We start from the raw sequence: 461,373 nt of genomic DNA, 5'->3' as shown, positions 1-461,373 counted from the left end.
CTCCGAGCAGGCCGATGAACAGGTGTACCTGAACAACAACCGCAACCAGAACGCCGCCCAGTACGATGGCGACGTGATCGAACCGTTCAACAAGGCCCTGGCCGATGCGGCACCGCGCAAACTCATCGTCGTGCATTTGCTGGGCACGCACATGAGCTACCAGTACCGTTACCCGTCGACCTTCGAGAAGTTCCAGGACCGCACGGGCGTGCCGGCCGGCATTCGCGATGACCAGTTGCCGACGTACAACAGCTACGACAACGCCGTGCTGTACAACGACTTCGTGGTGTCCAGCCTGATCAAGGACTACGCCAAGAGCGATCCGAACGGCTTCCTGCTGTACCTGTCCGACCACGGCGAAGACGTGTTCGATTCCGCGGGCCACAGCACTCTGGGGCGCAACGAAAACAAGCCGACAGCGCCGATGTACACCATTCCGTTCATGGCCTGGGCTTCGCCGAAATGGCGGGCAAGTCATGACTGGAACCTCGCCGGTGATCTTTCGCGCCCTTACAGCAGCTCGCACTTGATCCACACCTGGGCCGATCTGGCGGGCCTGAGCTTCGACGAACTCGATCACAGCAAAAGCCTGGTCAGCGACAGCTTCAAGGCCCGGCCATTGATGATCGGCAACCCGTATGAGCGTCAACAGCGCGCGTTGATCGACTTCAGTCTGATGAAGCCAAAGACGCCACCCGCGGTCGTTCAGCAGTAATCCTTTCAGGGGCCGATTCCGGCCCCTTTTTCATGCTCCCGTTACAGCCATGACGGCCGTTGGTGAAGTTAATTCCTATTTAACCGAATCGGCGGATAATGCCATTTCGACACTGATTCATTGATTCATGGACGAAAGGCATCCGACATCTGTAGTGGGAGGCAAACCATGAAACACACCGCATTGATCCTCGCCGGCCTGATGGCCTTGGGTTCAACCAGCGCTTTTGCCGAAGGCGGAGCAGAACGCATGCGTTATTACTTCGAAAGTCTGCGACTGGCCCAGCAACAAGCCTTGGGTCACCCCATCCAAAGCACTGAGTTGCGGGTTCCGGACGATCAAACCGCACAAATGACTGAAACCTACAGACCGAAATGATCCATGTGCCTCTGACTGCGGCGCTACAGTTGGAGATGATTGTTGGGCGTCCTGATGGACGCCCTTTTTTTGGGTTCTTCACGCATTCCCGGAAAACTGTAGGAGCCGGCTTGCCGGCGACAGACTCAAGTGCGCCGCGTTTATCCAGCTCACACGCGTTATCGTTAACGATCATCGCCCGCAAGCGGGCCCCTACAAGGGCCCCTTGCCCACGCTGAAAATGAAGTGACCTCCAAAGGTTCTGTCGAGCTAGAGGCTCTTGGTCCAGAACAGCATCCGTCCATGGGCCGGGTCGAACATGCCGGCGCTGAAGCCGGCCTTTTCATAGGAGCCCTGCGCCACGGCATTGCCTTCCAGCACTTCCAGGGTGAGCTTGCAGCAACCACGCTGACGGGCGATGTCCTCGACCTTTTGCAGCATTTTCTGGCTCAAGCCCAGGCCGCGGAATTTTTTCACCACCGACACGTCGTGCACATTGACCAATGGCCGGCAGGCAAAGGTGGAAAACCCCTCGAAGCAATTGACCAGCCCGGCCGGTTCGCCACCGACAAAGGCCAGCACACTGAAGGCGTGGGGACGCCGGGCAAGCTCTGCCGGGAGTTGCTCCAGAACAGCGGCCGGCAATGGCTGGCCACCCCCCATCGGGTCCTCGGCATAGTGGTTCAACACCAGACAAATAGCCTCGGCATGCACCGGATTGGTGTAACTGGCCTGAAGCACAAGAATTTCTGCGGAGTCCATTTCCATCCTCGATCACACATAAAGTAGCCCCCAGCATGTATGTCACGCTGAAGTGCCCGCTGACCATAGCGCGAGCACCGTGGTATCGACAATCGCAACCGCACAATTCTTTGCCGCTCAAACGCCCCAGATCAAGGCTTCCGTCCATCCCAGCTCGGCAAAATCTTCGGCTCGCAAGTGCGATTCGCCGGCGCAGAAAAACTCGTCGAGTTGCGGTGGCTTGACCGAAGTGCCGCTGAGCATGGCGTGAACCTGGCCGCGGTGATGGATCTGGTGTTCGAACAAATGCGACAGCAGGTGCAGTCGGCTGTCGTGTTGCGGGGTGTCGCGGGCGATGGTCACGATTTTGCCAAGGTCAGCGTCGCGCATCTGCTCGCAGTAGGCAATCAGCCGGCGGTCGACGCGGGCCTGTTCACCAATGAGGTCCGTCGCCATGAGGCAGGGTTCGTCCTCCTTGAAAAACACCCGGTAATCGGGATGCGGATCGTCGCCGCGCAGTTCGCGCTCCAGGGCGTCTACATAAAACCAGTCACAGGTAAGGATGTGATTGAGTGTGGCGCGGATGCTGGGGAAAAAACTGACCCGGGGTGCGCTCAGTTCTGGCGGGGTCAATTGCCTCCAGGCCTTGGCCAGTCGGTGATTGGCCCAGGTGTTCTGATAGGCCATGGTCAGCAAATGGTGCGACAAAGGCTGATTCATGTTCGCTGCTCCCGATCAAACTTCGGCAAACCGTTGCAATTGCATTTCCTGTAAGCGGCTGAGGGTGCGACGGAACGGGAACTCCAGATAACCCTCGGTGTAAAGCGACGCCATTGGCACTTGCGCTTCAAGGTACAGCGGCACCTTGCGGTCATAGCACTCGTCTACCAGGGCAATGAAGCGTCGCACACCGTCGTCATGCACCGACAACTGCGGCAATTCGCGATCCCCCGCCTCCACCCGCTCGATGCCGTCTTCGGTGCCACGGGCAATGCGCCCAGCGCGTTTCTGCGCACTGAGGTTGGGGACATCACTCAACAGAATAGCGCTGTAGGTATCGCACAGGGTGATGAAATCCATGGCCGCGAAGGGTTGCTCACACAGCGCGGCGTAACGGGTCCAGAGCACCGTCGGGCAGGCCTTGACCACGTCAAGCGAGCGGTAACCGACCTGGATCGGCTCGCTCGAGACTGACTGGCCGCCGCTCAACCCTTGGAACACTTCGCCCAGCGCGCCGGGCTCACCGGGCTCGGCCACCCAATAGCGCTGCGAGCCGGCGCCCGGATGCAAGCGATGGTCTTCCCCGCCGTCCACCGCAATCACTTGCATATGCTGCTTGATCGCCGTGATGGCGGGCAGGAAACGGTCGCGATTGAAACCGTCGGCATACAACTGGTCCGGCGGCAGATTGGACGTGCAGACCACCACCACGCCCTGCTCGAACATCACCTGGAACAGGCGCCCGAGAATGATCGCGTCGCCGATGTCATTGACGAACAGTTCGTCGAAACACAAAACGCGCACTTCTTCGGCCAATTCACGGGCCAACGCCTTGAGCGGATCGGCGGTGCCGGTCAGTTGAAACGAGCGCTGATGCACCCAGCCCATGAAATGGTGAAAGTGCTGGCGCCGAGCCGGTACGCGCAGGCTTTGGTAGAACTGGTCCATCAACCAGGTTTTACCCCGCCCGACCGGCCCCCACAGGTATACGCCGGAAATGGGCGAGCGGCCTTCGTGCAGCGCTTCGTGGCACTTTTGCAGCGCCCACACGGCATGTTCCTGGGCCTCGTCCTGGACGAAACCCTTTTGTTCAATGGCACGCTGCCAGGCGCTTAAGGGGGAATCGATAGTCATGGGCGGCAGTATGCCATTGCGCATAGATAACGCGACCGATGATCGGCAGTTTTGTGCAGGAAGAAAAAGCGCCTTGACGCATCAGATTACTAGCATCATATTTAATACATGTTACTAGTAATCTATTGAGCCCTGTCGCCATCTCTCTGGAGTCATCCCATGCATTACAAAGTTTTCGGCCGTAAAACCGGCTTGCGTGTTTCCGAACTGGCGTTGGGCGCCGGTAATTTCGGTACCGGTTGGGGGCATGGCGCCGAGCGTGACGAGGCCAGGCGCATTTTTGACGGCTACCTGGAAGCCGGCGGCAACTTCATCGATACAGCCAATGGCTATCAGGGTGGGCAGTCCGAGGCCATGCTCAGCGAATTCATCGCCGCAGAACGAGATCACCTGGTCATCGCCACCAAGTACACCCTGGGGACTACACCGGCAGCCGGCATTTCCCACACTGGCAACAGCCGCAAGAACATGGTGCGCGCTGTCGAAGAAAGTCTTAAACGGCTGAAGACTGATCATATCGACCTGTTCTGGGCTCACATGAGCGACGGCGTCACGCCCATGGAAGAGATCCTGCGTGGCTTCGACGATCTGGTCAGTGCCGGCAAGATTCATTACGCCGGGCTGTCAAACTTCCCCGCGTGGCGCATCGCCCGTGCCGACCTGTTGGCCGAGGTACGTGGTTTTGCGCCGATTGCCGCGATCCAGGTCGAGTACAGCCTCGCCGAACGCACTGCCGAGCGCGAACAACTGCCGATGGCCGAAGCCCTGGGCCTGGCCGCGACCTTGTGGTCGCCACTGGGTGGCGGCTTCCTGACCGGTAAATATCGCAACAGTGCAGGCGACAACCGCGCGAACAAGCTCGGCGTGCTGATTCACGCCGAAACAAGCGCCCGCGAAACCGCCTTGCTCGACACCTTGGTCGACGTCGCCGCCGCTCTCGACGCCAGCCCGACCCACGTGGCCATTGCCTGGCTGCGGGAAAAGGCCAAGCGCTCGACCACCGCGCTGATCCCGATCCTAGGCTCCCGCACCCGCGAGCAATTGGACGCGACATTGGGGGCGCTGGATGTGCAGTTGAGTGCTGAGCAATTGGCGCGACTGGACGGCGTCAGTGAAGTGGCCAAAGGCGTGCCGCACGAATCCATTTCCGGTTCGTTCGCACGCTTCAGTGGTGGCCAGATCCTCGACCTGCCATTCGTTCCAGTGGCCTGACACCCATCACGACTGTGGGCGAGCCTGCTCGCGAATGGGGAGTGTCAGTCTACCGCTGCACCAACTGACACACCGCCTTCGCGAGCAAGCCAGCTCCCACAGGGGGTTTGCGTTTTACTTATCGACTTTGTGTCTGGCCGCGTACAGACACAGCATCTCCATCGCCAGTGTCGCCGCCGCCAGTGACGTGATCTCTGCGCTGTCATAGGCCGGCGCCACTTCCACCACGTCCATGCCCACCAGGTTGATCCCGCGTAATCCGCCGAGAATCTCCAGCGCCTGCACCGTACTCAAGCCGCCGCACACTGGTGTTCCGGTACCAGGCGCAAACGCCGGATCGAGGCAGTCGATGTCGAAGGTCAGGTACACCGGGTTGTCGCCGACCCGTGCGCGGATCGCCTCAACTATCGCTTCGCAGCCGCGGCGATGCACTTGCCGCGCGTCCAGCACCTGAAAGCCTTGGTGATCGTCATTGGTGGTGCGCAAACCGATTTGCACCGACCGCGACGGGTCGACCAGCCCTTCCTTGGCCGCGTGCCAGAACATGGTGCCGTGATCGATGCGCTTGCCCTCTTCGTCCGGCCAGGTGTCGCTGTGGGCGTCGAAGTGGATCAGCGACAAAGCCCCGTGCTTGCGCGCATGAGCCTTGAGCAACGGGTAGGTGATGAAGTGATCGCCACCAAAGGTCAGCATTGCCGTGCCGGCGTTGAGGATGTGCTCGGCATGGGCCTCGATGCATTCCGGGGTCGATTGCGGCGAGCCGTAGTCGAAGTCGCAATCGCCGTAGTCGATCACCGCCAGGTGATCGAACGGGTCGAAAGTCCATGGCCAGTGCCGTTCCCAAGCGATCCCTGCCGAGGCGGCACGAATCCCCCGTGGCCCGAAACGCGCTCCAGGACGATTGCTGGTCGCCGTATCGAACGGCACGCCGCTGACGGCCACGTCGACCCCGCGCAAGTCACGGCTATAGCGACGACGCATGAAACTGGTAATGCCGGCGTAGGTACTTTCGGCGGCCGTGCCGTAAAGGCTGTCACGGGTAAGGGCTTGATCGTTCTGCATCGGGACGTCCATTGATGTCTCCTTTTTATTATTGGCGGCTACGGAAAGTGGTCCACAGTCGGGTGCGCTGGCGCATGTCCTTGAGGCTCATGCTGCGGTCGGCGTACAGCCGCTGCCGCACATCGGCCAGGGGGTAGATGTCCGGATCGGTGCGCACCGTTTCATCCACCAGCGACGTGGCGGCCTGATTGGCCGTGGCGAAGAACAACGTATTGGTCAGTGCTGCGACGGATTCGGGACGCAACATGAACTCGATAAAGGCGCGGGCGGCTTCGGGGTGCGGCGCATCCTTGGGAATGGCCAGGTTGTCCTGCCACACGAGGGTGCCTTCCTTGGGAATCCGGTAGGCGATTTCATAGGGCTTATTGGCCTTGCGCGCCTGATCGGCGGCCATGCTGGCGTCGCCGTTGTAGGTCAATGCCAGACAAACGCTGCCATTGGCCAGATCGCTGATCTGCCGCCCGGTGGCAACGTACAGCACGTTCGGCTGTAACTGATGCAGCAACGCCTCGGCGGCTGACAGATCGTTCTTGTCAGTGCTGTAGGGATCTTTACCCAGATAATGCAGCGCCAGTCCGATGACCTCTTGCGGCGAGTCGAGGATAGCGATGCCGCAGTCCTTCAACTTACTGGCGTACTCGGGTTTGAACAGCAGGTCCAGGCTGTTGAGTGGCGCATCCGGCAAGCGCTGCTTGACCGCCTCGACGTTCATGCCTAAACCCAGAGTGCCCCAGGTGTAGGGCACGCCGTAGCGGTTGCCCGGGTCGACTGTGGCGAGTTTTTCCAGCAAGTCCGGATCGAGGTTGGCGTAGCCCTTGAGGCCTTCATGAGGAATCGGTTTCAACGCCCCCGCCGCAAGCCCCCGGGCCAGCACGCTGGAGGACGGCACCACCACGTCATAACCGCTGCCGCCGGTGAGCAACTTGGTTTCCAGTACTTCCGAAGAGTCAAAGGTGTCGTAGCGCACATGGATGCCGGTTTCCTGCTCGAACCGTTGCAGGGTTTCGGGAGCGACGTAGTCGGCCCAACTGTACAGATTGACCACCTTGTCCTCGGCCTGGGCCGAAACGGCGACGGCGAGCAACAGCGCGGGTAAACACAGCTTGAACATGGGAGCCATGACGAACACCTGACCAGAAGAATTGGTTGCAGGATGCGTCGTCGGATACATTGGTAAAATACCAAGTTAATTATCCTGACTTTATGACGGAGTAATGTTTGATGCTCGGCCAACTCCACGATCTGGATCTGCAATTGTTGCGTCTGTTTGTCAGCGTGGTGGAATGCGGCGGTTTCAGTGCAGCCCAGGGCGAACTGGGCTTGAGCCAGTCGAGCATCAGCCAGCAAATGGCCAAACTGGAAACCCGCCTTGGTTATCGCTTGTGCAGTCGTGGCAAGGGCGGATTCAGGATCACCCCCAAAGGCGAACAACTCCTCAGCGCCACCCGTGGATTGTTCGAGTCCATCGAAGCCTTCCGCCATCAATCCAATGGCGTGGCCGGGCGCTTGATCGGCGAAGTGCGTCTGGGCCTGTCCGAGGCCCTCGATCAATCGGTGCTGCAACGGGTGGCCGAGGCGATACGGCGCTTCCGTGAACGGGACGAATCAGTGCGTATCGAACTGATCAGCGCCATGCCCGGCGAAATGGAACGCTTGCTGCTGCAACAGCGGTTGGACTTGGCCATCGGCTATTTCTCGCAAGTGCAAAGCGCGTTTGACTACCGCGAACTGTTCATTGAAACCCAGCATCTGTATTGCGCCCACGGCCATCCGCTGTTCAACGACACGGCCCCGGACGATCAGGCTCTGCAGGCCAGCGACCGGGTCGATCACCCCTACCGTTTCCTGCGCAGTGACGAGCCCTTTCAGGGAAAACTGTGTTCGGCCCGTTCGGAACAGGTCGAAGGCACCCTCGCCTTCATCCTGTCCGGCAAGCACGTCGGTTATCTGCCCAGTCACTTTGCCCGCAGCTGGGAAGACCAAGGCTTGCTCCGGTGCGTGCGACGCAGCGACATGAGTTTCGATGTCGCGTTTCACCTGGCCCGGCACCGGGCGCAGGTGGCCGGTGATGCGCAGAAAGCCTTCGAAGAGGATCTGCTGGCGTCGTTTGCCTGAACACCTCGTGGTCTACGCTGTAACAGTACCGGACATCGACATGCAAAAATGCACAGATAACCTGCACTTATCCGGGTTGTACAAGGCAAATTTGCACTGATACGATCCCTCATCGCTCGCGCGCGAGCATCTCGATAAAGAACAATAAAAGCAGGGAGTTAGTGATGACTGCTCAGGTGTTTTCTCCGGGGACCCAGTCCATGGATGCCATGCAAAACGAAGTGCTGGCCGAAGTGCGCAACCACATTGGTCATCTGACCCTCAACCGCCCCGCCGGCCTCAATGCCCTCACCCTGGACATGGTGCGCAACCTGCACCGCCAGCTCGACGCCTGGGCCCAGGATTCGCAAGTCCATGCCGTGGTCTTGCGTGGCGCCGGCGAAAAAGCCTTCTGCGCCGGCGGCGACATTCGCTCGCTGCATGACAGCTTCAAAAGCGGCGACACCTTGCACGAAGACTTCTTCGTCGAGGAATACGCCCTCGACCTCGCAATCCACCATTACCGCAAACCGGTGCTGGCCCTGATGGACGGTTTTGTCCTCGGCGGCGGCATGGGCCTGGTGCAAGGCGCAGACTTGCGCGTGGTCACCGAAAAAAGCCGTCTGGCGATGCCGGAAGTCGGCATCGGCTACTTCCCGGACGTCGGCGGCAGTTATTTCCTGCCGCGCATCCCCGGTGAACTGGGGATTTACCTCGGCGTCAGCGGCGTGCAGATCCGTGCTGCCGATGCGCTGTATTGCGGGCTGGCGGACTGGTACCTCGAAAGCGCCAAACTGGGCACGCTGGACGAACATCTCGACCAGCTTGAATGGCACGACACACCGCTCAAGGACCTGCAAGGCCTGCTTGCCAAGCTCGCTGTACAGCAACTGCCCGACGCGCCACTGGCGACTTTGCGCCCGGCCATCGACCACTTCTTCGCCCAACCCGATGTGCCGAGTATTGTGGAGCAACTGCGTCAGGTAACAGTCGCCGACAGCCACGAGTGGGCCGTCACTACCGCCAACCTGCTGGAAACCCGCTCGCCGCTGGCCATGGCCGTGACCCTGGAAATGCTCCGGCGCGGACGCGAGCTGCCGCTTGAACAATGCTTCGCCCTGGAGCTGCATCTGGACCGCCAGTGGTTCGAACGCGGCGACCTGATCGAAGGCGTACGCGCCTTGCTGATCGACAAAGACAAAACACCACGCTGGAACCCGCCTACCCTCGAGGCGCTGGACGCCGAACACGTGGCGAGCTTCTTCAGCGGTTTCGATGAGAACGAGAGCTGAGCCATGCACGATATCGAATTGAGCGAAGAGCAAGTCATGATCCGCGATATGGCCCGGGATTTTGCCCGTGGCGAAATCGCGCCCCATGCCCAGGCCTGGGAAAAGGCCGGCTGGATCGATGACGGTCTGGTGGCGAAGATGGGGGAGCTGGGCTTACTGGGCATGGTGGTCCCCGAGGAATGGGGCGGTACCTATGTCGACTACGTCGCCTACGCCCTGGCCGTGGAAGAAATCTCCGCCGGCGACGGTGCGACCGGCGCCTTCATGAGCATCCACAACTCCGTGGGTTGCGGGCCGGTGCTCAACTACGGCAGCGAAGAACAGAAACAGACCTGGCTGGCGGACCTTGCCAGCGGCCAGGCCATCGGCTGCTTCTGCCTGACCGAACCCCAGGCCGGTTCCGAGGCGCACAACCTGCGCACCCGCGCCGAACTGCGCGACGGCCAGTGGGTGATCAACGGCGCCAAACAATTCGTCAGCAACGGCAAGCGGGCCAAGCTGGCGATTGTATTTGCCGTGACCGATCCAGACCTGGGCAAACGTGGCATCTCGGCGTTCCTGGTACCGACCGACACCGCTGGTTTTATCGTCGATCGCACCGAACACAAGATGGGCATCCGCGCTTCCGACACCTGCGCGGTGACCCTGAACAACTGCACCATCCCCGAAGCCAATCTGCTCGGCGAGCGCGGCAAGGGCCTGGCCATCGCCCTGTCCAACCTCGAAGGCGGCCGCATCGGCATTGCCGCCCAGGCGCTGGGTATCGCCCGCGCGGCGTTCGAAGCGGCGCTGGCCTATTCCCGTGATCGGGTGCAGTTTGGCAAAACGATCAATGAACACCAGAGCATCGCCAACCTGCTGGCCGACATGCACATGCAGTTGAACGCGGCCCGGTTGCTGATCCTGCACGCTGCACGCCTGCGCACGGCCGGCAAACCCTGTCTGTCAGAGGCCTCACAAGCCAAGCTGTTTGCGTCGGAAATGGCGGAAAAGGTTTGCTCGTCGGCCATTCAGATTCATGGCGGTTACGGCTACCTGGAAGACTATCCGGTGGAGAAATACTACCGGGATGCGCGGATCACACAGATCTACGAAGGGTCGAGCGAAATTCAGCGGATGGTGATTGCCCGCGAATTGAAGAATTATCTGCTATGAAACCCTAGGAGCATCGCTGGCAAGCCAGCTCCTACAGTGGTTTGGGTCGTTCACAAATGTCGTGCACACCCGAGAACCTGTAGGAGCTGGCTTGCCAGCGATAGCGTCAGCAGGAACGCCGCATTACTTGCCTTGGAACTCGGCTTCCCGCTTGGCAATGAACGCCGCCATCCCTTCCTTCTGATCCTGCGTCGCAAACGCCGCATGGAACACCCGACGCTCAAAGCGCACGCCTTCGGCCAGGCTCACTTCAAAGGCACGGTTGACGCTTTCCTTGACCATCATCGCAATCGGTAGCGACTTCTTGGCGATCAACGCCGCGACTTTCAGCGCTTCATCCAGCAGTTCATCGCTCGGCACGATACGCGCAACGATTCCGCAACGCTCCGCTTCCACCGCATCGATCAAACGCCCACTCAGGCACATTTCCATGGCCTTGGCCTTGCCCACGGCACGGGTCAGGCGCTGGGTGCCGCCCATGCCCGGCAACACGCCGAGGTTGATTTCTGGCTGGCCGAACTTCGCATTGTCGCCAGCCAGAATGAAGTCGCACATCAACGCCAGCTCACAGCCACCACCCAGGGCGAAACCGTTGACCGCCGCGATGATCGGCTTGCGGCGGTTGGCCACGCGATCGCTGTCGCTGAACAGATCGTCAATGTAGATCTGCGGATAAGTCAGCTCGGCCATTTCCTTGATGTCGGCACCGGCGGCGAAGGCTTTTTTCGACCCAGTCAGGACGATGCAGCCAATGTTCGAGTCTGCCTCGAAGCCATCAAGGGCATGGTTCAGCTCGCTGACGATCTGCGCGTTCAACGCGTTCAGCGCCTGCGGACGGTTGAGGGTGATCAGACCTACGCGGCCGTGGGTTTCCAACAAAATCGTTTCGTAGCTCACACATGCACTCCTTCTTATAAATTGCGCGAAATGACCATGCGCTGAATATCGCTGGTGCCTTCGTAGATCTGGCAGACCCGCACGTCGCGGTAGATGCGCTCCAGCGGGAAGTCGTTGAGGTAACCGTAGCCACCGAGGGTTTGCAGCGCCGAGGAGCATACCTTCTCGGCCATTTCCGAGGCGAACAGTTTGGCCATTGAGGCCTCCACCAGGGCCGGCTGGCCACTGTCACGCAGGGCGGCAGCGTAATGCACCATTTGCCGCGCAACGGCGATCTGGGTCGCCATGTCCGCCAGGCGGAAGGCCACGGCCTGATGTTCGATGATTGGTTTGCCGAAGCTTTCGCGTTCCCGCGCATAGTCGCGAGCTGCTTCGAACGCGGCGCGGGCCATGCCCACCGATTGCGAAGCGATACCGACGCGGCCGCCTTCGAGGTTGGCCAGGGCGATTTTGTAGCCTTCGCCCTCTTCACCCAGGCGGTTCGCCACCGGGACTTTTACGTCTTCGAAGAGAATCTGACAGGTGTCGGAGGCATGCTGACCGAGCTTGTCCTCAACCCGAGCGACGGTGTAGCCCGGCGAGTCGGTGGGCACGATGAACGCACTGATACCGCGCTTGCCCGCGTTCGGATCGGTCACCGCAAACACGATCACCACCCCGGCATTCTGCCCGGAAGTGATGAATTGCTTGCAGCCATTGAGTACGTAGTGATCGCCTTCCAGGCGGGCGCGGGTTTTCAGGCCGCTGGCATCGGAGCCGGCCTGGGGCTCGGTCAGCGCAAAAGCGCCGAGCATCGCACCGCTGGCCAAAGGCTTGAGGAAGCGCTCTTTCTGGTCGTCATTGCCGTAGTTGAGAATCGGCACACAGCCCACGGAGTTATGCACGCTCATGATGGTCGAGCAGGCGCCATCGCCGGCAGCGATTTCTTCCAGGGCCATGGCGTAGGCGAGGTAACCGGTGTCACATCCGCCCCACTGCTCCGGCACCAGCATGCCGAAGAAGCCCAGCCCGGCCATCTCGCCGATGGCCTCCTTGGGAAAGCGGTGCTCGCGATCCCATTCGGCGGCGAACGGCTTCAGCCGTTCCTGGGCAAAATCCCGGGCCATGTCGCGGATCTGTTGTTGATCGTCATTGGGGATCATGGTGAATCCTTAAAGTTTAATTGCCCCCTGTAGGAGCGAGCCTGCTCGCGATGGACGTCAACGATGACGCGGGTTGCCTGGATGAACGCGGCGCTCTCAGGCCCATCGCGAGCAAGCTCGCGCCTACAAGGGATTGCGTAGTCAGTAGAGACATTCCACGGCCATGGCCGTCGCTTCACCGCCGCCGATGCAAATCGCCGCAACGCCGCGTTTCAGGCCTTTCTGGCGCAGGGCCGAGAGCAGCGTCACCAGAATCCGCGCACCGGACGCCCCGATCGGGTGACCGAGGGCGCAAGCACCGCCGTGCACGTTGAGTTTCTCGTGGGGAATTTCCAGTTGCGTCATCGCCACAAGGCTGACGACCGCAAACGCCTCGTTGATTTCAAACAGGTCGACCTGGTCCAGCGACCAACCGGTCTTCTTCACCAGTTTCTTGATCGCGCCGATCGGCGCCACCGGGAACAGGCCCGGGGTGTCGGCGAACGCGGCGTGACCATGAATCACCGCCAACGGCTTCAAGCCTTGTTTCTGTGCCTGCGACTGGCGCATCAGCACCAGTGCAGCGGCACCGTCGGAGATCGAACTGGAGTTGGCCGCCGTCACCGTACCGCCTTCGCGGAACGCCGGCTTCAACGAAGCGATCTTGTCCAGTTTGGCTTTTGGCGGCTGTTCGTCATTGCTGATCACAACCTGCTCTTTGCCCACTGTCACGGTGAGCGGAACGATCTCGGCCCGGAAGCTGCCGTCCTTGATCGCCTGTTGCGCGCGGGTGGTCGAGGCAATGGCAAAGGCGTCCTGGGCTTCGCGGCTGAAACCATGGGTTTCGGCACAGTCCTCGGCAAAGGTGCCCATCAAACGGCCCTTGTCGTAGGCGTCTTCGAGGCCGTCGAGGAACATCGAGTCCAGCACCCGGCCATGGCCCATGCGATATCCACTACGGGCGCGATCCAGCAGGTAAGGCGCGTTGGTCATGCTTTCCATACCACCGGCGATGACCACGTCGGCACTGCCGGCGAGCAGCATGTCGTGGGCCAGAATCGTCGCTTCCATGCCCGAACCACACATCTTGTTGAGGGTGGTGCAACGGGTCGATTTATCCAGCCCCGCACCCAGCGCCGCCTGGCGCGCGGGCGCCTGACCCTGGCCCGCTGGCAGTACGCAGCCGAACAGCACTTCGTCGACGGAGTCACTGGCGACCCCGGCGCGCTCCACCGCAGCCTTGATGGCAGCAGCGCCGAGTTGCGGCGCGGTCAGGCTTTTCAGATCGCCCTGGAAACCACCCATCGGGGTGCGGACGGCGCTGACGATAACAATCGGATCGTTGGACATTGTCATGACAAATCCTCCTTATTTGGCGGCCATGCGCAAGGCACCGTCGAGACGGATCACCTCGCCATTGAGCATGCTGTTTTCAATGATATGTCTGACCAGCCCTGCGTACTCGGCGGGTTTGCCAAGGCGTGGCGGAAATGGCACGCCGGCGGCCAGGGAATCGCGGACTTCCTGGGTCATGCCGGCCATCATCGGTGTTTCGAAAATGCCGGGGGCGATCGTCATGACACGGATGCCGAAGCGCGCCAGTTCACGGGCAGCGGGCAAGGTCAGGCTGACGATGGCGCCTTTGGACGCCGAGTACGCCGCTTGTCCGATCTGACCGTCGTAAGCCGCAGCTGACGCGGTGTTGATGATCACCCCACGCTCGCCATCGGCATCCGCTTCGGTCTCGGCAATCGCCGCTGCCGCAAGGCGCAGCATGTTGAAGCTGCCAATCAGGTTGACGTTGATCACCTGGCTGAAACTGGCCAGCGCGTGCGGACCGTTCTTGCCGAGGATCTTCTCGCCGCGCACGATGCCGGCGCAGTTGACCAGACCGTTGAGCCCGCCAAAAACCTTGACCGTCGCCTGCACGGCAGCTTCGGCCGCCGCTTCGTTGCTGATGTCCGCCACCACGCTGTGCGCGCCCAGGCGCTGGGCCTGGGCTGCAACGGCTTCGGCGTTCATGTCCACCAGCATCACTTTCGCGCCAGCGGCAACCAGCACCTCGGCGGTGGCGGCACCGAGGCCGGAAGCGCCGCCGGTGACGATAAAAATCTTGTTCTCGATCTGCATCATTATTTCCCTGGATTCAAGCTGGAACGTTCTTCGCCGCAGCCTCTTGAGCCTTGGCGATTTCCTGGTTGCGCAAGATAAAGCGCTGCAATTTGCCGCTTGGGGTTTTCGGCAATTCGCTGACAAATTCGATTTCACGGGGGTACGAGTGCGCCGCCAGACGCTTGCGCACGTGTTGACGCAGTTCTTCAGCCAACTCGGGGGCGGCGCGGTATTGCGGGCTGAGCACGACGAAGGCCTTGACCAGTTCGGTGCGCTCCGGATCAGGCTTGCCAATCACGGCGGCCTCGACCACGGCCGGGTGTTCGATCAGCGCACTTTCCACGTCGAACGGACCAACCCGGTAACCGGAGGTAGTGATCACGTCATCGCTGCGACCGACGAAACTGATGCTGCCGTCCGGGTTCCACTCGACGGTGTCGCCACTCAGGTAATAGTCGCCGACAAAAGCCTTGGTCGGCCCGCCTTCGTAGCCGGCGAACCAGCACATCGGCGATTGGCTGCGGTCGATGGCCAGAATGCCCGGCTGGCCTACGCCCAGTTCCTTGTAGTCGTCATCCAGTACCACAATGCGATGGCCCGGTGAGGCAAAGCCGGCGGCGCCCATGTGGATCGGGTGCTCAAGGCCGTGATGGTTGCACAGCACCATGCCCAGTTCGGTCTGGCCGTAGTGATCGTGGATGACCACGTCGAGGTTATCGGCGAACCAGCGGATCACTTCCGGGTTCAGCGGCTCGCCGGCACTGCTGACGATGCGCAGCTTGCCCTTGATCGATCTGGCGAACTCTGCGCCGCCGGCAATCAGCAAGCGGTAGGCCGTCGGCGAACCGGTGAGGTTGGTAATCCCGTACTTGTTGATCACCCGGCAGGTGCTTTCGAGGGTAAACGGGCCATCGTAAAAGGTGATTGGATGCCCCATGGCCATCGGCCCGGTGACACCGAAATAAATACCATAGGCCCAACCCGGATCGGCGAGGTTCCAGAACGCGTCTTCGGGGCGCAGGTCCACCGCATCGCGGGTGTAGCTCTGGAACGCAGCGATGGCCTTGAGCGGCACCGACAATGCTTTCGACGGGCCGGTGGTGCCCGAGGTAAACATCAGCAGGAACGGGTCTTCCCCGGTCAGCAGCACCGGTTCGCAGTCGGCGGAAAAATTGGCCAGCTCGGCCCAGAAACTGCAATCGCCACGAACCAGGCCCTGCCCTTTGGGGCCGGTGACAGTCACCGTGGTCGGGCAATCGGCGACTTCGGCAAGTTTCGGCCGGTTCACCGCATCAGTGACTACCACTTTGGCGCCAGAGCAGCTCAGACGGTGCTCGATGGCTTTGGGACCGAACGCGGTAAACAGCGGTTGATAAACCGCGCCGATGCGCCAAGTGGCGAACACGGTGATCAACAATTCGATATTGCGTGGCAGCAGGCCGGCGACCTTGTCGCCTTTCTTCACGCCCTGGGCCAGCAGGAAATTGGCGAAGCGCGCGGCCCTGTCCTGCAATTCGGTGAAGGTGTAAGCCGCGCTGGTGCCGTCGCGCCCTTCCCAGAACAGCGCAATGCGACCCGGCAAGGCATGCCGGTCGCAGCATTCCACACAGGCGTTGAGGGCCGTCAGGTCGCCTGCGAGTGCAGCGTCGACGGTTTGCTGATAATTGAACTGAGAAGTAGCAGACAAGTAATCGCGCATTGCCAGAATCCCTTTGTGTTTCTTATTAGGTTGGGGGAACCGTAATCAACAGGGAAATACTCGCTCTGCACGGGGTGTCGGGCAATGGTCAAAGTTATCAAGTTGCCTGACTGGTTTGGCCAAAGCCCTCAGGTATCAGCAAATGAAGCGCACCCCTGGTCTGGCGCGCTCGTCCACGGTCAGCTCGAACACATCCGGGCGAGCGTAGTGACCGACCACGTCATAGTCGTAGCGGGCGCGTATCAGGTCGTCCGTATCGATGTGCGCGGTGAGCAGGCCGGCGCTGTCGCGCAACGGTCCGGCAAGAATGTCGCCCATGGGCCCTACGATCACGCTGCCGCCGGCGATCAACGGCCGATCCGCCGGCCAGTTGACGATGTCCAGGCCCAGAGCCTGGGGCGATGCCTGGACCTGGCAGGCGCTGACTACGAAGCAGCGCCCCTCATGGGCGATGTGGCGCATGCTGACCTGCCACATCTCCCGTTCGTCCACGGTCGGCGCGCACCACACCTCCACGCCTTTGGCGTACATCGCCGTGCGCAGCAGTGGCATCATGTTTTCCCAGCACACCACCGCAGCGATACGCCCGACCTGGCTGTCGATCACTGGCAGCGTCGAACCATCGCCCTTGCCCCAGATCAGCCGTTCGGTGCCGGTGGGCATCAGCTTACGGTGTTTGGCCAGCAGCCCGGCCTGGGGATCGAAGTACAGCGCGGTGCAGTACAAGGTGCTGCCGGCGCGCTCGATCACGCCGATCACCAGATTGGCTCCGGTGCGAGTGGACAGCGCCGCCAGCGCCTCGGTTTCCGCGCCGGGCACGTCAATGGCATTGGCAAAATAGCGGGCAAAGGCTTCGCGTCCTTCCGGCAGGCGATAGCCCAGTTGCGTGCCAAAGCCCTCGCCTTTGGGATAGCCGCCGAGCAACGCTTCGGGCATCACTACCAAGGCGGCGCCGGATTCAATGATCGCATTTTCATAGGACAGGATCTGTTCCAGGGTTTCAGCCTTGCCCCCGGGCAAGGCGCCGATTTGCAGGGCAGCAACGATTGATTTTGGCATCTCGGAAACTCCATTCACATCAGGTGTTGCTCATTCTCCGGCGCCGCGTGATCATCAATAAAGACCGATTCAGTGCTGAATGATATGAGCCAAATGAATATCACCGACATCGACCTCAACCTGCTCAAAGTCTTCGAAGCGCTGCACGAAGAGTCCAGCGCCAGCCGTGCCGCCTTGCGCCTGGGCGTGACGCAATCGGCGGTCAGTGCGGCCTTGCGTCGGTTGCGCGAGGTGTATGGCGATCAGCTGTTCGTGCGCACCGGGCGCGGACTTGCGCCCTCGCTCAAGGCCAATCAGCTAAAGCCTGTGGTCAGCGACGCCTTGAACAAGTGCCGGCAGAGCCTGGCGATGGTCGATCCGGCTGCGCAACAGTACGAAGGTCGCTCGATCACCGTGGGAATGTCGGATGATTTCGAAATTGCCTACGGCCGGCGGCTGATCGAAGAAATCGCCCGCAGCGCGCCGAAGTTGCGGCTGATTTTCCGCCAGACCCACAGCCAGATCGTCGCCCAGGCATTGATGGAACGCAGTATCGACCTGGCGATTGCCGCGGGCGGGTTTGCCGAGCGGCTGCTCAGCCGTCAGGTGCTGGGGGAAGGCGGATACCTGTGCCTGGTGGACCCGTCGAGCCTGGTCGCGGGCCAGCAGAGCATCAGTCTTGAAGAGTTTGTGGCCCGCGAACACATTCTGGTGTCGTCCGGCGGTTTTATCGGGATTACCGATGAGGGGCTGGCGGCGCTGGGGTTGAATCGGCGGGTGTGCGCCTCGACTACGCACTTTGCCGCGTTACCGCACTTGCTCAAGGGCAGCCAGGCCGTGGCGACCATTCCGGCCCATGCCGCGCAAAGCATCGCAACGCTCAGCGGACTGGCGTTGCTGCCCTGCCCCCTGGCGTTGCCGCGTTACCCGATCGAGCTGGGCTGGCGCACCAGTACCCAGCTCGATCCGGTGGTGTTGAAAGTGCGTGAAGCGATTGTCGCGAGTTTCGCGTGACCACCAGGGTTACTTGTTGGCCGCCATCAGGCGATTGACTTCACTGCGCACCATGTTGGCGAATTCCGGGGGCGACATGCCGTCCAGTTCGGCGCGTACCCATTCCGCCCACTTGCCTTTGCGCTTGGCCCGTTCGCCGAACAACCGCGCGGCCTCACCCTTGGCTTTGCCCAGGTTGTTTTGCCAGAGTTCGAACAGACGGGATTTTTCGTCTTCCAGCGCTGCGCGCTCGGCAAGGGGTTTGTCGGCCAGATTGAAGCTCATGGGAAGTTCCTGCTGCGTAAAATAGGCGACATCTTACACTGTAGGACGAAATGTCCTGCGCCGGTTTTTCAGCAAGATGGCTTCCCCGGGCAAAATATCTGCAACTTTTCCGACGACAGCAGACTCCATTGTTCACTGTCCACTTACCTGCAAGGAGTACTTCAATGGCCCGCAAAACCGCCGCGCAAGCCGCCGAAGATCAAATCAAGGATCTAGCGTTCAGCGAACTTCAATCGCTGATCGAAGAGTCGGAAAAGCTGCTGAAAAGCAGCGCTTCACTGGTCGGGGAGGAAGCGGAGACCCTTCGCGGACAAATCGCCCTGAAACTCCAACAGGCCAGGGATTCGGTGACCCGCGTGCGTGACCGCACCTTGCCCGCGGTCGAGGCCACTGAAACCTACATCGGCGGACATCCATGGCAAACCGTGGCGATTTCCGCCGGGTTTGGCCTGGTGGTGGGATTGTTGTTGGGTCGGCGTTAAGCCCCCCCGGCACACACAATCTTCTGTAGGAGCTGGCTTGCCAGCGAAGACGTCGTATCAGCCAAAATCCACGCTGCTGATCCACCGCTATCGCTGGCAAGCCAGCTCCTACAGAGTTGCGTTAATCAGGCATTTTTGCCATTACCTCGGTTCACTCCCCCGCCAGCTCCCGCAGGTTCGCCAGCGTCCGGGCATCCAGCTCAATGCCATCGACCTGCGATTTGGCACGCTGATGATGACGCCGGTCACCCGGCAAACGCTTCAGGCCGACACCGTGCATTTGCCGCACCAATTCCTGGCTGCGTTCGGCAAAACTTTGCCCAGCCGCTTTGCTCGGATCGATCACGATCAGCAATTGGCCAGTCCAGGGTGTCTTGGCACCGGGGTGGTTCTTCCAGTCGAATTCGAAGGAAAAATTGCCGCCGGTCAGTGCCGCCGCGAGCAACTCGACCATCATCGACAACGCCGAGCCTTTGTGCCCGCCAAAAGGCAGCAACGCGCCGCCCTCGAGAATCGCTTTCGGGTCGGTGGTCGGCTGGCCGAGACTGTCCACGCCCATCCCCGCCGGCAAACGTTCGCCCTCGCGTGCGGCAATTTGCACATCGCCATGGGCAATGGCACTGGTGGCCAGGTCGAAGACAATCGGTCCGCCATCGGCTCGCGGTGCAGCGAAGGCAATCGGGTTGGTGCCGAACAGCGGTCGGTCGGCGCCGTGGGGCACCACGCAGGTCATGCTGTTGACCACGCTCAGTGCCACAAGGCCTTCATCAGCGAAGGGTTCGACATCCGGCCACAAGGCCGCGAAATGGTGCGAGTTACGGATCGCCAGCACCGCAATGCCGGCACTTCGGGCCTTCTGTACCAGCAGCTCGCGTGCCGCCGCCAGGGCCGGTTGCGCAAAACCGTTATTGGCATCGACCCGCACAAACCCTGAAGCGACATCTTCGACCACCGGAACGGCCTGGCCATTGACCCAGCCGCTTTGCAGCGTCGAAACATAACCTGGAATCCGGAATACCCCGTGACTGTGGGCGCCGTCGCGCTCGGCACCGGCGCAGTTTTGCGCCAGCACCCTGGCAACGTCGGCCGACGTGCCATGACGCAGAAAAATTTTTTCCAGCAAAGCGCTCAGCGCTTGGAGTGACAGGTGTGATGAAACCGCAGTAGACGCGTGATCGTGTGGCGCAGACATCTGAAGCTCCAGACTAATTATTGGAGGGAACAACAGCGTACAAAGACCCGCCGATTAACAACGCGCGGCAAGCAACCTGTCAACCTTTCGCTCAGAGTCGATCGCGTTTATCCGTGTCACGAACGCCCCCGCCTCGTGTGTTAACTATTTACCACCTGCGTCAACCCACCGGCTTTTAGGCTCGAAGCTCAATCCACAGGCGCCTTTGAGTGGCACCTTGAACGAGACTCGACGATGTCTACACCCGTAACTCCGCTGTTTTTCCCCCAAGCACTGTCGTCGCCCGGCCTCTGGCGAGAACTTGGCAAAACCCACGGGCTGACGCAAAAGGATTTCCAATGGTTCAGCCAAATAGAACTGGCTAGCCAGGCCCTGCGCGATAGGCAAACGCCACCCATGTTGGCCAAAACCATCCGGCTAAAACTACCGGGGCTGGAACCTATGCCACTGGCCGGCAGCTTCTTGCTGTCCGCGACGCCGGATGACAACGGCGTGATTCTCTACACCCCGTACGCCGGAATACAGAAATTCGCCAACCGTGCGGCCCTGGCCGAAAAGCTGGAGACACAACTCAAAGATGCCGGCGAAGACGACGAACTGCTGGCCTTCATGGCGCTTTCACAGCGCAAGGGCGTGGTGCAATCCAGCGAAATCGAACTGGACTTTCAAACCATCGAAGGTGACGTGTTCGAAGACCAGCGCACCACCCTCTCCAGCCAACAGCAACTCAACGACCAGGCCCTGCTCGATGAGCTCAAAGCGCTGCCATCCCTTACGGCGCTACTCGATACAATGCTGAGCGAACAACTGGCTGTGTCCTTTCCTGGCGAAGATCAGAGTCAGACCCGGGTGAATTTCTATCTGGCAGCGACGGAAGGGAATGAAGACGCAAGCCGTCCGAAGCGGCGCTGGGTCAATTCCCTGTCGCTGAGTGACGCCGTGCTCCTGCACTATCGCCATCAGCGTTGGCCGTCCGGGCAGGCCCATGAGTTTTCCCATCCAAAAAAGTCCCCGGCAAAAGATGACCAGGGACACTGGGAAACCTCGGTCACGACAGTCTCGCGCAAGCTGGTCAGCCTGTTGGTCGGGCAGCTCGAACACTATTGGGATGCGGCGAGTGCCGATGGCGTATCGCGTCGCGAGTTCTTCAACCGGGCCATCGCCGATCAGTGTCGAGTGCAACTGCTGCTCAAGCGCGAAGCCAACATCATTACCCCGGAGCAAAGCCACGATTTGCACGCGCTGATCTCGACGGCCAGCCAGACAAACGCATCAATGACAATCGAAACCGTGCGCCTGTGGGAGCACCAGGCCAATTACGTGGAGCTGGCCGGTTCACTGATGGTCAGCGCCGACCAGGCGTTCCTGTACACGCCCACCGAAGGTTTGCAGGTGCTCAAGGACTACCAGGACTTGCGCGATACCGTGCTCAGCAAGTTCAGCGCGGCCAGTCACGAAGATGAGCTATATGGCCTCCTGAGCCTGGACGAACGCCAGCGATTCATTGGCTTTGATCGGCCGAATGTGACCGGAGAAGTGCTCTCCGGCAAGATATTCAGCAAGCTCTTCGACGCCATCGTCACCAAGCAACTGCAGAACATGGAATACACCCTGCAAGTGTTTCGACACAGTGACGGCGCCGTGGACATCCACGCCCTGTTCGACAAGGCGCTGGATATCCGCTCGATGATCAGCGAGCGCCTGCTGACGCTGGAGACCGACGGTCGCTGGAGCACGCGGCCAGTGTTGTCCGGCGACCAGCATCCCGCCATGGTGCGGGCCGACACGGCGGCAACGTTCGTCAAGAGCTTCAGCGACATCGAAAAACTGATCAAGGCAGACTGTGCCGCACAACCGCTCGCTTCAGTGGCGTTGCAGCGGGTCTACCTGGAAAACATGCTGCCTCGCCTGTCCCACACGCTTTCCGTCGGCATCCGTGGCGAGGCCAGTCTGCGGGGGCTCGGCGCGACACTGCGGGAGGCGGACCGGGCCATTGTCGAAACGGTGTTCAACCCGGATCAGGCCGAACGGCGTAACCGCCTTTCCCTGAAGGGATTTCGGCCCGATGCCTACTCACTGACCCTTGAGTGCTCCGGCCTGCCGGATGTCCTGCCTCTGGCCCATTGCCTGCTTTTGACCGAGCGTGGCGGACTCGACCCCTCGCATTCCGGCCGGACGATCCTGTGGACGCCCGCCAACGGGGTGGAAGTCTTTGACAACATCAGTCGTGCCAGGCGGGAACTGAACCGGCGCCTGCTCGACCCACAGCAACGCCTGGCGTTGCTGGAAAACCTCACCCCGAGCCAACTCGTCTTCCACCAACGCTATTCACTGGGGGCGCTGCGACTGATTGAAGGGCCTTTACTGGAGCAGGTCGCACGCTCATCCATCGATCACTTTCTGGCTCGTTGCGACCACGTGCGCAGCTTCAAACTGGACGACACGAAACAAAAAAAAGCGCTGAGCACACTGGCCACAACAGGCATCAACACCAACCTGCAAAGAGCCACCTCAATTGCCCGGGCGATCACCCTGCAGCAGTCACTGCCCACCTGGCTTGGAATGGCTCCGCTCGAAGATCAGCGGCTGCAGGTTGAACTGCTGGAGCAATACCGCAACAGCGTCGAGGAGGACAAAGACTACTTGCATGGGATCACACCCCTCAGATCGTATGTGCATGAACGGTTGACGACGCTGCTCGCCAACCGTTTCCCCGCCATCGAGCTGGACCCCGACGATATTCAAATCATCCCCGACCTCAACCTGACCGGCCCTGCCCGCAGCCTTACCGAGTTCGCCATGAACCATCTCAGCGTGGCGCAAGGTTCCGGTTTCCAGGTCTCCTCGACAACCACTCAGACGCTGCCCGAAGGGCTGGACCAGACCGCGGTCCGTCAACTGCTGCCGTCATTGAACATTGCGCAAGGCTACGCGACACGGGTAGCACAGGCGTTGTCCGGCGCAACGGCCGACGCCGAAAGCCGGATGCTGCGCTTCGTCAAACAACTGCCCTGGCAACTGCTGCAACACGCCCACGAAATGAAGCTGTTGCAAAGGCTATCGAGTAACGCGTTCGATTTGCTTCGACAGGTACTGGACATGCCGGACGCGACAGCCCGGGCAGACGTGCAAGGTGCGCACGCGATTGCCCGGTCACTGGAGCTGATCAAGACCAGCGGTGCCGTCGCCGTTAAAGCGCTGGGCCTGTACCTGGTGAGCCCCGGCAACGCAAAAGCGGGGCCGCATATCCTCTATGCCCCTTATCACCCTGGCGGCTCTCCTTTTATCGAGTTCGACACTGAGGCCAGCGTTGTCTCGGCGCTGAATACACCGGGGCCCTTGCAGGAAATGTTGATACGTCGCCTGCCAGGCAGCGAGCAGTCCGTCTTTCGCAACCTGTTCAAGTCTACCGTCGGGCAGTCGAGCGAAATCACCCTCGCGTCCAGCCCCATCGACGGCAACTTGCTCACCCGCCTGTTCCACGACAACACCCAACTGCTGTCGCAAATGCTCGGAAGCCAGTTACACGCGGCAAGCCAAACGGACTGGGAGGCCGTCAAGCATTTGTTCGGCGCCGGCATCCAGCGCATCCAGGGCTTGCTGCCTGGCAAGCTCGCTTATGTGCAGTTTCTCTGGAACGCCTACAAGGACGCCCTCAACTCGGCTGAAGCCCTGCAGGAACATCACTGGAAAGTTGCGCTGGAGAACTTTATTGCGGGTGCGGCGCAACTCGTGTCACTGGGCAGGCTGTCGCTTGAAGGTTGGGCCGACACGGCCCAGGTAACCCCCGAAACCCTTGACCCACCGGTTGCCGGCCCGGTTATCGCGCCGAAGTGGTCCGAGATCGACTCGACGGCACCGCTGCGCACGCGGCTGCAACCGTTCGAAACCACGGTCGAACTCAAGGATCTGACAAAAAACAGCGTTGACGGCACCTACCTTGATGCGGCGAGCAAAAAAACCTACGCCCCCATCGCTGGCAAGGTGTACGCCGTGAACAAAACCGGGGCAGTCTGGCGAATGATCAACGGCAAGGAAGAAGGCCCCGTATTGCTGACTGCGCCAGACAAGAAACTGGTGATCGACCCGGACATCCATACGGTCCACTTCGGCAAGGCCATGTCGACAATGCACAACCGGTTTGCCCATGCTCATATCGCCAGGGAGGTGCTGAATATCGAAGCCCGGGGGATGGAAGAAATTCGCGCCAGACATCCCGAAAAAGCCCGAATGATCGTGCAGGCCATCGACATGGCCCGTTACTACGCGTTCAACAGTTTGCACAACATGGCGCAACTGCGCAGATTCGTCCCCGGTACCCGGCTGGACACCTTCCTCAAAGGTTTCTTTGGTGTTGCCCAGGTGAACGCAGCGCTGATGGACAAAATCAAGGACGCCATCCTCCCCATCTGCAATGCGCTGGTCGACCCCGATGAAGACTGGATGAACTCCCATCGCTTTATTGTGGGCTCAAACCGGGACCCGCAGGACAACCTCATCGCGTTTGTCCTGGACAAGGATCAACAGCGCAACGTGCATTTCACCGAAAGGTTCTTCGATCAACAACTCGACTGGTACAAATCCTGTCTGACTGAACCTTTCAACGTCGACGGCCACGGCCAGGCCGCCACGCTGATCCACGAATTCGCCCATTTGTTTTCCAAGGCCGTGGACATCGCATACCTTGAGGCCAGGCGACCGTTCAGCGATCTGGTCGCGCCGATCACGGCCTATGGCATCGCCATGAAACAGTCTCAAATGGACTTCCAGCGAAAAGCCTTGTCGCTGGACACTCCGAAGGAGGAACTGTTCGCGCGCTGGCACAGTGCCTCGCAATCGTGGATCAGTCTGGACTCGATTCAGAATTCCTATCACCTCGGCAAGGCCATTCTGAAGCTGACGGGCAGCACGACCATGGAGCAGGCACGGGAAGCGTTCCTGGACATGGAAAATGCGAACGTCAGAACCGATGTTATTTTGCACAATGCCGATTCGCTCGCGTTCCTGATCTGTGAAATGGGCCGGCAACTGGACCCGGTGCCGGTCGCATCGGCCTCCGGAACCTGATCCTGATATCGCAACGCGCAAATCCCCGGATTTGCGCGGTACATCGGTCGTGATGGCACTGTGCGAGGCGAGGCGTTGAAAAAAAATTACACATTGATGGTTAAATGCCATGACTGATGTTCTCGCAGGCTTTCCCCAAAGGTTAGAATGTACGAAATCAGGATGAGCCAATGACCGAACACACGCTCTCGGAAGCCGAATACGACGCCATCACCGATGCCGCTGCGCATTGGTGCATGCGTCTGCACGCCAATGACTGCAGCGAGCAAGAACGCCAGGCGTTCGAGCAATGGCGTGATGCGCACCCGCTCCACGCCTTCGAGTATGAAGCGATGCTGGACATCTGGGAGGTCGCCGGCGACTTGCCCCATCCCGAGCCCGTCGTGCCGCTGGTTCGCCCCCAACCCGAAACCCCGTGGCGCCGCCTGGCCATTGCCGCGGCGATCTGTGCCCTGGCACTGCCGCTGGCGGGTTATGGCGGCTGGCACCTGGGCTGGGTACCGAACGCGTACCAGCATTTCGAAGCCACCGACAATGTTCGAACGGTCACCTTGAAAGATGGCAGCCAGGTGGAGCTGAACCTGGGCAGCGAGTTGACGTACAGCAACTACAAGGATCAACGGCAAGTCACGCTGAAAAAAGGCGAAGCCTTCTTCAGTGTCAGTCATGACACCCGCCACCCTTTTGTGGTCAAGGCCGCCGAAGGCCGGGTCCGGGTGACCGGCACCCAATTCAACGTGTGGATGTATGAAGACCAGGTCAAGGTCAATCTGATCGAGGGTTCGGTACTGGTCAGCAGCAATGCCGACCTGCCCGGCGACGGTTTGCGCCTTGGCCCGGCAATGCAGGCCAGTTATCGCCACGGCGACTTCATTCCCCGCATCAGCCAGACCTATGACAATGACAGTTCGCTGGCCTGGCGCCAGGGCAAACTGGTGCTCGACGATCTGGCCCTGAACGATGCGCTGCCACTGATCAATCGTTACCTGGACAAGCCGCTGATGGTCGCTGACAACAGCACCGGCTCGATTCACATCGGCGGTATCTACAACATCAAAGAGATCAACGGCCTGGTGAAGTCCTTGCCGCGGGTCCTGCCGGTCTACCTGACCCGTAACCAGAACGGCAATCTTGTGGTCAACGCGATTCCGCAAAAGAACCCGAAAAGCTGAAAAGGCCGCCACCCTTGTGGGGTGCGGCCTTCTGCATCCATTCAAAGCGCCATTTCGTTACTGTGCAGCAACCTTGGCTGCCTTTGCATCCTGCTGATTGATCGTCTGTACCTGATAGTTCGGGTCGGACAGGATCTGTTGCTCAGTGAAAGGCAGCACGCTCCATTGCTTCTTCGAAAAGGCCTGGGTCTGATCCCGCGAGAACTTCGACGCTGGGTCGCTGGATAACGAGAACGCCAGCAACCCTTTGGCCTGCGGTCCATTTTCGTCAAAGGTCACCACTTGCAGGTAACTCGTGCCACTGACCACTTCGCGCTTACCGTCGCTGCGCGGAACGCTCTGGATGGCGTTGTAGACGCCCAGCGTACCCGGCCCACCGTGGATCGGCGTCTGTTGGCCGCCGCTGCTGACCACCTGGATATCACCCCAGCGACTGTTCGGCTTGAGGCCTGACGCCTTGACCTGTTCTACCGAAGCCAGCATCGCGGCCCGTAGTGCCTGCGCCACTTGCGGGTGATCAACCGCCAGGCCGCGCGGGGTATGTTGCGGATCCAGCGGATCGAAGGCGACACGCCATACGTCCGGCACTGACTCCAATGCCTCCATGACATTCTGGAAATGCACAAAACCCAGACCGCTGTTCAGGTTGGCCTTGCGGTCCCAGGCCTTGAGGCTGGCGCACAGTGGCGCGAGAGTTTTGGCATCGGCACCGAGATCCGCTGCGCAGAATTGCACCAAGTCCGGCATCACTTGAGTCGCCTGATACACCTGATCGTCCATGACCATGTGCTGCAAGTCCGCCACCGCGATCTTGCCCGCCTGACTCAGCGCACTCAAACGGTCCAGGGCAAAGCGTGAACGCAGGCCCAATGGCTGGCTGTCCTGGCTGATCAGCGGCGAATACCCCGTCAGCGCTTGCGCCGGGTTGGCCATCCAGGCCGAATCGTTGGAATGCTGGACGAAATCCTTGCGCAGCAATTGCGGCAACTTGTTCGCTGCAAAGATGCCCTGCTGTGGCGCCTGCGGGTCGATGTCCCAGGCGCAGGCGCTGTTGGTACCGTCAAGAATGATCATCTGCAGGCCGAACCGCGGATCGCTGCATTGCGCCAGCTTGTCGACGCTGACGTTGGGCACTACCGAAAGGTTCATGTACAACGTCTGACCCTGATCGTCCGCCGCCAGGGTGTTGACCCACGGAATGCCCTGGATCTTGTGCACCGAGGCCTGGAAATCCTTGAGGCTTTCGGCGCGGTTCATGGCGTACCACTGCTGCAGGACGCGGTCGTTATCCAGATTGGCGTCGCGCAGGCTGAAGGCGTACTGATGATCCCAATCCAGTTTGCCCGGCCATTGCACCACCGGACCGAACTTCGAGCTGTAAATCACACGGGAAATCGCCTGGACCTGCCCGTCCGCCTGCCGGATGTTGACGGTCACGGTCTGCTTGTCCAGCGGCAAGGACTGGCCATCGAGCAGGTAACGGGTCGAGTCCTTGGGGTCGAGTTGCAGGCGATACAGCGTGAAATGCCTGGACGAATCCACGGTGTGGGTCCAGGCCAGGTGTTGATTGAAACCGATGTTGATCAATGGCAGGCCGGGCAACGCCGCCCCCATCACGTCCAGTTTGCCGGGAATGGTCAGGTGCATCTGGTAAAAACGCATGCCGCCCACCCACGGGAAGTGCGGATTGGCCAGCAACATGCCGCGTCCGTTGAAAGAACGCTCGCTGCCGATCGCGACTGCGTTACTGCCGCGGTCCAGGGCAAAGCGCTGCATTCGCGTGGCGGCCACCTGGAACGCTGCCTGCGCGCTCGACGCCTGGGTCACGGCGTTCGGTGGCGTGGCACCGGCCAGGGCTTCGGCAAACTGGCCGACGCCACCTTCGACCAACAGGCGCCGGGTCAGCTTGACCACATCCATTGCCGTGATGTCCCGGACCCAATCGCCCTGACACTGCGGCGGTAAACCCTGGGCGCGACGTTCGCTCAAGGAACGGTTGTAGCCCGCCACATAGCCTTCAACCAGCTCACGCACCTCCGGCGTCTGGGCCTGCCAGAAACCGGCGACGGCCTGCGGGGTATTCAGCCAAGTGAAAAATACATCGCTGACCAGGTTCTCACGCTCTTCGACGGTGAATTGATCCGGTCCGAAATAGCGCGAACGTTCGCCGTTCACCGTGGTGATCTCGTTGGCCAGCAGGCACAGGTTGTCCTGGGCGTAGGCATAGCCGATGCCGTAGCCGAGCCCGCGCTCGTTGTCGGCGCGGATGTGCGGCACGCCAAAACTGGTTCGGCGAATGTCGGCACCTGCTTGCGCAGGCATACCGCTCGCGCTCGCCGCAAGGCTTAGCCCAAGGCTCAACCCCAGAGTCACACCCGCCAGGCTCAACCTGGTTAACTGGCTGGAAATAATCACGCTCGCTCCTGATCGAAAATACGATGGCTACAGGTGCGCATACCCGCGCGCACTGCGCCTCCCTGTAGGGACGAAGCTCACATCAAAAATTTAAGACATTTACTGCGCACAGCGCCTGGACTAACAGGTTGATCACACGACGGCGACAAAATTTCTACATTTGAGCCTTCATGATTTCGGTTGCTCATACGTCTAGTCATGTAAGAGCGCCCACTTTTTCCTGATCAGGCTCTGAAAGGAGTTTTGCAATGTACAACTCGCAACTGCCAACGGACGGTAGCAACGCGCCAAAGGGTACTTCCATGGGAGTCGGCGTATTCGAGCCGCGTACCGATCGCCACGGCAACGAGCGGATCAGAATCCTGCTCAAAAGCTTTGGCCTGCGGACCAGTCTGATCCGCCTGAAAGTCATCGATGCCCTGCTGACGGCCGCCGAAAGCGACCGCAGCCTTGGCGTGCGTGGCGTGCACAGCCAATTGCTGGACCTGGACATTCCCCTGTCCTTTCTCAGCGTGCGTGAAGTGCTAAAGCGCTTGTGCAGCGAAGGCGTGATTGTGCTCAACCCGGACAAGAGCTACAGCCTGCACCCACAGGCTGCCGCCATTCTGCGCAACCAGTGATCCAATGATCAGGGCTTGACCTTGCGGCGCATCACGCCATTGATGACCACCACGATCACCGCCACGCCAATGGCGATGTACTGGAACATCTTCTCGCTGATGACGCCGGTGTTCTGCAACCAGGAAAGGCCAAACATGATCCCCAGTACTACCAGGGAGATCAGAATCGAGTATTTCAAACGTTGCGACTGAGTCATTGCGGGTTCCTGAATCTGAAAATGTATCCGGTTTGTATCGACGCGCATGCCAAGCGCTTACCCTGTTTCGGGAATAAGCGGCTACAAGCGGGGTCCCATGTTACAGCCGATGAAGAGTTTTAGCTTCATTGCGGCGATAACCATGAGGACTTTCAAATGTTGCGTCGAATCACACTGCTGATTCCCCTGCTGGCCATCCTGACCCTGAGCGGCTGCATTGTTTTCCCCCACGGGGGCTGGCACCACATCACTACGACAACCATGGCGGACCGGGTTATTACCAGCATCGTTAACGGCGGCTCAACCTGCTGAATCCTTGCGGTAAAAATCATTGCCCGGCTGAGCGCAAAGCTCCACCAGCCAATCGACAAACACACGCACCCGCCGGGATAACTGGCGGTGCGGCGGATACAGCGCCGTCATCGGCATGTCCGGTGGCGGCACTCCCTTCAGCACTTCACATAAACGTCCTTCTTCCAGTTGCCGTGCCACGTGGTAGTACGGCGCTTGCACCAGCCCGTATCCCGCCTCGCACGCCGCCAAGTAACCATCGGCACTGTTGACCGCCACCTGCTTGGGCAGGTCAACCTGCTGCACCTGGCCATTGACCACAAACTCCAGCCCATAACGTTTTCCGTTGCTGCTGGAGAAGTACTCGACCACCTGATGCCCGTGCAGGTCATCCAGCGTATGAGGCGTCCCGTGCCGCTGCAGATAGTCGGGGCTGGCACAGGTCACCTGATCCATCATCACCAGCGGCCGCGCCACCAGTGAATCATCCAGCGGCGAGCCACCGCGCAACACACAATCGACGCCTTCGCGAATCAGGTCTACCGGCCGGTCATTCAAGCCGATTTCCAGCTCGATCAACGGATAGCGGGCCGTAAATTGCGGCAGTGCCGGAATCACCACCAGGCGCCCTACTCCCGCCGGCATATCCACCCGCAACAGCCCCTTGGGATTGTGGCGTGCGGCGCTGAACACCGCTTCGGTCTCTTCAAGATCCGCCAGCAAACGCACGCAACGCGGGTAATAGGCTGCACCGTCGAGCGTCAGGCTGATCTGCCGGGTGGTGCGTTGCAGCAGTTGCACGCCCAGATGCGCCTCCAGTTGCTTGATCAGCATGGTCACCGAGGCCCGGGGCAATTGCAGGCTGTCGGCGGCCCTGGCAAAGCCACCGAGCTCGACGATACGGGTAAAGACGCGCATGGCGTTGAAACGGTCCATTGCTGGCTCCACCGCTGGATTGTTTAGATATTACGAATAGTGATAGCCGTTTTAGCGTGTTTATCTTGTTTCTGTCGAGGCGAACAATGGCCATTCACTTCACAGGGAGCTGATTTCATGCACACACGTCAATTGGGAAAGAACGGTCCACAGGTCTCGGCCATTGGCCTCGGCTGCATGGGGATGACGGACTTCTACACCACCGGCACGGACACCCGAGAAGCCACGGCGACCCTGCATCGCGCGCTGGAACTGGGCGTCAACCTGCTCGATACCGCCGATATGTACGGCCCGCACACCAATGAAGAGCTGATCGGCAAGGCCATTGCCGGCAAGCGCGACCAGGTGTTCCTGGCCAGCAAGTTCGGGATCGTCCGCGACCCGACCAACCCCGACGCCCGGGGCGTCAACGGTAGGCCGGAGTACATTCGCCAGTCCATCGACGGCAGCTTGAAGCGCCTCGGCGTTGACACCCTCGACCTGTATTACCAGCACCGCATCGACCCGCAGGTGGCCATCGAAGAAACCGTCGGCGCCATGGCCGAACTGGTCAGTGCCGGCAAGGTGCGTTTTCTGGGATTGAGCGAGGCTTCGGCGGCGACCCTGGAACGGGCGCACAAGGTTCACCCGATCAGTGCGCTGCAGAGTGAGTACTCGTTGTGGAGCCGTGATCAGGAAGAAAACGGTTGCCTGGCGGCCTGCCAGCGCCTAGGCGTCGCCTTTGTGCCTTACAGCCCACTGGGCCGAGGGTTTCTGACCGGCGCATTGAAAAGCCCGGATGATTTCGCGGCCGACGATTACCGCCGTTTCAGCCCGCGCTTCCAGGGCGAAAACTTCGCGAAAAACCTGCTGCTGGTGCAACAGGTACAAGCGCTGGCGGCAGAAAAAGGCGTGACGGCGGGTCAACTGGCGCTAGCGTGGGTGCTGGCCCAGGGTGACTACGTGATTCCGATTCCAGGCACCAAGCAACGTAAATACCTGGAAGAAAACGTGGCCGCTGTGGATGTGACGCTGAACGCCGAAGAACTGCAGGCGCTGGAGGCAATCTTTCCGGCGAATGCCACTGCGGGTCTGCGTTATCCGGAAGAAGTCATGAAACTGCTCGACCGCTAAGTTGTGCCGGCCCGCTCCGACCATGGAACGGGCCGCTCCACCTCGCGCTCTCTATGCCTTTTGTACGCTTCGCCTGGTTTGTTTGTATCAGCCCCCATACCCCTCGGTTATAGGCAACCTGACGATTTTGTAATGTGCCCCTCATCTGCCTGACAGCATTGATCTACCATCATCGAACAGCAGATCCTTGTAGCAATTCGAAACACTCCTTGAATGCCTGACCGGAAAAAATGGTCAGAATGCGTTTTTTTTGCCCGTTAGCCGAGACGAATCCCATGCGAAACCCTCTGCGTCTGATCGCCCTGAGCACCCTGTTCATGTCCTGCTTGGCCCAGGCCGCCGATCTCATTCCGATCGAGGTTCATCGCGACGCCAATTGTGGCTGCTGCAAAAAGTGGATCAGCCATCTGGAGGCCAATGGTTTCAAAGTCGAAGACCACGTCGAAGCCAACATGAGTGAGTTCAAGCAACAGCACGGCGTGCCGCCGCGCCTGGCTTCGTGCCACACCGCACTGATCAACGGCAAATTCGTCGAAGGCCATGTCCCGGCCGACCAGGTCCTGGCCCTGAGCAAACGCGACGATCTGTTGGGTGTCGCGGCCCCTGGCATGCCCATGGGGTCGCCCGGCATGGAAATGGACGGCATGAGCGATGCCTATCAGGTCATCGGCCTGAAAAAGGATGGCAGTGACTTGGTGGTTGCGGACTACCCTGCCCATTGATTTGGGGTGCGTACTTTGGGTTGTTTTTCGCGGCATTCGGTGCCGCCTCGCTGTTGCCGTTGCAATCCGAAGCGGTGCTGGTGGGCCTGTTGCTCAGCGATCGGTACTGGCTCTGGGCACTGCTGGCAGTGGCAACGTTCGGCAATGTTCTGGGGTCGCTGCTTAACTGGTGGCTGGGACGCGGAATCGAGCGGTTCCGCGACCGGCGTTGGTTTCCGGTGAGCCCCCGGCACCTGGAAAAAGCCCGCCTGCATTATCAACGCTATGGCCACTGGTCGTTGCTGCTCAGTTGGCTGCCGGTAATCGGTGATCCGCTGACGCTGGTCGCCGGAGTCATGCGCGAGCCGCTGGGGCGCTTCCTGCTGATCGTCACTTTGGCCAAAGGCGCCCGCTACGGCGTGCTGGCCTTGGCGACACTGGGCTGGATGGGTTGAACCTTCAAGGGCGACGATTGCCTGTGTTTAATGCCGCCCTAATCGAACCGATCCAGCATGGGCGGATTTTCCATGGAGTTGCCCCATGCCGCGCCCCTTCTCTTACTGGTTATCCGGCCTTTTGCTGACCGCCGCCCTGCCCGCCATCGCCCACGCCGAAGTACCGGAATATGGCCCGCAACTCCAGGGTTTCGACTATCCATACACCCTCAAGCACTTCGCCTTCGAATCCCAGGGCCAATCCCTGGAAATGGGTTACATGGACGTTGCCGCCCACGGCAAGGCCAATGGCCGCAGCGTGGTGCTGATGCACGGCAAGAATTTCTGCGGCGCCACTTGGGACACCTCGATCAAAGCCCTCAGCGACGCCGGCTATCGGGTCATCGCCCCGGACCAGATCGGCTTCTGCACCTCCAGCAAACCGGCGCACTATCAGTACAGCTTCCAGCAACTGGCGACGAACACCCAGCAATTGCTCAAGGCGCTGGGCATCCAGAAAGCCACCCTGCTGGGGCATTCCACCGGCGGCATGCTTGCCACCCGCTATGCCTTGCAATACCCCGAACAAGTTGAGCAACTGGCGCTGGTCAACCCCATCGGCCTGGAAGACTGGAAAGCCCTCGGCGTGCCTTATCGCACCGTTGACCAATGGTACGAGCGCGAACTCAAACTCAGCGCCGACGGGATCCGCACTTACGAGCGCAACACCTATTACGGCGGCCGCTGGAAGCCGGAATTCGATCGCTGGGTCGACATGCTCGCCGGCCTGAACAAAGGACCGGGGCATACGCAAGTCGCGTGGAACTCAGCGCTGATCTACGACATGATCTTCACCCAACCGGTGTACTACGAGTTCCAGAACCTGAAGATGCCGACCCTGCTGTTGATCGGTACGTCCGACACCACCGCCATCGGCAGTGACATCGCCTCCCCCGAGGTCAAAGCGAAGATCGGGCACTATGACGTCCTCGGCAAGCAAGTGGCCAGGCTGATTCCCCAGTCCACGCTGGTCGAATTCCCGGGTATGGGCCACGCACCACAGATGGAAGAGCCGGCACAATTCCACCAGGCCCTGCTCGCCTGGCTGAACAAAACCAACCCCGTGCGTTGAAGAGGAAAGGCTGATGCCTGTACAGATTGCAGTGCTTGATGATTGGCAGGATGTGGCGCGGGATGTGGTGGACTGGTCGGCGCTGGACAGCGTCGGCCAGGTGAGCTTTCTCCACGACTACCCCGCCGACAACCAAGCCCTGGCCGAGCGCCTGGCCGGGTTTGAGGTGATTTGCGTGATGCGTGAGCGCACCCGCTTCGATGAAGACCTGCTGCGCCACCTGCCTAAACTCAAGCTGCTGGTGACTGGCGGCATGCGCAATGCGGCCCTGGACCTGAAAACCGCTGCGGCGCTGGGCATTCAGGTTAGCGGTACCGACAGCTACAAACACGCCGCACCGGAACTGACCTGGGCGCTGATCATGGCGGCAACTCGCAATCTGGTGGCCGAAGCCAACGCCCTGCGTGCCGGCCAATGGCAACAAGGCCTGGGCGGCGACCTGCACGGCAAGACATTGGCGATCCTCGGCCTTGGCAGCATCGGCCAACGCGTCGCACAGTTCGGTCAGGTGTTCGGCATGCGCGTCATCGCCTGGAGTGAAAACCTCACCGCTGAACGTGCGGCGCAGGCCGGTGTGACCCGTGTCAGCAAGCAGGAGCTGTTCGAACAGGCCGACGTGCTGTCGGTGCACCTGGTGCTCAGCGAGCGCAGTCGGGGCCTGGTGGACGCACAAGCCCTGGGCTGGATGAAGCCCACGGCGCTGCTGGTGAACACCGCTCGCGGGCCGATTGTCGATGAAGCAGCACTGATCAAGGCGCTACAGAAACAGCGGCTGGCCGGCGCCGCACTGGACGTCTTCGAGCATGAACCGCTGCCCGCCCACCATCCGTTCAGGACCCTGGACAACGTGCTGGCGACGCCCCATGTCGGGTACGTAAGCCAACAGAACTACCAACTGTTTTTCTCGCAAATGATCGAGGATATCCAGGCCTGGGCGGCAGGGGCTCCGATCCGTTTGCTGGCTTGATACTCCCACAACGAATAATTGTTCATGCTGCGGTGTTCACATCACATCGACCTTGCACTGCGTCTGACGGGGCGCAATATGATCTCAAACGCATCAATCGATGGAGCAAAGCCCATGAATATTCGTTTTGCAGTTCTGATGACCCCGCTGTTGCTGACCGTTGCGCTATCCGGCTCCCTCGCCCTGGCCAACGGCGGTGGCGGCGGCGATGACGAAATGCCCACCAGGCCCAACTGCCCGAAAGGCCAGGTGTTCGATAGCAAATCACAGCGTTGCGTCCGGCAGACCAGCAACCTGGTGCCTGACGAAGACCGCACCAACTATGCGTATCAACTGGCCAAGGACGGGCGTTATGAAGAAGCCCTGGCGCTGCTAGACACGCTGAAACAGCCAAATACCGCAAAAGCGCTGAACTATCGCGGCTACGCCACGCGTAAACTAGGGCGCACCGACGAAGGCATCGGTTATTACCTGCAATCGGTGAAACTCGACCCGCAGTACGCGCAGGTCCGCGAATACCTCGGCGAGGCCTATGTGATCAAAGGCCGGCTGGATCTCGCGCAGGAGCAATTGCAGCAGATCAAATCCATCTGCGGCAACACCCAGTGCGAGGAGTACCAGGACCTGGCCGAAGCCATCAACGGTTCATCGAAAACCTGACAACCCGAGTGGACGGAGGTCGCCATCGCCAGCGATCAGGCAATACGCATGGAACTGAACCAGCATCTGGCGCGTTTATGGCGCTACGGCCTGCTGTTGTCCCGACAACGGCATATCGCCGATGACCTGGTGCAGGCCACCTGCGTGCGGGCGCTGGAGCGGGCCGGGCAATTCGTGCCGGGGACGCGCATGGACCGCTGGCTGTTGAGCATTCTGCATTCGATCTGGCTCAACGAAATCCGCGCCCAGCGAGTGCGTCAGGGTCAAGGCCAGGTGGATGCCGATCAGGCCTTGTCGTTCGATGGTGAATCCGTGGCCCAGACCCATGTGTTGGCGGCACAGGTCATCCGCCGCGTCGATGCGTTGCCCGAGGCCCAGCGCGAAACGGTGTTTCTCGCCTATGTCGAAGGGCTGTCCTATCGCGAAGTCGCCGATGTGCTGCAAGTGCCCATCGGCACGGTCATGAGTCGCCTGGCCGCCGCCCGGGCGAAACTGGCCGAGTATCCACCGTTGCACACAGTGCCCCACCCTTACCGAGGAGAACATTGATGAACGCGAAACCCTCGGACGAACAACTGGTGGCTTACCTCGACAACCAACTCGATGCCGAGCAGCGCTCGCGCATCGACGCGGCCATCATCGCCGACCCGATGCTTGGCCTGCGCCTGCAATGGCTGGATCGCAGTAGCCTGCCGTTCAAGGACGCCTACGATGAACTGGCCCGGCAGGCGCCGGTGGATCGTCTGCAAGCCATGCTCGCCACACTACCCTCGCCCGTCCGCCCTGCGCTCAGTCGGCGCTGGTTCCTTGCCGCCGCGGCCGGCCTCTTGGCCGGTGGCGTGCTGGCGGACCGTTTGTTTCTCGGCTGGCAAGCGAGCCGGCAGACACACAACTGGCGCGGCCTGGTGGCCGATTACATGGCGCTCTACGTGCCGGAAACCCTGGATCACTTGCCCGCTGATGAAGCCACCCAGCGGGCTCAACTGCGGACCATCGATGCGCGCCTGGGCCTTGACCTCGCACCGGCCAAACTGAGCCTGCCCCGAGCCGAGTTCAAGCGTGCGCAAATCCTCGAGTACGACGGCGCGCCCATCGCCCAGATCACTTACCTCGATCCGGCGCACGGCCCCATGGCGCTGTGCGTTACCCGCTCCAACAGTGGCAGCCGGCATTTGGCCCGGGAGCAACGGCGCGAACTGAACATCGTGTATTGGGCTGACATGGAACACGCCTGGATGCTGATCGGGCATCAGTCGATGTCGGATCTGGAGGAGATGGCCACGCTGTTGCGGGGTCGGCTGAGCGTTTGATAGCGCACCACTGGCTTGCGGGGTCAAAGCCCCTGCAAGCCATCATGTGACCCAGTTATCGACGCCCGACTTCACAAGGTCCTGAACTTTCAGCGACGTTCCATCCAGCCCCTGCGTCAGCGTGTATCTCACCGCATCGCCAACCATAAAACAGGCGCTGCCTTCTGCGGTCTTGTTGGGGCCGATCCTTATTGCCAAAGTGCAACGGCCGCCCTCAGGCATGACCATCGCAAATGTCGTCGACACGCTTTCGACCTTAACGTCCCTGATTGCACTGATTGTCCCCTGCCCGCTGGTTCTAGTTATTGGCGCGCTCATCCTTCCCTCCAGCCTTGCCGCCTTGTATTGACTGCACAGGCCAATGAAACGCGTAAGCGTAGCGTCTTGCTACTGTCAAACCTGACAGATGATATGGCCGTTTGTCGAAATCAAACCGGCAAAGGCAACCACAACCGAAACCGCGCCCCGCCCAACGGCGAGGCTTCCACCGTCAGCGTGCCGCCCTGGGCCTCCAGTGCACGGCGGCTGATTGCCAACCCCAGGCCGAAGCCGCCCGTGGCGCGGTCGCGACTGCGATCGAGGCGGTAGAAGGGTTCAAAGATCCGCTCGCGCTCGTCATCGGGAATGCCGATGCCATCGTCGTCGACCCAGATTTCACAGCCGCTGGCATCCACCTGCACACCGATTTGAATACGCTTTTCGCAGTAGCGCATGGCGTTGCGCAGCAGGTTTTGCAGGGCGCGGGCAGTCAGGCGTGGGTCCAGGCTGAAGCGTTCAAGCTGCCCATGGAGCAGCACGTCGATGACGATTTCCGGGGACTCCATTTCTTCATCGATGCTGCCAAGAATGCTGTCGATGAATTCATCCAGCGACACCTCGACCTGTTCCGGTAGCCGCGCCGGGTTTTGCAGGCGACTGTAGGACAGCAGCTCCAGCACCAACTCATCGAGTTCACGAATGTGCGCCACCAGGCTTTGCAGACGCTCGCGACTGGCTGCCGGCAAGTCGTCCGAGAGGGCCAGCGCCAGGCCGAAATCCAGGCGCGTCAGTGGCGTGCGCAACTCGTGGGACACGGCATTGAGCAAATCGCGCTGCTGGTTGAGCAGGTTCTCGATGTCGCCGGCCATGGTATCGAACACACTGGCCAGGCTGCCGATGTTGGAACTCGGGGAAATTTGCGTGCGCTCGCCCAGGTGGCCCTTGCCAAAGCGTTCGGCCGCGCCTTTGAGGCGTTCCAGGTCACGCCAGTGCGGGCGCAGCCACAACAACAGGCACGCGAGCATGGTGGCGCCGATCAGTACATTGATGCTCCAGTACAACAGATTGACGTCCAGCGGGTCCGGAGGTACCACCATTTGCACCACGGTGTGCTCGTTCAGCGGCGCGACCGCCAGCGTGCGCCAGCCCCAGTCGCCCACGCGCACGACGTTCTCGCCGCGCTGCAAGCGCTGCTGCTCATCGGGCGTCAGGCTGATGTCGTCATTGCTGCTGAGCACGATGTGCAGCGGATTGAAGTCCTTGTCCATCTCCGCGGCCAGGGCCGGCCACTGCGCGGCTGGGACCCCGTGAAACTGTTTGACGATCAGCGTTTGCAGCCCACGGGAATAATCGAGGTTATAGGTGACAAAGCGCTCTTGGAACGCCTTGACCACCAGATCCGGCACCAGGTAAATCGCGGCGCTGAATGAAACGATGGTCACCAGATACAGACGAAAGAGGATTCTGAACATCGGCTCAGCATTCCCACTCGGAACGACTGAACAGGTAGCCCTTGCCCCACACGGTCTTGATCTTGCGCGCCTCACCGGCGTGGTCGTCGAACTTGCGCCGCAACTTGGAAATCGCCACGTCCACCGAACGGTCGGTGCCATTGAATTCGATGCCGCGCAGACGTTGCAGGATCTGGTCGCGGCTCAACACTTCACCGGCATGCCGGGCCAGCACCACCAGCAGGTTGTACTCACCGCTGGACAATTCCACCAGTTGCTCGCGCCAGGTGACGGTGCGTTCGGACAGGTCGATGCACAGGTTGCCCATCAGAATGCGGTCATTGGCGGTCTGCGGCTCGCTAAGGCTGCTGCGGCGCAACAGAGTCCGCACCCGGGCCAACAGCACCCGTGGCTCACAGGGTTTGGTCACGTAGTCGTCGGCACCCATTTCCAGGCCCAGCACTTGATCATGACTGTCATCTCGGGCGGTGAGCATCAGGATCGGCAAGGTCGCCGAATCGGCGCGCAGCAGCCGACAGACCTGCAACCCGTCGAGGCCGGGCAGCATCAGGTCGAGGATCACCAGGTCCGGCGGATTGAGCCGCGCACGTTCGCGCACATGGTCACCGCGACTGATCACGCTGACGGAATAACCGTTGCGTTCCAGGTAGCTGGCAATCAGTTCGGCGAGGGCGGTGTCGTCTTCGACCAGGAGAATGTTGGGCATGGGGTGTTTCCAGAAAGTGCTGTGGTGACCGTTAGATGGCTATCGCCGGCAAGCCGGCTCCTACAGGATTCAATTCGGGGGCAGGACTGTAGGAGCTGGCTTGCCGGCGATTGAGCGCGAAGCGGTCACCAAGGATATACGCCCCTGCCCGCACGTGAGTAAAACCCTTACACAATTTCACACAGCACCAACAAAGCTTCACCGCTACCCTCGCCGGCGCCCAGTAGGATGCTGGGAGTCATTATTGGGGTATTACATGTCGAAGAATCTGCTTGCCAGGCTCAGTCTGATTGCTCTGGCGTTGACACTGGCTGCGTGCGACAAGTCCACAAATGCCGAGGAACAGGCGCCGCTGGCCACGGTGCGCGTCGAAACCATCGAAGCGCGGCCACTGACCATCAGCAGCGAACTGAGCGGGCGAATTGCCGCGCCGCGCATGGCCGAAGTGCGTGCCCGCGTGGCCGGCGTGGTCTTGCAGCGGACCTTCCGTGAAGGCAGTGATGTGAAACAGGGCGATGTCTTGTTCCGCATCGATCCGGCACCCTTCAAGGCGGACCTGGACAGCGCCGAAGCGGCGTTGCGCAAGGCCGAGGCCAACGCGTTCCAGGCCAAATTGCAGGAACAGCGTTACGCCCAGTTGATCGACGACAAGGCCATCAGCGGCCAGGACTACGACAACGCCAGGGCCAACGCCCGACAGACCGCCGCCGATGTCGCCGCCAATAAAGCCGCCGTTGAACGGGCGAAACTGAACCTCGGCTACGCCACCGTCACCGCGCCGATTTCCGGTCGTATCGGCCGGGCGCTGGTCACTGAAGGCGCATTGGTGGGGCAGAACGAAACCACGCCCCTGGCGCTGATTCAGCAACTGAACCCGATCCACGCCGACCTGACCCAGTCCACCCGCGAACTCAACGAACTGCGCCGGGCCTTTCGTTCCGGCCAGTTGCAGCAGGTCGGCCAGGGTCAGGCCAAGGCCACGCTGATTCAGGATGACGGCAGCCTCTATCCCCTGCCGGGCAAACTGCTGTTCAGCGACATCACGGTCGACCCGGGCACCGGCCAGATCATCCTGCGCAGCGAGTTCCCCAACCCCGACCTCGACCTGCTGCCCGGCAGTTTCGTGCGCGTACGCCTGGAACAGGCGGTCAACCAGCAGGGCATCAGCGTGCCGCAACGGGCTATCCAGCGCGACAGCGCCGGCATCGCCCAGGTACTGCTGCTCGACTCTGAGCAGCGGGTCGGCCAGCAGCCGGTCGAGCTCGGCGCCGTGCAGAACGATCGCTGGATCGTCACCGGCGGCCTGAAAGCAGGCGACCGCATCGTCATCGAAGGCCTGCAACACGCCCGCCCCGGCGAGAAAGTGCAGATCGACGACACCCCTCTTCCACTCGCCCAGGTGACTGGTCAGTAAGCAGGACGCTTTTTTATGCCGCAGTTCTTTATCGACCGCCCGGTGTTCGCCTGGGTGGTTGCCCTGTTCATCCTGCTTGCTGGTGCGCTGGCCATTCCGCAACTGCCGGTGGCGCAATACCCTGACGTGGCGCCGCCACAGATCGAAATCTACGCTGTGTACCCGGGCGCTTCGGCGCAAACCGTGGACGAAAGCGTGGTCAGCCTGATCGAGGAAGAACTCAACGGCGCCGATCACCTGTTGTATTTCGAATCCCAGAGCAGCCTCGGCAGCGCTTCCATCAAGGCTACCTTCCAGCCGGGCACCAACCCGGAGCTGGCCCAGGTGGACGTGCAGAACCGCCTGAAAGCCGTGGAGTCACGGTTGCCGCAAGCAGTGATCCAGCAAGGTTTGCAGGTGGAGAAAGTCTCCTCCGGTTTCCTGCTGCTGATCACCCTGACCTCCAGCGACGGCAAACTCGACGACGTAGCGCTCAGTGATTACCTGGCGCGCAACGTGATGAACGAGATCAAGCGTCTGGACGGCGTCGGCAAGGCGCAGTTGTACGGCGCCGAACGGGCGATGCGGATCTGGATCGACCCGCGGAAGCTGCTCGCGTTCAACCTGACGCCGGCGGACGTCAATACCGCCATCGTCGCGCAAAACGCCCAGGTGTCGGCCGGCAGCATTGGCGATCTGCCAACCCGCACCACCCAGGAAATCACCGCGACCATTCTGGTCAAGGGTCAGTTGTCGACGCCTGAAGAGTTTGCCGACATCGTCCTCAAGGCCAACCCGGACGGCTCGACCGTACGCATCAGCGATGTGGCGCGGGTCGAAATCGGTAGCCAGGAATATCAGTTTTCCACGCGCCTGAACGGCAAACCGTCCACCGCCGTCGCCGTGCAGTTGTCACCCGGTGCCAACGCCCTGAACACCGCGACCCTGGTGCGGGCGAAGATGGATGAACTCAAGCGCTACTTCCCGGCGAACGTCGAGTACTCGATTCCGTACGACACCTCGCCCTTCGTCAAGGTCTCGATCACCAAGGTGGTCTACACCCTCGGCGAGGCGATGCTGCTGGTGTTCGCGGTGATGTTCCTGTTCCTGCAAAACATCCGCTACACGCTGATTCCAACCCTGGTGGTGCCGGTGGCGTTGATGGGCACCTTTGCGACGATGCTCGCACTCGGGTTTTCGATCAACGTGCTGACCATGTTCGGCATGGTGCTGGCCATCGGCATTCTGGTAGACGACGCCATCGTGGTGGTGGAGAACGTCGAGCGGATCATGGCCACCGAGGGCTTGTCGCCCAGGGACGCCACGCGCAAGGCCATGCAGCAGATCACCGGGGCCATCATCGGCATCACCCTGGTGCTGGTCGCGGTGTTCATTCCGATGGCGTTCATGCAGGGCTCAGTCGGGGTGATCTACCAGCAGTTCTCGCTGTCGATGGCCACCTCGATCCTGTTCTCGGCCTTCCTCGCCCTGACCTTGACACCGGCCCTGTGCGCGACGTTGCTCAAGCCGATCGCAAAAGGCGAGCACCACGAAAAGACCGGGTTCTTCGGCTGGTTCAACCGTCGCTTCGAGAAATTGACCGAGCGCTATCAGGGTTGGGTGGCCTACGCGTTGAAACGCACTGGCCGCTTCCTGCTGATCTACGGCGTACTGCTGATCGGTCTGGGCCTGGCCTTCAGTCGCTTGCCCTCCTCGTTTTTGCCGGTGGAAGACCAGGGCTACACCATCACCGACATTCAGTTGCCACCCGGTGCGAGCAAGAACCGCACGGTGCAGGTGGCGGAGCAGGTTGAAGCGCACAACGCCGGGGAACCGGGCATCCGCGACAGCGTGGTGATCCTCGGTTTCAGCTTCTCCGGCAGTGGGCAGAATGCGGCGCTGGCGTTCAGCACGCTCAAGGACTGGTCCGAGCGCGGCAGCGACGACTCGGCGGCTTCGATTGCCGACCGGGCCAACGTCGCCCTCAGCCAGATCAAGGACGCGGTGACGTTCGCCGTACTGCCGCCGCCCGTGGATGGTCTGGGTACGTCCAGCGGATTCGAGTTCCGTCTGCAGGATCGCGGCGGCCTCGGCCATGAGAAGTTGATGGAGGCCCGCACCGGGTTACTCGCGGCGGCGGTAAAAAGCCCGATCCTGATGAACGTGCGCGAAAGCGCCCTGGCCGAGGCACCGCAGGTTCAACTGGTGGTCGACCGCAAGCAGGCCAACGCACTGGGCGTGTCCTTTGCCGACGTCGGCAACGTGCTGTCCACGGCCGTGGGTTCGGCCTACATCAACGACTTCCCCAATCAGGGGCGGATGCAGCGCGTCGTGGTCCAGGCCGAGGGCGATCAGCGCAGCCAGGTGGAAGACCTGCTGAAGATTCACGTGCGCAACACCCACGGAAAAATGGTGCCCTTGTCGGCCTTCGTGCAGGCCAAATGGACACAGGGCCCGGCGCAGTTGACCCGCTACAACGGCTACCCGGCGATCAGCATTTCCGGAGAGCCGACGCCGGGCCACAGCACCGGGGAGGCCATGGCCGAGATCGAGCGGTTGGTGGCACAAGGCCCGGCGGGCCTGGGCCAGGAATGGACCGGGTTGTCGTTGCAGGAGCGCTTGTCTGGCAGCCAGGCACCGATCCTGCTGGGGCTGTCGCTGTTGATCGTGTTCCTGTGCCTGGCGGCGTTGTACGAGAGCTGGTCGATCCCGACCTCGGTGCTGCTGGTCGTGCCGTTGGGTGTGCTCGGCGCGGTGTTGGCCGTGACCTTGCGCGGGATGCCCAACGACGTGTTCTTCAAGGTCGGGCTGATCACCATCATCGGCCTGTCGGCGAAGAACGCGATCCTGATCATCGAGTTCGCCAAGAGCCTCTACGACGACGGCCACGACCTGATCGACGCGACCCTGCAAGCCGCGCGCTTGCGGTTGCGGCCGATTGTCATGACCTCCCTGGCGTTCATCCTTGGCGTGGTGCCATTGGCGATCGCGACCGGCGCCAGTTCGGCGAGCCAGCAGGCCATCGGTACCGGGGTGATCGGCGGGATGATCACGGCGACTTTGGCTGTGGTGTTCGTGCCAGTGTTTTTTGTGGTGGTGATGAAACTGGTGCGCAGGCGCCACAAAGCGCACTAACCAACACCACAAAACCCTGTGGGAGCGGGCTTGCCCGCGATGAGGCCATCACATTCAACAACTATGTGACTGACAGTCCGCCATCGCGGGCAAGCCCGCTCCCACTGGAGTCTCGTTGGTGTCGGGATTCTGGTCACATCGTACGACCCTGGACTAAGGTAATTGCACAGCCCCAACCCATCGAGCCTCCATGATTTTCCTCGCACGCACCCACCCTCGCCTGACCGCCGCCATCCTGCTGGGCATCGCGGTGGGGTTTCTGGTTCCGGCCGATTCGCCAATCAGCAAGATCCTCATCGGCTGGAATTCCGGTGTCTGGATCTACCTGCTGCTGATGCTCTGGCTGACCGTGCGTTCGAAAGCGACCGATGTGAAACGCATTGCCGAAATCGAAGACGAAAATGCCGGGCTGGTGCTCGCGCTGGTGTGCATTGCGGCACTGGCCAGCCTGGCAACCATCACCTTCGAACTGGCCGGCAGCAAAGGCCTGGAAACCACGAGCAAGCTGCTGCACTACGGCTTCACCGCGCTGACCGTCATCGGTTCATGGCTGCTGATCGGGGTGATTTTCAGTGTGCATTACGCCCGCCTGTATTACCTCTGGGACGGCAAGGAGCCGGCGCTGCGTTTTGCCGAAGGGCTGACGACCCCCGACTACTGGGACTTCCTGTACTTCTCGTTCACCATCGGCGTGGCGGTGCAAACCTCGGATGTCGGCGTCGCCACCCAAGGCATGCGCAAGATCGTGCTCGCGCAGTCGTTGATCGGTTTTGTGTTCAACACCGCCATTCTCGGGTTCTCGATCAACATCGCCGCGGGCCTGTTCGGCTGATGACTGCACAAACGTTCTAGGCATGGCCCTCGGTCCGCAGGTTAAATAGCCCGGTAAACCGTTTCGCAGGTGCCCCATGACTTCTCACAACTGGATCGACCTGACCCAGGACGCCGACACCGGCATCGAGACCCTGCGCGCGCATTTCGAAGGCCATGCCTACGACCCGCACTGGCACGACAGCTATCTGGTAGGTGTCACCGAGCAAGGCGTTCAGCAATTCAATTGCCGGCGGGCCAGGCACCAGAGCACGCCGGGCAAGGTTTTTCTGCTCGAACCCGGTGACATCCATGACGGCGAAGCGCCGACCGCCGACGGTTTCACCTACCGCATGCTGTACCTCGACCCGCAGTGGCTTCAACGCGAACTCGGCGCCGTGTTCGATCATGCCCCCGACAACAGCCAACTGAGCTTCGCCGCCACCCTGGCCAGCGATGCGCGCCTGGCACAGGCCACCAGCCTGGCATTTGAAACCCTGCATCGCGGCGAACTGAAGATCGTCCGCCAGACCGCACTCGACGGTTTGCTCGAACGCCTGACCAGCCACTTGCACTGGCGCACCCGCGATGGCCAGGACCCGCGTCTGCCGCGAGTGGCACAGAAGGCCCGGGAATACCTGCATGCCAACGCGCAATACGACATCGGTCTAGACCAACTGGCCGCCGTCACAGGCGTCGATCGCTTCCGCCTGACCCGCGCGTTCAAAGCCGCTTACGGCATGGCGCCCCACGCGTATCTGGTGCAATTGCGCCTGGCCACCGCCCGCCGACTGCTGGCCCGTGGCGAACAACCGGCCACGGTGGCGATGCAGTTGGGGTTTGCCGACCAGAGTCATCTGGGACGCTGGTTCATGCGCGCCTACGGCCTGACACCGGCGCTGTACCGCAAACGCTGCTCAAATCTTCCAGACAGGCAGACCCGTGGATTGTGAAGATCGACTTCACTGATCTTCACTGGAGTTAGCCCACAATGTTCGCCTCTTTCCCGACGTTACTGCCGTTCTTGCTGTTTGCCTTTGTGGCTTCGATCACCCCCGGTCCGACCAACATTCTGGTGCTCAGCAACAGTGCCCGATATGGCTTGGGCGCTGCCATGCCGATCATCTTCGGCGCCTGCGCCAGTGCCGCGACACTTGTACTGCTGGTGGGTACTGGCGTTGGTTCGTCACTGACGACGTGGCCTGCATTGCAAAGCGTCATGCAGTGGGTCGGGGTCGCGTGGCTGAGTTATCTGGCCTGGCAGATTTTCCGCGCCCCGCCTGAAGCCATCAGCATGCAAAAAAACCAGGATCGACTGGGTTGGGTGGGTGCCGCCAGTCTGCAATGGATCAACCCGAAAACCTGGATGATGGCGCTGGCGGTGGTCAGTGTTTTCGCCGGAGCTGGCGAAGACCGGTTCGTGCACGTGATGAACCTGTCCTTGGTGTTTTTCCTGATTTCCTTGCCCTGCCTGGGTGTTTGGGCGCTGCTCGGTGCCGGTTCAAGCCGCTGGTTGCGTTCACCCTCTGCAATGCAACGCTTCAATCGCTGCATGGGCCTGTTGTTGCTGGGTTCAGCGTGGTTGAGCGTGCTGGCCTGAACCCCACTTGTCGGTCATTGTTCGACAATCAAGCATCCGGGGCTTGACGGCGAATTGGCTTTTGGTGTCTTCTGAAACCGGTTTCAGTACTATCTCACGAAGCACTCGACCTTATAAATCCAATAAGAAGGTTTCAGACCGTGAATGATTTCTCCGCCGCCCAGCGCAGCCGCGTGACCATGCTCGACGTGGCCGAACACGCCAAGGTCTCCAAGGCCAGCGTTTCGCGGTTCATTGGCGAAGATCGTGCCCTGCTCTCCGATGCCATCGCCCAGCGCATCGAACAGGCAATCGCCGAACTCGGTTATCGCCCGAACCAGATGGCCCGCGGCCTGAAACGCGGGCGCACCCGCCTGATCGGCATGCTGGTGGCCGATATCCGCAACCCTTATTCGATTGCCGTGATGCACGGGGTGGAAACTGCCTGCCGTCAGCACGGCTATAGCCTGGTGGTGTGCAACACCGACCGCGACGACGAGCAAGAGCGCCAGCACCTGGCCCTGCTGCGCTCGTACAACATCGAAGGCCTGATCGTGAACACCCTCGGTCATCACCGTGACGAGTTGCACGAACTGCACCGGGAAATGCCCCTGGTGCTGGTGGATCGCAAGGTCGAGCACCTTGAAAGCGATATGGTCGGGCTGGATAACCCGCAGGCCGTCGAGATGGCCCTCGCCCATCTTGAAGAGCGCGGTTATCGCGATGTGTTGTTGGTGACTGAGCCGTTTGATGGCACCAGCTCGCGGATCGAGCGGGTCAGCAGTTTCAAGGCGCAAATCGGGCAACGCCCGGCGCTTCGCGGCACGCACATCGAAACCGGCAGCGAACTGACCGCACAATTGAAATCTTTCCTCGACACACCTGGCCCCGGCCCGAAGGCGCTGTTTTGCGCGAACGGGATTGCGGCGCTCGCCAGCACCCATGCGTTGCGTGAACTCAAGTGCAGCCTGTTCGAAGACGTGGGTTTGATCGCCCTCGATGACCTGGATTGGTACCCGTTGGTGGGCACCGGTATCACCGCCCTCGCCCAGCCGACCACCGAGATGGGCGCCAGTGCGTTTGAGTGTCTGCTCAAGCGGCTGCGCGGGGATGACGGGGCGGTGCGGACGCTGGATTTTTCGGCGCGGTTAATTGTTAGAGGGTCGACTCTTGGAAATTTTCGGTGAATGTCCCGGCCTCTTCGCAGGCAAGCCCGCTCCTACGATGGCTCTGTATTCGCAAATCAACTGCAGGAACGGGCTTGCCCGCGATGGGGCCTTCAAAAACACCACAACATCGACAGCCATTTTTTTTGAACAAAAATGAAACCGGTTTCAGAGGTATAAAAACAATGAACAGACCAGCCGTTTCCATCAGCCTTTCCAGCTACGGCGCCGACCTTGTGCGTCAACGCGGCCAAGGCAGCTTCGTCGGGATTCTCGCCGCCGCCGGCGCCACGCGCATTGAGTGGCGCGAAGAACTGCTGACCATTGAGGACCCCGCTCAACTGGCCGATGCCACTCAGGCAGAAGGTCTTGAGAGCGTGTATTCGTCGCCAATGGAGTTATGGCTGGCCGGGCAATCCAGGCCCAACCCCGAACTGATCACTGCCCTGCAACGCGCCCGGGCGTTCGGCGCCAAATGGCTGAAGGTGTCGCTGGGCTACTTCACCGAAAACAGCGATCTGCAAACCCTCGCCCGCGTGCTGGGCGAAAGCACCGTGCAGTTGCTGGTGGAAAACGACCAGACCCTGCACGGCGGCCGCATTGAACCCTTCCAGCGTTTTTTCGCGGACGTCGAGCAGCACAGGCTGCCGATCAAAATGACCTTCGATATCGGCAATTGGCACTGGCAGGACCAGTGCGCCGCCAGCGCCGCGCGGTTGCTTGGTCGCCACGTCGGTTATGTGCATTGCAAGGCGGTCACGCGTCGTGCCGACGGCAAACTGGTCGCCATCGCGCCCGCCGTCAGTGACCTGCAACAGTGGGAACAATTGCTGCGGCACATGGCCCAGGGCGTTATGCGGGCTGCGGAGTATCCGCTGCAAGGCGATGACCTGGTGCAACTGACCACCGAGCACGTCGCGGCCCTCGCCCACCTAGGCCAATCGCAGCTGGAGAGTGCTCATGTCTGAGATCGATATTCTGTCCTTTGGCGAGACCATGGCGATGTTCGTCGCCGAGCAGGCGGGTGATCTGGCCAATGTAGGCGCTTTCCACAAACGCATTGCCGGCGCTGACAGCAACGTCGCCATTGGCCTTTCCCGATTGGGCTTCAACGTGGCATGGCTGAGCCGTGTCGGTGCCGATTCGTTGGGCCGGTTCGTGGTCGACACCCTGGAAAAAGAAGGTCTGGATTGCCGCCACGTCGACATCGACGCCGCCCACCCGACTGGTTTTCAACTCAAGTCGCGCACCGACGATGGCAGCGATCCGGTGGTCGAGTACTTCCGTCGTGGTTCGGCGGCCAGTCACTTGTCGCCGCACTCGATCGTGCCCGAGTTGCTCAAGGCCCGACATCTTCACGCCACCGGCATTCCCCCGGCGCTGTCGGAGTCGGCGCGGCAGATGTCGTTCGAATTGATGACCCGCATGCGCGAGGCCGGGCGCAGCGTGTCCTTCGACCCGAACCTGCGCCCGAGCCTGTGGGCCTGCGAACGACAAATGATCACCGAGATCAACCGCCTCGCCGCCCTCGCCCATTGGGTGCTGCCGGGGTTGAGCGAAGGTCGCTTGCTCACCGGTTTTGAGGACCCGGCTGACATCGCCGCCTTCTACCTCGATCAGGGCGCCGAAGCCGTGGCGATCAAGCTTGGCCCGCACGGGGCTTACTACCGCACACATTTTGATCAAGGTTTCGTGGCTGGCGTGCCGGTGGAAACGGTGGTCGACACGGTGGGCGCCGGCGATGGTTTTGCCGTCGGCATGATCAGCGCGCTGTTGGAAAACCATAGCGTTGTCGAGGCCGTGCAACGGGCCAACTGGATTGGCAGCCGGGCGGTGCAAAGCCGGGGGGATATGGAGGGGTTGCCGACCCGCGCCGAAATGGTCAGCGAATTTGAGGCCGCCACCGCGAGCAAGCTCGCTCCCACAGAGGATTTGTGCCGGACGTGAATGTAGGAGCGGGCTTGCCCGCGATGAGGCCAGCACAGTCACTGAAGATTCAAACCGTTACCTGCTGCGACAAAAACAACAAGCTCAGGAGCACCACCATGAAAACCGCAACACTCGCCACCCGCCGCTGGTGGTACATCATGCCCATCGTGTTCATCACCTATAGCCTGGCGTATCTGGATCGCGCCAACTATGGGTTCGCCGCCGCGTCCGGCATGGCGGCGGACCTGATGATCACACCAGGGCTGTCGTCGATGCTCGGCGCGCTGTTCTTCCTCGGCTACTTTTTCTTCCAGGTCCCTGGCGCGATCTACGCGCAGAAGAACAGTGTGAAGAAGCTGATTTTCGTCAGTCTGATCCTCTGGGGCAGCCTGGCGACGTTGACCGGGATTGTCTCCAATGCCTATTGGCTGATCGTCATCCGCTTCATGCTTGGCGTGGTCGAAGCCGCAGTGATGCCGGCGATGCTGATCTACCTGTGCCACTGGTTCACCCGCGCCGAACGCTCGCGAGCCAACACCTTCCTGATCCTCGGCAACCCGGTGACCATGCTGTGGATGTCGGTGGTCTCGGGCTATCTGGTGCAGCATTACAGCTGGCGCTGGATGTTCATCATCGAAGGTTTGCCAGCGGTGTTGTGGGCATTCATCTGGTGGCGCCTGGCCGATGATCGTCCGTCACAAGCCAAGTGGCTCAACGATCAGGAAAAGCAGGATCTGGAAAGCGCACTGGCCGCCGAACAAGTCGGCATCAAGGCCGTGAAAAACTACGCCGAAGCGTTCCGCTCACCCAAAGTGATCATCCTGGCCCTGCAGTTCTTCTGCTGGAGCATTGGCGTGTACGGCTTCGTGCTGTGGCTGCCGTCGATCCTCAAGGCCGGCGCGCAGATGGACATGATCCAGGCCGGCTGGCTGTCGGCGCTGCCGTACCTGGCGGCGGTGATCGGCATGCTGCTGGTGTCCTGGGGTTCGGACAAGCTGCAAAAACGTAAACGTTTCGTCTGGCCACCCCTGCTGATTGCCTCAATTGCCTTCTACGGTTCCTACGCCTTGGGTGCCGAACACTTCTGGTGGTCCTACACCCTGCTGGTGATTGCCGGCGCCTGCATGTACGCGCCTTACGGACCGTTCTTCGCGATCATTCCAGAGATCCTTCCGGCCAACGTCGCGGGCGGCGCCATGGCGCTGATCAACAGCATGGGCGCCCTCGGTTCCTTTGGCGGCTCCTATCTGGTCGGTTACCTGAACAGCTCCACCGGCTCGCCCGGTGCCTCGTATCTGTTGATGAGTGGCGCGCTGATGTTCTCGGTGCTGCTGACGATTTTCCTCAAGCCCGGCGCCAGCGATCGGGAGCGGCCCACGGCCACGGTAACGCGCGCTGCCACGGCACATTCCTGAATTGAAGTTGAGATCTCGAAGATGAAAAAGCAGGTCGTCCTGTACAAGAAACTCTCGCCGCTGTTGATGGCTCGCCTGCACGAGCAGGCCGAAGTGACGCTGATCGAAAACCTTGATGCCGAGGGCCTGGGCAAACTGCGCGATGCCCTGCCCCGCGCTCAGGGTTTGCTGGGGGCCAGCCTGAAACTGAATGCCGAACTGCTCGATCTGGCGCCCAACCTTCAAGCCATTGCCAGCGTCTCGGTGGGTGTCGACAACTACGACATCGACTACCTGACCCAGAGGCACATCCTGCTCAGCAACACGCCGGATGTATTGACAGAAACCACTGCCGACACTGGTTTCGCGCTTATTCTGGCAACGGCCCGGCGCGTAGTGGAACTGGCAAACATGATTCGCGAAGGCAAGTGGACACGCAACATCGGCCCCACGCATTTCGGCAGCGACGTGCACGGCAAAACCCTGGGCATCATTGGCATGGGCCGCATTGGCGAGGCCCTCGCGCAGCGCGGGCATTTCGGGTTTGGCATGCCGGTGATCTATCACAGTCAGTCACCGAAACCGGCGGTAGAACAACGGTTCAATGCGCACTACCGCAGTCTGCCGGAGCTACTGCAACAAGCCGATTTCGTTTGCCTGACATTGCCGCTGACTGCTGAAACCGAAGGGCTGATCGGTGCAGAACAGTTCGCCCTGATGCGTCCAGAGACCATCTTCATCAATATTTCACGGGGCAAGGTAGTGGACGAAACAGCGCTGATCGAAGCCTTGCGTGCGGGCCAAATTCGCGCGGCGGGGCTGGATGTATTCGAACGCGAACCGTTGAATCAGGACTCACCGTTGTTGCAGTTGAACAACGTTGTGGCGACACCGCACATCGGCTCGGCTACCCATGAAACACGGGAGGCCATGGCCAGATGCGCGGTGGACAACCTGTTGGCGGCGCTGGCGGGTGAACGTCCGGTGAATCTGGTGAATGTTGGGGCGTGGAGGGGCTGAAGTATTCGGCGTCTTTCAGGCCCGGCGCGCGACCAGTAAATCCGCCGCACACAAGGCAATGCGCCGGCAGGCATCCGCCAGTTTGCCCTGGTCCACCACCAACCCGATGCGGATATGCCCCGCCGCGCTCGGGCCGAAGGCTTCACCGGCCAACACCGACACGCCATAGTCCTCCAGCAGGCGTTCGGCGAAGCGCTGGGCCGACAACCCGGTCTGGCGTACGTCGACCATCACGAACATGCCGCCATCCGGACGAATCGGCCTGAGGCCCGGACATTGGCCCAAACTTGCACACACCAGGTCACGACGCTGGCGATACTCTTCGCGCATCGAGGCCACTTCCGGCAAGTCCCGGTCCAGTGCCAACTGCGCAGCGTTCTGCACGAAATCCGGAATGCCGAACAGCATGCTCAGTGACAAATTGACCAGGTGCCCGGCCATGGGTTTGGGCCCGATCACCCAGCCAACCCGCCAACCGCTCATGGCGTGGGACTTGGACAGGCTGTTGATCGTCGCCGTCCGTTCGGCCATGCCCGGCAGGCTCGCGGGGCTGATGTGTTCGCCTTCGAACAGCAGATCGCTGTAAACCTCATCGCTGATCAGCCACAAATCGTGGCGAATGCACAGCGCCGCCAATTCCTGCCAGTTCGACAGTGACAAACTGGCGCCGGATGGATTGTTCGGACTGTTGAGCAGGATGGCGCGTGTTTTCGCCGTGATCCGTGCCGCGACATCCGCCGGATCGACGCGAAACCCGTTCTGCGGGCGCACTGGCACGGGGACCACTGTGGCCGCACACGCGCCGATCACACCTTCATAGGTCACGTACATCGGCTCGGCGACAATCACTTCATCGCCCGGATCGAGCAGGCATTGCGCCACCGAATACACCGCGCACTGCGCGCCTGGAAAGACGATCACATGTTCGGCATCCACCACCTGACCACTGCGTTGCCGATGCCGGCGAGCAATGCTATCGCGCAGCCCTCGACTGCCGCGCACTTCGGGATAGTGCGTTTCACCGGCCAACAGGCTGGCGATGGCGGCCTGGACGATGGGTTGCGGCGTATCGAAATCGGGGTCGCCGATTGACAGCAGCAGGACATCCACGCCCTGTTCGCGCAATTGCAGTGCTCGATCGTGAATCTGCCAGGCCGCCGCTCCGTCACCGGCGATTCGTTGGGTCAAGGCTGAATAGCGCATGTCTGTCTCCTGTCGCGCGTGTGCTCCCAGCCACAACCCTATCTCAAATCACGAAACGCGCCACCATGGCTTTTAATTCCACCACTAAATCGGCCCGCGGAGCTTTTGTGGCAAGGGGGCTTGTCGGAACGCCGCACCGCCCCGTTCGGCTGCGCAGCAGCCGCAATACGTATACGGGATTTACCAGGCAAAAAGTGGGACTGCTTCACAGTCCAACGGGGGCAAGCCCCCTCGCCACAGAAAAACCCTCAGCCCCAGCGAACAGCCATCCGCCAGACACGCGCGATATCGGTCGCCCGTTCACGCAGCAAGCGCGGCGCCTCGGCGCAGGCTTGCTCCAGGGTCATCGGCCCGCTTGCCAGGGCAAACGCAGCGTCGATGCCATGCTCATAGAGCGCCTGATATCCATCGCCCAGCGTGCCGGCGATGACGATAACCGGTACGGCGTGCTGCCTGGCGACACGCGCCACACCAAACGGCGTTTTGCCGCGCAGGGTTTGCGCATCGAAACGTCCCTCGCCGGTGATCACCAGATCGGCGCCTGCAACGGCCTTGTCCAGGCCCACCAGTTCGCCAACCACCTCGACCCCGGCCTTGAATTGCGCGCCCAGGAACGCTTTGGCGGCAAACCCCAGGCCACCCGCCGCGCCGCTGCCCGGTTCGTCGCGAACGTCCTTGCCCAAGGCGGTCGCGCAATGGTCGGCAAAGTGCCCCAGTGCCTGGTCCAGTTGTTCGACCTGTACGGGCGAGGCGCCTTTTTGCGGGCCAAAAATAGCCGAGGCTCCGTGGGGGCCGCACAGCGGGTTGTTAACGTCGGCGGCAATGTCGAAGCGCACCTGTGCCAGACGCGGATCAAGGTCGCTCAGGTCGACGCGCGCCAATTGCGCCAGTGCGAGCCCGCCCGGTGACAGCGTCTGCCCCTGGGCGTCCAGCAGTTTCACACCCAGGGCCTGCATCGCACCGGCGCCACCGTCATTGGTTGCACTGCCGCCAATCGCCAGGATCACCCGTAGTGCACCGGCATCCAGCGCGGCGCGGATCAATTGCCCGGTACCGAAGGTGCTGCTGATGCACGCATCCCGTTGCGCCACCGGGACCAACTGCAAACCGCTAGCCTCGGCCATTTCGATGATTGCGGTGTGGCTCTGCGGCAACCAACCCCAGGCGGCATCCACCGTGGCTCCCAGCGGCCCGCGGACCACGGTGCGGCGCAACTCGCCTTCGCACGCGGCAAGAATCGACTCGACGGTCCCTTCCCCACCGTCGGCCATTGGGCATTTGATCAGTTGTGCATCCGGCCACACCTGCGCCAATCCCAATGCAATGGCATCGGCCACGCCTTGAGCGCTGAGGCTGTCCTTGAACGAATCGGGGGCGATCACGATTTTCATGGGAATTCTCCAGTTCCAATGTCCACATGCTGCCAGCCGCCATGAACAATAACGCCGGTCGGCTGCACAAGCGCCGATGAGGATTATTGTTCATTTCTACAAAACCCGATGATTCACACAGGCCTCTGTAGGAGCTGGCTTGCCAGCGAGAGGCCAGTGGATTTTGTACTGGCCTTGAGGACGCCATCGCTGGCAAGCCAGCTCCTACACGGGATCGCGTTGGTCCGTTTGTGGCAGCAGTTGCACGCCGAGGTATAACGCGAGCATGCCGTCCAGCCGCAACGGATCAACCCCGCTGAGCTCGGCAATCCGCTCCATGCGATACCGCAGGCTGTTGCGATGAATGCCCAGGGCATCGGCGCAGGCCTGACTCTGGCCGCCGTGTTCGCACCAACTGCGCAGGGTCGCCAGCAACTGGCCGTTGCTGTCCTTGGCGATGACCTTGCGCAGCGGATTGAGCAACTCGTCGAGCGCGTCGTCATTGCGGTGACGCCAGAGCATCACCGGCAGCCGGTAGCGGTTCAGCGTCAGCAATCGGGAGCGCGGCAGCACCTCGCGTCCGTAGGCCAGCAAGTCACCGACCCGACGATAGCAGCGACGCAAACCTGCCAGCCCGTCGGCTTGCCCGCCCACGGCGATGCGCAGGATGTTCCAGCCCAGGCCGTCGAGTTTGTCCAGCAAGCGCTCGTTCTCCACCGACTGGCCGGCCGGCCGGCACCAGAGCAACGAGGTCTTGGCCGAACTCACGCACCAACTGTCGGGATGACGGCTGGTCAACCAGGCGCTGAGTGCCTCGACGGTTTGCCCCGGTGCGTGTTCCTGACCCAGCTCGAACAGGTACGGCACCCGGGTCATTTGTGGCTTGAGGCCCAACTGGGCCGCTTCATCGACCAGTCGCGGAGAGTCCCCGGTTTCGCTGAGCAGCAGCGCCAGCAGATCATCGCAGCGCTGGCGCCGCCATTGCTGTTCGGCCTGCTGGTTGCGCTGGCCTACCAGCATTTCGGCGGTCATGCGCACCAGTTCGGCATAGGTACGCAGTTGCTCGGGTTCACCGGTGATACCCAGTACGCCGATCAGGCGCTGATCAAGCATCAGCGGCAGGTTGATGCCCGGCTGCACGCCCTTGAGATGAATCGCTGTCTGCGCATCGATCTCCACCACCCGGCCGTTGGCCAGGACCAGTTGCGCGCCTTCATGCCGCGTGTTGACCCGCTCCGGTTCACCGCTGCCCAGGATCAGGCCCTGGCTGTCCATGACGTTGACGTTGTACGGCAGGATGGCCATTGCCCGGTCGACGATGTCCTGGGCCAGGTCGTGATCGAGTTCGAACATGCAGTGATCCTTGAAGACGGTGATGGGACGGGTTGTTCACCCGCACAGGCCTTTGGTGGCAAACCCTGTGCTCAGGCACAAAGACAGCCACCCTGAGGGTGGTCGAGACTCTCTGGGCGATCAACGTTACCCTTTGCATCGCAAAAAATCATAATAAAGAGAGAGCCGCCATGACACAGAGCGCCGTAGCGTCCGAGGCCATCGCTGACGACAAAAACGCCGTCTACAAGCGCATTACCCTGCGTTTGATCCCCTTCATTTTCATCTGCTACCTGTTCAACTACCTCGACCGGGTAAACGTTGGATTTGCCAAACTGCAGATGCTCGACGCGCTGAAGTTCAGCGAAACCGTGTACGGCCTCGGTGCCGGCATCTTCTTCATCGGTTACGTGCTGTGCGGCGTGCCAAGCAACCTGGCGTTGACCAAGTTCGGCCCGCGACGCTGGATCGCGCTGATGATGATCACCTGGGGCACGCTGTCGACCTGCCTGCTGTTCGTCACCACGCCGACCGAGTTCTATACCCTGCGCCTGTTCACCGGCGCCGCCGAAGCCGGCTTCTTCCCGGGCGTGGTGCTGTATCTCTCGCAGTGGTTCCCGACCTTCCGCCGTGGCCGCATCATGGCGCTGTTCATGTCGGCGATCCCGGTGTCCGGCCTGCTCGGCAGCCCGTTCTCCGGCTGGATTCTCAACCACTTCGCCGCTGGCCAGGGCGGTCTCGCTGGCTGGCAGTGGATGTTCCTGCTGCAAGGCATTCCGACCGTCGTCCTCGGCGCCCTGGCTTATTTCCTGCTCAGCGACAGTTACGCCAACGCCAAGTGGCTGACTCCGTTCGAGCGTTCGGTGCTGGAAGCCGACCACGCTGAGGACCTGGCCAACAAACCAAAAACCACGACTGATTCGCTGCTGGCGGTGTTCAAGAACCCGGCGATCTGGGCCTTCGGCCTGATCTACTTCTGCATCCAGAGTGGCGTATACGCGATCAACTTCTGGCTGCCATCGATCATCAAGAACCTGGGCTTCAGCGACAATCTGGTGATCGGCTGGCTCAGTGCGATTCCGTATCTGCTCGCCGCGGTGTTCATGCTGATCGTCGGCCGGTCGGCGGACCTGCGCAAAGAACGTCGCTGGCATTTGGTGGTACCGATGCTGATGGGAGCGCTGGGGCTGCTGATCGCGGTGAACTTTGCCGCCAACCCAGCCATCGCGATTCTTGGTTTAACCATCGCCACCATGGGCGCCCTCACCGGCCTGCCGATGTTCTGGCCGGTACCGACCGCAATGCTCAGTGCCGGCGCCGCCGCGGGTGGCCTGGCGTTGATCAACTCCATGGGGCAGATGGCCGGCTTCCTCAGCCCGTACCTGGTGGGTTGGGTCAAGGACAGCACCGGTTCGACCGATGCGGCGTTGTATCTGCTGGCGGGCGTGATTGTCTGCGGCAGTCTGCTGGCGTTGCGCATGACTCGCACGCTGCGCGCCTAAGCACCACCAGACCTTCGGTCCCGTGGACGGCGTCCCCAACCGCAGCGGCCTGAGCCGCAAGCACCTGTTCAACGGTCTCGACGCCAGCCTGACGCGCCTGAGTTCGCGATTGCCTGGGTGCTGAACAACGGCGCCGTGACCTCGGCCATTGTCGGGCCGCGTACCGAAGAGCAATGGGACGCCTACACTAAGGCGCAGGCGGTGCAGATCACGGCCGAGGACGAGGCGTTCATCGATTCGCTAGTGACACCGGGGCATGCATCGACGCCGGGGTTCAATGATGTGAGCCATTTTGTCTCCGGTCGAAAACCGCGCAACAATTGAATGAACATGTGACCCATTGTGGGAGCGAGCTTGCTCGCGATAGCAGATTTACATTCAACATCAATGTTGGCTGGTATACCGCTATCGCGAGCAAGCTCCCACAGGATCCGTGTTGATTGATCGGTCAATATTCGTCTGAAAAACCACGTATCCTCTGCGCCCGTTTCATTCTCACTCAAAATCACGCGAGGACAGCTTGTCTAAAGGTATCGCTCTATCGGTTTCAGCCTCGGTGCTGTTTGCCGTCATGTATTACTACACGTCGCTGCTCACTCCCTTGAGCGGCGTGGAAATCTTTGGTTGGCGCATGCTGCTGACCGTGCCGTGCATGACCGTATTCATGGTGGTGTCCGGCGAGTGGAAGCGCGTGTTGGAGATCGTTCGGCGCGCCATTGCCAATCCGAAACTGATTGGCGCGCTGATTCTCTCCTCTGCCCTGCTCGGCGTGCAGTTGTGGCTATTCATGTGGGCACCGCTGAACGGTTACAGCCTGGATGTGTCCCTCGGTTATTTCCTGTTGCCCCTGACCATGGTCCTGACCGGTCGCCTCGCCTATGGCGAACGCCTGTCCTATCTGCAAAAAATCGCCGTGGTGTTCGCCTGCCTGGGCGTGATCAACGAGGTGTACCAGGTTGGTGGTTTTTCCTGGGCGACCTTGCTGGTCTGCATCGGCTATCCGACCTACTTCGTGCTGCGCAAACGGCTGGCGGCGGACAATCTCGGTGGACTGTGGTTGGACATGGCGTTGACGCTGCCGGTGGCGTTCTGGTTCGTTCAGAGCGGCGCGCAAGGTTTTGGCGTGTTTGACCAGTATCCATGGCTGTCACTGTTGATCCCGCTGCTCGGCGTGATCAGTGCGTCGGCGCTGGTGGTCTACATCATTGCCAGCCGCCTGCTGCCGTTCAGCCTGTTCGGCTTGTTGAGCTACGTCGAACCGGTGTTGCTGCTGGGGGTGGCGTTGCTGCTGGGAGAAAGCATCAAGGCCGGCGAATGGCTGACCTACATCCCGATCTGGATGGCCGTGCTGGTGCTGGTGTTTGAAGGGTTCAAGCATCTGGTGCGGCAGCGCAGACCTTAAGTCCACGCAAGACAAATGTGGGAGCGAGCCCGCTCCCACAGTTTTATCGGTGTAACGGCTTAGTCGGTAGAGAGAACACCACGACGCACCTGGTCACGCTCGATGGATTCGAACAGTGCCTTGAAGTTGCCTTCGCCGAAACCGTCGTCACCCTTGCGCTGGATGAACTCGAAGAACACCGGCCCCATCAGGGTTTCCGAGAAGATCTGCAGCAGCAGACGCTTGTCGCCCGACTCGGAAGAACCGTCCAGCAAGATGCCCCGTGCCTGCAACTCGCCCACTGGCTCGCCGTGGTTCGGCAAACGGCCTTCGAGCATTTCGTAGTAAGTCTCCGGCGGTGCAGTCATGAAACGCATGCCGATGCTTTTCAGGTGATCCCAGGTCTTGAGCAGGTCATCGGAGAGAAAAGCAACGTGCTGGATGCCCTCGCCGTTGAACTGCATCAGGAACTCTTCGATCTGCCCGGCGCCCTTGGACGATTCTTCGTTCAACGGAATGCGGATCATGCCATCGGGTGCGGTCATGGCCTTGGAGGTCAGGCCGGTGTACTCGCCCTTGATGTCGAAGTAGCGAATTTCGCGGAAGTTGAACAGTTTCTCGTAGAAGTTGGCCCAGTAGGCCATGCGACCGCGATACACGTTGTGAGTCAGGTGATCGATGATCTTCAGGCCAGCGCCGACCGGGTGACGGTCAACGCCTTCGATGAACACGAAGTCGATGTCATAGATCGAACTGCCTTCGCCGAAGCGGTCGATCAGGTACAGCGGCGCGCCGCCGATGCCTTTGATCGCCGGCAGGTTCAGCTCCATCGGGCCGGTTTCAATGTGGATCGGCTGGGCGCCGATTTCCAGGGCTCGCTTGTAGGCTTTTTGCGAATCCTTGACGCGGAACGCCATGCCGCACACCGACGGGCCGTGTTCGGCGGCAAAGTACGAGGCCACGCTGTGGGGTTCGTTATTGAGGATCAGGTTGATCGCGCCCTGGCGATACAGGTGCACGTCCTTGGAACGGTGGGTCGCCACCTTGGTGAAGCCCATGATCTCGAAGATCGGCTCCAGGGTGTTCGGGGTCGGCGATGCGAGCTCGATGAATTCAAAGCCCATCAGGCCCATTGGGTTTTCGTATAAATCTGCCATGGTCGGCGCCTCATCATTCTTTATCAATTAACAAAGGTTAGTTGTAAGCAATGCTGAGACCGGTGGGTGGCGCGCAGGAGATGCCCCGCACGCTGCGGGCGAGAAAGTCACCGTAGATCAGTTGAAACCCGAATATCTTCATTGTCGACCCAAGGCTCTTGCGGGCGAGGCTTCTGCTGCCAGAAGACGATTATTATTGTATGCGTAACCCGATTCTACACAGCGTAAATCAGTTTGTCCGCCTTCTGTATCAAATCCCCTTTTTCCCTCCTCGTGCAAGGGGTTTATTGCACAGGAAAATCCCTGCCAGAATCAGCCCGCCGCCCAGGCACATGGCCAGCGTCAATGGCTCATCCAGCAGCAGCGCGCCAAGGATCACCGCCGTCAGCGGGTTCAAGGCAATGAACACTCCGGAACGTGTCGCGCCGATTTTGCGGATGCCGTCGTAATAGCCGATATAGGCCAGCGCCGATCCCAGCACGCCCAGGTATAAAAGGCTCAACCATTGCTGCGCCCCCAACTGGGTGATCGCGGCGACACTCACCTCATCGCGCACGATGCAGGTCATCCAGAGCATCACGGTGCCCAGCAGAATCGAATACGTCACCGTTTGCACAGGTCCCAGGGTCTGGTTCAGTTCTCTGGAGAACAGCGAATAGACACCCCAGCCGAGGACGCAACCGAAAATCAGCAGATCACCGAGCCAGGCGTCGGCACCCCCGGTCAACAATTGCGGGTTGCGACTGACGATCACTACGCCCGCACCCGCGATACAAACGGCAATACCGACAACTTTGGCCCGGTTCAGGCGCTCCTTGAACAGTAGCCAGGAAGCGAGGCCGATCACGGCTGGATTCAACGCGACGATTAAAGAGGCCCGCGAAGCGTTGATGTAGTGCAGGCCATAAAAGAAGCACAGGTTGTAAAAATAGATCCCGAAAAAACCAAGCAACAGCAATTGCCGCCATTGCCGGGGGCTTGGCCGGACCAGCGTTATCCGCGCCATGCGTACAAACAGCAGCAACGCCACGCTGGCCAGTAGAAACCGCAGGCTGGCCGCCAGCAGCGGACTGAGGCTGCCGGCCAGATAGCGTCCGGCAACGAAGGTGCCGCCCCACACCATGGTGACCGCCGCCAGTTTCAGGTACACCGGCAGATCCGAGGGTTTTGACAGGGTTTGCTCGCAGATCGCCATAGATTCCAGGACCGCATGTCGGAAAGATGACGTATCCTTCGACTAATAGTCAGTCATCGTAAAATGAGTAAACACTCATGACCCTTACTCAACTGGAGATTTTCTCCCTCGTGGCCGAACTCCACGGTTTCACGGCAGCGGCCAATCGCCTGGGTATTTCCCAATCGGCGGTGTCCCATGCCTTGAAGTCCCTGGAGCAGGAGTTGGGTGTCGAGTTGTTGCTCCGGCATCAATCCCGGATCGAGTTGAGCGACATTGGCCAGCAGTTGTTGCTGCGCGCCCGAGCGATGCTGGGCCTGGCCAACACCCTGCGCCAGGAAGCGGCCGACGCGAGGGGTATGAAACGCGGCACATTGCGTATCGGCTCCTTCGGCCCGACCTCATCGATCAAATTGTTGCCGTTGATTCTGCAGCAATACCGCGCCACTCATCCCGGCATCGAGGTGCATATCGACGAAGGCCCCGACCGCCAGGTGCTGCAGTGGCTGGAGGAGCGACGGATCGACATCGGCTTTGTGGTGTTGCCCGAGGAGCGTTTCGACACGGTCGCGCTGATCGAAGACCAGATGGTCGCGTTGCTGCCCGCCGGACATCCGTTGGCCCGTTACGACAGCCTGAGCCTGAAAGACCTGTGTCGCACCCCGTTTGTACTGACCGAGGCCGGTTCATCGGAGCTGGTTTCACGTCTGTTCACTGCGGCCCGACTGACGCCCAACATCCGCTATCGCTGCTCGCAGTTGATGAGCACCCTGGATGTCGTCGCTCGTGGCGACGGGGTGACGGTGGTTGCCGAAGGTTCATTGCCCAATCACATTGACAGCCGCTGCGTGAAAAAACCGCTGTCGCCGGCGGTGTTGCGCCAGGTTGGCCTGGCGGTACTCGATCGACGCCAGGCATCTCCGGCGACACTGGCCTTTATCAAGGTGGCCGAAAGTCTCGACCTGGGTTGAGCGGCATAACCGCCAAGGGCCAACTATCATGGCCCATATTCGAACTCTTCATGGGAGGCGTATTGCCCTGCCAGTGTTTGAGAGCCTTACTACTTCGTGACAGGATTCGCGAATGCCACTGAAAGCCAAAACCCGCAGTCGCCGCACAAAAATTGCGGTCACCCTGATCAGTGGGTTGCTCCCGGTGCTGCTGGGGGCCGCCATTCTTTACGTGCAGGCAGGGCGTGCACTCAAGCAAGACACCGAACAAACCGCCGAAGACGCTGTTCGCCAATTCGACTTGATGCTCGACAACACCGCCCAGGCCGCTCATGAACTGTTGCCGATGGCTGGCCAGAGTTGCAGCGACGTCAATCTGGCACTGCGCGAGCAGGTCACTCGCCGCCCATTCGTACGCTCAACCAATCTGGTTTGGGACAACAACCTCTATTGCAGCTCGTTGTTCGGCGACTTTCAGGAGAAGGTCAATCCCGGTGACTACACCCAGGGCGCCTTGTGGCTCATGAATGGCAACCCGGTGACACCCAACACCGCTTTGCTGGTGTACCGGCTGAGTGAAGGCAAAAAAGGCGCGCTGACGACCCTCGACGGTTATCACTTGAGCAATGTTCTGCGCTTGATTGGCCGCAATACCTTGCTGTTGCTGCAGGTTGGCCCGGACTGGATGTCCGCCGACGGCAAGGTTCACACCGGTACTGCGCCGGCACTGCCCGTTGCGCAGAGCCGTTTGACCTCTGGGCGCTATGCTTTTGCCGTACAAGCCGGTTTCCCCAAAGGCGAGACCTGGCGATACATGAGCAGCGAGTATCCACCCCTGTTCAGCTTGCTGATTTTCTTCGGCGTGATTGCCGGGTCAATCGGTCATTTCCTGCAAAAACGCGCCTCGGCACCTACCCAGGAAATGCAACGGGCACTGGAAGCCGCAGAGTTCATTCCGTATTTCCAACCCGTCGTGCATGGCGACAGTAAACGCTGGTCCGGTGCTGAAGTGTTGATGCGCTGGAAACATCCAAAGGAAGGCCTGGTACGTCCGGACCTGTTCATCCCGTTTGCCGAGCACTCGGGACTGATCGTGCCGATGACCCGTTCGCTGATGAAACAAACCGCCGCCCTGCTCGGGCCGCAATCCGCCAGGTTCAACAAACCGTTTCACATTGGTCTCAACATCACCGCCAGCCATTGCCAGGACCTGGAGTTGGTCAGAGATTGCCGCGAGTTTCTCGATGCGTTTGAACCGGACTCGATCCATCTGGTGCTGGAGCTGACCGAGCGCGAACTGATCGAGCCCACGGCCATCACCCTGCAACTGTTCGAGCACCTTCGCGAATTGGGCGTGAAAATCGCCATCGACGATTTCGGCACGGGTCATTCAAGCCTTGGCTACCTGCGGCAGTTCAATGTGGACTTCCTGAAAATAGACCAGAGTTTTGTCGCCATGATCGGTATCGACACACTCTCCAGCCACATCCTCGACAGCATCATCGAACTGGCAGTCAAGCTCGACCTCGCCCTGGTGGCCGAAGGTGTCGAAACCCGCGAGCAAAGTGATTACCTGAGCGCTCACCAGGTCAACTTCCTGCAGGGTTATCTGTTCGGCAAACCCATGCCAGGTGCGGAATTCATTAGTGCATTAAGCGACCATTAACTCGAAAATTTAATCGATAAAACAACGACTACACGCACCAATTTGAATCAAGACACTACTACCGTTACATGAAGAAAAAGACAGGATTTACTCTTGACCAATTAACTACTACAATTTTTCATGCCTGCGCTAAATTGGCGGGTGAGCCACTATCACCGAGTCGCTTCAAGGCTCTTGGCTTATAGCTTTGTTTGCGGTTGGTATCAACCAAACACACTATTGGAGTAAAGATATTGTCCAGACTCGCTGAATTCCGTGCAGCCGAAAAGGCCCTTCAAGAACAGCTCAAGCAGTTGGAATCCCTGAAGAACGATGCCGGGCTCAAGAAAGAAATCGAATTCGAAGAGAAGCTCCAGGGCTTGATGAAAACCTATGGCAAGAGCCTGCGCGACATCATCGCCATTCTCGATCCAAATCCGGCAAAATCCGGCCTGCTGCAGGCGGCCGCACCTAAAACCCGCCGCGCCCGTGTGGTCAAGGTTTATCAGAACCCGCACACCGGCGAGCTGATTGAAACCAAAGGCGGCAATCACCGCGGCCTGAAAGCCTGGAAAGAACAGTACGGTGCAGCCACCGTTGATTCCTGGTTGCGTGGCTAATTCTCGCGGCGACAAAAAAAGCCCTGCTGATGCAGGGCTTTTTCATGGGCCATCTAAACCGAAGGCAGACACCGGAAAATTACCTTACCGCCACCAACTTTGTGCTTAATCCATTTGGATATCTAAAATTTTCTTCATGCATCAAAAAAGCACTGTCGCTTACTAAAGTTTCAAGCTGTTTCGGGCAGCGTCTATTTCACCCTGGCTCGCTTTATAAGCATCGGCCTGCCCTGCGTAGGAAAGAACATAGGCCTTATCGGCATCCACCGCGGCCACCAATGTTTGCGAAAGCACATGCCTGCCGTTTTGCGTGACGGTACAGGTTGTTTCCAGCGCGACCAATCGACTCAACGTAGTCGAATGAATTCGCGTGCAGACACTTTGATATCCACCTTGAAAGAAGTCTTTTTGTACTGACTTGCGCATCTCCAGCAATACGCCTTCGAGGTTTACCTGATGATCGCTTTGCACCGGGCTCATGGTCAGTTCCATGACCAGGAGCGGCGATCCATTGCGGTCATTTTTCACCGCCCGCTGGCGGCTGACCCCCGACGCAGAGTCAGGCAGGGTTTCGATCTGCCAGCCTTCCGGCCAGGTCACCACTGGCGCATCGGCGCGAGCAAAGCCAGCCAGCGAAAGCACGCCTAGCAGGATGCACAGCACTTTACGGAGTCGAATCATTGCAATGAGCACTCACGGATCAAGCCGTAAAGTCTGAACCCAGGCCGGCTGTCAGGCAATAGCCGACTGTTTGGGTTTGGTGATGTCCGAACCCTTGCGTATCATTGTCGCCATTCGTTAGCCCACATATTTCCCGGAGGGCCCATGAGCCTGCACGAATTGAACACCTTCCCCGGCGTCACTGCCCAACCGGATACCGCGACGCAGAAGTTCGTCTTCAACCACACCATGCTGCGGGTCAAGGACATCACCAAGTCCCTGGACTTCTACACGCGCATCCTGGGTTTTACGCTGGTGGAAAAACGCGATTTCCCCGAAGCCGAGTTCAGCCTGTATTTCCTGGCGCTGGTCGACAAAAACCAGGTCCCGGCCGAAGCCGCCGCGCGCACCGAGTGGATGAAGTCGATCCCCGGCATCCTGGAACTGACCCACAACCACGGCACCGAGAACGACGCGGATTTCGCCTACCACAATGGCAACACCGATCCGCGCGGTTTTGGTCACATCTGCATCTCGGTGCCCGACATCGTCGCCGCCTGCGAGCGCTTTGAAGCACTGGGCTGCGATTTCCAGAAACGCCTGAGCGATGGCCGCATGAAGAGCCTGGCGTTCATCAAAGACCCGGATGCTTATTGGGTTGAAATCATTCAACCTGCGCCGCTCTAAAATCCGCTGCAAGCCCACTGCAGGAGCGAGCCTGCTCGCGATGGTCGTCAACGGCAACGCGGGTTGGCAGGTGCCCCGCGGTGTTCTCAGGTTTATCGCGAGCAGGCTCGCTCCCACAGAGGCAAACCTGCTTTGCGGACACAAAAACCCCATGATCAATCATGGGGTTTTGTGTTTTCAGCGCCGGGATTTATGCCGGGGCGGAAGTACGGATCAAGTGATCGAAGGCACTGAGAGAAGCCTTGGCGCCCTCGCCCACCGCGATCACGATCTGCTTGTACGGCACGGTGGTCACGTCGCCAGCGGCGAACACCCCCGGCAGCGATGTCTCTCCCCGCGCATCGACGATGATCTCGCCACGCGGCGACAACTCGATGGTGCCTTTGAGCCAGTCGGTGTTCGGCAGCAAACCGATCTGCACGAAGATGCCTTCGAGGTTGATCGTGTTGAACTCACCTGAATCGCGATCCTTGTAGACCAGACCGTTGACCTTCTGCCCATCACCCTTCACTTCACTGGTCAGTGCGCTGGTGATGACATCGACGTTGGGCAGGCTGAACAACTTGCGTTGCAGCACCGCATCGGCGCGCAGCTTGCTGTCGAACTCCAGCAGCGTGACGTGGCTGACAATGCCTGCCAGATCAATCGCCGCTTCAACGCCGGAGTTACCGCCGCCAATGACCGCCACGCGCTTGCCCTTGAACAGCGGGCCGTCGCAGTGCGGGCAGAAACACACGCCCTTGGCTTTGTATTCCTGCTCGCCCGGCACGCCCATTTCACGCCAGCGCGCACCAGTGGCGAGGATCAGCGCCTTGGTCTTCAGGGTGGCACCGCTTTCGAAGCGAACCTCGTGCAACTCGCCAGGGTTCTTCGCCGGAATCAGCGCGGTGGCACGCTGCATATTCATGATATCGACGTCGTATTGCTTGACGTGTTCCTCGAGGGCGCTGGCCAGTTTCGGCCCTTCGGTTTCCTGCACCGAGATAAAGTTCTCGATGGCCATGGTATCCAGCACCTGGCCACCAAAACGCTCGGCCGCGACACCAGTGCGAATCCCTTTACGGGCTGCGTATATCGCCGCCGAAGCACCGGCCGGGCCACCACCGACCACCAGCACGTCAAAGGCATCCTTGGCACTGATTTTCTCGGCCTGGCGCTCAATGCCACTGGTGTCGATTTTCGCGAGGATTTCTTCCAGGCCCATGCGGCCCTGGCCGAAGTTCACGCCATTGAGGTAGATGCTGGGCACCGCCATGATCTGGCGCTCATCGACTTCGGCCTGGAACAGCGCGCCGTCGATGGCGACGTGGCGAATGTTCGGGTTCAACACCGCCATCAGGTTCAGCGCCTGGACCACGTCCGGGCAGTTCTGGCACGACAGCGAGAAGTAGGTCTCGAAGCTGAACTCACCTTTGAGCGAGCGAATCTGTTCGATCACTTCAACGCTGGCTTTCGACGGGTGACCGCCTACTTGCAGCAAGGCCAGCACCAAGGACGTGAATTCGTGGCCCATCGGGATGCCCGCGAAACGCAGGCTGATATCGGCCCCGGGGCGATTGATCGAAAACGATGGCTTGCGTGCATCGTCACCGTTGTCGAGCAAAGTAATCTGGGTGGAAAGACTGGCAACGTCTTTCAACAGTTCAAGCATTTCCTGGGATTTCGCACCGTCGTCGAGGGAAGCAACGATCTCGATCGGCTGAGTGACCCGTTCCAGGTACGATTTCAACTGGGCTTTAAGATTGGTGTCCAACATACGGGCGATTTCCTTTTTGCTGTTTCTTATAAAGCAGGCATAAAAAAACGCCCGAGCGAATCTCGCCCGGGCGTTTTTATTGGGCGGTGCAGCTTACTGAGTAGGTGCGGAGTTCCGCCCTGATGTAGCGATCACAGACTTAGATCTTGCCGACCAGGTCCAGGGACGGAGCCAGAGTGGCTTCGCCTTCTTTCCACTTGGCTGGGCAAACCTGGCCCGGGTGAGCGGCAACGTACTGGGCAGCCTTGATCTTGCGCAGCAGCTCGGAAGCGTCACGGCCTACACCGCCGTCGTTCAGTTCAACGATCTTGATCTGGCCTTCAGGATTGATCACGAAGGTGCCACGGTCAGCCAGACCAGCTTCTTCGATCAGCACGTCGAAGTTGCGGGAGATGGCGTGGGTCGGGTCGCCGATCATGGTGTACTGGATCTTGCCGATGGCTGGCGAAGTGTTGTGCCAGGCAGCGTGGGCAAAGTGGGTGTCGGTGGAAACGCTGTAGATCTCGACGCCCAGCTTCTGGAACGCGTCGTAGTTGTCAGCCAGGTCTTCCAGTTCGGTTGGGCAGACGAAGGTGAAGTCGGCCGGGTAGAAGAACACCACCGACCACTTGCCTTTCAGGTCAGCGTCCGAGACTTTTACGAAGTCGCCATTTTTGAATGCGTCAGCTTTGAACGGTTTAACTTGGCTGTTGATGATAGGCATCGTTGACTCTCCGTCAGGGGTTAAGAAGTTGATGGAGAGAACTTTACCCACTCGACGAACGGAAGGCTCATTGGCAAACCTGATGCTGCTGATTGGCTTTCGCTATTAGTCAGCTGTATTAATAGAAGAAAACGGTATCTAGGGTGACACGGACTTTTCTGTGATGCGCGCCATGCCGAGGAACGGGCTGGCTTCGATGTAGCGCATGGCCGACTTCATGTCCTTCCAGCCCACATAACTCATCAGGGACTTCAAGTCCCAGCCACTTTGGTGAGCCCAGGTCGCAAAGCCACGGCGCAAGGAGTGGCTGGTGTAGAGCTCGCCGGCGATCCCCGCACGCGTCAACGCCTGGCGCAATAGCGGAATCACACTGTTGGCGTGCAATCCCTCCTCACCCAAATGCCCCCAGCGATCGATACCACGGAAGACCGGCCCACGCACCAGTGCTGCCTCGGTGATCCAGTCGATATAAGCCTGCACCGGACACAAGCGCTGCAAGGCCGGCGTCTGATAGGTCTTGCCGAGGTTGTCGCGATCACTCTTGCTGCGCGGCAGGTAGAGACTGATGCCGGAACCGGCGCTGGCCTGAACGTGCTCCACCTGAAGCCTGCACAACTCATCACTACGAAAGCCGCGCCAGAAGCCCAGCAGGATCAATGCCATGTCGCGCCTGGCCCGCAGCAAACCCGGTCGGTCGCCTTCGGCCCTGGCGGTTTGCACTTCTTGCTCCAGACAACTGACCACCTGCTCCAGATGCTGAAGCTGCAGCGGTTCGGCTTGTTTTTCCTGGAACGGATGCAGCGCGCGGATGCCCTTGAACACCTTGCGCACCACCGGTGCCTTGGTGGGATCGGCAAAGCCCTGGCTGTTGTGCCACTGCGCCAATGCCGAAAGCCGCAACTTGAGCGTATTGATCGACAACACCCCGGCATACGCCACCAGATAACGCGCCACGCTGTCACTGGTGGCCGGCAGAAATCCGCCCCATGTCACCTCAAAGTGTTCGATGGCCGCGCGATAGCTGCGACGAGTGTTGTCGCGCGTTGCAGCCTGCAGGTAACGATCCAGCTCGGTCATGGGGTCAACTCTTGAATTCATACCGCTTTGCCGGGTCAAAAACCGGTACTTGGCTCATCACACGGGGTAATACCAGTATATCCCGTGTCAATATCATTCAGCATTTAACTTTAAAGATTGAATGGTACAATATGTATTTACGTGGTACATACCACATCATCAAAACCCGGGAGATCTCATGGCACGCGGCGGTGTAAATAAAGCGGTGGTGCAAGCCGCTCGGTTGGCGATCCTCGCTCGCGGCGAAAACCCCAGCATCGATGCCGTACGGATCGAGATGGGCAATACCGGTTCGAAAACCACGATCCATCGCTATCTAAAAGAGCTCGATGACAGGAACGAACCGGCTGAAGCGCCGGCAGAGCCGATAGACGACGAACTGATGGCACTGGTGGCGCGGCTCGCACAAAGACTCAAGGAGCAGGCGCAAGAACCTATCGACCAGGCGCGCGCGCAGTACGAAGAACAACGCAAGACGCTGGAGAACCAGCTCGGCGAAGCGCAGGAGGCCAACAGCGAACTGCACCAGCAATACGAATTTCAGAGCCTGGCACTGACTCAGGAGTCCGAAGCGCTGCAGGAAACTCGCGCCAGTTTGCAATCGGAGCAAACCCGCAACGCCGGACTGAACCAGGCGCTGGCCGATTTCGAACTACGCCTGAAAGACAAGGACGAGCAGATCCGCTCCCTTGAAGAAAAACACCTGCACACTCGCGACGCGCTGGAGCACTACCGTAATGCGGTCAAGGAACAACGCGAACAGGAAATGAGTCGCCATGAAGGCCAGGTGCAACAGATACAGATGGAGCTGCGCCAGGCGCAACAAAGCGCGCTGGTGCGTCAGGATGAAATCACCCAGTTGCACCGCGACAATGAACGTTTGCTGACCGAAAACCGTGGTACGTTGCGCGAGTTGAGCCTGCTGCAAGAACAGCTCAAGCAAAGCAATACGCGCCAGGATCAGCTACTGGAACAGGCCACCCGCGTCGACAGCGAGCGCACCCTCCTCCAGGAACGCCTGCGCGTCGCCCTGCTGGAAAGCCAGGCACTCAAACAGAACGTCGATGAGCAGTCGCAGCTCAATAAGGCACTGGAAATTGATTTGGCCAAGACCCGCACGGACCTGGAAGAACGCGTACGTCTGGCCGCGACCCTTGCGGCAGCGGCAGACGCAGCGAAGGAGAATTAACCGGCGACCGGCGTACGCATGGTGACGAATTCTTCGGCGGCCGTCGGGTGCACCCCGATGGTTTCGTCGAAGTCGCGCTTGGTGGCGCCGGCCTTCAAGGCAATCGCCAGACCTTGGACGATCTCACCGGCATCCGGACCGACCATGTGGCAACCCAACACTTTGTCGGTCTTGGCGTCCACCACCAGCTTCATCAGCGTGCGCTCCTGGCATTCAGTCAGGGTCAGCTTCATCGGCCGGAAGCGGCTTTCGAAGATCTGCACGTCGTGGCCGGCTTCGCGAGCCTCTTCCTCGGTCAAACCAACGGTGCCGATGTTCGGCAGGCTGAACACCGCCGTCGGGATCATCTTGTAATCCACCGGACGATACTGCTCTGGCTTGAACAGGCGTCGCGCCACCGCCATGCCTTCTGCCAGGGCAACCGGTGTCAGCTGAACACGACCGATCACATCGCCCAGCGCCAGGATCGACGGCTCGGCGGTTTGATACAGCTCATCGACTTCGACGAAGCCCTTCTTGTCGAGCTTGACCCCAGTGTTCTCCAGCCCGAGATTGTCCAGCATCGGACGACGACCCGTAGCGTAGAACACGCAATCGGCTTCCAATTGGTGACCATCCTTGAGCGTGACCTTCAGGCTGCCATCGGCCTGCTTGTCGATGCGCTCGATGTCCGCATTGAATTGCAGATTCATGCCGCGCTTGGTCAATTCTTCCTGCAAATGCTTGCGCACAGAGCCGTCAAAGCCGCGCAGGAACAGTTCACCGCGGTACAGCAGCGTGGTCTGTGCGCCCAGACCGTGGAAAATCCCGGCGAACTCGACCGCAATGTAGCCACCGCCCACCACCAACACCCGCTTGGGCAGCTCTTTAAGGAAGAACGCCTGGTTGGAACTGATGGCATGCTCGTGTCCCGGGATTTCCGGAATCTGCGGCCAGCCACCGGTGGCGATCAGGATGTTTTTGGCGGTATAGCGCTCGCCATTGATCTCGACCTGATGCGGATCGACGATCTTCGCGTGCCCTTCATGCAAGGTCACACCGCTGTTGACCAACAGGTTGCGATAAATGCCATTAAGGCGATTGATCTCGCGGTCTTTGTTGGCGATCAACGTCGCCCAGTCGAACTGCGCTTCATCCAAGCTCCAGCCAAAACCGGAGGCCTGCTCGAAGTCTTCGGCGAAGTGCGCACCGTAGACCAGTAATTTTTTCGGCACGCAGCCGACGTTCACACAGGTGCCGCCCAGGTAGCGGCTCTCAGCCACCGCCACTTTCGCGCCAAACCCGGCAGCAAACCGCGCAGCCCGCACACCGCCGGAACCGGCGCCAATCACATAAAGGTCAAAATCGTAGGCCATTTTCAATCTCCTCGGCAGGCCAACAGCATACCTGCGGACGGCCGCTGAGCAAGCATTGTGCTGAAATGCTCGGGCCGTGCGATGTGCTGCCCAATGTCCGTTTTCGATCAATGCCCCTCCGCGGATTGTGTTTTCGGTGTCCGCAGAGTGCGCCAGGCAATCAAAATCGCCATGAGTGCCAAGCTGAACGTCAGCCACGAAACCAAACCGATTCCACCTTCGAATGCCTTTCCCGCCTGCGCCATCAATTCCCTTGCCTGGTCACCCGACAAGTCTGCCGCCACATGATAGGCGCCAGACAGCGTCTCGCTCGCCAACATCATCTGCACTTCGCTCAGGAACTCCGGAAGCTGCAATGCGCCTCGATAGTAGGCGGTGACGACACCGCCGAGCACTGTCGTCCCCAAAACTACGCCCACTTCATAGGCCGTTTCGCTAATGGCCGACGCGGCGCCCGCCTTTGCCGGTGGTGCGGCTGACAAAATCACATCATTGGACACCGTCGCGATCGCGCCCACGCCAATGTTCAGCAAGGCAAAAGCCACCACCAGGACGGTCAGGCTACTGCCCATGCTGGCGACCAGCAAAAACGCCGCTCCAGCAAACGCCATCAAAATCGGTATCAGCACATGCACCTGTAATCGTTGTGCGACAGGCACGACCGCCATCCCCACTACAATCGCCGTGACCTGACCAGGAATCAACGCGAGGCTAGCACTCAAGGGCGACATCTGAAGAACGATCTGCAGGAACTGAGTGGTAAAGAATACGAAGCCGACGAGAAACGCGAGACTCATCAAATTGATCGCGACAGATCCGCTAAAGGTGCCACTGCGGAACAGACTCAGGTCCATCAGCGGCACTGGCAGACGTAACTGTCGACGCACAAACATCCAGCCCGCAACTGCGCCTGCTGCGAATGCTGTCACTGCCATCCAGTCGATACCAATACTGGCACTGTGTTTAATGCCATAAACGATGGCACCAAGGGCAAGCATCGATTGCAAGATGCTAATTGGATCAAGCGGCCCTGAAGCATCTCGCTCGGATTCGGGCAACAACATTGGCCCCAATATCAGCAGCGGCACCAACACGGGCACCGCCAACAGGAAAATCGACCCCCAACTGAAGAATTCTAGTAACACCCCTCCCACCAAAGGACCGAGTGCCGAGCCAACCGTCAACGTCGTTGCCCAGATCGCGACTGCCAGTCTGCGTTCTTCTCGGTCATCGAACACCGAACGTATCAACGCCAGCGTTGAGGGCATTAGCATTGCACCGAAAACACCCATACACGCTCGCCCGGCAATCAGCTGCGCAGCGGTATCGGAGTACGCCGTCAGCACCGAAATAATGGCAAATCCCAAAGACCCGACCAGCAACAACTTACGATGTCCGATTCGATCTCCCAGACTACCCATCGACACCAGCAACCCCGCCAATACCAGCGAGTAGGCATCGATCATCCACAACTGCTGGCTAGCGCTTGGACGCAGCGCTTCGGCGATCTTGGGCAACGCGAATCCAAGTACCGTATTGTCAACTGTTACCAGCAAGACAGGCAGCATCAGCACGCCTAGGCCTAACCAACGTTTTGATCTGCGTTGCGTCTCACATCCTGTTAACGCCATCTACGAAATTCCTTTTACTCATAAAAAATCAAGGCAGCTTCCTTGCCCCGAGAGTCGATCTCTACACACATTTCGGGCTTATATTTTTGGGGATTTCACTAGTTTGGAGGTCACTTCATTTTCGACTCGGACGCGGTCTTTTGTAGGAGCTGGCTTGCCAGCGATGGTCGTTAACGATAATGCGTATGAACTGGATAAACGCGACGCACTTGAGTCCATCGCCAGCAAGCCGGCTCCTACAGGTATTGCGTTATCTGTGTTTCCCGGGATTGTGTGAAGAACCAAATATTTGGCCAGTAAAGCAACGCACCTACTGACCATCACATTTAATACAAACGTTACCAGGAAGCCGAAAACTCATTTTTCCACTGCAACCAGACAATCAGGATTTTCTCTCGAAAACTCTGGCGATGGATGTCAGACAATACTTACTTTCGCTAATTTGAGCGGGTTCAGCCCGCACAAAAGCAAACGCCCCGAACAAGTCGGGGCGTTTGCTTAGACCTTCATCAGCGTGTTTTCACACAGTCTGGAAAGGTGGCTTTTCTACAACAGGTCGCCAGCTATCAGTAAGCCTTGCCCGTCTTGTAGAAGTTCTCGAAGCAGAAGTTGGTCGCGTCGATGTAGCCTTCAGCGCCACCGCAGTCGAAACGCTTGCCTTTGAATTTGTAGGCAATCACGCAACCATCCTGCGCCTGTTTCATCAGGGCGTCAGTGATCTGGATCTCGCCACCTTTGCCTGGCTCGGTTTGTTCGATCAGGCTGAAGATGTCCGGCGTCATGATGTAACGACCGATGATCGCCAGGTTCGATGGGGCATCTTCCGGCTTTGGCTTCTCGACCATGTTGCGCACGCGGTACAGGTCGTCACCAATCAGGTCGCCGGCAATCACACCGTATTTGCTGGTTTCTTGCGGGTCTACTTCCATGATCGCGACGATGGTGCAGCGATACTGCTTGTACAGCTTGACCATCTGCTTGAGTACGCCGTCACCTTCCAGGTTGACGCACAGGTCATCCGCCAACACCACGGCGAACGGTTCGTCGCCGATCAGCGGACGACCGGTCAGGATCGCATGGCCCAAACCTTTCATTTCAGTCTGGCGAGTGTAAGAGAACGAGCACTCGTCCAGCAGGCGGCGGATGCCGACCAGGTATTTCTCCTTGTCGGTGCCCTTGATCTGGTTTTCCAGCTCGTAGCTGATGTCGAAGTGGTCTTCCAGGGCGCGCTTGCCACGACCGGTAACGATGGAGATTTCGTTCAAGCCGGCATCCAGTGCTTCTTCGACGCCGTACTGGATCAGTGGCTTGTTCACCACCGGCAGCATTTCTTTGGGCATGGCTTTAGTCGCTGGCAGGAAGCGAGTACCGTAACCGGCTGCTGGGAACAAGCATTTCTTGATCATAAAAGTCCTTGAAAGGGCTGTGTGTACGAGTTTCGGCGCAGTCTAATCAGGCGGCGTGCACCTTACAATGCCCCGCGCTGGCTAACTGATGCCAACATAGAGAATTATTCTTGCCGATAGTTCCCTGCGCGGTTGCACAGGTCACTGCGCAACCTCTTATACATAGCAGAAACTTGCGTAATTGCACGGTTTTTACTGACCAGCGACGACCTACCCTACGCCCATCCGCACCCGTTACGTACGTTTGCCGGTATCATGGCGCGATTGAACCAGACAATGAGGCAAATAGATGTCGGAAGCAAAAAGCGTCAATGGATTCCTGATCAATAAGGTGAAAGACGGTCAATGGTGGGTGGCCAGTGTCGCCGGTGAAAATATCGCCGGACCTTTCCCTTCCGAAGCCCTGGCAATCGAGGTGGCTTCGGTGCTGGAGTTGGAGCACCCGGAACCCAAGCGACGCGGCAAGGACAAGAACTGATCGACGTCCAACGCGAAAAGCCCTGTCATTGCGCAGGGCTTTTTTATGAATAAATGCAAAGACGTGGCCTATAGCTATAACCTTTTGCCTGCGACGTTGTCTGAGCCTTAGCCCACTACCCTGACGACGACCACGCCATGAAAAAATTTTTGCCCCTGATCGCAATACTGGCCCTGACTGGCTGCGCAACGTCGAAAGAAACCTACCTGGCCAACGGAGAGCAAGGCCTGTCGATTGATTGCTCCGGGGAAGCCAACTCCTGGGCTGCGTGCTACGAAAAGGCTGATGCGTCCTGTGCAGGCACCGGCTACAAGATTGTCGGTACCGATGGCACACCCGCGCTCAAGCAGAGCGACCAGACACTCGGCGCCGACGTCGGCAACTACAAGAGCCGCAACGTCGTGGTGATCTGCAAGTAAGGTGCCGCGCCCTACATATGGATTTCGGCGAATTTGATTCCAAGCCCGCGCACGGTGTCGATGAGGTCATCGAGGCGACTGAAGGACTCGACTTCATCATTGTCATCCACCAGGAAATAGCTGCGCCCGGCGCTCTTCTTGAAGAACACGATCCATTCCCCCCGCTCCGCCGGATTCTGAATCACATGGGTGGCAGAGATTAACCCCTCTGCATGGCGTTCCCGGACCTGCTCACGCTTCATATTCGACTCCAGAAATAACGATGCCGCCAAAGCCAGGCTTTGGCGGCATCGGTGCTGATTGTCGATAGTTTATCAGCCGGAAATGCACTCGGTGGCAGCCTTCTGTACATCCTTTGGACGCACCGGAACATTGGACATGCTCTCGTGCAGCTTGATGCTGCTGCCGCCCGAACGCTCTTCAATGTCGAATACGGCAGACGGCCCCGAGGAATACTTGAGCGGCACGATCACACGCAAGCCCTCTTTATGCGGCTCGATTTGCAAGGCGCCACGACTGTCAGCCAGTTTTTCGCTGAGGCATTGCGCATACTCATGGGGTTTCTTGCCAGAAATCACGCTCATGGTCGGCAGCGACTCATTGATATCGGAGACGTTCGCACAACCACTCACCAACACCGTCAGGCAAAGAACCCACAAACCCCACTTCATACAAAACCTCCGATAAAGAGGCTCGGACAACGCAGATGCGTTTTTTCTCCGAGGCAAACTGCTTTATCGCTCACCAAACGTGAAATTAGCGTTTTTAATTGTCAAAGTGGCCGGATAATAAGGCCTTCGGGCTGATAAACTGCGCCAATCGCCCATGCTATCGTTTTGATTTTGTAGAAAAAGCCCTTCTGGAGGCGCCTCATGAAATTTATCCATCAGCGCGAGCACCTCAATGAGGACGACATTGTCGTCATTCAATGCTCCCAAATGTGCAACATCCGTTTAATGAACGACGCCAACTTCCGCAGCTTCAAGAATGGCGGTCGTCACACCTATCACGGCGGAGCCTTCGACACCTTTCCGGCCCGCATCACCGCGCCAAGCACCGGTTTCTGGAACATCACGATCGACACCGTGAATCGCCGCGCTATCAGCGTGACCCGCAAACCCACCCTGACGCACTCGATCAAAATCATTCGCCGTTCCAGCACAAAACTGAGCTGATCAGCGAAACACAAGACAGGCAGATACAACCGTGGCCCAAACGACCAAGTACGTCATCAAATACAAACTCAACGGTGAGCGCCGCTTCGAGTTTGCCCAGCTTGAAAACGGTACCGCAGAAGAAGCCAAAGCGGCGCTGGATGCCATTCATGGAAAAGACGACGTCATCAGCGAAATCAGCGTCAGCAAAGCGTTGTAACGCGATCCGGAGCGACAATGGACGTCGGCTCCCACTCGCAATTCGACCGCAAGCAGCGGAGTGCCTGCGTCATCCTTGCCTTCCAGACTGGCCATCTCAACAACAAGAGGCCTGGCAATGAGCGAACACTATCTGGACAGGCTGGACTGGCCGCGGCTGGAACAGCAACTTGATCAGGACGGTTACGCCGTCATCCCGTCACTGCTGAGCCACAAGGCATGTGAACAAATCAGCGCCTTGTACCCCCGAAACGAGCCCTTTCGCTCGCACGTGGTGATGGCTCGCCACGGGTTCGGCCGGGGCGAATACAAGTATTTCAACTACCCCTTGCCGGAACTTGTGGCTCGCTTGCGTAGTGCGCTCTACCCACGACTGGTGCCCATCGCCAATCGCTGGCATGAACAGATGGGATTGCCAGACCGTTTTCCTGAATCTCATCCAGCCTTCCTCGAACGCTGCCATGCCGCCGGTCAGAACCGTCCGACGCCGTTGTTGCTGCAATACGGTTCCCAGGACTACAACTGCCTGCATCAGGATCTGTACGGTGAGCACGTTTTCCCGCTGCAAGTGGCGATTCTTCTGTCAGAACCCGAAGAAGACTTCACCGGCGGCGAGTTTGTCATGACCGAACAGCGCCCGCGCATGCAGTCACGCCCGATGGTCATCGGCCTGAACAAAGGTGACGGGCTGATCTTTGCCGTCAACCAGCGACCGGTCAAAGGGACTCGCGGCTACTACCGCGTGACCCTGCGTCACGGTGTGAGTCGCCTGCACAGCGGCAAACGGCATACCCTTGGAATCATCTTTCACGATGCGTCATGACCCCATGAATCCACTGACTTTCGATCTGTTTGCCGATGCAGAACCTTTGCAACAGCCCAGGCGCGAACAGATCGGCGAACAGTCCTACGTACTCAGAGGCTTCGCCCTGCCCTGGCTGGAGCGTTTGCTGCCCGCCCTGGAGACGGTGCTGGTGGCTGCGCCGTTTCGGCAGATGATCACGCCCGGCGGCTTTACCATGTCGGTCGCCCTGAGCAGTTGTGGCACATTCGGCTGGACCACCGACCGCAGCGGTTATCGGTACACCCGCCACGATCCGCAGACCGGTCATACCTGGCCCGTAATGCCCGAGGTGTTTTTCCAATTGGCGCAAGCGGCGGCGCAGGCAGTGGGCTTCAGCGACTTTGTGCCTGATTCCTGCCTGATCAACCGCTACATTCCCGGGGCAAAAATGTCATTGCATCAGGACAAAGACGAGCATTCCTACGCAGCGCCCATCGTCTCGGTATCACTGGGCTTGCCGGCGATGTTCCTGTTCGGCGGTTTTGCGCGCAGCGACAAAAGCCAGCGCATTCCCCTGCTGCATGGCGACATCGTGGTCTGGGGTGGCGTGGATCGCCTGCGTTATCACGGCGTGTTGCCGATCAAGGACGGGCATCACCCGAGACTGGGTGAGCAGCGCATCAACTTCACCTTCCGTACCGCTGGGTAATGGCTGCGAATTTGACCGCAAGCGCCGGAGTGTGTGGCAATTGCCCCATGGTTATTGTGCAGGCACCCCCTCAATGGACGTGACGCCATGACAACCCAATCGACCAAGATCACCACTGAAAACGATCCGCGCTGGGCCGCCGTGGTCGCGCGCGACCCCAAGGCTGACGGGCAGTTTGTCTATGCCGTGAAGACCACAGGCATCTACTGTAATCCCAGCAGTCTCGCGCGCCTGCCCAAACCGCAGAATGTCGAATTCTTCGATAGCGCCGAACAGGCCCGGGCCGCGGGTTATCGTCCGAGCAAGCGCGCGGCGAAGGATCAGAGCGAACTCGCCGCACAACATACCGCCACCGTGGCCGCTGCCTGCCGTCATATCGAAAGCACCGAAACGCTGCCCACCCTCGGCGAATTGGCCGAGGCGGCGGGACTGAGCAGCTTTCACTTCCATCGCGTGTTCAAAGCCGTCACCGGCCTGACGCCCAAGGGCTACGCCGATGCCCATCGCTCACGCAAGGTGCGCGAGCGACTGGCAGACGGAGGCTCGGTAACCGACGCCCTGTATGACGCCGGCTTCAACTCCAACAGCCGATTTTATGAAGCGGCAGACCAACTGCTCGGAATGAAGCCCGGGGATTACCGCGCCGCCGGTCAAAACAATGACATTCGATTTGCCATTGGCCAGTGCTCGCTGGGCGCGATTCTGGTGGCACAGAGTGAGCGCGGAGTTTGCGCGATCCTGCTGGGCGATGATCCGCACCAACTGGTCTGTGATCTGCAAGACAAGTTCCGGCGCGCCAACTTGATGGGTGCCGATCATGAATTCGAGCAATTGATTGCCAGGGTCGTCGGCTTTATCGAGGCGCCGGCCATTGGCCTGGACCTGCCATTGGACGTGCGCGGCACCGCATTTCAGGAAAGGGTCTGGCAAGCGCTGCGGGAGATTCCGGTCGGCAGCACAGCGAGCTACGCCGACGTCGCCCTGCGCATCGGTTCGCCCAAAGCCGTTCGCGCCGTGGCTCAAGCCTGCGGCGCGAACAGCCTGGCCGTGGCGATCCCGTGCCATCGCGTGGTGCGCAGCGATGGCAATCTTTCGGGCTATCGCTGGGGTGTCGAGCGCAAACGCCAGTTGCTGGAGCGCGAGTCGTCGTAATCAGCGATTCACATCCACCACCACGCGCCCGCGCAACTGCCCGGCAAGCAAACGCGGCGCGGCATCGATGGCTTCGCTCAAACCGATTTCATGACTGATCAGCGGCAACAGATTGAAGTCCAGGTCCCGGGCCAGTCGATCCCAGGCTTGTACCCGTTTGGCTTTGGGTTGGGTCACGCTGTTGATGCCGGCCAGGGTCACGCCACGCAAAATGAACGGCGCAACGGATGCCGGAAAGTCCATGCCTTGGGCCAGGCCGCAGGCCGCGACGGTGCCGTTGGCCTTGGTGCTGGCGCAAGCATTGGCCAGGGTATGGCTGCCGACCGAGTCGATGACGCCCGCCCAACGCTCCTTGGCCAACGGCTTGCCTGGCTCGGACAAGGTAGCGCGATCGATGATTTCGCCAGCGCCGAGTTGCTTGAGGTAGTCGTGTTCCGAGGTACGCCCGGTGGACGCGACCACCCGGTAGCCGAGCTTGCTGAGCAACGCGATGGCGAAACTGCCGACGCCACCGTTGGCGCCGGTGACCAGGATTTCGCCCTGCTCAGGCGTCACGCCATTGTGCTCAAGGGCCAGGATGCACAGCATGGCCGTGTAGCCCGCCGTACCGATAGCCATCGACTGGGCCGCGGTAAAAGCCTTGGGCAGCGGAATCAGCCAGTCGCCATTGAGGCGAGCCTTCTGCGCCAATCCTCCCCAATGCCCTTCACCCACGCCCCAGCCATTGAGCAGGACGGCGTCACCGACCTGGTAGTCCGGATGCCCGCTGGCCTCGACGACCCCGGCCAGGTCGATGCCTGGCACCATCGGGAATTTTCGCACCACCGGGCTGCTGCCGGTGATCGCCAGGCCATCCTTGAAGTTCAGCGTGCTGTAGCCAACACGCACCGTGACATCGCCCTCGGGTAACTGATCGTCCTGGATCTCTTGCAGTATGGCCCGGTAACCGCTGTCGTCTTTGTCGATCAAAATACCTTTGAACATTACGGCCTCTCAATGGAATCAGTCTGGTTGTGGTGCAAATGAAATAACACATGGCAACCGATTGCCGTACCCGACTTTAAGCCAATCCGGCAACCCGCCGGGCGTTTTCATTAGCGGCGACTATGCTTTTTCGCAACCTTGAAATGCCGCAAGGACCTGTCTTGTCGATGGAGCTGACAATGCCTCAACTGCGTTTATTCACCGTTTTACTGATGCTCTGTCTGGTTGCGCTCAGCGGCGCCCAGGCGGCACCAGAGCAACCCGTCCAGCCTCCTGCGAATCAGCTGGCCGCGTCCCCCAACTGGCCACAGGTGCTGGCTGCCGGCGACACCAAACTGACCATTTACCAACCACAACTGGACAGTTGGGATGGTTACACCCTGAGCGCGCGGGCTGCCGCGGAGGCCACGGGCACCGATGGCAAATCCACCTACGGCATTGTGCAGTTCAGCGCCCACACACTGGTCGACAAGGCCACCCGCTGATTCGGCCAACACTGCCCAGGTGATGAATCACTCCTTCGATGGTGGCGGTGGAGGCTTCCATCGACGCTGAAGAAAACCGGCAAGCTGAAATGACGACTGGCCTTGCGCCAGTCGTTGCGTTACAAATCCTGCTCTACCGTCCCTGCCCTGTTTCAACGTCGGAGAACACAGCACATGAACCAATGGCCAGATACCCGCATTCTTGACCTGCTCGGGATCGAACTGCCGATCATTCAGGGACCGATGGCCGGTGCCACAAACTCGTCCATGGTGATTGCAGCGTGCAATGCCGGCGGCCTGGGTTCGATGCCGGCGGCGATGCTCAGCACCGATCAACTGCGCGAAGAACTGAAAACCATCCGCCAACACACCCAGCGCCCGATCAACGTCAATTTCTTCTGCCATCAACCTCCAGCTCCTGACGAGCAGCGCGCGCGAGACTGGAAAAACCTGCTGCAACCGTACTACAAGGAGCTGGGCGCCGATTTCGATGCGCCAACCCCCGTGTCCAACCGGGCGCCGTTCGACAATGCTGCCTGTGAAGTGGTCGAGGAATTTCGCCCCGAAGTGGTGAGTTTTCACTTCGGCCTGCCGGAAAAATCCTTGCTCGAGCGGGTCAAAGCCACCGGTGCGAAAGTGCTGTCCTCAGCCACCACCGTCGAAGAAGCCGTGTGGCTTGAGCAGCATGGCTGTGATGCAATCATTGCCATGGGTTTTGAGGCCGGAGGCCATCGCGGAATGTTTCTCAGCGATGACCTGAGTAGCCAGGTGGGGACTTTCGCCTTGGTGCCGCAAGTCGTCGATGCAGTGAAAGTGCCGGTGATCGCCGCTGGCGGGATCGCTGACGCACGAGGCGTCGCCGCTGCCTTCATACTGGGCGCTTCGGCGGTGCAGGTGGGTACGGCGTACCTGTTCACGCCAGAGGCCAAGGTCAGCCCGTCCCATCACAAAGCGTTGCGCACTGCCAAGGAAAGCGAGACGGCCGTCACCAACGTGTTCACCGGTCGCCCGGCCCGGGGCATCCTCAATCGGGTGATGCGTGAGTTGGGGCCGATGAGCGCCAAGGCTCCGGCCTTCCCCCTTGCCGGTGGCGCGCTGATGCCGTTGCGGGCCAAGGATGAAGCCGATTTCAGCAACCTTTGGGCCGGCCAGGCATTTACCCTCGGAGTCGATTTGACCAGCGCGGCACTGACTCGACAACTGGCCGAGGAAGGATTAGCGAGACTGCTGCGTCGCTCCTGAGCATCACTCGCACCGAAATTGTATACAACTTTATGACAGCACATTCCGTTTAAAGGCAATTCGCTATATATTTCTGTACATAACGATTCACCCCCTGCTGCAATTGCCTTTAACGGAGCCGTTTCATGACCATTCGTGCCTCACGTTTTGCCCCTACCTGCCTGGCGAGCCTTCTTGCCGTCTTCGCCTTCGGCTCAGCCCAGGCGGACGAAGTCCAGGTGGCTGTCGCCGCCAACTTCACCGCGCCGATCCAGGCCATCACCGCTGATTTCGAAAAAGACACCGGGCACAAACTAGTGACCTCCTTTGGTGCCACCGGCCAGTTCTACACCCAGATCAAAAACGGCGCACCGTTCGAAGTGTTCCTCTCGGCCGACGACAGCACGCCGAAAAAACTTGAAGCCGAAGGCGACACCGTCAAGGGTTCGCGCTTCACCTACGCCGTCGGCACCCTGGCGCTGTGGTCGGCCAAAGAAGGCTACGTAGATGCCAAGGGCGATGTGCTGAAAAAGAACGAGTACCAGCACCTGTCCATCGCCAATCCGAAGGCTGCACCTTACGGCCTGGCGGCTACCCAGGTGTTGGCCAAGGAAGGTCTGACCGACAAGGTCAAGGACAAGATCGTGGAAGGCCAGAACATCAGCCAGGCCTACCAGTTCGTCTCCACCGGCAATGCCGAGCTGGGTTTTGTCGCCCTGTCGCAGATCTACAAGGACGGCAAGATCACCAGCGGTTCGGCCTGGATCGTTCCGGCCAGCCTGCACGATCCGATCAAACAGGACGCGGTGATTCTCAACAAGGGCAAGGACAACCCGGCCGCCAAGGCATTGGTTGACTACCTCAAAGGGCCGAAAGCGGCCGCTGTCATCAAGTCCTACGGCTACGAAATCTAAATGTCGCTATCGAGTGCCGATTTTTCCGCCATTTGGCTGACCCTGAAGCTGGCGTCCCTGACGACCGTCATCCTGCTGATTGTCGGCACTCCGATTGCGTTGTGGCTCTCGCGCACCCGCTCCTGGTTGCGCGGCCCGGTCGGGGCGATTGTCGCCCTGCCCCTGGTGCTGCCGCCGACGGTGATTGGCTTTTATCTATTGCTCGCCCTCGGCCCCCACGGGTACATCGGCCAGCTCACTCAATCACTCGGCCTTGGCACCCTCACTTTCAGTTTTGCGGGGCTGGTGATCGGTTCAGTGTTGTATTCGATGCCGTTTGTGGTCCAGCCGCTGCAAAACGCATTTTCCGCGATCGGTACACGCCCGCTCGAAGTGGCCGCGACGCTGCGGGCCAATCCCTGGGACACCTTTTTCAGCGTGATGCTGCCCCTCGCTCGCCCAGGTTTCATTACCGCGGCCATTCTTGGTTTCGCCCACACCGTCGGCGAGTTCGGCGTGGTGCTGATGATTGGCGGCAACATTCCCGAGAAGACCCGCGTGGTCTCGGTGCAGATCTACGATCACGTCGAAGCCATGGAATACGCCCAGGCCCATTGGCTGGCCGGGGCGATGCTGGTGTTCTCGTTTGCCGTCTTGCTGGCGCTGTATTCCAGCCGAAAAACCAAAGCGGGCTGGAGCTGACCGATGATTCAAATGCGCCTGAAACTGGACTATCCGGGCTTTGCCCTGGACGTCGACCTGCAACTGCCGGGCCGTGGCGTCACTGCGCTTTACGGTCACTCCGGCTCGGGCAAGACCACTTGCCTGCGCTGCATCGCCGGTCTGGAACGGGCCGATCGCGGCTTTATCCAGGTCAACGATGAAGTCTGGCAAGACAGCGAAAACAAGGTCTTCGTCGCACCGCACAAACGCACGCTGGGCTACGTGTTCCAGGAAGCCAGCCTGTTTCCCCATCTGTCGGTGCTGGCCAACCTGGAGTTCGGCCTCAAGCGTATTGCAAAGACGCAGCGTCGGGTCGACATGGCCCACGCCACCGAACTGCTGGGCATCAGCCATTTGCTCGACCGGCACCCACAACACCTATCGGGCGGTGAGCGACAGCGCGTAGGCATTGCCCGCGCCTTGCTCACCAGCCCGAAACTGCTGTTGATGGACGAGCCACTGGCCGCGCTGGATGCCCAACGCAAAAATGAAATCCTGCCCTACTTGCAGCGCCTGCACGACGAACTCGACATCCCGGTGCTGTACGTCAGCCACTCCCAGGATGAAGTCGCGCGGCTGGCCGACCATATCGTGTTGCTCAGCAACGGCAAGGCACTGGCCAGTGGCCCGATCGGCCAGACCCTGGCACGCCTCGATTTGCCTCTGGCGATGGGGGATGACGCCGGCGTGGTGATCGAAGGTCGCGTCAGCGCCTATGACGCCGACTACCAATTACTCAGCCTGCAATTGCCCGCCACCACCCTCAACATTCGTGTACCCCATACGCCAATGGATGCGGGCCAAGCATTGCGCTGCAAAGTCCAGGCGCGGGACGTGAGCCTGAGCCTGGACAGTGCCGGGCAAAGCAGCATTCTCAATCGCCTGCCAGTCACCGTGGTCAGTGAAATGAGCGCGGACAATGCCGCTCACGTACTGATTCGCCTGGACGCCGCAGGCACACCGCTGTTGGCGCGGATTACGCGTTATTCCCGCGACCAACTCAACGTCCATCCTGGCCAGCAACTCTGGGCGCAAATCAAAGCAGTCGCAGTGCTCGCGTAAATCCGCCGGCACGACTGCAGCGCAGCGCGGTCAATGGCTGTAACGCCCCGTGATTCCTCGCCCAGGATGCTTGTCATGTCCGATGCACTGCCACCTGACCTGCATTATGTCGAGGACACTCAACCAGGCATCACCCGCAGGAAACTGCGCGGAAGATTCGCCTATTTCGACCCGGCGGGACAACGCATCACCGCCCCCGACGCAATCAACCGCCTCAACGCGCTCGCGGTGCCACCCGCCTATACCGAGGTGTGGATCTGCGCCGATCCACATGGGCATCTGCAGGCTACGGGCCGGGATGCCCGGGGGCGCAAACAATACCGTTATCACCCCCGCTGGCGAGAGGTACGCGACGCCGACAAATACTTGCGCCTGCGTGAATTCGGGCTGGCCTTGCCGAAACTGCGCCAACGGCTGGAAGCCGTATTGGCGGCACCGGGATTCAGTCGCGACAAAGTCGTGGCCACGGTCATTACCCTGCTCGACTCAACGTTGATCCGTATTGGCAACAGCCAATATGCCCGGGACAACCGCTCCTACGGCCTGACGACCTTGCGCAGCCGCCACGTAGAGATCAACGGCAGTGCCATCCAGTTCCAGTTCCGCGGTAAAAGTGGCGTCGAACACCAGATCACCGTGAAAGACCGGCGACTGGCCCGGATCATCAAACGATGCCAGGAAATACCCGGACAGAACCTGTTTCAGTATCTGGATGAAAACGGTGACCGGCGCACTGTCAGTTCCTCCGACATCAACAGCTATTTGCAAACGCTCACCAGCGCCGACTTCACCGCCAAGGATTACCGCACCTGGGCCGGCAGCGTGTTGGCTCTGGCGTTACTGCGCAAGCTGCACTGGGAGCCTGAAACGGACGCCAGGCGGCACCTGGTGGATATGGTCAAGAACGTTGCCAGGCAACTGGGCAATACCCCGGCAGTGTGCCGCAAGTGCTATATCCACCCGGCCGTGCTGGACGGTTACCTTCTCGGCGACCTGGCACAACTGCCCAGACCGAGAGCGCGCAAGGGGCTGTCAGCCGAGGAAGCCGGGCTGGCGATCTTCCTCGAGCGGATTGCGGCAGCGCCTGAACCGACGAATTGACCTGCCTATTTTTTGCACGATCACCAATGGCTTCTATAGTTGATCTGAACAGGAATCGGCTGCGGAGACGCCATGGAAGACATTTTTGTCGTGAAGCGTTGCAACAAGATCATCATCCATGGTCGCCGTGAGGGTGAGAATGAACACCTTCCACCCGATGCCGCAGTCTGGTACCGCATCGCCGATACCCGTACCGAAGGCTTCATCGGAGACGGTTACGATGTTGAAGAAGACGCCCAGCGTGTTTGCCGGCAGTTGAACGCAAAATCACAAGTGACAGCCCGACAAAGCTGAGGGCCTGCCAGCGTTTTTTAACGGGTCTATACTGATATGGCTGAAGGATCAGCGACCCCAACGGCAGAAAGCTCGCTCCAGGCGGGCTTTTTGCTGCCACACCCAGGTTTCTTGAACGGAGGTGTCTCCCATGTCCGAAAAAGAGTCCATCACCACCCTGCTCACCTTGCTGGACTCCCGTCAGGCCCGCCTGGCTGCTGCCTGCAAGGAAATCGCCGACTGGGTCGATCATCAAGGCGGACACCCCACCGCCCTCAGAATTCGTGATCGCCTGAACGACATAGAGAAGGACACGCCGCTGATCCGGCATACGCTGTCGTCTCTGCAACCTGTCGACCGGCCTCTGCCTCGGTTCAGATGATCCGTCACGGATTTGCAGTGCGAAAACAGGCCCGATTCGGGCAGCATGACCGGTGACGGTGACGTTTCCGTACGTTTGCCTGCCTGTCAGGATTTCACCCTCTCTCACAACCCGGCCTGGCGCCGGGATTTTTGTTGGGCAAAAACCAATCGAACGTCACCGCTCACGTGGGGTCAACCGCTCACACGTCACGATAGGAGACGTTCCAATGGTCACTCATTTCAAAATCAGCGGGCACCTGGCCTGCGGTCACAACGGCAACAACCTCGTATCGACCCGCGAACTCAATCGGGTGAAATGCAGGAGTTGCCGAAACACCGAGGCCTTCAAAGAAGCACGCAAGGCTGAACGCAACGCCGCCCGCCGCGCAGCACGCAAAGCCAAAGCCGTGCACAGCGCCATTAACTGGCGTTCGGCCTGGGCCGAGCGACTGACCGCGATGGCCGGCCTGCAACGCTTGCCGCGGGGATTTGCCGGCCAGCCCTTTGTTTAAGCTGGACTGAAACAGGACTTCGTCATCCGTGGGCCCTTGCATTGCGCAAGGGCCCAATCGGAGCGCAAAGCCATCAACACAAAATTCGTTACCGCCATCGCCTGCCTGGCAGCGCACTACGGCTGCAGGCATCTGGGAAAATGGGCGTCCGAGGTAAAGCATTGGCGACAACAAGCTTCATCGACTAGGGTCTCTTGCGTATCGAACTGCGGCGCCTTAATTGGCAGGAGCCTGACGAAGGAGGAACCCATGTCACTCAATCGTAGTGCCGAACACACCTACCGCCAGTGGTCGACCCCGATCCTGCTGGAACTCAAGGAGCGAGAGCATCAAATGGACCCGTCAGACCGCCAGGCTTTGCAAAACGTACTGCTGGAAAGAAGACTGATCAACACCGGCAACCCAATCGGCAGCGATCTCCGCAAGGCAGACCCGGCGTCCTGAAAAGCTTCAGGTGACCACGATCAAGATGGAAGTAATGGAGCAGAAACAAACAAGGGTTTGCCTGAATATCGCTGGCAAACCCTTGCTTGCAGAAAACACCCGACTGCCGCGCTAAAACCACCCACTACGTTCGTCTTCCAGTTCATGGCGACACTGCTTGAGTTGGGCGCTGTAAATCTCAGACTGCTTTTGCACTTTCTGGGCAACCTGCATCAGCCACGGTTTACCGCGATAGGTATTACGGCTATAGCCCCCACGCCCCTCGTGGTAAGCCAGGTACTGATTGTAAGTGTCCCATTTGGAGATTCCGAGCTGACGCTGGGTGCCAGTGGTGTACCAACCGATAAACATGATCGAGTCGTCGAAACTGTCACGCGAACCACCGTTGCCCGTATTGCCCTTGTACTCACTCCACACCGGATCTTGAGCCTGCGCATAACCGTAAGCCGAGCTCACTCGCCCCCAAGGGATCACCCAGAGCAGGTAGTCACGCGGCGGCAGTGCATCTGCCACGAAACTGCTTTCCTGCTTCATGATCGCCATGGCCACATGCAGAGGTGTCCCATATTCACTCTGCATTTGCAGCGAGTCCTCGTACCAGTCGGGATACTCACGGTAAATGCTGCAAAGATTGCCTTGGTCTCTTGGCGGCGTGGTCGTGCAACCCGTTAAGAACATAAACAACAAAGCCAACAGCAAAACGTGTCCTTGTTTCATTCATTACTCTCAAAAATAAGGGCATAAGGTGCCCTCCGTTTACTACAAGGAGCCTGAGTCATGCAGGTGCAGGCAAAGACGTCAGAAGACATCCAGCCTGATCGCGTCACCCTGATCGAGAAGGCTCTTTGTAAATCCCTATTGCACGGCGACCTGATGCAGCCCTGATCTGCGATTGAATGCTCACACGTGAGCGTGAAACCAGAGGCCTACTCCGGGTTTCGATCTAGAGCATTTTCTCCAGGCCGATCTTGTCGCTGAGCCAGGCTTTGAAGCTGCGCCATTTGCCGCCGGGCTCCTTGCGCAAAGTATGCAGGCGACCGTCATCCTCGGTCAGCCAGACGATTTCGCCGTTTTCCAGTCGAGCCTGGTAACTCATGACCGGCGCCATGCCCTCAAGCGCCAGCTGGCGCACGTAGCCGGCCAGTTCGGGACTATCGACCAGCACCCCGACTTCAGTGTTCCAGAACACTGAACGCGGGTCGAAATTGAACGAGCCGATGAACACTTTCTGCTTGTCCAGGATCATGGCCTTGGTGTGCAAGCTGGAGTCCGAACCGCCACTGAAACCAAACGAAGAGCTGCGGCCGGGATCGTCCGGCTGGCGCCGCAGCTCATAGAGTTTCACGCCATGCTCGAGCAGAGCCTTGCGATACGGTGCATAGCCGCCATGCACCGCCGGCACATCGGTGGCTTCCAGTGAGTTGGTCAGCAGGCGTACATCAACGCCGGCATCGGCACGCCCCAGGAGATAGTCCATGCCCGGTTTTTGCGGGACGAAATAGGCCGAGATCATGATCAGCTCGTTACTGACGCTATCGAGTTCAGGCCGTAGTTGTGTGGCCATCAGTAGCGCGCGTGCCGGTTCGGCGTCGGCCAGGACCTTGCTCGGAGCGTCCCACATCGCGGTGTTATGGGCCCAGATCAGTTGCTTGCGCCAAGTCTCGATTTGCGGTTGAGTCTGGTAGGTCATGAGATGGTCATACAACGCCTTGCTCTCGACACGTGAGGTCTGGAGCGATTGCTCCAGGCGTTGACGGCTCTCGAGCAAGTCTTGTGCTGTCGGCTTGTTGAGCAGGAAGTCACTGATCGGCAGGCTCAATGCGCTGTTCCAGTACTGATCGAAGCTGTGTCCCAACTGCTCGGCGACCGGGCCGATGCACAACAGGTCCATGTCGGTGAAGTTGAGATCGGGCTTGGCGTCGAAATATTCATCCCCCAGGTTGCGTCCACCGACGATGGCTGCGCTGTTGTCGGCCAGCCACAGTTTGTTGTGCATGCGTCGGTGCTGTTGGGAAAGATCAAGCAGGCGGCCCATGGTTCGAGTGACCATGGTGCTACGCCCCAGATGCAAAGGGTTGAAGACGCGGATATAGATGTTCGGGTGTACCGCCAGGGTGGCGATGACCTCTTCCTGGCCATCGCTGGCCGTGTCATCGAGCAAGATGCGTATCCGTACGCCGCGATCGGCAGCCAGCAGCATTTCACGCACCAGTGCCCTGGTGCTGATACCGTTGTGCACGATGTAGTACTGCAGATCGACGCTTTTTTGCGCATTGCGGATCAACTCGGCGCGCGCCCGGAATGCTTCACTGCTGTTGGGCAGCAAGCGAAAACCCGAGCGCCCCTCGTGCGCGGCGGCCTGAGCCTGGATCGAACGCCCGAAAGCCGATTCGCTGGCGGGTATCACCTCGCTGAAGTCGTGGGGCAAGCGCGTGGTGGCGCAGCCGACGAGCAGCAGCGCGATCAACATGGCGCAGAGGAACCGGGACATGGGCTGGTCCTCAACTTCGACGGGTGTAGATTTGAACTCGGCAACCAGCCAGTACTGGCTGCCAAGAACGTGCAGCCCTCGGTAATCCGCACGACTTGTTCCAGTAAAGCCTGTTTCAAGCAGCGTGTCGAAATTTCCCGGCAGCTGTGCCTAGAGCATGAACCCGCCTTGGGGCCGGGCACAGTCAGCGCGACACGGATTGGACCCAGCGGCTCGTCGCGCTACTGATCCGACGGCAGATTCGCTACTATGTTTACCCGCCTTTCCTGTCTGCGGATTTCTTCATTCTGGAGCCCGAATGCCTAGTCAAAAGGACATCGCCGCCGAAAGCGGCGCACCGATGATCCCTGAACAGCGCCGTGAATTGATGCTGCGACAGTTGCGCAAGCATCAGGTGCTGAGCGTTCATCAATTGATGGAAATGTTCGACTGTTCGCACATGACCATACGCCGCGACATCGCGCTGCTGGAACAGGAAGGTCGTGCCTACTCGGTAACGGGAGGGGTGCGCATCGCCAGCCAGCTGCACAGCGAGCCCAGCCACCAGATCAAGGCAGTGGTCGAGTTGCCGCAGAAGCAGGCCATGGCCAGGCTCGCCGCCCGGCTACTACATGCCGATATGACGATTTACCTGGATGCGGGAACCAGCACGCTGGAAATCGTCCCCTATATCAAGGCGCTGTCCGGCATGACCGTGGTGACCAATGACTTCGGCATTGTCCAGGCACTGATCGAAGCCCCCCATGTCACAGTGATTCATACCGGCGGGCAGCTGGATCACTCCAATCAATCGTGCGTGGGCGGTCTGGCGGTTGCCACCTTGCGTCAGATCGTCACCGACATCGCGTTCATATCGACCAGTTCATGGGATTTGCGTCGCGGCCTCACCACCCCTTCAGCGCTGAAAGTTGAAGTCAAACAAGCAGCGATGCAATCAGCCTCGCAAGTGGTGCTGGTGGCTAGCAGCTCGAAGTACGGCACCTTCAGCATGTACAAAATTGCCGGGCTCGAGCAGTTCGACATCATCCTCAGCGACGACGCTTTGACCCCTGCCGCGGCCGATGGCATCCGCAAGCAGGGTGTCGAGCTGTTGCTACCGGCGGACAATACACCAGCGTGAAACGACGGCTCCTGCACCCAGCGGAGCCGTCATCTATTGCGCTTAACGCGCCTTCCAGTCCCGCAGCCACTGCAAGCCGGCAGACGTGTTGCCTCGCGGCCGGTATTCACACCCTACCCAGCCGTCATACCCCAATTGGTCGATCAGCTCGAACAGATAGGGGTAATTGACTTCCCCCAGGCCCGGTTCATGCCGATCCGGCACGCCAGCGATCTGGATATGGCCGATACCGTCGAAGTCGCGACGCAGTTTAGTCGCCAGGTCGCCCTCGACGATTTGGCAGTGGTAGCAGTCGAACTGAACCTTCAGGTTGCTGGCGCCCACTTCCTTGCAGATGGCCTGGGCCTGATCCTGGCGGTTGAGGAAGAACCCCGGCATATCCCGCGTATTGATCGGTTCGAGCAGTACCGTGATCCCGACCTTGGCCGCCTGGGCGGTGGCGTAGGAAAGGTTTTCCAGGTACACGCCGTGATGCCGTGGGCGATCGCTTTCCGACGGCAACAGCCCGGCCATCACATGGATGCGTGAGTTGCCCAATACGCTGGCGTAATCCAGGGCACGATCAAAACCGCTACGAAATTCACTCTCCCGGCCCGGCAACGACACCGTGCCCCGCTCCCCCGCAGCCCAATCACCGGGCGGCGCATTGAACAGTGCCTGCACCAGGCCGTTGTCGCTCAAGCGTTGCTTGAGTTCTTCAGCGCTGTAGTCATAGGGAAACAAATACTCCACCGCTTCGAATCCGTCAGAGGCAGCGGCGGCGAAGCGATCCAGAAACTCATGTTCCGGGTAGAGCATGCTGAGGTTGGCAGCAAAACGAGGCATGGTAGCTCCTGAGACAAAGGGTTAGACGAAAGGCCAGATCAGCAGGGTAATACAGAAACCCAAGGTACCGAGCAAGGTGGTCATCACCGTCCAGGTGCGCAGACCGTCGGCCACGTTCAGGCCGGACAGTTTGGTGAAGATCCAGTAACCGGCATCATTGATATGGGACATGGCGAGCCCGCCACCGCCCATGGCCAGACACAGCAGAGCCATGTGGTTCGGGGTCAGATCGAGGGTCGCAATCAGCGGGCTGATGATGCCGGCAGTGGTCACCAGCGCCACCGTGGTCGAGCCCTGCACCGCGCGCAACAGCATGGTCAGCAGGAAGCCCAGTGCCAGCACCGGCAGACCGGTGGTGCGCAGCATGTCGGAGACCACGGCGCCGATTCCGGTATCCACCAGCACCTTGCCGAACACGCCACCGGCACCGGCAATCAGGATCACCATGGCCACGCCTGGCAAGGCCGAACCGATCACGTCAGACACCTGAGTGCGGCTCCAGCCCCGGCGCGAACCCAGCAGCCAGGCACACAGCAAGGTGTCGATCAGCAGCGCTACCAGCGGCGCACCGAGTACGGTCATGATGCCGCGCACAATCGATTCGGCAGGCAGCAACGAGGTAGACAGAGTCCCCAGCAGAATCAGAATGATGGGGAGCAGGATCAAGCTGACGATCAGGCCAAACCCTGGTGCCGGTGCTGGCGGCAATTTGGAAACGATGCTGCTGACGGACTCTTCCAGGCCCATGTGGGATACGGCTTCTGCCGATCGCTCAGGGTTCGTGTCGTTGCCGTTGGTCCAGGCGGCCAGATCCTCGTTGGTGACATGCGGGCCATAGACCTCGGCACGAATATCGTCGGTCATCGGGTACGCCCGACGGGTCATGCGCCCGGCCACGCGATAGCCGACATAACAAAGGAACGCGGTGATCGGCAACCCGAACATCAGCACGCGGCCCAGGTCCGCGCCCAATTGACTGGCAGCGGCCACTGCGCCCGGGTGCGGCGGCAGAAAGGCGTGTACGGTCAACAACGCAGCACACATCGGCAACGCAAACACCAACAACGGCTTGCGCGCACGCCGGGCAATACCATAGGCCAGCGGCATGAGGATGATCACACCGACCTCGAAGAATACCGGCACCCCGACCATGAAGCCGGCAATCGTCAACGCCAGGGGCGTACGCCGGTTGCCGAAGCGGGTAATCAGCGTCTTGGCCAGCGCCTCGGCACCGCCGGAAAGCTCGATGATCCGCCCGATCATCGCGCCCAGGGCAATGATGATCGCGATGTGACCCAGGGTCTTGCCCATGCCGCCTTCAATGGTCGCGACCAGATCGGCCGGTTTCACCCCGGCCACCAGCGCCACCAGAATGCTCACCAGCATCAAGGCCACGAAAGGCTGGAACTTGTACTTGAGCACCAGGAACAGCAACAGAGCGATGCCTGCCCCGGCGGTAACCATCAGGATTAACGGGCTCATTTCACTAACCCTCCACGCCGGGCTAATAAAAGAGTACTGCCGATGGATCTGAATATGCCGCAGTGAAGGTGAGTCATACTTGGACTTCCTGTTGTTATTGTTTTTTAAGGCAAGCCGGGGCCGTCGAGAGTCGCTGTGCGTCTCCCGGGCAGAGCCTGCGTTATTGATCTGTCGTACTAAGGCAGCGCTTTACCAGTGCGCACCAAAGGTTGCCCGCAGTTCGTCCAGCGCCAGTTGATCGAGTGGCTCAGGCTTGGGATTACTCATCAGCCAGAGTCGCGCGGTTTCCTCAAGCTCTTCCAGGGCGTAGCTGGCCCTGGAGACCGAACTTTCCCAGACCACCGGCCCAAGCCGTTCGAGCATCACACCGCGAACGCTGTTGGCCAGCAGCGCGACCTGTTCGGCAACCTTCGGCGAACCGGGTCGCTGGTAGGCAATCAATGGGATATGCCCGACTTTCATGACCTGATACGGCGTCAGCGGCGGCAAAATGTCGTCCGCCTGCCAGACACCGGCCAGCGTCAACGCCACCAGATGGGTGGAGTGGGTATGCACCACACCGCCGACATTCGGGTTGCGGTCGTAGACCTGGCGATGCAACGCCAGAGTCTTTGAAGGCTTGTCACCGGACACCCACTCACCCGCCAGATTGACCTTGGCGATGGCTGCCGGATCAAGACGCCCGAGGCAGACATCCGTCGGCGTGATCAACCAGCCGTCGTCCAGTCGCGCGCTGATGTTACCGGCGCTGCCGACGGTATAACCGCGCTGGTACAGGCTGCGGCCAACCTCACAGATTTCTTCGCGTAGGGCGTTCTCGTTGCTCATTGCGCACCTCCGGCCTGGGCGAGTTGGTTCAAGGCTTTGCTGAAGAAATCCCGGCCACCGAAGTTGCCCGATTTGAGTGCCAGCGCCAAAGGTTCCTCGGTACTGCTGACGGTCGCCGGCACACCCGGATCAATCTGCGCGCCGATCTGCAACAGCTGCACACCCAGCGCCTGGACCACGGCACCCGAGGTTTCTCCGCCGGCGATCACGAAACGGCGCACGCCGCTCTGGCGCAGGCCCTGTGCAATTTCGCCAAGGGCGTTTTCCACAAGGCTACCGGCCTGCTCGACACCCAGTTGCTGTTGCACCAACTTGACCTCTTGCGGTGAGCTGGTGGCGTAGATCAATACGGTTTGCTCGTTATCACGGGCGAAGGCCAAGGCTTGCGCCACTACCGGTTCCCCCGCCGCCAAGGCCAACGGATCAATCCGCAAAGCTGGCCGGCCGGCTTCAAGCCAGGCGGCCACTTGCCCATTGGTGGCGATCGAAGCGCTGCCGGCCAACACCACTTCCCCGCCGGACACTGCAGGAAGTTTGGAGGCGTCGAGGTCACGCAACTTGCCGGCACGACGGAAGTTTTCCGGAAGCCCCAGGGCCAGCCCCGAACCACCCGTCAACAACGGCAGATCGGCGCAGGCGCTACCGAGGGTGTACAGATCGCTGTCCGACAAGGCATCGGCGATTGCCATGCCGACACCTTGAGCCCTCAGTTCAGCGATTCGCGCCTGGACCTGCTCAGCGCCCTGGGCAATCGTGTCGTAGCGCAACAAGCCGACATTCAGACGGGTCTGCGATTGCAGGACACGCACCAGATTGGCATCGGTCATTGGCGTCAGCGGATGGTTCTGCATGCCCGACTCGCTGAGCAGTTGATCCTGCACAAACAGATGGCCGCGAAAGATCGTCCGGCCATTTTCCGGGAACGCCGGGCACGCAAGGGTAAAGTCGCTACCCAGTGCGGCCAGCAGTGCTTCGCTGACCTGGCCGATGTTGCCGGCCGCGGTGGAGTCGAACGTTGAGCAATATTTGAAAAAAATCTGCTCGCAGCCTTGTTCGCGCAGCCAGGCCAGCGCAGCGAGGGACTGCTCGACTGCTTCGGCCACTGGCGTGGTACGCGACTTCAGGGCAATGACGATCGCATCGGCATCAAGCCCGGCCGCCACTTCCGCGCTCGGGATGCCAATGCTTTGCACGGTGCGCATACCGCCGCGCACCAGCATGTTGGCAAGGTCCGTGGCGCCGGTGAAATCGTCGGCGATGCAGCCCAGCAACGGGCGTGCGGTGGAAGTAGTCATGGGGGTGTTCCTCAAACAGGCTCAGGCTTGGCAGTTGGCAATTCGATGCCCGGGAAAATCTTGATCACCGCCGAGTCGTCCTCACGGCCAAAGCCGGCACTGGATGCCTGCATGAACATCTGGTGAGCGGTGGCCGACAGCGGCAACGGGAATTTGCTGGCCCGGGCGGTATCCAGTACCAGGCCCAGGTCCTTGACGAAAATATCCACGGCGGACAACGGCGTGTAGTCAGCCTTGAGAATGTGCGGCACGCGGTTTTCGAACATCCAGGAGTTACCGGCGCTGTGGGTGATCACCTCGTACAGCGCATCGGCATCGACCCCTTCACGCAGGCCCAGCGCCATGGCTTCGGCAGAAGCGGCAATATGCACCCCGGCGAGAAGCTGGTTGATAATCTTGACCTTCGAACCCAACCCATGGACGTCGCCCAGGCGATAAACCTTGCCGGCCATACCCGCCAGGATCGACTCAGCCATGGTGTAGGCGTCGGCCGGGCCCGAGGTCATCATGGTCATTTCACCAGCGGCAGCCTTGGCCGCGCCACCGGAGATCGGTGCATCCAGATACCGCAGGCCCTGTGCGGCCAAGCGCTGGCCAAGATCCACCGCGTAAGTCGGAGCGACTGTGGCGCAGCCGATCACCAGGCTGCCTGGCCGCAGCGAGGCCACGGCACCCCCCTCACCAAACAATACGGTCTCGGTCTGCTCGGCGTTGACCACCACGGTAATGATCACGTCACACTCTGCGGCCATGTCCGACGGTGACAGGCAAGCCACACCGCCCTCCCCGGCGAACTGCTCCGTTACAGCAGTGCGCACATCACAGGCATGCACATTAAAACCGCTGCGCAGCAACGAGCGAGCAATGCCCAGGCCCATCGCGCCCAGACCGACAACACCGACATTCTTGTTATTCATGGGGTACTCCAGTGGAAAGCTGCGGCTGCTGCCTACAAGGCACAGGCGTTGGCCGCGTCGTGAATAGGGCTAGACAGAATCAGCACCGCGCGGGCCAACCACCTGAGGGACGCTGTTATTCAGGACCTGAGTCGCGATCTCATTGAACATCAAGGCCATCCTGTTGCGTCGTGTTATCAGGTTGTCATACCGGCTGCTGCAGATCATCTACCAGTGATCTGATTATGTGAAGTATTTTTTATTAATAACATTTTTTAACATCGCTTTAGCCGCGCAGGAACGAGATGCGGGCTCGCTGCGGATTACAAGTGGCCCAAAAGCAGCGAATTACGGAAAAGTTTTTTGATCGCGGAAAAAACGAAGGGCCTGCATGAGGTAACTCACGCAAGCCCTTGATATTCATGCAGACAGAAGCCGGAATCGAAGCCGTCCCCCCTACGAGCGGGACATCCTTTCGGCGAAAGACCGCTATCGATTGAAGCGGCCCTTCTCGACCCGTTAAATCCACGCCACCTCAGGGCAAGCAGCCGCTACCCAAAGCGGGTGACACAGGGTCGCTATACCCTCCATAAATGGGGAACTACACCCACCCTGGCAAGCATTTACCACCAAGTTTGAGGAATATTTCCCCACTCACCCTTTCTCTTGCTTGAAACCCTCGGAAACAGCCTGTTAATTAATTAGACATTTTCCTCGCCCTATTGAAATGGCTCATTAGTTGCACCACCCCTTGGGACCCGCAACAGCTGTCGTCCCGCACATCATGGAGACGGCTGGACTCGCCAGATTCGGTATGACGCGAGAGGTGAGAAATGAAACGCGCGACACCACCATGCAGTTCCATCGCCTTACTGCCCAGATCAAGCCCGCCCTGTGCCTTGCCCTTTACCCTGACCACCATCAACGCCGCAGCGCTGGATGATTTCGGCACGGAAAAAACCGACCCGAAACTGCCAGCGCCAACCTCATACGCACTCGTCGTTTGTGCTCACCCTGGTACTGAAATTTCTCGGTTGCATCGGCCCAGCACCGAACATCATCCCGACATCCGTCACCCTGTGGGCGGCAGCATCACCAGCCGGCAGCGCGCTGTTCATCTTGCCAGTGATCCGGATGTACGCCTTCTGGACCTATTCGGTATTCCACGCAAAAGTGAGAATTGATGATGGCTTCCACGGATAGAGCAATTGCCCGAGTCATGAAACGGCCGATGCCCCTCTATAAGCAGCTCGCTGAGTTGAGCCTAATGTTTTTCGCGTTGCTGATTATGCTGGCGTTGTCCGCTGTAGTTGCGATGGAGTTGATCCAGGGAGCAGTGCCCTGACGAGTCTGGTAAACGTAGATGAGAGACCCACTCATTTTTTGTATTTAGACGAAGCTCGCGCAGTGATCAGGGCCAACCTGATGGGTTGGTTTTGATCTGGCAATGGAAAAAAGCCGGGATCGACAAAGCCGACTTCCAGATGCGCAATTTGCGGGTAAAAGCAGCTACCGATAAAGAAGAGTCGACCGGCAGCATTTGAGAAGCGATGGACCAACTGGGTCACACCACCGTCGTGATGACCGAGCATTACATCGGTAATCGAAAAGGTAAGAAAGTGACATCGGCAAAATAGGAATTGCGGACCAACTCAAAAATAGCGGACCAAAAACAAACAAGGGCTTGCATCAGCTTTCGCCCGCAAACCCTTGATTTAAGATGGTGCCCGAAGCCGGAATCGAACCGGCACGCCCTTACGAGCGGGGGATTTTAAGTCCCATGCGTCTACCAGTTTCGCCATTCGGGCGGTAGCGCGGTGAAGCGTCCAGGTTTAGCCAAACAACGGCCTGGCAGTTCTGACGCTTGTGCAGCAGAGGTGGGAATATATACATCCCGCCCCGGTGAAGCAAGTTCGCAAATAGCCTTTTCAAGTCTAAATCTTGCAGGCTACTGCAAATAAAAAAGCTCCGTAAATCATAGATCTACGGAGCTTGTTTATTAGTGGAGGCCGAGGTCGGAATCGAACCGGCGTAGGCGGATTTGCAATCCGCTGCATAACCATTTTGCTACTCGGCCTCAAAACATTTGATATCTAGTAGCGCGACATCAAATGCGTACAAACTTGGAGCGGGAAACGAGACTCGAACTCGCGACCCCGACCTTGGCAAGGTCGTGCTCTACCAACTGAGCTATTCCCGCGTCTTGGTGTGGCGCATTCTATAGAATCCAGAAGCCCCGTCAACCCTTTGATTCAAAAAAGTTTTATTTCTTTTCAACGTCAGTCTTCAGATGTGGCCAGGCAGCCCGCAGGTACTGGACCATCGACCACAAAGTCAGGCCAGCCGACACCATCAACAACGTATAGCCCAGCAAGACCCAGAAGCTGAAGTCCTTGGGATTGGCCAGCAGGATCACCAGCGCCAGCATTTGCGCGGCGGTTTTCCATTTGCCCAGGTTCGACACGGCAACGTGGGCACGAGCGCCCAGTTCGGCCATCCACTCGCGCAGTGCCGAGACGACAATCTCGCGACCGATGATCACGGCAGCAGGCAGCGTGAGCCACAGGTTGCCGTGTTCCTGCACCAACAGTACCAATGCAACCGCAACCATCAGCTTGTCGGCAACCGGATCGAGGAAAGCCCCGAACGGTGTGCTTTGTTCCAGACGGCGGGCCAGGTACCCGTCCAGCCAGTCGGTGGCGGCAGCGAATGCGAAGACCGAGGCGGAAGCCAGGTAACTCCATTGGTAAGGCAGGTAGAACAGCAAAATGAAGATCGGTATGAGCAGAACGCGTAGAACGGTAATCAGATTAGGGATATTCATCGGCACAACTGGCTACGAGGTGAGGGGGCATTCTACTCGCTGTGCAGATTTGCATAAATCAACTCTGCGAGCTTTTTACTGATCCCGGGGGCTTTGGCAATTTCTTCGATGCTTGCACGAGACAGCTCCTGCAATCCACCAAAATGTTTCAACAAATCCCGCCGACGTGTCGGGCCGACGCCAGCGACGCCTTCCAGTGTAGACGTCCGACGGGTCTTTCCACGCCGGGCGCGGTGCCCGGTGATGGCAAATCGGTGGGCTTCGTCGCGAATCTGCTGGATCAGGTGCAGCGCAGGAGAATCGCCGCGCAACGTGAATTCATGTGCAGCGTCGTTCAGGTACAGGGTTTCGAAACCAGCCTTGCGCGTCGCGCCTTTTGCCACGCCCAACAGAATCAGGTCAGGCACAGCCAATTCATCGAGCACGTCGCGAGCCATGGACAACTGGCCTTTACCGCCGTCCACCAGCAGGATATCCGGCAGCTTGCCCTCCCCGTCCTTCAGTTTGCTGAAGCGTCGGGTCAACGCCTGATGCATTGCCGCGTAATCATCGCCGGCCGTAACGCCCTCGATGTTGTAACGGCGGTAATCGGACTTGATCGGGCCTTCGGGGCCGAACACCACGCAGGACGCCACCGTCGCCTCTCCACTGGAGTGACTGATGTCGTAGCACTCAAGTCGTTGAGGAGGCTCATCCAGCTTCAGCACCTCGGCCAGTGCATCGAAGCGTGCCGTAATGTGCTGACGATTCGCCAGGCGCGCACTCAGTGCCTGCTCGGCGTTGGTCACCGCCAATTGCTGCCAGCGTGCTCGCGTACCCCGTACGCGATGGCTGATGGTCAGTTCACGACCGCGCAACTCGTCAATGGCGGCGATCAGTGTTGGAAAGTCATCGTGGACCACATTGACGATCAGCTCGCTCGGCAAGTCGCGCTCAGGACTGCTGATGAAGTACTGGCCCAGAAACGCGGCCATGACTTCGGAAACGTCTTCTTCAATACCGACTTGAGGGAAGAAGTTCTTGCTTCCCAGTACCCGCCCGCCCCGCACGCTGATCAGGTGAACACAGGCACCGCCCGGATTGACGAAGGCGGCAATCACATCGACGTCCCCGGTCCCGCCTTCCATGCTCTGTTGATCCTGAACCCGGCGCAGCAGCGCAATCTGGTCCCGCAACTCGGCTGCTCGTTCGAACTCGAGATTGATCGCCGCTTCTTCCATCCCGGCGGACAACTCGTCAGTCAGCGCGTTGCTGCGCCCCTCAAGAAACATCACCGAGTGGCGCACATCTTCGGCATACACCTGGGGCTCAACCAGCCCGACACAGGGCGCCTTGCAGCGTTTGATCTGGTATTGCAGGCAAGGTCGGGTGCGGTTCTTGTAATAACTGTCTTCGCATTGCCGAACGAAAAACGTCTTTTGCAGCAGGCTCAGGCTTTCGCGAATCGCGCCGGCGCTCGGGTAAGGCCCGAAATATTTGCCCTTGGCCTTTTTCGCGCCGCGATGAATGCTCAGGCGCGGAAACTCTCCGTCGGAGAGAAAGACGTAGGGGTAGGATTTATCGTCGCGCAGCAGGATGTTATAGGGCGGGCGCCATTCCTTGATCAACGTCTGCTCAAGCAGCAAGGCTTCGGTTTCGTTGGCCGTGATAGTCGTTTCGACCTGGGCTATACGCGCTACCAGTGCAGCGGTCTTGGGTGCCAGCCCGGTCTTGCGAAAGTAACTCGACAGGCGATTCTTGAGGTTTTTCGCCTTGCCGACGTAAAGCAAACGCGCTTCGCTGTCGAACATGCGGTACACGCCGGGGCGCCCGCTAACGGTCGACAGAAAGGCACTCGGATCAAAGGTTTCGGTCATTTTCAGAGGCTGGCGTCGACCATGCCATGACGAACCGCCAACAGCGTCAACTCGACATCACTGCTGATCGAAAGCTTTTCGAAGATGCGGTAACGGTAGGTGTTCACGGTTTTCGGGGACAGGCACAATTTGTCGGAAATGATCTGTACTTTCTGGCAGCCGACAATCATCAGCGCGATCTGGATTTCCCGCTCCGACAAGGCATCGAAAGGCGAATCGTTGGTGGGCTGGAAGGACTTGATCGCCAGTTGCTGGGCAATTTGCGGGCTGATGTAGCGTTGCCCGGCGAACACCAGGCGAATGGCCTGGACCATTTCCGGCAAACCTGCCCCCTTGGTCAGGTAACCTGCCGCCCCGGCCTGCAACAACCGTGTAGGAAACGGGTCCTCCTCACACACGGTCACCGCGACGACCTTGATATCCGGATGACTGCGCAATAATTTGCGAGTGGCCTCAAGACCGCCGATACCCGGCATCTTGACGTCCATCAACACCACATCGGGTTTCAGCTCACGAGCCTTGAGCAGGGACTCCTCACCCGACTCGGCCTGGCCGACTACTTGCAGGCCATCGATGTCAGCCAGCATTCGTGTAATGCCTGTACGAACGAGATCATGGTCATCGACTACTAGCACCCTAATCAAGCAGACACCTCGCGATATGGTCTTATTGGGTTGCCAGACACCTTAGCAAAAAGCATCTGGCAGACCTAGCGGAAAGCGTCAGATTAAAAGTTTCAATTCATCTTGAAAGGCTTGTCGCAAGCGTGTTTCAGCAATCCCGGCCGGGGATATCCAGCTGCATCCTCAGGAAACATTCGTCCTTGCCCACCATCCTGAATCCCTTGCGCTCGTACAACACTTGCGCCGGGTTGTTTTCAAAAACCGTCAGGCGCAACGCCGGGCGCCCCTCCTGATGGGCCAGAGCCCGCACCTGATCGATCACCCAGCATCCAGTACCCTGCCCACGGAACGCTTCGACAATATGCAACTCGCGGATATACAAGGCTCTGGCATCGCGGCTCAGGCTGACATAACCCAGGATATTGTCGCCCCATGTAATCACCCGGTTGTCTCGCCCGGCCCAGGCCACGTCAAACGCTTCGTCTTGCCACAGCAAATCATGCTTAATGTAGTAACGCAGCATGCCTGTACAGGTCAGTTCGCGGGCGAATTTCAGATCCTCAGGCATTGCCGGACGCCATTGGCGCTCCATCATTCCACTTCCACTGCCAATACCTTCCCGGCCCACCCCGCGCAATCGCGCCTGGCAATGACCATCTGGCTGCCGGTACCGACGGCGGCCGCAATCAGCGAACCGTCCGGCGCCCACATCGCGCTACGTCCAGCAGACTCCCAGCCACCCGTTGCACCGCCATGGTTGGCCATCAGCACCAGCATTGAAAGGTCAGCGGCGTAGCCCTTTAACAATGCGGTATCCGGGTTGTAGCCTTTTGCCGTGATCAGCACGCCAGCGGCATACACGCCAGCACCGTTCAGTGCAGCGTTAGCCGCATGATCGGCATGGGTGAAGTCTGCGCACACAGCCAACGCAATCGTGTCGTTACCGACGTTCAGAGGCGCGCCCCCCGTTCCCGGCGCAAACGCCTCCTCCTCCCCAGGATGCAGATGCTGCTTGCTATAGACCCCGAGAGAACCATCGGCACCCAATATCAGCGCGCCAATCAGCACGGGAGATGTGTCCGACAGCCGAATCGGCATGCCGACGATAGCCGTCACGCCGACTTCCCGGGCAACATCACGCAGCGGTTGCAGTACGGCCGCGTCCGGAGCAATCGCCAGCTGCGCCGCGCGCCCCCGTTCGTAGCCGGTCAGTGATAACTCCGGGAACACCAGCAATTGCACGCCTTGCTCCGCAGCCACCTGCATGAAACGTTGATGTCTGGCGATATTGCCAGCGAGATCTCCAGGGATGGAAATCGTTTGAGCGGCGGCGAGGGTCAGAGCCGTCATGGTGTGTCCTTGTGACGATGTGTTTTGTTGAGGCGCAGAGTGTGTCACAACCTTCGGGGCACTCAAGCGATAGAAAGCGTCGTCGTTGGCCGATAGCATTTTCTGATTGAATCTGCGTGCCGGCCTCTAGTAAGCTCGGCCCATCCATCGGAGACAGACCATGTTGAACGCCCTCTTACAGCTTCGTACCGCCAGCGCCCTGCGCTCGGTTGCGGCTGCCCGGGCGAATGACGATTGCGCTCCGGTCAGCTTTTATTTTGGGTATTGGTTTAGCCACTGGCGCGCCTGATACCCACACGGCGCCCACTTTAAACGGGTCGCCACCAGAGAATTCTCAACCCCCGGTCGGCCTCCCGACCGGGGGTTTTGTTTTTTCAGGCCTCAACATTTTTAGCAACACACCAGACATCCAGAGGATTCAGAGCATGAACTACGCCACTTATTACCGTTACGACAGTTTTACCGCCTGGCGATTTACCAGCCTCCGCTCGGGACAGCCTGCCGCCTCCGATCGGTCACCCACAGGTGGCAAGCACACACACGCAGCCAATTTGGCCAATTGTCGAACACCCCAGTAGGGCCGAGCGCGCGGGCATGAACCCGCCACCCTCCCAGGAAACCTTGAATATGAACTCGTCCGTCTCTGCACTGCCGCTGTCCGCCTTGAGCCCTGCCAATGAAGCGCTGACCCTGCGCCTGCCCAGCTCATTGCAGTTCAAACAGCAATTGCCACTCAGCAACGCCCTAACCCAGCAAGTCAGCGCCCACCGCCAAGCGGTTCGCGCGATCCTCAACGGTGAAGACTCCCGTCTGCTGGTCATCGTCGGCCCATGCTCGATACACGATCCGAAATCAGCTCTCGAATACGCCGGCAACCTTGCCCGCCTCGCCGCTGAAGTCAGCGATGAAATGCTGCTGGTGATGCGTGCCTATGTCGAAAAACCCCGTACCACGGTTGGCTGGAAAGGCCTGGCCTACGACCCGCATCTGGATGGCAGCGATGACATGGCCGCCGGCCTGACGTTGTCCCGCGAACTGATGCGCGAAATGCTCCGCCTGGGCCTGCCCGTTGCGACTGAACTGCTGCAACCGATGGCGGCCGGCTACTTCGATGATCTGTTGAGCTGGGTGGCCATTGGCGCCCGGACCACGGAATCGCAGATCCATCGGGAAATGGCCAGCGGCCTGGGCATGCCTGTAGGGTTCAAGAACGGGACTGACGGTGGTGTCGCGGTCGCCAGCGATGCCATGCGTTCCGCCGCCCACCCCCATCGTCATTTCGGTGTCGATAGCCAGGGACACCCGGCGATCATTCAAACGCCGGGCAATGCGGACACTCACCTGGTACTGCGTGGCGGCCATCAGGGGCCGAACTACGACAGCGCCAGCGTCGCCCAGGTGAACAGTGACCTGACCAGGCTCAGGATTCCGGCTCGAATCATGGTCGATTGCAGTCACGCCAACAGCGGCAAAAACCCGTTGCGCCAGCCTGCCGTGTTCAACGATGTACTTGAACAACGCCTGCAAGGCGATCGTTCGCTGATCGGTATGATGATCGAGAGCCATCTATTCGAGGGTTGCCAGCCGTTGAGTTCGTCATTGCAATACGGCGTGTCAGTGACCGATGGCTGCCTCGGCTGGACCGGGACAGAACAACTGTTGCTTGAAGCGGCAAATCGTCTGCGAGCGCAAGGCAACGCCCAATAGCCGGCATTATCCGTCCGCCCTCCGGCCTTCATGGGAAGTCTGGAGGGCAAACGGAAATCAGAGTCCCATCATCGACTGCACCTGAACCAGTGTCGCCCCGGATTGCTGGCGGGTACCGTCACAGCGCTCGACTGAATAGGAAACACGGATCGCGGAATCTCGATGCTCCCTCCAGAACCGGTAGGGAACAATGAATACCAACGGCTCGCCCGCAATATCTCTGGTGACTTCGCGCTCGTCACAGTGATTGAATTTTTCCCCGTCACATCTCAGGTAAATCAGTTCACCTTTATCGGCCTTGGCGCTTTCGATGACGACGGTCACACCATCCTGCGCATCATGCAGATCCAACCAACCTTCATCGGCTTCCAGCACAATGGGTGGCAGCAGTGGCGCGCGCTCCAGCCTGCCAATCATCAGTGCCGTCACTTCAGAGTAACGAGGATTCTGCCCTGCTTGCTTCACGCAATAATCGACGGAAACGCAAGAATCCAGATTGGGCGCAATGCACTGCGGGTCGACCCAAAATGACAGTTCGTCCCCCACAGAAAAGGACTCGACCTTGAGTGCATCACAGAAGCTTCCTTCGACCGAAACGCCAGCCCAGGTCAACAACACCCAGTCGCCCGCCGCCATGTGCGCGTAGGGTTTGATCGTAACGATCGCCCCTTCTTTCACCCGATCCGGATCAAGCGTTCTACCCACTGCATCGCTTATCGTCGCAGGTAGCAGGTCGGATTGCACATCTCCTACACTCAGATGCAAACGATGGGAGTGCACGGGCCCCGCACAACGGGTGCTCATGAGTGAGTAACTGATTTCGAGTGAACCACCGTCCAGCGCCGCGATAGGTGCGCTACCCACAGCAAAGATCATGTCCTCGCCGATCCGGTCCTCACTGACAAACCGCGCCACCTGATGCTTGCAGGCTTGGCCATCGGCATCCAGGCCCGCCCAATTCAATAGCAATTTGTCGCCGCAGGTCATGCCTGGATAAGGCCGGACCCTGATGACGGCCTTTTTGTCAGAGGGGTTCAGAACGCCGTTTTCCGCCTGTTCAAGCAAGGGAGCGGCTAATGGTTGTTGCGCGAGATTCAAGGTGGCGGGTTCATAAACAGTCATTCATTCGCTCCAGTCCCTGGAATAAACACCGAACGGGTGGCCGGCGTTGGATGACGGCTATTTAACCCCACGACAAACAGCCGTGATGTCGGCCTCTCACTCCGGCTTACTGGGAAAATCGATACATACGAAGTAGGTCTTTGATCAACAGCAACCTGATCGCCTTGAAAATCCTCAAACTATTCCGACTAAAGCCTCAGCCACTTTCAAGCATTCACACTTGTTCTATTCCGCTTTCTGCAAGTTCCGACGGACTTTTCATACATCGCGCCAACCTCAAGTGTTTTAGAGTGAAACGCCATGCAGTCCCAACGAACTACTGTGCAAAGGTATGAACATGCAAAGGAATGCAAGCACTTGTTATCCAATACTGCTGGTCCACGGCCTTTTCGGCCTTGAAAGAATTAGCAAATTCGAGCTCTTTCACGACATCAGGCAGGCGCTGAGGAACGCCGGAGCAAGGGTGTTCGTTCCTCACCTGTCGGGCACCCATGGCAACGAGGTACGCGGTGAACAACTGCTCAAACAGATCGAGCGCGTACTGGAAGGAACCGGTGCACGCAAAGTCAACCTCATAGGCCATAGTCAGGGCGCACTGACCTCACGTTATGCCGCGGCGATTGCGCCACACCATGTGGCGTCGGTCACCTCCGTCAGCGGGCCGAACCATGGCTCGGAACTGGCCGATTTCCTGCGCAAGGCTTTGACACCGGGGTGTCTGCCGGAAGAGGTGGCCGAGACAGTAGTGACCCTGTTCGCCGACTTCCTCGCGGCATTAAGCGACAATCAATACCAACCGAAGAACGCCATTGCGGCCCTCAACGCGTTGACCACCGAAGGCGTAGGCGCATTCAACGACAAATACCCACAAGGGCTGCCCACAACCTGGGGTGGCAAGGGACGCGAACGGGTCAACGGTGTTCGTTACTATTCGTGGAGCGGCGTGCTGCAGTCGAACGTTCTCGAAGAAGGGTTCAATGCGCTCAATCCGCTCCACGCCTTCTGTCGGGCTCTTTCCAGCTATTTCGTCACCGAAGGCGAGCAGAACGACGGGGTGGTCGGTCGCTTCAGCTCTCATCTGGGAACGGTTATCCGTTCCGACTATGCACTGGATCATTTGGACAGCATTGGCCAACCGACCGGCCAGTTGCGTACAGGTGTCGACCCGATTGAACTGTATGTCCAGCATGCCGAGCGCCTGAGAGACACAGGCCTTTGAGGTTCCAACTGCCATGGATCCCGCGTGGAAAGGAACTTTGAGGAGAAATAGCTCACTGAATCCGGTAGGCTCAGCACTTTACTGAATATTGAAAGGAGTATTTTCCCATGGCCAAAGCCACTGCCCGTCACATCCTTGTTGCTTCCGAAGCCAAGTGCAACGAACTCAAGGCCCAAATCGAGGCTGGCGCCGATTTCGCCGAAGTTGCCAAGGCAAACTCCACCTGCCCTTCCAGCCGCCAGGGCGGTGACCTGGGGTCCTTCGGTCCGGGCCAGATGGTCAAGGAATTCGACACCGTGGTCTTCAGCGCCCCGATCAACGTGGTCCAGGGCCCGGTCAAGACCCAGTTCGGTTACCACCTGCTGGAAGTGACCAGCCGTCAGGACTGATCGACGCTTGAGCTACTCTCACAACGGCCCGCCTTTTGGTGGGCCGTTGTGTTTGCGATGCGTAATTCGGCTGGCGAGGGACGCGTCGCTAGCGTACAAATTGTCGTTAACGACCACCCGGCTCTAAGGCTGACAATGCGACTGGCTTTCTCTACCTTGTTGTTCACTGCCGTGTCCCTGCTGATGGGTACCGCCGGTGTGAATGCTGAACCGCGGCATGCATTGACCGTTTACGGCGAACCGGCAAAGTACCCTGCCGGCTTCAGTCATTTTGCCTACACCAACCCGCAGGCCCCCAAAGGCGGCACGATGCGGCGCTCGGCGATCGAAATTGGTCAGTTCGACCATGTTTTGCCTTACATCGACAAAGGCATCGGCGTCACACAGATCGACGGCCTGCTCTATTCGCCGCTGGCCCAGCGTTCGCTTGACGAGCCTTACACCGTGTACGGTCTGGTGGCAGAGAAGATGGAGCGCTCCGAAGACGGGTTATCCCTGCGCTTTTACCTCAACCCAAAGGCACGTTTTGCCGATGGCAAACCGATTACCGCCCAAGACGTGCGTTATACCTTTGACCTGCTGATGACCCAGGGCAGCCTGCGATACCGCACGCAGTTCGCCGACGTCAAAGGCATCGAAGTGGAATCGCCGCTGACGGTCCGCTTTGATTTCAAGAACAACGAAAACCGCACCCTGCCCCTGGATATCGCGACCCTGCCGGTGTTTCCCGAACACTGGTGGAAGAGTCGCGATTTCGCCGGTGGCGGCGGCTATGAAGCGCCTTTGGGCAGCGGCCCCTATAAAGTCGGCAAGATCGATTCCGGGCGCAGCATCACCTTCGAGCGCAATCCCGACTGGTGGGGCAAGGACCTGCCGGTCAGCCGTGGCCTGTACAACTTCGATCATTTCAGCATCGAGTACTTCGGCGATACCGACGTGGCGCGCCAGGTCCTGCGCGGTGGCGCCTATGACTACAATCGCGAATTTTCCGCCACCGGCTATTCCATCGGCTACGACAGCCCGGCCCTGAGCGATGGTCGCCTGCAAAAGGCCCACCTTGCCACCGAGGCACCGCAGCCAGCCCAGGGTTTTGTGTTCAATCTGCAAAAGCCCATGTTCCAGGACCGTCGCGTGCGCCAGGCACTGGTGATGCTGTGGGACTTCGAGTGGAGCAACCGGCAGATGATGCGTGACATGTACATCCGCCAGCAGAGCTTTTTTTCCAATACCGATCTCGCGGCCAGGCAACTGCCGGATGCCGGTGAGCTGGCGATTCTCGAACCATTGCGCGGGCAAATTCCCGACGAAGTCTTCACCAACGTGTTCGAGGCGCCGAAGACCGATGGCAGCGGCGTGATCCGCGACAAACAGCTGCAAGCCCTGGACTTGCTCGAACAGGCCGGCTGGAAACCCGATGGCGACCAACTGGTCAATGCCGACGGCGAGCCGTTGAGCTTCACCTTCCTGGTCAGTCAAAACGGCATGGACCGCCTGCTGCTGCCCTATAAACGTACGTTGAAACAGATCGGCATCGACCTCAACATCCGCCGCATCGACTCGTCCCAGTACGTCAATCGCCTGATGAGCCGCGACTACGACATGATCGTCACCGGCTACCCGGTCACCACCTCTCCAGGGAACGAATTGCTCAATTACTTCGGTTCCGCGGCGGCCACCGACCCAGGCTCCAACAACTACATGGTGTTGAAAAACCCGGCAGTGGACACCCTGATCACCGGGCTGATCCGCGCCAATACCCAGGCCGACATGCTGCATTACGCCCATGCCCTGGACCGGGTTCTGCAATGGAATTACTACTGGATTCCCAACTATTACCCACCAGGCACCTCGACGGTGTGGTGGAACCGCTTCGGCATCCCGAACGTGCAGGCGAGCAATGACGAAGCCATCGAGAGCTGGTGGGAGATGAGCACCACGCCATTGACCAACCAACAGATGACGGCCGAGCGTATCAGCCGTGGCAAACCCGGAGGGCCGCACTGATGTGGGCTTACATACTGCGGCGCCTGCTGCTGATCATTCCGACGTTGGTGATCATTCTTCTGGTCAACTTCGTCATCGTCCAGGCTGCACCGGGCGGGCCGGTCGAACAGGCCATCGCGCACCTGCAAGGCATTGGTGGCGCCACGGTTGGCGGCGGTTCCGGCGAAACCATGAACGGCAAGTCCCGGGCCAGTCGCGGGCTCGACCCGCAACTGATCAAGGACATTGAAAAACAGTACGGTTTCGATAAGCCGGCACACGAGCGTCTCTGGCTGATGCTCACCAGCTACGCGCGCCTGGACTTCGGCAAGAGCTTTTTCCGCGGTGCCACCGTCACCGACCTGATCCTGGAAAAAATGCCGGTGACCATTTCCCTCGGGCTCTGGGCGACGCTGATCACCTATCTGGTGTCGATTCCCCTGGGCATCCGCAAGGCCGTGCACCATGGCAGCCATTTCGACATCTGGAGCAGCACCGCGATCATCATCGGTTATGCCATGCCCGCGTTCCTGTTTGCGATGTTCCTGATCGTGGTCTTTGCCGGTGGCACTTCGCTGAACTGGTTCCCGGTTCGCGGACTGGTCTCGGACAACTTCGACTCGCTGTCGACCCTTGGCAAGGTTGCCGACTACTTCTGGCATCTGGTGTTACCGGTGACCGCGCTGGTGATCGGCGGTTTCGCCACGCTGACCATCCTGACCAAGAACTCATTCCTCAATGAAATCACCCGCCAGTACGTGGTCACCGCCCGGGCCAAGGGTTTGAGTGAACGCCGGGTGCTCTATGGACACGTGTTCCGCAATGCCATGCTGCTGGTGGTGTCGGGCATTCCCCAGGCGTTCATCAGTGTGTTTTTTGCCGGCTCGCTGCTGATCGAGGTGATCTTCTCTCTCGACGGCCTGGGCCGCATGAGCTACGAAGCGGCAGTATCCCGGGACTATCCGGTGGTGTTCGGCTCACTGTTCATCTTCACCTTGTTTGGCCTTTTGATAAAACTGGTCGGCGACCTCTGCTACACCCTGGTCGACCCGCGTATCGACTTCGCTGCGAGGAACGCCTGATGGTCAAGCTTTCACCGTTGGCGCGTCGCCGCTTTGCGCGCTTCAAGAAAAATCGCCGGGGCTGGTGGTCGCTCTGGCTGTTTATCGGCCTGTTCCTGATGACCCTGGGCGGCGAGTTGATCGCCAACGACAAACCGCTGGTGGTCAGCTATCAGGGCCAGTGGTACTTCCCAGTCTTCAAGCGCCATACCGAGCAGGAGTTTGGCGGGCAACTGCCATTCCAGGCCGACTACCGCAGCGACTACGTGCAGAAGCTGATCAAGAAGGACGGTGGCTGGCTGCTGTTCCCACCGATTCCGTTCAGTGACGACACGCCCAACTACGACCTGAACAAACCCGCCCCCAGTCCGCCCTCCAGCGTCAATTGGCTGGGCACCGACGACCAGGCACGGGACGTTCTGGCCCGGGTGATCTTCGGTGCCCGAGTATCGATCCTGTTTGCCTTGATGTTGACGTTTGTCAGTGCCCTGATCGGCATCGCGGCCGGGGCCCTGCAAGGCTATTACGGCGGCTGGGTGGACTTGCTCGGTCAGCGTCTGCTGGAGGTGTGGTCCGGATTGCCGGTGCTGTACCTGCTGATCATTCTGTCGGGCTTCGTCGAGCCGAGTTTCTGGTGGCTACTGGGGATCATGGCGCTGTTTTCATGGCTGGCCCTGGTGGACGTGGTGCGCGCCGAGTTCCTGCGCGGGCGCAACCTGGAATACGTCAAGGCCGCGCGGGCGCTGGGCCTGACCGACCGCAAAGTCATCGTGCGGCACATCCTGCCCAACGCCATGAACGCGACTTTGAGCTACTTGCCGTTCATCCTCACCGGGGCAATTTCCACCCTGACGGCACTGGATTTCCTCGGCTTCGGCATGCCGGCGGGCAGCGCTTCGCTGGGCGAACTGATCGGCCAGGGCAAGCAGAACCTGCAAGCGCCGTGGCTGGGTCTGACAGCGTTTTTCACCCTGGCGCTGATTCTTTCTTTACTGGTATTCATTGGCGAAGCGTTGCGCGACGCATTTGATCCGCGATCTTGATCCGCGATCTTGATGCACGCTCTTGAAAACGGAATGTTGATATGACCAACCTGATCGAAATCCGAGACCTCAGCGTGGCCTTCAGCGGCCAGACCGTGGTGCGCAATCTGTGCCTGGACATCCGCCCCGGCGAATGCCTGGCGCTGGTGGGCGAGTCGGGCTCGGGCAAGTCGGTGACGGCCCACTCGATCCTGCAATTGCTGCCGCCAACCGATACCGAGACAACGGGCAGCATTCGCTATCGCGGCCAGGAACTGGTGGGCGCAGATACCGGCAAGTTGCGCAAACTGCGCGGCAATCGCATCGCGATGATCTTTCAGGAGCCGATGACCTCCCTGAACCCGCTGCACTCCATCGAAAAACAGATCGGTGAAACCTTGCTGGTGCACAAAGGCCTGGCCGGCAAGGCGGCGCAAGCACGAATCCTCGAATTGCTGCACCTGGTGGGCATCCAGAAACCCGAGGAACGCCTCAAGGCCTATCCCCACCAGTTGTCCGGCGGCCAACGCCAACGGGTGATGATCGCCATGGCCCTGGCCTGCGAGCCGGAACTCCTGATCGCCGATGAACCGACCACCGCGCTGGATGTGACGGTGCAGCGCAAGATCCTGCTGCTGCTCAAATCCCTGCAACAGCGGTTGGGCATGTCGCTGCTGCTGATCAGTCATGACCTCAATCTGGTGCGCAGCATCGCCCAACGCGTGTGCGTGATGAAGGCCGGGGAAATCGTCGAGCAGGCGCCTTGCGAAATCCTTTTCACCGAACCCAAGCACCCTTACAGCTGTGTATTGCTGCACGCCGAACCCGAGGGCGAAGCCTTGCCCCGGGACGAGCGCGAAAACGTACTGGAGGTGGACGACCTGCGGGTGCGGTTTCCCGTCAGTGGCGGCTTGTTTCAGCGCAAGACCTGGCTGCGCGCCGTCGATGGCATCAGCCTGAACATTCAGCGCGGCAAGACCCTGGGCATTGTCGGCGAGTCAGGTTCGGGCAAGTCCACCCTTGGCCAGGCGATCCTGCGCTTGCTCGACTCCGAAGGCAGCATCCGCTTTCAGGGCCAGGCACTGGACGGCCTGACGCAGAAGCAGCTTCGGCCGTGGCGCAAGAAAATGCAGGTAGTGTTCCAGGACCCCTTCGGCAGCCTCAGCCCGCGGATGTCGGTAGCGCAGATCATCAGCGAGGGCCTGGAGGTGCACAGCGAGCTGAGCACTGAAGAGTGCAACGCCGAAGTGATCCGGGCACTGAGCGAAGTCGGCCTCGACCCGCAAAGTCGTCATCGTTATCCCCACGAGTTCTCCGGCGGCCAACGTCAGCGCATTGCCATTGCCCGGGCGCTGGTACTGAAACCGGCGCTGATCCTGCTCGACGAACCGACTTCGGCGCTGGATCGCACGGTGCAAAAACAGGTGGTCGCCCTGCTCCGCCAACTTCAGGAAAAACACGGGTTGACCTACCTTTTCATCAGTCATGACCTGGCGGTGGTGCGCGCCCTGGCCCACGACATGATCGTGATCAAGGACGGCAAAGTGGTGGAACGCGGCGCCAGCCATGAGGTGTTCGACTCACCGCAGCACCCGTACACCAAGGAGCTGTTGGCGGCGGCGTTGCTTGGGCAGGCATAATCGGCTGCGTTCAGTTGGACCGAGGCGCGGCCTTCGCGAGCAGGCTCGCTCCCACAGGGGATTTGTGAACGACACAGATCAACTGTAGGAGCGAGCCTGCTCGCGAAGGGGCCGGCACAGGCAATAAATCATCAGGATCAAACCCATGAACACCACCGAAAGCCTCAAGGACTACCAGCGCGTTCGCTTGCTGGCGATCCGCTCGTTGTTCGAGATCATCGAGCAATCGAGCGAGGGCACGGTGATTGTCGACCGCGATGCCAACATCGTCTGGATGAATGAGCGCTATGCCCGACGCTTCGGCCTGCAATCGGCAGAAGTCGCAATCGGCAAGCCCTGCGAAAGTGTGATCCCCGGCAGCCTGTTGCGTGAAGTGGTGCGCACCGGCCGGCCGATCCTGCTAGACATGCAAGACACCCCCAAAGAGCCGCTGGTGGTCATGCGCCTGCCGATTCACGACGATGCCGGCGTGGTGATCGGCGCCATTGGTTTCGCCCTGTTCGATGAGTTGCGCAGCCTGTCGCCAATGCTCAAGCGCTACATGAGCATGCAGGAAGAACTGGCCTCCACCCGCTCGCTGCTACGGGCACGGCAGACCAAATACAACTTTGCCCATTTCATCGGCACCAGCGCCGCCAGCCTGGAAGTCAAACGCCGCGCCCGGCGCAGTGCGAGCACCGAATCACCGGTGCTGCTGCTCGGCGAAACCGGCACCGGCAAGGAGTTGCTGGCCCAGGCGATCCACAATGCCTCGCCCCGTGCACACAAGGCGTTTGTCAGCATCAACAGCGCGGCGATTCCCGAATCGCTGCTGGAGGCCGAATTTTTCGGCACCGCCCCCGGCGCGTTTACCGGAGCCGACCGCAAGGGCCGCGCCGGTAAATTGCAGATCGCCCAGGGCGGCACGCTGTTCCTCGACGAAATCGGCGACATGCCGCTGCCCCTGCAAAGCAAATTGTTGCGGGTGTTGCAGGAAAAAGAATTCGAGCCGGTGGGCTCCAACGAAGTGATCCAGAGCGATGTGCGGGTAATCGCCGCGACCTCTACGGACCTGGAAGCGGCGATCAAACGCGGCGAATTCCGCGCCGACTTGTACTACCGGCTCAACGTGTTGCCGATACAGGTTCCGCCCCTGCGCGACCGCCTGGATGACGTGCCGGCACTCAGTGAAGCCATACTCGAAGAACTGCGCAGCCAGCATGAACTGCACCACGAAGCCCTGGCATTGTTGGGGCAACACGCCTGGCCGGGGAACATCCGCGAACTGCGCAATGTGCTGGAGCGGGCCGCGCTGCTCAGTGATGATTTGCGCCTGACGACAGCGGATATCCGCGCGGCGATTGGAACGTTCACTCCGGTAGAGCGCGTGGCGCCCTTGACCATCGAACCGATCGCCCATGAGACGTTCACTGCAGCGCGGGAGCGCTTTGACCGGCAACTGATCGAAACCACCCTCGCGCAATGCGGGGGCAAGGTGATTGAAGCCGCAGCACGACTGGGGCTTGGACGGTCGACGTTGTACAAGAAGATGGTGGCGCTGGGGATTGCCGAGTCTCTATAAGGAGACACGATTCTCTTTTATAGGACGCACTGCGCGCGAATCGCTGGCAAGCCAGCTCCTACAGGTTTACGCAATTCCCTGTAGGAGCTGGCTTGCCAGCGATGGCGGCATTACATCCAAAAAAGTTCTCATTACAGAGACACAAGATCGAAAAACATCAGCAACAAAATTATTTTCCCTTATATATCAATCACATATAGAGCTGGCACAAAACTCGCTATACGCCTCTCCTACAACGTTTCACCCAACAAAAATAACAACCCAGGAGACACACCATGAGTGTGATCATTGCCTTGGCAGCCCTCGCGCTGCTGATGCTGGCGGCCTACCGTGGCTACAGCGTTATCCTTTTTGCCCCGATTGCCGCCCTCGGCGCGGTCCTGCTGACCGACCCGTCTGCTGTCGCCCCCGCTTTCACCGGGGTGTTCATGGAAAAAATGGTCGGGTTCATCAAGCTGTATTTCCCGGTGTTTCTGCTTGGCGCGGTGTTCGGCAAATTGATCGAACTGTCCGGCTTCTCGCGCTCCATCGTCGCGGCGGCGATTCGCCTGCTCGGCACCCGCCAGGCGATGCTGGTGATCGTGCTGGTCTGTGCCCTGCTGACCTACGGTGGCGTCTCGCTGTTTGTGGTGGTGTTCGCGGTCTATCCGTTTGCCGCCGAGATGTTCCGCCAGAGCAACATCCCCAAGCGCCTGATCCCGGCGACCATTGCCCTGGGCGCGTTCTCGTTCACCATGGACGCCCTGCCCGGCACGCCACAAATCCAGAACATCATCCCCAGCACCTTCTTCAACACCACCGCGTGGGCGGCGCCGTGGCTGGGCGTGATCGGCACGATCTTCGTGTTCTGTGCCGGCATGCTGTTTCTCCAGCGCCAGCGCAACAAGGCACAGCGCGCCGGTGAAGGTTATGGCTCTGACCTGCGCAACGAACCGGAAACCGCCGCCGACCTCAAGCTGCCCAACCCGTGGCTGGCGCTGTCGCCTCTATTGGCGGTGGGTATCATGAACCTGCTGTTCACCCATTGGATTCCACAGGTGTATGGCAAGACCCACAGCCTTGCGCTGCCGGGCATGGCCGCGCCCGTGACCACCGAAATCGCCAAGCTCACGGCGATCTGGGCAGTACAGGCGGCGCTGCTGATCGGCATCCTCATGGTCCTGGTGTTTGGCTTCCAGGCAATTCGCAGCAAACTCGCCGAAGGCAGCAAAAGCGCGGTCAGCGGTGCGTTGCTGGCGGCGATGAACACCGCCTCGGAATACGGTTTCGGCGCGGTGATCGCATCGCTGCCGGGCTTTCTGGTGTTGGCCGACTGGCTCAAGAGCATTCCCAATCCGCTGGTCAACGAAGCGATTACTGTGACCCTGCTGGCCGGCATCACCGGTTCCGCTTCGGGCGGCATGAGCATCGCGCTGGCAGCAATGTCCGAGCAGTTCATCAGTGCCGCCCACGCGGCAAATATTCCGCTGGAAGTGCTGCACCGGGTCGCCGCGATGGCCAGCGGCGGTATGGACACCCTGCCACACAACGGCGCGGTGATTACCCTGCTGGCGGTGACCGGGCTGACCCACCGCGAAGCCTATAAAGACATTTTCTGCATTACGCTGATCAAGACCCTGGCAGTTTTCGTGGTGATCGGCACCTTCTACGCCACTGGCATTGTGTGAGGTATTCATGACGACTCTTTCGGGCAAGACCGCACTGGTCACCGGCTCCACCAGCGGCATCGGCCTGGGGATCGCCCTCAGCCTGGCCAAGGCCGGGGCCAACCTGATCCTCAATGGCTTTGGCGATGCCTCCCAAGTGATCGCCGAGGTGCAACAGTTCGGCGGCAAGGTCGGTCATCACCCGGCCGATGTCAGCGATCCGGCACAGATTGCCGACATGATCGCCTACGCCGAAAGTGAGTTTGGCGGCGTCGACATTCTGGTCAACAACGCCGGCATTCAACACGTGGCGGCGGTGGACGAGTTCCCGGTGGAACGCTGGGATTCGATCATCGCCATCAACCTGTCGTCGGTGTTCCACAGCACCCGCTTGAGCCTGCCGGGCATGCGTGCCAAGGGCTGGGGCCGGGTGATCAACATTGCCTCGGTGCATGGCCTGGTCGGTTCGGTGGGCAAGTCAGCCTACGTCGCGGCCAAGCATGGCGTGATCGGCTTGACCAAAGTGGTCGCGCTGGAAACCGCAACCACCCAGGTCACCTGCAATGCGATCTGCCCTGGCTGGGTATTGACGCCGCTGGTGCAAAAACAGATCGATGATCGAGCCGCCAGTGGCGTTGACCCGCAGCAGGCGCAGCATGATTTGCTCGCTGAAAAGCAGCCATCACTGGAGTTCGTGACACCGCCGCAACTGGGTGAACTGGTGCTGTTCCTGTGCAGCGAAGCCGGTAGCCAGGTGCGTGGCGCAGCGTGGAATGTTGATGGTGGGTGGTTGGCGCAGTGACCAGCCGCTAAACCCCTGTGGCGAGGGGGCTCGCCCCCGTCCGGCTGCGCAGCAGTCGTAAATTCAGTGCTCGCGGAATATGAATTCAAACCGGGGGCAGGATTTAGGGGCGGCTTCGCCACCCAACGGAGGCAAGCCCCCTCGCCACAAAAACCCGATTTAGTGCGTTGATAAGAAGAGGCAAACCATGTCCGACATCCTCTGGCAACCCGACGCCAAGCGTATTGGCAAGACCCGCATGGAGGCCTTCCGGCGCTTCATCAACCAGCGCTACCACCTCAAGATCGATGACTACCCGGCCCTGCACCAATGGTCCATCGATCAGCGCGTGGATTTCTGGCAGGCCATTGTCGATTTTTTCGACATCCGCTTCCACGAACAACCCGACGCAGTCCTGCTCGAAGGCCCGCAAATGCCCAGTGCCCAGTGGTTCCCCGGCGCAACGCTGAACTTTGCCGAACACCTGCTCCAGCGCCGCGATGATGCTATCGCCGTGGTAGCCGTTGGCGAAAACGGTCAGCGTGAACATTTGACCTGGGCCGAACTCGCCGAACATGTCGCCGGCTTTCAAAACGGTCTGATAGCGGCCGGTGTCGGGGTTGGCGACCGGGTCGCCGCCTGCATGCCCAACACCTGGCAAACCCTGGTGGCCATGCTCGCCACCACCAGTCTTGGCGCCATCTGGTCCTGTTCTTCGCCGGACTTTGGCACCCAAGGGGTGGTTGACCGATTCGGCCAGATCGAGCCGAAAGTGCTGGTGACTTGCGCCGGTTACCGCTATGCCGGCAAAGAGATCGACCAGACCGCCAAGGTCAACGAGATCCTCCAGCGCCTGCCATCGCTGCAACAGCTGATCGTCGTGCCTTACGCACGCCCACAGGCGCACATCGAACACTTCCACACCCAGGCCAACGTGACGCTGTGGGACGATTTCTACGAACCCGGCGGCGAACCGGATTTCGTCCCGGTGTCCTTCGCCCATCCGCTGTACATCCTCTATTCCAGCGGCACCACCGGCGTGCCCAAATGCATCATCCACAGCACCGGCGGCGTGTTGCTGCAACACGTCAAGGAACACGGCCTGCATGGCGACCTCGGCCCCGGTGAACGGCTGTTCTACTACACCACCTGCGGCTGGATGATGTGGAACTGGCTGGTATCGGCAATGGCGGTGGGCAGTGCAGTGGTGCTGTATGACGGTTCGCCGTTCCAGCCCGACCCGCAACGCCTGATCGACCTGATCGACGACGAAAGCATCAGTGTCTTTGGTACCAGCCCGAAGTTTCTCGCCACCCTGGAAAGCAGCGGTATCAAGCCGCGTGAAAGCCACGACCTGAGCAGCCTCAAGACGTTGCTCTGCACCGGCTCGGCGCTGTCGCCGCAGAGTTACGACTATGTCTATCGCGACTTCAAGGCTGACGTGTGCCTGGCCTCGATGTCCGGTGGCACCGACATCGTCTCGTGCTTCGTCAACGGCAACCCGATGACACAGGTCAGGCGTGGCGAAATCATGGGCAAGAGCCTGGGCATGGCCGTCGAAGTGTGGAATGACGAAGGTCGACCGGTTACTGGCGAAAAAGGCGAGCTGGTGTGTACCCGGCACTTCCCGGCGATGCCTGTTGGTCTGTGGAACGATCCCGATGGCGAAAAACTGCGCACATCTTATTTCAGCCTGTTCCCCGGCGTCTGGGCTCAGGGCGACTACGCCGAACAACTGCCCCATGGCGGGATGATGATCCACGGCCGCTCCGATGCCGTGCTCAACCCCGGCGGCGTGCGCATCGGCACGGCGGAAATCTATCGCCAGGTGGAAAAAATTCCACAGGTGCTCGACAGCGTGGCCATCGGCCAGCAATGGCAGGATGACGTGCGAGTGGTGCTGTTCGTACGCTTGCGCGACGGACTCGAACTGGACGAGGCGCTGCAACAGCAGATCCGCCAGACCATTCGCGCCAACACCACGCCGCGTCATGTGCCGGCGAAGATTGTCGCAGTGACGGACATTCCCCGGACCATCAGCGGCAAGGTCGTCGAGCTGGCTGTACGCAATGTGGTGCATGGGCAGAAGGTAAAGAACACCGATGCACTGGCCAATCCCGAGGCGCTGGAGCAGTACCGAAACAGGCCCGAACTGCTGGATTGAGTGTAGGAGCGAGTTTGCTCGCGATGGTCTTCAACGATAACGCTGGTGGGCAGGTGCCCCGCGGCGCTCTCAGGTTTATCGCGAGCAAGCTCGCTCCTACAGGGTTTGGTGTTTTCGGCGCCGTCGGCCAATGCCCCTCGTTCCCACAGGGTCGTGTATCGCTGAACCGCTCAAGCCTCCGAATCAACCTGGGCCTGTCACCTGTGCAAGAATAGATGCCAGCTAAAGCGACTCAGGCTCAGGACTCCCAGATGAACGCGACACCCACCGCCAGCGAAGCCCAGGCCTTGATCGCCCGAATCGACTGGGCAAGCAGCCCGCTGGGCGCGGCCAGCACTTGGCCACAGAGCCTGCGAACCGCCGTGGACATCGTGATTCACTCACCGATGCCGATGTTGTTGCTGTGGGGCCCGCAATTGACGCAGATCTACAACGACGGCTTCGCCCTGCTCGCCGGAAGCAAACATCCGCACGCTTTCGGCCAACCGACACACCTGATCTGGCCGGAGTTGAAAGACTTTACCGACCCGATTTACAGCGCCGTCCTGCAGGGTCAGGTACGGACCTACAGCGAGCAGCGCTTTACCCTGCAACGTGAGGGCCGCGAATCCGACTTCTGGCTCGACCTGACCTACAGCCCGATCCGCGACGAAAGTGCCGCAGTAGCCGGGATTCTGGTCACCGCCATCGAAACCAATGAGCGCCGACGCATCGCCCTCGAACTTGAACAGCGCTCGGCGGCCAGCCTCAAGGCCCAGCGTGAAACCGAGGAGCGCCTGCAACTGGCCCTCGCCGCCACCGATGCGGTCGGCACCTGGGACTGGGACATCAGCGAAGACCGTTTCATCGCCGATGCGCACTTTGCCCAACTGCACGGCATCGACCCGGCCATGGCCAACCAGTTGCCGATCAGTGAGTACCTGCACGGCGTACACCCCGAAGACCGCGCCCTGATCGCCCGCAGCATCAAGCATTGCATCACCCATGGCAGCGAATACGCCGAGGAATACCGCCTGCTGCAATCCGACGGCCAGATGCGCTGGGTGTTTGCCCGTGGCCGCTGCTACAAGGATCACCACGGCCGGCCGATGCGCTTTCTCGGCGCCGCCCTGGACCTGACCGAGCGTAAACATACCGAGCAGGCCCTACGCCAGAGCCAGACCGAACTGCAACTGATCATCAACGCCATGCCGATCCTGATCAGCTACGTCGATCGCGAAGAACGTTTTCGCCTGAACAATGCGGCGTACCTGGACTGGTACGGGCTGACCCCGCAAGAGCTATACGGGCGAACCATTCTTGAAGTGCTTGGCGAAGAAGCCTATGCCTTGCGCGCGCCTTACATCACTGAGGCACTGTCCGGCCGGCCTTGCTGTTTCAGCATCAGCACGCCACACCGTGATGGCAGCATCCGCCAGGCCTTGATGAATTACCTGCCCCGCCACGGCCCAGACGGTGCGGTGAACGGTTTCTACATCTTCGTGATCGACGAAACCGAACGCAAAAAGACCGAAGAAGCCCTGCGCAATCTCAACGAAACCCTTGAGGAACGGGTTGCCGCGCGCACCCGTCAATTGGCCGAGGCCAACGAGCGTTTGCAAAACGAGATGTTCGAGCGTGAGCGTGCCGAGGACGCCTTGCGCCATGCCCAGAAAATGGAGGCGGTCGGTCAGCTTACCGGCGGCATCGCCCACGATTTCAACAACATGCTCACCGGCATCATCGGCAGCCTCGACCTGATGCAACGCTACATCGCCGACGGCCGCCTCAACGAAATCGGCCGATTCACCGAGGCGGCGGTGTCCTCGGCCAACCGCGCCGCCGCCCTCACCCATCGCTTGCTGGCCTTCTCCCGGCGCCAGTCGCTCAACCGCAAGCCGCTGGACCCCAACGAGTTGATTCACTCGCTCGAAGACCTGTTCAGTCGTACCAAGGGCGACAACATCGCACTCAAACTGCAATTGGCCGAGAACATCTGGCGGGTCAGCACTGATGTCAGCCAACTGGAAAACGCCTTGCTCAACCTGGTGATCAACGCCCGGGACGCCATGCCCGATGGCGGCGAGTTGCAGATCGAAACGGTCAACGTATACCTCGACGGCAGCGACATCACGACCCTGGAACCGGTCAAGGCCGGCGACTACGTGATGATTGCGGTGAGTGACAACGGCACCGGCATGACGCCCTCGGTGCTGGCCAAGGCATTCGACCCATTCTTCACCACCAAGCCCATCGGCCAGGGCACCGGCCTGGGCCTGTCGATGATCTACGGTTTCGCCCAACAATCGGGTGGCCACGTCAGCCTGTTCAGCCTGCCCGGACGGGGCACCAGCGTGCGCTTGTACCTGCCGCGCCTGCACTCGACCGAGCCGGACAACGTCCTGGCACCCGTCGTCGGTGAGGCACCGGCGGCGATTGCCGGCGAGACCGTGATGCTGGTCGAGGACGATGCGGCGGTGCGCATGCTGGTGCTGGACCTGCTCAAGGAGCTCGGTTACCGCACCCATGAAGCCGAAGATGCCAAGGGCGCCCTGCCAGTGCTGGAGTCGGACCTGAGGGTGGACCTGCTGGTGACCGACGTGGGGTTGCCGGGCATGAATGGCCGACAACTGGCGGAAATCGCCCGCCAGCACCGTCCCGAACTGAAAGTACTGTTCATGACCGGTTATGCGCAAATCGCCGCCGAACGCCAGGGTTTCCTTGAAGAAGGCATGGACATGGTGGCCAAACCGTTTTCCATCGACCTGCTGGCCAACAAGATTCGCACGATGATCGGCCAACCGAACTGAGTTGAGGCATAATCGCGCGCCTCGTTGTCACTACCGTTGCAAGGTAACTGCCCCATGAAAGCTCAAGCCCGCCATATTCTGGTGAAAACCTCGGAAGAAGCCGAGCAGCTCAAACAACGCATCGCCAAGGGCGAAGCGTTCGATGTGCTGGCCAAGAAGTATTCGACCTGCCCCTCGGGCAAGCGCGGCGGTGACCTCGGTGAAGTCCGTCCGGGGCAGATGGTCGGCGTGATCGATGCGGTGATCTTCAAGAAACCGCTGCGGGTGGTGCATGGGCCGATCAAGAGCAAATTCGGCTATCACCTGGTGCAGGTGTTTTATCGGGATTGATGCTGTTGGCCGGGCTCCTGTGGCGAGGGGGCTTGCCCCCGTTCGGCTGCGCAGCAGTCGCAAATTCTGTGCATGCGGTGTATCAGGCAGATCATACATGGCAGGTTTAGGGCCGCTTCGCGGCCCAACGGGGGCAAGCCCCCTCGCCACAGAAATCGCATTAATCCCTGGGAATCAACGCCCCCGGCACCTGAATCACCCGACTCGCCAACCGATGCCCGGCCTCGGCGGCGTCCACCGGGTTACCACCCTTGAGCCGCGAAGCCAGATACGCCGCACTGAACGAATCCCCCGCCGCCGTGGTGTCCACCACCCGCTCGACCTTCTGCGCCGGCACTTCGAATGACTCGCCATCACAACGAATCAAGCACGCTTGCGCACCGCGCTTGAGCACCACTTCCGGCGTACCGATCTGCTCATACGCGGCAAACACGGCCTCACAGTCGGAGTAACCGAACAACGCCTGTTCGTCATCCACCGTCAGCAATGCCATGTCGACATGCGGCAGTACGCTGCGATACGCCGCTTGTGCGTCCTCAACCGATGCCCACAGCCGCGGTCGGTAGTTGTTGTCGAAGACGATTCGCGCATCGCGCTGGCGGGCTTCGATCAGGGTCTCCAGCAATTTTTCCCGGCCTTGCACGCCGAGCACCGCCAGGGTGATGCCGCTGAAATACAGCACGTCGTAATCCGGCAACGCCGCAAGAATCGGCACCGCGGCTGGCGTAGTGAAACAATCGCGTACCGCCGCTTCATTGCGCCAGTACAGAAAACGCCGCTCGCCGGCCGCGTCAGTCTGGATGCAATACAAACCCGGCAGACGCCCAGGCAGGCGCTGAACCATGCCGAGCCCGATGTTTTCCGCGGCCCAACTCTGGCACATGGCGTCGCTAAAGCTGTCGTCGCCCAGCGCGGTGACGTAATCCACGGAGCCGCCCTCGCCCAGTTCCCGGGACAGGTACACCGCCGTGTTCAAGGTATCGCCACCGAAGCTTTGCTGCAGGCTGCCGTCGGCGCGATGCTGCAACTCGATCATGCATTCGCCGATCAGGGCGATGCGCGGGGTGTTGGGGCCGAGGGTGCTGATGGTGTTCATTGTTGTGGGGTCTCTGGTGTTGCGATGTTGTCTGGTCGGGCCTCATCGCCGGCAAGCCGGTTCCTACAGGGGAACGCATTCCTATGTAGGAGCCGGCTTGCTGGCGAAGGCCGCACCTCGGTCCTGAACCTTAGAAACAGGTTTCCATGGTCTCGATGACGTTCAGTTGCTCATCCACCAGACAGCCGACACGCCACTTGTCGAACGTCAGGCACGGGTGCGACGTGCCGAACGAAATGATGTCGCCCACCTTCAGATCAACCCCCGGCGCCACGGTCATGAACGCATGCTGGTCCATCACGGCGGTCACCTTGCACGCACCTACATCATCGCCGCTGGCCGGCACCACGCCAGCCTTGTAACGCAGCAATGGCACCGGCAGACCGGCGTCGTAGGCCACGTCGCGTTTGCCCAGGGCGATTACCGCAAACCCCGGCTCCGGCAACGACTGCACGTGCGCCCATACTTCAAGCGCCGGGCGCAAGCCTTCGTGCAGGTCGCTGCGACGGTCGAGTACGCAGCACTGCGCTTCCTTGTAGATGCCATGGTCGTGGGCCACGTAGCTGCCGGGACGCAGCACGCTGAGGAAACGCCCAGCGGCGTTCTGGGCTTCGAAGGACTCGGCAATCAGGTCATACCAGGCCGAACCCGACGCGGTGATGATCGGCTTGGCAATGGCAAACGCGCCGCTGTCCTGCAACTGCACCGCCAGGCGCACCAGTGACGCGGCGAAATCGCGGATACCGGTCACGGCGTGATCGCCATGGATCACGCCTTCGTAACCTTCAATGCCGGTCAGGGCCAGCGCCGGTTGCGCGGCGATGGCTTTGGCCAGGTCGAGCACTTCCTGTTCGCTGCGGCAACCGCAACGACCACCGACCACGCCGTACTCGATCATCACGTTCAGGCGCACGCCACGGGAGGCAAAATAGGCGCCGAGGTCGGCAACGTTGTCCGGGTGATCGACCATGCAATAGAAGTCGAACGTCGGGTCGGCCAACAGGTCGGCGATCAGCGCCATGTTCGGCGTGCCGACCAACTGGTTGGCCATCAGCACGCGGCGCACGCCATGGGCGTAGGCCGCACGGGTTTGCGTAGCGCTGGCCAGGGTGATGCCCCAGGCACCGGCGTCCAGCTGGCGACGAAACAACGCCGGGGTCATGCTGGTCTTGCCATGGGGTGCCAGCTCTGCGCCGCTGTCACTGGCGAACGCCTGCATCCAACGGATGTTGTGCTCCAGCGCTTCACGGTGCAGCACCAGCGCCGGCAGGCTGACATCACGCACCAGGCTGGCGCCGGTCTGAGCGGCACCTTTATCCACGTTGGCAGTGTTGGAAACAGAAGACATGGTCGAACTCCTCGTTCACGCGGCTGCGAGCAGCCACTGTTATTCGTTGATGCGACGGGCCAGGCTGTTGGCGCTTTCGATCAGCACCCGGCGGTAGTCGTTGTAGTTTTTCTTCGCATCCGCCCGTGGGGCGACGATGCACAGGGTCGCGATGGCCACGCCACCGGGGTCTTTGACCGGGGCGGCGAAGCAATGGGTAAAGGTGTCGGCGACGCTATCGAAAGAGAAGAACCCATCGATACCGGCCTGACGGATTTCCCTGAGAAACTGTTCCAGCGGCAAACGTTCACCGTCTGGCAGGATGAAGTCGTCATGGTCGATCAGGTCGACAATTTGCTGGTCGCTCAGGTGCGCCAGCAACAGGCGGCCGGAGGCGGTCCAGGGGATGGGCGCGTTTTCGCCGATATCCGAGGAAATGCGGAAATGCCGCTCCCCTTCCTTCATCAGCGCGACGGTGTATTTGCGCCCGTTGAGCAGACACATCTGCGCGGTTTCATGGGTCTGGCTGACAATTTCCTGCAGGGCATGATCGGCCTCGCGGGTCAGGTCGAAATGGCGCAAGTGGGCCTGGCCGAGAAAGTACAACTGACGGCCGAGGTAGACATGACCGTCCTTGCCCACCGGTTCCAGGATCCGCCGTTCCAGCAGCGAGGCCACCAGTTCGTAGACCGTGGATTTGGGGCTGCCGATGCCGTTGGCGATGTCGTTCGGGCGCAGGGGCTGGCCGATCTCCTTGAGGAAATCGAGGATATCGAACGCCCGGTCCAGGCCGCGTGCCCGGCGTTTGATGGTGTCTTCGGTCATTTCAGTGGTTTCCATTCAAAGTCGCCGGGAGTTTACCTGTAGGAGCTGGCTTGCCAGCGATGAAGCCACCTCGGTTCAAGCCTTTTTCTTGTACGCAATGCAGTCGATCTCGACTTTGCAGTCGACCATCATGTTCGCCTGCACGCAGGCACGGGCCGGGGCGTGTTCGGGTTTGAAGTACTCGGAGAAGACCTTGTTGAAACTCGTGAAATCCCGCGGATCCTCCAGCCACACGCCAGCACGCACCACATCTTCCAGGCCATAGCCGGCCTCTTCGAGAATCGCGATCAGGTTCTTCATGGTCTGGTGGGTCTGTTCGACGATGCCGCCCGTAATGATCTCGCCATCCACCGCCGGCACCTGCCCGGAAACGTGCAGCCAGCCATCGGCTTCAACGGCTCGGGCGAAAGGGCGAGGCGTGCCGCCTGCAGCGGCGCTGCCGGTGCCGTAACGAGTAATGCTCATGAGTGTTTCTCCTGATTGAAAATTGATGGCTCAAAAACGCGTGTTCTTGAGAAATTCCGCCAGACGCGGCGATTGCGGGCGCTCGAACAGTTCCTTGGGAGGCCCCTGCTCTTCGATACGTCCCTGATTCATGAAGACGATCTTGTCCGAAACCTCGAAGGCAAAGCGCATTTCGTGGGTCACCAACAGCATGGTCATGCCTTCTTCGGCCAGGCCCTTGATCACATTCAACACTTCACCCACCAGTTCCGGGTCCAGCGCCGAGGTCACTTCGTCGAACAGCATCAGGCTCGGGTTCATCGCAATCGCCCGGGCAATCGCCACGCGCTGCTGCTGACCGCCGGACAACTGACCGGGAAAGTGATCGCGCCGTTCCAGCAGGCCGACGCGCTCCAGCCATTTCTCGGCCAGGGCCACCGCCTCGTCCTTGTGCAGCTTCTTGACCTTGAGCAGGCCCAGGGTGACGTTCTGCAACGCGGTCAGGTGCGGGAACAGGTTGAACTGCTGGAACGCCATGCCGGTCATGGCGCGATGGCGTGCGATGACTTTTTCCGGGTGGCGAATGCGTTTGCCGTTGACCTCGTCATAACCGATGGATTCGCCGTCAAGCAGGATCTGCCCGCCCTGGAACTCTTCAAGCATGTTCACGCAACGCAGCAGCGTGGTCTTGCCCGAACCGCTGGAGCCGATCAGCGTGACCACATTGCCGCGCTGCATGCTCAGGTCGACGCCCTTGAGCACTTCGAGCTGGTCGTAACATTTGTGCAGGCCGCGAATGTCCAGCAGGGGTTGGCCGTTTTGTGCATTGGTTTGAGTTTGAATCATGGCAAAGCCACCCGCTTTTCAATGTGCCGGCCGAATAATTCGATGCCGTAGTTGATGACGAAAAACAGAAATCCGGCGAACAGGTAAAACTCCAGGGTCATGAAAGTCCGGGCGATGATCTGCTGGGTGCTGAGCAGCAATTCCGCCACGCCGATCACCGACAACAGGGTCGAAGCCTTGACGATCTCTGTGGACGAGTTGACCCAGGTCGGCAGAATCTGCCGCAACGCCTGGGGCAACAGCACATAACCCAAGGCCTGGTAGAACGTCAGGCCGATGGCCTTGCTCGCTTCCATCTGTCCGCGCGGCAATGCCTGCAAGGCACCGCGCACGATCTCGGCGACGTGGGAGCCGCAGAACAGCGTCAGCCCCAACGCACCGGCCTGGAACGCGCTGATCTGCCAGCCGAGCGCCGGCGCCATGTAAAAGCACGCCAGCACCAGCACAAACACCGGCGTACCGCGAATCACATCGACGTAAAAACGAAACGGTGCACGCATCCAGAATTTGCCGTAGGTCAGCACCAGTCCGGTGACGACGCCAACCAGCGTGCCGAGCAAAATCGCCAACACCGACACCTGGACACTGGTGAGAAAGCCTTGCCACAGCACTTCCCGCGCCACCCACAACTCATGCAACCAACTGGGGGATTCGTACATGGGGCCTCCTATCGGCGAATCGCCAGACGCTGTTCGAGGTAACGCAGCATCATGGCAATGAGGTAACAGGCCGCGACATACAACGCAGTGGTCACCAGCCAGGTTTCAATCACCCGGTAGCTCTCGACATTGATCTTGCGCGCGTAATAGGTCAGCTCCGGTACGGCAATCGCGGCCGCCAGCGAGGTGTCCTTGAACAGCGAAATGAAGTTGTTCGACAGGGCCGGCAACACATTGCGCAGCATCACCGGCACGGTGACGTAGGCCTTGACCTGCCACTCGCCCAGACCAATGGCCAGGCCGGCTTCGCGCTGGCCCTTGGGAATGCTCAACAGGCCGCCGCGAAACACTTCGGTCAGGTAGGCCCCGGCGTACAGCGACAGGGTGATGATGAACGAGGGTATCTTGTCCAGACGGATCCCCAGGCTCGGCAACGCAAAGTAGATCAACAGAATCAACACCAGGATCGGCGTGTTACGAATCACCGTGACATACACCGACGCCAGTACCCGCAATGCGCGGTGCCTGGACAGCAAGGCAAACGCCATCATCAGGCCGATCACGCAACCGATGGCGATCGACACCAGGGCCAGTTCAAGGCCCAGGCCGAGCCCCGCCAGCAAGGTGTCGAAATCGCGCCACACGGCGGCAAAGTTCAACTGATAGTTCATGGTCAGCAGTACCTTGAGCGGGGCGCATGTGGGCGCCCCACTCTCACGGGATCATTTGAATTCGACTGGAAAACCGATGGCCGGGGTCGGCAGGTCCACACCGAACCACTGTTTGAACGACGCCGCGTAAGTCGGGAACTCAACGCCGGTCATGGCTTCATGCAGGGTGGTGTTGACGAAGTTCAGCCAGTCCTGATCGCCGCGTTTAACTGCGCACGCGTAAGTCTGCGGGCTCCAGGCGTAGGCCGGGCTGCGATAGCGGCCGGGGTTCTGCACCATCAGGTATTTTACCGAAGACTGGTCGGTGGCCGCCGCGTCGGCACGGCCGGAGTTCACGGCCTGGTACATCAGGTCCACGCTGTCGTACTGGTCGACCTTGGCCTTGGGCAGCGCCTGGTGCACCAGCTCTTCGGCATAAACGTTTTGCAGCACCGCCACCGTCAGGCCATCACCGGCGGTGTTCATGTCATCGATTTCCTTGTACTTGCTGTTTGCCGGCAGCAGCAGGCCGACACCTTCGCGGTAATACGGCAGGGTAAACGCCACTTGCTGGGCGCGGCTGGCGGTCACGGTGATGAACTGGCAACTGATATCGACCTTGTCAGTCAGCAGGTTCGGAATCCGCGCATCGGAGGACTGCACCACGTACTCAACCTTGCTCGGGTCGTTGAACAATCCCTTGGCGATCATGTGCCCGATATCGATATCAAAGCCCTGCAACTTGCCGTCCGCGCCCTGGAAGTGCCACGGCGCGTTGGTGCTGCCGGTGCCCACAATCAGTTTGCCGCGGGCCAGAACGCTGTCGAGCTTGCTGTCCGCCGCCTGGGCCACGCCCATGGCAGCGGCTGAAGCTGCGAAAAGAAAAACACACGCTTTGAACAAGGATGGTCGGCGATGCATGGCAAGCACTCCAGAAGATGTTTATTCCGCTATACCGGAACATGGTATGTAACAACGGAATAGACAGCAGAAAGTGTGCCACAGGATGCGGAGCGAATGTGAGCAGGATTGAAAGTTGTTTTGAATCAGAGGGATGCGTCAGGGGAAGAAAAAACGTTACCAAGCGCACGGGCAGACAGACGCTACCGTTGGCTACAGGGGGCGGGTATCTGGTTCACAACCGGGCGCACATGAATCAATTCGAAGCAAGACCTGCGAGCCAGGGTAGTCCATTGCCCCCCCACATCCGACTGCTTTATTGCCTGGTCAACCGTAAAAAAACAGTGAGGAATGCGTTAACAGCAACACCTTTGATGGTCAAATTCCAGCTGCATCGCTTGAGCCGTGGGCGCAAAACCCGACCTGAAGTCTCGGCGCTATGGGCGTTGATTCTCGACCGGTTGTACATTGGCAAGCGTACCCGCCAGTACCGGCAGGCGATGGGCAAGTAACGCCCAACGCAATTCCCTGTAGGAGCCGGCTTGCCAGCGAAGGTGTCTTCAATGTCGACGTATGGCACAAGACCGCTTTCGCTGACAAGCCACCTCCTACAGGGATCTTCTGTGCAAACTCAGCCCGGTAGCAGCTCGTCGATATGCCGGTATTCCGCCTGCAACTGCGCCGCCAACATCCTGCTGCGCCCGAGCCGAATCGGCCCGCGCTCGATGTCGATCAACAGCCCTGGGCACTCCAGCGTCGGCAACAGCGGCCAGTCCTTCAACCGGCCATCGGTCACCACCAACCACCGCTGCTGTTCTGCCGGAAAACGCTTCTGCCGTGCTGCAAGCCATTGCCCCGCTTCGCTCAATGCCGCCAGCAGCGGCGTGCCGCCACTGGCGCCGAGGCCATCGAGCCACTGGCGCAACCCCGTTGAAGCCTTCAATCCCTGCACCTGCCACCTGGGTGCAGCACCGCTGGCCGTGAGCAAGGCCAGTCGCGCACGCTGGCGATAGGCATCGTCGAACAACTGCGCCAGCAAGCCCTTGGCATCGCTCAATGCCTGATGACGGCGGGTCGAAGCCGAAGCGTCAACGATCACCAGCCACAGTTCATGGGGCGAACGAGTACGCAGCTCAAACAACAGGTCGTCGCGGTGACGCGGCCGGCCCTTGAGCAAGGTGCCGGGCCAGTTGACCGAGCCGCTGCGTGCTGCATGACGCTTGCCCTGTTTGCCGTGGTCCAGCCGCCCGGCACGGGGTCTGGCATTCGCCCCCGCGTCACAGCGAGAGCGAATGCCTAGGGCTTTTTTGGCCAGCTCGGCACTTCACGTCGTGCGCCGACCGGCAGCGCCTGTGCAGGCAATTCGCCCCACTGGCCCTGCCCTTCACTCGGATTGCCGTGCTGCGGCGCAGAGGGTTGCGGCGCATGGGATGGCTGAGGCGCCGGTGCCGAATGCTCGCGACGACGATGGCGCAAGGCGAACTCGGCGACGGCGTCGATATCCGCTTCGGCGATGGCCTTCGCTCCGCGCCAGGCAGCGTGAGCCCGGGCGGCCCGAAGCCAGACCAGATCGGCGCGCAAACCATCGACGCCAGCGGCAAAGCAACGTTCAGTGATGTGCTCCAGCGCCTGATCGTCGAGGGGAATGCTTGCCAGTGCGTTGCGTGCATTCTGGCAACGTTCGCGCAGAGTCGCCTGGGCAGACTCCCATTCGAGGCAGAAACCTTGCGGATCGCTGTCGAAATCCAGGCGACGGCGGATGATCTGCCCGCGCTCGGTCGGTGCGGTGTGACCTCCGAGGGCGACGTTCAAGCCGAAACGGTCGAGTAACTGCGGACGCAGTTCACCCTCTTCCGGGTTCATGGTGCCAATCAGCACGAACTTCGCCGAGTGCCGATGGGAAATGCCGTCGCGCTCCACCAGATTGGTGCCGCTGGCGGCCACATCGAGCAGCAGGTCAACGAGGTGATCAGGCAACAGATTGACCTCGTCGACGTAGAGCACGCCACCATCAGCCTTGGCCAGTACGCCGGGGGAAAACTGCGCGCGACCTTCGCCCAGCGCCGCGTCGAGATCGAGGGTGCCAACCAGGCGTTCCTCGGTGGCACCCAGCGGCAAGGTGACGAACTGACCGCTGGCCAGCAGGTCCGCCAGACCACGGGCCAGGGTCGACTTGGCCATGCCCCGCGGGCCTTCGATCAGCACGCCGCCGATTTTCGGGTCGATGGCAGTCAGGTACAGGGCCAGCTTCAAATCGTCGGCGCCGACCACGGCGGAGAGCGGGAAATGCGGGGTGTCGGTCATTGTTTTATCTCGGTCATGGTCGGTGATCTTCACGGGCGGCCTAATCCCTGTAGGAGCGAGCTTGCTCGCGATGGCGGAATGTCAGGCAACATTTTTGTCGACTGAATGAATGTCATCGCGAGCAAGCTCGCTCCCACAGGTTTAAGTGCGTCAGCTGTCTTCTTCTATATCCAGCAACAGATTCTCCAGCGCCTCGCGGTACTCGCCCGGCTCCTTCCACATCCCGCGTTGTTGCGCTTCGAGCATGCGTTCAGTCATGTCGCGCAGGGCATGGGGATTGTGTTCGCGAATAAAATCCCGGGTGTCCGGGTCGAGCAAATAGGCGTCTGCGAGCAAAGCGTACTGGTGATCATCGATCAACTGCGTGGTGGCATCGAAGGCGAACAGGTTATCGACCGTCGCGGCCATTTCGAACGCACCTTTGTAGCCGTGACGTTTGACGCCATCAAGCCATTTCGGATTGGCCGCCCGGGAACGGATCACCCGGTTCAGCTCTTCCTTCAAAGTGCGAATCTTCGGCAGGTCCGGCTGACTGTGGTCGCCATGATAACTGGCCGCCGCCTCGCCTTTCAGGCTTTCCACCGCGGCAAGCATACCGCCCTGGAACTGGTAGTAATCATTGGAGTCGAGCAAATCGTGCTCGCGGTTATCCTGGTTTTGCAGCACCGCCTGTACCTGGCTCAGTCGCTGGCTGAACTGTTCACGGGCGGCAGTGCCTTCGTCCGAACCGCCATAGGCGTAGCCGCCCCAGTTGAGGTAAACCTCGGCCAAGTCCTCACGGGTTTGCCACAGGCGACCGTCGATGGCGCCCTGCACGCCCGCGCCGTAGGCACCGGGCTTGGCTCCGAAAATCCGCCAGCCCGCCTGACGTCGTGCAGCCTCTTCATCGAGCCCCGCCTGCCGCAAGACTTCACGTTCAGCGCGAACCTTGGCCGCCAGAGGATTTAGGTCGTCCGGCTCATTGAGGTTGGCCACCGCCTGCACCGCCGCGTCGAACAGGCGAATCAGATTGGCAAAGGCATCACGGAAAAAACCGGACACCCGCAAGGTCACGTCCACCCGCGGACGGTCAAGCAAACTCAACGGCAGAATCTCGAAATCGTCGACCCGCTGGCTGCCGGTGGCCCAGACCGGGCGCACGCCCATCAGCGCCATGGCCTGGGCGATGTCATCGCCGCCGGTACGCATGGTCGCGGTGCCCCACACCGACAGACCGAGCTGGCGCAAGTGATCGCCGTGGTCTTGCAGGTGCCGCTCCAGAATCAGGTTGGCCGACTGGAAACCGATGCGCCACGCTGTGGTGGTCGGCAGGTTGCGTACATCCACCGAGTAAAAGTTGCGCCCGGTGGGCAGTACGTCCAGACGACCACGACTGGGCGCGCCGCTGGGGCCGGCCGGGACGAAGCGACCGCCCAGGGCATCGAGCAAGCCGCGCATTTCCGCCGGACCGCAGGCGTCCAGGCACGGAGCGACTACCTCGCGAAGGCCATCGATAATGGCTTGCACTTCAGTCCAGCCTGCCTCCTGTGGGAGCGGGCTTGTGTGGCGAGGGGGCTTGCCCCCTCGCCACACAAGCCCGATCCCGCAGGGGGTTGGTTTGCCGGTGTCTAACTCATCCGAAATCAACTGTGCGGCAAACAGTTCCAGACGCTCACGGGTATCGCCCGCCGTGCGCCACGTTTCGTCGCTGATAAGCGAAAGTGGTTCGGGACGCGGCCCGGTCCAGGGCTCGGCCAGTGCACAGTCCAGTGGGTCGAAGCCAAGCGCGAAGGCCTTGGCGAGCGCCCGCAGCAGGCTCGATTGCGCACCACGGCCATCGCCCCTGGGGATGCGCAGCAGTGCCAGCAAGGTGTCGATACGCAAACGCCCGATGGGCGATTCGCCGAACACATGCAGGCCATCGCGGATCTGCGACTCTTTCAGGTCGCACAGGTAAGTGTCGAGTCGGGGCAACCAGATCGCTGCGTCGGCATCGCTGTCGAGTTGGTCGTCCAGTTGCAGCTCACGGTCGATGTGCGTGTCGCGCACCAGTTGCAGGATGTCGCGCTGCAACTCGCGGGCGCGGCGCGGATCAAGCAACTGCGCTTCGTAATATTCGTCGGCCAGCAGTTCGAGGTTGCGCAGCGGCCCGTAGGTTTCGGCACGGGTCAGCGGCGGCATCAGGTGATCGATGATCACCGCCTGGGTGCGCCGCTTGGCCTGGGCGCCCTCGCCCGGATCGTTGACGATGAACGGATAGATGTTCGGCAACGGACCGAGCAGCGCATCCGGCCAGCAGTTTTCCGACAGCCCCACGCCTTTGCCCGGCAGCCATTCGAGGTTGCCGTGTTTGCCCACATGGATCACGCCATGGGCGCCGTAGGTGTGGCGCAGCCAAAAGTAAAACGCCAGGTAGCCGTGGGGCGGAACCAGGTCCGGGTCGTGATACACCGCACTCGGGTCGACCTGATAACCCCGGGCCGGCTGAATGCCGACGAAAGTCAGGCCAAAACGCAGGCCGGCGATCATCATCCTTGCGCTGCGACACATCGGGTCGTTTTCCGGTGCGCCCCAACGCTCAAGCACCGCCGCACGATTGGCTTCGGGCAGTGCGTTGAACATCGCCAGATAATCATCCATCGCCAGACTTTGCTGGCACGGACGCAGGTCGAGGGTGTCGAGATCGTTGCTGACGCCGCCGAGCAACTGCTGGATCAGCGCGGTGCCGCTATCCGGCAGCTCGGCCGGTAACGGATATCCCTCAGCATGCAGCGCCCGCAGGATATTCAGCGCCGCCGCCGGGGTGTCGAGACCGACACCGTTGCCGATGCGCCCGTCGCGGGTCGGATAATTGGCGAGAATCAAGGCAATGCGTTTTTCAGCATTAGGCACCCGCGCCAGTTCGACCCAGCGCCGCGCCAGTTCGGCAACGAAATCCATGCGCTCCGGTTGGGCCCGGTAGCAGACCACATCCGACTGACTGCGCTCACTGCGCCATGCCAGATCCTTGAAACTGATCGGGCGGCTGATGATGCGTCCGTCCAGTTCCGGCAAGGCAATGTGCATCGCCAGATCACGCGGGCCAAGCCCCTGTTCACTGGCGCGCCACCCCGGTTCGTTGTCCTGGGCGCAAATCGCCTGGATTACCGGGATATTGCGGCGAAACGGGCGAAGATGCGGTGCTTCCGGACTGGATTGAGCGAAGCCAGTGGTGTTCAAAATCACTGAAGCATCGACTTCATCCAGCCAGTCCTCGACCACCGAAAGGCAGCCGGGCTCTTTCAAACTGGCCAGCGCAATCGGTAACGGATTCAACCCCGCCGCCTGCAAACGCTGGCAAAAAACATCAATGAAAGCGGTGTTCGCCGCCTGCAAATGCGAGCGGTAAAACAGCACCGCCGCCACCGGTTGACCTACCTGCCAGTCGGCTTGCCAATCGCTCAGCGCGGCAGAATGTTTGTGCGGATGGTAAATCGCCGTGCGTGGCAGGGTTTGCGGTTCACCCCAGATGTAATCACAGGCCAGCCAGCGATTGGCCAGACAGCGGAAGAAATCCAGGGCATTGCCCATGCCGCCCTGGCGCAGAAACTGCCAGAGCCGATCGCGATCCTCAGCGCCGACAGTGCTCAGGTCACTGAGTTCCGGGTCCGGGCGATCATCACCCGGCACCAGGATCACCTGCACGCCGCGCTGTGACAGCTCGACCAGGCGCTCGATGCCGTAACGCCAGTAGGCGATGCCGCCGTGCAGCGAAATCAGGATCACCTTCGCATGACGCAGCACTTCATCGACGTACAAGTCGACCGAGGCATGGTTCTGTACCTGCATCGGGTTGGCCAGGCGCACGCTCGGGTAATCGTCGGGTAACTGCTGCGCCGCTTCGGCGAGCAGCGCCAGGCTGGAATCGCCGCTGCACAGGACCACCAGCTCGGCGGGGGTTTGTCCAAGGTCGGCAATGTTGTCATCCGACACGAAACCGCCGGGCTGGGTCCTGAGCAGGTGCATGGCTTACACGCTGAGCGCGGCGCGCAATTGCGCTTCGAGAACCGTGGCGTCCAGTTCCTGGCCGATCAGTACCAGACGGGTAATGCGCGCTTCTTCGGCGCCCCACTGGCGGTCGAAATGCTTGTCGAAACGCGTACCCACACCCTGGATCAGCAAGCGCATCGGTTTGTTCGGGATCGCGGCGAAGCCTTTGACGCGCAGGATGCCGTGCTGGACCACCAGTTGGGTCAGCGCATCCATCAGCAGGCTTTCGTCGGCTTGTGGCAGTTCGATGGAGATCGAATCGAAGGCATCGTGATCGTGGTCGTCATGGTCATCACCGTCGTGGTGGTGATCGTGATGGCTATGACGGCTGTCGATGTGTTCTTCGGAGCCAGCACCCAGGCCGATCAGCACGTCCAGCGGCAGGCGACCACTACTGGCTTCGATGATTTTCACCGCTGGCGGCAATTCTTCGGCGACTTCCAGGCGCACGCGAGCCAGGTCGGCCGGGCTGATCAGGTCGGATTTGTTGAGGATGACCAGGTCGGCACTGGCCAGTTGGTCGGCGAACAATTCGTGCAGCGGCGATTCGTGGTCCAGGTTCGGGTCGAGCTTGCGCTGGGCGTCGACCTGGTCCGGGAAGGCAGCGAAGGTGCCGGCGGCCACGGCCGGGCTGTCGACTACAGTGATGACTGCGTCGACCGTACAGGCGCTGCGGATTTCCGGCCACTGGAAGGCTTGCACCAGCGGCTTGGGCAGGGCCAGGCCGGAGGTTTCGATGAGGATGTGATCGAGATCGCCGCGACGGGCCACCAGTTCGCGCATCACCGGAAAAAATTCTTCCTGGACGGTGCAGCACAGGCAGCCGTTGGCCAGCTCATAGACACGGCCGTTGGCTTCTTCTTCGGTGCAACCGATGGAGCATTGCTTGAGGATTTCGCCGTCGATGCCCAGTTCGCCAAATTCATTGACGATCACCGCAATGCGGCGACCCTGGGCGTTATCGAGCATGTGCCGCAGCAGCGTGGTTTTACCCGAGCCGAGAAAGCCTGTGACGATGGTGACGGGGAGTTTGGCCAGTGTTTTCATCGGATGCCCTATGGCTAGGTGGCGGGCATACGGGACGACAACCGGCAACGCGGGCGCGCGTGCCTGAAGAGTTCGCCACCGGATCACCCCGCCCGGTTGAAAGTGAGAATCTGTGACGAGGCAGGTCTCCTGGCTGACGGTGTGCCGGCCTTGAGCCTGGCATTCGCTGCGCCTTCCCGCCGGGCTCATGGTTTGAGTCAGCAGTGGCGTGGCAACGAACATCACCGTTCACAGTTGCGGGGGCAGCCGCGGCATCGACCGCGTTCCCTTCTTAGCTTCGACAAACGCCGAAGAACCTCGAAAGCGCAAGGCTACGCATCGTATTGGGGCGGGTCAATGCTTGCGATCCCTGTGGCGAGGGGGCTTGCCCCCGTTCGGCGGCGAAGCCGTCGCAAATCCAGAGTGCACGCTTTGCCTGGATAAAAGTAAGGGGTCGCTTCGCAACCCAACGGGGGCAAGCCCCCTCGCCACAGGTATTTAGTTGAGAACCCATGCCAATTGACGCCCAACCCCCGCCCATGCTCTCCTACGCATCTTGTTACGGGTGCCCTTCACAGGGTGAAACGGGAAACCGGTGAATCATGTGCTTTACTCTTAAGCCATGTCAGTCCGGTGCTGCCCCCGCAACGGTAAGCGAGCGAAGCGTCAGATCCACTGTGCCATTGCGGCATGGGAAGGTGATGCTTTCAGGATCAGGCATACACCTGCGCCCCTCGTGAGCCCGGAGACCGGCCCGCAACACAAAGTGACCAATACGATCACTGAAACAACAAACCCGCGGTGGGCGGGCGCTGTTTGAAACGTTGCGCGCATGGTCGTGCAGGTTTTTGCATGCGCTCTTATTCCCCGCTGACTGACCAGAGGGAAACGCCATGTCGATCATCAGCAGCACCGGCCACACCACATCCAGTACCACCTCTACCCTGGCCCAACGCCTGACCGCCGCCGTCTGCGCGTCGATCCTGGGCGCCTGCCTTGTGTATTTCGCCGGTTTCTCGCACATCGAAGCGGTGCACAATGCCGCCCACGATACCCGTCACAGCTCCGCGTTCCCGTGCCATTGAGACCTGCCGACATGATCAAGCGTATTGCGCAAACCGCAGGTTTCACCGGGCTGCTGGCCGCCCTGCTGCTGACCCTGCTGCAAAGTTTCTGGGTCTCTCCCCTGATTTTGCAGGCCGAAACCTACGAAAAAGCCGAACCGGCCGCAGTTGAAATGCATGAGCACGCTGACGGTGCCATGGCTGCCCACACCCACGATGCCGAAGCCTGGGAGCCGGAAGATGGATGGCAGCGCGTGCTGTCGACCACCGGCGGCAATCTGGTGGTGGCCGTTGGTTTCGCCCTGATGCTGGCCGGCCTGTACACCTTGCGTGCGCCGACCAAAACCTCTCAGGGTCTGCTCTGGGGCCTGGCCGGTTATGCGACGTTCGTACTCGCGCCGACCCTCGGCCTGCCACCTGAATTGCCCGGCACTGCCGCGGCCGATCTGGCGCAACGGCAACTGTGGTGGATCGGTACCGCCGCCTCCACCGCCGTCGGTATCGCCCTGATCGTATTCAGCCGTCACTGGCTGATGAAAGTCCTTGGCGTGGCAATCCTTGCCGTTCCTCATGTGATTGGCGCACCGCAACCGGAAGTGCATTCGATGCTCGCTCCGGAGGCGCTGGAGGCCCAGTTCAAAATCGCTTCGCAGCTGACCAACGTGGCGTTCTGGCTGGCCTTGGGCCTGATCAGCGCCTGGTTGTTCCGCCGCAAAAGCGATGGCCAATACCACGTATGACTGATGTCAGCACAGCGCCGACCCTGGTGGTCGGCCTGGGCTGCCAGCGGGGCTGCCCCGTCAGCACGTTGCTGGCGCTGCTCGACCAGGCGCTGGAGGCACACCAGATTGCTCGTCATGAAATCAAGGCGCTGGCCAGCATCGATTTGAAGCGCGACGAACCTGCGTTGATCGAACTGGCACAGCAGCTAGGTCTTGAGTTGATGTATTTCAGCAGTGAACAACTGGCCGTCTATGAATCGCAGCTCAGTCATCAATCGCAAATAGCGTTTGAACGCACCGGTTGTTACGGCGTGGCGGAAAGCGCCGCACTGGCCCTGGCCGAACAACTGGCCCAGGCCCCGGCAAAACTGCTGATTCCCCGACAAAAATATGCCCAGGCGACCCTGGCATTGGCCGGCGCGGCATAAAACCCCCGATAATCCCCGCCTCGATCATGAACATTCTTCATCTGAAGCCCTGTTCAGCCCCTTTTTCCCACAGGAACCGACGATGACCGTCTACTTCATTGGCGCAGGTCCCGGCGACCCCGAACTGATTACCGTCAAGGGCCAGCGGCTGATTCGCAGCTGCCCGGTGATCATTTATGCCGGTTCTCTGGTGCCAGCCGCCGTACTCGAAGGTCATTGCGCCGAACAGGTGGTCAACAGCGCTGAACTGCACCTGGAACAGATCATCGACCTGATCAAGACCGCCCACGCCAAAGGCCAGGATGTTGCCCGGGTGCACTCCGGCGACCCGAGCCTGTATGGCGCCATTGGCGAGCAGATTCGCTATCTGCGTGAGCTGGGCATTGCGTTCGAAATCGTACCCGGCGTTACGGCCACAGCCGCTTGTGCAGCGCTTTTAGGCGCGGAACTGACGCTGCCGGACGTTTCACAGAGCGTGATTCTGACGCGCTACGCCGAAAAGACCGCCATGCCACCGGGCGAGGAGTTTTCCAGCCTGGCGCAGCACGGCGCGACCATGGCGATTCATTTGGGGGTCAATCACCTGCCGAAGATCGTTGAAGAATTGCTGCCGCATTACGGCGCCGATTGCCCGATTGCGGTGGTTCACCGCGCAAGCTGGCCGGATCAGGATTGGGTAGTGGGAACGCTTGAGGACATTGCCGGGAAGGTTGCAGCCAAGGGCTTTCGTCGTACGGCGTTGATTCTGGTCGGTCGGGTGCTGGGCAGTGACCACTTCAGCGAGTCATCGCTGTATCGCGCGGGGCATGCGCATCTCTACAGACCCTGATGCACCACCACCCCCTCGCCACAGGTTTCCAATCACCCATAAAAAAACGGCGCTCACGGGGCGCCGTTTTTTCGTTTCGCAGCGAACACCTTAGTAGTAGGCGTTTTCTTTCTGCGTGTGGTCGGTCACGTCGCGAACGCCTTTCAACTCAGGGATGCGCTCGAGCAAGGTGCGCTCGATGCCTTCCTTCAGCGTCACGTCGGCCTGGCCGCAACCCTGGCAACCACCGCCGAACTTCAGGACGGCGATGCCGTCTTCGACCACGTCGATCAAGCTGACCTGACCGCCGTGGCTGGCCAGCCCCGGGTTGATCTCGGTTTGCAGGTAGTAGTTGATGCGCTCGTTGACCGGGCTGTCGGCGTTGACCATCGGTACCTTGGCGTTTGGCGCCTTGATGGTCAGCTGGCCGCCCATGCGGTCGGTGGCGTAGTCGACAACGGCATCGTCCAAGAAGGCTTCGCTGAAGTGGTCGATGTACGCGGTGAAGCTTTTGAGCCCCAGCGCGGTATCTTCGGGTTTTTCTTCGCCCGGCTTGCAGTAGGCAATGCAGGTTTCGGCGTACTGGGTGCCAGGCTGGGTGATGAAGACGCGGATGCCGATGCCCGGGGTGTTCTGCTTGGAGAGCAGATCAGCCAGATAATCGTGGGCGGCGTCAGTGATGGTAATAGCGGTCATGGAAACTCCTCGCAGGCTTGGGCGCAGTTTACGCCAATCAACGCGCCGGACAAAGTCCTAGTATTTTTGTCGGGAAAAGAAACACCGATCACCCTGTGTGAACGGGCTTTTGTGGCGAGGGGGCTTGCCCCCGCTGGACTGCGCAGCAGTCCCATTTTTTGGGGCCGCTTCGCGACCCAACGGGGGCAAGCCCCCTCGCCACGGAAGCCCGGCCCCACAAGGGATCTGCGTCCGATCAAAGGTTCTCGTAGCGGTTCATATCCAGCACGCCCTCTTCCACCGGTTCGGTTTCGTGGATGTAGCGGCTCAGGTCATGGAAATACCGCCAGAATTGCGGATGACTGCGGCGTATACCCCAACGTTCGACGATTTTCTCGAAGCTGTCGCTATCCTTGGCGTTCTCCATTGCATCGACAAACGCCGGCACTTGCCCGGCCGGGACGTTGAACATGAAGTTCGGATAGCTGCTGAGCACGCCCGGAAAAATCGTCAGGGTGTCGAGCCCCGGCTGGTAGCGCAGCGATTCGCCGAGCAGGAACGCGACGTTGCTGTGGGCACGGTTGCGCAGCAGGCTGTAGATCTCACGCTTGCCGCTGCCGGTTTCGATACGCAGCATGGTCGCTTCCGGCAGTTGATCAATCACTTTCAACCCGGCTGCCGGACGCGAGGTCAGTCGACTCAGTACCTGCTCGGCACTTTGCAGGTCCGGATCTATGTTCGGCCGCGAGCAGTAGGCGCCGTCGCAGCGGTTGATCGGGTCGGGCCTGGCATTGAGATCGCCATAACGGGCCAGCAATTGCGTGGCAAAATCGCGCTTGGGATCCCGCGGATCAAGTTTCAGCGCAGTCGGCTTGTCATCGTCGATGGACTCGTAGTCCAGCCACATCTTGAATTTGCCGCTGTTCTGATACCAGTCGTCGAGGTAGCCATCCCGGGAGTCGGCGGGCATCAGGCGCAGGAAGTTCTGCTCGGCACCGTTGCGGATCAGGTCGAAATACAGGCGCGTCTGGGCCTGGTGGGATACGTTGCCGAACACATCGAAGTTCACGGCCAGTTGATAGTAGGTGCGTTCCAGCAGCGGATAGTCGAACAGCCACATCGTCTGCGGCACATCGCCGATCAGGCCCTTGGTCACCGAAGCACTATCGAAATGGCGGAAGATGCTCAGCAGTGCGTTATCGTTGCCGGCCCACAGGCTTGACCAGCTCGGTGCAGGCTCGTCGGCGTAGCTGTCCCGGCGCAAGGCTTCGTACTCATTGCGTTTGTCGCGGTAGTCGTGCCACAGGCTCAGGACGCTGCCGACATCATCGTTCTGCCCCGGCATCGCCAGCAACGGCGTGGCCTGCCCGCGATAGTTCGGATCGATGATGTAGAGGTCGTGCTCGGGCGCCTGGAACAGTGCCCAGAAGTTGTCGCGAATGACATCCGTGGCGATCTGCCCGCGGCACACCGGGCCGCGGATAAACGTGCGCACAAAGTACTCGGCGTTATCGAGCATGAACTGATAACGCGCCTGGGCCGGAATCGCTTCGAAAGTGGCAAACGGGTTGGCCCGGCTATGCGGCCCGTAGCCCGGTAACGCATTGACCTGCCAGTTGCCGCTGTAGAACAGCGATTTGACCCGTGCCAGCTTCGCCGCACTCAGCGCATAAGTGATGTGGGTCTTGTGTACGATCACGCCCTGCACCGGCCTCAAGCGATAGTAAAACTGCGTGCCCGGATCATCGTTCGGGCGACGGGTGTTGATCAGGTCAATCGGCTGGCCGGTCGGCGTGCGCGAACGCACCCACTGGAAGAAATGCCCTGGCTCGCCATCCTTGAAATACAGATGGGCAAGGAACCAGTGCTCGTACAGCCAGCGCCCCACCAGGCTTTCCCGGGCGCCCGGCGAATTGAGCAGGTTTTCCCACAGGACCACCTGCTGGGTTTCGGCTGCGCTGGGGGCCAGGTCCTGCTGATCGATAGGCGCCCCTGCCGCCAGCCAGCGTTGCAGCGTCTGGTACTGCTGGTCGGTCAGGCCGGTCACCGCCAGCGGCATGCCCTCCTTCGGATGCGCAGCGGCATAACCACCAAACTCCGCGGGCATGGCACACACGTTTTCCCGGTTCAACCCCAGGACGATGTCTTCAGGCAATTTGGCATTGGGTTGCAATGGGGTGTTGTGGCCCAGCTCCAGCATCCGCGCCATCAACGCAGCCTGGCTGCCCTGGGCATCGAGCACCGAATAGAAGCCCTTTTGCTGCCAGGCGGATTTTCCGGAGGCGTCCAGAAACAGCCGCGTCGGTGCCACCGCTTTAGTGCGGTCACCGTCATAAACCGGGACTTTCGTTGCGCCACGCGCCGTGCCCTCGCCACTGCCCAGATTGAGCTGACAGGCGGCGTCGTTGCAGGCATGGCAGGCCACGCACTGTTCAGTGAAGATCGGCTGGATGTCGCGGCTGTAGGAAATAGAAGATGAAATGGCAGAGGAAATCGCCGGGCTTTGCGCCACTGCGCCCCAGCTTAAAAACAGCAGCAATGTGCTGATGACGAAGCGGTACGACATGTCCCTGGTCCTGAATCCTGAAAAAACGTCGCGATTCTACCGGTCTGCCACCCCTGCCAACATGAACGATATTCATGCAAATTCGAGTCATGCTCTAAAAGCGCACAGGTTTGCTATCATCCCGGCCCTTCGTCATGGTCTTACCGAGTAGTCCAAATGTCCGATCGCAGCGTTCGCCTTCAAGCTCTCAAGCACGCCCTCAAAGAGCGCATCCTGATTCTCGATGGCGGTATGGGCACGATGATCCAGAGCTACAAGCTTGAAGAGCAGGATTACCGTGGCAAACGCTTTGCTGACTGGCCGAGCGATGTCAAAGGCAACAACGATTTGCTGGTACTGACTCGCCCGGACGTGATTGGCGGCATTGAAAAAGCCTACCTCGACGCTGGCGCCGACATTCTGGAAACCAACACCTTCAACGCCACCCAGATCTCCCTGGCCGACTATGGCATGCAAGGCCTGGCGTACGAGTTAAACGTAGAAGGCGCACGCCTGGCGCGCAAGGTTGCCGACGCCAAGACCCTGGAAACCCCGGACAAGCCGCGCTTCGTTGCCGGCGTGCTCGGTCCTACAAGTCGCACCTGCTCGTTGTCCCCGGACGTGAACAACCCCGGCTACCGCAACGTGACCTTCGATGAGCTGGTGGAAAACTACACCGAATCCACCAAAGGCCTGATCGAGGGCGGCGCCGACCTGATCCTGATCGAAACCATTTTCGACACCCTCAACGCCAAGGCCGCGATCTTCGCCGTACAAGGCGTGTTCGAGGAACTGGGCATTGAGTTGCCGATCATGATTTCCGGCACCATCACCGACGCCTCCGGCCGCACTCTGTCCGGCCAGACCACCGAAGCGTTCTGGAACTCCGTGGCCCACGCCAAGCCGATTTCCGTCGGCTTGAACTGCGCCCTCGGCGCCAGCGAATTGCGCCCGTACCTCGAAGAGCTGTCGAACAAGGCCAATACCCACGTTTCCGCGCACCCGAACGCCGGCCTGCCGAACGAATTCGGCGAGTACGACGAATTGCCGTCGGAAACCGCCAAGGTCATCGAAGAGTTCGCCCAAAGCGGCTTCCTCAACATCGTCGGCGGCTGCTGCGGCACCACGCCGGGCCACATCGAAGCCATCGCCAAGGCCGTGGCCGGTTATGCGCCGCGCGAGATTCCGGACATTCCCAAGGCTTGCCGCCTCTCGGGCCTGGAACCGTTCACCATCGATCGCAGCTCGCTGTTCGTCAACGTCGGCGAGCGCACCAACATCACCGGTTCCGCCAAGTTCGCCCGCCTGATCCGCGAGGACAACTACACCGAAGCCCTGGAGGTCGCCCTGCAGCAGGTCGAGGCCGGCGCCCAGGTGATCGACATCAACATGGACGAAGGGATGCTCGATTCGAAGAAGGCCATGGTGACCTTCCTCAATCTGATCGCCGGCGAACCGGACATCTCCCGCGTACCGATCATGATCGACTCCTCGAAATGGGAAGTGATCGAAGCCGGCCTGAAATGCATCCAGGGCAAGGGCATCGTCAACTCGATCAGCATGAAGGAAGGCGTCGAGCAGTTCATTCACCACGCCAAACTGTGCAAGCGCTACGGCGCCGCGGTGGTGGTGATGGCCTTCGACGAAGCAGGCCAGGCCGACACCGAAGCGCGCAAAAAAGAAATCTGCAAACGCTCCTACGACATTCTGGTCAACGAAGTGGACTTCCCGCCGGAAGACATCATCTTCGACCCGAACATCTTCGCCGTGGCCACCGGTATCGAAGAGCACAACAACTACGCTGTGGACTTCATCAACGCCTGTGCCTACATCCGCGACGAGCTGCCGTACGCGCTGACGTCCGGTGGCGTGTCCAACGTGTCGTTCTCGTTCCGCGGCAACAACCCGGTGCGTGAAGCGATCCACTCGGTGTTCCTGCTGTATGCGATCCGTAGTGGCCTGACCATGGGTATCGTCAACGCCGGCCAACTGGAGATCTACGACCAGATCCCGATGGAGCTGCGCGACGCCGTGGAGGACGTGATCCTCAACCGCACCCCGGAAGGCACCGACGCCCTCCTCGCCATCGCCGACAAGTACAAGGGCGACGGCAGCGTCAAGGAAGCCGAGACCGAAGAGTGGCGCAACTGGGACGTCAACAAGCGTCTGGAGCACGCGCTGGTCAAAGGCATCACCACCCACATCGTCGAGGACACCGAAGAATCACGCCAGTCGTTCGCCCGCCCGATCGAAGTGATCGAAGGCCCGCTGATGTCTGGCATGAACATCGTCGGCGACCTGTTCGGCGCCGGCAAAATGTTCCTGCCACAGGTGGTGAAGTCCGCTCGCGTGATGAAACAGGCCGTGGCGCACCTGATCCCGTTCATCGAACTGGAAAAAGGCGACAAGCCGCAAGCCAAGGGCAAGATCCTGATGGCAACCGTCAAAGGCGACGTGCACGACATCGGCAAGAACATCGTCGGCGTGGTGCTCGGTTGTAACGGCTACGACATCGTCGACCTCGGCGTGATGGTCCCGGCGGAGAAAATCCTCCAGGTGGCCAAGGAACAGAAGTGCGACATCATCGGCCTGTCCGGCCTGATCACCCCGTCGCTGGATGAAATGGTGCACGTCGCACGCGAAATGCAGCGCCAGGACTTCCACCTGCCGCTGATGATCGGTGGCGCGACCACGTCCAAGGCACACACGGCGGTGAAAATCGAGCCCAAGTACAGCAACGACGCGGTGATCTATGTCACCGACGCCTCTCGTGCCGTGGGCGTGGCGACCCAGTTGCTGTCCAAGGAACTCAAGGCCGGTTTCGTCGAGAAAACCCGCCAGGACTACATCGAGGTTCGCGAGCGCACCTCCAACCGCAGTGCCCGCACCGAACGCCTGAGCTACGGCGCGGCCATCGCCAAGAAGCCGCAATTCGACTGGGCGACCTACACACCGGTCAAGCCGACGTTCACCGGCACGCGGGTGCTGGACAACATCGACCTCAACGTTCTGGCCGAATACATTGACTGGACGCCGTTTTTCATCTCCTGGGACCTGGCCGGCAAGTTCCCACGCATCCTCCAGGACGAAGTGGTCGGTGAAGCCGCTACCTCGCTGTACAACGATGCAAGGGAAATGCTGCGCAAATTGATCGACGAAAAGCTGATCAGCGCTCGCGCGGTGTTCGGCTTCTGGCCGGCCAACCAGGTGCATGACGACGACATCGAACTCTATGGCGATGACGGCAAGCCAATGGCCAAGCTGCATCACTTGCGCCAGCAGATCATCAAGACCGATGGCAAGCCGAACTTCTCCCTGGCCGACTTCGTCGCGCCCAAGGACAGTGAAGTGACCGACTACGTGGGTGGCTTCATCACCACCGCCGGTATCGGCGCCGAAGAAGTGGCCAAGGCCTACCAGGACGCTGGCGACGATTACAACTCGATCATGGTCAAGGCACTGGCCGACCGCCTGGCCGAGGCCTGCGCCGAGTGGCTGCACCAGCAGGTGCGTAAAGAACATTGGGGTTACGCCAAGGATGAGACGCTCGATAACGAAGCGCTGATCAAGGAGCAATACACCGGCATCCGTCCGGCACCGGGTTATCCGGCCTGCCCGGACCACACCGAGAAAGCCCAGCTGTTCGCCCTGCTCGATCCTGAGGCCGAGGAAATGCGCGCAGGTCGCAGTGGGGTGTTTCTCACCGAGCACTACGCCATGTTCCCGGCGGCGGCGGTCAGCGGTTGGTACTTCGCCCACCCGCAGGCGCAATACTTCGCCGTGGGCAAGGTCGACAAGGACCAGGTACAGAGCTACACCTCGCGTAAAGGTCAGGAGTTGAGTGTGACCGAGCGCTGGCTGGCACCGAATCTCGGTTACGACAACTGAGTGATCAACTGAAAAAACCTTGTGGGAGCGAGCTTGCTCGCGATAGCGGCGTATCAGTCAACATTGATGTTGAACATCAAGCCCCCATCGCGAGCAAGCTCCCACAGGTGATTTACCTGTTTGAGACAGTCGTCAGATCCGCGACCTCCTGTCGTGACAATTCGATCATCTTCGCGTTGCGCGCGGCGGCCTGTTCGAAAAGCTGACTCAAGAATGCCGCCTCGTCAGCGCTATCAACCTCCTCCTGAACATCCATCTCATCGAGCGCCCTGAACACGTCAGGGTATTTCTCCTTGAGATAACTCACCCAGTAATCGCGCTGGATCAAGTCTTCAAAAAAACCATCCGATTGCTCTGCGTTGGCGATCTCGATGCGCGCGCCCGCCAGTTGTTGAGCGGTCACTCCCGAGGCGTAGGTCATGTGTTTCGGTTGCCCTGGCAACTCAAGGCCGTCCGCCCATCCTTCCGTCAGGCCGATTCGATAGCCCAAGCGTACCTCGGCCTCATCCTGACCGGTTTGCGCAGCGACTTTCCTCGCGAGATCGTCGACCTTGTCCAGTCGAAACAGCTGCCGGGACAACTTGAGCAGCGCTTGACCCTTCACACTCAAGCGCCCGACGGGAATATCAAGCAAGGCATTGTGGGTGAAGACTCTGCTTTCCAGCCCGCTGAACGTCAGGATTCGACCGTCGACACACGTGCCGTGGGTGCTGGAACTGGCAAACAGGATTTCCCGCAGTTCGGTATTGCTGGCGGCGGCTTCCATGACCGTCCAGACCCGCCGCGTCAAATCGGCGTTTGCCACCCTGAACTCCTGCGTATCCTGCAATCGCGAAAGCAGATGAAAGAACGCCGCATTGTCCGGTTCTGCCGCGAGTTGATTCCATATCTCGGTTTTACTGATCAATTGCTCAGGGGGAAAATTGGCCAGCCACGGTGTTTTTTGCTCGGGATCCGGCTCAGCCCCGGGCAGGTCCTCATCCGTGTCGATGCCTTCACTGCTGCCGCCGCCATAGCCGTTGGCGTCATCGATCAACTCATCGAGATCGGTCCGCGAGATCCCAAGAACCCTGTCGTGCAAACCCGCTTCACGGTAAGCCCTGAGTCGCTGAAGGCTTTCAAGGGACAGATTGTAGTTGTCGCTCAAATCCGTACCGGCCATCAGGACCTCGTGGTTGCCACTCAGGACCTGCTCGGGGATCGACGTGATGTCGTTGCCACTGAGATTGAGCGTGCTGAGTTGATGGCTGTCGAACACCCCGTCCGGCCATTCGGTCAAATTGTTGTTGCGCAGATCCAACGCCTCCAAACGCTCGAAAACACCGATATCAAAGGCATCCAGTTCGTTGTAGCTCAAATCCAGCCACTGCAATCGCTCCAGAGGGGTCAGTGCGGCATACAGCTGCTCGGTATCGGCCAACCGGTTTGAAGACATTTCCAGATGCTCGAGCCTGTCCATGTACCGGACCGGCTCTGGAATGGCGTCCAGACCATTGCCATTGAGGTCCAGCGCTTTCAGGCGGGTGAATGCCTTGAGGAACCCATCGGAACCTTGCCGGGTCAGTTTTACGCTCGTCAGTTTCAACGTGCCGACATGCTCGAACGGTGCCGGCAGCTCAGGCAGATCGCCCAGTTGCAGACCGTTGAGATCCAGCACCACATCCGCCACCAAGTCCGTTGCGCTCAGGCCGGTGCGCCAGCATTCAAGGATTCGCAAAGCAGCCTGCCTGCGAATGCTGGAGGAGGTCATCCAGCCAGCGCCGCGGGATCCGCGGGTAAACAGCCAGCCATTCAATTGGCGCGTGAGCGCTTCAAAGGCCTGCTCCCATTCGACAATTCTCACGTTCGCGGCCTCGCTCCCGCGCATCTGTTCGAGCATTTGCAAGGCGTCATCATCGGTGAGTGTCGGTTTCAGTCGTTGCAGGCGCTTTGTGAAAACCGCATCCCCTTCTCCCGCCGGGACTTGCGGCAGCGGCAACAAATGGCTTGCGATCGAACTGCCGCTCTCGAACAGCGGGAACTCCTCTGGCACCTGTTCCAGGTCGAACCGCTCCAAAGCCCCGGCCGGAAGACCTTTGGCCATTTCCACTCGTTGCCGGGCCGCATTGCGCATTGCGACGGCTTGTGGAGTCAAGGCTGCACCCATCAGGTTGGTCTTGAGCAATGTCTCATCCGGCAACTGCGCTGGCAGCGCGTGGACCTTGCTGTCACGCAAATCCAGCCAGTACAGCTCTGGCAGGCTTTGTGTCCCCGTCGGCCACTCATGCAGATCCGTGCCGCGCAGGTTCAAGGCCTTGAGGCGAGTCATTGCACTGACGTCCAGGGCATTCAACGGGTTGTTGCTCAAGTCCAGGTATTGGAGCGCCTGTAGTCCATCAAACGTTTGCTGAACTACAGCGTCGACAACAATCCGGTTATTGGAAAGATCCAGATCGGTCAGTTTTCCAAGATCACCGGACGCTACGGGCACTTCGGTCAGGCCGCTGCCACTCACGTCGAGTTTTTCAAGCTCGGAAAAACCGCGTACGAAACCACGGATGGGTTCAGCGGGGGCTTTACTCCCCTTTAGATACAAGGCTTTTACTTCCGGGAAGGCGCCGTCGGGCAATTCGGGAAACTCACTCAGTTCCATACCTGACAAGTCGAGTACCGAGGCATCGGCCGTCGAGCCATAGCGCTTGAATGCACCGTTGCGCCAGCAGGTTCTCAGGGTATTTGCCGTCCATGTGCGCCCCATGATCTCGTTGGTCACTGCCGGCATTTGCAGCGCGCGTTGGGACCATTCATTGAGGTGCTGGTTGAGCCGATGATGCTGCTCACTCAATGCTTCGACAGCATCGAACCTCGCCCCTGCACCTTGCCATTGTTCGACAAACAGATCGAACAATCCCTCGAACGGATCATTGAGGCCTTCACCAAGACGCCTCAACTCACCTTTGCTGTAATTCCTGACCATGTCTTCCAGATCAACCAGGTGTTGCGGGTGACGCTTGACATACTCGTACGCTGGCTTGAAGTTTTTGCGCAGAAAATTCGACCAATCCAGCGAGAGCCCGGACCACAGTTTTTCATGCCCTTCGAAAACACCGTCGGGTAACGTTCTGATGCCTGTCCCGGCGAGATTCAGACGTTCAAGCTGGGGCAGTTCCAGAACGCCGGCGGGCCACTGATCCATTGAAGGCGCAATCACTTCGAGCAAGCGCAGATTGCCCAGCCGGCTGACGTCCAAGGCCATCGGAACGCCCCAGGTTGAATACACGCGGAGTTCCTCGAGCGCCGTCAACGCACTCAGTCTCGACGGCATGTCTGCCGCGTAGGGTACAGCTGAATACAGACTCAGCCCCGTGAGGTCCGGCATCCCGCTCAACGCCTCGGGTACGTTGCTGAAACCGTTGCCCGTGGCATTGATCCGCAGTCGTTTCAGCTTGGGAAAGTTCGCCAACAGCGCATCGGCATTAGTATCAGTGATACACCGGCCCCGGACGTACAGATCATGCACATGGGAAAAGTCCGCCGATAACGGAGGGATCGGGTCGTCGCAGACCAAATCAAGCAACCTGAAGCGGGAGTGTTCCTCAGCCAGCGGCGAATTGCGCCAGCTTTGCTTGATGCTTTGCGCGACCGAGGCTTTGCCCCCGAGCATGGATTGCAACACGGATTCCGGCACAGCCTCGCCAATCCATTGATCGAGTGTTGATTCCAGTACTTCCCACTCACGCATACGCCCCTGCAGAAGGCTGTAAATCTGTGCATCGGTCTTACCCGCCCGCAACTGCGCCAGGATAAATCCACTGGCTTGCTGATCGGTGAGGCCTGGATACACATCCTGCACACGAGCCACCAGAGAAGGATTGAAACCTTGCCCGCGACCGCTGGCGTAGTAACCCAGCCTGCGCTCGGAGACACGTGCAGGTGGCTTGAACGACTTGCGGCTGCCCGCTCGTTTCGCCAGCTGCTGCGACAAATCCAGCCGATGCTCGATGGCCGAATCGATGACAGCCTGCCGCAGACTGGCACTCTGACTGACGTGTGGAATGCCCAGTGCCTGGCGGGACTCATCAGGCAAGGCGTGCATGATCGAAGCGAAAAAGCTCTCGCCATCGGCGGGCACGCTATTGAGGGCCTCTCCACGCTCATCAAACGCTTGATAAACAGGCCCCTGTTTCACGACATACTTGCGACTGCCTGCTGATTCATGGCCAATGCCATCGATGAGCGGGCCGTTGATGTGTCCATCGCGTACTTCCAGGCGTACCTCGCCGGACCAACCGGCCAATTTTTCCAGTGCATGCAGCGCGAGCCATCTGCTGTCAGCCGAGGCCATGCTCTCCATGTACAGGCCGGCGAAGGCCTTGGCCTGATGCCCCTGTTGCGTATACCAACGCGTCTCCTCCAGCATCTTCAAGGGTATTCGCCGAGATGTTTTCAGCCGGGCGAGCTCTTCGGCATTGGCATCCAGCAGAACCCTCCGGGCCGCGGACTCACTCAGTCCCGGGCTGGCACGCTGCAATTTTTCGATCAGTGGCCCGCCGCTGCCTGGATCGGCTTCGAACAACCGCAAGGCGTCCGCCAGTTCCGGTGGCGGCGGCAAACGATCCATGTGCATCTTGCGCAAGGCATTGTCGTCTACACCACAGGCATCCGCGATGTTGAGCAGTTGCTCATCAGAAAAAGCTTCGGTGATATGCCCCATGCGCCGCAGTAGCGTCATACGATCCCAGGCAAGCGGCCGCTCCAGCGAATGGCGCCAGGCACCGTGCCCGTTGTGTTCGAGTATGGGTTGCCAGGCGTGCGTATCAGTCGGATGCTGGATGCGCCACTTTTTCAGCGAAGGGTCGAAGGTTGTTTCATAGACCTTGCCGCTCTGCCGGATATAGGTTTTGCCGTTTATCCGATGCTGTCCCAACGCATCAGGGACTGAATTGCGGTCCAGAATGACATGACGTTCATAGGCGCTCAGCTCAGGTTTCCACAATCGGGTTTCGCCATCGGCACACTTGACGGGTGCCAGGCGCTCGACCACTGGCTCGGGTGTCACAGCAGCCAACGTGCTCACCCCTTTGCCAGCCCCCGCCATGACGGCGATCAGCGCCAGATTCTCGGCCACATCGATCAGATGCGCCTTGGCTGCATTGCGATCGCCCTCACTCCACTCGATCGCGCCCTCGAAGGACTCATACAGGAGTTGACCCGCCATGACCGTCAGCATGATCTCCCCCAGTACCGGCACGAACATCGACACCATGTTCAATCCGAGCATGCCGATTTCCAGCAGGTGGCTGAGCTTTTGCGCGCGCACTTTCGCATCGACGTCAGCCGTGGGGACCGCATGGCTGCGTGCATCGGCGATCACCTTGGTGCGGTTTTGCTCGTAGAGGTAGGTCCACAGGTCCGTGTTGGCGGACCAGATGCCGGCCACGCCTTCGCGAACGATCCCGAAAGGATTGAGGTAGGGATCCTCGACAGGTTCGCGCTTGCCAGATCGCTCTGGCGGCAATTCTTTGATGTGCGCAACGCTAGACAATACCGGAATGTATTGCGCGACTTTCACCCAGATGGAATGCAAGGGATCGGCTGGAGCATCCGAGGCTTTTCGGGTGAACTGACTGAAGTAATAAGGACGATCGGCGTAAGCAACGAACTGGCTGAAAAAACGCTGCTGAGCCGTCGGGCCATCAGCGCCGGGCTGTGTTGTACCCCGGTCCGTGAACTGCCGCTTGAACGTTTCTCTCAACTGCTCGGAGGTGTAGCGTTTGAGCGGATGCTCGGGATCATGGGGAATGTAGACGATGAAGTCGCTGGTATAGCGATACTGCTCACTGATACTGAACACGACGCAGCCTGTCATCCGGCGCTTCATCAAACTCAAGTCACGAAACCAAACGGGCCTGTTACCGACTCGGGGATGGATCTCGCCTTCAACGACCGAGAGGATCATTGTGTAGTCTTCGGGCTCGATATCCTTCTTCAAGAGGGCCAGTTCAGCAGCTGCGCTCATGGCCGCTTTCTGGCTGGCAATGAATTGCTGGCGCAGTACCGTTTCCTGCTGAGTATCCGCCGGCTGAAAAAAAGCCTTCACACACGCTTGATACTGCGCACCGATATCCAGCTTGCGACACAGGGACAGGAACTCTCTGACCGTCATGTCGAGTGTCGCTACCTCAAACGTTCCGGGGGTGGACGTCTCGATCAAAAAACCGGATTTACGATGGAAGGCACCTTCCTCACACTCGGATGCTTCGAAGTTATGCAGCGCCGCCTGTAACAACGAAAGCTTCATTACCTCGAACGATGCAACTTCGATTTCAAGATCGCTGACCTCCAGCGGTCGCCTGAGGCAGAGCAGGGTTTTGTTGACGTCCGGCTCAATTGCGAACTGTTCCTTGAGGGCCTTGGTGAGAATCGGCCCGGCGAAGGTGTCGATGTCCGGGAGCGAGGACATCATTTTGTCCAGCCTGGCCTGCGCACTAAAACTGGCATTGAAACTGTTTTTCAGTACCTGCTGTTGCTTGACCGATGCGCGCTGAAACCAGTCTGCTGCAAGCGTGCCGATCTCCTTTAACGCGGCCCGTCTTGCGGGCGTGGCATCGATCAGCCAGGCGGGTGTCATCTGCTCGAGCAGTTCGCGATGAATGCTGCTTTGTCCCGCAACCCTATGTTGACGGGGTAAAGAGGGTGGAAGGGTAGCCATATTGTCGCTCCTGAAAAGTGGAACGACAGAACATCATTTCAGGGAGCCGCCACTGCGGTAGATAGTTATGGCACCGGCCAATACTCATTTCGAAATGCGTCAGCCAGCTAAAATGCCAGCCGCCGTTTTGGCTATGCTCAGAGGACTACTCAAAGGCGAGGGATTTATGGACGATCCAGTCGACAACAAACCGCCGACCTTCTGGCAGATGCTGCACAGTGTCATGGCTGCAGCGTTCGGGGTGCAGAGCGGGAAGAACCGGGCGCGTGACTTCACGCACGGCAAGCCGAGTCATTTCGTGATTCTGGGGATTGTGTTCACGGTGGTGTTTGCATTGGCGCTGTTCGGCATCGTCAAGCTGGTGCTGCTTCTGGCCGGGGTTTGATGCGATTCAGTGCATCAGGGTTTGCAGGCTGAACGGGTAACGCCAGGACGCGGGACGCCCCTTGGCCGAAAGTTTGTGGAAATCCACACCGAAGTCCTGCGCGGCCCCCATCGCCAGCAGTCGCTTGGCCTGTGTCCGATCGATCAGTTGCAGCAATGGAATCTGCCGGTCGCGGCCGCCGTACTGGCTGATGTCCACGCCTTCATCGTAGTCATGCAATTGCACCAGTGCCCAGCCACCGAGGCTGAAGTGCCCGCCCAGCAAGACACTCAGGCGACGATCGAGCAGTGCCTGCAGCGCGGTGGGTGAAGTGTTGATCGCGCCGAACAACACGCCTTTGCCTGGCACGCCGCCGGCCTCGACATAGGCCTGCATCACACCGAACACCATTTCGTCATTCGCGGCCCAGACCAGCGACGTCTGCGGGTAGCGCTTGAACAACAGCCTGGCCTGCTCGTAGGCGCGCTGCCGGGTCCAGCCGCCATACACCAACTGCCGCAAATGCACTTCGGGATGCTCGGCCAAGGCGCGCCGCATGCCTTTCTCGCGATACTGCGCGGAGGGGGTGATCTTCAAACCGGAAAAAGCCAGCAACTCGATGGTCTGGCCGGGAGCTACCGGACCGTGCTGCCGGATCAGTTCCTTGAGCATCAGGTAGCCGCCTTCTTCGTCATTGGGCACCAGGCTGCCAAGCAAGTCGGGATATTTGTCGGGTTGTGCGCCGACGAGCTTCATCTGATCCGGGGTCAGGGCATTGTTGACCATGAACAGCTTCACCCCGCTGCCTTTGGCCAGGCGCAGGATTTCGGGGGCGATATATTGCTCGTTGACGAACACCAGGTAGTCGGGACGATGGTAACCCTGAAGGGCTTCACGAGCCTGGCGGATGGTGTTTTCCGGGACGCGGTCGGAATACTGGATGCGCAGGTCCATCCCCAGGTCGGTCGCCGCGGCCTGCATGAACTGCGAGTAACTCGCCCAGAAAGCTTCCGTGGGGGTTCCCGGGTTCAGGAACAGCACCGACGCCGCCTGGGCACAAGGTCCCGTGACCATGCCCAGCGTCAGCAATACGCCATACAGAAACTTCAACATTGGTCGTCCGAGCCCCCCGGAAATTCGCCGCGCATTATAGCCAGCGAACGTCCGTAAAACGGCGACTTTTCCGGTTTTTGTCGGACAATCGTCGGAATCGGGCCCGGACGGGGTCGTTTACTGATGGCTGACCCAGAAAACCGCCGTCCCCACGACCAGAATGATCAGGAACAAAATTGCCCAGGCATCAACAGTGCTATCGCCTTTCCTTGCTTTGGTTGGGTTGCTCATTGCATCGCCTCTTGTCGGTTTTATCGGTGATTGCATAAAGACACGAGCAGAGTAAAGACGACGATTGCCCGCATCACAAACAGGGTCTTTGCAGCGACGGCTCTCATTAGGCGATTTGGTTCTTTACATATGCTCAAACTTCACTTTTACGCATAACTGCAAACTGGTATCTTGCCCCGGCTCCGTAGGGAGTGCGCGGCCGTGCGCGCAGAATTGCCGAGGTTTTATCGGACGCCAGCAAGCCAAAAAACGCCGCTGTTTCCGACCGGCCCAAGCCTGAGAACAGGACTTATATGTACGTATACGACGAATACGATCAGCGGATCATCGAGGACCGCGTCAAGCAGTTCCGTGATCAGACCCGACGCTATCTGGCAGGCGAGCTGAGCGAAGAAGAATTCCGCCCTCTGCGCCTGCAAAATGGCCTTTACATCCAGCGTTTCGCGCCGATGTTGCGAGTCGCCGTGCCTTACGGCCAACTGACTTCGCGACAAATGCGAATGATGGCCAGGATTGCCCGCGACTACGACAAGGGCTACGCCCACATCAGTACCCGGCAGAACGTGCAGTTCAACTGGCCGGCGGTGGAAGACATTCCGGACATCCTGGCTGAACTGGCCACCGTGCAGATGCACGCGATCCAGACCAGCGGCAACTGCCTGCGCAACGTCACCACCGACCAGTTCGCCGGCGTCGCCGCCGACGAACTGATCGACCCGCGCCCATGGTGCGAGATCGTTCGCCAGTGGACCACGTTCCACCCGGAATTCGCCTATCTGCCGCGCAAATTCAAAATCGCCGTCAACGGTTCGACTTCCGACCGTGCCGCCATCGAAGTCCATGACATCGGCCTTGAGCCGGTGCACAACGCCGCTGGCGAACTGGGCTTCCGTGTGTTGGTCGGCGGCGGCCTTGGCCGTACGCCGGTGGTGGGTGCATTCATCAATGAATTCCTGCCATGGCAAGACCTGTTGAGCTACCTCGACGCCATCCTGCGGGTCTACAACCGCTACGGCCGTCGTGACAACAAATACAAGGCGCGGATCAAGATCCTGGTCAAGGCGCTGACGCCTGAAGTCTTCGCACAGAAAGTCGATGCGGAAATGGAGCACCTGCGCGGTGGCCAGACCACACTGACCGAAGCCGAAGTGCAACGCGTCGCCAAGCACTTCGTCGACCCGGACTACAAGCCCCTGGAAAACCAGACCGCCGCCCTGGCCGAGCTCGACCGGCAGCACCCGGGCTTTGCCCGCTGGCGCGTGCGCAACACCCTGGCCCACAAGAAGCCGGGCTACGTGGCCGTGACCTTGTCCCTGAAGCCCACCGGCGTTGCACCGGGCGACATCACCGACAAGCAGCTCGACGCCGTGGCCGACCTGGCCGAGCGTTACAGCTTCGGTCAACTGCGCACCTCCCACGAGCAGAACATCATTCTGGCCGACGTCGAGCAGGACAAGCTGTTCGTCCTGTGGGGCGAGCTGCGCGAGCAAGGCTTCGCCACGCCGAACATTGGCTTGCTGACCGACATCATCTGCTGCCCGGGTGGCGACTTCTGCTCCCTGGCCAACGCCAAGTCGATCCCGATCGCCGAATCGATCCAGCGCCGTTTCGACGACCTGGACTACCTGTTCGACATCGGTGAACTGGACCTGAACATCTCTGGCTGCATGAACGCCTGTGGTCACCACCACGTCGGCCACATCGGCATCCTCGGGGTGGACAAGAAAGGCGAAGAGTTCTATCAGGTTTCCCTCGGCGGCAGCGCCAGCCGTGACGCCAGCCTGGGCAAGATCCTCGGCCCGTCCTTTGCCCAGGAAGCCATGCCTGACGTGATCGAAAAGCTGATCGACGTGTACATCGAACAACGTACCGAAGACGAACGCTTCATCGACACCTATCAGCGTATTGGTATCGACCTCTTCAAGGAGCGTGTCTATGCAGCGAATCATTAAGAACAACGAGGTCGTCGACGAGACCTGGCACCTGCTGCCAAAGGACTTCAGCATCGATGAAATCAGCAACTGCGACGACTACATCGTGCCGTTGCAGCTGTGGCGTGAACACAGCCGTATGCTCCTGGCCCGCGACGGCGGCCTGGGCATCTGGCTGGACGCCGATGAAGAAGCCGAGGAAATCGGCGAAGACGTCGCGCAGTTCCAGGTCATCGCCCTGAACTTCCCGGCCTTCACCGATGGCCGCAACTACTCCAACGCCCGCCTGCTGCGTGACCGTTACGGTTTCAAGGGCGAATTGCGGGCCATTGGCGACGTGCTGCGTGACCAGTTGTTCTACATGCATCGCTGTGGTTTCGACGCGTTCGCCATTCGCGCCGACAAAGACCCGCACGAAGCCCTTGAAGGCCTCAGGGACTTCTCAGTGACTTATCAGGCCGCTACCGACGAACCGCTGCCGTTGTTCCGTCGCCGCTGACTGTCACCCCTTGAATCCCGGCCCCGGGGTTCAAGGGTTTTTATCCTTCGCGCTAGAACACCGGATGATCCGCCAGCGGCACCGGCCGCCCCAAGGCGACCCAGTCGCGGTACAGCCGGACTCGATCTTCCAGCACCACGAACAACCTGAACGGGTTTTGCGCATCGGCCATCCGCGTTTCGACACATTGGCGAAGCCACCCCCACAATTCTTCTGATGTATCCGCCTCGTGGAGCAAGCGCCACACGCGTGCCTGCAGCGACCGATAACCCACCTGGAAATCCGCCGTAAGGCTCAATCCGTCCATGACCCGGAGCAACACACTGCCCGATGGCTTGGCGGCCAATCGTTGCCAGATCTGTTGCCGCGCCTCGCGCACGTTTCCATCGCCCTCCCTCAGCCAAGGCGTCGCACCGCCATAATCGGCACCCGGTTCACTCAACCACAGATTGATACCGGTGCGCTGACGATGATCGACCAGGCGCAATAACGTGTCTTCATCCGTCAACGGATTACCCCACAGCTTCACCCTGTCCCGGGAGACCGCCTGATTCATAATCGCGCTGGGAACCCGGCTGATCCGGTTGCCTTGTAAGTCGAGCGAGGTGAGGTACGGCTGATCGGTAATGCCAATCGGGCAATGGCGTATGCCGGTGTTTCTCAAGTTCAACACACGCAACTCTTTGAGCCCCAGAACAACGGGCGGGACGGTCAAAGGGTTGTCACTCAGATCCAGCGTTTGCAGGCTCACCAAATCAGCAAATTGTGCGGCCGTGCTCTCCTGAAGCTGCAGTAAAGTGGAGCGCAGGTTGAGCGTTGTGAGGTGCTTCATTTGCCGAATCGGTCTCGGCAGCACACCTTCCAGAACGCCGTCTGCGTTTAACCGCCGCAGGTCGACACGCTCCAGGTTCAGGGAGCGCAGATTCGGAAAACTGTCGAGAAAGTCGTTCAGGCTCTCGCGCTCGACCAGGTGCAGGCCCTGCATCGATAGCTCGACCACCTCATTGAAGCGCACGTTTATCGTCGGTAACCGATGGTAGTCCTCGAAACCCAGATCCAGCCTGTAGCCGGAAAACACCTCACCAGACACCACTCTATTGAGTTGGGGCGGGCTTTTTTTCCAGATACTCATCAGTTCATCGCCCAGCTCAATCCGTGTTTCACGCTCGTAATCGATCACGGTTTGCAGCAGTTCGACATTGTGCGCCGCCACCTGCTCGGGACTCATGCCCACGGCGTCATCGTCGTCCTCCTCCAGAAAATCCACGTCCATGTCATCGACATCCAGCGCAGCCTGGTCGATCCAGTGGCGCAGATCGGCATGCAATTGCTGCATCTCGAGAATCAGGCGATCCACCAATGCTTGAGCCCCGCTGCCCGCCGTCAGGAGTAGCTCATCCGCCTGGGCGTCGGTGAAATCCGGATACAGATCCTTGACCTGCAGACGCATGACTTGCTGGGTCAGTGCCGCGGCTTGTGGCGTGTTCGGGAAGCCGCCACCGCGCAACCCCAGGCCTTCGAAGGGCAACCGCGAATCCATTCGATTCAAACCGCCAATCAGCTCAGAGCGGGACAAGGCATGCATGCCAATACGCAGCCGCAACTGACTGGCCGCGTCTGGTGAGCGCAGCGACATCGCCGCACGTTCCTCCCCTGACAATAGATCGACCAGCGCGGTAAACAGATCCGAATCCTCGCCGTCGGTAGCCGCCACCGTGGAATACCGATAGCGATCACCGACCTTGATCAAACGCCGGCAAACCGTGGAGTCGAGCAGACCGCAGCGGTCGAGGACACGGCCACTGATTGACCCGTCGAGCACGTCGATGCGCAAGCCTTGCGGCCAGCCGGGCAGGTGCTGCAGGGAGTGCAATGCCAGGACATCGGTTTCGGGATGGTTGACCGAACGCAAGTACAAACCTTCATAGGCCCGGTTGAGTCGTACATGCTGTTGGTACCCCCGCGATTTGTTGTCCAGGCGCTTGAGCAGTTGCAGCGCCTCGTCAGCATCGACGGGCCGATTGATGTCAACTCCCGAACGGTCGAGGATTTGCTCAATGGCGTTTTTCGGTAAACCGGGGTATTCGCGCTGAAACAGGCGAACCCATTCCCGGTCCGTATGCTGGAGCGCCTGATAGCGGGCACTGAACAGTTCGGCCCGGGTTTGCCGATCGCCGACGGTTTCGAGTTCCTGATCGAGCTTGAAGCGAGTGATGGTGTCGGCAAGCAACGGCGTCGGCGGGCGTCCGGCCTGCATCAGGCGCAGCATATCGTCGTCGACCCTGCTGATCCTAGCGATCTGAGCCAGGACCTCATCACTGAAGGACGCAAACGGCGCGCAAACACCACGCATCAGATCCACTCGTGTCGACACCGGCGTTGGAGCCGATTCGGGTGATGGCTCAACCGGCGTTTTAGTCTGCGGCTCACTTGCGCCCTCCCCGGGCTCGTGCACGGTTCCGGCGATTTTTTCTTCGCCCTTGAGCGCTGCCACCGCCCCGGCCAGCGGGAGCGCATTGAGCAAACCGAAGACAGTACGCGTCACGCCCTCGGAGCGCTGCTGGGGTGTTTTACCGTTGATGACCTGATCAAGGCCGTAGCCGGCGTCGATCAGGCCGGCCAGTACCAGGCCCCCCTCACCTCCCGGAATGAACAATGCCAATGGTCCCAGCCGGTTGATCCACTGCACCAGTGGTTCCACCACCGCGCTCAGGTTGTCGCGATTGACTTGGGCATCGTCACGGATGGTTTTGACGCCGGCCATGGATGCCTGTTTCATGGTCCGCACCAGTTGGGCGAACGGGTCGGTGTTTGAGGGCGCCCGCTCAAGATCGATGTAATCCTGCGGGTCCCAGAAGCCGTCATCATTGAAGAGCCCGGCGCTCCTTGTCAGCCAGTGCTCCTTCGGGTAAACCGCCATGCCCTGCAACGCCGTCGACACACCCGCATGAAAAGTGCCGTCTTCGCGGTCATCTTCGGCAAAGTGCGCGAGCAACGCCTGGCGTGTGGCTGGCTCTCGACCTTGCGCCACAATCCATTGGCGCAGGTGCTGCAAGTCGGTGAATTCATGCAACGGTGAGGAGTTGCCCGGGATGCTCAGCAGGACCCGGCCGCTGAGACGGTGGCGATAACACCAGATATCGTCCGATGTGTAGCGATAGATCGTCAGCCGACCGACCTCAATCGGCGCGCTGATACGAGTGGGTGCCTGCACCTGTTCGATGGTCAACGCACCCCAGGCCTGTTCCGCTGGCAACCCGGCGGCCTGCAGGGCCAGGACCTGGCCCTCCCGAGTCAAACTGCCCTCCTGATGTTGCAGGCAGGCGCTCATGATAAAGGCCGCCTTGGTCGAGGTTCTCAGGTCGTAAGGCGCCGCCTGGACGATTCGCTCATCAGAGGGCCAGGCGCGATCAAGGTACGCCTGATAGCGGGTTTGCAAATCCAGTTCCCACACCCACTGTTTGAACGCCGCCGGCCTGAGGGCAATTTGCGTTGCCGGTCCATACACCTGGGGCGTGATCTGGCGATAGATGCCTTCGTAGGTATGGTGATTGCCATTGCCGTGGTCGGCGAATTCATCGACATGCTCCACGATACGGATGGACGGGCCGACATCAGGTGGTGTGTACAAGCCAAATGCGCTTTCGGCGAAACGCCCGTCGCCGAGGGTCTGGTAGTTCGCCAACAACGCCTGCACCAACGATTGCGTATTTGCCACCTGACCTTGCTCAATACCGTCTTGCGCAGGGTGCCCGCGGTAGCGGTAATCCAGGGTGACCAGCATGGCGGTTTGCGGGTCGATGTCTTGCCCCCATTTCTCCTTGATCAACTGAGCACCGAACTGCTCGGGAGACTGCGGCAAAGCCGCGCTCACCACAGACTTCAGGGTTTCGCGCAGCGGCGCAAGCTCAGGATGAAGCGGTGTCTGATGGTCATTCATGTGCATTCCATGGCAACTGTTTTTTGGAACACCAACATATCCAGCCACCGCGTTGCCGAAAGCAGGAACGGTTGCCTGCTGCCTACAGAGATTTCGCCATGCGGTGGAGGACATCGGGCAAGCATTCGCAGGCCAAAAGAAGGTTCTTCACGCAATCCCGGGAAACACAGATAACGCATACCTGGAGGAGCCGGCTTGCTGGCGATGGACTCAAGTGCGCCGCGTTTATCCATTCACACGCGTTATCGTTAACGCCCATCGCCAGCAAGCCGGCTCCTACATTAAGGGACCGTGCACGGCTGAAAATGAAGTGGCCGCCAAACCAGTGAAAGCACCCAAAAAAAACCGGGGCTAATGCCCCGGCTGGATGTCTTGCACTATCTCCTGCCCTGTTACCAGAAACGTTGCTGAGTCAAACGGCTCCACCAGCTCAGCAGCACGCGATCGACCGAGCCGCTGGCGGCCATGCCAATGCGCTCCGGCAGGCTTTTGCGTTCGGCGTAGTGCAAGTGATAGAGCTCGGACTGCCTGGCGCGTTCGGCGAGGTATTCATCGCTGGTCTTGAGTTCGTCGACCAGGTGCTTGTCCAGCGCCGCGACGCCGAGCCAGATTTCGCCAGTGGCCACTTCATCGATCGCCAGTTGCGGGCGATAGCGCGACACGAAGTTCTTGAACAGTTGATGGGTGATGTCCAGGTCCTGCTGGAACTTTTCCCGGCCCTTCTCGGTGTTTTCGCCAAACACGGTCAGCGTGCGTTTATATTCACCGGCGGTCAGCACTTCAAAGTCGATGTCGTGCTTTTTCAGCAGGCGATTGACGTTTGGCAACTGCGCCACCACGCCAATCGAGCCGAGGATCGCGAACGGCGCGCTGATGATCTTCTGGCCGATGCACGCCATCATGTAGCCGCCACTGGCCGCGACCTTGTCGATACAAACGGTCAGGGGCACGCCGGCTTCGCGGATACGCGCCAGTTGCGAGGAGGCCAGGCCGTAGCTGTGGACCATGCCGCCGCCGCTTTCCAGGCGCAGCACCACTTCGTCCTTCGGTGTGGCGAGGGTCAGCAAGGCGGTGATTTCGTGGCGCAGGCTTTCGGTAGCCGAAGCCTTGATATCGCCGTTGAAATCCAGCACGAACACCCGGGGTTTGGCCTCGGGTTTTTTCTTCTGTTTCTTGTCGGTTTTAGCCTGGGTCTTGCGCAGGGCCTTGAGCTGATCCTTATCGAGCAAGGTTTGCTCCAGGCGTTCGCGCAGTCCTTTGTAGAAATCATTGAGCTTGCTGACCTGCAACTGGCCGGACGACTTGCGCCGCCCTTTGCTGCGCAGGGCCGCAAAGCTGGCCAGAACCACCAGAATGGCGATCACCAGGGTCACGGTCTTGGCCAGAAAAATGGCGTACTCGGAAAAAAACTCCACAGGGACTCCTCAATCGATGCGCTGCTTAAACGCGCGCGGGATACCACCAGCATACCCATGCGTCGACCTTGCGACCAGCCGTGAAACCTCTGGCAAGAGGCCTGTAACGAACATTTCAAACAAGCGTATGTTTTTTCATTGACAGCACACCGCCATCCTCATAACCTCGCCAAACCTTCAACGTACCGGGAAGACGCGGACGTGGGCAGTATCTATCTGATTCGACATGGCCAGGCCTCCTTCGGTGCAGACGACTATGACGTCCTGTCGCCGACCGGCATTCGTCAGGCTGAAATCCTTGGCCGTCACTTGGCCGAACTGGGGATCAGCTTCGACCGCTGCCTGGCGGGGGACCTGCGCCGCCAGCAGCACACGGCCAACAGCGCGCTGGACCAATTCGCCGCAGTGGGCCTGCCGGTGCCGATCCTGGAAACCGACTCCGCCTTCAACGAATTCGACGCCGATGCGGTGATCCGCGCGCTGTTGCCGGCCCTGCTGCCGGACGAACCCGAAGCGCTGAACATCTTGCGCAACGCCGCGCAAAACCGTGGTGAGTTCCAGCGTATCTTCGCCCTGATCATCGAGCGCTGGCTTGCCGGCACCTATGACACACCGGGCCTGGAAAGCTGGCTGGGCTTTGTCGAGCGGGTGCGGGCCGGCTTGCATCGTATTCTCGACCAGGCCGACAACACCCAGAAAATCGCCGTGTTCACCTCCGGCGGCACCATCACTGCCCTGCTCCACCTGATTACGCAAATGCCTGCCCCGCAGGCCTTTGAATTGAACTGGCAAATCGTCAACACCTCGCTCAACCAGCTTAAGTTTCGTGGTCGCGAGGTGGCCCTGGCTTCCTTCAACGGTCATGCGCATCTGCAACTGTTGAAGGCACCGGAACTCATCACGTTTCGCTGAGTCCGGACTATTGTGACCCTGGCTGTAATCACCCAGCTCTTATTACCCAAGAAAGGATCGAACCATGACCTCCGTAGCAGACGCCGTACAAGCAATGAAAGCCAAGTTCAACCCAGCCGCTGCTGCCGGTCTGGACCTGGTCTTCGGTTTCCGCATCGACGACACCAAGAACTTCTCGCTGATCGTCAAAGACCAGACCTGCGAACTGCAGGAAGGCGAGAACCCGGACGCTCAGGTGACCCTGGTGATGGACGGCGAAACCCTGGAAGGCATCGTCAGCGGCGAAACCGACGGCATGCAAGCGTTCATGGGCGGCAAACTGCGCGCTGAAGGCGACATGATGCTGGCGATGAAACTGTCCGAGCTGTTCCCGTCGTAAGCACCGGGCTCCCGATTTTCGGGGGCGTATCTGCTGCAAACGAATCCCGCCCTTAGTGGCGGGATTCGTCGTTTTTACCTGTCATATACCTCACCACAGGGTATGAGTGGTGCCAGTGAGGCATCCGCTCTTACAATGCCTGAACCTCCCACACCGGCCGCCCCATGGACATCGACCTCGCCCGCACCTTCCTCGAAATCGTTCGTCATGGCAGCCTGGCCGCGGCTGCCGAGAAGCTCCATGTCACCCAGACCGCGATCACCGCGCGGGTGCAGAAACTCGAGAGCCAACTGGGCAGCACCCTGTTCGTACGCAATCGTGCCGGCGCCCGCCTGACACCCAACGGTGAAGCATTCGTGGTGTACGCCAATCAGCTGGTGCAAACCTGGGAAGCCGCGCGACGTGACCTGCCATTACCCGAGGGCTATCGCGATGTGCTGCACATCGGTGGCGAGGTGAGCCTGTGTAACCCGTTGATGCTCGGCTGGGCCGGCGAAATCCGCAAGCACATCCCCAGCCACGCCTTGCGCATGGAAATCCGTGACGGCGAAAACCTGCTGCGCCAACTGGAGTTGGGCGTTCTGGATGCCGCGCTGGTGTATCAACCCGAGTACTGGCCGCGTTTGCAGGTGGAGCAGATTCTCGAAGAAAAACTGATTCTCGTGCGCCTGGCCGGCAGGCCCGATCCTTATGTGTACATCGATTGGGGGGCTGATTTCCGGCGCCAGCACGATGCCGCCCTACCGGAAAAAGCCAAGGCGGCCCTGAGCTTCAACCTTGGCCCGCTGGGCTTGCAGTACCTTCTCGAAAACGGCGGCAGTGGCTACTTCCGCACCCGCGTCGTACAGAGTTATCTCGACAGCGGCACCCTGGAACGGGTGCCCAAGGCTCCCGAATTCAACTACCCGACCTATCTGGTCTATTCGCGCGATCGTGACTCGCCAACACTGCAAAGCGCCTTCGACCTGCTACGTAAAGTCATCGACTCCGACGAAGACTGGTCGCAACGCTGGGACCCGCTCACCTGAGACCGGTTTGCACCGGATCATGGCCGTTGTGTCCTTGAGGTTCACCCCGTCACATCACCGGGATCGGCTAATCTTAAGGAGATAACAAAAACGACAGGTGATTGCAGTGAGGCAGACCACCGAAGGATTCCGCAGCCGCTACCGTGCCGACATTCATCCACTCTACAACCCTTGGCTGCATGGCGCTTTTGTCCTGGTGTTCGGGGTGCTGGCGATCAGCGCGTTCTTGAGCAACCTGCATCAGGTGCGGCCAACGGAATGGCTGGCGGTACCCATCACGCTGCTGTTGTTCAACCTCGGCGTGTATATGGTGCATCGCCATCTGGGGCATCATAAAAAGCGCGTCGCCCGGTTGTTTTATGCCCGTCACGCAGGCGACCACCACAGTTTTTTCACCCCCGGCCACATGACCTACGACAGCGCGCGCGACTGGCGGGTGATTCTCTTTCCGGCGTGGCTGATCGTGCTGCACACCCTTGCTGTCGCCCTGCCCCTCTGGTGGCTGCTCAGGCAATTGAATGCCAACGTCGCCGGACTGGTCGGCGGCATTCTTGTCCTCGGCTACCTCGCTTATGAAGTGTTTCATGCCTGCGAGCATCTGCCGCCGCGCTACGCGGTCACGCGGTTGCCGTGGATCCGCCAGATGCGCCGGCTGCACGAGTTGCACCACCGCCGCGAACTGATGCAGGAGCGTAATTTCAACATCGTTTTCCCGCTGATGGACTACCTGTTCGGCACCCTTTATTGGGAGCCGGAACCTGCGCCGCTCAACCCGACGAGAACGACCATGACCCGCATGCAGCATCAGATTGTCATTGCCGGACACCCGATCAATGTACTTGCCTACGCCAGCACCGTGACCCTTTGGCCGCAATGGCATCCGTCGTCGCTGCATATCGATGGGCCAAAAGGCCCGTTGCATGCCGGTGCACGTTTCGAGGAAGACATCCGCGCCGGCGGCCGCGACGGGCACTTGAGCTGGGAGGTGATGGAGCACCTGCCTGGACGCCGTTGGAGCGCCCGGGCCCAGGGTGATCATGGCCTGTCGCTGGTGGTGACCTATGAATGCGATGCCACAGGCGACAACACACGTTTCGTCCGCACCCTGGAGTATCAATTCAGTGGTCCGGTGATGCGGATCGCCAACCGGTTGCTGCTCAAGCGGCGCATCGATCGGGAATCGGCGGCGTCGATGCTAGCGTTGCGCGATATGGCGCAGAAATACCTGGTGGCGACAGGGGTCAGCGCGTGAGCAGAACCTTCAAATGCCTGTTACTGATCATTGTCGTCATCGGCGCCTTCTTGCTGCTGATGCCGACCAAGGTGCGACCGGTGGCCTGGACGCCACAGCCTGCGCCATCCCTCTCCAGTGGAATCTACGCCGAGAATCAGCGGCTCAAAGACGTGGAGCGCGTCGGTGCCGCCGACATCGACGGGCCGGAAGCCTTGTTGCTGGAAAACGATATGCTCATTACCGGCCTGCACGACGGTCGCCTGATCCGCACCAGCCTGGATGGCAAGACCAGGAAAGTCCTGGCCGATACCGGCGGCCGGCCACTGGGCCTGGCCCGGCATCCCAATGGGCTGCTGGTGATCGCCGATGCGGTCAAAGGCTTGTTGTCGCTCGACGCCCAGGGGCGCCTGGTGGCCCTGACCACGGAGGCCGGTGGCGTGCCCTTCGGTTTTACCGACGATGTGGCCATCGACAAACCGGGTCACTACGCCTATTTCAGCGATGCATCGAGCCGCTTTGGCTATGGCCACGACGGTGAGGCCGTGCTCGAACACGGCGGTGACGGTCGCCTGCTGCGTTACGACTTCCAGACCGGCAAGACATCGGTTGTGCTGGACAAGCTGGAGTTTGCCAACGGCGTGACCCTGGGACCGGACGATGCCTATGTGCTGGTCAATGAAACCGGCGCCTACCGCATCAGTCGCTATTGGCTCAACGGCCCCAAGGCCGGCACCCACGACCTGTTCATCGACAACCTGCCGGGGCTCCCGGACAACCTGTCGTTCAATGGCCACGACCGGTTCTGGGTAGCATTGTATGCCCCGCGAAACGCCTTGCTCGATGGCACCGCAGCGCATCCGTTCGTGCGCAAGATGATCGTGCGGGCCATGACTGTCTTGCCCAAACCCGTGGAAAAGCGCGGGTTTGTCCTGGGCCTGGACCTTGAAGGCAAGGTGATCGCCAACCTGCAGGACGACAGCAACGACAACTACTCACCGATCACCACGGTGCGCGAGTATGGGGACTGGTTGTATTTCGGTTCGTTGAAGGCACAGAACATGGCGCGGTTGCCATTGAGCAAGGCATTGCAATGAGCAGTACGCGTGTCTGAATTCACCGCAAACCCCATGTGGGAGCGAGCTTGCTCGCGATGGCGCCGGGTCAGTCACACATGCATTGCCTCTCAGCCCGCTATCGCGAGCAGGCTCGCTCCCACAGGGACAGCGTTCAGTTCGTCGGAATATTCGGGTTGGGTCATGAGGCACCTCGTTGAGAGCCATAGCATGGGTCTCTGAGCATTCGAGGTGCCGGTTCGGTTTGGTCGTTCCAACTTTTGCGCCACCGATCGTCGGTGGCAGGTTCGGTGAGGCAGGACTACAACCCCAGTTGCTTGACGATCTTGTCCTTGACCTGCAAACGCACCTCCTTGAGCTTCCTTACGGTGTCATCGTTGGATTTGGCCTCCTCTGCCTTCACCACTTCGGCATCCGCCTGGGAATACTTGTTAAGCAGTGAATCCAGTAACGGATCCTTGGTGCGTTTCTGCTGGATTTCTTCCTTTGAGCGTTTCAGATCCTGATAAAGGTCATGGGGCACCGGCATGGAACACCTCCGTTTGTTGATCGGCAGCGAAACGCGATCAATTGCGTTCACCAACTATCAGAATGGCCTTGCTTAGCCGGTTCTGTCGACCACCTGTCAGACCAGCGGTGCCCGTTCGTCGTCCTGTCGCAAATGCGATAAAACCTTTGCCTGCGCCGGCATCTCTAGCGGTTTCAGTCGTTAAGCACTGTGCGCACCATCTTCCTCAGAGCTTCGGGATTGTAGGGCTTGCTCAGCAAGTGGGTGTCGGGGCTGAGCTGGTGATTGCGCGAGATGATGTCGCGGGTATGCCCCGAGGTGAACAGCACAGCCACCGGTGGTTCCTGCACTTTCGCCCAAGCCGCAAGGTCCGAGCTCTTGATCAGGCCTGGCATGACCACGTCGGTGAATATCAAGTCCACTGCCAGCCCTTCCAGCAACATTTGCATGGCGACGTCACCGTTGGTGGCCGTGAGGATCTGATAGCCCTCTTCACGCAACAGTTCCACCACCGACACCCGCACGGCCTCGTTGTCTTCGACTACCAGTATGCGTTCGTGCCCGCCCCGCTGCGACACATCAGGGGCCGGCGTTTCACTGGGAGCCGCGCGCAAGGTGCGCGGGAAGTACAACTGCACCCGAGTCCCCTGCCCGACGTCGCTGGCGATTTCGATATGACCGCCACTCTGTTTGACGAAGCCAAAGACCATGCTCAAGCCCAATCCGGTGCCCTGCCCGTCGGCCTTGGTGGTGAAAAACGGCTCGAACGCCTGGGCCAGCACCTGCGGCGGCATGCCGATGCCGGTATCCGCCACGGACACCCGCACATAGTCCCCGGCGGCAATGCCCTTGCCAGCGCAAAATCTGCGATCGAGGACGATGTTTTCCGCGCAAAGGTCAATCCTGCCCTCGCCTTGAAGGGCGTCACGGGCATTGATCGCCAGATTGAGAATGGCGTTTTCCAGTTGGTTGCGATCGACAAACACACTCCACGAGTCTTCGGGTGCCGTCATGTGTACCTGGAGGGTTTCACCCAAGGCACGCAGCAACAGCTCCGCCAGGCCATCGAATATCTGCCGCAATGTGAAGACCGCGGGCGACAAGGGTTGGCGACGGGCGAAGGCAAGCAATTGCGAGGACAGTTTGGCACCACGCTCCACCGCAGCAATGGACGCCGATACCCGGCGCTGCACATTGGCGTTATCCGGTTCATGGCGCGCGAGCAGGTGCAGGTTGCCGGCGATCACTTGCAACAGGTTGTTGAAGTCATGGGCCACACCGCCAGTGAGGCCGCCGATGGCTTCGAGTTTCTGTGACTGGCGCAGTTGCTCTTCCGCCGCCAGCCGCGCCTCGACCTCATCGGCCACCCGCTGCTCCAGGTTGCGGGTGAACTTGAGCAGGGACTCTTCGGCGGTCTTGCGTTCGTGAATATCGATCAGCACGCCGGGAAAACGGAACGCCTCGCCTTGCTCATCGAACTCGCAACATCCGCTGGCGAGCACCCAGAGGTAACTGCCGTCGGGGCGCCGGACCCGGTACTCAACGTTGTAGGGTTCGCCTGTCTCGACCGACATCGCGACCCGTTCCTGGACCCAGCCACGGTCATCCGGATGGATCCGGCTTTCAGCGATTTCCTGGGACAGGTTTTGCAAATCTTGCCCGGGCGGATAGGAAAATGTGCGGACGAAGCGCTCATCGCCCGACAGCACATTGGTCTTGATGTCCCAGACAAAGGAACCGAGCAAGGCACCGGCGTTCAGCGCCAGACGCACCCGTTCGTTGTCGGCGCGGTAGGCGTCTTCGGCCGCCTGTCGCCGGCGTTCGGATATCACCCGCTCCGTCGTTTCCACCACCATGGCCATGACCCCGGCCGGGCGCCCGTCGTCGTCGGCCACAGGGCTGTAATAGAGGTCGAGCCAGACATCCTCGGGAACGCCGTCGCGCAGCAATACCAGGACTTTATTGCGATAGGACAAGGTGCCGCCCGCCAGGCAGGTATCCACCACGTTACGATTGAATTCGGCGACTTCGGGCCAGCCCAACTCCACAGCAGAGCCGAGCAGATAGGGATGACGCCCACCGGCAAACTTCGAGTAGGCGTCGTTGTAGATCATGTACCCGGACTGGCCCCAGAGCATCACCATCGGCAACGGCGAGGCGAGCATCAACTGCACAGCACTGCTCAGGCTTTTCGACCATGTGTCGAGTGGGCCAAGTTCGGTCAGGCTCCAGTCGAACGCACGAATGCGCCCGGCCATTTCGCCGCTCCACCCGGCACACCCGTGGCTATCCGCTAAAAACTGCATCGGCTGGCTCTATCCCGGTAAATTGCACCCGTTTGTTTCGAGCATTTCGGACGCGATTCGTTTCATAGAGGTATAGCTGATTCTTGCGGGCCACTGGAGATCCCAAGTAGGAGCGGGCTTGCCCGCGAAGGTGTCGGCACACCAAAAGAATATGGCGCCAGGAACACCGCTATCGCGGGAAAGCCCGCGCCTACAGTTTGATCTCAGTGGCCATGAAACTGTGGTTTACACCTCAATCAAGTGCTTGAGCGGGTTGTAACTGCTTTTCAGGGTCGCGGCGACATCCAGAATAGCCTTCTCGATACCATTCAAGTGCATGCAGGTCAGCTCGATGGCCGCGCTCTGGTTGCCCGCCTCGATGTATTCGATCAGCCGCAGGTGTTCATCGTCGCGACAGGCTTCATGGCTGTCGTCATCCAGCGCGGCGGCATACAGCGACGCCCGGGAAATCAGTTTCTGGAACCAGTCGAGCAGTACCGGGTTGTTCAGGCTGCGGGCCAGTTTGATGTGGAACTCGCCGAGCAGGTGAATCAGCCGTTCGTGGTCGCCGCTTTGATGCGCTTCATCTTCGAGCAGCAAATGATCACGCAGGTCCTGGGTTACCGCCGTATCGCGACGGCGGCACAGTTCACTGACGATACCGATCTCGACCAGACGCCGGGTTTCGAACAGCGAGCGGATCTCCTCGTCACTGGGCAAGGACACCGACGCACCTTTATTGGGCTCGGTAGTGACCAGTCCGTCGGCTTCCAATTGCTTGAGCGCAGCCCGTACAGATGTGCGGCTGACATTGAACAGCTCGGCCAAAGAAGCTTCGCCGAGCTTCATTCCCGGACGCAACGAACGCTTGCTGATCGCCTCGTAAACCCCTTGGTAGACGCGGTCGACCGTGGTTTCCAGTTTCTTTTCCGTCATTCATCAACTCCTGGCGCCCTGCGCAAACAGCCCTGGCAAATGAACAGCCATTGAAAAAGGGGCTTGCACGGGCAGATTAATCCGGGTATTTCTAAATTGCATCCAGATTTTGCATACAATAATTAGAGGAATGCACCATTATGGGTCATCCAGTTGCAATTGAAGTGCGAAACGTTTCAAAACGATATTCCGACGATCCAGGCTTGGCTCCCGCTCTGGACAACGTCTCGGTCGACATTGCCGACAACGAATTCTTCACCCTCCTCGGCCCTTCCGGCTGTGGCAAGACCACCCTGCTGCGCACCATCGCCGGCTTCGAGCACGTCAGCGAGGGTGAGATCCGCCTGGCGGGCGAGCCGGTCAACGATTTGCCGCCGTTCAAGCGTCGGGTCAATACGGTGTTCCAGAGTTACGCGCTGTTTCCGCACATGAGTGTTGCGCAGAATATCGCCTTCGGCCTCGAGATGCAGGGCCTTGATCGCAAACTGATCCCCCAGCGCGTCAATGAGATGCTCGCACTGGTGCAAATGCAGCACCTGGCCAAGCGCAAACCGGCTGAACTGTCCGGCGGCCAACAGCAGCGGGTGGCTCTGGCCCGGGCCCTGGCGCCGAAACCCAAAGTATTGTTGCTGGACGAACCGTTGTCGGCCCTGGACCTCAAGCTGCGCAAGGAAATGCAGGTCGAACTCAAGCGCGTGCAGAAAGAAGCCGGGATCACCTTCATTTTCGTCACCCACGACCAAGAAGAAGCGCTGACCCTTTCTGATCGCATCGCCGTGATGTCCGCCGGCAAGATCCTGCAAATCGGCACGCCCAACGAGATCTACGAGCGGCCGCAACACCAGTTCGTCGCGCAATTCATCGGCGACATCAATTTCCTCCCCGGCCACCTCAAGCGCGGCCAGCAGAACGAAAAGCTTTTCGTGCCCAACGGCATGCCCGTGGAAATCCCCTGCCCGGCCCAAGGCTTTGACGGCAGCAAGGTACAACTGGCGTTCCGCCCGGAGCGCTCGCAACTGGTCGAGCCGACACAGCCACATCATCTTCGCGGTGTGATCGAAGCCGTGCTGTATGTCGGCACGGCCACGCTCTACCAATGCCGCCTGAACAACGACATCAAGGTCATGCTGCGCGAGAACAACGAAGGCCTCAACCACGGCCGGGTGGTGGGTGATCGCGTCGCGGTCCACCTGCCGCCCCACGCCTGCCTGTTGATGGAGGCCTGAGATGAGCGTCAGCAGCACTTCCCCAGCCCTCAACCGCGCGCTGTTGCTCAGCCCGGTGGTTCTGACCCTGCTGGCCCTGATCGCCATTCCGCTGGGCATCATGGGCTACATCAGCCTGTTGCCTCGCAACGTGTATGGCGGCGTCGACTGGCAGGCCAACTGGCAATTGCAAAGCTATGTGCAACTGTTTTTCCAGGAAGGCTTCGACGGTGAACTGGAGCTGAACTGGGTCTACGCCCAAGCGTTGTTGCGCTCGGTGTTCCAGGCTGGCGGCACCACAGTCCTGTGTTTCCTGTTCGGTTTCCCGGTGGCGTTGTGGATGTCGAGCCTTACACCGCGCCGGCGCAACCTGATGGTGTTGCTGATCACCATCCCGTTCTGGACCAACCTGCTGATCCGCAACTACGCGTGGCTGATCATCCTGCGCGAGCACGGCTGGGTCGCCCAGAGCCTCAATGCGCTGTTCCCCCAGGCCGGTGGCATCACCCTGCTCTACAACGACTTCGCGGTCAGCGTCGGGCTGGTCTACAGCTTTCTGCCGTTCATGATCCTGCCGATCTACTCGACCCTGGAAAAACTCGACTGGCGTCTGGTTGAGGCGGCCTACGACCTGGGCGCCAACCGCTGGCACGCGTTGCGCCGGATCATCCTGCCGCTGTCGATGCCGGGGGTGATTGCCGGTGCATTGCTGGTGTTCGTGCCGAGCCTGGGTGCCTTCATTACCCCGGCGATCCTCGGCGGCGGCAAGACGCTGATGATCGGCAACCTGATCCAGCAGCAATTCGGCACCGCGCGCAACTGGCCGCTGGGCAGTTCGCTGTCGTTCCTGTTGCTGGGGATCATGTTGCTGTCCCTGGTGCTTTACGCCCTCTATAGCCGCAAAGCCGCCAAGACCCAACGCCCAGGAGCCCAAGCATGATTGCCCTGCACCTGAAGAAACTGCCGCTGACCCGTGAAGTCAGCCTGTTGATCCTGGCCTATCTGTACCTGCCGATCTTCGTGCTGATCGCCTACAGCTTCAACGCCAACCGCTCGGCGACGGTGTGGACCGAATTTTCGTTCGCCTGGTACGGGCGAATCCTGGCCAACCCGTCGATCCAGACCGCCGCGCTGAACTCGATCATCGTCGCCAGCATCGCCACAGTCTGCGCCACGGCGATTGCCCTGCTCGCGGCGCTGGCGACTTACCGGCCGTTCTACGGACAGAAAATGGTCGAGGGCGGGATCAACCTGCCGCTGATCCTGCCGGAGATCGTCACGGCCGTGGCCACCCTGCTGCTGTTCATGGCGCTGGGGATCAAGCTCGGTCTGCTGACCGTGATCGTCGCCCACATCGGTTTCTGCATTCCTTTTGCCTACCTGCCGATTCGTGCGCGGCTCAACGACCTGGACAAGAGCCTGCTGGAAGCGGCGAACGACCTGTACGCCAACCCGTGGCAGGTGTTTCGCCGGGTGACCTTGCCGCTGTTGTGGCCGGCGGTGCTGTCCGGCTCGGTGCTGGCATTCGTGGTCAGCCTCGACGATTTCATCATGACTTTCTTCGTCGCAGGTCCTGGTTCGACCACCCTGCCGGTGTACATCTTCTCGGCGATCAAGGCCGGCGTTACGCCGGAGATCAACGCGATTTCAACGCTGATGCTGGTGATTTCCATCGTGCTGGTGGTGCTGGCCTTCTGGCTGGGACAGCGCGGCAAACAACAATGAGCCTGGAGACTTCTTTTATGAGCAATAAAGTGAAAAGCATGCGTTTCCGCGTTGCCGGTCTGGCCTTGAGTTGCTTCACCGCACTCACTGCGTTCGGCGCCCAGGCCGCCGAGCCCAAGGAGCTGTTCTTCTACAACTGGACCGACTACTACCCGGTCGAGCTGCTGGCCAAGTTCGAAAAGGAGACCGGGATCAAGGTCACCATGGACGGCTACGACAGCAACGAAACCCTGCTGGCCAAGCTGCAGGCCGGCGGCGCCGCGTATGACGTGATCGTGCCGTCGCAATCGATCATGCGCACCCTGATCAACCAGGACCTGCTGCTGGAAATCGACGCCTCGGCCCTGCCCAACTTCCAGTACGTCAAACCGGCGTTCCGCGACCCGAGCTTCGACCCCGGCCGCAAGTTCTCGGCGCCGTACCTGTGGGGCACCACCGGATTCTCCTATGACAGCGCGCGAGTGCCCGGCGGCAAACTGGATGACTCGTGGAAAGAGTTCTTCGAGCCACGCAAAGAGCTGCAAGGCCAACTCGCCGCCCTCGACACCTCCAGCAGCGTGATCAACGCCGCCAGCCATTACCTGAATGTCGACGAATGCAGCGAAAACCCGCAGGACGCCAAGCGCATTCTCGAACTGCTGCAAAAACAGAAACCCTTCCTGAAGATGTACAGCTCGGACAACACCGTCGACCGCATGGCCTCCGGTGAAGTGATCATGATGCAGAACTGGAACGGTTCTACAGCGCGAGCCACCTTGCAGAAGAGCACCATCAAATACGTGTATCCGAAGGAAGGCCTGGCGATGTTCCAGGACAACTTCGCCGTACCGAAAAGCGCGCCACACCCCGGCAACGCGAAGATCTTCATCGACTGGATGATGAAACCGGAAAACGCCGCCGCCGTGTCCAACGCCATCGCCTACGACAACGGCATCCAGAGCGACAAGCTGATCGACGCCAAATGGCGGGTGATGGACGCCATCAACATGCCCGACGAGTTCGCCTCGCGCCTGCGCCCGGAAAAGGAATGCAGCAACAAGGCGCGCGAACTGCAGGACCGGATCTGGGCCAAGCTCAAGGGCTGATTGCCTGACTTGAAACCGTGTCGCGGCCTTCGCGAGCAGGCTCGCTCCCACAGGGGTTTTGTGAACGCCGAAGATCCACTGTGGGAGCGAGCCTGCTCGCGAAGAGGCCCTCCCACACAACATTGAATTTGAGGTTTGTATGACCCAACCCCGCTGGCTGCGCAACGTGCGCCCCTACGGCGCCCCCGCCGAGGACCTGCTGATCGAAAACGGCCGGTTCAGCCAACGCCGCCCGGCTTCGGCCACCGAACTGCTCGCCACCGACATCGACGGCCAGAACCAACTGCTTACCCCCGCCCTGGTGGAAAGCCACGTCCACTTGGACAAAACCCTCTGGGGCCAGCCCTGGCGCCCCAACAGCGCCGGCCCGACTCTCAAGGACTACATTGCCAACGAACGGCGCATCCTGCGTGAAGTCACCACGCCGATTGCACAACGCGCCGGCGCCCTGCTGGAAAACTGCATCGCCCGTGGCTCGCTGACCATGCGTTGCCACGTCGACATCGACCCGGAGTTCGGCCTGCGCCATGTCGAGGCCATGCAGCAACTGCGTGAACACTACCGCGACCTGATCGACCTGCAACTGGTGGTGTTCCCCCAGACCGGCCTGATCAGCCGCCCCGGCACCGCCGAACTGATGCGCGAAGCCATGGCCCTGGGCGTGGAGAACGTCGGCGGACTGGACCCGTGCGGCATCGACAATGACCCGATTGCGCAACTGGATTTCGTGTTCAAACTGGCCAGCGAATTCGACCGAGGCGTCGATATTCACCTGCACGACAAGGGTGAGCTGGGTCTTTGGCAGATCGCGCTGATCGCCGACTACACCGAGCGCTTTGGACGTCAGGGCCGGGTGATGATCAGCCACGCCTACTGCCTCGGCATGCTGCCGTGGAGCCAGGTCAAACCGGTCGCCGAACGTCTGGCGGCTCTGGGTATCTCGTTAATGAGTTCGGCACCGGCCGATTGCGCGGTGCCGCCGTTCCTGGCCCTGCGCGAAACCGGCGTGAATGTGTGCCTGGGCTCAGACGGCATTCGTGATGCCTGGTCGCCCATGGGCAACGGCGACATGCTGGAACGGGCGATGCTGCTGGCGTTCCGCTTCGACCTGAGCAAGGACGAAGAACTGGTGGCGGCATTCGAAGCCGCGACCGTCAACGGCGCCCAGGCGCTGGGTTGCCAAGCCAATCACCTGGAAATCGGTCAATCTGCGGACTTCCTGCTGATGCCAGTGCAAACCTTGGGTGAGGCTGTCGTTTCGCGGCCGCAGCGTCAGGTCTATCGCGCGGGCCAACTGATCGCTGCGGGTGGTCGTCTGCTGGACAGCCGCCTGTGAAGCGCATTGGCTTGCGAGCCAGTTGCGTGGTCGGCTTCGACGGCAAGCAGCATGTGCTGTGGCGCGACGGCGAAGTGGTGTTCGCAGGCCCGCGCATTGAGTTTGTCGGGCGTGGTTATCCGGGCCCGGTAGATCAGTGGATTGATTACGGCAATGCGCTGATCGGCCCCGGCTTCATCGATCTGGATGCCCTTGGCGATCTCGACTCCACGGTGCTGACCCTGGACAACGGCGACGAGCGTGACATGGGCCGGATGTGGTCGGCGCAGTATCTGGCGCGTGGATCGCGGGAAAGCTACAACCCCGAAGAAGAAGTCTTCAAGTACCGCTACGCCTTCACCCAACTGATCCGCAACGGCACCACCACGGCCATGCCGATCACCTCGATGTACTACCGCGAGTGGGCCGAGACCTACGACGAATTTGCGGCAGTCGCCGGTGTGGCGGCCGAGTTGGGACTGCGCACTTACCTCGGCCCCTGCTACATGAGTGGCATGAGTTACTGGCGCGCCGATGGCACCCTGGCGCACCACTGGGACGAAACCCGGGGCATGGCCGGACTCGATGCCGCCGAACGGTTTTTCCACGATTTCGACGGTGCGAACAACGGCCTGATTCGCGGTGCGCTGCTGCCCGATCGCATCCAGACCTGCACGCCGGCGCTGCTGCAACGCACCGCCGCGCTGAGTCGGGCACTGAACGCGCCGATGCGCTTGCATTGCTGCCAGGGCCTGGGTGAAGTGGCGATGGTCGAGCAACTGCGTGGCACCTCGCCACTGGGCTGGTTGCAGCTGCTTGGGCTTTTGACCCCGCGCAGCCTGTTGCCCCATGGCATTTACACCCGCGGCGATGACGACCTGCAACGCGTGGTCGATGGCGGCGCCAGCCTGGTGCATTGCCCGGTGGTGTTTGCCAGGGACGGCGAGGCGCTGAACTCGTTTGGACGCTATCGGGCCAAGGGCATCAACTTCGCCCTGGGCACCGACACCTGGCCGGCGGATTTGCTGGACAACATGCGCCAAGGGTTGAACATCGCTCGCCTTATGGAGGGCGGTAACGATCTGACCAGCACGCTGGACCTGTACAACGCCGCGACCCTCGGCGGTGCCAAGGCACTGGGCCGCGACGATCTCGGCCGGCTGGCACCAGGGTGCAAGGCCGACATCACCGTGTTCAACCTGCGGGGGATGCACCTGGGGCCGCTATTCGATCCGCTGAAGAATCTCGTTCTGGCCGGTCGCGGTGACGACTGCATCGCCAGCTACATCGATGGCCGCTGCGTGATGCAGGACGGCCAGGTCGAAGGCGTTGACTACACCGCCCTGCAACGCCAGGCCCAACGCCAATTCGAAAAACTGATGCGCAGCCACAGCGACCGGGCCTTTGGCCGGCCGGACTGGAAAAGCCTGTTCCAGCCAGCCATCCCATTCGCCGACGACTACAGCTCACAGGCGCCACTGAGCGCGATTGATCCCCTTCTTTAGAGGACTCTGCCCATGCACAGCTTCGACTTCAGCACACTGAGCCCACGGGACAAATACAAGATTCTGATCGGCAGCGTCGTGCCACGGCCGATTGCCCTGGTCACCACCGTCGACGGCGAAGGCCGGGTCAACGCGGCACCATTCAGCTTTTTCAATGCACTGTCGGCCGATCCGCCCATCCTCGCCCTGGGCGTGGAAAACTACGGTGACCTGAGCCCCAAGGACACCACCCGCAACATTCAGCTCAATCAGGAATTCACCGTGAACATCGTCAGCGATGCCCTGGTGGAAGCCATGAACGTCTGCGCCGTGCCCTTCGCGCCCGGTTTCGATGAACTGACCGCCGCTGGCCTCACCGCCATCCCCGGCACCACGGTCAAATGCCCGCGCATCGGCGAAGCCCCGGTGGCGCTGGAGTGTCGACGGATGATGGCCCTGTCCATCGGCCAATCCCGGGAGATCATCTTTGGTGAAGTGCTGATGGCTCATGTGCGGGACGAATTGATCGACCCGAAAACCCTGTACATCGATCAGTTGGGTCTGGATGCGATCGGGCGCATGGGCGGGCATGGTTATGCGCGCACACGGGACTACTTCGATTTGCCGACCCGTTCGTTGCAAGCCTGGACGGAAGCGCCGGGGGCTGGGGAGCGGTTTTGGCCACTAGCCAAGTAGCACGCAATGACACACCCCTGTAGGAGCGGCTTTTGTGGCGAGGGGGCTTGCCCCCGTTCGGCGGCGAAGCCGTCGTAAAATCGGTGAATGCAGTGTGTCTGAAATTATTGCGGTGAATGGTTTGGGGGCTGCTCCGCAGCCCAACGGGGGCAAGCCCCCTCGCCACAAAAGCTTTCACCGTGGATCAGTGAAAATCCCGGCTACGCACCGTGATCCCATCGAGCAATGAACTCAGGTCACTCAAGCGCCCGGCAATCAGATGCCGGACCTCACCCTCCTTCTCCCAGCGCCCATCGACCTTGAGCAACTGCGAGCCGACCAGCACCTTGCGCTGTCGCTCGGCAAGGTCACGCCACACCACCACGTTGACGTTGCCGAACTCGTCCTCAAGGGTGACGAACGTCACACCGCTGGCAGTGGCCGGGCGTTGTCGGCCGGTGACCAGCCCGGCAACGCTGACCGGTCGACCGTGCTCGACGACCAGCAACTCCTTCGAACTGCGGCAGCGCCGCGCCTTCAACTCATTGCGCAACAGGGCCAACGGATGCGGCCCGAGGGTGGTGCCGACACTGGCGTAATCGGCTTGCAGGTCCTCGCCCACGGTGGGCTTGGGCAACGCCACCGCGTCCTCTTCCTGGCTCGGCAGGCCGGCAAACAGACCCAACTGCTTTTGTACCCCAGCCACTTCCCAGCGCGCCCGATGCCGGTCGCCGGCCAGGCCTCGTAACGCACCGGCATCGGCCAGTTGCTCCTGGGCACGGGCATCAAGCCGTGCCCGTTCGCCAAGGTCAGCGATGTCGGCAAACGCGCCTTTGGAACGGGCCACCTCGATGCGTCGGGCATCGTCCTCGCGAAAGCCCTTGATCATGCGCAGCCCCAAGCGAATCGCCGGTTGCTCCCCGGCAGTCTGCTCCAGGCTGCAATCCCAGTCACTGGCGCGCACGTCCACCGGGCGAACCTGCAAATGATGACGCCGAACGTCCTGCAGAATCTGGTCCGGGCTGTAGAACCCCATCGGCCAACTGTTGATCAGCGCACAGGCGAAGGCCGCCGGTTCATGGCATTTCAACCAGCAACTGGCGTAGGTCAACAAGGCGAAACTGGCCGCGTGGGACTCGGGGAAGCCGTAGCTGCCAAAGCCCTTGATCTGTTCGAAGATCTGCGCGGCGAACTCGGCGGTGTAGCCGTTTTTCTTCATCCCGGCAGCCAACCGTTCCTTGTGCGGTTCGAGCCCGCCGTGGCGTTTCCACGCGGCCATGGAGCGGCGTAGCTGGTCGGCCTCGCCGGGGCTGTAGTCGGCGGCGACGATGGCGATCTGCATCACCTGTTCCTGAAACAGCGGCACGCCAAGGGTGCGCTTGAGCACCACTTCCAGTTCCGGCGACGGATACACCTCCGGTTCTTCCTTGTTCCGTCGCCGCAGGTACGGGTGCACCATGCCGCCCTGGATCGGCCCCGGTCGAACGATGGCGACCTCGATCACCAGATCGTAAAACGTCTTCGGCCTGAGCCTCGGCAGCATCGACATCTGCGCCCGGGATTCGATCTGGAACACGCCGATAGTGTCGGCCCGACCGATCATTTCGTAGGTGGCCGCATCTTCGGACGGGATGGTCGCCAGACTCAAGTCCAGCCCCCGGTGCCGGCGCAGCAGATCGAAACATCGGCGAATCGCGCTGAGCATGCCCAACGCCAGGATATCGACCTTGAGCAGGCCCACTGCGTCGAGGTCATCCTTGTCCCACTGGATGATGGTGCGCTCGGCCATGGCGGCATTTTCCACCGGTACCAGACTGTCCAGCGGCTGCTCGGAAATCACGAAACCGCCGGGGTGCTGCGACAAATGCCGGGGGAAGCCGATCAACTGCCCCGTCAGGCTCAGCACCCGGTGCAGCACCGGGCTCTGCGGGTCAAAACCACCTTCACGCAGGCGCTCAACGGGGGGCGTTTCATCGCTCCAGTGACCGCAACAATCGGCCAGGGCGTTGATCTGGTCCGGCGGCAAGCCCAGAGCCTTGGCCACATCCCGTACCGCACCGGCGGCGTGATAAGTGCTGACCACCGCCGTCAATGCAGCCCGGGCCCGACCATAACGCTGGAACACGTACTGCAAGACTTCTTCGCGGCGTTCATGCTCGAAATCGACGTCGATGTCCGGCGGCTCGTTGCGTTCCTTGGACAGAAAGCGCTCGAACAGCAACGTGGTGCGATCCGGATCGATTTCAGTGATCCCCAGGGCGAAGCACACGGCCGAGTTGGCGGCAGAACCACGCCCCTGACAAAGAATCTGTTGTTGGCGGGCAAAGCGGACGATGTCGTGGACCGTCAGGAAATAACTTTCATAGCCCAGCTCCGCGATCAGTTGCAGCTCCTTGTCGATCTGCACCAGCACTTCGCTTTTCAGCCCTTTTGGCCAGCGCCACTCGATGCCTTCCTCGGTCAAATGACGCAGCCACGAGGTGGCCGAGTGCCCTTGCGGCACCAGTTCACGGGGATATTGATAACGCAAGTGGCCAAGATCAAAGGTGCAACGCCGGGCGATGTTCAGCGTTTCTGCCAGCAAGGCTGGCGGATAAAGCGCCTGCAGCACGTCGAGGCTGCGCAGGTGGCGTTCTCCGTTGGGGTGCAGGCGCAACCCGGCATCGGCCACCGGCAGGTGATGACGGATCGCGGTCATGGTGTCCTGCAAGGCGCGCCGGCCGCGGGCGTGCATGTGCACATCACCACTGGCCACGGCTGCAATGCGCAATTCCCTGGCCAGTGTCAGCAGGTCGTCCAGGCGCCGGGCATCGTCCTGACCGCGATGCAACTGCACCGCCAGCCACAGGCGCTCGGCGAAGACCTGCTTGAGCCAGCGGCCCTGTTCAAAGGCATCGACAGCGTCCGGTACCCACAACGCCAGCAACCCCGGCAAGGGTTCGCTGAAATCTTCGCGCAGCACCTGATACTGGCCTTTCTGCGTGCGGCGCCGGGCGCGGGTGATCAATCGGCACAGCGCCTGATAGCCCTCGAGGCTCTCCACCAGCAGCACCAGTTTCGGACCGTTCTCGATGCGCACTTCGCTGCCGATGATCAGCGGCAACGCCACGGACTTCGCCGCTTGCCAGGCGCGCACGATGCCCGCCAGGGTGCATTCGTCGGTGATCGCCAGGGCGTGATAACCCTGCTTTTTCGCGCGCTGGAACAGTTCGAGGGCACTGGAGGCACCGCGCTGGAAGCTGAAGTTCGACAGGCAGTGCAATTCGGCATAGTCGATGCTCATGCGAACCAACCCTGCAACCACAACGGGCCGTCCTCACCGACCGCCCGGTAGGCCCAACCCTGTTGACCGGCACGGGTTTCGATCAGGTAATAGTCACGGCGTACGTCGTCACCGTCCCACCAACCGGACTCGATGCGTTCCGGCCCCATGAGGATCCGCGCCGAGCCCTGATGCACGGCCAGCGGTTCAGTCAGCAGCCAGCCCGGCCGCTTCACCGCGGCTGGCACCGCGCAAGGCTGGCTGTCGGCACGGGCCTGCCACGCGCACTCGGGGCGGTGATCGGCCTGGAAGCGCAAGCCATGCACCGCGTCATCCCCCAGCCGTGCACGCAGGCGCTCGCGCAGTTGCTCCCAGGGCAAGGACTGCTGCGGGCGATCGTCGAACAGCTCCTGATGTTGGGGTACGAAGGTCGGCAGGTCTTCGGCACACAGACGAAAACCGCGCACCGGTGCCTCGACCTGGACTTGCTCCAGCCGCCCCCGGGCCAGTTCGAAGAGCATCGCCGGATCGCGCTCGGCGCTGAGCAGGCCCACCTTGATGAGCGTATCCGGCAACCCGGCGTGTTCCAGATGCAGGTCGAAACGCTGAACGCCGCTGTCGCGACCGCAGAGGAACGCCGACAGGTCGCCGGTCAATCGACGCAACGGGAACAGCAAGGCCTGATGGGACTGCACATCGAAATTGAGCTCGATGCGTACATCGAAGCGGTCCGGCGGCAGGTAGAACGCCAGCGCCAGCCGTCGCACACCGAACAGGGCATCCAGATGCTTGAGCACCTGGGCCTCGAAACGCCGGGCCAGGCTCTGCCGGGGCAACGCCTGCACCTGGCTCAAGGTGCGCAAGCCCATGCGCGACAAGGCCGTGGCGACCGATGCTTCGAGGCCGATCCGGTCAACCGGCATTTGCCCCAGGTGATGCTGCAAGGCTTGATCATCCGGCACCACCAGACCGTCATAGGCATTGGCCAACACCCGCGCCGCCACTGGGTTGGGCGCAGCCACGATGCGGTGCCGAAACCCCAGCTCGCCGAGCTCACGACGCAAAAGCGCTTCGAATTGCGGCCAGGCGCCAAACAGGCCGAGGCTGGATTCGATCTCGAACACCACGGCCCGGGGGTAATGCACGCTGACCTGGGAACTGAAGCGATAGGCCCAGGCGGCGAGAAACTGCTGCCAGTGTTCGATGTCAGCGGCGTCGTATTCAGCCGTGGCAAAGCCTTTGCTCAAGGCCTGTGCCGCACTCATAGACTGGCCGGGACGCAACCCCAGCGCCCGCGCCGCGTCGTTAACCGCCTGCAGCACCCGGCGCTGGGCCGGACCGGTCAACAACGCCAGGGGTTCATCGGGATCGACGCGCTGACGCAGTACCGCGTCCAGCGCCAATTGCGGGAAAACAATGCAGACCCAGCGCATGGCAACCTCAATGCCCCACGGCGAAGGCGATCGGCGCCGAACGGGCCAGGCCGCCGCGGCACTTGAGCACCCGCAGTTGTGCCGGTTGGGCATCGATGGCGATGCGCAGGGCCGCTGGCGAAGGGTTGATCGCCTCACTGAGAGGACGGTAGGCGAAGGCCAGGGTCTGGCCGGTTTCCGCCGCCACCTGCAAGCGGCGCAAGGCGCGGTCATCGGCCTTGTGCGGCCAGCACAGCACCGCACCGCAACTGCCCGAACGCAGGCATTGTTCGGCGGCCCACAGCGCATCGCGCTCGCTGGCCCGGATGATCGACAACTGACGCAGATCGACCCCGGCGCCCTGCCATGCGTGGGGATACGGCACATAAGGCGGCGCCACCAGCACGATGCGCTCGCCCACCGCCGACAGTCGTGCCAGTGTCGGCCACACCAGTTGCAACTCGCCCACGCCCTGCCCGGCCAACAGGATTTCCGTCAGCGCCGCCTCCGGCCAGCCACCGCTGGGCAATGCGGCGTCCAGCGCGGCATGCCCAGTGGGTTGCGGGCTGGCAGCCGGTGGCGCAGGCCGGCCCTTCCAGACCTGGCCGCCATTGAACAGCGTATCCAGCGCAACGACGGCACCCATCAGCCTTGCCTCACCAGGCCACAGAACACGCCTTCGATGGCCAGGTCCTGATCGGCGTTCACAATGATCGGCTGGTAGGCCGGGTTGCGTGGCAGCAGGCGAACCACATCGCCGACCCGCTCGAAACGCTTGATGGTGACTTCGCCGTCGAGCCGCGCCACGACGATCTGGCCATTAACAGCCTCGGGGCTGCGGTGCACGCCCACCAGATCGCCGTCGAGAATGCCGTCCCCGATCATCGAATCACCCCGGACCCGCAACATGTAGTCCGGCACCCGCGAGAAGATCGACGGATCGAGCAGCAAACGGCTATGGACTTGCGCATCCACACCGATCGGCGCACCGGCCGCCACCCGGCCAAGCACCGGGATGTCCAGCAACTCCGGACGCGGCGGCTGCCCGAGCAAGCGAATGCCACGGGCCTGATGGGGATTGACCTCGATGAAACCGGCTTCGGTCAGCGCCAGCACATGCTTGCGCGCCACACTGCGAGAGGCGAAACCAAACGCCTCGCTGATTTCAGCGAGGCTCGGAGGCTGACCGTGCTCGGCGATGCGATCGCGGATGAAGGTCAGGATGGCGGTACGGCGGGGAGTCAGAGTCGTCATGGAGTACATTTGTACTCTTTTGGCTTTTTTCTGGCAAGGACCGTGTAGGAGCAGCCGGTCGACGCTCGATTGCTCGCGATGAGGCCAGCACAGTCAACATCGATGTTGAATGTCAGTCCGTCGTCTCAGTCCACATGGTTGTTGAATGACCCACCGCTTTCGCGAGCAAGCCCGCTCCCACAGGAGATTTCAGTGACTCAAAGTATGAGTTGTGCCAGATAAGTCCACGGATAAATCCCCAGCCTGCGCTCCTTATTCGAACAAAACGGACGATCAAAAAAGGCAAGGCCTACCGTTCGTCGACTTTCTAAAAAATTAGTATCTGGGAAAAATAAAAACCCCATAAAAAAGTACAAACCGCACACTTACTCCTACAGAAATACCTTACTCAACATAGCAAGATCATTCTTGCTTACCGAAACTAAAATACAGCTTCAAAAAGGAATTCCACAGTTCCACGCTAGAAACCAGTCACACCAGAACAAAACAAAACCATTAAGGCTCCTAACATCATGTAGGACGCATCTTAAAAGCCCATAGGAAAAACCCTACAACACAAAACCCCCTCGCTTGCACCCATCACTAAAATGAACTAATACTTACAGCACCACTTAATGCCCAATGGCTCTACCTTCCATAAAAAAATAAAAACAACAAACACGGAAAATCGCCACTCAATGACTAAAAATATTATACCCAGAGCCTCTGCCCTGACATCCATATTCATAAAAGAACAATCAAAAGAACCCATCGCCCTTTTCTGGATCATGATATCGCCTTGCGCGATGTTCTATTTTTTTGCAGCAACCAGGCAAGACCCTAACTACTTTTCGAGCAATTACATTACTGCTTCAGCATGGTTTTATGCCTACATCTCTTCCAGTGTCGCACTATTTGGATTCGCCTTTTACATAATCGGAAGAAGGGAAAGCGGATTCACCCGATCATTTATTTACTCCAAAGAATCAAAACTGATTTTTCTTCTATCGCACTTCATAGCCTACTCATTAATATCAATATCTTATTGCACAACCTTTTACTTAACGACCAAACTCCCCTTTGGAGACTATGACCTCAGTGAACTATTGAATATCGCGCTACGCTTCTACATCTGCTTTATCATGTTTTGCGCGATCGGGGCTGTGTTCTCGTTGTTACCGATCAATTTTCAGAACTCGAACACTCTGCTTTCCATTTTTTCGTTCTGCATGTTAATCCTCGGAGTAATGAGTGCCAGCAGATCAAACCCCATCACCGACGCTTTGAACCTCGCAAACCCACTGACACTTGCAAGCCGAATAATGGAACAGGGCCTTGAATCCAACAAACTCATCACAACAGCAATAATTCTTTTATTTATTTTAGTCTTGCACAAAACATTCAAGTACCTAAGAATCAACCCCGTATGGAGCCGATACTGATGAAAAAATTCACGGCGCAGAGCATTGATTTCTCCTATACAGACACCCCCCTCTTGACCCAGGCATCACTTGAGGTTGCTCAAGGCGATATTGTCGGCATTCTGGGGCCCAACGGATCTGGGAAAACAACTTTTTTCGATATCGTCTGCGAGCTTAAAAAAGCAAAGTCTGGCTCCATAAAAAACGACTTCAGTCACTTTTTATACCTTTCTCAAATCATCAGCACTCCCCCACCGCTGCGAATGCGTGACATCTTTAAAATGGTGACTGCGCTGTCATCAAGCGAACCGATGACACAGGATAAGACCTTAAAAAAACTAAGTGCATGGAGCCCTGCAATAGTTGATCGATATCAAGACATATGGAACAAAAAATCATCGCTATGCAGCTACGGAGAGACACGCTGGCTCTTTACGCTCTCTCTTCTTTCAATGTCTGCAGACTTCGTGATTCTCGACGAGCCGACTGCCGGTGTAGATCCGGAGTTTCGGCGTTATATTTGGCAGTGCCTACGCGGCGCCGCCAGTGAGGGCACCGCTATTCTGGTTTCCTCGCACAATGTTGATGAAGTCATTAACCATTGTGATTATTTTTACATGATTAGCCAGAAACGCTTCAATCGCTTTGCCAATGGTAGTGAGTTCATGCATCGGTATGGCGTAAAAACTGTGGACGATGCGTTTATCCGAGCCGTTACTGAACCTGTATTCACAGCATAAAGCCGGTCGACTGCTCGCGAACACCGCCAAGGCGCACCGATTCCTCCAACTACATCGCTTTATCGTTCACGTCCATCGCGAGCAGGCTCGCTCCTACAGGGGTGAGTTGTGCCAGGTAGGCCCACGGATAAATCCCCCGCTCATGGCCATCGCTGAACACCAGTTGCAGGCCATACCCCTGCGGGTGCAATTCAATGACCCGAACCCGCCCATCAACCATCGGGGTCAACCCCTGCAACCGAAACGCCCGGCATTGCGAACACGGGCACTGGCGACGCAATTCGGCATGGTCCAACACCTGTTCGCGACCATCCGGCCAGTTCAGTCGCAACTGTTGTTTGCTCCGTGAATTACCCACCGCCAGCGGATTCATTGCAGTTGACTCAAGGCAATGCGCACGGCCTTGCGTACTTCAGGGTCGCCGTCGTCCTGCGCGGCCTGCAGTGCCGCAATGGCCTGTGGGTCGTTCAATTCGCCGAGGGCCAGCGCGGCTTCCTTGCGCAGGTTGCTGATGCGGTGGCCGAGGGTGTCGATCAGCGCTTCGAGCGCCGGTACAAAACGCAAGCGACCGAGGCTGCGGGTGGCGCGCAGGCGCACTTGCCAGTAATCGTCGCCCAAGGCGTCGATCAGGGCTGGGCCGGCATCGAGGTGGCCGACTTTGCCCAGGGTGGTGGCGGCTTCTTCGCGGACTTGCCAGGCAGCGTCGCGCAAGGCCTGGCGCAGGGCCGGCAGCACCTGCGCGTCAGACGCCAGGCCCAAGGCCCCGGTGGCGGCACGACGAACCTCGGTGTCCGGGTCAGCGCTGGCCAACCGCGCCAGGGCCGGCAAGGCATCGAGTTGCTTGAGCCAACCGAGCACGCCCACCGCCTCGCGGCGCACGCTGGCGCTCTCATCGTCCAGTGCCCGGGCAGCCGCTTCGGCGGCATCGGGGCAACGCAACTCGCGCAACGCCCTGAACGCAGCGATGCGCACGCCGCTGTCGGCGTGCCCGGTCCACGGCAGAATGACTCGGCCCGCCGCCTCGCTCTTGAGCAGGCTGAGGCTTTGCGCAGCGGCCACCTGCACCGCCGGGGATGGATCCGTCAGCGCCTGGCACAACGCCTCGACCACGGGCTCGTCCTCCCAGGCTTCCAGCAACCGCGCGGCTTCGGCGCGAACGTCTGCAATCGGGTCTTCGGCCAGTCGATTGATCAACCACTGCAGGCCGTCCGGCTCCTCGAGATCGGCCAGTTCGATCAGCGCGATCCGGCGTACGCCAGGGTCGTCATCGGTCAGGCGCGGTTGCAGGGCAAGAATGTCGTCGTTATCGGTTACATCGAATAGTGAGGTCATAGGGCAAATCGCGGCAGTTTGTTTTCAGGGGGAAGTCCGAGCGGGTTCAGGCGCGGCAATTGCCGACCGTCTTCGTGCCGCAGGAGTTCGAGGCAATGGCGCTTGAGATGCGAGAATTCAGGGCAGGTCACCAGCTCCGTGCTGCGCGGCCTGGGGAAGTCCAGGCGCAGGTCTTCGATGATTCGGCCGGGACGCGAGCTCATGACCAGCAAGCGATCGGCGAGGAACAGCGCTTCGTCGATGTCATGGGTGACAAACACCACGGTAGTGCGGATGCGCGTCCAGATGTCCAGCAGCAGTTCCTGCATGTTCAATCGGGTCAGGGCGTCGAGGGCACCGAAGGGTTCGTCCATCAGCAACAGGCGGGGACGATTGACCAGCACCCGGGCGATTTCCACCCGTTGCTGCATGCCGCCGGAAAGCTGATCGGGCCAGCGCCCGGCAAAACCTTCAAGGCCCACCAGGGCGAGGATTTCATCCGCCGCCTTGTGCCGTTCGAGCTTGCCGACGCCACGCATTTTCAAGCCGAACGCCACGTTGTCACGCACCGTGCGCCACGGAAACAGGGTGTGCTGCTGGAACACCATGCCGCGTTGCGGCGATGGCCCAAAAACCGGTGCGCCATCCACATTCAAGGTGCCGGTGCGCGGTTGCAGGTGGCCGGCCAGGGCGCCGAGCAGGGTCGATTTGCCGCAACCGGACGGCCCGAGAATGCACACGAACTGGCCCGGTTCGATCTGGCAATCGAGGCCCTGCACCGCTTCGAAAGCCGCGGCCCCCTCGCCCAGGCTGATCGACAGCCCACGAATATCGATGCGCCCTTCCAAGTGTTGAAAAACGCTCATCAGGCTTTTCCTCGTGGGCGATGCCAAGGCGTGAACAACCCGCCCAGGCGTTTGATTAACAGGCTGCTGCCCATGCCGAGCACGCCGATCAGTAGCATGCCGACGACAATGTCGGCGTAGTTCTGGAGGGTGTAGGACTCCCAGGTGTAATAGCCGATGCCGAATTGGCCGGAGATCATCTCCGCCGTCACCAAGCAGAACCACGAGGTGCCCATGCCGATGGCCAGGCCCGTGATGATGCTCGGCGCGGCGCCCGGAAGAATGACCTCCAGCAGGATGGCCCGGCGCCCTGCCCCGAGGCTTTTCGCCGAGGCGATCAACCGTGGGTCGACGCCTTCGACACCGTGCACGGTGTTGAGCAGGATCGGGAACAGTGCGCCGGTGAAGGTGATGAACACCATCGACAGTTCCGACGAGGGAAACATCAGGATCGCCAGGGGAATCCATGCCACGGCCGGGATCGGGCGCAGCACTTCCAGGGGCGGCAGCAATAGATCCTCGGCCCATTTCGAGCGGCCGATGGCCAGGCCCAGCGCCACGCCAATGATCAGTGCCGCGAGGTAACCGGCGAATACCCGACCGAGACTGCTGCCCAGGTGCTGCGCGAGCTTGCCGGAGTCGCCGAGGCCGAGGGCGGCTTCAATGACCGCCAGGGGTGTCGGGACGTTGGCGAAGGTCACCAGGCCAAGGTTCCAGTGGTGGCTGGCGGCGAGTTGCCAGAACAGCAGGCAGAGCAGCAGTGAAGCGGCTCTGGGGAGCCAGCGTGAATAGGATCGGTACACAATTATTCCTCTCGACCAAAAACCCGTAGGAGCCGGCTTGCTGGCGATAGCGGCGGGTCAGTCGACATCAATGTTGAATGTCAGTCAGCAATCGCCAGCAAGCCGGCTCCTACAGGGTTAGCGGGTGGCCACGGCCTGGGTAGTGGCATCGGTAAAGTCAAAGACCTTGCCGCCCTGGGCCGTGGCGAATTGCTGGGCCTGGCCCTTGAGCAGGAACGCACTCAGTTGCCCTTTGCCATCGGTGGCAAACCACGCCTGATCCGCGAGCAACTTGATCCCGCTGTCGCTGGCCTGGGCGTACACCGCGCGGATGTTTTTGCCTTCCTGCTTCAGGGCCGCCAGCGCGCTAAATGCCGACTCCGCCGAGGCGTACTGACGGACTTTCGGCTCACCGCGCACCCAGATTTCCACCACGTGGCTGAGGTCGGTGATGGCTTTGCCGCTGGCGGCATCGACAGCCTTGAGCGGCGTCTGCTTGTAGTCCGCAAGCTGCGCGCTGTAGTCCAGGTGTGCGGCCTTGAAGGCGGCGCGGATGTACTGGTCGTCGATGAAGTGGTTGAGATCGAGACCGCGATCAGCCTTCTTCAACAACTTGAGGGTATCGATGGCGGTGCCCACGGCCTGACGGTATTCCGGCTTCCAGCTCAGGTCGCGGGTCTGCACGCCGAGGGGGCCGTGGAACAGGTAATTGACCTCGGCATCGACCCCGGTGACCTTGGCGATCAATTCGCTGTATTTCTCCGGCTCAGCCGCCAGTAGCTGGTTGGCTTCGATGCTCGCCCGCAGGTAAGCGACGACGATTTCCGGGTACTTCTGCGCATAGGCCTGGTCGACCAGCGCACCGTGGAAGGTCGGCGCGCTGGCCTGGGAGCCGTCATAAATCTTGCGCGCGAAGCCACGGCTGGGGAACAGTTCGGCGAAGGGTACGAAGTCGGCGTGAGCATCGATCTTGCCGGCCTGCAACGCGGAGCCGGCGACTTCCGGCGGCTGGGCGATGATGTTGACGTCCTTGAGCGGGTCCCAGCCCTGGGCCGCGACGGCGCGCAGCAGCATGCCATGGGCAGTGGAAGCGAACGGCACGGAAATGGTCTTGCCCTTCAGCTCTGCCAATGACTGCACCCCCGACGCACTCGGCACCACGATGCCGTTGCCGCTGCCCTTGGTGCTGCCCGACAGCACGCTGATAAACAGACTGTGTTTGCCAGCGGTTTCGAACGCCACGCCGTTGAACGCACCGGGGAAATCGGCCATCGCGCCGAAGTCGAGTTTGCCGGCGACCATCTCGTTGGTCAGCGGTGCACCGCTGGTGAAGTTTTTCCACTGCACGTCGTATTGGGCGTCTTTGTAGGGACCGTCGTGGGGCAGGTATTTGTCCAGCAGCCCGAGTTCGCGAATCAACAGACCGCCGGCGGCGCAGTTGATGGTGGTGTCCTGGGTGCCGATGGCAATGCGGATGGTTTCGGCCGAGGCCGACAAAGTGAATGACGCCAGTACCAGACCGGCCAAAGTTGCACGCAACATGAATGTTTCCCCTCGAATCATTTATAGGATGTTCGTCTCCGCCACGATCAGGGCGTGGTGGGAAACGAGGGGTGTCTTGAATCAGGCGTCCGGTGGTGGCCGGATGGCTTTAACGCAATTTTTTCAACACACGACCTGTAGGAGCCGGCTTGCCGGCGAAAGCGGTGTGTCAGTTACAGAGAGGGTGAATTTGAAATCGTCTTCGCTGGCAAGCCAGCTCCTACAAAAGCAATTACCGCAGCAGGTACGGGATCTCGACTTTCACGGCACCTGTCGGGCAGTCCTTTTCACAGGGCATGCAGTACCAGCATTCATCGAAGGCCATGTAGGCCTTTTGCGTGGCCGGGTTGATCGCCAGCAGATCCATCGGGCAAACGTCGACGCACACGGTGCAGCCTTTGTGGGCGATGCATTTGTCCTCATCGACCGTGACGGGTGCGTTGGAGCGGAAAAAGATTTCCTGGGGTTGGTAAGCCATGTTCGGTCTCTCTTTTGTTGTCGGCATCAAGCCGCATCGGCACCGACCCGCAGCCGGTCGTAGGCCTGCATCTCGTCGGCGTCCAGCGGGATGATGTAAGGCTCGACGGCTTTCCTGAAACTGCTCATCAAACCGTTTTCGTCCTTCTTCAGGTGGCAATGGCAGAACCAGTCGCGGTCGTTGCGTTGTGGGTGATCGACGCGATGGTGGTACAGCCCCCAGCGGCTTTCGGCGCGGAACAATGAAGCGCGGGCAGCCATTTCGGCGCAGTCGCGGATCATGCTGACTTCCATGGCGCGCATCAGCTCGTGGGCGTTGTGGGCCTTGATCTGGTCGAGGTCGCGCTGGATGTCGCTGAAGCGTTGGAGGCCGATCTGCATCTTCTTGGTCACTTTCGGCGGTTGCAGGTAGTCGTTGACGAAGCGCCGCAGCTTGTACTCGACCTGGGCCGGTGGCAGGCCATGTTCGCGGTCCAGCGGCGCGTAGACCCGTTGTTTTTCGGTTTCGATCTGCCGGGCATCCAGTGCGGAAAACTCACGCCCGGCGACAAAATCCGCCGCGTTGTTGCCGGCGAACCAGCCGTAGGTGAACGCGCCGAGCATGTAGTTGTGCGGCACGGCTGCCATGTCGCCAGCCGAGTACAGGCCCTTGACCGAGGTCTCGGCCTTTTCGTTGACCCACACCCCCGACGCCGAATGCCCGCTGCAAAAGCCGATTTCGGAGATGTGCATCTCGACCATCTGCGTGCGGTAGTCGGTGCCGCGATTGGCATGGAACTGGCCACGGCTCGGGCGCTCGTTGCTGTGCAGGATCTCTTCGATGTTCTGGATGGTTTCCTCGGCCAGGTGATCGAGTTTGAGAAACACCGGGCCATTGCCGCTTTCCAGCTCCTGGTGGAACTCCCACATCATCTGCCCGCTCCAGTAGTCGCACTCGATGAAGCGTTCGCCCTTGTTGTTGGCGGTGTAGCCACCCAAGGGTCCGGTGACGTAGGCACAGGCCGGGCCGTTGTAATCCTTGATCAGCGGGTTGATCTGGAAGCACTCCAGGTTCGCCAGCTCGGCCCCGGCGTGGTAGGCCATCGAGTAGCCGTCGCCGGCATTGGTCGGGTTTTCGTAGGTGCCCATCAGGTAGCCCGAGGACGGCAAGCCCAGGCGTCCGGCGGCGCCGCAGGCGAGGATTACCGCCTTGGCCTTGATCACATGGAAGTCAGCGGTGCGGCAATCGAAGCCCATTACGCCGTTGACCGCGCCCTCTTCATCCGTGAGCAAACGGGTGCAGACCAGGCGATTGGTGATGCTCACTCGCGCACGCTTCAACTGGCGGTACAGGACTTTTTTGATGTCATGCCCTTCCGGCATCGGCAACACATAAGCGCCCATGTGGTGGACCTTTTTCACCGCGTAGTCGCCGGTTTCGTCCTTCTCGAATTTCACGCCCCAGCGGTCCAGTTGCTCGATAGTCTCGAAGCTGTGGGTGGCATAGGCGTACACCGCGGCCTGGTTGACGATGCCGTCATTGGCGATGGTGATTTCCTTGGTGTACTGCTCCGGCGTCGAGTGGCCGGGAATGATCGCGTTGTTCAGGCCGTCCATGCCCATGCTGATCGCGCCGCTGCGCTTGACGTTGGCCTTATCGATCAACAACACCCGTAGGTCGCGGTTGCGCTCCTTGGCCTTGATCGCCGCCATGGGGCCGGCGGTGCCGCCGCCAATGACAACGATGTCGTATTCCTGCTCCAACGTGCTGCGCGTCATGCCTGCTCCCCTTTTTGCCGGTCGATCCGCAGGCGGTACTGGAAGGCATCGCCACGGTAGTAAAGGTGTTCGAAGTCCAGCGGCCGACCGTTGATATCGTGGGTCAGGCGTTCGATGCGCATGATCGGCGAGCCGGGTTCGACGTTCAGTGCCTGGGTCAGGTCGCTGTCGGCCAGTACCGCATCGATGGCCAGGTCGGCGTGTCCCAAGGCTAGGCCGCAGTCGTTTTCCAGGATCAGGAAGATGTCGCGGGTGACCAGGTCAGCCTTTTCCAGGCGCTCGCCAATAGCCTTGGGCAGGTAGGTGATTTCCAGGGAAATCGGCTCACGGTTGATCAAGCGCACCCGTTTGACCTGCGCCACGATCTCGCCTTCGGCCACCTGCAAACGCTCGGCCACGAGCTTGTCGGCGGCAATGAATTTGAAACTGCGCAGACGGTTGATCACCTCATAGCCGCGCCCGGTCATGGACTCGGCCAGGCCTTGCAGGGTGCTGACGTTCTGGAAGGTTTTCGGCTTGGCGACGAAGGTGCCCTTGCCGTGGATCTTGAAAATCAGCCCTTCTTTTTGCAGATCACCCAACGCCTGGCGCACGGTGATGCGGCTGACCTTGAACAATGCGCCAAGCTCGCTTTCGGAAGGCATTTGGCTGTCTTGTGGATATTCGCCGTCGAGAATGCGGGCGCGCAGCACGTCTCGCAGCTGGGTGTGCAACGGGACGCTGCTCAGGGATAGAACGTTATCGGTCATGGCAGATCACTTGTTATAACGAGTTATGACGTGATCTTAGAGAGGTTATGGCAGGCTTGAGAAATACCGAATGTGCATAAGGTTAGATGCGCGAAGCAATCCAAAACTGTAGGAGCGAGCCTGCTCGCGATAAACCCGAGAACGCCGTGGGGTGTCAGACTTCCAGCGTTATCGTTGACGACCATCGCGAGCAGGCTCGCTCCTACAGGGGGTGTGACCTGAAGAATCAGTGGCGCTTGAGAATCTGGTCCATCACCCAGTCGGTCTTCAGCGCTTCCCCGGCCACCGCCGGATGCTGCGCCTCGCCACGAATATGCGCATTCATGCCCAATACGTGGTGCCACTGAATGTGGGCGTGATGCTCGATGGTCAGGCTCAGGTGTTCATCGGCGTGCAACTCGACCGGGTGCTCATCGAACACTGAGAACGTGATCCGGCCTTTGCTGCCAATTACTTCGACCCGGTCTTCACGACGGTCTGCAACGAAGTTCCAGCAACCCATGCCCATCGCTCCCGAGGCGAACCGCCAACAGGCGCTGACAGCATCTTCGGCGGCGTACAAACCGGCTTGCCGTGCGGTGAACCCGGCGACTTCGACGATATCGCCGAGCAGGTACTGAAACAGGTCCAGGCCATGGCTGGCCAGATCGGCAAAGTAACCACCACCGGCAATCGCCGGATCGGTGCGCCAGTTATCGGCGCCGTTCTGATCCGCCGCCGACGGGGCTTTGGTGAGGGTCCAGCTCAGGTGCCGGACCTCGCCGATCCGCCCCTCTTCCAGCCATTGCCGCACTTGCCGGAAGCGTGGCAGTGAACGCCGGTAATAGGACACGAACAGGTGCAGCCCGGCATCGGCAAACACCTGCTGCATCTCACGGCTTTGCCCGGCGTTCAGCGCCATCGGTTTTTCGACGCAGCAATGCTTGCCGGCGGCGGCCACCTGCAAGGCGTAAGCGTGATGGCTGTCGGGCGGCGTGGCGATGTACACCGCGTCGACCTCGGGATCGTTGATCAACGCTTGCGCATCGGTGTAGACCCGCGCGATGCCGTGGCGCGCGGCGTAGTCAGTGACGGCTTCCAGGCGTCGGCCCATCACCGCCACCAACGCCGATCCTGGGGCCTTGTAGAAGGCCGGCGCGCTTTTGCGTTCAGCGACACTGCCACAACCGATCATGCCCCAGCGGACCAGGTTCATAGGTTCTCCTTGATCCTCAACCGATGCGCAATGCGCGCAGGTCCAGTCGACCGTCCTTGAGCGGCGGGCACCAGTAGTAGCCACCGGTGATCGGACGGCTGATGCGGTACAAACCGTCGGTGATGCCGTCTTCCAGGCCACTCATGCGGCGCAGCTGGGCTTCGAAGGCATCAAGGGAAAAACCAAAGGCGAGGAACATCAGGCCGGCACGCTCGCCTTCGATCCACGGCATCGAGCGGCGCACCACGAAGGCCTCAGGCGCGAAGCTTTCCTGGGCGGTACGTTTGACGTGGGCGGAAACCGGCGCGTCGTCGATCTCTTCGTTATCGCTCAAGCGGCGACCCATGATGTTGTCCTTCTCATGGGACGGCATCGCGTGGAAGCCCTTGAGGTCATGCTGCCACTGCTGGATCGCGGCGAAACTGCCGCCGACCGTGCCGTCGGCGCCCTCAGCCACCAGGGCGGCGGCAACTGCGGCTTCGTCGTGGGGGTTCTCGGTGCCGTCTTCGTAGCCGGTCAGGTCATGGCCGGTCATGTGGCGGAAGGTTTCGTTCATCTGCACCAGGCGCAGCGCCGGGGCCAATGCCGCCGTAATGGCGTTGCTGCGGTTGAGCAACTCACCACGGTCTTCACCGTGCAGCCAGCACCACAGTGCGTGTTGGGTAGACGGATTGTCGACGCCGACACCGGTCAACGCCGGAAAGGTTCGCAAGCCATCGATCTGAGCGTGCAGTGCATTGACCAGCGATTCACCAAAACCGACGACAGCCGATTTCCCGTCCACCAGCTGCATCAAGTTGTCGAGCGCGACCGGCAATGCCTCGACCGATTCGAGAGCGAAGAACATATGACGGGCTTGAGGCGGAACGGGGGTGGCGAGAATGCCCGGCTGGTAATGACTCATATGAACTCCTTGAAAAAGAGCACGGAGTTTAACCGGAGTACGAAGGTTTGTGTGCCATCGGAGGCCGAAGGGCTTCTGTGGCGAGGGGGCTTGAACTGGCCTAATTATTCCGGACACCTCTTAAGGGCGATATGATTTCGCCAACTTGGAGGTTCCATGAACGAAAGAAAGGTCTACACCCGCGAGTTCAAGCTTCAGGCTGCCAGCATGGTGCTTGATGATAACTGTCCGGTTCCAGATGTTTGTGCATCGCTGGATATTGGGCCCACCGCTTTACGGCGCTGGGTCGATCAGGTTCGCAAGGAACGCGAGGGACAGCCAGTCAAAGGCACCAAGGCGATTACCGAGGATCAGCGCCAGATCCAGGAGTTAAAAGCCAAGATCAAGCGCATGGAGATGGAAGCCGAGATCTTAAAAAAGGCTACCGCTCTCTTGATGTCGGATCCCGATCGTTTTCGATGATTGCGGAGCTTAGAGAGTCATTCCCGACCGCCTTGCTGTGTCGTGTTTTCGATGTGAAGCGCAGCAGCTTTTATGAGTGGCTTCAGCGGCTCGCCAAGCCGCAGGTCAGACGCGAGGAGCTCAAGCTGAAAGTGGTTGAGCTTCACAGCGAAAGCCGTGAAGCCATGGGCTCCAGGATGATCAGCAAGGGCCTGAATTCGCAAAACATAGCGGTCGGAAGGAGTCTTGTCAGAGCGCTGATGAGGGAGGCAAACATTGTCAGTAAACAACGCCAGCCGCATCCATTCAGGTCCAAGGGGGTTGAAGCATTTGTTGCGCCTAATCGACTCAAACGCAACTTCAAACCGACTGCTGTTGATCAGGTCTGGTGTGGCGACGTTACCAGTTTGATGGTGGGCAAGCGCTGGGTTCACCTGGCCATCGTAATTGACCTGTTTGCTCGTCGAGTCATTGGCTGGGCATTCTCTCTAGTCAATGACGCCAACTTGGTCAGCAAGGCGCTACGCATGGCGACAGAGGTACGAACCTGCCCGCCGGGGCTGATGTTCCACTCGGATCAGGGCTGTCAGTACACCAGCCGCAAGTTTCAAGAAGAACTGGCCCGCCACGGCATTTTGCAAAGCATGAGTCATCGCGGACAGTGCTGGGACAACGCTCCAACAGAGCGTTTTTTCGGCACACTGAAATCAGAATGGGTTCCCCGCAGCGGCTACAGCATGGTCGAGGAAGCAAAAACCGACATGGTGCGCTTCTTCATGTACTACAACCGCACCAGGCTCCACAGCTATAACAACTACCTGTCGCCAATAGCTATGGAGCAAAAAGCGGCATAAACACCGTAATCGGTGTCCGGGATTACTTGACCAGTTCAGCTTGCCCCCGTTGGGTTGCGAAGCAGCCCCAAAACCTGCCGACTCGGTATGACTGAAAATAGAGGGGAGCGCTACGCGCTCCAACGGGGGCAAGCCCCCTCGCCACAGAAGCCCCCTCGCCACAGAAGCAGCACACCACAAAAGATCAAACCACGCTGGGGCTTTCGTGGCGAAACGCACTCGGGCTCATGCCGGTCCAGCGTTTGAAAGCCCGGCGGAAGCTGCGCACGTCGCTGTAGCCGACCTCCTCGGTGATGCGCTCGATGGACATGTCCGGGTTGGCCAGCAGGCTCATCGTGCGGGCCTGGCGCACCTGCTCCAGCAGCGTTTCGAACGTCAGCGCGTGCTCGGTGAGGCGGCGGCGCAAGGTGCGGCTGCTCATGTTCAGGTCGCCGGCGATTTTCTCGATGTGGCTGCCCTCGGTCAGGTCCCGGGCAATCGCCCGTTCCACCGCCTGGATCAGATCCATTTTCTGGTGCACCTGCGCCGCTTCCAGTTCGAGCAGTTTCACCGCCTGACGCAGGGCCAGGGAATGATGATTGGGCAACTGAACGTCCAGCCAGTGCGCATCGATCACCATGCGGTTTTGCAGGCAACCGAAACGCACGTCCGGCCCCAGCAGTCGCGAATATTCGTTGAGATAGTCCGGCGCGGCATGCATGAATTCCACGGCCATCGGTTTGAAATCCACCCCGGCCAGCGCCCGGCCGTACACCAGCAGGCTGGCGAAAAACTCTTCGACTGCGAACAACTGCACGTCGGCGAACGGCAAGCGGCATTCAACGTCGACAAACACCCGGTCACCCGCCTCCTCCACACTCGATACGACAATGCCGCCCGATGTGTGTTGATGACGAATGCCCAGTTCAAAGGCATCGCGCAGGGTCTTGCACAGCGACAACACATGCCCCAGCAACCCCAGCGTACCGAGCACATTCTGCGCACCGACCCACAAGCCCAGGCCCTGGTTGGGCAAGGCTTTGAGCGCGCGTTGAATCATGGCCACGGCCTGGCGATAGGAAATGCGCTGCGCGGGGTCCTGAAGGTCTTCGAAGTTGAAACCCAACCCACGACACAGGCTCTCGGGATCGATGCCTTTTTGCTCGGCGACTTCGGCCAGGGTTTGCAGGAGAAACGGCGACACCAGCGCCAATTCAAAGGTGGGATCAGTCACTTTCATTTGCATGGGGCTATACATTCCGGGTCAAGCTGCATTCTTATTTTTGTAACCGGTTATGTCGAAGGAAGTTAGCACAGGGTTCAAAGGCTGTCCGCAGAAGTCCCCCTAAATGGCCGCCAATACCCTGCCTTGCAGGGCGCAGACAGCTTATTTCTATGTGGCGGCCCTCGTATGGATGCCGAAAAGCCCGCTAACAATAATAACGAGTACACCCATGATCCCGACCCGCACGACACTTCCCCTACTGGTCATCAGCCTGGCCGGCGTCTGCGCACTGCAATCGGCACTGGCCACCGAGGCTGGCGTGGACAACATCGGCCCCGGCACCGACGGCTACTTCATGTTGCCGCTTTCGCCCGACAGCCTTCCGGACAACATGGTTGCGTTCAACCTTTACTACAACCACTACAAGGCCACGAAGCTGAACATCAGCTCGTTCGGCGGCAAGGTGCCGAACGTCGAGATCGAATCCACGGCGGTCATTCCGCGCCTGGATTACCTCAGCCCGGTGCGCGTGTTTGGCGGCCGGCTGGCCGGCTACATCGCGCAGCCCTGGCTCAAGCAGGAAGTCTCGGTGTTCGGCCTGCCGCAGGACACCCGCGAAGGCATGGGCGACACCACGGTTGCGCCGATTATTCTCTGGGACATGGGCCCGAGCCTGACCCTCGGCGCCGCCATTGAAGTCACGGTGCCGACCGGCGAATACAGCGTCGATCGCCTGGCCAATACCAGCAACAACTTCTACACCTACAAACCGCTGTTCTCCTTCACTTGGCTGCCGACGGACAGAACTGAGGTGTCGATGAAGACCACCTACAGTTTCAACGAAAAAAACAAGGACACCGATTACAAGTCAGGGCAGATTTTCCACTTCGACTATTCGGCCAGTTTCAAGATCACCGACGACCTGATGCTCGGGTTGAACGGCTACTACCTCAAGCAAACCACCGACGACAAACAGTTCGGCCACACCGTGCAGTTCAATGGCGAAGACGTGAACGACGGGGTGCGCGGCCAGGTGTTCGCGATCGGTCCGGCGCTGCACTGGACCTTTCTCAAATACGCCAGCGCGGAGATTCGCTGGGCCAAGGAGTTCGACGTGGAAAACCGGCCTGAAGGGGAAATGCTTTGGGCGAAGGTGAGTATTCCTTATGCGTTTTGACTGAACTGACGCTATCGCTGGCAAGCCAGCTCCTACAGGGTGCAGAGTTGCCCTTGTAGGAGCTGGCTTGCCAGCGATAGCGGCGGCACAGCCACAGAAAAACCCTCAGGAATACACCGGCCAGGTATCCACAATCTTCCCACCCCGAACCGCCAGCAAATCCCCAAACTGCAACAACACCGACTCCGTCTGGGTCGGCCGCAAGAACACCTGATCCTCAACCGCCAACCCCACCGCCGCCGAACCATTGGCCATTTCCTGGTTCGAGCTGCGGCCATACACACCATTGCTCTGCAACCCCGGTGGCGATTCGAACTCCGCCATCCAGTTACCGCCATAGATAAAAAAGGTCTCGCGCTGATTGGTGTCCCACCAGGAAAACAGCCTGGACTTGTCATCCAGCGCCGGAATGTTTACCGCCCCGGTGCTTTTCAACACCGGCGTAGCGATATAAGCCGCTGGCACATGTTCCACCAACAACGGCAAATCATAGTGAGTGGGCTTGAGCATCGCCGTTCCCACCGACACTTCGCTGCTGAGCTGTTCGTGCTCGTGCATGCGATAGCTCGGGCTGCCGGCCGTGTTGAGGGTCAACCCTTCTCGCCATAAAGCGGGGTATTGCTGACGGGTGAAATCGACACAGCGGTTGTAGATCAGCATTACCTTGGCGAACAGTTCCTCAGGCGAGCCCAGAATCCCCGGCACCCCCATGCCCACGAACGGGTCGTAGCCCATGAACCCAGCGAACTCCAAATGCTGTGGGTGCTGGCTGATCAGCGTCAGCATCTGCCCGAGTACGCCAAGATCGCTGACGCCACCGCGATGCAGCCCGACATCCAGCTCGATGTTCACTCGCATTCGCGTGCCCAGCCCCTGAGCCAGGGCGAGGTATTGCTGCAGGCGTTGCGGCGTATCGAGCAACCATTGCAACTGCTTCGAAGGGTCGAAAGGCCCCTTGTGCGACTGATAAAACAACTCGGCCGAACGCACCGGCAGCGGCTTGCCCAACAGAATGTCGGCCTCGGAAAACTGCACGGCGTCATGATTGAGAAACGGCTGGTGAAACGACATCAGGCGTTGCGTGCCGGCACGCTGGGCGATGTAGCTCAAGAGCCCCGGCGCCGGCAGCGATTTCTCCACCAGCCGCAGGTGTTTGCCACCGCGCTTGACCGACTGCATCACCACATCGATGTTGTGATCGAGCCGGTCAAGGTCGATCAGCATCACCGGTCGCATCGGGCCGTGGTCCTTGAGTTCGCGGTTCAGCGTACGGAAGTAATCGTTATAGGGCGCACCTCGGTCACCCGGCCGCAGCCACGCCCCGAGCCCCACCAACAAGGCGCCGACACCTGCCGTGCCGAGCAAGAAATTGCGGCGATTGACGGCCATCAGTTCACCCCCAGAATCGATGACAAATGCGCATTGAGAAACTTGCCGCTGGGGTCGAGTTCCTGCCGCACCTGGATGAATTCCTGCCAGCGCGGGTACAACGGCTGCAGGTTTTTCGCGTTCAGGGTATGCAACTTGCCCCAGTGCGGCCGGCCGTTGTACTTCCAGAAAATCGGCTCGATGGCGGCAAAGAAGTTGTGATGATCCATCTGGTAGTGCTGGTGCACCGAGATCGAGCAGCTGTCGCGGCCTTCGAACATGCTCAGGGGAATGTCGTCGGCCTTGACGTAACGGTATTCGATTGGAAACCAGGTGCGCAGGTCCTTGTCCTGGATCAGCTTGAGGATCTCGCGCAAACACGCCGGGCCGTATTCGGCCGGCACGGAATACTCCATTTCGTTGAAACGCACCGTGCGCACGTTGGCGTAGATGTCGAACGAGTCGCCCACCCGGTCATCGAAACTGGCCAGGTGGCGCAAGCTGTTGAGCAGGGTGCGACGCAGGTCCGGGAAGTCGCTGGCGTATTTGTCGATCTTCTCGATCAGCGTGACAAACTCGTTGCCACCCTCCTCATCCGCCGGGACCGGCGGCGTGGCCGGGTCGGTGGTTTCGTTCAGGGCGATCGACAAGGCGTAGTCGGAATGGGTGACCACGAGCATTTCCCAGTGCTGGTTTTCCCGGGTGTTCTTGTCCAGGTCTTCGAGCAACTCTTCGGTCTTGGCAATCCACTGGCGCTCCCTCAAGCGATAGGCCGGGCGGTTCTGCAGACGAATTTTCGTGGCCACCCCGAGTGCGCCCAGCGACACCCGTGCCGCGTTGAACACTTCAGGATGACGCGTGCTGTCGCAGTCCACTACCTCGCCGCTGGCGGTCACTAACTGCAAGCCACAGACATGCGCCGAATAGGATTGAAAGTTCTTGCCGGTACCGTGGGTCGAGGTCGAGATCGCACCGGCAAGGGTCTGGTAATCGATGTCGGCCATGTTTTGCAGGGCCTGGCCGATATCTTTGAGCGGCGAGCCCATGCGTGACATGGGTGTGCCGGCGGCGAACTCGGCTTGCAGCGTTTTCCCGTCGTGATCGAGCAACCCGGTGAAATAACTCAGCGACAGCAAGGTGCCGTCGGTGGGCACCAGTGCGCTGAAGGAATGCGCCGAGCCCACCGGACGAATCTTGCCGGGGGCCTGGCGCACCACTTGCGTCAACTCATCCAGGTTCCTCGGCGCCAGCCGCGCCGCCGGCAGGCAACTCTGGGCGCCCGACCAGTTGCGCCAGGGAATCAGTCGTGGTGCGCGCAGCAACTCGGCCAGTGCCGGCGTTGAGCCGAGCGCGGTAAAGGCGCCAATGACGCTCGCCCGTTGCAACAATTGACGTCGTGTCAGGTCCATCGTCATGAATCGCACCCTGCCTTCTTGTTATTGGATTTGCTGGCCGGACATAAAGGCAATCAGCGCCAGGAACTGCTCCTGCGAACACTGCATGCACATGCCCATCGGCGGCATGCCGTTGTAACCGTTGATCGCGTGATCAAGCAGCGTGTCCGCGCCCTGCAACACCCGTGGCTCCCAGGCCTTGATGTCGCCGGTCAGCGGCGCCCCGGCCGACGGGTTGGCGTGGCAAAGCTTGCAGCTGTTGTCGTAGACCTGCGCCAGCTCGGCGTCGGCGGGCCTCGCAGCGCCTGCTTCGCTGCGGGTTGGCGGGGTTTTCGGCTCTTCCCCGCACCCCGCCAGCAACGCTGCAAAGACACACCCCACCAAGGCCAAACAAAGGCTAGGCTTTTCAGTTAATCGGCTTGCCCGCATGGCTGTCCTCTCATTGGCTGCCCGGCCAGCCGGGTCCAGCTTTTTTTGTTGTGATCAAGGAGAGTCAACATTAAGGCACCCCGCGTGGGCGGGTTGAGGGCATTGGGGGCCAACAAGGGGCGCTTCTGAGGCCATGACGGAAGGCGTCGGTCAATGCACGATCGATCACCCTGTACGGCAAAACCCTGAGATGAGTCATGACAAGCGTTGCTGAGGTCTGCTAAAACGATTCATCAGTGCATCACCCAATCCAGAGGGGTAGCGACATGACCACAGCCAATATTCTCCAGAACCTGTTCCCGAGCCCCGCCGACATCCCGGAAAAGTACCGCCTTGACGGCCAGACCGAGCAGCGTGAGTACCTGGTCGATGGCGAACTGAGAACCTGGAGCGGGCCACTGGCCCAGGTCCGTAGCCCGGTGTACCTGAGCGGGCCAAATGGCGACGAGCAAGTGATCCTCGGCAGCACGCCGCTGCTGGATGCCGACACCGCGTTGACCGCCCTCGACGCCGCAGTGCGCGCCTACGACCGCGGTCAGGGCCTGTGGCCGACCATGCGCGTGGCCGAACGCATTCAGCACGTCGAAACCTTCCTGGGGCGCATGCGCGAGCAGCGCGACGCCGTGGTCAAGTTGCTGATGTGGGAGATCGGCAAGAACCTCAAGGACTCGGAAAAGGAGTTCGACCGGACCTGCGACTACATCGTCGACACCATCAACGCACTCAAAGAGCTCGATCGCCGCTCCAGTCGTTTCGAACTGGAACAGGACACCCTCGGCCAGATCCGACGCGTGCCGTTGGGCGTCGCCCTGTGCATGGGGCCTTACAACTATCCGTTGAACGAAACCTTCACCACGCTGATCCCGGCACTGATCATGGGCAACACCGTGGTGTTCAAGCCGGCCAAACTCGGCGTGCTGTTGATTCGCCCGCTGCTGGAAGCCTTCCGCGACAGCTTCCCGACCGGGGTGATCAACGTCATCTACGGCAGCGGCCGCGAGACGGTCAGTGCGCTGATGGCCAGCGGGAAGATCGACATCTTTGCCTTCATCGGCACCAACAAGGCCGCCAGCGATCTGAAAAAACTCCACCCCAAACCTCACCGTTTGCGCGCGGCGCTGGGCCTGGATGCGAAAAACCCCGGCATCGTCCTACCGGAAGTGGATCTGGACAACGCGGTCAGCGAGGCGGTGACCGGTTCGCTGTCATTCAATGGCCAGCGTTGCACGGCCTTGAAGATCCTGTTTGTTCACGAGGACGTGGTCGAGTCCTTCATCGACAAATTCAATGCCCGGCTCGCCAACCTCAAACCCGGCATGCCCTGGGAAAGTGGCGTGGCCCTGACGCCACTGCCGGAGTCGGGCAAGGTCGATTATCTGCATGCCCTGGTGGCGGATGCCGAGAGCAAAGGCGCCAAGGTAGTCAACCCAAACGGCGGCGAGGCACGTGCGTCGTTCTTCTACCCGGCGGTGCTGTACCCGGTCACGCCGCAGATGCGCATTTATCAGGAAGAACAGTTCGGCCCGGTCATCCCCATCGTGCCGTACCGGCATCTGGATACCGTGATCGATTACGTGCTGGAGTCGGACTTCGGCCAGCAGTTGAGCATCTTCGGCACCAACCCGGTGGCGGTCGGCCGGCTGGTGGACACTTTCGCCAACCAGGTCGGGCGCATCAACCTCAATGCCCAGTGCCAGCGCGGCCCGGACACCTATCCTTTCAATGGTCGCAAGAACTCCGCCGAAGGCACTTTGTCGGTCCATGACGCACTGCGGGTGTTTTCGATCCGCACCCTGGTCGCGACCAAGTTCCAGGAGACCAACAAGGACCTGATCAGCGAGATCATCAGCGGCCGTAGTTCGAGCTTCCTGACCACCGACTACATCTTCTGAGGAGCGCCAGCCTGAGTACATCCAGAGCCCAACGATTGCCACCGCTACTGCGCCGATTGCTGCGTCCATTGCTGGACCCGTACCGGCGCTATCGCCATGCCCGGGTGATCCATGCGGTACGGGTGTCGCTCGGCTTGCTGGCGACAATCCTGCTCACCACCGGGATCAATCTGCCCCACGGTGAATGGGCGTCAGTGACGATGCTGGTGGTGATCGGCGGCTTGCAGCACCACGGCAACATCGGCAAGAAAGCCGCCGAGCGTGCCATAGGCACCTTGATCGGCGCCGGAGTCGGCCTGGTGCTGGTGGTACAACAGGCCTGGCTAGGGATGCCGTGGCTGACCTATTTCGCGATGTCGGTGGTCTGCGGTTTTTTCTCGTATCACGCCATCGGCAAGGGCGGCTACACCGCGCTGCTGTCGGCGATTACCGTGTTTATCGTCGCGGGGCACGGTGACAACCCGGTCACCGATGGTTTGTGGCGCGGGGTGGACATCCTGATCGGCATTGCCCTGGCCCTGGCGTTTTCCTTTGCCTTGCCGCTGTATGCCGTTTATTCCTGGCGCTACAACCTGGCCGATGCGCTGCGTGATTGCGCGAAAATCTACGGACGCATCATTGACGGCCAGGCCATCACCGCCGACGAACACCTCAAGCTCATGACTCGCCTGAACGCGGCGATGGTGCAACTTCGCTCACTGATGCCGTCGGTGTCAAAGGAGGTGAAGATCTCCATGACCGAACTCGATGCCATCCAGCGCAACCTGCGCATGTGCGTCAGCACCCTGGAAATCCTCGGCAATACCCGACCGGATGCCAATGACCCCGAGGCGATGAGGCTGCTGCAAACGGCACTCAAAGCCGAACATCGACAGATTCGCGTGCAATTGATCGGCATGGCCCGGGCGCTGAAATCAGGTGCTGCCCAGCGGCTCAACCGGCCCATGGATTTGCCGTTGATCAGCCTTGATGCACCGGTCTACAACACGCTGGACGGCTATCGCCTGCTGACTCAACAACTGGCCAGCAACATCGGCGAGATGCGCCAGCGCTTGGCCAAGAGCGCGCCGCGCTGGAACATCTGACGCCTGGGTCGCGGGTTACTGCGTCACCGTGCGCCGAAACTTCAGCGACCAGCCTTGTTGCATGCCGGCAGCGGCCAGCAGAATCGCCGCGACCCCGATCCATTGCAGTGTCTCCAGGCGATGGCCGAAGGCAAACCAGTCAACGAAAATCGCCGCAATCGGGTAGATGAAGGACAGCGCCCCCGTCAGCGCGGTCGGCAGTTTTTGAATGGCGCCGTACAGCAACACGTACATCACACCGGTGTGCACCATGCCCAGCGTCACCAGGCTGGCCCACGCGCTCGGCGCCTGGGGCAATACGGAGAGATTCGCGAAGGGCGCGAGCAACAGCACGCCTGTGCTGACCTGGACCAGCGCGATCAAATGCGGTGGGGTTCCGGTCAGGCGCTTGATGATCAACGCGGCAATCGCGTACAGAAACGCCGCGCCCAACGCCAGGACAATCCCCGTCAGGTAATCGCTGCCGCTCTCGCCCTGGCTGCCATGGGCGCTGACGATTGCCAGCATCCCGAGGAACGACACACCCAGCCAGACCAGCTTCTGCGTCGTGATCTTTTCATTGAGAAACAGCGCCGCCAGCCCGACCAACATGAACGGCTGGACGTTATAGACAGCGGTGCCGATGGCAATTGACGCCCGGGAATAGGACGCGAACAACAGCACCCAGTTGCCGACAATCGCCACACCGCTGAGCACGGCGAGCAAGAACGTGGTGCGGGTCAGGATGCCGGGGCGCAGAAAGCCGAAGGCCGCGCAAATCAGCAGCAGGGTGCCGGCACCAAACAGGCAGCGCCAGAACACCACATCCAGCACCGGTTGCCCGGACACCAGCACGAACCAGCCGATGGTACCGGAGATCAGCATGGCGGCCGTCATTTCGAACGAGCCGCGGCGTAGGGTTTTGTCCATCATCAGACTCCTGTGTTTGTAGGCAAAGTATGCCAATGCACCCAGGCGTCACTCCATAGCAAAAAGCAGGCTAAACTCTGGATCGACCTTTTTTATAAAGGCACTTTTGAAAAAATGCCTAATAGAGGGTATCGCCATGACCGATGACATCGACCAGATGCTGATCACGGCCCTGATGGAAGATTCGCGACGCTCGCTCAAGGCTCTGGCACAGATCAGCGGCCTGTCCTCCCCCAGTGTTGCCGAGCGTCTGCGCCGCCTGGAAGAGCGAGGCGTACTCAAGGGCTACACCGTTGAAATCGACCCGAAATGCTTTGGCTATCAACTCCAGGCCATCGTGCGCATTCGTCCGTTGCCGGGGCAATTGCAGGAAGTGGAACGGCAAATCATGGCCATTCCCGAATTCACCGAGTGCGACAAGGTCACCGGTGACGATTGCTTCATCGCGCGCCTGCATGTGCGCTCGATGGAACAACTGGATACCCTGCTCGACCGCCTCAACACCCACGCTGAAACCAATACCGCAATCGTCAAGAAAACCCCGGTCAAGCGCCGGTTGCCGCCCATGGCGTGAGTGATATTTGTTTCGGACTGAAGTAGATTGGCGGTTTCCGGCGAAGGATTGACGGCATGAAAACTCAGGCAATGCTACTGGTGGCGGTGCTTCTTGCGGGTTGCGGCACGATTCAGACGGTTGTGCGCAGTGACGACGTGGCCTCGAAAAGCCTCAAGGAACAAAAGAGTTATTGCGGTGCGGTACCGCGAATCTATAGCGGCGTAACCTACGACTTTTGCTACCTGAACGCGCCCCTCGAAGAGGGTCGGGATGCACAGGTACATGGTCCTGCCCCGGCTATTGTGCTGCTGGATGTGGTCGTGTCCGGAGCGATGGATACACTGCTGCTGCCCTACACCATCTATCGCCAGCAAGCCGACGGCAGCATTGTCATAGTCGAGTAGTCCTGAATTTAAGGTAATAAAAAACCCGCCTTGGCGGGTTTTTTACTTCAGGGCCAATGATCAGTCATCGCGACCCATGATGCCGAACAGCTGCAACAGGCTGATGAACAGATTGTAGATCGATACATACAGGCTAATCGTGGCCATGATGTAGTTACGCTCGCCGCCATGAATGATGGCGCTGGTCTGGAACAGGATGCAGACCGAGGAGAACAGCACGAAACCTGCGCTGATCGCCAGTTGCAGGCCGCTGATCTGGAAGAACATGCCCGCCAGCGTCGCACCTAGCAGCACGAAGAAGCCTGCCGTGATGAAACCGCCGAGGAAGCTCATGTCCTTGCGGGTGATCAGCACATACGCCGACAGACCGCCGAACACCAGCGCCGTCATTGCAAATGCCGAGCTGACCACTTCAGCGCCGCCCTGCATACCCAGGTAACGGTTGAGGATCGGGCCGAGCAGGAACCCCATGAAACCGGTCAGGGCAAATGCCGACACCAGGCCCCAGGCCGAGTCACGGAGTTTGTTGGTGAGGAAGAAAAGACCGTAGAAGCCGATCAGCACCACGAAAATATTCGGGTAGCCAACACGCATCTGCTGGGCAACGAAGGCCATCACACCGCTGAAAGCCAGGGTCAGGGCGAGCAAGCCGTATGTGTTGCGCAGGACGCGGCTAACCTCTAGCTGCTCAGCCTGCACGCTGTTATTAACTGCGTAATCCTGTTCGCGCATGGCGACACTCCTGTTGGTTTGAAACGTTCAGTCGCAAAGATCATAACAGACGCCCTGTAACAAGCTATGCAGAGAGTTTGACAGTGTGTTTCATTCAGGTATTATGGCGCCCGCAACGCAAACGGAGGTGTGGCCGAGTGGTTTAAGGCAACGGTCTTGAAAACCGTCGACTGTAACAGGTCCATGAGTTCGAATCCCATCGCCTCCGCCATCTTTATACGTTAGAGCCCTGATTTTTCAGGGCTTTTTCGTTTCTGGGATTTGGCGAAAATCCGACCACACCCGAAGCGTTACAAAACTTTTCGGGTGTCGTTACAAAACTCTCCCGTTTTCCCCGCCTTCTCGCATCCTGCCAACACCCCCGATCACCGTCCGAGAAATCCTGCTGCTACGCTGAAAACTCCACGGAGGATTCACGATGCCAAACTCAGACCTGCTCCCTTCCCTGCTATTCAAGCTCAACGAAAACCAGCTCGCGCTTGAGGCCGCCATCCTGGAGCTTTCAAATTGGGTGGAGATGCGCGGATCGGCCGACGTCGCCGACAATGTGCGCGGCGCTCTGGAGGCCATCGACAAGAATGAGGATTTCATCAAGATGACACTCGCGGTGCTCATGACACCTGAGTGATTTCCCGTCTCCAGCCCTGATCCCCGACGTCATATCTGCTGAGCGAGACCTGTCGCGAGCCTAGTGAAGCGGGCCCAATGATGGATCGGACTGACTCATCTTCCACCTCCCGCAAATAAAGGCCAAAAAGCCTTACTCTGTAACCCGCGTACCAGCTCTGTACCAACTCCCTTTCTCCCTCCTGCCTCAGCACGATCCTCCGACGTTGTCTGCAGCAAAATTCAAGCAACCACTTTCGGCTCCAATCACGGGCACTGTCGCTGCCAGACTGCTTTGGCGCGAATTGGGGACAACGCTGGTTTTATCAAGCAAGGCTTGGCACGGCTGATAGCGAAGGAGAAGGATTGAGGTCGACACTACACCAGGCTCAATACCGCATTGGTGCGAGCGCCACTACGTCGTTGAGTGGAGCTACCGACAAGCCCAGATCTCCCATGCACGTAGGGCATGCCTCTCCTGTTGGGAACTGGCGTCTATACTGCCAGGACCGGCTTGATTTTCGATGATTGGTGTGAGCGAACCCCGTGACAATACTGACACTACTGGGAATCCGTGCCATCATGGCCGCCTTTTGTACCTAGCGATGAGACCATCATGAGCGCACGTTGGAAAGCTGACGATTTAGTACGTACTCGGTCTGACAATGAAAATCGCTATAAGCGTAATTTTTTGAAACAGGCTGTTTGCGAGCTACGTTTTCCAACTCTCATGGAACTAGGCGAACAGCGTCCGCCTGCATCATTCGTCAAAGCGCTGCGTAAAGATTACCCGTTGTTAGAGTTGAACAATGAGTTCACGCTTGGCATTGGTTCAGGAAATACCGGCTCTAGCAATATACACATTTTAAGATCTACTAAAGGCGGCTGGAGCATCTCGCTAAAAGAGAATGCTCTATCGATTGAAACCACTGCTTATTCGGGCTTCGAAAATCTTCGCGAGCGTGTTCTTCAAGTTCTGGAGGCCGCTGAAAAGGTAATTGACTCCGACTTCTTCACTCGCATCGGACTTCGATATATCAATGTATTGAAAAGTGAAGATGAAGACATTACCAATTGGATAAATCCCGCATTAACAGCCCCCATAACCTCCGAACTTTTCGCAGGAATAAGTGATTTTGGCGGCAGAATGCAGTTATTGGCTGAAGACGGTGGATGCTTATTTCAACATGGAATTCAGCTTAATCGCACCAACGATGCACCGCCTAAACCTGACTATTTAATAGACATTGATACGTACCGCTCAGAGGTTTCACTGTCTGATACTGCTGCTGCTCTCGATATTATGCATCGCCAAGCATTTGATCTGTTCGACTGGTCTATTACTGATAAGGCAAGAAACGCTTTATCCGCAGATAACAAGACTCGGAAGGGATGATTTGATCATGGACTATTACGTAGATGTTACCCCAGCGCCGGCCCCGTCAATTTTTTATGCCTCACAAGCCGCTTTGGGGCGAAACCCTCCAAAAGAAAACTTCGACCTGGGCGCTACACAGTTTTTAACAACTAGGTATGCCGGTTTAAACTTTGCCGCTGCGGATATCGATGGTACGGAAAAGGTTCCAAAAACCTCTCCGCAGAATGACGCTACATCTCTCCTTCCGAAGAGCGCAGATGTTCGATTACTCCGCCCTCTTGTTAATGAACGACAAGTTCAAGGAAGAGATTTGGAGATAAGCAAGATCGCTGAAGACCGTATAAAGCTTCTTGCCATTAAATATGCAAATGACTCAATTTCTGCAGAAATGATTGCACGCCTTGAAATCCTCAACTCCAGATTAATCGAGCGTGCACCGAGAGTATCCGTTGAGCAGATAAGCCACCTAGAGGCATCTATTGACTCTATAAAATCTGTCGAGCAATCTATACTTGATCGCGCAAAAAGGCTGGGGCTGCCGACTTGAATCTCACTGTTTTCCAGTATCCGAAGTCGAAGCACACAAGGTCTTTGACCCCAAAACTATTTAAACGCTATCAAACTTATAAGCGTTATCTACAACACGAATTCTCAAGGACTTGTGTTTATTGCCGACAGCCTGACAGCAGCGCACCAAACTTGAACTTTGGAGTTGACCATTATCGCCCTAAGGGCATACCAAAATTTGCCAGCTTAGAATGCGACTATCAGAATCTATACTACTGTTGCGGCAGTTGCAATTCTCGCAAAAATAATGACTGGCCAAAGAATGAAGCTAAGGGGCCTTACATCGTAAATCCGTGCGATTACATTATGAGCCAGCATCTAAGGTTCGAAGCTGCTAACGGCATGATGGCAACACGCACTAAATTTGGTGAGTATACCGAAGAACTTTTACAGCTCAATGATTCCATCCAAGTGGAATATCGAAAAACCACATTGCAAGCCTTAAAAATGGCGGTTAGTCATTTGGCATCCCTACAACATCAAAAAAAAGAAATATTGAAACTCTTCCAACAAAACAACATCACTGCTGACGTCTATAACGACGAGATCAAGGGCGTAGATGACGAAATAGGAACCATCGAGATTTTCATCCAAAACAATATCGGAACGAAACCACTGCTCCGTGTGCGGACTTTAAAATAGAACCGGCGACAATCTAAAATTCTTTCCCCAACCTATTGCCCCTAGCAATAAGGCTCATAACCACTGAGCTGAGATGGGCAGATTGAGGACGAGCGCACCTAACCGCGCAGAGATGCCCCCCGCCACAGCAAAGGCTCGGTGTGTTGATAACCGTAACGCGATCCGCTACCGGAAAAGTTTTGCCCCTTACTGAAAAGACTTTTCCGCCTGAAAGGAGCTCCCGGCGAGGATTTAGCCATAGCGCCCATTATGCGAGGCCATGGTTTACACTCGTTTCCCCAATCCTGCTAAAGAGCTTCTCCAATGGATCTGAAAAATGCTGCCGAATTTGATCGCGTCGTAACGCGTGTACTGTCGGCTCTGGCGGATGCTTTTCCGCGGCCTATTGATCTTCACTTTGATGATTTGGGTCTTGCTGATGGCCCGGCTCATGTCGAAACAAACGATGTTTATAATCGGCATGTTGAGACGGAACACATGCCTCAGCACGTTTTTGCTGCGCTGTGTGTCCGCTTTCTTGAGTCTGAAAAATATGTTTCTGGCACTGGTCATTCCTACTGGGCTACCGGTGTATTACTAACGGCTAAGGGGCTGGATCTTATTGGTGGTCCGCCCAGCTCTCTTCGCATTACGCATTGACTGATACAAATAGGGCCAGTGGCTGATTGGAAGCGTTGAAAGCAGCATACGCGTCTACGTTTCCTATCTGAGGCTTCGTATAGCGGCGTTTATGTTGAACAGGCCCACACACTAACGCCAAATGTGAGGGCCTTTTTGATTGGCCACGGCTACCACCACCCCATACACTGGACCACCAGCCCCCCGCCCCTGGTTTTACGCCGTGGGGGGCCGCTTACTCGAAAAGGAAAAGCCCCCATGCCATTACCCGTCACGCCTTACGTTGAACAGCGCCTACAGGATCTGCGGGCGCTTGCCCCGGACGTTGCCGCGTTGGCCGAGGACATCGCCGCCGTGCAGAAGCCCGAGTGCCTTAAGGAATCCTCGCAGAGCCAAACGGAAAAGCTGTTTAACCGCTTGGATGAGGTCGCCCGTCAGGAACCGAGCTGTGCGCTGCGCCTCGCTGCGTGGCTGTTTAGCCTGTCCCACCTAGGCGCGCTGACCAAAGCCCAAGCAGAGACCTTTGTTGATCAGGCGACGGCGCTGGGCGGACCAGAATCCGTGGTGCCTGCGGAATTGGCATGAACGGGCATGAACGGGCATGACCCGCTGGCCGCGCTGAACCTACCGTCAGCGGTGCGCGCCCGCGCGCTGAAACTGCTGGGCGCCATCGCCCAGGCGCGCACGGCGGCCGACTGCGCGCGCGCGGCGGACCGCGCCGAAGGCTTTGCCCTGGGGCTGGAAACGGTCCGGGCGCTGAACGCGGCGAGTCTCGAAGGGCTGTACCTGGCCTTTGAGCAGGCGGCCACGGTGCGCCTGGTGGTGCTGGAGCAATGATCGGCGAGGGCATTCAGGAAGAAGCATTGCGCGCCCTGATCCAAGAGAACACAGCAGAAAATAATGGGCCCCGAGCTTCCCCCCTCGAAGGCCTATTCAACTTATACCTGTTGTTAAAAAAGCCCGCCTAATGCTGCCGGCTCCCAATTCATGATCACCAGTTCCCCGCTGACCTCAGCCTTCCCCTGCCGCTGGTTCGACGTGCTGTACCGGATATCCACCGTCTCAAAATGAAAGCCCTCAAACACTCGTCGAATGTCCGGGTGATCGTTGATGCTCACCATCACCTTGCCCTTACACCGCCGCATGAAGTCGGCCATCCGCTCGTAGTTCTCAAACGGAAAGTCCACGCCGTAGCCAGCGGTCTGCCAATACGGCGGGTCCATGTAGTGGAAAGTATGCGGTCGGTCATAGCGCTCGGCACATTCCAGCCAGGGCAGATTTTCCACGTAGGTACCGGACAGCCGCTGCCAGGCGGCCGAGAGGTTTTCCTCGATCCGCAGCAGGTTGATGGCCGGGCCAGTGGTCGCGGTACCGAAGGTCTGCCCGGTGACCTTGCCTGCGAAGGCATGGTGCTGCAGGTAGAAAAATCGGGCGGCGCGCTGGATGTCGGTGAGGGTTTCGGGACGGGTCATCTTCTGCCACTCGAATACCTGACGCGAGCTGAGCGCCCATTTGAACTGGCGCACGAACTCTTCGAGGTGGTTCTGCACGACGCGATACAGCGTCACCAGGTCGCCATTGATGTCGTTGAGGACTTCAACGGGCGCCGCCTGGGGCCGCATGAAGTACAGCGCGGCACCGCCGGCAAAGACTTCAACGTAGCACTCGTGAGGTGGAAAAAGTGGAATGAGGCGGTCGGCCAGGCGGCGTTTGCCGCCCATCCAAGGAATGATGGGTGTGGACATAGATAGCAAGACCTTTACTGTATATATAAACAGGTGCTAGGCTCTCCGCGCTTTGTGCACGGAGCAAGAGCCTTGGCTGGACTTGCAGGGACAATCTGCAGGGATGGCGGCCAAGCTGGGTGTTGACGCACCCAGCTCGGTCGCTCTTTTTACTTTAGTGTTGAGGCTACGAAGCCGGAATGGCCCAGCAGTTCGTCACCTTGATCTCGCCTAATCGTCACGCCTCAACTACTGTATATAAAACCAGTATCTGTAAGGTATGACCGTGGATCCGTACGAAATCGAAGACACCAGCGACTGGCTTGGCTGCCCGACGCCGCTCGATACCTGCCGGCATCAGCTTCGAATGCTCGAGAACGAAGTTCAGGAACTGACTCTGCAGCTGCGCCAGGCGCGCGAGAAAATATTCAAGCTGGTCGAAATGCATGCCGAGGCGATCGGTGAGCGCGACAGGCTTCGCTCTCAATTGGCCACTGCCAAAGCTGAAGCGGCAGATGCGAACAGGCTCTCGACCGAGATCGAAAACCGGAGCAACTGGGAGTTGATGGCCAAAGACAAGCACATCAGCGAGCTCACCGCAAAGCTACGCGCCCTCACTTGCACAGATCAGCCCCTCGGGTTACCGGGCGACAGGTAAATCCGCCATCAACGCCCGTCCATAGACCTAACACGCAGCCAGGGCGATCAATCCTTGATCGCCGGTGCCGGTGATGGCAACAATTCTTTGAGCTCGCGCCAGTCCCTCGCTAGTTACTCAGCTTGGGCTGCAGGATCACCCGTGCCAGCATCACCAGAATGCCCAGAACGCCGTAGGCTGCAGGCGGCAGTACCGCCTGCAACTGAGGCAGCATCTGCTCAGCAATGCCCAGCGCTGCAATCGCACCGCCAGCCTGAACGCTGGACATCTTCAGACCATCTTTCCAATTACTAATCAGTTGCATATTTTGTTGCCTCGGGTGTTGGGAAAGGTTCAGGCCAGCGTCTTCAGCGTGACCTGGTATTACGCAAACATCAGTGCCACGGGGCTCACGGCACATCCTTGAAGAAAATGTGGCGCCCGAGCGTCAGCGTCTGCTTGGCGTCCTTGATCCACGTAGGTGGTTTGGGCATGGTGGTCGCGTAGTAATGGGTCGCCCCACCGGTCGGATCTGACACCTTGCCCGCCATCACCTGGTCGGCCGCGATCTGCGCCTGGGCAAACTCGCGGAAAGGAATTGGCTTGGCGCCACTCAGGTAAGCGAAATTCGGGTCGTTCCTGTTCCAGCAGCTGAACTGGTACGGCTTCTGGCACACACCGGCATAGCCCTCCCCCCACCACGATTTGGCCTTGCCATCGTTCACGCGGTTGCGAATGGTCCAGGCCACGGCGATCTGGCCGGCCAGGGATTCGCCACGGGCTTCACCCCACAGCGTGCGTGCAAGGATGTCGCGGTCTCTTTCTGTTGCAGTCATCACTTTTCTCCAGGCGAAAAAAAGCCCGCATTCGGCGGGCATGGCTCTTCTACGAAACGGCACTGCACAACGGACTTCCGTCCCTGTCTGGCGCTAGATCAGAGATTGGTAGTCATCTTGATGACGCTGTCCACGTTCCAGGTTTCTCCGGGCAGAGTGGTGTGCGTTACCCCGCCCATGGTGCTGACCGCGCTGCCGGCAACGCTGTAATAGTCCTTGTTGTAGAACGGCGCGTTGGCCACATAGAAACCGCAATCGGCATACCCCGGATGCTTCAAGATCTGAATGCTCGCAGAGATCCCGGTAGGCCCCCAAATCTGGGAATCAGGCAACCACCCCAAAGTGGCTACCTGGGGAAAGCCCGCGACAGATACATCCTCTTTGCCAACATAGGGCGAGCGCAGCGCGGTATTGGTAATCACCTCGCCCGTCGAGTCATCCAGCAGGCGCTTGATTGGCAGCATGGTGAGCATTGCGGCCTCCAGCACCAGCGATTGCGACCACACGACCTTTTGTGACATGTCGATCTTCGCGTGGCCACTTTCATGACTGAGCACCAAGCTCTGCGACCGCGTGGCCACCGCCGTTTGGGTGTTGCACTTGAACAGCGTCGAGCGCTGGACATACTGCAACTTCTTGCCGACGTAGGTCGCTACCGTGCCCATCGGGATTTCGACGCCATCGAGCAGCAATATCGCCGTGCTCTTGACCTCATCGCCGTGAAAGCCACCGATGTAGTCCGGCGCACCCTGCTCCTTGATCGCGCAAGTAATCTCGCCGCCATTGAGCAGCGCCTTGCCCGAACGCGAGCGGACGAACGAGATCGCCACCGGGTCCAAGTCGGCCTCGTAGGCGTGCTTCAACCGCCACAAATCCGCATTGCCATAGGCATCCGCCCCGGTAGGGTCAAACGGCTTGTACTCATAGCCCAGGGTGAACTCCAAGTACTTTTTCGAGGTGGCTTTGCTGCCTTTGATAAAAGTGCTGACCAGAGTCGCCCCGACCTTGACCACGACATCATCCGGCGCCAGCGTCGATACCACCGTCGCGCCTGGCTCGGATGCACGCGGAAAACCACAGAGCGACCCGAAGTCGTTAGCGCCGTTCCAGTAGAACATCGGCAGTTGATTGGGCAGGCCTCGAAACCGGTCAGGGCTAGGAGACTCGTAATACACCCCTCCCTTCACTGCCGTAGCCGGGGTGTCGCCGGTCGTTACCGTGGCCGATAGGTCAAGGTAGGCGACATTGAACCCGGTGCTGGTGAAAGAAAACGAGCCTGGGGCGATCTTGATGCGCCCCTGCCCACTGTTAGTGGGCAGAATCAAATAGTTGTCCCAGGCCAGCGTTCGGGTAGTCGGGTCAAAGGTGATATTGATCGGCGCCTGTTTCAGCCAGACTTCGCCCAGATACGTGTTCAGCGGCCTTCGATTGGCCAGCGCACCGCCATACCCGGCCCCATCATTGATAAACAGGTAGAGCTTGTTGTCATCGACGAATGCGCCCGAGGCGATGCTACCGCCAACACTCGAATAGCCGGCGGTGGTGACCTCGGCCACCAACTTCCCGCCGACCAGCTCGGCGCCCAGATCGACGTAAAGCGCCTGTCCTAGGGTGACCGACACATCTGTAAGACCCGCGATCACCAGCGTAGTGTTGCCCACACCCCGCGCAACACGAAGATCGCCAAACGACATGACGCACGCCGTTCCGCTGAGAAGGAACCGGCTAATGTCGCCAATCACCTGATAGGCCGCACGCACCGTGCGGTTCTTCAACGTTTGATCAATGGAATCAACGGAGGCTTCCTGCCGGGCCAGAGGGCCACCAAGCCCGGAGGTGCCGTTGATCAACAGATACACCTTCCGGTCCGTGACGAACGCACCAGAGGCCAACATCCCGGCCGTAAAACCACCGGTCGTGACTTGCGGAACCAGCTGACCGCTCTCATTGGGAGCACTGTCCAGATCCACATAGATCGCTTCACCGAACGGCACATTCTGGCCACTGACTGGGGCTACCTTTTTCGACGAAAAGGTCAAACCACCGGTGACCGTCAGTTCCGAAAAACTGATTGCATAGGTGCTTGGCGTACCCACGTTGCGCTGCAGCTTGGTGGCCCGGCCCACCACGTGCCAGCCGGCCCGGTCCAGGGTGTTCTGCAACGCGCCGGTCAAGGCCGCACGCGACACCACCCCATCGCCCACGGAGTGGTACTGGGGATACAGCGCCCCACCGACGATGCCGTTCAGGCAGGTGAACAGAATAATTTTGCTGTCTTCGATGTAGGACCCCGGCGGGTTAGCAATCGCCGTCAGCGGGAGCGATGACACGTGCACCAGGTACTCGCCGCCGACCAAGGGCTCGGCCAGATCCACATAAGCACATTTACCGTCCGGCACCACCAGGTCAGTCACAGCCTGAACGTTGGCTCGGGCCTTGCCGGTGCCGGTGAAGAGGTAGAGCCGGCCCCAGCTCACCGTGAAATCCAGACTCAAGGCACCCTTTTCGACCTTCGTCGTGCGCCCGGACAACTGGTAGTTACTCCGCCGGGCAATGTCCAGAATGGCGCTACTGGGATAACGCTTAATTTCAAGTGGCACGCCGCCGTTGTTCAAATACAGGATCAGCGATTGACTCCACTCAGGGCTGGGCACGCTGAAATAGTGACCGGATGCGGTGTTACTGATGCCCGCTGAGGTATTGGGGTAGATCCCCGACGACAGCTGGGCCGCATCCCTGGCGGCCTCCGCACGGTCGGCAGCGGAGACCGCCGCGTTCAAAACGTCGCCGGGGTCGGTGGTGACGATCCCTCGCAACAACGGCGCCACATAACCACCGCGGCTGATCGCAACGTCAATCTTTCGCTCTCTCGTATAGAAGAACACTCCCGCATTGGCATCGGCATACGCAGGATTCGCCAGCGGCACATACGTGTTCTCGTCACTGTACAAATTCGCCAGAGTCGAGGTGCCGCTGATGTATACGTTTATCGTTGCACCAGGCAGCAGAGCGCCGTCCTCAGCCCTGGCGGCGAAGAATTGAATAGGTTGCATATCGAGTCTCTGTCAGGTGTTGAAGGTAATTGCCGGGGCAAAGTTGAGCTGACTGCGGGTGCTGCTCCAGGTGTCGTAAGCCGCGGCGCAAAGGTAGTAGGTAGTGCCGGCGGTCAAGCCAGTGATCTGCGCCATTCGGGACATGCCTTGGTAGCCAACGGTCCCGGCGATGGCCGGATCAAAATCGGCGACCGTTGAGTACACAAACAGGTAGCCGGCAGCGTCTGCAGCGTCGCTAGCATCGCAACTCACATCAGCCGTGGTACCGCTCACGGTGGCCGCTGTCCCGTTCACGGCGGCCGGTGCGCTGTTGGAGACCAACAGCGAGGCCGACGGAGCGCCGCCAGCGGCGTTGCGCTCGATGATCTCGACGCGGTAGCTGCGAATCAGCGCACCATCGACCAGCGCATCGTCGCGTTGGTAGGTGAAGGCCGTGCTGGTGGTCGTCACCTGACGCAGCAACGCATTGCTGCCCGCGTTGTGGATCCGCACCAACCGATCCTCCGCACGAGCCCCCGCCGTCCAGCTGACGGTGAAATACGGCGTTTCGAATGAGCCAACTAATGCCAGGTTCTGCGCCGGCGCAGGGACCACCCGCGCGGGCGACAAGGTGACGCTGTACGCCGTGACGTCCGCCAGATCCTCCAACGCCCGACCGTACACGTTGAACGAGCGGAACTTGACCCACACCGTTCTACCGATCTGATCCCGGGCATAGCTGTATTTCCAGACCGCGTCGTCCAGGCGTACAAACGGTGCTCCGCTGGGATGACTGGCCACCGCCGAGCTCAGCCGCCCGCGTCGCAGGTAGCCCAACTGATAAGCCCCCACGCCGGTCAGCGTGGCATCGCGATAACTGAGCAGTTCTCCGTCCACCCAGCACAGGGTGGCGCCGCTATCCGCCTCGGCGGTAGTCGCGGCCGCCAGTTCGTCCGGAGCCGCCAGTTGCACGGACAGGGTATTGACCGTGTCCGGATCGTTGCCGTCCGCCAGGGCGGCTGAAAGCTGCCCCATACGTGCCCGACCATAGATGGTTTCAACCATCCGATAGCTGTCACCGTCGGCACTGATCCAGATCTCACAGCCACCCCAGTTGGGGCTCGCACCGGCCACGGCGCCCCACACTTGCAACTCACCGGCGAGCAACAGGCTTTCGGGTGGGTTGAACATGATCGGTGCCAGCACCGGACCGGGTGCGGCATTCTGATTGCTTTGAAAACCACTTTTGCTTTGCACCGGGTAATTGGGCGCGCTGCCGACACCCAACAACGCATCCTCGGCGACCACCGCCAACTTGCCCTCTTCGTCCTCCTCGACCGAGATCAAACGGACCAAGCGCTGCTGCAGGTTTAAGCCTGGTTCGGTGATGGTGACCAGATCCATCGGCTCCAGCAGCACATGCTGCCAGCCCAGGGAAAACTGGTATTCATTGCGCACGTACAGCTTGCGCTGCACCAGCAACTGCGCAGCATGCGCGCCGATCGCCACATCGCAGATCTCATAGGCCTTGATCGTCTCCATCGGTCGCGAGCCGAACTGCTCGATGGCCGCCTGATCGGTGCCGCGCACCACATCGGTGTTGTACTCGTGAGCGCGATCGAGGATCTCCAGCGAGACTTCGTTGTAGCTGTCCGCCTGGCTCTTGATCTTGAGTGAGACCGGAGGCTCGCCCTCCTCGGCCAGAAAATCATCATCGGTCAGATCTGCCACTGGCGTGACATCCGGGTACCAGGTCACGCCGTTGCCGGTCACGACCTGATCGCCATAGGGAATGACCTTGAGCTGACCGGCCGACCAGACCAACTCGCTGTTGGTCAGTTGCAGCCAGCGAGCGATCGCTTCACTGGCCGGTGACTGCTCATCGAGCACCGGGCTCAACAACAGGTTTTCAGCCAAACAGTAATTGCGATAATTGCTCAGGTCGGCCACCCACCATGGGTTGAATCCAATGCCGTCCAAAGGATCGAGCAGTAACCCTGGCAAGAATTCCCCGGGATTGGCGTCCGGCAACCCCGGCACTTGGTAGGGACCGTCCACCTCGAACGTGTGGTTCTGCACCCCGGCGCTATCGTTGAGCAGGTACCGACCGGCATACACATAGGCGGTGTCCGCGTAGGCGATGGCCTCGGCGGGATGCTTGGTTTGAAGAAAGCCCCACACCGGTTGGTCCCGGTCACCCCGGGCAAAGCTGAACCCCGCCTGAGCCAAGGCCGACTGAGTCACCCCGTTGATGACCGTTTCGGTAAACACTTCCTTGTCACGGAAAATGCGGTGAACCGCACCCAACGTCCCACGACCAATCGCGAGGATCAGCGCCGCGTAGTAGGTGTAGGTGGTGTCTTTTTGGGTCGCCCCGCCGCCGCCCTTGCCGCCCGATTTCTTCTTCGTGGTCTTCGCCACGGCTTCGAAGTCGGTGTAGTAAATCAGGTTGGGGCTGATGCGATTTCGGCCGGCAATCCAGGCGATCGGCTTGCCGCTGGCACTGCTCTGCACTTGCAGCGCATTGATGCGCGTGGCGCTGGTGGAAATGGTGCTACTGCTGCCCCCCATCGCTGACTCCATATAGGTTGAGTGTGTAATAACGCACCAGCTGGCTGGCCAGCCGTTCCTCGCGCATGTCTGCGTATTCCACGCCGATATCGCGGTAAGCATGGATGACCCGGTGTTCATCGATTACCACCGCGCCGTGGCTGTAGGTGCGGCCGAAACGCCACACCGCCATGTCGCCGTGTTGCGGTGTCTCCACCGGGTGGCCGTACCGGTCGAGCCAGTCCAGGTAGCGTTCCTCGCTGCGATGCAGGTGCCAGTCCTGGGCATAGGGTCCGGGGTCAATCAAGGGCATCAGTCCGACCGCGTTGTAGACCTCGATCAGCAGCCAGGCACAGTCGACACCAACACCCAGCAAGTGCTGACGGTGCTGGTACGGTGTGCGCAGCCAGCGTTCGGCCTCGGCCACCACGGCCGCCCGCTGTTGAGCTTCAAGCGCATTCATATGGACGTCTCCGCGACCGGGATGAAGGGCATGCCGCGATAACGCGCGCGGTTACCGAACTTGTTGGTGCAGGCATCCAGCGTGCGCGGGCAGCCCGGATAAATCAGGAACTGGTCGCCCGGGACGGGCACCGCGGGCACGCCGAGGATCATCGTGACCGCGCCGTCACCGGTCTGCCGGCGCACCGTGCGGGCCACACCGGCGTTCGCCCCGTTGACGAAGCGAATCACCCCCTGGTCGAACCAGCCCTGCTCCGCCATCACGTTGGAGTTGATCCGCAGGGCGGTATTGCTGCCGGCCTGGACGGTGCCGGCCGTCTGGAACAGCGCCCGATTCACCCCGCAATCGGCGCTGTATACCGTGCGCAAACACGACGGCTGATACACACCCCGAGGGACTTTGGTATCCAGCAACTCCATCGGCGACTTGACCGTCACGGTAGCCTGCTCACGATCGACGGGATCGACCTCGGCCACCCGGCCGATGAAGCGCGTCACCGTTCCAATCACCGGCTGGCCCCAGTCCGCCATGAAGGCCCGGGCCAGATTTAATGTCGCGCCATCGAAGCCGCCGCCGGCAATGAAGGGCAGCACCGACTCCCCCAACACCGTGTCGTTCAGGCCGGCGGTGAAGGTGACGTTCAGGGTATCCACCTCGATGCCGCGCACCGCACGCACCCCGGTGCGCTTGATCAGCGGGCCGCTGGCCGAGTAGTTCTGTCCGGCGTGGTAAATCTGCAGGCCGGCATCGGTGTAGCGCAGCACTTGGCCGCTGGCCAAGGCAATCGTGTACAGGTCGGCCATCACGAAGCTGCGCGCCGTGGCCAGGAACTGTTTCAACTCTGGGCTGGCATCGATCATGGTTTGATACTCGTAAAGGCGATGTTCTTCATTTCCCAAATCGTCCGGAACGGCTGGGTGCCATCCAACGAGTCGGCATCGAAAGCACAGCGGAAATAGAACGCGCCGCTCCACACCAGTGACGCCCCGTTGGGAGGTGGCACAGCAAAAGTGATGCGCCCCAGCTCGTCCACGTTGTAGCTCGAAACAGGTGCTCCACCGACCGTCAGCGCGTCAATGTTGACGACGCCATACACCGGCTCGACCCAACTGCCGATGGCACGGGAAAGCTGAAAGGTGACGGTGGTTCCGTCGCCGGTACCGAATCGCTGAAGTTTCACCAGGTGATCGGAGCGATCGAAATACAGGAACTCGCCGAACTGGCCTTTACGGCTGTTGAAGAAGTCCATCAGCCGCGTCCACTCATCCAGACCCGGCCGTTTGCGCACCGCGTTGTAGCTGATCTGGAACGACCACAAAGGCGCCGAGTAGTACGCGGTGGTGCGACGTCGGCCGCTGGCCGCCTTTTGCACCCCCGTGCTCCACTCCGGTGCCTTTTTCGACAGCAGTGTTTGCCCCGGCATGCGCGGCAACACACCGTCGATCACCTCACCCACGTCTGGATAACTGGCGATCCAGCGTGGTGGCCAGAACGGACCTAATGGCATGATTTCCCCCTATGCCTTGATGGCACCGTTGCGCCGCATTTTTTGCATTTCTTCGGCAAACACCCGGGCATTGCGCCGGATGTCTGCCGGCGTCATCCGGCCGCTGTAATCGTTGTAGTGGTAGGTGCCACCGCCACCCAGCTGCCCGTCGCCATTCGCCGCCTGGCGGATGACGTTGGCGTACTGCTTAGGCAGCACCATTTCCTGTTCGTGAAGTTGGGTCATCGGATTGGTACCCGCCGGAATGTCGTAGCCGCCTTCGGCCGACGCCACGTTTTTCACCATGCCAAACACGAAGGCGCCGGCCGCCGCAGCGGCAGCGACACCCAGCACGGGACCGATGATGGGAATTGCCGACATGGCCGCGAAAGCGCCGGCCATGGCCTGCCAGGCGCTGGCGATAATGTTCTTCATCGTGGCCGCGCCCCAGATCGCCACGGACATCGCCGCACCACCCGACTCCGCCGCAGTACGCACCCCGACGCCGGCCACGGTCGCTCCAGTCTTGGCGGTCTCCCCGAACATCCAGGCCATCACAGGGGCGGTGACCATGTTCTCGATGAACGCGCTACCGATGCTGCCAAATATCCCGTTGAGCAAACCTTGGGTGGACATAGTGCCGGTCAAAATGCCATTCAGGCCGCCAGTCCAACTTGAGCGAACACTGCCGACCATCCCGGTCCAGTTACTCTGAGACTCCATCGTTTGCTGACGGCCGATGACCGCCATGCTGTTGCGATGTGTTTGCTCGAGTGCAAGGATCTGTTGTTGCACCTGCTGCAGGGCCACCGGATTGCGATCAGGATCTTGCTCAAGCAATTTCTTGCGCTGCTCCAGGGCAGCCGCTTCGATTGCGTATCGCTGTTGCTCGAACTCGGCCTGCGATTGCAGCAGTTGCCCCTGAGTGATCAGGTTGGCTTGCAGATCCAGTTGGGCCATCTGCTCAGCGTGTGAGATGTCCGCAAGCCGCGCCTGTTGATCAGCCGCAAGCTGTTGCTGCTTCATATTGGTAATTTGCTGCTGCTTCTCGCGCTCAATCGCAACCACTTCAGAGGCCGCCTGGCGATACTCCTCACTGTCCTGCCCGTACAACTGGCGACTGCGATCCAGCACTTGCTGGGCGATCTGCAATCGGGCGTCCATGTTGTTGCGGTACATCTGAGCCTGCGCCTGCAGGTCCGCAAACGCTGAACCTTCGTCCTGCTTACGCAAATTGGTCAGGGCGCCCAAATAATTGCGCTGCACGCTCAACCGCTCGGCAGCACTGAGATCGGTGCGCTGCAGAACTGCCTGCCAATAGTCGACTTCTTTCTGCAGGGAGAACTGCTGGAACGTCCCCTGCTCAGCCTGCTGCTGGGTGTGCGCAACCTTCTGCGCGTCCAGAACTTCCGCCCACTGACTGACCCGCGACTTCGAAGCGCCCCCAGCTGTCGGCGTGTCCGGCTTGGCCGGAGGTGGTGGAGTGCTCCCCTTCTCCAGCTCTTTACGGTGCTCAATGGCAGCCGAATAAGCTGTTTCAAGTTTTGTTAGACGCATTACCTCCAGGCCGTAGGCCGTCGGGCGTTGCTGCGCCTGCTGCTGGGTAGAAAGACGTGTATCGCCCGTGGCTGCCATCTCGGCGACTTTACGTCGCTGCTCTTCGATTCGAGCCAAACGCGTCTTCATGCCGGCATCGACCTGATCGATCTTATTGGAGGTCAACTGCATGGCTTCCAAGAGCAACCGCTCTTCTTGCAAGGAGCCCTCCAACTGCGCTTTACCGCCGCCACCGCGCGCACCTTTGTTACCCAGGTTGTCCAGCATGGCCTCAAGACGCTTGACGTTCCCGGCCACCTCATCAACCGTCACGCCCGCGCCCGTCAACCCCTTCAACACACCGGTGAACCAACTCGCTGTCTCGGCCAAGGTTTTGTTCAGGCTGATAAACGCCGGCTCAAGAATGGTACCGAGGGTGACTTTGAGCTCGTTACTCTTGGTGTCCAGTTCGGCCTGACTGCCCGTCAACCCTTTGGATGCCTTGTCGGCATTACCCACCTGGGCTTCGGTCTCTTGGAGGATTCCGTTTATTTCGCCAAATCGTTTTTGAGCATCCGTTAATTTGTCGCGGGTGGTACCAATGGTTTTCGCGTATTCCTCCCACATTTTTGCAACGTTTTTCGTGACACCGGCATTGTCCACCAAGGCAGAGTTTTCATTCTTGAGGCCTTCGGTAGCACCGACTACGGCCTCAGACATGCTGAGGTTCGCCTGCCGGTTAAATGCAGCTGCATCTTTCAGACGGCTGATCACTGCCACCGCCTGATCAATGTTGTAACCACGACTCAGCAGGTTCTGCAGCGACTTTGCCGCATCACTTACGCTGATCAATCCGTCAGCCGAAAGCTTCTGGGCTTCCTCCATTGCGCGACCAATACCAACACCAGAATGGTTGGCCACAGCCTCCAGGCCGCGATAGGCCGACTGCTGTTCGAGCAGCGCCGCCTTGCTGTCACTGACAAAATCCTTGATCGCAACCGCCGAAAATACCGCAGCCATTGAAGCGCCCAAAGCCAACATGTCATCTTTGATTTTGGCTCCGACAAAACCAAAGGCATCATTGGCCGCCGAACCCAACCGACTGATTTGGGTCTGGCTGCCCACCATATCGGTGTTGATTGCCCTCAACTCGCGATTGAAGGTACCTCGCGCATCACGCATGTTGCGCTCGATGCTTTCTACCGCACGATCAAAACCCTGAGTACCAGCAGTAAACTGGTACGCGATGTTCCTATCCATACCGGCACCCAAAATGCAGACAATAAAAAACTCCGCCATGGCGGAGTTTGTTGGACCAGCTTTAAATCACTTACTGCAAACTGCCTGATAAACACCTTCAAAGGTTGATGGCGAATCGGCTTTAAAACGAACACTGCTCCCGGTGCTGAAGAATTTTTCAAACCCTGCGTAACCGCCATAACCATTTTTAGAATTCACTTCACCGCAGATAATCGTGGCGCCGTTTTCCAGTTTATGCGGTTCAAGTTTCTGAAACTTCGCAGCATCAGGATCCTTCAAGCGTGCACGCACCAACTCGCGCGCTTTCTCCTTAAGCAAATACACTTCCGCGGTCTCGGCCTGGGCCGCTCCAGCTGCTAGCAACAACAAAAACAAAACTCCATTACGCATGGGTAGCCTCCCTGTTAAACGTCGGAGAAGGCTACCGATAGCTGCTATCAGGGTCCAGTTTCTAACTCAATGGACAAAACGCATCCAAAGCACCGCGCAAGTGCTCTGGCAGTTCGCTACGCATATCCGCGGCGAGTGCCGCCATGTTGGTAGCCAAGTCTGGGGCACCGGTGACCGACTGAGTCGGCTTGTACCCCAGGTACCCTGCCACCAGCACATGAACGGGCGGATGGTGATTCCAGTAGTCCGTCATGTGGCCCACCATGACCATGTCCCAATCACGCCGAAGCGTGACCGGACTCTGGCCTGTGCAGGCGATCAGGTGTGCGTAGAGCTGGCCCCAGTCGAGGGGGCCAGAGCTTCCCCCGACTCGTTCACGGGTTGCGCCTCCATCCCTGAGGCGCTCATGACCGCGTCCAAGGCGGCACGCATATTCTTCAGGTCCAGAAGGCTCGCCACTTCAGAACGATCCATGTCCGGGTAGTTGCGGCGTAAGGCGGCATGCGTGGCGTCAATGACGGTGGCGATGCTGTCCTTGTCCATTCGACCGGACATGACGTTATTGATGCGATCGAGCAACTGTTCCAGATCCCCCAGCGCCATGGGCGGTATCACCAGTGTTTTGCCCGGAAACGGGAACTCAACACCAGGTACGTTGACGGGCGTCATTCGCTGGCACTCCAGTAAACGACTTCACCGAACTCATCGGCGTAACCGGTGAATTCGAAGTCGGGGATGGTGTAGTCATCCTGCTTGGTCGCAATCCCCAGCTTGTTGCTGACGAAGTTCGGAACCCGGACATAAATCGATTTGCCCTTGTACTTCAGGTACAGCTCGCCCTGAAACACTGGCATATCGCCCATCGGCAGGTTACGCACGGACAGACTTTTGCCGGTGGCCACCGAGTAGCGATAGTCGATAAACACCGGGGTATTGGCGTCCGCCACCGCAAAGCCGTACTCACCGGTCGTGGCGTTGTAGGTGTACTGGCCTGAGACTGGCGCAGTCAGGACGCGTTGAAAAGCCACCGCCCCACCACCGCGTACACCTAAGTCACCGGCCAACAAACCATCCGCTGGTGGATCGACAATGATTTTGCCCCCTACGGGAATCGGCGTCGGTGTGGTTGCGTGATGCACCAACACTTGACCGGGCTGCAACTGCTGGCCAAACACCAGGGCATTCCATTGCGAAAGGCTGATCTGCGCCGCCTTGGCCTTGCCGGACAGCTTGCCCTGACCACGCGCCGCATCGACCGCGAACTGTTCGCCGCCGAACAACTCTTTCGAATCGAAGGACAGGTCAATCGACGCTTCTTGCATGATGCCCAGCAGGATAGGGGTTGGTGCTGCCAACGCATTGCCATAGGCGTCCATCAGCGGGGTGGCATAAAACAGCCCGCTACCGAATGCAATTTGCATGAGAGGTATTCCTCAATAAATAGTGGGTCCCGACAACAAGTCGCCGGTGTTGCACAGATAGGTGAAGCGGTAGCGCACCATGCAGTTGCCCGCGGTGTTGTCGCCGTCGTCCTCGATCCAATCGATGTAGAAACGTTGAATGCGGTCAGCCTCGGGAAAGGCGTCCTCCTCCATCAGGACCGCGTGCACAGCAACCTTGACCAGATCCGCGACCTGGTCCCAGGCATCGCCCGTGGTGGTGTCCTCGCGAGCGAGGATTTCCACCGACAGCTCAAACTGGTTGCGGTCTACCGACTGGCTTTCGCGTTCGGTGGTTTCCAGGTTCGGACGAATCACAATGGCCGGCGACATGTCCCGGGTGATCGCTTCCGTACGACTGCGAAACACTCGGTCGCTGGCCAACGTACCGGCGCCAAGAATCAGCACCTTCGCCCGGTCGACGATGCGCTCTTGAATGGAAGGCATAGGGTTAGACCTTGGTGAGTGAAGCGAGACTGAATGCCCCGTCATCGATCATCAGCCGGTCGCGCACCCTGTAAGACACGCCACCCACACTGATTAACTTGCCGTTGACAATGCCCAGGCGCTCAGCCTCGGCGGTGATGATCAGGATTTCGTAGTAGGTCGACTGACTGTTGATACCGGCCATGGCGCGGATCTCATCCGGCATGTCCCGCACCGCCAGGAAGGGCTGGCCGTCGACTAGGCCACCCACATTGAAATCCTCGAGGAAGGCCGAAAGGTCCTCCTCAAACATCGCCTTCAGCCTTGGCCGGACCGGCTTTTTTGGTCGACTCGGCGGGGGAAACTTCGCTCAGCTGGTTACGGAAACGCTCCGCAACGTCGGCCGGCAACTCGATCGTCCCACCGACTTCGACCAACTCATTGTTGGGCTTACGGAATGAACCGCTGAGCACCCGGTAGGATTTATTCGCCATTGCCGCCCCCTGCATCCTTTTCGACCTTGGTGACCTTCTGAGCCAGCGCCTTGTCCGGCTCACCGGGGATAACTATCACCTCCCCCTTCTTGAACTGGACCGGGCTGATGATCTCGTAACGGCCTTTCTTGAGCTCCTGCAGGCAGTGCGCTCGCGCACTGGCCTGAGCAGCCGTCAGGATCAGTTCGCCACCGAACAAGGTGATGTTCTGATCGACTGTGTATTTCGGCATCGTGATGTCCTCGAATGAGGTGCAAGCCCGAAGGCTTACACCAGTTGGTTCAGGACGGCGTACTGCCAGCGCCCGAAACCGACGTTGCGCCAGGTGTCGACGCCGTATTGGTGCGCGTCGTTGTCGAACTCGTACTCCGAGCCTTCGGCCTTGGCCTTCATCACCACGTCAGTTTCCTGCTGACGAATGAACGACTTCAGGCGCCCATCGGTGCGGAAGGTCACGAACTTGTCGGTCCAGGCATTCAAGCGGACGTTACCAATCACCCGCACGTTGACGTTGTCCGGCATGACGATCTCGCTGATGTTGGTACCGCGCGGTACGGTCAGCGCCGACTGGGCCACGCTCAGCAAACCGAAAGGCACCATCACCAGGAACTCGCGGGCCAGTTCGTTGATTGGCTCGCCCTGATCGTCCTTGAGGCTGGTCAGCTGGGTGACCGACTTGGCCACGGCCTGCTGAAACTCTTCAGGGCTCGGGCGCGAGGGGGTGCCGTGCAGCGTGGCCGCCAACTCGCTGATGTCCGTGGTGATCTTGTTCGACTGCGGGCCGCTGTTGCCCTCTTCGTGGTCGGTATCGAAGAAGTACTGGCCGTCGTAGCAGATCTGGCTTTCGCCGTTCAGCACCAGGGCCGACAGCAAACGAGCCCAGTGCGAGTTGGTACGATCGGCCAGCTCACCGAGACGAATGCGCAGCTGCCCGGTTTTGTCGCGGCGCAGCTCCTTGACCAGGACCTCGATCGTCGCTTCGTAGTGCAGGTTTTCAATTTCGAGGTCAGCGCTCACAAAGCCCTTGGCGTGGCGACCGCCGATCCACTCACGCAGCGTCGGTACCGCGCCGATCCACGGATAAGTTTCCTTGGCCTGGTCGGAGTCAAAGAGGTTGGAGATCAGATCGATCCAGGTCGCCCCGGCGTTTTGTTCGAGCAGCTCGTAAAACGTGCCAATGACGGCACGGCTGGAAAGTACTTCAGCACCCATGGGTGTATCTCCTGATGAAAGACTTGGTGAGCCGGCGTGTTACGCGACCGGGACGGCCTGCGCGGCGAACTTGACGATGCCCGCGCCACCGCTGACAAAGCGGTGCACATGGCCGATCCGGCTATTACCCGCAGCAGTGAGGACAAAGGTGCCGCTGTCACTGGCGTACACGGCCTTGCCGATGTCGGTGATGGCCAGGGCCGCGACCGGCAGTTGCACCTTGCCCGCTTCACGCAAGCGAACACGCGCCGCGCCAGCAGCCCCGGTGCGGTTGTCTACGCCGCGGTCAGCGAAGCCGACGAACAGGTCTGCAGCGGTCAGCGGACGCGCCAGGCCATTCGCCGAATTGATGCCGACGGCCGAGCCTTCGAAGATCTGCACGCCGGCAGCGACAGGCAGATCATTGATGTCGCCCGTCTCGTAAGCGCGGGGAGTGTCGAGAGTAAGAGGCATGAGGATCTCCAAAGCCTAAAGGGTGGTGGGTGTGGTCCGGGTTACTTCTTCAGGACTTTGATCAGGCCCTTGTCTTCGGCTTTGCGGTACGCGTGGTACGCACCGAAGTCGCCGAACTCAGCCCGCAATTCCTTGTTGCCGTCCCAGGTCGCCTTGGCCCGCTCCTCGAGCGGCGCCTCGGGATCTTCCTGATCAGACGCGGCCGCCGGGGTGTCCGGTGCGGCTGCGGCAGGGACTGGCTTGGTCGCCGTGCTGCGGATATCCGCCAGCGCGGCAGTGCGCTTGGACTTTTCGGCGGTGATCACCTGGCTGGCTGCTTCAGCACCAGAGGTCTTGCCGTCGAACTTCAGGGAGGCGATCAACTCTTCATGACCGGGAAGCCCGGCAGCCTCGACCGCCTGAATACGTTCACACTCAGCTTTCGCACCGGCGGCGTGAGCGGAATGCTCCAGCGTCGCCAGCAACTCGGCGTGGTTGGCCGCCAGGTAAGCGCGATCGATGGTTGGCTTATCGGCAGCGGTCGTACTTGGCTGGGTTGCGGTGGTTGTAGTCATAGAACGATCTCCGGAGTTGCTGCCGTTGAGTTCGGCAATCAAAGATTCAAGGGTGGATTCACGGTCGGCCATGCCCAGGGCAACAGCGTCTGAGCCGATCCGCATGTCGCCCTGACCGAAGTCGGAAAGGACGGTATCGACGTCAACACCGCGATAGTTCGCGACGTCCTCGACGAAAATGGTGGTCAAGCGATCGACATGGTTCTGGGCCAGCGCACGGCCCTGCTCTGTCGCAAAGTCGGGACGCTTGTTTGGGCTCTGGCTGCTGACGATCTCGACGCTGCCGTCATCCTTGTTCGTGCGCACCGAGAGCACCGTGCCGATGGAGCCGACCGCGCCGGTGCGACTCATGACGATTTCGTGGGCTGCCGCCGCCATCCAGTAACCCGCGCTGGCGGCATTGCCCGACACGTAGGCGACCACCCGTTTCGGGGATGCCCGGATCATCTGGGCGAACTCGGCGATGCCGCTGGCCTGGCCGCCGGGCGTGTCCATCACCAGGATGATGCTGTCGGTGCGCGGGTCATCCACCGCAGCGGTGAACTCCTTCGCCAACACGTCAAGCGAAGTCGCGCCGGACATGGCGGTGAACAGGTTCGCGTAACGAAACACCGGCCCGGTGACCGGGACCAGCGCCACACTGCCGCGCTGGGTCACGTTGCGGGTGTTCTGCAGCGGCCGCCCCTGCCTGGCCTCTACAGCCTCGGGGCCATCGTTTTCACGACGGGCGATCGCCGCGATGGTGTGCAGCATGTCCGGGGTGATCGCCCAGGGCTCGCGCGACACCAGGTCGAACGCCGTCACCCGATGCGCCGGTGGAGCGTCGGTTGGTTTATCGGTCATGGTCAGGTCCGTTCGGGTAAGTCGGGGTTTTGCGGCAACTGGTCTTCAGGTTGAGAGGCCGGCGTGGCAGATAGGCCGTCTTCCATTCGACGTTTCACTTCCAGCGCGCGCTGTTCGTGGTTTTCTTCCCAGTCGCTGCCGTCGTAGAGCATTGATTCCTTAGCCAGCGTGCTGACGCCAAGATCGACACGCGCCTTGGCCGCGTTGATGTCCTTGAGCGGATCCACGGTGCCCGGACCATCGCCGACCCAAATCGAACCGCAGTAGGCATACCGCAGCAACGGATGGTCGAAAAAGCCGGGAGCATCGATGTCGCCCTGAGCAACAGCCTCTTCCAGCCAGTGCTCGTACACCGGCTGACAGAAATCGTTACCCAGGAAGTCGCGACAGCCACGGATGAACTGCCAGGCCTCCATCACAGCGGCGCGCGCGGCGGTGTAACTGGCCGTGAAGTGCTTGATCAGCACTTCATAGGGCAGCTCCAACGCCATGCCGATCTGGCGCAACATCGCCAATACAAACGGATCGAACGCCAGGTTCGGACGCCCGGGCGCGGCTGAATCTATCGATGCGCCTTGATCCAGCTCGGCGACAATGCCGCCGCTGAGTGTTCCGTCCCAACCACCGGCCGCACGATCTGCAGGACGATCACCGCCAACCGGCGTGTTGCCGGTCGCAGCGGAGGCCAACGGGCTGAGATCCCCGCCAGGCCCGGGCTTGATGAACACCGCGAAGAACGCCGACACCACAGCGGCTTCCAGCTCTGCATCGGTGTAGCGATCAAGTTGCTTGAGCTTCTCGATCACCGGTGCCAGGTACGGTACTCCGCGAGGCTGACCGACACGTTTGCGCCGATACAAATGCAGCAGCGCCCGACCACCCCGCTCATTGAAGAAGGGTCGCTCATCCCACTTCCGCTCTCTCACACCCAGTGCACCCGGGTGGCTGCGTAGAATGTGAGCCTTGATCGGCTCCCCATCGGCATCACGTTCGATGCCAGCGGTCAGCGTTTCGGTATCGGCCTTGTTGTCTGGGTTACACACCCGATCGCCTTCGATCAGCTGGATGCAGGCCGAGTAGTGCTGACCCGGGCGTTCTTTGTGGGTCAACAACGGAAAGACATCACCGCTGCTCAACACCGAACGCCACGCCAGATCCTGCAAGCCGTAAAAGTTCTGTTCGCGGGTGATGTCGCACGCCGTGGTTTCGGCCCATGACTTGAACAGCGACTCGGTGTTGCGCTGCCAATCACGCGCGGTGTCCTCATCCCAACCGAGGATCTGACGGTTAACCACAGACTTCAGCGCCAGTCCGGTACCGACCGTTTTGGTCACCACCGTGTTGATCGCGCCACCACCGATGGGGTTATTGCGCTCCAGGTCGCGGCATCGTTCCCGAAGAGTCGGCAGATCCGGCAGCAGATCTGCAGCTGCACTTCCGGCCGATGGATTCCAGGCACTAAGGGAGCGCTTGCGTTTTGAGGCGCCGCTGTAACCCCCCATTGCCGTCATCGTCATACGCGCCTGCATACGCTTGGCGCCGCTCTCGGGGCTAAACCAACTGATTGCCCGATCCAGCAACGTGGGCTCGGGAGCCTTGAGCGAACGACTCATAACGGCGTGATCCCGCGCAAGACAATGCCGCGAGGGCGACCGCTGGCCAGTCGATCCACCTGGAGCTGCCAGTAATCGATCATCTTGGTGATCTCTGCCGCGTCGGCGTAGTTCAGCTGACGGGTGCCGATGCGGTAGCTCTGCTTCTGGCTGACCTTCATGCTTGCGTCGAGCCAGGCTTGAAGCTGGCTTTGCGCCTGTTCCAGGGTGATGGCCATAGATTAATTCCTGCGTTGAGAGAGCACGCGCATAGCAGTGCGGCGCCCAGAAACAACTCTCCCGCCAGAAGGCGGGAGCTCGTTGGGTTCAGCGGATGGTTTCGGTACCGGGTTTTCCGGCGCCGGTGCGGGATCTGAATCCGGCTCGATGTCCGACTCCGGTGGTGGCGAATCAAACAAACCGCCTTGGCGGATCTGAGCATCCAGCGCCGCCCAGTCGTGTTCATTGAGCAGGTGCGTTTTCAGCGAACGGGCCGCATGCAGAGCGTAGGTTTCGCAGTCCGTGGCTTCGTTCGGCTCGCCCGCCTTTTTCTGCCAGACCTTGCGGTAGTGGTGCCGCCGGCTGGGGGCTTTCACTTCGGCGGTGATCTGCCGGAAGTAGTCGGGACGCACCGTCTTGTAGAAGTGCATCCGACCTGGACCGTCTCCAGTCAGCGGCAGTCGCCCCTCAATCCACAGATCCTTGGCCCGGGACGTACCGACGATGTAAGGGCGCAGGCCGTACTTCGAGGCCTTTTGCTCTTTGTCGGTGTCCACCCCCTGACGAGGCGCACTGAAGATTTCTTTTCGCTCATCATCCCGGCTGTTGCCTCGCTCGCTGGCCCCCTTGATTGCCATAACGCCGCGTTGCTGATGCTTACGGCAAAACGCATAGGCTGCATCTTGGGTAACGGTGCCGTCCGAGGTGTCCAGCGAGACTGCCAGGACTTTCAGCTTGGCACCGCAGGCATGGGTGATCGGCGAGAACAACAGCTTTTCCAGATCCAACCAAACACCCTGCCCTGGCAGCACCACCTCGCCGTAAATCTCACCCCAGTAGAGCAACCATGACTCCTCGCCACGGCCCCAGGCGCGAAGAACGACCGCCAGGCGATCGTGCTGCACGTCGACACCTGCGGTGATCACCAGCCCACCCATGGGCACGAACATTTCCGGGTAATCCTCGGCCCGCTCCGCCAGCTTGTCGGCTTCGGGCAGATCCGATTTGTACTCGTAGGCGCGACCCTGTTTCTGGTTGACGAACTTGATCAGCAGCGACAGATTGCCCATGGCGGCCTGGTGCTCGGCGTTGAGCTGCTCGCGCACGATGTTCGCCAGGCTGGTACCAGGCAGGCACGCATAGAGTTCGTTCAGTTCGATGAACCCTGCACGCCCGGCAAAGGGTTTCGTTGCCACCCAACCGCAAAATGGATCACCCGCCTCGACGGCGCTGAACACCGTGTTGCGGATGTTCTCTTTGCGCTGGTAGTCGTCCCAGATTTCTCCGCAATGTGGGCAGGCGTAGCCGGCTGTGTCGGGATCTGCACGGCCATAGATTTCGTGCGGCTCGACCCCTTCATTGATGTCCAGGTATTTGATATGGGCGAAGTCCAGCACATGAGCCTGGCCGCAGGTATGACAGACAATCGGCAGCACTCGGCAATCGGTCTGTGCCAGGCGCGCCTCGGTCTTGCTCGCGCCTTTGATCGCTGGGGTTCCACCGACCAGCATTTTCGAACCCGGGTAGCGTTTCCCACGTTCTTCCAGCAGGGCGATCGCATCGCCCTGCCCCTTCACGTCATCACTGGTATCGTCCGGCTCTTCGACCACCGACAGTCCCACGGATGAGGTCGACTTCACGTTGCCGGGGGAATTCGAGGCCACCAATTTGAGAAAGCCGCCCGGGAAGCTCTTATGATCCCAGCGGTTGCCGGAGGACCGACTGGTGTCGACCGGCATCAACCGATTGACCTCGCTGTTCGCCATCACGCCGTGCTTTAGCTTCTCATCGTGGAAGTTCTTCCCGTCCTTTTCCTTGGCAAACAGGATCATGATCGGCCGGGGCAGGAATTGGACAAACTTGAACAGGTACCCGATCAGGAACCAGGTCCAGCCGATCTGCGCGGCTTTCATCAGGTCCACTTCGCTGACGCGCGGATCATCCAGTGCCGCGGCCACGCCGAGGAAGTACGGCGTGTAGTGGAAGTCGTACAGGCCGTGCAGCACACCGCTTTCGGCGGGCAAGTAAAACTCCGTGCTCAAGTACTCCGCCGTGGGCACATCACGCGGCGGGTTGAATTTCCCCGCTGCTGCCAACAAGCTCTGCGCCAAGTTTTCGCGCGTAGCCTGCAATTCGCTCGGTTGTAGGTCCAGCAACTTTGGCCACCACAGATCGATCAACCGTGAGTTTCTGCACGTTCTCGATTTCCTGAATTAATCGTTCAACGCCGCCCAGGTATTCCCGGTTGGCAAAGGCTGACCAGTCGGACAGCACTCGCTCCGCTTCCATGCTGGGGATCAGCGACCGCAATTTCTCGTGATACAGCAGACGCCCGTTCGCCGCCTTGACCCGCCCTTCGTCAATCCGCACGGCGTTGAGTTCTTCCAACTGGCTGCCTCCGCGCCCCGCCGCCTTGTTGCGCAGGTCGCGGATGTACGCTGTCCGGATCTCGTCCAGGCTGGCGGCCTGCCAGTCACTGATGCCCAACCCCTTCAACACATCGCGGGCATTGCGCTCACTCATGTCCAGGTGATCGGCTATCTCGCGCTGTGTTGGCATGGTCATCTCCTAGGACTGGACAGGAAGCGGAACCCCCTATGTCGGGTTGAATCTGCAAAAAGATCGGGGTTCGAATTACCCCATTCCCCCAGATCGCCGGAAGGACCCATTAAAAAAGGGGATGAGGCCTCGATCCGAGCCTGAATCGCCTCAAAACCGCACGGAAACGCCGAAAATCGGCGACGGCCTCAGTCGCGAGCCATCTCGCGGGCCAATGCCCGGCGGAACAGTGGTTCGAACTCGACAGCGGCAACGCGGTTGGCCACACCGTAGAAGTCGAATCGCCGACGATAGGTCGGACGCTTAACGAAGATCAGGATGGGCCGCGCGCCGTTGCCGACACGCTGCCAGATACCCAATGGGCCAGTGCCATTGCCTGGGCGACCAGCGAAGTAGTCAGGGGCATTGCGATTGCGGCGTTTACTGCGAGCCGTGCGGTTAGCCATGAAGCCCGATACACGTTCGGCAGCACCGAGGGCGGAGAGTATCTGGACGATCTGCCCACGACTGATGTTGCCGTTGCCATCCATTCGAGCGCGCCTGCCCGGTACCGCGTACATATCAGCAGGCATCAGGCCATAGTGGATCAGCGCTTTCTCGAATCGCTTGTGCGGACGATTTCCGCCGTCCATATGCACCGGCAAATACTTCGATGCCGCAACACCCGAACTGGCCTCATCCTTGACCCACACACGGGCGAGCAACCGGGTGGGTGTGGCACTTCGCTTGTAAATCGAGTTCAACGTCCAGCGGGTAGGACGATCAAACACACGGGCAATCTCTTCTTTCTCTGCGATCTGCACCCGTTCGGCGGTGAAGGTCAGCGCCTTGGCCGCAGCAATTGGCACCTTGTTGCGGCTGATCCCTCGAAGGCCTTTCACGATCTTGTCGATGTTGTCGCGCATCTCAAGGCGCATCATTGCCCTGGTTCGCCGCCAGTGGTTGACGACTCGCTGACGCCAAGACGCTTGGCTGCCCAGCGCTCGTACAACCCAATGGCGACATCGGCGCCGGCCATCGCGGTCAGGCAACCCAAGCTACCCGCCGCCCAGATCGACATGCCTGCAGCGATCATCAACATCATCGCCGAAACCCCGCAGGCAATGCAGGCACCCGACCGCAGTGCCAGGCGTCGCAATAACACCCAGCCCCGCGCCCCATCCTTGTCCGCCCGCCACATCTCGCCCGATACGCCACCGACCAGGGCCAGGACGATCACTAACCAGATTGGCATTTCTGCCAGCGCTTGCTGCTCGTTCGTCATCGCCCTACTCCATAAACGCAAAAACCCGGCACAAGGGCCGGGTTTGGTGTGTGGTGCCTGCCGCTCTCTGCGGTCGCACCTATCGAAGATGGGTACTTTTTACAGGTGGATTCTCATGGCAGCAACCCTACTTTAATGCCACCAGGTGAATAAGTAGGTAACGCAGGGTGAACGTCTAGCGAATGTCGGTGAATACATCACCTCGGCTATCGCTTCTGTTGCCCTGTCCTACCTGTCCCACTATTCAAAATCGAAGTGGGACAGCTACAGGCGCCTAAATTCGGGGCTCTGGCCTACTGTCCTACCTTATTTAACTTTTCCTTGTGTATAGAGAGAAAGCTAAAAGCACGCGTGCGCGCCATGGGCGCGACTACGTGCCCGCTATGCTTACGTTGTGCATGGTGAGGGCAAAGGTTGGACAGTAGGACAGCCCAGCAACGGTGCGGCCTGCACTTGTCCGACTACCTCAAACGGCAGTCGGACAAGGCCGGACAGTAGGACAACAACAAGCGGAGTGACGCCAGGGGTCATGCAGCCGTCCCCATCAGCAAGCCATCGATGCTCACATGGGCATCATGCAGCCGGCGGTAGTAGGTCGGCGCACTGCATCCGCAGTGCAACATCTTCTGTGAGAGAAAGCTTTCGTGGTTGCAGTAGTGTTCCATCACCACCAAGGCAAGTTCTGGCGCCAGGTGCTTGTTGACGATCAGTTCAATATCCGCCGATTCGTCCAACAGCACCCGACTACCCCGAGTGCCACGTATCAGCTCGCCCTTGCACTCCATCAACATGGCGATCATGTTGCCTCCGCTCGCACCACCATAAGTTTCAGGAATTGGCGAATGCAGATCCTGCGCCCAGAGCTTAAGCATTTCATCGATTCGCTTAATCAAAGCAAGGCTCCTCTACCACCGCCTGCTGCAATGCAGCCGCACGTGCCCACGTTGCAGGCTTCTGATAGGCCCACTGTCGGACACCGCTTTTTGCCAACGCCGGCATACGTTTCTTCCGCCAGCCCAGCCGGTGCATGATCGCGCCGACTCGCATCTGCTCAGGCTTACCCCAATGCCCGAAATCGAGCTTGAGCGCCTGGGTCAGAATCTCATTGCCGGTAGCGGTCTCGCCGATCTGCGATTCTTCCAACCAGGTCAGGATTGGCCCTTCCCACTCGTCCACCACAAAGCGCTCGTCCTGTGCCTCGGCGAACATCCATGACTCGTCCTTCGTCACCCACCAGATATCGCCAGCCTCGAAGCAGAACACCGCCTCAGCCCACAACTGCTCGCGGATCTCACGCAGCTGCTCCAAGTCGACCTTGTTGCAGAACACCGGCCAGTAACGGCGGTTACCCGTGGCGTCCTTCAGGTATTCCTCTTGGTTGGTGGTACCCACGAACACACACTGGCGTGGCACATCGTTTGTTCTGCGGCCGTAGCTCTCGCGATAGGTGTCGGTGGACGCTGAGAAGAACTGCTTGGCCTTGGTGCTCTCAGCCTTGTTGAAACTGTCCAACTCCCCCAGCTCAACAATCCACTTGCCGCGAATCGCCTGAAAACTGTCCTTGTCGCCGAGGGCAAACGGCGTGTCCATAAACCACTCGCCGCCGAGAATACCCATGGCCGTGGACTTACCTTCACCCTGCCCACCTTCGAGGATCATCACCGAGTCAGCCTTACAGCCCGGGCGCATCACCCGAGCCACAGCCGAGATCGGCCAGCGCTTACCGACTTTGGCAGAATACTCACTGGCCTGGACGCCCAGCACATCGGTCAACCAGCTTTCCAGCCTAGGCACGCGGTCCCACTCAAGCTTCTCCAGATACTCGCGCACCGGGTGAAAAGAATGGTCATGGGCAACCACACTGACCGCTTCGATCACATGGGACGCTTTGACCCGCAGGTTGTATTGCTGCGCGAGCCACTTCATCACCCGCATGTCATCGATGTCGGCCCAATCGCCGGCACCGCCACCAAAAGGTGCGGACCGCAGTTTGACGATTTTGGAACTGAACACGCTATAACCGATGACGCCGACCCAACGTTCGTCATTGCCCAGGATCAGTTCGACATTCTGCATGTGCGCAATCAGGGAGCCGTTTTCGGTACGGGCCAGTTGATCCTTCCAACCACCAGCTGCAGGAGGTTTGACCACCGCCAACACCTGGCGGCGGACAGCCTCCAATCCTTCGGCAATATGCAAGTCGTTGAAGTCGGTCCACTTGATCTCACGCTCGCCCGAGAAGACGGGCCCGACCACCTGGCCACCGACGATTAACGCCGCGTTGTTGGCCTTTTCTTCACCTGGGTTCCAAGGCTCGCCATTGGGGCGTTTGCTTTTCCAATCATCGTCCCGGCAGAGGATCAACGGGCAACTGGGGAAACGCTCGCGCATGGCCTTGGAGACCGGAAGTAAGTTGCCCGCATCAAAGGCGATAGCCACTGTCAACGATGTCGCCATGTGCAGGCTAGCGCCCGTGGCGTAGCCCTCACATACCAGCACCGGCTCCCCCGGTTCAGGGTGCGGGCCAATCAGATGGAAAGCGCCCTCTTTCGACATGCCGTAGGGCCAGTAGGCCTTGTCGCGCCCTGTATCCTCTTGGACTGCCGGGAAGATCACCTGCAAACCGACGATCTGATCCCGCACGTTGCACATAGGTACTAAAAATGCGCCGGTACGAGGCGCATAGCGGACCTTGAAGCCGACAATTTGCTTTCGATCCAGATAGGCGCTCTTACCCTTCTCAGGCATACGCTTGAACAGACCAGCAGCCCGGTTGGCCGCACGCCGTGCAGCGTTGGCCGCGATCTCGGAAGCCTTGCGCTTTGCCTCTTCCTGACGAGCGCGCATAACTTCGCGCTCTTCGGGGCTCATACGCCCGGCCTTGACCTTAATTTTCTGGGTCTCGCCGGAACGCCAGTCACCGAAGCTGCCGAAGATCAGTGTTTCGTTTTTTTCGGTTCGATGCTCATGGACCACATACCATCCGTTCTTTTCCTTGCCTTTGTCCTGGGACGTTTTGCAGCGAGTCAGTTTGCCGAATACCAGTGGTTGTTCCGGTTCGAGTCCGTAGTCCGCGAATTGCCCCAATACCTCATCGAGCATGACGGACCTCCCGCGATTCAACAACGGACTGGCAAATAACACAAAGATCGCAACCCAACAGGGCAAGTCGGCGAGCCTCTGGGATCGGATCGTCGCAACTTACGCAAAACAGGAAAGAATGCGCCGCCAACACGGGCTTAGCAGCGTTGCGTGCTGCGAGGGCTTGATCAAGACGGTCCTGAACCAGGTCATTCGCAAAATCAGCAATATCAGCCATGAGCAGCCACCCGCGTTGTCTGATTGACGTACGTGGCTCGGTTGAACATCCCCAGAAGCCCTTGAATGCCGCGAAACACCTGCAGACGAATCTCGGCCAGTTCGCGATCCGTCACAACGCCGTCGCCAATGCTCTTGGCCCAGGTATCAGCCAAATCGGCGACTTGTCTGAAGTACTCTGCAATGCCCGTAGTCAAAGTCTCAGGCATATCGTTGGTATAGGCCTCGGCCAACTCCTGCCAAGTCGTGTCGCCGACCAGCGCATGCACTGCATCAAGAATGCGGCGATCCTTGGTCAGTTCGAGGATTTCGCCAAACTCCTGGATGTTCACAGAGTGACTGGGATGGGTGGGAGAGAGTTTGTGTTGCAGCGTGGTGGGGTTTCTGCCGGTGGTGATGGCAATTGCAGCGGCGCCACCAGGGTAATCCCGGGCAGCATGGTAAAGCGCTAGATCGAGCGGCAGGACTTCCCGCTGCGCCCGTTCGATACAACTCAGAGCGATTCGGCTCATGGCATTAATCCTTGAAAGTTGCCAGTGCCGCGCGGCGTGCAGTGGTGATACATTTGCCGCGTGGCTTGAAAGTGCCCAAACGCCGGCTAGATCTTCAGGATCGACACCGGCACCGTGCCGGGGCGAACAATCCGTTGTTCCCCCCTGGCGCAACAGCTGCCCAATCTGTGGTGGAAAAGGCAGCAACACCAAGGCATCCGTGCCTTGGAAAAGCGCGGTAAAGATCGACGGTTCGCATGTGGTGTGCCCGCCTATCTTTACTGCGACCCGACAGCGCTGTGGTGGTGCGTGCCGGGAGGAACTGGGCGGCCCTTGGGTCGCCTTTTTTCTGACTACGCTGCTTTGCTAGTTGAAATTGTTTCAATGATGCCGAAATGCTCCAGAACCTCAGCTAGTGAGACGCAACCTTCACTTTCACGAGTCAAGGACTTGATCAAAGAGACGCTGGGGTCCTTGCTCGCGTATTTGATGTGAAGACGCAGGTAGCTCACTGCAATCCGACACCGCATGGCATAAGCCGTGAGTGCATCTGAATCCAAATGGTTGATGTAGTCGCGCAGTTTCATGTGGTGTCCCTCCTAGACGGCCAATTTAACCATAAAGGTTAATTTTTACAATACCAAGAAAGACATTCACCTAAAAGGTTAATCAAGCCAGAATCGGCACATGAAAATCTCAGATACCCGCCTACAGAATTTCCGAAGAATATTGGCCGAGAGGAAGCTTCGTCTCACTGACGTTGCCGATCTTTTGGGCAAGGCACCCGCCCAAGTGAGCGCGTTCGGAGGCAAAAATCCTACAAAAGGCATCGGCGATCAGATTGCTCGAGAGATTGAAAAAGCACTGAGTCTTCACAATGGATATCTCGACATGCCCTATGGGCTTGACGAGTTCAACAATGCCACAGTGCTCAGCCATACAGGACGTAAGTTGCCAGTTATAGGATCAATTGCTGCTGGAGCTTGGTGCGAATCTCACAACAGCTTCGACCCCGCAGATGCTGAAGAATGGATTGATGCGCCAGGACCAGTTGGTCCACGGGCTTTTATTCTTCGCGTTGAAGGCATGAGCATGGAGCCAAAGTTCGTAGAGGGAGACAAGATTGTTATTGATCCCTCGCTTGAGGCCCTACCAGGCCATTTTGTAGCGGCGAAACGTACAAGTGATCAAGCAACAACTCTCAAGCAACTAAAACAGGAGGGAGGCGAGCAGTATCTTTTTGCAATCAACCCCGATTGGCCCGAACGAATTATTCGGATGACTGAGGAGTGGACTATTTGCGGACGCGCCAGGTGGAAAATCTCCGACCTTTAAACACGAATATCAATCCAAGTAAAGCTGGAAATTTCGTAAAAAGAAAAATCCAGCCTCCTACATTCAAGACTTTATTCTGGGCTCGCGCGGCAACAACGCTATCTCCCCAAGAAAAAGATATGTATGAATAACCGCAAGTTTAGCCTCTTGCGCTGTAACATCGACATGAACTCCTTTACAAGTCTTTTCATAGATAGCATCTAATCTAGCAGCTAAAAACTCCAATTCCGAACTTAGTATTGCTTCATTACTGCCACTATCAGTCCGCTCAGCCATGTAGGCCAAAAGCCTATTTTTATACTGCTCTTCACCAACCTTTCTAGGCTTTCCTTTCGAGTCCAGCCAATCCGTTACCGACGCGGGAAAAAGAGAGTCTGCGACTGTCATTAGCAAACGCCTACAGGAAGTAAGCGCCGCTGTCCGAGATTCTATTGAGTTATCTGCAATACGTTCGTTTATAGCTACTATTTTTTCAGCAGCTTTCGGGCAATGCGCTCGTACAAAACTATCAATCTCTTGTCGTGCCCCTTCAAATATATCCTGCGCTGCATCCCCCAACTCAAGAGCAAGATACATATCAGTAGCGTAGTTATGCAGCCCAGCCATTAACGAGACAAAAATAGATTTATTATTTGAATAGTTATCCTTAATAACCTTGTGAAGTTTAATCTGATTGCCAAGTAATTGTTCCGTGGCATTCTTTTCTACAAAATCTTTAACTGCTCCAACGGCTCCTGGAGAAAAACTATCAAGGCTCGACTGTGCGCCGTAAACATTCGCCTCTATTTGCGAAAGACTCTGAATACGATAAGTTCCCGCAACCTCATCAAATCTACCAGAGGAAATTGCATAAGCCTCACAACTACCTAATTCACTAAAATCAAAATCTTTCGGATACCCTTTCGTTTCATAATCTAACCAAAGCTGAGCGTCAGCATCGCGCATCAATCTTGCAAGCCGCTTGGCTCGCATCAATATTTTGTCAACTGATGACGATGAAGTTTCTAGATCATCTAGAAGCGATCCAGCCACAGCGCGAGCCTCACTGATCCTTGTGTTTTTTTCCGTCATACCTTTCCCCTCTGAAATGCCAATGCCAATGCCTATGCCCATGCCCATGCCCATGCCCATGCCCATGAACATCATCATGACATCATAAAAAATTGACGGGTAGAGCGTGCACGACCCTCAAAAATTCGCAAATCGCCTACAAAATACCAAATAGATTAACTTTTCTTGACATGTTTACCATATAGGTTAACTTTGCCAAACTCTTTCACCACAGAGCGAGGCAACACAATGCACACCACAGCCACTCTCCACGTCCATCCAACCGCTGCTGACCCCCTCCGCATCTTCGAGATTCGCCGTCTGGCCCGCGAATACGGTTGCTCATTTGTCACCAGCAAGCCCAAGCCAAAAGCCCGTCTCACGCCTGCACCATTCGACCCGAACGGCGGAGGGCACGCGGCATGAGCAAATTCAAACTCGACAACCGTACCCTGCAACTGCTCAAGGCACAGGTCAACCTGAGTGAGACGTTCAATCACACTCTTCGGTCCATGCCTCTGCGGGAAGCCCTGACGTTTCGACTAAAGGTAGAACGCAGCACCACTGATACCCTCTTCAGCGTCGAACTGGGCAGCGAGCGCCATACGCTGACCTTGCTGAACGAAAAAAAGATGCATCTCAAGTTGGCCGACTTCATCGAAGAAATCGCCAACGGTCCTATTGACCCCAGCAACACCGCCGCCCCACTGAATCTCCCCCACGCAAGTCGCCAATATGCTCGGTTTGATATCGAGAACAAACAGAGAGTGTTCGAGCTTGTACGCACTGGCGGCGCGTTGAGCCTCGACATGGGCTTCGACCTCCCCATCCATGTCGCCATCCATCGCACACAAACGCGCCCTGGCGTCACCACCATCATGAGCATCGGCGTGAAACGCCCACGCACAAAATGCTTCACCGTGTGCGGTAGCGATGCCGAGATCTACGAGCAAGTGGCTGAATCCATCAATCACCTGGCTGCCGTGGCTACTCCCGCCGCGCATGCAGCCTAGGAGGCCGAGATGGAACGTAGCTTGGAAAAAGCCGCCAAGTACTTCGGTCTCACCCGACCAAAGCTGATCGCACTTATGCGCGAGAAAGGCCTTCTCAACCGCCGCAACCTGCCCGCATTCCCGGTTCGCGACCGCGAGTATCTGCGGATCAAGGACGGTACCTGGTATCACGAAACCGCTGGCATGCAATACAGCCAGTCGACCAAGGTCCGGCAAGCCGGCATACGCTGGCTGGCCGAGCAGCTGGGGCTCGAACTGCCCGCTATTCCGGCCGACAACCGTGACGTGGCCTAGGGAGTACGCCCGCCAGATCGTCGCCATGCGCACACGTGAGGAGCGCAACGCCGCGCTCCTCGAAGTGCCTGAACATCTGCGGGAGCTAACCAAAACGCATTGCCTCAATGCATGGAATCACCCCAAAAGGAGAAAACCACATGAACAGCAGCCTGGTTGATCGACACCTCATTGATCTGCTGGAAGAGGAACTCAAGTGTTTACACCCCATAAAAACGAACAAGGACGCGGCATGAAAGACGCCAACCAAAATCCCCTACGCCTGATGCCGGCTCCGGAATCAGTCACTGTAGAACTGCTCTACCGCATTTTCGGCGACGTACTTATCCCGCTGGAAAAAGTGCGTGAACAGTATTTCCGCAACCTCAACGAGCAGTCGTTTGTGGCTGAAATTTTCAATGGCCGAATCCAACTGCCGATCACCACGCTGGACAACAGCCGTAAGGCACCGAAGTACGCGCACATCCGGCACGTCGCCTCGCTGATTGATATCCGTGCCTACAAAGCCGACGAAGAAATGCTGCGACCGCGGAACGAAGCACCCGAGTAAACCCCACAACCACACGGCTGCCACCACCAGCCAACAATACTTCATGGAGCACACCACATGACCGCAATACAAATCTGCGCTCTGCTCAGCCTCATATTTGGCGCCACCCTTCTCTACTGGGTCGGTTATCGAGGTTGCTTGCTCGATGGCTGTGCCGAGCTCCACCGACCACCAGCGGCTGATGGACCAACTGGCAATCAAACATCGGAGGAAAGCGGCATAGAGATCCAGCGGCAGACCATCGAGGCCTCAACCGCTTTGCTCTGCAACGTCGGAGTGGTCGACGCACAAGAAACAAAGAGTCTCTGCTGCGTAGCAGCAGGCATTTCTAAGCCTGTCAACGCCACTGCCGAGGCGCTTATACCCCACGAAAAGCTGCGCGAGGCAGCCCACTTTGATGCAACGCTAATCGCTCAGTATCGCCCGCTCGCGCAGCCTGCTGTGGGCTATACGCCCCCATTAAGCGCGCGATTCGTGCCCAGTGCATCCGATGGCCAGCGGCTCAGGACTGTCGAGCCCGCCTCCCATCAAAAATGCAGCAAACACCATCAGTTCGAAGGTATCGAGCAACGGGTCAGGGAGATCAATCATGGAAGCTGAAATCCTTTCGGACGAAGAGCTGGCGCATATCACCGGCTACAAGGCCAGGGCCTACCAACGTCGCTGGCTGGATGATCGCCAGTGGCTCTATGTCGAAAGTCGTGGCAAGCGTCCATTGGTAGGAAGGATGTATGCCCGGATGAAGCTCGGCGTGATCACGCCAACCAACATTACCCCCACCCCATTGCCAGCCGCGCCCGTATGGACGCCCGACTTCTCGCGAGTGAACTGATATGCGCCCCCGCAAAACCGCAACCCGCCATTTGCCGCCTCGGATGTATCAATGGTCGCGGCCACGTAAGAGCGGGAAAACCTGGATCGCCTATTACTACCTGGACTCCACAGGAAAGGCGATCCCACTGGGCAAGGATCTCGACCAAGCCAGGCTCAAGTGGGCGGAACTCGAAGCCAAGGAAATACCACTGGACTTGCGGACTATGAAGGGGATTTTTGACCGCTATATTCGCGACATTGTCCCGAAGAAGGCGCTCCGCACACAGAGAGACAACCTTTCAGAGATCAAACAGCTGCGACCACTTTTCGACAATGCCCCCATCGACTCAATCACGCCGGCCACGATCGCTGGTTATCGAGACGCTCGAACTGCAAAGGTCCGGGCCAACCGTGAAATAGCCACGCTCTCTCACGTATTCAATATGGCACGTGAGTGGGGTCTGACCTCCAAAGAAAATCCCTGTCAGGGTGTACGCAAGAACAAGGAGAAGCCTCGGGACTATTACGCGAACGATGCGGTTTGGGATGCTGTTTACAAGAAAGCAGCTCAAGAGCTGAAAGATGCGATGGACCTTGCCTACCTGACAGGGCAACGGCCGGCCGACGTCCTAGTCATGCGCAAGGATGATATCGAAGGGGGGTATTTAATGGTGCAGCAGAGCAAAACGCACAAGAAGCTGCGTATCCAGATGACTACCAGCGGTTCGGAAAACAGCCTGGGTATGCTGATCGCAAAAATCGCAGAGCGAAACGCTCAGCACGTTTCGAGTTACCTGATTGTGAGTGTGCGTGGGAAGCGTATGACAGCCAAGATGCTTCGCGACCGCTGGGATAAGGCCCGGGAAATGGCCAAGAAAGAGGCGATCGAGACTGGCGACATGCTGCTTGCTGGAAGAATCAGCAGCTTTCAGTTTCGGGACATCAGGCCAAAAGCCGCGTCGGAAATTACTGACATCGGCGAGGCGAGCCTGCTCTTGGGACATACCAAGGGTGACATAACTGAACGCGTTTACCGTCGCGTCGGCGCCATTGCGAAGCCGTCAAAATAGCGGAAAACGCGTTACGAAACACCCGCTGAAAAATTTATCCAATCTGTTGCATCGACCGGTTGAATCCACAGCCAAGAGAAGACGTTCAATAAATGGATCTACTCCCGTTTTCACCGGGCAATTTTGACCTAGAGGGACCATCCCGGTTGTTTCTCCTCCCTGCTCTACGCTAGTCTCAATGCTTGGTTGGTCCACCACGCAAAAGGGACTTTCCGCTATGGCATACAACTGCCGTGCCTTTGCAAACAGCGCACTACTATGCGTTGAACTCCCCAAGAATATGGTCAGAGACTGCTTGAACGGTGATTAAAACCGTTATTTGGCTCACAGGATGCTCCGTGTACCACAGGCTGCTCATTAAAAATAACTTAGATGCCAAGGAAAATTTATGTCGATAATATTTTGCAATATTGGCTGGATGGAACGCTACGACGGCATAGATGGGGACTCTATCCAGCGCGGCGGCTCGTACAATAATGATTCGATTGGACATGAGGTCTGCAACTTTACCAATGCAAATGGAAAGGTCTATGGATACGTTCAGTCTACCGGTCGCATCAGTGTCGAAAAGTTAGGGGCCAAAAAGGGCGAGGAATATGCAGATGGCGTAACTGTTGTATGGACTGCCGGACCAGATAGTGGTGGCACAGCAGTGGTCGGTTGGTACAAGAACGCCACCGTTTATCGCGAGCTCCAGCGGATTAGTAAGCCATCAAAAAACCACAGAAAAAATGAAATAGAAGTCTATCGAATTTCAGCATCTGCTGGTGATGTTAGGTTGCTGCCTGCTTACGAACGCGAGTTCATGATTCCGCGCGCGGTGAAAGGAGGCATTGGTCAAAGCAATGTCTGGTACGCGGACAAGCCAGAAAGTGCGGAGTTAGTCGATAAGGTCCTTCTCCTGATTGAACGAGACTCCAGGCCCGATAGACTGCCAGACGTGGATTCGGAAGCGTTTGGATCAGAGGGAAACCCTCGACTAGTTTCACATTTCCGCCGTGAGAGAAACAGCACCATCGTCAAAAAGAAGAGAGCCGCGGTTTTGGCCGCAACTGGTGCACTGTGCTGTGAGGTTTGTGGCTTCGACTTTGAAAAGGTATACGGAAAGCATGGTGAAAAATTCTGCGAAGTCCACCACCTCACCCCTCTGCACAAATCGGATCGCAATACTAAGACAAAGCTTAGCGAGCTGGCTGTAGTTTGCTCAAACTGTCATCGAATTATTCACCGAATGAGCCCCATGCCAAGCATTAGCGGGTTAAAAAATGTGATTTTTGATAACTAAATGAAAAATAGGCCTGCGCTCGACTCCTCATCAATCAAAATGAACAAGTCGTGTGTTAGGCGCAAAAATGGCAACCAACATGACAAAGCGTACGCAACCAGAAAAGAAGCTGAGAGCTATAAAAAGACTTGCGGAATTATTTCGCGATCATTGGGAAGAAAGTAGGGTTGGCAGCACCAGGATTTTTGAACACGTAATACCTGATGAGTGGCTGATATGCGGAAAATCATCAAACGGAGGAAATTATAGAGAGCATATTGTGCCATGTGTCCTCATCCGTGACCAAAGCATAAAAATGTATCAAGAAGGCAAGATTATCGAAGATGTGGCAAAGATGATTGAGCGGCATCTTGCGATTGTTCTAATTTCAGAAGAAGAAAAAGATCGGTTGGATAAACAACGTGGCTGGAAAACGACCATGCCTGAAGGTTGGGTGTTTGGATCTGGAGATCCATTTGCGAGATTGACCTTATCTGGAATTAAGTTTTCCTGAGAATACGCCTAAATCGTTCGCACTTGTAACTGGGTGGTTACATGACGCGGTCTCTTCTCAACCTGAACAAAGCGAATAGCCTCTTTGGGTCGACTGCCGCCCTTCGCGGCGGACAGCAATCGGCCAAAAGCAATCGGTCGATGGTATTACGATAATTCGACGTAACTCTAAATACTACCGAACTACATCGACTATGCAAGTGCAGGTACCCTGTAGGTTCAAGCAGGTGCTACTGGCAGCTCGGCCGCTACTCACAATTAAGAGGGAAGCAACAATACAAATTTTAAGTCAACCTAATGCCCCGTTGCTAACCTAAAGCAATGCTTTCGAAAGCGCCTTTCCGAAGATAACAGAGGATAGCAATTCACCTAAAGCTGCTTTTAGATCTTCTATATTTTCGCAAATGTATTCTCTACCTTCAAAGCTTAACATGCAGGGGAACCCGCTAACATGCTGGCGCCACCTTGCTACCTCGGCATAAATTTTATTTTCGGTTTTACTGCTCAACGATATGATATCTGACTTAGTATTCTCACTTGCTGGGCTTTCTAAACCCATAGCGCTTATGGCAGCAACTTTTGAATTTAGACTCATTGTTCTAGTGATTTTAAGCTTTCCATCCGTGTAATCAGATAACTCTGCATTTAATTCACTGAAAATGGCTGTTACAGCGTTTAGGTTTTGATCCGCCGCTTCGGCTTTAGCGATGCCGGATTTTATCGAGTCTAAAAATTTCATGGCTAATTCCTTACAAGATGGCTCAATACGGGGTAGTGGTCGGAAACATCGCTCCAGACCATTTCAGATTCAAGCATAGAGATGTCGCCCACAACTGATCCTGCACATTCAAATCTCCAATCTCGTAAAAAATGAGAAGAGAAAAGTATCTGGTCATAGATCGCACCTCCGCTTCCCTCGATTGCAGAGGTGTGAATGTATGATCCTTGCGGGAACGTACCTTCGCGTGGCCCTAGGCACCCCCAGTAAGGGTTGTAAAAGTAATGCGGTCGCTTACGCACGAACTCTACATCTCGACTAGCGCCTATCCCACTTACTATTGAGTCATGATACGGTTCGTCATTATAGTCGCCTAGAAGAATAATTGGAGAACTTGGACTTTCATCCATAAATTCAGTAACTTTTGTACGCAGAGCCTGGCCGAGCCGAAGACGATTTACACTTCCTTCTGCAAATGTTTGTCTACTTTGCCAGTGAGAAAGCCCAACAAATAATTTTTCGCCAGTCATGAATTGGAGCTGAGCAAACACCCCCGCCTTCAACCACGTATTAGTCAGGGCATCTCTTATATTGGCGGAATCTAGAGCAATTGCTGCGGAAAATTTGTCAGAGTTATAGATCAAGCAAAAATCATCAATTGACTTTCCGCCCGCATACAAGTCAAGGACCTTGTAGCGTTCTAAGTTATGATCCTCTAACAATACTTCCAAATGACTGACATGCTTTCTCGCCACTTCGCACAGGCCTAAAATATCCACGCCTCGCTCTAGCAACTCACATATTGCCAAGTTAAATCCATCGGTTATGGCATATTGGGTTGCTCCATTTTTCGGTGGGGATAGCCGACAGTTCCACCAAGCGCATATTAACTCCACAGTCTCACCCAGCTGCCGAAAATTTTCCGTTGGAAGCATTGTAGCTTCCGTTTACCTAACTCCACTACCCCAATATAGCGGTTGTGGTAGCAGTGATCACGTCCTCAAGGCGACCGTCCATTGTAATTTTTCATGCGCGCCAAAATTCATCGAATTCACACCGATGAATGGATGCTGATTTTGTGGACGATTTTCATGCCTGGTTCTGGTCGATAGCTATCTACGGTGTAAGACAGCTATGGGTCCAGGCTGTGTGAAAACGCACTGAGTACGTCGATAACGGAGAGTTGCGTGCGTTGCCTGCGAAACAGCAGACGGAAGCGCGAATTACCTTAGTCAGCTACATAGGTGTTCGTAAATGCGATTTGGGCCGCGCCAGCGGCCCAAATCGCTACTAACGGGCGAGCAAGCGGCTGGACTCACGCCCTGATCGCTTCAAGCAATCCTGCAATGCCGAAGATGCTCATCATTCGCTTGAGGTTGTAGGCGAGCACATGAAGGCTCATCTCGGTGCTTACCCTCGGCAGGGTTTTGGTCAGGAAGTGGGTACTTCCCATCCAGTATTTGAGCGTTCCAAAAGGATGTTCAACGGTCTGGCGGCGACGCCTCATCATCGTTGGATCATGATCCAGCCGAGCCTGCATTGCATCGACTACGGCTTCATGTTCCCAGCGCTTTACCCGGCGTTCTTTACTCGTGGTGCATTGCTTTTGCATTGAGCAGGACTGGCAGCCCGAGAAGTAGTAACAATGCAATAACATGCCGTCTTCCACCGACGAATACCGCCGGGTCAGTAACTGTCCCGCTGGGCATCGATACTCGTCCGATGCAGCAACGTAGATGAAGTCCTGCTTGCCAAATCGGCCTTCGGCTTTGCTGCCAGATGTGAGGGGTTTCGGTACGAAGGTAGTGATGCCGGCTTGCTCGCAAGCAAGGATTTCCAGACCTTTGTAATAGCCTCGGTCGGCCACCACCGTTAGCGATTCAGCCTCGATTTCTTCACGCGCCTGGTTCGCCATATTGCTCAGTTGCCCACGATCATTACCAACATTGGTCACCTCATGGGCAATGATCAGATGGTGTTTGTCGTCGACAGCTGTTTGGACGTTGTAACCAACTGTTCCGGTGCCTCGGCCGCTCGTGGCCATTGAGCGTGCATCTGGATCGGTAAGAGAGATTTGCTGGTCTGGACTGTCGTGGAGCTGCGCCTCGATGTCCTTGAGTTTCTGCATCTGCTTTTTCAGCGTTTCTATCTTTTCTTTCAACCGCTCGGCCTTGGCCTCGGCTACTTCGGGTGTTGCCCGATCCGCCGAATCCATCGCTGTTAGATAACGGTCAATGCTCTGTTCAATCTGCTGCATGCGTGCCTTCACTTTGCCCTGGGTGAAGTTACGGTCGCGATTATTGACGGCTTTGAATTTGCTGCCATCGATGGCGATGATTGATTGGGAGAAGAGATTGAGGTTGCGACAAAGCACTACGAATTGCCGGCAGACGCTGCGAATAGCTTTGCCGTTGTCTTTGCGAAAGTCGGCAATGGTTTTGAAGTCCGGAGCCAAACGTCCCGTCAGCCACATCAACTCGACATTGCGCTCGGCCTCGCGCTCCAGCCGGCGGCTGGACTGAATCCGATTCAGGTAGCCGTAGATATAGATCTTCAGCAAGATCGCTGGATGGTAGGCCGGACGCCCCGTTGCAGCAGGATCAACACCTTCAAATCCAAGTGCACCCAGGTCGAGTTCATCGACGAAAACGTCGACCACTCGCACTGGATTTTCTTCGGCTACGTAATCGTCCAAGCACTCAGGCAGCAACGTGACTTGCGTCCGAGCCTCACCTTCAATGAATCGCTTCATGATCGCCCCCAATACGATCTAGACGATCAGAAGGTTAGACAAACACTGGCGTTTTCACACAGCCTGGGTCGAACTCGGTCGTTCGGGACAGGCAGTAGTCCGCCAGAAGCGAGCCTGCTCTTGGGGCATACCGAGGGCGACATATATGAACGTGTTTACCGTCGCATCGGCACCATTGCGAAATCGTCAAAATAACGGAAAAACGCGTTACAAAACGCTGATGCAACCCCTTGTAGAATGCGGCCTGCGGCGGAGCCAAAAAACAAACGTATTAGAACGTAATCATGCTACAGGCCACGAATTACGGGCGTTTGTATCTCGGACTTGAAAACCGTCGACTGTAACAGGTCCATGAGTTCGAATCCCATCGCCTCCGCCATCTTTATACGACAAAGCCCTGATTATTCAGGGCTTTGTCGTTTCTGGGGTTTGGACCAAGGACGCGTCGGTGATTCCATCGTTTCCGCATCTTTTTTGCCAATTTCCGCAATCCCCTAAAAAACCTTCGGCAAAAAATTCCTGAGCCGCCTCTCCCTCCGACGCCCTCCCAGTCGCTTGAAACTCCCCTCACTAGCTCAATTTTCTACTGCTAGAGGAATCGCGATGCCAAACTCAGACTGGCTCCCGTCCCTGCTTTTCAATATCAACGAAAACCAACTCGCCCTGGAGCATCTAGAAAATCAAGGGTGACTCGCTACGCGCCACCCTGTCAGATGCCAGATTCGCAAGTTAAAGCATAAAGTCCGCCGTGGTCGCGCTGTTGAGACCGACTATCTGGATGGCGAACTCGGCAGCGCTGTCGGCATCGGTATTGCCGTAGAGCACGCCCCCTGAAACCTTCAACTGACCGGCCGCACTGAAGGCAGCGGTACTGCCGATGACCGAGTTAAAGGCTTCATTGGTGGCCGTCGCCGTGTTGGCATCCAGCGTCGACAGGTCAATCTTGTCGGCTCCCCGGACGAAGTCGCTGATGATGTCCCAGGTGGCGCTGGTCAGCCCCGTTTCAGCGAGGGCGTTGAAATCGAATATGTCGTTGCCGGCGCCGCCGGTGAGAACATCCTTGCCCATTCCGCCGATCAGGATGTCATTGCCGGTGCCGCCGCTTAGCTGGTTGGCGGCAGCGTTGCCCGTGAGTGTGTCGTTGTAGTTGGAACCCGTGAGGTTTTCGATGGCGATCAGGGTGTCTGAGCCTGAGCCGCCGGTGGCCTGGGCCGTGGTCACGGCGAGGCTGGCGCTGACGGCGCTGCCGGCATAGGCGTAGGAGGCCGTGTCAGTGCCGGTGCCGCCATTGAGCACGTTGTTGCCGGCCCCGGCATAGAGGGTGTTGTTGAGGCTGTTGCCTGTCAGGGCGGCGGCCCCGGTGGCGAGGACCCGACCATATTCGACATTGGTGCCGAGGGTGTAGGCGCCGAGAGAGCTGAAGACCGTGTCGCTGCCGCCGGTGCTGACAATCGCATTGGTTTCAACCACTACGTCGCCAGCGTTGTCGACGTAGTAGAGGTCGGAACCATCGCCGCCCGTCATCCTGTCAACGCCTGCGCCGCCATCCAGAACGTCATTGCCCGCCCCACCGTCGAGCGTATCGTTACCGACGCCACCGTTCAGCAAGTTAGCCGCGGCGTTGCCCGTGAGCGTGTCGTTGTAGTTGGAACCGGTGAGGTTTTCGATGGCGATCAGGGTATCGGCGCCCGAGCCGCCGGTGGCCTGGGCCGTGGTCACGGCGAGACTGACGGTGACTGCACTGCCGGCATAGAAGTAGGACGCCGTATCGACGCCGGTGCCGCCATTGAGGACGTTGTTGCCGACTTCGGCATAGAGGGTGTTGTTGAGGTCGTTGCCCGTGAGGGCGGCGATCCCGGTGGCGAGGAGGCGACCGTTCTCGACATTGTCGCTGAGGGTGTAGGCGCCGAGAGAGCTGTAGACCATGTCGCTGCCGCCGGTGCTGGCCGTGGCATTGGTTTCAACCACGGCGTCGCCAGCGTTGTCGACGTAGTAGATGTCGGAGCCATCACCGCCCGTCATCCCGTCGGAGCCAGTGCCACCATTCAAAACGTCATTGCCCCCACCACCGTCGAGCGTATCGTTTTCGGCACCACCGCTCAGCAGGTTGGCGGCGGCGTTGCCCGTCAGCCTGTCGTTGTAGTTGGAGCCGGTGAGATTTTCGATGGCGATCAGGGTGTCGGCGCCTGACCCGCCGGTGGCCTGGGCCGTGGTCGCGGCCAGGCTGACGGTGATTGCGCTGCCGGCATAGAGGTAGGAGGCGGTGTCGACGCCGATGCCACCATTGAGGACGTTGTTGCCGACCCCGGCATAAAGGGTGTTGTTCAGGCCGTTACCCGTCAGGGCGGCGATCCCGGTGGCGAGGACGCGCCCATTCTCGACATGGGTGCCGAGGGTGTAGGCGTTGAGAAAGCTGTAGACCGTGTCGCTGCCGCCGGTGCTGACCGTGGCATTGGTTTCAACCACGACGTCAGCCGCGTTGTCGACGTAGTAGATGTCAGAACCATCATCCCCCGTCATCCTGTCGACGCCTGCGCCGCCATTTAAAAAGTCATTGCCGGCACCGCCGTAGAGCAGGTTGGCGGCAGCGTTACCGGTCAGCGTGTTGGCGAGGCTGTTGCCCGTGCCTGTGAGCGCCGCGCTGCCCGTGAGGGTCAGGTTCTCCTGGTAGTTACCGAGGGTGCGGCTGACGCTGGAAACGACGGTGTCAACGCCACCGGTGGCGGAGGTTTCGCTGACCACGTCGCTGGCATGGTCGACGTAGTAGATGTCATTGCCCAGGCCGCCGATCATCACATCGGCGCCGGCACCGCCGTTGAGCGTATTGGCGGCGGCGTTGCCGGTCAGCGTGTTGGCGAGGCCGTTACCGGTGCCATTGATCGTTGAAGTCCCGGTAAGCGTCAGGTTCTCCAGGTTGGCACCCAGCACCCAGCTCACAGCCGACTTGACCGTGTCAGTGCCGGCACCCAGCTCTTCACGAAGTTGAATCAGGCTGTCGCCCACTGCATAAGTATCATTGCCGGTGCCCCCGGCCAGCAGCATGTTGCCTTGACCGTTCAGCGTGTCGTCACCGCTCCCGCCAGTGACCTCCAGCCGCATCGCGGTGCCATCGGCACTGAAGCGCTGGACATGGATACCGTCATTAACATGACTGGACTGTCCTATGGACACCCAGGTCACTGCCCAGCCGCCGTCTTCCAGAGCCGTGACCTTGGCGGAAATCTGTGAGCCGTCGGTGGTGGTGTTGACCAGGGTTTCGCCACCGACGGCTTGGCCCGCGGCGTTGTAGCGCTGGGCATAGATAGCCATTCCACTGCCATCCTGTTCGCCGCCCGATTCCCAGGTCACCACCCAGCCGCCATCAGCCAATGCCGTTACATCGGAGAAACTCTGAGACTGAGTGGCAAAGTGAGGGCTGTTTATGACGAGGGTTTCACCGCCGACCGCCTGACCATTGGCGTTATAGCGCTGGAAGTAGATGTCGCTACTATTGGTAGCAACGCTGGTTGATGACCAGCTCACTAGCCAGCCACCATCGTTCAAGGCCGTGACCGCAGGAATGTACTGGACATCCAGCGTGTTGGTGTTTACCTGAGTTTCGCTGCCTACCCTGTTACCGGTTGCATCGTAACGCTGGGCATAAATATCGAAGCGGCTTTCGTCTGGGTGATTCGCATGCCAGGTCACCAGCCAGCCACCGTCCTTCAGGGCCGTCACGTCAGTGCTGTAGTGTACGATCTGATTATCCCCAGTCGTCGTGTTGACCTGGGTTTCACCCCCCACAGCCATGCCCGCTGCGTCATAGCGTTGGGCCTCGATCGTGAAGTTATTGCCAGCGACGTCCCGCGACATCCATACCACCAGCCAACCACCATCACCCAGTGCTGTAACAGCCGGGCTGTTCTGGCTTTCAGCCGTGTGGGTATTGACGCGCCATGGTTCACCCACGGCTTCACCAGCCGCGCTGAACCGCCGGGCATAGATGTCGCCAGTGTCGACAAACTGATAGGTGTACCAGGTAACCACCCAGCCACCGTCAGCCAGCCCGGCGACATCGGAATATTCCTGATTGTATTGCGAAGGGGCGACAGCAATCTCATCGCCCAGCTTCTCGCCTGCTGCACTGTAGCGTTGGATTAAAATATCCTTCCCATTGACGACTGGATCAGAGGACTGCAAGGACACCAGCCACCCACCGTCGGCCAGCCCGGTGATGGAGATACTGTCGTAAGTCATCGGCGTCAGCGTACTAACCCGACTTTCACCGCCCGCTTTGACGCTCAGAAGCCTGTCGGCGAATTGCAGGCTTTCGATATTACGCAGGTAATCGGTACCTTCATCGCCACCCACGACATTCAGGTCGGTGACCGTCAGTTGGCCGTTGCTCCATCCAAAGCGGTAGTCGGCGGCGTTGCCCGTATAGATAGCCTTATCCTGGCCCGCACCGCCGTCGAGAATGTCATCCCCCGCCAGGCCGGTAATGCTGTCGGCCTCACTTGTCCCCAAACGATCATCGTTGCTCGTAGTGCCTGTTATCACGGCCATGTGTGATTGTTCCTTCATTCAGGGCCGCAAGTGGCAACCCACGCGGCGGTGTTGTTATTTGTCACCAGTAACAGGCGAGGTGAAGCCGCAGGTCAGCACTCATTTTCATTGAGTTCGCTCATGGCCAAGGTGCTTGCGCTGGTGAACCGGGTGACAAACCCGGCTGCGCTGTGCGCATCGGTGTCGCCGTAGAGCCCCCGCTTGCAACCTTCTACTGCCCGGCCGCACAGAGAGTGGCACTCATTGTATATAGCCATTTGCCACCCCGCTCGTCCGGTCGTCGCCTCCCATCACTTGGGCAAGCTGTGCGCACAACTGCTGGCAGGCATACAGAAGCCCTCGAAAACAACCGCTGACACTACCCCCCTGCTCGCTCGGTCATGTTCAGCTCCGGTGCGGATCGGCGGAAGCCGCGTGTCAGCCAAATGAGGTAGATCACGCCAATTGCCAGCCAGCAGAGCCCGATGGTGATCGCAGTCGAACTCAGCTGGCTCACCAGGTAAAGGTTCACGCACATCCCCAGCAGCGGAAACAGCAGATACCCAAACAGTCCGAGTCGGCGGGTTCGGCGGGTTCGGTAGAAGTAGCAGATGACACACAGGTTCACCGCCGTAAAACCGAGGAAGGCGCCGAAGTTGATGAATGAGGTTGCCATTTCGACCGTGATGTTCAAGCCGATCAACCCGATGACGCTCGTGAACAGCAGGTTGAAAACCGGTGTTCGGGTCCTGGGGTGCAATGTACCGAACAGCGGCCTGGGCAGCACATCTGCCCGTCCCATGAAGTACAGCAGACGGCTGGTGCTCAACTGTACGATGAGACCCGAGGCGAACCCGGAGACGATGAATCCGAGGTTGAGCCAATCCGCAAAGGCTTGCCCGCCGACCTCAACGGACATCAGGTAGGAAGCAATCTGCGCGTCTTCGAACACGCCCCCGGGATGCACCAGTTGCATGATGTACGCCACCAGCGCAAACAGCAGCCCCGCCGTTGCCATCACCAACACCACGGCTCGTGGAATGTTGCGTTTCGCGTCGCGAGTGTCCTCGGCCATGGTGGTGACCGCGTCGAAACCGAGATAGGAATAGGCTGCCACGGCGGCAGCCGCCGATACACCGACGAGCGTACTGCTGGCGTTCCATAGCGGCTCAGTCAGGGAGACCGGTGGCTCATGCCCGAGGAAAATCAGGCAAAAAACCACAAACAACAATACTAGGACGATACCCAATCCAGTCAGCAACTTGTTCGTGCGATCAGCCAGGCTCAACCCCAAGATGTTGACCAAGGTCGTCAGCACGATGTTGATTAGCATCCAGGCCCACACGGGTATCGCAGGGAACTGCACATTGAGGAAAACCGACTGAACCAGCCAGGCGACCATGGGCATGAACAGGTAGTCGAGCAGGATCAACCAGCCGACCAGAAAGCCCAACTGGCTGCCCAGCATTTGCCGGGCATAAAAATAGGCAGAGCCGGAAACGGGAAAAAGCCTGGCCATCTTGGCGTAGCTCAATGCCGATAACAGCATGGCGCCGGTGGCCAGCAGGAAGGCGCTGGGCGCGGTGCCTGAACTGACCTGGGCGATGACGCCGAAAATCACCAGCACCAGGCTGGGCGCCATGTACGCGAGACCGAACAGCACCACAGAGGTCAGACTGAGGCTGGCGGTCAATTTGACGGGATTATTGGACATCTCAAATCTCCATCCCGAGGGTCAGGGCGATGAAGAAAATGGGTTCGGCACTGAAGCGCCCGGTTACTGCGTTGATCACGGCGATAGTCCTGTGGTTGATGAACGCGGACGCAGCCGAAAGCGGCCACATCCACACTCGGGTTTGGCTCAATAGCGGTAGGAGATGAACATCTCGACGGCACTGAAGTCGTCGTTGCCGTAGGTTTCGCGGGCCGCCGCCAGGGGCTTGACCCAGTTGTACGACACGCTGGTATAGACACTGGCGGTCGGGGTCCACTCAAGGAACACGACATTCTCGTCGGCGAAGCGTCGGTCGCTGACCGACACACCGTTGAGCACTTTTTCATCCAGGCTGAACTGGTAATGAATGCCGCCCAGGCTAACGGTTGGCGTCAGGTGAGTGCGCAGCGTCCACTGACTGACGCGCTCGTTGCTGTTGAACAGCAGGTAATTGCCGACGACGTCGCCAATCAGCCAGGTGCCCCAATCGACGTAGCCCTTGCTGAGTGGGTCCCAGGCTTTCTTCTTGGCATCGCTGGGGTCGTCGTCACCGGAGAAGTAGGCATAGCGGTAACTCAACAGTGGCTGCAACGCCACTGAGGGGAACGCATAGTCGGCCTGGGCGTACCAGGCGCTGGCGTCGTAGTCGACGCCGGCACCGCTGCCGCGCTCGACCGCATATTCGCCATGCAGCGTCAGGTCATCCAGGCCGGGCACCTTGCCCTGCAACGCACGCAGGTTGTAGACCTGCATCCCCTCGCGCGGGTTCTGGAGATTGGCTTCACGGTCCAGGGAGTTGACCTTCATCGCCATGGCCCCCAGCGTCACCGCACCGGACAGGTCGTAATCGACGTTCAGGCCGTTCATGCGAAAGTCACCCAGATCGTCGTCCGTGCGCAAGCTGAAGGCCTGGGCGCTGAGGCGATCATGGCCGTAACGCACGATGGCGGAGTCGCGAAACGCCGTACGCGGGCCAATCCAGTAGGCGCCATCGTCGAAGAAATCCAGGTTGCCATCCATGACGATGAACCCTGTGCCGACCTTGAAGTCCTGTCGTCCGACGCTGAGCGTCCAGTCGCCCTTGCGCACACCGGCATAGAACGCCTCGACAGAAAGGTCATGGTCTGAACTGCGGGTGTAGCCACCGGCATCGCCGTCGCCAAACGTGGCGGCCCCTACGGCCGACGCACCGCCAAATACTTCAAGGCCCGAATTGAGTTCGTAGCCGAGGGTCGCGCCGGGTTTCAGATACATCTCCTGCCAATCGGCACGCTCGCCGGTGTTACGGCCGTTGCGCAGGTCTACGCGCCCGGCTCCGAAATTGACGTTACCGGCGTTGATGCTGGCCGCGCCGGCGGCCAGGGTAGCCTCCCCTTTGACGTCGCCCGCCTCGAATGCATACCCCGCAAACGCACACTGGCTGATCAACGCGCCGAGCGCCGAAAGCGCCCGCACCTGGGTGATGAAGGACATACTGATTTCTCCCGATTGTTCTTGTTGTAATGGCAAATCTGCTGCCTGCGAATGCGTCCACGGCTGCGACAGGAGCCCCCTGCCGCAATTCACGCGCACGCACTAACCCCCCAGGCCTGGCGGCCCGAAACAGAGGGTGAGGTGAATTGATTGGCGTGGAAGGCCCCGTTCAGGGGCGATCAGTCAGCCGAAGTCTGGCGACCGATGCACTTCTTGCCCTTCCAGCAGGGTGAGCAGCACCTGGGTCTGAGCGATTTCGCCGGGATCGATTTCGAACAGATTGCGGTCGAGCAGGATGAGATCCGCGTACTTTCCCACGCTAAGGCTGCCGGTGCAGTCATCGCGCCAGGCAGCATGGGCAGCATTGAGCGTGTAACCACGGATCGCATCCTCGATGCTGATGCGGTGTTGCGGGTTGTGTACCGGATCGTCGGGACCGGCACCGACGTTTTGGCGGGTGACGGCCGACTGCAAGATCTCGAACGGATCATAGGTACTGACGCCCCAGTCGCTGCTCATCATGCAGGTCACCCCTTTTCGCACAAAAGCACCGATGGGGAAGATCCACTCGCTGCGTTCCGCGCCAAGCATGGCTTCAGCGATGGCGTCGGCCTCGGGTTGCGGCTGGGCCCACAAGGGCTGGAAATTGGCCAGGATGCCCAGGGACGAGAAGCGGGGAATGTCTGCCGGCGCCACGACTTGCAGGTGAGCCAATTGGTGACGCGAATCCCACTGGCCATTTATCTGGCGGGCATGCTCGATTCCGTCCACGGCGGCGCGTACCGCGCCGTCGCCAATGGTGTGAACGTGCAACTGGAACTTCTCCCGATCAAACGCCGCAAAGCAGGTGTTGATCTGTTCCCGGGTGAACATCAACTCGGCATTCCCACCCGTGTCGCAACGCGGTTGCAGGAACACGGCCGTACCGCTTTCCAGCACGCCGTCGAGGAAAAACTTTGCCGAGTGCATGCTGACCCGGTCGCCCCGGTAGATTTCGCGCAGGTCCTTGAGTTCGCGAAGTTGCTCGTCCAGCGGCTTGTGCGCGAAAACCTTCGAGGTAGCGCGGACCCGCAGCGTCAAATCACCGCGATCATGGGAGGCCTGGTAGTTTTTCATGTAATTGCGATTGACCATGGCATCCAGCACGCCGGTGATACCGCGACGGTTGAACTCCTTGCTGTAGTGCTGCATGGCCTCCAGGTACTCTTCATCCGTGTACCCGGGTGCGATGCGGTTCATCGCCCAGATGGCATCCTCCAACAGCCATCCCTTGGGTGTGTCGTCGGCGTTGCGCACATAGCTACCGTTCGCAGGCTCTGGGCTGCCTGCGGTCACCCCGGCGATCTCGAAGGCGGCGCTGTTGGCCCAGCCGTTGTGGTAATCGTTGGCGAGCATCAGCGCCGGGCGCCCTCCCGTCACGCTGTCCAGTAATTCCTTGGTGAGTTCCTCCGGGTTGAACACGCTGGAGGAGAAACCGACGCCACGAATCCAGGCCTTGTCGGGATGGCGTTCGGCGAACTCGCGAATGGCGGCCAGCAGTTCGTCAAGGTTGGCGGCGGCGTACAACGACGCATTGTGATAAAGGTCGGCACTGCTCAGTTGAAAGTGCACATGGGTGTCTTGCAAACCGGGCAGCATCAATTGCCCTTGTGCGTTGATGCGGCGCGTCTCGACGCCGGCCATGCGTTCGATGTCTACGTTGTCGCCCACGGCGACGATGCGCCCTTGATGCACGGCAATGGCCTGGGCCCTGGGCAGGCTCGGGTCCATGGTGTGGATGTCAGCGTGGGTGATGATCAAGTCTGCTGCGATAGTCATGGCAACTCCGGTCATTCAATTTCTTGTTATGCGAAGGGTTGGCGGGGGCGACACTCAGGTGCCACTTTTCACCTTGCTCCAGAGTCGGGTACGCAGGCGTTCCAGTTTGAGTGGCAGTGTTTCTAGGGGGTAGAGCGTGGCCATGACTTCTTTGGTTGGGTACACACCCGGATTGTCCCGCAACTGCGGATCGATGAAGGCCGAGGCGTCCTTGTTGCCGTTGGGATAGCCGACGTAGTTGGAACTCTTGGCAATCACTTGCGGGCGCAGCATGTAGTTGATGAAGTCGTAGCCCTGCTGCGGGTGGGGAGCATCCTTGAGCAGCACCATGTTTTCAAACCAGACCGGCGCGCCCTCTCGCGGAATGCTGTAGGCCAGTTTGACGCCGTTGTTGGCATGGTCTGCAGTGACTTTCGCGTTGTAGACGGAGCCACCCCATGCGACCACGGCGCAGATATCGCCATTGGCCAGGTCCGTGATGAATTTCGAGGAATCGAAATAACGGACGTACGGGCGGATCTTGCGCAGCAAGTCCTCGGCCTTGAGGTAATCCTCGGGTTTTTTGCTGTTCGGTGGCAGGCCCAGATAGTGCAGCGCGATAGGTACGATCTCTACGGGTGCATCCAGCATCGCCACGCCACACTGGCTGAGTTTTGAGATGTTTTCTTCTTTGAAGATCAGGTCCCAGGAATCTACCGGAGCGTTGGCTCCCAACAGTTGTTCGACCTTGGTCTTGTCATAGCCAATCCCTGTCGTGCCCCACATATAGGGGACCGCGTAGCGATTACCCGGATCATTGCCTTGAAGCTTTGCCAGAACATCCGGGGCCAGGTGCGACCAGTTGCCCATACGTTCACGATCCAGCTCCTGAATCACCCCGGCCTTTGTCAGGCTGGGCAACAGGTCGTCAGGCACCATCACCACGTCATAACCGGTACGTCCGGCCATCAACTTGCTTTCCATCACTTCGGCATTGTCGAAGGCGTCCCAGATCAGCGAGATACCCGTGTCCGCCTGGAACTCCTTGGGCGTTTCCGGTGCCAGGAAATCCGACCAGTTATACAAGTGCACGCGCGGCGGTTCGGCCCACGCGACACCGAGACCGGCGCCGGCAGCGACCCCGAACAGCGCGACGAGGCTGAACTTCATCAAGCGGGAAAACTTCATGGGATGCTCCTGGCTGATTGCGCGTTGTTTCCTGACGCGCCATCAGCTGACTGTTACTGAATTATTGTTATGTATTGAGCGACGCCGGCGGATGTAACGCCCCGCTTAAGGAATCAGCAGTTCGCGTCGGCCATCCGGATGATCAATACGCTCCCCAGGTAACTTGAAGCGCTGGTCTTCGCGATAGTCGTAGACGGCTCTGGCGTCGGCGAGTTGAGTCATGTCCAGCTCAATGACATGGCGGCTCTCCTGGCGTCCACTCTCGAGCAATACATGACCAAAGGGGTCAATCACTGCACTGCCCCCGGCGAACACCGTGTCGTCGTCACCCTGGCCGACCCGGTTCACCACCACGGCAAACACCTGGTTTTCCTGGGCACGCGCGGTGACCGAGGTGCGGTGTACGTGACCGTATGGCTCCATGTTGCCATCGGTGACCAGAATCAGCTCTGCGCCGAGGGCCGCCACGGCGCGGGCTGTTTCCGGGAACTCGGTGTCGTAGCAGATCAACAGACCGATACGCACACCACGCCACTCCACGGTGCCATAGCGGTCGCCAGGCAATACCAGGCCAGGCTCGGAGACCCAGAGGTGGGTCTTGCGGTAGCTCAGTTGAATACCTTCAGGGGTGATGAAAAGCGTCGTGTTGTAAAAATTCCCGCCATCGTTTTCGATCAACCCCACCACCACCGCGACGTTACGCTCATGCGCGGCCTGCAGGATGGCCTGGACACTGGGGTTATCCAGCGACAGGGCCTGTTCGGCAATGTTCTGGTAGTTCAGGAAACCGGTGATCTGCGCCTCGGGAAACAACACGATATCGGTGTCAGGTGCGCATTGAGCGATGGCATCAAGAGTGCGTCGCAAATTGTACGCGGTATCGCCATCACGCCCCGCCAGTTGTAGGAGTTCGAGCTTCATATTCGGACCTTGTTATCAGGGTAAATCCCGGTCAGGAAGTAAGTGACTTTTGCAAAAGGTCGATGCAATTATGCGTTTTGCCAGCGATTTTCCTATCACGTCGAGTGATTAACCCCAGGGGGTATATGCATGACACCAACGCTCCAGGACATGGCCTGGCATCGCTCTGCCGGTCAATTGATCGAACACCTGGACAAGACTGACTTCTGGCGAAGCCTGAGCCGGCTGATAGGCGAATACGTTCCGGTCGATACCTGGGCGGTGCTGCTGTTCAGCGACGGCCGCCCTTTTGCCTTCGCCGAAAGCCCGTATCAAGGCGAGGGACCGGACCCGCTGTTCCACGATTACATCAGGGGCCTGTACCTGCTCGATCCCTTCTACATCGCCAATCGCGAGCAACCCGCCACCGGGCTGTACCGCTTGGCGGACGTGGCACCGGAACGCTTCAAGGAGACGGAATACTACGAGCGCTACTTCACCCACTACGTAGAGCAGGACGAAGTGCAATACAACGTGAAACTCGACGAGGCCCGCAGCGTGTGCCTGTCATTGGGAACTCGTCAGCTGTTCACGCCGGAACAGATTTCGCTGCTGGAAATGATCCGCCCCTGGGTCGTGGGCCTGATGCGCCAGCGCATGTTTTTCGAAAGTGCGATGGCTGAAAGCGTCCCTCGCCAGGCACCGCGCTGGCAAGACAATCTGGAAGAGGCAATGGTGCGCCTGGGCACTCCCCTGACCGCCAGAGAGCTCGACGTGATCCGTTTGATCTTAAGTGGCTGCTCGAACAAGGAAGTGGCCAGCAAGTTGAGCATCTCGGCAGAGACCGTCAAGGTCCACCGCCGGCACGTCTACGCGAAGCTGAACATAAAGTCGCCGCAGGAGCTGTTTTCACTATTTCTCAAGGCGCAGGTTGAAACGCAGTGAGGGAAAGCGAATGCTCCAGTGATCGTCCTGCAAACACCCTATTGGTGGGCAGTGTTTCCATGCTTCGAAAATTTCGTCAAATTTTTATCATTCTATAGACTACACTCTCCAAGCGATTGATCCGCCTCATAAGGGATGAAGATGTCTGCGCTCTGATGGCAGTGATCCCCTGTCCGGCCGGCTCGAAAATTGTTCAAACTTGAACATTCGAGGCGCTTGAGCATGGCAACACCAGCCATCCATGCGAGCGATACTACCGTTGGTCCGTCCGGCACCAACGCGGCGCTCACAGTGTTTCTCAGTGAGGCAAGCGCTATGACGATCACGGTCAGGCGGTCGTTTGCTGCAAAAAACGCGAAGGATGGTATCGGCTCCATCATCCAATCCGGGGTACTGACCTTCAACCCTGGCATCACGGAACTCGCGATCCCCGCCCTCGTCACCAACGACAACGCCCCCCCTCCCTCCGACCACAGCCCACCTGTGCTTGCTGCGGGGAATCACTACGGTCGAAAAAAACCCCCGCGATGACGACCACTTGTCTCTATCCCCTGTCGGCAGGTTAACCAGGTAACTCTAAGGAGGCTCGGTATGGCAACCCCAGTCATTCAAGTACGGCGCGTCGTTCTTGGTGAATTGAACGCAGATCCGACGCAATTTGTCGTTTGGCTCAGCGAGCCCAGCGCCACTCCCGTCACCGTGAACTGGTCGTTGCTCAGCCAGACAGCAACTGCTGGCACTGACTTTACCGGCGCTCCGCTTTCCAACGGAACGCTGACGTTTCCCGCTGGAATCACGGAACTTACGGTTCCCTTCAACATCACCAACGACGCATCCATTGAGGGCACGGAAACATTCAAACTGCGGCTTTCCGGTGCCAGCACCAATGCCCTGATCGGCGACACGGAGACCACTGCCACCATCGTCGACAACGACGCCCCCACGCCCACGCCTCGGGTCTCGGTCAGCGACTTCGTGATCGACGAGGAAACCCGCGAGGCCAGCTTTGCCATCACCCTGGACAACGCCGGCACGCAGGTGGTGACGCTGAACTACGCCACCCAGAACGGCACCGCGCTGGCCGGCTCGGACTATGTGGCCACCAGCGGCGCCTTGAGCTTTGCCGTGGGCGAGACCGCCAAAACCGTCAAGGTTGGCCTGGTCAACGACAGCCTGGCCGAGCTCTCCGAGCGCTTCAACCTGGTGCTCTCCGCCCTCACTGGCGGGGCCACCACAGTGGATGCCGTGGGCACGGCGACCATTCACGAGAACGATGCCACGCGAGTGGCCAACTCCGCCATCACGGTGGATGACGTCGTGGTCGGCGAAAGCGAGACCTATGTCGACTTCCTGGTGCGCCTGAACGCGCCCAATTTGGGCACGGTAACCGTCAACTACCAGAACCAAAATGATACCGCGAGAAACATCGATAACGACTACACCGCCGACACCGGCACGCTGACGTTCGCCGCCGGCGAGATGGTCAAGACCGTGCGCATCACGCTGGGCACGGCGTTCGCGGAGACTAACGACCTCGGGCGCGTCGAGAACTTCAAGCTCCAGCTGCTCACCCCTAGCGCCAACGCAACAATCGCACGCGCCGTGGGCACCGCGACCATCATCGACAACGACATCCCCACGCCCACGCCCCGGGTCTCGGTCAGCGACTTCGTGATCGACGAGGAAACCCGCGAGGCCAGCTTTGCCATCACCCTGGACAACGCCGGCACGCAGGTGGTGACGCTGAACTACGCCACCCAGAACGGCACCGCGCTGGCCGGCTCGGACTATGTGGCCACCAGCGGCGCCTTGAGCTTTGCCGTGGGCGAGACCGCCAAAACCGTCAAGGTCGGCCTGATCAACGACAGCCTGGCCGAGCTCTCTGAGCGCTTCAACCTGGTGCTCTCCGCCCTCACTGGCGGGGCCACCACGCTGGACGCCGTGGGCACGGCGACCATTCACGAGAACGATGCCACGCGAGTGGCCAACTCCACCATCACGGTGGATGACGTCGTGGTCGGCGAAAGCGAGACCTATGTTGACTTCCTGGTACGCCTGAACGCGCCCAATTTGGGCACGGTAACCGTCAACTACCAGAACCAAAATGATACCGCGAGAAACATCGATAACGACTACACCGCCGACACCGGCACGCTGACGTTCGCCGCCGGCGAGATGGTCAAGACCGTGCGCATCACGCTGGGCACGGCGTTCGCGGAGACCAACGACCTCGGGCGCGTCGAGAACTTCAAGCTCCAGCTGCTCACTCCTAGCGCCAACGCAACAATCGCACGCGCCGTGGGTACCGCGACCATCATCGACAACGACATCCCCACGCCCACGCCTCGGGTCTCGGTCAGCGACTTCGTGATCGACGAGGAAACCCGCGAGGCCAGCTTTGCCATCACCCTGGACAACGCCGGCACGCAGGTGGTGACGCTGAACTACGCCACCCAGAACGGCACCGCGCTGGCCGGTTCTGACTATGTGGCCACCAGCGGCGCCTTGAGCTTTGCCGTGGGCGAGACCGCCAAAACCGTCAAGGTTGGCCTGGTCAACGACAGCCTGGCCGAGTTCTCCGAGAGTTTCAATCTGGTGCTCTCCGGCCTCACCGGCGGGGCCACCACGCTGGACGCCGTGGGCACGGCCACCATCCACGGGAACGATGCCACGCGAGTGGCCAACTCCACCATCACGGTGGATGACGTCGTGGTCGGCGAGAGCGAGACCTATGCCGACTTCCTGGTGCGCCTGAACGCGCCCAATTTGGGCACGGTGACCGTCAACTACCAGAATATCAATGAAACCGCCAGAAACATCGATAACGACTACACCGCCGACACCGGCACGCTGACGTTCGCCGCCGGCGAGATGGTCAAGACCGTGCGCATCACGCTGGGCACGGCGTTCGCGGAGACCAACGACCTCGGGCGCGTCGAGAACTTCAAGCTCCAGCTGCTCACTCCTAGCGCCAACGCAACAATCGCGCGCGCCGAGGGTACCGCCACCATCATCGACAACGACACCCCCTCGCCCACGCCCGTGCTGTCAATTGCCGATGTGGTGGCCGATGAGCGCGACTCCATCGTGCAGGTCACCGTCGCACTCAACAATGCCGGTACAACAGCGGTGACAGTCGACTATGCGATACGGGGCAGCACCGCGACCGGAGGGGCTGACTATCGACCGCTTTCGGCTGGCTCGGTGGCCTTCGCGCCCGGCGAAACCGTCAAGACGATCCTGATTGGTCCGCTGAGTGACGGCATTACGGAAGGCCCGGAGCTGTTCGACGTGATGTTGTCAAATGCCGTCGGCGCAACGCTTGCGGATGCAAATGCACATGTCGTCATAGCGGGCAGCAACGGTGCAGTGCTCGGCAACCCCACTATCACTGTGGCCAACGTTGCCGCACTGGAAGGTACCGGCTACCTGGATTTTCTGGTGGCGCTGAGCAGCCCCAGCACCAATACGGTCTCGGTCAACTACACCACAGCCAATGGAACGGCAATCGCAGGATTCACCGGCGACTATATCGGCTCGTCCGATACCCTCAGGTTCGCACCGGGCGAGATGGTCAAGACGGTGCGTGTCGCGCTCAACGACGACGTCGCGGCTGAGGTTCCAGAAAGCTTCAGCTTGCGGCTCTCCGGCGCAGTCAATGCCGTGATTGGTACCGCCGCGGCAACCGGAACCATCCTGGATAACGAAAGCGCGTTGCCCGCCACACTTGCACTCGCGGGAACAGCCGGGCCGGATATCCTGCGCGGCACGCCGACAGCTGACACGCTGACCGGCTCGGCGGGTGATGACGTGCTGATAGGCGCTGCCGGCAATGACACCATGGAAGGTGGCACCGGCAATGACACCTACGTGGTCGAAGCCGCCGCGGATGTCGTGACGGAAGCAGCAGCGGCCGGTACGGACACCGTTCTTTCAAGCATCAGCTACGTCTTGGGCAACAACCTGGAGAACCTCTACCTGACAGGTATCGCCGCCATCAACGGCACCGGCAACGCCCTGGCCAACGTACTCACCGGCAACACCGCCAACAACATCCTCAATGGTGGCGCGGGCGTCGACCGCATGATTGGCGGGCTGGGCAACGACACCTATATCGTTGATAACACGCTGGATACCATTACCGAGCTGGCAGGCGGCGGCACCGATAGAGTGCAAAGTTCCGCCAACTATACGCTCAGCGCCGAACTCGAGAACCTCACGCTGGCCGGTGCCGCTGCCATCAACGGCACCGGCAACGCCCTGGCCAACGTGCTCACCGGCAACGCCGCCAACAACATTCTCAATGGCGGCGCAGGCGCCGATACCCTGAGCGGCGGGCTAGGCAATGACACCTATGTGGTGGACAACGCCGGCGACCTGGTCACCGAGGCGGCGGCCGCCGGCACCGACAGCGTGCTGTCGAGCATCAGCTACGTGCTCGGCGCCGAACTCGAGAACCTCACGCTGACTGGCGTCACCGCCATCAACGGCACCGGCAACGCCCTGGCCAACGTGCTCACCGGCAACGCCGCCAACAACGTCCTCAATGGCGGCGCGGGCGCCGACCTTATGATTGGCGGGTTGGGCAACGACACCTATGTGGTGGACAACGCCGGCGACCTGGTCACCGAGCTGGCGGCCGCCGGCACCGACACCGTGCAGTCGAGCATCAGCTATGTGCTCGGCGCCGAACTCGAGAACCTCACGCTGACCGGCGCCGCCGCCATCAACGGCACCGGCAACGCCCTGGCCAATGTGCTCACCGGCAACGCCGCCAACAACATCCTCAATGGCGGCGCGGGCGCCGACCTCATGATTGGCGGGCTGGGCAACGACACCTATGTGGTGGACAACGCCGGCGACCTGGTCACCGAGGCGGCGGCCGCTGGCACCGACACCGTGCAGTCGAGCATCAGCTACGTGCTCGGCGCCGAACTCGAGAATCTCACGCTGGCCGGTGCCGCCGCCATCAATGGCAGCGGCAACACCCTGGCCAACGTGCTCACAGGCAACGCCGCCAACAACGTGCTCAACGGCGGCACGGGCGCCGACCGCATGATTGGCGGGCTGGGTAACGACACCTATATCGTCGATAACACGCTGGATACCATTATCGAGCTGGCAGGTGGCGGCACAGATAGAGTGCAAAGCTCCGTCAGCTTTACGCTAGGCGCCGAACTCGAGAACCTCACGCTGGCCGGCACCGCTGCCATCAACGGCACCGGCAACGCCCTGGCCAACGTGCTCACCGGCAACGCCGCCAACAACATTCTCAATGGCGGCGCAGGCGCCGATACCCTGAGCGGCGGGCTGGGCAATGACACCTATGTGGTGGACAACGCCGGCGACCTGGTCACCGAGGCGGCCGCCGCTGGCACCGACACCGTGCAGTCGAGCATCAGTTACGTGCTCGGCGCCGAACTCGAGAACCTCACGCTGACTGGCGTCACCGCCATCAACGGAACCGGCAGCGCCCTGGCCAACGTGCTCACCGGCAACGCCGCCAACAATATCCTCAATGGCGGCGCAGGCGCCGACCTTATGATTGGCGGGTTGGGCAACGACACCTATGTGGTGGACAACGCCGGCGACCTGGTCACCGAGGCGGCGGCCGCTGGCACCGACACCGTGCAGTCGAGCATCAGCTACGTGCTCGGCGCCGAACTCGAGAACCTCACGCTGACCGGTGCCGCCGCCATCAACGGCAGCGGCAATGCCCTGGCCAACGTGCTCACCGGTAACACCGCCAACAACGTGCTCAACGGCGGTACGGGGGCCGACACCCTGAGCGGCGGGCTGGGCAACGACACCTATGTGGTGGACAACGCCGGCGACCTGGTCACCGAGGCGGCGGCCGCTGGCACCGACACTGTGCTGTCGAGCATCAACTACGTGCTCGGCGCCGAACTCGAGAACCTCAACCTGGCCGGCGTCGCCGCCATCAACGGCACCGGCAACGCCCTGGCCAACGTGCTCACCGGTAACGCCGCCAACAACATCCTCAATGGTGGCGCGGGCGTCGACCGCATGATTGGCGGGCTGGGTAACGACACCTATATCGTTGATAACACGCTGGATACTATTACCGAGCTGGCAGGCGGCGGCACCGATCGAGTGCAAAGCTCCGCCAACTATACGCTCAGCGCCGAACTCGAGAACCTCACGCTGGCTGGCGCCGCTGCCATCAACGGTACCGGCAACGCCCTGGCCAACGTGCTCACCGGCAACGCCGCCAACAACGTGCTCAATGGCGGCGCGGGGGCCGATACCCTGAGCGGCGGCCTGGGTAACGACACCTATGTGGTGGACAATGCCGGCGACCTGGTCACCGAGGCGGCGGCCGCCGGCACTGACACCGTGCAGTCGAGCATCGGCTACGTGCTCGGCGCCGAACTCGAGAACCTCACGCTCGCTGGCGCCGCTGCCATCAACGGTACCGGCAACGCCCTGGCCAACGTGCTCACCGGCAACGCCGCCAACAACATCCTCAATGGCGGCGCCGGCACCGACCTTATGATTGGCGGGCTGGGCAACGACACCTATGTGGTGGACAACGCCGGCGACCTGGTCACCGAGGCGGCGGCCGCGGGCACCGACACCGTGCAGTCGAGCATCAGCTACGTGCTCGGCGCCGAACTCGAGAACCTCACGCTGACCGGCGCCGCCGCCATCAACGGCACCGGCAACGCCCTGGCCAACGTGCTCACCGGCAACGCCGCCAACAACATCCTCAATGGCGGCGCGGGCGCCGACCTTATGATTGGCGGGTTGGGCAACGACACCTATGTGGTGGAGAACGCCGGCGACCTGGTCACCGAGGCGGCGGCCGCGGGCACCGATACCGTGCAGACGAGCATCAGTTACGTGCTCGGCGCCGAACTCGAAAACCTCACGCTGGCTGGCGCCGCTGCCATCAACGGCAGCGGCAATGCCCTGGCCAACGTGCTCACCGGTAACACCGCCAACAACGTGCTCAACGGCGGTACGGGGGCCGACACCCTGAGCGGCGGGCTGGGCAACGACACCTATGTGGTGGACAACGCCGGCGACCTGGTCACCGAGCTGGCGGCCGCCGGCACCGACACTGTGCTGTCGAGCATCAGCTACGTGCTCGGCGCCGAACTCGAGAACCTCAACCTGGCCGGCGTCGCCGCCATCAACGGCACCGGCAACGCCCTGGCCAACGTGCTCACCGGTAACGCCGCCAACAACATCCTCAATGACAATGTGGGGAACGATACCCTGGCCGGAGGTGCCGGCAATGACACGCTGACGGGAGGAGCCGGTGCGGACATCTTCAGCTTCAATACGGCCCTGAACGGCACGACCAACGTGGACACCCTCACCGACTTCACAACGGGCGTGGACCATTTCGCGCTGAGCCGTATCATCTTCAGCACCATCAGCGATCCCAGCCTGGCGGCAGGGGACTTCTTCCAGGCTGGTCCAGTGGCGCTGGATGCCGGCGACCGAATTCTGTACGACCAGACGAACGGGGCGCTGTCCTACGACGCGGATGGCACAGGCGCGACAGCGGCGATTCAGGTCGCCACCGTGGGCTCTACAGTGCATCCAGCGATGGCATTCACCGACTTCCTGCTGGTTTGAGGTGTGGGCAAATGGAGCCGCTGTCCGTGCCGGGGAGCCGGTGGCGCATGGTTGAGCCTGACACGGTGACTACCCGCATTTAGGTCCACTTCTGCCATCCTCATCGTCCATGGCAACGGGGGAACGAATGAGAACACCAACGGCTTGTCAAGGCAGTAGTTCCCTCGGCCCACCCTGCCCCGGTCGTTTTAATGTCCGCGAATGTAGTGTTCCAGTTGCCGGATCAGCTCGGCCTGCTCGACGATGGCTTCCTTGACCAGATCACCAATCGACAACAGGCCAATCAGTTGGTCGCCCTCCACCACCGGTAGATGGCGCAGATGACTGTCGGTCATGACCGCCATGCAACGTTCAATGCTCTGCTGACTGTCGGCTGTCACGACGGGCGCACTCATGATGGCCCGGACCGGTGTACCGACCGAAGAGCGCCCCTGTAGAACGACCTTGCGCGCATAGTCGCGTTCGCTGATAACGCCGATTACCTGGCCCTGCTCCATGACGGGTAGAGCACCGACATTTTTTTCCGCCATCATCTTCAATGCTTCAAGCACCATCTGGTCCGGCGCGATGCTATGCACCCGTCGGTTTTGCACAGCCTTGAGCTGCAGCAGTTGTGCGGCTGTTTTCATGCGAGCCTCCGATACTGTTTGTCATTGATCATCGACTCCGCCGGAGCCTGGCATGAATCATTAATTGAATGGGCGCTCAGCCCCCGGCGAAATCCATGGGGTCAAGCCACCGCGACTTCCACCTGGCCTGCGTTCAAGCGCACCGGCCAGACCCGCAGGCGCTGCTGCGGATATTCCAGGCAACTGCCGTCTTCAAGGCGGAAATGCTGTTTGTAGAGTGGCGAGGCAACCACCAGATCGCCCTTGATGCTGCCGATCAGCCCGCGACCGATGACATTTGCCCCGGATTGCGGGTCATGGTTATCGACGGCATAGAGGGTCTTGCCTTCGGCAGCCGGCAGGTAGAACAGCGCCACTTGTGCACCGTCGAGCCAGACGACGACGCCAGAGTTACGGACCAGATCCTCCTGGCTGCACACCGCTTGCCAGGCATCGGGATTGACCCGGGAGGAACTGGAACAGGCTCGCTGAGTATCGGACTGGCTCATCAGGCAATCTCCTCAATGACAGGGATAAGGTGGAGTTCAGCGGCCATGATCGGCCGGCGCTGACCGCGTTCCTGGACAAAATGGATGTCCGGGTCCGGGCGTTGATCGTTGACGAAGGTGCGGAAGCGCTTGAGTTTTTCCGGGTCTTTAAGGGCGTTGGCCCATTCGCATTCGTAACGGTTGACCACCAGTTGCATCTGCGATTCGAGTTCAAAGCCAAGCCCCAGGCTGTCGTGGATGACCACGTCCTTGAGGTAATCCAGGCCGCCCTCCAGGCTCTCGCGCCAGACCGAGGTGCGCTGCAACTTGTCGGCGGTGCGGATGTAGAACATCAGGAAACGGTCGATGTAACGAATCAGGGTGGAGTCATCGAGGTCGGTGGCGAACAACTCGGCGTGGCGCGGGCGCATGCCGCCGTTACCGCACACATAGAGGTTCCAGCCTTTCTCGGTGGCGATCACGCCCACGTCTTTGCTCTGTGCCTCGGCGCACTCACGGGTGCAACCGGAGACCGCGAACTTGAGCTTGTGCGGCGAACGCAGGCCCTTGTAGCGATCCTCGAGGGTCAACGCCATTTGCACGCTGTCCTGTACGCCGTAACGGCACCAGGTGCTGCCGACGCAGGACTTCACCGTCCGGGTCGATTTGCCGTAGGCGTGCCCGGTTTCGAAACCCGCTGCAATCAGCTCGGCCCAGATGTCCGGCAACTGATGCAACTGAGCGCCGAACAGGTCGATGCGCTGGCCGCCGGTGATTTTGGTGTAGAGGTCGTATTTCTTCGCCACCACGCCGATGGCAATCAGCTTGTCAGCCGTGATCTCGCCCCCGGGAATGCGCGGCACCACCGAATAGGTGCCGTTTTTCTGCATGTTGGCCATGAAGGTGTCGTTGGTGTCCTGCAACGGCACCAACGACGTGTCCATGATCGGCTGATTCCAGCACGAGGCGAGGATCGAGCCCACCGCCGGTTTGCAGACGTCGCAACCGGTGTGGCCACGGCCATGTTTGGCCAACAGTTCGTCGAAGGTGATTATTCCCTCTACCCGTACCAGCGCATAAAGCTCCTGACGGGTATAGGCAAAGTGTTCGCACAGGCTCTTGTCGACACTGACGCCACGGGCAATCAACTCATGCTCGAACACTTGCTTGAGCAAGCCGGCGCAACCGCCGCAGCCGGTGCAAGCCTTGGTCTGCGACTTGAGCTGACCCAGGTCGGTGCAGCCGCCGTCGATGGCCGAACAAATGGAGCCCTTGGTGACGTTATGACATGAGCACACCGTGGCCGACTCGGGCAGCGCACCCGGGCCCAAGCTCGGCGCGCCTTCAGTGGACGGCAGAATCAGGCTGGCGGGTTCTGCTGGCAAGGCGATGCCGTTCTGCATGTACTGCAGCAAGGTGTCGTAATAGCTGTTGTCACCGACCAGCACTGCACCGAGGACGTGTTTGCCACTTGCATCCACCACCAGGCGGCGATAGCTGGCGCTGGTTTCGTCGATGAATTGATAGCTGCGCGCGCCCGGGGTATTGCCGTGGGCGTCGCCGATGGAGCCGACATCCACCCCCAGCAGCTTGAGCTTGGTCGACATGTCGGCACCGGTGAACGGTTCGGCGACTTCGTTGCACAGACGGGCCGCGACGCTGCGCGCCATCTGGTAGCCCGGCGCGACCAGGCCAAACAGGCTGCCGTTCCATGAAGCGCATTCGCCGATGGCGTAGATGTTCGGGTCGCAACTCAGGCACGTGTCGTCGATCACCACGCCACCGCGCGGACCGATCTCCAGCGCGCATAGACGAGCCAGCGCGTCTTGAGCGCGGATACCAGCGGAAAACACGATCAGGTCGGTTTCGAGGAATTCGTCATTGGCGAAGTTCATGCGATAGCGGTACTGCTCGCCCGCACTGATCGATTGCGTGGCGCGGGACAGGTGTACCCCGACGCCCAATCGTTCGATCTGCGCCTTGAGCGCCTGGCCACCGAGGTCATCGAGTTGTACCGGCATCAAGCGCGGCGCGAATTCCACCACGTGGGCTTCAAGGCCCAGGCTCTTCAACGCGTTCGCGGCCTCCAGGCCCAACAAGCCACCGCCGACCACCACACCGCGCCGGGCATTAACCGCCGCAGCTCGAATGGCATCGAGGTCTTCCAGGGTGCGATAGACCAGCCGCGATTCACCTTCGGCGCCTTCGATTGGCGGAACAAACGGATAAGAACCAGTGGCCAGGACCAATTTGTCATACGTGACACAACCTTGCGAGGTGACCACCTGGCGACGGACGCGGTCGATTTCCAACACCGGCACACCCAAATGCAGCGTAACGCCGGGCGTCTGGTAAAGCGACGCATCGGACAGCGCCAGCGACTCGGCATCACGACCGGAGAAGTACTCGGAAAGATGCACACGGTCATAGGCGCGCATCGGCTCCTCACTGAAGACGTGCAGCCGGTAATGCTCAAGCGCTCCCCGCTCGATCAGTTGTTCGACACAATGATGTCCGACCATGCCATTACCGATCACGATCAGCGTTTGCATCTTGTTCAACGTGGCAACATTGGAATTCATAGAAAGCACCCAGCCCGAGCCAATCACGGTTTTAAAAGCAAAAAAAAACGCCTGAAACCTTTCGGTTCCAGGCGTCTTTGCCTGTTCTTTTGCGGTGTTGAAACCAGGCAGCTATGCCTGATCCACCGATACTGCCCACGACCTGTTCGGCCAATCGATCGTCGTTGACCGAGGGGGCTGTCCACTCGAATGCGTTCCAGGTGGACCTGATGTCAGCCTTGCAGCCTTTGTGCCAGCCAGCCACAGAGAGACTTCAACTCTCTGCAAACACTGACTCTTGGGCCAGGGGGATTGTCGCGGCGACTGCGGTCCAGGCGCGTTTCGGCAAGTGTGAGCCGACTTCCAGGGAAGGCGAATGGACGAGGACAACCATTCGAGACGCCGGAGCTACCAAGGCGAAAGCGCTTTGCGGCGCTTCCGGCTGGTGCACGTTGGTACGCATGGCGCTTTATAAAAGTGCAAAAACAGTTCGATTCCACCAGTAAAAAGCTGCGAACGTCCTGTCGAACGGCCCAGCGAGTCTTGCCATCGTTCACTCGCTGCAGAGGGTCCAGGCCATGGCGACCCGGTCGACCCGGGATTCACCTCGGGTCCATAACCGCAACAGGCTTGGCTTCGCTTTCACTGGGTCTGGCGGTAGGATACCCGCCTGACAACAAAAATAATCATCACACACCAGGGTCATCCAATTGGCTGTAACCATGACTAAAGACCGCATAAACGAAATCGATTTACTTCGGTTCCTCGCAGCAATTGCCGTCCTGTTCTTTCACTATTCTTTTCGGGGACATGCCTACGACGATCTGTCTGTTATGTCTTACCCTTGGATAGTCCCAGCCGCAAAGTATGGGTATCTTGGTGTTCAGCTGTTTTTTATGATAAGCGGCTTTGTGATATTCATGACGGCTTCAAATGCGAACCTGAAGTCGTTCGCAATATCCCGGATCGTCCGGCTCTACCCTGCATTCTGGGCGTGCTGCACCATTACATTTATTGCCATCCTGTTAATGGGTAATGGACGCTTTTCGGCCACCTTCACTCAGTATCTCGCCAACATGACCATGTTCAGCGAGTTCATGAAAGTCCCATCTATCGATGGCGCCTACTGGTCAATTTTCATCGAAATTCGCTTTTATCTTTTGATTGCCATTCTGTTGGCATTTAAACAGATGCGAAATGCAGAATATTTCATGATTGCCTGGCTCGCCTATACAGCGAAGACTGCCCTATGGGGGACTGACAAGCTGTCTGTGTATTTGATTTCCGAATATGCAGCTTTCTTCATTGCGGGCGCTTCAATGTTCATGGTCTGGAAAAATGGATTTTCCATCATCCGTACCGCGACTATCGCTCTTTCTTTTGCCTTGGCGATGTATCAAGCGTTGAAGCAAGCCAGCGTATTGACCGGTGTTTTCAAGCTGGAAGTAGATCCACTCGTGGTCATTGCGATCGTTACGAGCTGCTTCGTTGCAATGTTGCTCAGCGCTACTCGCAACACCGGATTCTTTGGCCGGACAAACTGGACAACGCTCGGGGCGCTGACTTACCCGCTCTACCTCCTGCACCAATTCATAGGCTTCATGACGTTCAACCTGCTATACGACAAGGTCAACGTTCACTTGCTCTTCTGGGGTGTCATCGTGCTGCTTCTGGCCGCTGCTTACGCGGTGAATCAGCTCATCGAAAAACCCATGTCTACGCGTCTTCGTGCTTTGCTCCAGCGCCTCCTTGGCAACCGGGTTTCGACCGAATCGGTTACGAAAGCCGACTGATTGCCTGCACCATGAGTATTGTGGAACCTTGCCAAGCGCATCGTGTGGCGTGCAGCCGCCGCAATGCAGGGGCCTGCAACTCTCAGAACTGACAATGAACCCGGCCATCACGCAGAGGTCATAACAGCTGATGGCATCGCAAATGATCAGTGGCCTTGGGCCTTCAAGGCCGCAGACCCGCTTCATTCACAAACGATGCTTGCATTTCTCACATTTCAGGGCGCGCCGGATAACCTCAGTGGGTTCAGTTCCTGCCTGACGCAGGGGCTTACCGCTGCTCTCATCCCATGCTCCCTTAGCGGAGTACGCAAATGACTCAATCAATGCGGTTCTTCCTCTCGTTCTTCCTCGCAACAGCAACACTGGCATCAGCAGGTTTCCTGAACAATGCCGGAGCAGCCACCGCCGAGGACCTGAATGCCGACGCTCGACAAGCTTTGCAAACGCTCTACAAGACCAACCCTTTTTCCGAAACCATCTCGCACAAAGCCAAGGCTGTGCTCATTTTTCCGAAAATCATCAAAGCAGGTCTTGTATTCGGCGGCAGCTACGGTGAAGGCGTTTTAATGAAAGGCACGAAAGTCGAGAATTACTACAACTCCGTCAGCGGATCATGGGGGCTCCAGGCAGGCGCCCAATCGTACGGCTATGTGGTTTTTCTGATGACCGATAAAGCCGTGAAATATGTAGCCGAAACCAAGGGCTGGGAAATCGGTGTGGGGCCAACGGTTGTTGTAGTGGACGAGGGGATTGCGAAGAACCTCTCCAGTTCGACGCTGAAAGACGATGCGTACGCGTTCATCTTCGACCAGCAAGGGTTGATGGCGGGGGTCAGCATCGAGGGAACCAAGATTTCCCTGATCAAGCGCTAAAGTCAGCGGTTTGATTGGCCATCGGGAGCGTGATGGCGGCCTGTGCCTACGCGGATGGATTTTCCCATTTAGGCTAGGCTGTCCTCACTCTTGGCGCACAGACACATCGAGTAGTTGTGAATCGACTTGGGCAAGCAAGGCTGGCATTTACGATATCGACCGTTCATTGATACAGGTCTAAACATCGAATCGCCGAATCCTGATAATGATTTTTCAGTTTTTAGGTAGGCCTTAAATGACTTCACAGCTCTTCCAGGTTCACGGCCTCGTGAGTTTTACACTCGCCATCCTCCTGCTTTTCCTCGGCAAGACCCTCGTCCAGCACAACACCTTTCTACGTCAATACTGTATCCCCGAGTCGGTCGTCGGCGGCTTCGTCTGTGCGGCGGTGACGTCCTTGCTTTACTTCGGTCTGAATATCCAGATCGAATTCGATCTGCAGGTTCGCGACACCCTGCTGCTCTATTTCTTTGCCGGCATCGGCTTGAAATCGGACATGCGCCAACTGCTCAAGGGTGGGCGCCCGCTGCTGATCCTGCTGTTGCTCGCCGCTGTATTCATTCTCCTGCAGAACTCGCTGGGCATGGGTGTGGCCCAGGCGTTTGGGCTTGATCCCAAGGCGGGCTTGATGGTGGGATCCATTTCCCTCACGGGTGGGGTGGGCACGACCCTGGCCTGGGCACCGCTGTTCGTCGATAAGCTGGGAATCAGTAACGCACACGAACTGGGCATCGCCAGCAACACCGTCGGCCTGATTGCCGCTTGCGTCATCGGCGGCCCGATCGCCAACCGACTGATACAGCGTTATCAGCTCTCGACGTCCGGGGATGCGGCGCTGGAAGTCGGCATTCTCGACCAGCAACCGAGCAAGCCACTGGATTACTACGACGTGCTCTGGGCCTGGATGTGGCTCAACCTGACCCTGATGGCCGGCTATGGGCTCAACCTGCTGCTGGTCGATGCCGGCGTCACCCTGCCCAAATTTGTCAGTTGCCTGTTCGCGGGCATCGTCATTCACCACCTCGTTCTCGCCTTTGTGGGTGATCAACGACTGAAAACCTGGAGCGGTGCCAGCCAGGGCCTGTCGCTGATCTCCGATATCTGCCTGGGCATGTTTTTGACCATGGCGCTGATGGGGCTTCAGCTATGGCAACTGAGCGGCGCCTTGATGTTCATTCTGTGCGCATTGACCCTGCAAATTCTGCTGACGGTCGCCTATACGTATTTTGTGGTGTTTCGCTTGATGGGGCGCGATTACGAAGCCAGTGTGATTGCTTCGGGATTCGGCGGGATTGCCCTCGGGTCCACCGCGACGGCCATCGTCAACATGTCGACCGTGACGCAAAAGTACGGTGCGGCGCACCAGGCCTTCCTGATCGTGCCATTGGTATGTGGCTTTTTCATTGACCTGGTCAACGCCGTGATCATCAGTATGTTCAGTGGTCTGTAGCCGCCTCAACTCGACTCTCGGACGGCCAGACACGCCGAACTTAGGAAAGCGGACGAAAGGAGCAGCAGGATCAATGCCGCAAGGATAGGCTCAGAGAAAGACTGTGCCTCAGCCCTGATCCGGCCAGGTACGATCTCAAATGCGCCTCTTGCTACAGGGGAACCAGGATGACGGCACATACCGCACGCCAAAGCTCGTCATGGATCCTGCTATCCCTGCTCGCCGTCGATCTGACGCTGATGGCCGGCTGTTCAGGCAAAGCCAATTCGACTCGATATTCAACCTCCAGCACCGGCTCGGCCTGCTATGCAAAAGCACTCCCCACAGTCGGCGAAGGTGGCCTCGCCTGGGGCGATACCTTGAGCATGGCCCGGCAAAAATCCCTGAACAATTGCATACGTTATGCCGGCCGATCCGGCGGCACGCCAAGTACCTGCAAAGTGGTGATGGCGGAATGTAAGCATTGATAGAGCGGTTTTTCGTTTCTGCGCCGCTTTTGCATTTCTGTGCGACAGATCCCACTTCAGGGGCTCCCGTTTCACACGCTTGAGGTGTTAATTTTGAAATGCTTCTGATCAAGTGATCAGATATTTCTTACAAACCGCCTGCAAAGGAATGCCCCCAGCAATGGATTTTTCACTCAAGCACCTGGCTGCGACCACCCTCATGCTCGCCAGCCTTTCGTCGTTCACCACCGCTGCGCAAGCCAACATCACCCCAGAACAGAGCGCGGTCATCCTCAAGACCTTCAGTGATGCCTCGGTCAAGGATTTCAGGCAGTTCGTGGAAAGTCTGGCCAAGAGCGATATCGCCAAAACCCACAACCTCGACCCGGCCATCCGTGCGTTTCTCGACAACAAGACGCTGTCCGCTGAGCAGCAGAACGAAATCCATCGCCTGCTTGGCCTCTATGCCCGGGTGAAATACGGCAGCGCAGCCACCGAAACCCTGAAAGAGCTGGTGGCCATTGCGACCATGCGCGTGGACGGTGTCGACCAGCACGACAATCCCGAATTCCTCAAGATTGCCGAGAAGATCAAGGGCCTCGCCCAGGCGTTCAACCTGAACTTTCGCAACATCGACAACCGCGTGTATGAGATCTCCCTCGAGGGCAGCGGCGATGAAGTCGTGGGCATTCACGCCCATGCCGATGTGGTGCCAGTGACCCCGGAGAACTGGGTGCTGCAGGACGGCACCCGCCTCGATCCGTTCAAGGTCACCCTGATCGGCGATCGCATGTATGGCCGCGGCACCGAGGATGACAAGAACGGCATCGTGGTGGCGCTCTACGCCATGAAGATCATCAAGGAAGAAAAGCTGCCGCTGGCCCGGAACTTCAAGCTGCTGGTCGACACCACCGAAGAGACCACGGGCGACGCCATCCCCTACTACTTCGAACGCAACCCGACCCCCAACTACAACCTGGCGCTGGATGGCGGCTACCCGGTGGTGATCGCCGAGAAAGGCTACGGCACGGTCATGGCCAGCTTCGCCAAACGTAAGGCTGAAGGCAAAGGCGCAGAAATCACTTCGATGACCGGCGGCCTGGCCACCAACCAGATTCCGTCGACATCGGTCGCGACCCTGGTAACCGACAAGCCCACCGAACTGGCCGCCAGCCTGCAAAAGGCCGGCAGCGAATATGCCAAGCGCAATGGCGGCAACTTCGAGGTGACCGCCAAGGTCGACGGCAAGGACGTCAAGTTGACGGTCACCGGCGTGTCCGCGCACTCCTCCGAGCCCGAGTCCGGCGTCAACCCGGTGGCCAGGATGCTCGACTTCATCAACGGCCTCGACGGCAAGGTGGCGCTCAAGCACAACCACATCACCGATGCCGCGCGCTACGCCGCCGACAACTGGGGGCTGGATTATCTGGGTGGGAAGTTGGGGGTCGGTTTTGCCGATGAGTTCATGGGCCCGCTGACCACGTCCCTGACCTATGTCGGGATGGACGACAAAGCCTTCAAGCTCGCGGTCAACCTGCGCGTACCGAAGGGCAAATCCCCTGAAGCGCTCAAATCCGAAATCGCAGCAAAGCTGGACACCTGGAGCAAGAAAACCAGCATCGCACCGGCCTTCGAGCTGTCGATTGCCGAACCGATGTACCGCAACCCCGAGGGTGAATGGGTCAAGGCCCTGCTTGCGGTGGCCAGCGAAAACCTCGGCATGGAACACAAGTTCGGCACTTCCGCAGGTGCTACGTCCGTGCATGAACTGCCCAACGGTGTGCAATTCGGCCTGGCCATGCCAGACGTCAAATACACCGGTCACAACGACAACGAGTTCAAGACCACCGAGCAGTTCCTGCTGGACTTGCAGATCGTCACCGAAATGATGGGCCGTATCGGGCAATTGCCGAAGCTCTGATCTCCTTTCGGGCCCGCCTTTCTGGCGGGTGCGATTGCAGACCTGTGGCGAGGCGCCTGCTCCCGTCGGGATGGCATTTGGCGCAGGCTATGGCACCCGGGGCACCCGCCATGACATTGCACAGCGACTATCGGGTGCAAAACCGCAGGCATATTCCTGTGCCAGGATCTCTGCCAGGCGCTTATCCAACGTTTCCCCAGCGCGATGCTCAAACCCCAGCCGCCGGTAAAAGGGCGCGTTCCAGGGCACGTGTGTAAACGTCGTTAGCGTCACCGAAGCCAGCTGATTCAATCGCGCATATTCCATCGCCGTTTCAACCAGCTTTCGCCCCCAGCCCTGCCCCTGCACGGACTGTCTGACCGACAACTCGTAGATATGAAGATCGCTGCCGTGGCGTTCTGCGCTGAGGAAACCTGTAGGCCGAGCATCCGCATCGACAGCCACCCAGCACGTCGATCGCGCGATCAACTGCCTGTGACGATCGACTGCCATGGTGGCGGCGTCCGCCAGCCATTCCATTTCATCGATCGAACGGAATGCTTGCGCAGCGCTACGTTCAATACGGGGCAACAAATGCGCGTCATCGGGTAAAGCCAGGCGAATGTGTGCAGGCATGAGCTCTCGAAATAGTGGCTTGCTGGCCTGGAATTCTACGCTGCCTACGACCTGCGTGAGGACTTGGTCAATAGTCTGTTTGAGGTATTACCCGGAGCGGACCTTGATTGACTATGACGCCAGGGATTTTCGGTCATTCGGGTGGACCAGGCGGCACTACGGCTGCCCCATCCATCAACCGCAACGAGGAGCTCGATAGCTATGGAAAAAGTCATCTACCTGCTGTGGCGTGATACTCAAGTCAGTCCTGATACCTTCGCCCATCGCCTGCGCAGTGAGGTCGCCGGGCAATTGCAGGCACTCGGTGCCCGTGCTGTGCAATTGAACCTCTCCGATGCCGATGTGCAGCCTGCAGCCAGCCTGCGCCAGGAAAACAACAGACCATTGCCCGATGGCAGTCTGTCGCTGTGGCTGGACAGTGCCAACGGGCCGGCTCGTCGCCCTTTCGACGACGTGATCAATGCGGTAACGGCGCGCATGGCCGCCTACCTGGTATGCGAGTCGGTCGCTATCGCCAATACTCGCTTCCCCGCAACGCCCGGTGAGCGTACCCACGGGTTCGCCCAGTTGGCCCTGCTGACCCGCCCTCCGCGCCTGACCCCCGAGGCCTGGCTGGACATATGGCGCAACCGTCACACGGCGGTGGCCGTGGACACGCAAGATAACTTCCAATACGTGCAAAACCTGGTGGTGCTGGCTTTGACGCACGGCGCTCCACGGATCGATGCCATCGTCGAAGAATGTTTTCCGCCCGCCGCCATGACCGATCCCATGGCCTTTTTCGATGCGGTGGGCGACGAAGCGAAATTCCAGCACAACCTGGCCTTGATGATGGACAGTTGCAGCCGCTTCCTCGATTTCGACAAGATCGACGTGCTACCCACCAGCCAGTACTGCCTGTAGGACCGGGAAATGGTCATGCGTGAAGCCGGATAATCCAGGCCTGGTCCTTGATTATCGAGCCTGAAGCGCTTTGCGCATGAAAACCCGGGCGAAGGCATCGTCCTCATGAGCCCGGCGAATAGTCTGAAATGCGTGTCTCCCAAACAATCAATGAGCGTGTCGGCCAAGCATGCGGCGCACATCGAAGATTGCCAAGGACCAAGGTGGGTTTCACGACTGGCAGGCAGTCAGCGCCCAGCCTTGATGAGACAAGTGCTGTCTGCCTTGTTCAGATTGTCCGGTTGGCTCCGATCCTTTTCATACCGACTGTCTGCGCCAGGTGCCGGGGGATGTGCCGAACTGGCGCTTGAAGGCGCGGCTGAACGCGGCTTCAGACTCGTAGCCCACTGCAAAGCCGATTTGCGCCACATTGCCGCGACCTTCGCGCAGGTGTTGAGCCGCCACGTGCATACGCCAGAGCGTCAGGTATTGCATCGGTGGCTGGCCGACCAACGCCGTGAAGCGCTCCGCGAACACCGAGCGCGACATGCCCACTTCCAGCGCCAGGGCTTCTGCCGTCCAGCCCTCGGTTGGACGGGCATGGAGCAGCGCCAATGCGCGCCCGATATGCGGATCGCGCAACCCCGCCAGCCACCCGCGCCGCTCGGCCGGAAGGCTGGCGACATACTGGCCGACAGCTTCGACGAAGAGCAACTCCGACAGCTTGGCGATGACCGTAGTCGAGCCGACGCGCCCTGCCGCGATTTCACTGACGGCAAAACGGAATGAGCTTTCGATCCAGGTGCCCGACGCCGTCGCGCGCAGGTCCAGCTTCAATAAGGATGGCAACGACGACAGCAACGGACTGAAGGGTGTTTCAGAGCCGAGGAATCCGCACAGTAACTGCGTGGCCTCCCCGCCCCCGCCGTACTCGATTCGTGAAATGCCACCGACTTCCGGCGGCTGAATAACATCTCTCGCCGGCATCGGCGCAATGCTCAGGTCGCTGCCAAACGAATGAGCGTCGTTGCGAGGCAGCAGAACGAGTTCGCCTGCCTCCACGTCCATGACGGCACCACCGTCGATTTTTATTTGCATGCTTCCGGCGGCGACAAAATGCGAAGCAATGATATGTCGAGGTGTCGCCAGGAACGGTTTGCAATCATCCGCCGAGAGTCTTCCGTTGATGCACCAGGGCGCAGTGAGTTCCGCCTCGAGGAAGACCCCTCCAGACAGTCGAATCACACGCAATACATCAGAAAGCGCATCCAGCAATTGCCAGCCCTCCTTTCCGGAGTCCGGAGCAGGTAATCAGGCGTACCGGTCATTCAATGCCTGAACAGCGAGGCCTAGATTAGCACCAACGCGGCCCCAGAGACCGAGACGGTCCCCAGCGGCTTCACCACCGGTCTGTGGCTCCGGCGTCAACCGTAACTGCCCCATTCCAAGGGCATCAGGAGAGCTATATGAACAGCGTCGTTACCCTACCCAACTCAGAGTCGGGCAACACCGCCCGTTATGCGCAAATTGTCCGATCCTCGAAAAAAACCGAATGGCAGATCGACCGCGATTTGCTACAGGACCGCAGTTTCGATTTCTCGCGCAAGTTCCTGCCCGATGGACTCTCGCAGGTCGACCGCCTGACCTTTCTCGCCACGGCCGAGGCACGCCTGCTCAGTCAGATTCAGGGCCGGACCTATGCGTACATCTTTGGCCTGGTCGAACGATTTATCAGTGCCAAAATGCTCGATCAAGGTCGGGCCCATGTATTCGACAATCAACTCGCACTCGAAGCGCTGGTACGTTTTTCCAACGACGAGATCAAGCATCAGGAACTGTTCCGGCGCATGGAAACGATGATGGGTTCGCAATTGCCGGCGGGATATCGTCAAGTTGCCGATCCAAACGAAGTGGCACGCGCGGTACTGTCGGCCAGCACCTGGTCGGTGCTGGCGCTGACCTGCCATATCGAGCTGTTTGTTCAGGCGCACTACGTACAGAGCATCGCCCCGCGCGAAGAGCTGTGCCCGTTATTCAAGGATGTTTTCAAATTTCACTGGAAGGATGAAAGCCGGCACGTCGTACTCGATGAACTGGAGTGGCAGGCGGAACACGCGAAACTTTCGCCAGCCGAGCGCGACCAGGCCGTGAATGATCTGATTGCGCTGGTGGCGGCTGTCGACGCCATCCTGCAGGCACAATCGGCAGCCGATACCGAGTATTTCATTGGTAGTGTTTCACGGTCATTCAGTGTCGATGAGACAACGCAAATCAACGCCTGCGTGCTGGGCGCCTACCGCTGGCAATACATTGTCTCGGGCGTGCAGCACCCACACTTTGGCCGGCTGCTGACGCAGATGACAACGCCGGCACAGATGTCCAGGATTCAGGCCGCACTGGCTCCCATCATGGGCCATTGATCGACCGCGCGCGACTGACTGCCCGTCGGCCGCGCGCTGTGGGAAGACCAACTGATATTGATCTGTTGAGGATGGCGGCCATGACGATACCGATGTGGATGCTGCTTGGGTTTGCGACCTGGACTTTGCTGTTGTTGATGGCCACCGTCGGGGTTTATCGCTGGGTCGCCATCTTGTTCTCGAGTGTTCCGATTGCCTCTTTTCGCAGCGACCAGCTCGAAGGTGAGGATTGGTATCGGCGCGGGACAAGGGCGCACGCCAACTGTGTGGAAAACCTGCCTGTCTTTGGCGTCATCGTGTTCGTGATTTCAGCCCTTGATATCAATGGTTCTGCAGTGAACTACTTGTCCACTCTCGTCCTGATCGCTCGTGTGGGCCAGTCGCTGGTTCACGTATCCCATGAGCAAACCAACACGTTCGTGGCGGTACGGTTTACCTTCTTTTGCGTTCAGTTGGTCTGCTTTCTCGCACTCATCGGCATAGCCGTTGGTTACGGCGCATGAGTGTGACCAAGGGATCGAAACAGCAAAATCGGCAGCGACTGGTGAGTTATAACCCGATCTGCAGTCATTAATTCCATCAGTTATTTGATTGAGGAGCATTCGTTCTATAGGGCCAGGTATTGGTAGCTAATCTAGTGAGGTCAAAGGGAGCAACCTTCAGAAAGGCGAAAGCATATGGACGAAAATCTGATCGAAACCGACTATCTGGTCATCGGTGCTGGCGCGATGGCCATGGCTTTCGTCGATACACTACTCAAGGAAACGAATGCACGCATCGTGATGGTGGATCGACACGACCGACCAGGCGGGCACTGGAATGATGCCTACCCTTTTGTCCGATTACACCAGCCCTCGGCCTTCTATGGCGTCAACTCACGGGAACTGGGCAGCGGGACGAAAGACCATGCGCAACTGAACGAAGGCTTGTATGAGCTGGCCTCCGGCGCCGAGGTGGTGAGCTACTACGACCAGGTGATGAACCAGCAGTTTCTGCCGTCAGGTCGGGTCCGTTACTTCCCCATGTGCAACTACACCGGCGACCGCATTGAAGACCACCGCTTTACCTCGCTACTCAGCGGAGCAAACCATCAGGTCCGGGTCCATAAAAAGGTGGTAGACGCCACCCATACCCAGACGGAAGTGCCCTCGACCCACCCGCCCAGGTACAGGGTGGAGCCCGGCGTGCAATGCATGCCACTGAACAATCTGCCGAAGATCCAGCACCCACATTCCAGCTACGTAGTGGTGGGATCGGGCAAGACCGGGATCGACGCTTGCCTGTGGTGTCTGCAAAACGGCATTGCGCCTGCCAAAATCTGCTGGATCATGCCGAGCGATCCGTGGCTGATCGACCGGGTCAACCTGCAACCGGGCCTCGAAAACTTCGAACGAACAATCGGTGGCCTCACGGCACAATTCGAGGCCATCGCAGCCGCAGACTCGATCCCTGACCTGTTCTCCAGGCTTGAGGCGTCGGGCCAGCTCCTGCGCATGGATAAGTCCGTCGAACCCACTGCTTACCGCTGCGCCACCGTCACACAGGCAGAGTTACGTGAGCTTCGACGCATCGACAACATTGTGCGCCTGGGCAAGGTACGGGTTATCGAGCCAACGCGCATCGTGCTCGAACAGGGCAGCATCGCCACGAGTCCAAATGCTCTGCATATTGACTGCAGCGCCAGTGCCATCCCGACACTGCCTGATATGACGGTGTTTGATGGGAACAAGATTAACCTGTTGATGCTAAGCAGCTGCCAACCCTTGTTCAGCGCGGCGTTGATCGCTTATGTCGAAAGCCATCTGGCCGATCAGGCGGAAATGAACGCCCTTTGCGCCATGGTCCCCCCGCCTCACATCCCCACGGACTGGATCAGAATGTGGGCGGTCAACCTGAGCAACCAACTACGCTGGGGAGAGTATGAAGGCCTGACCCGCTGGATCAGGCAGTCACGCTTGTACTTTCTCACTGCGGTGGTCAGGGGCTTGCAAGAAACCGACACCGCGAAACTGGCCCAGCTACATCGGCTCTCAGTCAGCAAGCAGCAGGCTCTGGCGAGTCTGCCGCGGTTGCTGGAGTCCATCGTTTGAATTGCAGGGAGCGCACATGAACGAACCACACCTCGAAATACTCGACATCAATGGTATTCGCATGCAGGTAGCCACCCAGGGCTCAGGCCCGTTGGTCCTGCTATGCCACGGTTTCCCGGAGCTGTGGTACTCGTGGCGCAATCAGCTTGCTGCGCTGGCGGCCGCCGGCTACCGAGCGGTCGCGCCCGACATGCGTGGCTATGGCGGCACGGAAGCGCCGGCCGAACCCGACGCCTACACCACACTCCACCTGGTAGGCGACATGGTGGAGTTGGTCAACACACTCGGTGAACAGCAAGCCGTGATCATCGGTCATGACTGGGGCGCACTGGTGGCCTGGAGCGCCGCATTGATGCGACCCGATATGTTCCGCGCAGTGGTCGGCATGAGTGTCCCCTTCTCGCCACCGGGGCGCGTGGAGCTCCTGAGTGCGCTTGCCTCGCGGGGTATCAGCGACTTCTACATCCAGTATTTCCAGACGCCGGGTGTGGCCGAGGCCGAGCTGGAAAGGGACGTCGAGTCGTCGATCCGGCGCATCTACTTCAATGGCTCGGGTGACGGACCCGATGGGCCTGTGTTCGGCCAACTGCAGCCGGGCAAAGGCTTCCTGGGGGAGATGATCGAACCCGAAACCTTGCCAGCCTGGCTGAGCCTGGAGGACATCGCCTACTACACCCGCGAATTCACCCGCAGCGGATTTCGCGGCGGCTTGAACTGGTACCGCAACATGACACGCTCATGGGCACTGCTGGCGCCCTGGCGCGGTTGCGTTATCCGGCAGCCGTCGATGTTCATTGCCGGAAGCCGCGACGCCGTACTGAAGTTTCCGGGCTCCGTGCGGCAGATCGAAGCCTTCGCGCAGACACTGCCAGGACTGCGCGGGTGCCATCTCCTTGAAGGTGCCGGCCACTGGATACAGCGAGAACGCGCGACCGAGGTCAATGAGTTGCTACTGGGTTTCCTGAAAAAACTCTGATCAGGAGTTCAATGTTTACCCATCGTGGGAGGGCCGGTATGGCACCCCTGAGAACCAGGCCCGCTAAAGGACGAAACCTGACGGCGGAACTTGTCGCTCGCGTTGAGCGTTTTGAGCCCGATCCCGGCCCCGAACCGGGCACGAGCGAACACACCGAAGCAGAGTTTGATGCGATGGTGGAGGCACTGCTGTCCGAATACAAACCGCAAGAGCTTTGGATCTTTGCTTATGGCTCACTTATCTGGAATCCGGAGTTCGATTTTCTGGAGAGTCGTAGCGCCACAGCCTTCGGCTGGCATCGTTCGTTCTGCCTCAAACTCACTCGCTGGCGCGGCACGCGCGAACTGCCAGCCCTGATGTTGGCCCTCGACCGGGGCGGAAGCTGCAACGGGTTGGCATACCGGCTTCCAGCGCAAGACCATTTCAAGCAATTGGGACTGTTGATGGTCCGGGAAATAGACGCCAACCCACCGACCAATGTTCCGCGCTGGATTTCGGTTAAAACCGAGTCCGGGATAGTGCGTGCATTAGCCTTTGTCGCAGCACGCGACGGAATGGCCTATGCCGGAAAGTTGCCCATGGAAAAGATCGCCCATGTATTGGCCCGTGCAGCCGGGCACTGGGGCTCGGCGGCCCAATACCTGTTCCGGACTGTGACAATGCTGGAGGAGCATGGCATTCGGGACCGTAATATGTGGCGAATACAAAGCCTTGTCGCACAGGAAATCGAAGACTCCCTGCTGGCTGAGAAATAGCCAGTAGCTATGCTTGGTTTGTTGCCAGACTCTGCTAGCAACATCGTGACAGGAGGCGTTTGAGATGCAACTCATCACGTGGAAAATCGATAAGCCTGAAATGACGAACTTCATTCTGGGTCAGACGCACTTCATCAAATCCGTAGAGGACATCCACGAAGCGCTGGTCAATGCCGTGCCAGGTATCCAGTTTGGCGTGGCCTTTTGTGAAGCCTCTGGCAAATGCCTGGTGCGATGGTCTGGCACCGACACCTCAATGATTGAACTGGCACAGAAAAATGCGAAAGCCATCGCCGCAGGCCATAGCTTCATCATTTTCCTGGGCGACGGTTTCTATCCGCTGAACGTGTTGAACACCATCAAAATGGTGCCAGAGGTTTGCCGTATTTTTTGTGCAACCGCCAACCCAACCGAAGTGATTCTCGCCGAGACGGAACAAGGTCGAGCCATCCTGGGCGTGGTGGATGGCTTCTGTGCCAATGACATCGAAGACGATGACGACATCCTGTGGCGCAAGAACCTGTTGCGGCAGATTGGCTACAAGATGTGAATTGCAGTGTGAACAGCCATACTGTTGAGCATGACCCGTGCAACTTTCCGCTTCTATGAGGAACTCAACGATTTCCTGCCGGCCGAACGGCGGCGGCAATCTTTCACCTGCGAGTGCGCGCGAGGGGCAACGGTCAAGCACATGATCGAGGCGCTCGGGGTGCCGCACACCGAGGTCGAACTGGTGTTGCTCAACGGCGAGTCGGTGAGCTTCGAGCGAGTGATCCTCGACAGTGACCGGCTGGCGGTGTACCCCAAGTTCGAAGCGCTGGACATCAGCCCGCTGCTGAAGGTTCGTGCGCAACCTTTACGGGTGCTGCGTTTCGTCGCTGATGCGCACCTTGGCGGGCTGGCCAGCCTGCTACGCATGAGCGGCTTCGATACGCTCTACGACAATGGCTTCGAAGATGGCGAGATCGCCGGGATCGCTGCGCAGCAAGGGCGCATCGTGCTAACCCGCGACCGCGACCTGCTCAAGCGGCGAATCATCAGCCACGGCTGTTATGTGCATGCCCTGAAACCGTCGCTGCAGTTGCGCGAACTGTACGAGCGCCTCGACCTGGCGCGTAGCGCGCGGCCATTCAGCCTGTGCCTTCATTGCAACCTGCCGCTGCACGAGATCAGCCCGGAACTGGCTCGGCTGCAAGTGCCCCCACGCATTGGCGCCCTCTATTCGCACTTCCTGCGCTGCGATGCCTGCCAACGGGTTTACTGGGAGGGTTCGCACTGGCGCGGTATGTGCGCATTGTTGGCACCTCTGCTGAACCGGTAGCCGCCAGCCCTTGGCGGACACAAAAAAACAAAATTGCCATGTGCTCCCTTCGTTCCTTCTTGCGTCGCACTGTTCATTGCCCGTTCCCGCACGTTGGAGTTTTCCCCATGTCCTCGCCTGAATACTTGCCCGCTGCCCTGCTGGGCCTGGCCCTTGTTTGTCCGGTCATGACCGAGGCTCAGGGCCTGGAACTGGGGCAAGTGTTGATCGGGGCTGAGGACCAGAGTGATGAAGACCAGGTGATCGAGGACGCCAAGGCCCGGCTGGCCCAGGTGCCCGGCGGCACCAATGTGGTCGACATGCGTCGCCCGCTGCAGGGTCGCGTCGCCAGCAACCAGGATGTACTGGCTTACCAGCCGGGGATCTACGCCCAGTCGGCGGGCAACGAAGGGGTGAAGATCTCGATCCGTGGTTCGGGCATCAACCGCGCCCCGGGCGCCCATGCCTCGGGGCTGTACACCCTGCTCGACGGCCTGCCGCTGACCGGCCCTGGCGGCACGCCCTATGAATTGCTGGAGCCGCTGTGGGTCGACCATGTGGAAGTGCTGCGCGGCGCCAACGGTTTCGACCGCGGCGCCCTGGCCTTGGGCGGGGCCATCGATTACGTCAGTCACACCGGCTACGACGCGCCGAAGCTGCAGGTGCGCTACGCAACGGGCAGTCACGGTTATCAGCAGCGCCAGGTCAGCTCCGGACAGGTACTGGGTGACTTCGATTACTACGTGTCCATGACCGATGCGAACGCCGACGGCTATCAGGACCACACGGCCAGCGAGAGCCAGGGCGTGATCGCCAACTTCGGTTATCGCTTCAACCCGAACCTGGAAACGCGCTTCTACCTGCGCCACCGCGAGACGGATAACGATCTCGCGGGACGGGTGACCAAGCACTCCATCGAGCACGACCCAAAGGCGGCCAACCCTGCTTACGTGGCGCGGGACGACCGCCGCGACGAACCGGGCAGCACCTTTATCGGCAACAAGACCACCTACTACATCGATGACGATTCAAGCATCCAGACCGGCCTTGTCTACCACGACTACCCAATGGATTTGCGTGAAGGGCCCCATCGTCTGAAGGTCGCGTACACGGATGTCAGCGGCACGTTCGACTACAAGCGTCGCGACACGCTCTGGGGCCTGGAAAGCGTCAGCACAGTGGGTCTGCGAACAACCAGACACCTGCCCAATGCCGGCGCCAGCGAGTTCGTACGCATCCCCACCGGCAACACCGCCGGCTATGCGCCGGGCACGTTGATTCGCAACTTCACTTACCAGGGTTCGGACAGCGTCCTGCATGTGGCCAATGACCTGGAGATCGCCGACGACCTGTGGCTGACCACCGGCCTCGCCGCCATCTACACCCGCCGTGAAAGCGATGTCACCTACCCGCAAGCGGGCGGCAAGACCAGCCTGCACGACTGGGACTACGCCCCGCGCGTCGGTCTGCGCTATCAGCTGACACCCGAGCTGCAACTGTTCGGCAATCTCAGTCGCTCGGTCGAAGCACCGCACCCGTGGTCGTTGATCTATAGCTCGAACATTCGATTCCCGGCAGGCAACGGCCCCGCCACAGGCGCCCAGCGTGATCCGGTCAAGCTGCAAAACCAGACCGCCACCACCCTGGAAATCGGCGGTCGCGGTGACAGCACGCTGGGGCAGTGGAGCCTGGCCTGGTACTACGCCCAGGTGCACCACGAACTGCTTTCGGTGTTGCCGGACGCCAACGCCACCACGCCCTACGAACTCAATGCCAGCCCCACCGTGCACCAGGGCGTGGAAGCCAGCCTGCTGAGCCCCCTCTGGTCGCCGGACGATGGCGGCCAGTTGAGCCTACGCCAGAGCTATACCTTCAGTGACTTCCACTACCGCGACGATGACCGCTTCGGCGACAACCGCCTGCCCGGCCTGCCGATGCACTATTACCAGGGCGAACTGCGCTACGACTGGCCCCAGGGCTTTTTCGCCGCATTCAACACGCAAAGGGTGTCGAAAGTGGCGGTCGATTACGCCAACAGCTACTACGCCGATCCCTACGCCATATTCGGCGCGACCCTGGGCTACAACGCGCCCAAGGGTGACTGGCAGACCTGGCTGGACCTGCGCAACCTGACCGACAAGCACTATGCCGCCACGGTCACGCCCGGCTACGACGACAAAGGGCTGGACGCGGCACGATCCACGCCCGGTGAGGGCATGGCGATGTACGTCGGGGTGTCGTGGAGCCTGCTCTGAGGCCGCGTCGAACAGGCTTTGAACCTCCACACGGCCCCCTGTAGGAGCTGGCTTGCCAGCGATAGCCATATACCGCCCAACATCTCTGTTGAAGGTAAAAACCCCATCGCTGGCAAGCCAGCTCCTACAGGGGGTTTTGATTGTTCATTGAATCGATTCACCTGAATTATCTCGCAAATATAGATAGCTGACTAATTACAAGCTCAACTATGATGAGCTAACTCTAGCGCAGCAGATTCCTCCATGACTGACACATTGACCCTTGGTTTTGCCCTGCATGACAGCGCCCGGCTGATGCGCAAGCGGTTCGAGCAACGCGCGCGACATGTCGGCCTCACTCGCTCGCAATGGCAAGTGCTGGCCATGCTGTCGACCAATGAGGGTATCCATCAAAAAGGCCTCGCGGATTTACTGGAACTGGAATCGATCACTCTCGTGCGTCTGCTGGACAAGATGGCCGAGCGCGGATTGGTCGAGCGCCGTCGTCACCCTACGGATCGACGCCTGTCCCTGCTGTTTTTGACGGAGCAGGCCCATCCACTGCTGGAACTGATGCGTGACATGGGCCGAACGACCCGCCAGGAAGCCACGCGTGGATTCTCTGCCGAGGAGGAACAACTACTGCTGCAGATGATGAAGCGGATGAGGTCCAACCTGATCGAAGCCTGCAGTCTTCCCGTTGAAGAACAGGAGCATCGTCATGATTGAGAGACGGCAACTCGTGCGTACCACGCTCTTTGCCTTGCTACCCATCGCGTTGGTAGTCGGCGGCTATTTGTATGTCACCGGCGGGCAAATCATTTCCACCGACAATGCCTACATACAGGCCGATCGAGTCGGCGTCTCCACCGATGTCTCGGGGCTGGTCGCCTCGGTCGATGTCAAAGACAACCAGCGGGTGGTCAAAGGTCAAGTCCTGTTCACCCTCAAGCCCGAGCCCTTTGAGATCGCGCTGGCCAGTGCCAGGGCGCAACTGAGCAATGTGCGTAACCAGGTCCTCAATCTCCAGGCCAATTACAAGCAGGCGCAGGCCGAAATCGACCAGGCACAAATCGACCTCGCGTACTACCAGGCCAGCTTCCAGCGCCAGCAAACCCTGCTCAGCGTCTCGGCAGTGTCCAGAACCAACTACGACGATGCCAAGCACGCGCTGGACAGTACCCGGCAAAAAATCACCGTGGCCAGGGCCACGGCACAAATGGTGCTGGCGCAATTGGGCGGGAACATCGACACCCCCGTCGAACGACAGTCCACTTATTTGATCGCCCAGGCCGCCGTCGACGAAGCGCAGCGCAACCTGGACAACTCAGTGGTCAGGGCTTCGTTCGACGGGGTCGTGACCAACGTTGACTCGCTGCAGGTCGGCTCCTACCTGCAACCGCCACAATCGGGCATCAGCCTGGTGTCGGCCGACCACCTGTGGGTCGCTGCGTCACCCAAGGAAACCGAACTGACCCACATGAAACCCGGTCAGTCCGTCGAGATCAGCGTCGACAGCTATCCCGGCGTGCAGTGGCACGGCACCGTCGACAGCATCAGTCCGGCGTCGGGCTCAAGCTTCTCGTTGCTGCCTGCGCAAAACACCACGGGCAATTGGGTCAAGGTCGTGCAACGGATTCCCGTGCGCATCAGCATCGATGATGCCGCGGAAAAACCGCCGCTGCGCACCGGCATGAGTGTGCAGGCAGAAATCGATACCGGTTCGGCACGTGGCCTGCCGCACCTGTTCTCGGGGCTGCTGGCGAGCAAGGTCCCGGCCCCGGCTCTGGCCCATGAATAACCCTGCACCGACCGAGCCGGTGGCCCATCGCGGGATGATCACCGCTTGTGTCGTGCTGGCGGTGATCATGCAAGCGCTCGACACCACCATCGCCAACGTCGCCCTGCCCTACATGCAAGGCAGCATCTCGGCCAGTTCGGACCAGATCAACTGGGTGCTGACCTCCTACATTGTCGCCGCCGCAATCATGACGCCGCCGTCGGCGTTTCTGGCCCGGCGCTTCGGGCGTAAACGGGTGCTGCTGTGGGCGATTATCGGCTTCGTGATCTCGTCGATCCTTTGCGGCCTGGCGCAGTCGCTGGAAGAAATCATCCTCGCCCGCCTGCTGCAGGGCCTGGCTGGCGCGGCACTGGTGCCGCTGTCCCAGGGCATTCTGCTGGACATCTACAGCCTCAAGGAACGCGGCTCAGCCATGGCGCTGTTCGGCGTGTCGGTCATGGTTGGGCCCGTACTGGGCCCGATGCTCGGCGGCTGGTTGACCGAGAATTTCAGCTGGCGTTGGGTATTCTTCATCAATTTGCCCATTGGTTTATTGGCGCTGGCCGGGATCGTCTACTACGTCAGCGAAACCACCACCGACACCTCGACCCGCCTGGACTGGCTCGGCTTTGGTTCGCTGAGCGTGGCGATCATGGCCCTGCAACTGTTCCTGGACCGGGGTGAGCAACTCGGCTGGTTCGCTTCCGGTGAAATCCTCGTCGAAGCGATAGTGGCCACTGTCGCCCTGTATGTGTTTGTGGTCCACACCTTCACCACCGACACGCCCTTTATCAGCCCGCAGCTGTTCAAGGATCGTAACTTCTCGATCAGCGTGGTCTTTATTTTTATCGTCGGCATCACCTACCTCGCCTCACTGGCGCTGATGACCCCTTACCTGCAAACCCTGATGGGCTATCCGGTGCTGACCGCTGGCATGGTGATGGGTCCGCGTGGCCTGGGCACGATGCTGACCATGTTCCTTGCCGGCCGACTGCTGGGCAAAGTCGATACCCGCCTTTTATTGCTGACGGGCCTGGGGTTGTCGGCGCTGTCGATGGGGCTGATGACCGGCTGGACACCTGACGTGTCGATGCAAACCGTCATCTGGGTCGGTTTCATCCAGGGCACCAGCCTGGGCATGTTGTTTGTGCCATTGACCACGGTGGCCTTCGCGACCCTGCCCGCTGCCTTGCGCGCCGAAGGCACCGGGCTTTACAGCTTGTCGCGAAATGTCGGTTCCAGCGTCGGGATCTCCATCGTGACCGTGCTGCTCACCCAGAACATCCAGGCCAACCATGAGCAGATCGGTGCCTACGTCACACCCTTCAACCGCGCCTTCGACGCGGGTGCGATCAAGAGTTACCTGGACCCGATGGCCGCCTCCGGCCGCGCGACCCTGGACGCATTGGTCACCGTGCAAGCCAGCTGGGTCGCCTACGTGGACGACTTCAAGCTGCTGATGCTGTTGTCACTGGCGGTCATGCCGTTGTTGCTGATTATCAAGACGCCAAAAGCCCAGGCCAATGAAGAACCGGCGCCGGTGATGGAGTAAGCGCAGGCGCGCACCACTCTTCGCAAACGCAAAAACCGGGACCCGCCCGGTTTTTGCGAAACCTGTTGAATCGACCGTTACACCGCCGCCTCAGACCTCGAAGTCGGTGGACAGCGCCAACGCCTTCCATTCGGTCAATTCCGCCTCCACAAAGCGGTTTTTCGCCTCGATGCGTGCCACGGTGTCGCTGCCCAGCGCCAGACGTTGCGGAGGTTTCGGGGCGTTAACCAGTGCGAGCATCGCTTCGGCAAACTTCACCGGATCGCCAGGCTGCGCATGGTTGGCGCCTTCAGCATATTGGCGCATCTTGCCGACAGTTTCGTCGTAGTCCGGCAGTTCCAGGGCGGTCTTGATCAGCGACTGCTCATCGAGGAAGTCGGTGCGGAAAAACCCCGGTTCGACGACTGTCGCATGGATGCCCAAAGGCGCCAGTTCCTGATGCAGTGCTTCGGTGATGCCCTCCACCGCAAACTTGGTGGAACCGTAGACGCCCCAGCCCATGTAGGCCTGATAGCCGCCAATCGACGAGATGTTGATGACATGGCCACTACGCTGGCGACGCATGTGCGGCAGCACGGCGCGAGTGACGTTGAGCAGGCCGAACACGTTGGTGGCGAACAGGCGCTGCGTTTCGCTGGCGCTGGTCTCCTCCACCGCGCCCAGCACACCGAAACCGGCATTGTTGATCAGCACGTCAATGCGCCCGAAACGCTTGATGCCTGCTGCGACAGCCTGATGCGCCTCTTCCTCGCGGGTGACGTCCAGCCGCACGGCGAGCAGGCTCGGGTGATCACCCAAGCGGTCAGTGATGTCTTGTGGATTGCGGGCAGTGGCAATAACGGCGTCGCCGGCACGCAGGGCGTGTTCTGCGATGAGGGTGCCAAAACCACGGGAAGCGCCAGTAATGAACCAGGTACGCATTTCAACTCCTCCTGTCAGCGAGCCGGGCGACATTGCCAGGCTTTCTTGATGAGTTGATGCGACTTTAAGCCCGTGATACTGATGTGATAATCCCAGCAATTTTGCATGACTTTGTGAAAGGTACTCACAAATGAAATCCCCCTCCACCGCCGACCTGTCGATTTTCCTGTGCATCGCCCGGCACCTGAACTTCAGTCGTGCGGCCGTGGAGCTTGGCTTCACACCCTCGGCCTTGAGTCACTCATTGCGCGCCCTGGAGAATCGCCTGGGGGTACGGCTGTTCAACCGCACCACCCGCAGCGTGGCCTTGACCGACGCAGGGGAGCGACTTTACGCCCGGCTGAAACCGGCCTTTCGTGACATCGATGATGCACTGGAGGACCTCAATAACTTTCGCGACAAACCCTCGGGCAACCTGCGCATAACGGCAGGTCGACAGGCGTGTGAGCTGGTGCTGCTACCGATCGTCAGTCAGTTCTTGCAGGCGTATCCGGATATCCGCCTGGAGATCGTCGAGAGTGACGCCCTGGTGGACGTGGTGGCCGGCGGTTTCGACGCAGGCGTACGATTTGGCAACCGTCTGGAAGCCGACATGATCTCACTGCCCATTGGGCCGAACATGCGCTCGGTGGTCGTCGGCTCGCCGGCATTCTTCGAACGGCATGTCGCACCGCACCAACCCGAGGACTTGCATGGCCTGCCGTGCATCCGCCATCGCTTCCCCAGCGGCTCGATGTACCGATGGGAGTTCGAACGCGGCGGGATCGCCCAGGAAATCGAAGTCAGCGGCCCGCTCACCCTCGGCGATGTCAGCCTGATGATCGGCCCGGCGCTGCAAGGCGTCGGCCTGGCCTATGTGTTCGAGGACATGGTCAGCGGGCATCTTTCCAGTCATCGCTTGATCCAGGTGCTGGCCGATTGGTGCCCTTACTATCCGGGCCTGCACCTGTATTACCCGAGCCGCCGTCATGTGCCCGCAGCGCTCAAGGCATTCATCGACTTTGCCCGGGCGGCTCGCCAGCTCAACACGTAACCGCGCGCGACGACTAAGCTTTCGTAACGCCACTTCGTCTCTCAGGAAGATATCCATGAGTGCCGCCGACCTGTCCGAACTCGATGCCGCCCTGCCCGGTCTGACCCGCAAGATCCGCGTGCTCGATGCCCTGTCATGGCCCGATGGGGTCGAGGAAGACTTCCTGGCGAAATGGCGTGGCGGGCGGGCGCAGCTACCCAAGGTCGAGTTGCAGCCCCGCGACCACAGCGCCGACATCGCCGCCCTGGAAACCTTTATCGGCCGTTGCGATGTAGGGCATCCGGCAGGGAATTTCCTCGCCATGACCGCCCGTAGCTATGCCACCGCCGGCCACATGCTGGGGGCCATTGGCACGCCTGCGTTCACGCAATATTCGTCAGCACTGTACCGGCGCCCGGACTTCTACTACACGCGCTTGCAACTGAGCATGCTCGACGCCGCCCGTTTCTTCCTCAAGACCACCGACGCCCTGCTCGGCGGTGCGCGCATTCCACCCAGCCCGGCCGAGATTCCGGCCAAGGCGTTCGCCGCCTGGATTCAACCGGAACTGGACCGCTTTTTCGGTGCCGGACAGATCACGGTCGTGCTCGATCCAAACCTGGCCGCCAAGGCCATCGCCGGATCGAGCCGCATTCGCCTGCGGGCCAGCGCGCTGTTCTCGGAGCTGGACAAAAACCAGCTGTTGCAACACGAGGCCTTCGTGCATGTCGCCACCGCACAAAACGGCGCGCGGCAGCCCAACCTCACAAGCCTCGGCCTGGGAGCGCCCCGCACCACCCAGACCCAGGAGGGCATTGCCACCCTGGCCGAACTGTTCACCGGCAGCATGGACATCAACCGCCTGCGTCGCCTGGCCCTGCGCGTACTGGCCGTCCAGCAGGCGCTGGAGGGTGCCGATTTCATCCAGGTGTTCGAAGGCTTTCTGGCGGCCGGGCAGTCGCAAGAAGAATCCTTCCGCTCAACCCAACGGGTATTTCGCGGCGCCGACCTGCGGGGTGGTTCGGCGTTTACCAAGGACGCCGCCTACCTGACCGGGCTGCTCGGCGTTCACACCCTGCTGCGCATTGCAATTCGCGATAACCGGCCGGAACTGGTGGGGCATTTGTTTGCCGGGCGCCTCAGCCTGGGGGACACCGTGCGCCTGGCGCCGCTGTTCGAGTCCGGCTGGCTCAAGGGGCCTACCTACCTTCCGGCCTGGGCCTCGGACCTGCGCCTGCTGGCGGCCAATCTGGCCTTCTCGGCGTTCATCGCCCAGATCAAACTGGATGTGCTGGACCTGGAGGTATTCATGGCATTCGCCGAAGAGCACGAAAGCGATGCCAGCGCCCAGTGATCGGATTGACGCAGTTTTCAAGGCAACCTTGATTGTTCAAATCAACTGCTACCATTAGGAAGCTGTAACGAAGCTGAGCTCTGTGGCTTGCATAGTCAGCTCTCACCACCCGTGTATTGACTCACTCATTTCAAGCCTGCCTGACCACATAGGAGGTGCAATGCGCGCTCCATTTTTTTACGCGTTGTCAGCCGTACTTTTTTTGAGTGGATCTTCCTGCCTGGCACAGGCTGCGGATGCGACCACCACCGCCGCACCGGCACCCGCGGCCGATACAGCGCCCGTGACCGCGCCAGCCAAAGATCCCGTGTTTACCCAGGAACAGCTGGATCAAATGCTGGCGCCCATTGCGCTGTACCCGGACCCGTTGTTGGCACAGGTACTGATGGCCACTACCTACCCTGGGGAAGTCGGCGAGGCGGTCAGTTGGTCCAAGGCACACCCGGACGCCAAGGGCGATGATGCGGTCAAACAAGTGGCAAGCCAGCCCTGGGACCCGAGTGTGCAGGCGCTTGTCGCCTTCCCGCAGGTTCTGGCAACCCTGGGACAGGATCCCGTCTGGGTCCAACGCCTGGGTGATGCCTTCCTGGCCCAGCCCGACGATCTCATGAACGGTGTACAGCGCTTGCGCCATCAGGCGCAGGCGGCTGGCAACCTGCAGAGCAACCAGTATCAGAACGTGACGATCCAGAATGTCGCGGCGCCAGCGCCGGCACCGGCCCCCGCGACCACAACCCAGGCACCGGCTCCAGCCCCTGAACCGGCTCCGGCCCCTGCCAGCAACTCCACCATCATCATCCAGCCTTCCGATCCGCAGGTGGTGTACGTACCCACCTACAACCCGACTACCACCTACGGCACCTGGGCCTACCCGGCATCGCCGCCCGCGTACTACCCACCGCCACCCGCCTACTACCCCGGCCAGGCCTTGATGGCCGGGCTGGCGTTTGGTACTGGCGTGGCCATCGTCGGGGCGTTGTGGGGTGAATGTGACTGGGGCAATAACGACGTCGATATCGACGTCAATCGCTACAACAACATCAATGCCAATAACCGGATCACCAATAACCAGAACAAATGGCAGCACAACCCGGTGCATCGCAATGGCGTGCCCTATCGAGACAGCGCGAGCCGCGCACAGTACGGTCGCCAACTCAACGGTGCCAATCAGCGTGACGCCTATCGCGGGGACAATGCCCAGCGCGCCCAGGCGCGAGAAAATGCCCGCAACTCAATGGACAGGCACGGTATCGAACGACCTGCCACCAGCAACCTCCAGGCCCGCGAGCAAGCACGAAAACTAGAGTCCGGAACCGCGGGCGGCAATCGGTTACAGGCCGGCGCAGACAGACCAAAAGCGGCTGACAGAGGCCAGGGCACTGCCAGAAACACCCGGGAAAACCAGCAACCCCGCAGACAGGCTGCTGAAGGCAATCTGCAGTCCCGGAACCAGGGCGCTCAGCTGAATCAGCGCAGAGAGGGCCAGGCGCAGACGCGTCAAACGGCGAATAAACGGCCAGCCGCCAGTGCCGGCAGTGCCCGCAACAATGCCTTCGCCGGCGCACGTTCACCGTCCCAGGCCAACCTCCAGGCCAATCGTGGCCGGGCCAGCCAGGCATCCGCCCAACGCCCCAGTGCCTCGCGATCGGCCGGTCACCAGATCAGCCGGCCGTCCAATCCACCAGCGCGTCAAAGGGGGGGCCGCCGTTGAACAACCATCCTCGAGTGAAGGGACTGACGGGCTTGCTCCCGCATGTCCTTGCGATAGCTGCCGGCTTTTTGTGGTCGTGCATGGCGACGGCGCAGCAGGCTTTTCCAACGCCAGAAAAAGCCGCAGAAGCCTTCGTCGAAGCACTGGGCACGGAACACTCCGACCAGGCCCGCCTGACCGAGCTGCTGGGCAGCAACTGGCACAGCTACATTCCCCGTGAAGGCGTGCAGCGCGAAGACGTGGATGCGTTTTTGCAGCAGTACCACGAGCAACATCACATTGAAAAAGCCAGCGAGCGCAAGGCAATCCTGGCGGTCGGCAGCAAGAACTGGACACTGCCCATCCCCATGACAAAAGACGCCAGCGGTTGGCGCTTCGACATGAAGGCCGGCAGTGCCGAGATCCGTACTCGTCAAATCGGCCGCAATGAACTGGCCGCCGTGCAATCGGTACTGGCCTATCACGACGCCCAGATGGACTACGCGTCAGTCGATCGTGATGGTGACGGCGCGCTCGAGTATGCGCAGAAAATCGTCAGCACCCCCGGCAAGCACGACGGACTCTATTGGGTGGAGGACGACAGCGACCAGATCAGCCCGCTGGGGCCTTCGTTCGGCAAAGCCATTGCCGACGAAGAGTGGCATGGATACCGCTTCCGCATCCTGCATGGTCAGGGTCCTTCGGCGCCGGGTGGCGCCTACAGCTACCTCATCGGTGACAAGATGAGCCGGGGCTTTGCGTTGATCGCCTGGCCGGCGACATACAACGACACCGGGGTGATGAGTTTCATGATCAGCCATGAAGGACAGGTGTTCGAGAAAGACCTGGGGCCCGGTGGTGAAAAACTGGCGAAAGCGATGAAGCGCTTTGATCCGGATGACAGCTGGAAAGAGGTGCCTGAAGATCAGGCGCAGCAGGAGTGACCGGGGTGTCACCGCCCTGCTGCCGACGCTCGCAATCGCAGGGGGATCTTGTCTAGATCAACAGGACGAACCGGTCTTCGTTCCCCGTGTTTTCGTTGCAGGAGGGTTGTTCCAGTTGGAACCCGCAGCGACCAAGGACTTTTCTTGAGCCCAGGTTTTCCTTGTAGACAAAGGCAACCAGTTGCGTAAGCCCCCAGCGCGCCCTGGCTTGCTGTATCAGATGCCTCAACGCCAGTGTAGCCAGCCCCTGCCCGCATGCGCGCTGATCGATTCGATAGCCGACTTGCGCAGACCCCGTCGACGGGTCGATGCTTTTCAGATTGGCTCGACCAACGATTCTCTGGCTGGAATCCTCGATGACAAACGGGTGCCAGGCGCCGACAGCAAAACCGGACAAATAGCTTTCGATATGATCGGCGACACCCTGTGACGAGTAAAAAGAAGGCTCGCGCGCATCGATATGGGATTCGAACCATTCACGGTTCCGGATTTCGAAAGCCAGCAATGCTTGAGCGTCACTCATTTTCAGCTCGCGTACGCTAAATGATTCCATTCATCACCTCTCCTGTGTCTTGTGCCGAATTGGCTGGAGTCTATCTCATACAATCTGGCCTGGCCGAGCCTTCCCCTTCTGGAACCCGGGCAGCTTGCACAATACATATGGAAAACCGTATATTCGAATAACCACATGTATCGAACCACGCCAATGCTCAATCCTGCCGCCGTATTCAAATGCCTGTCCGACGAAACCCGCGCCCGGGCCACCTTGCTCATCACTCGTGAAGGCGAGTTATGCGTGTGTGAGCTGGTCTGCGCCCTGGACGACAGTCAGCCGAAGATTTCCCGCCATCTTGCCCAGCTTCGCGGCTGCGGCCTGCTTCTCGACCGCCGCCAGGGGCAGTGGGTGTATTACCGACTCAACCCTGATCTGCCCACATGGGTTCGCGACGTTCTCGAGACAACCTTGCTGGCAAACGCCGACTGGCTTGCAGGCAACAGCACTCGCCTTGCCGCGATGGGCGACCGTCCACTCAACACTTCCCCCTGCTGCTGACCCTTCAACCGTCGAGACTGCACATGCTTATTGCCTTTACCATTTTCCTGCTCACCATGGTGCTGGTCATCTGGCAACCCAAAGGCCTGGGCGTCGGCTGGAGCGCCTCCTTTGGTGCCGTTCTGGCCCTGCTCGCAGGCGTCGTGACACTGCACGATATTCCGCTGGTGTGGAGCATTGTCTGGAACGCCACCGCGACGTTCATCTCGCTGATCATCATCAGTCTGTTGCTTGATGAGGCCGGGTTCTTCCAGTGGGCCGCCTTGCATGTGGCGCGCTGGGCCAAGGGTGACGGGCGTCGCCTGTTCGTGTTCACGATACTGCTGGGGGCCGGCGTATCCGCACTGTTTGCCAACGACGGCGCCGCCCTGATTCTGACCCCCATCGTTGTTTCAATACTGCTCGCCCTGCGTTTTTCGCCAGCGTCTACCCTGGCGTTCGTCATGGCGGCCGGCTTTATCGCCGACACGGCGAGCTTGCCCCTGGTGGTGTCCAACCTGGTCAACATCGTTTCGGCGGACTACTTCGACCTGGGCTTCAGCGAATACGCCGCCATCATGGTGCCGGTCAACTTCGTTGCCGTGGCGACCACGCTTGTCGTGCTGTACCGGTTTTTCCGGCGGGACATTCCCAGGCACTACGCTCTCGATGACGTGATGGATCCACGACGCGCCGTGCGTGATCCCATGACCTTCCGCGTCGGCTGGGTTGTTCTGGCTCTGTTGTTGATCGGACTGTTTGCCCTGGAGCCCTTGGGCATTCCCGTCAGCGCCATCGCAGCGGTCTGTGCCGCGATGCTGTTCGCCGTGGCGGCGCGTGGGCATGTGATCTCAACGCGACGGGTGCTGCGTGAAGCGCCCTGGCAGGTGGTGATCTTTTCGCTGGGCATGTACCTGGTGGTGTACGGGCTGAAAAACGCCGGACTGACCACCTACATGACGATGGCGCTGAACCGCATGGCCGAATTCGGCATCTGGGGCGCCGCGTTGGGCACTGGCCTGCTCACGGCGTTGCTGTCATCGGGCATGAACAACATGCCCACGGTGTTGGTGGGTGCGCTGTCGATTCAAGCCAGTGACGCCACCGGCGTGGTGCGTGAAGCCATGATCTACGCCAATGTCATCGGTTCCGACCTGGGCCCCAAGATCACCCCCATCGGCAGCCTGGCCACCCTGCTCTGGCTGCATGTGCTGGAGCGCAAGGGCATCCGCATTACCTGGGGTTACTACTTCAAGGTCGGCGTGGTTCTGACGCTGCCGATTCTGCTCATCACCTTGTCTGCCCTGGCCCTGCGCCTGAGCGTCTAGCCCTGTGCGACTGCAAAGAGGAGTCACCATGCGCGTTCTGTTTATGTGTACCGCCAATAGCTGCCGCAGCATCCTGTCCGAAGCGATGTTCAACCATCTCGCCCCCGAAGGCTTTGTGGCGATCAGTGCCGGCAGCTTCCCCAAGGGACACGTGTTGCCCCGCAGCCTGAGCACGTTGCAGGAGGCCGGCATCGCCATCGACGGCTTGAGCAGCAAAGGCAATGAGGCTTTCGAAGCCAACCCGCCGGACATCGTCATCACGGTCTGCGACAAGGCCGCCGGTGAGGTGTGCCCCGTGTACTTCGGGCCTGCACTGAAAGCGCATTGGGGCCTGGAAGACCCTTCGGACATAACGGGCGATGAAGCAACGGTATCAGCGGCGTTCCACTCCACCCTGGCGCGCATCGAAACGCGCTGCCGGGCATTCCTCGACCTGCCTTTTGCACAACTTGACCGCGATGCGTTGAAACGCGAACTCGATCGCATCGGCACGCTTTGACCGGAGCCCCCATGACCCATTTCCTGCCCAATCTCGACACATCACTGACCCAGCCCATCGGCATCGGGCGCGACGACCAGCACAAGCCACGCATCCTGCTGTTATACGGTTCGACTCGTGCGCGGTCGTTCAGTCGCCTGCTGGTCGAGGAAGCTGCCCGGTTGCTCGAACACTTCGGCGCCGAGACGCGAATTTTCAATCCGTCCGGCCTGCCGCTACCGGACGACGCACCCTCCGATCACCCGAAAGTCCAGGAACTGCTCGAATTGATGCAGTGGTCTGAAGGACAGGTTTGGTGTTCACCAGAGCGCCACGGCTCCATGTCGGCGGTGTTCAAGGCGCAAATCGACTGGGTGCCGTTGGCGTTGGGGGCCGTTCGCCCAACCCAGGGAAAAACCCTCGCGGTCATGCAGGTCTGCGGCGGCTCCCAGTCTTTCAATGTGGTGAATCAACTTCGTGTGCTGGGGCGTTGGATGCGTATGTTCACCATTCCCAATCAATCCTCCGTGCCAAAGGCTTTTCTGGAGTTTGACGACGCCAATCGCATGAAACCCTCGTCGCTGTACGACAGGGTGGTGGACGTCATGGAAGAACTGGTGAAATTTACCCTGCTGCTACGGGATCGCCCCGATCTGGTTGACCGCTACTCGGAACGAAAAGAGTCCGCGCAAGAGCTGACTCAGCGTGTGAATCAGCGGTCGATTTGACTGTAGAAATGCTCCCCTTCGCCCGATAGCCGAAATAGTCGCAAACCCCAAGAACGTGCAGGTTCAGTTCTCTACCTCAACCGCGCACCAGATAGGCTCCTGACGGAACCCGATGCCGCAGCTTCTTGCAGCGGCCGGGCGGGGGCTGGTGGCCCGGCGGGCGATCAGGAAACCAGATTCGGCATTGACCCGGAGGCGGTAAATGGCCGCGGGGAATCCCGACCTCCTCATAACCGGGTGCTGGCTCGACGGAAGCCATTTGCATTTCTCCTTCGGGCCGAGGTCCATCTGCCGTCGGTGAGTCCGATACCCTCTCTGCCTCTGCGCGAGCGAAGTATCCAGCGTGTTGCCCAGTGTCGGGCTGCCCAACAGAGACCATCTCGGCTTCCTCATCCTGCCCCTTCTTTACTGCAACCAGGTCCTCTTTGGCTTTGGGGGAAGTACTCGAAATCTGGGCCTGCTGCGCCGCCTGGATCAATTGGAAGTTACGGTTGCGTAATTCGACGTTGCGACCAACCCGCATGTTAGAGCGCGCCGCCAACGTTTCAGCCTGCTGGTACTGCCCCTGCTGAAGACGCAATACACCGAGGTAATGCAACGTCGCGGGATTGTTCGGCTGAATATGCAGGGCACGCTCCAGCGTGGCAGCGGCCTGGTCCAACTGGCCATTTTCATACTGCCGCGAGGCGGTTTCGATCAGGGTGGTAGATGCGCTGTTACTTTGTGTGGGCGCTCTTCGCTCCCCCGCAACAGAGCAAAGCGACGCGAAGGCGCAGAACGCCAGGAGCAGACCTGGCAGAAAACTCTTGGTTGGCATCAAGGGGCGGACTCGACTGATCCCGGACGGCACTGCCGTAAAACAGACCACAGCGCTGCTCGGCATTTGCGATACAGGGCCCCAATTGACCTGGCCAATACCCTGAAGTTCACGCCGTAACGGCAACCGAAACCCGTATTTTTTATCCGTGAACATCCCGCTGCCCGAAGTTCGAACGTGGTCACTGGCAAGCTCGCCAAATGACCACATTCTCACGGGCAATTTACCGGTCAAGGGTGAATGCGTAGCACCAATGTTGCTTACGCAGCCTTGAAGCAATACGCGGCCAGCTTGTTGCCGTCCAGATCACGGGCATAGGCGGCATAGGCATTGGGTGCCCAGCCCCGTGGCCCGGGTGCGCCTTCGTCGGTGCCACCGCAGGCCAGGGCTGCCGCGTGGAAGGCGTCGATAGCGGCGCGGTCCGGTGCTTCAAAGCTGACAGTGACACCGTTGCCGACGCTGGCAGGGGCGCCGTTTGCCGGTTTCAGCACGAAGAAGGACGGGGCGTTATCACCCCAGATCGAGCCATTGTCATCCAGATCAGCGATGCGTTTCTGGCCGAGTGCGCCGAGCACATTGTCGTAGAAACTACGGGCCTTTTGCAGATCGTTGGTACCGACAGTGACGTGAGTGAAGATGCTCATACAGATGCTCTCTTTATAAAGACACAGTGAGTGGGTGTTGCGGTTCGCCCGTGCGCGAGACGTCTGACGCTCAACGCCAGGACGATTCAATCAGCGATCGAAATGGATAACAGTGCGTATGCTCTTGCCTTCATGCATCAACTCGAAGGCCTTGTTGATGTCTTCAAGCCCCATGGTATGGGTGATAAAGGTGTTCAGCGGGATTTCACCGGCCTGAGCCTTCTCGACATAGGAAGGTAATTCGCTGCGACCTTTCACACCGCCAAAAGCCGAGCCGCGCCAGACGCGACCGGTCACCAACTGGAACGGTCGAGTACTGATTTCCTGGCCCGCGCCGGCGACACCGATAATCACCGACTCGCCCCACCCCTTGTGACAACACTCCAGGGCGGCGCGCATCAGATGGACATTGCCAATGCATTCGAAGGAATAGTCCACACCACCCTCGGTCATCTCGACGATCACGTCCTGGATCGGTCTGTCGTAATCCTTGGGGTTGATGAAGTCGGTAGCGCCCAATTGCCTGGCAATTTCGAACTTGGCCGGGTTGATATCGATCGCAATGATTCGACCGGCCTTGGCCATGGTGGCGCCGATTATCGCGGCCAGGCCGATGCCGCCCAGCCCGAAGATCGCCACGCTGGCGCCCTCCTCCACTTTTGCCGTGTTGAGCACCGCACCAATACCGGTGGTCACACCACAACCGAGCAGGCAAACCTGCTCCAGCGGAGCCTCCTTGGGGATTTTGGCCAGGGAAATTTCGGGTAGCACGGTGTATTCGGAAAAGGTCGACGTGCCCATGTAGTGGAACAGCGGCTGGCCGTTATAGGAGAAGCGACTGGTGCCGTCTGGCATCAGGCCCTTGCCCTGGGTCGCACGAATTTTCTGGCAGAGATTGGTCTTCCCGGACTTACAGTATTTGCAGTCGCCGCACTCCGGGGTGTAGAGCGGGATCACATGATCGCCCACTGCAAGTGAAGTCACCCCCTCGCCAACCGCTTCGACGATACCGCCACCTTCGTGGCCAAGAATGACCGGAAAGATCCCTTCGGGATCGGCACCGGACAAGGTGAACGCATCGGTATGACAGACACCTGTCGCAATGATGCGCACCAGCACCTCGCCGGCTTGTGGCGGCGCCACATCGATGTCGACAATTTGCAGAGGCTGGTTCGCCGCGAAGGCGACAGCCGCTCGTGATTTGATCATGTTCGTTATTCCCGGACGCAAAGAGGGGCCGCCTCTGAATAGAAGCAGTCAATGGATTGTGTTCAGAGGGGCGTTACACAGGGCGGGCATCCTTGCCCTGGTGGTCGGTTAGAGCGATGCCTCGATCTTTTTGGCTGCGGTTTCGTCAACCCAGGCGTGCCAGACTTCCGGGTGTTCCTTGAGAAATATCCTGGCCAGCTTCGGTGATTCGATGCGTTCGCGGGTCATCCTGGCCAGGTTCTGATTCAGCATGTCGATGGGAATGTTGACCTTCTCCAGCACCGCCACCAGCTCGGGCGCCTGTTCATGAAAAACCTTGGAGAGCCCGACCATGGTAACGACGTCTTTGTTGGCTCCGGTCTTTTCCTCCAGTCTGATCGCATCGATCTGTCCCATCAGCGGGGTGGGTGACCAATAGTAGAACAGCACCGGTTCACCGCGCTTGTAGCTGGACAGGACAGCCGCATCCAATGCGGCCCCGGTCCCGGGGCGGAAGTTGGTGAAGGTACTTTCAAGACCGTACTCTTTCAGCATCTCGGTATTGTCCTGTTCACAGATCCAGCCAGCGGGACAGTTGTAGAAGCGGCCTTTGGACGGCTCCTCCGCGTCTTTGAAAATGCCCGGGTACTTGCTCAAGTCGGCGACTGTTTTGAGGTCGGGTGCCTGCGCCGGTCTATTGCGTTTTGCGTCCCCCTCCACGACATAGCGCGGTACATACCAGCCCTGGGTCGCACCGACGATCGGAGCGCCAACCCCGACGACCTTCCCGGCTGCCGCAGCCTTTTTCCAGACTTCACTGCGCTCCATCCACTCTTCGCCAAACACCTGGATGTCGTTGCTGGCCAGCGCGGTCTCCAGAATGATGGTGTTACCCACCAACTGATCCGTTGCACAGCCGTAGCCTTCCTTGAGCACGATCATCATGATGTCGGTGAGGAGCATCCCGCTCTCCCAGTTCAACCCGGCAAATTTCACCGACTTGCCCGACTCACACCATCCCGAAGCCTGGCTTGAAGCACTACCGACGAGCAAGCCGAGGGTGAGGAACGAGGCCAGCAAACTCTTCCTGTTTTTCATGATCAGACGCTCCGAATCATTATTATTGGGGGCAGCGAACTGTTGTGTGCGACACAGGAACTAACGAACCCATCAGCTTTAGCATGGACAGGTGCGTGCGCAAACATGTGAAGCGAAGGCGTGAATCAATAGCTTTTATTGTTATTGGCGAAACTAAACCAATGGATCAACGGAGGTACGCCCGTAGAACAACTGGCGGGCATAGGCACTGAATTCGACATTGGGCTGGTCCACGTACGCAAACACCGCGTTGAGCCTCAACCTGTCCCCTTCCACCGGCGTCACACGGTGCAATGAATAGCGGCCACGGAACAATGTCAGGGTGCCCGGTACTTGCGGCAGAACCTCTATCTGCTGCGTTTGCGGGTCATCGAGGAACTCCCTGACTGCGTCATAACAATCGTCGCTTTCATTGCGCAGCATGCGCACGTACTCGAAATCCCCGCCAGCGCTCGCGGCCTGAAGGGACAGCGTGACGCTGAAGTCGGAACGATCGAAGTGCCACCCCAACTCCTGTCCTGCCGTGAAGCCCTGCAAGTTGAGGGCGGCCAGTGGATCGGCATGGCGATAGAGCGTGTCCAGACCCAGAACATCCTTGATGAAGGCAAGGACTTCGTCCGATCCATAGATCTGCCGGATCAAATGGTCGGCCGGAATATCGGCATAGGCAACGGTGTCTTTTGCAGTGTTCATCAAGCGCCGTAGCGGATGTGCCGGGTCAACACTTTCATCTTGAGGTTTGAAATAAACCGTGTGGTTTTCCCGAAAACGAAACATGCGTGAGTGCAGTGCAAGTGTCTGCTCCGCCATCGCGACAACCGGCCGATCGCGAACAAAACCCGGAAAGATCGCAACGCCCTCTTGTCCCAGCAAAGACTGACTGTGCGTGACCAGTTCGAGATAAGCGGGGCTGGTGCGATCGGTAATGGGGTAACGCTCGAGATCGATGATATCGCCGAGGGTTAACGCAGGTGTGAAAGGCAGGGTAGTCATTGTTGTTGGTCTCCGGTGGCTCTGCTTGGATTCAGATTGCATCGGCACCAAAAACAAGTCACGCTCATAATTTTACGCAATTTTGTGAATTATTTTCAGGTCGAACAACAATGAGACTGACGCTGGATCATCTGGTGATGTTGCAAACCCTGTCGGAAGTCGAATCGATAACCGCGGTGGCCGAGCGTTTATGGCTGACACCTTCAGCCGTCAGTCACCGCATACGCGAAGCGGAGCGGCGCCTGGGTGTGAGCCTGACGGAACGATCAGGAGGAAAGCTCAGACTCAGCCCTGCCGGCGTGCGCCTGGAACGGGCCGCCAAAGACATCATCGCCATACTCAATGAAGCCGAGTCCGAAGCCCGGTCCATGGCCGGCGGCGTCACCGCGTTTGTCCGTATGGGTGTCACTTCCTACGGCCCGTTTCGCTGGATTCCAAAATTCATCAAGCACTACTCAAGTCTTCGGCCAGACATCGAAATCACACTGGTGACCGTGCCCCGTAACGACGTCTACGCGAGCCTGATGCAAGGTCGGATCGATGTGTCCATCATCGATGACGGCATGGTGCCGAGTGGCGTGGCAAAACTGCCGCTTTTTCGCGATGACCTGATTGCGATCATGGCAACCGACCATCCCCTGGCGGGAAGGAAGAACATCTACGCCGAAGACTTCAAGACCTACAACCTGGTGACCTACTCAACCGATCGCGCCAGTGGCTGGGAATATGACCGGTTCTTCGCCCCCGCCAGCATCCTGCCGCGCCGCATGATCACGGTGGAGTTGATCGAAGCCATCGTTGAACTGGTGCGCTCAGGCTACGGCATCAGCATATTGCAACGGGACCTGGTGACCCCCAGCCTCGAGCGCGGTGAGCTTGCGTGGGCCGCCCTCAATGACGGCCTCGACATCGCCTGGAACGCCATCGCTCGCCCCTCGGAACGGGAGGACAGTGAGGTCAACAAAATGGTTACGGAGCTTGATGCCTGGATGAAAAGTGCAGGAAAACCGGAACACATCTGATCCCTGGTTAGCGCGTGAAAAAGATTTCCTTAGGGTCGATTACAGTCTTTCGCGAGAGGCAGCTAGCGGCTGAAGCGGTCATTCATCAACACTCACGTCTTAGGCCGTCTGCCTACGTATAGCGAGAATCGCAATGTCGCATGGGTTGGATACGATGGGCTGGTCAGTCGCCCATCGACCCCAAGAGCCACTGCCGAAATATCTCGGCAGAGGCAGAACGCTTGCGATGCTTGAGCGACACCAGGAATTCGCCATTGCCCGTCACGCATTCGAAAGGCGTAACCCGCTGCAATTCCCCCTTGGCCAGCGCTTCATCAGCCATGAACGTCCAGGCCAGGCCAATGCCCATGCCTTGCTGAACGGCCCGATAAGCCAACGTCAGTTGGTTGAAGACCGGGGCTTTGTCCCGCGGTAGGTAGTCGATGCCAAAGTGGCCGAACCATTGATGCCAGTCCAGACACTGCCAGGCGCACGTGTCGATCTGCACCAGGTTGGCCTGCGCCAATTGTTCCAGGGTCTTGACCCCCGAAACATCCAATGAAGGATGAGCCACGGCATAGACGATTTCCGGCAGCAGGAAATCGCTGTCCAGCGAGGGCCATTCGCCAGAACCATAGAGAATGCCCACGTCGAAATCATTGAGGCTGGCCTCATCGAACTCGTTGATCGCGTGAACGTGCACAGCGATATCGGGGTATGTCTTGTTGAATTCGATCAGTTTCGGGAACAGCCAGAACTGGGCCAGGGCATGGGTTGCCAGCACCGAGACGGCGTTGGACTGGTGGACATTGCGAATTCGCGTGACGCTTTGGTACATCGTGGTGAGGAGCACGTTGACCGTCATCAGCAGTTCATCTCCTGCGCCGGTCAACTTGACACCCCTTGGTTTTCGCTCGAAGAGCGGGACACCCATGCAGTCCTCAAGCTGGCGCATCTGCTTGCTCACCGCGCTCTGGGTAAGAAACAGTTCGCCAGCGGCACCCGTGAAGCTGGCGTGTCGTCCCACGGCCTCAAATGTGATCAGGGTTTCCAAAGGGGGCAAGGTACGCAGGTAACGGTTAATGAGGGTTCTCCTGAGGGGCGATTGCGACCAGACATTCCGCATGGGAATGGGTGGCCAACTTTTTATCGCAGGTGGCGCTTATATACCATGGCTAGAATGCCCCTAAATAGCCTGTCAGAGCCGAGATGATGAACAGTGGGATCGTATTTGCAATTTTGGCGGGTGCCATCTGGGGAGGGGTGATTATCGCCCCTTCGTTGCTGCCGGAATTCAATGCCGTGCTGATCAGCAGTGTGCGGTTTGCGATGTACGGGCTGATCTCGCTCCTCGTGGCTTTACCGATTGCATCCCGTCTGCTCTCACAGTTGACACGCCGCGATGCCTTGATGCTGCTTCGTCTTTCATTAACCGGAAACATCCTGAACTACGCGCTGCTGGGCGCTTCCGTACAACTGAGCGGGGTGACTGCCGCCGCACTCATCAACGGCATGATGCCGGTTGCCATTACTTTTCTGGCGCGTGGCGATGCAGGGTCCCTGCCCCTGACAAAACTCAAGCTGCCCCTGTTACTGGTATTCCTGGGCATCGTATCGGTCAGTCTCGAACACTCCGGCGCGCGGGCAGCGAGTACCTCGCTGTCTTCCCAGTTGCTGGGCCTGGCCTGCGGGGTCAGCGGCGTGGTGTGCTGGTCGTGGTACGCCACCCGCAATGCCCGTTATCTCAAGCAAAGCCATTTCAACAGCAGCGAATGGTCGACGCTGTTGGGCATCGTGACGGGCATCGTGGCGATCGTGTTCGGCATCACGGTCTTGATACTGTTCCCGAACCTGGTACCCGCTCAGGTTGAAAACAGCCGCTGGATGACTTTGCTGTGGGTCTGCCTGTTCCTGGCACTCTGTGGTTCGTGGGTTGCCAACGGGCTGTGGAATGCCTGCTCGCGTCGAATGGCCACGTCGTTGAGTGGCCAGATGATCGTGTTCGAAACGCTGTTTGCCTGTGTATACGGTTTTCTGTTCAGCCAGCGGGTGCCTGGTTTGATGGAGGTGACGTCAATCGTGTTGTTGGTGGGTGGGGTTGTCTGGGCGGCAAAGCGTCACCAACTGGTGCCGGTGAAACAGGCTGAACCGTAGCCACTGCTGGCCGTTTTGTTCAGATGCTGACTCACTTCTGTCAAACCGGCTTTGGTCTCCTGAATCAAAACAGCATGGTCCACCGGCCACTTCGAATCGATACCCCAATTTGTCCCCCATCATCTAGCTGATCAACTTCCAATCCGCTCTTCCCAGAGAGATCTCACGGCCCTCCTCCCGCAACTTCTCGCCCGCTTCCCCATTCCGCTGCTGCCCTAGCAGATTCCTCAACAAAACAGAATGATTGCGCCCGGCCATTTCATGACCGATTGGTATTCAACGTGAACGCTAAATTTGCTCATGTCGATATCAGACAAGGAGGCGACGCGAACAGGTAACTGAATTGTCGGACAAGCCGGGTAAGGTGGCGCGTCTTTTCATCTCAATAACCACATCACGATGATGGGTTTGATAAGAACAGCAGCGTTTGAAGGGCTCCGCTTTCATGAGGGGGACAACAGACAACGAATGATGATTCGTAGCGCCTATCAATACGCTTAAATGTCGATCAGCAGAGAAAAAAAACCAATGATTAGCCCGAACTCCCAGGATTCGAGTGGCCAATTGGCGCAGGGCTTCAAGCCTCGTCACGTAACAATGCTGTCAATCGCCGGGATTATCGGCGCCGGTTTATTCGTTGGCTCAGGACATGCCATTGCAGCGGCTGGTCCGGCCGTCCTGCTGGCCTATCTATTCTCAGGCCTCCTAGTCGTTCTGGTCATGCGCATGCTCGGTGAAATGGCGGTGGCCAATCCGGACACTGGCTCGTTCTCCACCTATGCCGACCAGGCAATAGGCCGTTGGGCAGGCTTCACCATCGGTTGGCTCTATTGGTGGTTCTGGGTGCTGGTGATTCCTATCGAAGCACTGGCCGCTGGTCATGTGTTGAATCAGTGGTTTCCCGGGATTGATGCCTGGCTGTTCGCTTTGGTGTCGATCATTGCACTGGTGGTGACCAACCTGTTCAGTGTGTCCAAGTATGGCGAATTCGAGTTCTGGTTCGCCATGGCCAAGGTCGTGGCGATCATAGGTTTCATCGCCGTGGGTTTTGCCGTGTTGATGGGCTGGGTTCCCGATCGGGAAGTCAGCGGATTGAGCGGCCTGATGGCTGAGCACGGCGGATTTGCTCCCAACGGCTTGTCAGCGGTAGTCGGTGCCTTCATTACCATCATGTTCAGCTTCATCGGTACTGAAGCGGTCACCATCGCCGCCGCCGAATCCAATAACCCGGCCCAGAACATTGCAAAGGCAACGCGTTCGGTGATCTGGCGCATCGGCGTGTTCTACCTGTTGTCGATTTTCGTGGTCATCTCCGTGGTGCCCTGGAACGATCCGCTGCTCGCCCAGGTAGGTTCCTACCAGCGGGCACTGGAAATCATGAACATTCCCCACGCCAAGTTCATGGTGGACGTGGTGGTGCTGATCGCCGTGGCCAGTTGCATGAACTCCTCGATCTACATTGCTTCGCGCATGCTGTACTCGCTGGGCCGTCGTGGCGATGCGCCGAAGGCGCTGAAGGCGACCTCCTCCGAGGGCGTGCCGCGGGCAGCCGTCATCGCCAGCACCGTGCTGGGCGCAGCGATCACCGTGTGGAGCTACTTCATGCCCGCCGGGCTGTTTGATTTCCTGCTGGCCAGCTCCGGCGCTATTGCCTTGCTGGTGTACCTGGCCATTGCGGTGTCGCAGCTGCGCATGCGCCGGATGTTACGTCGGCAGAACGTCGAGCTGACCTTTCGCATGTGGCTGTTTCCATGGCTGACGTGGCTGGTGATCGTGTTCATTTGCGCAGCGCTGGCGGTCATGATGATCACCCCGGAGCACCGCACCGAAGTGAGCACAACCATTGGACTGGCACTGGCGATTTCCTTTATTGGCCTTGTGACGTCGCGTCACCCTGCGCAGGCTGCGAGCGTGACGTCAGCGGGATAAAAAACAAGGAGGTGTTTGGGCCGAACCTGATACTCCCTACGCCAAGGCTGGGGGGTATTACCAGCGCCTGCGTCTCAGGCCGTAATCGCTCTTTGTGAGGCCATGACCACGATGTCATCGAACTCCACCGTGTCCGACGGTACGACTCAATCCGTTGGTTTTCTGCTGTTGGATAAATTCACACTTATTTCCCTGGCGTCCGCAGTAGAGCCATTGCGCATGGCCAATCAGTTGTCAGGGCGAGAGCTCTATCGCTGGCATACGTTCAGCCCCGGTGGAGAGCCTGTCTGGGCCAGTGACGGCGTGCCGATCACTCCGGATGCTTCATGGAACAATCCATTAGTGGCGGACACTGTAATCGTGTGCGGTGGTGTTGGAATCCAGAGCGTGATTACCCGCGAGCACATTACTTGGCTACAAGCCTTGGCGCGTCAATCCAGACGGTTGGGAGGTGTGTGCACCGGCAGCTGGGCGCTCGCAAAAGCCGGGCTGCTCGACGGCTACGAGTGCAGCGTGCATTGGGAATTCTTGGCGGCGATGCAGGAAGCTTTCCCGCGAGTCAGCATCAGCGCGAGTCTCTTCACCCTCGACCGAAATCGACTCACAAGCTCCGGGGGAACAGCGCCGATGGACATGATGCTGCACCTGATTGGTCGCGATCATGGTCGTGAATTATCCGCAGCCATCTCGGAGATGTTTGTTTACGAGCGCATACGCAACGAACAGGACCATCAGCGCGTTCCGCTCAAGCATGTGCTGGGAACTCATCAGCCAAAGCTACAGGAGGTCGTCGCGTTGATGGAGGCCAATCTCGAGGAACCGATCGACCTGGATAACCTTGCAGAATACGTTGATCTGTCACGTCGACAGCTAGAGCGGCTATTTCAGAAATACCTTCACTGTACGCCGTCACGCTACTACTTAAGGTTACGTCTTGTGCGAGCGCGACAACTGCTTAAGCAAACATCATTGTCGATCATTGAGTTGGCGTATGTATGCGGCTTCGTGTCCACACCACACTTCTCCAAATGCTATCGCGAGTACTTTGGTGTTCCACCCAGCGACGAACGTTCCGGCTCTGAATCGAGTCGCAAACCTGCAACGCTTGCGACTTCGCAGCCGTCATCGACCAGACCGCTGACAGCGCTAGACCAGGCACGAAACGAATCGACTTTTGCCAGTGTTCGGATGAGTGATCGTTCTGATTTGGCGCAATCGTGCTGATCGGCCGTCCCCATTTATCCGTAGTGCATGGGTTTACTCAATAAGATCACGCAGGAGATTTGACGTGCACATTGGTGTTCCTCTCGAAACCCAGACCGGTGAAACACGGGTTGCTGCAACCCCGGAAACCATCAAGAAGCTGATCAGCCAGGGTCATAAGGTCACTGTACAAAGCGGCGCCGGCGTTAATGCCAGCGTTGTCGACAGTGCCTATGCAGCGGCAGGCGCAACCATTGGCAGCGCCAATGACGCGTTTGGCGCAGAGCTGATTTTGAAGGTGGTCGCCCCCAGCGACAGCGAGCTGGCGCTGATTAAAAGCGGCACCGTTGTGGTGGGCATGCTCAACCCGTTCAGCAACGAAACCATCGCCAAGCTGGCCGAGTGCGGCATTACCGCCTTTGCCCTGGAGGCGGCACCTCGCACCTCCCGCGCGCAGAGCCTGGATGTGCTGTCGTCGCAAGCCAACATTGCCGGTTACAAGGCTGTGTTGCTGGCCGCTCACTATTATCCTCGTTTCATGCCGATGCTGATGACCGCTGCCGGTACCGTAAAGGCCGCTCGCGTGCTGATTCTCGGCGCCGGAGTGGCCGGTTTGCAGGCCATTGCCACGGCGAAACGCCTGGGTGCGGTGATTGAAGCGTCCGACGTGCGTCCTGCGGTTAAAGAGCAGATCGAATCCCTCGGCGCCAAGTTCGTCGACGTGCCCTACGAGACCGACGAAGAGCGTGAATGCGCCGTCGGTGTCGGTGGTTACGCCCGCCCGATGCCGGCCAGCTGGATGCAGCGTCAGGCCCTGGCCGTGCACGAGCGCGCCAAGCAGGCTGACATCGTCATCACCACCGCACTGATTCCGGGCCGCAAGGCACCGACGCTGCTCAGCGCGGAAACCGTGGCACAGATGAAGCCCGGCTCGGTGGTCATCGACCTCGCGGCCGCCCAAGGCGGCAACTGCCCGCTGACCGTGGCCGATCAGGTGATCGTCGAAAATGGCGTGACCATCGTCGGCCCGACCAACCTGGCCGGCGCGGTCGCGGCAGACGCTTCGGCGTTGTATGCCCGCAACCTGCTGGACTTCATGAAACTGTTGTTCGATAAAGAAGGACAACTGGTGATCAACCTTGAAGACGATATCGTCGCCGCGTGCCTGATGTGCCGCGACGGCCAGATCGTGCGCAAGAACGGCTGAGGATAAAAACAATGGAAGACATGCTGATCTCTCACGGTATCTACAACCTGATCATCTTCGTGCTGGCCATCTATGTCGGCTACCACGTGGTCTGGAACGTGACACCTGCACTGCACACCCCACTGATGGCCGTGACCAACGCCATCTCGGCCATCGTCATCGTCGGCGCCATGCTCGCCGCCGCCCTCACCGTGACTCCGCTGGGCAAGACCATGGGCACCCTGGCCGTGGCCCTGGCTGCGGTCAACGTGTTTGGTGGCTTCCTGGTGACCCGGCGCATGCTGGAAATGTTCAAGAAGAAAGCGGCCAAGGCTCCGGCTGCCAAGGCCGAAGCAGTCAAGGCTGAGGTGCAGCAAGCATGAGCATGAACCTGGTTACCTCCCTGTATTTGATCGCCTCGGTCTGCTTTATCCAGGCGCTCAAGGGTCTTTCGCACCCCACCACGTCGCGTCGCGGCAACCTGTTCGGCATGCTCGGTATGGGCCTGGCGATCCTCACCACGGTTGGCCTGATCTACAAGCTGGGCGCCGAGCTTGCGCAAGACGGTATCGTCTACGTGATCGTCGGCCTGCTGATCGGCGGCACTGCCGGCTCGATCATGGCCAAACGCGTTGAAATGACCAAGATGCCCGAACTGGTCGCCTTCATGCACAGCATGATCGGTCTGGCCGCGGTGTTCATCGCCATTGCGGCGGTCGTCGAGCCGCAGTCGCTGGGTATCGTTGCGCAACTGGGTGACGCGATCCCGGCCGGTAACCGCCTGGAGCTGTTCCTCGGTGCCGCCATTGGTGCGATCACCTTCTCCGGTTCGGTCATCGCCTTCGGCAAGCTGTCGGGCAAGTACAAGTTCCGCCTGTTCCAGGGCGCACCGGTACAGTTCACCGGCCAACACAAACTGAACCTGTTGCTGGGCGTGGCGACACTGGGCCTGGGCATCACCTTCATGTTGACCGGCGACCTCAGCGCCTTCGCCTTGATGCTGGCCCTGGCCTTCATCATGGGCGTGCTGATCATCATCCCGATCGGTGGCGCGGACATGCCAGTGGTCGTGTCGATGCTCAACAGCTACTCCGGCTGGGCGGCGGCAGGTATCGGCTTCTCGCTGAACAACTCGATGCTGATCATCGCCGGTTCGCTGGTCGGCTCGAGCGGTGCCATCCTCTCGTACATCATGTGCAAAGCGATGAACCGCTCCTTCTTTAATGTATTGCTTGGCGGTTTCGGCAATACAGCCGACGCAGGCCCGGCTGGCGCCAAGGAAGCCCGCCCGGTGAAATCCGGTTCGGCTGACGACGCGACCTTCCTGCTGACCAACGCCGACACCGTGATCATCGTTCCGGGCTATGGCCTGGCGGTAGCCCGTGCTCAGCATGCGCTGAAGGAACTGACCGAGAAGCTGACCCATCGCGGCGTGACCGTGAAGTATGCGATCCACCCGGTTGCCGGTCGTATGCCTGGCCACATGAACGTGCTGCTGGCCGAGGCCGAAGTGCCTTACGACCAGGTGTTCGAGATGGAAGACATCAACTCCGAGTTCGGCCAGGCCGACGTGGTGCTGGTGCTGGGTGCCAACGACGTGGTCAACCCGGCGGCGAAGAACGATCCGAAATCGCCGATTGCCGGCATGCCGATCCTCGAAGCGTTCAAGGCCAAGACCATCATCGTCAACAAGCGCTCGATGGCCAGCGGCTATGCCGGCCTGGACAACGAACTGTTCTACCTGGACAAAACCATGATGGTGTTCGGTGACGCTAAAAAGGTCATCGAAGACATGGTAAAAGCCGTCGACTAACCCTCTGCGGTACACAGAACGCCCCGACTCGTCGGGGCGTTTTTGTTTGCGCAAATCGTCGGACAAACCATTAGGTGTTCGATGGCACCAACAAAGTCATCGAAGACATGATCAACGTTGTCGAGTGATCCCTACTGCAACGCAACACTGAAAATGATGCGGCCCACCACCCCATCCTGCGAGCGTTACGCTTTTGCCAGTTTTATAGGCGAACGCTGGCAAACGTTGATTCGTTACGTGCTTGGCTCAGTGCCGACAACGGCCCGGACAACGGCGACAGCACCAGCGCTTGCGGCAGCGGCATCATCGCCACTTGCTGGGCAGTGTTGGAACCTACGCGCTCGTCACGCGGCGGAATGCCGAAGTATTCGCGGTAGCACTTGGAGAAGTGCGGTGTGGACACGAAGCCACAGATCGAAGCCACTTCGATGATCGACATCGGCGTTTGCTTGAGCAACTGTCGCGCACGAACCAGACGCAATTTCAGGTAGTAACGCGACGGCGAGCAGTGCAGGTACTTCTGGAACAGCCGCTCCAGCTGGCGACGGGACACGTCGACATACACCGCCAGTTCGTCGAGGTCGATCGGTTCTTCGAGGTTGGCCTCCATCAGCGCGACGATTTCCTGCAACTTCGGTTGATTGGTGCCGAGCATGTGCTTGAGCGGCACACGCTGGTGATCCTGCTCGTTACGGATGCGCTCATAGACAAACATTTCCGAGATCGCGGCGGACAGTTCACGTCCGTGATCACGGCTGATCAGGTGCAGCATCATGTCCAGCGGCGCGGTGCCGCCCGAGCTGGTGAAACGGTTACGGTCGAGAGTGAACAGGCGCGTGCTCATCGCTACACGCGGGAAAGCTTCCTGCATCGCCGCCAGGCACTCCCAGTGCACGCTGCAATCGAAACCATCGAGCAGTCCGGCGCAAGCCAGGGCCCAACTGCCGGTGCAGACCGCACCGAGGCGGCAGGCCTTGCGGGCCTGGCTTTGCAGCCATGACACGTGTTCGCGGGTAACAGTGCGCTGGATGCCGATACCGCCGCACACGATGATCATGTCCATTGGCGGGGCTTTGTGCATGGAGGCGTCGGGGGTGATCTGCAGGCCGTCACTGGCCCAGACCTGGCCGCCATCGACGGTGAGGGTGGTCCAGCGATACAGCTCGCGACCGGACAACTGGTTGGCCATGCGCAGCGGTTCTACAGCGGACGCCAGAGAAATCAGCGTGAAATTGTCCAGCAGCAGAAAGCCGATGGATTGAGGCGCACGGTTCTGGGGTTGGGCCCCGGAGTTGAACGTCGTCATCGCGGTATCTCCTCACACAAAGCAAGTGAATGGCCTCAGGCAAAGGCTCTTTTTATTCTCCCATCCAAAAGTTGGTGGGTTTATTCCTTTCAACTTGCAAAGGTCATACCCAATTACACACGTTTCAACGGATCCAAAAACGACATCACCCAATGCCTCTATGCTGAGGGTTTGCAGGGCGGGAGCCATACGGAAAACACTTGAGTTTGAGCCTGCGTTCATTGACGTTGTGCACATTCGTAGCACATACGCGAGAGATGTCTGTAAACGACAACTTATTTGTCACCGACACCCCCATGTCGGTTTCTGAAAACAGTAATGACCGATGCCCCGATTTGGGCTGGCACAAGCGCCATGCGCTATAAAAGTGCTCGGTGGCCGGGACAAGGCGTACCGGCAACCGGACCCAGGCCGATAGACAATGAACGCGAGTATCAGAGTGGTATAGGTTCGCGTTTGATACGAGACATTCGTTTGCGTCGGGATACCCCCTATCCAGTCGTCAGGCATTAAGCATTGTTGAGAGGGTCGCGTATGAACTCGATCAACCGCTGGGTCTTCGCAGGAAGCAGCCGTGTTTCGGTCAGTGCCTAGCCCGTACGTCAACGCAAGTTCCAAGGCCGGTTTCAAGGGGTATAACTATCAGAACAAAAGGCGGGTCACCCACAATAGCCCCTCCAAAGACAGCACCCGGGCCAGGCGCCCCAGGCCTGATCAGCGCCTGCGGCGCGGAGCGATGTGATGAGTTCCAGAGTATGGCGATGGGCTCGCAAGAGCTTTCTTGGCTGCATCGAGCTGACCTTGCTGGTCACGCCACTGTGCGCCAGCGCCATGTTCAAGTGCCAAGCCAGGGACGGAGCCATCAGCTACACCAGCCAAGCCATCGCCAGCGCCCGCTGCACTCGCCTGAATGGCATGGCGGGCGCCGGTGTCGGCGACAAGGCAATGGCCCTGCCACGGGTTGTGCGGGACGACAGCCCTGGCGCGGTGCCGATTCGGGTGTTCACCTTCATCCACAAGGGTAAACGTCAATATGTGAGCCGGCGCCCCGTCGGGATCTCCGCACGGGTCGATGTCCTTGAGCTCTATTACATCAAGGGCTGTTATCTGTGCATGGCGTCGAAGGATTTCAAGATCGACTCACTGCGCCTGGACACCCATTCCTATCGGCGGGAGATCGAAGCCGCTTCGGATCATTATGGTGTCGACAGGGCGCTGGTCCGCGCAGTGATGCATGCCGAATCGGCGTTTCGCCCCAACGCCATTTCCGAAGCCGGCGCCCAAGGGCTGATGCAGTTGATGCCCGCCACCGCCGAGCGCTTCGCCGTGGACGATCCGTTCGACGCACGACAGAACATCCGGGGCGGCGTGCGCTACCTGGCCTGGCTACTCAAGCGGTTCAACGGCAACCAGGTGCTGGCGCTGGCAGGTTACAACGCCGGCGAAGCGTCCGTGGTCGAGTACAACGGGGTGCCGCCCTACGCCGAGACGCAGTCCTACGTCACCCTCGTGCAGTCCTTGACCGAACGCTATCGCAACCATCGCTAGTACCGTAGTGCACATAACCCGGAATAGGTCATACGCCGGGCGGGGAATGGCTCAACCGAACGTCCACGCTCACCGGTCGCTATCGGCTGTGGATTCAACCGGTCATTCGCAGCTGTTGTACCCCTCCGAATGTCGAGACCAATCACTGCGAAAGGGGTAAATCCAGAGGGTCCTTGTGCGAGCCGTGTCTATAATTTTCAAGATATCGGCCCCATTGGTCAGTGAATACAAATGTCCGCAGATGACGATTCCCAGCCCGGCTCTGACATTCTCTTCGACGAAGCTGATTGTGGCTTACTGCTTACCGCAGAAAATGGCCAGATCGCCAGGGTCAACCTTACGTTCTGCCGCTGGATTGGCTACCGCAGACGGGAGCTGATCGGTCGCCACATCCAAGACCTGATGAGTATTGAAGGGAGGGCGTTTCATCGGGCGTACTGGGTACCTCTCATGCAAATCCAGGGCGTGATCGCTGATGTTAAGTTCAATCTTGTTCATTGCAACGGCCATTCAATTCCGATGATGCTCAGCGCCATCCGCTGTGAGAGTTCTGCTGGCATATTTCTTGAAATGGCGCTGTTCAAGGCCGAAGATCGGCAACGCTACGAGCGCGAACTACTCAATGCCAGAATGCTCGCCGAAGGACATTTGGCAAAACACCTGAAGGATCAACGGGTAATGGATATTACCCAAGACAAGCTGCGCATCACCTACGCCGCGGCTGAAGACAGAGCCCTGTTTGCAGAACAACTTATCGGGATTGTCAGTCACGATCTGCGCAACCCATTGTCGGCGATAAAAATGGCGGCAGAACTGCTGGGCCGCAGGGAGATGGATGCTAAACAAACACAAATACTTGGCCACATCACCCACTCAGTAGAGCGAGCGCAGCGTCTGGTGGCTGACCTGCTGGATTTCACCTTGACGCAAGTCGGGCGAGGTATCGCAGTCCTGCCCAAACCAGTCGATCTACACGAACTGGTCGCCGACTGCCTGGACGAGTTGGGTCTGGCTTTCCCCGGGCATAAGTTGATCCACTTGCGTTATGGGCAAGGTGACTTTACTGCCGACAGTGATCGGCTGTATCAGCTCATCGGCAACCTGGTTGCCAATGCAGTGGCCTATGGTGCTGCCGATAGCGACGTCACCGTTACTTCGTGCTTCGAAGATCACACTGTCATGATTACAGTGCACAACCTCGGTACCCCCATACCACTGGAGCTGCTCAAGGATCTGTTCGAACCGATGATCCGCGGAAGTCATGACAATGCTGAACTCAGAAGTGTCGGGCTGGGCCTGTTCATTGTTCGTGAGATCGCAAGGGCGCACTATGGCGAAGTGGCTGTAGCGTCTTCTCTAACGAACGGAACGACATTCACTGCCACCTTTCCTCGCACATTAAATTAGCCTGGACTGCCCCTCACTCAGCCCCCTCGCCTCTCCATTACCAGCCGACGATATGCCTTGCGTGACTGGTCGCTTCGGGTCGATTCTGTTGAAAAAGTAGCTCCCCTGACTGGCCTCCGGCAAAATCTCTTCATTGGCCGGAGGGGGATCACACAGCATGATGGGACAGTTATCGAGTGGGCAGGAGCGACTGTTTTACTCGTTCAACCTTGAAGATCACATCCCCGCCAATCACCTTCTGCGCAGTATTGATCGGTGTCTCGATCTGAGCGACCTGCGCCATTACCTCGCCGATTTCTATAGCCCGATTGGGCGTCCGTCGATTGATCCCGAACTGATGTTTCGCATGCTGATCGTAGGCTATTGCTACGGCATTCGCTCAGAGCGGCGGTTGTGCGAAGAGGCCCATTTGAACCTGGCGTATCGCTGGTTCTGCCGGTTGAGCCTTGAGGACGAAATCCCCAACCACTCGAGCTTTTCCAAAAATCGACACGGCCGTTTTCGGGACAGTGAGCTGTTTCGCTGGCTGTTCAATGAAGTGCTGCGTCGCTGCATGGATGCGGGGTTGGTCAAGGGCGAAGGCTTTGCCGTGGACGCCAGCATCATCAAAGCGGATGCGAGTCGGCAGCGCGGCGTACCGGGTGACGAACAGGTCAACTGGAGCGATCCGGCCCTGAGCAGCCGCGCCGTACGTGAGTACCTTGAGGCCCTCGATGAAGAGGCTTTGGCCGAAACGCTGCCGAAGCGTTTGTCACTGACTGACCCTCAAGCCCGCTGGACCGCAGTGCGTCTGCACAAAGCAAAAAACCTCAAACCAACCCAATAACCGAGCTGCAAAGTTCAACGAAGGGCCGAAAAACCACTCAATGTGGTGAGTAGGTTCTCCGGTGGTGGTCGTGCCTGAGTTCGGGCCATTTGAAAATCCGACTTTTTCAACAGAATCGGCCAGTAGCCGTCAGTCGTTACGGGAAGAACGCGACCAATCGCGACTTAAGCCATCAACGTGTTTCCACGCTGGCAGCGCTTTGTTGCAAGGCTTGGCGACAAGCCTTCCAATCACTACCCCTTTCGAGTAACCCGGCATGGTAATAGGCAGCCAAGGCGCGCATCACTAGCCTGACATCTCCCGAACATCATGGTCCTGAAACAGGCCAGGAGTGCCACAAAGTGTGTCGTTACCGCTCGTCCTTGAACCTCGGAATCAGCACCTGCCTGTCGGCCTGGATAACGACCGCGGCAGCTGATGCGCCCACCGTGCACGTGTACAACTGGTACGACTACATCGGTCCAACCACCCTCCAGGATTTCAAGCGCGACACGGGTATCGAGCCGGTGTATGACACCTTCGACAGCGGCGAAGTATTGGAAGCCAAGCTGATGACCGGCCATAGCGGTTATGACGTGGTGGTGGCCAGCAACTTCATTCTGCCCGCCCTGATCAAGGCCGGAGCCTTGCAGAAGCTGGACCGCAGTCAACTGCCCAATCTGAAACACATCGACCCGGTGCTTCTGGAAAAACTTCGCGCGAACGACCCTGACAACCAGTACGCCATACCTTACCTGTGGGGCACGGACGGGATCGGCTACAACGTTGAAAAGGTCCGCGCCGTTCTCGGTGAACAGGCACCGGTGAACTCGTGGGACCTGCTGTTCAAAGAGGAGAACCTGGCCAAACTCAGTCAATGTGGGGTGGGAATACTGGACGCGCCCGCCGAGATCCTGCCGATCGCCCTGCACTACCTTGGCCTTCCTCCCAACAGCAGCAACCCCGATGACTACAAAAAAGCCGAAGCGCTGATGCTGAAGCTGCGCCCGCACATCACCTATTTCAATTCGTCGAAGATCGGCAGTGACCTGGCCAATGGCGATATCTGCGTGGCCCTGACCTGGTCCGGCGCGGTGTTCGGGGCCAAGCAAGCCGCCAACGAAGCCGGAAAAGGCGTGAAAATCGAATACAGCATCCCCGTCGAAGGCGCACCGCTGTGGTCCGATAACCTGGTACTGGTGAAGGACGGCAGCCACCCGGAGCATGGGCTGGCCTTCATCAACTACATGCTGCGCCCGGAAGTGATTGCGCCTGCTACCGATCTGGCGCTCACCGCCAACGCCAACAAAGACGCGAACGCGCTGGTCTCGGCCGAGGTGCAGGACAACCCGAACATCTACCCCTCAGCGCAAGTGATAGCCACGCTGTTCACCCTGCAACCGCAGTCCCATGCGGTCGATCGTGTCCGTACGCGCTCCTGGAGCAATATCAAGAACGGCAACTGAGCGATTTAGCCAATCTGGAGTACCCCCCTCTTCCTTATCAAAGAACGAAGTCCGAAGTCGCCAAACTGGAGATCCCGACGAGTTGAATGGCGAACTCGGCGGTGCTGTCCGAATCCGTGTTGCCATAGAGCACACCGCTCGCAACCTTCAACTGTCCAGCCGCAGTGAAACTGGCCGTGCTGCCGATGATCGAATTGAAGGCGTCATTGGCAACCGTGGCGGTGTTGGCATCCAGCGTCGCCAGGTCAATCTTGTCGCTACCCCGCTGGAAGTCGCTGATGACATCCCAGGTTGAGCTGGTCAGTCCCGTCTCGCTGAGCGTGTTGAAATCGAAGATGTCGTTGCCAGCGCCACCCGTGAAGACATCCTTGCCCGCTCCACCGACCAGGAAGTCGTTGCCTGTACCACCCGACAGCCTGTCGTTTCCGCCTCCACCATTGAGCACGTTGGCCGCACTGTTGCCGGTCAACGTATTGGCCAGGTTGTTGCCAGTGCCGTTGATCGCCGCGGTGCCAGACAGGGTGAGATTCTCCTGATAGTTGCCCAGGGCGCGGCTGACGCTGGCAATGACAGTGTCGATGCCGCCGCTGTCGGAAGTTTCGCTGACGACATCACCAGCGCTATCGACGTAGTAGTTGTCGTTGCCCAAGCCGCCGATCATCGTATCCGCGCCGACTCCGCCATAAAGCACGTTGGCAGCACTGTTGCCCGTCAACGTATTGGCCAGGCTGTTGCCGAAGCCGTTGATCGCCACGGTACCGGACAGGATGAGGTTCTCCTGATAGTTGCCCAGGGTGCGGCTGACGCTGGCTATGACAGTGTCGATGCCGCCGCTGCCGGACGTTTCGCTGACGACATCGGTGGCGCTATCGACGTAGTAGGTGTCATTGCCCAAACCGCCGATCATCGTATCCGCGCCGACCCCACCATTGAGCACGTTGGCCGCACTGTTGCCGGTCAACGTATTGGTCAGACTGTTGCCGATGCCATTGATCGCGGCGATGCCGGACAAGGTGAGGTTCTCTTGATAGCTGCCCAGGGTAAGGCTGACGCTGGAAATGACAGTGTCGATGCCGCCGCTGGCGGCAGCTTCGCTGACGACATCGCTGGCGCTATCGACGTAGTAGGTGTCATTGCCCAAGCCGCCGATCATCGTATCCGCGCCGACCCCGCCATTGAGCACGTTGGCCGCACTGTTGCCCGTCAACGTATTGGCCAGGCTGTTGCCGGTGCCGTTGATCCCCGCGGTGCCGGAGAGGATGAGGTTCTCCTGATAATCGCCCAGGGCGCGGCTGACGCTGGCAATGACAGTGTCGACGCCGCCGCTGCCGGAAGTTTCGCTGACGACATCGCTGGCGTTATCGACGTAGTAGATGTCATTGCCCAAGCCGCCGATCATCATATCCGCGCCGACTCCGCCATAAAGCACGTTGGCCGCACTATTGCCCGTCAACGTATTGGCCAGGTTGTTGCCGTAGCCGTTGATCGCCGTGGTGCCGGCCAGGGTGAGGTTTTCCTGATAGCTGCCCAGGGTGCGATTGACGCTGGCAATGACAGTGTCGATGCCGCCGCTGGCGGACGTTTCGCTGACGACATCGCTAGCGCTATCGACGTAGTAGGTGTCGTTGCCCAAGCCACCTGCCAATTTGTCCGAGCCGGTACCGCCATCAAGAACGTCGTTTCCTCCTCCACCGTCCAGCAAGTCGTCGCCGCCCAGGCCGTTGAGCCTGTCGTTACCCTCTACGCCCAGTAGCCAGTCGGCGTACACAGTTCCAACGAAGGAGTCATCGGCAGAGGTCAACACTGACTTAGTGGCTACCATCAAAATGCTGGTATTCATCCCCATGCTCGCCAGCTCACTCGCAGAGTAGGATCGAGTGTTGCCCTGTACATCCTCCACTGCAATGCGGGTGATGTTGTAAGTACCGGAAGTGTTCGTCGCCGCGATACCCCACGTGTTGGACGAAGCACCATCCAACCACGAATCAGAATGTCCAAAATTTCCGAGTAAGTTGGAGGAGTAGCTTGAACCGTCACCCAAGGAAAAGGAGTAGGTAATATTCTTGTCGAAATACACCAGGACGTTTTTGACGCCCGACCTGTCGTCCGAAGCCAATCCGGCCATTGTCAGTCCAGCCGTTCCAGAGGACAGGTCAACTACGGTCGGGATAGTCAGTGAAGTCAACTGTGGGGGTGTAACGTCTGCCGTAGCGTTGATGAAATTGATGCTGGTATTCACCCCCATGCTCGCCAGTTCACTCGCAGAGTAAGACCGCATGTTGCCCTGTACATCCTCCACTACAACGCGGGTGACATTATAAGTACCGGAAGAGTTCGTCGCCGCGATACCCCACGTGCTGGACGAAGCACCATCCAGCCACGAATCAGAATGTCCAAAATTTCCGAGTAAGTTGGAGGAGTAGCTTGAGCCGTCACCCAAGGAAAAGGAGTAGGTAATATTCTTGTCGAAATACACCAGGACGTTTTCGACACCCGATCTGTCGTCCGAAGCCAATCCGGCTATTGTCAGTCCAGCCGTCCCGGAGGCCAGGTTCACTATCTTCGGGATAGTCAGTGAAGTCAGCTGTGGGGGCGTAACGTCTGCCGTAGAGTTGATGAAATTGATGCTGGTATTCACCCCCATGCTCGCCAGTTCACTTGGAGAGTAAGTTCGAGTGTTGCCCTGTACATCCTCCACTACAACGCGGGTGACGTTATAAGTACCGGAAGAGTTCGTCGCCGCTATACCCCACGTGTTGGACGAAGCACCATCCAGCCACGAATCAGAATGTCCAAAATTTCCGAGTAAGTTGGAGGAGTAGCTAGAGCCGTCCCCCAAGGAAAAGGAGTAGGTAAAATTCTTATCGAAATACACCAGGACGTTTTCGACCCCCGACCTGTCGTCCGAAGCCAATCCGGCTATTGTCAGTCCAGCCGTCCCGGAGGCCAGGTTCACTATCTTCGGGATAGTCAGTGAAGTCAGTTTAGGTGCGATGGTGTCTGCAGTGGAGCTCATCAAAGGTCATCCATGGGGTGAAGCGCTAATGACTCAATCATTTTCGTATCTAGCGTGCTGGTGTTCGGGTGGATTCCCAAGACACCAATCAGTCGCCGTCGCCCTGCTCATCAATAGAGCAAGTGCAAGCCCCGGCAGCCGGGTATTTTTGAACACTACCGGGCAGACCAAAATCCTCCCCGAAACCTTATCGAAATGTGTGCAGGCAGCCAAGGGAAATAGATGGCTTTATGAGATCACATCGTTCGTAGGCAAAATAGACCGGTTTGAGTTCGCGGAAAAGTCTGGATGCCTGCAGGATCACCCCTCGCAACCCGATGTCGCTTGTCAGTCCTCAAAATGATGTCGTAATACCGGCACTCCTCGCTAACACCCAACGTAGACACGTATCCGCCTACAAAATCCCTCTCGGCAACTGCAATAGATAGCCAGCTATTTGTTGATGAAAGTCTGAAGTATTCATTTGAACTTTCGGATTCTTTCACCGCTCGGCCTGTGCCTAACATCGGCTCCACAGCGAACCCGCCTCTTTGCACGCTGGTGTCGTCGAAGTGCTTTTGCAGTAGGCCCTGGGATTTTTGAGGATCACCGATGAAGCTGGAAATTTTTCGCACGCTGTGGGGTTACACCGCCAGCAAGGCTCAGGCGCTCGAAGAGTTGCTGCAAGCGGGCTTTGATGGCATGGAAGCGCGCCTGCCACTGGACGCCCGTGAACGGGCCGAATTTGGCGCCTTTCTCCAGGCCAATCGCCTGGGCTATATCAGCACAGTCTTCACCGCGTACGACGTGCTGCCGGACCAGTCGGCAACGCCTGCCGTCCACCTCAATGACCTCGACCAAAAACTCGCCTGGGCCGCCGAACTCGGCCCACGTTTCGTCAACGTGCTGGCGGGCAACGACCGCTGGTCCTTGCCGCAACAAGTGGAGTTTTTTGGCCAGGCGCTGGATCTGGCGCGCAAGCATGGCCAGGTCTGCAGTTTCGAAACTCACCGCTCGCGTTCGCTGTTCAACCCCTGGGTAACCCTGGAGCTGATCCGGCAACTGCCTGATCTGTTGTTCACCAGTGACATCAGCCATTGGGTCGTGACCTGCGAGCGTTTGTTGAATGACCCGGCCGATGACCTCAGCGCGTTCATCGAGCGGGTTCACCATATCCAGGCCCGGGTCGGATACGACCAGGGGCCGCAGGTTCCGCACCCAGCGGCGCCCGAATATGCAAAAGAACTGGCCTTCCATCAGCAGCACTGGGAAAGCATCTGGCGCTCGCAGCAGGCCCGCGGTTACCAGGTCAGCACCCTGACCCCGGAATTCGGCGCCGACGGCTACCTGCATCATTTGCCCTTCACCAATGTCCCGGTCGCCGACCTGTGGTCATTGAACGTGTGGATGGGCCAGACCGAACGCGAACACTTCGAGCGTTTCCACCACTCAAGCCATCCTTAGGGAGCCGATGCGTCATGCCTGACAACAAAAACAACAGCGCCAGCACTGACACACAAAAAGCCAACTTCAACAGCATCCCGGTGGTCAACATCGCCGGTCTGTTCAGTTTTGAACTGGAACACCGCCTGGCCGTGGCCGAACAACTGGGACGCGCCGCCAGCGAAGTCGGGTTCCTCTACATCACCCATCACGGTATCGACCCGCAACTGATCGCCAACCTGCGCAAGGCGGCCAAGGACTTTTTCGACCAGCCCCTCGACACCAAGATGCGCCACTACATCGGCACCTCACAAACCCACAAGGGCTTTGTACCCGAAGGCGAAGAGGTCTATTCCAAAGGCAAGCCGGACCACAAGGAAGCCTTCGACGTCGGCTTTGAAGTCCCGGCCGATGACCCACTGGTGCTGGCCAATACGCCATTGCTGGGGCCCAACGACTGGCCGCAACTGGAAGGTTTCAAGGCGTCGGTACAGGCCTACTATGAAGCAATCTTCGCCCTGGGCCGGCGCCTGTTCAGCGGCTTTGCCCTGACCCTGGGCCTGGAAGAAAACTACTTCGACAGCCTGGTCACCCGTCCGCCATCCAAACTGCGCCTGATCCACTACCCGTTCGACGGTGCCGCCCATGACGCACCGGGTCTTGGCGCCCATACTGATTACGAGTGCTTCACCATCCTCCTGGCCGACAAACCCGGCCTTGAGGTGATGAACAATCTCGGACAATGGATCGATGCACCACCGATTGCCGATGCCTTTGTGGTCAACATCGGCGACATGCTGGAGGTGATGACCGCAGGCGCATTCGTTGCCACTGCGCACCGGGTGCGCAGCGTGAAGGAGGAACGCTATTCCTTCCCGCTGTTTTATGCCTGCGACTATCACACCCAGATCAAACCGCTGCCCGGCTTCGCCCAGGCAGGCAACGACTACGAAGAAATCACGATCGGCGAACACATGTATGGCCAGGCGCTGCAGACCTATCAGTATCTGCGCCAGAGGGTGGCCAACGGGGACGTTCAACTGCCAGGCAAGGCACGCAAGCCCGCCAGTTTCGGACATTTGAAAAATCAGGCCCAACCGTCCTGATTGAAGTTTTCAGCTAAACCCCTACCTACGCCGGAGTCGGAAAAAATGAAAAACAATAAGAAAAACCTGTTGAGCCTGGCTGTATTGGCAGCCGGTATGTTCGGCGCCTCGGTGAGCATGGCCGCAGGTGACACGTTCAAGGTCGGCATGGAAATCACCTACCCGCCTTTCGAATCCTATGACAAGGACAAGAATGTGGTGGGTTCGGACCCCGAGCTGGCAACGGCCCTGGCCAAACACATGAACGCCAAGGTGGAGTTCGTCGACACCAAGTTCCCGAGCCTGATCCTGGGCCTGAACTCCGGCAAGTACGACGCGATCATTTCCGGCATGTACATCACGCCAGAGCGCCAGACCCAGGCCCAGACCATCGCCTATGCCAACACCGGCGCCGCGGTCATGGTGCCCAAGGGAAGCGAGATCAATGCGAAAAAGCCTGAAGACCTGTGTGGCTTGAAACTGGGCCTGGAACAGGGCACGACCTGGGTCAAGGAATTCAGGAAGCTGTCCGACGAATACTGCGTGCCGAACAACAAAGGCGCCATCTCCGTCAGCGAATACCCTTCGGCACCCGAAGTAACCCAGGCCCTGCTGTCCAAAAACATCCAGGCCCAGGTCGAAATCGCCGGCGCGGCAAAAATGATCGCGGAAAAGACCAACGGCCGGGTCGTGATCACTACCGAGCATCCGATCTATCAGCAAACCCTGGGCATCTTCGTCAAGAAAGGTAACGACGAAACCTACCAAGCCGTGCAAAAGGCCTTCGAGGAGACGAAAAAGAGCGGAGAATATGCCGCAATCCTCAAGAAGTATGGCTTGGAAGAACCGACTGCCAACTAAGAACCTGTCCTTGTAGTCTGGTTATCTGCCGCCCCTGCACCGGGGCGGCAGATCGAGGTGTCCCATGCAATTCGATTGGTCGTATTTCTTCTCCCTGTTCTCCCTGCCGGACTTCTGGAATGCCTGCGTCACGGTGATCCAGCTCAGCGCCCTGGCCTGGTTCATCGGCATGCTGCTGGGGTTTGTCCTGGCCTCGGCCAAGCTATCCCAATCGCCCTTGCTGCGCATTCCTGCAGCGGTCTACATCTGGTTCTTCCGCAGCATCCCGTTGCTGGTGCTGGTGGTGTTCGTCTACAACCTGCCGCAATTGTTTCCCGGCAGCGGACCGATTCTGTCCAACCCCTTCTACGCAGGCTTGCTGGCCCTGGTGGTTACGGAAGCCGCGTACATGGCGGAAATCCATCGTGGTGGCCTGATCTCCGTGGCCAAGGGCCAAAAGGAGGCCGGGCGCGCGCTGGGTGTCGGCATGTTCGGCATGCAACGCCTGATCGTGATCCCCCAGGCTTTCCGCATTTCGCTGCCCACGCTGATCAATGAATACATCACCGTGGTCAAGCTGACATCGCTGGTCTCGGTCATCTCCCTGACCGAAATCCTCACGGTTGGCCAACGCCTCTATGCCACCAACTTCCTGGTCATGGAAACCCTCGCGGCGGTAGGCGTCTATTACGTGCTGATCGTCACCGTGTTCGGCTACTTCCTGCAGCGCCTGGAGCGCTACCTGGACCTGAACTTCCGCAAGCCGCACACGCTCGACGAGGCCACCATCGCCAGGTTCAAGGCCAGCGCCGAAGCGTTGCCCGACACTGCGCGCAAGGCCGCCGGCAACAACACAACGCCCATCCTGCAACTGAACAACATCCAGAAGAGCTATGGCACGCACAAGGTGCTGCTGGGTATCGACCTGAATGTCGATTACGGCCAGGTGGTCTCGATCATCGGGCCATCCGGCTCCGGCAAGACTTCGCTGATCCGCACGGTCAACGGCCTGGAAAGCATCGATACCGGCGACATTCTGCTGTTCGGTGAGAAATTCATCGAAGCGTCGGACAAGCCCAACAGCTCCCGCCTGCGCAAAGGCGTGCGGCACATCGGCATGGTGTTCCAGAACTTCAACCTGTTCCCGCACCGCACCATTCTCGACAACGTCACCCTGGCTCCGCGTTACCACGGCCAGCCGGGCGAGCTGAGTGAACATCGTGCCTACGCGCTGCTGGACAAGGTCGGCCTGCTGGCCCATGCCCACAAGTACCCGCACCAACTCTCCGGCGGCCAGCAACAACGGGTGGCGATCGCCCGGGCCCTGGCAATGGAACCGCAGATCATGCTGTTCGACGAGCCGACTTCGGCCCTCGACCCGGAACTGGTCAACGACGTGCTCAACGTGATCCGCGACCTGGCGAAGGAAGGCATGACCATGCTGATCGTGACCCACGAAATGGACTTCGCCATGTCGATCTCTGATCGGGTGATTTTCATGGAGAACGGCAATATTCAACTCGATGCCGCGCCTGAGACCATACGCTGCGATGCCGAAGGCGAACGAGTGCGGCGCTTCATGGGCATCGAAGCCCGATCGCCAAACCTGTCCGCGGCAGTGGATCACGCATGACCAGGCAACGACTTTCCTTGGGCTTCTTTCTGTCAGGAACACACGCATGAATCTTGGGATTACAGGACGTTGGGCGCTGGTGTGCGCCGCCAGCAAAGGCCTGGGCAAAGCCTGCGCACAGGCACTCGTGCGCGAAGGCGTGAACGTGGTGATCACCGCACGGGGCGAACACACGCTCAATGAAACGGCCCTTCAGCTCAGGGCGATAAATCCTGAAGTGACGGTCATCGCCGTGGCCGGAGACATTTCCACCCCCGAGGGTCGAACGGCAGCGCTCAAGGCCCATGAGCATTTCGATATCCTGATCAACAACGCCGGTGGCCCTCCCCCCGGAGACTTTCGCGAATGGAATCGCGACGCCTGGCTCAAGGCGCTGGATGCCAACATGCTGACCCCTATCGAATTGATCAAAGCCACGGTAGACGGCATGGCGGCACGCGGATTTGGCCGGATCATCAACATCACCTCGAGTGCCGTGAAGTCCCCTATCGAAAGCCTGGGCCTGTCCAATGGCGCGCGCAGTGGCCTGACGGGGTTCATCGCAGGGCTTGCCCGGCAAGACAACATTGCCAGCCGCAATGTGACGATCAACAACCTGCAACCAGGCTCATTCGACACCGATCGACTGCGCGGCAACCTGGTCGCTGCCGCCGAAGAGTTGGGGCAAGACAGTGAGGCATTCCTTGACGAATGCCGTCGCGAAATTCCTGCCAGACGCTTCGGCTCGCCCGAGGAATTCGGTGCGCTGTGTGCCTTCGTTTGCAGCAGCCATGCGAGCTACCTGACCGGGCAGAACCTGTTGATTGACGGCGGGGCCATTCGCTCCAGCCAGTAATACCCCCCGCACCATGGGGGCGGATGGCACAGATTTCTTCGCCATTCGCCCCTGCTTCGCCCCACTCCAAACCTTCGCCACCCGCCCCGAAACAATCCTTGTGATACCCCACAAAACCGCCCACTAGTGCCTGCACCAACAGACACTGGCGCGTTTTGCCACGCCCAGAACTGATATGATTTTTTTCAGTTGTGTTGCAAATGGATTTTTATTGTGTCATTTATAGTCCCGCCGATCACAGGAGTGATCCACCGCGCCAACCCGGATGGCGGGCACCCGTTCCCCCCCCAATGCCCTCCAGGGAGTCAACAATATGAACAAGACAGAACTTCTAGGTGCTCTGGCGCTATGCGCTTTCAGCTTTCTGGCACATGCCGACGAAGACAGCCTGCGTATCGGTATCGAAGCCGCCTACCCGCCCTTCTCCTTCAAGACACCCGAGGGCAACGTCAGCGGCTTCGATTACGACATCGGCAACGCCTTGTGCGAAGAAATGAAGGTCAAGTGCGAGTGGGTAATCCAGGAGTTCGACGGCATGATCCCGTCGCTCAAAGTGCGCAAGATCGATGCCGTGCTGTCGTCGATGTCGATCACCGAAGACCGGATGAAATCCGTGGACTTCAGCAAAAAGTACTACCACACACCGGGCAAGTTCGCGATGAAGGCCGGCAGCGTGATCAATGACCCATTGGTGGACCTCAAGGGCAAGAAACTCGGCGTACAACGCTCCTCGACCTACGATCGTTTTGCCACCGAACAACTGGAAAAAGCCGGCGTCGTCGTGGTGCGTTACGGCTCACAGAATGAGGCTTTCCTCGACCTGGCCTCGGGTCGCCTGGACGCCACCCTCGCCGACATCGTCAACACCGATGAGAGCTTCATCAAGACACCGGCTGGCCAGGGCTTCGCACTGACAGGGCCCGACATCAACGACCCGAAATACTTCGGCCGGGGCGCCGGGATCGCCGTGCGCAAAGGCGACAGTGCCAACGTTGCGCGCCTGAGTGCCGCGATCGACGCCATTCGCGCCAACGGCAAGTACCAGCAAGTGATGGCCCGGTACTTCGCGTTCGATATCTACGGCGAGTAAGCCTTACCCCTGCCCCCGGCGCCGGCCCTTTGCAGGCGTCTCCCGGGGCTTGTCTTGCGCGCCTCGCGGCGCTCGCTTGAGGAACTTCATCATGCTCCACGGCTACGGATCGAGCATTCTCGATGGCGCCTGGCTGACCACAAACCTGGCCTTGACCTCCATGTCCCTGGCGATTGCCCTGGGCCTGATCGGTGCGGCCTTTCGCTTGTCGCCGCTCAAATGGCTGGCCATGCTCGGGGAAAGCTACACCACCCTGATTCGCGGCATTCCTGACCTGGTGTTGATCCTGCTGATCTTCTATGGCGGCCAGGACCTGGTGAACCGCATTGCCCTGGCGCTTGGTTACACCCGCTACATCGACATCAACCCCTTCATCGCCGGCGTCTGCACCATGGGCTTCATTTTTGGCGCCTACCTCTCGGAAACCTTTCGCGGCGCCTTCATGGCGATCCCCAAGGGTCAGGCCGAGGCTGGCCTGGCCTATGGCATGGGCGGTGCGCAGGTGTTCTGGAGAATTCTGGTTCCACAGATGATTCGTTTCGCCATTCCCGGGTTCACCAACAATTGGTTGGTACTGACCAAATCCACCGCGTTGATCTCGGTGATCGGCCTGCAGGACATGATGTTCAAAGCCAAGAACGCAGCGGATGCCACACACGAGCCATTCACGTTTTTCCTCGCGGTGGCGGCGCTGTATCTGATGCTCACCAGCCTGTCCTTGCTGGTGCTGCGCTATCTGGAAAAACACTACTCGGTTGGCATCAAAGCCGCCGAATTGTGAGGGGAGCCGCCCATGATTCTCGACTACAACCTGATCTGGGAAAACCTGCCGCTGTACTTCAATGGCGCCTTGTTGACCCTCAAAGTCCTGCTGATTTCCCTGGCCCTGGGCCTGGTATTGGCGATTCCGCTGGCGCTGATGCGAGTGTCGCGATCGCCGCTGATCAACTTCCCGGCCTGGCTCTATACCTACGTGATTCGCGGCACGCCGATGCTGGTGCAGTTGTTCCTGATCTATTACGGCCTGGCGCAGTTCGAAGCCGTACGCCAAAGCGTGTTCTGGCCTTACCTCTCCAGCGCCACCTTTTGCGCCTGCCTTGCCTTCGCGATCAACACCAGTGCCTATAGCGCAGAGCTGCTGGCCGGCAGTCTGAAATCCACCCACCATGGCGAGATTGAAGCCGCCAGGGCCATGGGTATGTCACGCCTGACCCTGTACCGCCGCATTCTCCTGCCGTCGGCCTTGCGCCGGGCATTGCCGCAGTACAGCAACGAAGTGCTGATGATGCTGCAAACCACCAGCCTGGCTTCCATCGTCACCCTCGTCGACATCACCGGCGCCGCGCGCACGGTCAGCGCACGGTTCTACCTGCCATTCGAGGCGTTTATCACCGCCGGGCTTATCTACCTCGCCCTGACCTTCATTCTGGTGCGTCTGTTCAAGCTGGCCGAGCGCCGCTGGCTGGCGTACCTGGCACCGCGCAAGCACTAAGGAGCTGCTATGGAGCACATTCAATATTTGTTGCCGTGGACTGCCTCGGGCACTGAACGAACACTGTCGCTGTTTCGTTTTGGCAGCGGACCACGCAAGGCCTACATCCAGGCGTCACTGCATGCCGACGAGTTGCCGGGGATGCGCGTCGCCGTCGAGCTCAAGCGCTGTCTGCTGGAACTGGAAACACAAGGCCGCCTGAGCGGGGTGATCGAGTTGGTGCCAATGGCCAATCCGATCGGGATCGCCCAGATGTTCCAGGCCACCCATCAGGGGCGCTTCGAGTTCTCCAGCGGCAAGAACTTCAATCGCGACTTCCCGGCGTTGGTCGATGCCATCGCACCGCTGCTCGAAGGCCGATTGGCAGACGATGCCGACGCCAACATCGCACTCATCCGCCGCGCCATGGGCGATGCCCTCGCCGCCATGCCGGCAGCGGACTCGGAACTCGACGGCCTGCGCCGCCTGTTGCTGCAGCATGCCTGTGACGCCGATGTGGTGCTGGACCTGCACTGCGATTTCGAATCGATCATGTTGCTGTACGCGATGCCGCAACACTGGCCACGCTTGCAGTCCCTGGCCGCTCGCCTCGGTGCCGGGGTCACGTTATTGGCCGAAGATGCGGGCGGCAGTGCCTTCGACGAAGCCTGCGCAATTACATGGCTACGCCTGGCTGAGCGGTTTCCCGAAGCCAATATTCCCCTGGCGTGCACGGCCACCACCATCGAATTGCGCGGCATGGCGGACACCGAACGCGAGCAATGCGTCGACAGTGCCCAAGCCATTCTCGGCTATCTCGCCGAACAAGGCCTGATCAGCGGTGACTGGCCAGCGGCACCGCCGAGCCTTTGCCTGGCCGTGCCATTCGCCGGCGCGCAGTACGCCTGTGCGCCCCATCCGGGTGTGGTGAGTTTTCTGCAACCGCTGGGTGCGCAGGTCAAGGTCGGCGATCCGCTGTTCGAGGTCATCGACCCACTGACCGACCGCCATAGCGTGGTGCGCGCCAGCACCGACGGCATTCTCTATGCCCGCGAACGGCTGCGCTTTGCCCAGCCTGGGTTGTGGCTGGCCAAAGTTGCAGGCTCTACCCCCATTCGCCAGGGTCGCTTGCTCAGCGACTGATTCCAGAGAGTTCAAACCATGTACAAACTTGAAGTTCAGGACCTGCATAAAAGTTACGGCGCGCACCAGGTGCTCAAGGGCGTGTCCCTGCAAGCACAGGCCGGTGACGTGATCAGCATCATCGGCTCCAGCGGCTCTGGCAAAAGTACCTTCCTGCGCTGCATCAACCTGCTGGAGCAACCCAACGCAGGCAACATCGTGCTCAATGGCGAACCGCTCAAGCTGGTGGCCAACACGTCTGGCGGGCTGAAGGCGGCCGAACCCAGGCAGTTGCAACGCATGCGTTCGCAGCTGTCGATGGTGTTTCAACACTTCAACCTGTGGTCACACATGAGTGCCCTGGAAAACGTCATGGAAGCGCCGGTGCATGTACTGGGCCTTTGCAAGAAAGAGGCACGGGAAAAGGCCGAGCACTATCTGAACAAAGTCGGTGTGGCGCATCGCATGAACGCCTGGCCGGCGCATATGTCCGGTGGCGAGCAGCAGCGCGTGGCCATTGCCCGCGCACTGGCGATGGAACCGCAAGTGATGCTGTTTGATGAGCCGACATCCGCACTCGACCCCGAGCTGGTCGGCGAAGTGCTCAAAGTCATGCAGGACCTGGCGCAGGAAGGTCGCACCATGGTGGTGGTGACTCACGAAATGGGTTTTGCCCGCGAGGTGTCCAACCAACTGGTGTTCCTGCACAAGGGCGTTGTCCAGGAGCGCGGCGACCCACGTGAGGTGCTGGTCAACCCACAGTCCGAACGCCTCCAGCAGTTTCTGGCCGGGAGCTTGAAGTAACACCGCCGCCCACCCCATCCACTGCTCGGCGCTGCCCTGACCCGTTGGCTTCGGATACACTCCAGCCAACCTCGTCAGGGCATCAGGCACAGCCCTACTCTCACCTTCAGGAACTGTTGAGCCGGATATGCCCACCCCATCGAAAGACACCACGGTCTATGCCGCACCGGTCATGCGCAAACTCACGGAAATCGTTTCCGAACTGCCGCCGTCACTGCGCAAGGTGGCGGACTTTATCCTGCGTCATCCGCTCAAGGCCGCGACGCTGACCATCGAAGAGATGGCCCACGAAACATTGACCTCACCCGCCGCCGTCAACCGTCTGGCCAAAGCGCTGGACCTCGGTGGCTACAGCGGCATGAAGGCCGAACTGGTCGCAACCTTGCAGCAGATGGTCTCGCCGGTCGACAAATTGCGCAACGAACTTGCCCATCGCCCGGGCGGCACGTTTGGCCTGCATGAGCAACTCCAGAGCGCCAGCAGCAACCTGGCCACGGCGACAACCAACAACCACGCCGACACCTTTGAAGCCTTCGTCACTCGCCTGACCACGGCACGCAAAATCTACATCCTGGGCTTTGGCAACAGTGTCTACTTCGCCGGCCTCGCCGCCTCGACCCTGATGCCCTTCTGTGCCGACGCCACAGCCATCAGCATGGAGGGTGGCAACGAAAATGCCGCGTACCGACTGGCCGCGATCACCGATCAGGACGTGTTGCTGGCAATCTCCCTGCCGCGCTACTCCCTCGACACCCTGCAACTGGCACGCTTCGCCAATGAACGCGGCGCATCGGTGCTGGCAATTACCGACTCACCCGCCTCGCCGCTCACCGGCATCGCCGAGCACACACTGTTCGCGCCTTGCGATCACCCGGTGCTGACCAGTTCCAACATCGCCGTGCTGGCCCTCATCGAAGGCCTGGTCGCCGGCGTGATGGCGCGCAATAAAGAAGCGGTCAAACTGGCAACCGAACTGACTGAAAGCGTGATGTCGTACCTGCACATCCCTGCCAGCGGTAAACCCGCGAAAAAGTGAATGCGTTCTGGATTTGCCTGATAGACCGCCCGCTCGTTCAGCGACGATAGCGATGACGGCAGGCGCGTCTTCCAGCCACTTTTCATCGCCTGAAGCCGTTGAGTTCAGCAATCCTCTTGTGCGCAATCTGGTCATTTACCCAGGCTTAGGGCAGGGTCGATACCACTGATATCCCTGCCAAAGGAGTCACCCCATGTCAAAGCTATATCCCAGTATCGATCCCGAGGGGCTGGTCGAGTACTCAGTGGTCTACACCGACCGCTCGCTCAACCACATGTCGCAGTCATTTCAAGGCGTGATGAAGAACATTTCCACGACCCTGAAACAGGTCTACAACGCCCAGGCTGTCGCGGTGGTCCCGGGCAGCGGCACATTCGGCATGGAAGCGGTGGCGCGACAGTTTGCCACCGACCAGCAATGCCTGGTGATACGCAACGGCTGGTTCAGTTATCGCTGGAGCCAGATCCTTGAGATGGGTAACATCCCGGCGGCCACCACGGTGCTCAAAGCCCGCCCCGTCGACACCGGTCGCCAGGCTGCCTACGCTCCACCCCCTCTGGACGAAGTACTGGCAGCCATTGCGGCTTCGAGGCCGCAGATTGTCTTCGCCCCCCACGTTGAAACCTCTTCAGGGATTATCCTGCCCGACGACTATCTGCGAGCCGTCGGCGATGCCGTGCATGCGGTGGGTGGCCTGTTCGTGCTGGACTGCATCGCCTCAGGCACGATTTGGGTCGATATGCACAAATGCGCAGTCGACCTGCTGATCAGCGCACCGCAGAAAGGCTGGAGCGCCTCCCCTTGCTGCGCCCTGGTGATGCTCAGTGCTTTGGCCCTCGAGCGCATCGAGCAGACGCAAAGCAGCAGCTTCGCCTGCGACCTGAAAAAGTGGCTGCAGATCATGCAGGCCTACGAACAGGGCGGACATGCCTACCATGCGACCATGCCCAGCGATTCCCTCGCGCGATTTAACGAAGTGATGAAAGAGACGCAAGCCTACGGTTTCGACAAGGTCCGCGGCGAACAACAGGCTCTGGGCGATCGGGTGCGCGAAATGTTGACCTGCAAAGGCATCAAAAGCGTGGCCGCAGCCGGCTTTCAGGCCCCGGGCGTAGTGGTGAGCTACACCGATGATGCCGACATCAAGAGCGGTAAGAAATTTGCCAACCACGGCCTGCAGATCGCCGCCGGCGTGCCGTTGCAATGCGACGAGCCGGCCGACTTCCAGACCTTCCGCATCGGTCTGTTCGGACTCGAAAAGCTGCACAATATCGAGCGCACGGTCAGCACCCTCGAGCAAGCACTGGACGAGGTGATGGTTAACTAAGTCCTCATCTTGCCCACAGCACATACCGAACCGGTGAATTCCAGGCAGGCATCCTGCCATGGGCACTGGCTGTATGACTTGGATCGACCCTAAGCGGTCAGGTGTTGGACTCAGTTTTTGCCGCCGCCAACCCATTAAAATGGTTCTTCACGCAATCCCGGGAAACACGCAATACCTGTAGGAGCCGGCTTGCTGGCGATGGACTCAAGGGCGCCGCGTTTATCCGGTTTACACGCGGTATCGTTAACGACCATCGCTGGCAAGCCAGCTCCTACAAGGGACCGCGTGACCTCCAAACCTGTGAAAGCCCGAAAAAATCACCAGCCCAGCGCCGGCGTGTTCGCTATCGTCACGCAGCGTACAGCTAGCCCGTCAGGCTCATTGGCCTGACCGCTATTCACTGCGCAGAGCCGCCACCGGATGCAGGCGGGCCGCCCGCAGTGCCGGCGCCAGGCCGGCGAGAATGCCGAGCACCGCCGCCAGCAGCAGCGCCAGCAGCAGAAACAGCGGCTGCAGCGCCAAGGGCAGGCTCGGCATGGCCAGGTGCAGTAGCCCGAGCAGGAGGCCCATCAACAGCAGACCAAGCAGGCCACCGGCCAGGGACAGCAGCGTCGCTTCGGCGAGAAACAGCCCGAGCACCTGCCGCGGACTGGCACCAATCGCCCGCAACAGGCCGATTTCCGCCGTGCGCTCGCCCACAGTGGTCGTCATGATGGTGAGAATGCCGACGGCGCCGACCAACAGGGAAATGCCCCCCAAGGCACCGATGGCCAGGCTCAGGGTGCCGAGAACGCGGTTGAAGCTGCGCAGCATGTCGTCCTGGGTGGTCAGACTGAAGTCCTCCACGCCGTGCCGTTCGCCGAGCACCTGGCGAATCTGCTGACTCAACGCCCGCGAAGTGGTGCCGGCGCCGAACACCACATGGACTTTGACCACCCCGGTGCGGTTGAACAGGCTTTCGGCCCAATCCACCGGGATGTAGGCGATATCGTCGAGGTTGAAGCCGAGCAACTGGCCCTTCTGCGCCATCACGCCGATCACCCGGAAACGCACGCCGCCGACGCGGATCAGCTCGCCCAGCGGATTGCGTGCACCGAACAGCTCGACACGCAGCTGATGGCCGAGCACCACATAGGGCGGCGAACGACCGTCACGGGCCACGGGCAGGAACTCGCCCAGGCTCAGCTGCATGCGCCAGGCCTGCGCCAGCTGATGGCCGCCACCGAGAATGTCGCTGCGCCGGCTCAGTTGACCGAACTGGATATCCCCGCTGCCCGGAATGATCGGCACCGCCGCCTCGACATGCGGCAAGCGCCGCAGGGCATCGGTATCACTGATAGTCAGTGGCCGTACGCTACCGAGCAGACCGCCGAGGCCGCTGGTCTGGGTCTTGCCCGGGCGCACGGTGATGATCCGCGTACCAAACTGCGAGAAATTCTCCAGCACATAGCCGCGCACGCCTTCGCCTATGGCCGTGAGCAGCGTCACGGCGGCTATCCCGATCGCTACCCCGAGTAGGGTCAGCAGGCTGCGCAAGGGTCGACAGGTCAGCGCCGAGCTGGTCAGCCGCAAACCATCTTGCCAGCGCATCAGTGTGCTCCCGGCGGGCGTAGCGCCGCCACCGGCTCCAGCGCCGAGGCCCGAGCGGCCGGCAGCCAGGCGAACAGCAGCGCCGTGCCGAGTGCCAGCAGCACCGAGCTAGCCCGCGCCCACCAGGGTGCATAGAGCGGCAGATCGAACGCCAGGCGCCCCAGCCAGAGCGAGGTTTCGGCCAGAAGTAGCCCCGCCAGCGCCCCCGTCAGGGCGAGCAGCGCCGCCTCGCCGAGGAACAGCAGGCGCAGCTGCGCCGCCGTCACTCCGATGGCTTTGAGCAGGCCGATCTCGGCGCTGCGCTGGCTCACCGCAATCCAGGTCACGTTCATGATCAGGATGCCTGCCACCAGCAGGCTGATCGCGGCAATCCCGGCCACCGCCAGGGTCAGCACCGTGAGTATCTCGTCGAAGGCGCTGAGCAGGCTGTCCTGGCTGATCAGGGTGATGTCTTCCTCACCCTCGTGGCGTTCCTTGAGCGCGGCGAGTATCAGCCGCTTGCTACGGTCGAGAAAGCTCGGACCACGCACCTCGACAAACACCCGCAACAACCCCTCGCGATTGAACAAGGCCTGGGCACTGGCCACCGGGATGATCAACATCTCGGCAAAATCCATCCCCAGGGATTCGCCCCGTTCACCGAGGATGCCGACCACCCGAAAGCGCCGGTCGCCGGCGCGCAACCATTCACCCAGGGCCGGGCGCGCACCGAATAGCTCGCGCCGGAGTTTGCCGCCGATCACGCAGACGGCCTCGGCCTGCTCAGGGTCCAGCGCCGGCAGGGGCTGGCCCTGGACGACCGTCAGTTGGCGAATGGCGAAGAAGTCCCGGGTGGTGCCCAGGGTCAGCACCTCACGATTGCGGTTGCCGACGATCACCTCCATCTGCCCGGCCTGCATCGGCGCGACCCGGCGGATGCCCGGCAACTGGGTGATGGCCTGGACGTCCTGCAAGGTCAACTCGTGCGGCGTCAGGCCGGTGAGCGGCGGCATGCGCCCCGTGGTTTCCTTGCGGCCCGGGAAAACGATCAGGATGTCGCGCCCGAGCAGCGAGAACTCGTTCAGGACGAAGGCCCGCGCCCCTGCGCCGAGACCGGTGAGCAGATTGACCGCAACCACCCCGATAGCGATGGCCAGCAGCAGCATCAGGCTGCGCGAGCGATGCCCACGCAAGGCGCCGAGCCAGAAGCCCAGGGCATCGGCGGCGCGCATCAGGCCAGCGCCCGCTGCGGCGCAGCACTGTGGATCCGCCCGTCACGCATGTGTAACTGGCGCTGCGCGCGGGCGCCCAGGCTGGCATCGTGGGTCACCACTATCAGGGTCAGACCCTCGCCGTTGAGCTCCTCCAGCAGGCTGAAGACCTCGGCGCCGGCCTGGCTATCGAGATTGCCGGTGGGCTCGTCGGCCAACAACAGCGCCGGTTGCATGACCATCGCCCGGGCGATGGCGACGCGCTGGCGCTGACCACCGGACAGCTCGGCCGGGCGGTGGGCAATGCGCTCGCCCAACCCCAGGCGCGCCACCAATTGGCTGCTGCGCTTGCGCCGTTGCGCCGCGCCGATGCCGGCGAGGACCATCGGCAGCTCGATGTTTTCCAGCACCGTCAGCCGTGCGATCAGGTGGTAGGACTGGAACACGAAACCTATCAGTTGGCTGCGCAATTGGGCGCGCCGCGCCTCGCTCAGCGTCGCCGTGGCCTCGCCCTGCAGCCAGTATTCGCCGGCGCTCGGCGCATCGAGCAAACCGAGGATGTTCAGCAGGGTCGACTTGCCCGAGCCCGACGGGCCCATCACCGCCATGTAGTCACCGGCGGCGATGTCCAGATCCAGGCCGTCCAGCCCCATCACCTGCTGCTCGCCCAACTGGAAGCTGCGGCTGCCGCCGCGCAAGCGGATCATTTCTCAGTCTCCGCCGCATCCACTGGGATCACCGACACGGTGTCCTTGAGCCCTTCCTGCTCGAGGCTGGCGACTATACGCGCGTCCTCGTCCAGCCCTGCGAGCACCTCGGTCCAGCGCCAGTTGCTCAACCCGGTTTGCACCGCTACCTCGCGCAACACCCGGGCGCTCGGGTCATATCGCAGCACGCGCTGCCCCTCCAGCAGGGTCTCGGTGGGGACGCGCAAAGCACGTGCGCGCTGCTCCAGGAGGATCTCGACATCGGCGCTATAGCCGGTGAGCAGGACCAGATCGGCCGGCGGCTGGTCGAAGCGCACCTCGACATCGACGGTGCGCGCCTGCTTCTCCAGTTCACGCACATAGGGTGCGATGCGGCTGACGCGGCCGGCGAATTGCTGGCCACGGAAGGCATCAAGGGTGATCCGCACGGCGGTTCCGGGGCGAACCCGGGCAGCGTCCACCTCATCGATCGGCGCCTCGACATACAGGCAGCTGTCGTCGATCAGGTCGACCGCCGGCGGCGTGGGAATACCCGGCGGCGAAGGGGTGACGAACTCGCCGAGTTCGCCGTTGATTTCTGCGACTACGCCGGCGAATGGCGCACGCAGGGTCGTCTGCTCCAGCAGTGAACGCTGCAACTGCAGGTTGGCGTCGGCCTCGCGGATCAGCACGGCACTGGCACTGCACATCAGCTTCGCCAGTTGAGCCTTGGTCTCGGCCTGATCGAGGCGATCGGCGGCAACCAACTTGCGGTCGGCCAGTTGGCCCAGGCGATCGAGGTCGCGCCGGTCCAGATGAGCCTGCTGGCAGCGCTGTTCGCGGGCGTTGCGTTGAGCCTCCAGCCGCGCCTCGGCCTCCTGCAGCCGGGCCTGTTGTTCGTCCTGGCGCAGGCGCATGAGCACCTGACCCGGCTCGACCCGCTGGCCCTCGCCGATCAGCAACTCGGCAACCTGGCCGCCGACATTGAAGGACAGATGCGAGCGTCGACAGGACTTCAGCGTACCCGCACGAGTGTTGGCCACCAGCGTCTCCACCGGCCCTCGCTCAACCTCTAGCAGCCTGACCGGCAACGGCTGTGGTCGACTCAACCAGCCGCCCAGCACCACCAGACAGGCCAGCATCGACGAGCCAATCAATAATTTGCGCATGGACTGCACCTCCACCCCACATGGCTTGAGCCTAGGTCAGGAGGGTAAAAGCTCAACGCGAAACGTCATTTATCCGACGATTTTCAGACGAGCGTCAGATAAATGGCGTAATGAGATTTATTTCTCTCGTAGCGGCTATTCCCCAGCCATGCCAACTCAATCAAAACGTAACCTGCATGTAGGTCAGTTCGTATTCTCTTCTTGCCTCATGTCGCGTTTTTAGCGCGACATTCAATTCCTTCAAGGGAGTACGCGTGAGATCGCTTAGGCTGATGGATTCGCGTTGCGCCCAGGGATGGTCAAGCGCGACGAACGTCGCGCAAGCGTCGGGTCTTAGTCATCCCATAGCCCTGCCGGGTTTTGCCTGGCGGGGCGTTTTCTTGTTTGGGGTTTGGTGGTGACTGGGCTGGCCTCTTCGCGGGCGAGCCCGCTCCCACAGTGGGTTGTGGCTGCGGGGAAATGTCAGGGAGCGAGTTGCGTCAACATCCCATGAAGAGTTCCTTCGACCTGGGCATTTCATGACAAGGCGGTACAGGGGCGATCCCGGACCAAAGGCCATGGATTGTCATGAAGTGATAAAGCGTTGTCGTCAAATGAAAGGTTGCCCGCCCCCCCGTCTATAGACTGCTCCTCAGGATTTGCGTGGCGCGCCCAGCCTTTCTGCGGCTCGCCCGCCCGGCCGGCACGCAGCCCGGTCGCCTGCCCGCTGCCCAATAACATCCGGGCGCCTGTCTTGGGCGCCTTACCGGAGCGTCACAATGAACAAGAAAGATAAAGACCTCTCCCAGCAATCCGCGATGCACACGCTGAACCTGAACCCAGCGTTCGGGCCTCGCGGGCGCGACCTGCTCGGCACTGCCCGCATGGTCCTGCGACAAGTGTTGAAGCAACCCGTGCACAGCGCTCGGCATATGGCGGCATTTGGCATTGAGCTGAAAAACATCCTGCTCGACCGCTCGCAGCTCGAGCCCGCTGCCGCAGACAAGCGCTTCAACGAGCACACCTGGCAGCGCAATCCGCTCTACCGTCGCTACATGCAGACTTACCTGGCCTGGTGCCAGGAGATGAACGACTGGATCAGCACCAGCAACCTTAGCGAGCAGGACGCTCAGCGTGGTCAGTTCGTCATTGGCCTGCTGACCGATGCGATGGCGCCAACCAACACCCTGGCCAATCCGGCGGCGCTCAAGCGCTTCTTTGAAACCGGCGGCAAGAGCGTTCTGGATGGTTTCTCGCAACTGACCCGTGACCTGATCGAAAACGGCGGCATGCCCAGCCAGGTGGACAAGACAGCGTTCGAGGTGGGCCACAACCTGGGCATCACCGAAGGTGCGGTGGTGTTTCGCAATGATTTGCTGGAGTTGATCCAGTACAGGCCCCGTACCGAACGAGTGCAGGCGCGTCCGTTGTTGGTGGTGCCGCCGCAGATCAACAAGTTCTACCTGTTTGACCTGACGCCGGAGAGGAGCCTGATCCGTTTTCTCCTCGACAGCGGTATCCAGACCTTCGCTATCAGTTGGCGCAATCCGGGCAAGGCACAGCGTGAATGGGGTTTCTCCAGCTACGTCGAAGCCCTGAAGGAAGCGATCGACGCGGTGCTGGCGATCACCGGCAGCGCCGACCTCAACACCTTCGGCGCCTGTTCCGGCGGCTGCACCCTGTCCTCGCTGTTGGGTCACTACGCCGCCCTGGACGAGAAAAAGATCAATGCCTTTACCCTGGCGGTCAGCATGCTGGACATACGCCCCGACACCCAGGTCGGGCTGTTCGCCGACGAGAAGACCCTGGAGGCAGCCAAGCGCCGCTCCAATCAGGCTGGCGTGCTGGAGGGCCGCGAACTGGCCAAAGTCTTCGCCTGGATGCGCCCCAATGACTTGATCTGGAATTACTGGATCAACAACTACCTGCTCGGCAACGAGCCGCCGGCGTTCGATGTTCTCTACTGGAACAATGACACCACCAACCTGCCAGCCACGCTGCACGGCGAATTCATTGATATGTACCAGACCAATCCGTTCGCCCGCGCCGGTGCCCTGGAAGTCTGCGGCACACCGATAGACCTCACTCAGGTCACCAGTGACTTCTACTGCATCGCAGGCCTGAGCGACCACATCACCCCGTGGGACGCCTGCTACCGCTCCATGCACCTGTTTGGCGGTAAGGGCGAGTTCGTAGTGTCCAACAGCGGGCACATCCAGAGCATCCTCAACCCGCCGGGCAACCCCAAGGCGCGCTTCATGACCGGCAGCGACCTGCCCGTAGAAGCTCAGGAATGGATGGACGCGGCCAGTGAACAGGCAGGCTCCTGGTGGCCCCACTGGCAGGCCTGGGTGCAGGCACGCTCGGGCGAGCGCAAAAAGGCGCCCGCCAAACTGGGCAACCGGGCTTATGCCCCTGCCGAGGCGGCGCCGGGGACCTACGTGCACATGCGCTGAACCGGTCGCCAACGGCGGGCTGCAACGGCTCGGTTGCAGCCCTTGGCGACACACAGGAATGTCAGCTGGAAGTCGCCCGTCCCTGCGGTCCCGGCATTGCCTTGGATGCCCATCGAGAGGCGCAGCAGCAACGCGCCCGTGGCAACCCCCATCGCCATGCTTAGCTGGAAGAACATACTGAACAAGGTTGAGGTGTCGCTCATCTGGTCCTTGGGGACGTCGGCAAAGCCCAGGGTGTTGAACGCGGTGAACTGCATGGATCGCGACAAACCGCCGACAAACAGAATGAATATGACCAGTGCCCAACTCATCTGTTTTTCCAGCGAGGCACAGGCCGCTATCGCCAGTACGCCGAGGACACCGTTGATCATCAGCACCGGGCGAAAGCCCCAACGTTGCATCACCCGGGTCGTGAACGGTTTCATGGCCAGGTTGCCGGCGAAGACGGCCAGCACCAGAAGCCCTGAATCCAGCGCTGAAAGGCCGAAGGCCAATTGAAACATCAGCGGCAGGAGAAACGGCAAGGTGCTGATGGCAATGCGAAAGATCGACCCACCCCACAGGCTGACGCTGAAGGTGCGAACGGCTAACACTTCCAGCGCCAGCAACGGTTGCCGATGCCGACGCATATGGCTCCCGACCGGGACCATCATCGCGCCGCTGATGCCCAGCAATACGCGCGCGGCGACAAAGGCCGACAGGCTGTCACTCAAGCCACAGAGCAACGAAGGCACCGGGCCCGGCACAACTGCAGCGCAATTGCGATTTCAAATAAACACCGGGAAACCCTCGCTTTGTCTAGGCTTGAATGAACTCATGCGGGAGAAACACGCCATGTCCCTCGCTTCCGGAAACCTCTTGGCCCTGGCCTTGGGTGCCTTCTTTTGCACCGCCGTGTGCGCACAAGGGGGAGCAGACACCGACTCCCCACCGGCCATACTGCCATTGGAATCCGAGGCAGCGCCCACACTCATTGCCTACCCGCCGCTGGCCGAGCCACTCGCCCGCGGTGTCGTCATCATCCAGTATCGAGCAGAACACGCCAGGATCATGCCGGTGTTCGGCAAAGTGGCGGCTGATGTGTCACCCCATCTCGCTCACCTCCACGTGACCGTGGACGACTGGAAAGGTACATGGGCGCACACCAGCGAAGACCCGATCATCCTGGTTGGACTGACGCCCGGTACTCACAAGGTCCTGCTTGAAGTGGCCGACCCGACTCACAAAATCCTCACCCGCACGACAGTGAGTTTTGTCGTTCCGCAGAAGAAGCCAACGGACGCTCCGCACGTTGACGATGATCACGCAGAAAAACCATGAGTGTTGAGTGTTCAACGCTAACGGCCGTGGTGTGGGTAGCCTTGGGTGACAGACAGATAACGGCTGTGCGGTTACTCTGTACCAGCCTCAGCCACTCGATCATCGGCGAACTCCTGACGATACGCAGCGCCAGCCCTTCATAGGCACCGAGGGTGGTTCTGGCCATCGCTGCACTGCTTGCCGGCCGGCATCTCGGTTGGACCGTAAGCCCATGCGGCCATCGTCAGCGTCGTTGGTCAGGCCACTGCGAACGCCGACAGCATTCGTGAACGTCTCAAGCCGGTTCACGAAGTCAGCCATCTGACGGTCGAGTTTCGACCGGTCTGATTCAGCACCTACCTTTCATTGTCACCAAAGGAACCTGCAATGCCCTCTAGTAAACGTGAGCTGGCGCGGATCGAACGCCGGTTGATTACTACGCTCACCGAGGCGTGCGAAACAGCAAAAGGTGAAATCAAAGGCTTTAGCTGGCTCACCCACACCGCTAACCTCAACGCTCTGGCCGAAACCCTGAAGGTCACCTGGGTGTTCGAAACGCTGACGGACCAACGGCTCGCCCAGACTACTGCCAGGGCGCGCATCTATGACCTGACCACCCTCGCGTTTAACGAGGCAAATATCGATCTGAGCGCATCAGAGCACTCTGTCTACTTCGATTCCGAGGAAGAGTGCCAGCGCACTCACGGAGGCAATTGGCAAAAGCGCCTGGCTCGATCACGCGCGACCAAGGGCGAATGACCATGGCTAAAGAAATCGAAAATCCCTGCATCTCGGTTTGCCAGCTCAGTGGCGATCTGTGTGTGAGTTGCGGGCGAAGCAAAGAAGACATCAGAAAGTGGAAACGCATGAAGCGGCCGGAAAAAATGGCCGCTGTACAAAGGGCGAATATGCGCTTGAAAGGGCTCAAGAAAGCGCATGGATAGTCACTTGCGGTTGCGTCGACCGGTTGAATCCACAGCCAGAAGCAGTCATTCGACACTCCCCGTGCCAATCGTTTAAATTGACCCAGTTGGTTACCATGCCGCCTTAAAAAATGACCCGCACTTTCCAAGGCAGCTGTCTCTGCGCCGCCGTCAGTTACGAAATAAAATGACGCCCGTGCATATCATCCAGGGCGCGGCGTGCATCACGACTTACCGCTCTTCGGAATCAGTGCTTCGTCAGTTCTGCGGCCAGTGCGGTTTGTCGCTGTTCTGGTCGCGGGCCACAGTCTCGATGACAGCTTCGGGTCAACTGCTACCAGTCCTCGACAAAGCGCACGCGCTCAACGGTCAACCCAAACCTGCGACAATGCTGCCTCTTCGGGCTTCGTAACTTGCGTGGCAAACGTTCAGGTATTTTGAATAACAAATTCGCGGGGAGCAGCCACATTGGAATTGAGACAACTGCGCTATTTCGTAAAAATCATCGAGCTTGGCAGCCTGGGGCGTGCGGCACTTGAACTGGACGTTGGTGTGTCAGCCCTCAGTCAGCAAATCTCCAAGCTGGAAAGCGAACTGTGCACCCGCCTCCTGAATCGAACCTCCACTGGAGTGACGCCCACTAGCGCCGGATTTGCGTTTTTACACCATGCCCAACTGACGCTACGCCAGGCGGAAAACGCAATCATGGCCGCCCATCGCGGGCGAATGAGCGGTTATGTCAGCGTCGGCTTACCGCCGACTACCGCGACAGTGCTCGCGTTGCCGTTGATCAACGCAATGCGTGCGCGTTATCCGGACATACAACTGCATTTGGTGGAAATGCTTTCCGGCCACTTGGCGGCGCAGCTCAACGCAAGGCAGATTGACCTGGCTATCCTGTTCCAACTCGAAGGGGGCAAACGCTGGAGCGTGACTCCGCTGCTGGATGAAAAGCTGTTTGTCATTGCCTCGCCCAGCCTGCCTCAAGCGCCTTCTGGTGATAGCGTGCAGTTAGCCGACCTCGGCGGCCTGCCGCTGGTGATGCCCAGCGCGCAACATGGATTGCGCTCGGCGTTGATGAGCGCGTTCGAGCGGGTCGGGCTAACACCCAATGTCATTATGGAAGTCGACGGTCTCGCTGTGTTGATGAACGCCGTTCGGGCAGGTCATGCAGCAACGATACAACCGGGGGCGGCCGCTGCATTGAAAGACGGGTCCGGGCTTTCACTGATCAGGATTGCCGATCCCCATGTGGGCCGGCGTAATCTTCTGGCGACGCTGGCTGACGACGAACTCTCTCCGGCGGCGCTGGCAACGCGGATGGTCATCGTCGATGTGGCGCGACAGTTGGTCGTCGACAAACAGTGGCCTGGAGCTACGTGGATAGAAGGGGTCGACGCGTAACCCTCCTTCACCCCGGACATCGCCTGACGACAAAGCCTTTAGAAAAACTAAACACCCCGCGTCAAAAGCAGCCTTTCGGCCACTCCCTCCCCACCCTATCGTTCTCCCCACTCGCAAGGAGCACTTCGTTCCCGCTTCCTTGCAAATCGAGGAGCGATAATGATCGATGTCTTAATCATAGGGGGTGGCAACGCTGCCTTGTGCGCCGCTCTGATGGCGCGAGAAGCGGGCGCCAGCGTGATGCTGCTGGAAGCCTCGCCGAAAATCTGGCGCGGTGGCAATTCCCAACACACCCGTAACCTGCGGTGCATGCACGACGAACCGCAGGACGTGCTGATCGACGCCTATCCGGAAGAAGAATACTGGCAAGACCTGCTGAAGGTCACCGGTGGCCTTACGGATGAAAAACTTGCACGCATTGCCATTCGGGCATCGTCCTCTTGCCGCGATTGGATGCGTTCACACGGCGTGCATTTTCAGCCACCGCTGTCCGGCGCGCTGCACGTGGCGCGGACCAATGCATTTTTCATGGGCGGCGGCAAAGCGCTGATCAATGCGTATTTCCGCAGCGCCGAGCGCCTGGGTGTAAAAGTTCGCTACAACACGCAAGTGACCGACATCGAGTTGGATGAGGGGAAATTCGTCGCCGCCCATGTGGGCGAACACGAGGTCGATGGTCAGCGTTTCGCCGCCGAACGCATTGAAGCCCGGGCCTGCGTGTTGGCGGCCGGCGGTTTCGAATCCAACCGTGAATGGCTGCGCGAAGCCTGGGGTCAGAACGAACGCGGTGAATGGCCATCGGACAATTTCCTGATCCGGGGCACCCGATTCAACACCGGCATTTTGCTACGGCGCATGCTCGACCTTGGCGCCGATGTGATCGGCGATCCGACGCAAGCACACATGGTCGCGATTGATGCCCGCGCGCCACTCTACGACGGCGGCATCTGCACCCGAATCGACTGCGTATCGCTGGGTGTGGTGGTCAATCGTGATGGCGAACGCTTCTACGATGAAGGTGAGGATTTCTGGCCAAAACGTTATGCGATCTGGGGGCGTCTGGTGGCCGGGCAACCCGGTCAGCAGGCGTATTCGATCATCGATCAACAAGCCATCGGCCGCTTCATGCCGCCGGTCTTTCCAGGCACCACCGCCAATACTCTGCAAGACCTTGCCCGTCAGTTGAAGCTGCCTCAAGAAAAATTCGTCAAGACGGTCGAGGACTACAACAGCGCCTGCCGCGTTGGCACGTTCGATCACACGGCGTTGGACGACTGCCACACCCAAGGACTGATGCCCGCCAAAACCCATTGGGCGCGGCCACTGGTGAAACCACCTTTCTACGCCTACCCGCTTAAACCGGGTGTCACGTTCACCTACCTCGGCCTCGCCACCGACGAAACCGCTGCCGTGCATTTCAACGGCAAAGCGAGCCCCAACCTGTTCGTCGCGGGAGAAATGATGGCCGGCAATGTTCTGGGCAAGGGCTACACCGCCGGCATCGGCATGGCCATCGGTACCGCGTTTGGCCGCATCGCCGGTGTGCAGGCGGCCGCTTCGGTGGGCTTTGGCGTTTCATCTGCAAACACGGAGTCTCGACATGCAACTGTTTGATCCCCAAGCATCGGGCGGGTTGATCCCGGTGTTGAATCTTGACGAAAGTGAAGTCCAGCGGCAGATGACCATCTGCAATGCCTGCCGTTATTGCGAGGGCTTTTGCGCGGTATTTCCGGCGATGACCCGGCGCCTGGAATTCACTCAGGCCGACATCCATTACCTGGCGAACCTGTGCCATAACTGCGGCGCGTGCCTGCACGCCTGTCAGTACGCCGCCCCACACGAATTCGACGTCAACATACCCAAAGCCATGGCCAAAGTGCGCCTGGATACTTACGCCGAGTACGCCTGGCCGCAAGCGCTGGGCAAGTTGTATCAGCGCAACGGCCTGACCCTGGCACTGGCTTGCGGTGGGGGACTGGCGTTGTTTTTATGCCTGACCCTGATGCTCATGGGCAACCTGTTCACGGCCATTCCCGGTGGCAACTTCTACAAGATTTTCCCGCATAACACCCTGGCGCTGATGTTTGGCTCAGTATTCGGCTTTGCGGTACTTGCCCTGACCATGGGTGTGCGGCGCTTCTGGCGCAACGTCTCACCGGTCGCAGCGCCACTGCCGTTGAAAACGTCCGCTGCATTGGAGGCTACGGCCAACGTCGCGAAGCTCAAATACCTGGACGGCGGCCATGGCGAAGGCTGCAACAACGCCGACGATCAATTCACCTTGTGGCGCCGCCGATTCCACCACCTCACCTTCTACGGCTTCATGCTGTGCTTCGCCGCCACCGGTGTCGCCACGCTCTTTCACTATCTGCTGAAGTGGTCGGCGCCTTATCCGATCTTCAGCTTGCCGGTGATGTTGGGTATTGCCGGTGGCATCGGCCTGGTGATCGGCCCGGCGGGTCTTCTTTGGCTGAACCTGCGGCGCAACCCTGCGCACGGCGATGAGAACCAAAAACCCATGGATCGCGGCTTCATCGCGCTGCTATTTCTGGTTAGCGCAAGCGGCCTGGCGCTACTGGCTTTGCGTGAAACCAGCGCGTTGGGCTTGATGTTGGCTATCCATCTCGGCCTGGTCATGGCGTTTTTCCTGACCATGCCCTACAGCAAATTCGCCCATGGAATATTCCGCAGCGCAGCGCTGCTCAAACACGCCATCGAGAAGCGTCAACCCAACCCGATCAACGCCGGCAGCGACTGACGGTTAAAGCACTCATTCCAAAAACAATAGTGAGCATAACGGTAGCCATGATGAAAACGACAGCGGCAACAACCCGAACCAAGGGGTCCAAATTGGGCGCCATTTTGCGGGTCACCAGCGGTAACTTTCTCGAGCAGTTCGACTTCTTTCTGTTCGGGTTCTACGCGACCTACATTTCCCAGACGTTCTTTCCAGCCACCAGCGAGTTTGCCTCGCTGATGATGACCTTCGCGGTATTCGGCTCCGGATTCCTGATGCGTCCGTTAGGCGCCATTGTGCTGGGGGCGTACATCGACAAGGTGGGCCGTCGCAAGGGGCTGATCGTGACGCTGTCGATCATGGCCGCCGGTACCGTATTGATCGCCCTGGTGCCGGGCTATGCCGCCATCGGCGTGGCGGCACCGATTCTGGTGTTGTTGGGCAGGCTGCTCCAGGGCTTCTCCGCCGGCGCGGAAATGGGCGGTGTTTCGGTGTATCTGGCGGAAATTTCCACCCCCGGTCACACCGGTTTCTACACCAGTTGGCAATCGGCCAGCCAACAGGTGGCGATCGTCGTCGCGGCCGCGCTGGGCTACACGATCAATGCCTCGATGCAAGCCGCCGAGATCGCCGATTGGGGATGGCGTATTCCGTTCTTCATTGGCTGCGTGATCATCCCGTTCATTTTCATTATTCGCCGCTCACTGGAAGAAACCGCCGCCTTCACTGCTCGCAGCCATCGTCCAACCACTCGCGAAGTTTTTCGCTCGATGCGTGACAACTGGCGCACCGTCCTGGCGGGCGGCTTGCTGGCGTCCATGACCACCACCACGTTCTACCTGATTACGGTCTACACACCGACGTTTGGCAGGACAGTACTGAACCTGAGCACCACCGACAGCTTGGTGGTCACATTGCTGGTCGGCATCAGCAACTTTATCTGGCTGCCTATCGGCGGCGCCCTCTCCGACCGCATTGGCCGTCGGCCACTGTTGTTGGCGATATCGTTGCTGTGCATCTTCACCGCCTATCCCGCCATGCACTGGCTGGCAGAGGCGGCGAGTTTCGAACGACTGCTCGCCGTGCTGCTGTACTTCTCATTCTTCTTTGGCATTTACAACGGCGCCATGGTCGCGGCACTGACCGAAGTCATGCCACAGAACGTGCGGGTGGTCGGGTTTTCACTGGCCTTCAGTTTGGCCACCGCGGTGTTTGGCGGTTTTACCCCAGCAATCTCGACGCTGCTTGTCCAGGCCACGGGCGACAAGGCATCACCTGCCTACTGGCTGATGTTCGCGGCGGTGTGCGGGTTCACGGCGACGACAATTCTGTATCGTCGGCAAAAAGCTTTGGCAGTCAGAACCGTTTAGTTCCTCGGTCGCCGACGCTTACCTGTGACTGATCCACCCTAGTCCTCCATCAACATGGAGGACACGCCATGAATGCTGCTACTAGAACTCGAAAGCACTGTCAGGTACTTGGGCATTGAGGTCGATGATGCTCTGGAAATGGTAGAGCAGACAGAGGTTTGACCAACACCGCGACGGTCTGAGCCAGACCGTCGCTATCCGGCCGATTCTGTTGAAAAAGTCGGCCATGGTTTCTACGGCAGAAAAATACGCGTTTGAGATTGAAATCTATATTTTGAGCAGAGGATTCCGGACTCAGATTTCGCGTAGTGGCGCGCAAAAAAGGCGTTTTCAGCGGTCAGTATGCGGGCAGTCTGGAAGGACCGACTTTTTCGACAGAATCGGCCAGAAGCAACCGGTGGAAGGAGCGATAGCAAATGAGTAGCTATGCTTGATCGACTGCCGGAACTGATTGAGCAGATTATTATCCACCAAGCCCGTGAAGGCGTTATTACCCCACGTGGGGTCAAATTAGAGTCAGGCCCAAAGAGGAGTCCGCCATGACCTTAGTCGATCGCCTCAGGTATTTGCGTGTCGTTCTAGTTTTGGCTGGCCTCGCGTGCCTTGCTCTCTACCCACTTATGTTGTTCTGGCCGTCCGGCTGGGCCTGGCACGTCGGTCACTCGGACTACCCGATGATGATCGTTGGCATCTACGCCACACTTGGCGTGTTCTTGATCCTGGCCGCACGTGATCCATTAGCCAATCTGAGCCTGATCTGGTTCACCGTGTGGTCCAGTGCCATACACGGAGCAATCATGGCCGTCCAGACGGTCACCCAGCCGGGGCAAATGGGGCACTTGGCAGGTGACGTGCCGGCGCTCTTCATCGTGACGGTTGCCTTGGCCATCTTGACGCCCCGCTCGCAATTGGCCGCTCGGCCCAGGACACACAATCGGGCCTGAGAACAGGCATGAAACGACTTTCATCCCGGGTATGCTCACTTGCAAGGCCAGCGCGTCAACGTTAAGGTCTGCGTCATGACTACGCCACGCATCGAATCGACCACAACCTTCACGACCGCCACAGGCGGGTCGTGGGAGGTTGCGTGAGTTAACACAACGCACAACCCCGAAGACCCGCCAGTAATGGACCGGGTCTTTTTTTTGCCCCGGATTTATTGGCACAAACGTAAGGAAACGCACATGTATGCACTACTGATTCTCGACATGCAGGTAGGGCTCGTTCACGGCCCGGACAGGCCCTGGGGTCGTGAAGCGCTTCTCGATACATTGAACAGGCTGATCAGAAACGCACGGAAGGCCGGCGCCCCCATCTTTCTCGCCCGCCACGTGGGTCCGGCCGGATCTCCTATTGAGCCGGGCAGTCCGCTCACCGAACTTGTCCCAGAGTTGCAGCTAATGGGTGACGAAGTGATTTTTGAGAAAAATCGTCCCAACGCCTTTGTGGCGACCGGGTTGGCCGGTCAACTACGCGAACGCGGCTGTGAAGGCATCGTCGTGACAGGAATGAAAACTCAATACTGCGTAGACAGTACTTGCCGTGCTGCCCGCGATTTGGGCTTCGATGCTGTACTCATCGCCGATGGACATACCTGCTCTGATACTCCAACGCTTAAAGCAGAGGCCATCATTGCCCACCACAATGCAACCTTGGCGGGGCCATTCTGCCGAGTCGTTCAGGCTAAGGAATGGAGTTTTTAGGGCACTCCCCTGATCGACCCAAGCCAAGGGTCGATCAGGCCGCTTGGGTGCCGACGCGACGGCTGATATCTTTCCCGCGCACCAGATCGCGTCCGATCGACGCTGAGCCCATCAAGGAAGATAAAAACAATGAAAATACTATTCATCGCTTCGCTAGGAATTTTATCGCTGACTCAAACTTCACTGGCCTGCGCGGATAATGCCAATGGAAAAAATCTCTATCTACAGCGATGCAGCATGTGCCACGGAACAGATCTCAAGGCAACAGGACCACTGGCCAATAAAAGCAATCCGCCTACGCCTGATCTGACAACGTCCGCTTTCAAAAAGCGATTGAATGATTATCCGGGCGTGATTGTCTCTTCGATAATACTTCGCCCAAATGGCGACTTGATTCCAAGAACCTTGCGTGAGAATGGTGTAAAGCTATCGCCGCACTCATGGAGCGTTAAGGATCTGCGCGATTTGAATCAATACATGGGTGGTGTGATTTCACAAAAACCATGATCTTTAAAGTGCCTGGTCCTGACGCCAGCACTTGACTCTGTCCCTTGGGGCAACCCCTACCCTGCCTTGTCCATTTCAGGTTCCGCCGTCAGCGGATAAGGCAATCCATGAATACGTTATCGCTGGTCACCGGTGCCAATGGGCATCTGGGCAACACCCTGGTCCGGGCACTGCTCGCCCGGGAGCAACAGGTGCGCGCCGGGGTCCGTGACCCGCAGCCAAGCGCAGCCCTGAACGGGCTCGACTGCCAGGTGGTACGCGCCGAACTGCAGGACCCTGACTCCCTGCGCCAAGCCCTGCAGGGGGTGGATGTGCTGTATCAAGTAGCGGCAGTGTTCAAGCACTGGGCGAGGAACCCGCAGGCCGAGATCGTCGACGTCAACGTACAAGGCACGCGCAATGTACTGCGGGCCGCGGCAGAGGCTGGGGTCAGGCGCGTGGTCTATGTGAGCTCCGTGGCAGCGGTGGGACACAACGGCCAGCGCCTGGATGAAAGCAGCTGGAACAACGACCAGGACAACCCGTACTACCGCTCGAAAATCCTCTCTGAACGCGCGGCCTGGGAAACCGCCCAGGCCTGTGACCTGCCGATGGTCGCGGTGTTGCCCTCGGCAATCATCGGCCCTCATGCCACGCGGCTGACCGACACGATGGGATTTCTTGCCGCCGTGCTGGCGCGCAAGCTGGTGCTGGACCCGAACTTTCATTTCAACTTTGTCGATGTGCGCGACGTGGCCGATGGCCTGATCTGCGCCGCTGAACAAGGCCGTCCCGGCCAGCGCTACCTACTGGCCAATCAGCGGGCCTCATCACTGGCTGAGGTGATCGAGGCGCTCAACACGTTATGCCCCGGCTATCGCCTGCCGCGCCGCGCACCCAAAGCCTTGCTGTTGCTGATCGCCTGGCTGCAGGAACAGCGGGCACGCTACACCGGCCAGCCAGCCGAGCTGCTGCTCAGCCAGGTGCGGATGTTTTATGGAGTGCGCCAGGTCTACTGCATCGACAAGGCCATCAAAGAACTGGGCTACCAGCCGCGCTCGCCGCAGGACGCTCTCAAGCAGGCGTTTGCGCACCTGTTAGCGCGCTGATACCAGGCCCAGCGCCAGGCACTGGCGTGGGGGCGAATTGCTGGTTGATCTGTTGTTGCAACAGAGTCAGATGCCGCTCCCGATCCTGCAAGGCCAGGATCTGCGCTTGCAGTTCCAGGCGCTTGACCTCGATGCCCTGATTGGCCAGCGCCAGGGGAAACGGTGCCTTGTGTTGCTTGGCCGCCAGCAGCTCGCTCATCTCCCCCAGTTTGAACCCCACCGCCTGGGCCGTGCGGATCATCTGCACCAGCGTCAGGTGATGGGCCGTGTACAACCGATAACTGCCACGGCGCTGCGGGCTCAACAGGCCCATCTGCTCATACAAACGAATGGCTTTGGCAGTGCACCCGGACAACCTGGCCAGTTCACCTATGTACATGTGACGCTCCTCCCTGATCCAGCTGCGGCCTGCAGTTTACTGGCTGAGGCTGGATGTTGTCCTGGTTCACGCGGTGTTCATGCGGAGTCGGTCAGGGGCACCGAAACAGGCACAAAACGGCCAATACACGACATTTCCCCCCTGGCGAAATAGCAGGGGTTTGCGATCGCCCGGGCTCAGTCGATTGAACCGAAAAGCACTCGATCACCTTGCGTGAAAATCGGTCATGACATGTTATGACCACCTTCAAAATCGGACTTTTACCAACAAATACAGGGTTTAAAGGACGAATGGTCAAGAGGCGTCAAGCGCGGGGAATTGCCGGGAGTTTGCAGCCACTACAGGCTTTTCAGGAGGGCACGTTCGTCGTTGTCAAGTGAACTTCACTTTAACGACGTGTCACATTAAGTCCATGTCAAGCAAACGCAGTGGAGGAACAGTCTTATGAGCATGACCACGATTGTCAGTGCAGTAATTTCCAGTCTCGCACCCAGCGTCTTCGACCAGAACAGCCTGCTAGATCCCGGCGCGCATGTGTCAGCCGTCGAATACCACTACGGAATGGACATCGATGTGAAACGGGTGCTGCAGCGCACCGATACATCCGATAAAACCGGCGTGGTACCAGTGACCCTGGTCTACGAAGACAGCGAGGGCGAAGTCCACAAGATCCGTTTCCTCGAATGGGGTGGCAGCCCCGCCGACCCAACCAGCATTGCCTGATCAACCAGTCGATCAGATTCCGGGCCTCGCCGCCCACCCCAGAAGCGGAAGTTAAACCTCATATGCACTCAGTGCGGATGATGTTTTTTGTTACCTGAAAAATGGACATGATCGAATGACTAAAAGTTCATTCGCGAAACCCACCATTATCTTGATGGCATGAATGCCGCAAGATTAATTGATAACAATTGCTGGATCTAAATGGCAGTCAGCAACGGCAAATTCCAATAAAGCCGTATCTAAAGCCACGTTGATTCACTATTGAAGCCAAGAGGTAACCATGGATCTAAGTATGTTCTCTGCGTCCACCGTGGAATATGTGCGTTTGGGCGTTGTCTATTTCCATCTTATCGCCTGCTGTGTCGCAATCGGGCTTGTGTTGACCAGTGACATTGCAATGGTCAAGCAACTCCTGAAGGGGGATGTGTCGGGTCACCACGATGACGCGCACATGGAAAGCCTTCAAAAAACCGTAGTGCTCGCACTTGTAGCCCTTTGGATTACCGGCATTGGTATTGTCGGGATCGATTATGCCGGCAAAGGGATGGAATATTTCCTCAATCCAAAACTGCAAGCCAAGATCGGCATCGTTGTGCTGTTGACCTTTAACGGCTACCTGTTGCATAGCGCTGTATTGCCGGCGCTGAAAAAAGCCGGTTCGTTACTCAAACTTTCCTTCAGCCTGCGCATGCTCGCGCTGTTCTCCGGCGCCCTCTCTGGCGTGTCGTGGTTCTATGCCGCCATGCTCGGTGTCGGTCGTCCGCTGGCCTGGAAGTACTCGCTGGTCGAGTTGCTGGCCGCCTATCCGGTTCTCATCGTCGGCGGATTTGGCGCGATGGTTCTGCTCACCGCCTGGGCAAAAGACCGAGACACCGAAGCGCGTATGGGCCACGGCACCAGGACTACAGGAAACGCCGCCCTGGCTGGATGGTGAAGTCAGCTTGAACAAGGACGTTCAGCTATCCCCACAGTAGTCATGGAGACAGGCGACTATCGCTTGCCCTTCATACAGACTACGGAAAGATAAACTCCCCAAAGCAACCCACATACGGCAAGTATCAGCTCCGGACTGAGAATATTCTGATCTACCGGCGCCACCAGAATTTCGCTGTAAAGGCACATCGCGCCCGCGATCAACGCAATGAAGTAGCCGGTCCGGTTCCGGGTCCGGCGCAGCAGCAGAACCTTTTTCAGACCCTCGTCTTTCCATTCCTGAAGGGGCATGAGCTGGATCTCTTCCAGCAGCACCACGCCCCACAGCAATGCGCATAACCAATAACCTATCATCATGACATCCTTCCGTTAGAACCTTGACTCAACATGAATGCAGCGTGCACTCCGCGCTCAACTTGCGGATGTCGATTCCGGCGTCTTTTTCTGACTCGCCACCTGAAGGAGCAAAGTGCCTGAATCTCTGGCTGGCATCAGTGCAGTCAATGGTTCTGTGTTGGTGAACTGCATGATTTCACCGAGGGGTAAATATGCTTGATTGCAACGGCCAGCGCTATCGACGTTAGCAGGACATCTTTGTGGAGTTATCGGCCAAGTGTTTGTAGTGATTCCACTACATGCAGGCTCGAACAGGACGATTCAATGAAGCCCGGGTGTTTACCGCAGAGTGTGCAGGGTGTCTAAGTCAACAGGCCGTTTTCGAGTGCATAACGGGCCAGTTTCGCGTTGCTGTCCATCCCTGTTTTTTCCAGGATACGTGCCCGGTACGTCGTGACGGTACTCGGGCTCAAATGCAATATCTGCGCGATGCGCACAATCCTCTCGCCCGAAGCGAGTAGCTTCAACACTTCAAGCTCCCGGTCCGATAGCGCTTCGTGGGGGGCCGCGTCACCTCCGCCGATAGCGTTGACCAGTTTTTCTGCAAGTTCAGGACTGACGTGCTTGCCGCCCGAGGCCACCTTGCGCACCGCCGAAACCAGGGTGGCTGCGGAAATATCCTTGGTGAGGTAGCCCGCTGCGCCTTGCTTGATTGCGCGTAACGCATAGGCCTCGACCGAATGCATGCTCAACATCAGAATCGCGAGCTTGGGTTTGTGCGCACGCATGAGCTTGAGGAGTTCGAGGCCGGACTTGTCGGGAAGCTGAATATCGACCAGCGCCACGTCGAAATCCTGCTCCCGGACCAGGAGCATTGCGTCCTGTGCCGTCTCGGCCTCACCCGTAACGTCGATCTCGCCGGCAGTCTCCAGCATACGTCGCACGCCACTGCGTACGATGCTGTGATCATCCACCAGCAAGACTCTGATTTTGTGGTCAATCATCGGTATTTTCCATTCGCACGCGCAAGGCCCTGGCGCACTTATGCATTCCCACGTTAGCAGGCGCAACGCACACTTGCACCTTTGCCTCAGGCGTTAGCGCTCACCTCTCCATATTGCGGCTGCAATCGGTCGGAACGGCCTGTTCCAGGCCAATTTCCCGGGAACCGGGGCATTACGCCAACCTTGCTAATATTTCGTAAGCCAACGTTCCGTACTCAGCATGGTCAATACTGCAATGCCGGCGCCTGCATGACGCCTTGCGCGGGGCATCAATCCTGACTGGACATAGACATGGCCACAGTGACGACACCGATCGAAGCTTTCGACATGACGACATTGCTGACAGCGTTGAAGGCGTTGCGCAATGGTGACTTCACCACGCGCATGCCGGAAGACTGGACCGGCATGCCGGGCAAGATCGCCGACACGCTCAACGACATCATCGACATGGCAGCCGACACCACCACCGAATTCGAGCGCGTGGCGCGATTGATCGGTAAGCAGGGCAAGGTCGATGAGCGTATCGAATTGCCGATGATGAAAGGCTCATGGCAAAAGATCGTCAATTCGAGCAATGCGCTCACCAGCGACCTCATCAGCCCGATGAACGAGATCATTCGCGTTGTCGGTTCGGTTGCCGAGGGTAATCTGAGCCAGCAGGTACCGCCGGTACTCGACGGCCTGAAACTGCGGGGTCAGTTCCTCAAATCCGCCGGGATCGTGAACACCATGGTGAAGCGACTGGGCTCCTTCGCTTCCGAAGTCACCCGCGTGGCGCGCGAAGTCGGCACCGAAGGGATTCTCGGTGGGCAGGCCAATGTCAAAGGAGTGTCCGGCACCTGGAAAGACCTGACCGACTCGGTCAACGACATGGCCGCCAATCTGACCACCCAGATGCGCAACATCGCTTACGTGACGACTGCGGTGGCCAAAGGCGATCTGGGCAAGACAATTACCGTCGAAGCCAAGGGTGAGATTCTCGAGCTGAAAAACACCATCAACACGATGGTCGGCCAGCTCTCGAGTTTTGCTGCGGAAGTGACCCGCGTGGCGCTGGAAGTCGGCACCGAAGGCAAGTTGGGCGGTCAGGCGGAAGTGCGCGGCGTCTCAGGCACCTGGCGCGACCTGACCGAATCGGTCAACGGCATGGCGGCCAACTTGACCACCCAGGTGCGCAACCTCGCACAGGTGACGACGGCGGTGGCGCGCGGCGACCTCGGCAAGAAAATTACCGTTGAAGCCAAGGGCGAGATTCTCGAACTGAAAAACACCATCAACACAATGGTCGACCAGCTCTCCAGCTTCGCCTCCGAGGTGACACGCGTGGCGCTGGAAGTCGGTACCGAAGGCAAACTGGGCGGACAGGCCGAAGTGACCGGCGTGTCCGGTACCTGGAAGGACTTGACCAATTCGGTCAACGGCATGGCAGCCAACCTGACCACCCAGGTGCGCAACATTGCCGACGTGACGACGGCGGTGGCCAACGGCGACCTGTCGCGCAAGATCACAGCCGAAGCGAAAGGTGAAATTCTCCAACTCAAGGAAACCATCAACACAATGGTGGACCAGCTCTCGACCTTTGCCGACGAAGTGACGCGCATGGCTCGCGAAGTGGGGACTGACGGCAAACTCGGTGGTCAGGCCAAGGTGACAGGCGTCGGTGGCACCTGGAAAGACTTGACCGACTCGGTCAACAGCATGGCGGCCAACCTGACCAATCAGGTGCGCAACATCGCCGACGTGACGACGGCGGTGGCCAAAGGCGACCTGGGACGCAAGATTACCGTGGAAGCCAAGGGCGAAATCATGGAGCTCAAGAACACCATCAACACCATGGTGGACCAGCTCAATAGCTTTGCCGCCGAAGTAACGCGGGTGGCGCGCGAAGTCGGCACCGAAGGCAAGCTCGGGGGACAGGCACAGGTGCAAGGCGTGTCCGGCACCTGGAGGGATTTGACCGAAAACGTGAACTTCATGGCGGCCAACCTGACCAGCCAGGTACGAGGCATCGCCAAAGTGGTGACCGCGGTAGCGAACGGCGACATGAAGAAGAAACTGACCCTGGAAGCCAAGGGCGAGATCGCCGAACTGGCCGACACCATCAACGGTATGACCGATACGCTGGCGCTGTTCTCCGACCAGGTGACCTCGGTGGCGCGTGAAGTGGGCGTCGAGGGCAAGCTGGGAGGCCAGGCCAACGTGCCGGGTGCTGCTGGCACCTGGCGCGACCTGACCGACAATGTGAACGGTCTGGCAGCCAACCTGACCAATCAGGTGCGTGCAATTGCCGACGTGGCGACTGCCGTGACCAAGGGCGATCTGACTCGCTACGTGGAGGTGGAAGCAAAGGGTGAAGTGGCGGAATTGAAGGACAACGTCAACGAGATGATCCGCAACCTGCGCGAAACCACGCGGCAAAACGCGGAGCAGGATTGGCTCAAGAGCAATCTCGCGAAATTCAACCGTCTGCTGCAGGGCCAGCGCGATCTGGCGGCCGTCTCCAAGATGGTGCTGTCCGAACTGGCTCCGCTGATCAACGCCCAGCACGGTGTGTTCTACATGATGAACGAGAGCCCGCCCGATCCTGCGAAACTCAAACTGCTGTCCGCTTATGCGTACAAGGGAAACATCAATGTGAACGATGAGTGGCGGCTCGGCGAGGGCCTGGTCGGGCAATGCGCTTACGAGAAGCGGCGCATCCTGCTGACCGATGTACCCGCCAATTATGTCGCGATTTCATCGGGACTGGGTGCTGCCGCCCCGCTGAATATCATCGTGTTGCCGATCCTGTTCGAGAACAAGGTCAAGGCCGTCGTCGAAATGGCTTCGTTCACACGCTACAGCATCATTCATCAAACCTTCCTTGATCAGCTTGCTGAATCGATTGGTATCGTGCTCAACACGATCGAAGCCAACATGCGCACCGAAGAACTGCTCAAGCAGTCGCAATCGCTGGCGCACGAGCTGCAAAGGCAACAAGAAGAATTGAGACAGACCAACGAGGAACTGGGGGACAAGGCTGGATTGCTGGCGGAGCAAAAAGCCGAAGTCGAGCGCAAGAACCGCGAAGTCGAAATCACCAAGCTGTCGCTGGAGGAAAAGGCGGAGCAGCTGATGCTGACCTCGAAGTACAAGTCCGAATTCCTTTCCAGTATGTCCCATGAGCTCAGAACGCCATTGAACAGCTTGCTGATCCTGGCCCGGCAGCTCAGCGACAACGCGGAGCACAATCTCACGCCCAGGCAGGTCGAATATGCCAAGACCATCCGTAGCGCGGGCAAAGACCTGCTGGAGCTGATCGACGAGATTCTCTACCTGTCCAAGATAGAGTCGGGTACGGTCACACTGGATCTCAATGAAGCGCTGTTCGCCGATCTGCACGAGCAGATCGAACGCACCTTCCGGCCGGTCGCCGAAAGCCGGGGCCTGACCTTCACGATTGAACTGGCCCCTACCCTGCCCCCCGTCATCTGGACCGATGAAAAGCGCCTGCTGCAGGTGGTCAAGAACCTGCTGTCCAACGCCTTCAAGTTCACTGAGCAAGGCAGCGTCAAGATCAGCATCGCACCCGCTGTGTCCGGGTGGAGCGTGGATAACACCGAACTCAATCGTGCCGATGCGGTAGTCGCCTTCGTGGTCACCGACACCGGCATTGGCATAGCGGCCGACAAGCAGAAGCTCATCTTCGAAGCGTTCCAGCAGGCCGATACCGGAACCTCACGAAAATACGGCGGCACCGGCCTCGGCTTGTCGATCAGCCGCGAGCTCGCACACCGGCTGGGCGGTGAGTTGCGCCTGCTCGCCGGTGAGATCGGCAAGGGCAGTACCTTCGCGCTGTACGTGCCTTTGCGTACCGAGGATGCCCAGCATCAGGCGCTGGACGAATCGACGACAGAGGCAGTACCTGGCCAAGTCAGGCGTGACCTCATGTCAGGCCCGTCCGCACAGATACTGGACGACCGCGAGTCTGTCCAACCAGGGGAGCAGGTGCTGCTGATGCTCGAGGGCGACACCCGATTCGCCAGCATTCTGCTCGAGGCCGCGCACCAGAAGGGGTTCAGGGCTATCGTCACGACCCGTGGCGCGGATGCACTGGAGCTTGTCGAGCGTTTCAAACCCGCCGCGATCACGCTAGACCCGGGCCTGACGGACATCGATGGCTGGTTGCTGCTCGAGCAGTTCAAGCGCAATTTCGCCACGCGTCACATTCCGGTCCAGATCATCTCGATCGCTGACGACCGCACACGCGGTCTGCGCTATGGCGCGTTCGACTATCTGCTCAAGCCGGTCACAGCCGACGAGATTGAAAATGCGCTGGTCGACATCGTGAAATTTGCCCGACGCAAGACCAGGAACCTGCTGCTCATCGATGGCGACGACGGGAGCCGCGCCCGCATCCTCGATCTGCTCGGCAACTCCGACGTAAAGATAGAAACGACCGCCAGCGGCGCGCAAGCCTTGAAGAAACTGGCAAAGAACCGCTACGACTGCCTGGCAATCAATCTCCAACTGCCCGACGCATCCGGCATCAGGTTCCTCGAGGCGTTGCAGCAAGACCATGCCATGCGTGAATTGCCGATCGTCGTCTATGGTTCACAGACACTGACCAAGGCAGAACACGAGCGTTTCAGGGCACTGCTCGGCAAGGGCGTCATCAAGGCAGTTCAGTCCCCTGAGCGCATACTCGACGAAACCGCACTGTTTCTGCACCGTGTCGTAGACAGGCTGCCGCAGACCCAACGCAGAATGTTGGAAAAACTCTATGAGGGCTCGGACAGTCTCGAGGGTAAAAAGGCCCTGGTGGTCGACGATGACGTGCGCAATATTTTTGCCCTGACCAGCGTGCTTGAACGCTACAAAATGCTGGTGGCCACGGCGGAGAACGGTCGAACCGCCATAGAACTGCTGCAGCAGCAGACCGATACCGACATCGTGCTGATGGACATCATGATGCCCGAGATGGATGGCTTTGAAACCATGCGCCAGATCCGTACGTTCAAGAGATTTGAAACCCTGCCCATGATTGCGCTGACGGCCAAGGCGATGATGGGTGACCGTGAAAAGTGCATCGAGGCAGGCGCCTCGGACTATGTCAGCAAGCCGGTGGATACCGACCAGCTGCTGTCACTGATGCGCAAATGGCTCTATCGATGACGCTGTACCGCGCTCCTTGCGGCCAGCGCAAACTGAAGTGGCATAAACATGCAGCAGGAACCTCCGGTATTCAATGAGAGAGACCAGGCGTGGCACCCGCTCCCGCCTGATGACGTGCCAGCGCCCGTGTTGCTGGTGGATGACAATCCCGCCAAGCTCACGGCGCTCGCCGCGGTGATTACCGACATGGGCCTCGATATTGCCACGGCGACTTCCGGACGCGAGGCTCTGCGCCTGCTATTGCAGCGCGACTTCGCCGTCATTCTGCTCGACGTGAAAATGCCAGTGATGGACGGCTTTGAAACCGCTGCACTCATTCACGGCCGCCCGAAGTCGGCCCACACCCCCATTATCTTCATCACGGCGGAGGCCGACACGGATTCCGAGCGTTTCCGCGGTTACACGACTGGCGCAGTGGACTACATCTTCTCGCCGATTGTGGCAGAGGTTCTTCACGCCAAAATCCGGGTGTTTGTCGACCTGTTCTACTTGCAGCGCAAACTGACGATGCAGGCCGAAGAATTGCTGCAATCGAAGCGGCAGCTACGTGAGCTGGCCTCCTATCAGGAGCACATCAAGGAAGAAGAACGAAAGCGGATCGCACGCGACATCCATGACGAGCTGGGACAGAGTCTGCTGGCGTTACGAATCGATGTCTCCATGCTGCAGGCACGCACCGGCACCATGCACCCCAGGCTCAACGAAAAGGTCAGCGATGCCCTGAATCAACTCGATACAGCCATCCGCAGTGTCCGCAGTATCATCAATGATCTTCGACCACCCGTACTCGACCTGGGATTGCAGGCAGCGATCGAGTGGCAACTTGAAGAGTTCCGGCAGCGCAGCGCGATCGATTGCACGATGTCGGCGAAAGAGGAAAATTTCCGTTGCGACCTGAATGAAAAATCCGCCACGACGCTGTTCCGCATCGTGCAGGAATCGCTGTCGAATATTGCCCGGCACGCGCAAGCGACACAGGTGCATATCGAACTCTCCAGGGAGGAGCGCCGGCTTTACCTGCAGATCAAAGACAACGGCGTAGGCATGACCGACCGCAAAAAGCTGAACTCCTTCGGCTTGGTGGGCATGAAGGAACGCATCAGCATGCTGGGCGGGGAATTCACGATCGACAGCGCACCGGACAAAGGAACGAGACTAACGATATCGCTGCCAATCGACTGACCCGGGTGGCACTGAAAGTGCTATGGCCCGTGCCCATCGGGCGGGTCAACCAGACTGCGATTATGACAATGGCTTCGAGGATACCGAGATCAGCCCGGAACTGGCTCGCCTGCTGGTGCCGCCACGCATTGGCGCCCTCTACTCGCACTACCTGCGCTGCGACGCCTGCCAACGGTTTACCTGGAGGGTTCGCACTGATGCGGTATGTGTCGAGTCGGGTGTACGTATCTCGTCGGAGGTGAGTCGCAGCGCAACGTTGAGTAACCGCTAAAATGGGTCGGTTTCTACCCGTCGTGACAGGCAGCAAACGGCCAAAAGCGGACGGTCGATTATTTACTATCGAACGCGAACGTTAAGCCTGATTCTGTGCCTGAAAGAATTCTGCATGCGGAACTGAGTATGTCCTTGCTAAGAGCTCCTGGGCGTCTTTTAAGGCAAGTCGCCACCTCCTTCTCTTCTGGGACTGATGAGCAGACCTCATGAACCCTTGCCGATCTACCCGTCTAGTCTCCACTCGTTAGCTGGCTTACTGTTTCCCAACGCAAACGTCGGGAGATCGAAATGCACAAGCGCACACTCGGAAACAGTTCACTCGAAGTGTCAGCTCTGGGCTTGGGTTGCATGGGCCTGAGCCATGGCTACGGCCCGGCGACTGACACACAACAAGCCATTACGCTGATCCGGTCGGCGGTTGACCGAGGCGTTACGTTCTTCGATACCGCCGAGTTCTACGGCCCCTATCTCAATGAGCAAGTAATGGGCGAAGCGCTAGCTCCCCTTCGCGATCAAATCGTGATCGCCACAAAATTCGGCTTCGCCGTAGGCGCAGAAAATAAGAAACAGGCCCTGGACAGCCGGCCCGAACGCATTCGACTCGCCGTCGAGGGTTCATTGCGCCGGCTGAAGACCGATTTCATCGATTTGCTTTACCAACATCGAGTTGACCCGGACGTGCCAATCGAGGACGTCGCCGGTGTAGTCAAGGATCTGATTGGCGAAGGCAAGGTCAAGCATTTCGGCCTGTCGGAAGCCGGTGCGCAAACCATTCGCCGCGCACATGCGGTGCAGCCAATCACGGCGCTGCAAAGCGAATACTCATTGTGGTGGCGTGAGCCTGAGCAGGAAATCCTGCCGACGCTCAAGGAGCTGGGGATCGGCTTTGTGCCGTTCAGCCCACTGGGCAAGGGTTTTCTCACCGGCACAGTAGCGGCCGACGCCACATACGGCAGCGACGATTTTCGCAGCATCGTGCCGCGCTTCAGCCAGTCGGCACTGCAAGCCAATCAAGGGTTGGTGGTGTTGATCCGCCAGATCGCCGCGCAAAAACAAGCGACACCGGCGCAGATTGCGCTGGCCTGGTTGCTCGCGCAGGCACCGTGGATTGTGCCGATTCCCGGGACGACCAAATTGCATCGCCTGGAAGAAAACCTTGGCGGCGCGGACATCACCCTCGACGCGGCCGAACTCCAGGCCATTGACACCGCACTGGCGCAGCTCCGCATCGAAGGCGAGCGTTATCCCGAGGCCCTCAAGGCGCGCGTCGGGCGATGAACAACGATCACGATCCACTACGGCGCACGGTCATCGCCGCACTGGCGAGCGCCCCGCTGCTGTCACTCGCCGATACGCAAAACGTGAGCGAAATACCACGATCAGGTTCGCGAATTCTGGTGGCGTACTTTTCGCGCTCCGGCAATACCCGCGTGGTCGCCGGACTCATCCAGCGCGGATTGGGTGCCGACCTGTTCGAGATCCGTCCGGCCAAAGCCTATCCCGAGGACTACCTGCAAACCGTGGAGCAGGCGCGTCAGGAGCGCGACAGCGGCTTCGAGCCCGAGCTGGAAAGCAAGGTTCACGCTCTGAGCGACTACGACACGATTTATCTCGGCTTTCCGATCTGGGGTGAGACCACCCCGCCAATCGTGCGTGCTTTTCTGACCGCCCACGACCTGACTGGCAAAACCCTCATCCCCTTCAACACCCACGGTGGTTACGGCTTGGGCAATAGCCGCAGCATCCTCGAAAAGCACGCGCCCAAGGCTAAGGTGATGGAAGGCTTTGTGATGGAGAGTGAGCAAGAGCGCAAGACCATGGAGCGCGTGAATGGCTGGCTGAGCGATCACCCTTCCACGCGCTAATCGATTTCTGGATTGGAGAAGCACCATGAAAACTCGCACGCTGGGCAACGGCCTTGAAGTTTCCGCACTGGGCCTTGGCTGCATGAGCATGACCTCCGCCTACGGCCCGGCCGCCGACAAACCGAGCATGATCAAGCTGATTCGCTCGGCCCATGAGCAAGGCATCACCTTGTTCGACACCGCCGAGGCGTATGGCCCATTCGCTAATGAAGAGTTGTTGGGCGAGGCTTTGCAACCGATCCGCGAACAGGTGGTCATCGCCAGCAAATTCGGTTTCGATATTGACCTGATCACGGGCGCACGAGGCGGCGGCACCAATAGCCGACCCGAGCATATCCGCGCCGTGGCAGAGGCGTCGTTGAAGCGCTTGCGCACCGACTGCATCGATCTTTTTTATCAGCATCGCGTTGATCCGCAGGTGCCGATTGAAGACGTTGCCGGCACCGTCAAGGAGCTGATCGCCGAGGGCAAGGTCAAGCATTTCGGCCTGTCCGAGGCCGGTGTGCAAACCATCCGCCAGGCACACGCCGTGCAACCGGTAACGGCGGTGCAGAGCGAGTATTCGCTATTCTGGCGTGGCCCGGAGCATGAACTGCTTGGCGTACTGGAAGAACTGGGCATCGGGTTCGTGCCGTTCAGTCCACTCGGTGCTGGCTTCCTCACGGGTCAGATCGATGAGAACACCCAGTTTGACGCCAGCGACTTCCGCAATTTTGTCCCGCGTTTTTCACCTGAGGCGCGCAAGGCCAACCTGGCGTTGGTCGGCGTGGTGAAAGCCGTCGCCGAGCGCAAGCAGGCGACGCCTGCACAAGTCGCACTGGCCTGGTTGCTGGCGCAGAAACCGTGGATCGTGCCGATCCCGGGCACGACCAAACAACATCGACTGGAAGAGAACCTAGGTGCGGTCGAGCTGGAGCTGACCGGCGAGGATCTGCGCGTGATCAACGAGCAGATGGCGCAGATCCAGGTGCACGGTGAACGCCTGCCGGAATCGGCGCTGAAGATGACCGGGCTCTGAGCCTTGCCACCGCTGCTCCGGGCTCGGAGCAGCTTCACTGTCTGACCGGAGTTCATTCGATGAACCGATTGATCGCACCGCTCGTTGCCTTGTCGCTGTTGAGCGCAGAAACCCAGGCCACCAGCGAAATCCGCATCACCCAGAATGGCGCTCAGCCCTCGATCAAGGGCGCAGCGGAAAACTTCACCGGCACGGTACGCGTTGATGGCCTGTTCAAGGGTGATCTGCCGGCGCGCATCGGCGGTGGCACGGTGACCTTCGAACCCGGCGCGCGTACCGCTTGGCACAGCCATCCATTGGGGCAAACGCTGATCGTTACCGCCGGGGTTGGCTACGTGCAGCAAGAAGGTGGGCCGCGCCAGGAAATCCGTCCGGGTGACATTGTCTGGATCCCGCCGAATACCCGTCACTGGCATGGCGCCACACCGAGCAACGGCATGACTCACATTGCGATTGCCGAAGCCGAGGACGGCAAGACTGTCACCTGGGCAGAGAAAGTCTCGGAGGCGCAATACGCCGGTAAATGAAGTTACGGAATGTGTCGAAATCGTAGCGCGACACCCTCGCGGTGAGCAGTCAAAAAAACCTCCAGCCCCCGTGTTTAAGCGGGGTCGCCAGGTTTTCAGCGGCAATCGTAAAAACGACTCATGAGTTCTGCTCAGGAGTCCTTGCGCAATATCGGGGTTAATCGCCACAACCGTCCTCCGTACGATCCAGTGACACCGCAGCGACCCCGCAATGCACGGAGCCTTTCACGATGACCCCTGACGCAAGCAAGTCCCGCCCCCATCCCGCGCTGATGGCGCTCTGTCTGAGCCTTGGGGTGATGTTCAGCGTTACCACTCCAGCAGCCGAGGCATCGCAAACCATGACCCGCACACAAGCCAGCGCAGAAACTCTGTCGAGCCAACAGCAGGCGATTCCCCTGATCGCAGCGTTTATGGCGACCAGTGACATGCCCCATCTCAACGCGGCGCTCAATCAGGGTCTCGATGCCGGCCTGACTATCAGCGAAACCCGGGAAATTCTGGTGCAGCTCTACGCTTACGTCGGCTTCCCGCGCAGCCTTAATGCCTTGAATGAACTGATGACCGTGGTGCAGGCACGCAAACAACGCGGCATCGCCGATGCGCCGGGGCGTGAGCCTGAGCGAGCGATTCCAGTCGGTGATGACCTGCTGGCGGCGGGCACCGCGAATCAAACAAAAATTTCCGGTGCCCCGGTCAAAGGCCCGGTGTTCGAGTTCGCTCCGGTGATCAATCGGTTTCTGCAAACCCATCTGTTTGGCGACATCTTCGAGCGCGACAACCTCGACTGGCAAAGCCGCGAACTGGCGACCGTCGGGGCGCTGGCAGCGACGCCGGGTGTGGAATCTCAATTGCGCTCGCACATGCTGGCGAGCCTGCGCGTCGGGCTCAGCGCAGGGCAGTTGCGCCAAGTGACCGAGCAGTTGAAAAAGCACGGCGATGCACAGACCGCCGAACGTGCAAACACGGCGCTGGCCCAGGCCCTGGCGGCTTCGGGGAAATAACATGAAATCTGCAAAATACTTGCTCTGCATCACCCTGCTCACCCTGCTCAGCCTGCTCAGCCTGTTGGCAGCTTGTGCGAACCAGCCCGATGGCTCAGGCCCTTTACTGATTCAGGCGCAAGGCAGCTTCGCCGCCGGTGGAACGATGACCACTGCGCCGGGCACGTTCAACCCGCGCAAGCCGATGGCTCCGGATGGCCAGACCTATCACGGTGACCATGCCTACACCTTCTACCAAATCCCGGTCGATGCCCGGAAACTACCCATCGTCATGTGGCATGGCGCAGGCCAGTTCTCCAAGACCTGGGAAACCACCGCCGATGGCCGCGAAGGTTTCCAGAACATTTTCCTGCGCCGCCATTTCGGTGTGTACCTGATCGACCAGCCGCGACGTGGCGATGCCGGGCGCAGCATGGTCGAGGCGACGGTCAAACCGACGCCGGACGAGCAGCTGTGGTTCAACCAGTTTCGCATCGGTCTGTGGCCCAACTATTTCAACGGTGTGCAGGTAGCCCAGGATGCGCAAGCGCGCGAGCAATTCTTCCGGGCAATGACACCGAACACCGGGCCGTTCGACATGGGCGTGGTCTCCGATGGTGTGTCGGCGGTCTTCAACAGAATCGGCCCCGGCATCCTGTTCACCCACTCGCAAGGTGGCGGGCCGGGTTGGTTGACCGCGATCAAGAACGATAAGGTCAAGGCCATTGTCGCCTTCGAGCCGGGTAGCAGCTTCGTCTTCCCGCAGGGTCAGGTGCCAGCACCGATCCCCAGTGCGTTCGACACGGTGCAGGGTGCGGCCGTACCAATGGATCAGTTCATGGCGCTCACGCGCATTCCGATCCTGATCGTCTATGGCGACAACATCCCGGAACAAGCCGTCGACTTGCCCGCGCAGGACAGTTGGCGCGCCCGGCTGAAGATGGCCCGGCTCTGGCGCGATGCGGTCAACCAGCACGGAGGTGACGTAAGGCTGCTCCATTTGCCGGAGATCGGCATCAAGGGCAATACCCACTTCCCCATGTCCGATTTGAACAACGTGCAGATCGCGGATCTGGTGTCGAGTTTCCTGAAAGAAAAGCATCTGGACTGACTAGGGCTCACCTCCACTTTTTCAAACTGCCCTTCTTTTGATTGCTCAGGAGTTTCACGTGATAAAAACCTTTATGAAAGCCACGCTCATGTCGGCGCTGGTTGGCCTCTCTGCGGCCGAAGCCGGTGCTGCCGACTACAAAAAGAACCCGTTCACCCTGGCCTACGACGGCGCCATTACCAAGAACGAGCCTGGCAAGGTCAATATCCATCCGGTCAGCTACAAGCTCAATGGCCTGGACATCGCGGCCAATGTTTATACCCCGGCCAACTACGATGCGAAGAAGGTCTATCCGACCGTCGTGGTCGCGCATCCGAACGGTGGCGTCAAAGAGCAAGTCGCCGGTCTGTACGCCCAGCGCCTGGCCGAACAGGGCTACATTACGATCACCGCGGATGCCGCCTTCCAGGGCGCCAGTGGCGGACAGCCGCGCAGCATCGACAAGCCGGCATATCGCATCGAAGACATACATGGCATGGCCGACTTCATCACCCAGTATGCGGGCGTCGATGGCACACGCCTGGGCTTGCTCGGCATCTGCGGCGGTGGGGGTTACTCGTTGGCCGCCGCGCAAACCGACAAGCGTTTCAAATCGCTGGCAACCATCAGCATGTTCAACTCCGGCCGGGTGCGCCGCAACGGCTACAACGACTCGCAACTGGACACCATTCAACAACGCCTGCAACAGGCTTCCGCTGCGCGCGCCCAGGAGGCGGCCGGCGGCGCCGTGCTCTATTCGGGTGACGCCAACCTCACCGACGAGCAGATCGCCAAGCTGCCCTTCGAACTGTACCGCCAGGGCTACGAGTACTACTGGAAAACCCACGCGCACCCGAACTCAACGTTCAAGTACACCACCAGCAGCCTGCTGGACCTGATGCGTTTCGACTCGACCAACCAGATCGAGCTGATCAATCAGCCGTTGCTGATGATTGCAGGCAGCAAGGCCGACAGCCTGTACATGACTCAGGATGCGTTTCCCAAGGCCACCGGTACCAAGGACAAGGAAATGTTCATCATCGACGGCGCCACCCACATCGAAACCTACTGGGTCCCGCGTTATGTCGACGCGGCAATAGGCAAGCTGACAACGTTTTACGCACGAACCCTTTGATCGGCTCTTTGGGGGTCGCGTCTCCAGGCGGAACCTGCTTATATGGAATAATTACGCGCTCCCCATGAGAGGCTCTCATTAATGTCCCGCGCCAATCTCAATGATCTGCAAGCCTTCGTGGTTATTACCCGCGAAGGCAGCTTCACCCGCGCGGCGGCGCAACTGGGCGTCTCGCAATCCGCGCTGAGCCACACCATGCGCGCCCTCGAAACCCGGCTCGGGGTTCGCTTGCTGACGCGAACCACCCGTAGCGTATCCCCTACTGAAGCTGGCCAGCGGTTGTATCTGTCCATGGCGCCGAGGTTCGAAGAGATTGAGCTGGAATTGGCCGCTGTCAGCGAATTCCGTGATACCCCGGCAGGGAACGTGCGGATTCAAGCCTCCGAACATGCGGCGAACAACATTCTGTGGCCCAAGTTGTTGAAGGTGCTTCCCGACTATCCGGACATCAAGGTCGAAATCACCGTCGACTACGCCCTCTCCGACATCGTCGCCCAGCGCTATGACGCAGGGGTACGGCTTGGGGACCAAGTAGCCAAGGACATGATTGCCGTTCCTATCGGGCCGTCCTTGCGCATCGCGGTCGTGGGCTCACCCGAGTATTTCAAACAGCACCCAGTGCCGAAGGTGCCCGGTGATCTGGCCGCACACAATTGCATCAATCTGCGCCTGCCCACCCATGGAAGCCTGATGCAATGGGATTTTGAAAAGGATGGTCACGAACTCAAGGCGCGCGTTGAAGGACAATGGACGTTCAACAGCAGCGTGCCGATTCTGCGTGCCGCCGTTGCGGGATGTGGGTTGGGTTTCCTTCCGGAAGATATGGTTGCCAAGGAGATTACCGAGGGAAGCCTTGTGCGAGTGTTGGAAGATTGGTGCCAACCCTTTGCCGGTTACCATCTCTATTACCCCAATCGCCGTGAACATTCATCAGCGTTTGGCGTTGTAGTTGAAGCGTTGCTCTACAAGCGCTGAGTCATCGACCATCAAGCCGTCTCAATTTTTTACCCCTGACTCACAAACCCGCGATTGAGCAGGTGCTTTGGATCGATTGCATTCGTGGACGAATGTCTGCAACGGGTCGACCTCTGCCGGTCATAAACTAGGGACGTACGGGTCAAGAACGGACATTGTGAAGTGACGTTGCTATTGTGGCGCGTCAATTACCCAGGACATACGGCATATGGAAATTGCCCCGCATTTCATTATTCATGAAACCAAGCATTGGATGATCAACCACCATCAGGCCAGCGCGCTTCCCGGCTATTTGATGTTAGGGACGAAATTGCAAACCACATCGCTGGCTGAGCTATCGTCTGATGCGCTTGCAGAACTGGGAGGCCTGCTCGCCAAGACCCAGCAGATAATCGAGCGGCAACTGCTGCCCAAGCGCCTCTACATCGGTCGTTTTGGTCATGAACCGGGTTGGCCCATCCACTTCCATTTCATACCGGTCTATCACTGGGTAGAGGATCTCTTCTGGAACGATGCTCGCTATCGGCAACTTGAAACTTTTGCCTATGCTGAAAACGCTTTCTCTTCAACTGACGGTGCAGAGCTGACGTTGTTTATTTGGCGAGAATTTGGTGAAAACCCCACACCGCCAAAGACTCAAGGCCCCTCTGTTGAAGATGTGATCAAAATCCTGCGTAGCGCATTCATTTGCTCGAACGGTTGAATCCGCAGCCAAAACCGGTCATCGAAACCTTCAGGAAATGGCCACTTCTCTTAGCTCAGACACCCCCGAAATCGCACCCTGCATTGGGTGATATTCCCCGTCATCGGGGCTCTCCCCCCCGGTTTCTCATACGCGCGCCAAACGCCAGCAGACAAGGGGGCGTGGCGTTGAGCCATGGTCACCTCCTGTCACTTTGGTAGGAGACTTGCATCGTTCTCATCCCGGCCCGAAGTCGAACATTTCGCCAGTTGGGCTAGAAGCAGTGGCTCGTTGTCCATGCGTTGTCACGTGCTTCGAGGAACCAGTCAGAGGAGTTTGCGATGAAACTGGATACCGCAAGGTTGAATCCTAGTCCATTGTTCAAAACCAGGCTGGCGCTGAGCATCTCTGCTGCCGCGATCATGTTGGGGCTGGGCTTGTCCCAGACCCAGGCAGTCCCCCTCGACAACGCCGATCCACCGCCACCTACCGACCCATCGGCGTTCACCCATCAGCCTGCCGACCCCAATGCCGCCTTGAGGGACTTGCTCAAGCTGCCTCCCGCAAACGTCGGCGCTTTCGACTTACCCAATGGAGTCGGCGGTAACCGCAAGACCCCCTTGGCCGACAATGTGCTGCCACCCAATCTGCAAACCAGCTTCAATATTCCCACTAACGGTAATGCCAGCCCGGTATTCGGGGCTCTACCGTTCACACAGAAGCTAGAACTTTTCGAGGAGTTCGGCTCGAACAAACTGGATCCGACCGACCCGCCATCACCCGTTCCGTTTCCGGTCCCGACGGTGGGCCCCGCACCGGCGCAAGATCCATTGAAGGTGGCGCGTAGCGGCCCGTCGCCGGCTGCGCTGGACGCCTTTCTCAGGCAGCCGGCATTGACGCCCTTCCCGACAGAGTTCTCCAATGTGCTGGACCGCAACCCCTGGAAGGCGCAGATCGAGGACTTCCTCAATCGCCGAGTCGATTCGCCCGCAGAAGGCCGGCCACCGGGAAAAGGCTGGTCGCACCAGCGTTTCAATGAGTTCTTCCCGCGCGACGCCTTCAAGACTGTGCAAGCAGGCGCGCACGTCAACAGCGGCTTGCGTGATCGTATGCAACGGCATAACTACGCCGTGGGGGAATTCGCGCCAGGCGGGCTCTATCACAACACCGACGGCAGCCCGGACAACGAGGGCACGACCAAGGGCATTCAGGTGCAGTTTCACCCCAACTTCCCTGTCCAGGACCACAATGCGTTGTGGACATTCGACGGCACCTTTCCGCCCAAACTGCTCCAGGTGCGCTATGGCCAGGCGATGCTGATGCGTCATTACGATGCCTTGCCCATTGACCCGGCGGCGAACCGGGGCTTTGGCCTGCACACCCTGACCACCCATGAACATAACGGCCACTCGCCCGCGGAAAGCGACGGTTTTACCAACGCGTTCTTCTTCCCGGGCCAGTACTACGACTATCGCTGGCCGATCCAGTTGGCCGGTTACGACACCATCAATACCAAGGCCGAAGACCCACGGGCCGCATTCCCGTGCGACCCCGGTGAAAAGCTTTTCGTCAACGACACCAGCCCCGGCTTCAAGACCTGCGACCACGGCAGCATCAAGATTCGCGGCGACTGGCGCGAAACCATGAGCACCCACTGGTTCCACGACCACATGCTCGATTTCACCGCGCAGAACGTCTACAAGGGCAACGCGACGATGATGAACTACTACAGCGCCGTGGACCGTGGCAACGAGTCGGTCGACGACGGGGTCAACCTGCGTTTGCCCAGCGGTTCGGGGCTCGGTTGGGGTAACCGCGACTATGACATCAACCTGACGATCGCCGACAAGGCCTGGGACCAGACCGGCCAGTTGTGGTTCAACCCCTTCAATACCGACGGTTTTCTCGGTGACCAGGTACTGACCAACTGGGAGTACAAGCCGTTCCTGGATGTACGTGCCCGCCGCTACCGCTTCCGGATTCTCGACGGATCGGTTTCTCGCTTCTTCAAGCTGGCGGTGGTGCGTCAGGTCAATGGCAATGGTGGCGAGTTTCCTGGCCCGAAAAACTCCGGGGTTTCATATAACCGGGTGCCGTTCCACATGATTGCCAACGACGGCAATATCATGGAGCACGCGGTGCCGTTCGATGGCAGCCTGGACCTCGATGGCGACGGCGACAAACAGGACAACAATGCCATTCTGCCAATGTTGGGTGTTGCCGAGCGGTATGACATCGTCATCGATTTCGCGAAGAACGGCATCAAGCCGGGTGACAAGATTTTCTTCGTCAACATCGAGGAGCATGAAAACGGCAAGCTCCCAAAGCGTGACGTTCCATTGGCGGATGTACTCTCCGAGAGGTACCTGCCCGTCGTCAGGCAAACCAGCCACGGGCCACAGTGGATCAACGGTGACCCGGGCGTGGGCGCGTTCATGCAACTGAACGTCAAGCCTTACACCGGCCAGGATGTCAGCATGGATCCGGTCAACTTCGAGCCCGCCAAGCCTGGCAAGCCCGAGGGCAAGTTCATGATCCCGCTACCTTTGCACCGTGATGACCCAGCCGATATCGCCCGGCTTGCCCAGGCACGGCACCGCACCTTTATCTTTGGCCGCTCCGATGGCACGGATCAAACGCCCTGGACGATCAAGACCGATGGCGGCCCAGGCTTCAACATGGACCCGCGCCGGATTTCCGCTGCGCCACAACTGGCCAACGGCCCGACACCGGCAGGGTTCAAGGGTGAAGGCACACTGGAAATCTGGAAGATCCAGAACGGCGGCAATGGCTGGACTCACCCGGTGCATGTGCATTTCGAAGAAGGGATCATTCTCAGTCGAGGTGGCAAAAAACCACCAGAATGGGAAAAAGGGGCGCGCAAGGATGTCTACCGTATAGGCTCCGATCCTGACAGCCTCGACAATGTCGAAATGGCCATACGCATCCGTGAGTTTGCCGGCACCTACATGGAGCACTGCCACAACACACAGCATGAGGACACGTCGATGCTGCTGCGCTGGGACTCCGAGCACCCGGGTCAATTCCAGTTGATGCCCACGCCATTACCTAGCTGGGACGGCGTGAAATTCGTGAACTCGGTTGCGTTACCGACATTCCGTACGGGAGATGGCGTCGGCCCCCAAGTCAAGGTCAACAATAACCAAGGAGATAGCAGCGGTAGTGGCAGTGGCAGCGGAGGCAAAGGCTAGCGTCGTCTATCAAACGGCTGGTGATGTCGTCAGCAAACGCAATCAACCGCTTATTTGACCGTTGCAAACCCAAAGCCGTCTGTCATCACAGTCGGCTCTGGGATGAAATCCTGCTCTCATCTGCAAATAGTGCAGCCAACAACAAACCATTCATTCTTGTGATGCGGTCGCTTCCCAACAGTCTTTAACTGCCCCTGCGAAACCCGCAGAATTGGCGGCCTTTTCGCGACAGGAAGTCCCTATGCAACGAACAGATAGTGGTTGAATGTGATGGCGGAAAAGTGACAGTTCAATGGGATAGCCTCGGGACTGTCTTTCTCACGGAACCGGTAGAGAGCATTTTTCGGGAATTTACACGGATGCTCTGTTACACGCTTTGTAATGGCTAACTTGAAAGGAGGAACACCATGAGCCGCACCCGCCATACCTGCCTGATGGCGACCTACAACGCGTGGATGAACGCAAAGATTTATCAGGCGGCCAATAGCCTGCCTGATGAAGAACTCGCAGCGGACAAGAAAGCATTCTTTGGTTCCATTCTCGGGACGCTGAATCACTTGGTGGCCGGGGACACTGTCTGGCTCAAGCGATTCGCCACGCACCCGGCGAATTACCTGGCATTGGAGCCGATTCGACAACTTCCTGCCCCCAAGAACCTCAACGAGTTAGTGTTCTCGAATATCCGCGAACTGTCGGCGCATCGAGTGTGGCTCGATCAGGTCATTGTCGAGTGGTCTCGCTCTATTGCAGAGTCGGACCTGGATCACACCCTCAAGTACTCAAGCATGAAGGGAGTGCCCGCTGACAAGAACTTTTATGGCTTGGTCATGCACTTCTTCAACCATCAGACCCATCACCGCGGACAAGTGACGACCTTGCTTTCACAAGCGGGTGTCGACACAGGTGATACGGATCTGGTCGTCCTCATTCCATCCGAACCCTGCACATAGTAGAAAATACCGGCGCTTGAGCGGGCTTTGTCACATCAGCTCGGCTCGGCTAAACAGCGCAGCCAACCGGGATGGTTGTCGTACCCGAGTGACGGCAATCGCCAGAAGCAACCACTCACCCTTACTGATCGCCGCAATGACGCTCCGAATAGCGAGTAGGCAGAGATCTCAGTCCGCGCTTTTGCTGTCGGGGTGAAGGTGTAACTGCAATCTTCCAGTCGCGCTGTAATTGTCGACTCGTGTGAGTCAGCCACTGTGAAACCAAGCGTTTGACGGTAGTCATTGCCGGTGTCGACAAGATCATCACAACGCAAGAGAGTGGTTAGTGGCATGCTGGCCTCGGGCTGTGATTGAGCATTCTCGAGATCAGTACCCATTTCCCATCCATGGGTCAACAGGACGCCGGGGCAGCAGGAGGCACGCAATGGAACTGAAGTTCAGTCACATCGATGTACTGGTCAAGAATCTCGACGAAGCCTGTGCTTACTACGCACAGATACTCAACGCCCGGATCTCTAAAACGCTCGTCTGGGAACGAGGTGGTCTGCACGTTCGCTACGCAATTGCGCTGATCGGTCAAGAGCGTTTCATGTTGGTACAGCCGTTGGCCGGGAACCTGAGGGAGCTATTGGACTCCTCGGGGGAAGGAATGATTTATCGCCACTGCTATTCGACGCCAGATATCGAGAAGGCCTATGACGAACTGATGGTCGCCGGTGTTCAGCCAGAAGACGAAAACGGAAAGCCATTGGCCCGAGAGAACCTGGAGTCCCCGTCCGGGACACGCATTATCTGGTTGCCCAAGCGCTTCGGGCACTTCTCTATCGAAATCCTGGAAGACGAGGCGCTAGAGGCATTTGTAGAAGCGGCATTCGCCTGAGTAATGCCCGCTCAGCCAAAAGCGGTTACTCGGGCATTTGCCTGCCCGAACCCGCCGCTCCACCGGTGCCCTTCAACACAACGTTTAACTGCCCTGATTGCCTGGCCAAAGCGTCCGCGCAATACATACAGTGCCATCCAGAAGCAATCGGGCTGTTCTCATCAGACCGCAACTCATTAAACGATCATTTTCAAGGCGCAATGCTACGGTGAACTCTCCCGTGGGGTGTTCGACCGAGAGTTGCTTGATTTCGCCCTGAACGACACTCGCCACACCCGCCGCCACACTGCCCTCGATCAGGCAGGCAACAGCCACACTGACCGCACCGAACACGCCGATGCTGGTATGGCATCGGTGCGGAATGAAGGTGCGTGTGCTGAGTGCTCCCCCTGCTTGTGCGGGGGCAATCAGGCACATCTTGGGCACGTTACGCTGGCTCACGTCCCCCAAATTCATGCGTGGACCGGCCTGCAAACGGATCGATTCAAGCCGGGCCTTCAACCGGGTGTCGGCATCCAGTTGTTCAGGGTACTCGTAGCCACTGAGTCCAAGGTCCTCGGCACGGATGAGTATGACCGGCATGCCATTGTCGGCGCAGGTGACCTCTACGCCATCGAACACATCGACAGCGTTGCCGGTGGGCAGCAATGCTCCGCAACTGGAGCCGGCAACGTCCTTGAACTCAACGACCAACGGCGCACCGCTGCCGGGCACACCGTCAATCCGTGCGTCGCCGGCATAACTGACGACGCCATCCGGTGTCGGTACATGAGCAATCGCGATCTGCCCGGTGTTTTCCATGAAGATGCGCACCGGGGTTACGTCACCCGCCACTGCGACCAGTCCGCGCTCAATAGCGAACGGCCCGACACTGGCAAGGATGTTGCCGCAGTTCTGGCCGTAATCGACCCGCGGTTCATCGACCAGTACCTGTGCGAACAGGTAGTCCACGTCGGCTTCGGCACGCGCGGAGGGTTTGATGATCGCCACCTTGCTGGTCAGCGAGTCGCCGCCACCGATGCCATCGATCTGCCGCGCATCCGGCGAGCCCATGACCGCCAGCAATACGCGGTCGCGCAGTGCTGGCTCTTCAGGCAAGTCGCGAGCCAGGAAGTACGCGCCTTTCGACGTCCCGCCGCGCATCAAAAGGCAAGGAATACGTGTCTGGCCCATGCTCAGTCTCCGAGCTCATCGAGGCTGTCGACGTAGCGCAGGCCCTTTTCCGCAAGCCGCTGGCGCATGTTGTAGATGTCCAGCCCCAATTCGCCCCTGGCCAGGCGCATGGCTTTCTGCTCCTCCAGATCGGCCCGTGCGCGACTGGCTTCGACAACCTGCGCCACTTCGCCGCGACGCACGATGACCACGCCATCGTCATCGGCCACCACCACGTCACCCGGGTTGACCAATTGACCACCGCACACCAGCGGCAGGTTGACCGAGCCAAGGGTCTCCTTGATCGTGCCCTGGGCACTGATGGCACGAGACCAGACCGCAAACCCCATCTCGCGCAAGGTATGGGTATCACGTACACCGGCATCGATCACCAGGGCGCGCACACCGTGGGCCTTGAGCGAAGTGGCAAGCAGGTCGCCGAAGTAACCGTCGGTGCAAGGTGAGCTGGGGGCTACCACCAGAATATCGCCGGGACGGCACTGCTCCACGGCCACATGGAACATCCAGTTATCACCCGGTGCGACCAGCACCGTGACCACCGAGCCGCTGACGACCGTCCCCCGCTGAATCGGAGTGATTGAAGACGACAGCAGGCCTTTTCGCCCCTGGGACTCGTGGATGGTCGCGACACCGAAGCGCGCCAGTTCATCGACCAACGCCTGCTCGGCCCTGGCGATGTTGCGCACGACGACACCGGTTTTTCCGATCAGCTCGCTCATGCCAGGTTCTCCGTCACACGCGGGAAGATGCTCTGGTAGCCCTCGCCATAAACGATGTCACGGCTGGAGGTGATGCCGACGTTGCGCTTGGCCTGGACACCACGCTGCAAGGCGACGCGAGTGTAGTACTCCCAGAGATGCTCCTGACCGGCCATGCATTGGATGGCGGCATACTTCTTGTCCCAGACCGAGGTGATGTCCAGCAACACATCGGGACGCCATTGGCATTGCTCGGGCTGATGCGGTTCGAAGCTGTAGACCGGCGGCGCACCGACAATTTTCTCGCCCGGTTTGTAGCCTTCGGCCTGGGCGATGATGCGCGCCTCTTGCGTCAGGTTCATGGCCAGCGGGTGATCGTAGTTGTAAGGGTCTTTCTGCGAGTGGCTGAGGACGAACTCGGGCTGGACGCGACGAAACACATCCGCCAGGCGGAACAGTGTTTCCTTGTCGGCTCGCATCGGGTAGTCACCGATGTCGAAGAACTCGACGCTCGCACCGAGGATATCGGCTGCGGCCTGGGCCTCTTCGCGCCGCGCGCTTTTGACTTTTTCTTCGCTCATCTCACCTTTGCGCCACAGCTTGGCGGACTCACCGCGCTCACCGAAGGACAGGCAGACGATGTGCACGGCATAACCCTGTTGCGCATGCAGTGCGATGGCACCGCCCGCGCGCCAGACGAAATCGGCAGAGTGGGCGCTGACGACCAGCGCGTTTTTCGGTGACTCGATCATTGCGGATACTCCTCCTGCGTTTCGAACGAGCATCGCACCGCGACCCGCCCCAGGAGTAATGCATTGAAGTGTTTGAGGTATGCTTTTTTTTTATTGCCATCCAAACAGGGCAGCGGCATAGTCCAGCTCAAATGCCCCTTTGCAGAGCCCGTCCCCCATGGAATCCACCGAACTGCCCAGCCTGATGCACGTACGCGCCTTCGTTCGGGTGGCCGATCACGGGAGTGTTTCCAAGGCCTCTGTGGCGCTATTTCGCGCTCAGTCAGTGGTGACCCGATCGATCTCCGAGCTGGAGGCCTGCCTCGATGTGCCACTGTTCGAACGCCACGCCAATGGCATGCGCCTGACCGGTTTTGGCGAGCGCTTGCTGCCTCGGGCACGTCGTGTGCTGGCCGAGCTCGACAGTGTGCCGCGACTGCTCGATGGCGCGGATAAACGAGCGGTCGAGCCGCTGTACCTGTTCCAGGCCCGGCGCCTGCAAGTGTTCGTCAAGCTCTGCGAAACCCGGCACATGCAGACCGTAGCCAGCCTGCTTGGCCTGAGCCAGCCGGCCGTCAGCTCGACCATCAAGGTGATGGAAAACGGTTGCGGCCAACCGCTGTTCGAGCGCACACCACGCGGGTTGCAGCCAACCCGTGCCAGCCACGAAATCCTCTTTCCGATCCGTCGGGCGCTGAACGAATTGCGCCACATCGAGTCCGATATCACCGCTCTGCGCGGGACCTTGCAAGGCGTGGTGCAGGTCGGCGCCCTGCCCTTGGGCCGCACGCGAATATTGCCCGAAGCCATGGTGCGCATGATGGCCGAACACCCGGGCATCCAGGTGATCACCAATGAAAGCCCGTTTGATTTACTGGCGACAGAGCTGCGTGCCGGTGATGTCGATTTCATCTTTGGCGCCCTGCGTCCGGAGGCCTACGCCAGCGACCTGGTCGGCGAAGCGCTGCTCACGGAAGACATGGTGGTATTGGCGCGGCGCGATCACCCTCTCTATTCGAAATCCGCGCTGCACGATGAGCTTGGCACCGCCCGGTGGGTGCTGCCTCGTGCTGGCTCGCCGGCCCGGCAGATGCTCGATGAATGCTTCACCCGGTTCGGCATTGCGCCGCCCCGGCCGGTGGTCGAAAGCGCCGACATGGCGATCATTCGCGGCCTGTTGTTGCGCTCGGACATGCTCGCCGCAGTGTCTGCCCACCAACTGGATCAGGAGATCGCCTCGGGAGAGTTATGCATTCTGCCCCTGGAGCTGAAACAGACCACCCGGGCTATCGGTCTGACTTATCGCAATGGCTGCCTGCACTCCCCGGTGGCTCAGGTCTTGATGGATATGATTCGCCGGGTGATCCGCGAGCAGGCGGACCCTTCGAGTCAGACATTTCCTCTGTAACCCAAACATCGCCTTTGCTAATGATTTGCGCTGCCTGGCCTGCTCGCGAGGGCGGCGGTGAAACTTACAACAAACTGATCGGATAGCTGACAATCACGCGGTTCTCATCGAACTCATTGGTGCTGAAGCTCTTGCGAATACTCGAGTTGCGCCATTTGACGTTGAGGCTTTTCAGCGGACCGCTCTGCACCGTGTAGGCGAGTTCTGATTCACGCCCCCACTCCTTACCGTCGGTGATCGCGCCGGTGTGCACGTTATCGCCGCTGATGTAGCGGTTCATCAGGGTCAGACCGGGAATACCGAGGGCGACGAAGTTGTAATCATGGCGCAGTTGCCAGGACTTCTCGCGCGCATTGTCGTAGCTGTTGTTGTAGCTGTCATTGGCCAGGATGCCGCCGCTGGTGCCGTTGACACGCATCCAGGCATCGTCACCGGTGAGTTTTTGCAGGCCGACGTAGAAAGTGTTGCCGCCATACCGGGCCGATAGCAGCGCCGAGACGGTACGGTTGTCCAGGTCGCCGGCACGGGCACTGCCCTCTTCACCGCCCCGGAAATAGCCAAGGTTTGCACCCAGCGTCCAGGCACCAACGGGCTGGTTGTGGACCAGTTGCAGGTATTGTTGCTGATAGATGTCCTTGAGCTCGGCGTTCCACAGCCCGATCAACGTGCGCTTCTCGTTGAAGCTGTATTCGCCGCCAACGAAGTTGAAGCGATCAGACGTGAACGCGGTCTTGCCCTGCATGAACATGTCTTCCATGCTCGCATCGTTACGTGGACTGTTCTGCCGGAACTGCCCGCCGTAGAGGGTCAGGCCGTCGACCTCCTGCGAAGTGACCTGGCCACCACGAAAGGTTTGCGGCAACGAGCGACCGTCGTCGGAACGCAGGATCGGCAGCACCGGCATCCACTCCCCGACCTTCAGTTCGGTCTTGCTCACTTTCATTTTCCCGGCCACCGCCAGGCGACCGAAATCATCGGCGGGACGCCCATCGCCATGGATCGGCAACAACTGAGTGCCGCCGGTGCCCTTGCCACCATCGAGCTTGACCGAGTAGAGCCCCAGCGCATCCACCCCGAAACCCACTGGACCTTGGGTAAAGCCGGAGCGGAAGTCGAGGATGAAATTCTGGGTCCACTCTTCGGCCTTGCTTTGCGGATAGGCAGGGTTGGTGAAGTTTCGGTTGAAGTAGAAGTTGCGCAGGTTCAGGTTGGCGCTGGCATCTTCAACGAAGCCTGCAGCGGACGCTTGTAGCGGTAGTGCACAGATGGCTGCAAGCGAACAGACGACTCGATGATTAACGGCGGTTTTCATTGTTATTGTTTTCCGGTTTTTTGGGTAAAGGAAATGCCCTGCGCCCGTATTAACCGGGCACAGCAAGATCAAGAAAAAAGGATTGATAGCGGCCCGGGACGAGCCGCACTAACTGCCGATGATCAGCGCGGGTCTTTGCCCGCCACCGAGTAGAGCACCTGCTGGTTTCGGGTTTTCATGAACTCCTCCAGGCTCTGCCCACGCATGGCGGCGTAGACCTGCAAGTTGGGAATCCCGAGTACCGCCGCGAGTTTCTCCAGCACGAAAAAGATCGCCCCGTACTGGATCAATCCGCGCCAGTCGCGGCGGAGCAACAGATCCCGTTCCTCGTCGCTAAGGCCGCCTTCATCGAACAACGCTTGCGGCGCTTCGAGAAAACGCTGGCGCCATTGCGGCTCGATCATGCGATGCAGGAACTTGTTCAGGCGATAACCCTTGGCGCTGCGCTCCAGGGTGAACGGATAGGTACCCTCGAGCTTTTCGATGCCGGCCAACTGGTGCTGCATATGCTGCAAGTGGCGTGCGTTGACGTCGGCAGGCACCGCTCGATCCTGGTTTTCCAGCAACAGAGTCGCGATACCGGTCATCGATGGCAGGTAATAGTCCTGATGCAGATTTTTCACCGTGGCCGACAACGCGCCGCGCATGATCAGCCAGGTGATCACCTCCGAACCTTCCATCCCGCCCAGGGTGGCGTACTCGGCGTGGGTCATTTCGGTCAGGCGCAGCGGGTCGTTGACCAGCAGATCGATAAATTGCTCGTCCCACTGGGGATTGTTGAAACCGCAGCGCTCGCCATGCACCTGATGGGACACGCCACCGGTGGCGACAATGGCCACCTTCAAATCTTCGGGATAGCTTTCAATCGCGCGACGCAGGGCCTGGCCCAACTTATAGCAGCGCAACGCACTGGGGATCGGGAACTGCAACACCCCCACCTGCAGCGGCACGATTTGCACCGGCCAAGCAGGATCACACGGCAACAGCGCCGACATCGGCGAAAAGAAACCGTGGTCCAGCGGCTTGTCGCGGAAGAAGCTCATGTCGAACTCATCGGCCATCAGGCTTTGACCAATGTGCCGCGACAGCGCGGCATGCCCGCCCACCGCAGGCAGCGAGCGTGGATTGCCGCCTTCGTCGGCGACCTCGTAACGCTCATCGACGCCCAGGGAGAACGCGCCATAGTGGTCGAAGAAAAACGACGTCACATGGTCGTTGAAGATGTAGAACAGCACATCCGGCTGTTGCTCCTTCAACCACACCTTGATCGGTTCGAAGCCTTCGAAAATCGGCGCCCACGCCGCCTCATTCTGTTTATCGTGATCGACTGCAAAGCCGATGGTAGGTGTATGGGATACAGCGAGGCCACCGATGATGCGTGCCATGACGAATTCCTATGTTCAATAAAGATTATTGCGCCAGCACAGCCCGGTTGACCCGGCGCCGTGCATGACCGTTGGCCAGGATCGCCAGTGCGGCGATGAAGGCCGGCACGCTCAACAGGGCGAACAGAAACGGCAGGCCCAACCCGAGACTGAGCACCGCACCACCGATGAGAGAGCCAAAGATACCGCCGAAACGACCGATGCCGAGCATCCAGCTCACGCCCGTCGCACGGAAGTCCGTCGGGTAATAACCAGGGGCAAACGCGTTGAGGCCAGTCTGCGCGCCGCTCATGCAGAAACCTGCGGCGATCACGCCAAGCGCCAGCAGACTCGATTCCAGGCTGAAGGCCCCCAGCAGCAGGATGAACACGCCACCCAACGCATAGGAGGTGGCGATCACGCCGTTAGGATTGCGTCGGTCCATGATCCAGCCCACCACGATCGCCCCGACCGTACCGCCGATCTGGAACAGGCCGGTGATGGTGGCAGCACGCTCGATGGAGAGACCGCCTTCGCGCAACAGGGTCGGCATCCAGCCCATGGTCAGGTAGATCACCAGCAGGCCCATGAAATAGGTCAGCCAGAGCGCCAGGGTGCCGGCCCGATACCGTTCGGTGAACAGCATGCGCACCGGTGCCTTGTGCTGGGCCAGGGGTTCGGCGAGGGTGAAGTGTGTAGTTGCCGGGAATTGGCCCCCAAGCTTGTTCAGTACTTTGGCGATCTGGGCGGCTGGCGCATTGCGCGCAGCCAAAAAACGTGCGGACTCCGGCAGGAACAACCAGAGGAAAGGCAACAGCACCATTGGCAGAATGCCGCCAGCGAGCAACACCGATTTCCAGCCGTATAGGGGAATCAACCAGGCCGCCAACAAGCCGCCCAGCCCCGATCCCATGTTGAACCCGGTAAACATGATGGTGATGAACAACGAGCGATTGCGCTCTGGCAGGTATTCGGCAAGCAGCGTGGTGGTATTGGGCATCGCGGCCCCCAGGGCCACACCGGTCAATAGCCGCAAGGTCGCCAGCTCATAGGGGTTACGCGCAAACGCACACGCCAGGCTCAATACGCTGAACCCGGTCACCGCCAACAGCAGCACTTTCTTGCGCCCCACACGGTCAGCGTAAGGGCCAGCGGTCAGGGCACCGATGGCGAGCCCGACCATCCCGGCACTCATGACCGGGCCAAACGCGGCTTTGGACAACCCCCACTCCTGAATCAGCGAAGGCGCGATAAAGCCCATGACCGCCACATCGAGACCATCGAATAGAACAATGAAGAAACACAGGCTCATGATGAGCCATTGGTAGCCGGCAACCGGTCGGTTGTCGATCCACGCTTTGATATCGACCGTTTCGTGACTCATGTTTTCACCTTCTTATTTTTGTAGAAATACCGAACGGCCTGGAGATCGGTACAGGCCAGAGACCGCCCGACAGCCGAACGCTGGGCGTGACTTTAAAGCCGCCGTTGTCTGCGCCGCCTCTGGGAAATCCTTAAACGGGTATCTGTTTTTTTTATCGGAAGATTTACAGCGCGTCACAGCGCGGCCAAACAGCGTGGCTTCAAGGCCCGGGTCATTGCCCAATGCACACGAACTGCCCTCTTGACCGGCAGTCTCGTCTTGACCCACAACCTCAACACTAATAGCGCTGGCGCGGGCCTTTAGCCCTGGTGCCCGGTCCTATGGAAATGCCCATAAAAAAAACCGATACCTGCTTAATGACTTCACAGACGACGCTCGCAAAGCGCTTGCTTTAAGGTCGGTGCCACTGTCTTGACGGCGGTAGAGGTGAATGACTCTCGGTAGCTGCACATACTAATAAAATAAGGGTTTGAACATGACCACGCGTCTCGATGACACCCGCTTGTCCCGTCGCTCGCTGCTCAAAAAAAGCTCCGTTGTGCTGACAGCCAGCGCCGCGCTTGGCATGCCGATCCTGAGCCAGGCTTCACGCAACAACATGCAGAGTTCAGGCAATGAAGGCACCGATCAATCGCCAGGTACGGTTATGGACTCCCAACTACTCAGTCTGTTGTCGCAACCCAAGATCGATTGCCACCATCATGTGATCGACCCTGTCCAATACCCCTACCCTGCTGACTCGACCTACCAACCGGCAGGACCTGAGGTCGGCCCTGCGGCGTATTACTAGCAGGTCATGCAGGCTTATGGCATTCGCCATTCAGTGATCGTGCAGCCGACGTCTGCCTATGGCTATGACAACAGTTGTCTACTGGACACGCTGGCTCGCAACAAGGGCCGACAACATAAAGGTGTGGTCGTGGTGCCGAACGACGTCACCAGCGAGACGCTCGCGCAGTACAAGGCGCAAGGTGTCGTCGGTGTGGCGCTCAATGCTGCGCTGCTGGGTCCGGAGCGCTTTTTGAAGATCGACGCCTTGATGGGGCGCCTGGCCGAGCTGGACCTGTATGCCCAGATCCAGGTAAAGGACAACCAGCTGCTTGCGCTGTTGCCCTTGCTGCAGCGCACACGGCCCCGTGTGCTGATCGACCACTCCGGCCGGCCCGATGCCAGTGCCGGCCTGCAGCAACCGGCCTTCCAGGCACTCCTGTCTCTGGCCAGCAACGGACGCACCTTTGTCAAACTCTCCGGGCTGTCGCAATACTCCAGGCAACGTTACCCCTATGCCTATGCCCAGCCATACCAACTGGCACTGCTGCAGGCGTTCACTGCCGAAAACTGCATGTGGGGCACGGACTGGCCGTTCTTGCGCGCGCATCAACACATGGAGTTGGGCACCGTTCTGACAAACTTCGGCGAGCTGTTCCCGAATGCCAATGACCGCCACCAGATACTGTGGGAGACCCCAAAACGCTTGTTCGGCTTTACCGCCTGATCCAAAACGTCACGGATAAACCGGATTGGCTCGGCATCTCGCGATGCCGCTATTGCCCGCAGCCTATGGACGGAGCGGCTGATCATTGCGAGAAAATGGCAAGGTCGGGGCGGTGCAGTTTGGCTACGGCCGCTCAGTCGTTTGCTGCCCCTCTCAACAGGCGGCCAGAAGCGGCCGTACGCGACGCGAGCATTTGGTGTCAGTTATCAAACTGCTGTCGCATACCGTGATGAACAGTGGAAAGTTAGAGCCTCATCAACCGGAACAGCATTGTGGCTGGCACTCGAGAAAGGTAGGCCAGTCGGAATGATCGGTGCCGCAGTCAATAGCGCGCATCGCTTTAACTTGATAGGAATGTGGGTTGAACCTGCTGCACGGGCCTCGGGAGTGGCAACTCAGTTGGCAGACGTTGTGAAAGCTCGCGCCCGCTCGACAGAAATCGCCATTCGATCCCGAGCAATCTTGTCATTTGCCAAGGCTTAGGGCAGGGTCGATACCACTGACATCTCTGCCAAAGGAGTCACCCCATGTCAAAGCTATATCCCAGTATCGATCCCGAGGGGCTGGTCGAGTACTCAGTGGTCTACACCGACCGCTCGCTCAACCACATGTCGCAGTCATTTCAAGGCGTGATGAAGAACATTTCCACGACCCTGAAACAGGTCTACAACGCCCAGGCTGTTGCGGTGGTCCCGGGCAGCGGCACATTCGGCATGGAAGCGGTGGCGCGACAGTTTGCCACCGACCAGCAATGCCTGGTGATACGCAACGGCTGGTTCAGTTATCGCTGGAGCCAGATCCTTGAGATGGGTAACATCCCGGCGGCCACCACGGTGCTCAAAGCCCGCCCCGTCGACACCGGTCGCCAGGCTGCCTACGCTCCACCCCCTCTGGACGAAGTACTGGCAGCCATTGCGGCTTCGAGGCCGCAGATTGTCTTCGCCCCCCACGTTGAAACCTCTTCAGGGATTATCCTGCCCGACGACTATCTGCGAGCCGTCGGCGATGCCGTGCATGCGGTGGGTGGCCTGTTCGTGCTGGACTGCATCGCCTCAGGCACGATTTGGGTCGATATGCACAAATGCGCAGTCGACCTGCTGATCAGCGCACCGCAGAAAGGCTGGAGCGCCTCCCCTTGCTGCGCCCTGGTGATGCTCAGTGCTTTGGCCCTCGAGCGCATCGAGCAGACGCAAAGCAGCAGCTTCGCCTGCGACCTGAAAAAGTGGCTGCAGATCATGCAGGCCTACGAACAGGGCGGACATGCCTACCATGCGACCATGCCCAGCGATTCCCTCGCGCGATTTAACGAAGTGATGAAAGAGACGCAAGCCTACGGTTTCGACAAGGTCCGCGGCGAACAACAGGCTCTGGGCGATCGGGTGCGCGAAATGTTGACCGGCAAAGGCATCAAAAGCGTGGCCGCAGCCGGCTTTCAGGCCCCTGGCGTCGTGGTGAGCTACACCGATGACGCCGACATCAAGAGCGGCAGGAAATTTGCCAACCACGGCCTGCAGATCGCCGCTGGAGTGCCGTTGCAATGCGACGAGCCGGCCGACTTCCAGACCTTCCGCATCGGTCTGTTCGGACTCGAAAAGCTGCACAATATCGAGCGCACGGTCAGCACCCTCGAGCAGGCACTGGACGAGGTGATGGTTAACTAAGCCCTCATCTTGCCCGCAGCACATACCGAACTTGTGAATTCCAGGAAGGCATCCTGCCCTGGGCACGGCCGGCCCATGGAGTTGATCTTCGACGAGTATGGCGCTTGTCGCCTGGATGCCATGTTAGAACCATAAGAGAAAGCCCGTGCACGCGTCGCACTGACACGTGCACCCTTCAGCGCGATCAAAAAAGGGTTCCAACGAAGCCTTTCACGGGGCGGATGATGGGTGGCTGTCTGACTTGGATCGCCCCAAAGCTGACTGTGGCAACAGGCAGAAATCGGGCCAATAGCTGACGTTCCGTCGAAGCTACTGGCCAATGAATCAATGTAAACGTCCTGGTGCTCAATTGACCTTGTTCAGCTGGGGAAGCTGCCACTTGCCCGAGAGCACATCCTCTGAAGGCTGATACAGGCGCAACAAAACGTAGAACCCGCCTTCCGGTGCCGGCAGCCAATTGGCGGCATTTTCTCCCTGTGGCTTTTTGTGGGAAATGGGGATGGTGATTGAACCGTCCGCCGCGACTTTCAACCCCTGTGTATCGGTGCCGACCTTGTAACGACTGATCTCGTTATCGACGAGCATCTTGTCGCTGGCGTCATACATGGTCAGCGACCAGAAGGCATTCACCGGCGGTGCCGACGCCAATTTGACCTCGTATTGATTGGCCCCCGTCAGCGGCTGATTTTTGCTATCCGTGAAGCGGATCGGATACATCGCTTCGTGTTCACCCTGGCCACCCAGGTATGGCCCGGCCACCATGGCGCGCAGCGGGTAGTTGTAGCCAAAGCTGTCGAGACCGGTCACCCAATTCCAGCCGTTGCGTACTTCGGAGGTGCTGGCCAGCGACGCAATCGCCACGTAAGGCGCATCCTTCAAACCTTGCTCCAGGCCTTTGCGCGTGGCCGGGTTCAGCTTGTCGGAGGAAAAACCCTTGTCTGTCAATCCGATGCGGGCGAACTGGGCGAACAGTGCAGAGTCGGCAGGCTTGACCGGATTGTCTTTGAGCGCTGCGGCCAGCTCCGTGAAGAAGCCCAGCGGATCGTCCGTCTTCGGCAACGCAGGCAACATTTCATCCTTGTACGTCTTGCCACTCAAGGGCACGACACTGAACTGTTTCTGCAAGGCAAGGATCGGTGCCACATCTTCACCCTGCTTGACGTGAATGCGCCCCCACAGCCAGATTTTTTTGGTCGAGACGTCGAGGCGCTTCGCATCCTTTGGCAGTTCGCCCTTCCAGCCCGGCGGCACCAGGACGAATTTCCCGGCCTTGGTACCGGTGGTACGCCGCCCTACGTAATGCTCAAGTTCTTGCCACATATTGAACACATCGACCACGTAATAACGGTCATGGGTGTCGGGCACGGTCAGCACGTAGGGCTCGGTCAGGTCCAGCACCGCGCTCATGTAGTAGGTGTCATTGTTGGCGGTGGGCATGTCCTTGGCGGACGGTGACGCCAGCGAAGTGGCCCAGCCGATCTGGTTCAGGCCTGCCCGGTAACTGGTGTCGGGCTTGGGTGAGGGAACCTTGGTGTACTCACGTGCCACTCGTTCCATGCGCACCAGCGGGTAACCCCAGTTGTAGGCCGAGATCGCCAGGCTGTAGCCATCGGCCTGCATGCCCTTTTCCACTGCATCGGGGGTTGCCGGCGTGGACAGCAATAAATCCGGTGTGGCGGCTTGCGCGTGCATGGCGCCGCCGAGCGCGGCACACAGGGGCAGAATACAAAACAGGAACTTGCGTGATGAAGTCATATCGAGCGTCCTTTCATAAGGCTGTGCGGCGGGCGCAACCCGTCTGAAGCGCCAGCCTGACGACTGAATGTCTGCAAGAACCCTAGGCACAGGGTTCCGGCTCGTCAAACGGGCGCGGGCAAATTTGAGCGTTGCAAAAAAACGATGGCCGGATATCGGTTCCTCCGGCCATCAGCCCTTCACTGGGTCTGGTAATGCATGAACTTCTCGACCATCTGGTCGGCGGTGAACGTGGCCGGACGTTGGCGCGGAGGGAATTGCTGGAAGGTGCCAAGGAATTGCTGGACCCGCACCAGGGCCGGCATGGCGACGATGCCGACTTTTTTGTCCCACCACTGGTTGTAGTTGTTGGAGTCAGTGTCCGCACGCTCGAACGGATCGCGTCGCAGGTTGAAGACCTTGGGGATGCGCAGCTCTACAAAAGGATCACGCCACACATCGAATTGGTGCGCCCGCTGCTCGGCGAACACCAGTTTCCAGTCACCGTCACGCACGCCGAGCAATTTGCCGTCGTCGCTGAAGTAATAGAAATCGGTACGTGGACCCTTGGCTTCCTTGCCTTCCAGGTACGGCAGGAAGTTGTAGCCATCCAGATGCACCTTGAAGTTTTTCGCGCCGGCCTTGTATCCCTTGAGCAACTGTTCCTTGACGTCGGTGACCCCTGCGGCGGCGAGCAAGGTTGGCATCCAGTCCTGGTGCGACATGACCTGGTTGGAGAGGGTGTCGGGCTTGATGTGGTTCGGCCAGCGGACGATGGCCGGTACGCGGAAACCGCCTTCCCAGTTGGTGTTTTTCTCGCCGCGGAACGGGGTGATGCCTGCGTCCGGCCACTGATTGAAGTGCACACCGTTGTCGGTGGAGTAGATGACGATGGTGTTATCGGCGACACCCAGTTCGTCGAGCTTTTTCAACAACTGGCCGACCTGGTCATCATGTTCGAGCATCCCATCGTTGTACTCGCCCTGCCCCGACCTGCCGGCGACTTTGTCGCTGATGTGGGTGTAGTAATGCATGCGTGTGGAGTTGAACCAGACAAAGAACGGCTTGTCCGCCTTCACGGCCTTGTCCATGAAATTGGTCGAGGCCGCGAGGAATTCTTCGTCTATGGTTTCCATGCGTTTTTTCGTCAGGGCACCGAGGTCCTCGATCTTGCCGTCGACAGTGCTGTGAATCACGCCGCGGGGACGGAACAGCTTGTCCATGGCGGGGTTCTTGGTCCAGTCCGGGTCTTCGGGACCTTCTTCGGCATTGAGGTGATAGAGATTGCCGAAGAACTCGTCGAAGCCATGGTTGGTCGGCAAGTATTCATCGCGGTCACCCAGATGGTTCTTGCCGAACTGCCCCGTGGTGTATCCGAGCGGTTTGAGCAACTCGGCGATGGTTGGGTCTTCCGGCTTCAGGCCCACAGCGGCACCTGGGATGCCGACCTTGGTCAGGCCGGTGCGCACCGGATGCTGGCCGGTGATGAAGGCCGCGCGCCCCGCCGTGCAGCTCTGCTCGCCGTAATAGTCGGTGAACATCACGCCCTCTTTGGCTAGGCGGTCGATATTGGGCGTCTGATAGCCCATGAGGCCGTTGCTGTACCTGCTGATGTTGGTGATGCCGATGTCATCACCGAAAATCACCAGAATATTCGGTTTGTCTGCGGCCATGGCCTGTGACGTAACGCCTGCCGCGAGCAATGCGATCGCACTGCACCAGCGCTTGAGCGTGGAGCTCGAATTCATCATCCCTATCTCCTGATTGTATTGGTTGTATGGGTGTATCTGTCAGTCCAGACGCACAGCGCCTGGCGGCGTCCATTCGCCGCTGAGCACCTCGGCCTTTGGCCAATAGGTGCGGATGGTCACTTCGAAATCACTGCTGGGCGCCGGGAGCCAGTTGCTTTGCTTGTCCTTGCCGGGCGAGTCGTGCTGCACATACAGAGTCAGCGAGCCGTCGGCGTTGAACTTCAGGCTTTTGCTGTTTTTTGTGCCCAGGGAATAACGGTCAAGGGCGTTGGGGGCGAAGAAGTGCTGAGGGTCGTACATGGTCAGCGACCAGAAGCCGTCCGCCGGCGGTGTCTGGCCTTTGGGAAAGGTCAGGGTGTATCGATGATCGCCCTGCAGACGCTGGCCTTTGTCGTCCACTTCAAGGAAGAAGTAGCGGGTTTCTTCGGGTTGATTGGTGTACATGTTCGACTTGGCGGTGGCCATGCGCGTGAGGTAGTCATTGCCCCAGCGCGCCACGTTGGTCGGCGAGTTCCAGCCATTGGGCAGCCGTGAGCCATTGGTCTGGAACGAGAACAGCGGCGATACCACCTTTTCTTCAGTGTCGATGGCGGCCTTGACGATGGCGGCCTTGACCGCCGGGTCCTTGGCGGCGGCATCGAGCAGCGCCTTCATCATCGCGTAGCGGCTTTCTTCCCCGGCAAGCGGTGGCACCTTGGCGAGCACTTCAGGCAGCTGATCGAAGAAAGTCTCGGGGTTCACCCAGCGCACTTCCGCAGAAGTCTTTTGCGGCGCAGGGAAATGCGGTGTGGCCTTCCAGTCCTTGGTGACCGTCTTGCCGGTGTACCGGCTCAGCGGATAAACCACCACCTGGTTGAGGACCGACTGAATGGCCTGGCGGTCTTCGGCACTGTCGTCCAGAAAGACACGCGGGCCAACGGCGACCAGTTCGGTAGGCGACTGGATGACCTGGGTGATGCCCTCGGGCACGCTGCCCTTCCAGTTCGGCCCGACCACCAGATAGTTGCCGGGTCGGGTGCCATACTGTTTGCCCAGTCTGGAGAACTCTTCACTGCGGGCATCATAAAGCGCATACACCCAGTAACGATCAGCGAAGTCCGGCACCTGCAAGACCATTGGATCGTCGTCGGTGGCGCCATAACCAAAGCCATACACCACGTCCTGGTTGGGGTGCGCGATCCAGCGTTGCTCCGGCGTGATGTAGTCGGTGAGCATGCTGATATAGCCGGTCGGCGCCGCCGGCAGAATGCCGCCCACTAATCCCGGTTCCGGAGCCCGGGAGAAGGACGTGCGGCGGTTGAAGGCGTTGACGATCGGCCAACCCCACAGGTAGGCGTCCTGGGCGATGACTGTGGCGCTGGCAGGTGTGATGACAGTGCCGGTCGGGACACCCGGGATCGCGGCGGCTGGTTTGCCGACGCCAGCCTGGGCGCCGCCTGCCAGCACAACGACCATGGCAAGGGCCAGCAAGGAGTAGCTGAAGGTGTTCTTCATTGGATTAACGCTCCTTTGGATGAAAAAAACCCGGCTCAACAATGAGCCAGGTATCTCGGCAATGACTCCGACAAGCGTCGATTCACTTTCAAACCTGTGTAGGAGCGAGCGCTCCGGGCGGCGTTCCGACGATGGTGGACCAGACAACGCGGGCATTCAGGTACCCGCGCGTTATCGTTGACGTCTCTCGCGAGCGTGCTCGCTCCTACAGGGGATCAGATTCGGCTGCCTGTTTTGCGGGGCAGCAGCCAGGCAGCCAGTGCTGGCAACAACAGGATGGCGCCGAGCATGTTCACCAGGAACATGAAGGCCAGCAGGATGCCCATGTCGGCCTGGAACTTGAGGTTGGAGAAGGCCCAGGTGGCGATCGACAGGGTCATGGTCACGGCGGTGAATACCGACGCCGTGCCGCGCTGCTTGAGGGCTTCGACAAACGCATCGCGCAGGTTCATACCGCCCTCATGCATCTCATGCTTGATGCGTTCGAACAGATAAATCCCGTAGTCCACGCCAACCCCCACGCCGAGCGCCACCACCGGCAAGGTGTTGACCTTGACGCCGATGCCCAGCAGCGCCATCAGCGCGTTGCACAACACCGTGACCAGCGCCAGCGGGATGATCACGCAGAGGGTGATGCGCCAGGAGCGGAACATCCACAGGCACAGCAACGTCACCGAGGCAAACAGCGCGCTGTTCACTAGCCGGTCGCCAGCGTGCACCACTTCATTGGTGGCCGCCATGACCCCGACGTTGCCCGACGCCAGCTCAAAGGTGACTTGTTCGTTGTCATAGGCCGCCTTGAAAGCCTTGATCCGGTTCATCAGGCCACTGATGGTCTCAGCCTGGTGGTCCTTGGTATAGATGGACACCGGGATCGCATTGCACGCGCTGTTCATGTACTCGGTGCCGACCCGGGTCGCGAAGCCGACGCCCTGGGCGATCTGCGCGGTGGGTTCGGGCAACACGCGCCACTTCAGATCGGTTTCGGCATAGGCCTGGGTGATGTTGCCGACAAAACTGGCGAGACTGCGGACCGAAGACACGCCGTCGTCCTGGCGCAAATACAGCTCCAGCTCGCTGATCGGGTCGAGCACCTCGCGTTTGACGCAGGGGGTTTCATCGCCCTGGGCTTTGACGATCACCTGCAGCAAGTCGACGCCGATGGCGAAGTCCCGGGTAATGACCGCCACGTCCTGGTTGTAGCGCGAATCCGCACGCAATTCGGGTACCCCGGCGCCGATGTCGCCGACATGCAGGTGCCGCGCTTCGAACAAGCCCCAACCCAGCAACACCGCTGCACACAATAATGCCCAGGCGGCGCCGCGACGGGTCGCCAGCACACCCAGGCGCTCCCACAGCCCGGCGCCGAGTGTTTCCTTGCCCCGCAGTTTCTGCGCGTCCGCCGCGGACAGGCGCATGAAGGACAGCAGAATCGGCAACAGCATCTTGTTGGTGACGATCATCACCGACACACCCAGGGTCGCGGTGATCGCCAGTTCGCGCACCATCTCGATGTCGACCAGGGCGATGACGATAAAGCCCAGGGCGTTGGCCAGCAACGCCACGGCGCCGGGCACGAAGAGTTTCTGGAAGCAGTTGCGCGAGGCGGTGACGCCGTCGGCGCCGTTCAGGGTCTCCAGTTTCCAGGCGTTGGTCATCTGCACCGCGTGGGACACGCCGATGGAGAAGATCAGGAACGGCACGAGGATCGACATCGGGTCGAGGGTTAGCTTCAGCAACGGCAGCAGCCCAAGCAGCCAGACCACCGGCACCATGGCGCAAATCAGTGCCCAGCCGGTCAACATCAGGGAGCCGCAATACCAGTACAACAGCAGCGCACTGATGACGAAGGCGATGATGAAGAACACCAGCACACCGGACGCGCCCTCGGCGATGTCGCCGATGGATTTGGCGAAGCCGATGATGTGGATGCTGATATCGGGGTTCTGGTTGTCCTGGCGAATCTTCTCCAGGGTGTTCGCGACTTGCTGCAGGTCCAGACGCTTGCCGGTGACCGGATCGGTCTCCTGCAGGTTGGCCACGACCATGGCCGAACTCAGGTCATTGGAGACAATGCGCCCGACCCAGTCAGACTTGAGCGTGCGTTCACGGGCCTGGGCGACCTGCTGCGGAGTGCCGGCGTAACTGGAATCTACCAGGTTGCCACCGGTAAAACCGTCTTCGACCACCTCGGTGTAGCGTACGTTGGAGGTGAACAGCGAGGTCACAGAACTGCGCTCCACGCCGTTGATGAAGAACACTTCATCGGACACTTTGCGCAGGACCGCCATGGCCTCGGGGGTAAAGATTTCGCCCTTGTTGCTCTTCACCGCCACCAGCACCTTGTTGGCGCCACCGAAATCCTTCTGGTAGTCGAGGAAGGTTTTCATGTACTCGTGGTGCAGCGGGATCATCTTGAAGAAACCGGCTTCGACCTTGAGGTGCGTGGCGCTGTAGCCCAGCGCCATGGTGATCAATATAAACAGCGCCAACAGCGCTTTACGCTGGTGGAAGATCCAGTAGGAGACTTTGCCGACCATGCCCTGGGCGAAATCCTTGCGTGCCAGTCCATCGGCATTCGTCACGTATTTTTCCTGAATGCTCATGGCTTACTCCTGACGCTCGGTCACGTTCGTACCGAGCGGCGTGACACCCCGGTCGCCGACCGTAAGCAATTGGCCGTCGGCCAATTGCAGCGCCTTGGCCAGGCTGGTGTGGGTGGATGGCTGGGGCTTGAAACTGCGCCCCTGATCGTCGCTGGCCAACAGCAGGCCGCTGTTGCCGAATGCCAGGACGCGTCCGGATTTGAGCTGCACCGCGCCGTTGAAGGCGAAGGTGGTGGCGGTGTCACGCTTGGTCCAGGTCTGTCCGTCGTTGCTGGACAGCCACAGGTTGCCGCGCATGCCGTAGACCAGCAGGTCGCCGTTTTTTAATTGCAGGGCACCGAACAGGCTGCCGGCGTAAGGGCTGTGCATGGCCTGCCAGGTCTCGCCGTGGTCGCGGGAACGGGCCAGCGTGCCGCTCTCGCCCACCATCAGGCAATCGCCGCCCGCCAGCACAGTGACCTGGGAAATGTGCCTGTCGAAATCGTTATCCAGCACCGGTAGGCGCTCCCAGCTGACACCGTTGTCCTTCGACAACAGATAGAGACCGAACGCGCCCCAGGCGGCCATGCGCCCTTCCCCCAGCGCCGCGACGCCGAGCAACGAGTCACCGTTGGCCTCGGTCTCGACTGACGTCCAGTGGCTGCCGCCATCCTCGGTGCGTATCAACGTGCCGCCATGGCCGACGGCGACGCCGATATCGGCACTGGCAAACGCCACGCCGGAGAGGGTTCGCGTGGTGTCCGAGCGCACCGAGCGCCATTCCCGCGAGCGCTCATCGGCAATCATCACCACCCCGCGCTCGCCGACGGCGACCAGATGCTCGCCGCTGTCGGCGATGTTGAGCAGGAACACGTGATTGGCACTGATCTGATAGTCGAGTTTGGGCGGTTCGGCGCGCAGTGAAGTGGCGAGCAGGCACAGGCCGACGCCCGCCAGCAGTTCCAGGTGGCGTAAGGACATAAAAGTATTCCGGTGTGCCTGCGAACCGCCAGAGGGCGGTTCGCAGCGGGGTTCAAGAAAAACGCGGTTCGATCACTTGCCCATGCGACGCAATGCATCGGGCTGGAAGTCGACGAAGCGCCCTTTTATCCCGAACTTCCACGGTTGCTGCTCTTCGTTGGCCAGACCGGCGAGGTAATAACCACCGTTACTCAGGTCATGCCAGATGTTGGCGCGGTACCAGGGCACTTGCGCGTCGTAATACTGGATCAGCGGATGCACGCCCACGCGCCACAAGGTGCCACGGGTGTCGTAGGCATCGCTGGCCAGCACGGTCCAGGAATCCTCGTCGAGGTACATCACGCGCTTGCCGTAGACATGCTTGGCGTCCGGGCGCAGCGTCCCTTCCACCACCCAGACGCGGTGCAGCTCATAGCGCATCAGGTCCGTATTGGGGGTATTGGCTGTAAGGATGTCCTTGTACTTGACCTGCTTGGAACCGAGTTTGTAGTCGTTGTAGGGCACATACATTTCGCGCTTGCCCAGCAGTTTCCAGTCGTAGCGGTCCGGCGCGCCGTTGTAGCCGTCGAAGTCATCGGTCACCCGCAGGCCTTCGGTGCCGTCGTTGACGTTGTCATAGGCGAGGTCCGGGGCACGGCGCACGCGGCGCTGACCGACGTTGTAGATCCAGGCCGAACGCACTTCCTTGACCTGGTCGATCGGCTCCTGCACCAGTTGCACAGTGCCGGCCAGGGTGGCCGGGGAGATAAAGCGCGCCGAGTAGTTGAGCAGGCGGTTGTCCGACTGTTTGTCCATGTTGGTGTCGAAGACGCGGTTTTCCTCGATGCGCAAGGCGTAATAGTCACCCCCGCCGCGCACCGGGAAGGAGGCATAGGTGCGCTGCAAGCCACCGCCGAGGTAGCGCACGTTATGGTTCCAGATCGCTTCCAGGCCATTTTTCGGAATCGGGAAAGGCGTGGTCGAGCCGTTCAGATTGCTCACGCCGAAGCCATTGAGTTCGGCGTGCAGCGCTTCCTGCCGGACCTTGTCGGCGACCGCTGCCGGCACCATGGCGGTACGATGGGTCGGGTAGACGGGAATCGAATAGCTCGGGTACTTGGCCAGCAACGCCTGCATGCCCGGGGTGATCTTGTCCTTGTACTGCGCCATGTTCGCGGCCGTGATGGTGAACAGCGGTTTCTCGCTGGCGAACGGGTCGACATAGCCCTGCTCCGGGCTCCAGCCGGCCGGTGGTTGTGCCAGGCCGCCGGTGTACGCGGGAATGGAACCGTCGGCATTGCCGGCCATCTCGCCACCCAGCGGCGTCAGGTCCTTGCCCAGGCGGGCGGCTTGATCGGCAGTGATCTGGGCATGTGCCGGGCTGCTCAGGGCGAGCAGCAAGGCAGACGCCATGCCGCCCAGGCGCGCGGCATGAAGAATCGTGTTCATCGGACTTACCTCTTATTGTTCTGTCAGAAGCTGTAGCTGTAATTGGCGGAGTAGAAATCGCGGTCGTGCAGCGGGTCGTATTCGGCGCTGTTGTCAAAACTCACGTAGCTGAAATCGAGCTTGTGCTGCTTGTTGTAATCGAAGGTGATGCCCAGGGCGCTGGTGATCCGGCCTTCGTTGAACTGGCCGTCCATCGAGACCCCGTCGACGTCCTGACCGACGAAGGCGTAAGGCGATGCCGTGACGCTGGTGCCGAGGAAGTTGTTGTAATCGAGCTGGCCACGCAGGCGATAACCCCAGGCGAAGTCGGTGACATACCCATCGTTCTTGCAGCCGGCCGGACTGGAGTTGACCAGGCTAGGCACCGGGCTGGTACAGGTGTTGCCACCGGCGGGAATGGTCGGTGACGAACCCAGGCCGTAGATGAAGCCACGACCGTAGCGGCGGTCATCGTCATCCTGGGGAATGTTGTTCCACTGGAAGCCGACTTCAGCGACCACCGTCAGGTTCTCGGCCTTGAGCACGTTGGGGAACACGTTCACGCCATTGACCTGGAACTGGGTTTTTTCATAACGATCCCAGCCTGCGGTAAACGACTGGCTTTGCACTTTGACCAACTGCAGCAGGTCGGCCGCCGGGCCGACACCGGCCAGGGCGCCGTTGAGCAAATCGCCGCCATTGATCTGCGCCGGCTGGTTAGGCGAGTAGCTCAGTTCCGAGCCGATCGACCATCCGCCCAGGGTGGTGGTGAAGCTCAGGCCATACAGGCGAATGTCTTCCGGGTACTCCCAGCTGGGCCCGACGAACTGGCCTTGAGCGTTGCGTGCCACCGCTCCCGGTGTCCCGGCGTTGGGAAACTCCGTCAGCGCTGCGCTACCGGTGCTGCGCAAGCCCAGGTACGGCGTGCGCGAGTGATAGTTGAGGTAGTACAGGCCCAACTCGCCGTCGAGGGCATCCAGCGGGAAGCGGAATGCCACGCCCCACTGGCCGCTGTCGTGGGGCTCCTTGCCCTTGATCTCCGGCAGGTAGGCGCCGGCGGCAATCTTGGTCGGCGACGACGGATTGGTGCCGCCGAGGAAGGTGCCCAGCTGGCAATCGCCAAAGTCCTGGCCAATGGCGCTCTCGGTGACAGACCAATAATGTCCGCAACCTTCGATGGCGGTGGCTTCGTACTTGAGCTGGTAGAACGCCTCCATGGAAATCCCGGCCGGCAGGCCGATGTTCATGTAGCCCATCCACACGGGGATCAGGGCTTCCTTGAGTTCCGTTCCGGGCCGGCGCAAGGCCGGTACGTCCAGCGGGTTGATCTGGTTGATGCCCTGGATGTAAGCGCTCTCGCCCCAGTTCACCACCTGGCGGCCGAGGCGCACCTGGACCGGCGTCTCATCGAAGTAGTAGGTGTTGTAGGCGTAGGCATCGAGCAGGTAGACCCCACTGAACTTCTGCAGGTCGGCATAGCCGTCGTCGTTCAGCGGCTTCTTGCGATAGCCGTTGGAGGCACTACCGAAATTGACGTCTTCATCCTTCAGCGCCTCGTCATACCAGCCCTTGACCCGGACCAGCCCGCCCATGTCGCCATTGCGCAGTGACAGGTCGGTGACGAACTTGGCGATGGTCGAGACGCGATCGCCCTTGTCGTAGTTGAGGTTGCCGGCATCTACCGACCCGCCGTTGCCGCCGGACTTACCGAGCACGGCACCGTTGGCCGCGCTGTAGAGATCGTGGTCCTGATCCTCGGCACGCCATTGCGAACCCACCGACAGCGTGGTGTTCCACTCCCCTTCCCAGCCGTTTTCCAGCTGGAATGGCAGTGCTTGCGCCGCGCCCGCAGACGCCAGGGAAATGGCCACGGCCAGGGGTTTGACCAGGGTATGAACGTTGTAATTCCTGTTGTGCATGCAGATCTCCGCCATCGCCCTTACCGTGCGGAGTCAGTCTTGACCCCTTGGCTGAGCGTTCTTGTTTGTTTGCGCAAGCATGCAGAGGGGGGCTGGAAATACCTTTGTCATTTCACGTCAGATGTTTGTCATTTGCCGTCACCGGTCGAATTGAACTGTTCGTCCGTGGAAAATGCAGGGACGATGGCACTGCCCGACTCAAGGGATCGAACACGACCCGCAAAGGCGCCCGTTTCATAGAACAAGAGCCAAAAGCCCCGACCATGACTGCCTTGATCAGAACCACCTCGCTGACCGGGTTCCCCGAGCTTGTACGGGACCTGGGTGGCAACCCCGAGGACCTGCTGCGCCAAATGCAGATCGAACCCAGGCTGCTCGACAATGGCTCGGCGGTGATTCCGTACCGGGCGATGATCAACCTGCTCGAACTGAGTGCCGAACAGTTGCAATGCATTGACTTCGGCCTGCGCCTGGCCGAGCGACAAAGCATCACCATCCTCGGTCCGCTGGCGGTGATCGCGCAAAATGCGCGCAACCTCGGCGAAGCGCTGTCGGAGGTCACCCGCTACCTGCACACCTATAGCCCTGGCGTGCAGGTGAGCCTGGACACCGAGATCGACGCCGCGCATCCGTACCTGATTTATGAGTTGCGTCTGCGCCCTGCCCCTCGCCAACGCCAGATCATTGAGCTGACGCTGGGGGTCATGTTCAAAACCTTGCAGATGCTCTACGGGCCGGGATTCCGTCCGCATTCGGTGCTGTCGCGCACCGAAGCACGATTGCCGCAGAGCCGTTACCAGCGCTTCTTCGGTGCCCGCACTTACTTCGGCCAGGCGCACAACGCCCTGGTGCTGATGCCGGAGTGCTTGAGCAAGCTTATCGACCAGCACAACATTCAGTTGCACGACACCATGATGGATTACGTCAGCAGCATGGACGTCGCCAACCCACTGGACATCGGCAGCCAGGTCGAAGCCTCGATCCGCCGTCTGTTGCCCACCCAGCGCTGCGCCCTGCCGCTGATCGCCGAACAACTTGGCCTACGTGAGCGCTCGCTGCAAAGGCGTCTGGCCGAAAGCGAGCTGGTGTTCGAAGACATGGTCGAGCTGGCGCGCCGGGAGTTGGCCGAGCTGTATCTGGCCGAGGCGAACATGCCCATGGCCCAGATTGCCGGCCTGCTGGGCTATGCCGAGCAGAGTTCGTTCAATCGCGCCTGCAAGCGCTGGTACGGTGTGCCGCCGAGGGTACGCCGTACCCAATTGCGCGCCGACCCGCAGGCCGGCACGCAGCTCAGGGCGACAAAGACTCAGTCGTAGGTGATGATGATTTTCGCATGCTCATCGGGCTGGGTCAGGTCGGTGAAGGCGCCGGCCACCTGGTCCAGCGACACGCGACCGGTGATCATCGGCGCGCCGTCGAGCTTGCCGTCGGCCAGGGCATGCAGGGTGTGGGCGAACTCTTCACCGGTGTAGCCAAAGGAAAAATGCACGTTCATTTCCTTGCTGATGCCCATCAGCGGCTCGATCCAGTCGCTCTCCATGCACACCCCGACCACAATCAGGCGCGAGCGCGGCGGCGCATTCTGCAGCACCTGCTGAATCAACCCCGGAATGCCCACGCATTCGAAGACTACACACGGCCTTGGCTGCGGGCCGAGACCCAGCAGCGCCATCGGGCCGTTGATGTCGTAGCCTTCGGGTGCCGCCACTTGCAGCCAGGACTGGTAAGGCGATTGCTCGGCTGGATTGACTACCACATCGGCGCCCATTTTCTCCGCCAGGGCACGACGCCCGGCAGAAAAATCCGACGCCACCACCGGGCCTATGCCGCGGGATTTCAACACCGCGATCAAGGCCAGGCCAATGGGTCCGCAACCGATGACCACCGGCACTTCATTGCCCTCCAGGCGGGCACGGTTCACCGCGTGGGCGGCCACGGTCAAGGGCTCGGTCAGCGCCGCAACGTCCGCGGGCAGATCCCCTGGCACCGGCATCAACATCTGTTCGGCCAGCACCATCTGCTCGCCGTAACCACCCGGATAACGATTGGAAAAACCGATGTGGTGGAAATGCTGCGGCGTGATCAAGAACGGCAGCGAACACACCCGCGTCCCCACCTTGAGTGTCTTGTCGCTGCCCGGGCCGTGATCGAGGATCTCTGCACAGTACTCGTGGCCAAACACAACGTCTTGCCGGTCATCGAAGTCAATCGGGATGTGGCCGCGCTTGAAGTTGGCCAATACATGCTCGCAGTGATGGAACATGTGCAGGTCCGAGCCACAGATCCCGCAGGCGAGCGTCTTGACCAGCACCTCGCCCCGCCCCGGCGTGGGCGCAGCGATGGAGTCGACCACCAGTTGCTTGTCGCGCATGACAACAGCTTTCATGAAAAATCTCCCCGTCAGGTTCGGACGCCGGGACCCGGCGACCCGCTCGCATCAGCTCAATTGACCGACTTCGCGAAGCCACGTCTCGGAGCGCCGCAAGCCCTCCTCCAGGTTCACCTTCGGCGAATAGCCGAGCAGACGCCGGGCCTTGTCGATCGAAATGCCGCCGGTGCGCGAAAACATGTACATGGTGTCGGGCGTCACCTCGTCGTTACGGCACAACAGCCGATTGACGTTCCAGATCGCCCACGTCAGCGTCACTGCCAGCCCCAGCGGCAGGCTGCGCGGTGCACCGCTGCGTCCGGCCCAGTGCCAGTGATGGCTGAAAAACTCGCGACAGCTGACCGACTCACTCGCGCTGACGTGGAAAATCTGCCCGATCGCCTGCGGCAATCCGGCCGCCAGCATCACGCCGTCAAGCAGGTCTTCGATGTACACCGGCGTCCAGCGACCCTCGCCGCCATTGGGCAGGATCAGCGCGCCGGCCTTGGCCATCTTCAGCGGCTCGCTGAGCCAGGCGCGGGAGCCCGGGCCGTAGACGTCGCCCGGACGGACGATGGTGCAGTCGATTTCACCCGCTGCATGAGCCGCCAGCACCACGTGCTCACTCGCGCCCTTGGCAACGCCGTAGCGATAGTGATCACCGATGACCACGTCAGTGCGCTCGTCCGCCTGCTCGGGATACTCCCAGCCGAGGGCTGCGATGGAGGAAAACTGCACGAAGCGCCGGGCACCGCCCTGGATCGCCACGTCCAGGCAATTGCGCACACCGCGAACGGACACCTCGCGGTACTGCTTCCAGGGTGCCGCCAGGGACACCACGGCCGCGGTGTTGATGAACAGCTCGCAGCCGTGGGCATGGCCGGCCCATTCCTGCGGGCGGGTCAGATCGCCGGCGACTACGCCGTTGGCCGCATCGGCCCGCAGGTCCATGCCGCGAACCTCGACCCCCAGCGCACGATAACGACGGGCCAGGGCCTGGCCGATAAAACCGCTAGCACCTGTAATGAACACCGAACGCGGCACGTCAGGCGTCTGCCCTTCGATGCCGGTTGGCATGGCAGGATGGCTCATTGAGCACTCTCCAAAAATTGACCGGATTGACGGACGCCGTGGCGCCCGCCGCGAGTACTCAGCCGACGGTGTAACCGGCGTTGCCGGGACGGATGTACCTGGCAGGCTCCAGGCCGCGTTCCTTCACCAGGCGATCGATGATTTGCATGATGTCCGTGGCGTCCATGACGTTCACGAAGTTGCCGTCCTGGTCGAAGTTGATGTTGGCGCCATAGACCACCATGAAGGTGTCGGTGGGCTCGGTGTTGTCTTCGGGAACCATGAAGGTATGGATCGAGCCGCCCGGCTCATAGAGGTAGCAGCCCGCTGTCTGCGGCTGTTCCGGGTACTCGACGTAGTGCCACCGGCCCGACATCGTGAACAGATGGACCGGGCCGGTGTGGTAATGGCAAGGCAGGCGCACACCGGGCTGGAAGATCACCCGCAACGTCCAGATGCCCAGGTTCGGGTCCAGGTAGAGCGGCTGCACATCGACGCCGGGGAAATAAGGTGCCATGGCATCTTTGTAGATCGGCATCTCGTTGGTATTGAGGGTCAGCAGTTCCTTGTGATCGAAGAACGGTACGGGCATTGGCATTATTGTTTTCCTTTGGCAGGCAATGACGGGTAACGGTTATTACGTCGTTGCCATACTGCTGTTGTTGCTTGCCAAAGAATTGTCATTTGCTGTCAGGGGTTTGGCATTTGGCGACAGGGGAGTGGATGCTGAAAGCGTTTTCGCAATATCTGTTATCTGCCGGATGGCGGCTGTACTGCGGAGCTGGCCATCCCGTCGGGAGCCTTTTCGGATCGAGCGCAGCTCGGCGGGAAGAAGGCTATGAATTCAACTTCAGCGCAGTGATAGTTAGCCCCCCCCTTCGTAACCGAGAGCAATCGACCAAATGCAGACTTTCAACGCTGGCACGCGGTTATGATCCGGGATTACCAGGCGCCCTTGGACCCACGCTTATGCCAGCCTCGCCAATCCGCCTCACACCCGCGCCACTGCTCGCACCAGGAGAGACGGTGGTCTTGTTCGACGGTGTCTGCAAGCTGTGCAATGGCTGGGTGAGGTTCGTGATTCGCCATGATCGCCAGCGGCGCGTGCGCTTGGCGGCGGTTCAGTCACCTGAGGGGCAGGCCCTGCTCGCGTGGGCAGGTTTGCCCGTGGATCAATTCGACAGCATGGCGGTGATCCGCGACCGACACTACTGGGTGCGCTCGCAAGCTTTTTTCGAAATCTTTGCCCAGTTGCCCGCACTCTGGCGCCCCGTGAACCTGTTGCGCATCTTTCCTCGCAAACTTCTGGATTGGGCGTACGACCGCATTGCCCTCAATCGTTATCGGCTCTTCGGGAAATACGACACATGCCTGTTGCCGGACCCTGATCATGAACAGCGCTTTTTGAAAGCGCCCCTATGAACGCCTTCAGGTGACGTGACGGCCTGGATCAATACTCGGGTTGAAGCTATACCGAAAGGGTTCAGAGTGGGGATGGACCACACGCTCGATTAGCGACTGAGGAGAACTTCGCGGTGTCGAATCAGCTGGTCATACGCAACATGACCCGACCCGAGCTGGATGAGCTCGTCGAATGGGCTGCCCGTGAGGGTTGGAATCCCGGCTTTCACGATGCCGAGCTGTTCTGGGCGACGGACCCTGCCGCCTTTATCGCGGCGACCCGGGGCGGCGAATTGATCGGCGGCGGTGCCATCACCTCCTACAATGGCGAATTCGGCTTCATGGGTTTTTTCATTGTTCGGCCTGAGTATCGCGGTCAAGGTTTGGGCAATACCCTCTGGCACGCACGCCGCGAGCGACTCCTCGCCCGCCTGCGCCCAGGCGCGAGCATCGGCATGGACGGCGTCTTTGCGATGCAGGACTACTACGCCAAAGGTGGTTTCGTGTTCTCCCATCGCAACATGCGTTTTCGTGCCACGACCACCGAACGCCCGACGACCTCGCAGGCAGGCGACCAGGACATCGTCCCGTTGGCCACCTTCCCGTTCGATCAGGTTGTCGATTACGACCGCACCTGCTTCCCCGCCCCGCGCGCAACCTTCCTGAGCGGGTGGATAGCCCAAGCCGATGCGCTCGCCCTGGGTTGCCAGCGCGAGGGCAAGCTAAGCGGCTATGGCGTAGTAAGGCGCTGCCGGGAAGGCTACAAGATCGGCCCCTTGTTCGCCGATGACGCCCTGGCAGCCAATGCCCTCTATACGCGCCTGGCGGAATTTGCGCAGGGTGGTCCGCTGTTTCTCGATGCCCCGCAGAATAACCCCGCCGCGATGGCGCTCGTGCAGCAACAGGGCATGGCCGAGGTTTTCGGCTGCGCACGCATGTACCTCGGCCCTCCTCCGGCGATCGCACACGAGCGTGTGTTCGGCGTCACGACCTTCGAGCTGGGCTGATGTCCGCGCGCGACCTGGTCGGCTATGGCGGCTGCCCACCCCACCCGCAATGGCCCGGTGAGGCGCGCATCGCGGTCCAGTTCGTACTCAACATCGAAGAAGGCGCGGAGTCATGCATCCTCAATGGCGATGCACAATCTGAGGCCTGGCTTCACGAGCTACCGGGCCGCCCGCCACGTGTGGGGGAACCGGACTTGAGCGTCGAGGGCATGTACGAATACGGATCACGTGCAGGTGTGTGGCGCATTCTGGAGCTGTTCAACGCCCGGGGCCTGCCGCTGACCGCCTTCGCCGTCGGCCGGGCACTGGAACTCACCCCGGCGATTGGCCATGCGCTCTGCGCTGCCGGGCATGAGATTGCCGGGCATGGCTACCGTTGGCTGGACTATCGCGACACGCCTGAAGACCAGGAGCGGCGCCATATCCGCATCACCCTCGACGTGATCGAGCAGATCTGCGGTAAACGCCCCGTAGGTTGGTACACAGGAAGGGTCAGCCAGAACACCCGCCGCCTGTTGCGTGAGGAAGGCGGGTTTCTCTATAGCTCGGACGCCTACAACGATGATCTGCCCTATTGGCTCCCAGGCTCGCCCGCCCACCTGGTGATCCCTTACACACTGGTCAACAACGACGCCCGCTATCTGCTGCCCAATGGTTTCGCCTGCGGTGAGGACTTCTTCCAGCTTCTCAAGGATGCTTTCGACCTGCTGTGGCAGGAGGGCGCGCAACACCCGAAGATGATGAGCGTCGGCCTGCATGGGCGGATCAGTGGCCATCCTGGTCGTGCGATGGCGCTGGCGCGCTTTCTCGATTACGTACAAGGCCACGACGCTGTGTGGATCTGCCGGCGCGAAGAGATTGCCAGGCACTGGATAGCCCGATTCCCAGCCTGAGTGTCTTTCCCGCCAACAACAAACCGCAAAGAACGCTTCCAGTGTTCGGCGAATACTTCACGCTTGATATCAGATGAGTGGTCTCCCGATATACAGCGCGCGACGGGTGATGCGACTAACTTTGTAGATCCGCATTACCCATCTTGCACACTGTAGTGGTGACCCCCTATGGAAAAGATCGCCCGAATATTGATCGAGTCTTCTGTAACCCGCATCGCCGGGGCGGGACTTGCACTGTTCATCGGTTTTGGCGCGTCGGCAGGGGCGCAAGCCGATGAGGCCTATGCCAAGAGTTTGATCAAGAACATGTCTGACTATATGTCAGCGCAAAAAAGCATATCGTTCAACTACGACACCATTCTTGAAGTGGTCACTAAAGATCAGCAACGGCTCTCACTGGCAGGTTCCGGCACTGTCGTTATCAATCGACCCGACAAGTTGCGCAGTACGCGTTCCAGCGGTTTTACAGATATCGCGATGTTATTTGATGGCAAGACGCTGACCTTGTTGGGAAAAGGCAAGAATATTTACTCGCAGGTCGAAGTCCCGGGCACGCTTGACCATCTCCTCGATGTGCTAAGGGATAAATACAACAGGCCGCTTCCCGGCGCGGACCTGTTCATGTCCAACCCTGAAGAACAACTGATGGCCGGCGTCAACGACATCAAGGATCTGGGCAGTGGTGTTATCGGTGGCGTGGAATGTGATCACCTGGCCTTCAGGAAGAAAGAGGTGGATTGGCAGATCTGGATTGCCCAGGGCGACCGGCCCTATCCTTGCCGATATTCCATTACTTCCAAACTGATTGCCGGAGGCCCTCAATACAGCATCCAGCTAAGCGACTGGAAAAGCGGCGATACCGTTGCAGCTGATGACTTTGCTTTTAAAAACCCGACGGATGCGAAAAAAATCGAGCTCAAAGACCTGCCCAACGCCGAGGACTTGCCGAGCAATTTTGTGCGAGGAAAAACCAAATGAACCTCTTGATGAAATCGGCTGGACTGCTCCTGGGGGGATTCGTCCTGATGTGCGCACTTGAGGTGGGAGAGACCTTGTCGATCCCCGGTGTACACAGTTTCATTCCTCAAGCCGAGGCGGTGGTCGGGCGCCCTCTCACCCCCGTAAGCGTTGCCGGAGTAGCGAGACGCACTGCACGACGCAATTAACGGTCCGGAATGGGCTTTTTTCGAGGGGAAAATGGGCGTTCCTTGACTTGGTTTTTTACCCCGGCCAGGGTTTTTTTGATGGCTGACCGGCTTAAAACCCCCGATTTTCCCCATGGAATATGGAAAAAAAGACGAAAAAAACGCAATGGCTTTCATCGGCCTCCCGACTCGCCGAAAGCCAGTCATGGTGCTGGCTGCGCCCTTCAGTGATGGCGATATGCGACCAATCAGGGCACTGCCGTTGGTCAGCAAAGTTGATCAAAAAATGAACTGGTACGGATTTTTTCGTTCAGAATACGCAACAGGTGACACGGGCTGCGAGCCTCACCTGACCCCCAGAAGCGGAAGTTAAACCTCATATAGGCGCCAAGTGCGAATGAGGTTTTTGTTACCTGAAAATGGAACTGGTCGAATGATTAAAAGATCATTCGAGAAACTCGCTTTTTTCTTCGCAGCGTAATGCCGCAAGATTAAATAATAGAAATTGCTGGATCCTGACTGCGGTCAGCAACGGAAAAATCCAACTAGCCGTGCTGAAGTCAAGTTGATCCACTATTAGTACAAAGAGGTCGTCATGGAGCTTGGTATACTGTCTGCGCCAGCCGCGGAATATGTGCGTTTGGGCGTTGTATATTTCCATCTTATCGCCTGCTGTGTCGCAATCGGACTGGTGTTGACCAGTGACATTGCAATGGTCAAGCAACTCCTTAAAGGGGATGTGTCGGGTCACCATGATGACGCGCACATGGAAAGTCTTCAAAAAACTGTATCGCTTGCACTGGTAGCGCTCTGGATTACCGGCATTGGTATTATCGGAATCGATTATGCCGGCAAGGGAATGGAGTATTTCCTCAATCCAAAGTTACAAGCCAAGATCGGCATCGTTGTACTGCTGACCTTTAATGGCTTCCTGTTGCACAGCGCTGTATTGCCGGCGCTGAAAAAAGCCGGTTCGTTACTCAAACTTTCCTTCAACCTGCGCATGCTCGCGCTGTTCTCCGGCGCCCTCTCTGGCGTGTCGTGGTTCTATGCCGCCATGCTCGGTGTCGGTCGTCCGCTGGCCTGGAAGTACTCGCTGGTCGAGTTGCTGGCCGCCTATCCGGTTCTCATCGTCGGCGGATTTGGCGCGATGGTACTGCTCACCGCCTGGGCAAAAAACAAAGACGCTGAAGGCCGTATGGAGCAACGCACCTGGGACAGCAGAAACGCTGCCCTGGCTGGCTGGTGAAGCCAAGCGCGTTCAGCTTTAGCCAATGAATTCCGTTGTTAACTGTTTACTAACTCTCACTTTCTCCCTTGAGGATACCCAAATGAAATCCATGAAAGCTCTCTTCGTAATCGCCGCTCTGACCGTGTCTTCCCTGGCGATGGCCACCGGTGGTGGTGACAAGAATTTCAATCGCATGGAGGCGTCCCGGAAAGTTTCGATGGAAGCCTTCCAGGTAGCGCAGAAACAGAAGGCTGAAGCCGCTGTAGCTCAAAGCAAGGCCAAGGCAGCCAATAGCACCAACGGCTGATCTGTGTAGCGCGTCCCGGTCGATGTTTCGGACCGCGTAACACGATGGCAAAAAGAAGTCGCAAACCCTGCAGGGTTTGCGACTTTTTTTATACGTCCTTCAAACTGCCGGGACGTTTTCTACGGGTATGCCTGCCGTTGCGTAGCGTACAGGCCTAGTTCTGTACCTCAGGCACGTCTACATCCGGGGCGTCTGGGGCATCCGCCACATCCTGCCTGGCTGCCCTGGCCTCGGCTTTGGCCGCCTCTCTTGCCGCGTTCGCATCTACTTTGGCGGCGTTCCTGGTAGCATCCGCGGCAGCCCTGGCTGTATCTCTGGCTGCATCCGCGTCTGCCTTGGCGGCATCCCTGGCCGCATCTGCGGCGGCCCGGGCTGCATCTCGGGTTGCATCCGCACCGGCTACGCCAGCAGCTTTTGCGGCGTCACGGGCAGCATCCGCATCAGCCCTGGCGGCATCTCTGGTTGCATCTGCGTCAGCTCTTGCAGCATCCCGGGCAGCATCTGCATCAGCCTTGGCAGTGTCCCTGGCTGCATTCGCATCATTTCTGGCAGCGTCCCTGGCTGCGTCTGCGGCATTGTTGTCAGCATTATTATTGCCACGTGCATTACCTTGGCCTGTGTGTCCGGCAACACCACCATTGTCAGCGTCGCCGCGCCCCGGGCCGCCATGCCCTGCGGCACCATCACCGCCATGGCCGCTGCCAGCGTTACCGCCGCCGCCATTACCACCGTGTCCACCGCCTCCGGAGCCTCCTGAGCCTCCTGAGCCTCCACTGCCGGAGCCACTGCCGCCTCCGTGACCACCACTGTTCCCGCCAGCGCCGCTGCCACCACCGTGGCCGCCTCCGCCGTCACCACCGTGACCGCCACCTCCGGAGCCACCGCCGTTACCGCCGTTACCGCCACTGCCTCCGTTACCGCCCCCACCGCCGCTGCCGCCATCTTTGGCATACGCGCTGGAGAAACTACCGATGTCATCGGGCACCAGCACAGTCGATGCAGACAGGACTGCACCTATTGCCAGGGCCAACAAACATTTTTTGAGAAGCATGATGCACCTCCGTTTGGAGTTGCGTAGTCATGTCCGTATCGAACGCAATGTCCAGTGAGTTCCCGGCCGCCCATTGGGGCGGCCAGCCAACCGGCACGGCCATTAACCTGCAGCAATAACGAGCAACTGCGCTTTCCGAACGATCCTTCAGAGCCAGTCAGCATCTACGCGTGGGAAATATTCCCACACCTATAGGTTAGTTCTGTCAGCCCGGGTGTCAACGACCGAACATCCGGACTAACGCAGGCGATGGCCCGGGCCGATGCGGTGAAACGCATCAGTGCAGGGAAACAGGCGGGTATCAGTAGGTGTGGGTGAATACCAGCCCAGCCTCGGCATCCGGGCTGGCGTCGGAAAACCCCTTGACGGCATATAACTGAAACTTCCAGTTCTGATTGAGCTTATGCGTGAGGAAGAGGGTGAGTTCCTTGATCTGGTCGCCCGTGGAAACGACCTTCTGCCGCCAGTCGTAGGACACCCCCGCCGAAGTGCGCGCAAACACGGGCATGGCCAAACCCAGGCCGGCGAATATCGGGTTGTCGAAGTCGGAACCCGACGGGTCGCCGAATTTTTTCCAGCCCAGGGTGGCGAACCCGGTCACCCGGCCGAAGGCCTTGGCGACATCGACCTGGGCGGAATAGTCGGTTTTGCCGGTGCCCAGGCACTTGTCTTCGTCGGCGGTGGGCAACTTGACCTTGCCGATCAGGTCCACGAACAGTCCGCCAATGTTGCCGTCAAGCACGGCATAGTCGGCACCGGCGACAGTGTCGCCCAAACCGCTTTCCACTTTGTCGCACCCGCCGGGCAACGGCTCACCGTCAGGGCCGACCGATGGATTGGTGATGCGCAGCCAGGGCACCGTGAGCTTGTAGGTCATGGGACCGGTTTCGTACTTACCCACCAGCGGGACGTACCAGGTTTCGGAAGTCGTGCCAGTGCCATAATCGCCCCGAGAGTAGTCGGTTCCGATCGAGGTCGAGAAGGTATCGGCCAGGGCCGGCAAGGCCAGGCTGGCAAGCCAACCGACGAGCAGGATGCGCTTGGGGTCCATGTTCACCTCGTGTCTTGCGTCATCGAAGTTCACACGCATGCTTTGTTGCGTGACTTACACAGCCTAGTGACTTATGGCAAAAGTGCATCATGCCTGCACTGTTTAACCCGACTTGCCAGAGCGGTCGACTTTTTCAACCTTCTCGACTTTCTCGACTTTCTCGACTTTTTCGACCTTTTCTGGCCGCTCAACTTTGTCGACCTTCTCAACCTTTTCTGGCCGATCAACTTTCTCGACTTTCTCCGGACGTTCGACTTTCTCTACCTTCTCTACCTTCTCTACCCTCTCCACTCTCTCGACTTTGCCGGATTGATCGACCTTCTCGATACGCTCTGACTTACCGGACTTGTCCACATCCACGCGTTCTATATTGTCGCTACCGCCATGGCTGTCATTGCCCCCGTGACGAGTATCGTCGACAACGCTGCCCTCGTTCTCGGAGCGGCCGCTCCTGTCACTGCCCGAGCTCCCCGAATGCCCCGAGTTGCCGGAGCTGTTGGAGCCGCTCGAGTTGCCCGAGTTGCCCGAACCACTCGAGTCGTCGGACGCTTGCTCGCCGCTTCGAACTCGCCCGTGCTGGTTGCTGGCTGGCGAATCGGAGCGCTCGCGGGGCAATTCAATACGCGTGGCCTGTATGTCCCGTGCGCCGCTGAACACGCCGATGACCCGCACGCGTCGATCCAGCGCCAGTTCCGAAGACTGCACACCCACAAACGTGGTGTCGCGCGCCAGCGTCACATTAAAGCCACCCACCACCAAATGGCGGTCCTGCCGGCCCTGTACCAGGCCCTCGATCACCGCATTGTGTGCCCGGCCAATGAAGGGCAGGCTCGGGTCGGGGCGACTTTGGCTGACGTCCAGCTCGCGGCCAGACCACTGGCCGCGCACCAGCATTTCCTGCGCCGGCCCTGGGTGATTGCTGAGTTTGAGTCCCTGCAGATAACCGCTGCGATCCACCGGGCCGATGGCACTGGCCTCCTTGAGGCCGGGCGCCCGATCGATGCGGCTGGCCACCACTTCACCACGGGCATCGCGCAGCCCACTGACCCGTACGGGATCACCCGGACGCAGACCGGCAGCGACTTGGGCGCCGCTGGCCAGGCGTACCGGTTGCCCCATGACACGCATAGGCAGGGAGGCTCGAGGCAAGGCCGTCAAAGGGCCTTCGTAGACGTGCAGGATCGAAATGCGCCCGGCCTCCAGACCACGGCTGGAATTAAACGCTTGCACGGCAACCACTTGGCCGACTGCCAGGCGGGTGCTGGTGGCGGCAATGCCGTTCTCGCTGACAGGAACGTTTTTGTTGAAGTGCACTTCCACGCCATTGACGCAGATCGAGGCGAATCCGGTGATGGTGCCGACAATGCCGGTGCCACCGATCCCGCCGTTGTCGTTGCTGATGCCCGTGCCACCCACGCCGCCTGCAACGGCACCGGTGCCGCCAATGCCGCCAGGGCGTTTTTTGAGCGGCGCGCCCGTACCGCCCACCCCGCCGTTGTCGGTACTGATGCCGGTACCGCCCATGCCACCAGGCGCCGCGCCCGTACCGCCGGTGCCACCCGGAGCCTGGATGACCGGTACCTCAATTGCGCCCGCGTCATTCTCGCTCACGCAGGCTGGGGCGGCTTGCAACACAGTCGCAAACCCGAGGCCCAGAGTGAGGGCAACGGCTCGAATCAGGTGCAGATTGATGGTCATGGCTTGGGAGCCGTTGGTAAGTCGGGATCGGAAGCTTCAGTGTAGAAGTACAGGCCGACCGTGATGCGCTGGCGCTGTTCAAGGCTGGGCAGATCGCGGAATTCCAGCTCGGCGGCGAGTCGATTGAAACTCAACAGGGCCTGCATCCCCTCGCTGGCAACGGCCTCGCGCAACGCCTCGACGCTCATCGGGGTCAGTGCGTCATAGTGGACGCTGCGTTCAAAAAAGGCCGGACCTTCACTGCTCAGGTTGTGTACCGCAGCGCAGGCATGATCGTGCAGGTTATGCCCCAGGTAAGCCGCTTTCTCATCGAAGCCCTTTTGCGGCACGAAGGCCTGGGCTTCGAGGTGCACGCATTCTTGTTCGTCAAGGCGCACGACCCCCAGGCGCAACCACTCGTCCAGCACCACCCGCGCCCTGATATCCGTACTGACCTTCGCCACCAGGGCGTCAAAGGAACGCTCGCCGCCGACGCTGGCCAAGCGAGGCAGCGGCAGTGGCTGGCCGGCGTCGTTGCAGAAGGGTGCGCAGGTCCAGGCATTGACCAGTTGCGCACCGAAGGTGATGTTTTCTGGAAGCGTCGAAGATGCGGGGTCGCTGGTGTTGCGCAAACGCCGTACGTCCTTGCGGTGCACGCCGGTAAGCAGGCTGATGCGACTGTCGGTGGGTGCCTTGTCGTCCAGACGGAACTCACGGTCCGCCACATCGACAAAAACCTCCTTGAGCAGATCGGCAAACACCAGATAGGTGACGCCTTTGCGCAGCATCAGGCGCACCAGCGGCCGCATGACGTGCCGCAGGGCTTTGAGGAGCGAGGTGGGCAAGGTAGACGATTGCATTCAGCGCATTCCTGGACAGTTAACCCCAGTATAGCTGCGTGGGAAATAATCCCATGAGTGCTGGCGCTTTTTTGCCGTGCCTCATACAAAACCGCTCTGCAGGGTTTTGTATGAGGTCATCAGGCCGCTTCAGGTCCGGCTGTTGTCGTCGCCGGGTTCGCCGCCAGCATGGACGCCATTGTCGTCACCCGGCTCACCGCCAGCATGGACGCCATTGTCGTCACCCGGCTCACCGCCGACATGAACGCCATGATCGTCACCTGGCTCACCGCCGACGTGAACGCCGTGATCGTCACCTGGCTCGCCACCGACGTGAACGCCATGGTCGTCACCCGGTTCTGCATGGGTACCACTGCGACCCGAGTTCGAGTTTCCAGAACTGGCATGGCCTGAATTCCCATTGCCACTGCCATGGTCGCTGCCGCTATGGCCACTGTTGCCGCCACTTCCACTGTTGCCACCGCCGCCACTGTTGCCGCCGTTGCCGCCGCTGTTACCACCGTGGCCTCCACTGCCGCTTCCGCCACCGCCGTCACCGCCGTGGCCTCCACTGCCGCTGCCGCCACCGCCGTTGCCACCGTGGCTTCCACCACCGCCACCACCGTTGCCGCCACCGCCGCCGTTACCGCCGCCACCGCCGTTGCCACCACCACCACCACCACCACCACCACCACCACCACCACCACCACCACCACCATCCTTGGCATAGGCGCTCGAGTCATGGGAAATGGAGTCTGGTACCAAAACGGTGGAAGCCGAGAGGACGCCACCGATTGCCAGCGCCAGTAAACCTTTCTTGAAAAGCAGGTAAGTGTTCATCGTGCATTCTCCTGGTGATTTACCGCGAGCAGTACCAACGCAGTTCGCGTTGCGATCCGGGAGCGGCTTGGGAGTAACCCGTCAAACTTACAGACGATCTTGAATTTTTTTTGCGTGGGATTTTTTCCCACACAATGTAAGTTAGCCCTTTTTGGCTCCGGGTCAATCCGCGCAGGAGAAAGCTGACAGACGGCTTTGTGCAAGCCACTGAACATCGATAGCCCCTTTGGGGCCTGGAAGAAGGATGGGTGGACGACAGGCGTCTGCCCCGGGTGATCACCGAGACGTGAGGGCGACGCAGGCAGCACCGCAAAGGGGCCTGCGTCCGGTTGGAGTGAACTTCATGTAACCCATAGGGGAGCGTTATGCCCGCTCCCCTGTTGAAACAAAGCTTTCAAATACTCTGTCTCGGCACCCGCGATCAGTCGTGATGTTTATTCTTGTGTTTATTCTTGTGTTTATTCTTATGCTTGTAGTCGGAATCGTGGTGGTCGTTGTCATCGGCCATATTGTTGCCGATCGCACCACCTGCTGCGCCACCCAGACCAGCGCCGATCAGGCCACCGGTGGAACCACCGACACTGCTGCCGATGACCTGACCACCCGCTGCTCCGAGACCTCCGCCAATAGCTGATTCGGTCTTCTTGCCACTCTTCGCGGTCATTGCACCGCCGGCTGCGCCACCTACGCCGGCTCCGATCGCAGCGCCAGTGCTACCTCCCACAGCCTGACCGACCACGCTGCCAAGGGCGCCGCCGACACCGCCACCGATAGCTGTGTTGGTGGCTTCGCCGGCAAGGGAGTACTGCGATACAAGCAGGCTTAATGCAACGACAGTGAATGATTTACGCATCAGACGGACCTTTAGAAGTACACAAAAGACGAAAAGTCTGTTGGTACGAGACAGTCAGGTCAACAGATATTCGAGCGGGCATTAATCTGGATCAGCCAATCGGTGAATAGCAGACCGTCTATCAATCAACTCCCCTGCCCCGGACTCGATCGCCTCTGTGGGAGCGAGCTTGCTCGCGATGGTCGTTAAAGATAACGCGTGTTTACTGACTAAACGCTGCGCTCTTGAGTCCATCGCGAGCATGCTCGCTCCTACAGAGTCCTTAACTGAACAGCATTACGCTACAGCGGGGCCCCCTTCAGCCTAGCCCTTGGGCAGCGGACTCAACGCCGCAACGGCCCTGGTTTTCCTGAAGAAAACACCGTAGACAATCGACAGCACCAGCAGGAACGGCACACCGAACACCAGGGTCATCTTGAAGGCTTCAGTGAAGTAGGTCGTGATCATCACCGCCCCCATCAGGACTAACCCCAGCAAGGTGCTGTAGGGAAACAGACGCATGCGGAACGACAGTTTGCGGTTGCCATTACGTTCGTGAAAACGACGGAAGCAGTAGTGCGTGAGGAAGATCATGAACCAGGTAAAGATCGCGCCGAACATCGAGATCGCCATCATCAGGGTGAACGAACTTTCCGGGTACAGGATGTTGAGCAACGTCGCCAGGGCGATACCCGAACTGGAGAGCAACAGTGCGTTCAACGGGATCCCGGTCTTGCTCAACACACCCATGGATTTTGGCGCATAGCCGGCACGCGACAGGCTGAACATCATGCGCGTGGTGATGTACAGCTGGCTGTTCATCGCTGACAACGCCGCAATCAGGATCACGAAATTCATCACACCGGTGGCGCCGGGAATGCCGATGGCTTGCATCACCGTGACGAACGGACTCTGGGCATGACCGGCCTGGACCCAAGGCACGATCGCCAGCATCAACGCCAGGGTCAGCAGGTAGAACACCACCAATCGCACGATGGTCCCGCGAAAGGCTTTCTTTACCGCTTGCTCTGGGTCTTTCGCCTCACCGGCAGCCACCGCGATCATCTCCACGCTCAGGTAGCTGAAGATCGACACGATCACCGCTATCCACATCCCTTGCAAACCATTGGGGAAGAAGCCGCCGTGAGCGGTGTAATTGTGCACGCCGTATTCCGGGTTGCCGGAACCGAACACCACGTACACCGCCAGGATGATGAAGCCGACGATCGCGCCGATCTTGATGGTCGAGAACCAGTACTCGAAGGTGCCGAAGGTCTTCACGCTGATGGCATTGAGCACGATCAATACGCTGGAGAACGAGACGATCCAGATCCACTCCGGCACGTTGGCAAACCAGTACTTCATGTACATCGCCACCGCCGTCACTTCCGTGCCGACCGCCAGCACAATCGCCGCCCAATAGGCATAGCGCACCAGGAACCCGGCCAGCGGGCTGACATAAAATTCGGCGTAGGCACCGAACGAACCCGAGGTCGAATGGGCCACGGTCATTTCCGCCAGGCAGCCCATCAGCAGCAAGGTGATGATTGCGCCAATCCCATAGCTGAGCAGCACGCTCGGCCCGGCATAACCGATGGCATAGGCGCTACCCATGAACAGCCCGGTGCCAATCGCACCACCAATGGCGATCATGCTCATCTGCCCCGACGTCAGCTGACGCCGCAGGCCGTGTTCACGGTTGGATATCGTTTCGAAACCGGCGTTATCGGTCATTTTTATGTCCTCTGGATGTTGTCTTTCTTGAAGAGCACGTCGTGGGTTTAACGGTGGGGATCAGCCACGCACAGCAGGACACGGATCAGAAAATACTCAGTGGATACTCGATGATGACGCGCACTTCGTTGTTGTCGGTGGTGTCGGCGCGGGCGACTTGCGCGGTGGAACGCACACTCGCCTGGCGTATGCGCAACGACAGGTCCCTGGCCTTGCCCGATTGCACGACGTAGCGCGCCTCGATGTCGCGCTCCCAGCGCTTGCCGTCATCGCCATAACGCCCATAGGCGCCATTGGGTCCGCCGTCGTAATGGCTGTCGTCGATGTGGTCGCCACTGACGTAGCGCGACATGAAGCTCAGGCCCGGGATGCCGAACGGCGCCATGTCCAGGTCATAACGCAGTTGCCATGAGCGCTCGTTGGGGGCGTTGAAGTCGAGTACCTGAATCGAGTTGGCGAGAAAGATCGACGTGCCTGGCTGCCGGTCGAAGCCCAGGTAATCGAACGGCTCGTCGCCATCGACCCGCTGGTACGCCAGGGTCAGGCGATGGGCGCCGAATGTGTACGCGGTGGCCAGCGACCAGGTGGTGTTGTCAATCCTGCCGGCCAGGCTATCGCCGGTATCGTTGGTGCGGTAGAGATTGAAATCCAGGTTCAGCGACTGGCCTTCGCCCAGTACAGAGGTGTAGTTGGCGTTGCCGTAGTACTGCCGCCAGATGTCGGTGAACTGCGAACCGTAGAGGCTGACACTCAACTGATCGCTCAGCGCATAGCTGCCGCCGAGGTAGTCGACGCTGCGGGTTTCCACCCCGGCGTACAGCGCTTTAAGCGCGCCATCGGCATTGGTCGAATTGTTGTCGTTGCCAGCAGTGAAGTGGCCAATGTCCAGTTGCAATGCCTTGAGCTCATTGCTGGTCAACTGAAAGCCGGTGGCGACGCTGGTGAACAGTCGCGCATTGCCGGTGCCGAATACCGGATTGAGCGGTGTCAGGTTGCCGTACTTGAGCTCGGTCTGCGAAATCCGCGCCTTCACCGCACCACCGGCTTCAGAATATTCATCCTCGGGATTGCCATCGGAATCGACAGGCAGCAAACCCGTGCCCGTGCGGCCTTTGCCACTGTCGAGCTTGATGCCCAACTGCGCATAGGCATCGACCCCGAACCCCACCGTTCCCTGGGTGTAGCCGGAGCGGTAATCGAGCATGATCCCGTGGGCCCATTCGTCCCGATAGTTCTGACCGCCCGGGTTGTTGAGGTTGTTGCGGTAGAAATAAAAGTTGCGGTTGGTCAGGGTCAGGCTGCTGTCTTCGACAAACCCGTTGTCAGTGGCAGCACAGGCCATTTGTCCAAGACAACTTGAAATGGCGAGCGGCAAGGCGGGCCAGAGGGACAGTTTCATTCTGCGTGCTCCTTATTATTGTGTTTGCAGAACTGGTGTATGGGCGAGCGAAAGCCCGCCGCGGGAAAATGCCCGCGGCTGGACCAGCACGCCGGAAGGTTCAGGTCACGCTGTGGCGAACCTGGTATCGCGCTTGTGACCAGGTGTTCTGGTCGAGGATCTCGCCGAGAATCTGTACGGCATCCCAGACTTCGGTGAAGGTCGTGTACAGCGGGGTAAAACCGAAGCGCATGATGCGTGGCTCGCGGTAGTCACCGATCACGCCACGGTCGATCAGGGCCTGGATCACCGCATAACCTTCGGGGTGTTCGAAGCTGACGTGACTGCCTCGTCTGGCATGCTCACGCGGGGTGATCAGCTTCAGTTCGTGAGCCGCGCAACGCTGCTCGACCAAATCGATGAACAAGTCAGTCAGGGCCAGGGATTTGCGGCGCAAGCTGGCCATGTCGGTCTGGGCGAACACGTCCAGGCCGCACTCGACCATCGCCAGAGAGGTAATCGGCTGGGTGCCGCACAGGTAGCGTGCGATGCCGCTGCTCGGCGCGTAATGCGACTCCATGGCGAACTGCCGCGAATGGCCGAACCAACCGGAGAGCGGCTGCGGCACCAGATCGCACAACTGCGGCGACACCCAGACAAAGGCTTGCGAACCCGGCCCGCCGTTGAGGTACTTGTAGGTGCAGCCGATGGCGTAATCGGCACCCGCCTGATGCAGGTCGACCGGTACCGCGCCCGCGGAATGGGCCAGGTCCCAAATCGCCAGCGCGCCACATTCGTGGGTCAGCGCGGTCAGGGCTTGCATGTCGTGCATGTAGCCGGTTTTGTAATTGACGTGGGTGAGCATGACCACTGCCGTGTCCTGGTCAATGGCTTGCGGTAACTGTTCAGGACTGTCGACCAGGCGCAGGGTGTAACCCTGTTGCAGCATTTGCGCGAGGCCTTCGGCGATGTACAGGTCGGTGGGGAAATTGCTGGATTCGCTGACGATCACTCGTCGCTGCGGCGACCTGGTGGCCTGTACGCGCAAAGCAGCGCTCAGCACTTTGAACAGGTTGATCGAAGTGGTATCGGTCACTACGACTTCACCGTCCCCTGCCCCGATCAAACCCGCCAAACGGTTGCCCAGACGTTCGGACAGCTCGCGCCAACCTGCACTGTTCCAGCTGCGGATCAAGCCATTGCCCCACTCCTCGGCGACCACCGCTTGAGCCCGCGCCAATGCGGCGACCGGCCGCGCGCCCAGGGAGTTGCCATCGAGATAGATAACGCCCTCAGGGAGCGCAAACTGCTGACGCAGGTGCGCCAGCGTGTCCTGGGCATCAAGCGCCAGACAATCGTTTCTTGTGGTCATTGGGTGTCCTGTTTTTTGTTATGCGGCGCCCTCGGGACGCCTTGAATCAAGGCCATTCGCTTGCCTTTCGATGAGGAGATAATGAACGAACCTTTACAGAATTTTCGTGCAAAGTGAGCAGCGCTATAGTAGTTATCTCGCAGATTATTCGAATCAAAGCCCAATAAACGCGGATTTATTCAAACCATGAATCTTGACTCGACAGACCTGCGAATCCTGCATCAATTGCAACAGGATGGCCGTATCAGCAATCAGGAACTGGCGGAGAAAGTCGCCTTGTCACCCTCGGCCTGCCTGCGCCGGTTGCGCCTGCTGGAAAGCGAAGGAATCATCACCGGCTATCGCGCGGTGCTGAACGCCGAGCGGCTGGGCATTGAACTGGAAGCCATCGTTCATGTGTCGCTGCGACAGGACGTCGAGGACTGGCACGAGACCTTCATCAAGAAGGTTCAGCAGTGGCCGGAAGTGGTCACCGCGTACGTCATCACCGGGGCGAGCAACTATGTGTTGCGGGTCCAGGCCCGCAACCTCAAACACTTCTCGGATTTCATCGTCAATCACCTCAACCGCACCGCCGGCGTTACCGATATACGTTCGGAAATCGTCCTGCAAAAGATCAAGGAGCGCGAAGAGTTGCTGGATCTGGTGGTACGCAAATAAGGCCGCTGGCGCCCATTGCTGCTCACTCAAGAGCATCTTGAGCCAGTGAAAAACCTGTGGCGAGGGAGCTTGCTCCCGCTGGGGCGCGAAGCGGCCCTAAAAATGGGACTGCTGCGCAGTCCAACGGGAGCAAGCTCCCTCGCCACAGGCTGCTTATTGTTTGCTCTATATCTTAAGTGAACAGCATTACCACAGGCGCCGGGCTTCGTTGCGTTGCAAGGTCATGCTCGGCGTTTCGTCGAACAGCTTGCGGTACTCGCTGGAAAAACGCCCCAGGTGCATGAACCCCCAGCCCATGGCGATCCCGGAAATATTGCGTGCCGATCCGTGCTCAAGAATCTCCTGGCGCACGGCGTTCAAGCGGTACTTTTTCAGGTAGACCATCGGCGACATGGCGAAGTACTTCTTGAACGCATCGAACAGCTTGAAGCGCGAAACGCCGGCAGCGGCCTCGATGTCCTCCAGGTGCAACGCTTCGCGGGCGTTGTCATGGATGTACTGTCGAGCCCTGATCAAGTAGTGCGGCAACTTCACGCCCAGCGCGTCGCGCAGCTCCTGCGAATAGTTGTTGGGCTGGGCGAGGATCAAGCCTTTGATCAGTGAGCTTTCGATGTCCCGGGTGAAGGCCACTTGCTCGAAGAGTTCGCTGCTGCGCTCCAGCTCATCGATGAAATAACGCGCCATGCGCCACCAGGACGCCGATGCCCCATCGATCGCATCCATCACCGGCTCAAAGCGCAGCGGTACGTCCAGAGGCCGTTGCAACATCCCCTCCAGCGCTTCGCTCATCGCACTTCGGGTAATCACCACCTGAACCTTGCGACAGTCACCGGAAATCGCCAGCAGTTGGTTTTCATTGGGCGAAACGATGACCCCTTGATCGCGGTCGGACCTGATCACGCTGCCATCCTTGCTCAGCTCTTGCTGGCCCACCAGCGGCAAGCTCAGGCTGTAACTGCTGAAGTGCTCGGCGTCTTCGATATCGATGGTGACATCGGTCCCGTATTCGATAGTGCCCAGGGTGGTGGCCATCGATTTGAACATGTTGGCGCTGTGATGAAAGCGGATCCGTTCCGGGGTCGCGCTCACCAGTCGATGGGGGCCGCAGATACCGGACATCCAGCTTCTGGCGGCCTCGAGGTCATCGCTGTCGACACGAATGTCGCGAAACTGCGGATCAACTTTGCTACTCATCACGGTGCACTCACGGAATGTTGCCCTGCGCGCTCTGACGGCGCGTACCAGACGGGAAAGGAGCAACTTCCACGCCATAAAAAGCCAGCGCCCACTTAACGGATAGTGATCGGCAACTATGCGGATAAAGCATGGCTGGCAAAGCCGGAAAAACACTCGATGCGCACTCGACGCATTGCAAAACAGTATCCGATTGGCGCAATCAGGTGCAGCCGTTTATCACCTGGTGCGCAATTTGTGTCATCGCTGCCCAACAGGCTGTTACCCGCCCCCCCCAATTTTACGGACTGCCTTCGCCAACTTATCGGATAGACCGCCACCCGCCCCGCTTCTCTAATGAGCACACCGATTAGCCCAATAAAAAAGGTGCACACCATGAGTGGCGAAAAAAACGTCGAGCAGTGGAAAGCGTTTGTCCAGAGCTGCCTGGATTTCCGCCCGGCAGAAGGCGTCTTCCGCATCGCCAGGGACATCTTCACCGAGCCGCAGTTGTTCGACCTGGAGATGGAACTGATCTTCGAGAAAAACTGGATCTACGCCTGCCACGAAAGCGAACTGGCCAACAACCACGACTTCGTGACGATGCGCGCCGGCCGCCAGCCGATGATCATCACCCGCGACGGTGATGGCCAGCTCAATGCACTGATCAATGCCTGCCAGCATCGCGGCACGACGCTGACCCGCGTCGGCAAGGGCAATCAGTCGACCTTCACCTGCCCCTTCCATGCCTGGTGCTACAAAAGCGACGGCCGCTTGGTCAAGGTCAAGGCCCCTGGCGAGTACCCGGAAGGCTTCGACAAAGCCACACGCGGCCTGAAGAAGGCGCGCATCCAAAGCTACAAGGGCTTCGTTTTCATCAGCCTCGACGTCACCGCCGACAACAGCCTGGAAGACTTCCTCGGCGATGCCCGGGTGTTCTTCGACATGATGGTCGCCCAGTCGCCGACCGGGGAGCTGGAGGTACTGCCCGGCAAGTCGGCCTACACCTACGACGGCAACTGGAAGCTGCAAAACGAAAACGGCCTCGATGGTTATCACGTCAGCACCGTGCACTATAACTACGTGGCCACGGTGCAACATCGCCAGCAGGTCAACAGCGAAAACGGCACCGCCGCCAGCGGCACCCTCGACTACAGCAAGCTCGGCGCCGGCGATGCCAATACCGATGACGGCTGGTTCGCGTTCGATAATGGCCACAGCCTGCTGTTCAGCGACATGCCCAACCCTTCGGTGCGCTCCGGCTACGCGACGATCATGCCGCGCCTGATCGAAGAACACGGCCAGCAAAAGGCCGAGTGGATGATGCATCGCCTGCGTAACCTGAACATCTATCCGAGCCTGTTTTTCCTCGATCAGATCAGCTCGCAATTGCGCATCATCCGCCCGGTGGCGTGGAACAAGACCGAAATCGTCAGCCAATGCATCGGCGTCAAGGGAGAGTCCGATGCCGACCGCGAAAACCGCATTCGCCAGTTCGAGGACTTCTTCAACGTCTCGGGCCTGGGCACACCGGATGACCTGGTGGAGTTCCGTGAAGCCCAGCGCGGTTTCCAGGCGCGCCTGGAACGCTGGAGCGATATTTCCCGCGGCAGTCATCGCTGGGCCACTGGCGCCACGCCCAATAGCGAAGCAATCGGCATTGCCCCGGCCATGACCGGCACCGAATTCACCCACGAAGGGCTTTACGTCAACCAGCACCGCAACTGGCAGCAATTCCTGCTCGATGGCCTGGACGCCAAATCCCTGAAACTCCGTGAGGTGCAATGATGAATGCGCAATTGCAGTACCAGGTCGAACAGTTTTTCTATCGCAAAGCCGAACTGTGCGACGCCCAGGATTGGGACGCCTACCTCCAGCTGTTCGCCGAGCACAGCGAGTTCCACTTGCCGCAATGGGACTCCGAACACGTCTACACCCGCGACCCCAAGCGCGAAATGTCGCTGATCTACTACCCCAATCGCTCAGGCCTGGAAGACCGCGTGTTCCGCCTGCGCACCGGCAAGTCCGCCTCCTCGACGCCGATGCCGCGCACCCTGCATCAGATCAACAACGTGCGTATCGACGCGCAGCCAAACGGTGAACTGGAGGTGCGCCTGAACTGGCAGACGTTGTATTACCGCCTGGCGACATCCGAGCAGTTTTTTGGCCGTGCGACCTATCACCTCAAGCCCCACGCCGATAGCTGGTTGATCACCCGCAAGCATGTGCTGCTGCTCAACGACACCATCAACTCGGTACTCGATTTCTACCACCTCTGAATCCAAGGAGACCGGGGCATGAACCATAAAGTCGCGTTCAGCTTTGCCGACGGCAAAACGCTGTTCTTTCCCGTACAACCGAACGAAATCCTGCTCGACGCCGCCCTGCGCAATGGCATCAACATTCCCCTGGACTGCCGCGAAGGCGTCTGCGGAACCTGCCAGGGACGCTGCGAGTCAGGCGATTACAGCCAGGACTACGTGGATGAGGAAGCCCTCTCCAGCCAGGACCTGCAACAACGCAAAATGCTCACCTGCCAGACGCGGGTCAAATCCGACGCGGCGTTCTACTTCGACTTCGCCTCCAGCCTGTGCAATGCCGCCGGCCCCGATCAACGCACGGCAACGGTCAGCGCCGTCCAACAGGTGTCGGAGAGCACCGCGATCCTGCACCTGCACCTGGACCTGGGCCAGGTCGGACAATCACTGGACTTCCTGCCGGGGCAGTACGCCCGGCTGCTGATTCCAGGTACCGGGAACAAGCGCTCTTACTCGTTCGCCAATCGGCCAAGCGTCAGTAATCAGTTGCAGTTCCTGATTCGCCTGCTGCCCGATGGGGTGATGAGCAACTACATCCGCGAGCGCTGCCAGGTGGGCGACCAGATCGCCCTGGAGGCACCGCTGGGCGCGTTTTATCTGCGACACGTCACCAGGCCGCTGATCCTGGTGGCCGGTGGCACCGGCCTTTCCGCCTTGCTGGGCATGCTCGACGAACTGGCCGAACGCGGCTGCGAGCAACCCGTGCACTTGTACTACGGTGTGCGCGATGCGGCCGACCTGTGCGAACAGGCGCGCATCCAGGCCTATGCACAACGCATCCCGGGGTTTCGCTACACCGAGGTGGTCAGCGATCCGTCGCCGCACTGGGCTGGCAAGCGCGGCTACATTGCCGAGCACTTCGACGCCGCTGAACTGCGCGATGGTGAGGTCGATATGTACGTCTGCGGGCCACCGCCGATGGTTGAGTCGATCAAGACCTGGCTGCAGGCCCAGGCACCGGAGAGCGTGCACCTGTACTACGAAAAATTCACCGAAAGTAATACCTGACACCCCTCACCCGAAGTGGGCGCCAGTTCCGGCGTCCACTTCGGGTTTACAGAAGGGGTTAGCCGCGTTGTAACGCACTCAACGGCCGCAGAATCGCCCTGACCGGGCTGGCGTCCAGATGCGCAAACCGCAGCGGCAAGGCGATCAACTCATAATCGCCTTCCGGGACATCGTCCAGCACGATGCCTTCAAGGATCGCCATGTGATGGCGGGCCACGGCACTGTGTGAATCCATGGTCTTGGATTGCTGCGGGTCCAGTGACGGCGTATCGATGCCAATCAAACGCACACCCAGGCTCGCCAGCAAGTCGATGGTTTCCCTGGCAACGGCCGTGAACCCTGAATCCCAGGCCGTCAGCGGTGCCTGGCGATAGGTTCGCAGCAGTACTCGCTCGGGCACATCGTGCAAACGCCCTTGCAGTTGCTCCGGATGCACCAATCCACCGCTGTCCAGGCAATGCAAAACGCGACAAGGCCCGATATAGACGTCCAACGCCACGTCGCCAATCGGCGCGCCGTCAGCGCTGTAATGCAGCGGTGCGTCGACGTGAGCACCGGTATGCGGCGACAGGGTAATGCGTCCGACATTCACCGGGCACTCGGGACCGTAGGTCCAGACGCGTTCCTCCTGGAAAGGTGTATCCCCTGGCCAGGTCGGTGTTTCGGTACTCAAGAACGGGCTGATGTCCCACAACGTTGTATTTTTTGTCATCGCAAATGCTCGCCGTTTTTTCCGAGTGAAATGATACGAGCGGCAGCGGTGAAGATTCGTGCAAAAACCTTGGGTCACCGCGCGGGTTTTCGCACAAACCGTCATGGATGGGCGTGATGGCGGCAGGAAATTTCAAAGTGTCTTGTTGCACAAACTATCGTGAACGCTTGCGCCACGCGTCACTGCGTTTGCTCACTGATCTTTGTTATTGTTCGCCGCGGTGGGCGATGCCGTTGCACTGAAGATACGACCCGGCGATCAATAGCGCTCTCTCACACGCTGACGGGTTCGATCAGCGGGGCGGCAAACCTGGGCTGCGAACTGCCGAATGTCGACCGATAACCACCGTTTTGCCGGCATCGGTCACCAGGAACAATGAATGCCACACCACGAAGGCGGAGCAGCAGATTGAACATCGATACCCGAATCAAATTCCGTCATCTGGTGTGTTTTCTCGAAGTGGCGCGCCAGGGCAGCCTGGCACGTGCCTGCGACACGTTGGCAATCAGCCAGCCGGCACTTTCAAAAACCCTCAAGGAACTGGAATCGCTGCTGGCTGCCAGGCTGTTTGAGCGGAGCAAAAAGGGCTCGACGCTGACCGAGGCCGGGGTGGCTTTTTTGCGTTATGCGGGGCCGAGCGTGCAATCGCTGCGTGAAGGGGTCAACAGTTTGCGCTCCGGCGTACATGAGCCGATTGCCGTACGACTCGGCGTGCTCTCCACCGTCGAAAGCCTGTTGGTGCCTGAAGTTGTCTGCCGTTTACACGACCGCCATCCCGCCTTGGCGGTCAGTGTCGTGACCGGGCCAAGCGCATTCCTGCTGTCGCAACTGCGGGTCGGCGAGCTGGACCTGGTGGTGGGCAGAATGACCGATAGCCCATCGATTCACGGGTTGGCGTTCGAGCACCTTTACAGCGAGTCCATGACCCTGGTGGTACGTAACGGCCATCCGCTGCTGACCGATCCACTGAGGCATAAAAACCTCGAAGACTATCCAGTGGTACTGCCGCTGGCGGGGACGACGATCCGCAAATTCGCCGACAGCCTGTTTGTGCAGCACGGGATCACACCTTCGCGCCAACGCCTGGAAACCCTGTCGGTTGCCCTGAGCCGGCGCTACGTCCAATGCAGCCAGGCCATCTGGGTCGCGCCTTTTGACGCGGTCAGACAGGACTTGACGCTAGGTGAGTTGGTGGAACTGGGGATGCGTGAAGCCGGTGGTTCCGTGGGGCTCTGCACAAATCCCGTGTTGCCGGTGACACCAGCGGCCCAGTGGTGCGTGGAGGCATTGCGCGAGGTCGGGCAAGAATATCGCGATGGGAAATATCCATAACCATTTGGACATGCAACAAGTCGGTTTTTTCAATTTTGGGTTGGGTCGCACAAGAGGAAACTGGGTTACGCGTCACTGCCAACGCAGTGCCTGCCTCCGTCCAACCATAACAATAGGAAAAACGACATGTCTGATGCGCATGACAGCCGCTTCGCCATTCGTGACCGTAATTGGCATCCCAAAGCCCTGACACCTGACTACAAGACTTCGATCCTGCGTTCCCCGCGCCAGGCATTGGTGAGCATTCCCCAGTCTGTTTCGGAAACCAGCGGCCCGGATTTTTCTCATCTGAAGTTGGGCCAGCACGATAACGACCTGCTGCTGAACTTCAATCACGGCGGCCTGCCCATCGGCGAACGCATCATCGTCGCGGGTCGGGTTTGCGATCAATACGGCAAGCCGATTCCCCATACCTTGGTGGAAATGTGGCAAGCCAATGCCGGTGGACGTTACCGGCATAAAAAAGACAGTTACCTGGCGCCCCTTGATCCGAATTTCGGCGGCGTCGGCCGTGCATTGACGGACCGCGATGGCAACTACAGCTTCCGCACGGTCAAGCCCGGCCCCTACCCATGGCGCAATGGTCCCAACGACTGGCGGCCGGCCCATATCCATGTCTCCATCAGTGGCCCGTCCATTGCCACGCGCCTGATTACCCAGCTGTATTTCGAAGGTGATCCGCTCATCCCCATGTGCCCGATCGTCAAGTCGATCGCCAATCCGGAGGCGGTGCAGAGCTTGATCGCCAGGCTCGATATGAGCATGGCCAATCCTATGGATTGCCTGGCTTATCGCTTTGATATCGTCCTGCGCGGCCAGCGCAAGACCCACTTCGAAAACTGCTGAGGAGGCCTGCATATGCCCGTTCAACTTCTGCCTGAAACCCCGTCGCAAACAGCCGGCCCCTATGTCCATATCGGACTGGCACTGGAGGCGGCCGGCAACCCGCCGCGCGAGCAGGAAATCTGGAACGTCATGGCAAAACCTGGCGCGCCCGGTGAGCACATTCTATTGATGGGCCACGTTTACGATGGCAATGGGCATTTGATTCGCGACGCGTTTCTGGAGCTCTGGCAGGCCAACCACGAAGGCCTCTACGACAACGGTTTCGATCTGGAAAAACCCTTCAACTGCTTTGGCCGTACCGCCACTACCGATGTCGGTGAATGGACGATCGAAACCGTCAAGCCAGGCCTGGTGAAAAATGCCTCGGGTGTGCCCATGGCAGCACATATCAATGTGTCGCTGTTCGCCCGGGGCATTAACATCCACTTGCAGACGCGCCTGTATTTCGACGACGAACCCGAGGCGAATGCAGTGGACCCCGTATTGAACCTGATCGAACAGCCACATCGGCGTGAATCCCTGATCGCCAGGCGCTGCACGGTTGATGGAAAGCTGGCCTACCGCTTCGATATCCACCTTCAAGGCGAATCGGAAACAGTGTTCTTCGACTTCTGACGATGCAAACACCGTGTTGAGAGACCGCTGATGCGTCAACTGGCTACCGCGCCTGGCTCACGCCAGCGTTCTGAATTCAGCACTCTCGCCCGTGCACTGGCCCTGGCCGCGCTCAAGGGGTGATCGCAGACTATTCTTGATCTGGATAACCAACCGGTCGCACCGAAGGAGGCCACTCGTTTATGCACTGTGTCCTTTGCGAAATCCGCCGCGGTTCGACCTGATTCACGAAGGCAAATCGATCCGTGTCGTCATCGAGTTCCGATGAACTACCGGTCTGGGGCACGGCCCCAGGCACTTTTGTCTGACACCCAGAAAGGAGACGCCAGCATGAGCACCTTGCAACTTCACCCTGCACTGGACAAGGGTATCCAACCCGCCGCCGCGAATTTCACAGGTGGCACCCTGCAATGCCTGTGTGCGACCGACAAGGTCGAGGTCAAGATCGACGCACAAACCCTGCATAACCACGCGTGCGGCTGCAGCAAATGCTGGAAACCACAAAACGCCACATTCGCCGTCATCGCCGTGGTGCCGCGAGATAAGGTCAGCGTCATCGCCCACGGCGAAAAGCTGGCGATTGTCGACGAATCCGCCACCATCCAGCGCCACGCCTGCAAGCAGTGTCACACCCATCTCTTTGGGCGCATCGAGAACAAGAACCATGCGTTTTATGGCCTGGACTTCGTCCACACCGAGCTTTCGCCACAGAGCGGATGGGCTGCGCCGGGATTCGCGGCGTTCGTGTCCTCCATCATCGAAACCGGCACACCGCCCGCGCAAATGAAGGCCATCCGCGACCGCTTGCGCTCGATCGGCCTGGAACCCTATGACTGCCTGTCCCCGGACTTGATGGACGCACTGGCGACTCATGTCGCCAAACAGAAAGGCCTGCTCCCCACCACCTGATTGATCGGTCGCCGCGGTTTCTTTCCCGGACCGCGGCTCCGATTCACCTTCGAAGTTGGGCGCCCCACAAGTGGGCTGTCGGCATCAAGCCAACGGGGTACGCCAGTTTTCAATTCCGCTCATACCAAGTTTGTACTACTCGCACTTTCAACCCACCTTTTCGCTATGGCTCAGTGCATCTATATCAGGCAGATAACGGCCAACTTCTGCCGATGCTGACCGGTAGCCATGGGTGGGCTGCTGTCCTTCGTGACAGGCGGCAATCGGCCAGAAGCGGTCCGTCGCTCAAAACACTCAAAAAATACTGACTACTAAAGTAGTCAGGATCCGAAAAAAGCTCACTCGGTCGAAGGGACGGATGCTTTGCTGCCCAAGCGGATTAGTTCATTGGAGAAACACAGGCCGACGATGATCAGTGCCGCTCCCGCGTACAGGCTTTCGCGCGGTACTTCATTGAGCGCCACAAACGCCAGCAGCGCGGCGAACAGCGGCTCGGTCAGTTCCAGCGCCTGCACTTGGGATGGCTTGAGATACTCGATGGCCTTGGTGGTGCAGAAGAAGCCGAGGATTGTCGGCAACGTGGCCAGCGCCAGCAGCGCGGCGATCGCCAGCGGCGACAGCTCGCCGATCACGAAACCATCGGCCGCGGCCGGCATCAACAGGTACAGGCTGCCAAAGAACAACAATTGTCGGGTGAAGTGCAGTCCCCCCGACACGCCCATCCGCTTCATGACAACCGAAAACGCCCCATAGCCGCAGCCGGCCATGGAGGCTAGCGCAGCACCTTGCAGGGTAAAGCCCTGCTGCAGGTCGGCGCCGAAGATCACCGCGATCCCGGCGATAGCCAGTGCGGCGCCCACGGTCGCGTTCGCGGTGATGGCATCCTTGAGAAAGATGCGCCCCAGAATGATCGAGGAAATTGACGCACTGGCCATCAGCACCACCACCACACCTGCCGCAGCGTAATGTCGATAGGCGGACGTTTCGAAGTGGAACAGCACAAAGATGCCAAGGAACGCGCAGATAGCCGCCTGAGTCCATTTGGTCGTCGACGCCGGGCGCTTGAGGAAAAGCAGTAAGATCGAGAGAAGCATGCAACCCAGTACGGTCTTGATGACGGCGACACTGCTGGCGGTGAAGCCATTACCCATGAGTACTTTGCTGAGTACACCGATCGTAGCGTTCAGTGCCGCAGCGGAGAGTGCAAATATGACGCCTTTGCTGAAAGTAGATTGCATTGATGACGATCCCTGTCGCTGAATTGTCGTTCGATAGAATGCCGCCCTACATCGACGGCGCAAAGTTTGAGGATACGAAGATCCCATCGACCCCAGTATTTATTGTGGCATAAGCGCTGGATCGCCCAGTAGGATGCTATTCGCCCTCTTGTCGCCACCAAGGGAAAAGTCAGAGGGCCTAGCCCTTGGCTATGCAATATGAGTTGACGAACGTTGCAGTGTGCTGCAAAGACTGACGTATATCCGGTTTGGCTATTCCATACCTGTTGGCAAATTGCTCGACCGCCGCTGTATCAAAACGAGTGGTCTGGATAAAGTCCAAGGCTTCGGGTTTTGTATTCAAAATCCGCGCGACGGGAGGAATACTCAGTAGCAACTTCAGCAATCGGAGTGAAATGTAATGCTTGGGAGACTTTAAGCCCAAAGGTTGTGCCACCTGTGCCAAGAGTTCTCGCAAATTGGGAGTTTGGTCATCAAGCGCCAGCAGTTCCTGACCCGCCATGGCAGGATCAAAAGCACAAACCGCCACCAGTTCAACCAGGTAATCCACGGTGACCAGTGGCAGCCAGTGCTTGGCGGTACCAGGCACTGCAGTCAGCTTTCCCTGCACAAGGTTGCGTATCAGCTCCACTAGCGGCTGACCGTCAACGATATGCCCCGTGCGGCTGTGGCCACAGACCGTCGCGGGGTGGACAACGGTAATCTCCCCACCCTTGGCGGACATGACCTCTAGGGTCGCAAAATGCGCCTCCAGCTTGCTCGCCTCGTAACCACCGACATGCCGGTAGACGGCAGGCCAATTCGTCCGCTCCGGATTACGACGATCAATCCCGATGCGTTGCAGATGTTCATGATTTTTCAGCATGTAGCCGCCGATCATCACTAACCGGCTTTTTTGCTCAGCCGCCAACAGCGCCACGCGCTTTGCCCCTTCCACATTCACCGCACGAGATTGCTCCACTGAAAGTCCCCAGGCGAAGTGGGCGCCTAGGTGGAATACGACGCTGGCGTGCCTTAGCACTTCTCGATCAGCAAGACTCAGCCCGAGGTTGTCCCGTTCCAGATCGCCAGCTACGGCAAATACTCGGGTTGCGCACCCGCCCAAATTGTCGATTTGCTCCCGCAGTTCAGCTAGTCGCTCCGGGCGACGCATCAACACCCGAATGGTGTGACCTTTTGCACTCAGGTACGCCACCAAATGTTGACCGATGAAACCGGTACCCCCCGTGACAAAGCACTCCACGCTCATTTCCCTGTTCCTTGTTTATGGTGAGGAACCAAGCGTAAACTATCGACCCAACTCTACAGTCAAGCGGTGTTTTCATGAAAATTGGCGAACTCGAGGCCCGCAGCGGCGCCAGCCGCCATACGCTGCGTTATTACGAACAAATCGGCCTGATCTCACCGCTGCGGCAAACCAACAACTATCGCGTTTATACCGAGCAAACTCTGCAGGATCTGGACTTTATCCAGCGCGCGCAAAGCATGGGTTTTTCTCTGGGGGAAATAGGCGAGATTCTAGATGCGCAGCGGAACAAACTGATCGATTGTGCGGACGGCGCGAAGCTGATTGAAAAGAAGATGGCAGAAATCAAAAAGAAAGTCGCCAACCTCCAAAGCATTTATCGGTATCTGGATGAAGAGCGTGCAACCCTCGAAGCCAGTGCTGCCAGGCAACTTGAGCTTCAGCAGATGAGCAACTCTTCCAACCATTAAACCAACACATTTTCCCCGCGCATCCCGGTGACCATTCCTGGCCGATTTTTTCCTATCACGAAGGGCGGCTTTGGGAAGCTGACGCTTGGTGCGTGCGCATAACTCTGTATGTCACTACGCTCAAGAACATCATCTGCCATGTTCAAAAACTCTCAGCTATAGCCAGGCTCGATGGTGATGCCGGCGCCTTGCTGCTCTCATCGCCACTGTTCAGTGTTTCGTCATAGTCAAGTACGAGCGAGCAATGTGCCTGGTGGTGGGTGTCGGGGTGAAGAAGCACCGGCTAAGCGGCGCGTAGCTATCTCGGGCACCATGAGTCAGGACTTTCTTGTTCACGATGAGCGCGTTTGCTATCGACCGGCAGGGCCGGAGGAGGCGATTTGAAACCATTCCCGCTCAGACCTGGCGCTTCTTTGGACATGTTTCTTCAAGCGTGCCTGCCTCGCAGAGACGCGGTTCCGCCCTACTTGACGGAAAAAGCCATCATCCCGGGCATTCCGAATGCTCGCTACAGGCTGGACCACGACCGGACGCCTTTCATTGAGGATGCGGTTCAGTCCAACAAACGTGAGAGCCAGGTGCTCGCCGAGGCAGGGAAGCCGAACAATATCCTGCCGCTGGCACACATGCTGGCCGTTTCCGGCGGTGGAGATGCAGGCGCATTCGCAGCGGGACTGATTGCTGGATGGACCACGCATGGGACCCGCCCCATGTTCAAGGTCGTCACGGGCATTAGCGCGGGTGCCCTGGTCGCCCCGTTCGCTTACCTGGGGTCTGAGTACGACGGCGTGATTCGTTATGTCTCCAACGCCATCGGCCCCAAAGACATTTTTCATTCGCGAAACGTGTTAACCCGTTTTGCCAGCGACGGTATTGCGGACAGCAAACCACTGTCGCGGCTCATCGCAAAATACATCACTGCAGAGATTCTTGAGGCGATTGCACTGGAGTACTCCAAAGGCCGAATTCTGCTGATCGGCACAACTGACCTTGATTCAGGGCGGCCAGTCACTTGGAACATGGGCGCTATTGCCTCCAGTCAAGCACCGGGAGCGCTCGAGCTCTTTCGCAACATCATGCTCGCTTCAATGAGTATTCCCGGCGCAGTCTCACCCGTCATGATCGATGTGGAGGTTGACGGCAAACAGTTCCAGGAAATGCATGTGGACGGAGGGGTCATCACTCAAGTGTTTCTATACCCACCTAACACTGTGATGGCGCTGAGCAAAGCCACCGGAGCCCCTTTGCGGCTCGACCGTCATTTCTATGTCATTCGTAACGGGACACTGGAGCCACAGTGGTCTGGAACCAAGCGCCGTACATTGAGCATCGGCGGTCGAGCCATCAGTGCATTGATTCAAACTCAGGGGATCAGTGACCTGGAGCGAATTTACCGTATGGCGCAGCAGGATGGAGCGGACTTCAATCTTGCATACATTGGCTCCGACTTTACTTTTCCGCACAATCGTAAATTCGATGGCGAGTACATGAAGCGTCTATTCGATTACGCCTTTCAACTCAGCGTAAAGGGCTACCCGTGGCATAAATCGCCGTACCCGGAAAAAACCAAACTATAAAAACCCGCTAAAAGATTGAGGCAATCTGGCGCATCGATCGGTTGAATCCACAGCCAGAAGCGGTCCTTCTAGGGGTCTCGCAGTGTCATTCAGTGTGGTGAAGCGAAGCCCTGCAATGTTCAGTAATCCGCCGATTAGTCGATAATGAAATACCACTTAGCTTTCGGCACGCCCAAATGGATCAGATTCTTTCTCTTCTCTGCGATACCCTTCCAAAAGCCCAAACCCTGGAGCAGCTTACGCGTCCCCTCCTGACCCTGCTCAGCCAGGTAACCGGTATGGAGTCGACCTACCTGACGACCATTGATACCGACGAGGGTGTCCAGCGTATCGAGTTCGCGCGCAACGTCGGTGACATGGTGATTCCTGAAGGGCTGGTCGTGCCTTGGACAGATACGCTGTGCAAGCGGGCACTGGATGAGAATCGCATGTACTCAGATAACGTTGCCGAATGTTGGGGTGACTCGGAGGCTGCCGCGGCCTTGGGTATCAGAACTTACGTGAGCGCGCCAATCAGATCCCAAGATGGGCAAGTGCTGGGGACGGTCTGTGCCGCCAGTTCGGATCAGGTGGCCCGTTCTCCTGAAGTGGAACCCTTGTTGAAGTTGCTGTCAGGGCTGCTGGGATATTCCCTTGAACGTGGGCTGCTTGTTGAGCGACTCCAGGCTGCCAACGCCGAGTTGACCAAGCTGGCCCTGACCGATCCACTCACCGGCCTGTCCAACCGGCGTGCGATTCTAAACGATGCCACGCGCCTGTTCGCCCTGGCCCAACGGGAGCACAAGTACATACTGATGGGTGTTGTCGATCTGGATGGGTTCAAGTTCATCAACGATACCCGCGGCCACCTGGCAGGAGACCAGTTACTGCGCGGCGTGGCCGCACAACTGCAGCATGGCCTTAGAAGCAGCGACATCATCGGCCGTACCGGCGGGGACGAGTTCATTGTGATCGCCCTGGGCACACCATCCGAACACTCGGACCCGGCAATGGACATGCGACATGCCGCCGAACTGCTTCAGGATCGTTTGTCCCAAGCGACGATAGGGCGATATGAACTGGGCCACGGTCTTGGTGATATTCAATATACCGGCGCGAGTATTGGGGTAGTGCCAGTGATACCGGGCAGCATGACTGTGGACGAGGCCATAAAGCTGGCAGACCGCGAGATGTATAAGGTGAAACAGCAGCGAAACCGTCAACGGTTGTAGGAAAGCCAAAGGCACTGCAACCCTGGCGCCCTTCGAAATTGCGGGCTACCGTCATGATCAGCCCGCCCTCTCCTGCCTTCTCAAGCAGCCGCCACCCGTCCGTTGCTGTTGTTGCTCACCTCAAACTGCCCCACCAGTTTTTGCAGTTTATTGGCATTGAGCCTCACGGTCTCGGCACTGCCTTGCAACACCACCACCGTCTGACGCATTTGTGCGGAAGACTGGTCGACCTGTTTGATCGTCTTGCCGTAATCGAGGCTACGATTGTTGAGCTGCTGAATGATCGCAAACATACTTTCCACCGCTTGATGCAACTGCACATTTTCCGAGGAGGCATCTTCGGCCAGGCGCAGGCTGTTATCGACGTCCTTGACGCCCTCCTTCATGAAGCTGACGGCGTTTTGCGTTTCGTTCTGCAAGCCTTCGACCATCTGCCGAATGTCGTCGGCGGCCCGAGAGGTGCGTGAGGCGAGACTGCGTACCTCATCGGCAACCACCGCAAAACCTCGCCCATGTTCGCCCGCGCGCGCGGCCTCGATGGCGGCATTGAGTGCCAGTAGATTGGTCTGGTTGGTGATGTCACTGATCAGGCCGGTAATGTTGCCGATGTGCGTCATGCGGCTGTCGAGCAACTGTACGCTCGAAGAAGAGCGTTCGACCACATCCCGAATCGACTGGGTGCCTGCCTGCACGGCGAGAAACTGCTCGCGGGCACGGGTGACGACTTCGTCCATTGCCTGCTTCATTTGCTCGGCGCTGGCAGAGGCTTGCTGGATCTCGCCCAATTGGTCCTCAACGATAATCATCATGTGATGCACCGCTTCGGCCACCTCTGCCGAAGTGACGCCAGCTTCCTGGCTGCGCCCCAGCATCATCTGGTTGGTGGCGCCGACGGTGCGACTGGCCTTCACTACTTGCCCGACAACCGAGTCCAGATTATCGATGAAACTGTTGATCCAGCGACCCATGTCACCGGTCTCATCGTTGGACATTCGCGTGGTGTCCAGACGTTGGCGAAGGTTGCCCTCACCCTCGGCGATGGTCCTGATCACCCCCGTCATCTCGCCCAACCTTTGCGCAAGCCGTTTAGGCCCCAACAGGCCGAACAGCACAGTGGCACAGACCATGCCCAACACCTCGACGGCATCAATCATCCCCTGTGCCAGGCCACTGTAATGTTGAACCGTGTAGTTGCAGGCAAAGAGCCCTGTCATGGTTGCAAGATAAGGTTTCATCAAGCCGTAGCTGAGTGAGCGCCGACGGTAAACCTCCTCCAGATCGGCCTCACACATCATTCCCCAGCGATCAGGTGATCCTGGCAGCTGGAATGTAACCCCCTTGCCGACCACTGGAATGTGCCGATAGTCCGGGTAACCGGGATACGTCACGAACAGGTTGGAGCCTGTGCGAATGGTTTCGCGCACACCAGGGTGCAACGCCTGGGTCGCCGGGTCAGTAAAGCGCAGCTCCAGTTCAGTGTGCCGTTGAATCTGCACGGTCTTATAGGGCGTGTGCACACCACTTTTCAGGTTTTCGCCGTGGGTGAACGTACCGTCCTCGAAACGTGAACGCGACAACGCGGTTCCCGGTGCAATCGCCGGATCAAAGCGTGATTGCGCCATGAACAGATAATTGTCGCCCGATTCCGCATAGATGTGCCCTGCCTCGCGTTGGATAAGATCGCCCAACACATCGTTTGGCACGCGACCGCAGAGGCAGCCAAGGACTTTTCCATCAGCCTTCAACGGCTGATAAAACATCAACGTGACTTCATCGTGAAAGCGAGAAGTCGATGGACCGATTTGCAAGGTCAATGGATCGCTGTAAGGACCGTGAAGAAACGGTGCCTTCAACCCTTCGGCCAGGGCACGGGTTTTCCCAAACTGATTTTTACCGCGTCCGCTCCAGGTGGAAGCGATGACGGCACCGTCGACACCCACGACAAACAGCTCGGAAAAGTCTTCGGCCTGGCTGAGCTTATCCATCAGCGAACTGCGGTCGATATGGGCAAAATCCCGACCGAGATTTTCCGCCAGTTCAGCGAGGTGTTCCCATTGCTCGCGCGTCCAGTTGTGAAGCAACTGCGCACGGGTTTGCGCAATGGCTTCGAAGGTTTGTTCGATCACCGGGTAAGCCGACTGATTGAGTCGGCATGACCAACCCATCGCCAGTTTTCCGGTTCTGCCGAACCAGGGTAACCAGTGCTTCTCGCTAGAGGATAACTGCATGACTTTACTTGAAAGCGACATCTGCCTCTCCAACCGCGACATTAGGATGGCGAATTGATAGCAAATACCAAGCCAAGTCGTAAGCAGCCTAACCATTTGCATTGATCGAGGGCTATTCTGCAGTCGACAGCATTCTGATTGCTTTAGCCCGCAAGAGCGCATGCTTCAACTCAGTGCGCCAAGCGCCACTTGCTCTGAAAAAGCGCTGATGTCGGACTGAGTGACAGCTCGCGTGAGACCACCCATTTACGTTGCGCGCTGACTACCTGTTTGCACTCGTTATAACCACCGATTGCATCGGAGTTGACCAACAGGCTTTGTAAATATGATCGGTAGAGAGAGGCCATCGTTTGCTGAGTATTCGGATGGGGCAAAGAACGCCAGTAGCCTGGATAAAAAAGTCGTATCAGCGCCAACAGATCCAGTGCTAGTTGTGGCTCTGATTATGAGCAAACACTTTTTGAATGCCCGGCAATAGGCTGGGTATTGCGATGAGCGTGCTGCAACTATGCGTAACAACTTGTATCCTTATTCAGACAAGGACAAACAGCTGCCGTTGTGGCCTTGGCCCAATAGTCGCTGGAACGGAAAACTGGACTTTCCAAAAGGTAGTGACGTGAAGCGTGATACCCACCTGGTTGTATTTTTGCTGTTGATTATCGGCTGTTCCCTGGCGTCACTGACTGTCTGGAAGGTGCTGGCCTCCCGAGATCGGGCGCTGGAGGATGTGAATGTCCACGGGTTGAATCTTACCCAGGCGCTCGCTACCTACTCCGAAGGCATTGTCCGCCAAAGCTCCTTGCTCTTGCTCGGGCTTGTCGAACGCCTGGAAACTGAAGGTAGTGGCCCCCTACAGATCCAGCGGTTAAGTGCGCTGGTCAATCGACAGCAACCCCTGATGCCACAGCTCAGTGGTATCACTATCTACGACAATCAGGGACGTTGGTTGATGTCTTCCAATCGGCCGATTCCGGCCGGGGCGAACAGCAGTGATCGTGCCTATTTCATTCATCATCGCGACGATCCATCCCGTGAGATCTTTATCGGTCCGCCAATCCAAAGCCGTTCCAATCAGGAGTGGGTGATCACCGTCAGCCGGCGCTTCAATGACGCTCGCGGAGAGTTTGCCGGGGTGGTGGCGGTCACGTTGGGGATAGAAAACTTCCTGCGGCTGTTTGGAAAGATCGACGTAGGGCAAGAGGGGGCCATCGGGTTGTCCTATACCGATGGTACGTTGTTAGCTCGCTATCCCTTCCGTGAGCAGGACATGGGGCGCAACTTTTCGAAGTCGCCGATCTATGCGAAATATCTTGTGGACCGATCCGTCGGCACCGCGTCGTTCACCTCCAGCCTGGACGGTGTGGAACGGCTCTATGCGTTCCGAAAGAGTGACAAGCTGCCGCTGATAACCACCGTCGCTCTCGGGAAGCGAGAAGCGCTCACTGCGTGGCGAATGGAGGCACTGCTGTCGGCGGTAGTGGTGACGGGGCTGCTAGGGCTCACCGGCCTCATCGGTTGGCTTTTGATCCTGGATATCCGTCGGCGAACCAAGGTAGAAGGTCAGTTGAGGGGCACTCAGGAGCAATTGCTCTCATCGAATCGGCAACTGGAGCTACTGGCGATGAAGGATGCCTTAACCGGTTTGGCGAATCGGCGCTACTTTGATGTGACATTGGCCAGGGAGGCACGACGAGCGCAGCGGGAAGGGTCGTCTTTGGCACTTCTGATGATTGACATCGACTATTTCAAGCTGTTCAACGATTCCAAAGGACATGTTGCCGGCGACTTCTGTCTGCAGAGCGTTGGTAAGGTCGTGGAGGAATGCGTACGCCGACCATCGGATCTAGTGGCGCGGTATGGTGGTGAAGAGATGGCCGTAATCATGCCAGATACGGACATTGCTGGTGCGCAGGTTGTGGCGCAACTCATCCTGCGCCGGTTGAAACAAGAGAGTATTCCCCACGAAGCCAGCCCATTGGGTCGAGTGAGTGTAAGTATAGGGATTGCCGCTGCCGCGGGTTCCCGATTGGACCCATTGCAAAGTTTGATCGAAGCCGCCGATCAGGCGTTGTATAGCGCCAAGGCACTTGGACGAAACCAGTTTGCGACGCACTCTAATGGATGAGGGTTCGCAACTGGAATCGCCTACCCAATTGAATCATCGCGGATTAATTGTTCCGCAAATATTCGGTTCTGTTCGGTGCATTGCTCTTATCAACCTGGATTATCGACGTTTAGGGAAGCCTTGAATTTCCGCTTCAGGCCGATTTCAGGCTGCCCTCCACCGTCAGCTTCGGGTCGGATAGCGACCAGCAGCCATTGAGACTGATCCACCCTTGTCCTCCCTCAACGTGGAGGACGAGGCATGAATAGTATTTGCCAGATACCGCCATCAGCCTTGGAACAAGGGAAAGCTTGTCGGGCAGAGGACAAGCCTTTCGGATGTACCTACGAAGCCCGGGGCGACTCACTCATGCTTCGGTGCGTGTTGATCAGCTTCAGCACTACGCCCGGATCTGCCAGGGTGGAGATATCCCCCAACCCATCGTATTCAGCGGTAGCAATCTTGCGCAGAATCCGGCGCATGATCTTGCCCGAACGGGTCTTCGGCAGCCCCGGCGCCCACTGGATGACATCCGGCGAAGCAATCGGACCAATCTCCTTGCGCACCCAGTTTTTCAGTTCCAGGCGCAGTTGCTCGTTCGGCTCTTCACCATTTTTCAGGGTGACATAGACATAGATGCCCTGCCCCTTGATGTCGTGCGGTACACCGACCACCGCCGCTTCGGCGACTTTCGGGTGGGCGACCATCGCGCTTTCGATCTCGGCGGTGCCCATGCGGTGGCCGGACACGTTGAGCACGTCGTCCACGCGACCGGTGATCCAGTAGTCACCATCGGCGTCGCGGCGGGCGCCGTCACCGGTGAAGTACATGCCGCGGAAGGTCTTGAAGTAGGTTTCGACGAAACGGTCATGGTCACCAAACAGCGTACGCGCTTGGCCTGGCCACGAATCGAGAATCACCAGGTTGCCTTCGGCCTCGCCTTCGATGATGTTGCCCAGGTTGTCCACCAGGGCCGGCACCACGCCGAAGAACGGACGAGTGGCCGAGCCCGGCTTGAGTGCGGTGGCACCTGGCAATGGGCTGATCAACACACCACCGGTCTCGGTCTGCCACCAGGTGTCGATGATCGGGCAACGCTGCTGGCCGATCGTGTTGTAGTACCAATTCCAGGCTTCCGGATTGATCGGCTCACCCACCGAACCGAGCAGACGCAAGCTGCTGCCGTCAGCACCTTCGACCGCCGCAGTGCCCGAGGCCATCATGGCGCGGATCGCGGTCGGTGCGGTGTAGAGGATGTTGACCTTGTGCTTGTCGACGATCTTCGCCACCCGGGTGATGTCCGGGTAGTTCGGCACGCCTTCGAACAGCAGCGTGGTCGCGCCGTTGGCCAGCGGGCCGTAGACGATGTAACTGTGACCAGTGACCCAGCCAACGTCGGCGGTGCACCAGTAGATTTCACCCGGGCGGTAGTCGAACACGCGCTCGTGGGTCATGGCTGCGTACAACAGGTAGCCGCCGGTGGTGTGCTGCACGCCCTTCGGCTTGCCGGTGGAGCCCGAGGTGTAAAGGATGAACAGCGCCTCTTCGGCGCCCATCTCTTTCGGCGCACACACGGTGCCGGCCACTTTCATCAGGTCCTCGAACCAGATGTCGCGATGCTGGTTCCACTTGATGTCGCCACCGGTGCGTTTGCACACGATGACTTTCTGGATGCTGCTGGTTTCCGGGTTGGTCAGCGCGTCGTCGACGTTGGCCTTGAGCGGGATTTTCTTGCCGGCACGAATGCCTTCGTCGGCGGTGATCACCACCTTGGATTTGCAGTCGATGATGCGGCCAGCCAGGGCTTCCGGCGAGAACCCGCCGAACACCACCGAGTGAATCGCGCCGATCCGGGTACAGGCCAACATGGCGACCACGGCTTCGGGGATCATAGGCATATAGATCGTCACCACGTCGCCGCGGTGCACGTCCTGACCACGCAGGGCGTTGGCGAATTTGCAGACTTGCTCGTGCAGCTCGCGGTAGGTGATGTTGCGGCTTTCGGCAGGGTCATCGCCTTCCCAGATGATCGCGACCTGATCACCGCGCTCGGCCAGATGACGGTCGAGGCAGTTGTAGGAAACGTTCAGCGTGCCGTCGGCGAACCATTTGATGTCGACATGGTGATCATCGAAGGAAGTCTGCTTCACCGTGGTGAAAGGCTTGATCCAGTCGAGGCGCTTGGCTTGCTCGCGCCAGAAGCCGTCCGGGTTGACGACCGACTGCTGGTACATGGCCTTGTAGGTCGCCTCGTCGGTCAGCGTATTAGCCAGAACCTCGGGACGAACGGGATACAGGGAAGCCGCACTCATCTTTCTTACCTCGGTGGAATAGTTGTTTTTTTGATCTGTAACTGTTCTGAAGCTTGAACATTCGACACTGTTCGATTCGCGCCTTGTTCCAGGGAGCCGATGGCCGCGTTGACCCACGATCAATAGCCCCCTATTGCGAAACTCAAATCCTGAAGCGACTGAGAAGTTTGTCTTGCTCGCCAACGTGGTCCACCATCGCCGAGCATTGACGAACCTGCTTGTCCGCACTGCCGGATACTTCAAGACTGATATCGCGGATGTTCGTCGTGTTGCGATTGATTTCCTCGGTCGTGGCGCTCTGTTCTTCAGCGGCAGCGGCAATCTGTAGATTCATATCATTGATGCGGTAAATGGCTTCACGTATGCGCTCGAGCGTTTCATTGGCTGCATTGGCATCGCCTGCTGTCTTGCTGGCCGTATCACGGCTTTGCTGCATTCGCACTTGAGCGTGCCTCACACCCGTCTGCAGCTGATCAATCATCAGGCGTATTTCCTGAGTGGATTGCTGAGTACGCGAGGCCAGTGAGCGCACCTCATCAGCAACCACAGCAAACCCGCGCCCCGATTCACCAGCACGTGCCGCCTCGATGGCCGCATTGAGCGCGAGCAGATTGGTTTGGTCGGCAATGCTGGTGATGACCGCGACGATCGATTCGATGCTTTGGCTGAGCGTGGACAATTCATTGATCGCATGACCGGTGTCGTCCATCTCGTCCGCCAAGCGCTTGATCGCCCCCGTTGACCTGGAGACCAGGGCCACCCCGTCTGCTGTTTCCTCAGTGGCAACGATCGCCGCCTCGGCAGCGGCTTGCGCATTGCGCGCCACGTCCTCGGCTGTCGAGGCCATCTCGGTCATGGCGGTGGCGAGTTGATCCAGTTCCTGTAATTGAATCTGTACGCGGTTGGCTGCCTGATCCGCTTCACATGACGTCGCTGTGGTGCTCTCGCGAACCTGTTGTGAGCTCCTTTTCACATCGCCAATGAGCGCTTTGAGGTTCCTCAGGAACTGATTGAACTCCCCGGAGACCAGCGCAATTTCATCATTGCCGACCACAGGTAATTGGCGGGTCAGGTCGCCTTCTCCGCGATTGATGTCTGCCAACGATTCCTTGAGTTGATCCAGGGGGCGCAGTAGCCGTCTGACCAGCAGCCCCAACACCAACAGGCTAAGCAATACGCCCAGGCCAGTACCGATGACGGCTCGCCAGCTCAGGATGTAGGCTGCGGCCATGACGATGTCCTGATCGAGCACCACACCGATGTACCAATCCATGCCCTTGAGGTCCGTGAGTGGGATGAAAGACACCAGGAGGGACTTTCCATCGCTACTGACTTCTTGAAGCTGACTGTTGAGCGGTAGGGCACTTCCTGCGAAAAGCTGGCTGTAGGGCTTGCCGTTCAGTTCAGCGTCCGGGTGGGAAATGATGTTGCCACTCTTGCTCAGCAGAAAGGCATAACCGGCCCCACCGAAATCCAGCGTATTGATGGCATCGGCAACCGCAGTCAAACGGATGTCACCGCCAAACACCCCGAGCAACTGACCCGCGTCGCTGATCCGGGCGACAGCCGAGATCAGAATCTCACCGGTGGTGGAGTCCTTGTAAGGTTCGGTTAAAACTGCCTGGCCACCTGCCTTGCCGGTGACGTACCAAGGGCGGGTGCGACCGTCATAGTCCGGTTTTGGATTCCAGGACGCGGTGTTCTTAATGGGTTTTCCATCAGACTCAAGGGCGCCGAATACCAGCTTGAATTCGTCTTTGAGAATGGGCGAGTCGATGATTCGTTGGGTCGCTTGCGGGCTGTATTGGCTGTCGATCGACTGGGATGCCAAATCCATCAGACGAAGTTTGCCGTTTAGCCAGTTTTCGATCTGGCGCGCGACCGCATTGCTCGATTCGGAAATGCTCGCCTCAACCTGGCTACGCAAAATCGTACGTATCTGCTCTACCTGGACCAGCGACAGGAGACTGGTCGTCACGAACAGCACACAAGCAGCCACAAGGCTTACCTTGTAACGGATTTTCATCGAGGGCTCCGCGCGGTGGGAAGGTGATTTTTTGGTGTTTTGAGACCGCCATCGCCGGCAAGCCGGCTCCTACAGGTTTACGCGGTCTGTAGGAGCTGGCTTGCCAGCGATGGACTCACCTCATTTCAAGAGGGGTTAAAAGAAGCCCAGCGGATTGATGTCGTAGCTCACCAGCAGGTTTTTGGTCTGCTGATAGTGGTCGAGCATCATCTTGTGGGTTTCACGGCCGACGCCGGACTTTTTGTAACCACCGAACGCGGCGTGCGCCGGGTACAGGTGGTAGCAGTTGGTCCACACTCGACCGGCCTTGATGGCGCGGCCCATGCGGTAGGCGCGGTTGATGTCGCGGGTCCACAGGCCGGCGCCCAGGCCGAACTCGGTGTCGTTGGCGATGGCCAGGGCTTCGGCTTCGTCCTTGAAGGTGGTGATGCTCACCACCGGGCCGAAGATTTCTTCCTGGAACACACGCATTTTGTTGGTGCCCTTGAGCAGCGTCGGCTGGATGTAATACCCGCTCGCCAGGTTGCCCTCGAGTTTTTCCACCTTGCCGCCAGTCAGCAGCTCGGCACCTTCGCCCTTGGCGATTTCCAGGTACGAAAGGATTTTGTCGAATTGCTGCTCGGACGCCTGGGCGCCGACCATGGTGTCGGTGTCCAGCGGGTCGCCACGTTTGATTTGCAGGACCTTCTTCATCACCACTTGCATGAATTCGTCGTAGATCGACTCTTGCACCAAGGCGCGGGATGGGCAGGTGCAGACTTCGCCCTGGTTGAAGAATGCTAGCACCAGGCCTTCAGCGGCTTTCTCGATGAAGGACGGCTCGGCCTTCATGATGTCTTCGAAGAAGATGTTCGGCGATTTGCCGCCCAGTTCCACGGTGGACGGAATGATGTTTTCGGCCGCGCATTTCATGATGTGCGAACCGACCGGGGTCGAGCCGGTGAAAGCGATCTTGGCAATGCGCTTGCTGGTGGCCAGCGCTTCGCCGGCTTCTTTGCCGAAACCTTGCACGATGTTCAGTACGCCCGGTGGCAGCAGGTCGCCGATCAGCTCGACCAGCACGGTGATGCCCAGCGGGGTTTGTTCGGCTGGCTTGAGCACCACGCAGTTACCGGCGGCCAGGGCCGGGGCGAGTTTCCACGCGGCCATCAGGATCGGGAAGTTCCACGGGATGATCTGCCCGACCACGCCCAGCGGTTCATGGAAGTGATACGCCGCGGTGTGTTCGTTGATTTCAGCGGAGCTACCTTCCTGTGCACGGATGCAACCGGCGTAGTAGCGGAAGTGGTCGACGGCCAGCGGGATGTCGGCGTTAAGGGTTTCACGCACGGCTTTGCCGTTGTCCCAGGTTTCAGTGACGGCCAACAGTTCGAGGTTTTGCTCGATGCGGTCGGCGATTTTCAGCAGCGCCAAGGAGCGGTCCTGCACCGAGGTCTTGCCCCAGGCATCGGCGGCTGCGTGGGCAGCGTCCAGCGCCTTTTCGATGTCTTCGGCGCTGGAACGGGGAAATTCGGCAATCGGTTGGCCATTCACGGGCGAGGTGGTGGTGAAGTACTGACCTTTGACCGGTGCGACGAACTCACCGCCGATGTAGTTGCCATAACGGGACTTGAAGGAAACGATGGCACCTGGAGTGCCTGGGTGGGCGTAGTTCATGTTGGGGGTCTCTTGTTGTTTTTGGTTGTGACCGTCCGGGGACGGCCACTGTCAGTGGCACAAGCGCTACAGGGTCAGGAGCCCTGAGGGGTTTCCCCACGTGCCAGACGAGCATTGATGTCTTCAATGACAGCCGGCAAATCGACGATGGTGTCGATCAGGTAGTGCGGGCGAGAGGCTTCGAACATCTTGATGATGCGCGTGCGTTCTTCGGCCAACTCCTCCAGGGACAAGTCTTTGAATTCCTCGTAGGTCAGCCCCAGTGCGTTGCCGGAGCAGGTCAGTGCGACCGTCCACATGCCCGCGCTGCGGCCTTCGAGGATGCCCGGCCAGGTGTCGTCGACCTTGACGCAAGCGGCGACGTCGTCGATACCCAGAGCGATTACATTGGCCAAGGCCTGTGCGGGATGTGGACGACCGTTGGGCACTTCGTCGGTGGCAACAACATAGTCGGTGACGTAGCCGTTCTTACGCGCCAGCTCTACGACTTTTTCCATCACCACGGCCGGATAACCCGAGCAGGAACCGATTTTCAGGCCCTTGTCGCGTATGCCGTTGATCGTATCGAGCGCACCGGGAATCAACGCCGAGTGCAGGGCGATCTTTTCGATCTGCAACGGCATGAAGCGCTCGTAGAGTGCGGTGACATCATCATCCGTTGGCAAGCGGCCGAAGGCTGTCTGGTAACGTTCGGCGATCTGTGGCTCGTTGCACAGCGTGCGGATGTGATCCCACTTGCCCATGCCCATCGGTCCACGGGCTTCTGCCAGGGAAACCGCAACACCAAACTCGGCGAAGGCTTCAACAAAGATTTGAGTCGGTGCGAAAGAACCGAAGTCAACGACGGTGCCCGCCCAGTCCAGAACCACAGCTTGCAGTTGAGAAGGTTGTTTGTAGTGCATGGTGATTGCTCCAGTGATAGGTAAGTTGGGAGTTCGGATTCAGGCGGTGGTAGTGACGATGACGGGTTGTACCGGGGTCGAGACCAGCTGGCTTTCCACTGTTTTTGGCCGGCTATTCCAGAATGGCACCAACATCAAGCTGGCCAGCAGTGCAGCGCCGGTGAAGACCAGGAACACGGTGATGGTGTCGAAGTAACCCGGTAGCAAGCCGCCGAGGACCGCACCTACCGAACCGCAGCCATTTACGAAACCTGCGGCGGAGGCAGCACCGTCCTTACTGCCGAAGTCGATTGCAGCCGAGCCGCTGATCATCGAATCCGGCCCGTAGAGCGTCAGGCCCATCATGAACAGCAGGCCGACCACCATATAAAGACTGCCGCTCTGCATGGCAGGAACGAACAACCCCAGGCAGACAGTGAGGACCACCAGGCTAAGGACGCAGGCGGGTATACGACGAGCGCCGAAGTATTTGTCCGATGCGATACCGATGAGGATTGGACCTAACAGACCTGCCAGTTCAAAGGACGTGGGTACGATGGCGGATGCGACCTTGCCAATCTCTGGCATCCGTTCGTAGATGATCACGGGGCCCCACAGGAGGATGGCGTAACGTGCGGGCTTGAGCATGAAATAGGCAAGGCCAAGCACCAGTACGGTTCGATTTTTCATCACGGTGCGCAAGCCGGCCCAGATACTTTCGCGCGGAACTACGACATTGCTGACGGGTTCGACCTCGATTTCGACAGGAGGCAGTCCTACGTCCTCCGGTTGGTTGCGTTGCAGGAAAAAGAACAACACCGCTACCACCAGCACCACGATGGCGCTACTGAAGAACGCTATGCGCCAGTCGTGGTACGCGCTATAGGCCCACCAACCGGCAAACGGCGTGGCCACCAGACCGCCAAAGGCGTAACTGGTGCTCCAGTAACCCAGTACACGGCCACGGACTCCGGTACTGAAGAAACTGCCGACGTTCTTGCATAGACCTGACCAACCGGTGGACTGAGCAAGCCCCTGTACCAGCATGCAGGAAACGAAAATCGGTAAGGTGGCGTAGGTCCCCATGAGCAGCGCCGCCAGGGCCGAGATGACGAGGCCACTGAGTACCACGACCCTTGGCCCGAAGCGGTCAGAGAAGTTGCCCCACAGAAACTGGCCCACGGCATAGGCCGTTAGGTAAAGGGCATCGAGATTGGCCATCATGGCCTTTTCGAGCATGAAGTTCGGGTCTTCACCAATACCCAGTTTGGCGACAGAGAAAGCTTTGCGGGTGAAGTAGAAGCCGGCGTATGCCACCCAAGTGATGAGGAAAATTTGCACGCGCCAACGCTGGAGTGATTTCCAGCCGGTTGCGAGAGGCGTTGAGGTGTTCTTGTTCATGGTGTACTGATCCCGTGTGAGGTGCCAGACAGCGCAGATGAGGTTGGTTTTTGTTTTTGTTTTCGGTGCACAAGTCTGTCCAAGCGCACGACATCGATCAGATGGCCGTGAGAATGGCATCAGGCTTCAAGTATTAAATTGTCGAGGTCGCTGACTCCTGCCCGGCGCTGCCGAGCGATAAGTCACCGGATCCATGGTTTAAAAAAAGATCTCTGCCCAAAGGCGCTACCCATTGCGCCTGTGCTCGAATCGGCAGAGACCTTAAAGGGGTCGATCAGGCTGCGGGCTTGAGCATGTCCACGTCCATGGCGACGAGACTGTCTGCGATAGCTCGGAGCAATTGGTGGACGATGTATTCGTCGATTTGGCCGATACAGCCGATGCGGAAACTCTCAGCAACGGTCAGCTTGCCCGGGTAGATGATGAACTGACGGGCCTTGAGTTCTTCGTAGAAGCGCGTGAAATCAAAATTGGGATGTTCAGGGCTGAAGAACGTGGTGATGATCGGCGACAGCCAACGGTCTTCCAACAGAGTCTTGAAGCCCAGTTCGCGCATACCGGCAACCAGCACGTCGCGGTTGCGGGTGTAGCGCGCCAACCGGCCATCCACGCCGCCTTCGGCGCTGTGCTGTTCCAACGCCTTGTGAAAGGCCACGACACTGTGGGTCGGCGGCGTGAAGCGCCATTGACCGGTGCGCTCCATGTAGGTCCACTGTTCGAAGAGATCGAGGGACAGCGAGTTGGCGCGGCCTTTGGCGGCTTCAATGACAGAGCGGCGGATGATCACGAAACCAAAGCCTGGAATGCCCTCGATGCATTTGTTGGCGGATGACACCACCACGTCAAAGGCTATTTCATTCACAGTCAAAGGCACGGCGCCGAAGGAGCTCATGGCATCGATAATCAGGCTCTTGCCGTGGGCCTTCACGACATCGGCGATTTCACGTAGCGGGTTGAGGATGCCGGAGCTGGTTTCGCAATGAACGACGAAGACATTGGTGATGTCCGGGTTAGCCTTGAGCAGGGCATCCACCTCCTCCGGCTGCGGAGGCAGGTAGTCGCCTTTGTCCAGGGTAATGAAGGCACGACCGAGGTATTCCAAAGTCTTGGTGGCGCGCTGACCGTAGGCGCCGTTCATTAGCACCAGGGCTTTACCGTCACGCGGGATGGCGGTGGCCAATGCGGCCTCTACTGAGTAGCTGCCGCTACCTTGCAATGGCACGCAGGCGAAGCTGTCATCCTGTACGCCGGCCATGCCGAGCAATTTCTGGCGAACTTCAGCAGTGACTTGATTGAAGGCACCGTCCCATGAGCCCCAATCGCGCAACATGGCCTCCTTGGTGGCTTTGGAGGTGGTCAGCGGGCCTGGGGTCAACAGGTAGGGCTCGCCCAACGCAGGGGTTGCCAGCGGTTGGGTGATCGAAAATTCAGCGGTGGTCATGATCTTCTCCGGCGATGTTGTTTTTGTGGGGAGTGATGCACGGATCGATAAAAACACCTGCGCAGAAATAACTGAAATCGATTTATCACATTACAAATACAAGCTGAGCTTATAAGTGAGATTTCATCGCCGCTGTAGATCAGCCCCGATCTGTCTGTGCGTTAAATTTCGATTCTGTTGGTTCAAATCTCTTCCCATGACGATGCAGCTCTTGGATTTACGGACATGCCCAAGTAGCCGTTTGCGATTCGATACCGTCGCGGAAAAATAACCTTCACACCTGGATTCCCGAGTCTTCGGTACAGGATGTGGTCGACAGCCCGACCTTTTCTTCCTGCTCGGAAAAGGCGATGCGCCCAAGACGTTTTGCAAGATCCACAGGCGGTTGCGCCCGGTGCTGCCCTACCTGTTTTTGGGTCTCGGTGAGGATGTCCGCAGGAGATATACCTTCGTAAAAAGCGCTTATGCCGAGAATTGTCGCCAATTATTCGCACTTATATAGTGAAAGCCACTGGCCAATCTTTCCTAGACTGCGCCCATCCAGCCCTACAAAAATTTCAGTGGCCAGCCACAAATGGGAGTGAACATGCGAGTTCTCGTGCTTGGTAGCGGCGTCATCGGTACCACCAGTGCTTATTATCTGGCCCGTGCCGGGTTTGAAGTGGTGGTTGTGGACCGGCAGCCGGCTGCTGCCATGGAGACCAGTTTCGCCAACGCAGGCCAGGTCTCGCCAGGTTATGCCTCGCCGTGGGCCGCGCCGGGTGTGCCGCTCAAGGCCATCAAGTGGCTGCTGCAGCGCCATGCGCCACTGGCAATCAAGGCCACTGCCGACATCGACCAGTACCTGTGGATGGCACAGATGCTGCGCAACTGCACCGCCAGCCGTTACGCGGTGAACAAGGAGCGCATGGTCCGTCTGTCCGAGTACAGCCGTGACTGCCTCGACGAACTGCGCGCCGAAACCGGCATCGCCTACGAAGGCCGCAGCCTCGGTACCACCCAACTGTTCCGCACCCAGGCCCAACTGGACGGTGCCGCGAAAGACATCGCCGTGCTGAAAGAGTCCGGCGTACCGTTCGAACTGCTCGACCGCGACGGCATTGCCCGCGTTGAACCGGCGCTGGCCAGCGTCACGGACATCCTCGCCGGTGCCCTGCGCCTGCCGAACGACCAGACTGGCGACTGCCAGATGTTCACCACCAAGCTCGCCGAAATGGCCGCAAACCTGGGTGTGCAATTCCGTTTCGGCCAGGACATTCAGCGCCTCGACTTCGCCGGTGACCGCATCAACGGCGTATGGATCGACGGCAAGCTGGAAACCGCCGACCGCTACGTGCTGGCGCTGGGCAGCTACTCGCCGCAACTGCTCAAGCCGCTGGGCATCAAGGCGCCGGTGTATCCGCTCAAGGGTTACTCCCTGACCGTGCCGATCACCAACCCGGCGATGGCCCCGACCTCGACCATTCTCGACGAGACCTACAAGGTCGCGATCACCCGTTTCGACAACCGCATCCGCGTTGGCGGCATGGCTGAGATCGCCGGTTTTGACCTGTCGCTGAACCCGCGCCGTCGCGAAACCCTGGAGATGATCGTCAACGATCTTTATCCTCAGGGCGGCGATCTGGCCCAGGCCAGCTTCTGGACCGGCCTGCGTCCGACCACACCGGATGGCACGCCGATTGTCGGTGCCACTCCGTTCAAGAATCTGTTCCTGAACACCGGTCACGGCACGCTCGGCTGGACCATGGCGTGCGGCTCCGGTCGCTTGCTGGCTGACCTGATAACCAAGAGAAAGCCGCAGATCAGCGCCGAAGGCCTTGATATTTCCCGTTACGGCAGTGATACGCCGGAGCCAGCAGAGCACGGCGACCCAGCGCCAGTTCACCAATAAGCGAGCGCGTATAAACCCATCATGACTGTGTTGAAAAAACGCCCGGCCAATAGCCAGGCGTTTTTTGAGGCAAGCGTAAAAGTTTCGGTTCTTCACGGAATCCCGGGGAACTGTAGGAGCCGGCTTGCTGGCGATGGTCGTTAACGATAACGCGTGAAAACTGGATAAACGCGCTGCACTTGAGTCCATCGCCACGATGCGGCGACCCGACAAGCCGGCTCCTACATCTATGGTTACCCCCTTTTCTGCAATACTGTATTTGATGCGTGTTTGGCTTGCTTTCATCTATCCGGCGTCTGAGTGGGGGTGTCGCCCCGCGCCTCGATGAGAATCGATGCCCAACGACCCTAATTAGTTGAACGGCCTTACAGCCGTGTAGGAGCCCAGGGTTGTCGTCAGGCCGGTTGGCCGTTCACGTCATCAGTTATCCAGCATCGCAAAACCAGGTGGGTGGTGCTCGGGTGACAGCGGGGTCAGGCGTTCATCGCGGCTGGCCCCGCATCGAATTCAGTGTGGTGTGCGGCTATCGCCCAGGCGATTCTTGCCAGCTTGTTGGCCAGTGCGCAGACCACGAGATTGGAGTGATGGCGGGAAGCTAATAGTTGGCGGACCCAGTCCGCCAAGGCGCCTTTCTGTCGTTCCAGTTGTATCAAGTACACACGGGCGCACTGGATGAGCAGGCGCCTCTGATTTCGATCGCCGCGTTTACTGATGCCGAGCAACACGGTTTTATCGCCCGTACCGTGCTGTTTGGGTACCAGCCCGATCGACGCCGCATAGCCTCGGCCGCATTTGAACTGTTTGCCATCGCCCAACTCGGCAGCCAAGGCGCTGGAGGTGATCGGGCCGACACACGGCATGGTCATCAAACGAGCCGCCAGATCATCTTCAGCTGCTTGGCATTCCACCTCCTTGTCCAGCGCTTTGACCTTCCCATCCAGATAGTTGAAGTGCTCATGCAACCCCATCAGAATTTTTTTGATGGAGCCGGAAAATGAACTCATCTCAAGCAATGCTGGAAGCTCTTTGATGGATTTGAAGCCGGGAGCCAGGCTGATACCCACCTCCAGCAGGGCTGCGTGAATCCGATTGACGGTGGCGGTACGGTCTTTGATGAACGACTCACGAACCGAATTGAGCATCGCCAGCGCCTGCTGAGCCTGGGTTTTGGGGTGCACGAAGCGCATTGTGGGCCGGGTCGCCGCCTCGCAGATCGCTTCGGCATCAGCGAAGTCGTTTTTGTTGCTCTTCACGTAAGGGCGTACCAGATGTGGCGCAATAAGCTTGGGCGTATGCCCCAGCTTGGCGACTTCCTGCGCCATGAAATGGGCGCCGCCACAGGCTTCCATCACGACGGTGCAGGGTTCCAGTTTCGCCAGATATTGGGTGAGTGCTGCGCGCGTAAACTTTCTGCGGTGAACCTCGTGGCCGCGATCATCTTGAGCATGAAGATGAAAGGAATGTTTTCCGAGGTCGATGGCGGCAATAGCTACGTTGTTCATGGCAATGATCTCCGATGAGCCCTCTGTGAAAGCTTAGTGGGCGATCACAGGGGGCAGCGGGGGGG

406 protein-coding genes, 4 tRNA genes, 10 pseudogenes and 2 riboswitches (1 of these 422 only partly in view) are annotated in these 461,373 nt (G+C 59.4%); of the genes and pseudogenes, 226 read left to right on the top strand and 194 right to left on the bottom strand.

Annotation, left to right across the window (positions count from 1 at the left end; translation table 11 throughout):
* Both B0D71_RS02105 and B0D71_RS02100 read left to right on the top strand, forming a co-directional pair.
* Positions 1–715, top strand: partial view of a phosphoethanolamine transferase CptA gene (locus tag B0D71_RS02105; RefSeq protein ID WP_103393252.1) — the 3' end only. Its footprint begins 1,022 nt before the window's first position; only the last 715 of its 1,737 coding nucleotides appear in the window; its start codon lies beyond the left edge, outside the window; it ends in the stop codon at positions 713–715.
* A 168-nt stretch (positions 716–883) separates the two neighbouring features.
* Positions 884–1,093, top strand: a complete 210-nt coding sequence (locus B0D71_RS02100) for a hypothetical protein (RefSeq protein ID WP_103393251.1) — start codon at positions 884–886, stop codon at positions 1,091–1,093.
* A 249-nt stretch (positions 1,094–1,342) separates the two neighbouring features.
* On the opposite strand, the gene B0D71_RS02095 is transcribed toward B0D71_RS02100, so the two are convergent.
* The 3 genes from B0D71_RS02095 to zapE all read right to left on the bottom strand — a co-directional run bounded on the left by B0D71_RS02095 (position 1,343) and on the right by zapE (position 3,667).
* The gene (locus B0D71_RS02095) at positions 1,343–1,834 is read right to left on the bottom strand and encodes a GNAT family N-acetyltransferase (RefSeq protein WP_103393250.1); all 492 of its coding nucleotides are present in this window, start codon (positions 1,832–1,834) and stop codon (positions 1,343–1,345) included.
* Between the two features lie 117 nt (positions 1,835–1,951).
* Entirely contained in the window at positions 1,952–2,533 is a 582-nt protein-coding gene (locus B0D71_RS02090) for a DinB family protein (RefSeq protein ID WP_103393249.1), read from the bottom strand.
* 15 nt (positions 2,534–2,548) lie between these two features.
* Entirely contained in the window at positions 2,549–3,667 is a 1,119-nt protein-coding gene (gene zapE, locus B0D71_RS02085) for a cell division protein ZapE (RefSeq protein ID WP_103393248.1), read from the bottom strand.
* A 159-nt stretch (positions 3,668–3,826) separates the two neighbouring features.
* Between zapE and B0D71_RS02080 the strand changes: the two genes are divergently transcribed.
* Complete coding sequence (locus tag B0D71_RS02080) at positions 3,827–4,879, top strand: aldo/keto reductase (RefSeq protein WP_103393247.1); 1,053 nt, start codon at positions 3,827–3,829, stop codon at positions 4,877–4,879.
* A 114-nt stretch (positions 4,880–4,993) separates the two neighbouring features.
* Here the strand turns inward: B0D71_RS02080 and speB are convergent, their stop codons facing one another.
* Together speB and B0D71_RS02070 are read right to left on the bottom strand one after the other, a co-directional pair.
* On the bottom strand, positions 4,994–5,953 hold the full coding sequence (gene speB, locus B0D71_RS02075) for an agmatinase (protein WP_103393246.1): 960 nt from the start codon (positions 5,951–5,953) through the stop codon (positions 4,994–4,996).
* 16 nt (positions 5,954–5,969) lie between these two features.
* Positions 5,970–7,061 (bottom strand): polyamine ABC transporter substrate-binding protein, encoded by a 1,092-nt coding sequence (locus tag B0D71_RS02070; protein WP_103393245.1) that lies wholly within the window; start codon positions 7,059–7,061, stop codon positions 5,970–5,972.
* 101 nt (positions 7,062–7,162) lie between these two features.
* Between B0D71_RS02070 and B0D71_RS02065 the strand changes: the two genes are divergently transcribed.
* The 3 genes from B0D71_RS02065 to B0D71_RS02055 all read left to right on the top strand — a co-directional run bounded on the left by B0D71_RS02065 (position 7,163) and on the right by B0D71_RS02055 (position 10,482).
* On the top strand, positions 7,163–8,056 hold the full coding sequence (locus B0D71_RS02065; RefSeq protein WP_103393244.1) for a LysR family transcriptional regulator: 894 nt from the start codon (positions 7,163–7,165) through the stop codon (positions 8,054–8,056).
* A gap of 164 nt (positions 8,057–8,220) precedes the next feature.
* Positions 8,221–9,327, top strand: a complete 1,107-nt coding sequence (locus B0D71_RS02060; protein ID WP_103393243.1) for an enoyl-CoA hydratase/isomerase family protein — start codon at positions 8,221–8,223, stop codon at positions 9,325–9,327.
* Positions 9,328–9,330: 3 nt separating this feature from the next.
* Positions 9,331–10,482 (top strand): acyl-CoA dehydrogenase family protein, encoded by a 1,152-nt coding sequence (locus B0D71_RS02055; protein ID WP_103393242.1) that lies wholly within the window; start codon positions 9,331–9,333, stop codon positions 10,480–10,482.
* A gap of 123 nt (positions 10,483–10,605) precedes the next feature.
* Here the strand turns inward: B0D71_RS02055 and B0D71_RS02050 are convergent, their stop codons facing one another.
* The 6 genes from B0D71_RS02050 to B0D71_RS02025 all read right to left on the bottom strand — a co-directional run bounded on the left by B0D71_RS02050 (position 10,606) and on the right by B0D71_RS02025 (position 17,370).
* Positions 10,606–11,379, bottom strand: a complete 774-nt coding sequence (locus B0D71_RS02050) for an enoyl-CoA hydratase (RefSeq protein WP_103393241.1) — start codon at positions 11,377–11,379, stop codon at positions 10,606–10,608.
* 14 nt (positions 11,380–11,393) lie between these two features.
* Positions 11,394–12,521 carry an acyl-CoA dehydrogenase gene (locus B0D71_RS02045; protein ID WP_103393240.1) on the bottom strand — a complete coding sequence of 376 codons (1,128 nt, stop codon included), beginning with the start codon at positions 12,519–12,521 and terminating at the stop codon, positions 11,394–11,396.
* A gap of 141 nt (positions 12,522–12,662) precedes the next feature.
* Entirely contained in the window at positions 12,663–13,856 is a 1,194-nt protein-coding gene (locus tag B0D71_RS02040) for an acetyl-CoA C-acyltransferase (RefSeq protein ID WP_103393239.1), read from the bottom strand.
* Between the two features lie 12 nt (positions 13,857–13,868).
* Positions 13,869–14,630, bottom strand: a complete 762-nt coding sequence (locus B0D71_RS02035) for an SDR family NAD(P)-dependent oxidoreductase (RefSeq protein ID WP_103393238.1) — start codon at positions 14,628–14,630, stop codon at positions 13,869–13,871.
* A 16-nt stretch (positions 14,631–14,646) separates the two neighbouring features.
* The gene (locus B0D71_RS02030) at positions 14,647–16,311 is read right to left on the bottom strand and encodes an AMP-binding protein (RefSeq protein ID WP_103393237.1); all 1,665 of its coding nucleotides are present in this window, start codon (positions 16,309–16,311) and stop codon (positions 14,647–14,649) included.
* A 135-nt stretch (positions 16,312–16,446) separates the two neighbouring features.
* The gene (locus B0D71_RS02025; protein ID WP_103393236.1) at positions 16,447–17,370 is read right to left on the bottom strand and encodes a carbon-nitrogen hydrolase family protein; all 924 of its coding nucleotides are present in this window, start codon (positions 17,368–17,370) and stop codon (positions 16,447–16,449) included.
* Between the two features lie 84 nt (positions 17,371–17,454).
* Here B0D71_RS02025 and B0D71_RS02020 point away from each other — a divergent pair, with 84 nt between their 5' ends.
* Complete coding sequence (locus B0D71_RS02020) at positions 17,455–18,363, top strand: LysR family transcriptional regulator (RefSeq protein ID WP_103393996.1); 909 nt, start codon at positions 17,455–17,457, stop codon at positions 18,361–18,363.
* 9 nt (positions 18,364–18,372) lie between these two features.
* Here the strand turns inward: B0D71_RS02020 and B0D71_RS02015 are convergent, their stop codons facing one another.
* Positions 18,373–18,627 (bottom strand): hypothetical protein, encoded by a 255-nt coding sequence (locus B0D71_RS02015; RefSeq protein WP_057400121.1) that lies wholly within the window; start codon positions 18,625–18,627, stop codon positions 18,373–18,375.
* A gap of 164 nt (positions 18,628–18,791) precedes the next feature.
* Here B0D71_RS02015 and B0D71_RS02010 point away from each other — a divergent pair, with 164 nt between their 5' ends.
* Positions 18,792–19,109, top strand: a complete 318-nt coding sequence (locus tag B0D71_RS02010) for an ElaB/YgaM/YqjD family protein (protein WP_103393235.1) — start codon at positions 18,792–18,794, stop codon at positions 19,107–19,109.
* 151 nt (positions 19,110–19,260) lie between these two features.
* Here the strand turns inward: B0D71_RS02010 and B0D71_RS02005 are convergent, their stop codons facing one another.
* On the bottom strand, positions 19,261–20,301 hold the full coding sequence (locus tag B0D71_RS02005) for an Ldh family oxidoreductase (protein ID WP_103393234.1): 1,041 nt from the start codon (positions 20,299–20,301) through the stop codon (positions 19,261–19,263).
* Positions 20,302–20,535: 234 nt separating this feature from the next.
* Between B0D71_RS02005 and B0D71_RS02000 the strand changes: the two genes are divergently transcribed.
* Positions 20,536–25,368: a dermonecrotic toxin domain-containing protein gene (locus B0D71_RS02000; protein ID WP_103393233.1), complete on the top strand. Its 4,833-nt coding sequence runs from the start codon at positions 20,536–20,538 to the stop codon at positions 25,366–25,368.
* A 170-nt stretch (positions 25,369–25,538) separates the two neighbouring features.
* The gene (locus tag B0D71_RS01995) at positions 25,539–26,540 is read left to right on the top strand and encodes a FecR family protein (protein WP_103393232.1); all 1,002 of its coding nucleotides are present in this window, start codon (positions 25,539–25,541) and stop codon (positions 26,538–26,540) included.
* A gap of 57 nt (positions 26,541–26,597) precedes the next feature.
* Here the strand turns inward: B0D71_RS01995 and pvdQ are convergent, their stop codons facing one another.
* A complete protein-coding gene (pvdQ, locus tag B0D71_RS01990; protein ID WP_103393231.1) occupies positions 26,598–28,955 on the bottom strand; it encodes a bifunctional acylase PvdQ in 2,358 nt (785 codons plus the stop codon).
* Positions 28,956–29,203: 248 nt separating this feature from the next.
* Between pvdQ and B0D71_RS01985 the strand changes: the two genes are divergently transcribed.
* Positions 29,204–29,575 carry a fe2+ zn2+ uptake regulation protein gene (locus B0D71_RS01985; RefSeq protein WP_103393230.1) on the top strand — a complete coding sequence of 124 codons (372 nt, stop codon included), beginning with the start codon at positions 29,204–29,206 and terminating at the stop codon, positions 29,573–29,575.
* An 8-nt stretch (positions 29,576–29,583) separates the two neighbouring features.
* Here B0D71_RS01985 and B0D71_RS01980 read toward each other — a convergent pair whose 3' ends face one another.
* The gene (locus B0D71_RS01980) at positions 29,584–29,772 is read right to left on the bottom strand and encodes a hypothetical protein (protein ID WP_007970993.1); all 189 of its coding nucleotides are present in this window, start codon (positions 29,770–29,772) and stop codon (positions 29,584–29,586) included.
* 156 nt (positions 29,773–29,928) lie between these two features.
* Between B0D71_RS01980 and B0D71_RS31370 the strand changes: the two genes are divergently transcribed.
* Positions 29,929–30,084 carry a hypothetical protein gene (locus B0D71_RS31370; RefSeq protein WP_165798663.1) on the top strand — a complete coding sequence of 52 codons (156 nt, stop codon included), beginning with the start codon at positions 29,929–29,931 and terminating at the stop codon, positions 30,082–30,084.
* Here the strand turns inward: B0D71_RS31370 and B0D71_RS01975 are convergent.
* Positions 30,073–30,999, bottom strand: coding sequence for a LysR family transcriptional regulator (locus tag B0D71_RS01975; RefSeq protein ID WP_103393229.1), 927 nt, complete (start codon positions 30,997–30,999; stop codon positions 30,073–30,075). The two genes, B0D71_RS31370 and B0D71_RS01975, sit on opposite strands and share 12 nt — an antisense overlap.
* 117 nt (positions 31,000–31,116) lie before the next feature.
* Here B0D71_RS01975 and B0D71_RS01970 point away from each other — a divergent pair, with 117 nt between their 5' ends.
* The 8 genes from B0D71_RS01970 to B0D71_RS01935 all read left to right on the top strand — a co-directional run bounded on the left by B0D71_RS01970 (position 31,117) and on the right by B0D71_RS01935 (position 37,316).
* Positions 31,117–32,112: an aldo/keto reductase gene (locus B0D71_RS01970; RefSeq protein ID WP_103393228.1), complete on the top strand. Its 996-nt coding sequence runs from the start codon at positions 31,117–31,119 to the stop codon at positions 32,110–32,112.
* A gap of 275 nt (positions 32,113–32,387) precedes the next feature.
* On the top strand, positions 32,388–32,834 hold the full coding sequence (locus tag B0D71_RS01965) for a DUF411 domain-containing protein (protein WP_103393227.1): 447 nt from the start codon (positions 32,388–32,390) through the stop codon (positions 32,832–32,834).
* Positions 32,834–33,268, top strand: a complete 435-nt coding sequence (locus tag B0D71_RS01960; protein WP_103393995.1) for a YqaA family protein — start codon at positions 32,834–32,836, stop codon at positions 33,266–33,268. The genes B0D71_RS01965 and B0D71_RS01960 overlap by 1 nt, the downstream gene beginning before the upstream one ends.
* 85 nt (positions 33,269–33,353) lie before the next feature.
* Positions 33,354–34,379: an alpha/beta fold hydrolase gene (locus tag B0D71_RS01955; protein ID WP_103393226.1), complete on the top strand. Its 1,026-nt coding sequence runs from the start codon at positions 33,354–33,356 to the stop codon at positions 34,377–34,379.
* A 13-nt stretch (positions 34,380–34,392) separates the two neighbouring features.
* Complete coding sequence (locus tag B0D71_RS01950) at positions 34,393–35,346, top strand: D-2-hydroxyacid dehydrogenase family protein (protein WP_103393225.1); 954 nt, start codon at positions 34,393–34,395, stop codon at positions 35,344–35,346.
* 114 nt (positions 35,347–35,460) lie between these two features.
* Entirely contained in the window at positions 35,461–36,006 is a 546-nt protein-coding gene (locus B0D71_RS01945) for a tetratricopeptide repeat protein (protein WP_103393224.1), read from the top strand.
* Between the two features lie 48 nt (positions 36,007–36,054).
* Positions 36,055–36,555 (top strand): RNA polymerase sigma factor, encoded by a 501-nt coding sequence (locus B0D71_RS01940; protein WP_103393223.1) that lies wholly within the window; start codon positions 36,055–36,057, stop codon positions 36,553–36,555.
* A complete protein-coding gene (locus B0D71_RS01935; RefSeq protein ID WP_103393222.1) occupies positions 36,555–37,316 on the top strand; it encodes an anti-sigma factor family protein in 762 nt (253 codons plus the stop codon). The genes B0D71_RS01940 and B0D71_RS01935 overlap by 1 nt, the downstream gene beginning before the upstream one ends.
* Positions 37,317–37,358: 42 nt before the next feature.
* Here the strand turns inward: B0D71_RS01935 and B0D71_RS01930 are convergent, their stop codons facing one another.
* From B0D71_RS01930 to B0D71_RS01920, 3 genes are all read right to left on the bottom strand, one after another.
* Entirely contained in the window at positions 37,359–37,634 is a 276-nt protein-coding gene (locus B0D71_RS01930) for a hypothetical protein (RefSeq protein WP_103393221.1), read from the bottom strand.
* Positions 37,635–37,744: 110 nt separating this feature from the next.
* Positions 37,745–39,046 (bottom strand): ATP-binding protein, encoded by a 1,302-nt coding sequence (locus B0D71_RS01925; RefSeq protein WP_103393220.1) that lies wholly within the window; start codon positions 39,044–39,046, stop codon positions 37,745–37,747.
* Positions 39,047–39,050: 4 nt separating this feature from the next.
* Positions 39,051–39,752, bottom strand: a complete 702-nt coding sequence (locus B0D71_RS01920) for a response regulator (protein ID WP_103393219.1) — start codon at positions 39,750–39,752, stop codon at positions 39,051–39,053.
* Between the two features lie 256 nt (positions 39,753–40,008).
* Between B0D71_RS01920 and B0D71_RS01915 the strand changes: the two genes are divergently transcribed.
* The 10 genes from B0D71_RS01915 (at position 40,009) to B0D71_RS01870 (ending at position 52,178) form a co-directional block, all read left to right on the top strand.
* Positions 40,009–41,166: an efflux RND transporter periplasmic adaptor subunit gene (locus B0D71_RS01915; RefSeq protein WP_103393218.1), complete on the top strand. Its 1,158-nt coding sequence runs from the start codon at positions 40,009–40,011 to the stop codon at positions 41,164–41,166.
* Between the two features lie 15 nt (positions 41,167–41,181).
* Positions 41,182–44,280 (top strand): efflux RND transporter permease subunit, encoded by a 3,099-nt coding sequence (locus B0D71_RS01910; RefSeq protein WP_103393217.1) that lies wholly within the window; start codon positions 41,182–41,184, stop codon positions 44,278–44,280.
* 190 nt (positions 44,281–44,470) lie between these two features.
* Positions 44,471–45,112 carry a DUF1345 domain-containing protein gene (locus B0D71_RS01905; RefSeq protein ID WP_103393216.1) on the top strand — a complete coding sequence of 214 codons (642 nt, stop codon included), beginning with the start codon at positions 44,471–44,473 and terminating at the stop codon, positions 45,110–45,112.
* 76 nt (positions 45,113–45,188) lie between these two features.
* Positions 45,189–46,043 (top strand): AraC family transcriptional regulator, encoded by an 855-nt coding sequence (locus tag B0D71_RS01900; protein ID WP_103393215.1) that lies wholly within the window; start codon positions 45,189–45,191, stop codon positions 46,041–46,043.
* Between the two features lie 38 nt (positions 46,044–46,081).
* Positions 46,082–46,690, top strand: coding sequence for a LysE family translocator (locus B0D71_RS01895; RefSeq protein WP_103393214.1), 609 nt, complete (start codon positions 46,082–46,084; stop codon positions 46,688–46,690).
* A 140-nt stretch (positions 46,691–46,830) separates the two neighbouring features.
* Positions 46,831–47,856, top strand: a complete 1,026-nt coding sequence (locus B0D71_RS01890; protein ID WP_103393213.1) for a LacI family DNA-binding transcriptional regulator — start codon at positions 46,831–46,833, stop codon at positions 47,854–47,856.
* 164 nt (positions 47,857–48,020) lie between these two features.
* A complete protein-coding gene (locus tag B0D71_RS01885) occupies positions 48,021–48,803 on the top strand; it encodes a sugar phosphate isomerase/epimerase family protein (protein WP_103393212.1) in 783 nt (260 codons plus the stop codon).
* Entirely contained in the window at positions 48,796–49,782 is a 987-nt protein-coding gene (locus B0D71_RS01880) for a sugar kinase (protein ID WP_103393211.1), read from the top strand. Before B0D71_RS01885 ends, B0D71_RS01880 begins: the two co-directional genes overlap by 8 nt.
* A 98-nt stretch (positions 49,783–49,880) precedes the next feature.
* Positions 49,881–51,179 (top strand): MFS transporter, encoded by a 1,299-nt coding sequence (locus tag B0D71_RS01875; RefSeq protein WP_103393210.1) that lies wholly within the window; start codon positions 49,881–49,883, stop codon positions 51,177–51,179.
* A 21-nt stretch (positions 51,180–51,200) separates the two neighbouring features.
* Positions 51,201–52,178 (top strand): 2-hydroxyacid dehydrogenase, encoded by a 978-nt coding sequence (locus B0D71_RS01870; RefSeq protein ID WP_103393209.1) that lies wholly within the window; start codon positions 51,201–51,203, stop codon positions 52,176–52,178.
* A gap of 15 nt (positions 52,179–52,193) precedes the next feature.
* On the opposite strand, the gene B0D71_RS01865 is transcribed toward B0D71_RS01870, so the two are convergent.
* From B0D71_RS01865 to B0D71_RS01855, 3 genes are all read right to left on the bottom strand, one after another.
* A complete protein-coding gene (locus B0D71_RS01865; protein ID WP_103393208.1) occupies positions 52,194–53,381 on the bottom strand; it encodes a pyridoxal phosphate-dependent aminotransferase in 1,188 nt (395 codons plus the stop codon).
* A 248-nt stretch (positions 53,382–53,629) separates the two neighbouring features.
* Positions 53,630–54,772 carry a glycerate kinase gene (locus B0D71_RS01860; protein ID WP_103393207.1) on the bottom strand — a complete coding sequence of 381 codons (1,143 nt, stop codon included), beginning with the start codon at positions 54,770–54,772 and terminating at the stop codon, positions 53,630–53,632.
* Positions 54,773–54,976: 204 nt separating this feature from the next.
* Complete coding sequence (locus B0D71_RS01855; protein ID WP_103393206.1) at positions 54,977–56,104, bottom strand: sugar diacid recognition domain-containing protein; 1,128 nt, start codon at positions 56,102–56,104, stop codon at positions 54,977–54,979.
* Between the two features lie 170 nt (positions 56,105–56,274).
* Here B0D71_RS01855 and B0D71_RS01850 point away from each other — a divergent pair, with 170 nt between their 5' ends.
* The 3 genes and pseudogenes from B0D71_RS01850 (at position 56,275) to rarD (ending at position 58,987) form a co-directional block, all read left to right on the top strand.
* On the top strand, positions 56,275–57,585 hold the full coding sequence (locus tag B0D71_RS01850; protein WP_103393205.1) for an MFS transporter: 1,311 nt from the start codon (positions 56,275–56,277) through the stop codon (positions 57,583–57,585).
* 96 nt (positions 57,586–57,681) lie between these two features.
* Positions 57,682–57,909 (top strand): annotated as a pseudogene (locus B0D71_RS01845) (aldo/keto reductase); the annotation flags it as partial.
* Between the two features lie 196 nt (positions 57,910–58,105).
* Positions 58,106–58,987, top strand: coding sequence for an EamA family transporter RarD (gene rarD / locus B0D71_RS01840; RefSeq protein ID WP_103393204.1), 882 nt, complete (start codon positions 58,106–58,108; stop codon positions 58,985–58,987).
* Positions 58,988–59,046: 59 nt separating this feature from the next.
* Here rarD and hppD read toward each other — a convergent pair whose 3' ends face one another.
* Both hppD and B0D71_RS01830 read right to left on the bottom strand, forming a co-directional pair.
* On the bottom strand, positions 59,047–60,123 hold the full coding sequence (gene hppD, locus B0D71_RS01835) for a 4-hydroxyphenylpyruvate dioxygenase (protein WP_103393203.1): 1,077 nt from the start codon (positions 60,121–60,123) through the stop codon (positions 59,047–59,049).
* A 250-nt stretch (positions 60,124–60,373) separates the two neighbouring features.
* Positions 60,374–61,318, bottom strand: a complete 945-nt coding sequence (locus tag B0D71_RS01830; protein ID WP_103393202.1) for a DMT family transporter — start codon at positions 61,316–61,318, stop codon at positions 60,374–60,376.
* Between the two features lie 77 nt (positions 61,319–61,395).
* Between B0D71_RS01830 and B0D71_RS01825 the strand changes: the two genes are divergently transcribed.
* The 3 genes from B0D71_RS01825 to B0D71_RS01815 all read left to right on the top strand — a co-directional run bounded on the left by B0D71_RS01825 (position 61,396) and on the right by B0D71_RS01815 (position 64,512).
* The gene (locus tag B0D71_RS01825; protein WP_103393201.1) at positions 61,396–62,268 is read left to right on the top strand and encodes a LysR family transcriptional regulator; all 873 of its coding nucleotides are present in this window, start codon (positions 61,396–61,398) and stop codon (positions 62,266–62,268) included.
* Between the two features lie 112 nt (positions 62,269–62,380).
* A complete protein-coding gene (locus B0D71_RS01820) occupies positions 62,381–63,913 on the top strand; it encodes an EAL domain-containing protein (protein WP_103393200.1) in 1,533 nt (510 codons plus the stop codon).
* Positions 63,914–64,146: 233 nt separating this feature from the next.
* Positions 64,147–64,512, top strand: a complete 366-nt coding sequence (locus B0D71_RS01815) for a histone-like nucleoid-structuring protein, MvaT/MvaU family (RefSeq protein WP_008051761.1) — start codon at positions 64,147–64,149, stop codon at positions 64,510–64,512.
* A 162-nt stretch (positions 64,513–64,674) separates the two neighbouring features.
* On the opposite strand, the gene B0D71_RS01810 is transcribed toward B0D71_RS01815, so the two are convergent.
* A complete protein-coding gene (locus tag B0D71_RS01810; RefSeq protein WP_103393199.1) occupies positions 64,675–65,193 on the bottom strand; it encodes a DUF4946 domain-containing protein in 519 nt (172 codons plus the stop codon).
* A 144-nt stretch (positions 65,194–65,337) separates the two neighbouring features.
* Between B0D71_RS01810 and gloA the strand changes: the two genes are divergently transcribed.
* Complete coding sequence (gene gloA / locus B0D71_RS01805) at positions 65,338–65,859, top strand: lactoylglutathione lyase (RefSeq protein WP_103393198.1); 522 nt, start codon at positions 65,338–65,340, stop codon at positions 65,857–65,859.
* Between the two features lie 190 nt (positions 65,860–66,049).
* On the opposite strand, the gene ahpF is transcribed toward gloA, so the two are convergent.
* From ahpF to B0D71_RS01790, 3 genes are all read right to left on the bottom strand, one after another.
* Positions 66,050–67,615, bottom strand: a complete 1,566-nt coding sequence (gene ahpF / locus B0D71_RS01800; RefSeq protein WP_103393197.1) for an alkyl hydroperoxide reductase subunit F — start codon at positions 67,613–67,615, stop codon at positions 66,050–66,052.
* A 139-nt stretch (positions 67,616–67,754) separates the two neighbouring features.
* Complete coding sequence (gene ahpC / locus B0D71_RS01795) at positions 67,755–68,318, bottom strand: alkyl hydroperoxide reductase subunit C (RefSeq protein ID WP_007975937.1); 564 nt, start codon at positions 68,316–68,318, stop codon at positions 67,755–67,757.
* A gap of 138 nt (positions 68,319–68,456) precedes the next feature.
* Positions 68,457–69,395 carry a site-specific integrase gene (locus tag B0D71_RS01790; protein ID WP_103393196.1) on the bottom strand — a complete coding sequence of 313 codons (939 nt, stop codon included), beginning with the start codon at positions 69,393–69,395 and terminating at the stop codon, positions 68,457–68,459.
* A gap of 178 nt (positions 69,396–69,573) precedes the next feature.
* Here B0D71_RS01790 and B0D71_RS01785 point away from each other — a divergent pair, with 178 nt between their 5' ends.
* On the top strand, positions 69,574–70,584 hold the full coding sequence (locus B0D71_RS01785; protein WP_103393195.1) for a DNA-binding protein: 1,011 nt from the start codon (positions 69,574–69,576) through the stop codon (positions 70,582–70,584).
* On the opposite strand, the gene gorA is transcribed toward B0D71_RS01785, so the two are convergent.
* The 3 genes from gorA to galU form a co-directional block, all read right to left on the bottom strand.
* Positions 70,581–71,939: a glutathione-disulfide reductase gene (gene gorA, locus B0D71_RS01780; RefSeq protein WP_103393194.1), complete on the bottom strand. Its 1,359-nt coding sequence runs from the start codon at positions 71,937–71,939 to the stop codon at positions 70,581–70,583. The genes B0D71_RS01785 and gorA overlap by 4 nt on opposite strands.
* A gap of 107 nt (positions 71,940–72,046) precedes the next feature.
* Positions 72,047–73,570 carry an MFS transporter gene (locus B0D71_RS01775; protein ID WP_103393193.1) on the bottom strand — a complete coding sequence of 508 codons (1,524 nt, stop codon included), beginning with the start codon at positions 73,568–73,570 and terminating at the stop codon, positions 72,047–72,049.
* A 566-nt stretch (positions 73,571–74,136) separates the two neighbouring features.
* Positions 74,137–74,976 carry a UTP--glucose-1-phosphate uridylyltransferase GalU gene (galU, locus tag B0D71_RS01770; RefSeq protein ID WP_007975949.1) on the bottom strand — a complete coding sequence of 280 codons (840 nt, stop codon included), beginning with the start codon at positions 74,974–74,976 and terminating at the stop codon, positions 74,137–74,139.
* Positions 74,977–75,265: 289 nt separating this feature from the next.
* Here galU and B0D71_RS01765 point away from each other — a divergent pair, with 289 nt between their 5' ends.
* Together B0D71_RS01765 and B0D71_RS01760 are read left to right on the top strand one after the other, a co-directional pair.
* On the top strand, positions 75,266–75,454 hold the full coding sequence (locus B0D71_RS01765; RefSeq protein ID WP_103393192.1) for a hypothetical protein: 189 nt from the start codon (positions 75,266–75,268) through the stop codon (positions 75,452–75,454).
* Between the two features lie 137 nt (positions 75,455–75,591).
* The gene (locus B0D71_RS01760; RefSeq protein ID WP_103393191.1) at positions 75,592–75,873 is read left to right on the top strand and encodes a putative periplasmic lipoprotein; all 282 of its coding nucleotides are present in this window, start codon (positions 75,592–75,594) and stop codon (positions 75,871–75,873) included.
* A gap of 11 nt (positions 75,874–75,884) precedes the next feature.
* Here B0D71_RS01760 and B0D71_RS01755 read toward each other — a convergent pair whose 3' ends face one another.
* Both B0D71_RS01755 and B0D71_RS01750 read right to left on the bottom strand, forming a co-directional pair.
* Entirely contained in the window at positions 75,885–76,115 is a 231-nt protein-coding gene (locus B0D71_RS01755; protein WP_085725803.1) for a hypothetical protein, read from the bottom strand.
* 72 nt (positions 76,116–76,187) lie between these two features.
* Positions 76,188–76,544 carry a hypothetical protein gene (locus tag B0D71_RS01750; RefSeq protein ID WP_103393190.1) on the bottom strand — a complete coding sequence of 119 codons (357 nt, stop codon included), beginning with the start codon at positions 76,542–76,544 and terminating at the stop codon, positions 76,188–76,190.
* 201 nt (positions 76,545–76,745) lie between these two features.
* Here B0D71_RS01750 and B0D71_RS01745 point away from each other — a divergent pair, with 201 nt between their 5' ends.
* The 5 genes from B0D71_RS01745 (at position 76,746) to ada (ending at position 79,891) form a co-directional block, all read left to right on the top strand.
* The gene (locus B0D71_RS01745) at positions 76,746–77,048 is read left to right on the top strand and encodes a DUF1883 domain-containing protein (RefSeq protein ID WP_007912251.1); all 303 of its coding nucleotides are present in this window, start codon (positions 76,746–76,748) and stop codon (positions 77,046–77,048) included.
* A 31-nt stretch (positions 77,049–77,079) separates the two neighbouring features.
* Entirely contained in the window at positions 77,080–77,247 is a 168-nt protein-coding gene (locus tag B0D71_RS31365) for a hypothetical protein (protein ID WP_165798673.1), read from the top strand.
* A gap of 117 nt (positions 77,248–77,364) precedes the next feature.
* Positions 77,365–78,069, top strand: coding sequence for a 2OG-Fe(II) oxygenase (locus tag B0D71_RS01740; RefSeq protein ID WP_103393189.1), 705 nt, complete (start codon positions 77,365–77,367; stop codon positions 78,067–78,069).
* A complete protein-coding gene (gene alkB / locus B0D71_RS01735) occupies positions 78,059–78,739 on the top strand; it encodes a DNA oxidative demethylase AlkB (protein WP_103393188.1) in 681 nt (226 codons plus the stop codon). The genes B0D71_RS01740 and alkB overlap by 11 nt, the downstream gene beginning before the upstream one ends.
* An 87-nt stretch (positions 78,740–78,826) precedes the next feature.
* The gene (ada, locus tag B0D71_RS01730; RefSeq protein ID WP_103393187.1) at positions 78,827–79,891 is read left to right on the top strand and encodes a bifunctional DNA-binding transcriptional regulator/O6-methylguanine-DNA methyltransferase Ada; all 1,065 of its coding nucleotides are present in this window, start codon (positions 78,827–78,829) and stop codon (positions 79,889–79,891) included.
* Here the strand turns inward: ada and acuI are convergent, their stop codons facing one another.
* A complete protein-coding gene (gene acuI, locus B0D71_RS01725; RefSeq protein ID WP_103393186.1) occupies positions 79,892–80,875 on the bottom strand; it encodes an acrylyl-CoA reductase (NADPH) in 984 nt (327 codons plus the stop codon). It abuts the gene before it with no gap.
* Between the two features lie 179 nt (positions 80,876–81,054).
* On the opposite strand from acuI, the gene B0D71_RS31645 reads away from it, so the two are divergent.
* From B0D71_RS31645 to B0D71_RS01675, 10 genes are all read left to right on the top strand, one after another.
* The gene (locus B0D71_RS31645; RefSeq protein WP_240635655.1) at positions 81,055–81,360 is read left to right on the top strand and encodes a hypothetical protein; all 306 of its coding nucleotides are present in this window, start codon (positions 81,055–81,057) and stop codon (positions 81,358–81,360) included.
* Between the two features lie 174 nt (positions 81,361–81,534).
* Positions 81,535–82,602 (top strand): NAD(P)H-dependent flavin oxidoreductase, encoded by a 1,068-nt coding sequence (locus B0D71_RS01715; RefSeq protein WP_103393185.1) that lies wholly within the window; start codon positions 81,535–81,537, stop codon positions 82,600–82,602.
* Positions 82,603–82,727: 125 nt separating this feature from the next.
* On the top strand, positions 82,728–83,495 hold the full coding sequence (gene modA, locus B0D71_RS01710) for a molybdate ABC transporter substrate-binding protein (RefSeq protein WP_103393184.1): 768 nt from the start codon (positions 82,728–82,730) through the stop codon (positions 83,493–83,495).
* A complete protein-coding gene (modB, locus tag B0D71_RS01705; protein ID WP_103393183.1) occupies positions 83,496–84,176 on the top strand; it encodes a molybdate ABC transporter permease subunit in 681 nt (226 codons plus the stop codon).
* Between the two features lie 3 nt (positions 84,177–84,179).
* Positions 84,180–85,259 carry a molybdenum ABC transporter ATP-binding protein gene (modC, locus tag B0D71_RS01700; protein WP_103393182.1) on the top strand — a complete coding sequence of 360 codons (1,080 nt, stop codon included), beginning with the start codon at positions 84,180–84,182 and terminating at the stop codon, positions 85,257–85,259.
* A 75-nt stretch (positions 85,260–85,334) separates the two neighbouring features.
* Positions 85,335–86,360: a DNA topoisomerase IB gene (locus tag B0D71_RS01695; protein WP_103393181.1), complete on the top strand. Its 1,026-nt coding sequence runs from the start codon at positions 85,335–85,337 to the stop codon at positions 86,358–86,360.
* Between the two features lie 72 nt (positions 86,361–86,432).
* On the top strand, positions 86,433–86,654 hold the full coding sequence (locus B0D71_RS01690) for a hypothetical protein (protein WP_103393180.1): 222 nt from the start codon (positions 86,433–86,435) through the stop codon (positions 86,652–86,654).
* A 130-nt stretch (positions 86,655–86,784) separates the two neighbouring features.
* Complete coding sequence (locus B0D71_RS01685; protein ID WP_007975977.1) at positions 86,785–87,015, top strand: hypothetical protein; 231 nt, start codon at positions 86,785–86,787, stop codon at positions 87,013–87,015.
* 208 nt (positions 87,016–87,223) lie between these two features.
* Positions 87,224–87,508, top strand: coding sequence for a hypothetical protein (locus tag B0D71_RS01680; protein ID WP_103393179.1), 285 nt, complete (start codon positions 87,224–87,226; stop codon positions 87,506–87,508).
* A 249-nt stretch (positions 87,509–87,757) separates the two neighbouring features.
* Entirely contained in the window at positions 87,758–87,952 is a 195-nt protein-coding gene (locus B0D71_RS01675) for a hypothetical protein (protein ID WP_103393178.1), read from the top strand.
* A gap of 111 nt (positions 87,953–88,063) precedes the next feature.
* Here B0D71_RS01675 and B0D71_RS01670 read toward each other — a convergent pair whose 3' ends face one another.
* Positions 88,064–88,669 (bottom strand): transglycosylase SLT domain-containing protein, encoded by a 606-nt coding sequence (locus tag B0D71_RS01670; protein ID WP_103393177.1) that lies wholly within the window; start codon positions 88,667–88,669, stop codon positions 88,064–88,066.
* Positions 88,670–88,895: 226 nt separating this feature from the next.
* A complete protein-coding gene (locus B0D71_RS01665) occupies positions 88,896–90,443 on the bottom strand; it encodes a phospholipase D family protein (protein WP_103393176.1) in 1,548 nt (515 codons plus the stop codon).
* A gap of 298 nt (positions 90,444–90,741) precedes the next feature.
* Between B0D71_RS01665 and B0D71_RS01660 the strand changes: the two genes are divergently transcribed.
* Positions 90,742–91,563, top strand: a complete 822-nt coding sequence (locus B0D71_RS01660) for a DeoR/GlpR family DNA-binding transcription regulator (protein WP_103393175.1) — start codon at positions 90,742–90,744, stop codon at positions 91,561–91,563.
* Between the two features lie 42 nt (positions 91,564–91,605).
* Here B0D71_RS01660 and otnI read toward each other — a convergent pair whose 3' ends face one another.
* The 5 genes from otnI to ltnD form a co-directional block, all read right to left on the bottom strand.
* Positions 91,606–92,388 carry a 2-oxo-tetronate isomerase gene (gene otnI / locus B0D71_RS01655; protein WP_103393174.1) on the bottom strand — a complete coding sequence of 261 codons (783 nt, stop codon included), beginning with the start codon at positions 92,386–92,388 and terminating at the stop codon, positions 91,606–91,608.
* A 21-nt stretch (positions 92,389–92,409) separates the two neighbouring features.
* Positions 92,410–93,870: a GntT/GntP/DsdX family permease gene (locus tag B0D71_RS01650; RefSeq protein WP_103393173.1), complete on the bottom strand. Its 1,461-nt coding sequence runs from the start codon at positions 93,868–93,870 to the stop codon at positions 92,410–92,412.
* Positions 93,871–94,059: 189 nt separating this feature from the next.
* Entirely contained in the window at positions 94,060–94,698 is a 639-nt protein-coding gene (gene otnC, locus B0D71_RS01645) for a 3-oxo-tetronate 4-phosphate decarboxylase (RefSeq protein WP_103393172.1), read from the bottom strand.
* Entirely contained in the window at positions 94,695–95,993 is a 1,299-nt protein-coding gene (gene otnK, locus B0D71_RS01640; protein WP_103393171.1) for a 3-oxo-tetronate kinase, read from the bottom strand. Before otnK ends, otnC begins: the two co-directional genes overlap by 4 nt.
* An 11-nt stretch (positions 95,994–96,004) precedes the next feature.
* Positions 96,005–96,922: an L-threonate dehydrogenase gene (gene ltnD / locus B0D71_RS01635; protein ID WP_276310324.1), complete on the bottom strand. Its 918-nt coding sequence runs from the start codon at positions 96,920–96,922 to the stop codon at positions 96,005–96,007.
* Between the two features lie 945 nt (positions 96,923–97,867).
* Here ltnD and B0D71_RS32150 point away from each other — a divergent pair.
* Together B0D71_RS32150 and B0D71_RS31640 are read left to right on the top strand one after the other, a co-directional pair.
* Positions 97,868–98,092 (top strand): annotated as a pseudogene (locus tag B0D71_RS32150) (ubiquinol oxidase subunit II); the annotation flags it as partial.
* A gap of 254 nt (positions 98,093–98,346) precedes the next feature.
* Positions 98,347–98,526, top strand: a pseudogene (locus B0D71_RS31640) (integrase); the annotation flags it as partial.
* A gap of 84 nt (positions 98,527–98,610) precedes the next feature.
* Here the strand turns inward: B0D71_RS31640 and B0D71_RS01620 are convergent.
* From B0D71_RS01620 to B0D71_RS01585, 8 genes are all read right to left on the bottom strand, one after another.
* Positions 98,611–98,697 (bottom strand) — tRNA-Leu (locus B0D71_RS01620).
* A gap of 195 nt (positions 98,698–98,892) precedes the next feature.
* Positions 98,893–98,966, bottom strand: a tRNA-Cys gene (locus B0D71_RS01615).
* Between the two features lie 47 nt (positions 98,967–99,013).
* A tRNA-Gly gene (locus B0D71_RS01610) sits at positions 99,014–99,089 on the bottom strand.
* A 63-nt stretch (positions 99,090–99,152) separates the two neighbouring features.
* Positions 99,153–99,713 (bottom strand): CDP-diacylglycerol--glycerol-3-phosphate 3-phosphatidyltransferase, encoded by a 561-nt coding sequence (pgsA, locus tag B0D71_RS01605; RefSeq protein ID WP_007992985.1) that lies wholly within the window; start codon positions 99,711–99,713, stop codon positions 99,153–99,155.
* Positions 99,714–99,745: 32 nt separating this feature from the next.
* Positions 99,746–101,569, bottom strand: coding sequence for an excinuclease ABC subunit UvrC (gene uvrC, locus B0D71_RS01600; protein WP_103393169.1), 1,824 nt, complete (start codon positions 101,567–101,569; stop codon positions 99,746–99,748).
* A 2-nt stretch (positions 101,570–101,571) separates the two neighbouring features.
* A complete protein-coding gene (gacA, locus tag B0D71_RS01595; protein ID WP_008015884.1) occupies positions 101,572–102,213 on the bottom strand; it encodes a response regulator transcription factor GacA in 642 nt (213 codons plus the stop codon).
* A 127-nt stretch (positions 102,214–102,340) separates the two neighbouring features.
* On the bottom strand, positions 102,341–102,784 hold the full coding sequence (locus tag B0D71_RS01590; RefSeq protein WP_103393168.1) for a GNAT family N-acetyltransferase: 444 nt from the start codon (positions 102,782–102,784) through the stop codon (positions 102,341–102,343).
* Positions 102,784–103,542 carry a carbon-nitrogen hydrolase family protein gene (locus B0D71_RS01585; RefSeq protein ID WP_103393167.1) on the bottom strand — a complete coding sequence of 253 codons (759 nt, stop codon included), beginning with the start codon at positions 103,540–103,542 and terminating at the stop codon, positions 102,784–102,786. The genes B0D71_RS01590 and B0D71_RS01585 overlap by 1 nt, the downstream gene beginning before the upstream one ends.
* Positions 103,543–104,169: 627 nt before the next feature.
* Here B0D71_RS01585 and B0D71_RS01580 point away from each other — a divergent pair.
* Entirely contained in the window at positions 104,170–105,249 is a 1,080-nt protein-coding gene (locus B0D71_RS01580; RefSeq protein WP_103393166.1) for a 3-deoxy-7-phosphoheptulonate synthase, read from the top strand.
* Positions 105,250–105,306: 57 nt separating this feature from the next.
* Here B0D71_RS01580 and B0D71_RS01575 read toward each other — a convergent pair whose 3' ends face one another.
* On the bottom strand, positions 105,307–106,371 hold the full coding sequence (locus B0D71_RS01575) for a hypothetical protein (protein WP_103393165.1): 1,065 nt from the start codon (positions 106,369–106,371) through the stop codon (positions 105,307–105,309).
* Positions 106,372–106,708: 337 nt separating this feature from the next.
* Here B0D71_RS01575 and B0D71_RS01570 point away from each other — a divergent pair, with 337 nt between their 5' ends.
* From B0D71_RS01570 to B0D71_RS01510, 12 genes are all read left to right on the top strand, one after another.
* Positions 106,709–107,590: an esterase/lipase family protein gene (locus B0D71_RS01570; RefSeq protein ID WP_103393994.1), complete on the top strand. Its 882-nt coding sequence runs from the start codon at positions 106,709–106,711 to the stop codon at positions 107,588–107,590.
* 107 nt (positions 107,591–107,697) lie between these two features.
* On the top strand, positions 107,698–107,979 hold the full coding sequence (locus B0D71_RS01565) for a peptidylprolyl isomerase (protein WP_007984657.1): 282 nt from the start codon (positions 107,698–107,700) through the stop codon (positions 107,977–107,979).
* Between the two features lie 135 nt (positions 107,980–108,114).
* Complete coding sequence (locus B0D71_RS01560; RefSeq protein WP_103393164.1) at positions 108,115–109,983, top strand: extracellular solute-binding protein; 1,869 nt, start codon at positions 108,115–108,117, stop codon at positions 109,981–109,983.
* Positions 109,983–111,044 (top strand): microcin C ABC transporter permease YejB, encoded by a 1,062-nt coding sequence (locus B0D71_RS01555; RefSeq protein ID WP_103393163.1) that lies wholly within the window; start codon positions 109,983–109,985, stop codon positions 111,042–111,044. The genes B0D71_RS01560 and B0D71_RS01555 overlap by 1 nt, the downstream gene beginning before the upstream one ends.
* Positions 111,044–112,066 (top strand): ABC transporter permease, encoded by a 1,023-nt coding sequence (locus B0D71_RS01550; RefSeq protein ID WP_103393162.1) that lies wholly within the window; start codon positions 111,044–111,046, stop codon positions 112,064–112,066. The genes B0D71_RS01555 and B0D71_RS01550 overlap by 1 nt, the downstream gene beginning before the upstream one ends.
* Before the next feature lie 41 nt (positions 112,067–112,107).
* A complete protein-coding gene (locus tag B0D71_RS01545; RefSeq protein ID WP_103393161.1) occupies positions 112,108–113,685 on the top strand; it encodes an ABC transporter ATP-binding protein in 1,578 nt (525 codons plus the stop codon).
* Between the two features lie 145 nt (positions 113,686–113,830).
* Positions 113,831–115,246 carry a sigma-54 interaction domain-containing protein gene (locus B0D71_RS01540; protein ID WP_103393160.1) on the top strand — a complete coding sequence of 472 codons (1,416 nt, stop codon included), beginning with the start codon at positions 113,831–113,833 and terminating at the stop codon, positions 115,244–115,246.
* 275 nt (positions 115,247–115,521) lie between these two features.
* The gene (locus tag B0D71_RS01535; protein ID WP_103393159.1) at positions 115,522–116,913 is read left to right on the top strand and encodes a GntP family permease; all 1,392 of its coding nucleotides are present in this window, start codon (positions 115,522–115,524) and stop codon (positions 116,911–116,913) included.
* A gap of 7 nt (positions 116,914–116,920) precedes the next feature.
* Positions 116,921–117,694 (top strand): 3-hydroxybutyrate dehydrogenase, encoded by a 774-nt coding sequence (locus B0D71_RS01530; protein ID WP_103393158.1) that lies wholly within the window; start codon positions 116,921–116,923, stop codon positions 117,692–117,694.
* A 187-nt stretch (positions 117,695–117,881) separates the two neighbouring features.
* Positions 117,882–119,837: an acetoacetate--CoA ligase gene (locus tag B0D71_RS01525; RefSeq protein ID WP_103393157.1), complete on the top strand. Its 1,956-nt coding sequence runs from the start codon at positions 117,882–117,884 to the stop codon at positions 119,835–119,837.
* Positions 119,838–120,088: 251 nt separating this feature from the next.
* Positions 120,089–122,626, top strand: a complete 2,538-nt coding sequence (locus B0D71_RS01515) for a PAS domain-containing hybrid sensor histidine kinase/response regulator (RefSeq protein WP_103393155.1) — start codon at positions 120,089–120,091, stop codon at positions 122,624–122,626.
* Positions 122,627–122,680: 54 nt separating this feature from the next.
* Positions 122,681–122,956, top strand: coding sequence for a peptidylprolyl isomerase (locus tag B0D71_RS01510; RefSeq protein ID WP_007898282.1), 276 nt, complete (start codon positions 122,681–122,683; stop codon positions 122,954–122,956).
* Positions 122,957–123,116: 160 nt separating this feature from the next.
* Here the strand turns inward: B0D71_RS01510 and B0D71_RS01505 are convergent, their stop codons facing one another.
* The 8 genes from B0D71_RS01505 to B0D71_RS01470 all read right to left on the bottom strand — a co-directional run bounded on the left by B0D71_RS01505 (position 123,117) and on the right by B0D71_RS01470 (position 129,724).
* On the bottom strand, positions 123,117–124,052 hold the full coding sequence (locus B0D71_RS01505) for a sugar kinase (protein WP_103393154.1): 936 nt from the start codon (positions 124,050–124,052) through the stop codon (positions 123,117–123,119).
* Between the two features lie 130 nt (positions 124,053–124,182).
* Positions 124,183–125,400, bottom strand: coding sequence for an amino acid deaminase (locus B0D71_RS01500; protein WP_103393153.1), 1,218 nt, complete (start codon positions 125,398–125,400; stop codon positions 124,183–124,185).
* 39 nt (positions 125,401–125,439) lie between these two features.
* Positions 125,440–126,204, bottom strand: a complete 765-nt coding sequence (locus B0D71_RS01495; RefSeq protein ID WP_103393152.1) for an IclR family transcriptional regulator — start codon at positions 126,202–126,204, stop codon at positions 125,440–125,442.
* Between the two features lie 75 nt (positions 126,205–126,279).
* Positions 126,280–126,669 (bottom strand): RidA family protein, encoded by a 390-nt coding sequence (locus B0D71_RS01490; protein WP_103393151.1) that lies wholly within the window; start codon positions 126,667–126,669, stop codon positions 126,280–126,282.
* Positions 126,670–126,699: 30 nt separating this feature from the next.
* Positions 126,700–127,494 carry an amino acid ABC transporter ATP-binding protein gene (locus tag B0D71_RS01485; RefSeq protein WP_103393150.1) on the bottom strand — a complete coding sequence of 265 codons (795 nt, stop codon included), beginning with the start codon at positions 127,492–127,494 and terminating at the stop codon, positions 126,700–126,702.
* Positions 127,491–128,153, bottom strand: coding sequence for an amino acid ABC transporter permease (locus B0D71_RS01480; protein ID WP_103393149.1), 663 nt, complete (start codon positions 128,151–128,153; stop codon positions 127,491–127,493). Before B0D71_RS01480 ends, B0D71_RS01485 begins: the two co-directional genes overlap by 4 nt.
* Positions 128,154–128,161: 8 nt before the next feature.
* Positions 128,162–128,824: an amino acid ABC transporter permease gene (locus tag B0D71_RS01475; RefSeq protein ID WP_033063194.1), complete on the bottom strand. Its 663-nt coding sequence runs from the start codon at positions 128,822–128,824 to the stop codon at positions 128,162–128,164.
* 51 nt (positions 128,825–128,875) lie between these two features.
* Positions 128,876–129,724: a transporter substrate-binding domain-containing protein gene (locus tag B0D71_RS01470; RefSeq protein WP_103393148.1), complete on the bottom strand. Its 849-nt coding sequence runs from the start codon at positions 129,722–129,724 to the stop codon at positions 128,876–128,878.
* Positions 129,725–130,074: 350 nt separating this feature from the next.
* Here B0D71_RS01470 and B0D71_RS01465 point away from each other — a divergent pair.
* A pseudogene (locus tag B0D71_RS01465) lies at positions 130,075–130,215 on the top strand (2,4-dienoyl-CoA reductase); the annotation flags it as partial.
* Between the two features lie 119 nt (positions 130,216–130,334).
* Here the strand turns inward: B0D71_RS01465 and B0D71_RS01460 are convergent.
* From B0D71_RS01460 to cobW, 4 genes are all read right to left on the bottom strand, one after another.
* Positions 130,335–130,880 (bottom strand): VWA domain-containing protein, encoded by a 546-nt coding sequence (locus B0D71_RS01460; protein WP_165798670.1) that lies wholly within the window; start codon positions 130,878–130,880, stop codon positions 130,335–130,337.
* A 119-nt stretch (positions 130,881–130,999) separates the two neighbouring features.
* Positions 131,000–132,007: a magnesium chelatase ATPase subunit I gene (locus B0D71_RS01455; RefSeq protein WP_103393146.1), complete on the bottom strand. Its 1,008-nt coding sequence runs from the start codon at positions 132,005–132,007 to the stop codon at positions 131,000–131,002.
* 150 nt (positions 132,008–132,157) lie between these two features.
* Complete coding sequence (gene cobN, locus B0D71_RS01450) at positions 132,158–135,991, bottom strand: cobaltochelatase subunit CobN (RefSeq protein ID WP_103393145.1); 3,834 nt, start codon at positions 135,989–135,991, stop codon at positions 132,158–132,160.
* 3 nt (positions 135,992–135,994) lie between these two features.
* Positions 135,995–137,062: a cobalamin biosynthesis protein CobW gene (cobW, locus tag B0D71_RS01445; RefSeq protein ID WP_085725701.1), complete on the bottom strand. Its 1,068-nt coding sequence runs from the start codon at positions 137,060–137,062 to the stop codon at positions 135,995–135,997.
* Between the two features lie 102 nt (positions 137,063–137,164).
* A riboswitch (cobalamin riboswitch) is annotated at positions 137,165–137,377 on the bottom strand.
* Between the two features lie 210 nt (positions 137,378–137,587).
* Positions 137,588–137,813: riboswitch (cobalamin riboswitch) on the top strand.
* A 121-nt stretch (positions 137,814–137,934) separates the two neighbouring features.
* Here cobW and B0D71_RS01435 point away from each other — a divergent pair.
* From B0D71_RS01435 to cobM, 4 genes are all read left to right on the top strand, one after another.
* Complete coding sequence (locus B0D71_RS01435; RefSeq protein ID WP_103393144.1) at positions 137,935–138,126, top strand: CbtB domain-containing protein; 192 nt, start codon at positions 137,935–137,937, stop codon at positions 138,124–138,126.
* 11 nt (positions 138,127–138,137) lie between these two features.
* Positions 138,138–138,845 carry a CbtA family protein gene (locus tag B0D71_RS01430; protein ID WP_103393143.1) on the top strand — a complete coding sequence of 236 codons (708 nt, stop codon included), beginning with the start codon at positions 138,138–138,140 and terminating at the stop codon, positions 138,843–138,845.
* Positions 138,842–139,255 carry a cobalamin biosynthesis protein gene (locus B0D71_RS01425; protein WP_103393142.1) on the top strand — a complete coding sequence of 138 codons (414 nt, stop codon included), beginning with the start codon at positions 138,842–138,844 and terminating at the stop codon, positions 139,253–139,255. The genes B0D71_RS01430 and B0D71_RS01425 overlap by 4 nt, the downstream gene beginning before the upstream one ends.
* Before the next feature lie 82 nt (positions 139,256–139,337).
* Positions 139,338–140,084: a precorrin-4 C(11)-methyltransferase gene (cobM, locus tag B0D71_RS01420; protein ID WP_103393141.1), complete on the top strand. Its 747-nt coding sequence runs from the start codon at positions 139,338–139,340 to the stop codon at positions 140,082–140,084.
* Between the two features lie 90 nt (positions 140,085–140,174).
* Here cobM and nfuA read toward each other — a convergent pair whose 3' ends face one another.
* A complete protein-coding gene (gene nfuA / locus B0D71_RS01415; RefSeq protein ID WP_007941757.1) occupies positions 140,175–140,759 on the bottom strand; it encodes a Fe-S biogenesis protein NfuA in 585 nt (194 codons plus the stop codon).
* 235 nt (positions 140,760–140,994) lie between these two features.
* On the bottom strand, positions 140,995–143,304 hold the full coding sequence (locus B0D71_RS01410) for a fatty acid cis/trans isomerase (protein WP_103393140.1): 2,310 nt from the start codon (positions 143,302–143,304) through the stop codon (positions 140,995–140,997).
* Between the two features lie 156 nt (positions 143,305–143,460).
* On the opposite strand from B0D71_RS01410, the gene metH reads away from it, so the two are divergent.
* A complete protein-coding gene (metH, locus tag B0D71_RS01405; RefSeq protein ID WP_103393139.1) occupies positions 143,461–147,171 on the top strand; it encodes a methionine synthase in 3,711 nt (1,236 codons plus the stop codon).
* Positions 147,172–147,283: 112 nt separating this feature from the next.
* On the opposite strand, the gene B0D71_RS01395 is transcribed toward metH, so the two are convergent.
* A complete protein-coding gene (locus B0D71_RS01395) occupies positions 147,284–153,862 on the bottom strand; it encodes an NEL-type E3 ubiquitin ligase domain-containing protein (protein WP_103393138.1) in 6,579 nt (2,192 codons plus the stop codon).
* Positions 153,863–154,028: 166 nt separating this feature from the next.
* Between B0D71_RS01395 and B0D71_RS01390 the strand changes: the two genes are divergently transcribed.
* A complete protein-coding gene (locus B0D71_RS01390; protein ID WP_103393137.1) occupies positions 154,029–154,247 on the top strand; it encodes a DUF2970 domain-containing protein in 219 nt (72 codons plus the stop codon).
* Between the two features lie 6 nt (positions 154,248–154,253).
* On the opposite strand, the gene B0D71_RS01385 is transcribed toward B0D71_RS01390, so the two are convergent.
* Positions 154,254–155,339, bottom strand: coding sequence for an ABC transporter substrate-binding protein (locus tag B0D71_RS01385; RefSeq protein ID WP_103393136.1), 1,086 nt, complete (start codon positions 155,337–155,339; stop codon positions 154,254–154,256).
* Between the two features lie 524 nt (positions 155,340–155,863).
* Here B0D71_RS01385 and B0D71_RS01380 point away from each other — a divergent pair.
* Both B0D71_RS01380 and B0D71_RS01375 read left to right on the top strand, forming a co-directional pair.
* A complete protein-coding gene (locus tag B0D71_RS01380; protein ID WP_103393135.1) occupies positions 155,864–157,522 on the top strand; it encodes a nitrite/sulfite reductase in 1,659 nt (552 codons plus the stop codon).
* Positions 157,506–158,000: a DUF934 domain-containing protein gene (locus B0D71_RS01375; RefSeq protein WP_103393134.1), complete on the top strand. Its 495-nt coding sequence runs from the start codon at positions 157,506–157,508 to the stop codon at positions 157,998–158,000. Before B0D71_RS01380 ends, B0D71_RS01375 begins: the two co-directional genes overlap by 17 nt.
* Before the next feature lie 52 nt (positions 158,001–158,052).
* Here B0D71_RS01375 and B0D71_RS01370 read toward each other — a convergent pair whose 3' ends face one another.
* Positions 158,053–161,940, bottom strand: coding sequence for a dermonecrotic toxin domain-containing protein (locus tag B0D71_RS01370; protein WP_103393133.1), 3,888 nt, complete (start codon positions 161,938–161,940; stop codon positions 158,053–158,055).
* 392 nt (positions 161,941–162,332) lie between these two features.
* Complete coding sequence (gene sohB, locus B0D71_RS01365; RefSeq protein ID WP_103393132.1) at positions 162,333–163,355, bottom strand: protease SohB; 1,023 nt, start codon at positions 163,353–163,355, stop codon at positions 162,333–162,335.
* Between the two features lie 201 nt (positions 163,356–163,556).
* Between sohB and B0D71_RS01360 the strand changes: the two genes are divergently transcribed.
* The 5 genes from B0D71_RS01360 (at position 163,557) to B0D71_RS01340 (ending at position 168,002) form a co-directional block, all read left to right on the top strand.
* Positions 163,557–164,267, top strand: a complete 711-nt coding sequence (locus B0D71_RS01360) for a histidine phosphatase family protein (protein ID WP_103393131.1) — start codon at positions 163,557–163,559, stop codon at positions 164,265–164,267.
* Positions 164,268–164,331: 64 nt separating this feature from the next.
* Positions 164,332–164,646 (top strand): SCP2 sterol-binding domain-containing protein, encoded by a 315-nt coding sequence (locus tag B0D71_RS01355; RefSeq protein WP_007987439.1) that lies wholly within the window; start codon positions 164,332–164,334, stop codon positions 164,644–164,646.
* Between the two features lie 164 nt (positions 164,647–164,810).
* Complete coding sequence (locus B0D71_RS01350) at positions 164,811–165,674, top strand: LysR family transcriptional regulator (RefSeq protein ID WP_103393130.1); 864 nt, start codon at positions 164,811–164,813, stop codon at positions 165,672–165,674.
* Between the two features lie 106 nt (positions 165,675–165,780).
* Positions 165,781–166,926 (top strand): sterol desaturase/SRPBCC family protein, encoded by a 1,146-nt coding sequence (locus B0D71_RS01345; protein WP_103393993.1) that lies wholly within the window; start codon positions 165,781–165,783, stop codon positions 166,924–166,926.
* Positions 166,923–168,002, top strand: a complete 1,080-nt coding sequence (locus B0D71_RS01340; RefSeq protein WP_103393129.1) for an SMP-30/gluconolactonase/LRE family protein — start codon at positions 166,923–166,925, stop codon at positions 168,000–168,002. Before B0D71_RS01345 ends, B0D71_RS01340 begins: the two co-directional genes overlap by 4 nt.
* Positions 168,003–168,282: 280 nt before the next feature.
* Here B0D71_RS01340 and B0D71_RS01335 read toward each other — a convergent pair whose 3' ends face one another.
* The 3 genes from B0D71_RS01335 to B0D71_RS01325 all read right to left on the bottom strand — a co-directional run bounded on the left by B0D71_RS01335 (position 168,283) and on the right by B0D71_RS01325 (position 171,710).
* The gene (locus tag B0D71_RS01335; protein ID WP_103393128.1) at positions 168,283–168,510 is read right to left on the bottom strand and encodes a DUF465 domain-containing protein; all 228 of its coding nucleotides are present in this window, start codon (positions 168,508–168,510) and stop codon (positions 168,283–168,285) included.
* Between the two features lie 173 nt (positions 168,511–168,683).
* Positions 168,684–170,795, bottom strand: coding sequence for a hybrid sensor histidine kinase/response regulator (locus tag B0D71_RS01330; protein ID WP_103393127.1), 2,112 nt, complete (start codon positions 170,793–170,795; stop codon positions 168,684–168,686).
* 225 nt (positions 170,796–171,020) lie between these two features.
* Positions 171,021–171,710 carry a GntR family transcriptional regulator gene (locus B0D71_RS01325; RefSeq protein ID WP_007973313.1) on the bottom strand — a complete coding sequence of 230 codons (690 nt, stop codon included), beginning with the start codon at positions 171,708–171,710 and terminating at the stop codon, positions 171,021–171,023.
* 140 nt (positions 171,711–171,850) lie between these two features.
* On the opposite strand from B0D71_RS01325, the gene B0D71_RS01320 reads away from it, so the two are divergent.
* From B0D71_RS01320 to B0D71_RS01290, 7 genes are all read left to right on the top strand, one after another.
* Complete coding sequence (locus tag B0D71_RS01320; RefSeq protein ID WP_103393126.1) at positions 171,851–172,936, top strand: ABC transporter ATP-binding protein; 1,086 nt, start codon at positions 171,851–171,853, stop codon at positions 172,934–172,936.
* A gap of 1 nt (position 172,937) precedes the next feature.
* The gene (locus B0D71_RS01315; RefSeq protein ID WP_103393125.1) at positions 172,938–173,855 is read left to right on the top strand and encodes an ABC transporter permease; all 918 of its coding nucleotides are present in this window, start codon (positions 172,938–172,940) and stop codon (positions 173,853–173,855) included.
* Positions 173,852–174,640 (top strand): ABC transporter permease, encoded by a 789-nt coding sequence (locus B0D71_RS01310; RefSeq protein ID WP_103393124.1) that lies wholly within the window; start codon positions 173,852–173,854, stop codon positions 174,638–174,640. Before B0D71_RS01315 ends, B0D71_RS01310 begins: the two co-directional genes overlap by 4 nt.
* Positions 174,641–174,657: 17 nt before the next feature.
* Entirely contained in the window at positions 174,658–175,725 is a 1,068-nt protein-coding gene (locus tag B0D71_RS01305) for an extracellular solute-binding protein (RefSeq protein ID WP_103393123.1), read from the top strand.
* A 139-nt stretch (positions 175,726–175,864) separates the two neighbouring features.
* Positions 175,865–177,061, top strand: coding sequence for an amidohydrolase family protein (locus tag B0D71_RS01300; protein WP_103393122.1), 1,197 nt, complete (start codon positions 175,865–175,867; stop codon positions 177,059–177,061).
* Positions 177,058–178,545 (top strand): amidohydrolase family protein, encoded by a 1,488-nt coding sequence (locus B0D71_RS01295; RefSeq protein WP_103393121.1) that lies wholly within the window; start codon positions 177,058–177,060, stop codon positions 178,543–178,545. The genes B0D71_RS01300 and B0D71_RS01295 overlap by 4 nt, the downstream gene beginning before the upstream one ends.
* Positions 178,546–178,557: 12 nt before the next feature.
* Positions 178,558–179,220: a flavin reductase family protein gene (locus tag B0D71_RS01290; RefSeq protein ID WP_103393120.1), complete on the top strand. Its 663-nt coding sequence runs from the start codon at positions 178,558–178,560 to the stop codon at positions 179,218–179,220.
* A 184-nt stretch (positions 179,221–179,404) separates the two neighbouring features.
* Here B0D71_RS01290 and B0D71_RS01280 read toward each other — a convergent pair whose 3' ends face one another.
* From B0D71_RS01280 to lexA, 4 genes are read right to left on the bottom strand one after another with little or no spacing between them, the layout of a single operon-like run.
* Complete coding sequence (locus B0D71_RS01280) at positions 179,405–182,503, bottom strand: error-prone DNA polymerase (protein WP_205885956.1); 3,099 nt, start codon at positions 182,501–182,503, stop codon at positions 179,405–179,407.
* Positions 182,479–183,894 carry a Y-family DNA polymerase gene (locus B0D71_RS01275; protein WP_103393118.1) on the bottom strand — a complete coding sequence of 472 codons (1,416 nt, stop codon included), beginning with the start codon at positions 183,892–183,894 and terminating at the stop codon, positions 182,479–182,481. Before B0D71_RS01275 ends, B0D71_RS01280 begins: the two co-directional genes overlap by 25 nt.
* A gap of 7 nt (positions 183,895–183,901) precedes the next feature.
* Positions 183,902–184,519 carry a translesion DNA synthesis-associated protein ImuA gene (imuA, locus tag B0D71_RS01270; RefSeq protein ID WP_103393117.1) on the bottom strand — a complete coding sequence of 206 codons (618 nt, stop codon included), beginning with the start codon at positions 184,517–184,519 and terminating at the stop codon, positions 183,902–183,904.
* Positions 184,519–185,136: a transcriptional repressor LexA gene (lexA, locus tag B0D71_RS01265; RefSeq protein ID WP_103393116.1), complete on the bottom strand. Its 618-nt coding sequence runs from the start codon at positions 185,134–185,136 to the stop codon at positions 184,519–184,521. The genes imuA and lexA overlap by 1 nt, the downstream gene beginning before the upstream one ends.
* Positions 185,137–185,804: 668 nt before the next feature.
* On the opposite strand from lexA, the gene B0D71_RS32145 reads away from it, so the two are divergent.
* Positions 185,805–186,548, top strand: coding sequence for an ABC transporter permease (locus tag B0D71_RS32145; protein ID WP_103393115.1), 744 nt, complete (start codon positions 185,805–185,807; stop codon positions 186,546–186,548).
* Positions 186,548–187,267 carry an ATP-binding cassette domain-containing protein gene (locus tag B0D71_RS01255; protein ID WP_103393114.1) on the top strand — a complete coding sequence of 240 codons (720 nt, stop codon included), beginning with the start codon at positions 186,548–186,550 and terminating at the stop codon, positions 187,265–187,267. Before B0D71_RS32145 ends, B0D71_RS01255 begins: the two co-directional genes overlap by 1 nt.
* Positions 187,268–187,316: 49 nt before the next feature.
* Here the strand turns inward: B0D71_RS01255 and B0D71_RS01250 are convergent, their stop codons facing one another.
* The 10 genes from B0D71_RS01250 to B0D71_RS01205 form a co-directional block, all read right to left on the bottom strand.
* Positions 187,317–187,640: a DUF971 domain-containing protein gene (locus B0D71_RS01250; RefSeq protein WP_103393113.1), complete on the bottom strand. Its 324-nt coding sequence runs from the start codon at positions 187,638–187,640 to the stop codon at positions 187,317–187,319.
* Positions 187,637–188,599 carry a HEAT repeat domain-containing protein gene (locus tag B0D71_RS01245; protein ID WP_103393112.1) on the bottom strand — a complete coding sequence of 321 codons (963 nt, stop codon included), beginning with the start codon at positions 188,597–188,599 and terminating at the stop codon, positions 187,637–187,639. The genes B0D71_RS01250 and B0D71_RS01245 overlap by 4 nt, the downstream gene beginning before the upstream one ends.
* Complete coding sequence (locus tag B0D71_RS01240) at positions 188,596–189,444, bottom strand: ABC transporter ATP-binding protein (protein WP_103393111.1); 849 nt, start codon at positions 189,442–189,444, stop codon at positions 188,596–188,598. Before B0D71_RS01240 ends, B0D71_RS01245 begins: the two co-directional genes overlap by 4 nt.
* Positions 189,444–190,226 carry an ABC transporter permease gene (locus tag B0D71_RS01235; RefSeq protein ID WP_103393110.1) on the bottom strand — a complete coding sequence of 261 codons (783 nt, stop codon included), beginning with the start codon at positions 190,224–190,226 and terminating at the stop codon, positions 189,444–189,446. The genes B0D71_RS01240 and B0D71_RS01235 overlap by 1 nt, the downstream gene beginning before the upstream one ends.
* Positions 190,227–190,343: 117 nt before the next feature.
* On the bottom strand, positions 190,344–191,747 hold the full coding sequence (locus tag B0D71_RS01230) for an ABC transporter substrate-binding protein (protein ID WP_103393109.1): 1,404 nt from the start codon (positions 191,745–191,747) through the stop codon (positions 190,344–190,346).
* Between the two features lie 232 nt (positions 191,748–191,979).
* Positions 191,980–192,225, bottom strand: a complete 246-nt coding sequence (locus B0D71_RS01225) for a 4Fe-4S dicluster domain-containing protein (RefSeq protein WP_003180418.1) — start codon at positions 192,223–192,225, stop codon at positions 191,980–191,982.
* Between the two features lie 26 nt (positions 192,226–192,251).
* The gene (locus B0D71_RS01220; RefSeq protein ID WP_103393108.1) at positions 192,252–193,982 is read right to left on the bottom strand and encodes a fumarate reductase/succinate dehydrogenase flavoprotein subunit; all 1,731 of its coding nucleotides are present in this window, start codon (positions 193,980–193,982) and stop codon (positions 192,252–192,254) included.
* Positions 193,979–194,731, bottom strand: coding sequence for a GntR family transcriptional regulator (locus B0D71_RS01215; protein WP_103393107.1), 753 nt, complete (start codon positions 194,729–194,731; stop codon positions 193,979–193,981). Before B0D71_RS01215 ends, B0D71_RS01220 begins: the two co-directional genes overlap by 4 nt.
* A gap of 226 nt (positions 194,732–194,957) precedes the next feature.
* Positions 194,958–195,926: a Gfo/Idh/MocA family protein gene (locus B0D71_RS01210; protein ID WP_103393106.1), complete on the bottom strand. Its 969-nt coding sequence runs from the start codon at positions 195,924–195,926 to the stop codon at positions 194,958–194,960.
* A 16-nt stretch (positions 195,927–195,942) separates the two neighbouring features.
* On the bottom strand, positions 195,943–196,830 hold the full coding sequence (locus tag B0D71_RS01205) for a Dyp-type peroxidase (protein ID WP_103393105.1): 888 nt from the start codon (positions 196,828–196,830) through the stop codon (positions 195,943–195,945).
* A gap of 156 nt (positions 196,831–196,986) precedes the next feature.
* Between B0D71_RS01205 and B0D71_RS31630 the strand changes: the two genes are divergently transcribed.
* A complete protein-coding gene (locus tag B0D71_RS31630; RefSeq protein WP_240635653.1) occupies positions 196,987–197,292 on the top strand; it encodes a transposase in 306 nt (101 codons plus the stop codon).
* Positions 197,289–198,125, top strand: coding sequence for an IS3 family transposase (locus B0D71_RS01200; RefSeq protein WP_240635652.1), 837 nt, complete (start codon positions 197,289–197,291; stop codon positions 198,123–198,125). Before B0D71_RS31630 ends, B0D71_RS01200 begins: the two co-directional genes overlap by 4 nt.
* Before the next feature lie 184 nt (positions 198,126–198,309).
* On the opposite strand, the gene B0D71_RS01195 is transcribed toward B0D71_RS01200, so the two are convergent.
* Positions 198,310–199,350 (bottom strand): AraC family transcriptional regulator, encoded by a 1,041-nt coding sequence (locus tag B0D71_RS01195; protein WP_103393104.1) that lies wholly within the window; start codon positions 199,348–199,350, stop codon positions 198,310–198,312.
* Positions 199,351–199,558: 208 nt separating this feature from the next.
* Between B0D71_RS01195 and B0D71_RS01190 the strand changes: the two genes are divergently transcribed.
* Positions 199,559–200,506, top strand: a complete 948-nt coding sequence (locus tag B0D71_RS01190) for a SphA family protein (protein WP_103393103.1) — start codon at positions 199,559–199,561, stop codon at positions 200,504–200,506.
* Between the two features lie 105 nt (positions 200,507–200,611).
* Here B0D71_RS01190 and B0D71_RS01185 read toward each other — a convergent pair whose 3' ends face one another.
* The 3 genes from B0D71_RS01185 to B0D71_RS01175 all read right to left on the bottom strand — a co-directional run bounded on the left by B0D71_RS01185 (position 200,612) and on the right by B0D71_RS01175 (position 203,697).
* A complete protein-coding gene (locus tag B0D71_RS01185; RefSeq protein ID WP_165798696.1) occupies positions 200,612–201,820 on the bottom strand; it encodes a DSD1 family PLP-dependent enzyme in 1,209 nt (402 codons plus the stop codon).
* Positions 201,821–201,894: 74 nt separating this feature from the next.
* Complete coding sequence (locus tag B0D71_RS01180; RefSeq protein WP_103393101.1) at positions 201,895–203,289, bottom strand: D-arabinono-1,4-lactone oxidase; 1,395 nt, start codon at positions 203,287–203,289, stop codon at positions 201,895–201,897.
* A gap of 21 nt (positions 203,290–203,310) precedes the next feature.
* Positions 203,311–203,697, bottom strand: a complete 387-nt coding sequence (locus tag B0D71_RS01175; RefSeq protein WP_240635651.1) for a c-type cytochrome — start codon at positions 203,695–203,697, stop codon at positions 203,311–203,313.
* Positions 203,698–203,963: 266 nt separating this feature from the next.
* On the opposite strand from B0D71_RS01175, the gene B0D71_RS01170 reads away from it, so the two are divergent.
* The gene (locus tag B0D71_RS01170; protein WP_103393100.1) at positions 203,964–205,589 is read left to right on the top strand and encodes an NADP-dependent glyceraldehyde-3-phosphate dehydrogenase; all 1,626 of its coding nucleotides are present in this window, start codon (positions 203,964–203,966) and stop codon (positions 205,587–205,589) included.
* Positions 205,590–205,624: 35 nt separating this feature from the next.
* The gene (locus tag B0D71_RS01165) at positions 205,625–206,674 is read left to right on the top strand and encodes an FUSC family protein (protein ID WP_103393099.1); all 1,050 of its coding nucleotides are present in this window, start codon (positions 205,625–205,627) and stop codon (positions 206,672–206,674) included.
* A gap of 15 nt (positions 206,675–206,689) precedes the next feature.
* On the opposite strand, the gene B0D71_RS01160 is transcribed toward B0D71_RS01165, so the two are convergent.
* A complete protein-coding gene (locus B0D71_RS01160) occupies positions 206,690–207,583 on the bottom strand; it encodes a DMT family transporter (protein WP_103393098.1) in 894 nt (297 codons plus the stop codon).
* 136 nt (positions 207,584–207,719) lie between these two features.
* On the opposite strand from B0D71_RS01160, the gene B0D71_RS01155 reads away from it, so the two are divergent.
* Positions 207,720–208,157, top strand: a complete 438-nt coding sequence (locus B0D71_RS01155; RefSeq protein ID WP_103393097.1) for an Lrp/AsnC family transcriptional regulator — start codon at positions 207,720–207,722, stop codon at positions 208,155–208,157.
* A 56-nt stretch (positions 208,158–208,213) separates the two neighbouring features.
* Complete coding sequence (locus B0D71_RS01150; protein ID WP_103393096.1) at positions 208,214–208,543, top strand: YceK/YidQ family lipoprotein; 330 nt, start codon at positions 208,214–208,216, stop codon at positions 208,541–208,543.
* Between the two features lie 60 nt (positions 208,544–208,603).
* Here the strand turns inward: B0D71_RS01150 and B0D71_RS01145 are convergent, their stop codons facing one another.
* A complete protein-coding gene (locus B0D71_RS01145) occupies positions 208,604–209,275 on the bottom strand; it encodes a Bax inhibitor-1/YccA family protein (RefSeq protein WP_103393095.1) in 672 nt (223 codons plus the stop codon).
* Positions 209,276–209,398: 123 nt separating this feature from the next.
* On the opposite strand from B0D71_RS01145, the gene B0D71_RS01140 reads away from it, so the two are divergent.
* The 8 genes from B0D71_RS01140 (at position 209,399) to B0D71_RS01105 (ending at position 213,923) form a co-directional block, all read left to right on the top strand.
* Positions 209,399–209,486, top strand: a tRNA-Ser gene (locus B0D71_RS01140).
* Between the two features lie 207 nt (positions 209,487–209,693).
* Positions 209,694–209,903 (top strand): hypothetical protein, encoded by a 210-nt coding sequence (locus B0D71_RS01135; protein ID WP_103393094.1) that lies wholly within the window; start codon positions 209,694–209,696, stop codon positions 209,901–209,903.
* 594 nt (positions 209,904–210,497) lie between these two features.
* Complete coding sequence (locus B0D71_RS01130; protein WP_103393093.1) at positions 210,498–211,277, top strand: TIGR04255 family protein; 780 nt, start codon at positions 210,498–210,500, stop codon at positions 211,275–211,277.
* Between the two features lie 7 nt (positions 211,278–211,284).
* Positions 211,285–211,806, top strand: coding sequence for a hypothetical protein (locus B0D71_RS31180; protein WP_133160910.1), 522 nt, complete (start codon positions 211,285–211,287; stop codon positions 211,804–211,806).
* 326 nt (positions 211,807–212,132) lie between these two features.
* Positions 212,133–212,468 carry a hypothetical protein gene (locus B0D71_RS01120; RefSeq protein ID WP_103393091.1) on the top strand — a complete coding sequence of 112 codons (336 nt, stop codon included), beginning with the start codon at positions 212,133–212,135 and terminating at the stop codon, positions 212,466–212,468.
* A 303-nt stretch (positions 212,469–212,771) separates the two neighbouring features.
* Positions 212,772–213,107: a hypothetical protein gene (locus B0D71_RS31175; protein ID WP_133160909.1), complete on the top strand. Its 336-nt coding sequence runs from the start codon at positions 212,772–212,774 to the stop codon at positions 213,105–213,107.
* 237 nt (positions 213,108–213,344) lie between these two features.
* The gene (locus B0D71_RS01110) at positions 213,345–213,671 is read left to right on the top strand and encodes a hypothetical protein (protein ID WP_103393089.1); all 327 of its coding nucleotides are present in this window, start codon (positions 213,345–213,347) and stop codon (positions 213,669–213,671) included.
* 6 nt (positions 213,672–213,677) lie between these two features.
* On the top strand, positions 213,678–213,923 hold the full coding sequence (locus B0D71_RS01105) for a hypothetical protein (protein WP_103393088.1): 246 nt from the start codon (positions 213,678–213,680) through the stop codon (positions 213,921–213,923).
* Between the two features lie 113 nt (positions 213,924–214,036).
* Here the strand turns inward: B0D71_RS01105 and B0D71_RS01100 are convergent, their stop codons facing one another.
* Positions 214,037–214,831 (bottom strand): DNA adenine methylase, encoded by a 795-nt coding sequence (locus B0D71_RS01100; RefSeq protein ID WP_103393087.1) that lies wholly within the window; start codon positions 214,829–214,831, stop codon positions 214,037–214,039.
* A gap of 259 nt (positions 214,832–215,090) precedes the next feature.
* Here B0D71_RS01100 and B0D71_RS01095 point away from each other — a divergent pair, with 259 nt between their 5' ends.
* Positions 215,091–215,468, top strand: a complete 378-nt coding sequence (locus tag B0D71_RS01095) for a hypothetical protein (protein WP_103393086.1) — start codon at positions 215,091–215,093, stop codon at positions 215,466–215,468.
* Positions 215,469–215,577: 109 nt separating this feature from the next.
* Here the strand turns inward: B0D71_RS01095 and B0D71_RS01085 are convergent, their stop codons facing one another.
* The 29 genes from B0D71_RS01085 to B0D71_RS00940 all read right to left on the bottom strand — a co-directional run bounded on the left by B0D71_RS01085 (position 215,578) and on the right by B0D71_RS00940 (position 242,451).
* Positions 215,578–215,772, bottom strand: coding sequence for a DUF7940 domain-containing protein (locus tag B0D71_RS01085; protein ID WP_085715637.1), 195 nt, complete (start codon positions 215,770–215,772; stop codon positions 215,578–215,580).
* An 85-nt stretch (positions 215,773–215,857) separates the two neighbouring features.
* Positions 215,858–216,283, bottom strand: a complete 426-nt coding sequence (locus tag B0D71_RS01080) for a cell wall hydrolase (RefSeq protein WP_103393085.1) — start codon at positions 216,281–216,283, stop codon at positions 215,858–215,860.
* Between the two features lie 98 nt (positions 216,284–216,381).
* A complete protein-coding gene (locus B0D71_RS01075; RefSeq protein WP_103393084.1) occupies positions 216,382–219,336 on the bottom strand; it encodes a hypothetical protein in 2,955 nt (984 codons plus the stop codon).
* Between the two features lie 12 nt (positions 219,337–219,348).
* Positions 219,349–221,886, bottom strand: coding sequence for a phage tail protein (locus B0D71_RS01070; protein WP_165798669.1), 2,538 nt, complete (start codon positions 221,884–221,886; stop codon positions 219,349–219,351).
* Positions 221,870–222,328 (bottom strand): NlpC/P60 family protein, encoded by a 459-nt coding sequence (locus B0D71_RS01065; protein ID WP_103393082.1) that lies wholly within the window; start codon positions 222,326–222,328, stop codon positions 221,870–221,872. The genes B0D71_RS01070 and B0D71_RS01065 overlap by 17 nt, the downstream gene beginning before the upstream one ends.
* Positions 222,325–223,227, bottom strand: a complete 903-nt coding sequence (locus tag B0D71_RS01060) for a DUF2163 domain-containing protein (RefSeq protein ID WP_133160908.1) — start codon at positions 223,225–223,227, stop codon at positions 222,325–222,327. The genes B0D71_RS01065 and B0D71_RS01060 overlap by 4 nt, the downstream gene beginning before the upstream one ends.
* Entirely contained in the window at positions 223,185–223,835 is a 651-nt protein-coding gene (locus tag B0D71_RS01055; RefSeq protein ID WP_103393080.1) for a DUF2460 domain-containing protein, read from the bottom strand. Before B0D71_RS01055 ends, B0D71_RS01060 begins: the two co-directional genes overlap by 43 nt.
* 9 nt (positions 223,836–223,844) lie before the next feature.
* Complete coding sequence (locus B0D71_RS01050; RefSeq protein WP_103393079.1) at positions 223,845–226,649, bottom strand: hypothetical protein; 2,805 nt, start codon at positions 226,647–226,649, stop codon at positions 223,845–223,847.
* Positions 226,650–226,676: 27 nt separating this feature from the next.
* Entirely contained in the window at positions 226,677–227,000 is a 324-nt protein-coding gene (locus B0D71_RS01045) for a hypothetical protein (RefSeq protein WP_103393078.1), read from the bottom strand.
* Positions 227,001–227,318: 318 nt separating this feature from the next.
* The gene (locus B0D71_RS01035) at positions 227,319–227,669 is read right to left on the bottom strand and encodes a hypothetical protein (protein ID WP_103393076.1); all 351 of its coding nucleotides are present in this window, start codon (positions 227,667–227,669) and stop codon (positions 227,319–227,321) included.
* Positions 227,666–228,421, bottom strand: coding sequence for a hypothetical protein (locus tag B0D71_RS01030; protein WP_103393075.1), 756 nt, complete (start codon positions 228,419–228,421; stop codon positions 227,666–227,668). The genes B0D71_RS01035 and B0D71_RS01030 overlap by 4 nt, the downstream gene beginning before the upstream one ends.
* Positions 228,422–228,433: 12 nt before the next feature.
* Positions 228,434–228,886 (bottom strand): hypothetical protein, encoded by a 453-nt coding sequence (locus tag B0D71_RS01025; protein WP_103393074.1) that lies wholly within the window; start codon positions 228,884–228,886, stop codon positions 228,434–228,436.
* A 4-nt stretch (positions 228,887–228,890) separates the two neighbouring features.
* Positions 228,891–229,178: a hypothetical protein gene (locus B0D71_RS01020; RefSeq protein WP_103393073.1), complete on the bottom strand. Its 288-nt coding sequence runs from the start codon at positions 229,176–229,178 to the stop codon at positions 228,891–228,893.
* A complete protein-coding gene (locus B0D71_RS01015) occupies positions 229,171–229,359 on the bottom strand; it encodes a hypothetical protein (RefSeq protein WP_103393072.1) in 189 nt (62 codons plus the stop codon). The genes B0D71_RS01020 and B0D71_RS01015 overlap by 8 nt, the downstream gene beginning before the upstream one ends.
* Positions 229,349–229,591 carry a hypothetical protein gene (locus tag B0D71_RS01010; protein ID WP_103393071.1) on the bottom strand — a complete coding sequence of 81 codons (243 nt, stop codon included), beginning with the start codon at positions 229,589–229,591 and terminating at the stop codon, positions 229,349–229,351. Before B0D71_RS01010 ends, B0D71_RS01015 begins: the two co-directional genes overlap by 11 nt.
* Before the next feature lie 35 nt (positions 229,592–229,626).
* The gene (locus B0D71_RS01005) at positions 229,627–230,571 is read right to left on the bottom strand and encodes a Mu-like prophage major head subunit gpT family protein (protein WP_103393070.1); all 945 of its coding nucleotides are present in this window, start codon (positions 230,569–230,571) and stop codon (positions 229,627–229,629) included.
* 39 nt (positions 230,572–230,610) lie between these two features.
* Positions 230,611–231,024 (bottom strand): cytoplasmic protein, encoded by a 414-nt coding sequence (locus B0D71_RS01000; protein ID WP_103393069.1) that lies wholly within the window; start codon positions 231,022–231,024, stop codon positions 230,611–230,613.
* Positions 231,025–231,065: 41 nt separating this feature from the next.
* Positions 231,066–232,421: a S49 family peptidase gene (locus B0D71_RS00995; protein WP_103393068.1), complete on the bottom strand. Its 1,356-nt coding sequence runs from the start codon at positions 232,419–232,421 to the stop codon at positions 231,066–231,068.
* A 2-nt stretch (positions 232,422–232,423) separates the two neighbouring features.
* On the bottom strand, positions 232,424–234,034 hold the full coding sequence (locus B0D71_RS00990; RefSeq protein ID WP_103393067.1) for a phage portal protein: 1,611 nt from the start codon (positions 234,032–234,034) through the stop codon (positions 232,424–232,426).
* The gene (locus tag B0D71_RS00985) at positions 234,031–234,252 is read right to left on the bottom strand and encodes a DUF6148 family protein (RefSeq protein WP_103393066.1); all 222 of its coding nucleotides are present in this window, start codon (positions 234,250–234,252) and stop codon (positions 234,031–234,033) included. The genes B0D71_RS00990 and B0D71_RS00985 overlap by 4 nt, the downstream gene beginning before the upstream one ends.
* Before the next feature lie 3 nt (positions 234,253–234,255).
* Positions 234,256–236,256 (bottom strand): phage terminase large subunit family protein, encoded by a 2,001-nt coding sequence (locus B0D71_RS00980; RefSeq protein ID WP_103393065.1) that lies wholly within the window; start codon positions 236,254–236,256, stop codon positions 234,256–234,258.
* Between the two features lie 37 nt (positions 236,257–236,293).
* The gene (locus tag B0D71_RS00975; RefSeq protein WP_103393064.1) at positions 236,294–236,791 is read right to left on the bottom strand and encodes a hypothetical protein; all 498 of its coding nucleotides are present in this window, start codon (positions 236,789–236,791) and stop codon (positions 236,294–236,296) included.
* 188 nt (positions 236,792–236,979) lie between these two features.
* Positions 236,980–237,711, bottom strand: a complete 732-nt coding sequence (locus B0D71_RS00970; protein ID WP_133160907.1) for a hypothetical protein — start codon at positions 237,709–237,711, stop codon at positions 236,980–236,982.
* Positions 237,708–238,055: a phage holin family protein gene (locus tag B0D71_RS00965; protein WP_103393062.1), complete on the bottom strand. Its 348-nt coding sequence runs from the start codon at positions 238,053–238,055 to the stop codon at positions 237,708–237,710. The genes B0D71_RS00970 and B0D71_RS00965 overlap by 4 nt, the downstream gene beginning before the upstream one ends.
* 527 nt (positions 238,056–238,582) lie before the next feature.
* Positions 238,583–238,948: a PA0613 family protein gene (locus B0D71_RS00960; RefSeq protein ID WP_103393061.1), complete on the bottom strand. Its 366-nt coding sequence runs from the start codon at positions 238,946–238,948 to the stop codon at positions 238,583–238,585.
* A complete protein-coding gene (locus tag B0D71_RS00955; protein WP_103393060.1) occupies positions 238,941–241,157 on the bottom strand; it encodes a VapE domain-containing protein in 2,217 nt (738 codons plus the stop codon). Before B0D71_RS00955 ends, B0D71_RS00960 begins: the two co-directional genes overlap by 8 nt.
* Positions 241,147–241,374: a TraR/DksA family transcriptional regulator gene (locus B0D71_RS00950; protein WP_103393059.1), complete on the bottom strand. Its 228-nt coding sequence runs from the start codon at positions 241,372–241,374 to the stop codon at positions 241,147–241,149. Before B0D71_RS00950 ends, B0D71_RS00955 begins: the two co-directional genes overlap by 11 nt.
* Positions 241,367–241,885, bottom strand: a complete 519-nt coding sequence (locus tag B0D71_RS00945; protein WP_165798668.1) for a phage regulatory CII family protein — start codon at positions 241,883–241,885, stop codon at positions 241,367–241,369. Before B0D71_RS00945 ends, B0D71_RS00950 begins: the two co-directional genes overlap by 8 nt.
* Before the next feature lie 332 nt (positions 241,886–242,217).
* Positions 242,218–242,451 carry a hypothetical protein gene (locus B0D71_RS00940; protein WP_103393058.1) on the bottom strand — a complete coding sequence of 78 codons (234 nt, stop codon included), beginning with the start codon at positions 242,449–242,451 and terminating at the stop codon, positions 242,218–242,220.
* A gap of 100 nt (positions 242,452–242,551) precedes the next feature.
* Between B0D71_RS00940 and B0D71_RS00935 the strand changes: the two genes are divergently transcribed.
* Positions 242,552–243,199 (top strand): LexA family protein, encoded by a 648-nt coding sequence (locus B0D71_RS00935; RefSeq protein WP_103393057.1) that lies wholly within the window; start codon positions 242,552–242,554, stop codon positions 243,197–243,199.
* Positions 243,200–243,262: 63 nt separating this feature from the next.
* Here the strand turns inward: B0D71_RS00935 and B0D71_RS00930 are convergent, their stop codons facing one another.
* Positions 243,263–244,336: an AbiTii domain-containing protein gene (locus tag B0D71_RS00930; RefSeq protein ID WP_240635650.1), complete on the bottom strand. Its 1,074-nt coding sequence runs from the start codon at positions 244,334–244,336 to the stop codon at positions 243,263–243,265.
* Positions 244,337–244,671: 335 nt separating this feature from the next.
* Here B0D71_RS00930 and B0D71_RS00925 point away from each other — a divergent pair, with 335 nt between their 5' ends.
* From B0D71_RS00925 to B0D71_RS31170, 8 genes are all read left to right on the top strand, one after another.
* Positions 244,672–245,262: a hypothetical protein gene (locus B0D71_RS00925; protein WP_103393055.1), complete on the top strand. Its 591-nt coding sequence runs from the start codon at positions 244,672–244,674 to the stop codon at positions 245,260–245,262.
* Between the two features lie 9 nt (positions 245,263–245,271).
* Positions 245,272–245,556, top strand: coding sequence for a phage antirepressor KilAC domain-containing protein (locus B0D71_RS00920; protein WP_103393054.1), 285 nt, complete (start codon positions 245,272–245,274; stop codon positions 245,554–245,556).
* Positions 245,557–245,788: 232 nt separating this feature from the next.
* On the top strand, positions 245,789–246,106 hold the full coding sequence (locus tag B0D71_RS00915) for a pyocin activator PrtN family protein (RefSeq protein WP_103393053.1): 318 nt from the start codon (positions 245,789–245,791) through the stop codon (positions 246,104–246,106).
* Between the two features lie 57 nt (positions 246,107–246,163).
* A complete protein-coding gene (locus tag B0D71_RS31545) occupies positions 246,164–246,706 on the top strand; it encodes a hypothetical protein (RefSeq protein WP_205885983.1) in 543 nt (180 codons plus the stop codon).
* On the top strand, positions 246,696–246,938 hold the full coding sequence (locus tag B0D71_RS00905; RefSeq protein WP_103393052.1) for a DUF4224 domain-containing protein: 243 nt from the start codon (positions 246,696–246,698) through the stop codon (positions 246,936–246,938). The genes B0D71_RS31545 and B0D71_RS00905 overlap by 11 nt, the downstream gene beginning before the upstream one ends.
* A gap of 1 nt (position 246,939) precedes the next feature.
* Positions 246,940–247,989, top strand: coding sequence for a phage integrase (locus B0D71_RS00900; protein WP_103393051.1), 1,050 nt, complete (start codon positions 246,940–246,942; stop codon positions 247,987–247,989).
* Positions 247,990–248,377: 388 nt separating this feature from the next.
* Positions 248,378–249,274 (top strand): HNH endonuclease, encoded by an 897-nt coding sequence (locus B0D71_RS00895; protein ID WP_103393050.1) that lies wholly within the window; start codon positions 248,378–248,380, stop codon positions 249,272–249,274.
* Positions 249,275–249,341: 67 nt separating this feature from the next.
* On the top strand, positions 249,342–249,767 hold the full coding sequence (locus tag B0D71_RS31170; RefSeq protein WP_133160906.1) for a hypothetical protein: 426 nt from the start codon (positions 249,342–249,344) through the stop codon (positions 249,765–249,767).
* 312 nt (positions 249,768–250,079) lie between these two features.
* Here the strand turns inward: B0D71_RS31170 and B0D71_RS00890 are convergent, their stop codons facing one another.
* From B0D71_RS00890 to B0D71_RS00855, 10 genes are all read right to left on the bottom strand, one after another.
* The gene (locus B0D71_RS00890; RefSeq protein ID WP_103393049.1) at positions 250,080–250,505 is read right to left on the bottom strand and encodes a hypothetical protein; all 426 of its coding nucleotides are present in this window, start codon (positions 250,503–250,505) and stop codon (positions 250,080–250,082) included.
* Between the two features lie 2 nt (positions 250,506–250,507).
* Positions 250,508–251,419 carry an endonuclease/exonuclease/phosphatase family protein gene (locus B0D71_RS31165; protein ID WP_276310310.1) on the bottom strand — a complete coding sequence of 304 codons (912 nt, stop codon included), beginning with the start codon at positions 251,417–251,419 and terminating at the stop codon, positions 250,508–250,510.
* Positions 251,420–251,799: 380 nt separating this feature from the next.
* Complete coding sequence (locus B0D71_RS00885) at positions 251,800–253,236, bottom strand: IS1182 family transposase (protein ID WP_103393048.1); 1,437 nt, start codon at positions 253,234–253,236, stop codon at positions 251,800–251,802.
* A gap of 729 nt (positions 253,237–253,965) precedes the next feature.
* Entirely contained in the window at positions 253,966–257,781 is a 3,816-nt protein-coding gene (locus B0D71_RS00880) for a beta strand repeat-containing protein (RefSeq protein ID WP_103393047.1), read from the bottom strand.
* Between the two features lie 358 nt (positions 257,782–258,139).
* Positions 258,140–259,474, bottom strand: a complete 1,335-nt coding sequence (locus B0D71_RS00875; RefSeq protein ID WP_103393046.1) for an APC family permease — start codon at positions 259,472–259,474, stop codon at positions 258,140–258,142.
* 1 nt (position 259,475) lies between these two features.
* On the bottom strand, positions 259,476–259,604 hold the full coding sequence (locus tag B0D71_RS32050; RefSeq protein ID WP_276310309.1) for a hypothetical protein: 129 nt from the start codon (positions 259,602–259,604) through the stop codon (positions 259,476–259,478).
* 17 nt (positions 259,605–259,621) lie between these two features.
* Positions 259,622–260,947 (bottom strand): alginate export family protein, encoded by a 1,326-nt coding sequence (locus tag B0D71_RS00870; protein ID WP_103393045.1) that lies wholly within the window; start codon positions 260,945–260,947, stop codon positions 259,622–259,624.
* Positions 260,948–261,130: 183 nt separating this feature from the next.
* A complete protein-coding gene (locus tag B0D71_RS00865; RefSeq protein ID WP_165798667.1) occupies positions 261,131–262,765 on the bottom strand; it encodes an amidohydrolase in 1,635 nt (544 codons plus the stop codon).
* A gap of 54 nt (positions 262,766–262,819) precedes the next feature.
* On the bottom strand, positions 262,820–263,932 hold the full coding sequence (locus B0D71_RS00860; RefSeq protein WP_103393043.1) for a polyamine ABC transporter substrate-binding protein: 1,113 nt from the start codon (positions 263,930–263,932) through the stop codon (positions 262,820–262,822).
* A 105-nt stretch (positions 263,933–264,037) separates the two neighbouring features.
* Positions 264,038–264,853 (bottom strand): carbon-nitrogen hydrolase family protein, encoded by an 816-nt coding sequence (locus B0D71_RS00855; RefSeq protein ID WP_103393042.1) that lies wholly within the window; start codon positions 264,851–264,853, stop codon positions 264,038–264,040.
* 129 nt (positions 264,854–264,982) lie between these two features.
* Here B0D71_RS00855 and B0D71_RS00850 point away from each other — a divergent pair, with 129 nt between their 5' ends.
* The 3 genes from B0D71_RS00850 to B0D71_RS00840 all read left to right on the top strand — a co-directional run bounded on the left by B0D71_RS00850 (position 264,983) and on the right by B0D71_RS00840 (position 273,385).
* Positions 264,983–265,777, top strand: coding sequence for a helix-turn-helix domain-containing protein (locus B0D71_RS00850; protein WP_103393041.1), 795 nt, complete (start codon positions 264,983–264,985; stop codon positions 265,775–265,777).
* Positions 265,778–265,999: 222 nt separating this feature from the next.
* Positions 266,000–266,308 (top strand): hypothetical protein, encoded by a 309-nt coding sequence (locus tag B0D71_RS31160; RefSeq protein ID WP_133160904.1) that lies wholly within the window; start codon positions 266,000–266,002, stop codon positions 266,306–266,308.
* A gap of 60 nt (positions 266,309–266,368) precedes the next feature.
* Positions 266,369–273,385, top strand: coding sequence for a Calx-beta domain-containing protein (locus tag B0D71_RS00840; protein WP_103393039.1), 7,017 nt, complete (start codon positions 266,369–266,371; stop codon positions 273,383–273,385).
* Between the two features lie 188 nt (positions 273,386–273,573).
* Here the strand turns inward: B0D71_RS00840 and B0D71_RS00835 are convergent, their stop codons facing one another.
* The 3 genes from B0D71_RS00835 to nirB all read right to left on the bottom strand — a co-directional run bounded on the left by B0D71_RS00835 (position 273,574) and on the right by nirB (position 277,063).
* Complete coding sequence (locus tag B0D71_RS00835) at positions 273,574–274,014, bottom strand: CBS domain-containing protein (RefSeq protein WP_103393038.1); 441 nt, start codon at positions 274,012–274,014, stop codon at positions 273,574–273,576.
* Positions 274,015–274,115: 101 nt separating this feature from the next.
* Positions 274,116–274,502, bottom strand: coding sequence for a nitrite reductase small subunit NirD (gene nirD / locus B0D71_RS00830; RefSeq protein WP_103393037.1), 387 nt, complete (start codon positions 274,500–274,502; stop codon positions 274,116–274,118).
* Complete coding sequence (nirB, locus tag B0D71_RS00825; RefSeq protein WP_103393036.1) at positions 274,502–277,063, bottom strand: nitrite reductase large subunit NirB; 2,562 nt, start codon at positions 277,061–277,063, stop codon at positions 274,502–274,504. Before nirB ends, nirD begins: the two co-directional genes overlap by 1 nt.
* A 701-nt stretch (positions 277,064–277,764) precedes the next feature.
* Between nirB and B0D71_RS00820 the strand changes: the two genes are divergently transcribed.
* The 5 genes from B0D71_RS00820 (at position 277,765) to B0D71_RS00800 (ending at position 283,524) form a co-directional block, all read left to right on the top strand.
* On the top strand, positions 277,765–278,835 hold the full coding sequence (locus tag B0D71_RS00820; protein ID WP_103393035.1) for an acyltransferase family protein: 1,071 nt from the start codon (positions 277,765–277,767) through the stop codon (positions 278,833–278,835).
* A 311-nt stretch (positions 278,836–279,146) separates the two neighbouring features.
* Positions 279,147–279,707, top strand: a complete 561-nt coding sequence (locus tag B0D71_RS00815; RefSeq protein ID WP_103393034.1) for a lipid-binding SYLF domain-containing protein — start codon at positions 279,147–279,149, stop codon at positions 279,705–279,707.
* Between the two features lie 235 nt (positions 279,708–279,942).
* On the top strand, positions 279,943–281,157 hold the full coding sequence (gene gltS, locus B0D71_RS00810; RefSeq protein ID WP_103393033.1) for a sodium/glutamate symporter: 1,215 nt from the start codon (positions 279,943–279,945) through the stop codon (positions 281,155–281,157).
* A gap of 167 nt (positions 281,158–281,324) precedes the next feature.
* Positions 281,325–281,624, top strand: a complete 300-nt coding sequence (locus B0D71_RS00805) for a DUF4189 domain-containing protein (protein WP_103393032.1) — start codon at positions 281,325–281,327, stop codon at positions 281,622–281,624.
* A 160-nt stretch (positions 281,625–281,784) separates the two neighbouring features.
* Entirely contained in the window at positions 281,785–283,524 is a 1,740-nt protein-coding gene (locus B0D71_RS00800; protein ID WP_103393031.1) for a dipeptidase, read from the top strand.
* 87 nt (positions 283,525–283,611) lie between these two features.
* On the opposite strand, the gene B0D71_RS00795 is transcribed toward B0D71_RS00800, so the two are convergent.
* Positions 283,612–284,139, bottom strand: coding sequence for a GNAT family N-acetyltransferase (locus B0D71_RS00795; protein WP_103393030.1), 528 nt, complete (start codon positions 284,137–284,139; stop codon positions 283,612–283,614).
* Positions 284,140–284,340: 201 nt separating this feature from the next.
* Between B0D71_RS00795 and B0D71_RS00790 the strand changes: the two genes are divergently transcribed.
* Positions 284,341–285,042 (top strand): EthD domain-containing protein, encoded by a 702-nt coding sequence (locus tag B0D71_RS00790; RefSeq protein WP_103393029.1) that lies wholly within the window; start codon positions 284,341–284,343, stop codon positions 285,040–285,042.
* Between the two features lie 297 nt (positions 285,043–285,339).
* On the opposite strand, the gene B0D71_RS00785 is transcribed toward B0D71_RS00790, so the two are convergent.
* Positions 285,340–286,296 (bottom strand): AraC family transcriptional regulator, encoded by a 957-nt coding sequence (locus tag B0D71_RS00785; RefSeq protein ID WP_103393028.1) that lies wholly within the window; start codon positions 286,294–286,296, stop codon positions 285,340–285,342.
* A gap of 191 nt (positions 286,297–286,487) precedes the next feature.
* On the opposite strand from B0D71_RS00785, the gene B0D71_RS00780 reads away from it, so the two are divergent.
* From B0D71_RS00780 to B0D71_RS00730, 11 genes are all read left to right on the top strand, one after another.
* On the top strand, positions 286,488–287,441 hold the full coding sequence (locus B0D71_RS00780; RefSeq protein ID WP_103393027.1) for a diiron oxygenase: 954 nt from the start codon (positions 286,488–286,490) through the stop codon (positions 287,439–287,441).
* An 80-nt stretch (positions 287,442–287,521) separates the two neighbouring features.
* Positions 287,522–287,944, top strand: a complete 423-nt coding sequence (locus B0D71_RS00775; RefSeq protein WP_103393990.1) for an MAPEG family protein — start codon at positions 287,522–287,524, stop codon at positions 287,942–287,944.
* A gap of 174 nt (positions 287,945–288,118) precedes the next feature.
* Positions 288,119–289,531, top strand: coding sequence for an NAD(P)-binding protein (locus tag B0D71_RS00770; RefSeq protein WP_103393026.1), 1,413 nt, complete (start codon positions 288,119–288,121; stop codon positions 289,529–289,531).
* A 16-nt stretch (positions 289,532–289,547) separates the two neighbouring features.
* Entirely contained in the window at positions 289,548–290,507 is a 960-nt protein-coding gene (locus tag B0D71_RS00765; protein WP_103393025.1) for an alpha/beta fold hydrolase, read from the top strand.
* Positions 290,508–290,545: 38 nt separating this feature from the next.
* Positions 290,546–291,262, top strand: a complete 717-nt coding sequence (locus tag B0D71_RS00760) for a gamma-glutamylcyclotransferase (protein WP_103393989.1) — start codon at positions 290,546–290,548, stop codon at positions 291,260–291,262.
* A gap of 64 nt (positions 291,263–291,326) precedes the next feature.
* A complete protein-coding gene (locus B0D71_RS00755) occupies positions 291,327–291,812 on the top strand; it encodes an adenosine-specific kinase (protein WP_103393024.1) in 486 nt (161 codons plus the stop codon).
* Positions 291,813–291,842: 30 nt separating this feature from the next.
* A complete protein-coding gene (locus B0D71_RS00750; RefSeq protein ID WP_103393023.1) occupies positions 291,843–292,583 on the top strand; it encodes a Mut7-C RNAse domain-containing protein in 741 nt (246 codons plus the stop codon).
* Positions 292,584–292,690: 107 nt separating this feature from the next.
* Positions 292,691–294,817: a TonB-dependent receptor family protein gene (locus B0D71_RS00745; protein WP_103393022.1), complete on the top strand. Its 2,127-nt coding sequence runs from the start codon at positions 292,691–292,693 to the stop codon at positions 294,815–294,817.
* A 243-nt stretch (positions 294,818–295,060) separates the two neighbouring features.
* The gene (locus tag B0D71_RS00740) at positions 295,061–295,525 is read left to right on the top strand and encodes a MarR family winged helix-turn-helix transcriptional regulator (RefSeq protein WP_103393021.1); all 465 of its coding nucleotides are present in this window, start codon (positions 295,061–295,063) and stop codon (positions 295,523–295,525) included.
* Positions 295,518–296,597: an HlyD family secretion protein gene (locus tag B0D71_RS00735; protein WP_240635649.1), complete on the top strand. Its 1,080-nt coding sequence runs from the start codon at positions 295,518–295,520 to the stop codon at positions 296,595–296,597. The genes B0D71_RS00740 and B0D71_RS00735 overlap by 8 nt, the downstream gene beginning before the upstream one ends.
* On the top strand, positions 296,590–298,128 hold the full coding sequence (locus tag B0D71_RS00730) for a DHA2 family efflux MFS transporter permease subunit (RefSeq protein ID WP_103393020.1): 1,539 nt from the start codon (positions 296,590–296,592) through the stop codon (positions 298,126–298,128). The genes B0D71_RS00735 and B0D71_RS00730 overlap by 8 nt, the downstream gene beginning before the upstream one ends.
* 90 nt (positions 298,129–298,218) lie before the next feature.
* Here the strand turns inward: B0D71_RS00730 and B0D71_RS00725 are convergent, their stop codons facing one another.
* Positions 298,219–299,049 carry an oxidoreductase gene (locus tag B0D71_RS00725; RefSeq protein WP_103393019.1) on the bottom strand — a complete coding sequence of 277 codons (831 nt, stop codon included), beginning with the start codon at positions 299,047–299,049 and terminating at the stop codon, positions 298,219–298,221.
* 130 nt (positions 299,050–299,179) lie between these two features.
* Between B0D71_RS00725 and B0D71_RS00720 the strand changes: the two genes are divergently transcribed.
* The 4 genes from B0D71_RS00720 to B0D71_RS00705 all read left to right on the top strand — a co-directional run bounded on the left by B0D71_RS00720 (position 299,180) and on the right by B0D71_RS00705 (position 304,049).
* Positions 299,180–300,082 carry a LysR family transcriptional regulator gene (locus B0D71_RS00720; RefSeq protein ID WP_103393018.1) on the top strand — a complete coding sequence of 301 codons (903 nt, stop codon included), beginning with the start codon at positions 299,180–299,182 and terminating at the stop codon, positions 300,080–300,082.
* A gap of 55 nt (positions 300,083–300,137) precedes the next feature.
* A complete protein-coding gene (locus B0D71_RS00715; protein ID WP_103393017.1) occupies positions 300,138–301,415 on the top strand; it encodes a peptidase MATCAP family protein in 1,278 nt (425 codons plus the stop codon).
* 160 nt (positions 301,416–301,575) lie between these two features.
* The gene (locus tag B0D71_RS00710) at positions 301,576–303,126 is read left to right on the top strand and encodes a DUF3300 domain-containing protein (RefSeq protein ID WP_103393016.1); all 1,551 of its coding nucleotides are present in this window, start codon (positions 301,576–301,578) and stop codon (positions 303,124–303,126) included.
* A gap of 80 nt (positions 303,127–303,206) precedes the next feature.
* Entirely contained in the window at positions 303,207–304,049 is an 843-nt protein-coding gene (locus B0D71_RS00705) for a DUF2950 domain-containing protein (RefSeq protein ID WP_103393015.1), read from the top strand.
* A 52-nt stretch (positions 304,050–304,101) separates the two neighbouring features.
* On the opposite strand, the gene B0D71_RS00700 is transcribed toward B0D71_RS00705, so the two are convergent.
* Positions 304,102–304,602, bottom strand: coding sequence for a GNAT family N-acetyltransferase (locus tag B0D71_RS00700; RefSeq protein ID WP_103393014.1), 501 nt, complete (start codon positions 304,600–304,602; stop codon positions 304,102–304,104).
* Positions 304,603–304,755: 153 nt separating this feature from the next.
* Between B0D71_RS00700 and B0D71_RS00695 the strand changes: the two genes are divergently transcribed.
* The 4 genes from B0D71_RS00695 to arsH are packed head-to-tail and all read left to right on the top strand — an operon-like array spanning position 304,756 to position 307,616.
* A complete protein-coding gene (locus tag B0D71_RS00695; RefSeq protein ID WP_103393013.1) occupies positions 304,756–305,103 on the top strand; it encodes a metalloregulator ArsR/SmtB family transcription factor in 348 nt (115 codons plus the stop codon).
* 23 nt (positions 305,104–305,126) lie between these two features.
* Positions 305,127–306,410 (top strand): arsenic transporter, encoded by a 1,284-nt coding sequence (locus B0D71_RS00690; RefSeq protein WP_103393012.1) that lies wholly within the window; start codon positions 305,127–305,129, stop codon positions 306,408–306,410.
* Positions 306,411–306,438: 28 nt separating this feature from the next.
* Complete coding sequence (locus tag B0D71_RS00685) at positions 306,439–306,909, top strand: arsenate reductase ArsC (RefSeq protein WP_103393011.1); 471 nt, start codon at positions 306,439–306,441, stop codon at positions 306,907–306,909.
* 11 nt (positions 306,910–306,920) lie between these two features.
* Positions 306,921–307,616, top strand: a complete 696-nt coding sequence (gene arsH, locus B0D71_RS00680; RefSeq protein WP_103393010.1) for an arsenical resistance protein ArsH — start codon at positions 306,921–306,923, stop codon at positions 307,614–307,616.
* Positions 307,617–307,692: 76 nt separating this feature from the next.
* Here arsH and B0D71_RS00675 read toward each other — a convergent pair whose 3' ends face one another.
* The 5 genes from B0D71_RS00675 to B0D71_RS00655 form a co-directional block, all read right to left on the bottom strand.
* Positions 307,693–308,433, bottom strand: a complete 741-nt coding sequence (locus B0D71_RS00675; protein ID WP_103393988.1) for a tetratricopeptide repeat protein — start codon at positions 308,431–308,433, stop codon at positions 307,693–307,695.
* Between the two features lie 260 nt (positions 308,434–308,693).
* Entirely contained in the window at positions 308,694–309,077 is a 384-nt protein-coding gene (locus B0D71_RS00670; protein WP_103393009.1) for a VOC family protein, read from the bottom strand.
* Positions 309,078–309,167: 90 nt separating this feature from the next.
* Positions 309,168–310,286 carry an S-(hydroxymethyl)glutathione dehydrogenase/class III alcohol dehydrogenase gene (locus B0D71_RS00665; RefSeq protein ID WP_103393008.1) on the bottom strand — a complete coding sequence of 373 codons (1,119 nt, stop codon included), beginning with the start codon at positions 310,284–310,286 and terminating at the stop codon, positions 309,168–309,170.
* A 108-nt stretch (positions 310,287–310,394) separates the two neighbouring features.
* Entirely contained in the window at positions 310,395–311,363 is a 969-nt protein-coding gene (locus B0D71_RS00660) for an ABC transporter substrate-binding protein (RefSeq protein ID WP_103393007.1), read from the bottom strand.
* A 153-nt stretch (positions 311,364–311,516) separates the two neighbouring features.
* Entirely contained in the window at positions 311,517–312,356 is an 840-nt protein-coding gene (locus B0D71_RS00655) for a HalD/BesD family halogenase (protein WP_103393006.1), read from the bottom strand.
* A gap of 110 nt (positions 312,357–312,466) precedes the next feature.
* Between B0D71_RS00655 and B0D71_RS00650 the strand changes: the two genes are divergently transcribed.
* Complete coding sequence (locus B0D71_RS00650; protein ID WP_103393005.1) at positions 312,467–313,378, top strand: LysR family transcriptional regulator; 912 nt, start codon at positions 312,467–312,469, stop codon at positions 313,376–313,378.
* A gap of 163 nt (positions 313,379–313,541) precedes the next feature.
* On the opposite strand, the gene B0D71_RS00645 is transcribed toward B0D71_RS00650, so the two are convergent.
* Positions 313,542–314,483: a LysR substrate-binding domain-containing protein gene (locus tag B0D71_RS00645; protein WP_103393004.1), complete on the bottom strand. Its 942-nt coding sequence runs from the start codon at positions 314,481–314,483 to the stop codon at positions 313,542–313,544.
* Positions 314,484–314,566: 83 nt separating this feature from the next.
* Here B0D71_RS00645 and B0D71_RS00640 point away from each other — a divergent pair, with 83 nt between their 5' ends.
* From B0D71_RS00640 to B0D71_RS00615, 6 genes are all read left to right on the top strand, one after another.
* Positions 314,567–315,511, top strand: a complete 945-nt coding sequence (locus tag B0D71_RS00640; RefSeq protein ID WP_103393003.1) for a DMT family transporter — start codon at positions 314,567–314,569, stop codon at positions 315,509–315,511.
* A 528-nt stretch (positions 315,512–316,039) separates the two neighbouring features.
* On the top strand, positions 316,040–317,440 hold the full coding sequence (gene gabP, locus B0D71_RS00635; protein WP_103393987.1) for a GABA permease: 1,401 nt from the start codon (positions 316,040–316,042) through the stop codon (positions 317,438–317,440).
* Between the two features lie 111 nt (positions 317,441–317,551).
* The gene (gene gbdR, locus B0D71_RS00630; RefSeq protein WP_420825124.1) at positions 317,552–318,664 is read left to right on the top strand and encodes a choline metabolism transcriptional regulator GbdR; all 1,113 of its coding nucleotides are present in this window, start codon (positions 317,552–317,554) and stop codon (positions 318,662–318,664) included.
* A gap of 64 nt (positions 318,665–318,728) precedes the next feature.
* Positions 318,729–319,850, top strand: coding sequence for a Re/Si-specific NAD(P)(+) transhydrogenase subunit alpha (locus tag B0D71_RS00625; RefSeq protein ID WP_103393001.1), 1,122 nt, complete (start codon positions 318,729–318,731; stop codon positions 319,848–319,850).
* Between the two features lie 11 nt (positions 319,851–319,861).
* On the top strand, positions 319,862–320,212 hold the full coding sequence (locus tag B0D71_RS00620; protein WP_053152987.1) for an NAD(P) transhydrogenase subunit alpha part 2: 351 nt from the start codon (positions 319,862–319,864) through the stop codon (positions 320,210–320,212).
* The gene (locus B0D71_RS00615) at positions 320,209–321,642 is read left to right on the top strand and encodes an NAD(P)(+) transhydrogenase (Re/Si-specific) subunit beta (RefSeq protein ID WP_095967830.1); all 1,434 of its coding nucleotides are present in this window, start codon (positions 320,209–320,211) and stop codon (positions 321,640–321,642) included. Before B0D71_RS00620 ends, B0D71_RS00615 begins: the two co-directional genes overlap by 4 nt.
* Positions 321,643–321,844: 202 nt before the next feature.
* Here the strand turns inward: B0D71_RS00615 and gbdR (B0D71_RS00610) are convergent, their stop codons facing one another.
* A complete protein-coding gene (gbdR, locus tag B0D71_RS00610; RefSeq protein ID WP_103393000.1) occupies positions 321,845–322,948 on the bottom strand; it encodes a choline metabolism transcriptional regulator GbdR in 1,104 nt (367 codons plus the stop codon).
* 741 nt (positions 322,949–323,689) lie between these two features.
* Between gbdR (B0D71_RS00610) and B0D71_RS00605 the strand changes: the two genes are divergently transcribed.
* The 4 genes and pseudogenes from B0D71_RS00605 to B0D71_RS00590 all read left to right on the top strand — a co-directional run bounded on the left by B0D71_RS00605 (position 323,690) and on the right by B0D71_RS00590 (position 328,174).
* Positions 323,690–324,496 carry a lytic transglycosylase domain-containing protein gene (locus B0D71_RS00605; RefSeq protein WP_103392999.1) on the top strand — a complete coding sequence of 269 codons (807 nt, stop codon included), beginning with the start codon at positions 323,690–323,692 and terminating at the stop codon, positions 324,494–324,496.
* 231 nt (positions 324,497–324,727) lie between these two features.
* A complete protein-coding gene (locus B0D71_RS00600) occupies positions 324,728–325,903 on the top strand; it encodes a PAS domain-containing sensor histidine kinase (RefSeq protein WP_103392998.1) in 1,176 nt (391 codons plus the stop codon).
* 157 nt (positions 325,904–326,060) lie between these two features.
* A pseudogene (locus tag B0D71_RS00595) lies at positions 326,061–326,687 on the top strand (transposase); the annotation flags it as partial.
* 383 nt (positions 326,688–327,070) lie between these two features.
* Positions 327,071–328,174, top strand: coding sequence for a polyamine ABC transporter substrate-binding protein (locus B0D71_RS00590; protein WP_103392997.1), 1,104 nt, complete (start codon positions 327,071–327,073; stop codon positions 328,172–328,174).
* A 37-nt stretch (positions 328,175–328,211) separates the two neighbouring features.
* Here B0D71_RS00590 and B0D71_RS31540 read toward each other — a convergent pair whose 3' ends face one another.
* A complete protein-coding gene (locus B0D71_RS31540; protein WP_205885955.1) occupies positions 328,212–330,014 on the bottom strand; it encodes a beta strand repeat-containing protein in 1,803 nt (600 codons plus the stop codon).
* A gap of 1,767 nt (positions 330,015–331,781) precedes the next feature.
* Between B0D71_RS31540 and B0D71_RS00575 the strand changes: the two genes are divergently transcribed.
* The 12 genes from B0D71_RS00575 (at position 331,782) to B0D71_RS00520 (ending at position 343,855) form a co-directional block, all read left to right on the top strand.
* Positions 331,782–332,633: a sugar phosphate isomerase/epimerase family protein gene (locus B0D71_RS00575; RefSeq protein ID WP_103392994.1), complete on the top strand. Its 852-nt coding sequence runs from the start codon at positions 331,782–331,784 to the stop codon at positions 332,631–332,633.
* Positions 332,634–332,647: 14 nt separating this feature from the next.
* On the top strand, positions 332,648–333,718 hold the full coding sequence (locus B0D71_RS00570) for an isopenicillin N synthase family dioxygenase (RefSeq protein ID WP_103392993.1): 1,071 nt from the start codon (positions 332,648–332,650) through the stop codon (positions 333,716–333,718).
* Between the two features lie 45 nt (positions 333,719–333,763).
* Positions 333,764–334,558, top strand: coding sequence for an ABC transporter substrate-binding protein (locus B0D71_RS00565; RefSeq protein WP_103392992.1), 795 nt, complete (start codon positions 333,764–333,766; stop codon positions 334,556–334,558).
* Between the two features lie 64 nt (positions 334,559–334,622).
* Positions 334,623–336,170: an amino acid ABC transporter permease/ATP-binding protein gene (locus B0D71_RS00560; RefSeq protein ID WP_103392991.1), complete on the top strand. Its 1,548-nt coding sequence runs from the start codon at positions 334,623–334,625 to the stop codon at positions 336,168–336,170.
* Positions 336,171–336,216: 46 nt separating this feature from the next.
* Positions 336,217–337,005, top strand: a complete 789-nt coding sequence (locus tag B0D71_RS00555; RefSeq protein ID WP_103392990.1) for an SDR family oxidoreductase — start codon at positions 336,217–336,219, stop codon at positions 337,003–337,005.
* A gap of 313 nt (positions 337,006–337,318) precedes the next feature.
* Positions 337,319–338,095 (top strand): ABC transporter substrate-binding protein, encoded by a 777-nt coding sequence (locus B0D71_RS00550; protein WP_103392989.1) that lies wholly within the window; start codon positions 337,319–337,321, stop codon positions 338,093–338,095.
* A 91-nt stretch (positions 338,096–338,186) separates the two neighbouring features.
* Positions 338,187–338,876: an ABC transporter permease gene (locus tag B0D71_RS00545; RefSeq protein WP_103392988.1), complete on the top strand. Its 690-nt coding sequence runs from the start codon at positions 338,187–338,189 to the stop codon at positions 338,874–338,876.
* Between the two features lie 12 nt (positions 338,877–338,888).
* Entirely contained in the window at positions 338,889–339,587 is a 699-nt protein-coding gene (locus B0D71_RS00540; protein ID WP_103392987.1) for an ABC transporter permease, read from the top strand.
* Between the two features lie 9 nt (positions 339,588–339,596).
* Positions 339,597–340,709 (top strand): succinylglutamate desuccinylase/aspartoacylase family protein, encoded by a 1,113-nt coding sequence (locus tag B0D71_RS00535; RefSeq protein WP_103392986.1) that lies wholly within the window; start codon positions 339,597–339,599, stop codon positions 340,707–340,709.
* A gap of 18 nt (positions 340,710–340,727) precedes the next feature.
* Complete coding sequence (locus tag B0D71_RS00530) at positions 340,728–341,492, top strand: ABC transporter ATP-binding protein (protein WP_103392985.1); 765 nt, start codon at positions 340,728–340,730, stop codon at positions 341,490–341,492.
* Positions 341,493–341,619: 127 nt separating this feature from the next.
* The gene (locus B0D71_RS00525) at positions 341,620–342,528 is read left to right on the top strand and encodes a MurR/RpiR family transcriptional regulator (protein ID WP_103392984.1); all 909 of its coding nucleotides are present in this window, start codon (positions 341,620–341,622) and stop codon (positions 342,526–342,528) included.
* A 193-nt stretch (positions 342,529–342,721) separates the two neighbouring features.
* Positions 342,722–343,855 (top strand): pyridoxal-phosphate-dependent aminotransferase family protein, encoded by a 1,134-nt coding sequence (locus B0D71_RS00520; RefSeq protein WP_103392983.1) that lies wholly within the window; start codon positions 342,722–342,724, stop codon positions 343,853–343,855.
* A gap of 393 nt (positions 343,856–344,248) precedes the next feature.
* Here the strand turns inward: B0D71_RS00520 and B0D71_RS00515 are convergent, their stop codons facing one another.
* Genes B0D71_RS00515 through B0D71_RS00500 form a run of 4 tightly spaced genes read right to left on the bottom strand, consistent with a single transcriptional unit; the run spans position 344,249 to position 348,490 of the window.
* On the bottom strand, positions 344,249–345,445 hold the full coding sequence (locus B0D71_RS00515) for an ABC transporter permease (RefSeq protein ID WP_103392982.1): 1,197 nt from the start codon (positions 345,443–345,445) through the stop codon (positions 344,249–344,251).
* A complete protein-coding gene (locus B0D71_RS00510) occupies positions 345,445–346,656 on the bottom strand; it encodes an ABC transporter permease (RefSeq protein WP_103392981.1) in 1,212 nt (403 codons plus the stop codon). The genes B0D71_RS00515 and B0D71_RS00510 overlap by 1 nt, the downstream gene beginning before the upstream one ends.
* Positions 346,656–347,342: an ABC transporter ATP-binding protein gene (locus B0D71_RS00505; protein WP_103392980.1), complete on the bottom strand. Its 687-nt coding sequence runs from the start codon at positions 347,340–347,342 to the stop codon at positions 346,656–346,658. The genes B0D71_RS00510 and B0D71_RS00505 overlap by 1 nt, the downstream gene beginning before the upstream one ends.
* Entirely contained in the window at positions 347,339–348,490 is a 1,152-nt protein-coding gene (locus tag B0D71_RS00500; protein WP_103392979.1) for an efflux RND transporter periplasmic adaptor subunit, read from the bottom strand. Before B0D71_RS00500 ends, B0D71_RS00505 begins: the two co-directional genes overlap by 4 nt.
* A gap of 758 nt (positions 348,491–349,248) precedes the next feature.
* Here B0D71_RS00500 and phaC point away from each other — a divergent pair.
* A complete protein-coding gene (phaC, locus tag B0D71_RS00495) occupies positions 349,249–350,925 on the top strand; it encodes a class II poly(R)-hydroxyalkanoic acid synthase (protein ID WP_103392978.1) in 1,677 nt (558 codons plus the stop codon).
* 44 nt (positions 350,926–350,969) lie between these two features.
* On the opposite strand, the pseudogene B0D71_RS00490 reads toward phaC, so the two are convergent.
* A pseudogene (locus tag B0D71_RS00490) lies at positions 350,970–351,650 on the bottom strand (MFS transporter); the annotation flags it as partial.
* A gap of 109 nt (positions 351,651–351,759) precedes the next feature.
* Here B0D71_RS00490 and B0D71_RS00485 point away from each other — a divergent pair.
* From B0D71_RS00485 to B0D71_RS00420, 12 genes and pseudogenes are all read left to right on the top strand, one after another.
* Entirely contained in the window at positions 351,760–352,245 is a 486-nt protein-coding gene (locus tag B0D71_RS00485; RefSeq protein WP_103393986.1) for a DUF6130 family protein, read from the top strand.
* Between the two features lie 207 nt (positions 352,246–352,452).
* Positions 352,453–352,572, top strand: a pseudogene (locus tag B0D71_RS31625) (cation transporter); the annotation flags it as partial.
* Between the two features lie 39 nt (positions 352,573–352,611).
* Positions 352,612–352,983 (top strand): hypothetical protein, encoded by a 372-nt coding sequence (locus tag B0D71_RS00475; RefSeq protein WP_103392977.1) that lies wholly within the window; start codon positions 352,612–352,614, stop codon positions 352,981–352,983.
* Positions 352,984–352,985: 2 nt separating this feature from the next.
* Positions 352,986–353,168, top strand: coding sequence for a DUF1289 domain-containing protein (locus tag B0D71_RS00470; RefSeq protein ID WP_103392976.1), 183 nt, complete (start codon positions 352,986–352,988; stop codon positions 353,166–353,168).
* Between the two features lie 447 nt (positions 353,169–353,615).
* The gene (locus B0D71_RS00460) at positions 353,616–354,551 is read left to right on the top strand and encodes a LysR family transcriptional regulator (RefSeq protein ID WP_103392975.1); all 936 of its coding nucleotides are present in this window, start codon (positions 353,616–353,618) and stop codon (positions 354,549–354,551) included.
* Positions 354,552–354,710: 159 nt separating this feature from the next.
* Positions 354,711–356,165, top strand: coding sequence for an FAD-dependent tricarballylate dehydrogenase TcuA (gene tcuA, locus B0D71_RS00455; protein ID WP_103392974.1), 1,455 nt, complete (start codon positions 354,711–354,713; stop codon positions 356,163–356,165).
* Positions 356,152–357,309: a tricarballylate utilization 4Fe-4S protein TcuB gene (gene tcuB / locus B0D71_RS00450; RefSeq protein WP_103392973.1), complete on the top strand. Its 1,158-nt coding sequence runs from the start codon at positions 356,152–356,154 to the stop codon at positions 357,307–357,309. The genes tcuA and tcuB overlap by 14 nt, the downstream gene beginning before the upstream one ends.
* Positions 357,310–357,356: 47 nt before the next feature.
* Complete coding sequence (gene tcuC / locus B0D71_RS00445) at positions 357,357–358,658, top strand: MFS transporter (protein WP_103392972.1); 1,302 nt, start codon at positions 357,357–357,359, stop codon at positions 358,656–358,658.
* A gap of 539 nt (positions 358,659–359,197) precedes the next feature.
* Positions 359,198–359,602, top strand: a complete 405-nt coding sequence (locus B0D71_RS00435) for a DUF6632 domain-containing protein (RefSeq protein ID WP_103392970.1) — start codon at positions 359,198–359,200, stop codon at positions 359,600–359,602.
* A 240-nt stretch (positions 359,603–359,842) separates the two neighbouring features.
* A complete protein-coding gene (locus tag B0D71_RS00430) occupies positions 359,843–360,361 on the top strand; it encodes a cysteine hydrolase family protein (protein WP_103392969.1) in 519 nt (172 codons plus the stop codon).
* Positions 360,362–360,490: 129 nt separating this feature from the next.
* Complete coding sequence (locus B0D71_RS00425; protein WP_103392968.1) at positions 360,491–360,868, top strand: c-type cytochrome; 378 nt, start codon at positions 360,491–360,493, stop codon at positions 360,866–360,868.
* A 107-nt stretch (positions 360,869–360,975) separates the two neighbouring features.
* Positions 360,976–361,956, top strand: coding sequence for an NAD-dependent epimerase/dehydratase family protein (locus tag B0D71_RS00420; protein ID WP_205885954.1), 981 nt, complete (start codon positions 360,976–360,978; stop codon positions 361,954–361,956).
* On the opposite strand, the gene B0D71_RS00415 is transcribed toward B0D71_RS00420, so the two are convergent.
* Positions 361,922–362,335: a MerR family transcriptional regulator gene (locus tag B0D71_RS00415; RefSeq protein ID WP_103392967.1), complete on the bottom strand. Its 414-nt coding sequence runs from the start codon at positions 362,333–362,335 to the stop codon at positions 361,922–361,924. The genes B0D71_RS00420 and B0D71_RS00415 overlap by 35 nt on opposite strands.
* Before the next feature lie 444 nt (positions 362,336–362,779).
* Between B0D71_RS00415 and B0D71_RS00410 the strand changes: the two genes are divergently transcribed.
* Together B0D71_RS00410 and B0D71_RS00405 are read left to right on the top strand one after the other, a co-directional pair.
* Positions 362,780–363,058: a DUF2790 domain-containing protein gene (locus tag B0D71_RS00410; protein WP_103392966.1), complete on the top strand. Its 279-nt coding sequence runs from the start codon at positions 362,780–362,782 to the stop codon at positions 363,056–363,058.
* A gap of 280 nt (positions 363,059–363,338) precedes the next feature.
* Complete coding sequence (locus tag B0D71_RS00405; protein WP_103392965.1) at positions 363,339–363,992, top strand: hypothetical protein; 654 nt, start codon at positions 363,339–363,341, stop codon at positions 363,990–363,992.
* Positions 363,993–364,048: 56 nt separating this feature from the next.
* Here the strand turns inward: B0D71_RS00405 and B0D71_RS00400 are convergent, their stop codons facing one another.
* The gene (locus tag B0D71_RS00400; RefSeq protein WP_103392964.1) at positions 364,049–364,348 is read right to left on the bottom strand and encodes a hypothetical protein; all 300 of its coding nucleotides are present in this window, start codon (positions 364,346–364,348) and stop codon (positions 364,049–364,051) included.
* Positions 364,349–364,689: 341 nt separating this feature from the next.
* Positions 364,690–365,331, bottom strand: coding sequence for a response regulator (locus B0D71_RS00395; RefSeq protein WP_103392963.1), 642 nt, complete (start codon positions 365,329–365,331; stop codon positions 364,690–364,692).
* A 291-nt stretch (positions 365,332–365,622) separates the two neighbouring features.
* Between B0D71_RS00395 and B0D71_RS00390 the strand changes: the two genes are divergently transcribed.
* From B0D71_RS00390 to B0D71_RS00320, 15 genes and pseudogenes are all read left to right on the top strand, one after another.
* Positions 365,623–370,485 (top strand): HAMP domain-containing protein, encoded by a 4,863-nt coding sequence (locus tag B0D71_RS00390; RefSeq protein ID WP_103392962.1) that lies wholly within the window; start codon positions 365,623–365,625, stop codon positions 370,483–370,485.
* 48 nt (positions 370,486–370,533) lie between these two features.
* On the top strand, positions 370,534–371,667 hold the full coding sequence (locus B0D71_RS00385; RefSeq protein ID WP_103392961.1) for an ATP-binding response regulator: 1,134 nt from the start codon (positions 370,534–370,536) through the stop codon (positions 371,665–371,667).
* An 85-nt stretch (positions 371,668–371,752) separates the two neighbouring features.
* Positions 371,753–371,938, top strand: a pseudogene (locus B0D71_RS32235) (hypothetical protein); the annotation flags it as partial.
* Between the two features lie 290 nt (positions 371,939–372,228).
* A complete protein-coding gene (locus tag B0D71_RS00375) occupies positions 372,229–373,218 on the top strand; it encodes an aldo/keto reductase (RefSeq protein ID WP_103392960.1) in 990 nt (329 codons plus the stop codon).
* Positions 373,215–373,805 carry a flavodoxin gene (locus B0D71_RS00370; protein ID WP_103392959.1) on the top strand — a complete coding sequence of 197 codons (591 nt, stop codon included), beginning with the start codon at positions 373,215–373,217 and terminating at the stop codon, positions 373,803–373,805. Before B0D71_RS00375 ends, B0D71_RS00370 begins: the two co-directional genes overlap by 4 nt.
* Before the next feature lie 25 nt (positions 373,806–373,830).
* Positions 373,831–374,823, top strand: coding sequence for an aldo/keto reductase (locus B0D71_RS00365; protein WP_103392958.1), 993 nt, complete (start codon positions 373,831–373,833; stop codon positions 374,821–374,823).
* Between the two features lie 59 nt (positions 374,824–374,882).
* Positions 374,883–375,350 carry a (R)-mandelonitrile lyase gene (locus B0D71_RS00360; protein ID WP_103392957.1) on the top strand — a complete coding sequence of 156 codons (468 nt, stop codon included), beginning with the start codon at positions 374,883–374,885 and terminating at the stop codon, positions 375,348–375,350.
* Between the two features lie 230 nt (positions 375,351–375,580).
* Positions 375,581–376,354 (top strand): carboxymuconolactone decarboxylase family protein, encoded by a 774-nt coding sequence (locus tag B0D71_RS00355; protein ID WP_103392956.1) that lies wholly within the window; start codon positions 375,581–375,583, stop codon positions 376,352–376,354.
* Positions 376,355–376,499: 145 nt separating this feature from the next.
* Entirely contained in the window at positions 376,500–377,444 is a 945-nt protein-coding gene (locus B0D71_RS00350; protein WP_191633602.1) for an alpha/beta hydrolase, read from the top strand.
* 61 nt (positions 377,445–377,505) lie between these two features.
* The gene (locus B0D71_RS00345) at positions 377,506–378,558 is read left to right on the top strand and encodes an alpha/beta hydrolase (protein WP_103393984.1); all 1,053 of its coding nucleotides are present in this window, start codon (positions 377,506–377,508) and stop codon (positions 378,556–378,558) included.
* Positions 378,559–378,639: 81 nt separating this feature from the next.
* Positions 378,640–379,533: a LysR family transcriptional regulator gene (locus B0D71_RS00340; RefSeq protein WP_103392954.1), complete on the top strand. Its 894-nt coding sequence runs from the start codon at positions 378,640–378,642 to the stop codon at positions 379,531–379,533.
* Positions 379,534–379,741: 208 nt separating this feature from the next.
* Entirely contained in the window at positions 379,742–380,236 is a 495-nt protein-coding gene (locus B0D71_RS00335; RefSeq protein ID WP_103392953.1) for an HIT family protein, read from the top strand.
* Positions 380,237–380,556: 320 nt separating this feature from the next.
* Positions 380,557–383,427: a multicopper oxidase domain-containing protein gene (locus B0D71_RS00330; RefSeq protein WP_103392952.1), complete on the top strand. Its 2,871-nt coding sequence runs from the start codon at positions 380,557–380,559 to the stop codon at positions 383,425–383,427.
* Positions 383,428–383,834: 407 nt separating this feature from the next.
* The gene (locus B0D71_RS00325; RefSeq protein WP_103392951.1) at positions 383,835–384,377 is read left to right on the top strand and encodes a DinB family protein; all 543 of its coding nucleotides are present in this window, start codon (positions 383,835–383,837) and stop codon (positions 384,375–384,377) included.
* A 424-nt stretch (positions 384,378–384,801) separates the two neighbouring features.
* Positions 384,802–385,257, top strand: coding sequence for a VOC family protein (locus tag B0D71_RS00320; RefSeq protein WP_103392950.1), 456 nt, complete (start codon positions 384,802–384,804; stop codon positions 385,255–385,257).
* Between the two features lie 84 nt (positions 385,258–385,341).
* On the opposite strand, the gene B0D71_RS00315 is transcribed toward B0D71_RS00320, so the two are convergent.
* Genes B0D71_RS00315 through galB form a run of 3 tightly spaced genes read right to left on the bottom strand, consistent with a single transcriptional unit; the run spans position 385,342 to position 387,880 of the window.
* Positions 385,342–386,430 carry a 4-oxalomesaconate tautomerase gene (locus tag B0D71_RS00315; RefSeq protein WP_103392949.1) on the bottom strand — a complete coding sequence of 363 codons (1,089 nt, stop codon included), beginning with the start codon at positions 386,428–386,430 and terminating at the stop codon, positions 385,342–385,344.
* A gap of 2 nt (positions 386,431–386,432) precedes the next feature.
* Complete coding sequence (locus B0D71_RS00310) at positions 386,433–387,149, bottom strand: 4-carboxy-4-hydroxy-2-oxoadipate aldolase/oxaloacetate decarboxylase (RefSeq protein ID WP_103392948.1); 717 nt, start codon at positions 387,147–387,149, stop codon at positions 386,433–386,435.
* Positions 387,146–387,880 (bottom strand): 4-oxalmesaconate hydratase, encoded by a 735-nt coding sequence (gene galB, locus B0D71_RS00305; protein WP_103392947.1) that lies wholly within the window; start codon positions 387,878–387,880, stop codon positions 387,146–387,148. Before galB ends, B0D71_RS00310 begins: the two co-directional genes overlap by 4 nt.
* 157 nt (positions 387,881–388,037) lie before the next feature.
* On the opposite strand from galB, the gene B0D71_RS00300 reads away from it, so the two are divergent.
* Positions 388,038–389,267 carry a LysR family transcriptional regulator gene (locus B0D71_RS00300; protein ID WP_103392946.1) on the top strand — a complete coding sequence of 410 codons (1,230 nt, stop codon included), beginning with the start codon at positions 388,038–388,040 and terminating at the stop codon, positions 389,265–389,267.
* 64 nt (positions 389,268–389,331) lie between these two features.
* Here the strand turns inward: B0D71_RS00300 and B0D71_RS00295 are convergent, their stop codons facing one another.
* From B0D71_RS00295 to B0D71_RS00285, 3 genes are all read right to left on the bottom strand, one after another.
* Positions 389,332–390,579 carry an OprD family porin gene (locus B0D71_RS00295; RefSeq protein ID WP_103392945.1) on the bottom strand — a complete coding sequence of 416 codons (1,248 nt, stop codon included), beginning with the start codon at positions 390,577–390,579 and terminating at the stop codon, positions 389,332–389,334.
* A gap of 122 nt (positions 390,580–390,701) precedes the next feature.
* Positions 390,702–391,964, bottom strand: a complete 1,263-nt coding sequence (locus B0D71_RS00290) for a gallate dioxygenase (RefSeq protein ID WP_103392944.1) — start codon at positions 391,962–391,964, stop codon at positions 390,702–390,704.
* A 25-nt stretch (positions 391,965–391,989) separates the two neighbouring features.
* Positions 391,990–393,327, bottom strand: a complete 1,338-nt coding sequence (locus B0D71_RS00285; protein ID WP_103392943.1) for an MFS transporter — start codon at positions 393,325–393,327, stop codon at positions 391,990–391,992.
* Positions 393,328–393,802: 475 nt separating this feature from the next.
* On the opposite strand from B0D71_RS00285, the gene B0D71_RS31615 reads away from it, so the two are divergent.
* The 4 genes and pseudogenes from B0D71_RS31615 (at position 393,803) to B0D71_RS00270 (ending at position 396,483) form a co-directional block, all read left to right on the top strand.
* Positions 393,803–394,117 (top strand): hypothetical protein, encoded by a 315-nt coding sequence (locus B0D71_RS31615; RefSeq protein WP_240635648.1) that lies wholly within the window; start codon positions 393,803–393,805, stop codon positions 394,115–394,117.
* Positions 394,118–394,123: 6 nt separating this feature from the next.
* The gene (locus B0D71_RS00280) at positions 394,124–394,822 is read left to right on the top strand and encodes an amidohydrolase family protein (RefSeq protein WP_240635647.1); all 699 of its coding nucleotides are present in this window, start codon (positions 394,124–394,126) and stop codon (positions 394,820–394,822) included.
* 141 nt (positions 394,823–394,963) lie between these two features.
* Positions 394,964–395,254: pseudogene (locus B0D71_RS00275) on the top strand (GNAT family N-acetyltransferase); the annotation flags it as partial.
* Between the two features lie 95 nt (positions 395,255–395,349).
* Positions 395,350–396,483: a pyridoxal-phosphate-dependent aminotransferase family protein gene (locus B0D71_RS00270; RefSeq protein ID WP_103392941.1), complete on the top strand. Its 1,134-nt coding sequence runs from the start codon at positions 395,350–395,352 to the stop codon at positions 396,481–396,483.
* Positions 396,484–396,828: 345 nt separating this feature from the next.
* On the opposite strand, the gene B0D71_RS00265 is transcribed toward B0D71_RS00270, so the two are convergent.
* From B0D71_RS00265 to B0D71_RS00235, 7 genes are all read right to left on the bottom strand, one after another.
* A complete protein-coding gene (locus B0D71_RS00265; protein WP_103392940.1) occupies positions 396,829–398,238 on the bottom strand; it encodes a DUF1254 domain-containing protein in 1,410 nt (469 codons plus the stop codon).
* Between the two features lie 179 nt (positions 398,239–398,417).
* Complete coding sequence (locus B0D71_RS00260; protein ID WP_103393983.1) at positions 398,418–399,965, bottom strand: arylsulfatase; 1,548 nt, start codon at positions 399,963–399,965, stop codon at positions 398,418–398,420.
* Positions 399,966–400,007: 42 nt separating this feature from the next.
* Positions 400,008–401,462: a DUF1254 domain-containing protein gene (locus B0D71_RS00255; RefSeq protein ID WP_103392939.1), complete on the bottom strand. Its 1,455-nt coding sequence runs from the start codon at positions 401,460–401,462 to the stop codon at positions 400,008–400,010.
* A gap of 215 nt (positions 401,463–401,677) precedes the next feature.
* Positions 401,678–404,068, bottom strand: coding sequence for an efflux RND transporter permease subunit (locus B0D71_RS00250; protein ID WP_103392938.1), 2,391 nt, complete (start codon positions 404,066–404,068; stop codon positions 401,678–401,680).
* 3 nt (positions 404,069–404,071) lie between these two features.
* The gene (locus B0D71_RS00245; protein ID WP_103392937.1) at positions 404,072–405,028 is read right to left on the bottom strand and encodes a WD40/YVTN/BNR-like repeat-containing protein; all 957 of its coding nucleotides are present in this window, start codon (positions 405,026–405,028) and stop codon (positions 404,072–404,074) included.
* Positions 405,029–405,100: 72 nt separating this feature from the next.
* Positions 405,101–406,456, bottom strand: a complete 1,356-nt coding sequence (locus B0D71_RS00240; RefSeq protein WP_103392936.1) for a DUF1329 domain-containing protein — start codon at positions 406,454–406,456, stop codon at positions 405,101–405,103.
* Between the two features lie 23 nt (positions 406,457–406,479).
* Positions 406,480–408,354 carry a DUF1302 domain-containing protein gene (locus B0D71_RS00235; protein ID WP_103393982.1) on the bottom strand — a complete coding sequence of 625 codons (1,875 nt, stop codon included), beginning with the start codon at positions 408,352–408,354 and terminating at the stop codon, positions 406,480–406,482.
* Between the two features lie 263 nt (positions 408,355–408,617).
* Between B0D71_RS00235 and B0D71_RS00230 the strand changes: the two genes are divergently transcribed.
* On the top strand, positions 408,618–409,670 hold the full coding sequence (locus tag B0D71_RS00230; protein ID WP_103392935.1) for an AraC family transcriptional regulator: 1,053 nt from the start codon (positions 408,618–408,620) through the stop codon (positions 409,668–409,670).
* Here the strand turns inward: B0D71_RS00230 and B0D71_RS00225 are convergent.
* Genes B0D71_RS00225 through B0D71_RS00215 form a run of 3 tightly spaced genes read right to left on the bottom strand, consistent with a single transcriptional unit; the run spans position 409,661 to position 412,391 of the window.
* On the bottom strand, positions 409,661–410,740 hold the full coding sequence (locus B0D71_RS00225) for a zinc-binding dehydrogenase (protein WP_103392934.1): 1,080 nt from the start codon (positions 410,738–410,740) through the stop codon (positions 409,661–409,663). The genes B0D71_RS00230 and B0D71_RS00225 overlap by 10 nt on opposite strands.
* A gap of 51 nt (positions 410,741–410,791) precedes the next feature.
* Positions 410,792–411,814, bottom strand: coding sequence for an NAD-dependent epimerase/dehydratase family protein (locus B0D71_RS00220; protein WP_205885953.1), 1,023 nt, complete (start codon positions 411,812–411,814; stop codon positions 410,792–410,794).
* A 58-nt stretch (positions 411,815–411,872) separates the two neighbouring features.
* Entirely contained in the window at positions 411,873–412,391 is a 519-nt protein-coding gene (locus tag B0D71_RS00215; RefSeq protein ID WP_103392933.1) for a 2,4'-dihydroxyacetophenone dioxygenase family protein, read from the bottom strand.
* 371 nt (positions 412,392–412,762) lie between these two features.
* On the opposite strand from B0D71_RS00215, the gene B0D71_RS00210 reads away from it, so the two are divergent.
* From B0D71_RS00210 to B0D71_RS00180, 7 genes are all read left to right on the top strand, one after another.
* Entirely contained in the window at positions 412,763–413,215 is a 453-nt protein-coding gene (locus B0D71_RS00210; protein ID WP_103392932.1) for a thiol-disulfide oxidoreductase DCC family protein, read from the top strand.
* A gap of 113 nt (positions 413,216–413,328) precedes the next feature.
* Positions 413,329–414,201: a GNAT family N-acetyltransferase gene (locus B0D71_RS00205; RefSeq protein ID WP_103392931.1), complete on the top strand. Its 873-nt coding sequence runs from the start codon at positions 413,329–413,331 to the stop codon at positions 414,199–414,201.
* Complete coding sequence (gene puuE, locus B0D71_RS00200) at positions 414,201–415,094, top strand: allantoinase PuuE (protein ID WP_103392930.1); 894 nt, start codon at positions 414,201–414,203, stop codon at positions 415,092–415,094. The genes B0D71_RS00205 and puuE overlap by 1 nt, the downstream gene beginning before the upstream one ends.
* Before the next feature lie 168 nt (positions 415,095–415,262).
* Positions 415,263–416,072: a DUF2092 domain-containing protein gene (locus B0D71_RS00195; protein WP_103392929.1), complete on the top strand. Its 810-nt coding sequence runs from the start codon at positions 415,263–415,265 to the stop codon at positions 416,070–416,072.
* A gap of 300 nt (positions 416,073–416,372) precedes the next feature.
* Positions 416,373–416,612 (top strand): hypothetical protein, encoded by a 240-nt coding sequence (locus B0D71_RS31150; RefSeq protein WP_133160903.1) that lies wholly within the window; start codon positions 416,373–416,375, stop codon positions 416,610–416,612.
* Positions 416,613–416,834: 222 nt separating this feature from the next.
* Complete coding sequence (locus B0D71_RS00185) at positions 416,835–417,488, top strand: hypothetical protein (protein WP_103392927.1); 654 nt, start codon at positions 416,835–416,837, stop codon at positions 417,486–417,488.
* A gap of 82 nt (positions 417,489–417,570) precedes the next feature.
* Positions 417,571–417,777, top strand: coding sequence for a co-regulatory protein PtrA N-terminal domain-containing protein (locus tag B0D71_RS00180; RefSeq protein ID WP_103392926.1), 207 nt, complete (start codon positions 417,571–417,573; stop codon positions 417,775–417,777).
* A gap of 399 nt (positions 417,778–418,176) precedes the next feature.
* On the opposite strand, the gene B0D71_RS31350 is transcribed toward B0D71_RS00180, so the two are convergent.
* From B0D71_RS31350 to kynU, 9 genes are all read right to left on the bottom strand, one after another.
* Entirely contained in the window at positions 418,177–418,704 is a 528-nt protein-coding gene (locus tag B0D71_RS31350) for a hypothetical protein (protein WP_165798662.1), read from the bottom strand.
* Positions 418,705–419,129: 425 nt separating this feature from the next.
* The gene (locus B0D71_RS00165; RefSeq protein WP_103392924.1) at positions 419,130–419,879 is read right to left on the bottom strand and encodes a hypothetical protein; all 750 of its coding nucleotides are present in this window, start codon (positions 419,877–419,879) and stop codon (positions 419,130–419,132) included.
* A 102-nt stretch (positions 419,880–419,981) separates the two neighbouring features.
* Positions 419,982–421,577 (bottom strand): DUF5666 domain-containing protein, encoded by a 1,596-nt coding sequence (locus B0D71_RS00160; protein ID WP_103392923.1) that lies wholly within the window; start codon positions 421,575–421,577, stop codon positions 419,982–419,984.
* A complete protein-coding gene (locus B0D71_RS00155) occupies positions 421,574–422,416 on the bottom strand; it encodes a DUF6502 family protein (protein ID WP_103392922.1) in 843 nt (280 codons plus the stop codon). Before B0D71_RS00155 ends, B0D71_RS00160 begins: the two co-directional genes overlap by 4 nt.
* A 129-nt stretch (positions 422,417–422,545) precedes the next feature.
* A complete protein-coding gene (locus B0D71_RS00150) occupies positions 422,546–423,235 on the bottom strand; it encodes a hypothetical protein (RefSeq protein ID WP_420825119.1) in 690 nt (229 codons plus the stop codon).
* Between the two features lie 421 nt (positions 423,236–423,656).
* Positions 423,657–424,088, bottom strand: coding sequence for a glycine zipper domain-containing protein (locus tag B0D71_RS00145; protein ID WP_103392921.1), 432 nt, complete (start codon positions 424,086–424,088; stop codon positions 423,657–423,659).
* 303 nt (positions 424,089–424,391) lie between these two features.
* A complete protein-coding gene (locus B0D71_RS00140) occupies positions 424,392–425,801 on the bottom strand; it encodes an amino acid permease (protein ID WP_103392920.1) in 1,410 nt (469 codons plus the stop codon).
* 85 nt (positions 425,802–425,886) lie between these two features.
* On the bottom strand, positions 425,887–427,200 hold the full coding sequence (locus B0D71_RS00135; RefSeq protein WP_103392919.1) for an OprD family porin: 1,314 nt from the start codon (positions 427,198–427,200) through the stop codon (positions 425,887–425,889).
* Between the two features lie 100 nt (positions 427,201–427,300).
* Positions 427,301–428,551, bottom strand: coding sequence for a kynureninase (gene kynU, locus B0D71_RS00130; protein WP_103392918.1), 1,251 nt, complete (start codon positions 428,549–428,551; stop codon positions 427,301–427,303).
* 186 nt (positions 428,552–428,737) lie between these two features.
* On the opposite strand from kynU, the gene B0D71_RS00125 reads away from it, so the two are divergent.
* A complete protein-coding gene (locus B0D71_RS00125) occupies positions 428,738–429,211 on the top strand; it encodes an Lrp/AsnC family transcriptional regulator (RefSeq protein ID WP_085726294.1) in 474 nt (157 codons plus the stop codon).
* 186 nt (positions 429,212–429,397) lie between these two features.
* Here B0D71_RS00125 and B0D71_RS00120 read toward each other — a convergent pair whose 3' ends face one another.
* Positions 429,398–430,405 (bottom strand): AraC family transcriptional regulator, encoded by a 1,008-nt coding sequence (locus B0D71_RS00120; protein ID WP_103392917.1) that lies wholly within the window; start codon positions 430,403–430,405, stop codon positions 429,398–429,400.
* Positions 430,406–430,780: 375 nt separating this feature from the next.
* Here B0D71_RS00120 and antA point away from each other — a divergent pair, with 375 nt between their 5' ends.
* From antA to antC, 3 genes are read left to right on the top strand one after another with little or no spacing between them, the layout of a single operon-like run.
* Positions 430,781–432,172, top strand: a complete 1,392-nt coding sequence (gene antA / locus B0D71_RS00115; protein ID WP_103392916.1) for an anthranilate 1,2-dioxygenase large subunit — start codon at positions 430,781–430,783, stop codon at positions 432,170–432,172.
* Complete coding sequence (gene antB / locus B0D71_RS00110) at positions 432,172–432,663, top strand: anthranilate 1,2-dioxygenase small subunit (protein WP_103392915.1); 492 nt, start codon at positions 432,172–432,174, stop codon at positions 432,661–432,663. The genes antA and antB overlap by 1 nt, the downstream gene beginning before the upstream one ends.
* A gap of 18 nt (positions 432,664–432,681) precedes the next feature.
* Positions 432,682–433,710 (top strand): anthranilate 1,2-dioxygenase electron transfer component AntC, encoded by a 1,029-nt coding sequence (gene antC, locus B0D71_RS00105; RefSeq protein ID WP_103392914.1) that lies wholly within the window; start codon positions 432,682–432,684, stop codon positions 433,708–433,710.
* A 58-nt stretch (positions 433,711–433,768) separates the two neighbouring features.
* On the opposite strand, the gene kynB is transcribed toward antC, so the two are convergent.
* A complete protein-coding gene (kynB, locus tag B0D71_RS00100; RefSeq protein WP_103392913.1) occupies positions 433,769–434,422 on the bottom strand; it encodes an arylformamidase in 654 nt (217 codons plus the stop codon).
* Between the two features lie 408 nt (positions 434,423–434,830).
* On the opposite strand from kynB, the gene pcaQ reads away from it, so the two are divergent.
* The 4 genes from pcaQ to gfa all read left to right on the top strand — a co-directional run bounded on the left by pcaQ (position 434,831) and on the right by gfa (position 438,124).
* Positions 434,831–435,754, top strand: a complete 924-nt coding sequence (pcaQ, locus tag B0D71_RS00095; protein ID WP_103392912.1) for a pca operon transcription factor PcaQ — start codon at positions 434,831–434,833, stop codon at positions 435,752–435,754.
* A 126-nt stretch (positions 435,755–435,880) separates the two neighbouring features.
* Entirely contained in the window at positions 435,881–436,600 is a 720-nt protein-coding gene (gene pcaH / locus B0D71_RS00090; protein ID WP_103392911.1) for a protocatechuate 3,4-dioxygenase subunit beta, read from the top strand.
* Positions 436,601–436,612: 12 nt separating this feature from the next.
* A complete protein-coding gene (gene pcaG / locus B0D71_RS00085) occupies positions 436,613–437,215 on the top strand; it encodes a protocatechuate 3,4-dioxygenase subunit alpha (protein ID WP_103392910.1) in 603 nt (200 codons plus the stop codon).
* Positions 437,216–437,545: 330 nt separating this feature from the next.
* Positions 437,546–438,124, top strand: coding sequence for an S-(hydroxymethyl)glutathione synthase (gfa, locus tag B0D71_RS00080; RefSeq protein ID WP_103392909.1), 579 nt, complete (start codon positions 437,546–437,548; stop codon positions 438,122–438,124).
* A 338-nt stretch (positions 438,125–438,462) separates the two neighbouring features.
* Here the strand turns inward: gfa and B0D71_RS00075 are convergent, their stop codons facing one another.
* Positions 438,463–439,362, bottom strand: a complete 900-nt coding sequence (locus tag B0D71_RS00075; RefSeq protein ID WP_103392908.1) for a DMT family transporter — start codon at positions 439,360–439,362, stop codon at positions 438,463–438,465.
* 178 nt (positions 439,363–439,540) lie between these two features.
* Positions 439,541–440,611 carry an SDR family oxidoreductase gene (locus tag B0D71_RS00070; protein ID WP_103392907.1) on the bottom strand — a complete coding sequence of 357 codons (1,071 nt, stop codon included), beginning with the start codon at positions 440,609–440,611 and terminating at the stop codon, positions 439,541–439,543.
* Positions 440,612–440,685: 74 nt separating this feature from the next.
* On the opposite strand from B0D71_RS00070, the gene B0D71_RS00065 reads away from it, so the two are divergent.
* The 3 genes from B0D71_RS00065 (at position 440,686) to B0D71_RS00055 (ending at position 443,866) form a co-directional block, all read left to right on the top strand.
* Positions 440,686–441,078, top strand: a complete 393-nt coding sequence (locus tag B0D71_RS00065; protein WP_103392906.1) for a MerR family transcriptional regulator — start codon at positions 440,686–440,688, stop codon at positions 441,076–441,078.
* 380 nt (positions 441,079–441,458) lie between these two features.
* Positions 441,459–442,655 (top strand): patatin-like phospholipase family protein, encoded by a 1,197-nt coding sequence (locus tag B0D71_RS00060; protein ID WP_103392905.1) that lies wholly within the window; start codon positions 441,459–441,461, stop codon positions 442,653–442,655.
* 176 nt (positions 442,656–442,831) lie between these two features.
* The gene (locus tag B0D71_RS00055; RefSeq protein ID WP_103392904.1) at positions 442,832–443,866 is read left to right on the top strand and encodes a sensor domain-containing diguanylate cyclase; all 1,035 of its coding nucleotides are present in this window, start codon (positions 442,832–442,834) and stop codon (positions 443,864–443,866) included.
* An 80-nt stretch (positions 443,867–443,946) separates the two neighbouring features.
* Here the strand turns inward: B0D71_RS00055 and B0D71_RS32230 are convergent, their stop codons facing one another.
* Complete coding sequence (locus tag B0D71_RS32230; protein WP_420825123.1) at positions 443,947–444,600, bottom strand: methyl-accepting chemotaxis protein; 654 nt, start codon at positions 444,598–444,600, stop codon at positions 443,947–443,949.
* A 2,110-nt stretch (positions 444,601–446,710) separates the two neighbouring features.
* Here B0D71_RS32230 and B0D71_RS00045 point away from each other — a divergent pair.
* Positions 446,711–448,219 (top strand): GGDEF domain-containing protein, encoded by a 1,509-nt coding sequence (locus B0D71_RS00045; protein WP_103393979.1) that lies wholly within the window; start codon positions 446,711–446,713, stop codon positions 448,217–448,219.
* 323 nt (positions 448,220–448,542) lie between these two features.
* Here the strand turns inward: B0D71_RS00045 and acs are convergent, their stop codons facing one another.
* The 8 genes and pseudogenes from acs to B0D71_RS31145 form a co-directional block, all read right to left on the bottom strand.
* Positions 448,543–450,510 carry an acetate--CoA ligase gene (gene acs, locus B0D71_RS00040; protein ID WP_103392902.1) on the bottom strand — a complete coding sequence of 656 codons (1,968 nt, stop codon included), beginning with the start codon at positions 450,508–450,510 and terminating at the stop codon, positions 448,543–448,545.
* Between the two features lie 142 nt (positions 450,511–450,652).
* The gene (locus tag B0D71_RS32225; protein ID WP_420825122.1) at positions 450,653–451,483 is read right to left on the bottom strand and encodes a methyl-accepting chemotaxis protein; all 831 of its coding nucleotides are present in this window, start codon (positions 451,481–451,483) and stop codon (positions 450,653–450,655) included.
* Between the two features lie 27 nt (positions 451,484–451,510).
* A pseudogene (locus tag B0D71_RS32220) lies at positions 451,511–452,536 on the bottom strand (HAMP domain-containing protein); the annotation flags it as partial.
* Positions 452,537–452,671: 135 nt separating this feature from the next.
* On the bottom strand, positions 452,672–454,192 hold the full coding sequence (exaC, locus tag B0D71_RS00030; protein ID WP_103392900.1) for an acetaldehyde dehydrogenase ExaC: 1,521 nt from the start codon (positions 454,190–454,192) through the stop codon (positions 452,672–452,674).
* A gap of 74 nt (positions 454,193–454,266) precedes the next feature.
* A complete protein-coding gene (gene phnX, locus B0D71_RS00025; RefSeq protein ID WP_103392899.1) occupies positions 454,267–455,094 on the bottom strand; it encodes a phosphonoacetaldehyde hydrolase in 828 nt (275 codons plus the stop codon).
* Positions 455,095–455,133: 39 nt separating this feature from the next.
* Complete coding sequence (locus tag B0D71_RS00020; RefSeq protein WP_103392898.1) at positions 455,134–456,474, bottom strand: MFS transporter; 1,341 nt, start codon at positions 456,472–456,474, stop codon at positions 455,134–455,136.
* 274 nt (positions 456,475–456,748) lie between these two features.
* On the bottom strand, positions 456,749–457,915 hold the full coding sequence (locus B0D71_RS00015) for a 2-aminoethylphosphonate--pyruvate transaminase (RefSeq protein WP_103392897.1): 1,167 nt from the start codon (positions 457,913–457,915) through the stop codon (positions 456,749–456,751).
* 274 nt (positions 457,916–458,189) lie between these two features.
* On the bottom strand, positions 458,190–458,399 hold the full coding sequence (locus B0D71_RS31145) for a hypothetical protein (protein ID WP_133160902.1): 210 nt from the start codon (positions 458,397–458,399) through the stop codon (positions 458,190–458,192).
* Positions 458,400–458,501: 102 nt separating this feature from the next.
* On the opposite strand from B0D71_RS31145, the gene dadA reads away from it, so the two are divergent.
* Complete coding sequence (gene dadA, locus B0D71_RS00010) at positions 458,502–459,806, top strand: D-amino acid dehydrogenase (RefSeq protein ID WP_103392896.1); 1,305 nt, start codon at positions 458,502–458,504, stop codon at positions 459,804–459,806.
* A 473-nt stretch (positions 459,807–460,279) separates the two neighbouring features.
* On the opposite strand, the gene B0D71_RS00005 is transcribed toward dadA, so the two are convergent.
* Positions 460,280–461,308: an IS110 family RNA-guided transposase gene (locus tag B0D71_RS00005; RefSeq protein WP_103392895.1), complete on the bottom strand. Its 1,029-nt coding sequence runs from the start codon at positions 461,306–461,308 to the stop codon at positions 460,280–460,282.
* Positions 461,309–461,373: the final 65 nt, after the last annotated feature.

It is taken from the genome of Pseudomonas laurylsulfativorans (genome assembly GCF_002906155.1).
Lineage (GTDB): Bacteria > Pseudomonadota > Gammaproteobacteria > Pseudomonadales > Pseudomonadaceae > Aquipseudomonas > Aquipseudomonas laurylsulfativorans.
Note: the sequence above shows the minus strand (reverse complement) of the source record. Positions and strands in the feature narration are given on the sequence as shown.

Bases quoted from the DNA above. Each gene is read 5' to 3' on its own strand.
- B0D71_RS01175 (WP_240635651.1), bottom strand. From the start codon at position 203,697: ATGCGGGCAAGCCGATTAACTGAAAAGCCTAGCCTTTGTTTGGCCTTG.
- B0D71_RS00385 (WP_103392961.1), top strand. From the start codon at position 370,534: ATGCAGCAGGAACCTCCGGTATTCAATGAGAGAGACCAGGCGTGGCAC.
- B0D71_RS01855 (WP_103393206.1), bottom strand. From the start codon at position 56,104: ATGTTCGAACTCGATCACGACCTGGCCCAGGACATCGTCGACCGGGCA.
- B0D71_RS01675 (WP_103393178.1), top strand. From the start codon at position 87,758: ATGTCACTCAATCGTAGTGCCGAACACACCTACCGCCAGTGGTCGACC.
- kynU (WP_103392918.1), bottom strand. From the start codon at position 428,551: ATGACCACAAGAAACGATTGTCTGGCGCTTGATGCCCAGGACACGCTG.
- B0D71_RS02015 (WP_057400121.1), bottom strand. From the start codon at position 18,627: ATGAGCTTCAATCTGGCCGACAAACCCCTTGCCGAGCGCGCAGCGCTG.
- B0D71_RS01860 (WP_103393207.1), bottom strand. From the start codon at position 54,772: ATGAAAATCGTGATCGCCCCCGATTCGTTCAAGGACAGCCTCAGCGCT.
- B0D71_RS31545 (WP_205885983.1), top strand. From the start codon at position 246,164: ATGACCGCAATACAAATCTGCGCTCTGCTCAGCCTCATATTTGGCGCC.
- lexA (WP_103393116.1), bottom strand. From the start codon at position 185,136: ATGTACTCCATGACGACTCTGACTCCCCGCCGTACCGCCATCCTGACC.
- gbdR (WP_103393000.1), bottom strand. From the start codon at position 322,948: ATGACGACGTTCAACTCCGGGGCCCAACCCCAGAACCGTGCGCCTCAA.
- B0D71_RS01430 (WP_103393143.1), top strand. From the start codon at position 138,138: ATGATCAAGCGTATTGCGCAAACCGCAGGTTTCACCGGGCTGCTGGCC.
- B0D71_RS01490 (WP_103393151.1), bottom strand. From the start codon at position 126,669: ATGAGCATTACTCGTTACGGCACCGGCAGCGCCGCTGCAGGCGGCACG.
- B0D71_RS01385 (WP_103393136.1), bottom strand. From the start codon at position 155,339: ATGTTGAAGTTTCTGTATGGCGTATTGCTGACGCTGGGCATGGTCACG.
- B0D71_RS00905 (WP_103393052.1), top strand. From the start codon at position 246,696: ATGGAAGCTGAAATCCTTTCGGACGAAGAGCTGGCGCATATCACCGGC.
- B0D71_RS01190 (WP_103393103.1), top strand. From the start codon at position 199,559: ATGATCCCGACCCGCACGACACTTCCCCTACTGGTCATCAGCCTGGCC.
- B0D71_RS01045 (WP_103393078.1), bottom strand. From the start codon at position 227,000: ATGCGTAATGGAGTTTTGTTTTTGTTGTTGCTAGCAGCTGGAGCGGCC.
- B0D71_RS00055 (WP_103392904.1), top strand. From the start codon at position 442,832: ATGGATCAGATTCTTTCTCTTCTCTGCGATACCCTTCCAAAAGCCCAA.
- B0D71_RS00770 (WP_103393026.1), top strand. From the start codon at position 288,119: ATGGACGAAAATCTGATCGAAACCGACTATCTGGTCATCGGTGCTGGC.
- B0D71_RS00360 (WP_103392957.1), top strand. From the start codon at position 374,883: ATGAACCGATTGATCGCACCGCTCGTTGCCTTGTCGCTGTTGAGCGCA.
- B0D71_RS01495 (WP_103393152.1), bottom strand. From the start codon at position 126,204: ATGACCGAAGACACCATCAAACGCCGGGCACGCGGCCTGGACCGGGCG.
- modC (WP_103393182.1), top strand. From the start codon at position 84,180: ATGATTCAAATGCGCCTGAAACTGGACTATCCGGGCTTTGCCCTGGAC.
- B0D71_RS01670 (WP_103393177.1), bottom strand. From the start codon at position 88,669: ATGAAACAAGGACACGTTTTGCTGTTGGCTTTGTTGTTTATGTTCTTA.
- B0D71_RS01650 (WP_103393173.1), bottom strand. From the start codon at position 93,870: ATGAGCCCGTTAATCCTGATGGTTACCGCCGGGGCAGGCATCGCTCTG.
- galU (WP_007975949.1), bottom strand. From the start codon at position 74,976: ATGATCAAGAAATGCTTGTTCCCAGCAGCCGGTTACGGTACTCGCTTC.
- B0D71_RS00555 (WP_103392990.1), top strand. From the start codon at position 336,217: ATGAATCTTGGGATTACAGGACGTTGGGCGCTGGTGTGCGCCGCCAGC.
- exaC (WP_103392900.1), bottom strand. From the start codon at position 454,192: ATGAACTACGCCCACCCAGGCACTCCAGGTGCCATCGTTTCCTTCAAG.
- antC (WP_103392914.1), top strand. From the start codon at position 432,682: ATGAACCATAAAGTCGCGTTCAGCTTTGCCGACGGCAAAACGCTGTTC.
- B0D71_RS01540 (WP_103393160.1), top strand. From the start codon at position 113,831: ATGAACACCACCGAAAGCCTCAAGGACTACCAGCGCGTTCGCTTGCTG.
- B0D71_RS00995 (WP_103393068.1), bottom strand. From the start codon at position 232,421: ATGACCGATAAACCAACCGACGCTCCACCGGCGCATCGGGTGACGGCG.
- B0D71_RS00700 (WP_103393014.1), bottom strand. From the start codon at position 304,602: ATGGAATCATTTAGCGTACGCGAGCTGAAAATGAGTGACGCTCAAGCA.
- B0D71_RS01390 (WP_103393137.1), top strand. From the start codon at position 154,029: ATGGACGATCCAGTCGACAACAAACCGCCGACCTTCTGGCAGATGCTG.
- B0D71_RS02100 (WP_103393251.1), top strand. From the start codon at position 884: ATGAAACACACCGCATTGATCCTCGCCGGCCTGATGGCCTTGGGTTCA.
- B0D71_RS00820 (WP_103393035.1), top strand. From the start codon at position 277,765: ATGACTAAAGACCGCATAAACGAAATCGATTTACTTCGGTTCCTCGCA.
- B0D71_RS01515 (WP_103393155.1), top strand. From the start codon at position 120,089: ATGAACGCGACACCCACCGCCAGCGAAGCCCAGGCCTTGATCGCCCGA.
- pgsA (WP_007992985.1), bottom strand. From the start codon at position 99,713: ATGAATATCCCTAATCTGATTACCGTTCTACGCGTTCTGCTCATACCG.
- B0D71_RS01335 (WP_103393128.1), bottom strand. From the start codon at position 168,510: ATGCCGGTGCCCCATGACCTTTATCAGGATCTGAAACGCTCAAAGGAA.
- B0D71_RS01775 (WP_103393193.1), bottom strand. From the start codon at position 73,570: ATGGCGTTAACAGGATGTGAGACGCAACGCAGATCAAAACGTTGGTTA.
- B0D71_RS02095 (WP_103393250.1), bottom strand. From the start codon at position 1,834: ATGGACTCCGCAGAAATTCTTGTGCTTCAGGCCAGTTACACCAATCCG.
- B0D71_RS01320 (WP_103393126.1), top strand. From the start codon at position 171,851: ATGGGTCATCCAGTTGCAATTGAAGTGCGAAACGTTTCAAAACGATAT.
- B0D71_RS01810 (WP_103393199.1), bottom strand. From the start codon at position 65,193: ATGATTCGACTCCGTAAAGTGCTGTGCATCCTGCTAGGCGTGCTTTCG.
- B0D71_RS01080 (WP_103393085.1), bottom strand. From the start codon at position 216,283: ATGACTGCAACAGAAAGAGACCGCGACATCCTTGCACGCACGCTGTGG.
- B0D71_RS02010 (WP_103393235.1), top strand. From the start codon at position 18,792: ATGGCCCGCAAAACCGCCGCGCAAGCCGCCGAAGATCAAATCAAGGAT.
- tcuB (WP_103392973.1), top strand. From the start codon at position 356,152: ATGCAACTGTTTGATCCCCAAGCATCGGGCGGGTTGATCCCGGTGTTG.
- B0D71_RS01690 (WP_103393180.1), top strand. From the start codon at position 86,433: ATGGAAGACATTTTTGTCGTGAAGCGTTGCAACAAGATCATCATCCAT.
- B0D71_RS00755 (WP_103393024.1), top strand. From the start codon at position 291,327: ATGCAACTCATCACGTGGAAAATCGATAAGCCTGAAATGACGAACTTC.
- B0D71_RS01435 (WP_103393144.1), top strand. From the start codon at position 137,935: ATGTCGATCATCAGCAGCACCGGCCACACCACATCCAGTACCACCTCT.
- B0D71_RS01830 (WP_103393202.1), bottom strand. From the start codon at position 61,318: ATGGCGATCTGCGAGCAAACCCTGTCAAAACCCTCGGATCTGCCGGTG.
- B0D71_RS00245 (WP_103392937.1), bottom strand. From the start codon at position 405,028: ATGTCCTTACGCCACCTGGAACTGCTGGCGGGCGTCGGCCTGTGCCTG.
- B0D71_RS00290 (WP_103392944.1), bottom strand. From the start codon at position 391,964: ATGGCACGCATCATCGGTGGCCTCGCTGTATCCCATACACCTACCATC.
- B0D71_RS01475 (WP_033063194.1), bottom strand. From the start codon at position 128,824: ATGAACTATCAGTTGAACTTTGCCGCCGTGTGGCGCGATTTCGACACC.
- B0D71_RS00390 (WP_103392962.1), top strand. From the start codon at position 365,623: ATGGCCACAGTGACGACACCGATCGAAGCTTTCGACATGACGACATTG.
- B0D71_RS00510 (WP_103392981.1), bottom strand. From the start codon at position 346,656: ATGCGCGCCGCCGATGCCCTGGGCTTCTGGCTCGGCGCCTTGCGTGGG.
- B0D71_RS01925 (WP_103393220.1), bottom strand. From the start codon at position 39,046: ATGTTCAGAATCCTCTTTCGTCTGTATCTGGTGACCATCGTTTCATTC.
- B0D71_RS00920 (WP_103393054.1), top strand. From the start codon at position 245,272: ATGGAACGTAGCTTGGAAAAAGCCGCCAAGTACTTCGGTCTCACCCGA.
- B0D71_RS00235 (WP_103393982.1), bottom strand. From the start codon at position 408,354: ATGCACAACAGGAATTACAACGTTCATACCCTGGTCAAACCCCTGGCC.
- B0D71_RS00020 (WP_103392898.1), bottom strand. From the start codon at position 456,474: ATGAACAAGAACACCTCAACGCCTCTCGCAACCGGCTGGAAATCACTC.
- cobN (WP_103393145.1), bottom strand. From the start codon at position 135,991: ATGCACCTGCTCAGGACCCAGCCCGGCGGTTTCGTGTCGGATGACAAC.
- B0D71_RS02035 (WP_103393238.1), bottom strand. From the start codon at position 14,630: ATGCAGATCGAGAACAAGATTTTTATCGTCACCGGCGGCGCTTCCGGC.
- B0D71_RS00835 (WP_103393038.1), bottom strand. From the start codon at position 274,014: ATGAAAACAGCCGCACAACTGCTGCAGCTCAAGGCTGTGCAAAACCGA.
- B0D71_RS00520 (WP_103392983.1), top strand. From the start codon at position 342,722: ATGTCAAAGCTATATCCCAGTATCGATCCCGAGGGGCTGGTCGAGTAC.
- B0D71_RS01580 (WP_103393166.1), top strand. From the start codon at position 104,170: ATGAACTCGTCCGTCTCTGCACTGCCGCTGTCCGCCTTGAGCCCTGCC.
- B0D71_RS01300 (WP_103393122.1), top strand. From the start codon at position 175,865: ATGACCCAACCCCGCTGGCTGCGCAACGTGCGCCCCTACGGCGCCCCC.
- B0D71_RS00930 (WP_240635650.1), bottom strand. From the start codon at position 244,336: ATGGGCATGGGCATGGGCATGGGCATGGGCATAGGCATTGGCATTGGC.
- otnK (WP_103393171.1), bottom strand. From the start codon at position 95,993: ATGACTACTTCCACCGCACGCCCGTTGCTGGGCTGCATCGCCGACGAT.
- B0D71_RS00805 (WP_103393032.1), top strand. From the start codon at position 281,325: ATGACGGCACATACCGCACGCCAAAGCTCGTCATGGATCCTGCTATCC.
- B0D71_RS00335 (WP_103392953.1), top strand. From the start codon at position 379,742: ATGGAAATTGCCCCGCATTTCATTATTCATGAAACCAAGCATTGGATG.
- B0D71_RS00855 (WP_103393042.1), bottom strand. From the start codon at position 264,853: ATGAAGCTCGAACTCCTACAACTGGCGGGGCGTGATGGCGATACCGCG.
- B0D71_RS00945 (WP_165798668.1), bottom strand. From the start codon at position 241,885: ATGAGCCGAATCGCTCTGAGTTGTATCGAACGGGCGCAGCGGGAAGTC.
- B0D71_RS01220 (WP_103393108.1), bottom strand. From the start codon at position 193,982: ATGACGCGCAGCACGTTGGAGCAGGAATACGACATCGTTGTCATTGGC.
- B0D71_RS01330 (WP_103393127.1), bottom strand. From the start codon at position 170,795: ATGCAGTTTTTAGCGGATAGCCACGGGTGTGCCGGGTGGAGCGGCGAA.
- B0D71_RS00505 (WP_103392980.1), bottom strand. From the start codon at position 347,342: ATGATCCGCTTGCGCGGCGGCAGCCGCAGCTTCCAGTTGGGCGAGCAG.
- B0D71_RS00350 (WP_191633602.1), top strand. From the start codon at position 376,500: ATGACCACTGCGCCGGGCACGTTCAACCCGCGCAAGCCGATGGCTCCG.
- B0D71_RS01150 (WP_103393096.1), top strand. From the start codon at position 208,214: ATGAAAACTCAGGCAATGCTACTGGTGGCGGTGCTTCTTGCGGGTTGC.
- B0D71_RS00125 (WP_085726294.1), top strand. From the start codon at position 428,738: ATGAATCTTGACTCGACAGACCTGCGAATCCTGCATCAATTGCAACAG.
- B0D71_RS00160 (WP_103392923.1), bottom strand. From the start codon at position 421,577: ATGACCATCAATCTGCACCTGATTCGAGCCGTTGCCCTCACTCTGGGC.
- B0D71_RS01790 (WP_103393196.1), bottom strand. From the start codon at position 69,395: ATGACCGAGCTGGATCGTTACCTGCAGGCTGCAACGCGCGACAACACT.
- B0D71_RS01480 (WP_103393149.1), bottom strand. From the start codon at position 128,153: ATGTACGAATCCCCCAGTTGGTTGCATGAGTTGTGGGTGGCGCGGGAA.
- B0D71_RS01570 (WP_103393994.1), top strand. From the start codon at position 106,709: ATGCAAAGGAATGCAAGCACTTGTTATCCAATACTGCTGGTCCACGGC.
- gfa (WP_103392909.1), top strand. From the start codon at position 437,546: ATGAGCACCTTGCAACTTCACCCTGCACTGGACAAGGGTATCCAACCC.
- B0D71_RS00475 (WP_103392977.1), top strand. From the start codon at position 352,612: ATGCCCTCTAGTAAACGTGAGCTGGCGCGGATCGAACGCCGGTTGATT.
- B0D71_RS01010 (WP_103393071.1), bottom strand. From the start codon at position 229,591: ATGCCGAAATACACAGTCGATCAGAACATCACCTTGTTCGGTGGCGAA.
- B0D71_RS00885 (WP_103393048.1), bottom strand. From the start codon at position 253,236: ATGAAGCGATTCATTGAAGGTGAGGCTCGGACGCAAGTCACGTTGCTG.
- B0D71_RS00180 (WP_103392926.1), top strand. From the start codon at position 417,571: ATGAAATCCATGAAAGCTCTCTTCGTAATCGCCGCTCTGACCGTGTCT.
- B0D71_RS01110 (WP_103393089.1), top strand. From the start codon at position 213,345: ATGCCATTACCCGTCACGCCTTACGTTGAACAGCGCCTACAGGATCTG.
- B0D71_RS01230 (WP_103393109.1), bottom strand. From the start codon at position 191,747: ATGTTGCGTGCAACTTTGGCCGGTCTGGTACTGGCGTCATTCACTTTG.
- B0D71_RS01120 (WP_103393091.1), top strand. From the start codon at position 212,133: ATGAGCCAGCATCTAAGGTTCGAAGCTGCTAACGGCATGATGGCAACA.
- B0D71_RS01865 (WP_103393208.1), bottom strand. From the start codon at position 53,381: ATGCGCTATTCAGCCTTGACCCAACGAATCGCCGGTGACGGAGCGGCG.
- B0D71_RS01070 (WP_165798669.1), bottom strand. From the start codon at position 221,886: ATGGGGGGCAGCAGTAGCACCATTTCCACCAGCGCCACGCGCATCAAT.
- B0D71_RS01225 (WP_003180418.1), bottom strand. From the start codon at position 192,225: ATGGCTTACCAACCCCAGGAAATCTTTTTCCGCTCCAACGCACCCGTC.
- B0D71_RS01955 (WP_103393226.1), top strand. From the start codon at position 33,354: ATGCCGCGCCCCTTCTCTTACTGGTTATCCGGCCTTTTGCTGACCGCC.
- B0D71_RS31615 (WP_240635648.1), top strand. From the start codon at position 393,803: ATGACCACGCGTCTCGATGACACCCGCTTGTCCCGTCGCTCGCTGCTC.
- gltS (WP_103393033.1), top strand. From the start codon at position 279,943: ATGACTTCACAGCTCTTCCAGGTTCACGGCCTCGTGAGTTTTACACTC.
- B0D71_RS01215 (WP_103393107.1), bottom strand. From the start codon at position 194,731: ATGACCGATAACGTTCTATCCCTGAGCAGCGTCCCGTTGCACACCCAG.
- B0D71_RS00795 (WP_103393030.1), bottom strand. From the start codon at position 284,139: ATGCCTGCACACATTCGCCTGGCTTTACCCGATGACGCGCATTTGTTG.
- B0D71_RS01025 (WP_103393074.1), bottom strand. From the start codon at position 228,886: ATGCCTTCCATTCAAGAGCGCATCGTCGACCGGGCGAAGGTGCTGATT.
- B0D71_RS00940 (WP_103393058.1), bottom strand. From the start codon at position 242,451: ATGAAACTGCGCGACTACATCAACCATTTGGATTCAGATGCACTCACG.
- B0D71_RS00435 (WP_103392970.1), top strand. From the start codon at position 359,198: ATGACCTTAGTCGATCGCCTCAGGTATTTGCGTGTCGTTCTAGTTTTG.
- B0D71_RS00300 (WP_103392946.1), top strand. From the start codon at position 388,038: ATGGAATCCACCGAACTGCCCAGCCTGATGCACGTACGCGCCTTCGTT.
- B0D71_RS00605 (WP_103392999.1), top strand. From the start codon at position 323,690: ATGAGTTCCAGAGTATGGCGATGGGCTCGCAAGAGCTTTCTTGGCTGC.
- B0D71_RS00780 (WP_103393027.1), top strand. From the start codon at position 286,488: ATGAACAGCGTCGTTACCCTACCCAACTCAGAGTCGGGCAACACCGCC.
- B0D71_RS01245 (WP_103393112.1), bottom strand. From the start codon at position 188,599: ATGACCTCACTATTCGATGTAACCGATAACGACGACATTCTTGCCCTG.
- B0D71_RS00545 (WP_103392988.1), top strand. From the start codon at position 338,187: ATGCTCCACGGCTACGGATCGAGCATTCTCGATGGCGCCTGGCTGACC.
- B0D71_RS01565 (WP_007984657.1), top strand. From the start codon at position 107,698: ATGGCCAAAGCCACTGCCCGTCACATCCTTGTTGCTTCCGAAGCCAAG.
- B0D71_RS00665 (WP_103393008.1), bottom strand. From the start codon at position 310,286: ATGATCAAATCACGAGCGGCTGTCGCCTTCGCGGCGAACCAGCCTCTG.
- B0D71_RS32230 (WP_420825123.1), bottom strand. From the start codon at position 444,600: ATGGACGAAGTCGTCACCCGTGCCCGCGAGCAGTTTCTCGCCGTGCAG.
- B0D71_RS00145 (WP_103392921.1), bottom strand. From the start codon at position 424,088: ATGCGTAAATCATTCACTGTCGTTGCATTAAGCCTGCTTGTATCGCAG.
- B0D71_RS00570 (WP_103392993.1), top strand. From the start codon at position 332,648: ATGCCTGACAACAAAAACAACAGCGCCAGCACTGACACACAAAAAGCC.
- B0D71_RS01875 (WP_103393210.1), top strand. From the start codon at position 49,881: ATGAAAACCGCAACACTCGCCACCCGCCGCTGGTGGTACATCATGCCC.
- B0D71_RS01950 (WP_103393225.1), top strand. From the start codon at position 34,393: ATGCCTGTACAGATTGCAGTGCTTGATGATTGGCAGGATGTGGCGCGG.
- kynB (WP_103392913.1), bottom strand. From the start codon at position 434,422: ATGACAAAAAATACAACGTTGTGGGACATCAGCCCGTTCTTGAGTACC.
- B0D71_RS01765 (WP_103393192.1), top strand. From the start codon at position 75,266: ATGTCGGAAGCAAAAAGCGTCAATGGATTCCTGATCAATAAGGTGAAA.
- ahpF (WP_103393197.1), bottom strand. From the start codon at position 67,615: ATGTTGGACACCAATCTTAAAGCCCAGTTGAAATCGTACCTGGAACGG.
- B0D71_RS00210 (WP_103392932.1), top strand. From the start codon at position 412,763: ATGCCAGCCTCGCCAATCCGCCTCACACCCGCGCCACTGCTCGCACCA.
- B0D71_RS01880 (WP_103393211.1), top strand. From the start codon at position 48,796: ATGTCTGAGATCGATATTCTGTCCTTTGGCGAGACCATGGCGATGTTC.
- nfuA (WP_007941757.1), bottom strand. From the start codon at position 140,759: ATGACCGCTATTACCATCACTGACGCCGCCCACGATTATCTGGCTGAT.
- B0D71_RS32145 (WP_103393115.1), top strand. From the start codon at position 185,805: ATGACTAAAAATATTATACCCAGAGCCTCTGCCCTGACATCCATATTC.
- ahpC (WP_007975937.1), bottom strand. From the start codon at position 68,318: ATGCCTATCATCAACAGCCAAGTTAAACCGTTCAAAGCTGACGCATTC.
- B0D71_RS00970 (WP_133160907.1), bottom strand. From the start codon at position 237,711: ATGATGCGCCTTGAGATGCGCGACAACATCGACAAGATCGTGAAAGGC.
- B0D71_RS01590 (WP_103393168.1), bottom strand. From the start codon at position 102,784: ATGGAGCGCCAATGGCGTCCGGCAATGCCTGAGGATCTGAAATTCGCC.
- B0D71_RS31160 (WP_133160904.1), top strand. From the start codon at position 266,000: ATGGCAACACCAGCCATCCATGCGAGCGATACTACCGTTGGTCCGTCC.
- B0D71_RS00015 (WP_103392897.1), bottom strand. From the start codon at position 457,915: ATGACCACCGCTGAATTTTCGATCACCCAACCGCTGGCAACCCCTGCG.
- imuA (WP_103393117.1), bottom strand. From the start codon at position 184,519: ATGGGTGCCGTCGTTGCGCTGGATACGCTGTTCAATGGCGGCCAGGTC.
- B0D71_RS01275 (WP_103393118.1), bottom strand. From the start codon at position 183,894: ATGCGCTGGGTCTGCATTGTTTTCCCGCAATTGGCGCTGGACGCGGTA.
- B0D71_RS01935 (WP_103393222.1), top strand. From the start codon at position 36,555: ATGAACGCGAAACCCTCGGACGAACAACTGGTGGCTTACCTCGACAAC.
- B0D71_RS00320 (WP_103392950.1), top strand. From the start codon at position 384,802: ATGGAACTGAAGTTCAGTCACATCGATGTACTGGTCAAGAATCTCGAC.
- B0D71_RS01130 (WP_103393093.1), top strand. From the start codon at position 210,498: ATGAGCGCACGTTGGAAAGCTGACGATTTAGTACGTACTCGGTCTGAC.
- B0D71_RS00745 (WP_103393022.1), top strand. From the start codon at position 292,691: ATGTCCTCGCCTGAATACTTGCCCGCTGCCCTGCTGGGCCTGGCCCTT.
- B0D71_RS01510 (WP_007898282.1), top strand. From the start codon at position 122,681: ATGAAAGCTCAAGCCCGCCATATTCTGGTGAAAACCTCGGAAGAAGCC.
- B0D71_RS01550 (WP_103393162.1), top strand. From the start codon at position 111,044: ATGGTCAAGCTTTCACCGTTGGCGCGTCGCCGCTTTGCGCGCTTCAAG.
- B0D71_RS00860 (WP_103393043.1), bottom strand. From the start codon at position 263,932: ATGAAGTTTTCCCGCTTGATGAAGTTCAGCCTCGTCGCGCTGTTCGGG.
- B0D71_RS01210 (WP_103393106.1), bottom strand. From the start codon at position 195,926: ATGAACCTGGTCCGCTGGGGCATGATCGGTTGTGGCAGTGTCGCTGAA.
- antB (WP_103392915.1), top strand. From the start codon at position 432,172: ATGAATGCGCAATTGCAGTACCAGGTCGAACAGTTTTTCTATCGCAAA.
- B0D71_RS00670 (WP_103393009.1), bottom strand. From the start codon at position 309,077: ATGAGCATCTTCACTCACGTCACTGTCGGTACCAACGATCTGCAAAAG.
- B0D71_RS01205 (WP_103393105.1), bottom strand. From the start codon at position 196,830: ATGAGTCATTACCAGCCGGGCATTCTCGCCACCCCCGTTCCGCCTCAA.
- B0D71_RS01195 (WP_103393104.1), bottom strand. From the start codon at position 199,350: ATGCAAATGAAAGTGACTGATCCCACCTTTGAATTGGCGCTGGTGTCG.
- B0D71_RS31370 (WP_165798663.1), top strand. From the start codon at position 29,929: ATGTTGCGTCGAATCACACTGCTGATTCCCCTGCTGGCCATCCTGACC.
- B0D71_RS01970 (WP_103393228.1), top strand. From the start codon at position 31,117: ATGCACACACGTCAATTGGGAAAGAACGGTCCACAGGTCTCGGCCATT.
- B0D71_RS00340 (WP_103392954.1), top strand. From the start codon at position 378,640: ATGTCCCGCGCCAATCTCAATGATCTGCAAGCCTTCGTGGTTATTACC.
- B0D71_RS01895 (WP_103393214.1), top strand. From the start codon at position 46,082: ATGTTCGCCTCTTTCCCGACGTTACTGCCGTTCTTGCTGTTTGCCTTT.
- B0D71_RS01905 (WP_103393216.1), top strand. From the start codon at position 44,471: ATGATTTTCCTCGCACGCACCCACCCTCGCCTGACCGCCGCCATCCTG.
- B0D71_RS00870 (WP_103393045.1), bottom strand. From the start codon at position 260,947: ATGTCCTTCATCACCCAGGTGCGGGCGCTTTCGGCGCTCGGCGCGTTG.
- B0D71_RS00260 (WP_103393983.1), bottom strand. From the start codon at position 399,965: ATGAATTCGAGCTCCACGCTCAAGCGCTGGTGCAGTGCGATCGCATTG.
- B0D71_RS00895 (WP_103393050.1), top strand. From the start codon at position 248,378: ATGTCGATAATATTTTGCAATATTGGCTGGATGGAACGCTACGACGGC.
- B0D71_RS01035 (WP_103393076.1), bottom strand. From the start codon at position 227,669: ATGACGCCCGTCAACGTACCTGGTGTTGAGTTCCCGTTTCCGGGCAAA.
- B0D71_RS00325 (WP_103392951.1), top strand. From the start codon at position 383,835: ATGAGCCGCACCCGCCATACCTGCCTGATGGCGACCTACAACGCGTGG.
- B0D71_RS00430 (WP_103392969.1), top strand. From the start codon at position 359,843: ATGTATGCACTACTGATTCTCGACATGCAGGTAGGGCTCGTTCACGGC.
- B0D71_RS01290 (WP_103393120.1), top strand. From the start codon at position 178,558: ATGCACAGCTTCGACTTCAGCACACTGAGCCCACGGGACAAATACAAG.
- B0D71_RS01380 (WP_103393135.1), top strand. From the start codon at position 155,864: ATGTACGTATACGACGAATACGATCAGCGGATCATCGAGGACCGCGTC.
- gbdR (WP_420825124.1), top strand. From the start codon at position 317,552: ATGTCATCGAACTCCACCGTGTCCGACGGTACGACTCAATCCGTTGGT.
- B0D71_RS00900 (WP_103393051.1), top strand. From the start codon at position 246,940: ATGCGCCCCCGCAAAACCGCAACCCGCCATTTGCCGCCTCGGATGTAT.
- B0D71_RS31170 (WP_133160906.1), top strand. From the start codon at position 249,342: ATGGCAACCAACATGACAAAGCGTACGCAACCAGAAAAGAAGCTGAGA.
- B0D71_RS00685 (WP_103393011.1), top strand. From the start codon at position 306,439: ATGCGCGTTCTGTTTATGTGTACCGCCAATAGCTGCCGCAGCATCCTG.
- B0D71_RS01095 (WP_103393086.1), top strand. From the start codon at position 215,091: ATGACCGTGGATCCGTACGAAATCGAAGACACCAGCGACTGGCTTGGC.
- B0D71_RS00565 (WP_103392992.1), top strand. From the start codon at position 333,764: ATGAAAAACAATAAGAAAAACCTGTTGAGCCTGGCTGTATTGGCAGCC.
- B0D71_RS00500 (WP_103392979.1), bottom strand. From the start codon at position 348,490: ATGCGCAAATTATTGATTGGCTCGTCGATGCTGGCCTGTCTGGTGGTG.
- B0D71_RS01310 (WP_103393124.1), top strand. From the start codon at position 173,852: ATGATTGCCCTGCACCTGAAGAAACTGCCGCTGACCCGTGAAGTCAGC.
- B0D71_RS01695 (WP_103393181.1), top strand. From the start codon at position 85,335: ATGTCCGATGCACTGCCACCTGACCTGCATTATGTCGAGGACACTCAA.
- B0D71_RS00925 (WP_103393055.1), top strand. From the start codon at position 244,672: ATGAGCAAATTCAAACTCGACAACCGTACCCTGCAACTGCTCAAGGCA.
- galB (WP_103392947.1), bottom strand. From the start codon at position 387,880: ATGATCGAGTCACCGAAAAACGCGCTGGTCGTCAGCGCCCACTCTGCC.
- B0D71_RS01325 (WP_007973313.1), bottom strand. From the start codon at position 171,710: ATGACGGAAAAGAAACTGGAAACCACGGTCGACCGCGTCTACCAAGGG.
- B0D71_RS00415 (WP_103392967.1), bottom strand. From the start codon at position 362,335: ATGTACATAGGTGAACTGGCCAGGTTGTCCGGGTGCACTGCCAAAGCC.
- B0D71_RS31180 (WP_133160910.1), top strand. From the start codon at position 211,285: ATGGACTATTACGTAGATGTTACCCCAGCGCCGGCCCCGTCAATTTTT.
- phaC (WP_103392978.1), top strand. From the start codon at position 349,249: ATGAACAAGAAAGATAAAGACCTCTCCCAGCAATCCGCGATGCACACG.
- gorA (WP_103393194.1), bottom strand. From the start codon at position 71,939: ATGGCCTACGATTTTGACCTTTATGTGATTGGCGCCGGTTCCGGCGGT.
- B0D71_RS00750 (WP_103393023.1), top strand. From the start codon at position 291,843: ATGACCCGTGCAACTTTCCGCTTCTATGAGGAACTCAACGATTTCCTG.
- acuI (WP_103393186.1), bottom strand. From the start codon at position 80,875: ATGTTCAAAGGTATTTTGATCGACAAAGACGACAGCGGTTACCGGGCC.
- B0D71_RS00645 (WP_103393004.1), bottom strand. From the start codon at position 314,483: ATGCGGAATGTCTGGTCGCAATCGCCCCTCAGGAGAACCCTCATTAAC.
- B0D71_RS31540 (WP_205885955.1), bottom strand. From the start codon at position 330,014: ATGAATACCAGCATTTTGATGGTAGCCACTAAGTCAGTGTTGACCTCT.
- B0D71_RS01560 (WP_103393164.1), top strand. From the start codon at position 108,115: ATGCGACTGGCTTTCTCTACCTTGTTGTTCACTGCCGTGTCCCTGCTG.
- B0D71_RS01945 (WP_103393224.1), top strand. From the start codon at position 35,461: ATGAATATTCGTTTTGCAGTTCTGATGACCCCGCTGTTGCTGACCGTT.
- B0D71_RS01900 (WP_103393215.1), top strand. From the start codon at position 45,189: ATGACTTCTCACAACTGGATCGACCTGACCCAGGACGCCGACACCGGC.
- B0D71_RS01485 (WP_103393150.1), bottom strand. From the start codon at position 127,494: ATGATTCAAACTCAAACCAATGCACAAAACGGCCAACCCCTGCTGGAC.
- B0D71_RS00165 (WP_103392924.1), bottom strand. From the start codon at position 419,879: ATGGACCCCAAGCGCATCCTGCTCGTCGGTTGGCTTGCCAGCCTGGCC.
- B0D71_RS01395 (WP_103393138.1), bottom strand. From the start codon at position 153,862: ATGGCTACCCTTCCACCCTCTTTACCCCGTCAACATAGGGTTGCGGGA.
- B0D71_RS00775 (WP_103393990.1), top strand. From the start codon at position 287,522: ATGACGATACCGATGTGGATGCTGCTTGGGTTTGCGACCTGGACTTTG.
- B0D71_RS00355 (WP_103392956.1), top strand. From the start codon at position 375,581: ATGACCCCTGACGCAAGCAAGTCCCGCCCCCATCCCGCGCTGATGGCG.
- B0D71_RS02025 (WP_103393236.1), bottom strand. From the start codon at position 17,370: ATGCCAAAATCAATCGTTGCTGCCCTGCAAATCGGCGCCTTGCCCGGG.
- B0D71_RS00865 (WP_165798667.1), bottom strand. From the start codon at position 262,765: ATGACTATCGCAGCAGACTTGATCATCACCCACGCTGACATCCACACC.
- B0D71_RS00800 (WP_103393031.1), top strand. From the start codon at position 281,785: ATGGATTTTTCACTCAAGCACCTGGCTGCGACCACCCTCATGCTCGCC.
- B0D71_RS01915 (WP_103393218.1), top strand. From the start codon at position 40,009: ATGTCGAAGAATCTGCTTGCCAGGCTCAGTCTGATTGCTCTGGCGTTG.
- B0D71_RS02040 (WP_103393239.1), bottom strand. From the start codon at position 13,856: ATGACAATGTCCAACGATCCGATTGTTATCGTCAGCGCCGTCCGCACC.
- B0D71_RS00535 (WP_103392986.1), top strand. From the start codon at position 339,597: ATGGAGCACATTCAATATTTGTTGCCGTGGACTGCCTCGGGCACTGAA.
- B0D71_RS00990 (WP_103393067.1), bottom strand. From the start codon at position 234,034: ATGAGTCGTTCGCTCAAGGCTCCCGAGCCCACGTTGCTGGATCGGGCA.
- gloA (WP_103393198.1), top strand. From the start codon at position 65,338: ATGAGCCTGCACGAATTGAACACCTTCCCCGGCGTCACTGCCCAACCG.
- B0D71_RS31645 (WP_240635655.1), top strand. From the start codon at position 81,055: ATGCCTCAACTGCGTTTATTCACCGTTTTACTGATGCTCTGTCTGGTT.
- B0D71_RS01305 (WP_103393123.1), top strand. From the start codon at position 174,658: ATGAGCAATAAAGTGAAAAGCATGCGTTTCCGCGTTGCCGGTCTGGCC.
- B0D71_RS01755 (WP_085725803.1), bottom strand. From the start codon at position 76,115: ATGAAGCGTGAGCAGGTCCGGGAACGCCATGCAGAGGGGTTAATCTCT.
- B0D71_RS01160 (WP_103393098.1), bottom strand. From the start codon at position 207,583: ATGGACAAAACCCTACGCCGCGGCTCGTTCGAAATGACGGCCGCCATG.
- B0D71_RS00650 (WP_103393005.1), top strand. From the start codon at position 312,467: ATGAGACTGACGCTGGATCATCTGGTGATGTTGCAAACCCTGTCGGAA.
- B0D71_RS00375 (WP_103392960.1), top strand. From the start codon at position 372,229: ATGCACAAGCGCACACTCGGAAACAGTTCACTCGAAGTGTCAGCTCTG.
- tcuC (WP_103392972.1), top strand. From the start codon at position 357,357: ATGATGAAAACGACAGCGGCAACAACCCGAACCAAGGGGTCCAAATTG.
- B0D71_RS00395 (WP_103392963.1), bottom strand. From the start codon at position 365,331: ATGATTGACCACAAAATCAGAGTCTTGCTGGTGGATGATCACAGCATC.
- acs (WP_103392902.1), bottom strand. From the start codon at position 450,510: ATGAGTGCGGCTTCCCTGTATCCCGTTCGTCCCGAGGTTCTGGCTAAT.
- uvrC (WP_103393169.1), bottom strand. From the start codon at position 101,569: ATGACCGAAACCTTTGATCCGAGTGCCTTTCTGTCGACCGTTAGCGGG.
- B0D71_RS01760 (WP_103393191.1), top strand. From the start codon at position 75,592: ATGAAAAAATTTTTGCCCCTGATCGCAATACTGGCCCTGACTGGCTGC.
- B0D71_RS01065 (WP_103393082.1), bottom strand. From the start codon at position 222,328: ATGAATGCGCTTGAAGCTCAACAGCGGGCGGCCGTGGTGGCCGAGGCC.
- B0D71_RS01050 (WP_103393079.1), bottom strand. From the start codon at position 226,649: ATGGCGGAGTTTTTTATTGTCTGCATTTTGGGTGCCGGTATGGATAGG.
- B0D71_RS00400 (WP_103392964.1), bottom strand. From the start codon at position 364,348: ATGATGATAGGTTATTGGTTATGCGCATTGCTGTGGGGCGTGGTGCTG.
- B0D71_RS00915 (WP_103393053.1), top strand. From the start codon at position 245,789: ATGAAAGACGCCAACCAAAATCCCCTACGCCTGATGCCGGCTCCGGAA.
- B0D71_RS00065 (WP_103392906.1), top strand. From the start codon at position 440,686: ATGAAAATTGGCGAACTCGAGGCCCGCAGCGGCGCCAGCCGCCATACG.
- B0D71_RS00310 (WP_103392948.1), bottom strand. From the start codon at position 387,149: ATGAGCGAGCTGATCGGAAAAACCGGTGTCGTCGTGCGCAACATCGCC.
- B0D71_RS00405 (WP_103392965.1), top strand. From the start codon at position 363,339: ATGGATCTAAGTATGTTCTCTGCGTCCACCGTGGAATATGTGCGTTTG.
- B0D71_RS00155 (WP_103392922.1), bottom strand. From the start codon at position 422,416: ATGCAATCGTCTACCTTGCCCACCTCGCTCCTCAAAGCCCTGCGGCAC.
- B0D71_RS32050 (WP_276310309.1), bottom strand. From the start codon at position 259,604: ATGTGGCCGCTTTCGGCTGCGTCCGCGTTCATCAACCACAGGACTATC.
- B0D71_RS00765 (WP_103393025.1), top strand. From the start codon at position 289,548: ATGAACGAACCACACCTCGAAATACTCGACATCAATGGTATTCGCATG.
- B0D71_RS02045 (WP_103393240.1), bottom strand. From the start codon at position 12,521: ATGATCCCCAATGACGATCAACAACAGATCCGCGACATGGCCCGGGAT.
- modA (WP_103393184.1), top strand. From the start codon at position 82,728: ATGACCATTCGTGCCTCACGTTTTGCCCCTACCTGCCTGGCGAGCCTT.
- hppD (WP_103393203.1), bottom strand. From the start codon at position 60,123: ATGGCAGATTTATACGAAAACCCAATGGGCCTGATGGGCTTTGAATTC.
- B0D71_RS01000 (WP_103393069.1), bottom strand. From the start codon at position 231,024: ATGCCTCTTACTCTCGACACTCCCCGCGCTTACGAGACGGGCGACATC.
- B0D71_RS00225 (WP_103392934.1), bottom strand. From the start codon at position 410,740: ATGAAAGCTGTTGTCATGCGCGACAAGCAACTGGTGGTCGACTCCATC.
- B0D71_RS00250 (WP_103392938.1), bottom strand. From the start codon at position 404,068: ATGAGCATTCAGGAAAAATACGTGACGAATGCCGATGGACTGGCACGC.
- B0D71_RS00410 (WP_103392966.1), top strand. From the start codon at position 362,780: ATGAGCATGACCACGATTGTCAGTGCAGTAATTTCCAGTCTCGCACCC.
- B0D71_RS01250 (WP_103393113.1), bottom strand. From the start codon at position 187,640: ATGAATCCGCTGGCGGTGGGTAATTCACGGAGCAAACAACAGTTGCGA.
- B0D71_RS01020 (WP_103393073.1), bottom strand. From the start codon at position 229,178: ATGTTTGAGGAGGACCTTTCGGCCTTCCTCGAGGATTTCAATGTGGGT.
- B0D71_RS01850 (WP_103393205.1), top strand. From the start codon at position 56,275: ATGACACAGAGCGCCGTAGCGTCCGAGGCCATCGCTGACGACAAAAAC.
- B0D71_RS01105 (WP_103393088.1), top strand. From the start codon at position 213,678: ATGAACGGGCATGACCCGCTGGCCGCGCTGAACCTACCGTCAGCGGTG.
- metH (WP_103393139.1), top strand. From the start codon at position 143,461: ATGTCCGATCGCAGCGTTCGCCTTCAAGCTCTCAAGCACGCCCTCAAA.
- B0D71_RS00740 (WP_103393021.1), top strand. From the start codon at position 295,061: ATGACTGACACATTGACCCTTGGTTTTGCCCTGCATGACAGCGCCCGG.
- B0D71_RS01975 (WP_103393229.1), bottom strand. From the start codon at position 30,999: ATGGACCGTTTCAACGCCATGCGCGTCTTTACCCGTATCGTCGAGCTC.
- B0D71_RS00875 (WP_103393046.1), bottom strand. From the start codon at position 259,474: ATGTCCAATAATCCCGTCAAATTGACCGCCAGCCTCAGTCTGACCTCT.
- B0D71_RS00525 (WP_103392984.1), top strand. From the start codon at position 341,620: ATGCCCACCCCATCGAAAGACACCACGGTCTATGCCGCACCGGTCATG.
- cobW (WP_085725701.1), bottom strand. From the start codon at position 137,062: ATGAAAACACTGGCCAAACTCCCCGTCACCATCGTCACAGGCTTTCTC.
- B0D71_RS01355 (WP_007987439.1), top strand. From the start codon at position 164,332: ATGACCTCCGTAGCAGACGCCGTACAAGCAATGAAAGCCAAGTTCAAC.
- gabP (WP_103393987.1), top strand. From the start codon at position 316,040: ATGATTAGCCCGAACTCCCAGGATTCGAGTGGCCAATTGGCGCAGGGC.
- B0D71_RS00530 (WP_103392985.1), top strand. From the start codon at position 340,728: ATGTACAAACTTGAAGTTCAGGACCTGCATAAAAGTTACGGCGCGCAC.
- B0D71_RS02020 (WP_103393996.1), top strand. From the start codon at position 17,455: ATGAGCCAAATGAATATCACCGACATCGACCTCAACCTGCTCAAAGTC.
- B0D71_RS00280 (WP_240635647.1), top strand. From the start codon at position 394,124: ATGCAGGCTTATGGCATTCGCCATTCAGTGATCGTGCAGCCGACGTCT.
- B0D71_RS00425 (WP_103392968.1), top strand. From the start codon at position 360,491: ATGAAAATACTATTCATCGCTTCGCTAGGAATTTTATCGCTGACTCAA.
- B0D71_RS01180 (WP_103393101.1), bottom strand. From the start codon at position 203,289: ATGACGATGGACCTGACACGACGTCAATTGTTGCAACGGGCGAGCGTC.
- B0D71_RS01030 (WP_103393075.1), bottom strand. From the start codon at position 228,421: ATGCAAATTGCATTCGGTAGCGGGCTGTTTTATGCCACCCCGCTGATG.
- B0D71_RS00890 (WP_103393049.1), bottom strand. From the start codon at position 250,505: ATGAAATTTTTAGACTCGATAAAATCCGGCATCGCTAAAGCCGAAGCG.
- B0D71_RS02070 (WP_103393245.1), bottom strand. From the start codon at position 7,061: ATGGCTCCCATGTTCAAGCTGTGTTTACCCGCGCTGTTGCTCGCCGTC.
- B0D71_RS01170 (WP_103393100.1), top strand. From the start codon at position 203,964: ATGACCACAGCCAATATTCTCCAGAACCTGTTCCCGAGCCCCGCCGAC.
- B0D71_RS00615 (WP_095967830.1), top strand. From the start codon at position 320,209: ATGAGCATGAACCTGGTTACCTCCCTGTATTTGATCGCCTCGGTCTGC.
- B0D71_RS01155 (WP_103393097.1), top strand. From the start codon at position 207,720: ATGACCGATGACATCGACCAGATGCTGATCACGGCCCTGATGGAAGAT.
- B0D71_RS01135 (WP_103393094.1), top strand. From the start codon at position 209,694: ATGCCAAACTCAGACCTGCTCCCTTCCCTGCTATTCAAGCTCAACGAA.
- B0D71_RS00560 (WP_103392991.1), top strand. From the start codon at position 334,623: ATGCAATTCGATTGGTCGTATTTCTTCTCCCTGTTCTCCCTGCCGGAC.
- B0D71_RS00935 (WP_103393057.1), top strand. From the start codon at position 242,552: ATGAAAATCTCAGATACCCGCCTACAGAATTTCCGAAGAATATTGGCC.
- B0D71_RS01910 (WP_103393217.1), top strand. From the start codon at position 41,182: ATGCCGCAGTTCTTTATCGACCGCCCGGTGTTCGCCTGGGTGGTTGCC.
- B0D71_RS01555 (WP_103393163.1), top strand. From the start codon at position 109,983: ATGTGGGCTTACATACTGCGGCGCCTGCTGCTGATCATTCCGACGTTG.
- B0D71_RS01530 (WP_103393158.1), top strand. From the start codon at position 116,921: ATGACGACTCTTTCGGGCAAGACCGCACTGGTCACCGGCTCCACCAGC.
- B0D71_RS01920 (WP_103393219.1), bottom strand. From the start codon at position 39,752: ATGCCCAACATTCTCCTGGTCGAAGACGACACCGCCCTCGCCGAACTG.
- B0D71_RS00690 (WP_103393012.1), top strand. From the start codon at position 305,127: ATGCTTATTGCCTTTACCATTTTCCTGCTCACCATGGTGCTGGTCATC.
- B0D71_RS01980 (WP_007970993.1), bottom strand. From the start codon at position 29,772: ATGACTCAGTCGCAACGTTTGAAATACTCGATTCTGATCTCCCTGGTA.
- B0D71_RS00735 (WP_240635649.1), top strand. From the start codon at position 295,518: ATGATTGAGAGACGGCAACTCGTGCGTACCACGCTCTTTGCCTTGCTA.
- B0D71_RS01575 (WP_103393165.1), bottom strand. From the start codon at position 106,371: ATGACTGTTTATGAACCCGCCACCTTGAATCTCGCGCAACAACCATTA.
- B0D71_RS02030 (WP_103393237.1), bottom strand. From the start codon at position 16,311: ATGCGCGATTACTTGTCTGCTACTTCTCAGTTCAATTATCAGCAAACC.
- B0D71_RS02055 (WP_103393242.1), top strand. From the start codon at position 9,331: ATGCACGATATCGAATTGAGCGAAGAGCAAGTCATGATCCGCGATATG.
- B0D71_RS01470 (WP_103393148.1), bottom strand. From the start codon at position 129,724: ATGCATCGCCGACCATCCTTGTTCAAAGCGTGTGTTTTTCTTTTCGCA.
- B0D71_RS01745 (WP_007912251.1), top strand. From the start codon at position 76,746: ATGAAATTTATCCATCAGCGCGAGCACCTCAATGAGGACGACATTGTC.
- B0D71_RS01965 (WP_103393227.1), top strand. From the start codon at position 32,388: ATGCGAAACCCTCTGCGTCTGATCGCCCTGAGCACCCTGTTCATGTCC.
- B0D71_RS01685 (WP_007975977.1), top strand. From the start codon at position 86,785: ATGTCCGAAAAAGAGTCCATCACCACCCTGCTCACCTTGCTGGACTCC.
- B0D71_RS00185 (WP_103392927.1), top strand. From the start codon at position 416,835: ATGGAGCTTGGTATACTGTCTGCGCCAGCCGCGGAATATGTGCGTTTG.
- cobM (WP_103393141.1), top strand. From the start codon at position 139,338: ATGACCGTCTACTTCATTGGCGCAGGTCCCGGCGACCCCGAACTGATT.
- B0D71_RS00540 (WP_103392987.1), top strand. From the start codon at position 338,889: ATGATTCTCGACTACAACCTGATCTGGGAAAACCTGCCGCTGTACTTC.
- B0D71_RS01715 (WP_103393185.1), top strand. From the start codon at position 81,535: ATGAACCAATGGCCAGATACCCGCATTCTTGACCTGCTCGGGATCGAA.
- arsH (WP_103393010.1), top strand. From the start codon at position 306,921: ATGACCCATTTCCTGCCCAATCTCGACACATCACTGACCCAGCCCATC.
- B0D71_RS31150 (WP_133160903.1), top strand. From the start codon at position 416,373: ATGGAATATGGAAAAAAAGACGAAAAAAACGCAATGGCTTTCATCGGC.
- B0D71_RS01005 (WP_103393070.1), bottom strand. From the start codon at position 230,571: ATGGGTGCTGAAGTACTTTCCAGCCGTGCCGTCATTGGCACGTTTTAC.
- B0D71_RS00985 (WP_103393066.1), bottom strand. From the start codon at position 234,252: ATGGCCATCACCCTGGAACAGGCGCAAAGCCAGCTTCAAGCCTGGCTC.
- B0D71_RS01870 (WP_103393209.1), top strand. From the start codon at position 51,201: ATGAAAAAGCAGGTCGTCCTGTACAAGAAACTCTCGCCGCTGTTGATG.
- B0D71_RS00760 (WP_103393989.1), top strand. From the start codon at position 290,546: ATGGCACCCCTGAGAACCAGGCCCGCTAAAGGACGAAACCTGACGGCG.
- tcuA (WP_103392974.1), top strand. From the start codon at position 354,711: ATGATCGATGTCTTAATCATAGGGGGTGGCAACGCTGCCTTGTGCGCC.
- B0D71_RS00880 (WP_103393047.1), bottom strand. From the start codon at position 257,781: ATGGCCGTGATAACAGGCACTACGAGCAACGATGATCGTTTGGGGACA.
- B0D71_RS00220 (WP_205885953.1), bottom strand. From the start codon at position 411,814: ATGAGCCATCCTGCCATGCCAACCGGCATCGAAGGGCAGACGCCTGAC.
- B0D71_RS00815 (WP_103393034.1), top strand. From the start codon at position 279,147: ATGACTCAATCAATGCGGTTCTTCCTCTCGTTCTTCCTCGCAACAGCA.
- B0D71_RS01255 (WP_103393114.1), top strand. From the start codon at position 186,548: ATGAAAAAATTCACGGCGCAGAGCATTGATTTCTCCTATACAGACACC.
- B0D71_RS01350 (WP_103393130.1), top strand. From the start codon at position 164,811: ATGGACATCGACCTCGCCCGCACCTTCCTCGAAATCGTTCGTCATGGC.
- B0D71_RS00370 (WP_103392959.1), top strand. From the start codon at position 373,215: ATGAACAACGATCACGATCCACTACGGCGCACGGTCATCGCCGCACTG.
- B0D71_RS01240 (WP_103393111.1), bottom strand. From the start codon at position 189,444: ATGAGCGTTTTTCAACACTTGGAAGGGCGCATCGATATTCGTGGGCTG.
- B0D71_RS00365 (WP_103392958.1), top strand. From the start codon at position 373,831: ATGAAAACTCGCACGCTGGGCAACGGCCTTGAAGTTTCCGCACTGGGC.
- alkB (WP_103393188.1), top strand. From the start codon at position 78,059: ATGCGTCATGACCCCATGAATCCACTGACTTTCGATCTGTTTGCCGAT.
- B0D71_RS01940 (WP_103393223.1), top strand. From the start codon at position 36,055: ATGGAACTGAACCAGCATCTGGCGCGTTTATGGCGCTACGGCCTGCTG.
- B0D71_RS00315 (WP_103392949.1), bottom strand. From the start codon at position 386,430: ATGGGCCAGACACGTATTCCTTGCCTTTTGATGCGCGGCGGGACGTCG.
- B0D71_RS31630 (WP_240635653.1), top strand. From the start codon at position 196,987: ATGAACGAAAGAAAGGTCTACACCCGCGAGTTCAAGCTTCAGGCTGCC.
- B0D71_RS01665 (WP_103393176.1), bottom strand. From the start codon at position 90,443: ATGTCCCGGTTCCTCTGCGCCATGTTGATCGCGCTGCTGCTCGTCGGC.
- B0D71_RS00660 (WP_103393007.1), bottom strand. From the start codon at position 311,363: ATGAAAAACAGGAAGAGTTTGCTGGCCTCGTTCCTCACCCTCGGCTTG.
- B0D71_RS00295 (WP_103392945.1), bottom strand. From the start codon at position 390,579: ATGAAAACCGCCGTTAATCATCGAGTCGTCTGTTCGCTTGCAGCCATC.
- B0D71_RS01660 (WP_103393175.1), top strand. From the start codon at position 90,742: ATGCCTAGTCAAAAGGACATCGCCGCCGAAAGCGGCGCACCGATGATC.
- B0D71_RS00485 (WP_103393986.1), top strand. From the start codon at position 351,760: ATGTCCCTCGCTTCCGGAAACCTCTTGGCCCTGGCCTTGGGTGCCTTC.
- B0D71_RS00330 (WP_103392952.1), top strand. From the start codon at position 380,557: ATGAAACTGGATACCGCAAGGTTGAATCCTAGTCCATTGTTCAAAACC.
- B0D71_RS00720 (WP_103393018.1), top strand. From the start codon at position 299,180: ATGAAATCCCCCTCCACCGCCGACCTGTCGATTTTCCTGTGCATCGCC.
- B0D71_RS01930 (WP_103393221.1), bottom strand. From the start codon at position 37,634: ATGAGCGCGCCAATAACTAGAACCAGCGGGCAGGGGACAATCAGTGCA.
- B0D71_RS01375 (WP_103393134.1), top strand. From the start codon at position 157,506: ATGCAGCGAATCATTAAGAACAACGAGGTCGTCGACGAGACCTGGCAC.
- B0D71_RS01535 (WP_103393159.1), top strand. From the start codon at position 115,522: ATGAGTGTGATCATTGCCTTGGCAGCCCTCGCGCTGCTGATGCTGGCG.
- B0D71_RS00730 (WP_103393020.1), top strand. From the start codon at position 296,590: ATGAATAACCCTGCACCGACCGAGCCGGTGGCCCATCGCGGGATGATC.
- otnI (WP_103393174.1), bottom strand. From the start codon at position 92,388: ATGCCTCGTTTTGCTGCCAACCTCAGCATGCTCTACCCGGAACATGAG.
- B0D71_RS31165 (WP_276310310.1), bottom strand. From the start codon at position 251,419: ATGCTTCCAACGGAAAATTTTCGGCAGCTGGGTGAGACTGTGGAGTTA.
- B0D71_RS02090 (WP_103393249.1), bottom strand. From the start codon at position 2,533: ATGAATCAGCCTTTGTCGCACCATTTGCTGACCATGGCCTATCAGAAC.
- B0D71_RS00640 (WP_103393003.1), top strand. From the start codon at position 314,567: ATGATGAACAGTGGGATCGTATTTGCAATTTTGGCGGGTGCCATCTGG.
- B0D71_RS00255 (WP_103392939.1), bottom strand. From the start codon at position 401,462: ATGAAGAACACCTTCAGCTACTCCTTGCTGGCCCTTGCCATGGTCGTT.
- B0D71_RS00470 (WP_103392976.1), top strand. From the start codon at position 352,986: ATGGCTAAAGAAATCGAAAATCCCTGCATCTCGGTTTGCCAGCTCAGT.
- B0D71_RS00710 (WP_103393016.1), top strand. From the start codon at position 301,576: ATGCGCGCTCCATTTTTTTACGCGTTGTCAGCCGTACTTTTTTTGAGT.
- B0D71_RS01885 (WP_103393212.1), top strand. From the start codon at position 48,021: ATGAACAGACCAGCCGTTTCCATCAGCCTTTCCAGCTACGGCGCCGAC.
- B0D71_RS00715 (WP_103393017.1), top strand. From the start codon at position 300,138: ATGAGTGCCGCCGACCTGTCCGAACTCGATGCCGCCCTGCCCGGTCTG.
- B0D71_RS00850 (WP_103393041.1), top strand. From the start codon at position 264,983: ATGACACCAACGCTCCAGGACATGGCCTGGCATCGCTCTGCCGGTCAA.
- B0D71_RS00215 (WP_103392933.1), bottom strand. From the start codon at position 412,391: ATGCCAATGCCCGTACCGTTCTTCGATCACAAGGAACTGCTGACCCTC.
- B0D71_RS00265 (WP_103392940.1), bottom strand. From the start codon at position 398,238: ATGACTTCATCACGCAAGTTCCTGTTTTGTATTCTGCCCCTGTGTGCC.
- B0D71_RS00620 (WP_053152987.1), top strand. From the start codon at position 319,862: ATGGAAGACATGCTGATCTCTCACGGTATCTACAACCTGATCATCTTC.
- B0D71_RS00140 (WP_103392920.1), bottom strand. From the start codon at position 425,801: ATGACCGATAACGCCGGTTTCGAAACGATATCCAACCGTGAACACGGC.
- B0D71_RS01145 (WP_103393095.1), bottom strand. From the start codon at position 209,275: ATGCGCGAACAGGATTACGCAGTTAATAACAGCGTGCAGGCTGAGCAG.
- B0D71_RS01545 (WP_103393161.1), top strand. From the start codon at position 112,108: ATGACCAACCTGATCGAAATCCGAGACCTCAGCGTGGCCTTCAGCGGC.
- puuE (WP_103392930.1), top strand. From the start codon at position 414,201: ATGTCCGCGCGCGACCTGGTCGGCTATGGCGGCTGCCCACCCCACCCG.
- ada (WP_103393187.1), top strand. From the start codon at position 78,827: ATGACAACCCAATCGACCAAGATCACCACTGAAAACGATCCGCGCTGG.
- B0D71_RS00725 (WP_103393019.1), bottom strand. From the start codon at position 299,049: ATGCGTACCTGGTTCATTACTGGCGCTTCCCGTGGTTTTGGCACCCTC.
- speB (WP_103393246.1), bottom strand. From the start codon at position 5,953: ATGGACGTCCCGATGCAGAACGATCAAGCCCTTACCCGTGACAGCCTT.
- B0D71_RS00550 (WP_103392989.1), top strand. From the start codon at position 337,319: ATGAACAAGACAGAACTTCTAGGTGCTCTGGCGCTATGCGCTTTCAGC.
- B0D71_RS01315 (WP_103393125.1), top strand. From the start codon at position 172,938: ATGAGCGTCAGCAGCACTTCCCCAGCCCTCAACCGCGCGCTGTTGCTC.
- B0D71_RS00150 (WP_420825119.1), bottom strand. From the start codon at position 423,235: ATGAACACTTACCTGCTTTTCAAGAAAGGTTTACTGGCGCTGGCAATC.
- B0D71_RS00240 (WP_103392936.1), bottom strand. From the start codon at position 406,456: ATGAACACGATTCTTCATGCCGCGCGCCTGGGCGGCATGGCGTCTGCC.
- B0D71_RS00135 (WP_103392919.1), bottom strand. From the start codon at position 427,200: ATGAAACTGTCCCTCTGGCCCGCCTTGCCGCTCGCCATTTCAAGTTGT.
- B0D71_RS01785 (WP_103393195.1), top strand. From the start codon at position 69,574: ATGGCACGCGGCGGTGTAAATAAAGCGGTGGTGCAAGCCGCTCGGTTG.
- B0D71_RS00655 (WP_103393006.1), bottom strand. From the start codon at position 312,356: ATGACTACCCTGCCTTTCACACCTGCGTTAACCCTCGGCGATATCATC.
- B0D71_RS01075 (WP_103393084.1), bottom strand. From the start codon at position 219,336: ATGCAACCTATTCAATTCTTCGCCGCCAGGGCTGAGGACGGCGCTCTG.
- B0D71_RS00975 (WP_103393064.1), bottom strand. From the start codon at position 236,791: ATGCCAACACAGCGCGAGATAGCCGATCACCTGGACATGAGTGAGCGC.
- B0D71_RS31175 (WP_133160909.1), top strand. From the start codon at position 212,772: ATGGATCTGAAAAATGCTGCCGAATTTGATCGCGTCGTAACGCGTGTA.
- pcaH (WP_103392911.1), top strand. From the start codon at position 435,881: ATGTCTGATGCGCATGACAGCCGCTTCGCCATTCGTGACCGTAATTGG.
- B0D71_RS00195 (WP_103392929.1), top strand. From the start codon at position 415,263: ATGGAAAAGATCGCCCGAATATTGATCGAGTCTTCTGTAACCCGCATC.
- B0D71_RS00675 (WP_103393988.1), bottom strand. From the start codon at position 308,433: ATGCCAACCAAGAGTTTTCTGCCAGGTCTGCTCCTGGCGTTCTGCGCC.
- B0D71_RS02060 (WP_103393243.1), top strand. From the start codon at position 8,221: ATGACTGCTCAGGTGTTTTCTCCGGGGACCCAGTCCATGGATGCCATG.
- B0D71_RS01585 (WP_103393167.1), bottom strand. From the start codon at position 103,542: ATGACGGCTCTGACCCTCGCCGCCGCTCAAACGATTTCCATCCCTGGA.
- B0D71_RS01500 (WP_103393153.1), bottom strand. From the start codon at position 125,400: ATGTCTTCTGTTTCCAACACTGCCAACGTGGATAAAGGTGCCGCTCAG.
- dadA (WP_103392896.1), top strand. From the start codon at position 458,502: ATGCGAGTTCTCGTGCTTGGTAGCGGCGTCATCGGTACCACCAGTGCT.
- B0D71_RS00515 (WP_103392982.1), bottom strand. From the start codon at position 345,445: ATGCGCTGGCAAGATGGTTTGCGGCTGACCAGCTCGGCGCTGACCTGT.
- B0D71_RS00285 (WP_103392943.1), bottom strand. From the start codon at position 393,327: ATGAGTCACGAAACGGTCGATATCAAAGCGTGGATCGACAACCGACCG.
- B0D71_RS01015 (WP_103393072.1), bottom strand. From the start codon at position 229,359: ATGGCGAATAAATCCTACCGGGTGCTCAGCGGTTCATTCCGTAAGCCC.
- otnC (WP_103393172.1), bottom strand. From the start codon at position 94,698: ATGAGCAACGAGAACGCCCTACGCGAAGAAATCTGTGAGGTTGGCCGC.
- B0D71_RS01455 (WP_103393146.1), bottom strand. From the start codon at position 132,007: ATGACCGACACCCCGCATTTCCCGCTCTCCGCCGTGGTCGGCGCCGAC.
- B0D71_RS00070 (WP_103392907.1), bottom strand. From the start codon at position 440,611: ATGAGCGTGGAGTGCTTTGTCACGGGGGGTACCGGTTTCATCGGTCAA.
- B0D71_RS01995 (WP_103393232.1), top strand. From the start codon at position 25,539: ATGACCGAACACACGCTCTCGGAAGCCGAATACGACGCCATCACCGAT.
- B0D71_RS01820 (WP_103393200.1), top strand. From the start codon at position 62,381: ATGCCACTGAAAGCCAAAACCCGCAGTCGCCGCACAAAAATTGCGGTC.
- modB (WP_103393183.1), top strand. From the start codon at position 83,496: ATGTCGCTATCGAGTGCCGATTTTTCCGCCATTTGGCTGACCCTGAAG.
- B0D71_RS01055 (WP_103393080.1), bottom strand. From the start codon at position 223,835: ATGCCATTAGGTCCGTTCTGGCCACCACGCTGGATCGCCAGTTATCCA.
- B0D71_RS01985 (WP_103393230.1), top strand. From the start codon at position 29,204: ATGTACAACTCGCAACTGCCAACGGACGGTAGCAACGCGCCAAAGGGT.
- B0D71_RS00270 (WP_103392941.1), top strand. From the start codon at position 395,350: ATGTCAAAGCTATATCCCAGTATCGATCCCGAGGGGCTGGTCGAGTAC.
- zapE (WP_103393248.1), bottom strand. From the start codon at position 3,667: ATGACTATCGATTCCCCCTTAAGCGCCTGGCAGCGTGCCATTGAACAA.
- B0D71_RS00420 (WP_205885954.1), top strand. From the start codon at position 360,976: ATGAATACGTTATCGCTGGTCACCGGTGCCAATGGGCATCTGGGCAAC.
- B0D71_RS02065 (WP_103393244.1), top strand. From the start codon at position 7,163: ATGCTCGGCCAACTCCACGATCTGGATCTGCAATTGTTGCGTCTGTTT.
- B0D71_RS00600 (WP_103392998.1), top strand. From the start codon at position 324,728: ATGTCCGCAGATGACGATTCCCAGCCCGGCTCTGACATTCTCTTCGAC.
- B0D71_RS00075 (WP_103392908.1), bottom strand. From the start codon at position 439,362: ATGCAATCTACTTTCAGCAAAGGCGTCATATTTGCACTCTCCGCTGCG.
- B0D71_RS02000 (WP_103393233.1), top strand. From the start codon at position 20,536: ATGTCTACACCCGTAACTCCGCTGTTTTTCCCCCAAGCACTGTCGTCG.
- antA (WP_103392916.1), top strand. From the start codon at position 430,781: ATGAGTGGCGAAAAAAACGTCGAGCAGTGGAAAGCGTTTGTCCAGAGC.
- B0D71_RS01680 (WP_103393179.1), top strand. From the start codon at position 87,224: ATGGTCACTCATTTCAAAATCAGCGGGCACCTGGCCTGCGGTCACAAC.
- nirD (WP_103393037.1), bottom strand. From the start codon at position 274,502: ATGAGCCAGTCCGATACTCAGCGAGCCTGTTCCAGTTCCTCCCGGGTC.
- B0D71_RS01750 (WP_103393190.1), bottom strand. From the start codon at position 76,544: ATGAAGTGGGGTTTGTGGGTTCTTTGCCTGACGGTGTTGGTGAGTGGT.
- B0D71_RS00230 (WP_103392935.1), top strand. From the start codon at position 408,618: ATGACTGCCTTGATCAGAACCACCTCGCTGACCGGGTTCCCCGAGCTT.
- phnX (WP_103392899.1), bottom strand. From the start codon at position 455,094: ATGCACTACAAACAACCTTCTCAACTGCAAGCTGTGGTTCTGGACTGG.
- B0D71_RS00950 (WP_103393059.1), bottom strand. From the start codon at position 241,374: ATGGCTGATATTGCTGATTTTGCGAATGACCTGGTTCAGGACCGTCTT.
- B0D71_RS00705 (WP_103393015.1), top strand. From the start codon at position 303,207: ATGGCGACGGCGCAGCAGGCTTTTCCAACGCCAGAAAAAGCCGCAGAA.
- B0D71_RS01825 (WP_103393201.1), top strand. From the start codon at position 61,396: ATGACCCTTACTCAACTGGAGATTTTCTCCCTCGTGGCCGAACTCCAC.
- B0D71_RS00575 (WP_103392994.1), top strand. From the start codon at position 331,782: ATGAAGCTGGAAATTTTTCGCACGCTGTGGGGTTACACCGCCAGCAAG.
- B0D71_RS00120 (WP_103392917.1), bottom strand. From the start codon at position 430,405: ATGAGTAGCAAAGTTGATCCGCAGTTTCGCGACATTCGTGTCGACAGC.
- B0D71_RS01085 (WP_085715637.1), bottom strand. From the start codon at position 215,772: ATGCAACTGATTAGTAATTGGAAAGATGGTCTGAAGATGTCCAGCGTT.
- B0D71_RS01100 (WP_103393087.1), bottom strand. From the start codon at position 214,831: ATGTCCACACCCATCATTCCTTGGATGGGCGGCAAACGCCGCCTGGCC.
- B0D71_RS01200 (WP_240635652.1), top strand. From the start codon at position 197,289: ATGATTGCGGAGCTTAGAGAGTCATTCCCGACCGCCTTGCTGTGTCGT.
- B0D71_RS00005 (WP_103392895.1), bottom strand. From the start codon at position 461,308: ATGAACAACGTAGCTATTGCCGCCATCGACCTCGGAAAACATTCCTTT.
- B0D71_RS00840 (WP_103393039.1), top strand. From the start codon at position 266,369: ATGGCAACCCCAGTCATTCAAGTACGGCGCGTCGTTCTTGGTGAATTG.
- B0D71_RS01425 (WP_103393142.1), top strand. From the start codon at position 138,842: ATGACTGATGTCAGCACAGCGCCGACCCTGGTGGTCGGCCTGGGCTGC.
- B0D71_RS01740 (WP_103393189.1), top strand. From the start codon at position 77,365: ATGAGCGAACACTATCTGGACAGGCTGGACTGGCCGCGGCTGGAACAG.
- B0D71_RS02080 (WP_103393247.1), top strand. From the start codon at position 3,827: ATGCATTACAAAGTTTTCGGCCGTAAAACCGGCTTGCGTGTTTCCGAA.
- B0D71_RS00695 (WP_103393013.1), top strand. From the start codon at position 304,756: ATGCTCAATCCTGCCGCCGTATTCAAATGCCTGTCCGACGAAACCCGC.
- B0D71_RS01370 (WP_103393133.1), bottom strand. From the start codon at position 161,940: ATGAATGACCATCAGACACCGCTTCATCCTGAGCTTGCGCCGCTGCGC.
- nirB (WP_103393036.1), bottom strand. From the start codon at position 277,063: ATGAATTCCAATGTTGCCACGTTGAACAAGATGCAAACGCTGATCGTG.
- B0D71_RS00955 (WP_103393060.1), bottom strand. From the start codon at position 241,157: ATGCTCGATGAGGTATTGGGGCAATTCGCGGACTACGGACTCGAACCG.
- B0D71_RS02005 (WP_103393234.1), bottom strand. From the start codon at position 20,301: ATGTCTGCGCCACACGATCACGCGTCTACTGCGGTTTCATCACACCTG.
- B0D71_RS00965 (WP_103393062.1), bottom strand. From the start codon at position 238,055: ATGACGAACGAGCAGCAAGCGCTGGCAGAAATGCCAATCTGGTTAGTG.
- pcaG (WP_103392910.1), top strand. From the start codon at position 436,613: ATGCCCGTTCAACTTCTGCCTGAAACCCCGTCGCAAACAGCCGGCCCC.
- B0D71_RS01525 (WP_103393157.1), top strand. From the start codon at position 117,882: ATGTCCGACATCCTCTGGCAACCCGACGCCAAGCGTATTGGCAAGACC.
- B0D71_RS01505 (WP_103393154.1), bottom strand. From the start codon at position 124,052: ATGAACACCATCAGCACCCTCGGCCCCAACACCCCGCGCATCGCCCTG.
- B0D71_RS00790 (WP_103393029.1), top strand. From the start codon at position 284,341: ATGGAAAAAGTCATCTACCTGCTGTGGCGTGATACTCAAGTCAGTCCT.
- B0D71_RS01410 (WP_103393140.1), bottom strand. From the start codon at position 143,304: ATGTCGTACCGCTTCGTCATCAGCACATTGCTGCTGTTTTTAAGCTGG.